The sequence below is a fragment of the Euzebyella marina genome (assembly GCF_014855515.1).
In the GTDB taxonomy this organism is placed as follows: Bacteria; Bacteroidota; Bacteroidia; order Flavobacteriales; family Flavobacteriaceae; genus Euzebyella; species Euzebyella marina.
In genome coordinates this window covers 1,384,119-1,845,491 of sequence record NZ_JACYFK010000001.1, presented here as the reverse complement: position 1 = coordinate 1,845,491, position 461,373 = coordinate 1,384,119, and the positions used below count along the sequence as shown (strand labels likewise).

Genomic DNA, 461,373 nt, shown 5'->3' with positions numbered 1-461,373 from the left:
AGCTGATCTTAAAGAAGGTGAAACCCTTTTGGTTTCGGGAGCTTCTGGCGCCGTGGGAAGTACCGTGGGTCAAATAGGAAAAATCAAGGGATGCAGGGTTGTCGGTATTGCCGGCAGCGATGAAAAATTAGACCTGATGAAAGACAAGTTTGGTTTTGACGAGGGCATCAATTACAAAAAGACAGATGATATGATCGCGGCCGTGGCCGAAGCTTGCCCAAACGGTGTTGATGTTTATTATGACAATGTGGGCGGAGAGATTTTAGATGCGGCCCTCAACAACATCAATAAGAACGGAAGGGTCATTAACTGTGGGGCCATTTCTTTATATAATGCGAAACAAACCCCGACAGGCCCTCGTCATGAAGGTATTTTAGTCAAAAAAACGGTATTGATGCAGGGCTTCTTGGTCAGAGACCATGCGAAAGAATTTGGAAATGCCATTCAACAATTGGCTCAATGGTTACAGGAGGGGAAAATAACTCATGAAGAGACGATTGTCGAAGGTTTCGAGAACATTCCGCAAGCATTTCTCGATATTTTTGAAGGAAAGAATAAAGGTAAAATGGTTGTAAAGATATAAGCACTTGCTTGTGAATGAATGCTTCATCAACTAAAAATAGCACTTCAAAAAGTAACTGGCCAACGATTGTTTCGTTGGCCATTTTGGGTCTATTGGTGGTAGGTTATTTTACCGTTCCCTCGATTCAGCAATTTTTCGATGAGGCATGGGCCGTCTTGAAAAGTGGGGATAATGAAAAAACCAAAAGCTGGGTCGAAAAATTTGGTGCTTGGGGTCCGTTGGTTCTAATCTTAGCGATGATTGCACAGATGTTTTTAATTGTCATCCCCTCCATTATGCTCATGGTTGTTTCCATTATTGCCTACGGGCCTATTTGGGGCAGTTTAATAGTTTTCGCCTCCGTTTTCTGCGCTTCGAGTGTGGGCTACTTTATCGGCAGTTTATTGGGGCAAGGTCGAGTGGAGAAAATCATCGGCCATAAATCGGAGAAAAAGGTTGAAAAGTTTTTGGATGATTACGGATTTTGGGCAGTAATCATCACTAGGCTCAATCCCTTTTTATCAAATGATGCAATCAGTTTTGTCGGGGGAATTTTAAAAATGGGCTATTGGAAGTTTATAGGAGCCACTTTGATAGGTATAGCCCCTCTCATATTTTTTATCGCCCTTCTAGGAAAAAATAGCGATAACTTGAAAACAGGCCTACTTTGGGGTTCTTTGGCCAGTTTAGCACTTTTCTTAGCCTACATTTGGTGGGACAAAAAGAGAAAAGAATCTTAAGTACACTAAATGGGTCATTATAGGCCAAGGCTTTCATCTTCCTTTACTTTAAGATTTTCCTAATTCCATCCTCGCTTCGACCAACTATTGTCATTTTAGCATTCTATTTTTTTCTCATTCTTAAATCCTTCTATAAACTCATCAATTTCAGATAATTAAATCTTACCTTATGTAGAGATAACCTCCCTCCCATGAACAAAAGAACTTTTATAAAAAGATTTGGCCAATTGGCTATTTCGGTACCCCTTCTACCAAATACCACTCTTGGTAATCACCCGAAATCCTTTCACACCAGAACAGTTTCCGATGATTTTTGGATGAACATCCGTTCAGACTATGACCTGAAACCCGATTATATCAATCTTGAGAGCGGCTACTACAATATCATTCCGCGACCTACCCTAGAAAAACTTCAAGGGCACATGCGAATGGTTAATTACGAAGGCTCTTATTACATGCGTACCGTTCAATGGGACAATAAAAAAAATGCTGCCAAGCGATTGGCCAATCTGGTCAATTGCGCACCTGATGAACTTATCATTACTCGGAATGCCACAGAATCTCTTGACCTAATTATCGCAGGATATCCTTGGAAAAAGGGAGATGAGGCTATAATGGCGGAACAAGATTATGGAGCCATGCTTGAGCAGTTCAAATTAGCTTCAAAACGCTACGGAATCAACAATAAGCTGGTTTCTGTTCCCAATCATCCTAAATCCGATGAGGAAATTATAAGACTTTATGAAGAAGCTATCACACCAAAGACCAAGTTAATTTTTGTAAGTCACATGATTAACATAACGGGGCACATTCTTCCTATTAAAAAAATATGTGCCATGGCACATCAAAAAGGAGTAGAGGTCTTGGTTGACGGAGCACATTGCATCGGGCATTTTGAAGTTGATATTGATGACCTCGGCTGTGATTATTATGGCACGAGTCTTCACAAATGGTTGGCCGCGCCACTCGGTGCTGGCTTCTTGTATGTTTCAAAAAGCAAAATTGCAAAAATATGGCCCCTCTTGGCAGAGCATGACCGCGAACCCGACGACATCGGCAGACTGAACCATACAGGCACGCACCCCGTCCATACCGATTTAACTATTAACGATGCCATAGATTACCACGAGCAAATTGGCATGAAACGTAAAGAAGACCGCTTAAGATATTTGCAACGTTATTGGAGTGATACCATTCGACCATTAAAAAATGTGATAGTAAATACACCTGTGGATCTTGAGCGCAGCTGCGGAATTGCCAATGTGGGCCTCGCCAATATGACGCCCAAAGAATTAGCCGACCGACTCATGGAAGATTTCAAAATATTCACTGTAGCGGTAGATGGCGCCAATGTTCATGGCTGCAGAATCAGCCCCAATGTTTTTACCACTACAGATGAACTCGACCAATTCATCGATGGCATTAAAACTTTGGCAAAGACTGGTTAAAGCCGGATTTAAGGAATCATTTTAATTGCCCGAAGACTTTTGGTCCGTCTCTTTCTTTTTACCACCTAACAGACCTCCCAAAATATTCTTGGCTTTTTCTTTAACCACATCTTCATCCGTTTTCTTGACGGTATCTGTGGCAGCCTCGTTGACCGTATCTTTTTTGGCGCCTCCAAGAATACCCCCAATCACATTCTTCACATCTTCTTTCGTATTCGCGGCCTTAGCAGAATCAGTTTTGCTTTTATTTTTATTAAGCACCTTACCTATTAAATCTTTGGCCTTGTCTTTACCTTTATTGATCAATTTTTGCTTCTGAATTTCAACCAATTGATTGGTCAACGATTTGATACCGGCCGTCAAATCGGTACTCACGTTCGGACTTGAATAATTACCACCAATATTCGCTACCACCGGAACAGTCAAATTTTGTAGACTACTATCATCGATTTCAGCAATCAATTTGTTTACCTCTTTGCCCAAATACTTTGCTGGAACTTCCATCACAGCCTTATAGTTCAACTTTCTATCGAACGAATGGTTACCATCTACATTAATGGCAATATCTTTATACTTAAGTGTGAAAGGTTTTACGTTCACTAACCCATTTTCAAATGACAATTTGGTCTTTAATTCGTCAAGATTGAGCTTTTGTAAATCGATAAAATCCAGTTTACCATCCAAGGCCGATAATAATGGAGCCTTTTCCGAATTGATTTCACGAGTCATTACATTGGCCAAAATGTTACCACTTAACGTTAGAAGGTCAGGTAGCAAATCATCAGTAAGCTTACCCGAGAGTTGTATATCAGAATCGAGTTTACCCTGTAATATCTGGGCTATTGGGGCCAAAGATTTAAAAAGCTCCAATGATTGAAAGGTTTCGGCTATCTCCAGTTTTTGCATATCGAGCTTCATGGCGAAAGAAGGCGTTTCTTCTTTAGTAGAAACTTCACCATTGAAAGCCATTTTACCATCAAAAATCGATGATGTCATATTTGAAAGAGTCGCCTTCTCATCTTTAATTCGTAGCGTGCCTTTTACATCTTTGAGCGTCAAATTATCGTACAATACGGTGTTTGCCGATGCATTGATGGTCGCATCTAAAAATGAAGGAATCTTAATTTTCTCTTCGGTCGTCGAGCCTTTCGAAGTACCTTTTTCATCTTCGGAGCCGGAATTATCTTCAGCACTTTCCTCTTCGACCATAAAATCGTTTAAAGCAAACGTGTTGGAAGTCAAATTAAAATTACCTTCTACCATTTCATCATTGAACATGAAGCCCAATAAATTATTGATGGTACCCGTTGCGCTGAAATCAGTTTTTCCTGTACTACCGCTCAATTCGTTCAATGTAACCGTTTTCGGATTGAAGGTCATTTGAGTGGTTTTGAGCTTTACGGGGTTAGGAATTTCTTCAGACTTATACTCAAAATCGCTTAGTTTAAGATTTCCGTTGGTCTTAGTATTGGCGTACTGCTTTTTTTCTATGGAATTCATATCGAAGGCCGTATTGACATCGGCCACCAATAATCCCTTTAAATTCAACCCAGGAGGGACAGGATATGCCTTTTCAATGTTTGCCAAGTTCATTCTACCATCTATATGGGCATCTACTTTTGTATTGCCCATCAATTCGCTAATCTTGGCGTTCATATTAAACTTGTCCTCATCAATCATAAAAGACAACCTTTCAATATCGACTCGGGTATCTTCTACAATTCCGGAGGTATTAATAATCTCGGTATCAATAAAAACATTTCGAACCGATTTGGGCAAATCAGGGTATTTGAAGGAAGCATTTTCAGAATTAATCTTAATGTTGAACTTGGGTATATGCTCTTCATCTACTACACCATTAAACTCTCCTTCAACAATAAAATTCCCTGTAGTTTTTACGTTCTCAATATTTTTACTGTAGGTCTCAGGAATAACCGCCAGAAAGTTTTTAAAATCTGAGGATGGTGTCTTGAAGCTGATATCTATTTCTTGGTTGTTCTCGTTGACCTTCACAAAGCCATCGAATACCAAAGGCAATTGGTTAACGTATGCCTCATTTTTCAGAAAAGAATATTTATTCTCATTCAAATCTATACCCACTAGCGCATCGAGTTGCACTTTATTCCTATTGAGATAATTGGTACTATCCATTTCAAATGAGACCAGCGCATTGGTGTTGGTCTGCAGTTCAGAAGTGGTTAAAGACAAATCACCATTGCCCTTATGCTGCATCTCTTCTATTACCAACTTCATACCGGCCGCTCGGTCATTATAAACGATTTTGGCATTCGAAATTTCGTAAGATTGCATATCGAAACTAAAACCTTCGGTACTGCTAGTTTGTGAGGTTTCAGGGGTACTGGTATCCTCTTTGGCAATGTCAAAACTGGCATTCTCTTGCTCATCAATGGTCATATTCAACAAAGCCCCATCAATGGTAAGGCTCCTAATGCCAATAGGCTCACCGGCTCCTTTAAAAAGTTCACCTAGACCCATTTTTAAAGCCACTTGGTCTGAAGCAAAAAGAGTGTCGCCCTCAAAAGGAGCCTTATTAATGAGGGTTACCTTTTTCAACCCAACTTCGGCATTAGGAAAGCTTTTTATAAGACTTAAGTCAGCCTCCTCAAAGTCTAAGGTGGCATTGAGGTTGTTATTGACATTGTTCTTAATAATATCGCCAATTTTGGCCTCTAAAAAAAATGGGATTGCAATCAGCAGCGCAATAATCAACACCACTACTATACCTACTATCTTGAAAATTTTCTTTTTCATATATTTTTTTCTTGAACCGGTATTTGAACCAACTTTTTAAAGGTGGTAACCTACCTAAAATTCATTTGTTGTATTGGCTCATTACTACAGTTTATTGGCCGTATCGATACAACTCTCAAATTGAACGGTTATTATACCTCTAGTTCAATTTCTTCACCAATCTGCAGTTTGAACCTCTTTCTTAGTATATATACGAAAAGATACAGGAAAGGAGTGTCTATGAATGCTATAAAAATCTTAAAAATGAAGCCGCTCACTACGAGTCCGAAGAAAAGCTCCCAGGGCAAAATCTTAAAAATACAAAGCAGGCCAACTACGGTGAAGGTATCTATAAACTGAGAGAGAAAAGTTGAGAAATTGTTACGCACCCATAGGTATTTACCTTTCGTGACCCTTTTCCAAAAATGATAAATGGCTATATCAATATACTGCGCCAGCAGATAGGCAATCATAGAGGCAAAAACGGCAATAGGTGATAGAGCAAACACTTTGGTAAAAATCTCATCATTAATGGGAGATGAATCAATAGCAGGAGCTATTTCGGCGATTAAAATAATTCCCATAGAAAAGAACGAGGCAAAAATACCGGCCGTAACTATTTGATTGGCCTTCTGCCTACCATAAATTTCAGAGATTAAATCGGTAATCAAGAAAGTTATCGGATAGGGCAGAATACCCACGGATATTTCAAAAAGCGACACCCCAAAAACTTCAACATCACCAAAGGGATTCCAATAGAAAAATTTTTGAAAAATTAGATTCGACACCACTAGTGAGGTAATGAACAAAGCTCCTAAATAAAGGTAAATTTTATAGGCGAGGCGCTTATCTTTTGCAGTCATAAGGTTTGAAGTCATCGTAGCTGTCTAAACAAGATACTCTCTTGCGCTTGTTTATCTTTACAAAACAACAAAAATTAGCTAATAAGCCATAACCGAAACCCTTATAAAAGGCTTCAACACATAGCATTTTGGAAACCTTTTAAAAAATATAGGTTGAACCTAAAGTTATTTAAATAATTACCTTGGCTTTTTAGCGACACCTTACTTAATGGTAAGAACAAAGGGCATTCTTGCCTGAACCCCCTTTTGGTCCATTGCCGTGCGCACCTCTTTTAAAATGGAATAAGCCTCGGTTCCTATTTCGTCTTTGATGAACTTTTCCTTCAGACTGGCAGAAGCTCCCCCTAGATCTTCCATAAATCTTTCGAGGCCCGTCTTGTATTTAGGGAATTTCTTAATGCCATAACTATCAATACCCGCTAACTCCGCTGCACTATTAATGGCGTCTTCTAGGTTACCCAGTTCATCTACCAGACCCAGTCTTTTGGCATCGACCCCGCTCCACACCCTGCCTTGGGCCAGGCTATCAGCTTCTGCCATTGAAATATTTCTGCCTTGGGAAACTCTTTCTAAAAATGTTTGATAGGTACTTTCGATTCCTTCTTGAACCACTTTTCTAAAACCTTCATCCATCGGTTCGAACAAAGAATATTCTACGGCGTTTTTATTGGTACCCACCTGTTCGGCGTTTATGCCGATATCTTCTGCAAGTTGCGCCATATTTGGTACAGTTCCAAAAACCCCGATAGAACCCGTTACAGTGGTCGGTTCAGCAAAAATTTTATCCGCACCGACCGAAATGTAGTACCCTCCCGACGCGGCTACATTGCCCATTGAAACCACAACAGGCTTCACTTCTTTGGCCAATTCAACCTCACGCCAGATGATATCGGAGGTTAGGGCGCTGCCCCCAGGTGAATTGACCCTTAAAACAATCGCCTTTACTTCTTTATCTTCCCTTGCTTTGATGATAGCTTCATTAATGATGCCTTGACCTATAACATCAGTCCCACCCTCACCATAAAGAATCTCACCTTGGGCAAAAACAATGGCTATCTTATCCTTACCTTTTTTCAAAACTTTTTTATTGGACCTTAACACGTAATCGCTTAATTGAACGATGTTTAAATCCTCATCAGCTCCTAAGTCCAAGGCATTTCGCAACTTACCTTCGTATTGATCATAGAATGCTATTTCGTCAATTAGACCAGAGTTAAGCGCATATTCTGGGGAGCGACCTCCTAAGGTATCGGCAATTATATTCAGATTTTCAGCACTGATATTTCTTCCTTCTGAAATATCATCGACCATCGAATTCCACAACGAACCTATCAGTTCTTTGATTTGTTTTCTGTTCGCATCGCTCATTTCATTAGCAATAAATGGCTCGACCGCACTTTTGTATTTTCCGTGACGAATCACCTCTAGCTTCACTCCTGTCTTTTCTTGTAAATCTTTAAAAAACAGCACCTCTGAAGAAAGTCCCCTAAAATCAAGAACCCCCACCGGATTTAGAAAAACACTATCGGCAACACTGGCGAGGTAGTAATCTTTTTGCATGTAGAAATCGCCATAGGTATAAATAAACTTACCACTTTCTTTAAACTCGTGAAGTGCTTTTCTAATGGCCTGAGTCTGTGCCAAACCAGCCATAATAAAGTTGTTGTTGATACTAATACCTTTAATATCATTGTCATCTTTCGCCACCATAATGGCCTGAAGAATTTCATCTAGCCCTTGGTTCTGTTCAAATAGCCCTCCAGCAAAGGGATCTAGAGCGTTATCACCGACATAATCGCTAATAGGTTGCTGAAATTGAAGTTCTAGAACAGAGTTGGGCTTAACGGCAACCGTCTCATCGCTGCTACTTACAATACCTACAAACAGAAAAAACATGACGAAGATGATACCACAAGCTATCATGCAGCCCAATATGGCCGCCAAAAGGTTTCTTAAAAATTTCATACTCTAAAATCGATTCTAGAATCTATCGGTCGTTCGAAAGTTGAAATTGTTACTTCCAATAAGAAATAACTTCAAATCAAGAATTAACCGATAATCGCATTTATAAAATGCTCAAAGATAATACACCCCAGCTAGATACCATTGGCAGTAAGCAAAAGCGTTATTTATAATTTCGACCAAGCCCTCAATTAGCTTTTATGGCGACAGTATCGAATTTCAATATTTAAAAAATGGTGAATAACTATTGATAAACGGTCGCTGAACTTACCCACTTCTTTTTGTTATTTTGTCTTACAAATATGGCCGAACATAAACTTGCATATCTGTCGTTGGGCAGCAACCTGGGCGACACCCTGAACAACCTACAATCTGCGGTATTTTCGATTCAGAAAATGGCGGGGGATGTGCAACGCATTTCGCCCATCTATAAAAGCAGTGCTTGGGGATTTGATTCCGATGATTTCTTGAACGTATGCTTGTCAATCAGTACTGCACTATCACCCCAAAAACTTTTAGACACCCTTTTAAAGATTGAAAGCCAGCTGGGAAGGGTACGATTCAAAGAAGAGGGCTACCAAGCTCGAACCATTGACATTGACATTCTTTATTACGATCGTGAAACGTTATTTACGGAAACATTGGTCATACCCCACCCCGAAATGTGCTATCGCAAATTCGTTCTCAAACCGTTAGCGGATATTGCCCCACAATTCTATCATCCGGTGGTTAACAAAGATACACGCAACCTTATTCAGGAATGTCGCGACAAGGGCCGCCTCGAAAAAACGGTTTTCAGATTATATAAAAACCGTGAAGAGCTATTTGCCAACACTAACTTTATTGCCATTGAAGGCAATATTGGGGCTGGTAAGACTACTTTGGCGCATAAAATTTCTGAGGACTTTAATGGTAAATTGGTCTTGGAACGCTTTGCCGACAACCCTTTTCTTCCGAAGTTTTACGAGGAAAAAGCTAGATACGCCTTCCCATTAGAAATGTCTTTTTTGGCCGACCGATACCAACAATTTACCGACGACACCTCACAATACGATCTTTTCAGAAGCTTTATGGTCAGTGATTATGATATATATAAATCATTGATTTTTGCAAGAATTACGCTGCAGCAAGATGAATACGCCCTTTATCGCAAGCTGTTCCATTTGATGTACAAAGAGGTCAAAAAGCCCAAAATATATGTTTACCTCTACCAATCGACCGATAGGTTATTGGAAAACATTAAAAAAAGAGGCCGGGATTACGAGCAAAGTATCGACCCTACGTACTTAGAACAAATCAATAAGGGGTATTTTGATTTCATCAAAAGTTATCCAGAGCAGAACAATCTGGTCATTGATTTAGAGGATCTTGATTTTGTGGAAAGTCAAGATGACTATGAGACTATTCTTGATAAGATTTTAAAGTTTGCCGTTCACTTACCCTCGGTACGCTCCTAATTAGCTTTCAGGGCATTTAACTTCGACCAAAAATCCCAAACAACGACCCCGGCACTGACCGAAATATTCAAGGAATGTTTGGTACCGTATTGAGGTATCTCGATAACCCCTTGGCAAGAGTTCACTACAAGTTGGGCCACACCCTTTACTTCATTACCGAAAACCAGGGCATACTTATGGTCGGCCCGCACATTAAACTCATTTAAGAATTGGGCACCTTCAGCCTGTTCTATTGCCAAAGTCACATAACCTTCTTTGTTCAAAGTATCTATTAATTCGACGGTATCTTTCACGTAATGCCATTCGACACTTTCGGTAGCACCCAACGCCGTCTTTCTAATGTCTTTATGAGGAGGGGTTGCCGTTATGCCGCACAGGTAAATTTTTTCAATCAAAAAAGCATCAGCAGTTCTAAAAACCGAACCTATGTTATTAAGGCTTCTAATATTATCCAATATCAATACTATAGGTACTTTCTGAGCCCTTTTAAACGATTCGACATCAAGCCTTTCCAGTTCTTCGTTTCTTAGTTTTCTCATATTTCTTGATATCTGCCCTTTTGAAGAAACCAATGTTGATAAAGTTATTCCTAAATATCAACAACTGTGGGGTTTCCGTGGCAAAATTGATACATTCGTTCTTTGAACTTGCGGGCAAAAATAGCCTTTATAAATTGGATTGAGCCATATGGGAAAAGCAAAAAAAGTCACTCCTTTAATGAAGCAGTACAATAGCATCAAGACAAAGTATCCTGATGCCCTTCTGCTGTTTCGCGTGGGCGATTTTTATGAAACCTTTGGAGAAGATGCCGTAAAGGCTTCCAAAATTTTAGGCATCATTCTTACCCATAGAAATAACGGAGGTGACCGCACCGAGTTAGCCGGTTTTCCCCATCATTCGCTCAACACCTACTTACCCAAATTGGTCAAAGCAGGGCAACGGGTTGCTATTTGTGATCAGCTCGAAGACCCAAAAATGACCAAGACCATCGTCAAAAGAGGGGTTACAGAACTTGTAACACCCGGTGTGGCGATGAACGACGATATTTTAAATGCCAAGTCGAACAATTTTTTATGCGCCGTTCATTTTGGCAGAAAGTTACTCGGTGTTTCATTCGTCGATATTTCTACCGGTGAGTTTTTGACCGCTGAAGGTTCTGAAGAACAAATTGACAAACTGCTTCAAAACTTTGCACCGAACGAGGTACTGGTACCGAAAACCCACAAAAAAGAATTTTTGGAACTTTTCGGGAATCAATTTCACACTTTCTTTATGGAAGATTGGGTCTTTCAAGAAGATTATGCATTAGAAACGCTCACCAATCATTTCAAGACCAAAACGCTAAAGGGGTTCGGGGTCGACCACTTGAACCTAGGGGTTATAGCTTCCGGGGTGGTCTTACATTACCTTTCGGAGACCCAGCATAGGCAATTACAGCACATCAGTAACCTTAAACGCATTCCGGAAGAAGAATATATCTGGATGGATCGGTTTACCATCAGAAACCTCGAGCTATACCATTCACCGCATCAGAATGCCGTAACCCTACTGGATATCATCGATAAAACGATATCACCCATGGGAGGTAGAATGTTAAAGCGATGGTTAGCACTCCCCCTAAAAAATATTGAAAAAATCAAGCGTCGTCATCAAGTAGTCGCCCACTTAGTTACCGAAGAGGGGCTGCATCAAAAACTGCAGCAATCGATTAAGCAAATGGGCGATTTAGAACGCTTAATTTCGAAGGTGGCTACGGGCAAAATCAACCCAAAAGAGGTTGTTCAACTTAAAAATTCGCTGGAAGCCGTAGTGCCTGTCAAACAAATTACCGCAGATTGCCAGTCGGAGGCTCTCAACCTCATCTCAGACCAATTGAACACTTGCGATCTGCTTCGCCAAAGAATCAAGGAAATGCTTGACGAAGAAGCACCGGTAAACATGTCGAAAGGCAAGACCATCGCAGATGGCTTTTCCTCCGAATTGGATGAATTAAGATCATTGGCCTTTTCAAGCAAAGATTATTTAGACCAAATGCTCGCCCGCGAAACAGAGCGAACCGGCATCACATCTCTTAAGATTGCATCAAACAATGTTTTCGGCTATTACATCGAGGTTCGCAATACGCACCGTGATAAAGTACCTGGCGAATGGACCCGCAAACAAACCCTCGTGAATGCCGAGCGCTATATTACCGAAGAATTGAAAGAATATGAGGCGAAAATTCTTGGGGCGGAAGAGCGCATTCAGAGTCTCGAGTCACAATTGTTCTCGCAACTGGTGGTTTGGATGCAAGAATACATCAACGCAGTTCAGAACAATGCACATCATATTGCCCAATTGGATTGTCTTTGCGGTTTTGCCCAGCTCGCTAAAGAGAATAATTATGTGGAGCCAGAGGTAGACGAGACTACTGATATTGAAATCACCAATGGCAGACACCCCGTAATTGAAAAACAGCTGCCTTTGGGCGAGGCTTACATCGCCAATGATGTACTTTTAAATCGTGACGACCAGCAGATAATAATGATTACCGGGCCCAATATGAGCGGTAAGTCTGCTATATTAAGGCAAACCGCCCTAATCGTTCTCTTGGCCCAAATGGGTTGTTTTGTGCCGGCCGAAGCTGCAAAAATTGGTTACGTAGACAAAATATTTACTCGCGTAGGTGCTAGCGACAACATTTCTATGGGAGAATCGACCTTCATGGTAGAAATGAACGAAACGGCCTCTATTTTGAATAATCTTAGTGAGCGCAGCCTGGTCTTACTCGATGAAATAGGCCGTGGTACCAGCACCTATGACGGCATTTCAATTGCGTGGGCCATCAGTGAATATCTACATGAGCATCCGGCTCGTGCCAAAACTCTTTTTGCTACCCATTATCATGAAATCAATGAAATGGCCAACACCTTCGAGCGAATCAAGAATTACAACGTTTCGGTGAAAGAACTGAAAGACAATGTACTCTTCTTACGTAAGTTGACCCCGGGTGGCAGTGAGCACAGCTTTGGTATTCATGTGGCCAAAATGGCGGGTATGCCGCAACAAGTGATCCATAAAGCGAACAAGATTCTAAAAAAGCTAGAGAAATCACACTCGAGCGAAGAGCTTACCGATAAAATTCAGTTGGCCCAAGACGAGATGCAGCTTAGCTTTTTTAACCTAGACGACCCGTTATTGGAGCAAATAAAAGAAGAAATCGTTCATTTAGATATCAATACGCTCACGCCTGTTGAAGCGTTGATGAAATTGAACGAGATTAAGCGCATGCTGAGCAAAAGCAAAAAAGCGACTTCTTAAATTCGTCATATTCAAAGGAAAGGAAAATTGATGCAAGTTTTAATTAGTTTTTCTTTGCAATTTATATAATTGTATTAAATTTGCATCCGCTAACAAACCGAGTTAGTTTGTTCTTTTAAATGCGAAAATAGCTCAGTTGGTAGAGCGCCACCTTGCCAAGGTGGAGGTCGCGGGTTCGAATCCCGTTTTTCGCTCAAAACTAACGCCGCTTGCCGGCGTTTTTTTATTTATGAGTTAGCGATAGCTCTTAGCTTTTGATTTCTGTTTTAAACAGAAATAAAGCAAGCCAATAGAGGCTCGAGTGGTGGAATTGGTAGACACGTTGGACTTAAAATCCAATGGCCATTATGGCCGTGCGGGTTCAAGTCCCGCCTCGAGTACACCAAAACCCTGTTAATCAATTGATTTTCAGGGTTTTTTATTTTAAACAGTAACAGAATAGTAACAATTACTATTCAATATTCGAAGTTTGAGATAATAAATTGGGGGTTTAGAATTATTTTCTTTTAATAAGTGCGAGAAGCTATTGCACTAAATCAAATAGTAGGTTATTCTCAAATTCAGTTGCTGGACTGCATACCGTTTCAATCTCTGAACCATACAACAAAAAACCAAAAATATCAATTGGCTGAACGCATTCAACGCAATTATCATTATGAATATATTCTTCCCTGAGTTGCATTAAAAGTCTGCCTAATGCATTCTTACCGACTAATAGGTTTTTTTCAACTTCAACAGCAGCCCAATCTTTATCTTTATCAGATAATTCTACTATTGCCTTACTGTTCGTATTGATTAAAATTTTAGAAAATTCATCAAAGTTCTGAGACAGTTTAACCTTAAGAACCCAATACATTATTGAATATTTAACTTCCTCCCAATCCTGTCTTGTGTATTGTAAATATTTTCTGCTTTTCATTTTGGCAGTCATAGGACTATTCTGCTCAATAATCTCTTGCTGTATTGCTGGAAACAAAGGAAAACGGCAAGCTTGGTACAAGGCTTCTGCCGAAGGAATGATAATATCATTTACGCGAAGTGAATAACCCGGGGCCATATTGGACAACCCTCCAAAATTAGCTTTAGTGCTTTTAAAAAAGACTACTTCGTTTTTATTATAAGTACGTTCTGTAATTTTCATTTTGTACAATATAGAAATTTTTATCTATTGCCCTCTGTTCTTAACGCAAAAAAGTGGCGTCCAATTGTGTCCTGACACATCCCACCAAAAAACTAATGGACAAGTATTAGAGATATTGCGCCAAGTAAAAAACAATGTGCCTGTACCAAAAGTTTTATGAGAACGAACCGTATCACCTAATGGGCGTTTTCGTCTATCTGGATCATCTTTTTGAACCTTCCTAAGAAGTTCAATTCCTTTTTCCAAAAAAATTTTTTCAAGTTTGATTCTGTTCTCAGGACTACTAAAAAATGTTTCGGTTTTCGGTAAGTTGGAGGGCCTAAAAGCAGGTACGCTATCATTTTCAGCTTCCAATCCCGCCAAATATTCTAACGTTTTTTGTGATTGCTCTTCTATTGGATATACACAATTCAATTTTTGATTTTCTGCAATCCATTTTGTTTTAATATGATTCTCAACCACATAGTCTTTACCAACTATAAGAGTCTTTTTAATTTTATCGTCAAATTGCTTCATTAAACGCCATTCCATATTGCTATAACCAAATGAATGATAACAAAACAAACTAATGGCTAATGTCTTTGTTTTATTGATAATAGCCTTATAATTTTCGCTTACGCCATCATCCTTAGATTCAAGCCAGTTTGATAAATCACGAAACACCGTACCGCCAGTTGCTAAAATATCGTCAAAATAAATGTAGTTTGCCTTAGGGTTATCAATGCTGTCCTTGTAATTAATCATATACTCTCTCTGAAGAATATCATCAATTAGCACAAGTAGTTCGGATTGACTCTTATAGTTTTGTTGGGTATCGAAAAAATGTGTGTTAACCACCATTTCATTCATTGTTTTATAACCATAAAACTTCTGAATTTCTAATAGTCTTGTGCGTAATAAATCTTTAGCCTTTTCCTTCGATATATAAACTTCTGGTAAAAAATATAATAACTCACTCAATACAAATTCTGCATCATCACCAAATTGATTTGCCCAATTTATTATATGCTCAACCGTTATCTCAAACTTTCTGTCGGGATAGTCACACTGGTAGTCCTTTATAATTTCATATATTTTTTCTACTATTTCTTTCATCAATTTCTCATATACTAGTTATCCATTCCATTAATGAAAGTATCTACAAAGTTAATCACCTTTTGCAGGATTCTATCGCCTATAGTTTTACGTTTTAATACTGATGGCTTATCACCTTCAATTAGGTTCAAGAGTTCGTCTCTTAACGGTTCTCTTTCTGCATAGAGATAATCTTCAATTAGTTTTTGAGTTCTTTCTGATGATAGGTTTTCTTCTTTTACAAAGGTTTCAAATGCTTTTTGTTGTTCTTCTGTCCAGTACTTCTCAAACTCTTGTGGAATGTTATCTGAATCTTCTATATGCGGTAAACTGTCTTGAATGAACTTTTCTATTAATTCTCGTTTGCTTCGTAAATTGGCTTCACCAGAGAGTATATCTACAATTTCCTTTTTCTTAGCTTCCTGTTCTGACTTCTTCGCGTCTTTTAAAGCTGTCAGTAGTTTAAGAATATAAGTTACATTGATTTCGTCTCTGTGAATTAACTCTAATTCAAAATCTACATCATCTAATATTGATACTTTTTCTTTTGCTGTATCGTGTTTTGTTTTTTGCCAAAGGTCTAAGTATTTACTTCTAAAATCATTAAACAACTGTTCATCCATTGCTAAATCTTCCCAATCGAAATTAGCAAAAGTGGTCATCGTGTTCTTTAGACGCATCAACTCTCTAAATGCCTTGATAAATTCTAATTCATCCTCTTCACTTACTAAGTCATTTACACTATTTACGGTTGGTGTTACTTGCAATAAATCGATAAAGGTAGCATTGAATTTTTCTACATATTCTTCATAAGGTTCCATTATAATAACCTCAATAGCTTCTTTATTGCTGAAGAGTGTAATAGCTTCGTCTGTTGCTTTTTTGAGATTACGGAACACCACAATATTACCTTGTGATTTCTGCTCGTTTACAATTCTATTGGTACGTGAATAGGCTTGAATTAATCCGTGATATTTTAAGTTTTTATCTACATATAAGGTGTTTAAAGCAGGACTGTCAAAACCTGTTAAAAACATATTTACCACCAACAGTACGTCAATTTTACGTTCTTTAACTTTCTTTGAAATATCATTATAGTAATTGTAAAAAGACTGGCTGTCCTTTGTTGAAAAATTAGAACCGAACATCTGGTTATAATGTCCTATATAACTTTCTAATTTATCTCTTTTATGGCTGTTCATCCCGTATAAGGCTGCTGCTTCCTCGACTACCGACACTTCTTCTGGAATATAACCGTTGGCATCTGCATCGTCCTCATTGGCTACAAAGCTAAATATGGTTGCAATTTTAAGATTGTGCTTACCTTCTTCCTTTTTTCGATGCAGAATATCATAGTACTGCACCAACATATCTGTACTACCTACACAAAACATTGCAGTAAACTCTTTACTATGTGTTTTTCTGTTATGGTTGGCAATAATGTAATCTGCAATTTTTTCCAATCGCTTTGGAGATTCCATTAACTCTTTACGGTCAATATCTTCTACCTCAATATCAATTTCAGTTGCAGATTCTTTTTGTTTGTAGCGCCCTACATATTCTACCGAAAATTTAAGTACGTTTTCATCTTTAATCGCATCTGTAATGACGTATTTATGTAAGCACTCACCAAATAACTCTTTAGTAGTACGCTTTCCTAATTCGTTTTTTACTGCATTATCTGCAAATATCGGTGTGCCCGTAAAACCAAACATTTGATGGTTATTGAAGAATGATTTTATACGATTGTGTGTTTCCCCAAATTGGCTACGATGACATTCATCAAAAATAAAGACGATACGCTCGTCTTTCAGTTGTTCCATTTTGGTTAAATAGTTCTTTTTACTGATGGCAGTATTAAGCTTTTGAATGGTGGTTACGATAATCTTTGTATCATCGCTAAACTGTTTTACTAAGGCTTTTGTATTGTCTGTACCATCTATACTGCCCTTTGAGAAGCTATTAAACTCCTTAGTAGTTTGGTAATCTAAATCTTTTCTATCTACTACAAATACCACCTTTTTAACTTGTGGCATTTTCATAATGATTTGACTTGCCTTAAATGAGGTGAGCGTTTTACCAGAACCTGTAGTATGCCATATATAGCCATTTTTGGTTGAGTTTTTCACTCTATCAATCAATGCTTCGACTGCATAAAACTGATACGGTCTAAGCACCATTAAAATTTTATGGGTTTCGTTTAATACAACGTATTTACAAATCATTTTAGAGATATGACAAGGCTCAAAAAACTCACTTGTAAACCCATTAAGAATGTTAGTTAAACGCTTATTTTGTTTGTTCGTCCAATAAAACGTTTGTTTAAAAGATTGATGCCTGTTATTTGCATAGTATTTGGTATTGACACCGTTACTAATTACAAATATTTGCACGTATTGAAATAGAGCTGATTTAGCACCGAACGAATGCCTCTGATAGCGATTTATTTGATTAAAGGCTTCTTTCATTTCTAAGCCTCTACGCTTTAATTCTATTTGCACTAATGGCAATCCATTAACCAATAATGTAACGTCATAGCGGTTTTTATAAGAACCCTCCATAGTCACTTGGTTGGTAACTTGGTATTGGTTTTGACACCAATGTTCTGTATTTAGAAACTCGAAATATAGGTTGTCGCCATTATCACGTACAATATGTTGTTTTTCACGCAGTGTTTTGGCTTTTTCAAATACTGAACCTTTACTAAGAATATTGAGCACACGTTCAAACTCTTTAGCCGTAAACGTGATATTGTTATGCTTTTCTAATTGAGCTTTTAGATTACCCAATAAAGCAGCTTCATCTGGAATATTGACTTTGGCATATCCGATAGTTGAAAGTTGCTGAATTAACTGATTTTCTAATACCTGCTCTGGTTGTGTACTCATTAATTTATTTTATTTCTTTTGCCTAATGAGTTTAATAATCCATTTGTGTGGTGACGATGGATAAGATGCGATTCTACTTCCAATCTTCCGAAATTTATCTCTTTATAAGTAAAATAAATGCGCTCTAAATAATAATCATTAAGTTTCAATTCGAGTGTCTCTTCAAATTTACCATTAGTGATTTTGGCACCCTCTATAATAAACCTGCCTAGTTTTCTTCTAAAGCTATGATTATAAGTTCTTTTGACCTCCTTCATACGTTCTTTGAGGTTGGCGGTTTCACCAATGTAGACTAATTTATTTTCATCAAAAATGGCATATATCCCAGGTTTGTTTGGAAAGTTTGAGGACCATGTTCTTTTTAGTGAAAATTTGATTTTTTCAGCTTGAATCAACTCATTTTCAAATTTATTCACAAAAATTTCTATTTCCCTTTCTGTATATACCATTACACAAAAATTTGTTGTAACAACCCTTTTTTATACGTTTTTGATTGCTCTATTTGAGTGCTTATAATTTCTATTTCTTTATCGATAGCCATTAAAAATGAAGCTATTTTTTGTTGTTCTTCTAAACAAGGAAAATTCAATTTGAAAGATTCTAAATCTTCAAAATTCAGGCTATCTCTAACGCTACCAGAACAACCAACTTTAACTAAATGATTAAATAAATATGTAGTTGTTAAATTCTCAAAATAGGCTAAGTCCAAACTATTTTTTAAACCGAAAATCACATACATAGGACTAACAATACCTTTATCATAATCCTTTAAAGTAGCAATAGAGCCAACATTAATTCTTGATGGATTATAAGCAATATCATTTTTCTCTACGATTTTATAATTTGCAACATCTTTACTTGCTACTCTATGATTATCAAACTGTTCTGATTGCAGGATAAACCCTTTGGAATTACTAACACTTAATACTTGGTTGATTTCTAATTTTTTATTTCTTTTTGATTTGTGAATTAAAAAATCACCCAATCTTTTCTCTTCCCACTCTGGAAACTCTTTCCCATCATCATCCTTAAACCTTAGCTCTTGTTTAAATATTTTTTGCATTACTCCTTTTTTGTAGTGTTCTAAAAGGGTTTTCTTTTTTTCTAAGGCTTGTATGCGATCATCTAATGCTGACAGGAAATTGGCTATTTTTTGTTGTTCAGGGAGAATAGGTAAGTTAATTTTTAATTTCTTTAAATCAGAATTATAAACATTACTAATACTTACCCCTTTTGCTAGGGTTGCTATTTTCTTCTTTAGCTTTTGATTAATAAAATATGATACAAATGTCTGAGAGTAAACATCTTTTATCTTGGGTCTTAAAATATTAATTGTCCTTCCAATGGCAATATCTCTAAAAGGTAATGCAGAAGCTGAACCAATATCTAGTGGGTCTTCACCTGCTGATGGCAACAATATTTCATCACCTTTACTAAAAAGCAATTCAGACCTTTCAAGATTTGTCTTGTTTATAACTGAAGTTATCACTTCAGAATACAAATGATACAACTCACCATAACGAACACAGGGTATTTCAAAATCAGGTGATGCTTCACTCTGCTTAATATTTTTACCTGTCGAGAAAGTAAACAAGTCCTCAAATATTATTTTTTTCCACTCATTATAAAACTTAGGAAACCGCAATTTCGGCACTAACTGTTTTTCATGCTGCATATTAAAACGGTGTTTTAATATTTAGTTCTTTACAAAATGAAGCTATTAGGGTTTCGTTTTCTTTCAACTTTGCATTTAAACTTTCTACTTCAGTTGCCACCGCCTCAATATCGACAGGTTCTTCCTCTTCAAACGTATCTACATAACGTGGTATATTTAAGTTGTATTCGTTCTCAGCTACTTCAATTATTGGTGCGACATAACTGTATTTCTCTTCAGTTTTACGTTCTCTATAAATAGTTACAATTTTATCTATATGCGCTTGAGTTAAGATGTTTTGTGTTTTTACCTTCTCGTAATGTTCGCTGGCATCTATAAATAAAATATCGTTAGGATGCTCTTTACATTTTTTAAACACCAAAATACAAGTGGGTATACTCGTACCGTAAAAAATATTGGCTGGTAAGCCTATAACAGCATCCAGATAGTTTTTTTCTTTAATCAAATATTCCCTTATATTCCCTTCTGCAGAACCTCTAAATAATGCACCGTGTGGTAAAACCACTGCCATTTGTCCGTTCTCCGCTAAATGGTGTACCATATGCTGAACAAAAGCAAAATCGGCTTTACTGCTTGGTGCTAACTTACCATATTGGCTAAATCTATCATCGCTCATAAAGAGTTGATTGGCACTCCATTTTGCAGAAAACGGTGGGTTGGCTACAATAGCTTCAAAACGATGTTCTAAGTGTTGTGGATGCTCTAAGGTGTCTTCTTGCTTAATATCAAACTTACGATAATGCACACCGTGCAGAATCATATTCATGCGTGCTAAGTTGTAAGTAGTACGGTTTAATTCTTGACCGTAAAAGTTATTCACTTCCTCAACTTCTTTTGCAACTCGTAATAACAAAGAACCACTACCACAGGTTGGGTCGTACACCGATTTTAGTTTATGTTTTCCTGTGGTTACTAACTTCGCCAAAACCATACTTACTTCTTGTGGTGTATAAAATTCACCTGCCTTTTTACCAGCGCCACTTGCAAACTTTCCAATCAAATATTCGTAGGCATCACCCAACACATCTAATTCGGTTTGGTCTAACTGAAAGTCTATTTTATCTAAGTGCGCTAATACTTTAGCAATAACTTCGTTTCGCGCCTCTGGTGTTTTACCTAATTTGGTAGAGTTTAAATCCAAATCCTCAAAGAGGTTATCGAAATCTTCTTCACTCTCTGTACCCATTGTACTGTTTTGCACGTTGTTTAGGATTTTTTGTAAATCCTCCAGAATAAAATTATGCTTGGTATTGTAGGTTTCTGTAGTGTCTGCCGCTTGTTCTAAAGACGTTTCTTCTGCATTGTGATTCCCTCTTTTTGCAATTGCAGAAAACAACTCTGATGGCTTTAAGAAGTAACCTAGCTTTTCTAATGCTTCCTCTCGAATAGCTTCTATGTATTCTTGTCCTTCTAGGGTGTTTTCGTCTATATCTGTAAACTGTAGGCCATCGGGTTGTAAAATAGAATTTGCATAATTTTCCATTTTCTCTGCTAAATACTTGTAGAAAATAAAGCCTAAGATGTAGTCTCTAAATTCATCTGCATTCATTTTGCCTCTAAGTGTGTTGGCTATATTCCAGAGCTGTTGCTCCAATTGCTTTTTATGGTCTTCTGACATGAATATTTTCGGTTAGTTCCAATTCAAATATAAGGCTTTATGAAAGTGTTTTGTTTATGTTGTTATCTAGTAAGGCGACAAGGTGCGATGGGGGTGTATAGTCAGCTAGTTTTTCCCAAGAGTTGACATTAACCCAATCGGCCACTTCTGGAATATATTCCCATTGTTTGAAATTGGTCAATATTTTTTGTGATTGTATAGATTCTGCAATTTCTGGGGGAAGATTAAAACCGAATCTGTCAAAAATTCGCTGCCCCTTCATCGCTTTAAAAATGGTGTCCAATCCTTTAGCATAAATAATATGCGAATCTGTTTCTTTGGCTTTTGCCTTTATATGGGGTTCTGTAAAAATTTTACTGCCATATTTAATTATTTCAATAAGATTCTTTTCTAAGTCCCATACTTTTTTGATTTTTTGGCCTTTAAGGTTCACTTTGTTTGGTTTGGCTCTCATACTCCATTCCTTTACAATTATTTCAGCCATATTTTTGTTCGCGACCAAAATATGAAAATGTGGATTATAGGTTTTCTTATTTGGATTAAAATTGGCTTCCATAGATTTTATTCCAATTAATTTCTCCCCTGTGCCTCGCTGTTCTCGTTTCTTGTACTTATTGACTATTTTAGTGAATGTCGACTTTATATTTTTAAAGTATGCTCTTAGTTGATGCTCCTTACAGGACTTAACTGTAATTGTTACAAAATGAGGATCATCCCAATTTGCGATTACTGGATAATACTTGTTTATTATTTCTGCTTTTCTGATACTTAGGCAGATTGTGCAATACCTATTTTTACAATAGTTCCCGTAGACTTTTCCATTTGAAGATACCAAGTTACTTTGGCAATGGTACGTATTCCAATAAGCCTTTTCTCTTTCTTTATCTTCATCGGCCTTGGCAATATCAATCATTCTAAGAATCGTTTGATGAGTGATTAGCTTACGTTTAGCTCTAGAATGAACAACTTTCAAATCCGTCAGGTCAGTTCCTTTGCCATGAACCACATAAGTTTGTCCCAGTTTATTTGTCCCGTTTTCCGCTAATGTATTGAATATCATTCCTCAAAGCCTTTATCGAGTATGTAATTTGCAGCCTTTTCTTCCATATCCAAAACAGGCTTTGCTTCCCTTTTTCCTCTAAGCATGTAGGCCTCCAAATCTGACTTCTTGAAGAAGATATTTTTGCCATTAGGCTTATAATGAATAATCTTTCTATAATGAGTTAATTTATATAAATGGCTTTTACTGAAACCTGTATAATGACAAGCTTCTTTAAGATTTAAGATGTTCTTTTCCATCCTTCATTTTTTAAATTAATAAATGATGGATTAGCTAATCCGAATTTGTAATTACGTTGTAAAGAAAGTAAGGAAAGGAAAGAAAGTTGGTTTACAGTAGGTTGACTGTCAACTCTAAATATCCAATTTTCGCTCTATTGTTTTCTTGAGGTTATTTAACATTTCGTAATAAGATTGCGAATAGGGAGTACCTTTATTCTCCTTATTTGCTTTAATTGTTTTAGCACTTTTAGGGTTGATTGATTTACCTTTTGCAGTAAAGTATTTAGCCAGTTTACCGTAGAACCCACCTTTCGTCTTGTGAACTTCATTCTCAGGCTCTTTAATCAAATCTGCATCGACTAACAAATCAAAGAAATGAACTAAATCTGTTTGATTTAGATTAAACTCCAATCGATCTAAACTATCGGTAATATCATCTGAAGCCACTTCTCCATTTAGTATCTGTTCCTTTCTAGTATGCAACCACTTGCAAAATTTAGCTAAAGACTTTACAGAATTAATCCATTCTCTTCTTTCAAACCAAATCTTACCTTCTTCTGTATAGAAATATGAGTTGAGAACAAAATCAATCTCTTCAGTTTGGAAATTCTTAGTTTGCTCATCGAAATTTTGGACAGTATCCAAAATATCATCCCGTGAAACCTTGCAGTTATTAAGGTAAATCAGCTTTAACTGAAGGCCGTGCATACGAGCTGCGTTTTCCCCAACTTCAAAATACTGGGTTTGTTGACTCTTTACCATATCAACAAAATCTTTATTCAAAGTAGACACTTGAAGGGCATAAATATAACCTCCTAATTGGGGAATAAGAAAGTCTATCTCTTCATCTCCTGATTCATCACCACTACTTAAAAACTCATTTAAGTCTTTAAAATAATTATCAATCCGTTGTTTATATGTAACGTTTTCTATTTTAATCATAAGAGATTTGAAGTTGCATTGTCCTTTATACTGTTCACATAATTTAAATACTTTACTGTATGGGCGGTACTACTATGCCCTAAAGCATCAGCTACAGTTTTTAAATTGGCTCCATTTGTAAGCAATCTTACCGCAAATGTGTGCCTTCCGCAATAAAAAGTAATATTCTTATTTATGTTAGCACGCTTCATCATTGCAGTAAGGTTCTTTTTTATAGCCACTTCAGATAGGAATTTGCCCTTATGTTTCAGATTAAAAATTAATTCGTTCTGCCCGTTTTCCTCCCCCAATAATTCCATAGCAGAAGCACTAAGTTGAATATTAATTTCAGAACTATCAACTTTACTTCTATTTATAATTAGCCTATGGTTAGTAATGTGATGCCACTTCAACCTCTTAAACTCCGAATATCCTAAACCTGAATAACAGGCAAACAAAAATGCCCTTTTTACTGCATCATTCCCGCAATAGGTATTTTTTAAAATTTGGATCTCCTCTTCAGTGAGAATCTGCTTTACAAGAGTTTTTTCAGCTTTTTTATTTTTAGATTCCCATTTTACTCCTTTATAAACCGATTCTTTTAAATAACCTTGCTTTTCGGCATGGATTAAAACCTTCTTAAACCGTTTCCAATAACTATAAGGTGTTTCGCCGTTCAATCCAGCCCTATAAAGCAAATATTCTCTAAAACCTTCTATATAGAGCTTGTTTAATCCACTCATTGTGAGATTTGGCTTCCCTTTTTCCTCTTTCAAGTACTGTTGGAATTTATTTAATGCATTCTTGATACTTCTTATATCTCTTAACTTATAGTTAGCCAAGTAGCTTTCAATGTACTTAGAAATTGTGACCTTTTTTTTGTGTCTTGGTATAAAGTTTGTCCCTTCACTCTCTAATTCCAAAGCTCTTGCAGCTCTAATATTCTGAGCTAACTCTCTCTTTTGAATTTTGTCATCTCCTTTTTCAACCAGATGTAACCACTCATAACTCCTTATCCCATTGTGATAGATATCTAAATAATACCGCTTACGGCCTTTAGCCAAATTCCTTTCTCTTAGTTTAACACTCATAATAAATACGATTTCTGAATTTGCGAAATTTTCTTACCAGTAACAAAATAGTAACAAATAATACCACTAAAATAAGAAAACTAAAGATTAAAAAGGAAAAAGGAAAAGATGTAAATTACTGATTATCTATGCTTTTAAGTAGTATATTTTTTCTTTTACTTTCTAGGTTATGTACTCGCCTCGAGTACAAAAACCCTTCTTAATCATTTGATTTTGAAGGGTTTTTTAATTTACCCTCAGATAATCCTCGTTAAGAGGTGAATTCGAATACTTGATCACCTTGAAGATTATTATTTACTTTTTGAGGCACTAAAGTACTAAAGCTATCAAGAAGTGAAGATTTCTTTCCTTTTCCATTCATAGAAGAAAAAGGTCCAACCGTATTAGTAGAATGCACAATATAACCTTTGTCAATAAAATATTTAACCACATTTTCATCCGGATGTTTGTGTCCATTTTCACCGACAGAAAAAACGATTTTTGATTGATCATTTTTTGCTCTTTTATTCCAAAATATTTTACTGTGGTTTTTTGGAGACCCATGATGAGCGCTTTGCCCCACAAATAGAGATCCAGAAATTTTACCTTTAAATTTGTCATCAACCCTTGTTAAGTTATATTTTGGGGCATCAGATGTTAATAATATATGGCCTTCTGCTAATTGAATATTTATAATCGTTGAAAGTTTGTTGGCTTCATTATTATTGCCACTCTTTTCAAAAGCGACATCGTATTTTCTACTTGCTGCGAAATTAACGTAATCGACATGGAAAGGGGAAAAGAACTCTAAATAACTATTTGAGTTTAATTTAATAACATTTTCGAATATACCTGCTTCGATTGTTCCAGTTTGAACACCTAAAGAACCGGAATATTTAAGTAGAAATTCAAATATCTTAACAAGTTTCTTTCTACTAGTCACCGATTTTGAACAAGAATCAAGAAATTCTCTTGTTAACTTACAGGTGTGGAGAAAAGTTTTAATACTAATATTATTATCGCGACATTTCTCTAATAATTCCAGAATCCCAGAGAAATGATCATCATGTGGATGGGATAATATTACAAATTCTAACTCATTATAACCTTCGTTGATTATATGCTCAAGTACAGGGTTACCATAATACTTATTACAATCTACAACACCTACTTTCCAATGTGATCCCTCTAACCATTCAATGATGATAGAATCACCTTGACCCACATTTTTGAAGGTGATTTTGTACATTTTTAGATTTAACGTTTAAGGTTTAAAAAAGGGTTTGTCCAATCCCTTCCCTTCAATATTAGAATAAACATCTCCTAGATCAAATAGACTATCATCTACAATTTTTTCTCCATCCAAAACATCTATTCTACTTGAACCAGGTTTCGAATAAATTTTAAGTAGAATAGGAGACCCAACACTCAATGTTTCAATATGATCAAACAACGATTTATCAAATATTCTTAATTCAAAAACCCTTTCAGTTTGGTCAACGAGACAATCACATTTAATTTGGGAGTTATCAATTTCAACAACCCTGGATTGTATTGAGATTTTGGTTGTCCATTCTTCATTTTCAACAAATCCCCTAAGTTTTAATTTACTCTCAGTAAGATATAAATCCTTAAATTGGGATTCCTCCTTGAATTTATCAAAATCTATAGTTAGAGGCTCACTAAAACTGGAAAGAGCATTATCGAATACATTTTTAATACTTTTGAAATCATCTTTAAAATTGAAATTCTCGAAGGTGATACCACTCATATCAATAAATTGATTAATGTCGAGACTTTCTTCGGATTTAGTTTCTCTAATTATTTCCATTGACTATCAACAATTTTTACTGCAGCTTGATAGATTGATTTAAACTTGGCAAAATTTAAACTATCTGTTAGTTGCAAATATTTATATTTCATTATTTGAGAAGGTTTTGAAATTTTCTCTGCTAATACCATATCCTTAGTTTCAAATCCAAGTTTTTTTAAATCTTCCAAACCTTTATATGGACCGAATTGGACATTTACTTCAGATGTACTTTCTTTCTTGTCAAATACTATTCCAACATCAGAGAAGCCTTTTAAAACACCATTGGCACATGTTTCAGTTAAGTATTTCTCAGCAAAATTCTTATTGATTCTTTCAATATTTAAATCCTTTCCACTTGCGTCCTCAACAAAAACTCCCAGAAATAAAATATTGCTAATCTTTCCAAAGTTCTTGGAGGCTTTTAAACGTTTAAATAAATTTAAAAAAGGTTCCTCTACAAAGTTATTGTTCTTTAACCAATCATCTTTATGAGTTGTGCATTTGAAAAACACCCTATCCCACTTGATATGTATTTCAGTAAAATCGTCAGCAAATAATAAGGAAATCATGCAATCCTTACTAGATAACTCGTTTGCAATTTCTATTGTGGTGGACAAACCGGCAAATGGAGATATTTCATCATATACGCTTTTGGGAAAATCTATGATTCGCGTAAACCTAATTTCAAATTGCATGACAGGATTGAAGTACATACGTCCTACTTAATTAATATTAGTAAATAAAAAATTATATTCGAACATTACTCAATTCAATGGTTTAATTAGAAAGATTGAATGACCAAACCTAATAATTAATATTACAATGAGGAATTCATAACCAATGTAACAATAACCTAATAAATGAAATTAAGTATTGGACAAATTACTAAAGCAACTACGAAATTTAAGGAAAATATTAAATATACTGATGAGGGCCACCTAAATCTTAGACATATTACATCGAACGGGGTCGAAGGAGAGGCAATCAATCTTTTCAGGCCAATGTTTTGGTTTAAAAATAAAAACGAAATCTGTCCAGCAATAATTTTGTCATCTAATCCCTTATTAAAAAATAAGGAAAGAAAACCATGGGAAGATGAAATCAACATAGAAAAGTCTAGAGTTCATTATTTTGGCGATAATAAAACACCTGGAAAACATCCTTTAGAAAGTTTACCAAAAGAACCTCAAACTGGAAATCAAAAGATGGTTTCGATGGCCGAAAATTATTTATCAAATGATAGGGCCAAAAGAATCGAGGCCCCTCCCATAATTATTTTCCAGCATTGCAAAGTGGGCAGGCAAAGTAAGGGATACAGAAAATTTATTGGAGTGGGATATTTATACAATTACCAATTGATTCAACAAAAAACAACGGAGGGAAAATTTTTTGCTAATTATTGCTATGACATTAAACTTATAGATTTAGAAAATAACCAGTTCGACTGGTCATGGATTTATGATAGAAAATCCTGGAATCCAACCAAAAATAATAATCTCAAAGCCCCTGAATCCTGGAAACGTTGGATGGAGCATGGTCACCCAGAAAACAATAATGTTGAAGACCTTGGAAAGGTTCATAGGAAATTTGAAAATCAGGTTGTTGAAATTTTAAAGAGTGGACCAATTAATGCTCCCATTGGTAACCTGAATCCCGATAGAACATTAACTACGTTAAATTATTTTCAACGAAATCCTTTCGTAAAAGCGTGGGTTTTGCAAAATTCCAATGGTATATGTGAAGTATGCAATAAAGACGCTCCATTTAATACTGATCAGGGAGAATTCTTTCTGGAAGTTCATCATATTAAAGCACTTTCAAAAGGTGGTTCAGATACAATTGAGAATACTATTGCACTATGCCCTAATTGTCACAGAGAAATTCATCATGGAACCAATCGTCTAAAAATAGAAGAAGGTCTTTTTAAAAAAATACCAAGAATCAAAAAAGAAAATTGAAATAACACTTATCCTTTATAGTTCAATATTTATTCATATAATTTAATCAAAATTAACAGAGTAATCTTTCTATTTCCATTATTGGTTTCTTTGATACAATTGTCCAGAGCTCAAACAGTAGAAAGAAGAATTGATTTATTGAATAAAATTGAAATAAATAATCCCGCCTCGAGTACAAAAACCCTCTTAATCATATGATTTTGAAGGTTTTTTAATTCTATCAATCTCATTCTTGGTACAGCCCGCAAATTTTGGATATACAAAACTTATAAAATGCAAAAGGTCTTGACTTGGTCAAGACCCTTCTCCACAAACCAATTAACGCTAAACTTACTGGTTAATCATCAATCTCTTTTAAAAGTGTTCCTTTTTCGTCAAAAAATAAATCCTTTTCAAAATCCCAGCCTTTTTCCACCTCAACTTTATACGACTTCGTTCCGTCATTGATGAGCAATTCGGCAGATTCTATTCTAAAATCCTTATAATTTGAAGTAATATTCTCCATTACGGCTGCAGGCAACTCGTTCTTGCCTATATCTTCTTTACTTTTCAGTTCAACCCCATTTTCGTTGTACCATATTTCATGGTCTTTTCGACCTATCTCGAACTCTACCTCGTAACCGAATGCAGTTCGCTCCCACTCTACATCATGTGCATTAGGGTACTTTGCATTGAATAGCGCCCTTACATCGACGATATTACTGTTATGGGCAATTTCTTGCGCACTGACCAACGCTGTGCATAGACATAATGACATTAGACTTAACTTTACAGTGTGCTTCATGATCTTTCTATTTTTGATTTCATGGCAAGTTTAAAAGCAAAAACTGTAAGGAATTAGTAATCGCAGAATCTGGGGCGATTCCCATTTCATTTTAGATTTCCGTTATATTTATGTAGAAAACTTAGTCGATGAAAATATTGATTGTAGAAGATGAGCCCCAAATGTTGGAGAATATGAAGAGTAGTCTTGAGAGGGAGCACTACCGTGTTGAAACTGCCGATAATTACCTTTCGGCCATTGACAAAATTGGGGGCTACGATTATGATTGCATTTTATTAGACATTACGTTGCCCGATGGTAACGGTCTTGAACTTCTTCAAGAACTAAAAAAGATGGGCAAAGAAGAAGGTGTCATCGTTGTTTCTGCCAAAGACTCTTTAGAAGACCGATTGAAAGGCCTTGATTTAGGAGCCGATGACTATTTGCCCAAACCCTTTCATATGGCAGAACTCAATGCGAGGGTGAAAGCTATTATTCGTCGGCGAAATTTTGAAGGATCGAATATTATCGAATTCGGTAATGTTAGTGTTAGACCCGAAAATAGAACGGTATACATCAACGAACAGGTACTCAACCTAAACCGAAAAGAATATGACATTCTCATGTACCTTATCTCTAACCGTCAACGTTTGGTCACCAAATCTGCCTTGGCCGAACATGTTTGGGGAGATCACATCGATCAATCGGATAGTTTTGATTTTATATATTCCCAGATGAAAAATTTACGTAAAAAACTTTCAGACGAAAAGGCAACCATAATGATTGAAGCTGTCTATGGTGTTGGTTACAAACTAAAAGATATTCAATAGCTTACCGATAACCGAAACGAAAGTCAGATCAATTTCATGAAACTACTTAACCATACCACGAAATACTTTTCTATTCTTTTGATCATTCTCATCTCGATATGGGCGGTAGTTTTTTATTTTGCCATGTTAGACGAGGTTTATGACAGTCTTGATGACGGACTCGAAAACCAAAAAGAACTCATTCTACAGGCTGTTCGAGAAGACCCTAGTCTACTTTTTGACACTGAATTCGGGGTCAACAATTACACTATAAAGAAGACTTCCCAACCTGTATCTGAGCATTTTTACAGCGATAGTTATCGAGACACGCTGATGTACATGCAGGTGGAAGATGAATATGAGCCAGTACGTATTTTAGAAAGTATTTTCGAGCACAAAGGCGATTACTACAAAATAAAGCTTATCACCTCAATGGTCGAAGAAGATGATCAGATAGAGAATTTGGTCAAATACCTTATTGTTCTCTACCTATTGTTGATTTCAAGCATCTTACTGCTCAATAATTTAATTTTCAGAAAGATTTGGAAGCCTTTCTACGACCTGATCGGGCATCTTAAAAACTTTAGAATTGAAAAAGATGAGCCTATAAAAACTAAACCGACCAGCATCGATGAATTCAGGCTATTGAATTTAAGTGTTGAAAAACTTACCGAGAAATCTAGAAAAAGTTACCTGGTTCAGAAACAATTTATAGAAAACGCTGCACACGAACTACAAACTCCGTTAGCGATATCCATTAACAAATTGGAGCTTTTAGTGGAGAAAAACGAACTTACCGACCTTCAATCACAAGAGGTAGGCCAAGTACTTGATAGTTTGGGCCGGCTTAATCGTTTGAACAAATCACTTTTGTTGCTCTCTAAAATCGACAATGACCAATACATCGAAGAAGAACGTGTTTCTTTTAATGAAGTCATCCACAGAACTGTAGAAAATTTAGAGGATTTTGCAGTGCATCGGGGTGTTGCTATTTATGTGGATGAAAAAGAGCAAATCGATTTCAAAATCAACAAAGACCTTTCTGAAATTTTAATGCTTAACCTCATCAAAAATGCGGTCATTCATTCCGACAAAAAAAGTCAAGTAAAGATAGAAGTCGCCAGAAATAGCATAACAATCAAGAACATCGGTGAGAACAAGGCTTTAAACCCTGAAATGATATTCAAACGTTTCAGTAAAAATTCATCGAACAAAAGCTCTACAGGGTTAGGTCTGGCCATCTCAAAAGCCATTACCGACCGATACCAGCTGAACCTGACCTATCATTTTTCAGGGCAACATGAATTTGCCATTATTTTTCCCTAACCAACTTCTTTTTTTCAGATGGAAAAAGTTCCAGAATCTTTTCAGGATTCTATTGGATGTTTGCACCATAATTTTAAAAAATGGTTATGAACATTAAGAATTTCTTTTGGGGCCTTTCCCTTTTGGCCCTTTCAATCGTGAGCTGTAGTGATGACGATGACATCAACGCCAATGAAGTACCTCAGGCCGTAGATGCCACTTTCAATCAAACATTTCCGAATGCTACCGATATTGAGTGGGAAGCTAAAAACAATAAGTATGAAGTCGAGTTTGATATTGAAACTATTGACCATAAGGCTTTGATAGCTTCCGATGGCTCCATTGAACAATACAAATACGATATTGTCGCTACTGAACTTCCTGCTGAAGTAACATCAAAACTATCTACCGATTACCCTAACAATCGACTAGATGACAGCGAAGTTCTCAAAATTGGCACCCAGACCTACTATCAGGTAGAACTTGAAAATGAACCACAAGACATTTATTTGGTTTTTCAGGAAGATGGCGAAATCAATTCCGAGGTGACCTATTTTCAATAAAAGTTGCTTCTTGTTTAATCCTCAGAAGTATAATTACCAATTACTTACAGATTTGACCCCTACTTTAATTGCATAAAGTAAAATTAATTGCAACCATGACTTCTGAATGTGGCACCCTTGATATGCGTAAAGTAAAAATTTATACTGTGCTGGCAATTCTAATCTGCACCGCCCTAGGCTTTTGGGCTTTTAAAGATTGGTTGCCAGCACCAAGGGAAAATAATGTGTCGTATAAAATCACCAAAAGATGGAATTTGCCCGAAGAACTACGGGAGGTTTCCGGCATAGTTTGGCTAGACAATCATCTTATGGCCGCCATACAAGATGAAGATGGTATCATTTTCATCTATAACCTTGAGACAAAATTAATTGAGAATCAAATAGAGTTTGGAGAAAATGGCGATTATGAAGGCCTGACCATCAAAAATGACGATGCTTATGTAGTTACAAGCGATGGGGTTATTACAGAAATCAAGAATTTTAAAAAGCCTAACTTTCAGGTTTCTACCTATAAAACCCCGTTCAGCGAAAAGAACAATATTGAGAGTCTAGAAATTGACCCTACGAACAACCGCTTGTTGCTTGCTCCGAAAGACCATGACCTGGGCTCTGAAGAAGGCAAAGGCATCTATTCATACTCTCTTGAAACTCATGAATTGAACCGGCAGCCTGTATTTACCATAGCCATGAATGACCCGGTATTGAAAAGATTTCGAGATAATAAAAAGCACAAAACTTTTCGGCCATCTGATATGGCCATACACCCGATTACAGGCGAATATTACGTACTTGAAGGGGTACGCCCAAAACTACTCATCATTGACCGTGATGGTCATTTAAAAAATGCCTACTTTTTGGAAAAAGCCATGTTTCCCCAACCGGAAGGTATCACTTTTAATGAAGAAGGTATCTTGTTTATTAGCAGTGAGGGAAAAGGTGATGGCCTAGGTATTATCACTCAACTACAATTGAACGACAGGGATTAAACTTTTAGGCCCATGGCTTTTGACCATCCTTGAGAGGCACACAACCTATAAATTTACCTGGTATGGGCACATAAACCCGAGCCTGCGTCATACCCACTTCTGAACTAAAATAACCTGAAAGCGTCAACCCCTTGATCAAGTTGAAAAAGTGGTCTTCCGTTTTTAACCCAGCCGATTTTTGTTGACCCGTAACCAAGGCCTCATTTTGATAGCCTTGAACTAAAAACTCTTTTTTATCTTTTTCCAAATTCACAAAATCGTTCTTAAAAAGCTCATAGCTATCGGTATCGATGCGGTTTAATCCATCCACCAAAAGCAACTTATCATCTTCCTTCATCATATCGGAATACATCATAAAAATATAATCCCCTATTTTTGCCGCTTTGGCACCGGGCACATCCTCAGTTGATGGCAAAATTGTTTCCCCAATATCGTTTAAAAGGGCTATGTCTTTTTCGGTCATTTCCGTCCGTAATTCAGGCGGACGTGGTGTACAGCTACTATTTAACAATACTGGAGCCGTAGTGACCGAACCAATGGCCAATGAACCTGATAATCTTAGAAAGTCTTTTCTTTTCATTACTTTTTAAAGGTTTTGTTTGTTAAGCTCACTTACGGCATGGTCGACAGCTCTGGCAGTCAAGGCCATATAAGTCAATGAAGGATTTTGACATCCACTAGAAGTCATACAGGCGCCATCGGTTACATATACATTCGGAGTACCCCAAACTTGATTGAAACCGTTTAAAACCGATGTTTTAGGATCTCGACCCATTCTGGCTGTGCCCATTTCATGAATATTCAAGCCGAAATTTCGTCTTTCTCCCATGTCTCTTACATTTTTAAAACCCAACGCATTCAACATCTCCATACCAGCATTTACCATATCTTTTTGCATATTCAGCTCGTTGGCCTTGTACTCCGCATCAATATTCAAAAGTGGAATGCCCCACTGGTCTTTTTTGGAAGTGCTCAAAGTCACCTTGTTCTCTTTGTACGGAAGACATTCACCCATACCCAGCATATTAAACTTCCAAGGGCCGACTTGCATTAGATTGTTCATTAGGCTATCGCCCACCAGAAAACGTTGCTCACCTGTGCCCTTGGTTCTAAATCCGCCACATGAATAAGCATAACCACGTAAAAAATCAGTTTGCTTATCACCTTTGAAATTCCTAAACCGTGGTAAGTAGGTACTTGTAGGCCTTTTACCTTCGTAATATTGATCTTCAAAACCGTCAAAGTCACCTTGAACCCTTGCGTTATAGTTATGGTCCATTAGATTTTCTCCCAGAACACCGCTATCGTTTCCAAGTCCGTTAGGGTATCTTTCAGATGTTGAATTCAACAACACCAATGTTGAGTTTAGGGTAGCCGCATTCAAGAAAATAATCTTTGCGTAATATTCGCTTACTTCTTTGGTATGGGTATCGATAACCCGCACCCCTGTTGCCTTACTCGAAACAGGGTCGATAAGAATGGAATGTACCACCGAATTCACCTTCATTTCAAGATTACCCGTTTCTTTTGCTGCCGGCAAGGTCGCTGAATTGCTACTAAAATATCCACCAAACGGACAACCACGTTTGCAGAGGTCTCTATGTTGGCAGGGGCCCCTACCCTTTTTACCTTCGGTTAAATTGGCCGTTCTCGAAATAACCAAATCACGTTCCGGAAATTTACTTTTCATCTCACCCTTGACGTGCTTTTCTAAACAATTCATTTCCATAGGCGGCAAAAACTCACCATCCGGTATCTGGTCGAGACCATCTCTATTACCACTGATTCCCGCAAATTTTTCGACGTAGCTGTACCACGGAGCCAAATCTTTGTATCGAATCGGCCAATCGACCGCTACCCCTTCTTTAGCATTAGCTTCAAAATCAAGGTCGCTCCACCTTTGCGTATGTCTCGCCCACATCAGCGATTTACCACCTACCTGATACCCTTTGATCCAATCAAAAGGCTTTTCTTGTTCATAAGGGTGTTCATCATCCTTTACAAAGTAATTCTCCGTTGCCTCCCTAAATGCATAACATCTGCTAACAATAGGGTTTTCTTCCCGCACGTTTCTGGGGATTTTATTTCGATGCGGAAACTCCCAAATAGCCTTATGTGCCGTGGTATAATCCTTTATATGCTCTACCATTCTACCGCGTTCGAGCACTAAGGTTTTCAAACCTTTTTCTGTGAGCTCTTTAGCCGCCCATCCACCACTAATACCAGACCCGATAACAATCGCATCATAGGTATTCTTCTCTTTATAAACTCCGTTGATATTCATTAGTGCTATTATTTTTTAAGCAATTCGACCAATTTTTCACCAAACCTTCGCCCCAATTCTATTTGTCCCTCCGTATTATAATGTAGGTTATCGTCTCGCTTAGCGATGCCTTCCGTAGTAATCATATAGGTGTTAGGCAACTCCGTAGCCGCTCTTTGTTGTGCTTCCATGACCGCCACCGCAGCGGGATATCGCTCTGTGGGAGGATTTATTTGGCCTATAATGACCGGTAGTTGGTCATTTTTACTTGATTTTTTGAATGAGGATATCAAATCGCTAAAACCTGAGAAATATTCCTCTCCAGCTTGAGAGAACCTAGCATCGGTTTCACCTTGTATCCATAAAAAAGCATCGGGAATCATTGTTTTGCCATCTTTACCCTTCGGAATGTACTTGACCAAACTATCATGAAGATTCCCGAATTTAGGATGACCCATTTCCGACACCCTATCAGCGTCTTGCTCGGGCCACCAATCATATAGTGATGATCCGCCCACCGCATATTTGTAGACAATAAATTCTTCATTCGGAAAACTGGAAGACAATGCTTTCATCACCCCCCAATCAGGGCCAAAAGAATTGGTGCCTGCAGGTTTTAAACTTGAACTCTTACCGTGATTGACATATGTAATTTTAGGCAGCTCACTAGGTAATTTTCCTTCTGTTCGATTGCCTACCCCGACCATATTCGATTGCCCCGCCAAGACAATCAACTTGGGTTCTTGGTTGCTTTCCGCTTCTACCTCTACATTTTTATTTTCCTTTACCCTGTTCTTGCTATCCTTACAAGCTAAAACGGAGAAAATGAGAATGGCAACGGCGAAAAAACTTATTTTTTGAATCTTACTTTTCATTTAAAATATTTTCATTTTTCAAAATTTCCCTTAAAAGGGCGGGATAAGTCTTTCCTTCCACAGTTCCCTCACCAACAACCCCTTGCCCAAAGGTTATCGAGTCACCAAAACACACTACGGTACCACTAAGAACCACTTCTTGGTATTTTAAAGAACTATCAATAGTTTGAGCTATAAGTTGATAACCTTTTGGGGTAGGATGCACCCCATCTTCATAACCGCTGTTTACCACGTTCATGATATATTCATCTTTGTTATGCTCAGGTAAACCCAAAGACTTAAAGGCTCCAAAAACATCAACAAAATAGACCGAAGATTTATCGGCTAGTTTCTCCATCAATCTTTTAACAAAAACCAGCTTATCGTTCGGCTCATCAAGCAATTTTTCTTTATCGTGCCTCTTAAAAAGATATTTGCTATCTACTGTTGGCGGACTGACTAAAACGACCTTCACCTTCTGCTTTTTAAATCGAGAAACGATATGTTTTAATTTTCTTTCATAGGATGCATAACTCTCTAACTTACGAGAATTCAACATATCGTTCGTACCTACCATCAAGATCACCCAATCTGGATCATAATCAAAAATCTTTGATTGTCGCTTAATCAAATCGGTGGTAGTGTTACCAGAAACACCGGCATTAATGAACTCAACAATTTGTGAACTGAGGTTGTTAGAAAACATGAGAAAAATTAAAATAAATGAAGTTCTGCAACCGCCCATCATGTCACTTGCAGCTTGCCCTTAAACGCATACCACGAAAACAAAGCCGTAACACATGAAGTAATCAGGGCGCCACCCCAATAGGCATAAATGTTTGGCAGGGAAAACCCTTCTGGGGCGATTAGAATATAGGTACTACAGACCATTGTCATGAAAATGGCCGGCACTAGTGAAACCATGTAAAACTTGCCCTTTGAAATGAGAAAGGCCGTAATCGTCCATAAAACTACGGAAGCCAATGTTTGATTGCTCCATGCAAAATACCTCCAAATTATACCGAAATCAACCTGTGTAAGTGCATATGCAATAACGAACAAGGGCAAGCTGATATAAAACCTTTTCACGTATTTTTTCTGGTCCATTTTAAAAATATCGGCCAATATCAATCGGCAAGATCTAAAAGCAGTGTCTCCCGAAGTTATCGGCGCAGCTATAATACCCAAAACCGCCAATACGCCACCCACACTACCCAACATACTCAGGGTAATCTCGTTCGCTGCCCACGCCGCATTGTTATTATTGGCAGCCATAGTTTCATTAAGATTAGTAACATTACCAAAACAAACCATTGCAGCCGCTGCCCATATTAAGGCGACTACCCCCTCGGTAATCATTGTACCGGAAAAAATAGACCTTCCATTGGCCTCATTTCTCATACAGCGAGCCATTAATGGTGATTGTGTCGCATGAAAGCCAGAAATGGCACCACAAGCAATAGTTACAAATAGCACAGGAAAAATGGGTGTTTCTTCTGGGTTTAAGGTCATGTTGGTAAGGTTAGCCCCTGTAAGCTCGGGTATGTGATAATCACCCACCATCAAAACGACCAATAAACCTACCGCCATGATAAGCATGGCCACTCCAAAAATCGGATAGAGCTTACCTATCAATTTGTCGATAGGCAACAACGTAGATAAGAAATAATAAACCAGAATGAGCATTACCCAAAACGAAACGCCCATACTTTCACTTGTCAGCCCATCAATAATCTTTGCAGGACCAACCAAAAAAACGGTTCCGACAAAGATGAGCAGAACAATCGTAAATGCACGCATCAACTGTTTTACTCCAGGGCCCAAATAAATACCCACCACTTCGCTAATGCTCAACCCATTATGCCTTACGGAAAGCATCCCTGAAAAATAATCGTGGGTTGCCCCGGCAAAAATACTCCCCAAGACAATCCATAAAAAAGCAGAAGGGCCGAACATAGCACCAGCAATAGCGCCAAAAATCGGACCAAGACCGGCGATGTTCAAAAACTGGATCATAAAGACCTTCCAAGTAGGTAACGGCGTAAAGTCAATATCATCACGAAGCTCGTAAGCCGGAGTCTTTCGTTGCCTATCGATACCCAAGACCTTCTCTAAGAAAACCCCATAAGTGAAGTATCCCACAACAAGAACGACTATCGAAAGCAAGAAAGATATCATATTGGCGTCTTAATTATATTTATTCCTTAGGAAGTTCCAACCTTTGGCCATCTTTTTCCAAAACTGCTCTCAAGTCTGTATACGTAACTTCTTGTACAGGTTTTTGCTGATCAATGGACAAGCTAGCCAATGAAGCAGCACTTTCACCCAATATCATAAACACCGGTTCCATACGTATGGAACCAAAAGCAATATGTGAGCTCGATACGGCTACCGGAACAATTAGGTTTTTAATTTCCTCTTTCTTAGGAAGAATGGTGCCCAGCGCTATTTTATAAGGCTCTTTGGCATGAACGCCTATATCACCCTCATTTTGAACATAACCCTCAGGGGTAATGTAACGCTGAACGTTATGTGAATCCATCGTGTAAGAGCCCATTCCAATGGAGTTGGGCACTTCTCTATTACCTAAAATATCATTCTCGGTCATTACATATTCACCAATCATTCTACGTGCTTCACGAACATAAATTTGATGTGGCCAATTGCCATTATCTGTAAACTCATCTTTGGCCAAGCCCCATTGCTTAAATTCATTTTGAACCTCTTCAGGAATTCGCGAATCGTTGGCCACAAAATACATAAGACCCTTTTGGTAGTCTTCATGCTCTTTAATGATTTCACGCCTGCGTTCGTAACTCGCTTCTGGATAGTCATAATTCTCGCCAATAAAATCAGTACTATAAGGCCCGTGATTATTGGTATCTGTCTTTAAATTCGGAATTGGGTCAAACTTATTGAACGTCTGGTCCCAGCCAGCTTCATAAACCCTTGCCAACAACTCGTAATGTGCCGGATCATAACCATCCGGTTTTTCAAAGGGCACTCGGTTCTCATCCACTTTGGTAAGACACATTCTAAAGTTGTAAGCCTGCACTCTTTTATCAGCCTCTAACCGCTCTCCCGGATCCTCGGTCGACACCCCATAAACGACACCACTGGTGCTATCACCAGGAACTTTATAGGGGCTAATATTCATTTTTCCGAAATGGTGTTGATGGTGAAGGGTACCGACTTGAATACCGTTCCACTCTTCATCGTAAGTAGAACCAGCCTCTCTACCGATGGTAAAGGTTACACCTGCAGCCGCCATCAAATCGCCCTCATATGTGGCGTCTATAAAAACAGGAGCGCTGAACTCTTTGCCCGAAAGAGTAGTTATCATAGTAATGCTTCCATCTGTTACCTCGACACCGTTAGACCTATCAAGATATTCTTCTCGAAACACCTGTATCTCATTTTCTGAAACAAAATCTTCGAAAACCTGTTCGGCTACATGTGGTTCGAATATCCACATGGTTCTATTGTTACCATCAATTGCCGGCGTGCCCTGCCCAACGTTGCCATACTCGTCTTTTTTCTGCCAACGCCAAGTTTTGTCTTGTTGGTACTTTTGGTAAATTCTTTGGTAGAATTCTCTGGAAAGTCCTCCTATTACTTCTTTATTACCGGTATCGGTATACCCCAACCCAGAGGAAGATAGCCCTCCTAAATGTTTGTCAGGAGATACCATAATGACCGATTTTCCCATTTTTTTGACCTGTACAGCTGCAGTTACAGCCGCGGAAGTACCGCCGTATACAATAACATCTGCCGTATAACTCTCAGAATTGCTCTCTTCTTTCGACTTCTCTTCTTTACAGCCAAAGGCCATCAAAAAAAGAACAAGTGCCAAGAATTTGACAGACCATTTTAAATTACTCATTTTAATAAAATTAGTGTTCTTCCTTCGGTAGAAGAACTGATTTGGTTATAGGTATTGTTTTAATTCTTCATGCAGTTCTTGAACCAAATCGGGATGTTTATCAGCCAAATTGGTTCGTTCTTGCGGGTCTTCTTCAAGATTATACAACTCGTAAAAATGGCCCGTTCTATTGTCTTTAGGCCCCATAGGCATCACTATCAACTTCCATTCATTTTTACGATACCCGAACACATTGTTACCCGATTGTATGGCCAAGGCTTCTCTTGGTCCCTTTTTGTTTTCCCAAACTGAAAATTGGTCAACCCCATCTATTTTGAAATCCTCAGGAAATTTAAAATCCAATAATGAGCCTAGACTTGGCAATACGTCGTTAAGGGCAAAAATTGTATTGTTGGTGGTTCCCTCAGGAAAATGACCGGGCCAACTTGCGATAAATGGGGTTCGAACACCACCTTCCCAAGCAGTTCTTTTCCAACCTCTTAATTCTCCGTTTGGTATATGTTTATCGGTAAGGTCTTTTTCTTGTAAAAAACTTGTACCGACCGTATCTATATAATGCCCTGGAACCCTGTTGTTGTCATCCGAAGCTTCCATACCTTTATAGGTCATTCGAAAAACCGAACCATTATCACTCGCAAATAGTACGATGGTATTCTCTTTGAGTCCCATCTCATCTAGGCCTTTCAACAACTTGCCAATATAATGGTCAAGTTCGTGAACATAATCACCATATGGACCGGCCTCCGTTTTTCCTAAAAAAGAATCACTAACGGCCAAAGGCACATGAGGTACATATGGCGCATAATAGAGGAAAAAAGGCTCTTCACCTTTATCCTGATTTTCCCCAACAAACTTCAGTGCCCTATCTGTAATCACGTTGAGAAAACTATTCATGGGCAATGAGGTCAAATTTTCAGCGCCTGGCGCTTGGTCCACAGTATAATAGTCATGTTCGAGGTAGGCATCAACCATATCATTTTCAAATACCCAACACTCACTGGCGCAGCTAAACCCATACCAGTTTTCAAAACCATGGTCAGTAGGTCCGTCACTGATAGGTTTAGAAAAATCTAGATTTGAGCCATTGTTCTTGGCATAAAATTTACCATAACCGGTCGGTCTCTCACCATCAAGCGTGGGAAAAGTGGCCCCTAGGTGCCATTTACCAAAACCGCCGGTCGAATAACCTGATTGCTGGAACATCTCTGCCAATGTGATCATATCTGCATCCATCATCGAAGGCTCATAATTTCTCATCACCCCGTGTTTGTTCCAACTTCGCCATGGATAGGTGCCCGTCATTAGAGCATATCTAGTCGGCGAGCAAACTGAAATTGGGCAATAAGCATTTTCGAGCATTATACCTTCAGATGCAAGTTTATCAAGGTTAGGGGTCGGTATCTTTGAGTCGGCATTGTATGCCCCAATATCACCGTACCCTAAATCATCAGCCAAAATAAAAACTACATTTGGCCGAACCTCTTTCTTCGTATCTCTCTGACTACAAGATACAAAGCAAATCAGTACCATAACCGCCAAAAGCTGCTGAAGGCGTATTGGGTTTAAAAAATTCTTTTTTCTTCTGCTTAAATTCATTTGACCGTTTCGAATTTCATGAAAACAAAAACCAGACCGCCGGTACAACGGCCTGGTTCATAGAAACTAACATCAACTAACAGTAATCAACTTTAATAGCCAGGATTCTGGTCTTCAGGACCCATGGCCGGATTATTGTTTATTTCATCAACTGGCAACGGTAATAGCAGGGACACATCGCTCCACGTTTTACCGGTAGCCTCTACCAGTTCTTGCGCCCTACCCGTTCTTAACAAATCGTTCCAGCGTTTCATTTCAAGGTTCATTTCATATACCCTTTCATTTAGCACAGCATCTTTAAAACCGCTTGGAGACATACCGGCAGGATAATCTTCCGCAGAAGCTGTATTCAGTGGCAATCCGTAACCTCTTCTTCTAACCATATTCAATCTTTCGGTAGCCAAAGAGGTTGGACCTCCGTTCGCCTCACTAGTGGCCTCGGCATAGATCAAGTACATTTCAGGCAGCCTATAGAAAGGAATGTTATTTCTACTCTGAGGTGCACTTGGCGCGTTGGCATCTCTATACTTATGAAATAAAATCGGAGAATCTTCAGGCAACTGCTGTACTTCTCCATTTTCATCAATGTATTCGGTATACAAACTGAATTGTCTTCTCAAATCATTGATATCCCAAGAACCCAAAATAGAATTCTCTACAGGCAGCCAAGCGTGAAAACCGCCCACCGAGAAACCAGTGTTCGCCCTATGTATAAAGCGAGGTACATCATTACCGTTGGTCTCGGAATAATGGGCCGCAAAAATATCTTCGGAATGGGTTATGACCTCAGGACCATAGATATTCAGAAAATCATCGGCCACCGATACCTCTACAAACGAGTAAGGACTATTTACAATCACATTATCGGCCGTTTCTGCCGCCAAAGCCCAGTCTTCGGTATTCAGATAAGCATCGGCCAAAGCGGCTCTAGCAGCCCACGAAGTGGCACGGCCCGCATCGGCATCAGAAAATGTATCGGCCAAATCAGGAATCACTGCATTGAGCTCGGTAATAATGAAATCCCAAACTTCTTGAACGGAAGCCCTAGGCGCCGGAATTTGGTCAAGGCTTACAAACTCTTCGGTTCTCAAGGGTACACCGCCCCAGTATTTCACCAGGTTCATATAGAAAAATGCCCTTAGAAACCTAGCTTCAGCCACGTATTGCGACCGAAGGTCATCGTTCATATCTTCTATCTTGGCCACATTACTGATAACAGAATTGGCACGATTGATACCCAAGTAAATATCATTGTAGGCCGCGAACACGCGTTCTTGACTGGTATTGTCCAAAGGGCCATCGTATTTGCTAAACCCGGCCTGACTACCTCTACCATTTGAATATTCGGCCCTGTTTTCAAGGGTTGCCATAAAATAGGTTACCGGAAAATAACGTTCGCCGCCCGAGCGAAAAGTTCCGTAAACCGCTGCCAATGCCGAAAAGGCATCAGTCTCATTCTTATAAAAATTTTCTTTGACCAAAAGGCTTTCGGGTTGCTCCGTTAAAGCATCCTCACAAGAAGATGAGAGCAGACCTAAAATCAAGCCACTTATTACTAATATATTGTTTTTCATCTCTTTAAATTGTTAGGTGATTAATCAAAGCTTCAAGTTCATACCAAGAGTAATCGTTCTTGAGCTAGGGTACGAAGTCTGGGCAATACCGATTCGCAAATCGCCTGTACCTCCCCTTGTATTAACATCTGGATCAAGACCCGGAAAATCGGTCACCGTAAATACGTTCTGTGCACTAATGTAAACCTGTAACGCCGCCAATGCCGGCTTGATGCTCTGAACAGGAATGTTATAGGCCAGCTTTACGTTTTTCAACCTCAGATAAGAAGCGTCTTTTACAAATCTATCCGATGTTCTCAACTGCGCCCGGTTCTCACTTGGTGCCGGATAAGCAGCATCGGTATTTTGAGGTGTCCAGTAGTCGTTATATACATCAACGATTTGATTACCACCCGTACTGAAAGAGTTGGCAATATACCCTCCGGTCGCCCAGAAAAGCTCATTACCCTCACTTCCCTCAAAAAACAAATTGAGACTTAGCGACTTGTAATTTAAAGTGGAATTAAGTGCATAGATAAAGTCAGGATAAGGCCCGCCAAGTATGGTCTGGTCTTCGTTCGTTACCTCACCATCATTGTTCAGGTCTTGGTATTGAATAACCCCTTGGTCATCATAGCCATCTTCAATAAAACCATAGAACATACCGAGAGGTTCTCCTTCACGGGCAATGTTCACGGGTGAGTTGAAAGGAATATCCAAAGCACCTCCAAAAATATCCTCACCAATGGTTATAACTTCATTTTTATTAAAGGATAACTGTCCGTTGACATCCCAAGTAAAATCTTCCTTTCCAAAAGTAGCCCCTAGACTAAATTCCATCCCCATATTCTGAATCTCTCCTAAATTGGTTACCAACGAGGTGAAACCTGTCGATCCAGGAAGAGGAATGATAGCCAAAAGGTCTTTGGTGTTTTTCTTGTAATAGTCAATATTGATGCGATACTTACCATTTAAAAATGAAGCATCGATACCGGCACCCAGTTGACCGGTGGTTTCCCATTTAAGGTCAGGATTCGGGGCCGAAACATTGGCAAAGCCGACAACATCTGATCCTCCGAAAGTGGTTCTGGCCTCACCCAATGTATTCAAAGATTGGTATGGGTTGATAGCGGTACTACCCGTTTCACCGTAACCGACCCGTAGTTTAAGGTCTGATAACGCTTCCCAGTTCGAAAGAAATTCTTCATTGCTCAATCGCCAAGCGAAAGATCCGGAAGAGAAGACACCCCATTTATTGTTATCACCAAAACGTGATGAACCGTCGGCCCTCACGCTGGCGGTAAACAAATATTTATTGTTCAGGCTATAGTTGACCCTACCTAACCAAGAGTAAAGTTTCCAGTCGCTTACATCACTTGAATTTGGTAAGGTACTCTCAGCTATACCCAGGGCATTGTCCTGCAAAATATCGGTAGAAAACCCCGTGGCACTTGACCCATTGGTCTTTCCTCTAAATGTCTGTACCGTAAAACCGGCTACAGCTGATAATCGATCATCTTCACCAATGGTAGCGTCATATGATAAGGTATTCTCATTCAGATATGAAATTCCCCTGAACATATTGAAGCTTGCAGAACCCTGCGGAGTTCGTTTGACCAAAAGCGATGGCGAGTAATAGTTATTCTCTCTAAATTCTTGCTCAGTACCACCCAACACCTTTAACTTGAGTCTATCGTAAAGCTCAAACTCGACAGCAATATTTCCTAAAATCTTTGAGGTAAGCGCCTGATCTTTAATCTCTGTATAAAGCAACGGATTGCTGATAGATACAGGGCTAAAATCATAGAAATCGATTTCGTTGTAATTACCCTCAGCATCAAAAGGGGACACTGTAGGAGGGGCCTGTAGGGTTGCAGACCAGATATTATTACCTGCATTACCATTGTTAACATTGGCCCGGTTTACCCTAGACCTTGTTAACACTGTATTGGCGCTAAGACGAATCCAGTCATTCACCTGATTATCTAAAGACAGACGAATTGAACCCCTTCGCTGACCCGTATTCAATATGGTGCCTTCTTGCTCAAAATAGTTTGCAGATGCTGAATAAGAAGAATTTTCGCTACCTCCCGAAAATGTCAAGGTATGACTTTGAATCGGGGCCGCCCTAAAAATCTCATCTTGCCAATCGGTTTCTACATTGGGCAAATTATTTAAATCAAAAGGTTCTGAAAGACCTTCATTAACCGCTGCCACATTTGCCATTTCGGCAAACTGACGTGAGTTCAGTAAATCATAGGTTTTCATTACGTTCTGAACGCCATAGTAGCTCTGAACGTCAACAACACCACGCTGCCCTTTTTTTCCTTTTTTGGTGGTAATCATTACCACACCATTGGCACCACGAGAACCGTAAATGGCCGTAGCAGAAGCATCTTTTAGTATATCAATCGTTTCAATGTCAGACGGGTTCAGAAAATCTATTCCTCCCGTAATCGGAAAGCCGTCTACCACATATAATGGGTTATTGTCCCCCAGGTAAGAGTTACCCCCCCTAATTTGAATTTGAACAGAAGATCCGGGCTGACCTGAATTTTGGGTTACCCTAACACCGGCCGACCTACCTTTTAAGGCTTGTTGAACATCAGTGGTAGGCAAAGCGGTCAGTTCTTCAGAATCAACAGTCGATACCGAACCGGTCAAATCGCTTCTGTTGACCGAACCATAACCGACCACAACGACTTCTTCTAAGCCTTGGGCACTTTCTTTTAACACAACATCCAATTGTGTGGCATCACCGACCAAAACTTCTTTTGTTTCAAAGCCTAAATAACTGAATACCAACACAGACTCTCGGTCTGCTACGCTGATAGTAAAGTTGCCATCGAAATCGGAAATCTGTCCGTTACCGGTGCCCTTTTCAACAATGTTGACACCCGCCAACGGCGTGCCTTGATCGTCAAGAATAGTTCCGTTGACCTCAACTTCTTCTTGCGGTGGAGCATTAGTCGTTACACCACTTGGGCTTGTCGACTTACTTGGTAATAATAAAATTTTGTCGCGATAGATTTCGTAAGCGACATTCGGATTCTGCCTGAACACCATGTTCAGTACTTTCTTAATTTCTCCGTTGCGTACGCTCAAGCTTAGAACCCGTTCTGTATTTACCAATTCAGAGTTGAAAATAAACTTGAATTCGGTATTGGCTTCAATCTCATCTATTACCCTTGAAAGGGTAACATTCTCCAAATCAAGTGTGATTCTGTTTTGGGAATAAGTTGTTTTGGCTTGCATCGCAATCGTCATCGTAATGAGTAGTAGCGATAATTTCATCTGTAATTTGAATAGGCAGGACTTTTGTCCTACGGAATTCAACCGTTTTTTCATAATTTTGAATGTCTAGAGTGGTTATTTTTAATAATCGCTTATAATCGGGGGGTGGTGCGAACATCCTCCGATTTTTCTTTTTGTTCGATCATGGCTACCCCTTTTTACGAGCAACCTTGTTAGAGTGTTATTTCATACTTTCTTCATTTTTTTAAAATTGTTATTTGGTCATCATTGACCTGAAACTTGATATTGTGAATTTTGCTGAAATAATCGAGCACCTCACTGATCGTTTCATGTTGCACATCTATGGTAGCATTGAATTTTTCATCTACCAAGTGCCCCTCGGGGTTATTGATGGTAACATTGTAATGCCTTTCAAGCTTTTGTAGAATGTTCTTGAAAGGGGCGTTTCTAAAGACCACATACCCATTTACCCAAGAAGTATATAAATCGGTAGGTACTTCTGCCGTTTCGATTCTTGAACTGTTTTTATAAAAAGTGCCTTTAAAGCCAGGCTTTAACAACACCTTCGCAACCCTTTCTGTAGTGGGCACCAGTTCGACCGATCCATTTACCAAAACAACCTCTGTAGTAGCATCTTCAGTATAGTTAGCTACATTAAAAGCAGTTCCTAAAACCTGAACGTCTAAGCTATCTAAACCAACAATAAACGGATGTTTTTCATCATGAGCCACCTTAAAAAAGGCTTCGCCGGAAAGTTTCACCTTCCGCTTGTACCCTGTTCTGAATCGGTTGGGAAAAGTCATACGGCTTCCTGCATTCATGATGACTTCGGTACTATCAGAGAGCGCCAAGGTTATATTTTTGCCATACGGAACCGTGATGGTACTGTATTCTACTTTTTCATTGGAGGCAGCTTGGGAGTTGAAACTTATTTTGTTGCCCGACTGCTGTGCGATTACCTCGCCGCTTTTACTCTTAATTGAAAGGTTGCCAGATTCGGATATCTCCTCGACCTGACCGTTCGAATGTTCGAGCGTGATTACATTTTCCGTTGCGGGAATTTGAGGGCTCAGTTCATTCTCTTGTCTGGTGAACATATAAATTCCTACAGCGATAAAACAAACGAGTATCGCAGCATACTTTAAACCTTGATAGAGGTTTCTTTTAAGAGTGAGCCTTTTGTCCCGCCTTATCTCTTTTAATAGTTCTTTTTTGGTCTGTTCTAAATCGGGTTGGTTCATTTTATATAAAACGACAAAATGTGCTCTTAAATAATTTTTGATAAAACCTTTGTAATCATCTTGCCCAAGGTATTCGTTTAGTTCATCTAAATCATTACCGTTGGCAGAATTGCCCATAAACTTCACTAGAAGTGTTTCGAGGGAACTTAATTTCATACAAATTCAGGTTGCTCTATTAATTATTACGTTCAAAATTTTCAATACACTTACTTTTTATGGATATTTTTTTAAATTCATCCAAATTTTAGTTTTAAAATTAACATATCGTCAATATGGCAACATACAATAACAATGAGGCTTTGATACAGGATTTAAGCAAAGGAAAGGAAGAAGCCTACATTTTTCTTTTAGAAAAATACCATAGAAAATTGTTTGCCTATACCCTTACTTTAATTGATGATAGGGCGTTGGCCCAAGACATTGTTCAGAACGTTTTTATCAAAACTTGGAAGTTCAGAAAAAAACTAAAAGCCAATTACCCCATTCAAAGTTTTCTTTACAAAATGGCCTATCATGAATTTGTTGATGAATATAGGCAAGGCAAAAAGTTGTTGCCTCTTGAAGACAAGTATTACAAACACATGTTCGAAGTCGTAGAAGAGACCAACGAATATAAGCTGGAAAGATTTCTCGGACTTTTATCGAAAGAGATAGAAAAATTACCCCCGAAGTGCCGCGAGATTTTTCGACTTAGCAAACAGGAGGGGCTTACCAATAAAGAAATTTCGGAGCACCTCTCTATTTCCGTTCGTACGGTTGAAGTACAAATAAGAAAAGCCTACAATAGACTTAGAGATAGTTTAGGAGACCAATACGAAACCGTATTCTTCCTGCTTTACGGAAGACCTGTTTTACGTTAGTTACCGTTTAGGCGAATAAATCCTCCATCAATAGGAAAATCGGTTCCGGTAACAAAAGAAGCCTCATCGGAGCATAAATACAGCGCCAAATCGGCCACCTCTTGGGGTTTACCCATTCGCCCTATAGGTTGAGTAGCCGACAATTGATTGAATTTCTCCTCTGCCGTATCAGGAAAGTTATTTTTTAAATACCCATCTACAAATGGGGTATGAATTCTTGCCGGTGAAATACTATTGCAACGTATATTATACTCTAAATAGTCTTTGGCCACGGAGTACATCATAGTCAAAGCCGCCCCTTTTGACATTGAGTAGGCAAACCTATCTTTGATTCCTACAGTGGCGGCAATAGAGGCCATATTAAGAATAACCCCGCCTTTTTCTTTCATAAACGGTATGACCGCATGAATGCAATTGTACACACCTTTGATATTGACATTATAGATTCTATCGAAATCTTGCTCCGTCGTTTTTTCAACATTTCCGATGTGTGCGATACCTGCATTGTTGATCAATATATCAATACTGCCTTCTTCAGCAATAGCAGCCACATTTGATTTCACCTCATCTTGATTGGATACATTACAGCTATAAGCGTGAACAGTTCCGCCCTGATTATTGATTTCTTCAACGACATCATTGGCAGACTCTTTGGTCAGTTCAAAGATATGAACATGTGCACCATGCGAAGCCAATGTTCTTGAAATCGCCCTACCAATACCACTTCCGCCACCAGTTACAATGGCATTTTTTCCTTTTAAATCAAACTTCATTCCTATTCTTTCTTTTCTAGGTTCGGCACCGTATCCTTTGCCTCCAAAAAGTTTTGAATCTTATCGTCGATACCTTTTTCGATAACAATATCGGGTCGTTGTCGGGCTAATTGTTCAAGTGCCTCATTACTTACTTCCGTACTCCAAATGTAAAGCCTTTTTAGATTTTCAAGACCTTGAATTACCGAAATAGACCGGTCAGAAATTTTGGTGCCGTATATCTTTAAGAGCCTGAGCTGCTTAAGACCCGTAATTTTTTGAAAATCTTGGTCGGTAACCGGAGTTCTATCAAGCTCTAACCATTCTAAATTGGCACACTTCTCCACCATATTCATCTCGTTATCACCTATCGGCAAACCGCTCAAGTCAAGTTCAACAATGTTTGCGGCCACCGCTTCCAAATCCTGAATGGGTTTGGAGTCGTATTCCGGTGGCGGAAAAGCATCGATACCCAAGGCGTTAGACCCACCGGCCATTCTTGTAATAGTCAAATAATCATTGGAAAGTTGATCAATAGTCTCATCTGCCACCATAGGTAATCGAGACCAATCGCTACTAGATGCCGCGCCCATCATTTTCTTGATTATACCCGCCAATGGTTCTGATGGTGCAAGTAAGGATAATTGGAGGGTATCCGAGGCTCCTAAGGCAATCCACCTTTCCAGAATAGTTATTTCCTCGACTTCTAATTGAGACTTTCCTTCAGGCGGCATATGTTCTTCATCCTCTAAAGGAAGGTGCAATCTTGTTATCAAAGTGCTCTCTTCATAATTTCCAGGTAAGACCGTATTTCCGCTCTCCCCTCCTTTCATTAAAGATGAGAACCCTTTGACCGATAGTTCTCCTTTTCGCTTGTCGGGATTATGGCACGACATGCACTTATCCTCCAAAATAGGAACCACCAAATCAGAGTACACCTGAGGGTCTTCCGGCAGTTCTCTGGGGCCGTCTGCGCCTGGTAAAGCCAGAAAATCTTCCCCATGGGTAATCATACCGCCATAATGACCAGTGAACCCGACCAATAACAAAATTAAACCCATACATACTTTCCTGAGAATCAAACTCTTTTGAAGCTCTGCCCGGAATCTATATAAAAGAACTGCCACCAAAGCCAAAGAAGCCCCCAGCCATTGGTGCCAGAGCAACAAAGCTCCCTTTTCACCTGTACTTTTCCCCAGAAAAAAACCCGATATCGCAGTCAATAAAACGGTAATTACCGCAATCTGAAAAAGAAGTTTGGGAATCTCCCGACCTGTAAAGCCTAGAAAGACAATAATAACCAGCAGTACAATAGGAAAATGCAGTATCAATGGGTGCCACCTACCCATCCACCCGACTATCGACGGCAATTCAATAAAGGATTCAAAAATGAGACAAAAAACAAGAAATACCGAAAGCGCCAAGACCATAAGCTCTACCCAACGGCCCTTAAAACCTTGTGCAACCATTAAGCCAATAAGTCTTTAACCACATTACCGGCCACATCGGTGAGCCTAAATCTTCTACCCTGATATTTATAAGTAAGTTGTTCATGGTCGAGACCCAAGGCATACATGAGCGTAGCATGAAAATCGTTGATGTGCACCGGATTTTCTACTACATTGTACCCAAATTCGTCGGTTTGTCCATAATTAAGGCCTGGCTTGATTCCTCCTCCGGCCATCCAAATGCTAAATGCCCTTGGGTGATGATCCCTACCATAATTGGCAGGATCGAATTTCCCCTGGCAATAATTACTGCGGCCAAACTCACCTCCCCAAATGACCAAGGTATCTTCAAGCATACCTCGTTGCTTCAAGTCCATAACAAGAGCAGCCGAAGCTTGGTCAACATCTTTGGCCTGGCCCGCCATCTCATCAGGTAGATTCCCATGCTGATCCCAGCCTTGGTGGTATAACTGAATAAAACGCACCCCATTTTCAGCCAACCTTCGAGCTTGAAGGGCATTGGCAGCATAAGTGCCGGGCACCTGACAATCTTCACCGTATAATTTGACAACTGATTCTGGCTCCTTCGAAATGTCCATCACATCCGGCACAGACATTTGCATTCGGTATGCCATTTCGTATTGGGCAATTCGTGATTCTATTTCATCGTCTCCAGTCTCTACATGATGCAATCTATTCAGTTCTGATACCTCATTCAGCAAATCTCTTTTAGTAGAGCGAGATATACCGTCTGGATCATTTAGGTAAAGTACCGGGTCTTTGCCTGAACGCAAAAGCACGCCTTGGTGCTTTGAATCAAGAAAACCACTTGACCAAAGTTTTGAATACAACCCCTGACTGTTACCCTTGCCTCTAGAGGTAAGTACTACAAACGAGGGTAGGTTCTTATTTTCGCTACCCAAACCGTAACTTAGCCAAGAGCCCATACTGGGCCTACCTGATATTTGACTTCCGGTTTGAAAAAAAGTGATAGCGGGATCATGATTGATAGCCTCTGTATGCATGCTTCTCACAACCGTTATATCATCTGCGATTTTAGCGATATGAGGGAAATAATCACTGATCCATGTGCCACTCTGACCATATTGCTTAAAGTTCACTGCTGGGGGCATCAAGGGGAATTTTTCTTGATTAGCGGTCATTCCCGTTAATCGTTGTCCATTACGCACCGATTCCGGCAAATCCTCCCCCATTCGTTTTCTCAAAATAGGCTTATGGTCAAAAGTCTCCAATTGAGAAGGGGCACCGGCCTGAAATAGATAAATGACCCTTTTGGCTTTTGGTGCAAAGTGGGGCAACCCCAACGGCTGGCTGGCTTGCTGACCGCCAGTATTCTTGAAAAGGTCGGGAATCAACAATGAACCAAGAGCCAGTGAACCTATGCCCACGCTCAATTGGGAGAAAAAGTGACGCCTGTTCACCTTCAACGGGTTTTCCTTTTTGTTGTCCTTTTCTTCCATAGCTTCTTTCGTTTATTCCTTGGTAATAGTTTCGTCTAGATTGTAGATTACTTGTGCAGTTAGCATAAGTGCCGCCGTACTCACGGGGTCTGTTTTCAGGTGAGGATAATCTCCCACCGCCACCAATTTTTCAGCATCCTTGGGTTTTGACCCATAGGTGTTTAATGCATCGTGATAGTAGGCCGTGAGGGTTAACAGTTCCTCCTTCCGAGGGCTACGCACCAATATTCTTTCGAACAACTGGGGAACAAGATTGTCCTTTCCCCCATCATTAAGCATCTTTTCGGCCAACACCCGAGCTGCCTCAAGTATTTGAACATCGTTTTGAAGTACCAAAGCTTGCAGGGGTGTATTGGTCTTTTGCCGCCGCACCTCAGAAAAATCTCGATTAGGAGCATCGAAAATGGTCATCGAAGGAGGTGGAAGGGTACGTTTCCAAAAAGTATAAAGTGAACGGCGGTAAAGATCATCGCCACTATCGGGTACATAACTTGTGAGAACCCCTCTTTCACTACCGGCGTTGGTTTCTTCCCAAAGCCCTTCAGGTTGATAAGGTCGTACACTAGGGCCACCGATTTCGCGGTTCAGAAGACCACTTGTAGCCAATATATAGTCTCTTATCATTTCCCCACTCATTCGGAAACGCCCAGCCCGGGCCAACCACTTGTTCTCAGGGTCAGCCTTTTCTAGTTCAGGGGTAAGTTCAGAGCGCTGTTGATAAGTTGCAGAAAGCATTATTTTTTTAATTAGATACTTGATATCCCATCCGTTTTCCATGAAATCAACCGCTAACCAGTCCAATAATTCTGGATGGGTCGGCAAACTACCCTGCACCCCAAAATCTTCGGAAGTTTCTACCAATCCCCTTCCGAAAAGCGTACCCCAAATTCTATTGACCAATACGCGCGCGGTCAAAGGATTTTTTCTATCGGTCAACCATTGAGCCAGACCCAAACGATTCTTGGCCAAATCGTTCGCAAACGGAAGTATAATTGATGGCGTACCGGGAAGCACCGAATCCGTCGGGCGGTCATATTCTCCCCTGTCAAGTACAAACGTTGTTTTTGGTGCTGAATCGTTCATCACCATGACATTTACGGGATTTGAACCGTTCATATTCACAAAAGACAGTACCCCAACCGTATCTTTGGCACTAATACCGATATAAGGAGGGTCTGCAAAGAATTTTTGATTTTTGGCCTGAACGGCATCCATTTGAATACCCTTCTCATTTACCTGATTGAAAAAGGCATAAAACCCGAAATAATCTTTTTGCGAAATGGCATCATACTTATGGTCATGGCATCGGGCACATTCAAGGGTCAACCCCAAAATACCTTTGCCCAAGGTATTGGTCCGATCAAGAACATAATTCGTGCGATATTCCTCTTGAATGACGCCCCCTTCTTGGGTGATGGGGTGATTTCTATTGAAACCCGTGGCCAGAATTTGTTCCTTGGTTGCATTGGGCATTAGGTCGCCTGCAATCTGCCAGGTTAGAAATTCGTCATACGAGAGGTTTTCATTAAAAGCATGAATGACCCAGTCTCGCCACGGCCACATAGTGCGGTAACTATCATCTTGATACCCATGTGAATCAGCGTAACGGGCCACATCTAGCCATGATTGTGTCATACGCTCTCCATAAGCGGGAGATGCTAGCAGAGTGTCAATGGCTCTTTGTAGCATCTCATCGGGAGCTTCGCTCATTAATTTATCAACCAATTCCGGGGCAGGTGGCAGTCCGGTGACATCTAAAGCCATTCTTCTCAATAGTATGTCATTAGAAGCCTTTGGGGAGAATGTTAATCCTTTTTCCTTTAATTTGGAACCTACAAAGGCATCTATCTCATTTTTTAGATAACTAGAGGTATCTGTAGGTACTTTTTTCTTTTCGGGAGGGATGAATGCCCAATGTTTTTCAAAAGCTGCCCCCTGTTCTATCCATTTTCTCAGAAGTCTTTTTTCATAATTCGTGAGAGAAAGGTTCGACTCGGGCGGTGGCATTTGTTCAGCCGGGTCGTCTGATATAATCGCTCGATAGGCCTCGCTTTTGCCAGGGCTACCGGCTACTATTGCAAAATGACCAGGACTTTCAGGAAGTTCGGAAAGAGCATTCTTTTCTATATCAAGTCGTAGACCTGCCTTACGCTTATTCGCATCCGGGCCGTGACAGGTATAACAGTTATCGGAAAGAATAGGCTTGATGTGAAAATTATAATCTACTGTCTCCGGGAGGGCCACCGAGGCATAATCATCTTCCACCTTGTCGAAATAGCCATCCTGATACAGGTAAAGCAATACTATCGACAGGCCCAAAATCAAGCCGAGGGCAACCGCATTTTTCATTTTGGGATGATTTAGCTGCGCTTTTCGCAGTATTTAAAATTAGTGAATTTAAGAGAGCCAAGCCTCTAATATTTTTGCAATGAACAAGCATATTTTTGCCTACTTGCGCATTAAAAACGAAATAAAAGTTCAGATTGACAAAAAATAGAATGAAACTTTCCTAATCCCTCAATTTAGAAATAGCTAAAAATGCCATTAAGCCTCCGCCGATTTCCAAAGCAGATTCATCGATATTAAAAGTAGAAGTATGTAGACCGGAATCGATATTTTTATCACTGTTACCCACACCTAGCATATAAAAGCAAGATGGGTGCTCGTGCGAGTAATAAGAGAAGTCTTCCGAGGCCATCCATTGGTCTAGACCGATAACATTTTCCTTTCCGACAAAACTGATGGCATTTACCCTTAGTTCACTGGTCAGCGATTGATCATTGATCAAATGCGGATACCCGTGCTTAATCTTTAATTCTGCCGTAGCCCCCATTGATTCGGCCATGGCAACCACCATTTTATTCAATTTTTTCAAAGCCGATGACCTCCAGGCTTCATCCATTGTTCTGAAAGTACCTTCAATATAGACTTCATCTGGCAAGACATTGATCGCCCCATCGGCAATCACCTTTCCAAAAGAAAGCACTGAAGGTGTCTTTGGAGAAGCCATTCTGCTCACTAATTGCTGTGCCGCAACAATTATATGCGATGCTATTAAAACCGAATCAACGGCATTCTCGGGCATTGCCGCATGGCCCCCTTTTCCCTTAATCGTTAGAAAAAGCTCATCCATACTAGCCATAAACTTACCAGGACGAAAACCGATGGTTCCAACGGGTAAATCTGGCCGTACGTGTTGACCGATATGAGGCAATTGGCCCAATTTTTGATAAACGGGTTCTTTCATCACCAAACTGGCCCCGCCGGGCATTAGCTCTTCTGCGGGCTGAAACAGCAAATGCACGGTTCCTCTCAGTTCTTCTTTTAAATCTATCAAAATCTCTGCACAGAGCAATAAAGAAGACATGTGGGCATCATGACCACAGGCATGCATTACGCCTTCATTTCGAGAAGCAAACTCGACATCGTTGGTTTCGAGAATAGGCAATGCGTCCATATCGGAGCGTAAGACCAGTTGCCTGCCCTCTTTTCCGCCTTTGATGGTGGCCAACAAACCTGTATTGGCCACGGAATGAATATCGTTAACACCCAACTTCAAAAGTTGGTCTTTCAGATACCTACATGTATCAAATTCTTGAAAAGAAAGCTCTGGGTGCGCATGTAGATACCTTCTAACATCAATGTACTTTGGGGCAAGTTCACGAGCCTTTTGTTTGATTTTTTCCCCTAAAGTCATCACTGATGAAATCATCTATTTAAAGGTTACATTAGCTGGCTGCAATGAACTTACTGGGCAAATTTTAGGTCAAACTTGACAGTTACATCATCGCCCACCACTATTTGCCCGAACATGGCAGTTGGTGGTTCAATACCATAATCTTTAAGTGCAAGTTTGTACTCCCCAGTAATTTTGTAACCGCCATCATCAGAAATAGAAACAGGAATCTCAACTTCATTCTGAGAACCTGCAATCGAAAGTTGCCCAACAAGAACACCCTCACCCTTTACTTCGGTTAAACTAAAAGTAACGTTCGGATGCTCATCCTTTTTAAGGGCATTGTACATTTTATTGTCCATCGTGGCACCACGCTCACTTTTAATACCCTCTACTGCAACGGCAAAATCAATTTTCTTTGGCTTTCCACCATCAACAATCAATTCTCCTTGCAATTGTTCGGCATTGACCGTCCAATCATGAATGGTCGATGTTCCGTCAATGGTCAAGGTACTTTCTTCATTCAAGCTAAATTCTTGCTGTGCATTTGTACAAATCGTGCCGAGCATCAAGAATGCCGCAATAATATATTTCATTGTAATTCTATTCAGGCCATCTATAACAACGGCATTTTTAAAACATTTTAAACTATGGGATCAACTTCAAAGATTCTTAATTCTTTTATTCGTCCAAGACTTGTTGCCAAAATTTCTTTTGATCTTCGGCAGAAGGTTGTTGAACGGGGCTTACCAATCTCATACCCACATAATTTGAATCAGTGAACCACCAAAAGCTTTTAGGTATCTGAGGATCTCTCTTCTGCTGTTTTAAGCTGGAAGCTGTTCTGGAGGCCGAACGTAATTTATCGGCATCATCATCCCAAGAGCCACCCCTGTACGAACGAGGGTGTATTACCGTTGGTGTTACCCAAGGGTTCGAATCTTTTGTAGTCGAATAGGCATCCTCTTTGTATTCATCAAGTGTCCATTCGGCCACATTACCATGCATATCATAAAGGCCCCAAGGGTTTGGTTTTTTACTTCCCGCCTTGGCATATTTGCTTTCAGAGTTTTTGTAATAAACAGCGTACTCGTCTATTTGAGAAATATCGTCACCAAAACTATATGCAGTGGTTGTTCCGGCCCTAGCGGCATACTCCCATTCGGCCTCGGTTGGCAAACGATAGAATTTACCGGTAATGGTACTTAACCATTTACAGAAAACCAAAGCGGAATACGCTGACATACTTACCGCCGGGAAGCCATCTTTACCCATGCCGTATGAAGGGTCTTCATAAGGTGGGCTAGGTCTTGTAATGGCATCTACCTTCATTACCCTATCATCATCAAGCTTAACAAAAAGCTCTTTATTTTGCTTGAAAAATAGTTCAAAAAGATCCCACGTCACTTCATATTTCCCCATATAAAACGGGTCAAGCTCTACATTCTTTTGAGGTCCTTCATCCGTTTTTCTGTTGGCTTCAGCCTCGGGGCTACCCATCATAAAGGTTCCACCGGGAATCGAAACCATATCAAAACTCACTTCGGTGGCAGGCACATTTTCAGTATATCCTTCGGTGCTAGAACTTACTGTACTTTTTACTGGTTGTTCGGTAGTTACTTGAGCTTCTGAGGCCCCACTTACTGCCTTTTTAGTTGAACAGGAATACAAGGCACCCGCCAACAACGTCAGGCAGAAAATATTTTTTTTCATTCGGAAAGTTTAAATTGTTCGGTTTTCGCTAAAATTAAAGGTTTTTTCCGAGCAGAAAAGTAAAAACAGGCCTTATTCTTTATGACTTGCCCGATGAGGGTTTCCTCAAACCAATTTATAGAAACTTGAAGTACTTTTATTACAGACCACTATGCTGAAAATGCCCTATATTTGAGCTTCATCATCAAAATGAGAAAATGAGAACCTTCGTACTATTAATTGTAGCAACCCTTTGCTCAGCCACTCTTTTCAGCCAAAAATCGAACACTAAAACTCTTGAGAAGTTCACCCAGCTAAAGGCTTATGACCGCATAGTGGTAACCTTGGTCAAAGGTTCGGAGAACAAATTGGTCATAACTGGGGATGATAAGGACGAAGTGGAAATCTCAAACAAGAATGGACTTCTTAAAATAAAAATGGAGTTTGATAACTTTATGGATGGTGATGAAGCCAAGGCTACCTTATACCATACCGAAGACCTAACCCTCATCGATGCCAACGAAAATGCCAAAATAAATTCAGAAGATGTCGTTACCGCTTCGGAAAGGGTAGAAATAAAAGTTCAAGAAGGAGGCAAAATCGATTTGAAAATCGAACTTCAAGATCTTTATACCAAATCTATTTCAGGAGGGGAAATAACTTTGACCGGTAGTTCAAAATTACAGGAAGTAATGGTCAATACCGGCGGTAAGATTTACAACAAGCAATTAAACACTCAACAGACCACCGTGGTGGTGAATGCCGGCGGAAGAGCAGACGTCAATGCCAGTGAGAAAGTTGACGCCAAGGTAAGGGCAGGTGGTTCCATCTATATTTATGGCAACCCGAAAGAAATAGACAAAGACAAGGTTTTCGGCGGTAAAATAGAGGTCGTCGACTAAGGCTTTATTGCTCTAAACTATTGGCTTCGAAAGCAACCAGTTCATTTGATTCGAATACTGAAAATATTTCTATGGGGTTGCAGCATACCTCACAATCTTCAACATATTGTTGCTCGGTCACCGAACTATCCAATAGCATTGAAATTTCTTCCCAACAATAAGGGCATTGAAAAAAATGCTCAAACATACATGAAGTTAAAGTGAAACGGGTTTTCCCGATTTTGAAGATTCATAAATAGCATTAATAACTGCCACTGCTTTTCTCGCCTCACGACCATCGACCATGGGCTGACCGTCATTTACTATTGCCGTCAACATATTTTCAAGAACAATCTTATGATTTTTATGACCTATAGCTGTTGGGTCGGCCGCACCGCTACCATCTCCTTTGCTTTGTATATTTGGCGCTGCTGTATCAGGTACATTCCATTGTACTATTTTACCCGCTTCCATCAGAACACTACCCTTTTCTCCATAAATTTCCAATCGTTCTGGGTAACCTGGAGTCAATGCCGTGCCTGCCGTGATATTACCAATAGAACCGTTATCGAAGTCAAGAATGGCACTACCAACATCTTCGCCTTCAATAGTATGAACACTGGTCTTTACCTTACCAAATACCGAAGAAGGCTCTCCCATCAAATTGATCAAGAGGTCAATGGTATGTATACCCTGGTTCATAAAGGCTGCACCACCATCATATTTTAAAGTTCCCCTCCAATCACTGCCGGAATAATAATCTTTTGAGCGATACCAATTGATGTGGGCATTACCCATAATGATTTTGCCCAACTTACCAGATTTGACAGCATCTTCTAGCAAGCTATAATCATCACTACATCGGTTTTGAAGAACACACCCCAACTTTACATTGTTACTCTCGCAAACCGCCATGACATCATCTATCTTAGAGGTGGTCACCTCTAATGGCTTTTCACTCAAGATATGTTTTTTGGCATTCGCTGCTGCGACTATAGCCTCACCATGTCTTCCGCTTTCATTGCAGATACAGACCAACTGAAAATCTTGTTCCAAAAATTGATTCATATCACTAAAAACGGGGACGCCGAACTGCGAGGTAGCGGTCTTCACCCTATCTTCTGATTTGGTGTAGATAGCGACTAATTTAGCATTATCCAGTTCATCGATGCATTTGATATAATTGTTGACGATGGAACCTGTTCCGACGATTCCGATACCTATTGTTGCAGTCATAGTAATCTCTTTAGAGTGAACTATGTTACAAAGAAATAATGGCTTAAACAACAGCTATTGCGCTAGCCAAAAGAAGAAATACAATATTTATATCTGAATGTTCAATAATTGCCCGGTCAATTGAAGCAATTGAAGCTCTGCCAACTTCGCATCATATTTAGCCAAATTTTTATTCGTCTGGGCATTCAGCAAGTTAATTTGGGCTTGACGAAACTCAATAGAGGTGATTCTACCCAATTGAAACTGCTCTTTAGAACGTTCAAAATTATTTTGATTGGTAATCACGTTCTGTTCTTGAATCTGATAAATATTCAATCTGTTTTCAAAAATAGCAAGGGCATTCTGAACGTCTCGTTCTACCTGTAATTTGATTTGCTCTTGCACCAATTCTTGGTTCTCGTAGGCAATTTTGGCGTTTTTCACCCTTACCGAAGTTCCTCCCCCATCAAAAATATTCCATGTGAGACTGGCTCCGAGACCGAAATTCCAAGTTTCATTGTTAGTACCCGGAAAGAAAGCCGATGGCGCGCTCTGGTTCAAGTTCCAACCATATGTACCGGTCAAGCCTACATTGGGCAAGTAACCCGATTTATTTACTTTGATATCATATTCATTAATGGTCAATGACCTTTCTGACTGAAGTATTGCCACATTGTTCAGTTCAGCCTGCGAAATGAGTTCTTCTAACTGAAGTTTCGGAATAAACTGCACCAAGGTATCGACCTCAAAAGCCGAGTTCAAATCCCTACTCAACACTACGTTCAAATCTCGTTTGGTATTCTCTAATTGTTGCAGCGTATTCAGGAGATTTATACTATCGTTGGTTACATCAACTTGAGCGTTCAATATATCAAGCTTCGTATTTTGACCATACTCAAATGAATACTCTGCACGGGTTATACGCTGTAAAGAGATTTCCAAGGCCTGCTCCAGTACATTTTTATTTTCGGTAAGTCTGGCCACCTCAAAATAAACACTAAAAAGTTGAAGTAGGGTATTCTCAATGGTTTCCCTTGCTTGCAGCTCTGTCAACTGGTATTGTTCTTTTAACTGCTTATAGGTATAATACCTACCCATTCCATCAAAAAGGGTATAATTTAAATTAAGTGCGGAGTTATAACGCTGGGCTTCTGCCTTTACCAACTCTTGGTCCGGTCTTGGAGACCCATCTTCTAGAAGTTGACCAGGGAATTCAATATTAGAATCATCCCTATTATAGTTAGCGCCGGCACTTGCCGATAAACTGGGCAAATACCCAGAATTCATGATTCCCTTATTGTTCTTAGCAATGTCGACCTGATTTCGGGCCACTTTGATATCAAAGTTGTTCAATAATGCCATTTTTATGGCCTCATCTTTTGACAGTACCTGTTCTTGAGCCGAAAGTCCTGTGCCGTATACAACACAGAGCAAAAGAACAAACATTTTAGTTAATCTCATTCGTAATTATTCTTGGCTTTCAAATTCCTCTAAATGAACCTCCTTACCGTTGGATCTTCCATTTAAGGAATGTACAGATACCCGGTTCATTTCCCTTTCCTCTTTTTGCTCTATGATTGCCCTTTCAACTTCTTCCTTACTTATATCCTTACCGGTAACAAGCCATTTTTTGCTCACTTTAAGACGATTGCTAAAAGAAAGAAACAATGGCAACATTAGAAGTGTAAGAATAGTGGCGAAGCCGATACCATAAGAAATAGATATCGCCATAGGCTTTAAGAATTGTGCCTGCCTACTTTTTTCCAACAATAGCGGAGCCAGACCGGCAATGGTCGTTACCGAGGTCAAAAATATGGCCCTGAATCGAGAACGTCCGGCATCGTAGATAGCATCTTCGAACTTCATGCCCTGCCGTAGGTTACCGTTGAACTTACTGATCAGCACCAGGCCATCATTGACCATAATACCTATCAAAGCGATTATACCCAACATAGAGAGCATATTGACAGGAAAACCATGTATCCAATGGCCCCAAGCTACCGCAGTCAAACTAAAAGGAACCATCAAAATAAGAAGCAAAGGCTGACTGAAACTCCTAAAGGTAAAAGCAATGGTTATGTATATCAGTAATAGAGCCGAAAGACCGACCACTCTCAACGAATTGGTCATTTTGGCCGCCTCTCTATTCTGCCCTTCATAAGACGCCCTTACCGTAGGATATTTTGATTGTATTTCAGGCATTACATTGATTCTAATATCTGACATGATATCTGCCGCCGTAGTGGTTTTTTCATCTTTTAAATCGGCGGAAACCTGTATTTCACGTTGGCCTTCTAAGTGGTTGATAGCCACATCGCCCCGCTCTATGGTATAATTAGCTATCTCATTCAAGGGAACCTTACTACCACTAGGCGTCGCGATTCTCATTTCATCTAAATCTGTAATGGACGAGCGGTTATTTCGGTCATACCTGACCCATACCCTAATCTCATCTTGCCCCCTTTGAAAGCGCTGCGCTTGTGTTCCAAAAAAACCAGCTCTTACCTGGTTCATGACAGCTTGCAAATCAAGCCCCAAGAGATAGGCATTCTCTTTGAGTTCTAAGCGTATTTCTTTAATACCAGCTGGATCATTATCGGCCACATCTTTTAATAAAGAGTTGTTTAATAGAACTGATTTCAACTCATTCTTGGCGGCCTTGAGCTCTTCTATATTGTTACCAAGCAACGAAACGGAAACCGGATTACCTCCAAAATTACCTCCGGAGCCATAGATAAGACTCTCTACCCCGATTACGGGCCCTACCAATTCTTGCAATCGGTTGGTGACCATGTCAGAACGTATCTCATCAGGCCTTTCTTCCCCTGGCAGCAGGTTGATCATCAAAGTTGCAGAAGACGAGCCAGGGCCTAGATTTCTGATGGTATTTTCAAAAAGTTGCTTGCCCGTACCTTTTAGGTATTTTTCGGTCAACTCTTCATTAACGATTGACGATTTTTCTTCAATCAGACTAATGATGGAGTCGGTAACTTTTTCGTGTGTACCATTGGGCATCAATAGCTCGACCGAAACCCTATCACTGGCTACCCTTGGAAAGAATGATGTACGAACAATTCCACCACCCATCGACCCGATGGTCAATATAAGTGCCACTGCAAAAAAAGCAAATGTCAAGACTTTGTTTTTCAGCCCAAAACGGAGTGCCGGACTGTAGGCTTTGTCACGCATCCAAATCATTAAACGGTCGCCCATTTCATTGATTCGCCTTAATTTGGCAAAAGCTTGCCCTATTTTAGTTTTGGGTTTTTTCTCCAACGGTGCCAAAGCTTTTGAGTGCGCTAAGTGAGCCGGCAAAATGATGAGCGCCTCTACCAACGAAACCACCAATGTCAGTATGACTATAACCGACACTTCACTAAAAAACTCTCCAATTCGACCGTCTAAAAAAAGAAATATTGAAAAAGCCAAAATGGTTGTAATGATGGCCGATACGATTGGCGGTATCACCTCCATTGTACCATCAATAGCGGCCTGAATCGGCGACTTTCCTTTTTCGTAATGCTGATATATATTTTCGGCAATCACAATACCGTCATCTACAAGAATACCAATTACGATTATCATTCCAAAGAGAGAAAGCACGTTAATGGTAACATCGAAATAACCAGCAAAAATGAACATTCCCAAGAAAGAAATGGGTAAACCAAATGCTACCCAAAATGCTAGCCTTGTATTTAGAAAAAGGGATAAGAAAATCAGCACTAAAATCATACCCACAATCGCGTTCTCGGTCAAAAGTTGGGTTCTTTGATTCAAGGTTTTTGACTGATCGCTCACCACATTCAATTGAATGTTATTGTGCCTTTGATTGAATTCTTCAATATATTCTTTCACCTTATCGGCTGAAGAAATCAAATCTTCGGTGTTGGTACTGGTAATGGAAGTATTTACCGAAAGCTGACCATTGAAATAAGATGCATTCGGTGATTCGGCAAATCGGTCGCGAACTATGGCTACATCTTTAAGGCGCACTGTTTGACCGGAAACATCGGCCTTTATAATCAGATTGGAAAGCTCTTTACCGTAATAAGAGCGGTTATTGGCCCTAATGAGGTACTCTTCAGCATCCGTTTTTATATTACCGCCCGTTACCAAAATATTCGCTCTTGAAACGGCCTGCGCGACATCGGTAAAAGTAAGGTTATAGGCCAGTAGACTATTTTCATTAACGGCTATCTCAATTTCTTCTTCGGGATAACCGGTCATTTCAATTTGTGAAATACCGTCAATGGTGCGAAGTTCATTCTCAACCTGCCGCCCAATTTGTTTTAAGGTTGCCAGAGGAACATGTTCCCCACTTATAGCAAAGCTTATTGTCTGCCTAATAGCCTCTAACTTAGATACCACTAGAGGCTCCATGCCCGAGGGAAAAGATGGTACCCGGTCAACTGCATTTTTAACCTCAAGCAACATAAAATCGATATCCCTACCTTTTTCGATTTCAACATTGATAAGGCCACTATTTTCACGAGAAGTAGAAGTTACCCTATCTACACCTTCCAGACCTTTAAGGTTATCTTCAATCTTAAGAACGATACCCTCTTCTACCTCTTGAGGGGATGCTCCAGGGTAGGTGATATTAATAGTAATGTTCTTTGAATCGGAAAGTGGAAAAAATGATGATTTAAGGCTCAACATGCCAAAAATACCAAAGATGAAAAACGCGATAATAAAAACGTCTACCGCAACATGGTATTTGATAAAGTAAGATATAATACTTTTCATTGGAGTGCGGTTTACTGGTTACCTTGCTCTTCGAAAACCTTTACAAGCATGCCTACATAGGCACCGACTACGGGCTTTGAAACTATGGTCGTTCCATCGGGGATCTCTTTGAGAACCACTTTCTTGTCAGAAAAATAGACCGGTTTGACGTCTATTTGATCTAAGATAGAATCTCTTACTACAAAAATTCGGTCGTTTTCAAGCAGCAGCCCCCTGTCAACTTCAATGGCATCGGTCTCTGACTTCGCATTCAAATTCGCTTCAAGGTACATACCTTCGCGAAGCGATTGGTCTTTTACATCTATATAAGCCTTAATTGTCTGTGAGGCTTGGTCTACACTTCCATTAATTCTCACTACCGTACCTTCGAAAGTCTTCGTATGGTCTAAATTGACCAATTCAACCTTTTCACCAACCTTTAAGAGGTCGCTATACGTTTTGCTTACAGAAACCTCTAGCTCATAAACCCCTGTATCTATAAACTCACCCAGTTTTTGGCCAGAGCGAATCAATGTTCCTTCGGTAACTAGAGCTTCTGTTAAAACCCCATTAAAAGGCGCGGCGATTCTATACTTTGCCAAACGTTGCTCTAAGTTTTTAATATTGTAATAATCGGTCAATATACCTCGGCCTGAAATAAAGAAGCGTTCTTTTTCCGTTGTCATTTCAGGTAGTGGTGGCGTACTCTTGTCAACATCGAAACCGCTCAAATACTCTTGCCATTTAGGGTATATCTCAGGATAATCAAGCCTGAGGTCGGGCATTATCGAGGTTATAAGATTATAAAGATTACTCTTTGAAGATTGAACACTGGCTGAAAACTCGGCCGCATCAATTCTTATAATGGTTTCTCCGGCATTATATCGCTGACCCGTCTTAAAAAGTTTGCTACCTCTACGAAACACGCCCTGAACCTCGGCATATAGTTCAACTCTTTGCCGCGCAATCAGATTACCGTTGGCGGGAACCTTAATAGGAACCGTACCATTTTTAACGGTGTCTACAAAAACAGTCTTTACAATTTTTTGAAGTTGGGGCTTGGGGGTAAACTTGCTTGCGATTATTGCTTTGGCAACAAACACAGAGGCAATTATCAACAGTAATCCTAAGATCGAAAGGACGACTTTACGAGTATCCATAAGTTTAAGCTAGTTGGTGGTATGACTGCAAAACTATCTAAATGTTTAAGCGGCATAAGTTAAATGTATCTTAAATGTAGTGCTTTTTGACACATACTAAAAAAAGGGGCACTTTCATTGTGTCCCTTTTAACCAAACTAACTAATAAATTATGGTAATCTACTCATCGTCAACGTCATCCTCGAATTTTGTATCCGCCATTCTTGTCTTGCTGAAGTTGGCGTCTTTAAAATCAAGTTTTAGTTCTTCCTTATCATAATCAAACACCAAATAGTCTTTAGAAGATTGCATGTATTCTAAGTTTTTAACAGATTCAAACTTGTTGTTCTGTATCTGAAAAACTTCAAGACTCGCTAATTGTCCGAACTCAGCAGGCACTTCACCCCCCAAGCTATTGTTCGCCAAAACCAGTTCTTTTAATTTAGAAAGATTACCCATTTCGGCCGGTATTGAACCTTCTAATGTATTTTCAAAAAGCCCTAAGCTTTCTAAAGAAGTTAAATCACCAAGTGCCTTTGGAATATTCCCCTTAAGACTGTTGCTGGAAAGGTTCAAAACCTTCAAATTTTTAATATTGCCGATACTTTCAGGAATGCTTCCGGTCAAAAAGTTATTAAAGGCGGTAAATTCCTCCAAACTTTTCATATCACCCAAAGCCAAAGGCAATTCCCCTTTTAGCCTGTTCATTTCCAATTTCAAAGTTCTCAACTTAGCCAAGTTCACCAATTCTTTTGGCAACTCACCTGTTAATGAGTTAAAGGCAAGATTAAGTGATGTAAGACTTTTAAGATTTCCGATACTAGCCGGAATGGTACCGCTCAAATTATTTCTAAACAGGTTGATTTCGGCCACATGGTTATTTATAACCTTTACACCATGCCATTTAGAGACATCGGATTCTAAATTCCATTTATTAGTCCACTCAGAACCATTGGTTGAGTTGTAAAAGGCGATTAAAGCCTGTTTTTCTGCTTCGGGAACTGCGGCTTTTAACGTGGCCGTCACGGAAACAAAAAGGGAAACTAAGAATAGTAGGTTCTTCATAATAAGCTTGTTTCTATGGTATCTATTTGGTTGATATTACTGAGAAATACCCTACAAACTAAGTTCAAAAGAGGACAAAAACCAAAATTTATCGGCCAACGGCACTATATTGTTGTGAAAGCTTAGATTTCTGTTGTGTAACAATTTACACCCCTAAAATTAGGCTTTATCAATCACCTATTTCTTCGAGTTCCAAGGTTATGTTTTCCCACTGCTGCATAAGTTTCTCTAGGTCTTTTTTCTTCTTTTGGTAGTTGTCGAAAAAGTTAGGCTTTGCTATAGTGGCATCATAATCCATTAACAGTTCATGATCAATCTCGGCAATTTTCTTTTCTAAAGAAGCAATTTGACTCTCGACATTACTGAGCTTATTTTTTAGAGATTTGAATTTCTTCTGGTCTTTGAAATCATTGTTTTGAACTTTTACAGAGGTCTTTTTATCGCTTTCCGTTCTTTTTTCAATCTTTCTGAAATCTTCTGCCTTTCGTTGTTCAAGATAGAAGTCAACGTCGCCTAAATACTCCTTTATATTTCTGTCTTTAAATTCATAGACCTTATTGGTAAGACCTTGCAAAAAATCACGGTCGTGAGATACGACCACTAAAGTGCCCCCGAAGTTTTGAAGTGCCTTTTTAAGTACATTTTTCGATTTTATATCAAGGTGATTGGTAGGCTCATCCATAACAAGCACATTGAATGGCTGAAGAAGCATTTTTGCGAGTGCAAGTCGATTACGTTCGCCACCAGAGAGCACTTTTACATATTTGTCAACATCGTCGCCCTGAAAAAGAAACGAACCCAGTACATCTCTCACCGTGCTTCGGTTCTTTTCATTTGCAGCATCGATCATCGTATCTAAAATGGTCTTGCTGCCATCTAAATACTCAGCTTGGTTTTGAGCGAAATATCCGATTTGAACATTATGGCCCAATTTCATTTTACCTTGATGTTCAATTTCACCCACCATAATCTTGGCCAAGGTAGATTTACCCTGTCCGTTCTGACCAACAAATGCTGTTTTGCTATCCCGCTCCAATAGAAGGTTGATATTTCTCAACACTTCTTTTTCACCATAACTTTTCGATAAATTCTCGATTTCGGCAATTACCTTACCAGGAGTTACAGATACCGGAAATCTTAGGTTCATTACGGCATTATCATCTTGATCGACCTCAATACGCTCCATTTTATCCAACTTCTTGATTAGCGATTGCGCCATAGAGGCCTTACTGCTCTTGGCACGAAATTTTTCTATCAATCGTTCGGCCTGCTGTATTTCACGCTCTTGGTTCTTCTGGGCATTAAGCTGTTGCTCTTTGATTTCTGACCTAAGCTCTAGAAACTTTGAGTACGGTTTATTATAATCATAAATGCGGCCCAATGATATTTCAATGGTTCTATTGGTAACATTATCCAAAAACATTTTATCGTGCGAAACGATAACTACAGCCCCTGAATAGTTGTTCAAAAATTGCTCTAACCAAATTATCGATTCAATATCTAAATGGTTGGTCGGCTCATCGAGCAGCAATACGTCGTTCGTTTGAAGCAATAGTTTGGCCAGCTCAATACGCATACGCCACCCTCCTGAAAAGGTTTCAGTGTATCGGTTAAAATCTTCACGCTTGAAACCCAAACCTAGAAGAATCTTTTCAGTATCGCCTTGGTAATTATAACCACCCAGAATCTCGTATCTATGGGTAAGGTCGCTCAAGTCGATAATCAGCTGATTATAACTCTCACTTTCATAATCGGTACGTTCGGCCAGTTGGTGGTTGACATGGTCTAACTGAAGCTCCATGGTCTTTATTTCCTCAAAAGCCTGATAGGCCTCATCTAAGACCGTTCTTCCTTCTTCAAAATCAATATCCTGCCTAAGAAAACCTATTTTGACATTTTTTTCGGTGGCGATGGTACCCGAATCAGGACTATAATCTTTCGCCAACAATTTCAACAAGGTAGACTTTCCGGCCCCGTTCTTTCCTATGAGCCCCACTCGGTCACCTCCATTAAGCCTGAATGAAATTTCTTCAAACAGGTATTCCCCACCAAACGAAACAGATAGATTATGAATATTTAGCATGCAATTGTCTTTCGAAATATTTATTTATCGGCCAAGCCATTTACCTCAGCAAAAACTTAAAAAAGGTTAAGATTGTAATATTTGTTACCAACCAAATAAGCAGTATTGCGTATTTTTACTGAAAGTTTTGCAAATGTTAAAAAAAGGAAACAAACTATACAGCATTTTAACAGGAAGTTGCCCTAGATGCAATGAGGAGAGCATGTATGTAGACCCTAACCCGTATAGCTTTGGACGCCTTTTCAAAATGCACGAACGCTGCTCTCATTGTGGGCTTAAATATAAAATGGAACCCTCTTTTTTCTATGGAGCCATGTATGTTAGTTATGCCGTAGGTGTAGCTTTTGCTGTAGGCGCATTTGTTATTTCGTTTTTGATAGTGGGTGCTTCTCTAATCAATTCCTTTATTGCTATTGTCGCAACACTAGTAGTCTTTCTACCCGTTATCATACGCATCTCAAGAAACATTTGGATCAATCTGTTTGTGAAGTACGATTCAAAATCGACCCAACAGGCAACCTCTTAAGAAAATTTCTTCTCATAACGGTCGACGTTCATTTCATCGTCAATTGGCTCATCGTTCTCAATAAATTTTAAGAGGTGAGAAGATGCAAATGGGGCAATTAGCACTCCTCTTGAACCAAACCCGTTCAAGATAAATAGTCTTTTGTGCTTAGGATGTCTGCCAACGAGAGGACGACGGTCGGCCACCGTTGGACGAACCCCTGCTATTTGACCGACTATCTCATAATCACAGGTGACCAAATCTTCAAATCGTTCCAAAATCCAACGTTTGGCCACTTCAGTAGGCAAATTGGTTTTATCTTTCCATTCATAATTGGCTCCCACTTGATAGACATCTTCCCCTAGAGGAATAATAAAAAGAGATGATTTTATTGCCCGCGTTTCTTTCAACTCAGGCGCCTTGACCAATAAATACTCTCCTTTACTTCCATTAATAGGCAGATAATTAAAATAGGGGTTACTCTTAACTCCAAAACCTTCGCAAAAAACCACCCTTTTGGCCTTAATTGATTGATAAGAGATGTAATCCTGTTCCATTGCAAGTTGATTATGCTCAAAACGGTTTTGAATCAATAAGTTTTGCTTAATTAGGCTCTTTCTATAATATTCAATCAGTGTCGAGGTATCAATACGACCGGTATGCAGCACTTCACCAAAGCCTAATGATGCATTTAGATATTGGTTGGAATTTTTTTGTAATTGCGGAGAAAGGAAATGGTTTAAACTATCTCGGTCGGAAGCCCCAAACCATTGATTTTGCTCTTCAATCGAATGAAATCTACGGAAAACCTGCAGAGGGTAATTCAATTGAACATTTAATCTCGATTCTAAATCGGAGTAAAACGATTTGGTCAAGTGAAGCTGTTCATCTGCCTTCCAAGCCAAGGTAAAACGTTTTAAGATCACCGGATTGTACAACCCTCCAGCAACCTGCGAAGATGTTTGCGAATCGTCACTCACAACCTTAAAGGAAAGACCGTTTTGTTTCAACCTCTCACAAAAAGAAATTCCGGCCAAACCCAGCCCAACTACCAAATAATCTACCATTTGCCAAAGGTAGTCATTGGGCTTTTTAAAATAGTAGTCGTTCACAAAATGGTATAAAAAAAGCCGCGACTTAAAGTCGCGGCTTTCAAATTCTTGAATTGGAAAATTTTAAGGACTTAGTAAGCCCACATATCTTGCTCACGGTCTCTGATAACCTCTTGAATTCTGTTGGCTTCCAACAATTGAAATAGAGCGTTATCAGGTATGTATGCATTAACCTCTCGGTCGCCTTGAACATTATCCTCTCTATAAATGACACCATTGAACCTTCTTGCATTCAACAGCATATCGAAAGATATCGGCTGAGCAGAGTTTCTTTGGTTAAATACTTTGGCATCATGAAGAATCTGTCTGGCATCAGGGTACCACACCCAGAACAACTCAACTTTAGCATCTCCTGGATCCATTGAATCGTCATCGATGAAGTTTACGTCGGGAGCCACAGGAGCAATGCCTAGAAGTCGGTATTTCAGTTCGCCTTGACGCTTATCGAAGTACCACATACCCTTGATACGGTATTCTTCAATGTCTGCAGCAGTAATATCTCTTCTCATGATAAACTCAGGAGAAACCTGCTCACCAGCATTTAATTGCTCGTAACCGTAATCTGTTGTATCGACTTTCTGTAAGGTGGCGGTAAGGTCACTAAACTTACGCTTATCGGTAAAATAAGAATCAGCGTAAACATCTTTTAGCTTACCGTTCTTAATATTTTTTAATAACACATCGTATAGAGACCTACGGTCGTTACCTATATCGATGGTATCGGTTGGATAGTATAAAGCAAAGTTTACCCTTTCATCAAGGTCGATTACTTCCCATACGGTTTTAGACCATAAAATATCCCTATCGTCTACGTAGCCGTATTCTAGTGGAGCGTCATTATCCAAAGCTTTTTGCGCTTCGGTCTTACGGCCGATATCCTCAGGCTTTTTGGCATTCAATATGTTCGCCTGGGCCATGAGTGAAACAGGCAACAAGGTTACCGCTCCGATTAGTAAAACATTCTTCCAATTCATGTTTGTAAATTTTAAAGTTACCGGGCAGTCAAAAGACTACCCGGTTTTTAACTTAACTATTAGTTTGTAATCTCCACAACTACAGGAGATACTTTTTTCAACTTATAACTCTTATTGTTGGTAATGTAAGCTTGGATATCGAATATCTGAACAACATCACCTCTTTTAGCTCTCTTAAGGGCTGTTTTGGCCATACCGTTCAATTTGTTACCGTTAACGCTTACAGTAGGCTGACCAGGAACCTTGAACTTGAAGCCGCTAACAGCTAGGTTCAAATCAAAGTCAAAGTCTTCTAACATTGCGCCAATAGTAGCGATTTCCATATTGTTTCTTGGCATTTTAACCGAACCATCTTGCTTACTAACAGTACCTGCAGGTCTTGGAATATCTTTAATTCTGAACTCAGACTTAGAAGAAACCGTTTGACCATCAGGCAACTTACCGCTAGCAGTAATAGTTACCGTTCTACCAGTTCCAGGATTCATTACATATTTGCTACCTCCAGCTGATTTAAGACCAGGAGCAGAAGCTGTAACCTTGTTGTTAGGAATACCAGGAATAGAGATTGACATTGGGTTGGCAACACCTCTATAAACAACGTTCATTTTATCAGCAGCTATCAAAGCAGCGTTAGGCTTGCTAATAGTAGCGAAAGAGTTGCTCACAGGAACCTCGATTTCCTCACCATCTTGAGAAAAGAAAAGCTTTCCTTTAACTTCATGGTCACCAGGAGCACCGGCACCCACCAACATTTTAACTCCACCTTCTTCTAAACGGTAATCAGTACCTTCAGAAAGCTTACGACCATCTAAGGTCAACTCGGCCCTAACAGGCTTAGAACTGTTGTCAGTTTTGCTGATGATAATCTTACCATCATACTTTTCTCCGCTGTAATAAGCAGATTTAGATCCAAAAAGAGAGGTTTCAAAGTTTTTCAAAGATACTTGATCGCTCAATTCACCTTCTAGCATCGCCTTCAAAGCAGACTCTTCGGTAGCCTTTATATCGGCTTGTAGCGCAGTCAATTTGGCCAAAGAAGCCACTTGAGGGAAACCTTCGTAGTGATATTTGATCCAATCTTGTTTAGAACCATCGCGAGTAGTTACTTCGTTTGTTTCAAATCTTGCTTCAACAGAAGACTTGATACCTTGTGGTACGATAGCAGCAACCTGCGTACGGTAATCTTGAATTCTCTTCATGAATTCTTCTCCACCTTCTGAAAGGCCATCTCCTTGGAAGAATTTCTGATCCAAATAATCTGATTTATCCATTACGGTATAGTCTTTTGGATCTTCAACTTCGGCCATCATCTCAGTCTTAAGACCTTCCAAATAATCATAATAGTCTTTGGACATGGTTTTAATTTGCTGAGCTTTTGCGTACAAATCTTTGTACTTAGCGGCATTCTCTTCCGCTTTTACTCCTAAATTCGCCAAGTAGGCTTCGTTACTTTCGATTGTTTTGGCGTTGGAAGCTTCTAGCTTTTCGTTCATAATACCGAAAGCCGAAAGTACCTCCTTACTCATGTTTAACGCCAACATTGCGATGAAAACCAAGTACATTAGGTTAATCATCTTCTGACGTGGTGATTGTTTTCCTCCTGCCATGTTTTCTAATTAGATTTTGATTAATTTAAATGATTTGGGGTAATTACTAATATCTAATTAGTTTCTGTTCATTGCAGTCAACATACCACCATAAACTCCGTTCAATGAAGAAAGGTTGGTTGCTAATGACTCCATTTGATCTTTAAGGGCAGAAGCATTCTGAACAACTTCTTCGTTTACTGAAGCTTGCTTGCTTGCACTTTCTAATTGTACTTTATAAAGGCTGTTCAAAGATTCCATCTGAGCGGCAGCTTGTACCATTTCTTCAGAATACTTTCTTGTAGACTCCATTGCATCAACTGTAGGAGCGATACCTTTAGCAGCGCCTTCGAAATTACGAATGCTAGAACCAAGGCTTTCCATCAAGTTGGCATCTACACCAGCTTCTTTTAATAAGTTATCCAATTTAGCTGACAATGAAGCCTCAGCTTCTTTGATTTCAGCAGCCTCATTGCTTTTTCTAGCTTTAGTTTCACCACCTGCCAATTCAGGGTAAACTAAAGACCAATCGTACTCGTCATCTACCGGCTCGAATGCACTAATGGCAAAAATAAGTGCTTCAGTAATAAGACCGATGGCAAGTAGGACACCACCATTTAAGGGACCTAGCTCCCAGTGTAGAATTTTAAATAACGCACCAATAATTACTACCGATGCACCAAGGCCGTAGGCCATGTTAAACAGCTTCTTTGTTGATTTTGACTGTGCCATAATTTAAGATTTAATTTGAAATTTAATGTTAAAAATAAAGATTTGGTTTATTGTTTGGACTTTGTTAATAGTTCAATTATCTAATTGAATTTCAGAACGGTGTATTTGAAAATTTATTTACGTCTAATATTACTTTTCGGGTTTTGACCCCGTAATAATTTATTGGGTTGAATCTTCTTCGCCCATATAATCTTGAACAGTTCTAAAGCCGATGTAACTTCTTGCCGAATCTGCGTATTCATAATCTCGAGTACTCACTTGAAGGAAATAAGCAACATCTTTCCAAGAACCACCACGTATAACCTTTCTTTCGTTGGCGCCATCACCTCCGTTAGGGTTCATGGTAGAAACAAACTCGTATGAGTTAGGATCGTAGCTAGAGTTCGTCCATTCAGAAACGTTACCAGCCATGTTGTACAGGTTAAAGTCATTAGGCTCGTAAGACTTCGCCTCAACAGTATATAAAGCGGCATCTGCAGCATAGTCACCCCTTTGAGGTTTAAAGTTGGCCATAAAGCAACCAGTATCACTGATTACGTAAGGGCCACCCCAAGGATAAGTTCCTCCTTCAATACCTCCGCGAGCTGCATATTCCCATTCAGCTTCGGTAGGAAGTCTAAACTGGTTAACGAACTGCTTGCCCCTACTCTTTTGATCATCATTCTTAAACTTGGTTCTCCAGTTACAGAAAGCCCTAGCCTGAGCCCAAGAAACACCTACTACCGGATAATCGCTATAAGCATCATGCCAGAAGTAATCATTGTGCATTGGTTCGTTGTAAGAATATTCAAAATCGCGGATCCAAACGGTCGTATCAGGATAAATTTCTAACTCTTCTTGACGGATGAAGTCTTTTCTACTACCAGTTCTTGATCGAGCGGCAGCTTCGATATCCATCCAGCTATATTTGTACTTCAATTTAGTGACATCAATAGTTCGCTGACCATTATAAGACTCTTCCTCAGGAATATACAAAGAATCCATCACCTCGGTATAGTACTCATCAGGATAATCGGAAATATCCCAAACTAACTGCTCGTCCTTGTTCAGGCCTCTACCTTCAAAACCTGTTTCGCCCATACCGGCATAGTTATCCAACATATATTTATCATACGCCGAAAGCTTGGTCGTATCCGCATCTTTAAACGCGTAATCACCAATACCGCCATCTTCAGGGCCTAGACCAAGTTCATCGGCCAAAATAGCCAATCTTGTTCTTGTAATGGAATCTTTCACCCATTCAACAAATTGGCGATATTCACTATTCGTAATTTCGGTATCATCCATATAGAACGATCGAACCGTTACGGTCTTTGTAGGAGCGTTTAAGAGCTTGGCCTGGTCTTCTTCGGTTTTACCCATGATAAATGAACCCCTAGGGATAAGCTCCATGCCGTATGGCTTTTCAGGATACCACTTTTTACCTTGGGCCCCTACTAGCTCTCCTTTTGTTCTTGAGCCGCAACTGCTAAGCAAAAAAACAAACGCTATAGATGATAACAATAGCTTTTTCATACTTTAGGTTAAATTTCGATTCTGGTTATTAACTGCAAATACTGTGCTTTAATTCTACACTCTAAAACTGTGATTTATTTAAATTATTGTATTGGCAGTACATATACTTAAATTTTTTTTGGGTTCTGCAATAAATAAGAAGATTGTCGGCAAAGCCCTTATACAGAAGCCTTTTAAACTATCACCTTTTTAATTGAACCCTTTTTTGTAAGCCTTCAACCATCTTTCTGGAATGATTTGGTCGCAGGCTTGCAAATAGTCAGTTTTTGTGCATGGTAATAACGCTACGGCATCTGATTTAGTGTGCGGTGCCAAAATAGATGGCACTTCTACCCACCACCTTTCAGTTAATTGACTTTGATGAAAAACCAATTGCTCACTATCGCAGGGTACATTGTACTTGGTAAAATTTTCAGCTTCCTCAAGAGGCGATTCGGTAATTCGGTAATTGAAACCTTCTATAAAGTACCAGATAATCTGGGCCATTAATTGATGAGACTGTACGGTGTTCTCCATTTCGTACATTCCGAAAATGGAAACCTTGTCACCAAAACCAGCGTAACGGGCGATAGCGCAAATCTCTCGGCCCGTAAAACCATTGGGAGAAAAATTATCCGATAGCCCGATTTCACTTGCCCTTACTGCCCGTGCATCAATACTGATCATATGGGCATTTCTAAGAACGGGTTCTGCCAAGGTAATATCGGCACCGAGCTCACCGAGCCTGTAGGCATCAAAAAAAAGTCGATCCATAAGATCCATTTCTTCTTGAGCATTAAAATAGCTTTGATATCCTATGTTCGAAAAGTTGTATAGATTGTTGGGTTTATCGGTTATAATCTTGCTCATGTAAGAATGGGAAGATATAAGCTCATCATCCATTCCAAAATCAAAACGACTATCGACCGCCACCAAGTTTACCAAGTTTTTGATTCCATCGAAAGATCGGTACGCCGGATAGGTCAAATCTTGTGTTGCCCCAATGACTATAGGCAAGATATCAGCCTCTAATAGCTTAGTTAACGTGTTTCTCACCACAAAATAAGTATCTTCGACCGTTGCCCCTTCTTCAATGTCTCCTATATCGGCGAGGGTACTGTTCCAATTACCTAACAGAAGTTTATACAGCTGAATGCGCAAACCTGACACATCAAGTTTCTCCGTTTTCTTTTCAAAGGCATTTCTGGATTCTTTTACCCCTAGAATAACCATACTTACCTTATCTAGGGAAGGAAGCCCGTCACGATGTGAGTGAATCTTAATATGCTTACCGATTGCCTGCCTAGGAAGCAATTCGCAATGGGCCAGCACCTTGTCATCAACAGGCACCAAAAAGTCTAATTCCATTACAATAAATAATTAGTGGAAGATTGAGGTTTATTTCATCAAACTTCAAAGATACTTATCGACTTTAAAGTAACCTCGTCTTGACTTCATAAATTAGAGCTCTTTCAAAACCATTATAGCCTATCTAACAACGAAAGGGCCATGAAAAATATCATGACCCTGTCGTTAAAACAATAGCAAGCCCTACGACCAGCTTATTTCTTCTTTGCCCTGGTTTTCTTTTTAGGTACCTTCGCCTCAATTAGAGCTTTTGCTTCATCTAAAGACATTTTGGCCGCATCAACGGTTTTGGCCAGTTCTACTTTCGTTCTTCCTTTAATAATATTATGCCTGCCCCATCGCGCCTTTTCAATTCGTATACCTTCTTCCTCCCAATTTTGAACGACCTTTTCTTTTTCTTTCTGCTTTTTGTTTTCGATCAGTTCAATAATATCAGCTTCAGAAAGGTTATCGAAATCATATTTTTTGTTCACATTGATGAACATGCCATCCCACTTAATGAAAGGGCCGAATCTACCGGTACCCTTCGTAACCTCTTTATCTTCGTATTCATAAATAGGAGCATCGGCCTTTTGTTTTGCCTTGATGAGCTCTACCGCCCTTTCAAAATCGACATCAAAGGCGCTTTCTCCCTTATCCAAGGAAACAAACTTTTTTCCGAATCGAACGTACGGTCCGAATCTACCAACATTCGCCTCAACCTCTTCCCCTTCATATACTCCTAGTTTTCTAGGAAGTTTAAATAACTCCATCGCCTCTTCATAAGTGATGGTATTTAACGACTGATCAGGCAACAGACTGGCAAACTGTGGTTTCTCTTCATCATCGACCGTACCTATCTGCACCATAGGGCCAAAACGACCCAACCTCACCGAAACCTGACGACCCGATTTGGGGTCTTCACCCAAAACGCGTTCACCACTGGCCCGGTCGGCATTTTCTTGAACGTCAAGCACCGTTGGGTGAAAATCTTTGTAAAAAGCTTGCATTACTTTCTGCCAGTCTTCTTCTCCTTCGGCGATTTCATCAAAATCTTCTTCGACTTTGGCCGTAAAATTATAATCAAGAATATTAGCGAAATGACTTACCAAAAAGTCATTGACTATCATACCTATATCGGTCGGAACCAATTTTCCTTTATCGGAACCTACCATTTCAGAAAGTTGTTTCTCCTTTACCGCGCCCGACTCCAAGAGAAGTTGAGCATATTTTCGTTCCGTACCATCTATAGTTCCTTTTTCTACGTAACCTCTGTTTTGAATGGTAGAAATGGTCGGGGCGTAGGTAGATGGTCTACCAATACCCAACTCTTCTAGTTTCTTTACCAAGGAGGCCTCTGTGAAACGATATGGCGGACGTGTAAAACGCTCTGTTGCCGTTATATAATTATTGGTCAATGCCTCGCCCTCTTTCATGGCCGGCAGCATTCCTTCTTGCTCCTCTACATCTTCTTCATCGACACTTTCCAAATAAACCTTTAAAAAACCATCGAACTTAATGACCTCACCATTAGCACTGAACTGTTCGGAATGCGTGTTGGCAACAACCTTAACATTGGTACGTTCCAACTCGGCATCGCTCATTTGAGAGGCAATGGTACGTTTCCAAATCAACTCGTACAATTTCATTTGATCACGCTCCAAAGAAGGAGATTGATTGGTTATATCAGTAGGTCGAATAGCTTCGTGCGCTTCTTGCGCTCCCTTGGTCTTACCCTTAAAATTTCTGACCTCACTGTACTTTTCACCATAGTTCTGAACAATGGCTTCTTTAGCAGCGTTGATGGCCTCACTTGAAAGGTTAACACTATCGGTTCTCATATAAGTAATAAGCCCTGCCTCGTATAAACGCTGCGCTACCTGCATAGTTCTAGAAACAGAAAAGTATAGCTTTCTAGATGCCTCTTGCTGCAATGTAGAAGTGGTAAAGGGTGCGGACGGTGATTTTTTGGCCGGTTTCTTATCTAAACTACCCACCGAAAAGTCAGCACCGATATTTTGTTTCAGAAAAGCTTCGGCTTCTTCTTTTGAAGCAAAGGTTTTATTGAGCTTGGCAGCGAAAACATTTGCTTCTGAAGTCTTGAATTCTGCTGCAATTCTAAAAGAGGCTTCCGGGGTAAATGCTTCAATATCCCTTTCCCTTTCGACAATCAATCGAACGGCTACCGATTGTACACGCCCAGCCGAAAGGCCAGGTTTTATTTTCTTCCATAGTACAGGAGAAAGCTCATAACCTACCAGACGATCCAATACGCGTCTGGCCTGTTGTGCATTTACGAGATTATAATTGATAGACCTTGGGTTTTCGATAGCCTTTTGAATGGCACTCTTGGTAATCGAGTTGAATACTATTCTCTTGGTCTTATTCTTATCGAGTTTTAAAGTTTCGGCCAAGTGCCATGATATGGCTTCTCCTTCGCGGTCTTCATCACTTGCAAGCCATATGGTCTCTGCTTTCTTTGCTAAATCACGTAATTTTTTGACAAGTGCCTTTTTATCGCTGTCAACGATATATTTGGGTTCGAAATCATTATCGACATCTACGCCGAGTTCTTTTGAAGGTAAATCTGCAATGTGCCCAAAACTTGACTCGACCTTATAATCACTTCCGAGAAATTTCTCGATGGTCTTTGCCTTCGCGGGCGACTCTACTATAACTAAATTCTTGGCCATTAATGGTTTTTTGATGCAACAAAAGTAATTGAAAATTTTAATTCGCCCCCACAGAACGGATTTCATAAAAGAAAAACGCCCCGATAAAACGGGGCGTTAGACAGAATTATTGCCAAGAGTCAGTTCAAACTGTAACTACTTAATAGCTCAATATCGTTCTCTAGATACTCATATTGATAGAGTACTTGGTTACCAATCATCAATAATGAATTCTGAAGGGGAATAACGTCATAGGTAACAATATCTTTAAAGTGATTTAACAAAGTGAGGTTCTGAATATTGCTTTTATCATACACCTTTAGACCGTCAGCTCCATCGCAAACAAAAAGCTTATCATCTTTAAAACCGATACCATAAGGCCCCGTCAATGAGTAAAATTTTTCAAGTTTAGGCTCGGCCAAATTTGTCAAATCAACAATATACAGTCCGCTTTCAGTATTTCCACATGAATTCTCGCCCCTAAGGGTCACATATGCATAATCACCGTCTACGACGACAGGGTCACATGCCGTACCGTGTATAAATTCGGAAACAAAAACAGGCTTATCAGGCGAAGTGATATCATATATATACATGCCTTGGGTACCCCCCAAGAAAAGAATATCACCTTGGTTGTAAATTGTTTCAACAGCACCGTTGGTATAGACATCGTCTAAAGTTTTCGGGTTATCTAGATCTGAAATATCAAAAATACTGATACTACCCCACTCAACGGCATAAAGGTAATCACCAACAATTTTGAATCGTGCCAAAGACCCTCCTTGACCAGTTGAAGAATCAGAGGAGGCCGATTCAGCACCCGAGTTAAAAGCAAGGTCTTCACTAACTCGTCCATAACCCGATTTTTCCATAAATTCTTCTTCAGAAAGAATCTCGCGTTTAACTTCCCAACCTACAATAGCCTCATTGTTCACATCAAATTCAGAATAATCATAAAGGTCGGCCTCGGGCCAATCTACATCAAACCCTACCGTACACCAAAATTGCTGATAAATAGCATTCTCAATACGTTTGGCAGCCGGAATATTCTCGATATCCGATATATCGAAAATCACCAAATCACCATAGCTATCGGCATAAAGCCTATCGTCTTTAACCGAGATATCATTATTACCCTCTAGCTTAATGAACCCAACATTTTCCGGTGCTGAGGGGTCACTGTTATCGATAATATGAAAACCCCGGTACACATCGTTTACAAAAACGAAATTCTTGTAAGCATAAATCTTTCCCGATTGTTGAATGGGTTCCGGTTCGCTAATATCGATCGCTTCTTCTTTAAATTGGCGTAAATCGGAAGTTAAGGGCACGGCAACGAGATATTCGCGTTTACCAGAAATGGAATCGTCGTCGATACACGAAACCATAATTGATGATAACGCTATAACGAATAGCAAGATGTTCTTTTTCATAGGTATCTATTGGTTTGTTTAACAGATAGATGCCTTTTTCACAGAAAAGTTGCGTGCATTTCAACGATTTGATAAAGAAATAACTGTTAACCCACCAAAAGCATAATCCTTTTATTAGATTCAAAATGAAGTTACGGGCAAATCTTATCAAGAAGGCATAGACCGAGATGGCTAATCAACCTTTTTACATTCATCTAAAATAGTATTAAAATTCACTGTCAATTTGTCACTTGCCAGTTTTAAGCCCTATATTTGCTGCCCGTATTTTATGTGGTTATGGAAAAGACAATTGACGAATCAATTCAGGGCTCAACCCTTTCTTTAGTCGACAAATCCAATAATGGTCGAAAGCTTTATATAGAAAGCTATGGCTGTCAAATGAATTTTTCTGACAGTGAAATCGTAGCCTCTATTCTATCAAAAGAAGGTTTTAACACTACTCAAGAGCTGAGTGAGGCTGACCTTGTTTTGGTCAACACCTGTTCTATTAGGGAAAAGGCAGAGTTAACCGTTCGAAAGCGACTCGAAAAGTTCAATGCCGTAAAAAAAGAAAGACCTCACATGAAAGTTGGCGTTCTCGGCTGTATGGCCGAACGCCTGAAACATAAATTTTTAGAGGAGGAAAAAATTGTTGACATGGTCGTTGGCCCCGATGCCTATAAAGACCTACCCAACCTCATACAGGAAATCGATGAAGGGCGAAATGCCGTTAACGTTATACTCTCTAAAGATGAGACTTATGGCGATGTTGCCCCGGTACGCCTTAATTCAAACGGCGTAACTGCTTTCGTTTCGATTACCAGGGGCTGTGATAATATGTGTACCTTCTGCGTGGTACCATTCACTAGAGGACGAGAACGAAGTAGAGATCCACAATCTATTATCAACGAAGTCAATGAACTTTGGGAAAAAGGCTTCAAAGAGATAACCCTTTTGGGTCAAAACGTCGATAGTTATCTTTGGTATGGCGGTGGGCTTAAAAAAGATTTTGAAGGAGCTTCCGATATGCAAAAGGCTACAGCGGTAGATTTTTCACAATTACTTGAGAAAGTAGCCTTGGCCCAACCAAAAATACGCATTAGGTTCTCCACCTCAAATCCGCAAGATATGACGCTTGACGTGATTCGAGCTATGGCCAAATACGAAAACATCTGCAACTATATACATTTACCAGTTCAAAGTGGCAGTGATCGAATTTTAAAGGCTATGAACCGCCTTCATACACGTCAAGAATATTTTGAACTGATTGACAACATCAAAGCGATCATACCCGATTGTGCCATCTCTCAAGATATGATTACCGGGTTCCCGACCGAGACCGAAGACGATCATAAAGACACCTTGACGTTAATGGAATATGTAAAATACGACTATGGGTTTATGTTTGCTTATTCAGAAAGACCGGGAACACTTGCCGCCAGAAAACTGGAAGATGATGTGGCCGACGAGGTCAAAAAACGAAGACTCACCGAAATTATAGACCTACAACAAAGGCATTCTTTAGAGCGTATTCAACGAAACGTTGGAGAAACTCAAGAAGTACTTATTGAGGGAACTTCCAAAAAATCCGATATGCATTGGATGGGCCGCACATCACAGAATACGGTAGCCGTATTTCCAAAAGAGAATTATAAAGTGGGTGATTTCGTTATGGTCAGAATGGATGATTGCACCTCGGCCACACTAATCGGTGAAGCGGTAGGCCTTTCACACAACAACTAATTAAATGGGACAATTTATTACAATAGCCCCATTCAACTAAAGACTTCCGTTTAGAGAAACGGATTTTAAGATACTATGGAAAGTGTACAAGCTATCAAACAGCGTTTCGAGATTATAGGAAACGACCCCAAGCTGAACAGAGCGATAGAAAAAGCGGTACAGGTGGCACCTACCGATATTTCGGTTTTGGTAACAGGCGAAAGTGGTGTAGGTAAGGAAGCTATTCCTAAAATAATACATTCTCTTTCGCACCGAAAGCATGCCAAATACATCGCTGTTAACTGTGGGGCTATACCCGAAGGCACTATCGACAGTGAACTTTTTGGTCACGAAAAAGGGGCATTTACCGGTGCAACGCAAACCAGAAGTGGTTATTTCGAGGTCGCTGATGGCGGCACTATATTTTTAGACGAGGTGGGTGAGCTACCGCTGACTACGCAAGTGCGGCTTTTGAGGGTTCTTGAAAATGGAGAGTTTTTAAAAGTTGGTTCCTCACAAGTTCAAAAAACGAACGTTCGTATTGTTGCTGCCACCAATGTGAACATGTTCGAGGCCATCAAAAAAGAAAAATTTCGCGAAGACCTTTATTATAGGTTAAGTACGGTAGAAATTAACATTCCACCTTTGCGAGACAGGCAAGATGACATTCATCTTCTTTTTAGAAAATTCGCTTCTGATTTTGGACAGAAATATAAAATGCCTACCATTAGACTTGAAGATGATGCCGTTCAACTTTTATTAAAATATCGCTGGCCGGGAAACATCAGGCAGCTAAGAAACATTGCAGAACAGATTTCAGTGCTCGAAGAAAGCAGAATGGTCTCATGGTCAACCTTAAATACTTATCTACCCAATGCCGGTAGCACCAATCTGCCAGCAGTGGTCGGCCAGAAAAAGGCGGAAAGTGACTTTAGCAATGAGCGCGAAATTTTGTACAAGGTTCTTTTTGACATGAAAAGCGACCTTAACGACCTAAAAAAACTCACCCTTGAGTTGATGAAGAGCAATGATGGCGAAAAGGTTCAAGAAGAAAACGAAGGGCTTATTAGAAAAATTTACGGCGAAAATGGCGAGGATATTGAAGATGTTGATAGAAATGCCCTTGAAGTGCTACACCTACCGGAGCCCAAGGTAGACCAGCCCATTAGTCGACCAACAGTTGAGGATAAGTACCATTTTGCTGAGGAAATCGAGGAAGAAGAAACCTTATCTTTACAGGAAAAGGAGGTTGAACTGATTAAAAAATCACTCGAAAGAAACAGGGGCAAGCGCAAAGCGGCAGCTGCAGAACTGGGTATTTCTGAACGCACCTTATATAGAAAAATCAAGCAATACGACCTTTAAAAAAACCCAAAGAGAACAAAGTCTTGAAGAAACCTTTTTATTTTATCGGCCTAATCCTACTACTATGTTTGAACGGATGTGGCGTTTATAATTTCACTGGGGGCAATGTCGGCACGGCTACGACTTTTACCGTACCTACCTTTCAAAATTATGCTACCCAAAGCCCCGGGTCTACATTCGAGCCCGGTCTTGAACGCGATTTCACGTTAGCCTTACAAGATCGTATATTAAACCAGACGAGCCTCGACCTTACCTCATCGAACGGTGACCTTTTATACGAAGGAGAAATTGTAGAATACCGTATTTCGCCCATGAGTGCCACCGCTCAGCAAACCGCCGCACAGAACAGGCTTTCAATGGCCGTTAAGGTGAGGTTTTACAACAAAACTAAAGAAGATGCCGACTTCGATCAGCGGTTCTCGTTTTTTTATGATTACCCTGATAACGTACAATTATCGGCCGTTAAAGATGAGGCCCTCGAAGTCATTTTTGAAAGGATAACACAAGATATTTTTAATGCATCGCTGGCCGATTGGTAAAATGGGCTTCGCAGCAACACTAAAATGAACGTAAAAGATTTTACATATCTCTTACAGCACCCGAAAAAGGTGGTCAACCCGGTACAGACCAAACAATTGGAAGATGTATTGGAAGAATACCCCTATTTTCAGGCCGCACGGGCCATTCATTTGAAAGGGTTGAAAAATTTGAATAGTTTCAAATATAACAATGCCCTCAAAATGACCGCTGCCTATACCGCAGATAGAGATGTTCTCTTCGACTTTATCACATCCGAAGAATTTTTACAGAATGCCATAGCCGATACCATTTCCGGAAAAAGCACGGCATTGGAAGATACCGAAATTGTTTCGGAAGAAGTTAAAGTAGAAAAAGCACCTTCCGTTTCGAAAGAAGAAAACAAGAATACTTCCCTCCCACTATCAAAAGAAGAGGCGGAAACCATTCTCGACCCAAAACTATTCGCATCAAAAGATCCAAAGATCGATCGAGAGATAGAAGAATCGAAAGCCAAAGCGGCCAAAGAGTTAGAAATGGGCCAACCACTACCTTTTACCAAAAGGGAAAAATATTCTTTTGGCGAATGGTTACAATTGACCGCTTTTAAATCGGTAGACCGTAAAAAAGAGCCCAAAAACCCTCCTACTGAAGAGGCGAAGGCTATCGACTTTCCTTTAGAAGAAGACGTTCTTAAGAAGAAAAAATTCGATTTGATAGATAAGTTCATTGCCGATAACCCTAAGATTACCCCAAAAGAAGATGTGCCCAAAGTAGCTATATCAGAGTCGGTAAAATTGGATAAAAAAGAGCTGATGACCGAGACTTTGGCGAAGGTTTATCTCGAACAAAAAAAGTATAAAAAGGCCATTCAGGCATACAAAATTTTAAGTTTGAAATATCCGGAAAAAAGTGGTTTCTTTGCAGACCGAATTAAAGCGGTGGAAAGAATTCAATCGGATAACAAGTAAGGAAGTTATGAGCACGTTTACCATTTTTTTGATCCTTATTATCATCGTATGCTTTTTGTTGGTATTGGTCATTATGGTCCAAAACCCTAAAGGAGGCGGATTATCTTCATCTTTTGGTGGCGGAGGCAGTCAAGTTGTTGGTGGAGTTAAGAAGACAGGAGATTTCTTGGATAAAAGTACATGGACGTTGGCCATTCTTTTGGTCGTTCTCATTTTGGCATCCAATATTGCACTGAAAGGCAACTTTGGAACCAGTGATTCTAAATTATTGAATGGTGACGATATAGAAACCACGGTACCAGAAACAGTGCCCGAATCATTGCCAGAAGAGGCACCTGCTCCGGCTACTACCCCATCTGACAGTTTATAATATTTACCCAAAAAACTATATAAATGCCAGCTTGAATGACAAGCTGGCATTTTTGCTTTAACAAAGTGTCAGTTTTTAGTACATGGCATAATTTCTGCCAAAGAGGATACGAGATTAATATTATTTCAAACTAAAAACTAAAAATATGGCAAAAGTCAACATTAAACCATTGGCCGACAGAGTTCTAATAGAGCCAATGGCAGCCGAGACCAAAACTGCGTCCGGTATTTACATTCCAGACACCGCAAAAGAGAAGCCTCAGCAAGGTAAAGTTGTTGCTGTTGGCCCTGGCACCAAAGACGAAAAGGTGACACTAAAAGTTGGTGATACCGTTCTTTACGGCAAGTATGCCGGTACGGAGCTAAAACTGGAAGGCGCCGATTACTTAATGATGCGCGAAAGTGACGTTTTGGCAATTATCTAAATTTCAATTCACACACTAAATCAAAATATAGATTCCGTAGTAACGAATTATTGTCCGAAAGGATTTTTTTTCATCTGATACTAAGGAGTTCATTTTAAAACTATAAACAATTATGGCAAAAGACATAAAATTTGATATCGATGCTCGCGATGGCCTCAGAAGAGGCGTCGATGCATTGGCAAATGCAGTAAAAGTAACCTTGGGCCCCAAGGGTAGAAACGTAATCATCAGCAAATCTTTCGGTGCTCCTCAAGTAACCAAAGATGGTGTTACCGTAGCCAAAGAAATCGAGCTTGCCGATGCATTGGAAAACATGGGGGCGCAAATGGTGAAAGAAGTTGCTTCTAAAACCAATGACCTTGCCGGTGACGGTACAACTACGGCCACTGTTCTTGCCCAAGCTATCGTAAAAGAAGGTTTGAAGAACGTTGCTGCTGGTGCTAACCCTATGGATCTGAAAAGAGGTATCGACAAAGCCGTTGAAGCTATTGTAGAGAATCTTGCAAAGCAATCTAAAAAAGTAGGTGATTCTTCTGAAAAGATTAAGCAGGTCGCTTCTATCTCAGCTAACAATGATGAGACTATCGGTGAGTTGATCGCCGAAGCTTTCAGCAAAGTTGGTAAAGAAGGTGTTATTACCGTTGAAGAAGCCAAAGGTACCGATACCTATGTTGATGTTGTTGAAGGTATGCAGTTCGATAGAGGTTATCTTTCTCCTTACTTTGTAACCGATTCAGAGAAAATGACTGCCGACTTAGAGAATCCTTATATTCTTTTGTTCGACAAGAAAATCTCTTCAATGAAAGACTTGTTACCTGTATTGGAGCCTGTTGCCCAATCTGGTAAGCCTTTATTGATTATCGCCGAAGATGTAGATGGCGAAGCTCTTGCTACTTTGGTAGTTAACAAATTGAGAGGTTCATTGAAAATCGCAGCTGTTAAAGCTCCTGGTTTCGGTGATAGAAGAAAGGCCATGTTAGAAGATATCGCCATTTTGACCGGTGGTACCGTCATCTCTGAAGAAAGAGGTTTCTCTCTAGACAACGCTACTATCGATATGTTGGGTACTTGCGAAAAGGTGACTATTGATAAAGACAATACAACTGTGGTAAATGGTGGTGGTGTGCAAAAAGACATCAAAAGCCGTGTGAACCAAATTAAATCTCAAATCGAGACTACCACGTCTGATTACGACAGGGAAAAACTTCAAGAGCGTTTGGCCAAATTGGCCGGTGGTGTTGCCGTACTTTATGTAGGTGCCGCTTCTGAAGTTGAAATGAAAGAGAAGAAAGACCGTGTTGATGATGCCCTTCACGCCACTAGAGCGGCTGTTGAAGAAGGTATTGTTGCCGGTGGTGGTGTTGCCTTGGTTCGTGCCAAAACTGTATTGAGCAAAGTTAGTGTTGAGAATTCTGACGAAGAAACAGGTTTACAGATTGTGGCCCGCGCTATTGAAGCTCCTATTCGTACCATCGTTGAAAATGCTGGTGGTGAAGGCTCTGTAGTGGTTGCCAAAATTCTTGACGGAAAAGCTGATTACGGTTACGATGCCAAGTCTGAAAAATATGTAGAAATGTTGAAGGCCGGTATTATCGATCCTAAGAAAGTAACTCGTGTAGCCCTTGAAAACGCTGCATCTGTTTCCGGAATGATCTTGACTACCGAATGTGCTTTGACTGACATTAAAGAAGACGCTCCTGCTGCACCTCCAATGGGTGGTGGCGGAATGCCAGGAATGATGTAATTCAATCATCTTTCTATAAAACAAAAAGCCGTTCCAAGATTTTTGGAACGGCTTTTTTCTTTTACAATATTGACTGGAGTTTTCAAACTGTTTGCGACGTATTTATCTTTTGAAAGTCTTTGCATACTCGCCTACTTGCATTCCTTTCTCGAGACAGCCTCGGATTGGGGGATCTAATTCTCCAACCACACTAAAAATAAAAAAACCACCTCTTTCGAGATGGTTTCATTTCCTATTTCTGGGCTCAATAGCAAGAGCCATCATAATTACTTCTTTTTAGAAGGTGCCTTCTTAGCAGCCTTTGGAGCTACTTTTTTGGCAGCGGCTGCAGGAGCCGGTTTCTTTGATGTTGCCATAATTTGACAGTATTAAATTTTGATTAAATGTAGGCTGTTTTTGAATCTCCCATATTTAATTATGAAGAATTTAACACTGAATTCAAACTATTAAATATCAATAAATTACATTAGTGGTGACCACTATCGTCATTACTATCTTCTCTGTATTGACAGCAAGGGTGCACGCTATTATAAGCTTCGTCGGTGGCCTTTAGTTCTTTCGTATCATGGCCTACTTCTACCAGTGCCATTTTCACTTGCATCGGGTTAGTTTTGCGTTCATCAAGAACTAATGACAATTGATGCGAAGGAACATCCCATAGAGCATATTTGACGCCCTTTACACCAAGAGCGGCCTTTTCAATCCTGGCCTTGCACATTTCACATTTACCGGCCACTTGCATTTCAACCTTTTTGTTCTTTTCTTGTGCCACGGCCATTTGAGAGACCAAGGCCAAGATTACTACTACAAGAATCTTTCTCATTGTTTAATTATAATTTAGTTATCAAATTCTATATCTAAAGCCCGCATAGAACATTCTTCCCATAATGGGTGCATATACTATACTGGTATCAAAATACGGTCCAAAAGGATCGTTGGCCCCCAGCACGGGAACCTGCTGCGTGGTGTTGCCTAAATTTTCACCCCCCACATAAACCTCAAAACTCTTACTGAACACTTTGGTAATTTGGGCATTCATGTTTGAATAGGGCGAAGCAAACTCTTCAAAGCGATAGCTTTCAGGGTTACTGCTCGTATCGGGCAAACGTTGTTTCCCGAATGTATGCAGCGTAAAATCAAAACGCCATTGCGCCCCATTATTCTTTAGGTTCGTTTCATAGGCAAGGTTACCAAAAAAACGATTTTGGGCCTGAAGCGGTTTCTGTAACTCTCCGCGGCGATAATCGACCTTTACATCGTAGTACTTATATGCGGTACGTATTTCAAAATTGGTCGCCAACTCATAATCTATCTCAAACTGAAAACTATTACTAAAGCTATCTCCTTCAAGGTTATAAAACGATACCTCTTGCGGGTCTTCCCAATCGACCACTACCTGATTCTTAAAGTCGGTTCTATAAAAATCTATAGAAATGTTGCCCGACCTACCTAAAAAGGTAAAGCCTTGAAGAAAGCTTGCACCATAATTCCAGGCATCTTCTGGGTCTAACCCATAAACACTTCCACCAGTATCGGTAATCGCAATTCTTCGAGCACTTGAAAAGAGCTGTTGGTTTTCTGTAAATATGTTGGCGGCCCTTTTTCCTCTACCAAAAGACCCTCTCAGGCTTGCTCGTTCCCAAGGCGTATATCTCAAATGAAACCTTGGGGTTATATAAGTACCTAATCTGTTGTGCGTATCTATTCTTAGACCCGCGGTAAAACTAAGTTTTTCCAAGTTTTCATAACCGTATTCAAAAAACGCCCCTGCAGATCGATCACTTCTGGAATAATCATCAATGCTCACCTGTTCGTCATAACCATCGTAAGCAAAGGTCAATCCTGTTTTGAACTTGTTTCTGGTATCTCCGACAATAGAATTGAAAATAAGATTGGTATATATACTTTCATGACCTATGTTATAGCTTCTCTTTCCGAAATAAGAATCTTGTAAATGATTGCTATAAGAAGCCTGAAAACCGATGCTTTGAAAAGGAAGGTTCGGAAAAACATATCCTACTTTTACAGAAGAATCGAATCTTCGCGTATCGATTTCACCACCCCAAACATCTGACCCGTTGTTATGAAGTTCAGGCTCGTAATCTAATTGGCCGATTTGCTTTTCGTCATTTAAAAAACGAACGTTGAAAAAACTTACCCAACCCTTTTCCGGGTCTTGAAATTGCCAACGGTTCATAATATTGATTTGATCGGCAAGAGGAGCATCCAAAAAACCATCGCCATTATTGTCTTCTCTTTGGCTACGCTTATTACCATGAATATATAGACCGGTGCTCCACTTATCGGTCAACTTTTTATTTAAATGGGTATTCAGCTCATAACGCCCATTTTGGTTGCCGTACCCATTTACGAAGAGCTCATTATCGGTCAAAGGCTTTACCAATTCGGTGTTTATTTGGCCGGATATACTTTCATAGCCATTCACCACACTACCGGCCCCCTTTGATATTTGAATACTCTCGATCCATGTGCCCGGGGTAAAAGTGAGTCCGTAGGCCTGCGAAGCACCTCTTACCATCGGTATATTTTCTTGGGTAATCAAAAGATAGGGGCTTGTAAGCCCTAACATCTGAATCTGTTTTGTACCGGTAAGACCGTCTGATAAGTTCACGTCAATAGATGGGTTTGTTTCGAAACTTTCGGCCAAATTGCAACAAGCTGCCTTCAAAAGCTCGGCACTATTGATGGTCACCACATTCTGTGGGGTCAGAAAGGCTTTTTCGGTGGCATCCCTTTTTTGTTCGACGACCACCTCGTTCAACTCATTGGACGCTTTCAACCTGATGGATACTGTTTTGGGTTCATTTATGGTCAGGGTATCCGATTCGAAACCCATATAACTAACAATCAACCTTTTGTACTCACCTGTATACTCTATCTCAAAAGAACCGTTATCGTCGGTAACAGTTCCTGTTTGGGAATTCATCCAATAAACACTTGCACCGGAGAGGGACAATTCGCTTTCGGCATTACTTTTTTCAAGCACCTTTCCCTTCACTTTCTCCTGTGAAAATCCCAAAGAGGAAAAAAAGATTGCACTTGAAACGACCGCACATCTAAACATATAACTCATCTATCTAATCAAGTTTTACCGTTCTTAATCTTAATGCATTGGCAATGACCGAAACCGAACTAAAGCTCATTGCCAAAGCTGCCAGCATTGGCGATAACAAAATGCCAAATACCGGGTAAAGCACGCCGGCGGCAACTGGAACCCCTATCGTATTATATATCAATGCGAAAAATAGGTTCTGTCTAATATTTTTTATGGTTGAGTTACTCAACCTACGAGCCTTGACGATACCGTTCAAGTCACCCTTCACCAAAGTTATCCGAGAACTTTGTATGGCAACATCGGTACCGGTACCCATCGCGATACCTACATCACTTTTGGCCAAGGCGGGGGCATCATTTATACCATCGCCTGCCATCGCCACTTTTTTACCTTCATTTTGAAGTCTTTTGACTTCGTTCAACTTGTCTTCGGGCATCATTTCAGCTTTAAACGAAGATATGCCCACTTCCTCGGCCACCTTTTGAGCCGTATAGGGATTGTCACCCGTAAGCATTACTACTTCTATGCCTTCCTCTTGCAGCAACCGAATTGATTCTGTACTCGTATCTTTTATTCGGTCACCTATGGAAACATACCCTATAAGTTTACCATCTACCGCCAAAAAAGAGACGGTTTTTCCCTTTTCCTGTTCTTTTCTAGCTAGAGAAATCTGCTCACTGTCGTTTTCAATTTCTAGACTTTTCATTAAGGCATGGTTACCCACAGCTATATTTTTTCCATCGACTAAACCCTTAACCCCTTGACCGCTCACTGAGTCAAAATCATCAATATCTAACAATTGAATATTCTCGTCCTTTGCAGCCTTAACAGTAGCTTCGGCAAGGGGGTGTTCACTCATTTGGTTCAAACTGGCAATTAACTTCAATGTATCTTCGCTACTATATTCATCATTGAAAGAACCCACTTTTTCTACTGACGGTTTTCCCTCGGTTATGGTTCCTGTTTTATCTACAATGAGATATTCTATTTCATGCATTTTTTCTAAGGCTTCGGCATTTTTGACAAGAACCCCATTCTGGGCCCCTTTACCGACACCTACCATAACCGACATGGGGGTCGCCAACCCCAAAGCGCAGGGGCAGGCAATAATCAACACGGCTATAGCATTTACCAAAGCGTACACATAGCTGGGTTCAGGGCCAAAAACCGACCAAATCACAAAAGTGATTATCGACACCCCAACTACCGCAGGAACAAAGTAAGCCGATATTCTATCGGCCAGTTTTTGAATGGGTGCTTTGCTTCTACTCGCCTCATTGACCATTTCTACAATCTGTGAAAGAAGCGTATCAGCCCCCACTTTATCAGCTTTCATCTCAAAAGACTGATTACCGTTGATGGTACCGGCACTGACTTGATCACCCACAGATTTATCAACGGGAACAGGTTCTCCCGTAATCATCGATTCATCTATCGAACTGGAACCTTTGGTCAAAGTTCCATCTACGGGAATCTTATCCCCCGGCTTAACACGTAGAAGGTCTCCAATATTTATTTTTTCTATGGAAACGGTTTCCTCTTCCCCATCGACCAGACGAACTGCCTGATTAGGAGATAATTTTAGCAGCTCTTTCACAGCCGAATTGGTCTTGCTATGGGCCCTTGCCTCCAAAACCTGGCCCATTAGTACCAAGGTCAAAATAACGGTAGCTGCCTCAAAATAGACATGTACCGTACCTGAATCCGTTTTAAACTGCTCCGGAAAAAAATCAGGAAAAAGCATACCGAAAAAACTGAAGACCCAAGCAACAGAAGCACCCAACCCGATGAGCGTAAACATATTCAAATGCCGAGTGACCAATGAGCGATAGGCGCGCTCGAAAAACATCCATGTGGCATAAAATACTACCGGTAACGAAAACGCGAATTGAACCCAGTTCCAATACTTCAATGCCATGATATCGTACAACGGATTATCATGGATCATTTCGGACATAGCGATGATAAAAATGGGAAGAGTAAAGGCCAATGCGATCCAGAACTTTTTAAGTAGTTTTCGGTAATTTGCCTCTTCTGCGGAAACATCGGCTTCCTTTGGCACCAGATCCATTCCGCAAATGGGGCAATCTCCAGGATTATCTTCTTCTATTTCGGGATGCATCGGGCATGTGTAGACTTGGTTATTGGTAGGTAGGGTAGCCTGTTCCACCAAATCCATTCCACATACCGAGCAATCGCCAGCAGCCTCATATGTTTTATCACCCTCGCAATGCATCGGGCAATAGAAAACTCCGTTTCCGTTTTTTGGTTTTGACTTTTGAGACTTATGTTGCTTCTTTTCTTTATAAATCTCATACCCGCCCCCATCTTCTTGAAAGGCCTTTTCAAGTCTTTTAAAACGGATTGGCTTTTTAGTATTAACTGTGGCTTCCGACTTACTTAAATCGACCACCACGTCTTCAACGCCCTCAACTTTTGACAATATCTGCTCAACATGCTTTTTACAGCCATTGCAAGACATTCCGTGAATATGATAAGTCTGTTTCATAATATTTAAATAAATACTTATCCAAAACTATAATTACCAGCATTAGCAGCTTTGTACAGTTCTGGATAAGATTTATAAAATTTGGTCAAGCGGCTTTCGATGCCATTCACCCATTGAACGGTATTGGGTCATAGACATACCTACATTTATCTTGAACTGTTTGGCCAAATGACTGCTACTCTTGTAGCCGAGCGAGTAGGCTATTTCAGAGAAATTCAATTCATTCATTTGAATCAGTTCTTTTGCTTTTTCCAATTTTAGCCCTATTACATACTTCTCTATCGATGTTGCCTCTTTTTTGCTGAACAATTTGCTCAGATATGAATAGTCTCGAGCCATTCTTTGAGCTAAATAATCTGATATATTCAATTCTTCCGCCTCTCTATCTGAGTTGACATAATCAATTAAAGCAGCCTTTATTAATTCTATCTGCACCTCATCTTTTTGTGCAATCAAGTGAAAACCCGTTGCTCTCAACTTTTTATCGACCAAAGCAAGATTTAATGCCCCTGAATGTATAATAATAACCATACCCAAATCGATAGAATCAACTTCAAGCCCTATCGAGTTTAGGGTCTGCGACACGCTTAATTTACATCTATCACAGACCATGTTTTTAATATGTAGAACCGTTTTCATTTTTGTTTTTCGAGTCTTTCTATCATCTGTTTCATTTCATCAATTTCCCTTTTTTGGGCCTTGATAATATCATTTGCCAAGGCTTTAACCTCTGAATCTTGAATATTGGCCCTTTCACTGGTAAGAATAGCAATCGAGTGATGTGGAATCATAGCCTTCATCCAAAGTAAATCACCAATGGGCTTTTGCTTTCTCACCAGGAACAGCGATACAGCGAACAACCCAAGGCTACTTGTGATGATAATTCTATTCAACAATTTATTTTTATACATACCTTTCATAAAAAAGAACATTACCAAAGCCATAGTAGAAATGCCCATACAGGTCATGTAAAAACGGGTCATACTAAAATAAACATGGTCTATTTTATAAGTATTAAGGTACATGGTCACGTACATCGTGATAAACGATGCAGCTAACATCATCAAGAATTTTAAGTATGTTTTCTCTGATTTTTCCATAGTAAATAGATTTAAAGTTAGAATCTCGCCGAAAGACCTCCGCCGACCCCAAATCGATTATCATAGCTAACCTCCAATGATAAAGTTCTAGATAAGAGATATTCCAGTCCGGCATTCCATACTATCTCATTTTGAAAACTATCATCGAAGGGCAAGTCATTTACCCAACCAAAATCGGCCTGATACTCGAACTCACCAAAAAGTAGAGTTCTTGGGAAAATCATCAATTCACGCTGCAAGCCTATTTGCGGCCTGAGTTTATTATCTATGCGAACATCTAGATTAAAAAGATACGGCGTTAAATACCTTACGCCAGCTATCGCAGTCGTTGTAATATCCTCTAAATTATCGTGCGACTCGTTTTCGATATTCACACCCCCAAACACACGTAGATAATCGAATAGATACCTTTCATATGACACCTCAGCCTCCAAATTTTCGTTCCACCCGTATTCAACATTTAAATTGAACTGATTTCGAATGTTCGAGGACAAGTAATTTAATTCTGCCCTGTGCGAAGCAAGACCGACCGTTCCCCACGAATAATATCGATTGGTTTCATCAATCAATTTAGATGCCGGGTAATTTTTCATTCGAACATCCCTTGGCGTATCGTAACTGAAAATTCTTGTCATACCACTCATCATATGGTAAAGCACATGGCAATGAAGTAGCCAGTCACCATAAGCATCTCCAAAAAACTCAATGGTTACCTCTTCCATCGGTGGAACGTTCACCGTATGTTTCAGAGGTGAATAAGCACCATTTTTATTAAGGACCCGGAAAAAATGCCCGTGTAAATGCATAGGGTGGTGCATCATGGTCATATTGTTGAAAGTAATTCTCGTAACCTGACCTTCTTTTATCTTTATATTATCGGTTTCAGCCAATGGCACACCGTTCATACTCCAAACATAGCGGTTCATATTACCGGTAAGGTTTAGAAGAATTTCTCGTACCTCTGCCCCTTCAGGAAAATTAGTAGGCTCAGGAGACTTCAAATAATCATAGGTATACTCTGTATTCATTTTCATAGACATACCTTTCTTCGGTGCGTTCATGCCCATAGCATGCCCCATTTGACTATGATCCATTTTCATATCCTGAGAAGAATCGTCCATCGATTGATGCATTTCATGATGCCCTTTCATTTTAGTTGAATCTTGGGGCTTATCTTCACTTTTCAACGACATAGCGGCATGGTCCATTTTCATACCGTATTCTTTCTTCATCTCGAAACGCTCATCTTTATTAGGCCTAAACTTGAGTGCGGGAGCCCCCATTTTCATATCCATCTGGGCCATGTGCTTCATCATTGCAATCTTATCGGGCCGAGGTACTACGGGAGCTTTTAGAATTTCTCCCTGACCTAAAAAAGCAGATGCCGTACCCGACCCGTCTTGTGCCATTACACGAAACTCAACACGTTCTTTTTGAGGAATTGTAACAATGAAATCATAGGTTTCGGCAATACCGATAAAGGTTTTGTTTTTTTCAACCGGTTGTACATCAAGACCATCGGCCGAAATCAACTGAGGGTTCTCTCCCCCGAACGTCATCCAAAACATTGTGGAGGCGCTACCATTTATAATTCGTAGTCGAATTTTTTCGCCGGGTGAAAACGAAGGATATTCCTGCTGTTGTTTTCCATTTATCAAGAAGGTTGGATAATATACATCGGCAATATCGGCCCCTTCCATTCGCTGTTTCCAAAAATTAAATTGCGCTCCAAGACCTCCTTGACCAATCACCCGGTTCAAGGGTGTTGATGTTCCTTTTTTGACTTGGTACCATTCAGTACCCCTCTTGAGGTTACGCAAAACACTTTTAGGTTTTTCATCCGTCCAGTCTGACAACAACAGAACCAATTCACTGTCATATTGCTTCTCTTCTTTTTTGGGATGTATAACAAAGGCACCATAAACGCCACTTTGCTCTTGAAGCATGGTGTGCGAGTGATACCAGTAGGTTCCGGCCTGCTTGATCGGAAACTTATAAGTAAAGGTAGTACCGGGTGCAATCGGTGGGGTTGTCAAATAGGGCACTCCATCTTGGTAATTTGGCAGAAGAATACCGTGCCAATGTATAGAGGTTTCAACTTTCATGTTGTTCTTTACATGAATAACAGCGGTATCACCTTCGGTAAATTCGAGTACGGGGCCAGGTATACTACCATTGACGGTCATACCCATCGCACTTTTACCTGTTTTTTGAACCTCTTCATGGTCAATAACGAGATTGTACTCTTGAATAGGGCCTTTAGTATCTTGCGCTTGAATGGAAACCAAGGGGATTACAAGAAAAACCAAAGGACTTAAATTTTTAAATCTTTGCAGTAGATCGTATAATATGAAAAGCATATATCGATTTTATTTTCATGAACATTTAACTTAATCCCAGAAAATCTGAAATACACAAAAACACCGTCACGAATAAACCGGACGATTGTTTTCTAAATGCCGTAAAAATCAAATCAAAAAGACCTCATTGACCAAATGAATGTCTTTGGTCAGCAAGGGAGGTGGATACAAATCGAAAGGCCTATTTTGAGTTTCGGCCTCCGTTAGAAGTGAAATGTAAGAGTAAATAAAAGCGGTCAGAAATACTTTTTGGGGAGTACCAATTTGATCAAACCCCTTTAACAAATCATCTTGACCCTGCATAGAAATGGTTTCATCACTACAGCAAGAATCTTCAGATTGTTCGACGGAATCTTGATTATCACCAAAATCCATATCCATTCCGCAGTCATCTACTTGACTGAATAAAGAAAAATCCATCAACCTTCCCATGCAATAATGCTTTTCTACCTTCCACGATGTGGTGGAAAGCAACAAAAGCAATGCCATGCAGCATGAAAAAATGCGATGTAAAAATTCTTTCATACTGCAAAATTAAGAAAATAAAACAAGCCTATTGTTTTTCTTGCATTTTATCGAATTTTCAAAACCCTACAAACAACAAACAAATAATTGAAAATAAACAACTTAATTCAACAAGTCTAGCTAGTCTCAAGCCATGTTATTAAGAAAATTTTAAGAAATTTCAGATACTTAAAAACAGGTTTGAAAGTTATGTAAGAACGCCCGAACCAGAGAAGGTTTTGGCAAACCCAAATGAAAATAAAACTTAATCGTATACTATGAAAAAAACATTACTCTCAAGAGTTGCCCTAAGTACTATGGTTTTCGCTATGGTTCTTGGCACTCAAAGTTGTAGCAAAGATGACGGAAATGTATTTGACACCCCTGATACGGGGCAAGAAAATGAAGACGACCCCGAAGAAGAAGTCGATGATGTAGCTACCTTGGTCTTTAACGAAGGGGATCCTTCAAATGATATTTTTGTGGCCGATGCCAGTGGTGAAGCCGGTGGCGTTGTACCTGGCCGTGTTATTTTCACTTCTACGGCGACCACTCAACGAAGAATGTATATCACCCAAAATATAGGAGGGGGCGGTGATATGCCCTTTAACAATTTTAATTTGGATAGCGACGATTTAAAAAAGGCGCTTAAAGCTGATGGTTCTATTGATTTGGATGGGGCTACTAAAAAAGAAATCGACTTTACTTTTAACCTTCCGGTTCCTGATATTGATAATGGCGAAATTGTGTATAGTTTTTGGACTACCACTGGAAAAGGAGATTTTAGGGATCCTACCAAAAGACAAGCCTTAGGTGTTGGAACCATTACGGTAACCGTTGGTAACGGAAATAACCCGGATGCAGAGGTACGCCATTTCACCGATATAAAATTATTTGCTCCTGCCGAAGATGGGAGAACGGAATCCTTCTTCTCTTTTCTTGATGGTTCTGTTTACAAAATTGTAGATGGAAATGTTGACGACGAGGAAAAAGGCGCTGCATTTCGTGCCTTCTGGGATTTCGGATATTTTTACACTAACGACGACAAAGCTTCTTTTGCCTCTACTGCCTATTATAAAACAGCTTTCCCTTTTGATGTAGAAGGGTTTGAAGCAGAAGAGGGCGTAGAAGATGAAGAATTGAACGAAATGTATTTTAATCTTTCCGCAAAAACAAGTACTGAATTTGATGCAATCGTACTAGCTGAAGACCTTGAAACTATTGAGAAGTCGACTTTTCCAGAATTCAATAGTATGAATGCAGGAGACGTTATAGAGTTTGTTGACAATTACGGCAAAAAAGGCCTTATTAAGATAACAGCTGTTGAACCAGGGTATGATAACAACGATTATATTATGTTCGATGTAAAGATTCAACCATAAAATCTACTAAAGAAAGTTTCAAATACTTTTAAAAGGATGCCCTCGGGTATCCTTTTTTATATCTATTGATTAAGGTTTTAGTTAATATGCGACCAATGGTATAATTATATTTGCAAAAAAATTTTGACCATGTTAGAACAAGCACAGGCTAAAACCTCGGCAATACTCAAATCACAGAAACCTATAGTTGTAATACAGCAAGAAATTTGCGATTATTTACAGGCAAATGTTGCGCATTACGACTGGGTCGGGTTCTACTTTAAAAATGGTGATAAAGAAGAATTGAAACTTGGCCCTTATGCCGGAGAGCCTACCGACCATACCATCATTCCTTTTGGGAAGGGTATTTGTGGTCAAGTGGCCGTGTCTAACCAAAACTTTGTAGTTCCGGATGTAACCGCTCAAGATAATTATATCGCTTGTAGTATTACAGTAAAAGCCGAGATTGTAGTGCCCCTATTTGTAAATGGAGAAAACATTGGTCAGATAGATATTGATTCAAACACACCGGACCCATTTACCGAAGAAGATGAACGGTTTTTAGAATTTGTCAATTCTGAAATTGCAAAGCTCATAGAAAGAGAACGGCAGTGAAACTCACACCGGTACATCTAACCGACAAGCATTTAGCCGTTTACAACTTGTAACTATTTGTTAATAACCTGATCGTTTTTTTGGGCATAAAAAATTACTTTTGCGTGTCATTATATTACGATAACTACACGCAAATAACATGAGCACCAAAAAAGCAACCTCCGCATTAATTTCTGTATTTCATAAAGATGGTCTTGAACCGATTGTAAAAAAGTTCGATGAGCTTGGCATTACCATCTATTCTACCGGAGGAACTGAAAAATTCATTAAAGATTTAGGTATCGATGTAGTACCTGTTGAAGATGTCACCAGTTACCCTTCTATTTTGGGTGGCAGGGTAAAGACCTTGCACCCGAAGGTTTTCGGTGGTATTTTGAATAGACAGGACAATGAAACGGATGTGGCTCAATTGCAAGAGTTCGATATACCTCAGCTAGATATTGTCATCGTTGACCTTTACCCTTTTGAAAAAACAGTAGCAAGCGGTGCCTCAGAGCAAGATATCATTGAGAAAATTGATATAGGTGGTATTTCTTTGATCAGGGCTGCTGCCAAAAATTACAAAGACGTACTTTGTGTATCTTCCATGGAGGACTATTCAGAGGTTCTGAAAATAATTACCAACGGCAACGGTAGTACTACCTTAGAAGAACGTAAACGTTTTGCTACGAAATCTTTTAATATCTCTTCGCATTACGACACTGCCATTTTCAATTATTTTAACCAAGGTGAGATTCCTGCGCTAAAAGTTAGTGAGACCAATGGTAAAGTTCTTAGGTATGGTGAAAACCCTCACCAAAAAGGGTACTTCTACGGTGATTTTGACGCCATGTTCGAAAAGCTACACGGTAAAGAACTGTCTTACAACAACCTATTAGATGTTGATGCTGCCGTAAATCTCATGCAAGAGTTTAAAGATGATGCGCCCACCTTTGCTATTCTAAAGCACAACAATGCCTGTGGTTTGGCCCAACGCGAGACTATTCACCAAGCCTATGTAGATGCTTTGGCAGGAGATCCGGTTTCCGCCTTTGGTGGTATTTTAATAAGCAATGTAGAAATCGATAAGGCAACAGCCGAAGAAATACACCAACTTTTCTGCGAAGTGGTTATTGCACCAAGCTACTCAGAAGAGGCCCTCGAAATCTTAAAAGGAAAAAAGAACCGTATAATTCTGGTTCAGAACGATATTGCTTTGCCAAGCACACAGGTTCGTACTTGCTTGAACGGTGTTTTGGTGCAGGATAAAGATAACAGAACCGACGCTGTTGATGACTTGCAGTACGTAACCGACAAAAAGCCGACACAAGAAGAAATTGACGATCTGATATTTGCCAGTAAGTTGTGTAAGCACACCAAGTCGAATACCATCGTTCTTGCCAAGAACAAACAGCTTTGTGCCAGTGGTACCGGACAAACATCTCGTGTAGACGCCCTAAATCAGGCAATTCACAAGGCAAATCACTTTAATTTTGACCTGAATGGCGCCGTTATGGCCAGCGATGCTTTCTTCCCTTTTCCAGATTGTGTAGAAATTTCGCATAAAAATGGTATTTCGAGCGTTATACAGCCGGGCGGGTCTATTAAAGACCAATTAAGCATCGATTATTGTAATGAGAATAATGTGTCTATGGTGATGACGGGTACTCGTCATTTCAAGCACTAATTTTACTACATTTGTCGATGAATAGCACACCCCAATCGAGCTAGTAACGTAACCAAAGAAAATTACAAATGGGATTTTTTGATTTCTTGACCGAGGAAATCGCAATCGACTTAGGTACTGCGAACACCCTCATCATTCACATGGACAAAGTCGTGGTTGACAGTCCGTCTATTGTTGCACGCGACCGTATCTCCGGTAAAATTATTGCCGTAGGTAAAGAAGCTAATATGATGCAGGGAAAAACGCATGAGAATATTAAGACCATCAGACCTCTAAAAGATGGGGTTATTGCAGATTTTGATGCTTCCGAAAAGATGATCAACATGTTCATTAAGAACATTCCCGCTTTAAAGAAAAAATGGTTTCCACCTGCATTGCGCATGGTTATCTGTATTCCTTCCGGTATTACCGAAGTAGAGATGAGAGCGGTAAAAGAATCTGCAGAAAGAGTTAACGGCAAAGAGGTTTACCTTATTCATGAGCCGATGGCGGCCGCAATTGGTATCGGTCTAGACATCATGCAGCCGAAAGGTAACATGATTGTCGATATAGGTGGTGGTACTACCGAAATCGCGGTTATCGCACTGGGTGGTATTGTGTGTGACAAGTCGGTCAAGATTGCAGGTGACGTTTTCACCAACGATATCATTTATTACATGCGTACGCAACACAACCTATATGTGGGCGAAGCGACCGCTGAAAATATTAAAATTGAAATCGGTTCGGCAACCGAAGATCTACAGACGCCACCAGACGAAAAATCGGTACAGGGTAGAGATTTGTTGACCGGTAAACCAAAACAGGTACAGATTTCATATCGAGAAATTGCCAAAGCTCTTGACAAATCGATTCTTAGGGTTGAAGATGCCGTGATGGAAACATTATCACAGACTCCGCCAGAACTTGCTGCCGATATTTACAATACCGGTATTTATTTGGCCGGTGGTGGCTCGATGCTTCGTGGTCTTGATCGTCGATTATCTCAAAAAACAGATTTACCTGTTTATATTGCTGAAGATCCTTTAAGGGCCGTTGTAAGAGGTACCGGTATTGCGTTGAAAAACTTAGAGCGCTATAAAAGCATCCTTATCAAATAAACCTTAAACGAATTCGGGGCGATTTCGAGGTTTCTTATGTAATTAATTTTCCAGTCGGAATGGCTTCGCAAGATTCACCTAACTGAATAGCGAATGCAGCAGATCATCAACTTTATCATACGATATAAGAACTTTCTTCTTTATATCTTATTGATGATCATATCTTTGGGGTTCACCATACAGTCTCATTCGTACCATCAATCCCGGTTTTTCAACTCATCTAACTGGGTAACCGGAAACATTCTGAGAACCTCCAATAATGTGAGCACTTACTTTGGCCTTGATCAAGAAAATCAGAAGTTGATGGAGGAAAACCAAAGGTTAAGGCACCTTCTTTTTAATAAAGGGGAAATAGATACCTTGGTTTTAGACTCGGTGCAACAAACATATACTGTTACAACGGGTAAGGTAATCAAAAACAGTTTTTCATACCCCAGAAATTATATCACCATCGATAAAGGACGAAATGATAGTGTTCGTCCCGACATGGGAGTAATCACGAGTAAGGGTATTTTAGGAATTGTGGAGAACACCTCTAAAAATTTCGCCACCGTTCAAAGTATACTCAACGAAAAATCTAATATCAATGCCAAGATCAAGAACACCGATCATTTCGGTTCTTTGGTTTGGGACATGAAACGTTTCGATGTTGTGCAATTGGTCGACATTCCACGTTTGGTGCCTTTGACCATAGGCGACACCATCGTTACGGGTGGTATGAGCAGCATTTTCCCAGAGGGTATTCCCATTGGGACGATTCGCAAGTTCGACCTTAACACTTCAAAAAGCTTTTATAGTATAGACGTAGCCCTATTTAACGATATGACGAACATTAAAAATGTCTATATCGTGAATAACAACTATCGCGAAGAAATATTGGAACTTCAAAACCAGACCTCAACTGATGATAAGTAATTACTACTTCTTAAATGTAATCAGGTTTATACTACTGGTTCTGGTTCAGGTATTGGTTTTTAACCGTTTGAACTTTTTTGGTTTTATAAATCCGATGGTCTATATTTTATTTCTTTATTGGTACCCCATTAAAGAAAATAGGGCCACATTTATAGGTTTGAGTTTTCTATTGGGCCTAGCCATTGATTTTTTCTCTGATACCATGGCCATACATGCAGCTTCAACAATTACCATTGCCTATATAAGGCCGGCCATTATGCGTTTTGTTTTCGGTGTTAACTTTGAATTTCAAAGTTTTAAACTTAGTAACACCACTCAAGTACAACAAATTACGTTTTTAACGTTATTGATATTAGTACACCATCTGGTTTTCTTTATGTTAGAAATTTTCAGTTTGGCCAATTTCCTTTTAGTTTTGAAAAAAGTTTTAGCGACCGGGGCGGCCACTCTAATTCTTTGCTTACTGTTCGGATCACTATTTAGTGTTCGAAAAGATTAAAATCAGGGTCTAAATCACATCAATGTCTTAACATCAAAATTTCATCGTAGATGAAAAAGCTACTGTTATCCTCAATTATCGTAATTATTGCATTCACTTTCTTGGGAAGGCTTTCTTATTTGCAGATTTTCAGCTTTTCACCGGACCAAGTTCTTGAAGACCCCGCGATCAAACGGGTGTATGATTACCCCGAAAGAGGATATATCTATGACAGAAATGGCAAGTTGCTCGTAGGTAATGACCCAGCTTATGATGTGATGGTAATTCCTAGAGAGGTAAGAGCCCTAGATACATTAGAGTTTTGTAACCTTCTAGGTATTGATAAGGAAAAATTCAGCAAAGAGCTAAGAAAAGCCCGTATCTATTCCCCAAGGCTGCCCTCTGTTTTTGTTCCTCAATTATCGAAAGAAGACTATGCCAAGCTTCAAGAAAAAATGAGGCACTACAAAGGCTTTTATATTCAAAAGCGGTCCCTTAGATATTACGACACCAATAGTGCGGCAAACGTTTTGGGCTATATCAGTGAGGTAAACGAGCGTGACTTGGCAAAGAACCCTTACTACGTACAAGGCGAACTTACTGGTAGAACAGGAGTCGAGAAGCAATACGAAGATATTTTAAGGGGCCGAAAAGGAGTTCAGTACATTCAAAAAGACCGTTTCAATAGGGATATTGGGAAGTACAAGGATGGAATTCTTGACACCTTACCAGAGCAGGGTATGGAAATCAATATTACCCTTGATAAGGATTTGCAAGAATACGGTGAAAAACTAATGGTCGGAAAACGTGGTGGTATTGTTGCCCTAGAACCATCAACGGGCGAGATATTGGCCATGATCTCGGGCCCTACCTATGACCCTTCATTACTTGTTGGTAGAGAGCGATCTAAAAACTACAGTGCTCTGCACTATGATTCGATCGCCAAGCCTTTGTTCGATCGATCGATTTTGGCCGAAGGATCACCCGGTTCTCCATTTAAAACATTGAACGCCCTAGTAGCCTTACAAGAAGGGGTTATTAGCCCCAGTACTACCGTACAGTGCTACAATGGTTTTTATGTGGGCCGAAAAAAGCGAGGGTGCCACTGTGGGGGAGGACTTCGAAAGCTGAACGATGGCATTTACAAATCATGCAACGCCTATTTTGCGGCCACTTTCAGAAAGATTTACGAAAAATACGAGACTACCGATCAAGGTATGGATGTTTGGGAAGAACACATGAAAAGCTTTGGCCTTGGCCAATACCTAGGTTATGACCTTCCTACAGGCCGCAAGGGTCGTATACCTTCAAAGGAATATTATGATAAGTGGTATGGTGACAATAGATGGGCGCCTTCATACATCATCTCGAACTCTATAGGGCAGGGCGAAGTCGCAGTTACCCCGATTCAGTTGGCCAATATGACCGCAGCTATCGCCAACAGAGGTTTTTATTACACCCCTCACATTCTCAAAAAAGTAGAAGGAAAAGATATTAGCATACCTGATTTTGTTGAAGCGAAACATACAACCATCGATAAGCAACACTTCGAGCCCATTATTCAAGGGATGGCCGATGTGTATGAAAAGGGTACAGCGAAATGGGTACAGATTCCTGATGTCAGAATCGCCGGCAAAACAGGAACAGTTGAGAATTTCACCAAAATCGACAGTGTTCGGGTACAACTTACCGACCATTCCGTTTTCGTTGCCTTTGCTCCTGTTGAAAAACCGGAAATTGCCTTGGCCGTTTACATCGAAAATGGTTATTACGGTTCAAGATACGCAGGCCATATCGCTTCTTTATTGATTGAGAAGTACATCAAAAAAGAGGTTACCCGTACCGATCTGGAAAAGCGTATGCTAGAAAGAACCTTGGAATACGAATACGCCAAACCTTATTTAGGCCGTGAATTCAAAATAAACGAATACGACTGGAGTCAGCATTCAAAACCTCTTGAAGAACTCATTTCTAGAGAATAAAACCATCTATGTCCGGAAAAAGCGTACTTAAAAGGGTCGATTGGCTTACTGTTCTTTTTTACCTGCTCTTGGTCACTATTGGCTGGGTCAATATTTATTCAAGCACCTTCTCTGAATCGGATTCCTCTATTTTTGATTTTGGAACCCTGCATGGAAAACAACTCTTTTTCATTGGGGCGAGTTTGGCATCGATAGTAATACTCTTGGCGCTTGAAGCCAATTTTTACGAACGGTTTTCAAGCTTGATGTATCTCATAAGCATGGTATTGCTTTTAGGGCTCTTTGTTTTTGGTAAAACGATTGCCGGTGCTACCTCATGGTATAATCTAGGTTTCTTCAATTTGCAGCCCTCTGAGCTAGCGAAAGTAGCAACAGCAATGGCTTTGGCCAAGTACCTAAGTGACATTCAAACCGATATTAAACGAAGAAAAGATCAACTCTATGCTTTTGGCATTATACTCTTGCCTGCATTGTTGATCATACCCCAACCCGACCCTGGTAGCGCCTTGGTATTTTTCTCTCTCTCTTTCGTGATTTTTCGAGAGGGGTTACCTCTCTATTACTTGGGTATTGCCCTTTTGGCTATCTTAACTTTCGTTACCACCTTGATGTTCGGTACCATTTGGGTAGTTATTTTCATCGCATTGCTATTGGTACTTTTCTTCTTGCTGAAGAACAAAAAATTTAAGGTTCCCGTATTTTCGTTGTCATTGGCTGTGGTGGTAACCATTCTATTTTCTTTGTCGGTCAATTTTGTTTTCAATAATGTATTTGAGCAAAGGCATAGAGATCGCTTCAGTCTATGGTTGAGGCTTGAAAAAGACCCTGGCAAACTGGAACAAATCAGAAAAACAATCGGCTATAACACCTATCAATCGGAGAAAGCGATAGAATCGGGCGGTTTTTTTGGGAAAGGATTTTTAGAAGGCACCCGCACCAAAGGAGACTTTGTACCTGAACAGCATACTGACTATATATTTTCAACGGTTGGCGAAGAATGGGGCTTTCTTGGCACTTCAACGGTTGTTGTTCTATTTACCTTATTGCTTCTAAGATTGGTCTATCTAGCCGAGAGGCAAAAAACCGATTTTAGCCGAATGTACGGCTATGGGGTAGTATCGATACTTCTAATACATTATTTCATTAACATAGGCATGGTGATTGGCGTTCTACCGACCATTGGTATACCATTACCGTTTTTTAGCTATGGTGGATCTGGGCTTCTTTTCTTTACTATTCTTCTATTTATCTTTCTAAAGTTAGATGCAAATAGACTAAAGGAGGGTATTTAACCCTTTTTCAGAAAGACCAGTCGCTTTCTCCGTTAGATGCTTCCAAAGTATTCTCAAGGTCATCGGAAAGATTTTTGAAGAAATCGATTCTCGTTTGTTTTTCAATCTCATCGATAGTGACCGTAAACTCTTTCAGAGGTTTGTTACTCTCCTTTCCTAACATTAAAAAAGCCATTGCCTTTGGCCCATCAGAATCGTTTCTAGCAATTATTTTGTAATAATAGTTGGGCACATCAACTTCTTCCTCTCCTATTTCCTTAAGCCCCTCTTCCAGAACACCACCGGTAACAATAAAGATTTCACCATATTGCCTGGCCCAATCGCGCACTTTAATCTCCAATCTGTTCCAAATACCGGAGTTAAAAGCCCTGTCTTGAGGGCTAATATTACTAGTGTAAAAGGTTTCGTTATACGCTTGTTCAGAGAACCTCCTATCCCCTGCCGGGCAGAGATGACCCCTATCATATCCCGACCCTCTATAATTTCTCCAATCGGCAGATTTTGTTTTCACCAACGGGTCTTCAATAAAATAAGGACGCTTTCTCTGGTCATTGGTCAAATGTTCTCTTTTTAAGGTATATGCTACCCATTCAGCCTGTTCAAAAGGCTCATTATACGACAGAATATAATGACCATGTTCCACTATCGCCCCAGTTGTAGAACTAGGCATAAAATCATTGGATATATCGGTTTGCAGCCCCATTATCTTAGCATCAGAATAGGTAGCGGGCGTGTAAAAATTATTGAATACCCAAAAGCCAACAATACAACAGATGATTAAAACAGAGTAGACAGTTTTTCGTTTCATATGCACAAAATTAGCCCATTAAAACTAGAGAATATGCTCGGTGGCAACTTCTTTGGTCACCTGTAAGCAATAAAACCTTTTACCGACAAAATACCTAGTGCAGAAAAGTTCCTTTTTTTCGTATTTGCAGTCGATAATTGAAAGGAAGATTTTTAATTTGCCGTAGATTAATTTGAAAGAACAGGTTATGCTTACATGGAAAGACATTATCAATTTCAGCGTTAAAGGAAACCCTACCCCTGACAAGCGCATTGAGAAAACAGATGCCGAATGGAAAGAGGCGCTTTCACCTGAACAGTTTTATATCACCAGAAAGAAAGGTACCGAACCGGCACATTCAGGAGCCTTATGTACCGCTCACGAAGCCGGAAAATATAACTGTGTCTGTTGCGACACCCCTTTGTTCGATTCTACCATCAAATTTGAGTCAGGAACAGGATGGCCGAGCTTTACGCAACCCATTAAAGAGAACGCCATCAAATATGAGAAAGATAGTTCTTTCGGTATGATTCGTGTAGAAGTAATGTGCAACACTTGTGATGCGCATTTGGGGCATGTATTTCCCGATGGGCCAGAGCCAAGTGGTCTTAGGTACTGCATCAACTCAGAATCATTGCAATTACAACAAGAAAACACAGTGCATGAATAATTCATCTATGGAAGTGGCTACCATTGGCGGAGGGTGCTTTTGGTGCGTGGAAGCCCTTTTACAACAATTAAAAGGAGTAGAAAAAATAGTTTCAGGTTATAGCGGAGGTACCGTGCCTGGTAAACCGACTTACCGCGAGGTTTGTTCAGGCCTAACAGGTCATGCCGAAGTAGTACAGGTTACTTTTGACCCTAAGATCATATCGTACAAAGATTTGTTGCTAGTCTTCTTAACAAGTCACGACCCGACTACTTTAAATAAACAGGGCGGTGATGTAGGAACGCAGTATAGGTCGGTAATCTTTTACCATAATGACCATCAAAAGAAGGATGCAGAAGAGGCTATCAAAGAACTAAAGCCCTATTATTCGGATCCTATAGTTACCGAGGTAAGCGCGGCCCAAACTTTTCACGAAGCTGAAGAGTATCATCAAGATTACTACCGCAATAACACGACTCAGGGGTACTGTAGTGCCGTAATAACACCGAAATTGGCCAAATTTCGAAAAATACACGCAGAAAAATTAGCATAAAAAGCTTATGATACCATTTATAGACGAATGAATACCATCCGTCTACGGAAATCGGTAATTGGACTTTTCTGAACAGGATTTTGGGTTTTATCAAGGTAATTTTATCGAACAATTTAAAACCCAATTCTTATGAAGACCACAAAACTTTACTACAGAATCGCCCTTTCGATATTTAGTGTTGCCATGGTATATGCGGTAGCAAATTCATTTATCAATTATGATACCGTTGCTATTAAGTTTCAACAGTTAGGTTACCCTACCTACCTCATTTCGGTGCTGGGTGCCGCTCAAATGATTGGCCTTGCCGTTTTAATCATCAACAAGAATAACTGGTTGCGAGAATGGGCCTATGCAGGCTTTTTCTTAAATTTTATTTTTGGGATTATAGCACACTTAATGGCTAAAGAAGGTAATGGAGCTGCTGCCGTAGTATGTATCATTGTTCTTTGGGTAGCCTATGTACAGAATAAAAAATTATCGGAACAAACCACTGAAGAAGACAACATTGAGAAGATAAAAATTCGAACGCTTAGAAAAGTAATTTAACTGCAAGTAATTCTTAACAATGGCCTGCCTAGTGCAGGCTTTTTTATTTTATGTGATAGCTAGTACTTAAACTAACGACCAAATAAGGGAAGAAAATTGGAAATGACTGAAATGCAAAAGATTGGTTTTGGAGGCGGATGCCATTGGTGTACCGAAGCGGTCTTTCAAGCTATAAAAGGAGTTTGTTTGGTTGAACAAGGTTTTATAGCCTCAAATGGTAAAAATCATTCCTTTTCAGAAGGAGTCATTGTTCATTATGACCCGAAAACTATCAGCTTATACCTCTTAGTTGAAATTCATTTAAATACCCATAAAAGCACTTCTGCCCATTCAATGCGAGAAAAGTATCGATCCGCGGTTTATTACTATTCCAGTTCACAGAAAAAATTAGTAGTCGATATCTTGAACGAACTGAATAAAAAATTCGATACTAATTTGGTTACTGAACCCTTAGTCATGAAGTGTTTCAAAAAATCTCCAGAGCATTTTCAAAATTATTATAACTCTGACCCTGAAAGACCTTTCTGTAGAACTTACATCAAGCCAAAGCTTGACACTGTTGCCACTAATTTTTCCAGTTCGGCTGAAATAAATAGTAAAAATACATTCTAAAAGCAAAAAGTCCCCAGAAATCAATCTAGGGACTTTTTATTATCTTTTTAATACTCTATCAACCTTTGACGGCCAATTTGCCATGTTTGATGTTGTTTACCCTTAAATCTTGAAGCACATTTACGGCCTCTTCTACGTAAACATCTTTAGCCAAACTTTTATGCCATCTGTCCCTCTTCTCGCGAAGCACCGAATCTTTGGTAAACAAAGCCTCTTCATACTTGAGAGATTCAAAGGTCAACTTGCTGTCATAATCGTTAATGACCTTGAAGTAGTCCGATTTTACCTTGTCTTTTTCCTCTTCTTTTCGATAAGTATTGTAATTAAGAGAAATGACCATTTCATCTTGCTCTGACTTTAACCATTTGGCATTTTCTTCTATCAATTTTATCTGAGGATTGTTAGCCATTCTTTTGGCACTATTGGCCACAGTTTGCTCGTAGTCGATATAACCATCCCAAGGCTTATAATCAGCAGGTGAAATTTTATCCCATTTCAACGGATTTGACTGATCTTTTTCTCCTAAATCAATGTAGCTATACTTATCAGGAACCACCACATCGCTCTTAACACCTTCTAGTTGGGTAGAACCACCGTTGATTCGATAGAACTTTTGCGTAGTTAACTTAATCGCGCCCAAATCGCCGTGTTCGTTACTACGTACTATGTTGTCAAGCGGAATCACGTTCTGCACCGTACCCTTACCGAAGGTCTGCTTGCTACCGATTACAATTGCTCTTTTATAGTCTTGCATCGCAGCCGCTAAAATTTCAGATGCGGAAGCCGAAAGTTCGTTCACCAATATTACCAATGGGCCATCCCACTGAATGCGCTCATCTTTATCGTCATATACATCTTTACCTTTACCTGATGATCGAACTTGAACTATTGGGCCGTCTTTAATAAAAAGACCCGCCATTTCGACTACGGTCTTCAAAGAGCCGCCACCATTATCTCTCAAATCAATTATAAGACCCTCAGCGCCCTCTTCTTTCAATCTATCTACCTCTTTGGCTACATCGGTAGCAGCGTTGCGCTCGGTATAATCATCAAAGTCAACGTAGAATTTAGGTAAATCGATAAGACCGAACTTTTGGTCACCTTTGATGATGTTGGCCGATTTGGCAAATGACTCTTCCAATTCAACCACATCACGGGTTAATGATACTTCCTCTAAAGAACCATCAATCTTTCGAACCGTTAAATTAACGATAGTACCTTTTGGCCCCTTGATCAATTTAATGGCATCATCTAAACGCATGCCAACGATATTGATAGGTTCTTCACCTTTTTGGCCCACTTTAAGAATTTGGTCGCCCACTTCTAGCTGACCATCTCTCCAAACCGGTCCTCCAGAAATAATATCAACAATCTTGGCCCCTTCAGGTTTCTTCTGCAACCTTGCTCCAATACCCTCGAACTTGCCCGACATGCTCATATCGAACTTCTCTTTATCATCGGGTGCAAAGTAAAAAGTATGTGGGTCAAATTCATCGACAATGGTATTGATGTACTGTACAAACCAATCTTTTCGCTCGAGGTCATCAACAAAGTCAAAAAACTCATCTAAGGTCTTTTTGGTAGAAGCCCTTGAAGATTTTTCGGCTTCTTCCGGAGTTAAAGGAGCAGCTGTAGCCTCATCCTCATCCTCCGATTCATCAGACTTCTCCATTTGTCTCATTTTAGAATCGTAAGTACCTAGAGTGGCATATTTTAATTGCAATCTCCAACGCTCTCTCAATTCTTCTTTGTTCTTTGCAAATTGCATCTTTTCGTAATCGATATCGATATTCTCGTTCTCGTTATAATCGAAAGGATGGTCTAAAACTTCTTGATACAAAATCTTAGCAGCTTCCATACGCATCATCAATCGGTCATATACCAAATTGAAGAAGGAAATATCGGTGCTCTTAATCTGATCGTCCAATTGAAATTTGTATTGCTCAAACTCCTTGATATCATCCTCTAAAAAATATCTTTTGGTAGGATCGATTACATCTAAAAAATCGTTGAAGACACTAACTGAAAAATCATCGTTAATGTCTTTCGGCTCGTAATGGCCCTTTTGTAAAACATAGGTAATTAAATCGAGTAGTAATTTATCTTTATCGTCATTCTCAAAAGACTTATTCGTAAAGCCGCAAGAGGCTACCGATATAAGCATTACGCCGAGCACATAGGCTAGATTTCTTTTCATACAACTAAATTTCGATTTTAAAATGCCGTTCACCAAAATGAACGGGAAAATTCACAGTTAAAACTAATGAATTCCCTAAGATACTGAAAAAACCATGCCACCTATGGCAGAGCGCCATTAATATTTTGTTAAACGAAGGTGGGTCGATGTCTTTTGTAAAACGTATTTTTATGCCAGAAATTATCCTGCATGAAAAAACCTTTGATACTGGTAACCAATGATGACGGAATCACCGCACCAGGACTTCGGTCTTTGATAGGCTATATGAAAGAAATTGGTGATGTAGTGGTGGTAGCACCCGACAGTCCGCAATCTGGCAAAGGCCACGCCATAACTATTGACAACACCCTTTTTTCGGCCAAACTGGTGGTAGACAAAGAAAAGGGAGCCCCCCTAGAATATAGCTGCAGTGGCACCCCTGCCGATTGTGTAAAATTGGCGTTGCAAGAACTTCTTGATCGCAAACCCGACATTTGTGTGAGTGGTATCAACCATGGTTCAAATTCTTCCATCAATGTTATTTATTCTGGCACAATGAGCGCTGCCATTGAAGCAGGTATCGAAGGTATACCGGCCATTGGCTTTTCTTTATGTGATTACAATTGGGATGCCGATTTTTCAGCGGCCGAAAAATTCATCAAATCCATTGTCAAGAAAGCTTTAAAAAACGGTATCCCGAAAGGTGTAGTGCTTAACGTCAACATACCCCAGGCCAAAAAAGATGACATCAAGGGAATAAAAATATGCCGACAGGCCAAAGCAAATTGGAAAGAAAAATTCGACAAAAGAACTAGCCCTGCGGGCAGAGACTACTATTGGCTTACCGGAGAGTTTCTATTGCTCGACAAAGGGGAAGATACAGATGAGTGGGCCTTGGCCAACAATTACATTTCAGTTGTACCCACCCAATTCGACCTAACCGCCCACCATGCCATTCAAGGTTTAAACGAATGGGGACTAAACTAATACTCAACCAAACCATATGAATACAAGAAAGGAGTTATTAATAGGATTTTTAGTAGGGGTCATTGCCAATATTATAGGCACATTGCTATACATTTTGTTGTTTTCAGATTTAGGTATCGTAGAAACCTACGAGGCAGCTGTAGAACAAGAGCACGTGGGCAGTCTTTTGGCACTTGGCGCGATTCTCAACCTTTTTGCTTTTTTTGGTTTTCTTAAAATCAGAAGGGATCAAAGGGCCAAAGGCGTTCTTATCGCTACCATCTTGACCGCAATGGTCATACTTTACTACAAGGTATTTTAATCGATAGTAGTTAGCGTTCCCCTTCTAAAATTCAAGATATCGACCCATGAAATATTACATTATTGCAGGAGAGGCCTCTGGCGACCTACACGGCTCAAACCTCATCAAGGCCCTGAAGACAAAAGATCATGATGCAAAGGTAAGATGTTGGGGAGGCGACCTTATGCAGCAGGCCGGCGGCGTTCTTGCCAAACACTATAAAGAGATGGCCTTCATGGGCTTTCTTGAAGTAGTCATGAATTTGGGCACGATTTCAAAGGCCATCAAATACTGCAAGAATGATATTGGTGCTTTTCAGCCAGATGTAATCATTTTTATCGACTATTCAGGGTTCAACCTTCGAATTGCCAAATGGGCCAAAGAGAAAGGTTACAAAACCACCTACTATATTTCACCCCAAATTTGGGCTTCTCGAGAAGGTCGTATCAATGACATTAAAAGGGATATTGATGACATGTATGTTATACTACCCTTTGAAAAAGACTTTTACGAAAAGAAACATAATTATCCGGTAACATTTGTTGGTCACCCGCTTATAGATGCCATTGGAGAAAGAAAGCCTATTGACGACCAAAGATTCAGAAGCGAAAACGGTCTAGACGCCCATAAACCGATTATAGCTTTATTACCAGGAAGCCGAAAGCAAGAGGTTGAAAAAATGCTCACAGTAATGTTAAGCATTGTAGATAAGTTTCAACAATATGAGTTTGTAATAGCCGGGGCACCAAGTCTTGACAAGGAGTTTTATGCTCCCTTCTTAAAAAAGCCCCAGGTAGGCTTTGTCGTCAATAAAACGTATGATTTACTAAGTCTATCCCATGCCGCATTGGTAACCAGCGGCACCGCTACGTTGGAAACCGCACTTTTTAAAGTTCCGCAAGTAGTATGTTATAAGGCCAATTGGCTATCTTATCAAATAGCTAAGCGAATTATCACTCTAAAATATATCTCATTGGTCAATTTGATCATGAATAAAGAGGTCGTTAAAGAATTGATTCAAACCGAACTGACTTCGAAAAAACTGGAAAAAGAACTATCTAAAATTCTAAGTGGAAGCTATCGTGAAGAACAGCTACAGGCTTACTCACTATTACAGAAGAAGTTGGGTGGACAAGGTGCTAGTGAGAATGCGGCCGCACGTATTGTGGAAAATGCTTAAATTTGATATCCAAGTGATATAAGCAACACTTGGGCATGCGCAAACTTCTCTACTTATTAAGCATATTATTGATTGTCAGCTGTGGCTCTTCCAAAAAGAGGAAAGCCCGAGCAAACGAGCCCCGCAGGGTCTCTGTATCGGCCAATTCCGATAAGAATGACGATAATAATCTTCCCTCGCCAAAAAAACCGTTCAGCAAGAAGAATTCCGTTGCCGATGATATAATAAAATCAGCGCTACGCTACAGTGGGGTAAGATATAAATTCGGAGGAACCACTAAAAAGGGTATGGACTGCTCAGGGTTACTTTACGTGGCTTTTGGTGAAAATGACATCAAATTACCGAGAACCTCTTATCATATGGCCGAAGAAGGCCAAAACATCAAGATCAGGGAAGTAGAAAAAGGTGATCTGCTCTTTTTTAGAACAAGTAGACGGGCCAAGCGCATCAATCATGTTGGCATGGTGGTAGCTGTAGAAAATGATGAAATTAAATTCGTACACGCCTCTTCTTCGCGCGGTGTTATTGTAAGCTCATTGAGAGAAGGCTATTGGAATAGCGCTTTCGTAAAGGCCACTAGGATACTTTAAGATGCGTCTTTTACGCTCCGTGCCCATAAAACTTACTCTCTTTTTAATCATTGGAATTTTACTTGGGGAGTATTTCAACCTTCCCACAGAAGGTGCAACAACAGTTACGTTCGTATTCTTGGTTCTAACCGCCCTGCTATTCAAACCAGAAAAGAATTCTATCTTCTTCGGTATTGGCATGGCTTTTACTACCATTGGTATCGGAGCTTTAGCAATAGCGCTCAACCATCGGGAAAACAGACCGAATCACTATTCAAAGTATGTCTCCAAAAGCGACAATAACTATCAACTTAAGATAGTCGAAGAAATGAAGCCTACGGCCTTTTCGTATCGATACTTGGCAAAAGTTATAGCGGTTAATCAGACCCCTTCTTCCGGAAAAATTTTACTTAGCGGCCCGAAAGATTCGGTTCACCTTTTAAATGTAGATGACGAGCTGGTTGCGTTTGGTAAGGAAAGAAAAATTCCAAGTCCCTTGAACCCTCATCAATTCGACTACAGCAAATACATGTACAGTCATGGTATTAGCGACCAATTAACGTTATCCGATGGCAATTACATCTTAAAAACAAATAGTTCAAAAACTATATATGGGCTTGCCTCACATATTCGAAATACGATTATCACCAATTTAAAAGCCGCTCATTTCGGTTCAGATGAATTAAGCATTATTCAAGCCCTTTTACTGGGGCAGAGAGCTGATATTTCTGAGGACACTTATTCTAATTACAAAGATGCAGGCGCTGTTCATATTTTAGCAGTCTCAGGCCTACACATAGGCATTCTGCTTCTAATATTGCAATTTATTCTTCGACCCTTAGAGAGATTCCGAAAAGGCAAAACTGTCAAAACGATTTTAATAATTTTGCTACTCTGGGGTTTTGCCCTGCTCGCAGGGTTTTCGGCCTCCGTTGTGCGGGCCGTAACCATGTTTTCTTTTTTAGCTTATGCCCAGCATCTCAACCGGCCTAGTAACAATTTTAATATTCTTGCGCTTTCGATGTTTGCCATACTTTTGGTCATCAACCCCAGATTACTTTTTCAAGTAGGCTTTCAAATGAGCTATGCCGCGGTCTTTTCTATTATTTGGATTTATCCCCTTCTCCAAAAGTTATATCATCCGAAAAATAAAATTCTACGTTATTTCTGGCAATTGCTTTCGGTCAGCATAGCTGCTCAACTAGGGGTGTTACCCGTAAGTCTTTACTACTTTCATCAATTTCCCTCGCTATTCTTTATATCGAATTTGGTAATTGTACCCCTTCTAGGAGTTATACTTGCTCTTGGAATTGTGGTCATCATATTGGCCAATATTCAATTGTTGCCTAATTGGCTCATAACTATCTATGATCATATCATCAAGTATATGAACCTGATTGTGGAATGGGTGGCACAACAAGAAGAATTTATATTTAGGGATATTCCCTTTGGTTTGGCCCAATTAATCCTTGCTTATTTATGTATAATCACTTTTATACTATTTCTTACCCGACCCACTTTTAAAAAAGTCTTGCCTTTTGCCTTTGTTCTTATCTGCTTTCAGAGTTGGATGATTTATAACAAAATTCAGCTAAAGCAAAAGGAGGTACTATTTCTGGCCCACCAAACAAAGAATACACTCTTAGTACACCACCTTGGCAATCAATTGACAATTTTATCAAAAGATAGTTTGTATGAAAAGAGGTTGGTCAACACTTACAAAGTGGCGGAGCATATTGACGAGGTCAAACCAAAGCTCTTGAAAAACACTTATCAATGGAAAGACCAACATTTATTTTTTATTGATAGTACAGGTGTAAAACCTCCTCACAAAAAATCAAGTGACTATCTCATACTAACTCAATCACCAAAAATAAATTTAAATAGGCTTATTGACTCAATCAAGCCTCATATAATCATTGCAGATGGCAGTAATTATAGAAGCTATGTAAATCAGTGGAAAGCTACGTGTAGAAAAAGAAAAATCCCTTTTTACTACACAGGCGAAAAGGGAGCCTATTTTTTCGGACACAGTAACTAATTCTTAGTGTACCTTACCCATTAACCGCTTGATCAAAGGGGAAGCCAACAAAACAATGACTCCGGCCCCAAGGGCATATTTAGCAATTAATTCGAAGCCATCGGTGTATATCGTTAAAGTTTCGAAACCGCCTACGTTCTTATCGGTGCTTTCTATGGCCAATTGTTTACCTATAAAACCAACTACTTGAAAAGCAAATGCCGATGATAAAAACCATACGCCCATCATAAAGGCAACAATGCGTTTTGGTGAAAGGTCGGTTATTTTTGAAAGGCCGACTGGCGACATAAATAACTCACCTACCGAAAGTAAGAAATACATAAGTAATAAATAGCTAAAAGGCACAAAACCACTTTCGTTGGCACTGCCCGAGCTAATGGCCAAAGCATAAAAACTGATACCGGCAAAAACTAGCCCCAAACCAAACTTATAAGGTGTTCTTGGATTAAGGTTACGCTTGCTAAGATAGGTCCACATCAGCGATATGGGTATGGCCAATATGATGATGAACATAGAGTTTAAAGAGTTGGTCTGAGCGGCGGTCATTATACCATCTAAATCGACGTTGCGGGAAGCAAATAAGGTAATGACACTTCCTGAAAGCTCGTGAAAGCCCCAAAAAATGGTCATAAAAAAGGTAATCAACACCGCTACGAACAGCTTTTTTCGCTCATCGGCATTTGCCTGATACATGATATAGCCCAAGTATATTAAAATGGCAATACCTATAAGCTTAAAAATGACATTTACGATATTCTGATCCTCAAAGAAAGAACCTTCGGTACCTAACGGTTGATAAGCCGACAAAAGATAAGCAATGATGGGTGCTGCAATAACGGCAAGCAGTGGCACTAAAATGCCTTGTTTAATCCCTCCTACCTTTTTATCAAGAACGTGTTCATTTGGCGGAAGGCCCCTATCACCAAAAACATTCTTTTTTATACCTCTCCAGAAGAAGATAAGTCCTGTAAGCATACCTATACCCGCGAGGCCAAAACCGTAATGCCATCCATATTCAACAGCCAACCAACCACATAGTAAGGGTGCGATCCACCCACCGATATTAATACCCATATAGAATATCGTAAACCCGGAATCTTTTTTCGGGTCGCCTTCAGGGTAAAGAGTACCTACAAACGTTGATATATTGGGTTTAAAAAAGCCATTGCCAACAATAATCAATGACAAGGCCAAAAAGAAAGTAATATTATGTTCAATAGCCAAAACGAAATGCCCTATCGACATAAGAATACCACCTAGAAAAATGGAATTACGCATTCCTAATATGGTATCGGAAATTCTACCTCCGATGACCGTAGAAGCATATACCAAAGAACCATAGGACGAATAAACGGCCGCGGTAGCAAAGTCTCTTTCGGCCAAAGCGGCAAATATGACGTCTACCATGTAGAGTGTCAATAGCGCCCGCATTCCATAAAAGCTGAACCGTTCCCAGAGTTCTGCAAAGAACAGATAGAAAAGGCCCTTTGGGTGGCCGAACATTTGCTGCTGCTCCATAAATTCGTGTTTGGTTTCCATATATATATTTTAAGTTATTGGTCCGGTTTTCATTACTCGCTATTCCCTGGAAGATATCAAAAAGTACTAACCCTTTATTTGAGCGTCTATACTTTGTTGTTCTTTGGTATCGAGATTACCTTCTGCCTTTCTGTCTCTCAGGTTTTCGTTCAAGAAATTGGTCATTTTATTGAAGAGGTGAACTCTCGTATTTCCGCCATATATACCATGGTTTTTATCGGGATAGATAGCCCAGTCGAATTGTTTATTGGCCTGAATCAGGGCTTCCGCCATTCTCATGGAATGTTGCGCATGCACATTGTCATCGCCAGAACCGTGAATCAATAGAAAATCGCCCTGCAAAAGTTCAGGATAGTTAAGCGGTGAATTATCGTCGTACCCATCAGGATTTTCTTGAGGAGTGCGCATAAACCTTTCCGTATAGATGGTATCATAAAACCTCCATGAAGTAACAGGGGCAACGGCTATAGCCGTTTCGAAGACCTCGCTACCTTTCAAAAGACTGTTGGTAGCCATATGACCTCCAAAACTCCATCCCCAAATACCTGTTCTGTTCTCATCGATAAAAGAAAGTTCGCTTAACTTCTTTGCCGCGGCAATTTGATCTTCCGTTTCATATTTCACTAAGTTGAGATAGGTAGATTTTTTAAAGTCAGCTCCCTTAAAACCGGTCCCCCTACCATCGACACAAGCAATAACATAGCCTTCAGAGGCTAACTGCTGATGCCAGTAATCTCTATAGCCCATCCAGCTATTGGACACCTGTTGTGATCCGGGACCACTATATTGGTACATGAGTAATGGGTACTTCTTGGAGGGGTCAAAATCTTTCGGTTTGATCATATACATGTTCAACTCATTACCATTGATTTGAATAGTCGAAAACTCTTTGGCACTCAGCTCATACCCCTTCAATTTATCAATAAGGGCATCGTTATTTTTTATCTCTTTGATTTCCTTACCGTTCAAGGCTTTATGCAAGGTATAAATAGGTGGTGTTGTAGCATTTGAATAGGTCAATATAAAATAGGTGAAGTCTGCACTAAAAGCTGCGGAATTGGTTCCTTCTCCTGTGGCCAGTGCCTTTTTGTTTTTCCCATTACTTGCCACACTATAGACTCCCCTATTAATCGACCCGTTTTCGGTTGACTGATAGTAAACCCTATCTTCGTTTTGGTCATAACCGTAGTAATTGGTAACCTCCCAAGGTCCTTTGGTTACCTGGTTCATTAAATTACCGTCTTGGTCATAGAGATAAATATGGTTGTAACCGTCTGTTTCACTCGTCCAGATAAAACTATCGTCTGCCAGAAATGTCAAATTATCAATAATATCGATATAGGCATCATCTTTCTCTTCAAGCAAGACATTTACCGAGTTATCTTTAGCGTTTACCGAAAGTAATTTTAGATGGTTCTGATGTCGATTAATGGTCTGTACGCTCAGGTAATTGGCATTGTTCATCCATTTAATTCGTGGTATATAATAAGGGTTTCCTAAATCAACCTTTGATATGTCTCCTGAAGCGACATCAAGCATGTGCAGCGTTACTTCGGCGTTATTTTCTCCTGCCTTTGGATATTTAAAAACTTCTTGAGTCGGATAAAGTCCCGTACCAAAAACATCCATAGAGAATTGAGGCACCTCTTCTTCATCGAATCGAAGAAAGGCTATTTTACTTCCGTCAGCATTCCATGCGAATGCACGAACAAAAGCAAATTCTTCTTCATACACCCAATCGGTAATTCCATTTATAATTTTGTTCTTAACCCCATCGGTCGTAACCTGTTCTGTGGTTTCTGAATTTAAGTCAAAAATAAATAGGTTATTGTCGTGAACATAAGCCACTTTTGTACCATTGGGCGACAAGGAGGGCTCTTGAATCTTTCCCTCAGAGACTTTTATCACACTTTTTGTCTTTACATCGTAGACGTAGTAATTCGCCAAAAAAGAATGCCTGTAAATAGGATCGATCTCTGTAGCCAAAAGTATCTTCGATTCGTCTTCGTTGAACTCATATGCCGAAAATTCTTTTAAAGCATCTAAGTTTTGAGAATCAACAATGGTTTCTACTTTTTTCTGTGTGGTATAATCATATTTATCAATAGTCGTTCTACCAGTTTTATAATCGCGATTAAGAACCGTGTATTGTTTGCCGTTCTTCATCGACCTTAGAGCATCTAGGCCCTCGGTTCTAAATTCATTAGCGAAAACTCCTTCAACGGTAATTTGTTTTTTCTGTCCGATAGCCATAAATACCATAAGAAAAAACAGAACTGAAATGTACTTTTGCATAGCTTGTTATAAATGATAATAAATCGCCCAAGTTTAGTGATAATTTTACAAAAAATTAAACTTTAATCGCTAAAAAGAGCTTCTGAAAGCCCATATAATCGGGCAACGAGCAAATTCACCTTAATCGTTATCTTTGCCCCAAGACACCATACTTTATGAATAAGCCAGTAGAGGGTTTCTCGAAACTGACCAAAGAACAAAAGATTGATTGGCTAACTACCAATTACACAGAAGATTCTGAATCTGCAAAGAAACTTCTTCAACTTTATTGGAACCCCGATACCAAAGTGCAACAACTACATGACGAGTTTATCGAGAACACCGTTACCAATTACTATCTCCCTTTTGGTATTGCACCCAATTTTTTAATCAACGACAAACTTTATGCCATACCCATGGCGATTGAAGAAAGTTCGGTTGTCGCGGCGGCTAGCAAAGCGGCAAAATTTTGGTTAAAACGCGGAGGGTTCAAAACTAAAATTATTGGCACTGAGAAGGTCGGTCAGGTTCATTTTATTTTTAAAGGGAAATTTGAAAAACTTTCCCGATTTATTGAAGACCTGCGGCCCAAGCTTATTGAAAATGCCTCTTCGATTACACGAAATATGGAAAAACGTGGAGGGGGAATCACAAGTATAGAATTACGCGACAAGACAGATGAACTAAAAGATTACTACCAGCTACACTGTACGTTTGAGACATTGGATGCCATGGGTGCTAATTTTATTAACTCATGCCTAGAAAGCTTCGCCCAAACCCTCGAAAATGAAGCTGCTCAATACGGATCATTTGCAGCTGACGAAAGGCACATTGAAGTGGTCATGAGTATTCTCTCTAATTATGTTCCTGATTGCCTAGTGCGGGCCGAAGTGAGTTGCCCAGTATCTCAAATGAATATTGATCATCGATTATCTCCTCACGAATTTGCCAAGAAAATGGTAAGAGCGGTTGAAATTGCCAAAATCGAACCTTTTAGGGCGGTAACCCACAATAAGGGTATAATGAACGGAATAGATGCCGTGGTCTTGGCGACAGGTAACGATTTCAGGGCCATTGAAGCGGCCGCACACGCATACGCCTCTAAAAACGGTAATTATAGTAGCTTAACCGATGCCAAAATCGAAGACGATATTTTCAGCTTTTCGATAGAGCTGCCCCTTGCCCTAGGAACTGTTGGTGGGCTCACCAGTCTTCACCCTTTAGTTAAGTTGGGTCTAGAAATATTGGGTAAACCATCCGCATCGGAACTAATGCAGATAGTTGCCGTTGCCGGTCTTGCCCAAAACTTTGCAGCTGTACGTTCATTGGTTACCACAGGAATTCAAGAAGGCCATATGAAGATGCACCTTTTGAACATTCTTAATCAATTGGGTGCCACCGATAGTGAAAAAAACACTTTAGTAGACTATTTTAAAACCCATGCAGCTACGCACAATGCCGTGGTGGAGGCTTTTGAAAAAATCAGAAATTAGAATGGTCGAGTACTACAGTCATGGCAAGCTATTACTGACCGCTGAATACGCCGTTTTGGATGGTGCCAAATGTTTAGCCGTACCAACAAAATTGGGTCAATCTTTGAGAGTCTCCCCGTTAAAAAAATCTTTGATTGAATGGAAGAGTTTTGACCATCAGGGAAATTTGTGGTTCGAAAAGGAAATAACCATTGAAAAGCTTCGAGAATCAGAAATATCTAAAGAAGAAAATCCTGTCTTACATACGTTGCTAAAATTGCTACGGGAAGCCATTAAACTGAACCCCGAATTTCTATCGGAAGAAAAAGGTTACCGTGTTGAAACCTACCTGGAATTTCAAAAAGATTGGGGATTAGGTTCTTCATCAACGTTAATTAACAACATTGCTTCTTGGGCCGGGGTAGATGCCTTTCAATTGCTATGGAACGGCTTTTCCGGGAGTGGTTATGACATTGCCTGCGCGCAGAATGATGGAGCCATAACTTATAGCATCGACCGTAATAAACCTTTAATTGAGAAAGTCGATTTCAATCCACCTTTTTCCGAGAACATATATCTCGTATACTTAGAGAGGAAGCAGAATAGTAGGGATGGTATTGCCAGATATAAGAACTTAAAATCTGGAAAGGCATCGATGCTTAAAAGAATAACGGAGTTAACCGAGGAAATAATTGATTGTCGAGAACTTCAACATTTCGAAAACCTTATTACGGAACATGAAGATATCATTGCCAAGGCCATCGATATGCCGAAGGTAAAAAATAGATTATTCAATGATTACACCGGAGGATGTATTAAAAGTTTAGGAGCCTGGGGCGGTGATTTTATTTTGGCTACAGGGGATGCCGGCACACCAGATTATTTCAAGAACAAGGGATTTAATACGGTTTTACCTTACCAACAAATGGTAATATAAAAAAAGGCCCTCTAGCGGGCCTTTTTAATTCTTTATATCAATAATAGTCTAATAGAAAATAGAACGGTTGTCCTCAACTTCTGAGTCCTCCTTTAGAGCATCATAAACGTCACTATTAACTCTACCCTCTCTTATTGTCTTTAATGAGTTGGCATAAGTACTATAGTTATCCAATTGAGGTCCTTCGGTCTTCTTGGTAACCGTCAACATGAAAACGCCCGTATTGCCTTCAATCAAACCTGAAGTTTCTCCTTCAGACATCGTATAAGCCGTACCGACCACCGCGGGTTCGGCCCCGGCCCCAGGAATTGTTGGAGATTTCACGTTCAAGGCCGTAGCCGTAGAAACACTTACATTATTATCCTTGGCCAAATCATCTAGCGACTTGCCTTTATTTGCTGAAATAATCTGAGCTGTTTTACGCTCTTTTCTCAAAATTGGCAAAACAGTAGGTGAGGCATCTTCTACCGACATCAAGCCCTTTTCGTATTTCTTGGTCAATTGAACAACCGCGTAACCTTCCGGCAAATCAAATCTTCTGATATCACCAACGTTCGTTTCTTGGTTAAAGGCCCATTGAACGATACTGCGCTGAGACGATAGCCCTGGCAAGTTTTCGTCAACCGCATTGATTTTATTAACCGGACGAACCGCGTATTGTGATTCTTTAGCCAAATCTGTAAAAGCCTTTTCTCCGGAAATGGTCGACATCTCAAATTTGGTTGCATCGGTGAATAAGGTATTAACCGTTTCTTCAGATGGTTCTATTTCACGGGCCAAAGTGGCTACTTGAAATAAATCACGCTTATCATCGATTTTAATAACGTGGAAGCCAAAATCAGTCTCAACCATTCCAATGCTGCCTACGTTATTTTGAAATGCGAAGTCATTGAAAGATGGAACCATAGTTCCTTCAACAAAATAACCCAAGTCGCCACCGTTAGGCGCCGAGGGGCCATCAGAATTGTCACGAGCCAATTCAACGAATTTTACATCCGATTTTTTAACCTCACGAAGTAATCGCTTTGCTTCCTGCTCAGCTTCCTCTTTAGTGCGGGTCACATCAGGGTTAGCTCTTTCGGCACCTTCATAAGCAATTAAAATATGGCTGGCCTTAACCGAACCGTTAGCCTTTCTTCCCATCATTTTAGAAATCTTAAAGAAATCTCCATCACGATAAGGACCATAAACCTCACCTACTTGAAGTGTAGACAGCGTATCGGAAACTCTAGCAGACAATTGATTTTTTGCCTTATAGATGGTATCGAACTTAATATCTGAGTTACGGTCCAAGTAAGCGGCCATATCATCAGTTGACCGAAAACCTTTTAAAGTATCGTTACGGTCTGTCTGTGCATTATATTCAATAGTGTCATCTAACAATTTGGTGACAGCATCTTCAACCTCTTTCTCATCTTCAGCAGATGGCTTCTCTTCAAAGTAAACGAATTGAATGTCACGTGCAGGTTCTTGCTTGAACTCTTCTTTGTGCTCGTTAATATATGATTGTATCTCGCTTTTTGAAACCGCTACCGTACTATCGGCTATTGAGGTAAAAGGTATACGAACATACTTGATATCCATCTTATTGTTCGCCAATTTGTAGTCAAGCTCACCTTCTTTCAAAGTTGCACCTACACCAGCCTTAATCAGATTAAAATAAGCTTGTTGCTTAGCGCTCTCGATAATTGATTTCTCATCTTGCAACCAAAGCTCATACTGGGCAGGATTGTTAATCTTAAGATCTGCAATGAACTCACGGAATTTATTCTGATCAAAAACTCCATTCTCATTTAAAAACTGAGGACTTTGGGAGTAGCCCGGCATTGAGCCTATGTAATTAAGGATTTGATCCTGCTCGATATCAATACCTAAATCTTCAAGCTGCTGACCTAAAATGGCATTTCGTACCTCTTGATCATAAACCTGATTTACCGTTTGCATTGTTGAAACGTTAGGCCCCGATCTTCGGGAAGCGATATCTACTTTTTGACGAAACTCGTCAATCGAAATATCTTCACCGTTTACTTCCGCAATGCTTGAACCTACCTTTCCGCCACCTAGGCCGTTATTGGTAAATACACCGGAAATCACAAAAGCGAACAACGCCAAACCTATGATAAGAATTAAAACGGTCGTACGTTTTCTTATATTCTCTAAAATTGCCATTTAAGGAGTTTTTAAATCAGTGTGCGAAATTAGTATTTTCTTTTGAAATATTAAAGACTTTAAAGCCCACGGCATCAGGTTCATGATTTCGTGTTAGCCACTGTTAGAAATTGAGAAGAATAATATGGCAACTACAATCAATCTTTTTCAATCAACTTTACTGTCAATAGGTCAATTTTAGTGTTTGACACTTCAATGATTTTAAACAAAAAATTCTCTATTTGAATTTCAGAATCTTTCTCGGGTATTTCACCTTTTTCATTGACTATCAACCCCCCGACTGTTTCGTACTCATCGCTTTTAGGCAACTCTAATTTGTAAGTTTCGTTGATGTAATCAACCTCAAGCCTAGCAGAGAATTTAAAACTACCATCTTCCAATTGTTCTTCAATCAGGTCAGTGGTATCATGCTCATCTTCTATCTCGCCAAAGAGCTCTTCAACAATATCTTCAACGGTCATCAAACCTGAAGTACCCCCATATTCATCTAACACCACCGCTATACTCTTTCTCTTTTTAGTTAGTACGTTAAGTATGTCTTGAATTAGCATAGTCTCTGGCACATATTCTACAGGTAGCAGAATACTCTTGATAGTCTTTGGCTTTTTAAAAAGCTCATAAGAATGCACATACCCAATGATATTATCAATCGTGTCTTTATAGACCAAAATTTTAGAATAACCCGTTTCGGTGAAAAGCTTGGTCAAATTTTTTGGGGTCTCATGAAGTTCAACAGCCGTTATTTCGGTACGAGGAACCATTACCTCCCTTGCTTTTACCTCGGCAAACTCCAAGGCATTTTGAAAAATCTGTATTTCAGAATCTACCTCGTCTTCTTCATTGACCGTTTCCATTTGCTCATTGATGTAGTCGCCCAATTCTAGCTTGGTAAATGAAAGTTGCACTTCATCACCATCCGTTTTGAAAAACGTCTTAAGAATCAAATCGGAAACCCAAATGACAAAATCTGATATAAAGGAAAAGACTACGTAAAACAAATAGGCCGGAACTGCCAACACCTTTAGAAGCGTATTGGAATAAATTTGAAACAGCACTTTTGGCAGAAACTCAGCCGTAAACAAGATTATCAAGGTTGATATTATTGTTTGGGTCAAAAGACTAAAATCGACCAATACCACCTTTAAGAATTCATTATCGACCGGTAACATGCCCTCAAACCAGCGCATGAGCAGGTCACCCATAAAAAACCCATAAATAACCAACGCAATATTGTTACCAATAAGCATCGTTGCTATGAATTTCGAAGGCTTTTTGGTAAGGCGTGTCAACACTTTGGCCAAAACACCTTCTTGCTTCTTCTCTATTTCAATATGGATTTTATTAGCCGAAATGAAGGCTATCTCCATTCCGGAAAAGAATGCAGAGAATAGAAGTGAAATGATGATAATTGTAATCGCAGTTTCCAAAATTACCGCTGGTTATCACTATTTCGCTGTTCAAATTTCTTTCGGTAGTTTCTTCTGAACAAAAACATACCGATAGAAACAACAGCAAAGAAGATGAACAAATAAGCACTTTGTCGGTCGGTATTCCAATCGGTAAAAATACGATAGAGCGAAAAAAAGCAGACCGCTAAATATAAATACTCTGTATACCGTAAAATTTTAATCATTTGCCTGTTACTTAATTGTCATAAGACCAAATGTTCTATGGGCGTTAAGAACACTAATATCTTTATTAAAATCCATTCCTTCCCCGTCCATCACGGTGCCGTCTTCAGGATTTGTAAACTTAAATTTTTCTTGCGTAAAAATCCAATCGTGGTCTTGATCCCAATAGAGTTGGCTTGTCTCAAGCTTTTTACCATCATGACTTTCAATAACCACATTGCCCTGCAAATCTATAACATTTGTAGCGGCATAAATAATTCCGAAATCGGCCTTTATAATACTCTTGTCTCCGTTCTCGTTAAAAAAATCAATAACAAGCCCTTCTGGAAACTTCTGGTACGGAAACGTTAAATTTTCGAAATTATGGTTTAAAGGGCTATTTAAAACTGCAATGACCCTAGAAGAGGCACTATCTTCAGAATTCAATTGTTCACGGGTCATGGTATAGGTCATATCAAAATTCTCAGCTATGAACATTGGATAGACCAAAGGTAGCTTTTCAGCACCAGACCTTTTATAATTGTCTTTACAAGACAAAAAAAGTATTGCCATGGTCAAAACCATGGCAATACCATAAAAATTATATCGTGAACTTTGTGTCATCTTATAGACTAGGCACCTTTACACTACCACCAACCCAACAGCTGAAAGTAACTGTCTTGCCGGCCATACCTGAGTTAAAGATGTCAGTTTTAGAAGGTGCTTTTGCCGAATAGCTCGCAGCAGCCTGGTTGGCCTGAGAACCTAAGGCAGGGTCTACACGACCTGCTTGACGGGCCATATCAGCAGCTTTCCAGTAAATAGCACGTTTTTCAAAAGGAGTGCTACCACAATCATTAGCACTTGTAGCATAAAGGTTAGCAATCAACAAATAAGCCTTACCATTCGCTTTATTAGAATTGATAGCTTGTTGAGCATACTTTCTTGCAGTTGATTTGCTTCCTTTTCTCTTGTTAATAACAGCAACCTTATAAGCAATATCCGATTTTTTGATAGCATCGGTCTCCATACTCATAGCCTTATCAAAATCGGCCAATGCCCCATTTGAGTCACCATTTTTCATTTTTAAAGTACCACCATATACGTAAGCACTTGCTGAAGGCTCAAGCGCTAACTGCGCCTCGAACAACTTTTGGAAAAGAGGGTCATCGGTACATTCTTTGTTGAACATTCTACCTACTGCTCTTTTTACCCAAGTTACATCCCCCTTCTTCTCTTCAAAACTCTTTTCATATAAAGGAATCAAGTTTTCACAATCAGCCAAAGCACCCAATTTAGAATCTACACTACCGGCAATTTTACCGTAAGATTCAGAGTTGATGGTAGCCACCTTCAATTGTCTCTTTTCTTTAGAAGTGATAGTACCTGTAGAATCTTTTGGCAACAGTTGAGTAACCACGCCGGTCAACTTCTGGTTTTCTTCTTCAATTTTATCGGTTACGTTGTCGTAAACATCAAATACTTCTTGAAGGTCTTTACTACCACCTTTATGAAGGTCTACCAAGCTAGAAAAATAAAGGTAAAGTGCTCTTGGATTTTTAAAGTTCTTTGGATCTTGTTTGAAAGCAGCATCCAACATGGAATAAATCTCCTCATCGGAGCCCATTTTGTTTTCATACATCAAAAGTGCTTTGTCTATAGCCACAACAGATGGCGTATATCTTTTTGGAAAATACTTTGCACTGTTATCATAAAGACCCATTAAGTCTTTTATAAAACCATCTTTCTCTGCGCCTGAAGACTTCTCGATTTTGTCTTGCAAAATCTTTTCACCCAAAGAGAAATTGGCCTTATTGATATCAGGACAATTATCATAAACCATTTTCCAAGGTGTATATGCAGCCTCATAGTTTTTAACTTTAGCATGTTCCGCATAAATGGAAAGATTGGTCATACATTCTGGGTTTTGGGCTTGGGCATTGCTTGAAACAATGAAGCCGAAAAGCATGATTGCAGAGAGGTAAATTTTAGTTTTCATTTGTTCAATTTTATTTGTTTTTCAAAAAGTCAAACACCTTTCGTCATAAATCTCGGTTCGTTTTGTATTGACGTCTTGCGTTTTTGGTTTCCGATTTTGAGGGGGTTAATGTACTAATTTTTTACCAAGCGAACCCTTTGAAACTTAGAATTTAACCCTAATCGTGTCGATTTGACACCTGATTTTAAACATTCTAAAATTTTTGGGCAATTTTTTATCAAAAAATCAAAGGTTACGCCTTTAATTAATTTTACGCTTACGGAACCAGATATCATTTAGCGATAAACCAACATTAACCTTAAAATAGCTTTCTTCTATTAAATCGGCCGATGTGGTACCTCTACGACCTACCTCAAAGCCAAGATTAAGGTTGGAATAGCCCTTAAGCGGAAGTCCTAATCCAAAAGTTATGCCAAAGTCATTAACCTCTTTATCATTGATGAGCATTCCAGTCTTATCAAGCCGCACCCCGGCACGATAAGTTACCCTACTCAAGTAGCTTTCAAAAGAACTACTATTAGGAATATAGAAACCTCCCAAAGCCAAAGTACTTGCGTCACCATAGACCAAGTTGTCTATTTCGAGAAAAACATTTGAATAATCGCTTAGCTGCTGATAGCTGTATTCAAGGCCTAAGAACCATTTCATGTTCTGACCATAACCAAGACCCACCGTAGCAGTGGTGGGTATTTTAACCCCCGTCTCCTTTAAACCTTGCGCATCAAGATTTACGTCAACTGCCTCTACATCTGCCTGGGTCAATAATGAAAAAGAACCAATTCTTTTTGTGTTTCTAGCGGAAAGATTAGCCTGTGTATTTATGCGTAAAGATGTAAAAAGAGTGTGTTTATCATCAATTGAAGGCGTGTAATTAATAGCGTAATTTAAATCTATACCATCAATTTTAGAAGTTCGCTCATCCTTCACGCCGTATTGAACGTTTTCAACACTTTGAATTCGCAAACTCTCGACCGTACCAAAATTATAATTGGCCGACACTCCCACACTAAAATCTTTAAATACCTCATAACCGACGGACAGATACAGACGGTTCAAGCCTCCTTCTCCCGAATATTCATTAATGATTCGAGAACCCTCGGCACCAGTTTGAGCTACAAAATTGTAGCCGACCGAAGAATAGGGCATGACGCCGAATCCAATTCCTAAGCCTTCCTTTAAACTAAAACCTAATGACAGATATTCAAGATTGGTAACCGCACTGCTTTGCTCTTCAGCAAAACTTTTCAATCGCACTTGCTTGTGTGAAATTCCGGCCGTATAAGTGGTAATACCAAAATCTTCGCCAAATCTAACCCCTAGCTTGCTGTAAGCGGCAGGGTTCTGAAGGTTTACATGAATACTATCGGCATACATGGCTATACCTCCCATCATTTGATTTTCGGCGGTTGCCGCTGAACTTAGTTCACCCAACCCGAAATAAGAATACGGCGAAACCGTTCCGTCTTGTCCGTATGCGCCTACTGCAACAAGGCACATTAAAACAACATATATTTTTTTGATCATTTAATGCTTGTTGTATTCCAACAGATAGTTCAACCCTTTTAGGAGAAATTTGGAATCCGCAAATATGGTATTTTTTAACCGTTTTGACAAAAATGGCGCATCGCCTCCTGTTAAAATAACTGTTAAATCTACGAACCTTGATTTATACTGATTGATTACCCCATCTATTTCATGACACAATCCGTTAACCACACCGCTATGAATACTATTCTCGGTTGAGTTACCAATAAAATCAAAAGGCATTTTAGGTTTCAGCAAGGGTAATTTTGCCGTTTGGGTGTTTAAAGATTTGTAGCGCATGTTAAGACCGGGAGAAATAGCGCCTCCCAAATATTCGCCGTAATCATTGACCATTTCATAGGTCACGCATGTACCTGCATCGACCACTAACGTATTGGCCTTTGGGTTATGGTAAAAAGCAGCGGTTGCCAAAGCCATTCTATCAACGCCCAAGGTCTGGGCGGTAGCATAAGAGTTTTTATACGGAGTTTTAGAAGATGGTGTCAATTCATGAACAGTGCAAAAAACGGCCATTACGGCAATCACCTTTTTATCTAAATGACCAACGGAAGAAACAATGCTATGTGAAATTTTAGGGTAGTGATCACAAATCTCCTTGACCAATCTTGGCATGCTTTCAGCATCTGTATTCTGATAAAAAATAAGGTTATTTCTATCAAACACAGCGAGTTTCACTGAGGTGTTGCCGGCATCGATAATTAGGTTCATAGTACAAAGGTCAAAAAAACAGATCAAACAGATTACCTTTTTTTGCACATTTTGTTTGCATATCGCAAAATTGAAATTATATTTGCACCCGCCTTTGCAAAGGCAACCACTGGTACCTTAGCTCAGTTGGTAGAGCAACGGACTGAAAATCCGTGTGTCCCTGGTTCGATTCCTGGAGGTACCACAAAAAATCCTTACTTTTCGTAAGGATTTTTTTGTTTTTGGGAGTATATTGCGTAAAACTCTTGTTTTGAAAGCAATAGATATTTCAACCCCTATACCAGAGCTTGAGAAATTTCTATCTTCCAATTCTTGGCTCAATTCCGGAGAAAAAATCGAGTCTATCGAAGAGCCTGGCGAAGGAAACATGAACGTGGTATTGCGCGTCATTACCAACGAAAAGTCATTTATTCTCAAGCAATCAAGACCTTTCGTTCAAAAATACCAACAGATTTCAGCACCCATTGACCGCATAGTTGTTGAAAAGAACTTCTATCAAGCCGTTCGCGAAAACGCTGTGAGCGCCCACATACCAAAAATTTTGGGTTTCGACCGAGAAGAGCATCTGCTCATTCTTGAAGATCTTGGGCAATGCGAAGACATGACGTCTATCTACCAGAAACAAGATATTGCGGCTTCCCATTTAGACAGGTTGGTTTTTATTTTAGGGCTCATGCACCGGACCGAAGCCGAAGGCAGCTTTCCTGAAAACCTTCAAATGCGTTTTCTAAATCACAAACACATTTTTGTCGTTCCCTTTTCAGAGAAAAACGAACTAGACCTGGATAGCATTCAAGAAGGCCTGAACGACTTATCGATTCCTTTCAAGACCAGCAAGACCATTAGGGCTGTTGTGGAGGAGGTAGGAGAAAAATATCTTTCTAGTGGAGATACATTAATACATGGTGATTATTACCCTGGTAGTTGGATGACCGAAGGAGAGAACCTCTATATTATCGATCCTGAGTTCGGTTTTGTGGGCTTTCCTGAGTTTGACCTGGGCGTTATGGCGGCCCACATTATAATGGCTACCGGCAAGAAAAGTTATTTGAACAGAATCCATGCCAGTTACCAAGGTAAGGCGGACGTAAAACTGATGTCGCAAGTAGCAGGGATCGAAATAGCCCGTCGTATAATCGGTCTAGCCCAATTACCCATGGAAAGGACTCTTAAGGAAAAGACGAAGCTCTTAAAGAAGGCCCGCAAACTAATCTTGGCCACATGATTCGAAAATTATTCTTGCTTTTATTAGTAATCAGTGCGCTATCATGTAAAGAAAAAAAAGTTTCAACATTCTCCATTCCCTCCCCGAAAAAACAATCATACGAGGTTTCCTCTACCACACTAAATGATGATCAATACTACGACAAAGTTCTTGGCGCATTGGTCGGGTCGGCCATTGGCGATGCCATGGGGGCCTCTACCGAAATGTGGCACAGAGATGACATTCGATTGAAGTACGGGTATATCACCGCACTTACACCTGCGGTAAGACCTCAATCTCCCGAGGGAACTTGGGAAAACAATCTTAACTCAGGAGCTACAACTGACGACACTAGGTGGAAGCTGGCCATGGTCAAGTATATTTCCAAAGGAAAAGAAAATTTGACACCCGAAAATTTCATTGACTTTATTATTGAATATTATAGCTCTTTGACCAAATCTCTCTCCAACAATAACGAGGGCCTTAATACAGATTTTTTAGATGAACAAATCGAAAAAATAGATTGGATCAAAGAATGGGCAAGGGTGGCCACGGCATACAAAAAAGGAAGTAAGGAATACCAAAAAGCACTCCATCGATTTTATGGTGGTGAAATGTCATGTGCCGGCCAATTGTACACACCCATGTTCGGGTTGACCACCCATACACCCGAAGAAGCATACGAGCTGGCTTACGACCACTCCTTGTTCGATATTGGGTATGCTAAAGATATTTCTGCATTGGTATCTGCAATGACCAATGTCGCAATGAGAACCCAGAGTATCGATTCGATTATCAATACGGCTACTTTTGTAGACCCTGAGGGATACCAAGACAGCAGACTGGTAGGGCGAATAGCCTACTCAGTGGCAGATGCCTCGGTGAAAAGTGTTCTCAGCATTAGAGAAACATTTGCAAATGATTCGCTCACCACTATGGATGCAAAATCTTTAAATCCTCCCATCGGATTTCAGGAAGGAAAAAAGGAGTGGCTCATTCAAGAAGCACTTTACCAATACCTTGAAAAAAACCAAAAAGCTATTCCATTTCATTCAGGCGAAATTTGGCAAATACTCGTTACTGGACTTCAGTTTGGAGGTGGCGATTTTGCAAAAACCATGCAGTTCATTGTCAACTACGGAAGGGACAATGATACAGTAGCCGCTGTGGCAGGAATGATATTAGGTGCCAAAACCGGTTTTTCTAACTTACCGAAAGAATTAGCAGCCGAAATTCTCAAAGTCAATAAAGAAAACATGGGTATCGACCTGAAAGCACTTGCTCAAGAGATGACCGAAAACCGAAACCAAACTAATTAGTAGGCCAGGTTCGCTTTACTTCACTCACCTCCAAATTTTGAACACTCATTATTTGATTGGATTTATTTTCGAATGACAACTGACCATAATTTTCATTGGGAAAGATTTGTGAGGTCATTACATATTTACCTTTATCGATAAAAATCTCTATCGAAGACCAATCTAAAATCATTCTTACCTCAAAGATAGAATCGAGATGAGGCATAGGCATCTTTTGTACGATTTCACCAAAAGCTTTTTCAAAATCTGTTTTTCCAGAATTGGATCGGTTCAATCGAAGCGTATCTTTTTTAAATTCCAAAATCAAACTTTCTCCCAAACTGTTTCCCAACTCCATCGTAAATTCATTTGAATTGGTTTCAAAACGAACTTCCGATTGATTGAGGTTATCATAATCATCAACCTCTTTGGCACCGGGCTCAATCTCGATACTTTTCGAGCTTTTTTTTGAAACTATGTCATCAAATTGATTGATAGGATAACCATATAATTCAAACCCTTCATTATCCTTATCCTTGTGAAGTGAAAGTTCTCTAGGTACTGTCATTGCACTACGCCATCTATCGGTAGGTGTTGATTGGGCGTAGGCCCAGTTGCTCATCCAACCTAAAAATATTCGCTTTTCTTCCGGGGCATTGCTATAGGTGACACCTGCGTAATTATCCGTGCCCCAATCGACCCACTTATGCTCTATTTGATCGGTAACGAACGTTTTACCATCAAAATCACCCACAAAATATTGAGTGCCGCTTCCGCCATTAGGGGCTCCCGGGTTGATACTAATCAGCAGAACCCATTTTTCTTCATCCGAACCCTGCACCTTTATTTTGAAAAGATCAGGACACTCCCAAACTCCGCCATGGGCGCCAACATGCTTGCCAAACTCTCCTGACAACTCCCAATTTTTCAGGTCTAATGACCTATAAAACTGGGCATGGTCACCGGCCACCAAAGTCATTACCCAACTACTGCTCTCTTCGTGCCACATAACTTTTGGATCTCGAAAATCTCGTATGTCTTCAGTATTGGCTATGATAGGATTGTCTTGGTACTTAGTCCAACTTTCGCCATTATCCAAACTAAAAGCCAGGCCTTGGGTCTGAAAGTTGTTTTTGCCAGATTTCTCCCCTTCCGGGTCGTGATAGGTATAAATAGCCACAAGTGGAGGATTTGATTCGGTACCGAAACCAGAACTGTTCTTTTCATCAAGAACAGCGCTTCCCGAAAAAATATAACCTAACTCATCAGGGTATAAAGCAATGGGTTTATGTTTCCAATGAAGCAAATCTTCACTCACGGCATGCCCCCAATGCATCGGCCCCCAAACGGTACTATCGGGGTAAAATTGATAAAAAAGGTGATACTTACCTTGGTGATAGACCATACCATTAGGGTCGTTCATCCACATACTATCCGGGGAAAAATGAAATTGAGGCCGATAAGGCTCCATGTAATTGACGTTCTTTATTGAAGTGTTTTCAGAAGTCCTTTGTCTTTCTTCCTTACAAGAAGATACACCGAGAACAATGATGAATAAAAGTAAGTTTAGCGTTTTGGCCCACATGTTAGACGAATAATATTATGCCTTTCTAAAGTACTATCTTTACATAGATTAAAAAAACCCATGAAACAGCGTCTACTCATTTTTAGCTTTTTGATGTTCGGTTCGTTCATTTTTGCCCAGACCCGTATTGATAAAGCCTTAAAGAAATGGAACAAAGAAAGTGTACCCTATATCACAGTTTCGGAGGTAAAAACTGAAAAGGAGGCCATTTTCTTAGATGCAAGGGAATGGCATGAATTCAATGTGAGCCATTTGCCCAATGCCCTATGGATAGGATATAAAAATTTCAACCTTCAATCAATAACCAACAAACTACCTGATAAACAGAAAGAGCTCATCGTATACTGCTCGATTGGTGTGCGTTCTGAAGATATTGCAGAAGAGTTGATAGCTGCAGGTTACCCCAACGTTAAAAATCTTTACGGGGGCATCTTTGAATGGGTCAATCAAGGCAATACAGTTTATAATTCAGATGGCCAGCCTACCGATCAAACACACGCTTTCAACAAACATTGGGGCAAACTATTGCTAAAGGGCCAAAAGGTGTATTCGGTAGAAGACCTTGTAAGGAACTAGCCTTTTCGCCCACCAAGCAAAATGCCAACTACAATTTAAAAAATAGCCATTGATTTGAATTCAAAGAACCTATTGCTCATATTTACTCGCAACCCAGAATTAGGAAAATGCAAGACCAGATTGGCGGCTACCATAGGAGATGAAGCCGCACTTGACATTTACAAGTTTTTATTGCGCCACACAGCGAGTATCACGCATAACCTAGAGATAGTAAAAGAGGTTTGGTACTCAGAAACCATTTGGGAAAACGATGTTTGGAACAATTCGAACTATGAAAAAAAATTGCAGTCAGGTCATGACTTGGGCGAACGAATGGCCCAAGCTTTTACCGAGGGTTTTAAAAACGGTTTTGAGCGTATCGTCATAATCGGCAGCGACATGTACGACCTCACCCAAAAAGACTTGAAGAACGCCTTCAACCTGCTAGAAAAACATGAGTTTGTAGTCGGCCCCGCTGAAGATGGCGGTTACTATCTATTGGGAATGACTAGTTTTGAAGCGAACTTGTTCAAAGAAAAGCAATGGGGAACCTCCTCAGTACTGAAAAACACCTTATCCGATTTAGAAAAAACCAATTATGTTCTTTTGCAAGAACGTAATGATATTGACCTTTACGAAGACATAAAAGACCTAGCCGTCTTTCAACCTTATCTAAAAAATAGCAGGAAATGACACCAAAACAGTTAGAAGAATCTACCGCCTACCTAGAAGCCAAAGGGTTTGAAAATCCTGAAATAGGCATTGTACTAGGTACTGGTTTGGGCAAACTGGCCAATCAAATTGAAGAAGCTATTGAAGCTCATTATAACCATATTCCGTTTTTCCCTCTTGCGACTGTTGAATTTCATTCCGGAAAATTAATATATGGCACCCTTGAAGGAAAAAAAGTAGTGGTCATGCAAGGCAGGTTTCACCTATATGAAGGATACGATTTTGTAGATATTACCTACCCTATCAGGGTCATGCATAAACTAGGAATAAAAAAGTTATTCATTTCAAATGCCGCCGGAGCTATCAATCTTGATTTTAAAAAAGGAGACCTAATGCTTATCGAAGACCACATCAATCTTCAAGGTGGCTCACCTTTGGCATTTAAGGGTGTAAGTCAATACGGCGAAAGGTTTACCGATATGGCCGAACCTTATGATCTCGATATGCGAAAAGAACTTTCGGCCATTGCCGAGAAGGAAAATATTGTTTTAAGAAAAGGTGTATATGCCTCGGTGGTCGGCCCACAATTAGAGACCAAGGCAGAATATAGAATGCTAAAGATAATCGGTGCAGATGCTGTCGGCATGAGCACCGTACCTGAAGTTATCGTCGCCAACCACCTAAAACTACCAATAGTAGCCGTTTCGGTATTGACCGATGAATGCGACCCTGAAAATCTTGAACCTGTAAACGTTCAAGAGATTATCGAGGTAGCCGGTAAAGCTGAGCCTAAAATGGTTAAATTGTTCAAAGAATTAATAAAAAAGCTATGAGTTATTTAGAAGCGACCAATGACCTCTACAAAGAAGCGGCCCTTACGCCAGATGTGGGCCTTTGCTGCACAACAAATCCTGTTTGGCAGTTTCCAGGTCTTTCCATCCCTAAAATTATGCAAGAGATGAACTACGGCTGCGGAAGTACCGTTTCTGCCCAAGACCTTATCAATGATCCTAAGGTTTTGTACGTAGGCGTCGGCGGTGGTATGGAACTGCTTCAGTTCTCATACTTCTCAAGACAAGAAGGTGGTGTAACCGGTATTGACGTAGTCGACGAGATGTTGGAAGCCTCTCGAAAAAATTTCAAGATTGCCGAAGAAGAAAACGATTGGTTCAGCAGCAAGTTTGTCAATCTCATAAAAGGTGATGCCTTGAACCTGCCCGTCGCAGATGCAAGTATTGATGTTGCCGCCCAAAATTGTCTCTTCAACATTTTCAAGACCGAAGACTTAAAAAAGGCGGTTGCAGAAATGTATCGCGTATTAAAACCGAATGGCCGATTAGTGATGAGTGATCCCATCTGCGAACAACCAATGAACGATGAACTACGAAATGACGATAGGCTTCGAGCCCTGTGTCTTAGCGGTAGCATACCCCTTCAAGAATACATCAAAACGCTTACCGATTCAGGTTTCGGCACAATTGAGGTTCGCGCAAGAAAATCATACCGCGTTCTTTCGCCCAACCACTACCCTACTGATGAGCTGATCTATATCGAATCAATTGAAATTGCAGCAATTAAAGACCCCATGCCAGAAGACGGGCCGTGTATTTTTACAGGAAAAACTGCTATCTATTATGGTAACGAGCCCTATTTCGATGATCAAAAGGGCCATGTCTTGATGCAAAATCAACCTCTTGCGATCTGCGATAAGACAGCAGCGGCACTTGCTCGTTCCAATGACGAAATTCATATTAGCGAGAGTACATGGCACTATAATGGTGGTGGTTGCTGCTAGTATTTTGATTTTATGGAGGAAGCCAAAATAAGTATTGTCATTCCTGTTTATAATGAACAGGAACATATTGCTGAACTCCTTGGCTATCTGACCAACTTCAACATTTCATCACATCTTCATGAGATTCTTGTAGTTGATGGGGGAAGTACCGATTTAACCGTTGCCGTTGCTTCCGCTTTCGATGTCACTCTATGTCAATCCGCGAAGGGAAGAGCTGCACAAATGAATTTCGGAGCTCGAAAAGCAAGCGGGAACGTACTGTATTTTCTTCATGCAGACACCCTTCCACCAGAGAATTTTATCGAATGCCTTGTCAGCTTGTACGAAAAGGGAAATAAAGCAGGATGTTTTCGACTTAGGTTTAACAATCGCAGCCTTTTTTTGGCCTTTTTCTCTTGGTGTACAAGGTTCAATTTCTTGATTTGCCGTGGTGGAGACCAATCTCTGTACATCACCAAAGAACTGTTCGAAAAGTTAGATGGCTTCAATGAGAACTACGTCATTTATGAAGACAGTGAGTTGATCGGCAGAATTTATAAAACAAATAATTTCTCGATAATACCTGACTACGTAACCACTTCAGCAAGGCGTTATGATGCTATTGGAATGTTTCGCTTACAGTACCATTTCGGAGTCATCCACCTAAAAAATGCCTTGGGTGCCGACCCGGAACAGCTTTACGATTATTACAGAAGGAAAGTGCTGGCGTAAAAATTACTTTTCATAATCGAGTAGAACACCTTCCGATATCCATTTGGCCAAAGCTTGGCGATTATCAGGATCTAAAATGCGGCGTTGGTCTTTTTTGTTCCTGATGTTTCCTATCTCGATAAAGGTCATCGCCGGATGCGTCTTTTTAACCAAATACAGTGATGAACGGTCTTCAAAAGTGCCGGAATAAACTCGATTAGGCTGAAATTTTTGATACTTCTTTTGAAAGGTAGTATGTATGCTCTCCGCCAACTTTCTACCATTTTTGCTCTTTTCATGGTGATAGAAAAAAACATCAATATTCTGACCACGACTTCTACTATCAACATGTGTAACTATCAATCGCTGGTATTTTCCACGATGTTTACTGTATAAATCGTTTACAATCTCGACCCGCTGTTTAAGACGAGCTACCTGATTCAAGGGAATAGTTTTGTTAGGGTAAGCCACCTCGTCATGATCAATTTCTAGTACCCTTTCATCACGAATACCGTCATTCTCATCGCGTATAATGATATAGACCAGTGCACCATGCGAAATCAACTCTTTGGCCAACCGTAAAGTAATATCGTATGCATACTCGTCTTCCGCAATCATTTTACCCCCGTAATTGGCCATTGCCCCCGGGTCAGGACCACCATGACCCGAAACCAAATAATAGACGTTGCCTTTCAGCCTATCGCTGTTTTTCAGAACTGTTGCATGTTTCTTTCCGAAAATGGCGAAATCTTCACCTTCTATTTTTACTACCTCTTTTGACTTCTTCTCAATAGACTCAACAACCTCTACCGAATCGAGCTCGACCGATGGTATCAAATACCTTCTACCCTCATACAAATGAATGCTATCTCGAAGGTTATCAAGATTCATTGCAATAAAATCATCATAATGGTCATAGGGGTTGATCCCTTCTTTTCTCAACAAAGAAAGTATACCATCGCCTCTTTTGGCTACAACGGTTTTTACCGAATCTTGGGCAAAGGCCACCTCAGCTACGAAAAAAGTAACCAAAACAGAAAAAACCACTCTAAAATATGGGAGAAAAAATCGATTCATTTTCAGCACTTCACACCCCAAAAAATCAAAAATAATGCCTAACGTGTTCACTCTGCACAAAATTAAAGAACGAATGAATATATCATCAACTCGTGCTAAAATTTAGTTAACCATTTCATCAACAATAAAATTTTAGAATCTTTGACGTAAAAATACAAGGTCAAACTGTATGAAAAAGACCATAAAATCGACCTATAGATGGCCCCTATTGAGTTGGGCCCGTTCTAAAACAACCATATGAACTTAAAAAACACCTTTTCGGCCATTGTTCTGGCACTATTGATTTTTTCTTGCAATTCGGAGAAAAAAATAAAGGCACCTGATAATACTACCGCTGAAACATCGAAGGCCCAAAAAATTATTGAACGTGCCATTTCTACCCACGGCGGAAAGCTTTATGATACCGCCTATTATAGCTTTGTTTTCAGAAAGAAGAAATTCACTTTTAAGAACAACGAGGGCGGTTTTATCTATACGGCAGAAGAAGTTAAAGATGGGCAAAAGTTTTTAGATTCATTAAAGAACGGTCGCCTCACTAGAATAATTGACGGACAAGTAACCAGTCTCTCTTCAAAGGATGTTAATAAGTATACCGAGGCCTTGAATTCGGTGGTTTACTTCGCCACCCTTCCGCATAAACTAAAAGATGCTGCGGTAAACAAAGAATATGTTGGTGCTACTCACATTAAAAATGAGCCCTACGACCTTATTAAAGTTAGTTTTGAGCAAGAAGGCGGAGGCGTTGACTACGAAGACGTTTTTCTTTATTGGATACATGCCAATAAAAACACTATGGATTATCTTGCCTACAAGTACAACACCAATGATGGCGGGGTCAGGTTTAGAAGTGCCTATAACGTAAGAACAGTTGATGGCATCAGATTTCAAGACTATGTCAATTATAAGGCCCCCATAGGCACTCCACTTGAAAACTTGCCTAAAATGTATGAAGCAGGTAATCTCGAAAAACTATCAAAAATTGAAACCGAAGAAATTAAAAGTCTAAAATAAATAGCCATGGCAAGCTTAGAAGTTATTCGAATGGGCAACCCAAACCTTCGAAATGTTTGCGAAACGGTCGAAATAGAAGAAATTCAACGACCGGAATTTCAGACTTTCTTGAAAAACCTGGTATCGACCATGCGAGATAAAAACGGAGTGGGTATTGCGGCACCACAAGTAGATGTATTGAAAAGGGTTTTTGTAATCGAAATTGAAGACAACCCTCGCTACCCCAATAGAGTGAACTTTCCTATTGTAATTGCAATCAATCCAGAAATAGAAGTTGTATCCGATCAGAAAATAGATAGTTGGGAAGGTTGCCTTAGCATACCGGGCATTCGAGGGCAATTAAAAAGACACCAAAAAATTCGGTTGAAGGCATTGAATGAGGATGGTGAAAATTTTGAATTAGAATTGGAGAATTTTCCAGCTATAGTAGCCCAACACGAACTCGACCATTTGAATGGCGTTCTTTTCATCGATCGAATGGAGGACCTAAAAACCTTAGCCTTCGAAGAAGAATACAACAGTTATTGGCTCGGCAAGTCTATTTAGAAAGGGCTTATGATTTCCGATAAAACTCCTTTATTACGTTTTGAGCAGGTTTATTTTGAGGAGTAAACCTATTGTCGTTCTCCCCTCCGGATTCTTTATGGTTGATGAACCATTTCCAAACATATCCGCCTGCGAACCAATCTTCTGACCAGAATTCTTCAAAAATAGCCTTGGTCGCGTTCACTTGACCCTGCATATTGGCGGGATTATCATGCATATCTACAAGCCAAGGTTTCCATGCTGTCTGGTGGGCGCTCCTATAACCGAACTCTGTAAAAAGTACAGGTCTATCAACGGTTTCCGCTAGTTGCTCAATAGACGGTTTATGTTTCTGCCAACCGACCCTACATTGCTCAACCGTGGGGGTTTCATGTTCGCACAACGGAAAGTAGGCATCGATACCTATAAAATCTAACTGAGACCAAAAAGGAGTTCTTTTATACTCGTCCCAATTAGCGGCATAGGTAAGTTTTCCTTTGTAAATCTTTCTTACTTTAGGAATAAGGGCATTCCAAAAATCAGGTCTATTGGTTACAAACTTTTCAAGTTCGGTGCCAATACAAAATATGTCGGTATTGGTTTCAGCAGCCATTTCGGCATAGTTGAGAATGAATCTTTCGTACGAATTCTCAAAAATCGCCCAGTCTTCTTCGGTTTTTAATTCAAAAGACCCGGTAAAAACACCCCTCCAAATCCATATTTGGGGCTTTACCATCACTTTTACTCCGTTTTTATGCAACATTTCAATATACTGCTTGGCCCCTTTTCTAGTTTCGCCATGCCATTGTCTATCACTATCGAATACTATTTCGGGCTCATCGACAGTCCGAATAAAACCAAAAGGCATAATGGCCGCATGGTTGGCATGAATATTTAAAAGCTCTTGAACATGCTCTTGAGCTACCGCCTCCCTTGAGGCCACAAAACTGACCCCGTTAATTTTTTCGGTTTGCTGGCTTGAACATGAAAATTGAAAAAAACACAACAAAAAAAGGCCTAACCACCTCATAGTCAAAAAATTTACACTCCTGAAATATAATAATTCCGCCGAGTATTTAAAAAATCATTCGGTTTGGTTCAACGACCAATCGTAGGGGTAGTACGAAATTTTTACGTTTTCGGGAAGTTGGCTCTTTCGATAATTGTTTAGAAAAGACAAGATGCTTTTACCATCACGGGTAAAATCCTCTTCATACCACTCAAATATTTGCGAGATACGAACTTGGTCACCTTCTACCTTTATAAACTTCTTATCATTGATAGCTTTTCGAGTCTGGGCTTCCAGCTGCTCTTCTAATAAAGAAGGGCGATAAGCAGTACTAATTATGGGAGGGCAACCTAGACCTGCACAGACAAGAACAAAATGAAACCTGGCCTCATCAGGAAATGGGGCGCGAAGCATATCGTTTTCAATTTCGTTCAAGGTCAATTCTTTTCTTCCGACACTATATTTGACCTTATCAAAAAAACCTGAAACATTCAATGGTGAATCTATTGGGTATTGTAATGTAATACCCTTTATAACCGCGAGATTATAAACGTTTATCCAGAAAGACTTGTAAATTTCAGGTTGGCTTATATCTACATCCATTTCCTCTGCCATATTCAAAAGCTCATCCAATTGAGATTGATTCCTTTTTATTGCTTCGTAATTGACCCTCCCTTTGTCTACGTAAGCTTTTAAGAACACATCGCTTTTATTAAAAAACCTTTCGATTTTCTGCTCCATCACACTCAGTGGAGCCAGTAGCAATAGTATTATGAATGCGCTTCTCATAGGTTGTTTTTCGTTTTTCTCGTAGATTGATAAGCCATGTTTATACTTTACCGCAAATCACGGACCAACCTTAAAAGTAGCCGGACAATCTATTTTTGGCAAGGATAAAAGCGTAACTTATGACCATTCGTAAATGTATTTGAACTATTGACCCACTTATTTAAATTGCGTAAAAATTAAACTTTTCAGGTAAGACCGTATAAAGTTTACGACTGAATCAGCGATTGCCCTCATTATTTCTATGGAAAAAGTTGTCATTATAGGAAACGGAATAGCAGGTGTGACCGCTGCACGTCATATCAGAAAACTTTCCGACAAAAAAATTACGATTATTTCTGCCGAGACTAAATACTTTTTTTCTCGCACCGCCCTAATGTACGTATACATGGGGCATATGAAATTTGAGCACACCCAACCTTATGAAGACTGGTTTTGGAAAAAAAACAAAATTGAACTCGTTCAGGCGTATGTCGAGAAAATTGACTTCAAGTCAAAAACTTTACATACCTCCGACAACCGAGATTTAGAATATGACCAACTTATTCTCGCCACAGGTTCTCAACCCAATAAATTCGGTTGGCCGGGCCAAAATCTTAAAGGTGTTCAAGGTCTCGTTTCAAAACAAGATTTAGATTTACTGGAAACCAATGCCCCAAACAACAAGGTATGCAAAAGAGCTGTTATTGTAGGTGGCGGCCTGATAGGAATAGAGCTATGCGAAATGCTTCGAAGTAGAGAAATTCCTGTCACCTTTTTGGTTCGTGAAGCTAGTTTCTGGGATGGGGTTTTACCTTCAGGAGAATCGCAAATGCTCAATGAGCATATCAAAAAGCACCACATAGATTTACGTTTAGGCTCTAGCTTAAGGGAAATTAAAGGAGAAGAACATGTACAGTCTGTAATTATCGAGGAAACTGGAGAGGAAATTGAATGCGATTTTGTGGGTCTTACTGCCGGGGTTAGCCCCAGCATCGACTTTTTAAAAAGTAGTGACTTACAATTAGGCAAAGGCATCTTGGTCAATCGATATCTAGAAACTAATATAAAAGATGTTTACGCTATTGGTGATTGTGCAGAACAGCGAGAAGCCATTGGTCATAGAAGGCCGGTAGAGGCCGTTTGGTACACCGGAAGAATGATGGGTGAAACGGTTGCCCAAACCATTTGCGGTAATCGCCGCGAATACAACCCCGGACACTGGTTCAACTCCGCTAAGTTTCTTGATATTGAATATCATACCTATGGTTGGGTATTTAGCGATAAGAATAAAAGTGAAGATGAACTACATTTTCATTGGAGGCATTCTAGCGAGAATATTTGTTTAACGATAGCCTATCAAAAGCAGACCAACCTATTCTTGGGCATCAATACATTTGGCATTCGTATGCGACACGAGGTGTTCGACCATTGGTTAAGCGAGTATACAAGCATTGACTATGTAATGGAGCATTTGAAAGATGCCAATTTTGACCCTGAATTCTATAGTCGATATGAGCATCAAATCGTTGATTCGTATAATTCTGAAAAAGGCAAAAATATTCAAGTTAGAAAGAGAAGCTGGAAAAGAATATTAAGCATTACAACCAATTGATTACCGGTAAATTTTAAATTTTTATGAGAACAGTTGATAGAAGTATGGCTCTTACCGGCGAACCACCAAAGGCCCTTGACCTTTCACAGAAGTTAGCGACCCTTGTAGGGCTATCGGGCCTGGGCATTTTGGTTTTGGCACTACTGAATATAGGTTTCAGCCACAGAACTTTTTGGCTCATGGCTTCTCTTTCAGCAATCACTTTAGGCACCATTTGGTTTACTTGGGCTTCGTATGCCCATAAACCCGCGGGAATCAAAAACGACGGAGTGATGTTCAAATCGATTTCAAGTCGTGGTTTTTGGGGATGGGTCTCCGGCTTACTATTAACTGGCTTTTATATTGTTCTTTACTTTTACCCACAATATCTCGGACTTGTAAAAGACGGTGACAACACCGGTCTTATTGCTCTATTTGACCCATTGAGCAAGGTATTAAGTGGAAATCCTGCGAGCCAATGGTTTGTTTACGGTACGCTCTACACCGTTGCCATTCTAGCTTTTGGAATCAAGTTTTTGTATAAGTACAGGCATAATGCCTATGAACGCTTAAGAACCTTTAGCGTCATGTTTTTTCAGACCGCGTTTGCCTTTCTTATTCCGGAATTCATGGCAAGGCTCAATAATGAAACCTTTTCTCTACCCTATTACGATTTAAAAAATATTTGGCCGCTCAACTATTACAATTTTGAGAGATATCGGGTCAACAGTTTTATCGATGCCGGAGATATTGGCTTGGCGCTACTCATATTCGGGGTTCTTTCCATTTTCGTCATCACACCTATCTTAACCTATAAATACGGCAAACGTTGGTACTGTTCATGGGTTTGTGGCTGCGGAGGTTTGGCAGAAACGGTAGGCGACCCCTTTAGGCACTTAAGTGATAAGAGTCAATTTGCTTGGAAGGTTGAACGGTGGGTCGTTCATAGCGTTGTTGTCTTCGTTACTTTAATGACCACCGCTGTAATCTATTCTTACCTGGGCAATGCCACCAGTGAATATTGGCTTACTAAAACCACCTTTTTAACGGGCGTGGCCCTCATTCTTACCATCGTATTTGCCTGGGCAATGATTTATAAGAGGGAGCAATTGAAAAAGGATGCAAAGTATGGTGCCATTGGGTATTTCATCATTATAATCGCCCTAATCGGTTTTCACTTTTTCAGTGGCGACGGAAATGTATTTCTCTTTAAATCGGAGACGTTAAGAAGAACCTATGCATTTCTTATCGGCAGTATATTTTCGGGGGTAATCGGCACAGGGTTCTACCCTATTTTCGGCAGTAGGGTCTGGTGCCGTTTCGGTTGCCCCATGGCTGCCATTCTTGGCTTTCAGCAACGCTTGTTTTCTAAATTCAGAATTACCACTAATGGCGGACAATGCATATCGTGTGGTAATTGCTCCACTTACTGTGAAATGGGTATTGATGTGCGCGCTTATGCCCAAAAGGGTGAAAATATTGTTCGGTCGAGCTGCGTAGGTTGCGGAATTTGCTCGGCAGTCTGCCCAAGAGGTGTATTGAAACTTGAAAATGGCCCGCTCGAGGGGCGTATAAATAGTAAAGACGTCTTGTTGGGCAATGACGTTGATTTGATGGACCTGGTCAATTCAAAAAAATAATGATCAGACCCTAGAATTGGTACTTTTTGGGCTTCATTTAGGTGCTTGATAAGAATAGCTTAGTTTTGTCAGCAGTAACGTCACATTTAACCATGTTCAATTGATTGATGGCTATTCGTTTTCCAAATTCGCCTGACATAAAAGTGATTATTCCAGCTTTCAATGAAGCCGATTCAATAGCCTCGGTCATCAATGAAATACCCGATGTTGTTTCAGAAATAATTGTTGTCAACAATAATTCTTCAGATAAGACCGAAAGCAACGCCAAGGCCGCAGGAGCGACCGTTCTTACCGAAAACAGAAAGGGTTACGGCTACGCCTGTTTAAAGGGAATGGATTATGTTTCAAAACAATCCAAACTACCGGATATTATCGTATTTGTTGACGGAGACTATTCCGACTATCCCGAAGAACTGGTTAAGGTGGTGGAACCCATTATTTTGCACGATTACGACTTCGTAATCGGTGCAAGGGCAAAAAGGCTTAGGGAAGATGGAAGCATGACTCCACAGCAAATATTCGGCAATTGGCTGGCCACTTTTTTAATGAAATTGCTTTTCGGGGCAACATTTACCGATTTGGGTCCGTTTAGAGCTATAAGCTATGATAAGTTGTTGTCTCTCAACATGGAAGACAAAACTTACGGCTGGACGGTGGAAATGCAGTTGAAAGCGCTCAAAAAAAAATTGGCATATACCGAAGTACCAGTGCGTTACAAAAAAAGAATTGGTGTTTCAAAAGTGTCGGGTACCGCAAAAGGTAGTATATTTGCTGGCATAAAAATATTAGGTTGGATTTTCAAATACAGCATAAAATAATACTATGGGATTATTGATCTCTTATATCATTCTAGCCATCTACAGTGTAGCGCTTTTATTGATATTTTTTTACAGTTTGGCCCAATTGAACTTATTGGTCAATTACCTAGGCTACAAAAGGCGAAACCAAACTGCCCCCAAATTCAACCTTCTTGACCCTAAGGAAATTCCTCATGTAACCATACAGCTGCCCGTTTACAACGAAGAGTATGTCATGAACCGTTTGCTTGAGAATATCGCTAAAATTGAATATCCGAAAAGCAAACTGGAAATTCAGGTACTTGATGATTCTACTGACGAATCTGTAGTAGAAACTGCTGCGAAAGTTGAAGCTTTGCAAAAGTCAGGCCTTGACATCAAGCATATAAGAAGAACCAACAGGCAAGGTTTTAAGGCCGGCGCCCTAAAAGAAGGTCTTGAAATTGCCAAAGGTGAGTTTATAGCCATTTTTGATGCCGACTTTATGCCCTCGGGCGATTGGCTGAAAAAAACAGTTATCTATTTTAAAGACCCCGAAATTGGCGTAGTTCAGACACGTTGGGGGCATATCAACCGAGAGTATTCGACTCTTACCCGTATTCAGGCTTTTGCCCTAGATGCACACTTTACCCTTGAACAAGTAGGTAGAAATGCAAAAGGTCATTTTATCAACTTTAACGGTACGGCAGGTATTTGGAGAAAAGAATGCATTCTAGATGCCGGTAACTGGGAAGGCGACACCTTGACCGAAGATTTAGATTTAAGCTATCGCGCCCAATTAAAAAATTGGAAGTTCAAATATCTCGAAGATGTTGAAACCCCAGCTGAACTTCCTGTGGTGATCAGTGCGGCCCGATCCCAACAGTTTCGTTGGAACAAGGGCGGGGCCGAGAACTTTAGAAAATCGGTGATGAGCGTTATTTCCGCAAAGAATATTTCGCTTAAAACCAAATTTCATGGCGTTATGCACTTGCTGAACAGTTCTATGTTCTTGTGCGTTTTCTTGGTATCTATTTTGAGCATACCGGCTATGTACATCAAAGCGCTTTACCCACAGTTCGATATTGTTTTCAGCTTATTGAGCTTCTTTGTACTGAGCACCATTATTCTCTTCATATGTTATTGGTTTACCTATAAAAGTATTCAAGGCAGTAGTTTTGACAATTTTGTCGACTACATCAAGCTTTTCTTTACCTTTTTCTCGGTAGCCTTAGGCTTTTCACTGCACAACTCGATAGCGGTTCTTGAAGGGCATATTGGCAAACGCAGCGAGTTCGTTCGTACTCCTAAATTTAACTTGAACAATCTTACCGATTCTTGGAAAGGCAATAAATATTTGACCAAAAAGCTCTCTCCGAACATGATTTTTGAGGCTTTACTTATGTGCTATTTCTTATTCGGTATGTACAGCGCGATACCTTTGAATGACTTCGGTTTGTTCCCGTTTCATTTTATGTTGTTCTTAGGTTTCGGTTTTGTTTTCACCAAATCATTGACGGCAAGGGCCTAGCGAACAAGACCAGATTACGGCAAAAAATTTTGGGTAGTTGTTCCGTCAAATTTTCTTATTTTTTCGGCTGCAACCCAATTGAACTTTAATGTCGAATCGCTTTACCAGGTATTGGAATCTTCATAAAATACCCATTCTACTTGCTTTGCTAAGTGCGGTATTCTATTATGTTTTCGCGTATCACTTAGACCGTAGCGACTTCATAAAACTCATTACCCTTTTTGCGGCGTTGTTCTTTATCTGTCTCCGCCTAGTTCGCTTTGAAAAGTTCAATTTAAAATTTCTTGCCATTGTTGGTGTAATCTTCAGATTACTATTCATCATGGCAGAGCCCAATCTATCGCAAGATTTTTATCGCTTCGTATGGGATGGTCATTTGGTATCGCAGTTCGTAAGCCCCTATTTACTTTCGCCCGACAGTTTGATGCAGCAAGGTGTGCAGACCATTCCGAATTCGGAGGTATTGCACAACGGCATGGGGGAACTAAGTGCGCAGCATTTCAGTAATTACCCGCCCCTCAACCAACTTTTCTTTGCTATTGCCGCCCTTATTGGTGGTCAAAGCCTTTTTGCTTCGGTTTTAGTAATGCGCCTAAGTATCATTTTATTTGATTTAGGTATTCTTTATTTCGGCAGAAAACTGCTCAAAAACCTGAATCGTTCACCACATTTGATTTTTTGGTATTTCCTTAATCCTTTGGTCATTATCGAACTGACCGGTAATCTACATTTTGAGGGCGTTATGTTATTTTTCTTTGTTTTGGCCCTCTATCTTATTTCTACTAAAAAATGGTTGTTCAGTACCGTTCCGTATGCTTTTTCCATAGGCATCAAATTAGTTCCGCTAATGTTCCTTCCCTTATTCTGGAAACAATTCGGAATCAAAAAGAGCGTCATTTTTTATCTACTGACCGGGCTAATAACTGTATCATTATTTCTACCTTTTTTTTCTCCCGAACTGGTACCCAACTACTCCAAAACGGTCGGCCTGTGGTTCTCAAATTTTGAGTTCAATGCAGGAATTTACAATGCAATAAAATATATAGCCGTTCAAATGGATGCCAAACCCTGGGAACTCATCAAGACTTATGGCAAGATCACCCAGGTGGCCACTATCGTAGTGATTCTACTATTTTCGTTTTTTAGAAGCAATGAAAAATTACCTGTTCTTGTCAGCTCTATGATGTGGGTTTTAACGTTTTATTACTTTATAACCCCAACGGTGCACCCTTGGTATATTATCTTTCTAGTCGTTCTCAGTCTTTTCACCGAATACCGTTTCCCGATTATTTGGTCGGCTGCCGCTACCTTGAGCTACTTTGCCTATTCGAACGCTGATTTTCAGGAGAATCTGTGGCTTTTGGCAGTTGAATATATTTCTGTATTGGGATTTATGGTTTACGAGTTTGTTAAATTAGGTAAGCTCAAACTAATTTTTCGTAATAATTAATACAGTATTGTTGTCGTTTCAATGTATTCTTGTACATTTGAATTTCAATGGAAGGACAACTACATATTTTAGAATTAATGAGCAGTCTTGCTCCGGTACGTCCGCTTCACATCCGTCGTCGCCCGTAAGGGTGTTTCATTTGATATGGAAATAGGTGAGTCCATTTCCGCACAACTTCCACAAGTCTTTTTAAGTTTAATTTTAGCATACAAGCATAGCAATGAAAATATTAATTGCTAACGAATCTCATTTTAAATACGCCAGCATCATATGCGATACGATTGCTGAATCTGCAAAGGTTCGCGGTACAGGTATCGCAAAGCGCACCCCTGAATATATTCAAAAGAGGTTACAGAACGGCAACGCCGTAATCGCTTTGGATGGGGATAAATTCGCGGGCTTCTGCTACATAGAAGTCTGGGGCCATGAGAAATTCGTTGCAAACTCAGGTCTTATCGTACACCCAGATTATAGAAATCAGGGATTAGCCAAGCAAATCAAAAAACGCATTTTTGAACTGTCTAGGGAGAAGTTTCCCAATGCCAAAATTTTCGGTATCACTACGGGCTTGGCAGTTATGAAAATGAACTATGAATTGGGTTATAGGCCGGTAACTTTTTCTGAACTAACCGATGACCCTGAATTCTGGAAAGGTTGCCAGACCTGCAAGAACTTTGACGTGCTAACTCGTACCGAAAGAAAAATGTGCCTTTGCACCGGTATGCTTTACGACCCGGAAGAAAAGACTAAAAAGAAGTCCAAAGAGAAGCCGAGCACCAAAACATTTGAAAGATTAAAAAGTATTAAAGAAAGTTTGTTCCTAAAGAAAAAATAAAAATGAAGAAATTAGTTTTAGCCTACAGCGGCGGATTAGACACCTCTTATTGTGCCAAGTACCTATCAAAAGAAAAAGGTTTCGAAGTGCATGCCGTAAGCGTAAACACCGGAGGTTTCTCAAAACAAGAAATTGCCGAAATCGAGAAGAAAGCACTGCAATTAGGGGCAAGCTCATACCTATCTATAGACGCGGTAGAAACCTTTTATGATAAAGTGGTCAAATACCTCATTTTTGGTAACGTACTAAAGAACAATACGTATCCACTTTCTGTTAGTGCCGAAAGAATCGTTCAGGCCATCGAAATCGTTAAATACGCAAAAAAAATAGGGGCCAATTACATCGCACATGGCAGTACCGGTGCCGGTAATGACCAAGTAAGGTTCGACATGATTTTTCAAATTATAGCTCCCGAAATAGAGATAATTACCCCTATTAGGGACAAAAAATTAGCGAGGGAAGAAGAAATCAAATACCTTCAAGAGAATGGGGTAGACTACTCTTGGGAAAAAGCAAAATACTCTATCAACAGAGGCCTTTGGGGCACTTCGGTGGGGGGTGAAGAAACCTTGACATCAGAAAAACCGTTGCCCGATTCTGCATACCCTAGTCAACTACAGGAAAAGGAACCTCAAGAGGTAAAATTGACTTTTGAAAAGGGCGAGTTGATAGCTATTGACGGAAAAAAAGATTCGCCCGTTAACAACATCGTTAAATTAGATGCCTTGGCCAGCAAGTACGCTATCGGGCGTGATATACACGTTGGCGATACCATTATAGGAATTAAAGGAAGAGTAGGTTTTGAAGCGCCCGCATCTCTAATCATTATCAAGGCGCACCACTTGTTGGAGAAACATACTTTGACAAAATGGCAACAATTTCAAAAAGAACAGCAAGGTAATTTTTATGGCATGCTTCTACATGAGGGCAACTACCTAGATGCTGTTATGAGAAATATTGAGGCTTTCTTGACCGACACCCAAAAAACAGTTTCAGGTGATGTGTTCGTAGGCCTCTACCCCTTCCAGTTCAGGTTGAACGGTATTTCTTCTCAACACGACCTTATGAATGCTTCATTTGGCAGTTATGGCGAAATGAATAAGGGTTGGACGGCAGATGACGCCAAAGGCTTTATCAAAATTCTATCCAACTCGGGCAAAATTTATAACCACGTAAACCCAAGTGATGATTAAGGCAGGTATAATTGGGGGGTCGGGGTATACCGGTGGCGAATTAATCAGAATACTTTTGAACCATCCGCAAGCGGATATCGATTTTGTTTTCAGTACAACAAGGGCAGGTAAAAAACTGACCACTGCACACCCAGACCTATTGGGTACAACGGAAATGGAATTCACCGGAAAGGTAAATTCTGATGTAGATGTGGTTTTTCTTTGTTTGGGGCACGGTAATTCGGGACGATTTTTGGAGGAACACCAATTTTCGAGTGATACTAAAATTGTTGATTTGAGTAATGAGTTTCGACTAGAAGGCGATTCGGTTTTTCAGGGCAATCAATACATATATGGCCTACCTGAACTAAAGAAATCTGAAATCGAAAAAGCGAATTTCATTGCCAACCCGGGTTGCTTTGCAACGGCCATTCAATTAGCCTTGCTACCTCTTGCAAAGGCTGGCAAACTTTCAAACGATGTTCATGTGAATGCGGTTACCGGAAGCACTGGTGCCGGAGTGAGCCCATCGGCTACCTCACATTTCAGCTGGCGGAACAATAACATCAGTTGGTATAAGCCATTTACCCATCAGCATTTGGGTGAAATCAACGAAAGTCTTCACTCCTTACAAAAAAACAGTGGAGAGTTGTTTTTCCTCCCTAATCGGGGAAATTTCACTAGGGGTATTTTGGCAACGGCATATACGAAGTTCGACGGAAGCATAGAGGAGGCCATCGCCCTATATGAAGATTTTTATGCCGATGCACTTTTTACTCAGATTGCAGAAGAACCCATCAACCTAAAGCAGGTCGTGAACACCAACCAGTGCCACATCCATTTACATAAACACAACGATACGCTGTTGGTAACCTCGGCCATTGATAATTTGTTAAAAGGAGCTTCAGGACAGGCCGTTCAGAATATGAACTTAATGTTTGGGCAAGAAGAAGGTGCCGGACTTAATTTAAAAGCGGGAGTTTTTTAAGAGTTGTGAAGAATTAAATTTTCGTTTCGCAATATATCAAAGCGAACGAATATATAAAGGTCAATTCACACGCCATAGATTAGAAAAACGGGGAACGAACATACAACTAGAACAAAAATGAAAATAGCAATAATCGGTGCTGGAAACCTAGGAATATCAATTGCAAAAGGAATTCTAAATTCTAACGGTGCCACCACCATGTATTTGACCAAGCGCAATACAGAAAATATTAAGAAGTTCGAGAATTACGGCAATGTTACCGTTACGAACGACAATCGTTTGGCAGTACAAAATTCTGATATTCTCATATTGGCCGTTCAACCAAGCCAGTTAGAGTCGATTTTAAACGATTTCAAAGATTTACTGACCGAGAAGCATGTCATTATATCTACCATAACTGGTTATAGTATCGAAAAGATGGAAGATATCTTGGGTGCCGAACAAAATATTATTCGCAGTATGCCCAACACCGCTATTTCAGTAGGGCAGTCAATGACTTGTATTTGCAGTAACGAAAAAGGCAAAAAGAAGGTAGAACTTGCCAAGGCTATTTTTAACAGAATGGGGCACTCAATGGAAATTCCCGAGAGTCAAATGCAAGCGGCTACCGTAATATGTGCCAGCGGAATCGCTTTTTGGATGCGTTTGATTCGTGCCACCACACAGGGTGCCATTCAATTAGGCTTCGATGCCAAAGAAGCGCAAGAACTTGCCATGCATACTTGTAACGGCGCCGCCACCTTATTAATAGAATCGGGCAGCCATCCAGAATCTGAAATTGATAAGGTAACGACCCCAAAAGGCTGTACCATTCAAGGTTTGAACGAGATGGAGCATCAAGGTCTGAGCTCTTCGTTGATTCAAGGTATAGTCGCTTCGTACAATAAAATCAGTAGAATTAAAGAAAATCAGATTTAGCCTTAATTAGACAGAGATGAAATTATTTGATGTATACCCCTTATATGATGTTACTCCGGTTTCGGCCGAGGGCATAGTAGTTACCGATGAAAAAGGCATATCGTATCTCGATTTTTACGGAGGCCATGCGGTTATCTCTATTGGTCATTCGCACCCACATTATGTAAAACGAATCAAAGACCAGTTAGATAAAATAGGTTTTTATAGCAACTCGGTTCAAAATCCGTTACAGGAAGAACTGGCCGGTAAATTAGGTAGGCTTTCCAATTGTAAAGATTACAATTTGTTTATGTGCAACTCTGGGGCCGAGGCTAATGAGAACGCTCTAAAGCTAGCTTCTTTTCACACAGGTAAATCGCGAGTGGTTTCCTTTAAAAACAGTTTCCACGGAAGAACATCTGCGGCTGTAGCAGCTACCGATAACCCAAAAATCAATGCACCTATTAACCAACAACAGAAAGTCACCTTTTTAGATTTTGGTGATTTAGATGCTTTGGATACGGAGCTAGCCAAAGGCGATGTATGCGCGGTAATTTTAGAAGCCATTCAAGGGGTTGGGGGATTGGATGAACCTACCACTGATTTCTATCAAAAAATAGCGGAAGCCTGTAAGAACAACAAGGTAGTATTGATTGCCGATGAAGTTCAATGCGGCTTTGGGAGAAGTGGAAAATTTTTCGCCTTTCAACATCACGGTATTCAACCTGATATTATTTCCATTGCGAAGGGAATGGCCAATGGTTTTCCTGTAGGTGGTATTCTTATTCACGAAAAAATAGAAGCCTCTTACGGTCTATTGGGTACCACTTTTGGTGGCAACCATTTGGCCTGTGCCGCTACTCTGGCGGTTTTGGAAGTTTTGGAAAATGAAAGCCTCATATCCAACGCAGCCAGACTGGAGGACTATTTCAGGACGAAGGCTGCTGAAATTCCACAGGTAAAAAAAGTGAAGGGAAGAGGTTTAATGCTGGGGTTGGAATTTGATTTTGAAGTGGCCAATTTAAGAAAAAAGCTGATTCACAACCAACACCTGTTCACGGGTGGCGCAAAAGACAAACATGTATTAAGGATACTTCCGGCCCTAAATATTTCGGAAGGTCATATAGACACCCTTTTTGAGGCCCTTAAAAAAGAACTGGCATGAACCTATTGTTAAGTTTAAAACAGCGAAATGCGGTACTCTTGAGTATGGCAAAATATCTTGATGAAGAGAGGGAGGCCATCCTTTTGGCCAACAAACAAGATATGGAAGGTTACCAAGGTGGCGATTTGGCAATGCACGACCGATTAAAGGTAGACGATGCTAAAATTGACGGAATGATACTTTCGTTGAATCAATTGGCAAATGCCGAGGACCCCTTGGGTATTGAGCGTTTTAACTTCACCCATGAAAATGGCATGCGCGTAAGTAACAAAACAGCCCCCTTTGGCACCATATTGATTATTTATGAATCAAGACCGGATGTGACTATTGAAGCAGCTGGAATCGCTTTTAAATCGGGGAATAAAATTTTATTAAAAGGGGGCAAAGAATCGCTCAACAGCAATCTATTATTGGTTCAACTATGGCACAAAGCCTTGGAAGCCAATGACACCACTAGAGAATGGGTCGGGTATTTAGAATTTAACCGTACCCAAACCCAAGAATTTTTGGAGAATCCAACGGAAAAGGTCGATTTGATTGTGCCTCGCGGTGGCGAAAAACTAATTGCTTTCGTTAAGCAACACGCCACATGCCCCGTAATCGTAAGCGGAAGGGGAAACAACTTTGTATATGTAGATTCTGATGCGGATGTAGATGTGGCAATTGATATTATCATCAATGCGAAAACGGCCAAGATTTCAGCCTGCAATGCCTTAGATAAGGTTTTAATCGCTTCCGGATTACCGGATAAACAAGAGTTTATTTCTTTATTGATTGAAAAATTAAAAGAACACAAAGTCGAAATTATTGCCGATCAAGCTATTTCCGAATTTGAAGGAACTACTCCCATAATAGACCCAAAAGTTTGGTATGAAGAGTTCTTGGATTATAAAATTGTTCTTGGTCTGGCCGTAGACTTAGATGATGCCATTGAACGAATTAATAAATACAGCGGAGGGCATTCTGCTTCCATCATTACCACCAATGAGGAAAAAGCCGATTATTTTATGTCCCGAATTGACTGTGCAGCGGTTTATCACAATGCTTCCACCAGATTTACGGATGGAGGTCAGCTCGGTTTGGGTGGAGAATTGGCCATTAGTACGGACAAACTCCATCAACGTGGTCCGATAGGACTACAACATCTAGTGACGAATAAATGGTATGTAAAAGGCAGTGGACAAGTGAGGTAAGCTATTTTTCAGTTTACAGTTCTTAGTAAAAGTTGGGAGAAGTTTAGCACAATGAGATAAGACTTAAGATATAAGATATATTATTAGTCTTTTGACCCATTACCATAAACTAGCAACAGATAACCATTAACGAACAGCCAGAAACCAAAAAGAAAACAAGTACCCAAAAATGGGAAAAAAACGCATTTTACTAAAAATAGGTTCCAATACGCTTACCAAAGAGACCAATCAAATCTCCCGAGGTAAACTAGAAGATATCGGCAGGCAAATATCCCAATTGAAAAACGACTACGAATTTGTGGTTGTAAGTTCTGGGGCGATTGCTGCGGCCAAACAGTTTGTAAAACTGGAGCACAACGGTAAGGATATTTTAGTAAAGCAGGCCTTAGCGGCCATTGGTCAACCCCATCTAATGCGCATGTTCCAAGAGAGTTTTAGAGAATTGGGGCTATCAGCGGCCCAGTGTCTTTTATCGTATTCCGATTTTGAAAATCCGAAATCCAAAGCCAACATCAAGAACACCATTGATATTTTGGTAGAGAACAATATCATTCCGATTATCAATGAGAACGATACGGTCGCTGCGGATGAGATTCAATTTGGCGACAATGATAAATTGGCAGCGTTGACCGCAGCCCTTTTAAAGGCTGATTTATTAATTATTGCGACGAATACGAACGGAATATATACCAAGCAATCAATGGAAAGCGGTGAACCGGCAACTATTAAGGAAGTCTCGGGAATCGAAGGTATCAAAAAAGAAATAGGCAGTTCAAAATCGACCCACGGTACTGGCGGTATGGCTTCTAAAGTACAAGCGGCCACTATTGCCCAAAAAGCAGGTATTGAAACTTGGATCGTGAACGGCCTCAATGACAATTTTATTACAGACGCCTTTTCAGGTGGCACAAATCATACGAAAATAAAGATATGAAACACTACCTTTCAGTAAATGACATCGACTCGCTAAACGATTGGGTCAACGAAGCAAGGGAACTTAAAAAAGAACCTAAAAAGTTAAAATCTCTGGGAGAAGGCAAGACCATCGGCCTCCTATTTTTCAACAACAGTCTTCGTACCCGCTTAAGCACTCAAAAAGCCGCAATGAATTTGGGCTTGGATGTGATTGTCATGAACTTTGGCAGTGAGGGTTGGGCCTTGGAATATGCCGATGGTACGGTGATGGATCAAGGCACATCGGAACATATAAAGGAAGCTGCCCAAGTAATTTCACAATATTGCGATATTGTTGCCATTAGGGCTTTTGCCGGACTTACCGATAAAAAGGAAGACGAAGCCGAAATTGTTCTCAATGGGTTTAAAAAATATGCTTCCGTTCCGGTGGTGAATATGGAAAGTTCTGTAGGTCACCCATTGCAAGCTCTGGCGGACGCCATAACCTTAGCGGAACAAAACACTAAAAAAAGGCCTAAGGTAGTCCTTTCGTGGGCCCCGCACCCGAAAGCATTACCACATGCGGTGGCAAATTCATTTGTACAGATGATGCAATTGCAGGATGCTGATTTTGTCATTACCCACCCTGAGGGTTATGAATTGAATCCTGAAGTCACCAAAGATTCGGTTATTGAACATGATCAAAAGAAAGCTTGCGAAGATGCCGATTTTATCTATGTAAAAAACTGGAGCAGCTATAATACCTATGGTCAAGTTCTGAATCAAGATAAAAATTGGACCATGACCAAAGAAAAACTCGGAAATGCAAAGTTTATGCATTGCCTACCAGTGCGAAGAAATATGGTAGTGGCCGATGAAGTTTTAGATAGTGACCAAAGCTTGGTAATAGAACAGGCCAACAACCGAACCTACAGTGCTCAAGTAGTTTTAAAAAAAATATTGGAGAACAACTAAGACTTTTGAAATCGGCAAATTAGAAAACAAAGTATGTATTGTAACCGGTGCCACAAGTGGCATGGGTAAAGCTATTGCGCAAAAATTTGCTTCTGAAGGAGCCTATCTGGTTTTATCGGGAAGAGATGAGACCAAAGGCAACGCCTTGGCACAAAGCCTGCCCCGCTCAATCTTTTTGGCTGGCGATGTAGGCAATGCTGAATATAATAGAGAATTGGTAGAGGTAGCCATTCAAAATTTCGGTGGGTTGGATATTGTATCACTCAATGCCGGAATTTTGGGTCTGGGAAATGTAATCGAACTTTCAGAGGATTTATGGAACAGAACGCTTTCAACCAATTTGAGCAGTATTTATCTGCTTGCTAAATTTGCCATTCCCCATTTGAAAACAAAAAAAGGCACCATTTTGATCAATGCCTCTATAGCGGCTTTCAAGAGTTTTCCCAACCACCCCGCGTATTGCGCATCCAAAGCAGGGGCCGTAGCATTGATGAAACAACTGGCAGTAGAATATGCCCCGGATATAAGAATCAACGCCATGTGCCCCGGACCAGTAGACACCCCACTTTTGTGGAATTCAGCTGAAGCTTTCGAAAATCCGAAGGAGGCCGTAGCCGATGCAGAAAAGACGACTTTGCTCAGAAGGTTGGGGCAACCGACAGATATCGCCAACCTAGCCTTATTTTTGGTTTCCAAAGAAGCTTCTTGGATTACAGGTACGGCCATGACCATTGATGGTGGAATATTAAACGCATAAAATGAAAAAACTATCCATAGTAAAAATTGGCGGCAATGTTATTGAAAATAAAGCCGAGCTCACCAAGTTTCTGAATAACTTCTCTCTCATAAAAGGACCTAAAATTCTGGTTCATGGAGGCGGAAAGTTGGCCACCCAATTGGGCAAAAAATTGGGTATCGAATCAAAAATGATTGGAGGTCGCCGTATTACCGACGATAAAAGCCTTGAACTGATTACCATGGTCTATGGCGGACTTGTCAACAAAAATATTGTGGCCGAGCTACAATCGCTCAATTGCAATGCTATTGGGCTTAGCGGTGCCGATGGCGATACCATACAAGCCCATAAACGCCCCGTTAAAGACATTGATTATGGTTTTGCCGGCGACGTAGACGGCGTTAGTTCAACCACCATCAAAAAACTTCTGGAAGCTGGTCTCACACCTGTTTTCTGTGCAATGACACATGATGGAATGGGGCAACTGCTCAACACCAATGCAGATACCATCGCCTCGGAATTAGCGATTGGCATGAGCGCAGCCTACGAAACCACTTTATACTATTGCTTTGAAAAGAAAGGTGTTTTGATGGATGTCAACGATGACCAATCGGTTATAAAACATATCGACAGTGTTTCATACCAAACCCTTTTAGAGAAAAAAGTAATTGCAGATGGCATGTTACCAAAAATGCACAACTGCTTTCACGCCCTGGAAAAAAATGTTCATCAGGTACGCATAGGCGATATAGAAATGCTACACCCCAACGCAAATTTATTCACCACCCTTACTCTTTGATAATGCAACAAAAAGAACTGACCGAAAAAGCTATCGAGCTCTTAAAAGAACTTATTTCTATACAATCTTTTTCTTCGGAAGAAGATAAGACCGCTGATGCCATTGAAAATTGGTTCAAGTCGTTCAACATTCCGTTTGAACGCCATTTGAATAATGTGTGGGCAGTGAACCAACATTTTGACGAAAGTAAGCCTACCCTGCTTTTAAACTCGCATCACGATACCGTAAAACCTAATTCAGCTTATACCAAAGACCCTTTTCATCCACATATTGAAGATGGAAAATTATATGGTTTGGGAAGTAATGATGCCGGGGGAGCGCTAGTTTCATTAATTGCAACGTTCACGCATTACTATGCAGAGGAAAACTTGAACCATAATATTTTGATGGTAGCTTCTATGGAAGAGGAAAGTTCAGGACCCAATAGTCTACGAGGACTTTTACCCAAACTTCCCCATATCGATGTAGCCATTGTGGGCGAACCTACCTTATTGGATTTGGCCATAGCCGAAAAAGGATTGGTAGTTTTTGACGCCAAGGTAAAGGGCACTCCTTCGCATGCGGCACATCCTAACGATAATAATTCCATTTACAATACCATTGAAGTGTTGGAGTGGTTCAAGAATTACTCTTTCCCAAAAGTATCGGAAGCTTTGGGGCCGGTAAAATTGACGGTTACCCAAATCAATGGAGGCTCACAACACAATGTGGTGCCAGCAGAGGTAGAGTTGGTGATAGATGTTCGCGTCAACGATAAGTACACCAACGCGGAAATTGCGGAAATTCTGAAGAAAGAAGCTCCTTGCGAACTTCAAGAACGTTCGCTAAAACTTAATTCTTCGGCCATTGACAAAGACCACCCCTTGGTGAAATCAGGTATCGCCTTGGGCAGAAAGACCTATGGCTCCCCCACCCTATCCGACCAGGCGGCATTGACTTGCCAGTCTTTAAAATTAGGCCCTGGGGACAGCACACGTTCACATTCGGCAGACGAATACATCTACGTTAAGGAAATTGAAGATGGGGTAGATTTGTATATTAAACTGTTGAAGGGATTTCTTCTTTAGTTTAAAGAAGAAAGTAAAAAGTTAATAGAAAATGTACAATTACAAAGACCTTATCGTTTGGCAAAAATCTATGGATTTAGTGGAGAAGGTCTATCATTTAACTGCAACTTTTCCCCAAGAAGAAAGATTCGGCCTCACAAGTCAAATAAGACGGTGCGCCGTCTCCATACCTAGCAATATTGCCGAAGGAGCAGGTCGAAAATCAAAGAAAGTCTTTCGTAACTTTTTGGAGATTTCCAATGGGTCTATCAATGAGCTTAAAACTCAGCTAGAAATTTCAAAAAGAATCGGATTTATATCCGAAAATGAATTGGAAAACATCTTTGACCTTTGCAACGAAGTCCAAAAAATAACCATCACCCTCATTAAGAAGTATAGCGACTTCTAACTATAACCTAAAAACTTTAAACTCCTTATGAAACTCTGGGATAAAGGATTCAGTACTGATAAAAAAATAGACCACTTTACCGTGGGCAATGACCGTGAACTCGACTTATTGCTTGCCAAATACGATGTGATTGCCTCCAAGGCACACGCTAAAATGTTAGGCAAAATAGGACTATTGACGCAAGAAGAAACACAATCCCTTGTCACGGAATTGGATGCCATTGCGGAAACCATTGAAAAGGGCGAATTCACCATTGAAGATTCTTTTGAGGACATGCATTCTAAAATTGAATATGTACTCACGGAAAAACTGGGTGATACCGGAAAAAAGATTCACACGGCAAGGTCAAGAAACGATCAAGTTCTGGTAGCTATGCACCTGTATTTAAAGCATGAACTATCGGAAATAAAAAGTCAGACAAAAGAGCTCTTTGACCTGTTACTGCAATTGGCCGAGAAGTTTAAAAACGTGCTTCTTCCGGGCTATACCCACTTGCAGATTGCCATGCCCTCCTCATTTGGGTTATGGTTTTCTGCTTATGCCGAAAGTTTGATTGATGACCTCTATTTTATTGATGCCGCTTACAAGGTTGCCGACCAAAATCCGTTAGGGAGCGCCGCCGGCTATGGAAGTTCCTTTCCTATAGACCGAAGCTTCACCACCCAAGAAATGGGTTTTGAAACCCTAGAATACAATGTGGTGGCCGCCCAAATGGGACGCGGAAAAGTTGAAAAGGCTACCGCTTTCGGCATGGCCAATATAGCTGCCACCTTATCCAAACTTTCTATGGATGTTTGCCTCTACATGAGCCAAAACTTTAATTTCATTTCCTTCCCGGATGAATTAACAACAGGCAGCAGCATAATGCCGCACAAGAAAAACCCCGATGTTTTTGAATTGGTACGTGGTAAATGTAATAAGCTACAAAGCATACCGAATCAGTTGACCTTGGTCATCAACAATCTGCCCAGCGGATATCACCGAGATTTACAATTAGTGAAAGAAATTATTGTTCCCGCGATTCAAGATATGAAGGCCTGTCTGGAAATTTTGACTTTTAGTTTGAAAGAAGCGAAAGTGAACGACGAAATTCTAAGCGACCCTAAATACGATTATCTCTTTAGTGTAGACACCTTGAACGAGCTGGTACAAAACGGAATGCCGTTTAGGGATGCCTATAAAAAAATGGGAATGGAAATTCAAGAGGGTACTTTTAGCCCTAAAAGGGATATTCACCATACCCATGAGGGCAGTTTGGGCAATTTGTGCTTGCATGAAATCAAGAAAAAAATGGAGAAATTATTCTAATAAATTCAGTATCCCTTGAAACAGGGATGCAAGAATAGATTGAGGTAAGTATGTTTGTCTCATGATAATAAATCAACCATATGAAATCTATTTTTGCATCCTTAAGTATTCTCTTTTTATTGGTGTCTTGTAACCAGCCATCTGCCGAAAACTATTTTGACCGAACCACCTTAAACAGCAATAAACTTGTCGGTTTTGGCAGTGCTGACTTCGATAGATACGCACAGCTTCAAGAAACAGGTCAACTTTTTAAACTTACCAATGGTGAAATGGAGAAGACCGATAAAATATCGGAACATATCACCACCTACATCATTCCAGATATCGAAAAAAACATTGAACAGATCGAAGAATTAAAGCCTACGGAAGAAACCGAAGAAATGATTGTCAAAAGCCTACGTCTTTTCAATTATGTCAAGAACATTTATGAAACAGAATATTTAACAATTGCAAATATGATGGACAATGGTGAAGAGGTGGACGAAATCAATGAAGCTCTTTCACTAATGAATAGTGTAACGTTTACGAAATTTTCAGTTCTTCTAGAAGAATTATGGGAAGTCGCGCTACCTTATGCAGAGGCTAACGGGATTGAAGTGAAAACTTACTAAACTAGATGTTGGCACTACCTTATTCACGACCGAAGGGAAATTAAAAGACAAGCTTTCTTAAATTAGCTGCGGATTAAAAACCTCCGTAAATGAACATTATTACTAAATCCTATTTTTTCACTTTCCTTTCGCTTTTCTCATTAAGCCTGCTGTTCTCCCAAGACACCTATCAGCGAAATAGCTCAGCCGATGTTAAAAGCTATGTTTTCGGGTTAACCCTTTCAGATGAATCGAACCTTATTAAGGGAGAAACCGAAATCAATATCAACTTTACCCAAGAAGTTGGTCCGTTTTCATTGGACTTGATTGAAAAAAATGGTGAATATGGTATGACCATTAGCCAAGTTCTGGAAGGGGAAACCCCTGCCAAATACACCTACAATAATCATAAAATTGAAATAACCCCGGGCGCTTCCGAAGAAAAAAACAGAACCTACAAAGTTATTTATGAGGGTATTCCTGAAAGAGGACTTGTAATAGACACTACCAAATTTGGTCAGCGTTCTTTTTTTGGAGACAACTGGCCTAATTTGGCCCGTCATTGGCTACCCTCTGTAGATCACCCTTATGACAAAGCCGGTATCGAATTCAGAATTACGGCCCCCGATTATTATGATGTAGTGGCCACCGGAGAAAAAATAGAAGAGAGCAATTTAGGTAACGGTCTAAAATTGACAACTTATAAAGAACCAGCACCAGTTGCCATGAAAGTGGTGACTATTGGTGTAACTAAATTCGCCAGTACACTTTTGGGTGAGGTGTACGACATTCCCGTGTCCGCCTGGGTGTATCCAGAAAATAGGTTGGATGGTTTTTCAGATTACCATGTGGCCAGCAAGGTCTTGAAATACTTCATCGACCAAATTGGTCCGTATTCCTACGCAAAACTGGCCAACATGCAGGCAAAAACGCAGTGGGGCGGACTCGAAAATGCAGGTACTATTGCCTATTTTGAAAATTCCGTCACCGGAAAAAATGAGGTGGAAGGCTTGATTGCCCATGAAATTGCCCACCAGTGGTTCGGAAATTCCGCCTCAGAAAATGATTGGAACCATGTATGGCTTAGTGAAGGCTTCGCTACCTATTTCGCTATTCTATACCAGGAAAGCGTTTACGGAAACGAAAAGAGAAAAGAAGAATTGCAACTTGACCGTCAACAAATTATCGATTACTATCAAAAAAACCCTTCGCCCATAGTTGACCCTAGCATCAAAGACCCTTTAAACGTTTTAAGCGTAAACACGTACCAGAAAGCGGGCTGGGTACTCAATATGTTACGCCACAAATTGGGTGATGAAGTTTTTTGGAAAGGGATTAGAACCTACTACGAAAAATTTAGAAACAGCAATGCCATGACCGACGATTTCAGGGAAGTTATGGAATCGGTTTCCGGCAAAGACTTAAATGCTTTTTTCGAACAATGGATTTTCACCAAAGGATATCCCGAACTCAAATGGAAGTGGAGCTACAAAGGAAAAAAATTAAATATATCAATTGATCAGCTTCAAAAACATCATACCTATTCTTTTCCTCTGGAAATTGGTGTAACAATAAATGGCAAGACGACCATCAAAACTTTCGAAGTAACGGATTCGAAGGCGAACTTTTCCATCAAAACCGATGCGAAACCCGATTCCGTTGTTCTAGATCCTGATTCTTGGTTACTATTCGAAGACAACAACCCATAATTTATTGTGGTATCTTATTTTTCCGATTTTACAATGGGTTAAACTTCCTGTAAGAATTATTCCCTATTTTTAGTTTCGAACATGAAAGGCGTATTTCGACAAGAAATATTGTCTACAATCTAAATCGATATGAAACTAAAGGTGGCAGAGTATAATATGGAGTGGATGAAAAATCTGTTCGTTAACGGAATTCCTGTCAACGTTCCTCCTCCTGTAGGAAAACCTGAAAGCGATTGGAACGAGCAAGAACGATTGACCATGAAAAGTCAGCGATTGATTTCCGTTCTCGCCCATTTAGATGCAGATATTGTAGCTGTGGTAGAAGGGCCAGACACCCTTGCCAATGGAACCAAAACAGCTAAGGCGCAACTTGAACTTTGGATGACCACCTTTGGCCTTACCCAAAGAAATTACAAGGTAGTTCAAGGCTATACCTCTCGTGGGCAGCAAGAACTATGCGCTATTTACGATGCTGACAAACTTATTCTAGAGCATACCCCGGAAGGTAAAAATAGTTTCGACGAACCTTTTTTGGCCGATACTTTGGAACAAAGTATTAAAGAACAGTATGAGCATTTTAGGCCTCCCGTAGAACTCACCGTGAAGGATAAGGCTAGCCCGGGTAAACTCTTTAAAATGATTATTGCCCACGCCAAATCGAAAGGTATTTTCAACCATGTCGATTACGCCAGATACGAATATCTATCCAACCTCAACCGAAGAAAATTGTATGCAGAGTGCATGCACATGCGCGAACGAGTTGATCAATGGATAAACGAGGGTGATAAGGTTCTGGTAACCGGAGATATAAATGACGGTATGGGAAGCGACTTCTACGAAAACCGATTTGGTAAAAGTGCCATTGAAATATTATTGGGTAGTGTCTATGAGCCCGAACTAATTTTAAAAAGCGCCTTGGGAAAGCCCAAATTGGGAAAATACGGATGGTCACCAAGTTCAAGTTCTTTTACGGATACCATTACTAAAAATTGGTTCACCGTACTCATTGATCATATTTTGGTCAGCCAAGATATCAAAATCGACTCAGGCGCGGTTCTCAACCCATATTCCGAACCCCATAAGTCCGATTTAAGCCAAGAACTCAAAGATGCTTTAAAGAAGGCTTCAGACCATTTCCCGGTAATCGTTGAGATTGAAGTGTGAGAAGTATTCACTTCAACAGGTTTTCTGCACCGTTAAACGTTAATTAATTTAACATTCAACTTCATTTTTCTCTCGTCACACTATGATTACCAAGTAGTTCACAACAAAAATTTTAACAAAGTAGGGCTCCCCTATATTTTTGATGGTATAGTGTTTAAATAAATACCAATACGCATACCAAGCTTCCCTACGCATGAAAAATCTTATTGCTCCCCTTCTTATTCTTCTTATCGTAAGTTGTAGTACCGATTCATTAGAACCGTTAGATCAAGAAATTTCAGAAAAATCGCTTTCTGATTCCAATGTTCAAGAAAACAGCGATAATGAAGATCAGGAGGTTGATTCTGAAAATCAGAACACGGCACCTGCTCTCGCTTTACAGTCTTATCTTATCAATGAACATTCGGCTGTAGAGACTTCAATAGGCTTTATACAGGCAAACGATGAAGATGGTGATGACATCATATTCTCAATAGAATCAGAGGCCGATATTATCATTGATGAGCATACGGGAGAAATTAAAGTAGGCCCTAATCTCAAACTTGATTTTGAAACTATCAATAGTCTTGAGTTTACTGTTTCAGCATTTGATGGAAGCACTACTTCCCATGGTAATTTCAGTTTAAACGTTATAGATGTTGATGAGATCACTTTACTAAACGAAGCGGAAAAAGATTTGATAACCTATTTTCAACATTTGGTTTTTTGGAAAGGCCATGCCAACACTCCAGTGGAAAGAAATCAAAAGTGGGCGGTTCCGTTACGACTAAATTTGGCCGGTACGATTTCAAACAATTTTTCTCAGGTAGTCAATGAAGTTATCAGTGAATACAATACCATATTCAATGGCAATTTTACTATTTCTCTAGCTGAGACCGAAGAACTGGCCAATGCAGAGGTTTTTTACGGTACCAAAGAAGAACTTGAAAGCCATTGGCCCGATATGCATCAAATCGTCAAAGATGGTGACTACCACGGCTATGCGATTACACCTTCCAGTAGTTATATTTTATCCGATTCTAGAATCTGGATTTCTAATGAGGCTTCCGTTCTCTTTAAACATGAATTGGGCCATGCTTTAGGCTTTGGTCATTCCGATAAGTGCGAAGAAGAAAATAGTTTTCTCTGCTCACAGATAAGTGTCGAGAACAAGATTCTATCCGAAGAAGAAAAAATTCTAAGATACGCATATCATTCTAAAATTGAAGAAGGGCTCACTGAAAGTGATATCGAAAAGATTTTAGCCGATATACTTATCAACGAGCAGTAGACCAATCCTGCATCCATTCCCATCCATATTTTATTGACTACCCAATCTAACCATACCATGGCAAAACGACTTTTTTCTATAGTATTGAATAGCCCAATTAGTAGTTTTAACCGCAACATTTCTCTACAAAGAGCCCTAGCTCAGCACACTAAAAAAACAATCAAAAGTCTTTTGGCTTTTATGCTGCTTTTTTGCGGATTGAGTATTCAGGCACAATCTTTTCGCTCTATATGGAACACCAATAACATAGAATCAGGCTCTTCTGCCAATAATCAGATAACCATACCTACCAACCCAGCTTATACCATATATAATTACAATGTTGATTGGGGAGATGGTAACACCGATACTGGTGTAACAGGAAATATTACTCATGATTACACGACCCCCGGAACTTATACTATTGAAATCAGCGGCTCTTTTCCATCTATATATTTTAATGATGAAAATGCTAGCGATAAACTAAAAATTATAGAAATATTGGCTTGGGGTTCCATTCAATGGCAAACCATGGAGAATGCCTTTTTTGGTTGTGAGAACCTCAATTTTGACGCTATTGATTCACCGGACCTCTCTCAGGTTACTACGCTACAAAACATGTTCAATGGCTGTGAAGCCTTTAATGGTATTGTTAATAATTGGGATGTTAGCACTATAACAAACATATCAGGACTCTTTCAAGAATGTACCATTTTTAATAGGCCATTAGACTTATGGAATACGGCCAATATTATGGATATGTCTTACACCTTCCACAGAGCAAGAACCTTTAATGAACCCTTGGACAATTGGAATGTTGCATCTGTTACAGATATGGAGTATTTCTTATCCGAAGCTTCTTCTTTTAACCAAAACATTAATAATTGGAACATTTCAAATCTGACCAATTTAATTGGAACCTTTAGATACACAGGCAGTTTTAACCAGCCCTTAGACAATTGGAACGTTAGCAATATAACAGATCTTACCGGAACTTTTCAAGGCTCTGCATTCAATAGACCCATAAACAATTGGAACGTAAGTAATGTAGTTTCTATGGTAGCAACCTTTAGGGAATCCCAATTCAACCAGCCTTTAAACCTATGGGATGTGAGTAATGTAACTAATATGTCTCAGATGTTCCATAGAAATCGAACATTTGACCAATCCATAAATAATTGGAATGTTAGTAATGTTACGGATATGTCAGAGATGTTTGATGGATGGATTTGGGGAGCGGTCTTTAATCAACCTTTGGATAATTGGGACGTAAGTAATGTTGTGGACATGGAATACATGTTTAGAGAAAATTCTGCATTTAACCAAGACATCAGCATGTGGATTGTTAGTGGGGTAACCAACATGCGAGGTATGTTTGAAGAAAACCCAGCTTTTAATCAAAACATCGATAACTGGAACGTTAGCAATGTTACGAATATGAGTTCTATGTTTAATGAAGCAACAGCTTTCAATCAACCATTAAACTCTTGGGTCATTGGTAATGTTACAGAAATTGAGAGTATGTTCTTAGGTGCTATCTCATTTGACCAGCCTCTTAATAATTGGGATATGTCTGGCAAGACTAATCTTTCAAACATGTTTCAAAATGCCACATCTTTCAATCAAGATATTTCTGGTTGGAATGTGTCTGCTGTCACCAATATGTCAGGTATGTTCAATACCGCATCTGCATTTAATCAGAATTTGGCAGGTTGGGATATTTCAGCTGTATCTCAAATGAGCAATATGCTTTCAAACAGTGGTCTTTCTCAAGAAAATTACGACAACACTTTAATTGGGTGGGAAGGTCAAACTGTACAAAACAATGTAACGTTGGGCGCGAATGGCCTGCAATACTGCGATGCGCTCAACCAAAGACAAAGTTTAATCGATAATGACGGTTGGACCATCATAGGTGACAGTGTCAACTGTTCATATGTTCTCTGTACCGATATCACCATGCCGCATGCCAGCGATACGGCAACCCCAGCCAATAGCGATATAAGATGGGATCCCGCACCCAACGCCACTGGTTATAGGGTTACATTAGAGATTGAACGTGGTGGCATACGTAACTACGCCAGTATCGATGGCAATACGGCCAATAATTACGACGTAGGCAATACCGTTGGTCTAGATTTCACCAATGAATTTCAAGCGGGAGACACGGTTTACGTGACTGTGGTTCCCTACAATGATGAAGGGCCAGCTACAGGGTGTCAAGAAATCTCTTTCACTGTTGTTGAGAGTTGGGTCAATAGTCCTGATGCTTTTAAGATTACCATTGATACAAGAAACTTAGATAGCAATTCAACAAATGCAAACCAATACAGACTTGAGCTTAACGACGGTTATCCTGATTATTTAAGTTACGATTTCAATATAGATTGGGGCGATGGTCAATACAATAACAATGTTAACAGCGATATTACCCATACTTATCTAAACCCGGGTGTTTACACCATAGCGATTATCGGTGATTTTCCTGCCTTCTATCATTCATCTTCGAATAGAGACAATTTAAAACTCATATCAATGGATCAGTGGGGAACGCAGGTCTGGGAAAGCATGCAACAGACATTCTATTTCTGTGAGAATATGGAATACAATACTACTGACGATCCTATTCTAAGCAATGTTACGAGTATGCAAAGTATGTTCAGAAGGGCTTCATTGTTCAACACCGATATCAATCATTGGAATGTTAGCAACGTCACCAATATGAACTCTATGTTCTACCAAGCTTACACCTACAATCAACCTATGGATTCTTGGAATGTAAGCAACGTTACATCCATGAGCAATATGTTTGACTCGGCTTTAGATTTTAACCAGAATATTAATAATTGGGATGTTTCTTCTGTCACCAACATGAGCGGTATGTTTGGTAATACAGACAATTTTGATCAACCCTTGAACAATTGGGATGTTGGCAATGTCACCTCAATGCGCCAAATGTTTGTGCGTTCTGAAGTTTTTGATCAGCCCATTGGCAGTTGGAATGTGTCTTCAGTGCTTGACATGCATGAAATGTTCTATAGCGCAGAAGCGTTCAATCAAGATATTGATAGTTGGGATGTCTCTTCTGTGACTCAAATGAGCGGTATGTTTCATAATGCGGCCGCATTCAACCAACCTCTGAACAGTTGGGATGTTGCATCGGTGACTACCATGCAGTCAATGTTCAACAATGCTAATGCATTCAACCAACCCATAGATAACTGGAATGTGGCCCAGGTGAACAATATGAACAGTATGTTCAATAGTGCCGATGCTTTTGACCGGAATATCAATTCATGGAATGTTACCAATGTAACCGATATGGCGTCAATGTTCAACTACGCCCAAGCTTTTAACCAACCTTTAAATAGTTGGGACGTGAATTCAGTCGTTAATTTGAGCCGCATGTTCCGTGGGGCAGTGTCGTTTGACCAACCCTTGAATAATTGGGATGTGAGTGCCGTGGCCAACATGAGTAATATGTTCGAAGAGGCAATAATTTTCAACCAATCTTTGAACACATGGGATACCAGTTCGGTAACCTTGATGCCTTCGATGTTTGAAGATGCCGCACTGTACGATCAAGAAATGAATGATTGGGATGTTGCCGTGGTCACTAATTTTGATTCTATGTTTCAAAATGCCGAGGCTTTTAACCGTCCGTTAAATAATTGGAATACGGGAGAGGCTCAAAATATGGCAGAAATGTTCTATGGCGCTACATTATTTGACCAAGATATTGATAATTGGAATACCTCTTTTGTAACCACAATGTTTCAAATGTTCAGAGAAGCCGCAGCTTTTAATCGGTCATTAGATTCATGGAACGTCGCATCGGTTACCACAATGCAAGGCATGTTCCAAAACGCAACAAGTTTTAATAGCTCTATCAACAACTGGAATGTTCGGGCGGTATCCACCATGCAAGACATGTTCAGGAGCGCCACTAGTTATAACCAATCGTTGAACAATTGGCGTGTTACCAATGTCGGCAATATGGATCGAATGTTCAACGGGGCCACTGCGCTTGACCAATCTTTTGATCAATGGCTGATAGGTACGGTTTCAATGCGAGATATGTTTCATGACGCTACCGCCTTCAATCAGTACTTAGGGGATTGGAATGTTAGTAATGTTACCAACATGCAAGGTATGTTAGATGATAGTGCCTTAAGCAGAGAGAATTATGACAACACCTTGATAGCTTGGTCAGAACAAACTTTAACGCCAGGCATTACTCTTGGTGCCAACGCTTTACCTTATTGTGATGCGGTGGAGGAAAGGCAAGCTATGATAGACAGTTTTGGTTGGACTTTTTCCGGTGATGTTCTAGACTGCCCCATCCCTGAATGCACACAGCTGGCCGCACCCCTGAATGGCGATGTAGACGTACCGGTAAACACTAATATAACGTGGGATCCTTCGCTTTACGCTCGCGAATATAGATTAACAGTTGGCACAACGCCTGGGGGCAACGATATCGTGAATAATGAAACTATTGTCAATGAAACTTTTTATGAATTCTCATCTGACTTCACAGGTGGTGAAACGGTCTATGTTACCCTAATTCCATCCAACGAAAATGGTGATGCCGTTGGTCCGTGTACAGAAGAGAGTTTCACCGTAACTACAACACCGGCCACCGTACCTGATTGTACGACCATGAACCTACCAGTGAATGGGGCTACAGATGTAGCAGTAGATACCGATATTAGTTGGAATATTATTAGTAATGCCGATGGGTATCGATTAAATGTAGGTACTACGACCGGGGGAACAGATATAGTAAACAATGAAGATCTCGGTAACGTTACAGAATATGAGTTCATTACCGATCTACCAGAAAACGTTGAGATTTTTGTCACTATTGTTCCTTACAACGATCAGGGTGACGCCTCAGGCTGCGGAGAAGAATCGTTTATTACCGAATTCATTCCGGTACCACCCCTGTGCACTAGTCTTTCAAGCCCCGCGAACGGAGCTGTAAACGTTGCCATTGATACCGATTTAAGCTGGAATACCGTTGCAGATGCCACCGGTTATTTGGTAAGTGTAGGTACTACTGCCGGGGGTATAGAAGTAGTAAATAATATTGATGTTGGTAATGTAACTACTTACTCGTTCGATTATGATTTACAGGATAATCGAACCTACTACGTTCGTATTATTCCATATAATGCCATTGGAGATGCTAGTGGATGTTCGGAAGAAGAATTTACTACAGGCACTGGAACTTTAAGTGACCCGCCTAACTGTACCACATTAAGCGACCCGATCAATGGTGCTAACGATGTTCCCGTTGGTGCGGATATCAGTTGGAATGCCGTTGCCAATACCGATGGCTATTACCTCACAATTGGCACCAGTTCTGGCGGTACTGATATCTTGAATGCCGAGGACGTTGGCAATGTCACTATGTATGACTTGGCAACAGATTTACCTGAGGCAACTCAACTATTTATAACTGTTGTACCATATAACGCCATCGGCAATGCCACTGGGTGTACGGAAGAAAGTTTCACAACAGAAACTCTGCCAGCTGCTCCAAACTGTACCATCTTAAACAGCCCGTCAAACAATGCTGTTGATGTTTCCGTTTCTACCCAACTATCATGGGATGCCGTAAGCGATGCAGATGGTTATTACTTAACAGTAGGCACCATTAGTGGTGGAAATGACATATTGAATGCAGAAGATACAGGTAATGTCAATTCATACGATTTGGCTGACGACCTCCCGGAAAGTACTGAAATATTTGTAACTATTGTACCCTATAATACCGTGGGTAACGCCACCGGGTGTATTGAGGAATCATTTACCACAGAAGCCTTACCTACCGCACCTGTATGCACTCAATTGAGCAATCCACTTAACGGCGCAACGGAAGTTTCCATTTCAACCCATCTAAACTGGAATTCAGTGTCAAACGCTGATGGTTATTATGTTACTGTCGGCACGATTTCTGGTGGCAGTGATATTTTAGATGGAGAAGATGTAGCTAGCACTTCTTTTGACCTAGCTACAGATTTGCCGGAAAACACACAGATATTTGTAACCATCGTACCCTACAACGGTGTAGGCGTTGCAGTTGGTTGTACCGAAGAATCGTTCACTACCGAGGTCATGGGGGCTGCTCCTAATTGTACAGCTTTAACGAGCCCCACAAACGGAGAAGCTAATGTTTCAATCTCAACCAATTTAATATGGGCTTCAGTGAATAATGCTGATAGCTATTATATTAATGTTGGCACTTCTACCGGTGGTACAGATATTTTGAACAATGAATTAGCAAGCACAAATACAATAGCACTCTCTAATAATTTACCTGAAGGCACCGAGATATTCGTTACCATCGTTCCTTTTAATGGCAGAGGCAATGCTTTAGGGTGTATTGAAGAGTCCTTTACTACTGAGACTTTTGAAACTGTTCCTGATTGTACTTCTATTATTGTACCTGAAAATGACCAATTTAATGTGCATGTTGATACTGAGTTTGTTTGGAATTCCATATCAAACGCTGATGGCTACTACCTTAGTTTGGGCTCTAGTGCTGGAAGTCATGATATTTTAGATAGTGAAGATGTTGGTATCTTAACCTCTTATACACCGGCTCAGCCCTTGCCTTATGACCGAGATATTTTCGTTTCTATTGTAGCATATAACGCTCAAGGCAGTGCCATTGGGTGTACCGAAAGTAGCTTTACCACCCAAGAGGAACCGGAAGAGGAAAAGTTGGAGACACTTTATGGCTTTTCTCCCAATGGAGATTTCATAAATGACGTATGGTCTATAAACGGTATAGAAGCCTACCCTGAAAATACGGTAAGTATTTTCAACCGATGGGGAGATTTGGTATTCTTTATTTCCGGATATGACAATAATGCGAATGTGTTTAAAGGAGAGGCCAATCAAAAAACCAAGATCGGGGCCGGTGAACTACCGGCAGGCACCTATTTCTTTAAGATTACTTTACCGGAAAACCACAATTTGAAGGCTACTCAAGGATTTGTAGTTATTAAAAGATAAATAACCATGACCAAAAAACTGACCTACTCTTTATTCATTCTTGTTCTCTGTGTAGTGACGAATCTCAGTGCCCAACAGACGGCTGTTTTCTCCGAATACAATTACAACCCTTTTTTGATTAATTCCGCATATGCGGGGATGCTTTCAGGCACCGAACTAAGTGCCACACATTCCGGGTTTATCAGTGAGGTTACCGGTAGCCCCAGAACTCTATCGTTGACCATTAATTCGCCTTTAAGGGATGGCAAGGTTGGTCTGGGAGCGGGCTTTCTGCAAGATGAGGTCGGCGTCAGCAAAAACAGCACCTTTTTTGCTGCCTATTCATACAAAATCTTTTTTGATTTTGAATCCAACAGGCCCTACTGGCAGTTGTACCAGCCGGGAGTTCTTTCTTTCGGGATCACTGCAGGGCTGCAACAACATAAAGAAGACTTATTATCCCTCGGAATTATGGATGACCCGAACTTCTCCGAGAATATAAACGCCTCTGTTCCTACCATAGGGGTTAGCTTTCTTTTTAACCACGCTCAGTTTTTCGCTGGTGTTTCGGCACCCAATGTGGTAGGGGATAAATTGGCATCAAGAGATGACCTAAACCTTTCAAATCCTATTTATGGTTATTTTGGTTACCGGTTCTTCACCAGCATTTTTGAAGAGGTAATGATCAAACCCAACGTACTTTTAAAACATGAGGGAGGAGCTCCTTTACAAGCAGATTTCAATATCGCGGCAAGCTTTAAGAACAAAGTTGAAGTTGGTGTAGGTTACCGAACCAGCTCATCTATAAACCTTTTGGCAGGAGTATACTTGCTTAAAAATTTACGCTTTATATATAATTACAATATAGCCTTTAAAGAAACCCCGTTTGGCAATACCCATGGGCTGGCGCTAAGTTATCTTTTTGGCGATGGTTATCAAATTGATTGAAAAACCAATCAATTAATCATCTTTAGGTTCGCCAATTCCTGTTCGGTCAGATATCGCCAATGCCCTCTAGGCAGGTCTTTTTTGGTAAGACCGGCATAAACCACCCTGTCTATTTTTACAATTTCGTAGCCAAGGGTATCGAATATACGCTGTACGATATTGGTCCTGCTACTATAGATTTCCATGCCAATCTGTGTCTTTGGGGCATTATCTACAAAACTGACATCTTGAACCTTTACAACCTTTTCATCTACTGTAAGCCCCTCTTGCACTTTCTTTAGATCAGCGCTACGAAATGGCTTATCTAGCTCTATGTGAAATATCTTTCGCAATCCGTTCTTAGGGCGGCTCAGACGTTTGATCATTTCACCATCATTAGTGTATAGAATGAGGCCGGAAGCATCTTTACCAAGTTTACCGACAGGTTTCAGCTCAGCCCTAGAGGCCTTGGAAACTAAACCCAATGCCGTTCGTTTACCTTGTTGGGTACGGCCTGAGGTCGACAAACCTTTCGGTTTGTTCAATAAGACATATTCCCTTTTGATAGGATTCAATAACCTGCCTTCAAAACGTACTTCATCTTCTAGCTTGACCTTGTAGCCCATTTCGGTTACAGGTGTACCGTTCACTGTAATATTTCCTGCCGAAATATAAATGTCGGCTTCACGACGGGAGCAAATTCCAGAATTTGCAACATACTTGTTCAATCGTATCAAATTAGGATTACCTGGTTGAACCGAACCTTGATTCTTTACCGGTGCATTACCTCTTGAATAACTCTTCTTTCTAAACTTACCACCTTGTCTGCCCGATGCCCTTTTGTCATCGTTTGAACCCGACCTGTTCATATCTCTTTCTTTTCTGCAAAGGTAATCTTAATCTTCAAACTCCAATAAAACATGTCTTTGAACTACCTGATGCAGTAGAATAAGGCCTAAAAAATTCTATTGAGAACAAGATTAACATCAATCAAAAGTATGCTGAACACCCCCGCGACGATGATGAACTTGATGATATTATGAAGGCCGACATAATGAAGTTTGGTTTGCGCCTTCCATAGCATGGCAATCAATAGTATCAGCAATACGATACATCCTAAAAAATAAAAATGCATGTACCCTACATTGAAATATTCGGTCAACAAAAAAGCGGGAATCAATGCCAAAAGAATAAGAGAACTTATACCTATTTTAGAAAACCTTTGCCCGTACAAAATGGGCACGGTTTTGTAGTTCTGGGCCATATCACCAGCGATATTCTCCAAATCCTTGATCATTTCACGAGCCAAAATCAGTACAAAGAGAAACATGGCGTGAACAAAAATGACGGCATCAAAATTTTTGTAGTAAACAAAAACTGCAAAAAAGGGCGTTATGGCCAGAGTAGACGATACGAAATTACCGATAAAGGGCAATCGTTTCAGCTTGTGCGAATAAAACCAAATGCCAAAAATATAGGCCGAAAAAAACAAAACCGCCTTAAAGGATACATAGCTTGCCGCAAAAGTGGCTAAAAAGTTAAGAACAAAATAAGTAGTTAGCTTAAACTGTTGCCCTACCAAGCGGTCGAGCATACTTTTTCTTGGCTTGTTTATAAGGTCTTTCTCGGCATCGTAAAAATTGTTAATTATATACCCGCTGGCAATGACCAATGCAGAAGAAAGTACTATCAAAAAAAGGTTCAAATCGAATACTACCTCCCTTAACGGCAAATCGGGTGCCAAAATATAGATAGAGGCCAAGTATTGGGCAAAAGCGATGACCAGTACATTATAGCCGCGCACCACCGAGAACAAACTCAACAACTTTAAAAGCAAGAGCTTATTTCTTCTGCTAAGCATGTAGAATTAAATTTTAGCGATAATTACGCTCAGAAATTTAGGGCTATTTTTCTTAGAAATTGTAAACTACCTCGAGATTGTAGTCTTGAAGCGATTTCTTGGCTTTTTCAATATCTTGGGTAAAGCCTAAGATATAACCACCTCCACCGGAACCACAAAGTTTTAGGTAATACTCGTTGGTTTCGATACCATGCTTCCAAAGTTCGTGAAACTTAGCGGGTATCATTGGCTTGAAGTTATCTAAAACTACATGGGAAAGTTGCTTGAGATTACCGAAAAGCGATTTAACGTCACCCTTCACGAAATCTTCAACACAGGCATCGGTGTGTTTGATGAACTGGTTTTTTAGCATACTTCGAAAACCTTCTTGTTTCATCTTCTCCATAAAAATCTGAACCATAGGGGCGGTCTCACCGGTAGAACCACTATCGAGTAAAAAAACAGCTCCTTTTCCATCTAGATTTTGGGCAGGAATACTTGTTGATTCAATATTATCTTGTGAATTAATAAGAATAGGAAGACTTAAATAACTGTTCAAAGGGTCTAAACCGGAAGATTTTCCGTGAAAGAAAGATTCCATTTTACCAAAAATGGCCTTTAGCTTCAACAATTTTTCCCTCGTAAGATTTTCAAGCACTGTTATTTTATCAGTGGCATACTTATCGTATATGGCCGCTACCAATGCACCACTACTTCCGACGCCATAACCTTGAGGTATAGAACTATCGAAATACATGCCTGAGGCAACATCTTCTTTCAAGGAATCAAAATCAAAAGACACAAGATCAGGACTATTCTTATGTACCATTTCTAGGTAGCCGATGAATTCGCGAAGACTTCTATTTGATTTCTGAGCGGCCTCCGATGCATTTTCATCCATCTTTAAAGCGCCTTTGAAAAAATTATAAGGAATTGACAAGCCCTTAGAATCTTTAATGATTCCGTACTCTCCGAAGAGAAGAATTTTAGAATAAAATAATGGTCCTTTCATGGTATGGTCTAAAGGAATGATGCAAAAATACTAAATAAACTGTTCATTGTTCTGTTTCAAGGCCTTAACCTCATCTTTTGAGATAGAATTAATTGTAAATGAGCGCTTTTAGAGGTGAACGAGATACTCGCAAAACCTCAACGGAACAATTTATTCATTGGTATATACGAGACTTTAATTTTTTCGGATTTTAAAACCTATCTATTCTCGCCATTCGCCATTTGCACACTAAATATATTTCGCTGCGCCTTCGCCAACATGGTCATTTATGTATTGACCGTTCTGACAATATTTCGAGAGCTCATCAGCAATAAAAGTTTTCACCTCTACACTCTCAGAATCAGGATATAAAAGGTGAACATTCGCCCCTGCGTCTAAGGTAAAACAGATATTTAATCCGGTAGCCTTTCGAAATTTCCATATACTTTCAATGATGCGCAGTGTATTCGGCTTCATTAAAATATAATAAGGTTGCCCGGTCATCATAACGGCATGCAGAGTCAAGGCTTCACTTTCAACAAGCTCAACAAACCGCTTTAAATCTCCAGTTTGCAATATTTCCTTTAAAGAATTGAGATTGGCGTGCGCTTGTTTGAAGCGATTTTCGGCAAAGGGATGACCCTCCATTAAAGAATGCCCCGCGGTACTACTAACCGTTTTCTCGCCTTTATCGACCAACAAGATGGTGTCTCTGTATTTACGAAAAATATCGTGGATTTGGTAAGGGTAGGAAATGCCCACCAAATCATCACTCCCAATAATATTCTTGTGCTCCCCCCATTCGACCAACGGTCCCTCAATACTTCTACAAGCGCTTCCTGAACCTAACCTAGCCAAGAAAGAGGCCTTTTTCTTTAAAAAATCGCTCGTCATCGTTTGATCAATAGCGCTTTCAAAATCTACAATACATAACGCCAAGGCCGACATGCCACTGGCCGAAGATGCAATACCACTGCTATGAGGAAACGAGTTGGAGCTTTCAATAACCAAATGATATTCCTTTAGAAAAGGAACATATTTCTCAATACGACCAAAAAAGGTTTCGATTTTCGGTTTGAAATCTTCTTTGGGGGCTCCCTCGAACAAGAACTCGAACGACCAGTGGGCAACCTGCTCATCCAGCTTTTTAAAAGTAACCGAGGTTGTAGTCGCACAATTACTCAGGGTAAAACTTATGGAGGGGTTTGCCGGAATCTGATTTGGTTTTTTACCCCAGTATTTTACCAATGCGATATTACTGGGTGAACGCCACCCTACCTTCGCCTCTTTTGGGTAGTCGGTATAGGATGACGGAATAAATTCTACCTCTGACATTTTTGTCGATTTTGTGCAAAGATACTTTTTAGCCGGCAGCCACAAAGCCAATAAATAAATTGTTAACTTAGATTTGAAAACCACCCGAATTGAAAAGCAAAATACTTCATATTGCCTATGCTGTGGGCATCTGCCTTGTTATCGGGCTTTTGGGAAGTTTTGTAACCCAGACCTCGGTCAATGATTGGTACCTTACCCTCAACAAGCCTTTTTTTACCCCGCCCAATTGGTTATTTGCGCCAGTATGGACCTTGCTTTATATTTTAATGGGAATTGCCGCCGGAATAGTATGGACCAAGGGATTCTATCATTTATGGGTAAAGACCGCATTGTACCATTTTGTCTTTCAACTTCTATTGAATGCCTCATGGAGCATCGTATTCTTCGGACTAAAAGAGCTATTCTGGGCCTTGGTGGTCATTGTATGCCTGCTTATACTCTTAATTTTTACCATACGTTGGTTTAAAGTTGTAAGCAAGACAGCGGCCTGGTTGCTAATACCGTATTTCATCTGGGTCTGCTATGCCACACTTCTTACTTACAAAATTTGGGAAATGAACTAATACAGGCTCAAATTATAACTCTCCGGCCAACTCGTTCATCTTCAGCATCGTTTTGTGGTTTCGTGTCGTGGCCTCTACTTTCAGCTTTCTTTCAATGAGGTTATTATTGAGTTTAGCTTTACCATAACCAGCGTTACAGCTCAAATAAACACATTCGTTTGTGATGTGAAAATTTTCATTTTCAAAAACCTCTTGTTCAAATGCTTTCTTTAATTCTTCGGACGGAGCTTCCTTTAAAAGCACATAATAAAGCCTTGCCTTATCTTGACTATCTAGAAAAGGATTATTTTGAACAACATCTTCTATATCTGTCTTTAACTGAACCAGTACAGGAACCTCAAACCCGAACTCTGTTAGTATCGTTTTCCTTATGAGCTTTTCAATCTCTTCCTTTTCAACCTCCTGATAGGAAAAAAAGATATTTCCGCTCTGAATATAGGTGCCGACGTCAGAAAGGCCACTTTTGGAAAGAACTTCTCGCAGTTGAGCCATGGGTAATTTCTTTTGCCCACTGACATTTACACCCCGTAGAAATGCAATATACTTTTTCATTTAAACTCATTTGCTATGGCATTAGCGACCATATAACCGCCCGTCCAGGCGTTTTGAAAATTGAACCCTCCGGTGATAGCATCCACGTTAATAACCTCCCCAGCAAAATACAAACCTGAATGCACCTTGCTTTCGTAAGTCTTAAAGTCAAGCTCTTTTAAATTAACGCCGCCGGCGGTGACAAATTCTTCCTTAAAAGTACTTTTACCTTCTATCTTGAGCTCACACTCGGTAAGTTGGGCGGCCAAAGCTTCCAAATGTTCTTTTTTGATATCTGCCCATTTATCGGCAGCACTTATTCTAGCGGCTTTAGCCAGATTGACCCAAAGTCTCCTGGGCAGGTCGGTCGCTTTGGTACGGTGAACGGTCTTCTTGCCCTCTACTCTCTTAACTTCCATTAGCAAACCTAAGATACCCTCAAAATTGTATTCAGGTAGCCAATTGATTCTCACTTTAAAATGATAGGCCAGTTTATGAAGAATCTTTGCACCCCATGCCGACAACTTTAGAACCGCAGGCCCGCTCAAACCCCAATGGGTAATCAACACTGGGCCTTCTGACACTAATAAGGGCTTTCGCGCCTTCTGACTTTTCAATCGCACTGAAACTTTCGTATCGCTCAATCGATTTTCAAATACCTCAATAGTAGCCTCACTGCTAACCCCAGGTATACCACTTATTCTTTTGTCTTTACAATTGAAAGTGAACAGTGAGGGTACTGCTGGCTCTATCGAATGGCCCAACTGCTGTAGCAGTTTCCATATTTTAGGGTTGCTTCCCGTGGCGACCACCAATTTATCACATTGATAGGCATGCTTGATAGTAACTACTTGCCAACCGTTCGATACTTTTTTGATATCGGTTACGGCACTATGCTTCAACACTTTTACATTGAGCCGTTCAACTTCAGTAAGAAAACAATCTATAATTGACTGCGACGAATCGGAGACAGGAAACATTCGGCCATCTTCCTCAATTTTGAGCCTTACGCCCCTATTCTCAAAAAAGCCAACCGTGTCTCCACAGGCATAACTATGAAAAGGGCCCCTTAATTCTTTTTCGCCCCGTGGGTAGTTCTTTACAAGTTCATTAGGATCGAATTCGGCGTGCGTTACATTACATCTACCACCGCCCGAAACCTTCACTTTCGAAAGCACTTCTTTGCCTCGCTCTAAAATGGCTACTTTCAAATCGGGTCTGGCCTCCGCCAAATGAATCGCCGTGTAGAAACCGGCGGCCCCACCACCTACTACAATGACGTCATACATTAGTTTATTCTTTCAGGATAGTTCGTTATAATACCATCGACCCCGAATCTTTTCATTTTAATAATGTCTTGGGGTTCATTGACCGTCCAAGGATAAATTTTTAATCCGGCCTCTTTTAACTTCACATTATTTTCTGCGGTCAATTGTTTATAGCTGGGATTGACAGCCACTGCATTCAACTTTTTGGCTACCGGAATGGCATCAACAGGATCTTCCCCGGTCAGTACGGCAATCGCAATTTCTTTATTTACTTCCCTCATTTTCTCCAACTCATCCCATCTGAAGCTTGAAATGATAAAGTTTTGAAGCTTCCAACCATGCTGTTTAATATAGGATTCAACAATTTCATTGACCCGTTCTGATGTGTTGGCTCCTTTTAGTTCGATATTCAGGTCTACTTCAGCATCCATAACATCAAGAACCTCTTCAAGGGTAGGTATGGCGTGCCCTCCTTTCACAACCAATTTTCTTAGCTCTTCAAATGAAAAATCTTCTATGTGGCCTTTAGCATCAGTAAGCCTATCGACCGTATCATCGTGAAATACGACCACCTCGCCATTCTTTAGCTTAAAAACATCTATTTCGATCATATCGACCTTCAACGCGATGGCACTTTTAATCGACGCTAGCGTATTTTCGGTTTCGTGCCCCATTGCCCCTCTATGACCTATAATAATCGGCTTCTTTTGCCCCATACAACTTGACAGAATAAATATTGAAAGAATAGATACCAAAAATAACTTACTGCTCATTAGCTATTTAATTTAAGAATAAATGATTCTAGCGGATTTATATCAACACGAACTTTAGCGGCGCCCTGCTTTATTTTTAACTGCTTCTTTGCACCATATAGCATATCGAGCAATTCGTACTCACCATCTTGCAGCCCCCATGTTTCTATCAAGTCGGGAGGTAACGCCAATTCGAAACCGAACCAATCACTTTCGTGAAAGTTGCTAACTATAATCAAACGCTCGTCGTTCTGCCATCGGACATAAGAAAGCACATGATGGTTATAGAATTCTGTGTTGTCACGATTATAAAAGTGAATATCTTGGTAATCACCCATCAAAGCTTTACTGCGAATCGTAAAATTTAGCAGTTTACTATAAAAATCGCGTAAGTCAGCCTCCTGTTTTGACAACTGCCCGCCATCGAATTTTTTATCGTTTACCCAGCGCTGAAAATGGGGCACCCCGATATAGTCAAAAATAGAAGTTCGCGATGGGCTACCAAAACCTGCATTCTCGGCTGCGGGCTCACCCACCTCTTGTCCGAAATATATCATTAACGGAGCTGTTGTCATAGTGGCCGAAACGACCATGGCGGGTTTACCTTTTTCTGCATTTCCTGCGAACTCGGGGCTCGCTATACGCTGCTCATCGTGGTTCTCTAAAAAATGCAACAGGTGATGTTCGATATCTTGGGTGTTTCTTTTAACTACCGGAATATGATCCGACCACCCATGACCTTGCATGATATGCTTTAATGAATCGTACATTTCTACCTTGTCGTAGAGATAATCCATCTTACCCTTGTGAATATAATTTCTGTATTCATTCGGATTGTAGACTTCGGCCATTAAAAATGCATCCGACTTTTGCATTTTAATGTTCGAATTTAAATAGCTCCAGAATTCAACAGGAACCATTTCGGCCATGTCGTACCTAAAGCCATCAACACCCATGCTCAGCCAATACAGCGCAATATTCTTGAATTTAACCCAAGATGAGGGTACCGATTTATCCTTCCAAAAATCGAAATGGCCCTTATAGTCAATATGGGCGTAAGTATCGGGAAGTATATCAAAATCAACTTGTCCGTCAGGTCGAACCCCATAATTTATTTTTACCGTTTCATACCAATCATTAAAATCCGGTTGAGCTCTTCTAGATCCATTGCCCGTCCATTTGGCTGGGTTCTCTATATATTCACATTCGAAATCGGGCGATTGACCACCCAATGGCAAATACCCGTGTTGCCATTCAGGAACTTGAAATTCTTCTCCGGGTATGTAATAAAAATCATTATTGCGCTCATAGTCAACCCCAGTGTTATCGGAAGCTCCGAAAGGAGTATCTCCCTGTGGAGTCGATTGACCCTCATAATTTCTTGCCACATGATTGGGTACAATATCGATTATCACCTTTAAGTTGGCATTATGCGTTCTTTTGACCAATTGTTTGAACTCTTCTAAGCGCTGTGTAGGGTCATCGGCCAAATCAGGATTTACATTATAATAATCTTTAACCGCATAAGGTGATCCAGCACGCCCCTTAACTATTTCAGGGCAATCATTCGATATACCATACCCTGAATAATCATTGATAAGAGCATGGTGAGGGACCCCTGTATACCAGATATAGGTCGCCCCTAAATCGGATATTTGTTTTAAGGCCTGATCGGTGAAATCAGAAAATTTACCGACTCCATTCTCATCTATAGTACCCCAAGGTTTGTTATTGGTATTGGTATTGCCGAATAGACGTGTAAAAACTTGATAAACTACCTGCTTACCTTTTAAATTATTCATTTTCAATATGCTCAAATTTATAGCCCATCGGTAAGCTTAGGATGCTTTCGTTGGTACACCGGGTCGTAAATCAATTTCGGCATCATTATAAAGAATGGTCAAGGTATCATTACCCCTTAATTCAAATTCGGCGCCTTGTTTTCTTACCGAAACCTTAATGATATTGTTTCTAAAGTTAACCTTAAAAGAATAAGAAGACCACTGTTCCGGAATTTTTGGTTCAAAAGACAGTTGGTCGTTCTTGACACGCATACCCCCGAAACCTTCAACAATACTCATCCAAGTGCCGGCCATTGAGGTAATATGTAGCCCCTCTTCAACCTCTTTATTGTAATCGTCTAAATCGAGTCGGGAAGTTCTCAAATAAAATTTATAGGCCTGTTCCATTCTATCTAGCTTAGCCGCTTGAATACTATGTACACAGGGCGACAGAGAAGATTCATGAACGGTAAATGGCTCATAAAAATCAAAATGCTTTTGCAGCTCTTCGACACTAAAATGATCTTCAAAAAAATAAAATCCTTGAAGAACATCGGCCTGTTTGATATAGGGCGACCTAAGAATTCGATCCCAGCTCCACTTTTGGTTGATAGGTCTTTGGGCCGAAGGCAATTCGCTTACCGTTATCAATTGTTTATCTAGAAAGCCATCTTGCTGTAAGAACACTCCATTTTCTTCGGAATAAGGAAAGTACATATTCTTCGCTACCTTCTTCCATTGACTAACCTCACCATCAGTCAATTGGGTCTTTCCAACCACTCTCTTATAATCGTCTTTAAAACTATCTTGAACCTTTTCTAATTGAGCCACAGCAAAATCGATGCACCATTGTGCCAAATAATTGGTGTACCAATTATTGTTGACATTGTTCTCGTATTCGTTAGGACCTGTAACTCCTAAAATGACGTACTTGTTCTTCTGTTTGGAGAAATTGGCCCTTTGATACCAAAAACGGGCTATTCCTATAAGAACTTCCAGACCCATTTCCGGGATATAGGAGTAATCACCTGTAAACCTATAATAGTTGTAAATGGCAAATGCTATAGCCCCATTACGATGTATCTCCTCAAAAGTTATTTCCCACTCATTGTGACACTCTTCGCCATTCATGGTCACCATCGGGTATAAAGCGGCACCATTGCTAAAACCTAATTTTTGAGCGTTCTCAATAGCCTTTTCTAAATGATTATAGCGGTATTTTAAAAGATTTCGAGCCACCTTTTGGTTTTTGGTAGCCATGTAAAAGGGTATACAATAGGCTTCGGTATCCCAATAAGTACTTCCGCCATATTTCTCTCCGGTAAAGCCTTTCGGACCTATATTTAATCGCGAATCACGACCCAAGTAAGTTTGGTTAAGCTGAAATATATTAAATCTGATACCCTGTTGTGCCTTAACATCTCCTTCTATTGCAATGTCGCTCATCTCCCAGATATCTGCCCAAGATTGTTTTTGCTTTTTAAGGAGTTCATCAAAGCCCAGTTCAGAAGCTTTTGACAAAGTTTCTTGGGCTACTTTTACCAAATCTTTCCCGGGATGATTTCTATCTACAATGTAACCGCCAAATTTGTGAAGAGCAATGGTTTGCCCCTCTTTCAACACCTGAGAATACGAATGACCAACCCTCAATTCTCCTTTATCAATAGAAGGTTCTAGCTCCACCGTCTCCCCGTCAACAAAGAATGAAGCCTGCATAAAAGTGCAGGTTTTGAAATTGGTCTTCATGGTATGGGCCTCTATAAAAGCCTGATGATTCTCTGACTTGACCGACGTAGTTTCCCAAAACTTATCGTCCCAATTAGAATCTTCATTGGTAATACCGCTATCAATATAGGGCTCCATTTCAATTTCTAAATCAGTACCGAGAGCTGTTACGGTATATTCGATAGCCCCTACCTCATCAATATTCAAACTCAAAAACCGAAGAACATCGACCTTAATATGTGCGTCATTAGGCAAAACCGCTTTAAAGGACCTTTTATAAAGGCCTTCTTTCATATTGAGCTCCCTTTTAAAATCACTTACGTTTTTGCAGGTATTCAAGTCAAATACCTCACCATTAACCTTTATACCGACACCTATCCAATTAGGTGCGTTCAAAACCTTCGCAAAATATTCGGGATATCCATTCTTCCACCAACCTACACGGGTTTTATCAGGATAGTAGACTCCTGCAATGTAGCTACCTTGAAAGGTTTCACCAGTATAGGTCTCTTCAAAATTGGCTCTCTGCCCCATGGCACCATTGCCAAGACTAAAGATACTTTCAGAAGATTTAACCAAATCTTTATCGAACCCCTCTTCAATAATCGACCAAGAGTCCGGCTTTATATAATTTTGATTCATAAGATTTCAATTTTGATTGACGGGGCAGTCAAATTATTTGAGCACCAGATATTCTGAACCCAAACTACCTCGTAGGAAAAGCCAACTTCGTAAATTTCAGCATTATTACGAAATTAATCGATCTAAAAAATTGATATCTATTTCGGTGAAGTCATTAAAATTATAGTCTGCCTCAGAGAGAATTTTTTTATCGCCTATGCCAATACTGACCATTTCAGCATTATTGGCTGCCTCTATACCAGCGAGCGCATCTTCGAAAACGGCACAATCTTCGGGTGATACTCCCAAATTGCTGGCTCCTATCAAAAAAACCTCGGGATTTGGCTTTGCTTTGGTTACGCTGTTACCGTCAACCAAAGAATCAAAATAAGGCAGCAAAGAGACTTTCTCCAAAATTGCCTTTGCATTTTTACTGGCAGATCCTAATGCCAGAGGTATACCCTTAGATTTCAGATAAGAAAGAACTTTTGGAACATCTGGAAGTATTTCTGAGCTATCCATCTTTTCTATATAAGCCAGATAATCTTCGTTTTTTTCGATTAACCATCTCTCAAATTGCTCCGTGCTTGCGGTGAAATTTCCAATATCCAATAAGATTTCTAAACACCTTCTTCGACTTACGCCTTTAAAAAGTTCATTTTGCTCAAGGGTAAACTCAAAACCTAACTGATTAGCCAAATTTTTCCATGCCAAATAATGGTATTTGGCCGTGTCGACGATTACCCCGTCAAGATCAAAAATAAAAGCTTTGACACCCATAAGATTAGTCAGGTTAATAGTAAATCAAACTTAATTGATAGTAGATTCCCTATCAAGAATAGTAGCCTGTACAATTTCGGTACGATAGGTGTCTTCTATACTTCCTTCAGCTTCACTCTCTACCCTATCAATTAACATTTTGGCGGCAATCTCTCCCATTTTCACCCCGTGTTGGGCAACAACTGTCAGGGTAGGATTCGAGTATCTCGAAAGAAGTCCGTCTGTAAAACCGATAAATGATATATCCTCCGGAATCTTCATTCCTCTCTTTTTCGCAACAGAAATGCATTGTATAGCAAAAATTTCGTTGACGCTCAATATGGCATCTACTTTTGCTCGATCATAAAAATCTTCAATCATGCTTTCCTGAATATCATTATAAGGAAGAACCAATACCAAATCATTATCTACTTCCATACCATATTCATTTAGGGCCTGTCTATAGCCATCGGCTCGTTTTTCGCTTACATTGAAATAGCTTTCAGTAGTAGCTAAGGCAATACGCTTACGGCCTTCCTTCAATAATTTCTTGGTGGCCTCATAAGCAATTTCTTGGTCATTAAGTATAACCTTGTCGCACTCAAGCTCATCGGTAACCCTATCGAACAACACCAATGGTGTACCTTGGTCTACAACTTGTTTCAAATGGGTGATATCGTTCTTTTGCTGAGTCTCAGCCGAAAGTGACATAATAAAACCATCGATACTACCATTATTGAGCATCTCCATATTGATGACCTCTTTATCAAATGACTCATCGGAAACACAAATAATTACATTATAACCCTGCTCATTGGCATATTTTTCTATACCTCGGAAAACGGTCGTAAAAAAATGATGCACGATATCGGGAATAACTACTCCAATATTTTTTGTGCGCTTGTTTTTTAAGCTTACCGCTATATTATTTGGTTTGTAGTTGTAAAGCTTTGCAAAAGCTTGAACCTTCTCTTTCGTATCGTCACTTATCTCATCGCTATTCTTCAGAGCTTTAGAAACTGTAGAAATGGAAACCTCCAATTCACGCGCTATATGTTTTAAAGTAATCTTTTGTTTCATTCCCAAGGATTATTTCAAGCAAATTAATGTTAAAACTTTTAAATGTGCGAAAACGTTTTCTTTTTAACAAAATTTCGATTTCCATCAAATTCTAGTGAAAGTGTGAAATCGCTTCTAAAAACTGTTATCTTTGTTAAAGAATGCCAATTCTTCAATGAACACTCATTTTAAATAAGACTTAACCAGAATGTCTGCGATTTATTGGTCTTAAGGTAAATTTGAAAAAGTTATTAACACGAAACCGTTTTCGATACCTCATTTTATTCAAAGACCTTTCATTAACTAACTTTTTACATATTTTTAACCTTTGAATATAAACAAAACTCAACTTAAAACATTTCTTTATGAGAATCACTTTTTTAAGAAACTTGCTAATGCTTGGGGCTTTTTTATGCTTAGGCTTTATGCAAGCGCAAGAAGTTTCTGGTACCGTTTCCGATGCCAGTGGCCCCTTACCTGGAGCCAGTGTTATCGTGAAAGGAACCACTAACGGTTCGCAAACCGACTTTGATGGAAATTACAGTCTATCAGATGTACCAAGTGACGGAACACTCGTTATCAGCTATATTGGTTACGCCACCCAAGAAGTAGCAGTCAATGGCCAAACTACAATAGACATTACGCTTCAAGAAGATGCTCAAGCTTTGGAAGAGGTTGTTATTATTGGTTATGGCTCAACTACGGTTAAAGATGCTACTGGTTCAGTTGCCTCGGTAACCTCAGAAGATTTCAACAAAGGTGTCATCTCTTCGCCAGAACAATTGATTCAAGGTAAGACAGCCGGTGTACAGATTTCTCAATCGAGTGGAGAGCCAGGTGCCGGTATATCTTTGAGAATTAGAGGTACTGGTTCTGTTCGAGGTAACAACAGTCCTTTATTTGTGATAGATGGAGTGCCTGTATCGAATGAGAATGTTTCTGCTTCAGGTGCTGATGTAGGGGTTGGAACCAGCGGATCTAAAAACCCGTTGAATTTCTTAAACCCAAATGATATTGAGAGCATGAGTATCTTAAAAGATGCATCGGCGACTGCCATTTATGGTTCTAGGGGGGCCAACGGTGTTGTTGTTATCACTACTAAATCAGGAAAAGGCGGGTCTCAGGGCCAATGGAATTTCTCCACCAACCTGAATGTTGCGGAGACAGCCAATAGATATGATCTATTAACTACAGAAGAGTTCATCGATGCAGGTGGTGCCAATTTAGGTGGATCTACCGACTGGCAAGATTATATCTTTAGAACTTCTGCCTCTATTGATAATAATTTGGCTTATTCAAAAAATTATGGCACTGGAAATGTTCGAGCGACTTTCGGCTATTCCAAACAATTTGGTGTCATAGAAGACACTGACTTAGAGCGTATAACTGGAAGAATCAACGTAAATCAAAGATTTTTTAAAGATAAGCTTAGAGTAGGCTTTCAAGGAACGATATCCAGAATCAATGACAATGTACCTTTTGTTAGTAGAACTTCTGGTAGCACAGGTGATTTATTAGCCGCAGCTTATTACTCAAACCCGACCTTGGCCGCGAATCCTAACGCTAGCGCTAGTCCTGATAGAAACCCCGCCAACTTGCTGGCTTATTACGAAGATTTGACCAATACTAACAGGTATCTTGGAAACATTTCTTTTGACTACTCTTTTACCGACGAACTTTCAGCAAAACTGAATCTAGGTATTGACAAATCTGATTCTTACAGAGGTCAGGTTGCCGGACCTCAAATTTTGGCATTGGAAAATGGCGCCATGAACAATGGTAGAGCCGCAGTCAGTAACTTAGATACCCAGAATAAATTACTAGAACTTACTGTTAACTACAAGAAGCAGTTTGAAAATTCTAACCTAGATGCCCTTGTAGGTTATTCATTCCAAGATTTTAACAGAAATGGTCAGAACATTGTTGGTCAAGGTTATGGCAGTAGCGATTTAAATAGAATTCTAAGAACAACTTCTCAGGCATACGACGATACTAAATACTTCGCAACAGATTACCAAGGGTATGGAATCGGAACTTTTGCAGATGTGCCCGAAGATGGAGCGTTATTTAGAATCTTGAACTTGTTCCCAACTCCGAATGTCACTACCCGAGGCGTACCGGGCATACCGGTTGATGCTTTAGCCGTAGACACTTTTGACTATACTGATGAATTACAGTCATTCTTTGGAAGAATTAATTATTCCATTTTTGATAAATATTTGATTACTGCCACTTTCAGAGCTGATGGTTCTTCTAAGTTCGGTGAAAACAATAAATACGGTCTATTTCCATCAGCAGCTTTTGCATGGAAATTGAATCAAGAAGATTTTATAAACGAAGAGACTTTTTCTACACTAAAACTTAGGGTAAGTTGGGGTATTACAGGTAACCAAGATGGTTTAGGTCACGGTAGCTATCTTAACAGAACCAGATGGAGCCAACTTGGCATTAACGCTGGGTCTCAAGTTAATGCACCGGCCACCTCCGAGATTGCATTTGCTAACCCTGATTTGAAATGGGAAGAAACAACCCAATATGCTTTTGGTATCGATTTTGGTTTCGGGGCTGACCGATTTACCGGTAATATCGATTTGTATAGAAAGGAAACTCGAGACATTCTCTTGAATTTACCAGCAGTACAACCCGCGACTTCGCCTTTCGTGTTCCAAAATGTTGACGGAATCATACTTAACCAAGGAATTGAACTTGGGTTAGATTATGATATTGTTCAAGGTGAAGATTTCAACTGGAATGCAAGTTTCAATGTGGCATATAACCAAAATAAACTTACTGATTATGCCGGGCCAGATATTCAAGCTGGAAATCTTTACGGACAAGGTCTAACAGGAACAGTTTCTCAAATATTGACAAACGACAAACCTCTTTTCACTTATTATTTGAGAGAAGTTGACGAAAATTATAATGTCGCAACAGACCCGACCATACAAGATGAATCCGGTCTGCCAAAGGTTACATCTGGTCTATCTACCGGTGCTTCATATAAAAACTGGGACGCTTCTTTATTTTTCAGTGGTCAATTTGGCTTCTATGTATACAACAATACGGCCAACGCTCTTTTCGCATCACCTCAAATCGGTAGTAGAAACAACTTGAAAAGTGTTATTGACGAAGGCATTACATTGTCTGCAACGAACCCAAGCACTTACTTCCTAGAGAAAGGTGATTTCGTAAGGTTGCAAAGCGCCTCTGTTTCTTATAACGTTCCCTTGGAAGAAGATGGTCTATTTAAAACAATGCGTTTAAGCTTAAACGGACAAAACTTGTTTTTAATTACCGATTACAGTGGTCTTGATCCTGAGGTAAGCACAACCAATATTCCTTCCAACGGACTACCATCTGCCTCTATAGATTATTTGGCGTACCCTCGACCAAGAACTTATAGCCTAGGCATTAATGTTACTTTTTAAAAAAATTGATCATGAAAAAAATATCTAAATATTTAAGTTTATCAGTCTTGGTCTCCGTAGCATTCTCATGTAGCGATCTGGAGATTGAGCCGACAGATTCATTGATTACCGATGGTTTTGCAGGTGTAGCAAACATTGAAGGCGAAGTAAACAATCTCGCCAACATTGTTGCCGGAGGGCAGTTAGGAAATCAAGAAGGCCTTTTCGCGCTAAACGAAGTATCAACTGACGAATATATTGTACCGACCAGAGGTACCGACTGGGGAGATAATGGACGATGGCTATCTATACACAGACAGACTTGGAACCAAGAGCTTTCAGATATTGTAGTTCCATGGCAACAGCTCAATAGCGTCACCATTAATGCAACTAGAATCATCAATGACAAAAGTACTGTTACAGCTAATGGAGACATCGCAGTACAAAAAGCGCAAGCAAGATTTTACAGGGCATGGGCAATGCATTGGATACTTGACATGTGGAGACAGGTACCATATAGAGACGTAGATCTTCCGAATAGCTCAATCCCGAGCGTACTTACAGGACAGGTCGCTCTTGATAGCATAACAGCCGATTTGACAGCAGCTTTACAAGATTTACCTGAAGTTAATGCAGGCGACCCTATCGGAATGAAATCGTTACCAACTAAAGCCTCCGCTAATCTTTTATTGGCTAAAGTATATTTAAACAAACATGTATATCTTGACGGTTCGCCCCAAGATGCAGATATGCAGATGGTAATAGATGCCGTTGACAATATTTCAGATGAGGGTTACACTTTAGCTGCTTCAGGCGATTTCTTTGATATCTTCAGACCTAGCAACGATGTTGAAACCATATGGTGGACTCAGGCCGATGCAGGATCTAGAATTTGGCACACCTTACATTACAATCAGAATTTTCCCGGTTCAAATGATGGTGGAGGATGGAACGGGTTCACCACTTTGGCAGAATTTTATGACCTATTCGAAGGCCCAGCGGACACCAACTACCCTGGTGACGGTCAGGAAGAACGACGAGGGGTTGTTCACGACCCAAGCACTGCCAACGCAGACAACCTAGGTATAGGTCTCGGCTTCTTGATAGGTCAACAATACGAACAAGATGGTACTCCTCTGAATGCCCGTGACAATGTAGGCGGAATTCCTTTGGTATTTACCAGAGAGACCGAAAAGCCAGAATATACAGCTCCTGGCGATAATGATGCTTTAGAAACCTCAGGTATTAGAATGTTAAAATACCACCCGAATGAAGAAGGAGGGGACAGAAGAACGCACGTTGTTAAATACAGGTATGCCGATGCTTACTTAATGAAGGCTGAAGCTATGTTTAGAATGGGCGAAGACGTTACGGCAATGATTAACGAATTAAGAACTATAAGAGGTGCCAGTCAACTTTCGTCAGTTGGAGAAGCTGATTTGTTAGCCGAAAGAGGTAGAGAACTTTATCAAGAATCTGTTAGAAGACAAGATTTGATCAGGTTCGGACAGTACCTGCGTGCTTGGAACCTTAAAGAGGCCGGCGATGCTCATTTAGAGATATTTCCAATACCCAACTCTGATATTTTAGCTAATCCTAATCTTGTTCAGAATCCAGGTTATTAATATCTCATTTTAAAGCTTTAATAAGGTCGCACATGTGCGACCTTATTTTTTTAGTCAACACTCTACACAAAGCTATTTTTAACAGACCGTAAGGCTTTAAGCCAAGGATTATTTACCATAGTTTGGCTATCTTGCGCGGTATTCATTTATGAATAACAACTCATTTAAAAGTCTCTCAATTTGAACGCAAAAAACATGTATTTCACAAAATACTTTTTACAGTTTTTGCTCATTTCATTTCTCATAATATCTTGCAAAACTGATTCTAAAGATTCCATCGAAAAAAAGGAGTCATCAAGCCTAAAATTATTTTCATTATTAAGTTCAGAGGAAACAGGAATAGAATTTTCTAATGATATTGAGAATCAACGCAATTTCAACATTTTCAAATACAGAAATTTCTATAACGGTGGAGGAGTCGCCATTGGAGACATCAACAATGATGGCCTACCTGACATTTATATGACCGCCAATATGGGCCCAAATAAACTTTTTCTCAACAAAGGTGATTTTCAATTTGAAGACATCTCGGAAAAAGCCGGAATTACGGGAAATAAACCTTGGTCAACGGGGGTGGTAATGGCCGATATTAATGCCGATGGCCTTTTAGATATTTATGTGAGTAATGCCGGTAATATGGAAGGGAATAACCATGACAATGACCTTTATATAAATAATGGTGACCTTACCTTTTCAGAGAAGGCAGAAGAATATAACTTGGCCAAGACAGGCTTTTCTACGCACGCGTCATTCTTCGACTACGATAAAGATGGTGACCTTGACGCGTACATTCTCAACAACAGTAACATTCCGGTAACTAGCCTCGGTTATGCCGAACAAAGAGATGTTCGCGCCCAAGACTGGGAAGGAGTTCCTGAGATATTCAGGGGTGTAGGAGATATGTTGCTTAGAAACGATAATGGTAAATTCGTCGATGTGAGCGAAGAAGCTGGTATTTATGGTAGCTTAATCGGTTTCGGTCTTGGGGTGATGGTCAGTGATATAAACGGCGACCTCTACCCCGATATTTATATTTCCAATGATTTTTATGAACGTGATTACCTATATATAAATCAGAAAGACGGCACTTTTAAAGAAGAAATAAAAGACTGGACCTCTCATCTTTCCCTATCAGCAATGGGTATTGATATGGCCGATATTAATAATGATGGTAACGCAGATATATACATTACCGACATGTTGCCGGAACACGACCAAAGAACAAAATCTGTTATGGAGTTTGAGGGTTATAACGTATTTAACCTAAAACAGAGTAAAGATTTTTACCAACAATATATTCAAAACACCCTTCAGCTTAACAATGGCAATGGCACTTTCTCAGAAATTGCCTACCATAGTGGTGTGGCAAAAACAGACTGGAGTTGGGCAGGCTTGATTTTTGATATGGACAATGATGGTTTAAGGGACATTTTTGTGACCAACGGAATCAATCACGACCTCACTGATTTAGATTTTGTTGACTTTTTTGCCAATGAAATAATTCAAAAAATGGCGTTGACGGGTAAAAAAGAGTCTATCGATACCATCATCAACAAAATGCCTGTTTCTCCCCTACCCAATTACGCATTCAAAAATAAAGGCAATATAACCTTTGAAAACGCCACTGTAGATTGGGGTTTTGATATTCCCAGTAAATCTAATGGTGTAGCCTATGGCGATTTAGACAACGATGGTGACTTAGATATGGTCGTTAACAATGTGAACATGCCAGCTTTTGTATATAGAAACAATTCAGAAAAATTAACGAACAATAATTATATCAAATTGAAGTTTGATGGAGAAAAGCCAAACTCTTTCGCTATTGGGGCCAGTGTAAAAATGTACTATGATAACAATATTGTTTTCCAAGAATTGATTCCCTCCAGGGGTTTTCAATCTTCAATGGATTATGTGATGACCATAGGCTTGGGTAAAACATCGGCAATAGATTCGCTACGTGTAATATGGCCCGATAATAGCACACAAAAATTATCGAACATTAAAGTAAATCAGCTGATTGAGCTTAAACAATCTAACGCCAAAGACATTTACAACCCAAAAAAGAAAACGAATACCAATACCCTGTTTACCGAGGTTCAGCAATCAAAACTTCAATCACATCAAGAAAACACCTATCAAGATTTTGATTATGAAGGCCTAATCTCAAAACTCATCTCACAAGAAGGGCCAACAATATCTGTTGCCGATATTAATGCAGATGGAAATGAAGATATATTTGTTGGTGGTGCAAAAAATCAGGCGGCATCACTATATATTCACCAAGGGAACGGTAAATTGAAGAGAACGAATCAGAATGACATCGATAAAGATTCAAATTTTGAAGATACGGCCTCGGCTTTCTTTGATGTTGACTCTGACGGAGACCTTGATTTAATGGTCGGCTCAGGTGGCAATCAAATCAATGAAGAGAACACTTACAGCCTTCGCTTATATAAAAATAATGGTGACGGAAAATTCAGTAAATCAAATGCCAACCTCCCTTCAAACTTCACGAATATTTCCGTAATAGAGCCCTACGATTTTGATCAAGATGGTGATATCGATGTATTTGTCGGGTCAAGAAGCGTGGTAGGCACTTACGGGGTCAACCCTAAGCATCTATTTTTAGAAAACCAAGGTGACGGAAACTTTGTAGATGCGACTGAAAAACTCGCATTCGACCTAAAAGATGCGGGTATGGTTACTGATGCTCGTTGGGAAGACATAGACGGTGATGGCAAAAAAGACCTGATTACAGTTGCAGATTGGGGCAGTCCTCAAATATTCAAGAATTCTGGAAGAAGGCTTGCCAAACTACCCTCTTCTCTTGATAGCTTGAAAGGATGGTGGAACACAGTTGAGACAGCAGATTTGGATAATGATGGTGATTTTGACTTAATTCTCGGAAACCAAGGCACTAATGTACCTTATTCCGCCACTCCATCAAACCCCATGAAATTATGGATAAATGACTACGACAATAACGGAACCCTAGAACAAATTGTGAGTCGTAATTATGATGGCAATGACTATCCACTACATCAACAGAAAGAGCTAACCCGCCAAATAAGCTCTCTAAAAAAGCAGAACCTTAAGGCTTCTGAATATGCAAAGAAAACGGTTTCAGAGCTTTTTCCTGAATCAGTTTTTGAAAACACCATCGTAAAAGAGGCCAATACAATGTATTCAATCATTGCCCTTAACGATGGAAAAGGTTCTTTTGAAATAAAAAATCTACCAAGTAGGGTGCAATTATCATGTGTGTGTGGCATAAGCTGTATGGATGTTAATAATGACGGAAATGTAGATTTGGTCATGGGGGGTAATAACTACGAATTTAAGCCTCAGTATTCTAGGCTTGATGCGAGTTACGGTAATGTCTTGATAAACGATGGCAACCTTAACTTCGACTGGGTAGATTTCGCCAAAAGCGGATTTTTTGTAAAGGGTGAGATTAAACATCTACTTCCTTTTAAGGACAAAAGTGGCAAAAGGTATTTAATTGCCGGAATCAACAATAGTGAACCAAAGATTTTTACATTGCAATGAAGAAATCTATTTTACTACTTTCCGTCATAATTACATCGCTATTCGGTTGTAACAGTAAAGAGGGCGAACTGTTTGTCAATCCAAATCCCGAAGAAACAGGGTTACAGTTTACCAATACCCTGACAGAGTCGAATGACCTAAATATTCTTGAATACCTTTACTTCTATAATGGGGGCGGCGTAGCGGTAGGCGATATTAATAATGATAACCTACCCGATGTTTACTTCTCCGGCAATCAAGTCAAAAACAAGCTATTTCTAAATAAAGGGAATTTAAATTTCGAAGATATTACTGAAAGTTCTGGAGCGCAAGGAAGCAGTGATTGGAACACCGGTTCAGTAATGGGCGATATTAATGGCGATGGCCTTCTTGATATTTATGTTTGCGCCGTAGTAGGTCTTCAAGGTTTGAACGGCCATAACGAACTTTACATCAATAATGGACCCTCATCTAATGGAGATATTACCTTTACCGAAAGTTCAGCCAAATATGGTCTAGACTTTGACTCTTTTAGTTCTTCCGCCGCCTTTTTAGATTTTGACCTTGACGGTGATCTAGATATCTATTTACTAAATCATGCTGTTCATACCCAAGAATCTTATGGTCATGCCGATTTGAGAGAAAAAAGAAATTTTCAAACCGGTGATAAACTACTTAGAAACGATGGCGATGTTTTTACAGATGTTAGCGAAGAGGCAGGTATTTATGGTGGTGCGAACGGCTATGGCCTTGGGGTTTCGATTTCCGATTTCAACCAAGATGGTTGGCCAGATATTTATGTAGGAAACGATTTTCATGAAGACGATTATTATTACATCAATAATGGCGATGGCACTTTTACCGAAAGTCTAAAAAAATTCTTCGGACACACCTCTAGATTCTCGATGGGCAACGATGTCACCGATATCAATAACGACGGTAGGCCCGATATACTTTCCTTGGATATGTTACCGGAGGATGAGAAGGTACTTAAATCTTCACAGGGAGATGTGCAGCCTCAAATAATGAAATTACAGACCAAAGATTTCGGTTATCATTACCAATATAGCAGAAATATGATGCACCTTAACAGAGGGGGTCATTTTTCAGAAATTGGCTTGCAATCTGGTCTGGCAGCTACCGATTGGAGCTGGAGCGCACTTTTTGCCGATTATGATCAAGATGGCCAACAAGATGTATTTATATCTACCGGTATACCAAAACGACCCAACGACCTAGACTACATCAATTTTGTCTCATCAGAACAAATTAAGTCTAAAATAAACAACACTAATTTAATGGATCGCCAAGCATTGGATTCAATGCCATCGGGGCTAACTCATAATTATGTTTTCAAAGGTGGTTCCAATCTTGATTTCACTGATAAATCGGGTATTTGGAGTAAGAAGGACACCCTAATCAGCGGGGCCACCGCAATTGGCGATTTTGATAACGACGGTGATATTGACCTAGTGGTCAATAATATAAACCAGCCTGCCACACTTTATATCAATAAGACTGACGAAAGTTCGAATCATATAAAGCTTAGGCTTACGTTTAATGATAAAAACCCTTATGGTATTGGAACAAAAGTCTACTCGTATCATAAAGGAAATCTTCAGTTCAAGGAACTTTATACGGTTCGAGGTTTTCAATCATCTTCCGAACCCTTAATTCATTTCGGGTACGGACAAGAAAAGAAAATTGATTCGTTAAAGATTGTTTGGCCTGACATGACTTTTCAAGTTTTGAAAGATATCAATGTCAATCAAACACTAGAGATTATACCTACTGAAACAAGACCCTTCCAGTATAAAAGTCTAAATAGTGAACAACCTCCTCTCTTCACCAAGCTCAGCAACAATTTAGGAATAGACTTTAATCATATCGAAGATAATTATTCCGATTTCAATCGACAGAAACTGATTCCCTATCAATTCTCAGACAGAGGGCCGGCTACAGCTATTGGCGATTTAAACTCCGACGGCAAGGAAGACATCTTCTTTGGCGGCTCTAAACACATTGCTTCTAAAATCTATATTGCTAAAGACTCCACTTATGTTGAAAGGAAGTTCAAATCAGTTGCGCAAGACTCGATAAAAGAAGATGTAAGTGCCGTAATTGCCGATTTTAACAATGATGGTTTTAATGATTTATTTATTGGTTCGGGGGGTGCCGACTTTTTTAACAAACTCAAACCTTTACTAGATTCTTATTACACAGGTAAAGACTCCGTCTTAGCTAAAAACGATTTACCTGAATATTATGAAAATGCTTCGGTTACTATTGCTCATGACGTAGACAACGACGGAGACCTTGATCTTTTTGTAGGAAATCAAATAGTCACTAACGACTTTGGTAAAAATCCTGCCTCCTATCTCTTAATAAATGAAAACGGTCAATTTACAATTAAAGCAAATTCAGATTTAAGCAACTTAGGTATGGTTACCGATGCGGTTTGGGATGATTTTACTGGTGATGGCCAAAAAGACCTTATAGTTGTCGGAGAATGGATGCAGCCTACTTTTTTTGAAAACAATAATGGAAATCTCAAAAAAGTGTCGTTGCCTTTAGAAAATAAGATAAATGGGTTATGGCAAACAATCATACCTTTTGATATTGATGATGATGGCGATACAGATTACCTTTTAGGCAACTGGGGAACTAACAGTAAATTCAAAGCCGAAGCAGGGTCGCCCATGCGTATATATTATGGTGACTTTGACAAAAACGGACAGACTGAAACGGTCACGGCAATTCAGAAAGATGGCAAATATTTTCCTCTTGAGGGACTCGACGGTCTTTCATCACAAATTGTTAGCCTTAGAAAAAAGTTCTTAAACTATTCAAGTTTTGCCGGTAAATCTATAGATGAGATTTTCGAAAAAAATGTTCTGGAACAAACTACCCTTCTAGAGGTTCAGGAATTAAGGTCTGGATATTTAGAAAATAAAGATGGCAAATTCTCTTTTGTACCATTCGCGAACGAACTTCAAACTTCTCCAATTACATCTTTCTTGAGTTATGATTTTGATGGAGATGGAAGAAAAGATGTACTTGCAGCAGGAAACTATTTTGGTGTTAAACCATATCATGGCCGATTTGATTCTTTTCCTGGTGCTTTGATAAAAAATAGTGAAACTTATGTTCTAGGAAACGAACTAGGGCTTGACTTTACTCAAAAAGCTGTAAGACATCTCAATATCATTCGCTTTAATAACGAAGATTACCTCTTGGCCACTATCAATAATGATTCGGCTCAAGTGTACAAATTAAATCGATAACAAAATTTCAAGTTCCCGTATGTTAAGAAAAATACTTTTTGGCATATCTATCGCATTATTATCATTTCTCGTGTGGCAGGTTTTCTTAAAACCTCAAGATTACTTGGCATCATTTCAAATCAATACTTCTGTTGGAACGGTCAACCAAGTCATCAAATCGTGGCATCAATCTTTAGAAAATTCAAAAACCATAAAAGATGACAACTTAAATCGTTTTGAGCATCAAATCACATTTAATGACAGCGTTTTTACGTACAAGTGGGAAATTGAAAAATTGAATGACTCGATTTCAAAGATATATGCGCGTATATCCGATGAGGAAAATGGTTTTAAGCAAAGGTTACTCTCCCCTTTCTTCGATACAGATTTTGAAAAGCGATCCAAAAAAACCGTTTACGATTTATACGACCGCCTCTCAGATCATCTTGAAAAATTCAAGGTAACCTACAAGGGTCTGGACTCTATTCCCGAAACCTATTGTGCCTATATACCCATCAAAAGTACCCAATCTCAAAAGGCCTCTAAAATGATGAAGTACTACCCTGTTCTTGACAATTTCGCTTTGGATAAGCGTATAAAAAGTAATGGGTTACCTTTCATTGAAGTTCTCGATTGGAATAAAAAAACAGACTCGATAACTTTTAACTTTTGTTATCCTATCAAAAAAATCGATTCCCTACCGGATCACGACCTTATTAAATACAAATTCAGAAAAGCTACAAAAGCTCTCCATGCTACTTATAATGGCAATTATATTACCTCTGATAGAGCTTGGTATGTTTTGTTGGAAAAAGCGAACTCACAAAAAATTAGTGTTCGAGAAAACCCCTTAGAAATCTTTTTCACCAATCCTAATATGGGCGGTACCGAACTTAATTGGGTGGCCGAAATCTATATGCCCATAAAGTGATTTTACCTTTGACTTACTCTTATTTGATTTTTCTTCCTGCCTTTTGGCTTCTCAGAATAGTACGCTTCCAAATTATCCAGAAATGCAACATAGTTAACACTAAATAACACATTTCTTACTTGTAACAAACAGCCTAAAACGATATCTTACTGCCTGCAAAATTTGAACGATGTATTCGATAGGATATGATATTGGCAGTTCTTCCATTAAGGCTGCTTTGATAGATACCAACTCCGGTAAAAGTGTAGCCGTTATTAGCGAACCCTCGGTTGAAATGGGCATGATAGCCCATAAGAATGGATGGGCAGAACAACACCCCAATGATTGGTGGCAACATGTTTGTACCGCTACCAAACGTTTAATCAATGAAAACGGTATTGACCCAAGCCAAATAACCGGTGTGGGTATTTCTTATCAAATGCACGGCCTGGTAGTAGTTGATCAAAACGGCGAACCTTTAAGAGAATCTATAATATGGTGTGACAGCAGAGCGGTACCCATTGGTCAGAAAGCCTTTGATGAATTAGGCAATGAAAAATGTTCTGAGCATTTACTTAATTCCCCGGCCAACTTTACCGCATCAAAATTGAAATGGGTAAAAGAGAACGAACCGGAAAACTATAAAAGAATTCATAAGTTCATGCTTCCCGGTGATTATGTGGCCTACAAGTTAAGTGATAAAATGGCAACCACTATCTCCGGACTTTCCGAAGGGATTTTCTGGGATTTTAAAAGCAACAGTGTTGCCGATTGGTTACTCGAACATTATGGTTTTGCAGAAGAACTTATCCCTGAAGTCGTAGGTACATTTTCCGACCAAGGAAGGGTATCAACCGCTGGAGCCGAAGAATCCGGTTTGGCCGAAGGCACACCCATACTATACAGGGCTGGTGACCAACCTAACAACGCCCTATCATTAAATGTATTCAAGCCGGGCGAAGTGGCCGCTACAGGAGGTACTTCCGGTGTCATGTATGCAATCACCGACAGCCTTTCGGTAAAAGAAAGTGCACGGGTGAACAATTTCGCACATGTAAATTATACGGTCGACAAGGCAAGAATAGGCAAAATGGCCTGTATCAACGGCGCAGGTATTATGTACCGTTGGTTAATGAACAATTTAAAAGTAACCTCATACGATGAGATGAACGAACTAGCCGAATCGGTGCCCATTGGATCTAATGGTGTAACCATTCATCCCTTCGGCAACGGAGCTGAACGTGTTCTTAATAATAAGACATTGGGCACAAAAATGGCCAATATCAATCTGAACAATCATACCAAGGCCCATTTGTGCCGTGCTGCTTTAGAAGGTATTGCTTTCTCATTCGTTTACGGTATGGAAATCATGAAATCGGATGGTATCGAGCCACAGGTCGTAAGGGCAGGAAATGATAATCTTTTTAGGTCAGAGATATTTTCGAATACAATATCAACATTAATCGGTCAAGACATAGAAATTTACAATACCACGGGCGCCATAGGGGCAGCCAGGGCCTGTGAACTAAATAAGGGTGATTTTGAAACCTTTGGCAAAAGAATAATCGATAATGATTTTGTCATGAGTTTTAAACCCTCTACTCAAAAAGAGGCCTATAAAAAAGCTTACGATAAATGGAAGGCAGAACTTGAAAACATGTTGGCTATCACCAATTGATAATAGCCGATATTTTCAATATCCCTTCCGAAAATCAAAATATAAACTCTAATAAAAACAACTTCAACTATTAATTTTTAAACAATGGCATTACTAGGAGATAAGGAATATTTTAAAGGAATAGGAGAAATTAAGTTTGAGGGAAAAGACTCTGACAATCCCTTGGCTTATAAATGGTACAACCCCAATCAGGTGGTGGCAGGTAAAACAATGCGCGAGCATTTCAAATTTGCTATTGCTTATTGGCACACCTTCTGCGGACAGGGTGCAGACCCGTTCGGCCCAGGTACGCAAAACTTTCCGTGGGATGCCCCTTCAGACGCCGTAGAAGCTGCTAAAGCCAAGGCAGATGCCGCTTTTGAGTTCATTACAAAAATGGGTGTGGATTATTTTTGCTTCCATGATTTCGATTTAATACAGGAAGCAGACACTTTTGCAGAATCTGAAAAGAGGTTGGCCACTATAGTCGATTACATTAAAGGAAAGCAAAAAGAATCGGGCGTTAAACTATTGTGGGGTACAGCTAATTGCTTTTCAAACCCACGATACATGAACGGAGCTTCCACTAACCCTGACTTCAATGTTTTGGCAAGAGCCGGCGGACAGATAAAGTTAGCCTTGGATGCTACCATTGAGCTTGGTGGCGAAAATTACGTTTTCTGGGGAGGTCGTGAAGGTTACATGTCTCTTTTGAACACCGATGTTAAGAGAGAACTTGACCACATGGGCAAATTTTTAGGAATGGCACGTGATTATGCCAGAAGCCAAGGTTTTAAGGGTAATTTCTTCATTGAGCCTAAGCCTATGGAGCCTATGAAGCACCAATACGACTTCGACTCGGCTACAGTAGTGGGCTTTTTGAACGAACACGGTCTTCAAGACGATTTTAAACTGAACTTGGAGTTCAATCATGCTACCTTGGCCAATCACACCATGCAACATGAAATGGAAATAGCGGCCGCTCACGGCATGTTAGGAAGTTTAGATGCCAACAGAGGTGATTATCAAAATGGATGGGATACCGACCAATTCCCTAATAACATCACAGAAGTTACCGAAGCTATGATCACTTTCTTAAAGGCAGGTGGCTTACAAGGTGGTGGTATCAACTTTGATGCTAAGATCAGAAGAAATTCTACAGATATGGATGACGTTTTCCATGCTCATATAGGCGGTATGGATACGTTTGCCAGAGCTTTGGTGACTGCAGACAAAATCATTACCTCATCTCAATATGATGCCCTTCGCACCAAAAGATATAGCTCTTTTGATACCGGAAAAGGGAAAGACTTTGAAGAGGATAAGCTAACTTTCAAAGACTTATATGATATTGCCCATGAAAATGGAGAGCTTGAACTTCAGAGCGGCAAACAAGAATTATTCGAGAATATTATTAGTCAATACATTTAGTATTCTCGCTTCCAATAAAAAGAGCCCGCTTCACAGCGGGCTTTATTTTTTTACAATAAACTGTCGTCCAAGCTACTTTGCGAAATAGATGTAAATAGTTATCACGATAGCGCAGATTACCAACCCTACCTGCTTGACATATTTGTAAGGCTCTATTGAAACCTGTTTGGTATATTCCTGAACATAAGGTGTCTCTCTAGGCTTGATTTTCCCGATAATCAACATTATCGCTACGTTCATCAAAAACAAAATGGCCATGATATGCAAGTAATGAGGATAAGCTTCGGCCTCAACAATTCTAAGGGCCGTTTCATCGGTAATTCCCGAGGCTTTCGCGGCCTCAAGTGCCTTCTCAACTCTTGAAGGACCAATAAAGAACTGGCTCAGAATATAAAGACCACTACCCAAGAAGATGGCAATTTTTGCTGCAATGGCGGGCACTCTTTTTGTCAAATATCCTACCACAATAATTGTTAGAATGGGTATATTATAAATACCATTTACTTCCTGTAAATAATCGAAAATACTACCGGCACTTTCAATAATCGGAGCGATAAACATAGCTGCCAAAGCCAAACACACTCCAAAAATCTTTCCGTACTTTACAACGGTATGCTCTGCAGCATACTTATTTATATGCTGTTTATAGATATCAAGGCCGAATAAGGTGACCGAGCTGTTCAAAACACTATTGAACGAGCTTAGTATGGCCCCAAACAAAACAGCCGCAAAAAAGCCGACCAAAGGTTTTGGTAATACCTCTCGCACCAATTCGCCGTACGCCGAGTTAGAATCTATACTACCTTCAAAATAGTAGTAGGCAATCATACCAGGCAATACCAAAATTAGCGGCCCCAATATTTTAACAAAAGAGGCCAACAACAAACCTTTTTGACCCTCTGCCAAGTTTTTGGCACCCAAGGCTCTTTGAATAATTTGCTGATTAGTTCCCCAATAAAATAACTGCACGAGCATCATTCCTGTGAAAATAGTAGCGAAAGGCACCTCTTGCCAATATTCACCCGTTGAGTCGAATCTATCGGCATTCGCGCTCATCAAGGTATCCAAACCGCTGGTAACACTTCCGTCACCTATGGCCATTAAACCAAAAACAGGAATCATTACCCCTCCGATCAATAATCCTATCGCGTTTATCGAATCGGAAACCGCAACGGCCTTTAGACCACCAAAAACGGCGTAAATAGAACCCACGATACCAATACCCCATACACATATCACAAGGGCCGAACTCTCAGAAACATTTAATAAACCGGGAACATCGAACATACCGCTAATGGCCTTTGCCCCGGAGAAAAGTATAACCGGCAAAAGTACCACAACATAGCCTGTTAAGAACAGGCCCGAAGTAATTGTCTTGGTAGCTACATCAAACCTGCCAGCCAAAAACTGGGGTACGGTAGTAAGCCCGCCCTTTAAATATCGCGGAAGCAAAAAGATAGCCGTTACCACCATGGTAATGGCTGCCAATGTTTCCCATGCCATAACCGAAAGCCCATCTTTGTAGGCACTACCGTTCAGACCAACAATTTGTTCTGTCGATAGGTTGGTTAAAAGAAGTGACCCTGCGATGACTCCGGCCGTTAAACTTCTTCCCCCTAAAAAATATCCGTCAGATGACTTCTCGTCTGTAGATCTAGTGGCCAAATAGGCAATAACGGCAACTAGAATTGTAAATCCTAAAAAAGAGAGTATTCCAATCATTAAAGTAGTAAGAGTTGATTATGAGGGTAAATATATCGGATTATTTAATAACAATTCAATTATGGCCCCATAATCTAATAAATCCGAAATTTGATAATGCACGAATTATCTTATTTGTATTTTAACTGGTTTCTTGAAGGATTTTTAGTCATCACCCGTCCATAAGGTCAAAAAAGAAGTTAAATATTTAGACTGCTGCACTTTGTCTTGGCGAAAATTTAAAATAATGTAATTTTGCGTACCCATTTGCCCAGATAGTTCATCACAGGCCGAAACAATTTTAAGGTGGCCTTACGCCATTTAGACTATCGGGCACGAAACAAACATTACTTACAATGAAGAAATTTTTGGCAATACTTACAGTTTTGATTTTGATATCGGCCTGTAAGACCGAACCACAGATTGAAGAACCGATCGAGATATCAGCGGAAGATCTCCACGCTTCTGTTGACAAGGTTACCGAAATCATGATCCACGATATCTTTTCACCTCCGGTGGCAAGTAGAATCTTTACTTACCCAAATATCGCAGCCTATGAAATTGTAGCCCTTCATAACGATGAGTACACTTCATTGGTAGGTCAGGTCACCGATTTAAAACCCATTCCAGAACCGGATTCTGTAAGTAACATCAATTATGACCTCTCCGCGCTAGTCGCACATATGGAGCTTAGTAAGCGTCTCATCTTTTCCGAAGACCGAATGGAGACCCTTCGTGATAGCTTATACGGTGTATGGGAAGGTAAAAACCCTACTGTTTTTAAAAGTTCGAAAAACTACGGTCTTCAGGTGGCCGCCCATATCGGCGAGTGGATGAACAAAGACAACTATCCGCAGACCCGAACTATGCCGAAATTTACAGTTGATGCCGACAATGCTTCACGCTGGCAACCAACACCACCGGCCTATATGGACGGCATTGAACCTCATTGGAGTAAAATAAGGCCCTTTGTTATCGATTCTGCGGCCCAATTCAAGCCAATTCCGCCCCCAGCTTTTTCAATGGACGAGTCTTCCGACTTTTATAAAGAACTTAAGGAAGTGTATGATGTGGGCAAGAAAATTGAAGAAGAGGGCGACCAATCCGCCGAAATTGCCATTGCCAAGTTTTGGGATTGCAACCCTTATGTCTCGGTAACCCGCGGTCACTTAATGTTTGCGACCAAAAAAATCACACCAGGTGCACACTGGATTGGCATTACAAAAATTGCAGCAAGAAAGACCGATAGCGACTTTGACCAGACGCTATATGCTTACACCAAAACATCGATGGCCATAGCAGATGGTTTCATCAGTTGTTGGGATGAAAAGTACAGAAGCAATTTGATAAGACCTGAAACACTTATCAACCAACATATTGATGATGAGTGGAAGCCCGTCTTGCAGACGCCGCCGTTTCCCGAATACACAAGTGGGCATTCTGTAGTTTCCGGTGCAGCCTCTACTACCCTTACCAGTATTTTTGGCGACAATTTCAGTTTTGAAGACGACACCGAACTACCCTACGGTCTACCTATGAGAAAGTTCGAATCGTTCAACAAAGCCGCTGAAGAAGCAGCCATAAGTCGCATGTACGGCGGTATTCACTACAGGGCTGCTGTGGAGGTGGGCTTAAAGCAAGGAAGAAACCTAGGGCAATTTTTGGTCGATAAGCTAAAAATGAAAACTGATCAGCGCATGGCCAGCAATTCTCAATAGATTGCTGATCGTTAAAACGCATCTTTTCTTTAGCTTGCAAGTTTCTGGCATAACCTATTTTAACAAACCCCAAATCAATAGTAAGATTTGAAAAACATTTCTGCGGTTCTTCTATATTGCTCATTATTTTATAGTTGTGCCAATCATGGGCAGCTTAAATTCTTGAGCAAACTACCCAGTGATTTAAAAGAAAATTCCGGAATCGCCTACTATCAGGGAGATTCGGCTTGGCTTGTGGCCGACAGTGGAAACCATGATATTATATATAATATTAGCTTCGATGGCGAGCAACTAAATAAGTTGGAAGTCAAAAATGCAAAAAATAGAGACTGGGAAGAACTAACAGAGGATAAAGAAGGAAATCTTTATATCGGCGATTTTGGCAACAACCGTAATGATCGAAAAGACCTAACCATTTATAAATTACCCAACCCGGACGTTGAAAAAGGAGATAAAATAGATGCGGAAAAGATAACCTTTAGCTATCCTGAACAAAAAGACTTTCCTGCCAAGAAAAAAGATAGGCTCTTCGATGCCGAGGCACTTTTTCATTATCAAGGAAACCTGTACATATTCACTAAGAACAGGGCCAATCCTTTTACTGGAGAAACTCGGTTATACAAAGTTCCTGACTCCAAAGGTGACTATGAAGCTCAATTCATTGCCAAACTCGATATTTGCGACGATTGGGAGACCTGCAGGATAACTTCTGCCGATATTTCAGACGATGGTAAAACGGTCGTTTTGTTGGGATATGGAAAAATATGGCTGTTTACCGGTTTCACTAATGACAATTTTTTCGATTCGACATCGAAAGAGATTGACCTTGGAGTTCGCACCCAATTGGAATCAGTAACCTTTGCCAGTGACAACACCCTTCTTATATCGGATGAAAAATCAAAGGCCGGCGGAGGAAATCTATATTCCTTTCAGCTTCCTTCCAACTAAAACCCGAAACCTACACCAAAAGAGAATCTAAGTCCATCTACGCTATGGAACAGAGCCGCGCGTGCAGTCAAGATATCGGCGCCGTTCAAAAAGAAACCGCCACCGTAAGAAGTGTGCCAAATATCGGAGCTTTCATCCGTCCATACCCTACCGTAATCAAAACCACCATAAAGACCCATGGTTACGGGCAAAAGTTCAGTTTTTATACGTCTCAGGCTATAGCGCAAATCGGTATTTTGATAATACGACTTTCTTCCGGTAAAACGCTGGTTTCTAAAACCTCGAAGGCCATCAAGCCCGCCAATGCTGGCAGCTTGATAGAATTCATATCCATCACCTATATTAAAGTGCGCCTTCCATTTAGATGCCAGAACAAGACGGCCGTTGGGTATGATTTTATGATCAAAGGAGATTTCAGGTATAATATACCCAAAATCGCCGCCTTCGCTAATATTGTTCTTATACCCTATTTCTAGCGCAGTACCCATACCCAAGGTCGGAAACGCAGTATTATCACTATTTGAATACGAATATTTTGCATTTAGACCTACAAATGACAGTCTACTTTCTTCGCCATTTTCTATGTAGAATGTATTGATAAAGCGATTGTCGGTCTCTTCAACATGCACCGACTCAAATGAAAACCCAGCATTTATTTTGGCGCCCAGTTGACCCCGCCATACCAATGACGGACTAACCTCAAAATTTTCCATCCGCACCCTATTATAATCCATATCAAGTTCATCATCATTATTCACAGTTTCGTTTCCGAAGCCAAAAAAGTTGATACTGTAGTTAGGGCTTGTAAAACGGGTTGATATATCAAAATTCCAATTTTCGAAAATTTCGGCAAACTCACCGGAGTAAGCTAGCTCAACACCACTAGTGGCAAAGTAAAAAGATGCATTCAATCTATGTCGTTGCGTGAAGGGGTTTTGCCTAAAACCGTTATAGGTAAAGGTATCGCTAAAACCAATCTTAACACCGTCATCTGGGTTGAAGCCGATGGTTGGCAATATTTGGTTGTTCGAGCTTCGGATTTGAAGTGGCAGGTAGGTGTTAACGTTATAATCGTTCGTCAACTTCACTTTGGCATTCTTCGTTTCTTTAAGGGTGTTCTCTTTATCTTTATAATCATATATAGCAATATTACCGCCCTGCTTTAACTCATAGACATCGTTATTTCGACCTCCTATCAATCGTACTCGAATACTACTCGGCCCGTCACCATTCACCTCAAATCGATCGTCATCGTCAAGCCCGTGCACCCAAATCTCTTTTGCTACACCTGCATTGAAGGTTTTTTCGAAAAACAATTTATCCTTCTTTCCCTTGATATTGCGATAGACCTTTACCTGTGTTTCATTATCGCTAAGAACATTTATCTCGAACCAATCATCTTTATCGGTACCGACCACTACCGCGTACTTGTTCAATATACCATAATAAGTCCGCGCGGTTTTATCGATTTGAGCCAATCTCGTCTTAAGAATACGTTTGATTTCATCTATCGATTCATCCCTTACTTCTTCCGGAAATGATAAAAAAGCCTCATCAATAGCATCGTCGGTCAAATTTTTCTGTAAATAGTGGGCTTGGTCTATCCATTGTTTCAACGTTGTTTCAGTTAACAACGCCATATCAAGAACATAGGTTTTAGGTGAAGAATTGAAGCCTTTTACACTTCTAATTTCTTCATTGAACCCTTCCATCAGTCGCAAAGCCGGAACGATGCGAGTGGCCAGGTTCATAAAAAATCCGTCACCATGTTTTGAGTACACCATATCACGATCGCGGGGAACAGGCCTGTAAATTATCTTGTCTTTCTCTTTATCCTCAAATTCGGCCCAACGCCATTGATCTACATGTCGGTCCCAATCACCTAATACCATATCGAAAAGCCTGGCCCTCAGATATAGCTCAGAATCGACTTCATATTTCTCATCGTCACGCAAATCTTCAAGCATACTATCGGTGCTTTTTAAGTCGTTAGAATACCCATAGCTTGCCAAATCACCATGTCCGTCGCCCGCATGTTCCTCAATCATGTAGAGCTCATTACCAAAGCTCTCGTTAAAATCTTTTAAAGCTGGTTGTTTGGGAATGTAATACAGAACAGGATTCGTATGATAAATGCCTACGGCATCTGAAAGTGCCGCGGTGGTAAATGGGGCATACGGATGCGAGCCCGTATAGAAATCCAACAGAAAATTTTCAGTAAAGGTATCTTCAAACTCGCCCATCACATATTGGTCTTGAAATGCCATGGCCTGAAGATATAACTCCGCATCTTTTTTCAAGGCTCTCATAACATATTCCTTACCGCTCTTATGCCTTAAGCGCAACGATTTCGATTGATGGCCGCCACCTTTATGAACAGGTTCTAAGCCACCCATAAGCGTATCAAGATTTACCGTGGGCGCGGTAACTTTGGTGGCGTAGTATTTTCGATAACGGTCACCCCACAGAAACTTAAAAAACCTACCTCTATCAACCTCTTCATCTGTATAAACCGATGCCTTGACCGTTTTTGGAAATGAACTGGGATAGTTGCCTTCATAAATCTTTCGATTCGGCGGCAATACTTGAGAAGTAAACAAAAAATCTTCATTATCATCTTCACCCACACCAAAAAAGTCAACTTTAGAAGAACCGTCTTTATAAATATCAAGTACGGCATACCCTCGTTGGCCAGTTGAAAAAAGACTACCGTTCAATAAACGTGTAGCACCCTTTTTAGCTCCCGATCCACTTACAATTTGAGGTGTATTGTCTTGAACAATATATTGAAGGGTGTGTTCATGCCCAGAAGTTAAAATTACCTTTTCGGAATATTGAGCCAAAGTAATCAAGCGTTTTCTAAGCTCGGTATACCTTTTGTTCTGCATATCTTCTATAGAGGCGCCTGTAGTGCGGCGCAAAAGATTGATAAAACTGCCCAATATCGGTAAAGGACCTATCTTACCCTTCGGATACAAATTGGTTCTAAAAGTATACTCCCCGCCGTGCGACCCATAAGTGAATACCGGGTGATGCATAGCTATGATAGTGGTGCGTTGGCGATTATCTTTGATCTCATCTTCCAGTTCAAGCCAGAACCGTTCACGACTCTTAATGTCACATTTATCATTAATATCCGGTCGCTTGTCCCAATTGGTGAGATACCATTCTGTATCTATGGCTATAATGACAACATCATCGTTGACCTCGATAGTCTTGATAGGGCAGCCATCTTCGGGAAAATAGACTTCTTTACTATCCAATGCTTTTTGAATATATTTTTGCTCCCTTTTTAAGCCAATCAAGCCTTCGGTGTACCAATCATGGTTTCCCGGTATGAACAATGGTTGACCTTTAAAATTTTCAAGTGTTTTGATTTGGGCATCCAAATCGTTCTTGGCCTTCAGATAAGCTTGGGTTGAATCTTTAGGGTCTGGTAGACCCGCTGGGTATATATTATCCCCAAGAAAAATGGCCGTACTATTCTTATCGGCCACATCTAATTTTTTCTTGAAAATCTTCAGGGCTTTATTCATATCGTTCATGGGCGATAGTCCCGCATCGCCTATCAAATAAAACGTATGAACTACCTCTTTGTCGGTAGAGGTCTCAACCCCTTTTCCATTCTTGTATTTGGGTCTATAAGTCGCACAGGCGGTAAATAAAACGACAAATGCAATGAGCGCAAAATGTTTGGGCATAGGAATACTCTTGGTTCTTATTATTTCGTATTTTGGGCGTAAAACCCGCTTTATGTCCGATTTAATTTCGAAGACCGAAAATTTTGCGACCGACTTGTTGGTCAATAAATTGGATAATAATTACTTATACCATAACCTCAGACACACCCAAAGGGTCGTCAAAAGTAGCAAAGAATTACTGCAACACTATAACCTCAATGAGAAGGAAAGTAACGCAATTATACTTGCTGCCTGGCTTCACGATACAGGTTATACCAAAGGTACACAAAACCACGAACGCGCAAGTTGCGAAATAGCCAAGGAATTTTTAAGTCAACAAGACTGTTCTGAAAAGCTAATCAACAACGTTTGTGCATTGATTATGGCAACCGAAAGGGGACATGAGCCTACTACCTTGTCTGAAGAAATAATGAGGGATGCCGATTCATCGCATTTAGGTCAGTCTAGCTATGCCGATACTTCTGAAATGCTACGGGAAGAACTTTCTCTGTTGGGCATTGCGGAAATGTCGCCAAAAGCTTGGAGGAAGGCCAACATTAAAATGTTTCAGACCGAACACCGATTCTATACCGACTACGCCAAGACCAACTGGCAAGAGGGCAAAGATGACAACTTGAACAAACTGGTCAAGAAGCTCAAAAAGGCCAACAAGACCAGAAAGAAAGAAGAGCTCAAAGTAAAGCTGAAGAACCAAAGCCCTGAACGCGGAATTCAGACGATGTACCGGGTTTCAATGCGCAACCACTTAAAATTGAGTGATATTGCGGATACCAAAGCCAATATACTACTTTCGGTCAATGCCATTATTATATCTCTTTTACTGACCAATTTAATCCCGAAACTTGATAACCCAAGCAATGACTATTTAATATACCCAACGGGAATCTTTGTGTTGTTCAGTATCGCCTCAATGGTCATGTCGGTTCTGGCGACCAGACCCAATGTAACCAGTGGTGAATTTGATAAAAAAGACGTTGAGAACAAAGATGTGAACCTACTCTTCTTCGGTAATTTTCATAAGATGAAATTGCAAGACTATGAGTGGGCCATACAAGAACTTATTAAAGATCAAACGTATGTTTACAATACCCTAACCAAAGACTTGTATTTTTTGGGTGTGGTACTCGACAAAAAATATAAATTATTACGGTGGACGTATACTATCTTCATGGTAGGCATCATTCTTTCAACCATTGCATTTTTTGTAGCACTAAAGTTTTATGGCCCTGAACGCATAATTGAATTACCTACCTAAAAAAACTAAGACCCTATAAATAAAGAACCCCGCTAGTGCGGGGTTCTTTATTTATTCTCTGAACGATTGACTACTATAAAAGCGCGTCGATTGCATCGGTATATACCTTTTTAGGAGAAACGCCAACTTGTCTGTTCACAATCTCACCGTTTTTGAATACCAATACAGTTGGTATATTACGAACACCATATTTAGCAGCAAATTCTTGGTTTGCATCTACATCTACCTTACCTACAACAGCTTTGCCTTCGTATTCACTACTTACCTCTTCGATGATGGGGCCTACCATTCTACAAGGGCCACACCAAGCTGCCCAAAAATCAACTACTACGGGTTTATCACTTTTTAAGACTACTTCATCAAAAGTTGCGTCTGTTATTTCTAATGCCATTTTTGTTTATTTTATTGGATTATGCAAATTTAGTCAATAATTGTAAGCCTTACTTACGCAAATAGAATTCATTTTAGCTATAACGCTATCAAGGTAATTTATTTCAAACATAGCTTATATAACTTTTATAATTGATGTTAATTCAGCTTATAATGAACTTGTTGTTTCTCCAATGTAGCCAACAGCTCGCTTGAAATTTGAACCTTTTGTTTTCTACTGGTAAGATTGACTTTTATTTCTTGCTCCATCTCATAGACCACAAAATTTAAAGGATGACTACCTTGGTAGGTAACCAGTGTCTCTTTCAATTGAGTGATATCTTCTTCCTTCAAATCATCAATATTCAACTTAATGGTCAGTTTTCTGGCGTACGCTTCCATCACGTCTTGTAGCAACATAAAACTATTGAACTGAATACGAGGGTCTCCCTTTTTGCCCGTTTCCCTATTGGTCCACCCTTCACGAACATAAGCTTTTACGTAAGCGAACGAATTGATCATCAAGAAATGTCTGAACTTCAGATATTCTTCACCAAAAATTCGAAACTCAAAAGAATCGGAATAATCCTCCAAAGTAAAAGCGGCCCATCCCTTTCCATTTTTTGAAGTTCTATGTTGCACATCGGTGATAACACCTGCAAAAGACAACTCTCGGTTCACATAATTTTCTAAATCATTGGCACAGGAAACGGTCGCATTACAAAAGGCTTGTATCTCTGTCTTAAAATCATCTAAAGGGTGACCAGATATATAGATACCGACCACTTCTTTTTCACGCCTTAATTTTTCCATGGTACCCCAATCTTCACACGGGGGCACTACAGGCTCGGGAATTTGCACCTCACTGGCATCACCAAAAAGACTTACTTGTGACGAGTTCTCATTCTCTTGATATTTTGCCCCATATTTAATGACCTTTTCCAAGAAAGTTACCCCATCGCCCTCATCATGAAAATATTGAGCTCTATGGGTACCTCCAAAAGAATCAAAACCTCCGGCAACGGCCAAATTTTCAAAAGCCTTTTTGTTAGCGGCCCTTAAGTCAATTCGTTTGGCCATATCGAAAACAGACCTGAAATGGCCCTCTTTTTTACGATTTTCAACGATAGTTTCGACCGCACCACGACCTACACCTTTGATGGCTCCCATTCCGAAACGAACAGCCCCATCTTGGTTAACGGCAAATTTGTAATACGATTCATTTACGTCAGGCCCCAACACCTCAAGCCCCATACGTTTACATTCTTCCATAAAGAAAGTAACCTGCTTGATATCGTTCATGTTATTACTAAGAACGGCAGCCATATATTCCGCCGGGTAATGCGCTTTTAAATAAGCAGTTTGATAAGCGATATAAGCGTAACAGGTAGAGTGGCTCTTATTGAATGCATAGGATGCAAAAGCCTCCCAGTCTTTCCAAATCTTCTCCAATATCTCGCGAGGGTGCCCTTTTTGCTCACCACCATCCAAAAATTTAGGCTTGAGCTTCTGCAAGAGGGCAAAGATTTTCTTACCCATTGCCTTTCGAAGCATATCTGCCTCACCTTTTGAAAAACCGGCCAGTTTTTGTGAAAGCAACATCACCTGCTCTTGATAGACCGTAATACCATAGGTCTCTTGCAGGTATTCCTCCATATCCGCCAAGTCGTAACTGATGTCTTCCCTGCCATGCTTTCGGGCGATGAAACTAGGAATATAATCCATCGGGCCCGGTCGGTACAATGCGTTCATGGCGATAAGATCATCAAAAACCGTAGGCTTCAGGTCTTTCATATGCTTCTGCATACCAGGGGATTCATACTGGAATATTCCAACAGTATCTCCCTTCTGAAAGAGCTCGTAGGTCTTTTCGTCATCTAAAGGAAAATCGTCGGGCACCAGTTCGACACCATGCTTGGCCTTGACAATCTTCACCGTATCTTTAATCAGGGTCAAGGTTTTCAACCCCAAGAAATCCATCTTTAACAAACCTGCACTTTCAACCACCGAGTTGTCGAATTGGGTCACATAAAGATCAGAATCCTTCGCTGTCGATACAGGCACAAAATTGGTTATATCATCAGGGGTAATAATCACCCCACAGGCATGAATTCCGGTATTTCGAACCGACCCCTCCAGTACTCTCGCCATTTTTAGGGTCTGCCCTTCTAAATCATCTCCTTCGGCAATGTTTAAAAGTTCATTGATTTTTTCAAGATCATCAGACCTGAACTTCTTTTTTAAATCTGCCTCCGAAACACCGAAAATCTTGGCGAGCTTCGACATGTTCGGAATCAGCTTTGCTATTCTATCGGCGTCGCTTAATGGCAGATCCAACACACGGGCCGTATCTCGAATCGAAGATTTGGCTGCCATGGTACCATAGGTGATTATCTGGGCCACTTGATTGGCCCCGTATTTTTTAATCACATAATCCATTACCCTACCACGCCCCTCATCATCGAAATCAATATCGATATCGGGCATGGACACCCTATCAGGATTCAAGAACCTCTCAAAAAGAAGGTCGTACTTGATGGGGTCGATATTGGTAATGGTCAAACAATAAGCCACTACCGAACCGGCAGCCGAGCCCCTACCCGGCCCCACGGAAACATCCATATTTCGAGCCTCCCTAATAAAATCCTCAACAATAAGAAAATAACCTGGGTAGCCAGAGTTTTTAATAATCTCGAGCTCGAAGTCTAACCGCTCTTCTATCTCTTTGGTTATCTCACCGTATCGTTTTTTGGCACCTTCATAGGTGATATGTTTCAGATAGGCGTTCTCGCCTCTTTTGCCCCCATCTTCATCATCTTGAGGGTCTTTAAATTCATCCGGAATACCGAATTTCGGCAAGAGTACGTCGCGGGCCAATTCAAATGGCTCAATTTTATCTACTATCTCCTGCACATTCAAAACGGCCTCGGGCACATCTTGAAATAGGCCTTTCATTTCTTCTTGCGACTTGAAATAGTATTCTTGATTGGGCAGTCCAAATCGATAACCCCTTCCACGACCTATAGGGGTCGCCTGTTTTTCACCATCTTTTACGCACAACAGAATATCATGTGCCTCTGCATCATCTTTAGCACAATAATAAGTGTTGTTAGTGGCCACAAGCTTTACATCATGCTTTTGCGCAAATTGCAGCAATACCTGATTGACACGATCTTCATCTTCTTGACCGTGCCTCATCATTTCGATGTACAGGTCTTCGCCAAACTGCTCTTTCCACCATAAAAGTGCCTCTTCGGCCTGGTTCTCACCAACGTTCAATACCTTACCCGGTACTTCACCATAGAGGTTACCGGTCAGCACTATAATGTCATCTTTAAAGCGTTGAATGACATTTTTATCGATTCGTGGCACATAGTAGAATCCGTTAGTGTAAGCAATGGAAGACATTTTGGCCAGATTGTGATAGCCTTTTTTATTCTTTGCCAGCATTACGATCTGATAACCGTAATCTTTTACATTCTTATTGGTATGGTCTTCACAAACGAAAAATTCACAGCCAATAATCGGCGTAATTTCTTTTTCAACTTCTGGCTCACCTTTTTCAGCGGCTTCCTGGTTTTTATCCCTCACCCCTTTGTTATGCGCACCTATCTCTTTCACAAAGTGAAAGGCGCCCATCATATTGGCGTGATCTGTTAAAGCTACCGCTGGCATTTTATCTTGGGCCGCAGCTTTCACCAAACTCTTGATATCTATTGTCGATTGAAGAACCGAGAACTGGGAATGGTTGTGAAGATGCGCAAATTGGGCATCTTCTAAAGTCTTGATGTTCTCTTTGATCTCTTCTTGAGAAACACCCCCGGTATCCTTCTCCCAAAGGGCATCGGCTATCTCTTTGGAAGCTTTTTTGAGATTAATGTGCCTTAGCCCGATCAGCTGAATCTCTTGCGGATTTGCTTCGGAAAAATTACGGAAATAGTCAGGCCCAACATCTAATTTTTCCGCCGAGTACTGCCTTTTTCTTACAAGCTCCAAAAAACATCTTGCGGTCGCCTCAACGTCGGCGGTTGCATTATGCGCCTCGGCAAAGGGTTCTTCAAACAGAAACTCATGCAGCTCAGTTAAAGTCGGAAGTTTAAACTTTCCGCCCCTACCTCCGGGTATTTGGCATAGCATGGCGGTTTCTTCGGTACAGGTATCCAAAACAGGTAGTTCTTGAAGAGGGTTTTCAACTCCCATTCGATAAAACTCCGAACCCATAATATTAACGTCAAACCCCACATTCTGACCCACTATAAATTTAGTACGCGACATAGCATCATTAAATTTCTCTAGCACTTCGCTAAGGGGTACACCATCTTGCTCTGCCAATTCGGTAGAAATTCCGTGGATTTGCTCTGCATCGAACGGAATATTGAATCCTTCAGGTTGTACCAGATAATCTTGATGTTCGATACAATTACCCATGGCATCATGCAACTGCCAAGCAATCTGTATACACCGCGGCCAGTTTTCGGTATCGGTTATGGGGGCATCCCATCGCTTTGGAAGACCCGTTGTTTCGGTATCAAAGACTAAGTACATACAACTAAAATTCTGATTTACAATAGAAAGCGGCAATTCAAAATACCAAGAAGCATTTCGAACAAGAGCCCATAAAATTAGGCAATTGACCTAGTTTTTTAAAGCCGAGTTACAACTAGTTATCAACGACGTATTAAAGGGTATTTGTTTTTAACGCTACACGGTTATTCATTATCTTATACTGCCAAAATATCAGATATGAAGCTAAACCTTCGCACACCCACAATTAAAGCTTTTTCAACCCTCATCTTAATAACAATTTTTGGGCCAAGTAAGCTTACCGCCCAAAATCAAACACCTCCCAATTTCATTATCATCTTCGCAGATGATTTAGGTTATGGAGACATCGGTCCTTTTGGCCACCCGACCATTAAAACCCCTCACCTCGACAGAATGGCTTATGAAGGACAAAAATGGACCAACTTCTACGTTGGGGCCAGCGTCTGTACGCCAAGCCGAGCCGCCCTACTAACCGGTAGACTACCCGTTCGAAGCGGAATGGCAAGCCACAAAAGCAGGGTGCTTTTTCCCGACTCTAAATATGGGCTTCCTGAAAATGAAATCACGTTAGCCGAACAACTTAAAGATTTAGGGTACAGTACCGCCTGTATCGGAAAATGGCATCTTGGTCATAAAGAACCTTACCTACCTACTAACCAAGGTTTTGATTATTATTTTGGCATACCCTATTCAAACGATATGGATAGAATTCAAGGGGATGAATACAAAAACTACTGGTCGAGAAGTAATGACAGTATAAAAACTGAACATTTTAATGTTCCCTTATTGCGAAATACAGAAATAATTGAAAGGCCGGCCAACCAAAATACTATTACCACTCGATACTCGAATGAAGCCGTATCTTATATCAAAAAGAACAAAGACAAACCCTTCTTCATCTATTTGGCCCACAACCTGCCCCACATACCCTTGTTTGCATCCGAAGCTTTTAAAGGAAAGAGCAAGAGAGGCCTTTATGGTGATGTGGTCGAAGAAATCGACAACGGCATCGGAAACATATTAAAAACATTAAAAGAAGAAGACCTAGCAAAAAATACGATTGTTGTCTTCACCTCGGATAACGGCCCATGGCTTTCGTTTGGATTGAATGGAGGAAGCGCCGGACTTCTAAAGGCGGGCAAAGGAACAACTTGGGAAGGCGGTATGCGCGTACCGACGGTGTTTTGGGGGCCAGGACATATCAAGCCTGGGGTCGTAACAGATATAGGTTCTACCATGGACCTCTTTACCACCTTTACCCAATGGGCGGGAGGAAAAATATCACAAGACCGAATAATCGACGGTATTGACCTCACCAAAAGCCTAACTGAAAATAGAGAAAGTGAAAGAGATCACATGTTCTACTATAGAGGAGATGAAATCTATGCCGTTCGCCTAAAAAACTATAAAGCCCATTTTGTTACCCAAGGGGCATACGGTCAATTTGGCGAACGTATTGAACACAACAAACCATTACTGTACGATCTTAACAAAGACCCATCAGAAAACTTCGATATTTCGGCGGATCACCCTGAAATCATTCTCGAAATTCAAAAATTGGTAGCTTCGCACAATTCAAATATGATCAAGGGCAAAGATCAATTGGCTGAACGAGAGTAGAATTAGCCTTTATTTATTGCAGAATAAAAGAAATGAAGTATATTTGCAGCCCTTTTTAGGGAAAAATAGAATTAATAACAGGGGTCGGGCACCCCACAAATTAATGTGATATGCCAGTAAAAATTAGACTTCAAAGACACGGTAAGAAAGGTAAACCATTCTATTGGGTAGTAGCTGCCGATTCTCGTTCAAAGAGAGATGGTAAGTTCTTAGAAAAATTAGGAATTTACAACCCAAACACCAATCCTGCTACAATCGAACTAAACGTTGACAACTCTGTAAAATGGTTGCAAAACGGTGCTCAGCCTACTGATACCGCCAGAGCTATTTTATCATACAAAGGCGTTTTATTGAAAAAACACCTTCTTGTTGGTTTGCGTAAAGGCGCTTTGACCGAAGAACAAGTAGAAGAAAAGTTCAATGCTTGGTTAGAGGAAAAAGAAGGCAAAATTACCGCTAAAAGAAGTGGTCTAGAAGAAGAAAAAGAGAAAGCCAAAGCCGAAGCCTTAAAAGCAGAGAAAGAAGTAAACGAGGCTCGTTTGAAAGCTGCGGCCGAAACAGAGGTAGCTGAGACTGCCGAAGCTGAAGCTGCTGAAGGTTCAGAAGAACCAGCTGCTGAAGCAACTGAAGAGGCTTCTGAAGAGAAAGCTGCAGAATAATTCATATATCAAGAAACGAAATGCGTAAGGAAGATTGTTTCTACCTAGGTAAAATCGTTTCAAAATATAGTTATAAGGGTGAGGTACTAGCAAAGCTAGACACCGATGAGCCCGAAGCTTACGAAAATATGGAATCAGTTTTTGTCTTGATGAAAGGCAATAATCTGGTTCCATTTTTTATTGATCGCTCCCGATTGCACAAGTCAGACCTCTTGCGAATAGATTTCGAAGAGGTGAAAGACGAAGCCTCGGCCGACCGCATTATGGGCCATGAGCTTTATCTACCTTTGGCCATGTTGCCCCCATTAAAAGATGACCAATTTTACTTTCATGAAATCATTGATTTTAGTGTCAATGATAAATCAATAGGTGATATTGGCAAGGTGGTCGGTGTTAACGATTCTACCGCCCAGGCAATTCTTATTGTTGACAAAGACGGTAAACAAATTTTGATTCCTATTACGGATGATATTGTTTTAAAAGTGGACAGAAAGACCCGCACGGTTTTTGTTAACGCCCCAGAGGGTCTTATCGACCTTTATTTAACTTAAAAAGTTTACTTTTTGCCGCCTTACCTTCTTTACACCGATACTAAATCGGTGTTGTTTTACTTTTGTAAAAAATTGAAATGTTCATATTGGTTTGAAGCAACACCTATTCGACTATAGCCAAAGTTTTATCAAATACCTGAAAAGCACTGACTTCTCGAAAGCTATTCTTTTAGGCATCTCGGTAAGTATACCCATTGTACTAGGTATTCAACTAGGCCATTTAGAAGTAGGCTTATCGGTAGCTTTTGGCGCCATGTGGTGTTCGCCCAGTAATACCAACGGCAGCCATAGACACAATGTCATTTCTATTCTTTGGGCTACTCTTTTAGTGATGGTCATAAGTTTGATTGGCGGCTACCTCAACTTACGGGAGTGGTACATGTTACCCGTTTTAGGCATTGTAACCTTTTCGGTAGCCTATCTGGCCATATTCGGTTTTAGGGCTTCTCTGATCGGTTTTTCAGGCCTTTTGGCCTTGGTTCTTAGTTTTGCCTATGAGGCCAAGGAAATTGAAGTATATGAACATTGCCTATGGATAGGAGTTGGAGGACTTTGGTACCTCGGCCTGATAATTATTTGGCATCATTTAAATCCGAGAGCACAAACCGAAGAAACCCTGTCGGAAATCTACCAACTTACCGCCAGTTTTTTAAAAACAAGGGGCAAACTCATAGACCCCAAAAGTAATCAGCTGGCATTAAGGTCGAACTTGGCCAAACAACAAGATAAATTAATCGAGCTTCATGGCACTCTAAGAGACATACTGATCAAATCAAGAAAAGATGCCGGACCTTCCATCTACCAAAACAAACGTCTGCTTGTATTTGCCCAGTTAGTAGAGATTTTAGAAGTGGCATTGGCCAACCCGGTCGAATATGATAAAATGAACGTTTTGTTCAGCCAAAAGCCCTCTTTGGCCTCAGACTTTCAAGGTCTTATTTTTGAAATAGCGAATCAACTTCAATATGTTGGCAATAGAACACCAAAAAAGGCTTTAGATTCAAAAAATAAACTATTAGAAGAGCAATTCAAAAAAGTTCGGAGCGCCCTTGAAATCTTGGAGAGTGAAATTTCTGTAGAGCATTACCTGATGCTGCACAATTTAATCGAATATCAAGAAAAGCAATTTGAAAAGCTAAAAAAAATCAAGTGGTTATTGGAGGACCCACACATAGATGAAAATGACTATATCAATACAGAAACAGCTTTAAAATTCATACCTCATCAAGATTACAGCCCTCGTCTTCTAATTGACAATCTTAATATGCGTTCGCATATTTTTAGACATTCGCTACGTCTGGCCGTCATCATGATTTTGGGTTTTTCTATCGGGTCATTTTTAGATTTTCAAAACCCATATTGGATACTTCTGACTATCATCGTTATTATGCGGCCAACTTATGGGCTTACAAAAGAGCGAACAAAAGAGCGAATTATTGGCACCTTGATCGGGTCATTGATTGCCGTTTCAGTGGTCTTCTTCATTAAAAGTCCTTATGTATTCGGAATACTTGGCGTCGTCAGCTTGGTACTGGCCTTCTCCATAGTTCAAAAAAACTATCGTATCGCAGCCACTTTCATCACTTTAAGCGTCGTTTTCATTTACGGAATAATTCGACCGGATATTCTATCGGTCATCCAATTTAGAATTCTAGACACTGTTTTTGGTGCCGTGCTTTCCTTTTTGGCGATTTACTACTTATGGCCCTCATGGAGCTTCCTTAAAATAGAGGATGCCGTAATCAAAAGCGTTAGTGCCAATAAAGATTTTCTAGAACAAATCATTCTCTTTTATGACCGAAAAGGAGAAGTTCCTATTGAATATAAAATTGCCAGAAAGAGAGCATTTGATGAGAACTCAAACCTCAGCACCGCTTTTCAGGATATGACACAAGAACCTTCTTCTAAACAAATCGATTATGAAAGAACTTATGAACTTGTCGTTCACAATCACAGAATACTAACTTCATTAGCTTCTCTTAGTGGCTATATTCAAAACCAAACGACTACCAGTGCCTCAAACGAACTGAAAGAGGTGGCAAATTTAATTGACAACAATCTTGACCATACGATTCAAATTCTAAAGAAAAATAAGAATGGTAGCGAGACAATGGACAATGAAATAAAGTTCAAGCAACTACACCGTAGTCTTAACAACTCAATAGAAGCTACCCCACCCAATGACCGTACCAGAAGACGACTTCAAGAAGCGCACTTGATACTCGAACAACTACATTGGCTCTTTTCACTTAGCAATAAATTGGTGAAACTAGCATCCCGAGCCTGAATCAATGAGCTCTTTTATCCAAAGCTTTCTTACAATACGCCAAACATTTTTGAACTTCTTGAACCGCATTTGATCCCACGGGTATCTCATATTCCAGTTCAATCGTACCCGGAAACTTATACTTTTGATCTCTCATCAATTGTAAAGCTTCTTCTAGCGGTGTGTCGCCCGTGCCCCAAACCAAGTTACCTTTATCGTGCGCAGGGGTCTGGCGGTCTTTCATATGCATACTTTTTATATGCTGATGTTTACTTTTGATAATCTCAAGGGGTTGGCTATTACCTGCGGCCACAAAATGGCCCAAATCCAAATTCAAGGCGTTATATTCCGACTGTTTCAAGGCGGTGTCCCAAAAGGTAGGTGTTTGTTGCTCATGGCCATGGTAGGCCATATAAACCTTATTTTCTTTGGCAATTTTACCCAATCTTTGGGTGTGTGTGTCATCACTGGGGTGCTCGACGGTAACGTGACTTGCTCCCAATATTTTGGCGGCTTTCATTCCCCAATCTATTTCGGCATCACTATTATCTTTGCCGAAGGCACTTGGTTTAAAAGCATAGATTGACACACCTGCATCATTGTACATCTTCCGAAGCTTTTCAAAAGAATTCATTGACATGTTCTTTCTCCACTCCGCTACTTGAGCTCCGTAAGCTTTGGCCTGAGCTTGTAGATCCGCCAATTCAATTTCTTGGTCTTCTGTGATATTTCCGTCTCTCTTGGCTCTCATCAATCCGTAAAAAGCCCTTCTGTCAATTGGGCTTTCAGGTTTTCCTGCAAAAGACTCGGCAGGATCGCCCATAAGTTCAATGGCACTTATACCTGAATCAGTAACATATTTTAAGGTTGCCTCTGCACTTTGGTCGGGCATACTTCGAAACGAGTAGGTAATGACCCCGATCTGAACTCCGTTAATTAAAGAATTCGGCTTTTTAAGATTACGCACTATACTAGGTGCACAAAATAATGGAGAGGGTTTTAAGGCGAGACCTGCACTGGCCAGAATTCCGGTTGCTAAAAATTTTCTTCTATTTAACTGATTATTTTTCATGGGATAGTTGAGTTTAAGGTCTTTCAAGATAGGTATTTTTCAACCTAATCAATGGCACATGTTCAAATTGTTTAATGAAGCATTCCTGTCAAAATAAATGCAGCACGAGAAATACTGAGAGGTTTGCTTATTTTTGAAATCCTTTTACCAAACTATAACAACCTATCATGACCAAAAACCTCCTCTTAGCAGCTCTAGTTATTTGTATCAGCAGTTGCAAACCTAAAAAAGAATCCGAGCCAAAAAGTGAGCGGCCTCAAAAGCCCAATATAGTCCTCATTTTTACAGATGACCAAGGTTATCGTGATGTGGGTGTTTTTGGTGCCAATGATATTGCTACGCCCCACCTTGATCAGATGGCTGCTGACGGCGTTAAATTGACAAGTTTCTATGCCGCGCAAGCGGTGTGCTCTGCCTCTAGGGCGGGTATTTTGACCGGTTGCTACCCGAACAGGATCGGAATTCATAACGCCATGATGCCCAATAGCAAAAAAGGGCTTCACCCTTCTGAAACGACCATGGCTGAAATGCTTAAGGAAAATGGATATGCTACCGGAATTTTCGGAAAGTGGCACTTAGGAGACCATGCTAACTTTCTACCCACCAAAAATGGATTTGATGAATGGTTTGGTATTCCTTATTCCAATGATATGTGGCCTTTGCACCCACAACAAGGCCCTGTCTTCAATTTTGGCCCGCTTCCTCTTTATCACAACGAAACCGTAATCGATACGCTAACCGATCAATCGCAACTGACCGTACAAATTACCGAGCACAGTGTTGATTTTATCAAGAAAAACAAAGACAAACCGTTTTTTCTATATGTTCCTCATCCGCAACCGCACGTTCCGCTTTTCGTATCGGACAATTTCAAGGGCAAGTCAGATCGCGGACTTTATGGCGATGTAATCATGGAAATAGATTGGTCGGTCGGTCAAATTGTAAAAGCATTGGAAAAAAACGGGTTGTCTGAAAATACGCTGGTCATTTTCACTTCGGATAACGGCCCGTGGCTTTCATACGGTAATCATGCTGGTAGCGCCCTACCCTATCGCGAAGGCAAAGGAACTGCTTGGGAGGGAGGTCAAAGAGAACCTTTTATAGCAAAATATCCGGCCAAACTTCCGGCCGGTAAAAGCATCGATGTTCCGGTTATGGCCATTGATATTCTCCCGACGGTCGCGAATCTTACCGATTCAAAACTACCGGAACTTACCATCGATGGCAAAGATGTTTGGAAGGTTATGACCGGAGAATCTGCTGAAAGTCCTCAAGAGGCCTATTTTTTCTATTACCGTGTCAATGAACTATTCGGGGTACGGTATGGCAAATGGAAACTGTACTTCCCTCACACCTATCGCACCATGCAAGGTCAAGAACCAGGAGCCGATGGTTTGCCCGGAGCCTATAAAATGGTCGATTTGAAAGAAATCGAGCTTTACAATCTTGAAACTGATGAAAGTGAAACGCAGAATGTGGCGGATGAACATCCCGAAATAGTGGAAAAAATAAAAACCCTAGCCGACCAAATGCGCGCTCGATTGGGCGACTCACTCAAAAATCAAAAAGGCTCGGAAACCCGTGAACCGGGACAAATTGAGCAAAGCTAAATCTTACCTATGTCTGAATTATTTAAGTTCAAACAATTCTCCATCAATCAAGATAGGTGCGCCATGAAAATCGGTACCGACGGGGTCTTGTTAGGTGCTTGGACAAGTTTGAGACATCAACCGGAAACCATATTGGATATTGGTTCTGGTACGGGTATCATCGCCCTTATGCTCGCCCAAAGGAGTACTGCCGAAAGTATAGATGCTATCGAAACGGATGAAAACGCCTATGAGCAGTGTGTCAATAACTTTGAAGACTCACCTTGGGCAGACCGCCTGTTCTGTTATCATGCAGATTTTGATGAGTTTGTTGGTGAGATGGAAGAGGAATATGACTTAATTGTTTCAAATCCGCCATTCTATGCCGAGGCCGTTTCCAGTGGCGATTCAGCGCGTGACAGAGCGAGACAGAACAATTCATTACCCTTTGAAGAATTACTGGAAGGGGTATCGGCCTTGCTCTCATCAAACGGTTTTTTTTCAACAATTATCCCCTTTAAAGAAGAGACCCGTTTTCTAGAGCTTGCCAGTGACAATGGTCTATTTGCTTCAAGTATAACAAGGGTCAAAGGCAACCCCGATTCCGACGTTAAAAGAAGTTTATTGGAATTCTCATTCCAAGAAGTCGTGACTAAAACAAGCGAATTAACCATTGAAATAGAGCGCCATCAGTATACCGCAGAATATAAAGATTTGACCAAAGATTTTTACCTCAAAATGTAACAACGACCGTATGAAATGTTATATTTCATTAGTACATTTGGTAAAAAGCCATGCGTTATGAAGCCTGATTCTTTTGAAGCTCCCGACTATTATAATCTTGACGATCTGTTAAGCGATGAGCATAAGCTTGTCAGAGATGCCGCAAGACAATGGGTAAAACGAGAAGTATCTCCGATTATCGAAGATTATGCCCAAAAGGCCGAGTTTCCTCATCAAATATTGAACGGACTCGCCGAAATAGGTGCCTTCGGACCTTACATTCCTGAGGAATATGGTGGAGCGGGACTCGACCAAATCAGCTATGGCCTTATCATGCAAGAAATCGAAAGAGGCGATAGCGGTGTTCGCTCTACGGCTTCCGTACAATCTTCATTGGTAATGTACCCTATTTACACCTATGGCTCTGAGGAACAAAAGAAAAAATTCCTTCCAAAGTTGGCGTCCGGCGAGCTTATGGGATGCTTCGGTCTTACAGAGCCCAACCACGGCTCGAACCCGGGCGGTATGGAAACAAAGTTTAAAGATGGGGGCGACCATTATCTACTGAACGGAGCCAAACTATGGATATCTAATTCACCCTTCGCGGATATTGCCGTGGTTTGGGCAAAAAATGAAGAGGGGCGCATTCATGGTCTCATTATAGAAAGAGACATGGAAGGTTTTTCAACCCCTGAAACACATAACAAATGGTCACTACGTGCTTCGGCAACCGGTGAGCTAATTTTTGATAATGTAAAAGTACCTAAAGAGAACCTATTGCCGAACAAATCCGGCTTGGGTGCGCCGCTTGGCTGTCTTGACTCTGCCCGTTACGGAATTTCATGGGGTGCCATTGGTGCCGCTATGGACTGCTATGATACAGCACTTCGATATGCCAAAGAACGGGTGCAATTCGGCAAACCCATAGCAGCCTTTCAACTTCAACAGAAAAAGTTGGCAGAAATGATTACCGAAATAACAAAGGCCCAACTACTATCTTTTCGTCTTGGGCAACTAAAGAATGAAGGCAAGGCCACTTCGGCACAGATTTCTATGGCCAAAAGAAACAATGTTGACATGGCCTTAAAAATCGCAAGAGAAGCACGTCAAATGTTAGGCGGAATGGGAATCACCGGAGAGTATAGCATCATGCGCCACATGATGAACCTTGAAAGTGTCGTCACATACGAAGGCACACATGATATTCACCTATTGATTACAGGGGCAGATATTACCGGCATACCGGCCTTCAATTAACCATATATTTCCCTACATAAGTAGTTTTAAAAGCTTTTGAGCTTTATCTTTGCACGGTGAAATCATACGTAATTCTTTTGGTTGCTACCGTTATGCTTTTTAAGCCACTTTGGCCAGTGGCAGAGTATATCATGAATTACGACTACATCAAAGATGTGCTTTGTGAGAACAAAGACCGACCTATGATGAACTGTGACGGCAAATGTTATCTGGCCAAAATGTTAGCCAAAGAAGCCGAAAAGCATGAAAAAAATCCTTTCGGTGAAAAGCAGTCCAAAACCGAAATTCAACCGTTGGTTTACCTTGAATTTTTACCTCAACTAGGTGTCAATTTCGACTTCGAAAAAAGCTCTCTTCAGCAAACTTTATTTATTGAGTCACTTACTTCTACATTGTTGGCTCATGATATCGTACAACCCCCAGAATTGGTATAGCACTTTTTTCTATCTGTAAGCAATTGGTTAAAGCCAGTAGCGAACATCATTATTCCCTATTATTTAATATTAGACCGGACATAAACATCTCATGAACCGGTCTGTTCAAACTTTTTATTCATGAAATTGAATCTCATAAGCACTGCTATACTATTTTCCTTAATCATGGTTGGCTGTTCAAGCAACGATACTACCACCGACCAATTGACCGGCTCCGGCAGCATTTCTATTAAATATGACAATGGCTATAATGGCAATGACCTTATTATCGGAGCTGCCAATAGCGCCAACAGTAACGGTGAAAACTTGACCATCACACGGCTCAGTTACATTGTGAGCAATTTTAGATTGGTAAACTCAACGGGAGAAGAGTATGTTTTTCCGAAAGATGAAAGCTATTTTGTAATAAGCCAAGAGGCCGATTTAGATAATGTGGTACTTCCTGAGATACCTGCAGGCGAATACACTACCTTAAAATTTGGGGTAGGTGTTGACCAAGAAAAATACCTGCAAGGGGCCGAGGGCCAAGGTGATTTTCTCGCATTAGCGGAAAGCCATCACATGATGTGGTCATGGCAAGCTGGTTACAAATTCTTGAATTTTGAGGGAAGTTTTACTTCTGAAATTGTAACCGACGATACAGAATTTAAAATTCACATGGGCAGCCATGGCTCCAGCCTCGATAATTACAAAGAAGTAACCCTGGCATTACAAACGAATGTGAGGGTCAGTGATGAAATGGATTCTAGCATCCACCTTAAAATCGACGCTGCTAAAATTCTCGTTTCGAGCAATAATATTCAACTTACCGAAAAGTCGGTCATTATGGTAGATGAGGTAAAATCACCTCAAATTGCAGTGAATGTGACCGAAATGTTCGAGGTAGACCATATTCATAACGGAGACGGACACAACTGAAAATGAGGGTAAATATATATCAGGCGACCGGCCTTAAAAAGCTGGTCGCCTTAGTCTGTATCGTCTTCCGTTCAATCTGGACGTTGATGCCGATGGTGTTCTTGTTGTATGCCTGTTCTAATAATGAGGAGGAATATATTCTCATTAATGAGTCCTTGGCATTTGAAGTTCCCAGTAATTTTCCGGAACCCCATTATGATTTTGATGCGAACCCACCCACCAAATACGGCTTTGAATTGGGCAAGCGCCTGTTCTATGATGGCAAACTATCTTCAAACGGATTTATTTCTTGCGGATTTTGCCATGAACAGGCTTTCGCCTTCACCCATCACGGACATCAATTTAGTCATGGTATAGATGATTTGGAAGGTACCCGAAATACTCCTCCCATTCAAAACATGGCTTTTCTAAAAGAGTTTGCCTGGGATGGTGCTACTTCGCATTTAGACCTTTTCCCCATCATACCTATCACCAACGAAGTTGAAATGGGCGAAACCATGGGCAATGTAATCAATAAGCTAAAGGCCGATTCTTCTTATCAAGAAGCTTTTGAAATGGCTTTTGATGACCCGGAGGTGAACACAGAGAATTTCTTAAAGGCATTGGGCCAATTTATGGCAATGATGGTGTCATCGAACAGTCGCTACGATAAATATGTTCGCAATGAAGAAGGTGGCCAGCTGACAGACTTGGAAAAGCAGGGATTAGACTTATTCGGCCAAAAATGCAGCAGTTGCCATGGCACCGACCTATTTACTGATAGCTCTTTTAGAAATAATGGTTTGCCCCCTAACCCTCAATTAGATGATGTGGGCCGTGAAGAGGTAAGTGGCGCGCTATCGGATAAGTACAAATTTAAAGTTCCCAGTTTGCGAAACATTGATAAAACGGCACCGTACATGCATGATGGTAGATTCGGAAACTTAATGTCCGTGCTTGATTTTTATGAAAGTGGAGTCGTCGACTCGTCCACATTAGACCCATTATTGAAATTGGAAGGCCGACTGGGCATCCCGTTAACTTCAAACGAGAAAGAAGCAATTATTGCCTTTTTGCTCACGCTAACAGATGAAACTTATTTAAATGATCAACGCTTTGCAGAATACTAAACTCTTATCAACCACAATTTGTGTCTTCTTGGTCTTTCAGATGCTATGGGCCAAACCTGACGCTTTCAAAGATTCAAACCCGTGTATACATTCTTACCACCTTGAAGATTTCTTCGATTTCTGCGATACCTGTGGTTGTGGCAGCAGCGGTGGAAGTATGGGCTATGGCACCGGATTGAACAATTATTTCATAGGCGTCAGGTATATTGGCCAACAATACCGCTCTAGAGACGGTATTTTTAACGATTCCCCTTGGATTACCGAAAATTTTAATACCATGCAGGTATGGGGCAATGTGCCGATTACCAAAAGGGCCATTCTCAATGTAATTGTGCCCTATCAGCAACATAACAGGGTACTGCCCGATCAAACCGAACAAAAAATAAATGGCCTAGGTGACATTAGCGTGTTGGCATTTTATGATTTGCTCAAGCGAACACCCGATAGCATTATCTCTATAACTCCAGAGCATTATTTTCAAATCGGAGCGGGCGTTAAAGCCCCTACAGGTAAATACGATAGAGCCAACAACACAGGAAGTGTTAACCCCAGCTTTCAAGTCGGGAATGGCAGCTGGGATTATATCGCAGCCATGAATTATGGCTTTACCTATAGAAATTGGGGTATCAGTACACTTTTGAACTACACCTTCAAAACCGAGAACCCGAAACAATATCAATTCGGTAATCAGTTAAATTATGGCATCAATGCATTCAAAACATACTATATATCAGATTTGGCATTGACCCCAATTCTTGGTATTGCCGGCGAACATTTTGAAGCCAATAAAGAATATGGCGCAGCTGTACCCAATACCAAAGGGAGTGTTTTTCTGGGAAAAGTAAGCTTAGAAGCGAGTTATAACAGAATAGCTTTGGGCCTTGCAGGCATGGTACCCATCTCGCAACAACTCAACAATAATAAGGTTGAGCTAAAACATCGACTTTCGGTTTATGTAAATATCAACTTATAGAGAATCAAATATTCTTTAAAAAAACATCTAACAAGGCGCTCACAACAAAAATCAAGCGGTTCACATCAATTTATTGCTGCCTTTCGGTATCGGTAGTATGTTTGAAGTGTAATAATCAATCAGAAGTAAATTTTTTCATTTTCATATAGTGTTCTCGTAAAAGAGCTTTGTCGAAAGACAGGGCTCTTTTTGATTTTAGGAACATCTGATTGATTCTAACTACGCTTTTAAAAGCTCTTTGTCTACAGGAAGACTTACGATGCGCACCCCGGTAGCCTTATAAATAGCATTTACAATAGCCGCTGTAGTCGGTGCCATTGATGCTTCACCCGCACCTACGGGTCTTTGCTCCACCCTATCCAATATCTCGACTTCGACTTCGGGAATTTCAGGATATCTAAGAATAGGATAAGAGGCCCAATTTAAGCTGGTTATTCCTTTAGAACTAAATTTCACCTCTTCTTTTAGGGCCCAGCTGGCCGACTGTATCATACCCCCTTCTGTCTGGTTTTTTAATCCGTCGGGGTTTATGGTCTCTCCGGCATCTACCATGGCCCATAATTTTTGAACTTTTACCTGACCGGTCTTTCGCTCGACGGAAACCTTAGCCGCCATGGCACAATACGAAGTTTCGTTCTTGTACCGCGAAAACGATACACCAAGCCCCTCATTTTCAATTACCGATATTGATTTAATTTTATCCTGTAGTTTGCGTAAGCATTCTACCGCTCTTGGATCATCTAAATGTTCCATTCTAAATTCAATTGGGTCTTTGCCTGCTTTTTCGGATAAATCGTCGATAACAGATTCAATGGCAAATATATTCGTAAAGGTACCTAGACTACGTAATGAAGAAACTCTCAAAGGCCCTAAAAACATATGTGAGGTGACCCTGAGATTTGGTACGGAATAATACGGGGCTGCATTACGCCAAGCTCCACCTCTATAACCAATGCCATGATGCCCATAGTCTTTGTTCATAAAACGTGAGGGCAATAATGTATTGGGGTTACTATTGGGCCGATTACTGTGCCCATCTGACCATATATGACTATCCCATGTGGCAATTCTTCCATTTGTATCCAGAGACGCCTCAATATCGACTATCATGGCCGTACCATACGGTTCCCAAGCATGCTCATCTTCTCTAGACCATTGAAGACGAATATGTTTGTTCGGTAATTCGAGGGCTATCAGAGCCGCTTCAGTTGCCACATCATTTGCCCCGTTGTGGCCGAAACAACCCGAACCTGGCACCGCTTTTACGTGTACCTTTTCTTCAGGCATTTCCAAAAAATTGGCCAGCGTTCTTCTTAGCGGGTAAGTGCCTTGACAATGCGACCAGACATGTAAAACAGTTCCATCAAAAAAAGCCACCGCACACGAAGGTCCGTTTGCAGCGTGCATTAAATAGGGCTTGAAAAATGAACGGGAGACCATCGTCTTCGAAGACTGCCCAACATCTCCCTTATTCTCCTGCACCTCTTCTTCAACGGGCAAATTTTTCAAATGGTTCTTGAGTTCTTTTTGCTCGGGCATGTTTTGACCTGAATCCCATTTGATTTGCCCACCAATCTTTTCTGCCAATTGAATGGCCTCAAACTCCTTTTCCGCAACTACTCCTACAAAATGGTCTTTCCTAATCAGTTGAATTAGGTTGGGCCAATTTTTAGAGTTTTCTTCATCGAATTGGATAATTTTTGCCGCATATTTAGGAGGATGTACCACACGCGCATGCAACATACCGGGAAACCTTAAATCTTGTACAAAAACGGATTGCCCACGAACCATTGCCTCAATATCACTTCTTGGAACCGGCTGCCCCACATACTTTCGAACGGTCTTGGCCTTGATCTCGACATTCTCGTCAACCTTTCCTTCAATATGTTGTCCTTTAAGCAACTCGAATAGAGACGTCTTTTTATCGGCACCGAAGATGTTTCCATCTTCCATTTTCAAAGACTCTTTTGACAGGTTTAAACTTTCCGAAGCCATTTTCAATAAAATCTCACGAGCGGTTGCCGACGCCAGTCTAATGGACATTCCGCTCGATTCAATTGACATGCTCGCCGCCGTAAAACCTTCATCTGGCGTTACCTCGGTCTCGGCCATTTGTACATCGATTAAATCGAGTCGCATGTTTAATTCTTCAGCGGCAATTTGTGCCACCGCGGTTTTGATTCCCTGACCTAACTCTAATTTTCCGGTATAGATAAGCACCCGACCGTTTTCTCGTATTTCAAGCCAAGCGTTCACACTTTCCTTTGAAAGGTTTCTTTCAATTTCCTTCGCAACGGTAAAACTCTCTGCGAGTACTGTCGTGGTAGGCAACATAGAAAAACCAATACTCAAACAGCCAAGCTGTTGAACAAACATTCTTCGGTCTTTTCTCATGGCCTTGCTTTTTTAACGGCACTCGTAACCGCTTTTATAACCCTGGAGTGAACGCCGCACCGGCAGATATTGATAGCAAGGGCTTCTCGAATTTCTTCTTCGGTCGGGTTTTGTTTTTTCTCCAACAAAGAAACCGCCGACATTACCATACCATTTAGGCAATAACCGCATTGCGCGGCTTGTTCTTCAACAAATGCCTGTTGTACAGGATGTAATTCACCATCTTCTTTGATAAGACCTGCCAGTGTTCTAATTTCAGAATCAACCGCCGTCTTGACAGGAAACCTGCAAGAAGGTCTTGCTTCGCCATCTACAAGTACCATACAGGCCCCACATTGCTGCAAACCACAACCAAACTTAGGTCCGTTTAACTGAAGTTCATTACGCAACACATACAACAATGGGGTTTCGGGATTTATATCGACCGTATGCTCTTTGCCATTGACCTGCAAAGTCAGGGTTTCTACCATAATTGACTTTTTTTGGAAGGGTTTATGAAACTACGAAAAAAGAGAGTCTTAAAAAACAAGGAAATAATCCGTTGGAAATTGTATTTATTTTCCTTCATAACAAATCTGCCTTGACTCACAACAGAAATTAAGGGCCTTACATCATTTAATTGGCTTAAAGGCAGGCTGTACGTATGTTTGTCACGTAGTTAATCAGAAGTAATTTTTTCATTTTCATATAGTGTTCTCGTAAAAGAGCTTTGTTTTAGAACCAAAGCTCTTTTTAGTTTATGACTATTGATGTTCACTAAATTCTACTCCGCACTAAACTTTTTTCCCTTCGGACCTAAACCTTTTTAATCGGCTTACCGAATAAGTCAAGAATGGGTTTGCCGTGACCATCTGGGGTCGTGTAAAACGGTCTACCTTCGATTGTGTACTCCGTTTCAGGGTGTATACCCAAGGCGTGATAAATGGATTGATGTACTTGATCGATGACCACCGGATTTTCTATTGAAGAACAAGGTCTTTCATCAGCGGTCTTTCCATACACCAAGCCTTTTTCAATACCACCGCCCCATAAAAGAATCGAACTACCATCTGTAAAATGGCGGTGCATTCCGTAGAATTTTTCATCTTCGATGATATCAGGCTGATCCACCTGGTCTTTTACAGTTTCACCTGGGCGCCCTTCCATAATGGCATCACGGCTAAACTCACTGGCCAAAATAATCAACGTGTGATCCAAATGTCCGCTTTCATCCAAATCCTTCACCAACTGGGCAATAGGCCGGTCAACCAACTCCTTCATTTTCTTGGCTCGGGTATGTCCGTTTTCGTGTGTATCCCATCCTAAGAAAGGCTCGTATTCAGTAGAAACACTAATAAACCTACCCCCATTTTGGGCCAACCGCTTTGCCAGAAGACAGCCCAGGCCAAATCTTCCTGTATTGTAAGTATCGTACACCTCTTTGGGTTCTTCTGACAAATCAAAAACCTTTGCCTCCGGGGAGTTCAATAGACGGTACGATTGCTCCATTGAGCGCATAAGGGATTCTTTTTGATAATCGCTGCCCTCTTGCATGAACGAACTTTTATTGGCCAACTCTTTATAAAGCTTATAACGGGCTTCGAAACGTTTCAATGACATTCCTTTTGGTGGGCGCACACTATCAAGACCACCGGCCGGGTCGGGTATTAAAAACGGACCAAATTCGGTACCCAAAAACCCTGCGGAATGAAACGCTTTCAATTCTTCCGCCTCGCCCACCGTAAAACGCTGCCCCATCGCTATAAAAGGAGGAATCACAGGATTGACCGGCCCTAATTCTTTAGCTATCCATGCTCCTATATGAGGTGCCTGTACCGATTGTGGTGGTTCATAGCACGTATGCCAATGGTACTGATGCCGGGTATGCAAAATATGACCTAAATCAGCCGATTTATAAGACCGAATTATAGCACCTTTATCCATTACCCCGGCAATAGATTCCAGCCCCTTCGAAAAATGCAGTCCATCGACCACCGTGGGTATTTTTGGAAAAGTACTTAAAACTCTTTTACTCTCTACACCTTTTTCATAAGGCACGTAGGCCTTCGGGTCAAATGTTTCGGTGTGGGCCATACCGCCTGCCATCCAAAGAAGAATGACCGTATCTGCCGTTGATGGTAGGGAAGAGGGGCCTTTTGAACAAGAGCTCAAAAAACTGGCCAATGGAATACTCGTAGCGGATGCCGCCAAACTGGCTGCCGACATTTTCTTAATGAACTCTCGTCTTGTATTATTCTCTTTCATCTTTCTCAAACTTTATATGCGAAAAACTCATTACTATCTTTAATTGATAAACTGAAACTCTGGTAAGACCAACGTAGACCAAAATACATCTTGCAAACCTTCTTTACTCGCATTCCGCCCTAGAATGCCCATCAACAATTCACTTTCTTCTTCAGAGGGATTTCTACCGAAAGATTGTTGGTATAGATTGTCAACTATTTTCTGACTATCCTTATCATACGCTTGCAGCCACCGTTCGGCACCCTCCTCTAGCACTCCATTGAAAAACTCCCCATTCGTAAGCTCCAAGGCTTGTAATAAGGTGGCATTATCATCCCTCGTTGTAGCGACATTTTCGCGACTTGGCCTACCCAATGCTTTCATAAACGGGTGTTGCTTTACCAAGCTCGCTCGTGCGAACTCCCCATTTTCATCATTGAAATTGAAGTTGACCAATTTGCCCCAATTGGCACTGCCATAGTTTCTGGCCTCACCCCATGAAGTATCGTCAAAATTGATAGCGGTCCATTCATCATTAGGGGTGGTTCCAAAACTTCTCCACGATGTATCTGAATCAATTTGAACTTCTGAACCCTTATCGAATTTTACTCTCATAGAGAATAACACACCAGCCGGGTTGGCGATGGTTCCTTCATTTTCCCCCTCGATAGCAATCACATTTTTTCCTGATTTTAAAAATTGGGTCACATCATATTTACCAACCCTTTTCCAATCATTTCCGGAAGCAATTTTTTCACCATTTACATAAAGCACATAGGAATGATCGACAGACAGTAAAGCGGTCGCTTCGGAAATTGTACCGCCGGACAAACTAAATGTTTTACGAAAATACCTTTTGCCGGGCTCGGGAAGCACATCACGGTCAAACTTGACCTCTCTATGCCATACTCGCTGCGCTTTCAATTCAGCATGTGTAGGGTCGTACTCCACCGTATGGTATACCGGAAATACGATTTGACTCACCGCATCGGAAAACTGCTCAGCACTTAATCGTCTAACAATCGGCCCATTAAAGACATAATCAGATTTTACATCCTCTATCTTATCATACTTCGCCGCACGCAATTGGTACGTTTTGGAAGTCATGATTCGCTTGATCAAATGCTTCAAATCATAACCTGATTCAATAAAATCGGCGGCAAGCCAATCGAGTAAGTCCCCATTCCATGGTTCATTATCCATTTCATCTAGAGGTTCAATAATACCACGGCCCATTAGTCTTTGCCAAATTCTGTTGGTTATGGTTCGGTACAAGCGGCCATTATCGGGCTGCACCATTACTTTCGCCAAGTTCAACAACCGTTCTTCTAGGCTTTCGCCCTCTACTTCGCCCAATTCAGGGTACAGAAAGTTAACCTCGGCCATTCTACCCAATGGTTTGTCGCAACGGTTCAATTCTAAAACCGAATCGGCAAATATCGAGGCAAAACCATAAGATTGCTCCAACGTAAGATTACTCACAAAACTGTTATGGCAAGAGGCGCATTTTACATTTACACCCATTAAAGATTGACCTATATTTTGAGCGGCCTGCATTTCGGTACGTTGGCTGGCGTTGACCACACCTCGCCATTCAATGCCTTTGATAAAGCCTTCGGAAGCCTCAGACGGGTTTACCAATTCACTTACCATTTGGTCATAACCCTTATTTGTAAGTAGCGAATTATAAAGCCAGTCGGTAATCTGCTTTCTTCCCCCTGTAATAAACCCTGTTCCACTATAGTCATTACGCAATAAATCATTCCAAAAACTGATCCAATGCTGCGTGTAATTGTGTTTATCATTCAAAAGGGAATCGATAAGAGCTTCCCTTTTATTAGAATCGGAATCGTTTACAAACTTCTCAATCTGCTGGGTTGATGGCAATAACCCAACAATATCTAGGTACGCCCTGCGAACAAATAAGTGGTCATTTACTTCTTGGGGCCATTCTGCGCCCCTTTCCTCAAAATACGAGTCAACCAATTTGTCTATTGGATGGGATTGCACGGAAGTTGGCAATGAAGGCATGTTCAATGCCAATTCGGCCTCAGGAAAAACTTTTAATGTTTGGTCTGACCAATGGGCTCCGTTCTTGATCCACATTTCAACCAATTTGATTTCACTGGATTTTAAGACTTTTCCTTTTTTGGGCATTACCTCATCATGATTGGGAGACAATGTAATTCTCCGGAAAAGTTCACTTTCTTCCGGTTTGCCAGCCACTACCGATAAGCCGGATTCTCCACCTGCAAAAACTCCCTCTTTACTATCCAAAACCAAACCGCCCTTCTGTTTGTTCTGGCTGTGGCATTGATAGCAGTTATGGGCAAAAATGGCCCTTACCTCTAAATTTAAACGGTCTTGCTGCGCGGTATCCAACGAATTGACCTGCTTGAGCTCAGCCAATAAAGCGACCCCTTTACTATCGTCATAACCTTCATCACTACCGGGCAAAATACCTGTTAAAAAGTCTTCACCATGGGTGAGGTTGGCACCTAGATGCCCTGTTATGGTCAGTAAAATGACCGTAGTCATCAAAACGCCTCTGTATAGGCGAAAATCTTTGATTTTTCCTTGAAGGGTTCGTTGCAGTAAAATTGATGCGGCGATGGAAAAAACAGCTGTCGCTATGCCAATATATTGGTGTTTATCGACCAAATCTCCGCTATAGTCATCTTGAGATTTCAAGAACCACCCAAAGAGGGTAGATAAAATAGCCGAAACGGCACCGATTATGACCATCCAACGAATACCTTCACGAAGACCCGGTCTTTTACCGTTTAAAGTGAGTATTTCTAAAAACAGGGCCACTACCAATAAGCCAATAGGAAAATGCACCAATAATGGATGAAGCCTACCTAAAAACTGAAGTACCCAATCAAAACTTTCCATAAATCAATCAAATTTTATGTTGATGGAATTATATCAACTTACCAACTCTTCAATCTAAAGAGATCAATATCCGTCGTTTTGCTTTAAATTTTTATTCACCAGTAATTCTCTTTCCGGCAGCGGGAAAAGCACTTCAAAAGCATCAAACTGATAATCGGACGGAGAAAAACCTATTTGGCCTCGAGGCGTAGTAGGATTGTTTCTTTCTCTTTCACCATGGGCATTTAAAAAGCTAACTAGCTCAGCTGTACTAAAGGTACGTTTTAAATCGAACCAACGGTGGTTTTCAAATGCCAGCTCTATTCTTCTCTCGTGCCTTAGAACATCGCGAAACTCACCTTGTGACAAGCCTCCTAAAGACTCCAATCCTGCACGCTCCCTAACTTGGTTCAAGTAGCCGTAGGCTTGTGCATTCGGGCCAGATTCTTCGTTGATGGCTTCCGCCAACATCAAAAGCACATCTGCATACCTTAGCACAGGCCAGTTGTCATCAGGTCTTGACTGAATAGAATGTGGGTGATGAAACTTTTCTATGAAAGGTACCGCCACATACTCATCATTGTTGTTGATGTAGCCTTCACTTATTGAAACCGCTTTGCGCAAATCGCCTTCTTCATAAGAACTAATGAGGTCATTGGTAGGGATGTTCCATCCACCCCCATTAATACCAGCAAAACCAGTGACCGCACCTTCCGAAAAAAGGGGATAAAAATTATAGATAAAACCACTGGATTCACCCAAATCGTTGCCTCCTTGAAATTGTACTTCAAAAATTGATTCAACATGGTTCTTGTTGTTAGGGTCGAAAACAGCCCCATAATCACGTAACAAGTCATATATACCCAAATCGATTACTGCTTCAAGAGTTGTTTTAGCCTCGCTATAGTCTGCTAAAGTCAAGTAAACCTTGCCCAATAAAGTTAAAGCCGCACCCTTCGTAATTCGGCCCGCTTCTGAAGAATCATAAACAGCCGGTAAAGCGGAGGCAGCAAAATCGAGATCGCTTTTAATCAGTTCATATACCTCTGATTCGGGTGAACGGGAATATTCAAAAGATTCTGAGGGATCCCCAATCGGTTCTGTAATCAAAATGGCATCACCGAAGTATTGAGACAATAAAAAATAATAATACGCCCTGAAAAATTTGGCTTCGCCCTCTAATCTTGCTTTCGAAGTAGCATCAATTTCAGCTTCAGAAAGTTTAAAAAGCACCGTATTGATATTACCCAATGTATTATAAATATTTCGGTATGCAGTATAGATCAAACTAGTGTTCGAATTCATTTGCCAATATTCTACCGACTCTATGTTCGGCCCCTGCCCCCTATTGCCTTCGTTAAAATGCACAGTGGTATTATCGGAGACGAACTCTTGCAACAACCATTGGTCTGCGGTAATGGTCTGCAATTGCCCATAAATACCAAAAACCGCTTGTTCTAACTGATTTTCGGTATTGTAGAATGTTTCTTCACCTAATTGTGTGGGGTCGGTCTTATCAAGAAAGTCTTTACTGCAAGAGAATACTAAAGCCGCCAGAATAAAAACTCCTATTTTATATATCGTTTTCATTGATTTACTTTTTTAGATAGTTGATTTGAGTTTAAAATGACAGGGTTGCCCCTAAGGTTACCGTTCTAGGCACCGGATAAGCTGAATCATCTCGACCGGGATTAATACCGCCTGCCGTACTTACCTGTGGATTTCCTCCCGGAAAATCTGAAAACAAGTAGAGATTGTCTGTGTTGATATAGATACGAGCATTTCTGATAGCTCCCTCGGGGTTGAGAGGAATGGTATACCCCAAAGAGACATTCTTGATCCAAATATGACTGGCATCGTGAACATAGAAAGAGTTCGACTCTCTTTCCCATTTCCAATAAGTAGTGGTGGGTACCCTGCCATTGCCCGGGTTTTCGGCAGAACGCCATCTTTCTTTGGCCCTCGCGTCTACATTGAAAACACCATCAAGGTTGAGCGTTGTAGATTCTATATTTCTATAAACATCATAATTCTCGGCACCGGTCAGAATCGCATTGAAATCAAACGCCTTATAATCTAGGCCCAAGTTAAACGACCATACGTACTCCGGATGCGGATTTCCAATCTCTACCCAATCTGTGGTATCATATGAAATCTCTCCGTCACCATTGGCATCATAATAGATGAATGAGCCGGGTATGGCGCCATCTTGTGTCGGACTCGAATTGATCTGATCAACCGTGTTGAACACTCCCAAATTTCTATACCCATGAAGCATACCGATAGGCCGACCGACTTGAGAAACATTGTTTGTACCATAAAAATCACCATTTCTAATTTGGTCATTATCATCATTTATCGCCAAGACCTCGTTATCATTGAATGAAATATTAAAATTACTTCTAACACGAAGGTCTTCTCCGATACTGTTACGGTAACCAAGAGCAAATTCAATACCCGTATTCTGAACCTTACCTATATTCGTAAAGGTGGACTCAAAACCTGAGATGACCGGAATATTTACCGGCAACAGCATATTCTCAGTAGTTTTCTTATAGTACTCCCCCGTAAAAACCAATGTGTTATCTAGAATTGTTATATCGACCCCATAGTTGAACTGATCCGATTCTTCCCATCCTAGATTGCGATTGGCCAAAGAGTTCAGCACTTTACCAGGTGCGAAGCTGTTTCCTAATATATAATTGGAGGATGTCAATGTTGAAAGGCTCGGGTAGTTACCGATATTATTGTTGCCAGTTACCCCAAAACTTGCCCTGAGTTTTAGATCGTTCAACCAATCGGCGTTTTGCAGAAAAGATTCGTCTGAAACCCTCCAACCTAAAGAAACGGCCGGAAAACTTCCCCATCTATTATTTGATCCAAATCTTGAGCTACCTTCTCTTCTATAAGTGGCCGATAGTAGGTATTTGTCTTTAAAATCGTAGTTCAACCTGGCAAAATAAGCCAACAAACTCCAACTTGTTTCTCCGGAATTGACACTGAAAATTTCCGCATTTTGTAAAAATCGAATTTGATCATCAGGAAATTTAGTGCCTTGCGAACCAATATTTCTAAGCGTTGCCTCTTGCGCGGTATAGCCAAGCAATACATCTAGACCATGAGACTCGCCTATAGACTTCGAGTAAGAAAGTAATTGATCGGCAGACCAATTGATTTCTTCGCCATATTCTTCAGATAAACTTGCATCTCTCGGAGGCGGACCATTGAATCCGTTAGAGGCCAAAGTAGAGGGCCTAAACGAATTAAGCCTTTGACTAATCAGCGATACATTGGCCGACGATTTGAACTTGAAATCCTTTAGAAAATCGACCTCAACGAACATATTCGACAACAGCCTGTTTATATGTCTTTTATTTTTCTCTTCATGCAGAAGTTGAACAGGGTTCAAACTACCGAAAATCAAATCTCCGTCGGCATTATATCCTCCTAAATAATTATTGAACGAACCGTCTTCATTATAAATGGGCTCTCTAGGGTCTGCCCAAAGGGCAATTCCGGTAACCAAATCTCTACTACCCTCAGGTATATATCGCTCGTTTGACCTTGAACCGGTTACATTTAGACCAATATTTATGTTATCGGTAATCCTTGTATTAATGTTGGCCCTCACATTAAAGCGCTCGAAATTGGTTTTAACAATGGCGCCTTCTTGATTCAAATAACCCATAGAGATGATAGAATTGCTTCTCTCACCCCCTGAAGTCACGGTGAGATTATACTTTTTGAATAATGCCGCGCTGTTCATTATTTCATCTTGCCAATCAGTATAAGTAGTATTGTTCTCGGGATTTCTTATACGCAGGGGAATTTCAGATTCAGCTGGCTCCCTGCCCTCATTGAATATAAATTTATCGACCCAACTTTCTTTTTGAAATTGCCCAAATTCAACCGCATTCAGCATTTTGGTTCTTCGTTCACTCGGTATGTTCTGTATGCCTGAAACCACATCTAGGGTAACCGATGTAAGACCTGCCTTGGCACTTTTCGTATTTATTAAAACAACCCCGTTCGATCCTCGAGCCCCATAAATGGCCGTTGAAGCGGCATCTTTCAGAATCGTTATCGACTCAATATCACCTGGGTCGATGCTAAGGCCAGTGGAAGTTCCGATTGCAAACCCATCAACAACATACAAAGGTTTACTATCAGCACCCAAAGAACTAAGACCACGTATAACTATATCCATTTCTTGACCTGGCCTTCCGGAATTTTGACTCACCACTACCCCAGGGGCCTGGCCTAATATCATTCTTGATATATCAGTGGCCGGTACATCTTTAACCTCTTTTAAATCTACTACCGAAACTGCGGAAACAATATCTCTCTTCCGTTTGGTGCCATAGCCGACAACCACCACTTCATCTAAGCCCGCAGCACTTTCCTCAAGCATAACCTGAAGGCTTGATTGGCCATTTACCGATACTTCTTTGCTGGCATAGCCAATATAAGAAACCACTAAAATGGCATTTGAATCAGCAATAGCTATCTGAAACTTACCATCGAAATCAGCAGTGACCCCTTTGGTGGTGCCCTTCTCGACTATATTCGCACCTGGTAATGGAATTCCGTCGGCATCGGTAACCGTACCCGTAACCGATGTTTGGGCTTCCTTTTTCTTTTTCGCCACCTGTTTCTTTCTTAGATAGATTGAGTTTTCATTGGCAAACTCAAATTCCAGTCCGGCCGATAACACGCACTTTTCAAGAAGTTTTTCTATTCGAATATGGCCCTTGGCTATCTTAATTTTTGGGCTTCCCTCAAATAGATTCGAACGATAAATAAAATTATAGTCGGTTTGTTTTTTGACAACTTCAAGAATTTCTTCAACCGAAAGAATTTCGCTTGAGTTAAATTTCACTCTTTCGTTTTGAGAAAATCCATTTTCAGGGCTAAATCCAAACGAAAGAATCGTAAAGAACAAAATGAAGATTCTCATGGTAAATAATAGGGAGGTCTTAAGGTAGCATAGACCGCCCCCAAGTAGTTTAGTTTTCATAAATTTGTTTGTTGGTTAATTTTAAGTTGATCAATGTACATGGGGGATGGAGGTTTAAATTTGTCAGATCTAGACTCCGTTCCCTTTTTTTATTTCATAGTGATTCGTTTTTGGTTGATTTCATAATCTACTTCGTTGGTATTTTTAATGATAGCTAATATATCGGTGATGTCTTCGGCCCTTCTAAAAACACCGTTGAACTTAATTTCTTCAATATCTTTTTGCTGAAACTCTACCTCAAAGTCGTACCATCTAGAAAGCACTACCATAATGTCTTTTAATGGTTTGTTCTTAAAACTAAAGAGTCCGTTTTTCCATGATATTTCATTATAGACATCTACCTCTTCGATATTGATGACGTTGGTAACCCTGTCCAACTGTGACTGACGACCGGGGGTCAACCTTTTAGTTTCATCACCCTTATCTATGTTTACTTTGCCTTCTACCAACGTAGTTGAAATGAGGGCCTCCTCTTTGTAGGCCTTAATATTGAACTCTGTGCCGATAACATTTACCGCTTGATTTCCGGTCTTTACACTAAAGGCAGAACCGTTGTGTTTCGAGCTAGGGGATACTTCGAAATAAGCCTCACCATAAACCAATTCAACCTGTCTTTCTTCATTGGGCTGAAAACTTACCGGATATTTCAATTTTGTTTCTGCGTTGACCCAAACCTTGGTACTATCGGCCAGTACTATATAGAATTGCCCCCCTCTGGGGATTTCGAGAATATTACTTTTAGTTATGTTACTTGGCTTTTTGTCCGATGGTGTGTACACCAATTGTTCGCCATTGCTCGATGCATAACTCGTTGCATACTTCTGACCTTTGTGCAACGAAACCTTTGATCCGTCTTCAAGAGTTAAAATGGCCTTGTTTGTTCCTGTCTCAATTTTTTCTTCAACGGCGGTCAAAACTTGCGTTGGCTTTATCGTACTGTTCGTCGCGGTATGTTTATTTACCCACCACAGCGAAGCAACACTTAAAAAGATGGTCAGCAAGGCAGCATATTTAAAGAAGATGGTTCTATTCTTTCTTCTCTCTATTTTGGCGAGAACTTTTGGCCAATCTTCTATTGTTTTTAGTTCAGGACTACTTTTAGAATTATACTCTTTTGCAACCCTTTTAAAATAGGCGCGATGTCGTGGCGATTCAGTAAACCATTCATCAAAGATTTTGGCTTCAGACTCGGTTAAAGTATTATTGAGTTTTTTTATGATCAGCTTAAATTCCATAACAGACACTTCGTGCTTACACAGAATAGACAGCGACATTTTCAAAATGGGTGACAAAATTTTATCAAAATGATAAAATTTAACATAAAAAGAAAAGTTTATGAAAAACGAGCGATGGTCTTAAACATCAAGAAACAAAAACAGTAGAAATAGAATAAGCTCTGAAAATTTGGCCTTTGCTCTTTGTAATTGGGTTTTAACCGTATTGACCGACAAATTCAATTCATCGGCAATTTCCTGATAACGGTAGCTTGCTTTGAAACGGAGCTCGACAATAGTTCTCATTTTATGTGGTAGACTATCCATCACTTCAAGAACCTTATGATGCAGTAATTGTAATTCATCAAATTCAATATCTTCATCAAGATCCTGAAATTCTAGAACTGCCTGCTCCTCTAAAAACTTGGCGTTATCACTGATTTTGTATTTTTTCAGGTGGTTCAAACATTTATTTCTTACCATAGCATACATGTATGCCCTAAGATTGGTCTGAATCTGAAGTCTATCGGCTTTCTCCCATATTTTCACAAAAGCTTCTTGCACCAAATCTTTACTTAAATCTTCATCATAAAGATAGGTCTGAGCATAAATAACTAATTCACCATACAATGAATCAAACAACCTCTTAAAGGCTAGATGATTCCTTTTTTGAATTTCTACTATGTTCGATTCTACTTGAGCAGACATATGTGAACTAGTTACTTGGCAAAAATTAAGTTGCAACCACTCCTCTCAAAACCCTATTTTAAAAAGTTTAGCAGATAAAAATTTGAGAATGGACGAATGCTTTGCTTAGCAAATTCTTTTACCACCAAAGTCAAGTATAGTAAGTTTAATAACAAAAGGTATCCTGTACTGTGCTGTTGGATATTGCTGGTATGACAAATAAAGATAAAAATTGGAATCATTAAGCTTCTATTTTTCTCCGATAGTATTAAAGTGAACCTATGGCAAAAAAATATATGAGTACATTTATATGGGAGACCATTACCCTATTCGATATGAACAAAAAATACTTTTTACTCGGCATTATTTCATTATACGTATTAATGCTTTTTAACTCTTGTGGAGAAAAGAAAGAAAACAAACAGAGCGATTCTGTAGTTTCTAAAAAAGAAGCTAATTGGCAGCCTCTTTTTAATGGAGAAAATTTAGATGGTTGGACCATGAAGATCAATGGGTACCCACAAGATGAAAACTTTGGAAACACCTTTCGAGTCGAAGATGGTATTCTGAAAATAAGGTACAATCAATACGGACCTGAGTTCAAAGACCGTTTTGGCGCACTTTTTTTCAATGAAGAGTTACAAAACTACCGCTTAAAAGTCGAATACAGGTTTGTTGGCGAAACAGCGCCCGGCGCACCCGAATGGGGCTATCGTGATAGCGGAGTTCAGGTTCATACCCAACCACCCAATACTGTTAAACTAAACCAAAGTTTTCCTATTTGTCTAGAATATAATCTACACGGAGGAAACGGAAAGGACGAAAGACCTCTTGGAGCCATTTGCGGTATTGGTATGCAAGTCGAAATTGACGGAAAAAGAAGTACAGAATTCTGCAATCCTGCCAAAAAGAGTAAAACCTTTCATGGCGACCAGTGGGTAACCATTGAAATAGATGTAAACGACGGTCATTACAAACACTATGTAAACGGCGAAGAGATACTTAGCTATTCGAATCCAATCTATGATTCGGAAAATGAGTTTGCAAACGCATTCATAAAAAATGGCGACTCCAGCGTTACAAAGGGGTATATTTCGTTGCAATCAAATAGCCACCCAATAGATTTTAGAAAAATTGAATTGCTCCGTTACTAACGACAAGACTTTTTATTTAAGACCCTCTGTTTTTGTAGGCTAGAATTGGAAATTACCGAACCTAAAATCAGCAAAAGAAAAAAGAACTTATAGTTTGTATAGTCTTTAAAGAAATATGCGGTAGTTAACATTAGGGTCGCCCAAACGATGGAATTGATAAGTAGTGCTTTTCTCATATACTAGTTGGTAGGTGAGTTTCGCTTATTGTTACACGTATTGGGAAAATTTGATTTTTAGAATTGTAAAAATATTCAACTTCTAAGTATTTTCTCCATAGCCTTGCCCTTGGCCAATTCATCTACCAATTTGTCTAAATAACGTATTTTCTGCATGAGCGGGTCTTCGATTTCCTCGACCCTATAGCCACAGATGACCCCTTTGATTTTATCGACGTTGGGGTTCAATCGAGGAGCTTCCGCAAAAAAAGTTTCAAAATCGGTTCTATTTGACAATATCTCCTCCAGAGACTTTTGGTCATATCCCGTCAGCCAAAAAATTATTTCGTCTAGCTCTTCTTTGGTGCGTCCTTTTTTTTCGGCTTTTGTAATGTAATGGGGGTAAACACTTGCAAATTCCATTGTAAAAATCTTATGGTTTCTCATCAGCGTTAGGTTAGATAAGTTGACTACCAAAATACTATTTATTATTTATTGGTGAAGGTGGGTTTGGTTATTGATACTCAACACCCTGAACTTCCCAAATGTATTTTAGCCTTTTCAAGGCTTGTTGGAATTGCTCAAAGTTTTTATCGCTTAAGTTTGTCCAGCCAACTTCTGAATAGGCCGCCAAACGAGGAAAAATTTGTTTCTCCATGCTGGCAACGGTGGGTACCCACTCCGTCCACATCTGGGTACCGAAACCCACTATTTTTGAATGGTATTTCTCTTCCAAACCATCTGGAATGGGGTCGAATGCATACGACTTGGCCAAAGGCAACCTTTTGTACGTATAATCTAAATAGGTATCCCAATGATTTGAATTAACTACATCATACCCATCTTCTACTGCTTTCCCGATTAAATCCAATTCTCCCTTCCAAAAATGCACAATAGCCGAAGATGCTAATCTTTCGGAGGTTTCGGTGGCGGTATAACCGCGGTCTTCATGAATATCATGCCCCATTATTTCATTCCAACCCATCATTCTCTTACCAGCTTTATCAATATAATTCGACATTTCGTTAGTAAAACTTATTTGAAGGTCCATCGGAGAATTTAAATTGTTACTCTTCATATAATCAACGATTACATGGTTTTTCAACCAAGGTTCAAAATTTACCTCATCACCACCAATATGAATCACCTTACCGGGAAACAAAAGCATGACCTCATCTAAAACATCCTTCAGAAAACGGATCACTTTGGGGTCGGCAACATTAAATGATTCATCAAGTTTACCGAAGGTTTCGGAAACTTCTTTAGTGGTACCGAGAGTACCCAACCAATTATACGAAGCAACCGCCGCCGTAGCATGCCCCGGCATTTCAATTTCGGGAACGATGGTGATATGCCTCTCTTTTGCATATTCAATAACCTCTCTAATCTCATCTTGAGTGTAAAACCCTCCATGTGGTTCACCTGTTCTTTCATCACTTTTTCTGGCGGTCTGTGTATCTTTTCTTTGGGAACCTATTTTGGTTAACTGAGGGTATTTCTTAATCTCGATTCTCCATCCTTGATCATCTGTCAAATGCCAGTGAAAAGTGTTCATCTTTAAAAGTGCTAATTGATCTATCAACTTTTTTACAGTTGACATACCTTTAAAATGTCTTGATTCATCTAACATAAAGGCCCTCCAAGAAAATCGAGGCTTGTCAACAATCGTCAAAAAAGGAAGCTCTATCAAGGCTTTTTTATTCTCATACTCAAATTCTTTTGGCAACAGTTGACGAAAGGTTTGTATACCATAAAAAATGCCTCGCGGTTGAGCAGCAGTAAATTTTATTCCATCGTCTGAAATGCTTAATTCATAACCTTCCTCTCCCAACTTTTGAGATTTAGTTGAATCAAGCTCTAGAATGATTCCTTTACCCTTTCTTTTGAGTTTCGGACTTTCATTAAAACCTGATTTTAATATTTCCTTGAGATATACCACTTCATTTTCTAAATCTTCAGAAGCTACAATTGATGTTTTACCGCTCAATTTATAACTGCCCTTTTCGACTTTAATAAAATTAGGTTTGGGAATAATTGATACCTCCTGCCCCAGACTCCTGCCCCAAAAAGTTGAGCAAATTACGAGCATTGCGAAAAGTAGCCTTTTGCATTTCATAAATTTCTATTTTATTGGATGATTTTATTGCGTGAATACGAGCTGGCCAGATTTAATAGTGCTTTTGACCTTTAGCCCTCCGCCTGAAATTTTTTCAAATATGACCAAGTCCGTATTTTCTCCTAATTCTGATGAGATTGGTTGGTCATAGAGTAATTGTTTGGGGCTACAACTGGCCATTTCAATGGCATTGACGAGCGTAGTTATACCCGATTTAAACATATGGTTTACACACCACAAAAGCGATTGTGCGGAACCTGCCAATAGCTCCGGCGTATTTTTCATGAATAACCTACCTGATTCATTTAGTTCAACATCACCGCCTATATGGGAATTATATATTCCTGGGGATAAACCAGCGAATTTTGTACAGTCACTGACCAAAATACTTTTCAAGGGTTTAACCCTTGAAAAGACCTTTAAAACCGAGTCGGGCAAATGAAAACCATCAGCAATAATAGATATCCACAAATCGTCTGAGGCCAACTGCTCCCAAATATAATTCGGGTGTCGCGGAAGGTTCAAATGGGCCGCATTGCCCAAGTGGGTAGACATGCGTGCTCCGGCCGTAGTAGCTTCAGCTATATGTTCAGCTTGCGCAGCCGTATGACCCATCGACACCACTACCCCAGATTGACTGCATTTTTTAATGAATGCTGCAGAACCCGGCAGCTCAGGTGCCAGAGTGATTATTTTAATGAGACCTGAAGCCCGTTCTTGCCACTTTTTAAAGAGTTGCCAGTCAGGGTTCTTCAAATGTTCTTTCGGGTGCGCACCCCTTGGACCATCTTCTTTTGAAAGAAACGGCCCTTCAAGATGAATACCTGCTATTGATTGTTGAACCAATGGATTACTTTCACAGGTTTTTCGAATACAATCTATGGCATTTTCTATGTTGATATCAGCATTAGTAATCAAGGTTGGCATAAAAGAAGTAACACCTTCTTTCCATAACTCATGAATCACCTTGACCACTTGGGCCTCCGTTAAATCGTCACTATTAAAATCAACTCCCTTAAAACCGTTCACTTGCAGGTCTATCAGACCAGGACTGATGATTAAATCACTCTGTGTCGGTTTTCCCATGGACACTTGCGTGACCGACCCATCTTTTAAATGAATTTTATAAGAATCTCCAGTTTTATAGTGCGAAGCCTCGATGACCATGTTAGTTCTTCTCTTTTGATAAATTCATATGTAGCTCCCTTACCTCATCAGGCACCTTCTTATCATTAAAAAGACCGTAGATGACAAAAAGGAAAAAGGAAACCAATGTGGGGCCACCTATCTCCAAGGCAAACGAGTCGATCGGAAAAATTTTGAGCCCTATAAAAGTCAATAGCCCGCCTACAATAGAAATAAGGGCCGCCCGCCCATTACTTTTCGCAAAGGCAGGCACCAACCCTAAAATCATCGGAATGGATATGGGACCTAATAAAGCAGCGAACCAGCTCACAATTAAGCCAAAGACCCCACCAAAATGACTTGCATTCAAGGCCGTTATAATCGTGCAAACCGTAAAGCAAAATGTGGTTACTCGTGCCAAACGCAGTCTTTTGGCATCGTCATATTCTTTTATTTTTGGATTAAGCACTGGTAAAATATCCCTGCTAATCACTGCGGAAACAGTATTCGAATCCGAAGCTGTCATTGAAAGGGTATTGGCAAAAAGGGAGGCCAATACCAGCCCTACCAGACCCGTTGGCAAAAACTCTTTTACCAGCATACCATATGACAATGTCGGGTCGGCCAGATTTTCAAAAAACAAGGGAGAAGCGAACATTGGGTAAAACAAAACCAACGGCCATATAAAATATAAGGTTGAAGATAAAATAGCGGCCTTTTTAGCCACTTCGCCCGATCCTGATGATATAAATCGAGTTGCCAAATTCCATGTGCCACCACTATAACTAAAAAAATTGATTATCAATATCACGATTACAAAACCAATGGTATAAGGCTCGTTGAAAAGCTGAGAATGGTCGGAAGGCAGTCTATCCCAAAGGGTGAATATGCCCGACAGGCCATCGTCTAACTTCATTAGAATCATTACAAACATGGTCATTCCAGCCAATAGCTGTACCAAAAATTGACCAAAATCATTCCACACATCGGCCCACAGACCACCAATGGTTATGTATATCAAAGAAATGACCCCCACTAAAATGATTCCGAACGTAATAGATGCCCCGCTAAAAACATTCAATAAAACAGCGATGGCAGCCAATTTACCACCTGTATCAAAAACCTTTATCAATGCGCCCGTCCATGCAATCAACTGTTGGGTCTTTAAATTATATCGCTTCAATAAATATTCGGTCGGGGATTGTATACCGGTATAAATTCTCAATCGTGACCACCTTGGCGCAATAAAGAAGGCGGCCAATAAGGTGGCCAAAGCAACGGTAAACGCCCACCATACATAAAGACTGAAGCCGTGGGTGTAGGCAATACCGGCATAGGCGACAAACACGGCGCCACTATAACCCGAAACATGATGAGAAATACCCGAAAGCCACCATGGTAGCTTACCTCCCGCGGTATAAAAGTCAGCCGAACTCTTTACACGAAAATACGCCCATAGACCTATACCGAGAAGCATAACAAAATAACATGAAAGAACAATCCAATCGAGTAATTGCATGGGCTATAGTAGAGGTTTGTTTAAGTTACTTTTGATTCAAATTCTATTTTACCTTGGCCAAACGGTCGTGCAGCACCTTTACTTGCTGCACCCTAAGTTCGTTTTGTTCTCTCAACTCTTCATCGTAGAGAAATCCGGTATTCAAGTCGATAAATCGTTTATTCAATTTTTCTGCTTCCTTCAATATTTCATCCAATTCACTGATCAACGAAGGAGTTTCATCCAAAGAAAAATCTTCGGAATTATATGCTGCTTCGACCTTTTTAAACCTTAGGTAGTGCATTCTTAAATCAACCATCAGTTTATAGTGCTCGAATTCAGAAATATTCTTTTTAGGATTGATTTTGACAATGGCATTTCTAATTTTATCAAAATCGGTGTAGATATCAGCGATACTAGTATCTGAAACCGGTCGACCATTTTTTATAAGTTCGGGTTTGGCCGAGAAAAATTGCCAAAGGTTTTCAGAATCGTTTTTTGATAGCCCAAAGCGGTCTTTTGCATACTGCAGCACAAAAGATTTGGCATTCATAGGCTCTTCTTGTTCCAAAGCTTGGGCATAACTCGCAATTAATATTCTAAAACCGGACATAGGGTAGGTATTTCTGATCTGAACCATATCCATCACATCATAATCAACATCCCAAGTAAAGCCATAAACCCCTGAGGTAGACCATGAAGTCATTACCATACCTTTGTAACCGGCCTGTCTGGCATAGGGTATAAACTCCTTTTGATTTTTAAAATGTGTCGGCCAATTGGTTATATACCAATTATCGGGGTGCGATCTAATGGCAGGTGAACCCCAGAAAGTAAAGCCTTTTTCTTGAAGACCGGGAACATCACCGAAATGGTTGATCTTCCAACCGTAGTTCCAGTCAACAAAAATGGTTTCTTGAGGTAATTCAGAGGCCGCCTCCGGATGTTTAAGAATGATATCTGCCCACATTACAGGTTTTTTACCCAAACCGATGACAATTTCAGATATCATTTTCATATGATCAACGAACAGTTTAGACTTGCCCGACTCTTCTACCTTTTTTTGACATTTAGGACAATGGCCCAAAAGGTAGGTTTCATCACCACCTATATGTATATAATCTGAATTGTGGGTTTTGGCCAAATCGGCAAACAGGTCGGTAAACAGGGCCTTACTGGCTTCCGATTCCATTGGGCAGAGCTGGCTGATATCTTTTCTATCTTCTTTAAGCTCACTATACCTCGAGTTTCTTAAAATGTATTCGACATGCCCCAAACTTTGCTGTAGCGGAACGACCTTGATACCCAAGCCCTCACAATAGGCTATAAAATCTTCAACCTCTTCACGGGAATAAGAGTATTTGTTCGATATGGTCGGATGTTTTTCGAAGGGATAGGTTCCTTCCCACTCCATGACCAACGTATTCATTCCGAAATCTGAAAGTTGTTTAGCAAAGTCTTTAAGTGCTTCAGGGGTCATTACCTGAATGCGTAAATCGATATGAAAACCTTTCACCGGGAAATCGTTATCAGCTTTCGAGGTATCTTGAGCCCGCAATAAAGCGGGCATTTCAAGAAACAAAACAAGGATTAGGATTGTACCTAGAAGTTTTTTTGTAATCATGGCTGTGGTTGGATTTTCTATTCGTTTAAACAGATACTTTCTTTACCTTTTTATAGGCCTCTTTATCAAAGTAAAAAGCACAATCTGGGTGTTGGGTCAAAATGGAAGCAGGGCAAGCCTCTGATACAGGTCCTGTTAAGGTATTTTTGACCGCTTCACTTTTGGTGGGCCCCAAAACAACACAAAAGAGTTTCTCGCTCTTTACAAGTGTAGGAATGGTTAAAGTCAAAGCCTTTTTAGGAACCCGCCCCAATGTTTCAAAACATTTGTCATTTACCTGCTGAATTCTACATTCTTCATCAAGAGTAACGACCTTTAGAGTTTCCGGGTCATTGAAATCTGCCACTGGAGGGTCGTTAAATGCAATATGCCCATTCTCCCCTATGCCCAAGCAAACTATATCAATAGCCGCTGTATTGATCAATTTTGAATATTTGGCTTTTTCCTTTTCAATATTTCCTTGAGTATTAATAAGGTGATACGCCTTTAGGGGTACCTTCAGAAACAAATTGCGTTTCAGGTATTCAGCAAAATGTTGTTCGGCGCCTTCCGGCAGACCGAGGTACTCATCCATATGAAATGCCTCTATCTTATGCCACGCTATTAATTTTGAACTTGACAGATAATCGAGCATTGCCGTTTGCGATGGGGCCGCCGCAAAAATGATTCTTATGGTCTGCCTTTCATCTTGAATACTGACTAAATAATCTTCAACTGCCTTACCTGCGGCCTTACCTGCCAACTCACCAGTGGCAAATACATTAATGTCGTTTTGGTTGTTTATCATTTACTTGATATTTCGGTTGGCCTTTACTTGCCAAAGTCATGACTTGGCCTATTGTCAAGTCAATTCTCTGTATTTCTTAAATTTATAAAATTTCGACTCGATCGATTATTATCTCTACATCTTTGTTCTCTACTGGAGGTTTTCCTTTAAAAAGCCATAGATTGATCTTTAACCTTTCTTCTGTATCAACAGGAATATCATCTCCTTCATAGACCCAGGTATAACCCTTCGAAGACAAATCAGAAACATGGCCTTCAAAGCTTCCGAAGGTTATTTGCTGCGGTTTCCAATCAAAGAAGTGAGTCGCTTTTTCATTTTCCATTTTCAAATCAAAACGATGTTTATTGGTCGGAATCGATGATGGCTGAATGGCAAATTGGGCATTCTCATTGTCCGCCACAGACCACTTTGAAAATTCAATATCTATTTCTTCAACGTCACTATTGTATACAAAGAAGCCTGCAACCGCATTGGCATCCAACAAATCAAATCTACTTGAAGAATACAGCACATATTTATTGTACCCGAACGATTTGTGCATGGCAACCCCTGCACAATAGCCGATACCATCTTTATAAACAATCTTCAAATGCAACCTGCCTTGCCCGTCGACCCATACATTCTCTTCCGAGTCGGAGAAAACATTCGGCCCGGGACCTTCTTTATCGACACCTGAGCTACGAACGAGCCAATCATACCCTGAGAAAGAAATTACCCTGTTTTTTGGAACGACATCTTCAACATTTTCGTCAGAGTGCTGACTACAGCCCGTGAAGGCTATAGACAGAACAAGAACTAGAACAACGATACGTCTTGTTTGCAACACCATTACAGCTTTATGAATAATTTCAGGAGAAAAGAATTGCTGATTTTTCATTATTCAATAGTGGCTATCACCTCAAACGGATCGATCTCAGACCCCACTCTATCTTTAGCGGATAGAAGTAACCTGTCTTCAGTACCATTACCATTGTTTATGTATAGCACATTCATTAAATCAATATCTTGTTGGGTAAACTTGTCGCCTACCTGCAAGGTCTGGGCTCCGGTTATCAACCACCCATTGGCAGGAACCTCTTCAATAGTGTAAATAATATCGCTAGGGGAAGCACCTTCTATTTTCAATACTTGTTCATTCCAAACATATGTTTCACCTTTCTGTACGCTAAACCCATTGTTTACGGCCAAAGTCAAAAAACTGTTGCCTGAGCCGAGCGTAGCAATCAACATGGGAGGATTAAAATCTGTATTTTCTTTTGACCCAAATTCATCGGTTTCATTACTTCCGGCTTCGCCATCGAGCATTAAAGATATTTTTTGTTGCGCGCCTATTTCGTTGACGTACTCCATAATATTAAAATCGAACACATCAACTTTGGTAGTGGTCAAGGTTGAAATCGGCGGAGTGTTAGGTGCCGTAGCATTATCCCAAGTCAAGCCCATTTCCGTCCATAGTGTATCTTGAACGGCATACAAATCCATGGCAACACCCTTGGCGTGGGTAAACTTTACCGCCAGTTCCAATCGAATATCGGTAATGACACCTTCCTTATCAAAATCATTCAAATCGAACATCAAATAGGCTTTTCTATCATAATCTCCCCCATCAACATTTTTGACCTTTAGAAGAACATCCGTTCCAAAATTGGCTCCCGATTGGGTTCCGCCATTTATATAGGTATCGAACAAAGGAAATATGGTGTCTGTTTGTACTGTAGGATCCGGTACATTCAAATCATTTTGAGGAGCCGAAAAATAAACTATCGAACCGACCACGTGTAGCGCATCGTCAAGGGTCTCTAGATTAGAACTGGTTATCGACCATTGCTTACCTGTACCTTGATTGATCAAACCTATAAAATTGGTATCGTGCGATAGATACATTACTTGACCATTTTCGGTGGTATATGGCAAAGGTTTATTGTTCTCGAAAAGCTCGGGATCCGTAAAAACAACCTTTTCATTCACCACATGATATTTCAACACGTTTCTTAGTATGGGAAGTGGAACATCATCTATTGAACCATACCCGTTAGCAGTTAGATAATCTTGAAAGGCCATGTTAGTGGGCGCAATATAAGTTCGAACTGAATTATCGTTAAAAAGGCTTTGTAGTTCGGCCCTTACTATAGCGCTTTCAAACATTGAAAGCGAATCGCTGGTTTTAATATAATCCCAAGCGGAAATACCCAATTGAGCTTCTATACCTGCTTCTTGGTATTCGAAATTCTCTTGCACTTCACAACCATAATTGAATCCTACAAGTGCAGCTATGGCCAGTAGGAGAATTTTTCCGTGCGTTATAACTAGTTTTTTCATATTTCTTTTTTCTAAAGTGAGAAGCTTTAAATTTTAATAGAACCCATTCTGTTCAAGGTTCGGATTTCGATTGAGGGCGTCTTCGTGCAATGGCCATACCAAGTTCGCTTCATCTGACAGACCGTTTATAGGGCCCATAACCTCGATAGCCTTTTGAGTTCTAACCAAATCGAACCACCTATGTCCCTCAAAAGACAATTCTATAGATCGTTCGTGCAGAATCGCCGATTCTACATCGCTATAGGTAGAAATGGCTTCAGCTTCATCTATTTCAACCAATCCCGCCCTTGACCTAATGGTATTGAGAAGATCTAATGCCTGAGCCGTTTGACCCAATTTATTATGCGCCTCAGCCTTTAACAGCATAATATCTGCCAGACGTAACATTACAATATTCTGTGAAGAAGGATCCGCACTTTCATCATCAAAGCCTTGGCCAAAAAACTTCCATATTTTTCTCGGCTCTTCTTCTGTCACATCATAAATAAGGTCTTGCCTCAAATCGCCCTCTTCAAAGGAGGCCCTAAACCCTTCACTAGGAAAATAATGACTATCTGAACCGATAGCATAAAGTATTCTCAAATTATTGGTCTGGGTATCATCATAACCAATTTCAAAAATACTCTCGTTAGAAAAACCGGTCGTAAATATCTTTGACCAATCGTTAATGCTTACTAGAGAATATAGACTGTTACCCAATACCGATTGAGCCGAGGCTATCGCTGCCTCATAGTTTTTCTGCCACATGTAAACCTGAGTCAGCAGACCGTTGGCGCCACCCCGTGTTATTAATAGGCGATCTCTCTCACCGCCGAAACTCTCTCTGCAATTCTGTGCTGCAAACTTCAGGTCGGCCACAATTTGTTCCAACACTTCTTCTTTTGCGGTCTTACCAATAAACAACTCTTGGTCTATACTTTCATATGGCTCAAGAACCAAAGGCACGTCACCCCATATACGTACGGCATAAAAATAGGACAAGGCCCTGAGAGCACGAGCCTGGCCCACCAACTGGAGTCCAAATTCATTACCTTCTTCAAATACTTCAGGTACATACTTGATTGCATAATTTGCCCTGCTAATGGTCTCATAAAGACTATTCCATCTTGCAGAATTCATTGTTTTATTGAGCGTGTTCTGTTGTAAAAGAAGAGGATCGCCTGAATGATTGGTGTTTACCGCATCGGCCCTGCCTTCGCCCCAAAAAGAAAAGTTTAAACTAAAAGTCGACTGAACGGCATCATAAATACCATACACACCAGCCTGCGCATCACTAGAGGTTTTATAAAAACCTTGAGCCGAAAAACCACTCTGCGGTTCTTTATCCAAAATATCTTTTGAACAAGAAAACACCAAGGCAATCGAAAGAACCGTAATTATATTTTTTATTTTCTTCATTGTTCAGATTTTAGAATTGAAAATTAAGACCGGTCATAATAGTTCTACTTTGAGGGTATGACCCCTCGTCAACGCCAGACCTAAGACCGCTATAAGAATTCACGTCGGGGTCAAACCCGGTATACTTCGTCCAAGTAATCAAATTGGAGGCCGTAACGAACACATCTAGATTGCTTAGGCCAAAAGGTTCTATCAACCTATTGGGAAAACGGTACCTTAAGTTTACATTTTTAAGCTTCAAGTATGAACCGTCTTCGACCCACCTACTTTGTATTCGACTGTCGGATTGCATAGGATCGTCTCTGACCGGTTTGGGAAAATCGGTTACATCGCCTTGCTGCCTCCATCTATTCAGAGCATCGGTAGAAAGGTTGTTATATCTTACCACCGAGTTTCTTTGATGGTTGATTTCGCTATATATATCATTACCATAAGAAAATTGAAAAAAGACATTCAGACTAAAGTTCTTATAGCTAAAGTTGTTGGCAATTCCGCCAAAAAAATCAGGCTGGGCGTCTCCGATAACCTGTCGGTCATCTTCATCGATAATATTATCGCCGTTCAAATCGTTCCAAATAGGGTCTCCCCCTTTGAAAACACTACCCAAAGCCCCATTGGTTATACCATTCACATTATCTTCATCGCTAGCATATACCCCTTCGAATTTCCATCCGTAGAAAGTACCGATGGGCAGACCTTCTTGCAAAATATGGTATTGACCGTTTTGAATATATCCGTTTGTCAATAGTTCATCGGGCAAATCGGTAACCTTGTTTCTGTTCAAACTAATGTTCAAGTTCGTATCCCACTTAAAATCACCCACTAAGTTTTTAGTGACCAGCAAAAACTCCAATCCTTTATTCTCGATGCTTCCAATATTTTGGGTTATATAAGAAAAACCAGTAGTTCTTGGAATAGGCACATTATACAAAAGGTCATCGGTCTCCTTTAGATATGCATCGGCATTAAAGACAATTCGATTGTTCAAAAAAGCCAAATCTATACCTGCGTTAAATTGGGTAGTCGTCTCCCAAGTTAAGCCGGAGTTGGGCATTACAGAAGGGGAAGCACCGGAGTAACCTAAATAATTGGTGCCTACCAAAAATTCACCTTGAGAGGTATAGTTACCAATGGCTTCGTTGCCTGTTTGCCCAGCACTGAACCTTAATTTACCATCGGCCAAAACGTTTTGGCCCTGCAAGAACTTTTCATCTGAGAAACGCCAACCAATCGATGCCGAAGGAAAATATCCGAAGCGTTTATCTTCTCCAAAACGAGATGAACCATCAGCTCTCAAATTAAGTTCTAGAAGATACTTGCCCATGTAGTCATACGACAACCGACCAAAATAAGACAGCAGCGAATGCTCAGTGGTGATATTTACATCTTGGTTTGAAATGGTTCCGGCCGCATTCAGGGTTCTAATATTATCGCTTGGGAAGAACATACCATCAAGGCCCGTTCTTTCATATTTCCACTCTTGAAAACTCATACCCAATAAAGCACCTAAGTTGTGCTTCTCATTAAGGGTTTTATCAAAGCTCAGGTAGGTCTCATTTCCCCAGGTCAAATTATTGATGGCACGTACGGCCCCAGAGTTATACCCCTCTCGATAGTCTAATGTAGAAGGTAAAAACTCATCTTCCTTCATCGATAGATAATCAAGATTGAGATTACTTCTCAATTTTAGACCTTCAAGAAATTGATATTCGGCGTATTGGTTACCGATAATTCGATTGCTTTTGTTCAAGTGGGTGGCCTGTTCGGCCAGGCCTACAGGATTTCTTTTTCCGAATTGATAGCCATTGAGCGAACCATCAGGCAGATACATCGCATAAGATGGTGGTCTGATCAGTAATTCTCGCACAACGCTCAAGTTACCGCTACCGCCCGCATTTATTCTACTATTGGTACCGTTTGTATAGGATAGACTTTGACCTACGGTCAATTTATCGGACACATTAAAATCGATATTGACCCTCGAGGTGACCCTTTTATAATTAGAGTTGAGAATTATTCCGTCTTGGTTTAAGAAAGAAGAGCTCCAAGAATATTTGGCATTTTCAGACCCGCCTTGAACGGCTAGATCGACCTTGTATTGAGGTGCGACCCTAAGAAGTTCTTCTTGCCAATCTACATCACCATTGTTTTTCGGATTAAGCGAATCGATGACCGTCCAGTTAGGTTCAACGGGATTGTCCATATTCCTATAAGAATCGATGATTACCTGCCTGTATTGTGAAGCGTTAAGAACACTTAACTTTCTGGTAATCTGACTCACACCGGAGGTGAAATTGACATTGAGCACACCTTTACCCTCTTTACCTCTTTTGGTGGTAATCATTACGACCCCATTTGCTGCTCGCGATCCGTAAATGGCAGTTGATGCGGCATCTTTGAGTATTTCAATCGATTCAATATCGTTCGGATTGATATCGGCCAAGGGATTCAATCCGAAATTTTCCGTTCCATTGAGAGATGACAACGAGCTAGATTCAATCGGAACACCATCGACCACGTACAATGGCGAGTTACCTGAATTCAATGAAGAGTTACCCCGCACACGAATGGTCATGCCGCCGCCAGGGGCACCCGAATTCGAAATCACCTGAACGCCCGCTGCCCTACCTTGTAAAATAGAAACCGGATCTTGTAGATTGGTCTGTTCGATATCTTCACCACCGACAGACACTACAGAGCCCGTAAGATTTCGCTTTTTCTTCTTACCGTAGGCCACTACGACAAATTCATCTAATTGGTTGGCCGCCAAACCCAGCAACAGGTCTATTTTTGTTTGGGAACCCACTACCACCTCAGTGGTTTCATATCCCAAAAAGGAAAATACCAGCACAGCATCACTTGACCCCACCTCTATCGAATAATTACCGTCAAAATCAGAGGCCACGCCGTTGGCCGTACCTTTTTCGAGAATGTTTACACCTAATAGCGGCTCTCCAGTTTCAGCATCGGTAATTTGACCCGTGACGGTTTCAACCTGAGCCTGTAGAATTATACAGAAGAAAACTGCCACTAATAAAAAGCCTTTGGAAACTAACGTTCTTAGAATTCGAATAGCTGGTTTTTCAGTTTTTTTAAATCTATTCATATACTATTATTTACGGGGATAAATTTGGTTTGTTAACTGAATGTGATCCAAATATAGAATTAGAATTAACTTTATGCAAACGTTTGCATAAATAATTAATATTGAATCGACGATTTTTAACACTATACTATATTTTATTGGTTGAAATTTTTAATTTTGACAATCATAGTTCATTATTATTATCAAATATCACATTACAGTAAGTTATCCGTAATATATATTTAAGCAAACGTTTGTCTGATTAATGTCAAATTCTAGAATAACTCTTAAAGATTTGGCTCGTGAGCTAGGGCTTTCACCATCTACTATCTCAAGAGCGATAGCAGGCCACCCCGCCATTAGTGAAGCCACTAAGAACAAGGTTCAACAGAAAGCGGAGGAATTAGGGTTTGCGCCCAATACCATTGCAGCAAGCTTTAGAAAGAAAAGAACCTACTCCATCGGCGTCATTGTTCCGAAAATTGAGGTCCACTTTCATTCCCTAGTTATCAGTGGTATTGAAGACCTTGCCTACAGCAAAGGCTATAATGTTACTATTTTTCAATCAAAAGATTCTATTGATCGTGAGAAAGAGATTGCCAAGATTTTACAAAATAGACTAGTAGAGGGCATTATTGTTTGTATTTCAAACGAGACAAAAAACTATTCCCATTTTAAAAAGTTCGTAAAACTAGGAGTACCCATTATTTTCTACGATCGGGTTCCATCAGATTTCAAGGCCAATAAAATTATCATTGATGATTTTGGTTCTGCACTTCGGGCAACGGAACACCTCATCGAACAAGGTTGTCAACGAATAGCACATATTGCAGGTAATCAAAACACGACCATTTTTAAAGATAGGTTCGAAGGCTACAAAGCGGCCCTACAGTCACATAAGCTCTCTTTTGACCCTAATTTGGTTTTTGAAACCAAAAACCTAACCTATGAAGAAGGGGCCGAGCATGCCAAGGCAATGATTGAACTACAAGAACCTCCGGACGGATTATTCTGCTCGAATGACTATACCGCTATAAGTGCCATACAGGTATTTCAAAAAGCCAATTATAAGATACCGGAACAAATATCAGTTGTAGGCTTCAGTAACTACCCTATTTCAAGAGTAATAGAGCCCAACTTAACGACTATCAACGACCGTGCTTTTCAAATGGGAGAGGCTGCCACCAAACTTTTGATTCGACAAATCGAAGACGAAGACAACCCAATCGATTTCGAGACGATTACCCTAAAAACCAATTTAATTGTTAGGGAATCTTCGAAGAGAAGGTAACTTATAAAAAACACACAATTAATTTTAAGCGTAATTCACTCTTAGAAAAATTCTAATAATCCCAAAGACTTGAGACTACCCTCAAGTTGTGTTAATTTTTATTTCTTAAGAAGGAAATAATCCAAATTATTGGAATTATTCCATAATTTAGCTATCGATTATTTTTCGATTTGCTATGCAAAAAACTATTCTGCACTTAGACCTTGATACATTTTTTGTATCTGTTGAACGCAAACATGACAGCCGCTTAAAAGGTAAGCCTATACTTGTAGGCGGAATAAGCGACCGCGGTGTTGTAGCCGCCTGTAGTTATGAGACACGTGGTTATGGGGTACATTCAGGCATGCCGATGAAAATGGCAAAAGAACTATGCCCTGAAGCCATTACTATTAAAGGCAATGCAGGCACCTACAGTAAATGTTCTGATGATGTGACCGAAATCATTAAAGAACACGTACCACTATTCGAAAAATCCAGTATAGATGAATTCTATGCCGACTTGACAGGAATGGATCGGTTCTTTGGTTGTTATAAATATGCATCTGAACTAAGGCATCGAATCATAAAAGAAGTAGGGCTTCCCATTTCTTTTGGACTTTCAGTCAATAAAGTTGTTTCAAAAGTAGCAACGAACGAAGCAAAACCGAACAATCAATTAAAAATTGATTTTGGACTGGAGAAACCCTTTCTAGCTCCTTTATCCATCAAAAAAATACCTATGGTGGGTGACAAAACCTATCAAACCCTTCGCAATCTCGGATTACGCCAAGTTCGAACGATACAAGAAATGCCCGTAGACATAATGCAGCGTGTTCTTGGAAAAAATGGCAAGATTATTTGGAAAAGAGCCAATGGAATCGACCATACCCCAGTGGTTCCTTTCTGTGATCGCAAATCAATATCGACCGAACGCACTTTTGATAAAGACACAATAGACGTGGTAAAGCTAAAAGGAATATTGATAGCCATGACCGAAAACCTAGCATATCAACTGAGGCGTGGTGAAAAATTAACCGCTTGTGTCGCCGTAAAAATAAGGTACTCCGATTTCAACACTTACTCTAAACAGTTAAGAATTCCATACACCAGTGCAGACCATATTCTAATACCACAAATATTGGAAATGTTCAAATCACTTTATAATCGAAGATTGTTAGTACGGTTAGTCGGTATAAGATTCAGTCATTTGGTATCTGGCAATTACCAAATCAACCTTTTTGACGATACTGAGGAAATTTTGAACCTCTATAACGCCATGGATCATATTAGAAAGCGGTATGGCGACAAAAGTGTAATTCGTGCTTCTGGCATGGGAGCACGAACGATTGGCCGAATGCAAAACCCTTTCGATGGCCGCCCACCAATTGTACTGGCCCACCGCAAACAATAGAATTCAGAAAATGGTGTAAGGTCATTTCAATTTTTGACCATAACTATTGACCGCTACTATTTTTATGTATCTAAACTGCCATACATATTACAGCCTACGGTTCGGAACATTTTCCGAAAAAGAGCTCTTGCGCCTAGCTCAACATAATGAGGTAACACGATTGGTATTAACAGACATTAACAATACTTCGGCCTGCCTTAACTTTGTTCGATTGGCTCCCGATTTCGGAATCACCCCTATTTTAGGTATTGACTTTCGAAATGGTGTAGATCCGTGTTTTTTAGGCATTGCACAAAACAACCAAGGGTATTTAGAACTCAACGATTTTCTTTCGTATCATCTTCACGAACAAAAAAAAATACCGCCTGTTGCACCTAAGTTTTCGAATGCCTACGTAATCTACCCCTTTGAAAAAATTCTGCTTAATGAGATAATGACCTTAAATGAAAATGAATATGTAGGCGTCTCTATTACAGACTTAAGAAAACTGCCGTTTTCCAGATTAATTTCATGGAAGGATAAGTTAGTAGTACAGCAACCTGTGACATTTAGAAACAAAAACGATTTTAATGCACATCGGTTATTACGGGCTATAGACAACAATGTACTTTTAAGCATGTTAGACAAGTCTGAAGAAGCTTCTGAAGATGAAAAAATGTTTCCGATAACAAACCTGGCCGCAGCTTTTTCCGAACACACTTATATTTTAGAGAACACAGAACGTTTATTAAACTCTTGCAGTATATTTTTCGATTTTTCCGAAAAAAAACCACCCCAGAATCTTAATACATATCAGGGAACAAAAGAGAAAGATGAAGCTTTGCTCGAAAAACTTTGTCGTGAAGGTCTCGCCTATCGATATCCAAACGGGGGCAAGGGTATTACAGAGCGTTTAGAGAAAGAAATGAAGCTTATTAAAGAGATGGGCTTTGTATCTTATTTTCTTATCAATTATGACATCGTTACCGAAGCCCGAAAGCGAGGTTTCTTTTATGTAGGGCGAGGGAGTGGGGCTAACAGTGTAGTGGCCTACCTATTGCGTATTACAGACGTCGACCCAATAGATTTGGATCTATATTTCGAAAGGTTTATTAATTTATACCGTACCAACCCCCCAGACTTTGATATCGACTTCTCCCATCGAGATCGGCCTATAATGACCGAATATATCTTTAAAAGATTTAAAAATGTGGCTCTTTTGGGCACTTACGTTACTTTTAAAGAGAGAGGCGTTCTACGAGAACTTGGCAAAGTCTTCGGGCTGCCAAAAAATGAAATAGATATTCTCTGCGAAGGCAGGCAAAATCAATCGAACCTCGACGATATTTCACGATTGGTCATTAAATATGCCCAATTAATTATGGGCATGCCCAATTATCTCAGCATACACGCCGGAGGAATATTGATAAGCGAGAAACCACTACATTGGTTTTCAGCGACCCACCTACCGCCCAAAGGCTTTGCAACCACTCAATTCGATATGGTCATCGCTGAAGATGTGGGCTTATTTAAATTTGACATTTTAGGGCAACGTGGGTTAGCTAAAATCAAAGAGTCTTTAGATATCATTCGCTATAATAGACCAGAAGCTTCACATGATTTAGACATACATAACATACGTCAGTTTAAAAAAGACCCGAAAATAAATGAGCTCATAAAAACGGCCCAATGTATGGGGTGTTTTTATGTAGAGTCGCCCGCTATGCGTATGCTATTAAAAAAACTCGAGGTCGACAATTATCTGGGGTTAGTAGCCGCAAGTTCGATCATCCGCCCTGGGGTGGCTAAAAGCGGTATGATGAGAGAATATATCTTAAGACATCGCGATAAAAGCAGGGCTCTTGAAAAAGGGCATCCGGTCATGTTAGATATTATGCCAGAAACTTATGGGGTAATGGTATATCAAGAAGATGTAATCAAGGTCGCCCATCATTTTGCAGACCTTGATTTGGGTGAGGCCGATGTATTACGCCGTGGGATGAGCGGAAAATTCAGATCCCGTGAAGAATTTGAAAAAGTACGCCTAAAGTTCATCGAAAACTGTCGCAAAAAAGGCGAACCCGACCAGATTATCTTTGAGGTTTGGGAACAAATTGCCAGTTTTGCCGGTTATGCCTTTGCCAAAGGGCATTCTGCCTCGTATGCCGTAGAAAGCTACCAAACACTGTTTCTACGCACCTACTACCCTCTAGAATATATGGTGGCAGTGCTAAATAATGGTGGGGGATTTTATCGTGCCGAGTTTTATGTTCATGAAGCCCGTATGCTAGGAGGCATCATACACCCCCCGTGCATCAATAGAAGTTTTGATGCTAATGTGATTTATGGGAAGGAGGTTTTTTTAGGACTAGGCTATCTAAAAGAGCTTGAGATTAGGGTAATCGAACGCATTGTCAAAGAAAGAAAGCTCAATGGAAATTTTTATTCATTGGAAGATTTTTTAGACAGAATAAATATCTCTATTGAGCAAGTCGGAATTCTAATTCGTATTGATGCGTTTAGGTTTACCGGTGTCAATAAGCATCAACTTTTATGGAAAGCCCATCTACTTCTCAGCGGAAAAGGCAAAATAGACCATCCAAAACTATTTCCTCCAAAACATCAAAATTTTCAAATACCAGAACTGCATACTACCGAGCTAGAAACTGCTTTCACACAATTTGAGCTTCTAGGTTTTTGTCTGTGCAGCCCGTTCAAATTAATGGAAGAACCACCAAAAAATAGTCGATGCGCTAGAGATTTAAAAATGTTTTTAAACAGACATATCGATATTTATGGCTATTTGGTCACTGTCAAGAATACAAGCACCCACCATGGCAAAAGTATGCACTTCGCTACTTTGGTCGATCAGCAGGGCGAAGTATTTGATGTAGTACTATTTCCTCCCATTGCCGCTAAATACTTTTTTAGGGGAAAAGGGGTGTATCGTTTTTATGGCAAGGTGGTGAGCGAGTTCGGATTCTTAAGCATCGAAGTAATCAAAATGCAAAAGCAAGACTATATTCCTGACCCGCGATATGCTGACATGAAAATGAGCACTAAAGTTTTTTCCAACAAGGAAAAACAGGTTTAAATATAAATGCCTTTTTACTCTTTGAGAAAACAAACTGACACCTTTGCGATAGACTACAAGCTAATCGCCACCTTCTCACCTGTTTCTGCCGCTTCGTAAATGGCATCGATTATTTTCATATCCTTCAGCCCTTCTTCCCCATCCAACGGAACAATCGGTTGTACCCCTTCAAAGATAAGTTGAGACATACCGTCCATCTGCAAGGTTTGATGGGTCGTATGGGATTGATTTAGTTCTCCTTTATGGGTTCGCCCTTTAATAGGGCCATAACCGGTAGAGGGCTGCATTTCTACCCAACCTTCCGAACCTGTCATAAAAAAGCGATCTAAATGACTCATATTGTAAGTAGATAGACAATTGGCCACCGCACCACTTGGGAAACCCAATTGAAACTGAATGGTCTCGTCAACCCCTTCCTTAAATTTGATCGGGTCGGTTTTGGTTTCCTGTGCCGTGACCCAAATAGGCTCTTCGCCCAACATATAACGAGCCCCGTTAATAGAATAGATACCAATATCCATCATAGCGCCACCACCGGCCAATTCTTTGTTCAAACGCCATTGACTGGGATCACCAATAGTAAAACCCGATTGCCCTTGAAAGAATTTTACTTTCCCGAATTCCCCGTTCTGCCGCATCTTAATGACCTCAACTGTCTTGGGCTCGTAATGCATACGATAACCAATGAGCAAATGTACCTTGGCAGCCTTACAGGCATCGACCATTTCTTGGGCCTCATCTGCATTAACGGCCATAGGCTTTTCACAGATAACGTGCTTTCCCGCCTTGGCAACCCGTATTGATTGGTCTTTATGCAATCCGTTAGGGGTAATTACATAAACGGCATCGATATCTTTATTGTCTTTGATGGCATCAAAATTCTCATAGTTGTAGCAGTTTTTTTTTGGAATATCGTACTTGGCCTGCCAGTCTTTTATTTTTGACGGAGTGCCACTGATAACACCCACCAATTTTGCCCGTTTGCAATCTTTCATAGCTTCCGCAACTCGGGTGCCATAACTACCAAGACCCATAATGGCCACTTTTAAGACCGGACCTTGGTACGGTGCTTCTGAAGCTGCAAAAAGAGGGTTGCTGTGATATAATAGAGGTAGGCCAACTGCCGATACGGTCAGTTTTTCCAAAAAATTTCTTCGTGATCCCATAGTAGTGTTCTGTTTGTTGATTTCTAAAAGTAAAACATTCAATCGTAACATAAAATGTTTTATATCATCAAAGTAGACAGTAATTCCACTCCCCACATCACAAAAAGGTTTCGCGTTAATTCTTTCATTAAATTGATTATCTTGTTGAACAATACCACTCTCAACCAACAACTATTTACCATGCAAAGGTTTTTTAACCGACTATCTTACCTAAGGTACTTGATAGCACTTTATATTTTGGTATGTTTCTCGGCCTGCAATCATCCTTCAGGCGGATTTCAACCTATTTTCGACGGTCAAACCTTCAATGGCTGGAACGGTGACACCACCCATATTTGGCGAATTGAAGACAAAATGATTATCGGGGGCTCATTGAAAAAAACGGTGCCCCAAAATGAATTTTTATGTACTGATGCATCTTATAAAAACTTCATCCTCACCTTTAAGATTAAACTAACGGGAGAGGAAGGTTTCATCAACTCCGGAGTACAAATTTGGAGCAAGCGCCTTACGGAGCCCGCTCATGAAATGCAGGGTTTTCAAGCGGATTGGGGTGAAGGATACTGGGCCAGTCTGTATGATGAATCGAGAAGAAACGAGACCTTGGCCGCTCCAGATTCCACATTGGTCGAAGATTGGATTCATAAGAATGATTGGAACGATTATAAGATACACGCCGAAAACGGGCATATTCAATTGTATATCAATGGTCACCAAACGGTAGATTATACTGAAAAAGACCCCTCGGTGGCCACCGAAGGAATTATTGGCCTGCAAATTCATGGCGGCGGTAAGGCCTTGGTAGCTTTTAAAGACCTTCAACTCAAAAATTTGGATTAAACCAAAACCAACTTAACCCACCACATTCATGCTCAACTACAAGAACCTCTTTCCCTACTGTGTTTTGTTATGCCCCCTGTTGTTTATAACATCCTGCAAAACGGACCATAAAAAGAACAATGAAACGGTAGAACTCAGAGATTCCACCATTATTGATAGGGAATATTGGTTAGAGGCCAGCATGCTTGGGTATTTTGGGGATGACGGTACTCGCAACCCTACCCTTAAAGCCAATAAAGGCGACAGGGTAAGAATTACCATTACCAACGGTGAGACGATGACCCATGACATTGCCATGGAAAAATTAGGAATAAAAAGTAGCACCCTGCTCGAAGAGGGCTCATCTACACAGATTACTTTTTGGGCCGAAGCCGATGACACCTATTTCTGCACGGTTCCCGGTCACAGGGCCGCTGGTATGGTGGGGAAATTTCAGATTGTAGAAGGAAAAATTGACACTCCCGTCATTGCCGGAATCGTTCCTACCAAAAATGGAGACACCCTAAACCTCAATTTTGAAAAAGGAGACCTTACCGGTTGGAAAGCTGAAGGCGATGCGTTCAAAAACCCCATTTTTAGTGACCCGACCCCGATTCATGAAGAGAATGCTCAAGTAGGTTTCGCCGGTAATTATTTTCTAAGCAGTGGCGGCACCAAAGACTATAAAAAGAAAGGTAAGCTTACCTCTTCTCCTTTTGAAGTTCAACACCCTTTTGCTTCCTTTAAAGTTTCAGGTGGGGCTTTGGCCGATACCAGGGTAGAAATTGTATTGGCAGAAAATGACAAGGTCATTTTTAAATCAACAGGGCAAGGCAGAGCTACCCTTCAACCTGTGGTAGTTGATTTGAGCGATTACCTTAATCAAAAGATTTATATTAGAATTATTGATAACGAAACGGGTACTTCGCCCATTCCCTACATTCGAGATGATGTATGGGCACATATTAATTTTGATGATTTTCTATTCTACCCCAGTCGCCCTAGTTTTCCCAACCAATTACGACAAGAAGATATTATCATACTCCCCCCTTTAGACCCTATTGTCAATTCGGGGCTTTCCGGAAAAGAAGCTGCGAAGGCCATGACCCTACCTGACGATTTTAAAATCACTTTGGCAGCTGCGGAACCTGATATCATTCGCCCCATTAGCTTTACCATTGATGCGAGAGGTCGCCTATGGGTCGTAGAAGGTCATACCTATCCCGTTCCCGCCGAAGAAGGAAAAGGAAAAGACCGTATCTTGATTTTTGAAGACACCAATGGGGATGGTAATTTGGATAAGAAAAAAGTGTTCATTGAAGGCTTGAACATGGCCAGTGGTATCGAAGTAGGTATGGGCGGCGTTTGGGTAGGAGCCGCTCCCTATTTATTATTTATTCCTTTGGATGCGGAGAAAGACCTTCCTGCGGGACCGCCCGAAGTTCTTTTGGACGGATGGGGGCTTGATGACACCCATGAGGTGTTGAACAATTTACGTTGGGGCCCAGACGGATGGCTCTATGGGGTACATGGGGTGTTTACGCATTCCAATGTAGGAAAACCAGGTACTCCCGATTCTGAACGCCAAAAATTGAACGCCGCGGTCTGGCGGTACCATCCTACGAGACATGAGTTTGAAATTTTCTCTGAAGGAACCAGTAACCCTTGGGGAATTGATTTTAACGACTATGGACATCCGTTCATAACGGTTTGTGTTATTCCGCACATGTTTCATGTGGTTCAAGGGGCCCGATATATTCGCCAAGGCGGTGAACATTTTAATCCGTACACCTATGGTGAAATCAAAGAAATAAGTGACCACGTGCATTATCTGGGAGACCGAGGGCCACATGCCGGCAACTTCCGGTCGGCAGCGGCAGGTGGTGGTCATGCCCATGCCGGGGCCATGATTTATTTGGGTGGCGATACGTGGCCCGAGAAATATAAGAACACCATTTTCATGAACAACATAAATGGTGCGCGTTTGAATAATGACCAATTAACGCGTTCCAGGTCGGGTTATATAGCTTCCCATAATGATGATTTTTTGGTCATGAACGATTCTTGGTCCCAATGGCTCAATTTCAAGTATGACCCCAGTGGATCGGTATTTGCTATTGATTGGTATGACAAGAATCAGTGCCATAGCGCCAACCCTGATGTTCACGATAAAGAATTGGGTCGCATATTCAAGATTACCCATAAGAACGATAAGTGGAAAAAGGTGAATCTATATGAAGCCACCGACCTCGAATTAGTCGATTATCATTTAAGCGAGAACGAATGGTACGTTCGGCAAGCTCGCACCTTACTTCAAGAAAGAGGCCCCAACCCAAAGGTTCATTCAGCATTGAAAAAAATATTAAAAGAAAATCCTGAGTCCACCAAAAGACTGAGGGCCTTATGGACATTGCATGCCACTGAAGGTCTTACCGAGGCCGAACTCGGTGAATTACTGGAACAAAAAGACGAATACATTAGAAGTTGGGCCATACAACTACTAGCTGAAAAGAAGGAGGTAAGTACTTCTATTCTTAAGAAATTTGAGTCCTTGGCCAAAAATGACAGTTCTCCTTTGGTAAGACTGTATTTGACATCTGCCATGATGCGTCTTGATCTAGAAAAAAGATGGGGCGTTTTAGAAGCTCTATCCGTAAGGGAAGAGGACGCCGAAGACCATAACATTCCACTTATGCTTTGGTATGCCACTGAACCTTTGGCAGAAATAAATCCAAAGCGGGCCTTGGCCCTATCCATGAGGTCGAAAATGCCTAACTTGCTTCCGTATATGATTCGAAGAACTGCTGAAATCAATTCCTCAGAAGTTAAAAAAGCCTTAAACAATTTAAGGGGCGAGTTATCAGAACCCCATCAGAAAATGATAGATTCGCTACTAAACAAATAAACCATTTCATGGCCCAACTATCTTTCAAACCTTTTACTAAAACGGCATTATACGGTTTGATTTTCTTCGCCACATGCCATTTTCATGCGCAGAAAGTCGAAAGCGGATTTGTAAAAACAACCATTACGAAAGATTTTATTTCAGAAGGGGTGGCTACCGCCGATTTGAACAATGATGGTAGACTTGACATTGTGGCCGGTTACTACTGGTTCGAAGCACCCAATTGGGAACGTCATGAGATGGCACCTTCCAGAAGTTATGACCCGTACAAAGAGTATAGCGAGTCGTTCCTGAACTTGGGAATGGATGTAAATTTAGATGGTTGGGACGATGTGGTCATCGTTGATTACCCCGGAAAAGCGGGCTTTTGGTTCGAAAACCCTAAAAATAAAGAAGGCCAGTGGCCGAAACATATCATTGCCGATTCTACAGGCATTTCGAATGAATCTCCTGGTTTTGTCGATATTGATGGCGACGGCCGCTTAGATATTCTATGTGGCGATGTGGATAAAAAACAAATTGTTTGGCTTCAAGCTCCAAAAACCAAGGGCGAGACCGAATGGAAGCGTTACCCGCTCACTAAAGAAAATGTTTCGGGCACCGAACAATATTCACACGGTATTGGTTATGGGGATGTAGATGGTGATGGCTTCAAAGATGTATTGGTTACTGATGGATGGTTCAAGGGAACCGCAGATTTAAAATCAGGAAATTGGGAGTTTCATAAAGCCAATTTGGGGGAACCCTGTTCCCACATGTATGTGTTTGATGTGAATGAGGATGGCCTGAACGATGTGCTAAGCGCTTCCGCCCATAAATTAGGGGTTTGGTGGCACCAACAAGACAAATCTGGCAGTTTTACGACCAATCTGATTACCAATACAACGGCCCAAACGCATTCTTCCATAATGGTTGACCTAGATGGCAACGGCATCGAGGATTGGGTTACGGGCAAAAGGTTTTTGGCTCATAATGGCAATGATGCCGGAGATGCCGATACGCCTTTTCTCTTTTGGATTGAATTCACTCCGGAAAAAGCTCCCCATTTCAAAGAGCACATCATCGATTCTAATTCGGGTGCCGGACTCAATATTGCCATTGCCGATATGGATAAAAATGGAAAGCCGGATATTGTTATCGCCAACAAAAATGGTGTTTTTCTTTTCGAGAATAAGTTAGGCGATAAGAAGAGCAAGTAATTTTTGACCCGTACACCCAACATTTAAAGCTAATCTGCGTTATATCAAGTACTACAGTCATGTTTCCCAATTAAAAATGGGTAAACGTGGGGCAAAAATTTTTGGAGTGTCGTTTTTTAAAGCGAAATACATTTTTCTGTTCATAGGGCTTCTATGCCTTTGGACAAGTTCTTATGCCAAAGGCATGGCAGAGGTTAATTCTATGCCTTTTTCGCAACTGCAGGAAATACCCAATGATTCTACTAATAAAAAGACCAAAATAGATATTAGCTACCCCAACTCGTCTACAGTTTGGGATATAACCCAACCGGCAAAGTTGGAATGGTCTACCATAAACATCGGCTCCGAGAAATCTATTAGGTTCTTTTTAGCATTAAACGATATGGTGGTTCAAGAACTGGGTACTTTTAAAAATTCCTTCAGTGTTTCCGATATTATTCTGGCCAAGAATATTAGTACCGGTGATGCTTATCAAGTGGTAGGTATTGAGCTTTTTCCTGATAACAAATATCAAATAGCCAAGTTTGCCACTCCTTATTTTTCTATTAAAAACCCTATTTCAGATGCGAGAAAGAAGGCCTACGAGGAGAAAAATCGACAAAAACCTACACCATCATCCACTAAGGTTGTGGAACCGGTCAACCAGTTTGATGGCCGTAATATCACCTACGTAAAAGAAGTTGCCTTTGACAAAGAAGATATCACTATTGATATTTGGGACCATGGTAGACAAGACGACGATATTGTCTCTATCTACCTCAACGGAAAAACAGTTATAGCCAAACATCTTCTTACATACCAAAGAAAAAGGGTGACCTGTAAATTAGAAAAAGGCAAACCCAACGACCTATTTCTTTACGCCCATAACTTAGGAAAATCGCCCCCCAACACAGTATCCATTGAGATTACGGATGGCAGTACTTCGGAAAAAATTATTCTTAATTCCGATTTAAAAAGCTGTGAAGCCGTTCAAATTAGTGTGAAGCCTTAAGCTATTATAAGCTCTTATTCAAAACATAGGCGGCATCGTTCCAGCGTAATTCTTGCTTAAAGCGATATAAGTCTGTCTTTTCGTCAATCAACAAAAATTCAATATCCATGATTTCAGCAAAATCTTCTAGGGATTCAGCTGAAATATTTTGGCTGTAACAGGTATGGTGTGCACCACCTCCATAAATCCACGCCGCTGCGGCGGTCTGCAAATCTGGTTTCGGGTCCCATAGCACTCTGGCGACGGGAAGTTTTGGCATATCGTGTTCAATTTCCAAAGCCTCTACTTTGTTCACCAACATTCTAAAACGGTTGCCCATATCAACAATGGAAGCGTTCAATGCCTTTCCTGCACCGGAATTGAAAACCAAACGTACTGGGTCTTCCTTTCCGCCAATGCCTAAGGGGTGTACTTCGCAACGTACATTGCCATCAGCAATCGTCGGACAAATTTCGAGCATATGGGAGCCCAGACAACTTGATTTTGACGGATGGAAGTGATAGGTATAGTCTTCCATAAAACTGTTTCCGCCTTCTAGCCCGGTGCCCATGACCTTCATGGTTCTCACAAGGGCAGCTGTTTTCCAATCTCCTTCCCCACCGAAACCGTAACCACTGGCCATCAATCTTTGGGTGGCAATGCCGGGAAGCTGTTTCATGCCGTGCAAATCTTCAAAGGTATCGGTAAAGGCTGTGTAACCTCCATCTTCTAAAAAAGCGCGCATTCCCAGTTCAATTTTGGCGGCATCCAACAAAGATGTACGCATGTTTCCATCGGATTTTAATGCTTTCACCAATTGGTAAGTTTCTTCATACTCCTGAACCAAGGTTTCCATTTGTTTCTCGGAGATGGCATTAATGAACTTCACCAAATCCCCTACACCATAACCATTTACCTCGTACCCAAATTTTATTTGGGCGGACACTTTGTTGCCATCAGTAACGGCCACTTGCCGCATATTGTCTCCAAAACGGGCTACCTTCATTTTTTTGGAATCGGCTACGGCACAGGTGACCCTGCACCAGTTGGCAACTTTCTCAATCACGGATTCATCTTGCCAATGGCCTACGACCACTTTCCTATTCATTCGCATACGCGAGGCCATAAAACCGAACTCACGCCCGCCATGTGCGGACTGATTCAAGTTCATGAAATCCATATCAATCGTATCCCAAGGAATATCCCTATTGAACTGGGTGTGCAAATGAAGAAATGGTTTTTGTAAGGCTTTTAAACCGGCAATCCACATTTTTGCAGGGGAAAAGGTATGCATCCAAGTGACCAAACCAACACAATTCTCGGTGTTGTTGGCTTCCATACAAAGCCTGTATATTTCATCCGGCGTTTTTACGGTAGGTTTATGAAGTACCTTTACCGGAATGGTCTTTTCTGCATTTAAAAATTGGGCAATCTCTTGAGAGTGTTTTGTAACCTGTTCTAGAGTTTCAGGGCCGTAAAGATGCTGGCTTCCGGTTATCAACCAAACCTCGTAATGGGAAATATTGATCATTATCTACTTTTTCTTCTTTATAAACTTAGGGTACTGAAAGAAATCATTATATACACTACAATAAGGAGTACGGCAACGGAGGTTATTATATCCCAGATATTGTAACTGCCTTTACCTTCTTCTTTTTGTTCTGCGGATACGTTACCAAATGTCAAGCCGGCCAGTTGGGTTTGAGACGGGGCAGGGTAGAACATACTTACTACAACCGCTATGGCAATACACATGGCGAAAAAGTAAGCCCCAAACACCAACCAATTAATATCGGCCAGTTGAAACATAAAACTGCCTTCGGCAAAACTTGACTTTAAAATTTCCAGGGTCAATTTGGTGAAACCAATGAGAAAACCACCTACCAAGGTAGCGATGGCGCCATTGGCATTGATTCGCTTATAGAAAATTCCTAAAAGGAACACCGCCGCAATCGGGGGCGAAATGTAGGCTTGCACATTTTGCAGGTATTCGTATAATCCGTCGGATAGCGTGGTGATGATAGGAATCCAAAGAAGACCCAAACCAACCACAAAGAATGTGGCGATTCGGCCTGTTTTCACCAATTCTTCTTCGGGCTTTTCAGGTTTTAGCTTTTTATAGATATCCAAGGTAAAAAGAGTGGAACACGAATTAAAGACCGAAGCCAAAGAGCTCATCAAGGCCGCTAAAAGTCCCGCAGCGACCAAACCTCGCAATCCGGAAGGCATCAAGTTACTCATCAACACCGGAAAGGCCTCATCCGGACTGTCCCAATCCAATTTTCCTTGCATTTTTAATCCCAAAGCAACAACACCGGGAATTAAGAATAGAAATACCGGCATTAATTTAAGTAACGCTCCAAAGATACTTCCCCTTCTACCTTCCTTGATGTTTTTAGCGGTGAGCACGCGCTGCACAATAACCTGATCGGTACACCAATACCAAATACCCACTACGGTACTGGTAATGAACAATGGCATCCACGGATAATCTGGGTCAGAATTAGGTCGCCACATATTGAAATAATCGGCACCTACGGTTTCTTTGAGTTCGCCCCATCCGCCTACGGCATCCAATCCTAAATAGGTAAGAATCCCGGCTCCAATGACCAAAACAATGGCCTGAATAGTTTCCGTATATACTACGGCACGCATTCCGCCCAAAACCGTGTAAAGTCCCGTGAGAACCACCGTTGCTACGGCCCCAATCCAAAAAGGGATTCCTAACAGCGCCGAAACGACCACCCCACCGGCATAGATGGTTACCGACACCTTTGTCAATATATAGGCAATCAATGAAACGATGGACAATACCCACCGAGAGCGGGCATCAAACCTTCTTTCCAAAAATTCTGGCATTGTAAACACCCCACTACGCGCGTAAAACGGTAAAAAGACCCAACCCAGCATAAGAACGAGCCAAGCATGCAGTTCATAAATAAGTAACGGCATTTTGTCTCCTGCCCCGTTTCCGGCGAGACCTACTACATGCTCAGAGCCAATGTTGGAAGCAAATATGGAAGCACCCACCACGAACCAGCCAATGTTTCTGCCGGCGAGAAAGTAATCCTCCGTATTTTTTTGTTTTTGCATGATGACCCACCATGCCACTCCTAAAAGTACCAGAAAATAGAGGGCGATTACCACCCAGTCAAGCGTATCCAATCCTTTCATAATATTGTTTTAGTTGATTGAGAAAAGGTTCTTATTCTTGACCGTAATAGGAGTTGCCCCCATGTTTACGTTCAAAATGCTTCTTTTTAAGAGCCTCTTTAAGTTGTTTTGCATTTGGGTTGATCTGCAAAGTTAGGTGGGCCATTTTGGCCACCTCTTCACAAACCGCACTGTTGTAAACTGCCTTGTGAGCGGTCTTTCCCCAAGTAAATGGGGCATGATTACCTACCAAGATCATTTCAACCTCATTATGGTCAAAACCGCGTTCTTTTAGGCAATCTATTATTTGATACCCTGTCATATGCTCATAATCTCCTTGAATATAATCGTCTTTCATAGGAGGCGCACAAGGTATGTCTGATGTCAAATGATCAGCATGAGTGGTACCAAAAATGGGAATATCTTTAAGTGCTTGGGCCCAAGCCGTTGCGTAAGTGGAGTGCGTATGCACCACACCGCCAATCTCGTTCCATTCTTTATAAAGTACCGCATGTGTCTTGGTGTCGGATGATGGTCTCATACTACCTTCCACTACATTGGCATCAAAATCGCAGATTACAATATCTTCAACTTTTAAGTCGGCATATGGCACTCCGCTCGGTTTGATGGCAAAAACGCCCTTATTTCTATCCACCGCGCTGGCATTGCCAAAAGTGAACAACACCAAACCAAGCTCTGGCAATCTCATATTGGCTTCGTAAGTTTCCTCTTTTAAAGTTTTATATGCGCTCATTTTACAGCTTGTTTCATGATGTGAGGCTCCATTACTTCGGCCAAGGCATTGTACTTTTGATATACTTCTTCGTAGGCTGTAACTTTCGCAGCTTCTGGATGATACACCGTTTCAAAATCGCTTCCCATTTTCTGCATAGCCTGTGGAACCGTTTTATAAACCTTTCCTGCTACGGCACCGAAAATGGCAGCCCCAAGTGCACATGCTTGCTCCGATTGAACCACTTTAATAGGCATGTTAAGTACATTGGCCATCATCTGCATGATAAAGGGCGACTTTTTTGCTACACCGCCTAAAGCGACCACCCCTTTGATAGGAATACCTTCGGATAAAAATCGGTCTACAATTTTTTTGGCTCCAAAACAGGAAGCTTCTACCAATGCCCTAAAAATCTTAGGAGAGGTGCTCCCCAAGTTGATCCCCGCAATGACGCCTTTTAAATTTTGGTTGGCATCAGGGGTTCTTCTGCCGTTCATCCAATCCAGTGCCAGTTCGCCCGAAGCCCCAATGGGTTCTTTTTCGGCGGCTTTACTGAGTTCTGGAAGAATTTTTTCCACAGCCTCTGAAACTAGCTTGCTCTTGGTTTTTTCATCTATCAAGCTTGAACCTCCGATCAATTCTTTAATGGGCCAAGCCAATAATTTTTCAAACCAGGCATAGATATCGCCAAAAGCGGATTGGCCAGCCTCTAACCCTAACATTCCCGGAATGACCGAACCATCTACCTGCCCGCAAATACCCTTGACCAATTTCTCTTCACCTTCCATAGGAGCTACCAAAATATCACAGGTAGAAGTACCCATGATCTTGGCCAAGTAGAAAGGTTCTGCTTGGGCCCCTACCGCGCCCATGTGGGCATCGAACGCGCCAACAGCTACTTCAACATTTGGTGATAAACCCAGACGTTCGGCCCAATTGGCACTTAAAGTACCTGCCGATACATCGGAAGTATAGGTCTTAGTGAACATTTGGTCGCGCAACCCATCTAAAATGGGGTCCAAAGACGCAAAAAACTCATTGGACGGGAGTCCGCCAAACTCTTCATGCCATAGAGCTTTGTGTCCCGCAGCACATCTGCTGCGTTTCATTCCTTTGACGTCAGTACCACCCGTTAACAAGAAAGGCACCCAATCGCAATGCTCTACCCATGAATAGGCTGCATCCAATACGGACTCATCTATACGGGAAACATGTAAAATTTTAGACCAAAACCATTCTGAAGAGTAAATTCCACCTTCATATTTAGAATAATCTATCTCCCATTTTTTGCAAAGTTCATTAATTTCTGCAGCCTCTTGAATGGCTGTATGGTCTTTCCATAGTACAAACATGGCATTCGGGTTTTCCTCAAATCCTTCCGTTAAAGCCAAGGGGATTCCTTGCTCGTTCACCGCCACAGGAGTAGATCCAGTTGTGTCAATCCCTATTCCAACAATACTTTTGGAAACTTCTTCCCCCACCTCAGCTACAATTTGTCGAACAGTGGACTCAATGCCCTCGATATAATCTAAAGGATGTTGGCGAAATTGGTTGGTAGAGGCATTGCAGTACTTGCCTTCTTTCCATCTTTTATAGTAATGTACCGAGGTTGCTACCTCTTCTCCCGTTTCTGTGTTCACAAGAAGGGCGCGGACCGAATCAGATCCAAAATCTAGCCCAAGGCTAAACATGATAGAAACGGTTAGCGGCTAAGTTAGATAGCGTACGGCACTTGACAATACCATTTGATTGGCACATAGAGTTGAGTTTTAAATATTAAAGTTTTTGATGTGGTTGTATTTCTCTTCATCTAACTCATAGAGGTAGGCCCCTTTTTTAGATTCAGATTTGTCTTTCTCGTCGAGTTTTACGAGAAAATCCATTGAGTTGAGTTTTTTTCTAAAATTTCTTTTGTCGATTTCTTCTCCCAAAATAGCTTCGTAGAGTTTTTGAAGCTGTGGCAACGTAAATTTCTTCGGTAAAAGGTTAAACCCAACCGGGCCACTTTTAATCCGTCGACGGAGCCGCTGCATCGCCGAGTCGACCATATCTTTGTGGTCAAAAATAAGCTCGGGCAAACCATCTATGGGAAACCATTCGGCCTGGTAACTTTTAACAAGCTCATCATTGTAATCTTTCTTGAGCACTAGAGCACTGTACGTAACCGAAAGTACTCTTTCATAGGGGTCTCGGTGTGCCTTGCCAAATGTGCGCACTTGCTCCATATACACATCATCAAGCCCTGTTAAATCGCTCAATACACGATGGGCCGCCTCATCTAAATCTTCTTCATTTAACACAAAGCCACCAATCAGCGACCAACGATCTCTTTCGGGTTCAAACCCTCTATGGACCAACAACAATTCTAGTTTACCATCATTGAACCCAAAAATCAAGCAGTCTACCGCTACGGTAATTTGCTGCACTTCTTTGTAGGCACGATTGATTTGAAATGGTTTCTGCAAAACGCTTTAAATTTTAGGGAAATAAATATAGAAAAAAATAGTGTTTATTGTACACTTTTTGAAGTTGGCTATCAATCTTTAGTAATATAATACCCAAACTTGGCAGAAAGCATTTGGATAAGCACTTAAATTTAAGGCTTTTCAACTTTAATGTTCACTCAAAAGTTGGATAAGAAAGAACGCTCGATAGTCAATGAATAGAAAAGTCTTCCATATAAATAGATGAATGGTTAGTTACAAAAATTGGAGTACCGGTTATTGGTTAGCATCAAGAATTTACCAATTAAAAGAGTAAACCGTAAACAGATTAGTATAGTCATATATCAACCTATGGATTAGAGCTAAGGGGGAACTTTTTAACAAGACCATAGACGGGCAGGATACTCTGTCATATTAGAAATATGGCTGCCGAAGAACTAAAAGCATTTTTGCCAACGCTCGGTACATCTTATCAAATATCGATCTAAAGCACTGCGGCATTTGAACTAAAAATTTTATGATTGACAAAAAACTATTGATATCTTTTTTAGAAGATTCTCATTTATACTAGAAATATAACTGCACAGAAGAAAACAAATTTAGGATATGGACAACCCTCTAATAATGGAATTCTTTTATAATGCCCCAAAAAAAGATGTTTGGGAGGCAATGACGAATTCAGAAAAAATGAAAATATGGTACTTTCCGCAACTAAAGGAATTTATACCAAAAGTTGGTTGTGAGTTCAAATTCGAGGATATTGGCGATACCTATCGAAAAAAATGGGTCGTAACCAAAATTAACAAACCTGACACATTAGCGCACATTTGGGCTTATAAGGGTTACCAAGGGGTATCTGAGGTTACATTCGACCTATTTTCTACTGATAGCGGAACAAAAATTAGAATCACACATACGGGTCTTGAAAGTTTCCCTGATGACCCTCATTTTAAAAGGGAAAGATTTGAATGGGGATGGAACAATCTACTTGGCAAAAATTTGAAAATACTTTTAGAGAAAAAGTAAATACTTTATCATACCCTAATAAGATTCGGAGCAAATATCAAATTTGAGATTCTTTAAAACTTAAAAAAGGACATAAGTCGTATTCGTGCTATTAGAATTCCTTCTATAATGTGGTCCCTCGCCTAATTGACCCTGCTATGTAAAATCGCAGAAAACTGTTTGAAGTATAGCCTACTTATAATTTATTGGCGCACAGAATTGAAAGAGAACTATTAAATTGACAGAATTAAATTGCAAGGCTATAAAACATAAAACCCCGTCAATCAATTAATTAACAGGGTTTTTCAGTACCTTGGGTGGGAATCGAACCCACACTCCCGAAAGAACTGGATTTTGAATCCAGCGCGTCTACCAATTCCGCCACCAAGGCATTTTCATCCGCTTTTTGTTTTTCACTCCATTACCTTATAAGTGTCCAAGAAGCGCGTCTACCTTCCGATATCTATCGGAAACGCCACCAAGGCGAAAACGGACTGCAAAACTATAAAATATTTTTATATCCATCCCAAAAAAATAACAAGATTTATCCTTTAGCAACACAAATAAATTTCTAAATTTGCACCTCCCTAGAAAAAAGGGACGACAATAAACTAGTTCACAACATTTTATCAATGCCCTATCAAGTTCCCGAACCTAAGATTTTTGCTTGTACGCAAAGTACTGAACTAGCAGAAAAAATTGCCAAATCCTACGGTACGGATTTAGGTAAAGTTCTGTTTTCAAGGTATAGCGACGGTGAGTTTCAGCCTTCTTTTGAAGAGTCGGTGCGCGGGGCACGAATTTTTATCATCGGTTCTACGAACCCTAGTTCGGAAAACTTAATGGAAATGTTGTTGATGCTCGATGCAGCGAAAAGAGCTTCGGCAAGACACATTACTGCCGTGATGCCTTATTTCGGTTGGGCACGCCAAGACCGAAAAGACAAGCCAAGAGTACCTATAGCAGCCAAATTGGTAGCTAAAATGCTAGAAGCGGCCGGCGCCACCCGTATCATTACTATGGATCTGCACGCCGATCAAATTCAAGGTTTCTTTGAAAAGCCTGTCGACCACTTGTTCGCCTCTACTTTGTTTTTACCTTATCTAAAAAAACTAAATCTCGACAACTTAACCATTGCTTCGCCCGATATGGGAGGTTCGAAAAGGGCATATGCCTATTCGAAAGCTTTGGAAAGCGATGTTGTGATTTGTTACAAGCAACGGGCCAAGGCCAACGTAATATCACATATGGAGTTGATTGGTGACGTACAAGGCAAAAACGTTGTTCTGGTAGACGACATGGTAGACACTGCTGGTACGCTTACCAAAGCCGCCGACCTGATGATGGAAAGAGGAGCAAAAAGTGTGAGGGCCATAACAACACATGGTCTGTTGTCCGGCAAGGCATATGAGAGAATAGAAAATTCACAGTTATCGGAACTGATCATCACAGATTCAATTCCGACCAAAAAAGACAGTTCCAAAGTAAAGGTACTGAGCTGTGCAGATCTATTTGCCGATGTGATGCACCGCGTGCACCACAACACATCTATCGCCTCTAAGTTTTTAATGTAAGGGCGACCAAAGAAGTATTTTATTAACTATTTATACATAAAATGAAGTCAATTTTAATTAAAGGATCAGAAAGAGAAAGCGTGGGCAAAAAGGCAACGAAGGCCCTACGTAATGCTGGAAAGGTTCCTTGCGTAGTTTACGGAGGGGAAACACCTTTACACTTTTCAGCAGAAGAACTAGCGTTCAGAGATTTAGTGTATACCCCGGCCGCACACACTGTGCAGATTGACTTGGGTGGCACCAAAGTAAACGCCATTATGCAAGACATTCAGTTTCACCCAGTGACTGACAACATTTTGCATATCGACTTTTATCAGTTATTTGATGACAAAGAAGTAACCATGAACATACCTGTTCGTCTTCAAGGTAATTCTCCTGGGGTTAGAAACGGGGGGCGTTTATTGTTCAGAAAGAGAAAGCTTGCCATCAAAGCTTTACCTGACAAATTACCTGATTTCTTCGATATTGATATCTCTAAATTGAGAATCGGGCAGAACATTACCGTAGAAACATTGTTAAGCGATGATTTCACCATTCTTCACCCTGATACAACTGTTGTTGTTCAAGTTAAAACTCAGCGTTCGGCGGTAGTTACCGATGACGAAGAGGAAGAAGGTGATGAAGATGCCGAAGGAGCTGAAGCTGCAGCACCAGAAGCAGCAAGCGAAGGAGGAGAAAGTCAAGAATAAACTTTTTCACTTTTAAAATATAAAGCACTCCATTTAACCTTGGGGTGCTTTTGTATTTTTACGGAAATTTGAAAAACATGCTTTCTTTTCTAAAATCACTATTCAATAAAGACAAGACCATTTTAGAAGAACCAGACCTAATGAAAAAATTTTTAATCGTAGGCCTAGGAAACATAGGAGAAAAGTATTCGGAAACCCGGCACAATATCGGTTTTAAGGTTCTTGACGCATTGGCCGAAAAAGAATCGTTTACTTTCGAGACCCAGAAACTTGGCGATGTAGGCACCTTTAAATACAAAGGTAAAAGCGCACTCTGCCTAAAACCTTCTACCTATATGAACCTTAGTGGTAAGGCACTCAAATATTGGATGGACAAAGAGAATATTAGCTTAGAAAATGTCTTGGTCATTACCGATGATATCAATCTGTCTTTTGGTACCATTCGGTTAAAAACAAAAGGAAGCGCCGGAGGCCATAACGGACTTAAAGACATTCAGAATACTTTGCAAAATACCAATTACAACAGGTTCCGTTTTGGGGTGGGTGCCGATTTTGGTAAGGGCAGACAAGTAGAATATGTTCTTGGCGAATGGTCTGAAGAAGAAAAGAAATCACTTTCGGAAAGATTGGAAAAATCAGTTGAAGTAATAAAGTCGTTCATGTTTGCGGGTGTCAAAAACACCATGAACAATTTTAATGGCACCTAAAATCGACAATGCCAGAATCTGAGGTGTTGCCTTCAGAATCTGTTGTAACAACCCTCCAATAATAAACCGTATCGTGTTCAACGCTTACGCTACGGGCCTCTATATTACCATTTACACTAGCCAAAAGTTCCTCTGGCGGGTTTTCTGTGGAAAAATAAACATCGTATTGAACGACATCGTCATCTAAATCGGCACCCGACCAATTCAAGGTCACCTCATTGTTAATGTCACGAAACACAGTTGCACCCGGTTCCGGATTAAGTATTTCAGCTGGGAATGGCACATATGAAGTTTCAGTACCTGGGTTATAAAAGAACCAAGAACCACTACTAGCGGTCTTGTTGGTTTTTGAATTACTTGAGATTACCACCCAAGAAAATGCAGCACCCTTGCTTAAAGAAAGGGTCTCTACCGTATTGCTGGTAATTTTATTGTGAACCGTACCCGTTTCAAGATTGGTCACTTGCAGTTCGTAGGTTTCGGTATGGTCAGATGCCAGCCAATTGAAGCGCACTACACTACTAGTACCATTGTCGCTCTGAAGTGGGGTGCATTCCGAATTTTTGGCAGGTGCCACAAGGGTAGCCGCTTCTGGTGCCTTTGGCGAATCTTTTTTGCATCCGACAAAGAACAACGCACATACTATGTATACAATTATCAATCTCATTGCTTGATCACCTTGACAGATTCTGATACGCCTTCGCCATCCAATCTTATGACATACATTCCCCTTGGGAGACCTGTAAAGTTTAAATCAACTTCCCTATTGCCATTAACAACATGTTGTTTTTGTAAAACAAGCTGCCCATTAGATGCAAAAATACTGATAGAAACCTCCCTCTCAACGGAACCTAACCAAACTTTTGTCGATTCTTTAAAAGGATTGGGAAATACCATCGTTCGATCATTTAGAACAAATGTATCTTGAAAAACACCCTGACATGTATTGTCAGTAGAAACCGTTAGCAAGTTTTTACCGCTAGACAAATCTAAGAGCATAGTACTCTTGTCCGTTTTGATAATATTACCGTTCAATTCAATGGTATAAAGTTGTGAACCCGACATATTGAGCGATAGCTGGCTTCCGTTTTCAACAATAACAGCAGTAACCCCCAGAGCTTCTGGTTGAGAAACAAATACCTCAAAACAATATTCTTCATAAACCATATCGGTAGCCGAGCCCACTATACAAACTTGATAACTGCCAGAACTGAGGTTCTCAGCCAAATAAGAAGTTGTAAATTCATCACTGATATCGATCCCGTTACCAGAAAGCGAAATAGTATAATCTAATTTCAATTTCGGCTCGATGGTTATCTTTCCGTCATCATTGTTTCGACATGATTCACTTTCTACAGAAACAGTGAAGTTATCAGTTGGAAAACGAAATATTTGACACCCTGAAGTATTTACCTCGACACCCTCGGGAGTGCCCAAACACAAATCGTCACCATCATCAAAAACGCCATCATTATCGGCATCTGGCCTAAATTGACCCTCAACACAGATATCCAAAGAAAAATCAATAAGACCGCCGCCGTCAGATGAAGCGTTGTCCGCCACTTCCAAAATCCACTCACCATAGACAGATTCCCCATTAAATGAACTTAGCGTTCCCAATGGCTGTACCGTACCGCTAATCGCGTTGGCACCGTCAAGACCGCAAATAATCGGATCTCCGTCATCATCAAATGTTGCTTCGATGTTCTGCAAATCGCCACATGAATTTGAAAGCAACGTAACCGTAGTACCCTGAGGAGAGATTAGACGAACCACCAAATCGGCCGTAAAGCTATGTTCGATATTAAGGTTTACGTTTAAATCGGATACCGGCAAATCTTCAAAAAATGAAATGGAAGACCTGATTTGCGGAGTACCCACCGCAGATATCTCTAAAGGTAAATTCACCGCTTCTTTACTTTCGCAACTTACTTGTACGGTGGTAAAACTATTGGCAGCGTTAAAACTACCTGCACCACATGTATTTAATGGGCGAACCCTCCAATAATAAGTGGTTTGATTTTGCAAATCGGTAGGCGTAAAAAAGTTAGATGTTACCGTTGCAACTTCTACGATATTGGAAAAACTTGAATTGGTGGCTATCTGTACCTCATATGAGGTATAGGAGGCGTCACCTTCCCATTGCAACTGTGTTTTTACCGAAGCGTGGTCGGTACCGTTTTCAGGTGCGGTCGCCTGTATAGGCGTGAAGTTATTATCATAAATATTTATAACCAAAGGCACCTCTTTGACCACACTGTTCGATGTAGCCAAAACACGTATTGGATAACTACCTTCAAGAACATTTTCAGTATTTTCAAATAAGAGTTCTACATCGACCCCACCTGTTATAACGGTATCGGGCTCAATTGTCACTGTTAGATTTTCAGGGAGGTCTTCCACGGAAAACACTACCTCTTCACTAAAGCCCAAATAAGTTTCGTAAGCAAATGGTACCGTTAAATCGTTGAACTGACATACTTCATACTCTAAAGACTCAAAATTCATTACGATTTCCGATACCTCAATTGAAAAATCGACCGCATTCACTGCATAGTAAATATTATCGACCGGTCTCACCATAATTCTTGCTTCGGAAGTAGGGATGGCGGGTACAATAATGTTATGCGAACCGTCATTGGCGACCCCTGACGCGAGAACAGTACTGAATGTCTGCCCCCCATCATTTGATAAAAGAATATCTACAAATTCAGTACTTATTGGAGCTATATCGGTGTTGGAAACATCCCATTCTACCGTTTCGACTTCACCGGCCACTAAATTTGAAGAGGTCGTTTGTGATGTTACCGCAAAAGGTCCGCTATTATTGGTTACCAAAATATTCACCAACTCGGAAACAACCTGCCCCCCACCCTCGGCATTATCGCGAACGGTCAAGGCAAAGTTCAGTTCCCGTTCCACATCGGAAACCGTCTCCCACGCGGCTCCTTGAGTAGGGTTTTCTTGAATAAGGTTACCATTTAAAACCCGAGACAATTGAGGAAAATATCTTGTACCTGAAAGATTCGGCGGTCTTGACCTGAAATTGGCACCACTGGGGTTGGTCGGGCCAAAGGTAGCACTTGTTACCACCCCGTTATCTATTTGCTCCCATGTATAGGTCAGCACATCTTCGGCGTCGGAATCGGTAGCATTACCCGTTAAAACAAACGCTGTTGATTTAGGAATGATATAATCTTCTACCGGTTGCACCACAGGCGGTTCATTGACCAAAGAAAAAGCCTCACCACAGCTTTTGGTTCTTAGTGTTTCTGTAATTTGTTCGATACTTACATAGTGAAGATAATCGTCACCATTGGGCGCCACATTATCATTTTCAGTGATACCGGCGTATCCCATAATAGTTGAACCGCTTCCAGGCTCTACCTGCACCAAAGTACCTTCAAGCTCATAAGACCAAGTGTGATTAGCACCTAGTTGATGGCCAATTTCATGTGCGACAAAATCGAGGTCAAAAACATCGCCTTCGGGTTGCTGCCCTGATGAATAGGCGCTTCCTTTTTGTCCGTTAGTACATATTCCCCCTATAAATCCTGCATTACCGCCATTTTCGCCTTTGTGAAGTACGTGCCCCAGGTCGTAGTTAGAAACACCGATTTCATCATCAAAAGTTCTTTGCGCTTGATTACCCAACGCCGAAAGGCTACCACTGTAAGGGTCGGTAGAGGGATTGGTAAAAACCACCCTATCATTAGTCGGCACTAATTCCAATGTAACAGCGAGGTCGGTCTCAAAAACCTGATTGACCCTAGTTAAGGTTGCATTGATGGCTGCCAAGGCATCGGCCTTTGTACCACCGTGATGCTGCGTATATTCCGCCGTTGTAGAAATAGCGATTCTATATTTTCTTAAAAGCTGATCGTCAACAGGTTTTGCCGTTAAGTTGGCCCCTGATTGAAGAATCTTATCTTGGGTGCGACAGATGAAATCAAAATCTTCGGCATTCTTCGATGTGCGCTTATATATTACATATTTATTGTTACTTGACTTCTGTATGTAACTGTTATGCCCTTCACTTGAATTGACAATCATGGCCTGTACGTCTTTGTGCGATGTACTAAACCTGATTTTCTGACTTGGGTTTTGCAAGGCGTGACCCCTATATGATTTTATTTCGGGATACTTTTCCGACAATGCCTTTGAAAAAACAGAGGTTTCTTCAACCACATAAGAGACAATCTCCCCCTTACTATTAGGAAAATATACAACCTGTTTTCTACCTTTCGAAGTGGTCGAATTGCGTAGTTCTTCTCTAAAGAGTTTCTCTTGAAAATTAAAAACTTGACCGTTCTGTACCTTAAAATCTTTCAGTGCCGATCGGCCAGCATTGTTTTGCGAAGAAAGTTTTTCCCAATATTTGCTCTGCCCTGAAGCGTAAAAGGAGAAAAATACTATTGTAATTGAAAAAACAAGACGTAATTTTGTAACCATTCAGGGGTATTAACGCAATCTCAAATATAAGCCTTTTTATTATTTTTAGTACGTGGTAACAGTCCAAAGCCTATCCAAATACGATGAACAGCATCCCACGGCCATTACCATAGGCACATTCGACGGTGTGCACATTGGCCATAGAAAAATTCTAGATAGGCTCATCAAAAATGCTGCCACACTTAATTTAAAATCAACTGTACTTACATTTTTTCCCCACCCAAGAATGGTATTGCAAAAAGATGCAGACATTAAATTGTTGAATACCATAGATGAGAAATGTAAAATTCTAGAAAATTTAGGTCTTGACCAACTCATCATACACCCATTCACAAGAGAATTTTCTAGATTGACCGCTACCGAATTCGTGCGTGACATTTTAGTAAACGACCTCAAGACCAAAAAAATAATCATTGGTTACGACCATCGATTTGGCCGAAATAGAAACGCTAACATTACAGATTTAAAAGCTTTCGGAAGCACTTTGGATTTTGAGGTGGAAGAAATACCGGCCCAAGAAATCGATGAGGTTTCGGTGAGTTCAACTAAGATCAGAAAGGCACTTGAAGAAGGCGACGTACAAACCGCCAATTCTTACCTAGGGTATAACTACATGCTTACAGGAACCATTAAAAAAGGTAAGGGCCTCGGTAGGCAACTTGGCTTCCCGACAGCAAACCTGCACATAGCAGAAGACTATAAATTAGTACCCAAAAAAGGGGTCTATGTCGTTCAAAGCCAAATAAATGGCAAACAGATATTTGGGATGATGAACATTGGATACAACCCCACTGTCGCCGGAAAGGAAAAAAGCACTGAAATCAATTTCTTTGATTTTAGTAAAGATTTATACGGTCAAAAAATTCAAATCGAAATTCTAAAGAGAATACGCGACGAACATAAGTTTAATTCGGTAGAAGAATTAAAAAATCAACTTGAAAAAGACCGCCAAACTTCAATTTCATTTCTCTCAAAATAAATCAAGATTTTCATCGCACGGAAGGGTTTTGTTGAAGTTTTGCAATCGTTAAGATTGATTTCAAAACCGGAATTCACCAATAACTTAATACCTTTGAGACTTCCATTTCATTGCCGAACATGAAGCGATTGCTATTTACGAAAATCGATAATTCGCCCTTAATTATATTCCGTGTATTTTTTGGAACTTTGGTAATGCTTGAGTGCTATGGGGCGATAATTACCGGGTGGGTAAGAAGAACCTTGGTAGAGCCTCAGTTCACCTTTAACTTTATAGGTTTCGATTGGCTTCAGCCCTTGCCAGGCTATGGCATGTATATTTACTTTTTTATCATGGGCACCCTCGGCATATTCATTGCTTTGGGCTATCGATATCGCTTCAGCACCATTGCCTTTACTCTTCTATGGACAGGCGTTTACCTAATGCAAAAAACATCGTATAATAACCATTATTACCTATTGATATTGATTTCAGGGATGATGTGCCTTTTCCCTGCCAACAGGGGCTACTCCCTAGATGTTCGTAGAAATCCCGAACTCAAAGCTGACAGTATGCATTCCTATATTAAATGGGCAGTGGCACTTCAACTTCTAATCGTATACACCTATGCCTCGATTGCGAAATTGTATGCCGACTGGTTAGATTTTGGAATTATCAAAGTTTTGATGTTGAACAAAGCCGAATACCCAATTATTGGCGCTATTCTTCAAGAACCTTGGATTCATAAGATAGTCGGTGTTTTCGGAATAATCTTTGACCTACTTATCATACCGGCCCTTCTTTGGAAACCCACTAGAAAGGCCGCCTTTGTTGCTTCTATTTTCTTCCACCTATTTAATTCTGTAGTATTTCAAATAGGCATATTTCCTTATTTATCCTTAGCCTTTACGGTCTTCTTTTTTGAACCTGAAACCATTCGAAAGATATTCTTCAAGCATAAAGTTCCTTACGTATTAAAACAGTTGCAAATACCCACAAATACCAAACTTATTTATGTCTTAGGGTCTACTTATTTTCTTGTTCAACTTTTGCTGCCACTTCGCCATCATTTAATTAAAGACGATGTTTTATGGACGGAGGAAGGGCACCGATTAAGTTGGCGCATGATGCTGAGAAGTAGAGGCGGCACCGTAACCTTTCAGGTCGTAGACAAAGACACAGGCAATGCAGAAAAGATTGACTTAAAAGAATACCTAACCAACAAACAATTACGCAGAATCGCCACCTACCCCGATTTTATTTGGCAGTTCGCCCAACGGTTAAAAAAAGAGTACGCCGAAAAAGGCAAAACCATTTCTGTATATGCCCTAAACTCAAGGGTAAGTATTAACGGCAAGCCTTACAGGGCATTTATTGACCCAAAAGTGGACTTGGCCGCTGCCAAATGGAATTATTTCTGGCACAACCCGTGGATTTTGCCCGGGCCGAATTCCGAAGACTAAAACTTGACTTTTCTTTGACACAGTTGCAATGGCATGCCCCAAGGATCTCTCAACATCACTAAATGACTTCCGTCGGGTTTGAATACCTCCTCGACAAATGTGGCTCCTTCCGCGACCAAACGGTTTTTATCGTCTTCTGCATTGTCGGAAACCATGGCCATGTGAAAAGTCAAGAAATGCTGCTCGTCAAACTCGGTTATAGCCTCATCGGGCCTATAGTAAAGCTCTATGAATACACGACCTCCAGAATCCGCCAAAAAAGTCATAAACGGAGGCTCTGTTTGGGCGCTGGCAACTTTCAACCCTAAATGCTTTACATACCAATTCACTTTATCAGTGATATTGTTCACATTGATGGCAAAATGTTCAAAAATCATTTGTAACGTATTTTAATATACCCCTAAAAGTATCCATTTTACGGCGAAGAAAACTTAAATTTGCAGCCAAAACTAGACAGCAATGCTTCAAATACAAACCATTCGAGATAAAAAAGAGGAAATTATTCAGGCACTTACCAAAAGAAATTTAGATGCCTCCCCTTTGGTGAATGGTGTTCTAGACCTTGACGAAAAAAGAAGGGCCACCCAAACGCAATTAGATAATACCCTGGCCGAAAGCAACAAACTTTCCAAAGAAATAGGTCATCTTTATAAAAGCGGTAAGGCTCAAGAAGCGAACGAACTTAAAGCGAAGACAAGTGCCTTAAAAGAAGACTCAAAGGTATTGTCAGAGCAATTGGCTAATGCAACGGAAGAGTTGCAAACCTTGCTATATCAAATACCTAATACCCCTCATGATTTAGTACCGGCCGGAAGTTCAGAAGAAGATAATGAAGAAGTGTTTCAAGAGGGTACGATACCGGTTTTGGCCGAAGGCGCCCTACCGCATTGGGAGCTGGCTAAAAAATATGACCTCATTGATTTTGAGCTTGGGGTAAAAATAACAGGAGCAGGTTTCCCTGTGTATAAGGGAAAAGGTGCCCGTTTGCAACGTGCCCTTATCTCATACTTTTTGGATAAAAATACGGATGCAGGTTATACCGAGATGCAAGTGCCGCACTTGGTCAATGAGGCTTCAGGTTACGGCACTGGCCAGTTGCCTGATAAAGAGGGTCAAATGTACCATGTAACCGAAGATAATCTTTATTTAATACCTACTGCGGAGGTACCGGTTACGAATTTGTTCAGGGATGAAATTTTAGCCGAATCAGATTTTCCAAAACGCTATACAGCATATACCCCATGTTTTAGAAGGGAAGCAGGAAGTTATGGTGCCCACGTTCGAGGCCTCAATAGACTGCACCAATTTGACAAGGTAGAAATTGTTAGGGTAGAACACCCCTCAAAATCATACGAAGCACTTGACGGCATGGTCGAGCATGTGAAAAATATTTTGAGAGACCTTCAATTGCCCTACAGAATTTTAAGACTGTGTGGCGGTGATTTGGGTTTTACTTCCGCCCTCACCTACGATTTCGAGGTGTTTTCAACTGCCCAAGATCGCTGGCTTGAAATTAGCTCGGTTTCCAATTTTGAAACGTACCAGGCCAATAGGCTTAAGCTACGTTTTAAAGATGAAAATGGTAAAAGCCAGTTCGCGCATACGCTTAATGGTAGCGCATTGGCATTGCCAAGGGTACTTGCGGGCATATTGGAAAACTACCAAACCCCTGACGGAATAAAAATTCCTGATGTGCTTGTACCCTACTGTGGTTTTGAGGTAATCGACTAGTATTTTTTTGGTATTCGCTTAACATATTTATCCCCTTTTCTCCGTTATATTTGGGTATGAAGCGCTTTACCCTGATTTTTTGTTTACTGTTATTTGGTGGCGCTTGGGCGCAAGAAGACTTTTTGGCCAAACAGTATTTCAATGATGGTGACTTTAAAAAAGCGGTTGTCTACTACGAGAATTTGGTCAAAAAGAATCCTAGAAGAACAGATTACGCAGAAGGCTTAATTGCCACCTATCAACAACTTGAACGCTTCGAAGACGCCGAAAAGTTCATTACAGAGAAGATTGAAGAAGGTAATATCTACCCCACTTTACTAATTGAACTAGGTTATAACTATACCCTGCAGGGGCTACCCCAGAAAGCGGAAGACTATTATTCTCAGGCTATCGCCAAAATTGACGAAAACCCAAATTTTGGGTATGGCATAGGCTATAGGTTTCAAAAATACGCCTTGTTGAATAGGGCCCTTGAGGCATATTCGAAGTCAATGGAACGCAACCCAAAGCTCGATTATAATTATCAAATGGCCCGGGTGTACGGTGAACAGGGCAATGTTGAAAAAATGTACGAATCGTATCTCAACTTGATAATTGAAGGAAGAACCTCGAAATCGAACGTTTTAAGAAACATTGACGATTTTATATCGTCAGACCCTGAAAATGAAAACAATCTTCTTCTCAGAAAATTATTGGTCCAAAATGCGCAACAAAATCCACATGTGCTTTGGAACGAACTATTAAGCTGGCTTTTCCTACAACAAAAACAATATGCCAGCGCGTTTCGCCAAGAAAAGGCCATTTATAAACGTATGGATGGTGCTTCTGTTCAAAGGCTTGAGAATTTGGGGGATTTGACCCTAGATGAAAATGAAACGGAAACTGCCAAAGAAATATATGAGTTCATTTCCGAAAATACAGGTGATGAAATTGTTCGCCTCAATGCCACCCTCAATCTTATCGATATACAATTGCTAGATGGTGACGACAAAAAGCTTCAAAGTATTGAAAAAGAGTTCAAAACACTAGTAGAACAACACGGGTACAGGCCTCAAACATTACAGTTACAGGTAGCATATGCCAATTTTTTGACTTTTAGAACGAACAAGCCCACACCTGCAATCGAGATTCTAAAAAATTGCCTTGAGCTACCCCTAAACGAAAGAGGCAAAGCCTTCATTAAACTGGCTCTGGGTGATATTCTTGTTTTCGACAAAAGATTTAATGAGGCGTTGATTTACTTTTCACAAATTCAAAAAAACCTAAAAAACGACGTTCTTGGGCAAAATGCCAGATTCAAGGTTGCCCAAACAAGTTTTTATAAAGGTGACTTCGATTGGGCCTTAACACAGTTGAAAGTGTTACGAAGTTCAACCTCTCAGCTCATTGCCAATGATGCCATGCAATTAAGCTTATTGATATCTGATAATTCCCTTGAAGACAGCACGCAAACGGCACTTAAAAAATATGCCAGGGCAGATTTGCTGGCCTACCAAAAGAAAACAAAAGATGCCATATCAGAATTGAACGGTATACTTGAAGACCACAAAGGAGAAAAAATTGAAGACGAAGCTTTGCTCAAGCAAGGCCAACTACTGGAAGAATTGAAAGATTACACAGCCGCAGAATTCAATTATTTAAAAATTACCGAGTTCTATGCCTCCGATATTTTGGCCGATGATGCCCATTTCGCCCTTGGCGAACTTTACAGAACAGTTTTGAACCAACCCGAAAAGGCAATGATTCATTACGAAAAAATTGTTTTTGACTATGAAGACAGTTACTTTTCTCCGCAAGCCAGAAAATATTATAGAACCTTAAGGGGCGATGCCATCAATTGACCAAAAAACAACTGAACAATTTTATGTACATATATAATGTAACGACCAATATTGAAGAAGCTATTCATCAAGAATGGCTGAGATGGATGAACGAAATCCACATTCCCAAAATATTGGCGACAGGTAAATTCTTGAACGCTAAAATGACCAAGGTAATGGTCGAAGAAGAAATGGGCGGGGTTACCTACTCGGTTCAGTACACTACGGTCGACAAAGAAACACTAGACCGGTATTACGATGAAGACCAACCACGGCTCCATGATGATGAGCAGAAGAAGTTCCCTAATAAATTTGTATCCTTCAGTACCGAACTTAAGATAATTAGCGAACATTGATAGAATACCTATTCAGCTACGGCACCCTTAAAGATCTTGGTATTCAAAAACAGGTTTTTGGCAAAACCTTGAAAATGGATAATGACCAGCTTCCAGGCTACGAATTATCTTCAACAAGGGCTTATGGCCAATATTTGGTGATACAAAAAGCATTTAACAAAGATAAATGTATTGAGGGGGTCGCGTTAGAAGTCAGTACACAAGACCTAAAGCAAGCAGACACTTACGAGGGTCCGGAATATAAACGCATATTGGTCAATCTAAAATCAGGTAAAGAAGCTTGGGTCTATGTGGCCAAACAGCCTTAAATTAGCTGTATGTCAAAGAAGAAAAGAAGAGGAAAGAGTAAATTCGAAGGTGCAAATGGTGACATTTATGAAAAAGGTCCGATCAAGGCCAAGAAGCATTTAGGCCAACATTTCTTAAAAGATGAAGAGATAGCCCAAAAAATAGCGGACACCCTATCGCTTGAGAATTACGTAAATGTGATAGAAATAGGCCCAGGAACCGGGGTTTTGACCAAATATTTGCTCAATCGGAATATTAGATTGATTGCAATGGATCTCGATTCCGATTCCATTATTTATCTCAATCACAGTTTTCCGTTAGAGCATGCCAAGTTGATTAAAGGCAATGGCACTTTTGAGGTTATAGAAGCAGATTTTTTAAACTACGATTTAAAAGCTTTGTTCGGAGACGAGCAATTTGCCATTACTGGCAATTTTCCTTACAACATTTCTTCGCAGATTGTCTTCAAAATGCTGGATTTAAAAGAACAGGTTATCGAATTCTCCGGTATGTTCCAAAAAGAGGTGGCCCAGCGAATCTGTGAGAAACCGGGAAGCAAAACCTATGGTATTCTTTCGGTACTTGTACAAGCTTTTTATGATGCCGAGTACCTTTTTACCGTGCCTCCTCAAGTTTTTGATCCACCGCCAAAGGTTCAATCGGGTGTTTTACGTTTGGTTCGCAAAAAAAGCATCACCCTCGGTTGCGACGAGAAACTTTTTTTCAGGGTAGTAAAAACAGCTTTTAACCAACGCCGAAAAACTATTCGCAACAGCCTAAAGTCTTTCGATTTAAGCGAAGAGACCCGCCACCACACTATTTTCGACAAGCGACCGGAACAATTGGGGGTTTCAGACTTTATCGAATTGACAAATTTAGTGGCCAACGATCCAAAATAAACCACTAGTTGTTCATTAGGGGCACTAAGAAGCCGTAAAGTGTACAAGCCTTTGCCGCTTTTTCTTTAGATTTGCCGCGGTCACTCTAATACGCCTCGAAAAGAATGACACCTTTTAAGCTCACAGACGAACTTGTTGCCCAAATAGAGCAGCTCATCGAAAGCCAAAGCAATACCGAATTGGTTAGCTTAATGGAAGATGTGCACTATGCCGATATCGCAGAGATCATCAATGAGCTTAATGAAGATGAAGCCACCTACCTTATCAAGCTACTTGACACCGATAAAACATCGGATGTACTTACCGAACTTGATGAAGATATAAGGGAGGCCATTCTTAAAAATCTTTCAGCAAAAGAAATTGCCGAAGAGCTTGCCGAACTTGACACTGATGATGCCGCCGATATTATTGGCGAACTCCCCACCAGTATGGTGCAAGAGGTCATCTCGGAAATTGAAGACCGAGAGCACGCCAAAGACATCGTTGACCTTTTAAGATATGATGAAAACTCCGCCGGAGGGCTAATGGCGAAAGAGCTGGTCAAAGTACGTGAAAGTTGGGACGTTCTCAAATGCGTTAAAGAAATGAGGGCGCAAGCCGAAAACGTTACACGTGTTCACTCCATCTACGTGGTCGATGAAGAAGATAAACTCAAGGGAAGGCTTTCTTTGAAAGACTTGCTGACGACATCGACTCGCACCCATATAGCCGATGTTTACATTCCGAAAGTAGATTCTGTCAATGTGAACGAAAAACCGGAAGAAGTGGCCAAAATCATGTCAAAATATGATTTGGAGGCTATTCCCGTTGTTGATGAAATCGGCCGTCTCGTCGGGCGTATTACCATTGACGATATCGTGGATGTTATTCGTGAGGAAGCCGATAAAGATTACCAGATGGCTGCGGGTATTTCTCAAGATGTAGAAGCCGATGACAGCATATGGCAGCTAACCAGGGCGCGCTTGCCTTGGCTATTTTTAGGTCTGGTGGGTGGCGTAGGTGCTGCGGCCATAATGGGCGGTTTCGAAGAAATGATTAGTAAGCATGCCATCTTGTTCTTTTTTACACCGCTGATTGCGGCCATGGCAGGTAACGTAGGGGTACAGTCAAGTGCAATTATCGTACAAGGTCTGGCAAACGACGATCTTAAGGGTAGTGTGGGCAACCGTTTGGTGAAAGAAATGCTTTTGGCCCTTTTGAACGGTGTAGTTCTGGCCGTTATTCTATTGATATTTACTTGGCTTTGGAAAGGCGCCTTTCTTTCCGCATTGGCTATATCTATATCATTGGTGGCAGTTATTCTTGTAGCTGGTTTCATCGGTACTTTTATTCCGCTTTTTCTACACAAACGGGGCATCGACCCTGCCATTGCCACTGGCCCCTTTATTACTACCAGCAACGACATCTTTGGCATTCTTATCTATTTTTGGATTGCAAAAACCGTTTTAGGCATATAACCCGGTAATATGAAGCACATCCATAACAAAACATCTTATACCTAAACCAACCATATACTTTATATCAAATTTCAGTACATGAGAATATTACACGTAGATAAAAACCATCCATTAATTATTGATAAGTTCAATGAATTGGGCTTTCAAAACGATGAAGACTACAGTTCTTCAAAGGAAGCCATCGAAGCTAAAATTCATGAATACAACGGGCTTATTATTCGCAGTAGGTTTACGATTGACCAACACTTTTTAGAAAAAGCCGTTAATCTCAAATTCATAGGCCGTTTGGGCGCAGGCCTTGAAAACATCGATACGAAATACGCTATTGCCAATGATATTTTTTTGGCTGCCGCACCGGAAGGAAATAGAAATGCTGTCGGCGAGCATACCTTGGGCATGCTACTTTCCCTTTTCAACAAATTGAACAAGGCCGACCGTGAGGTGCGCTCGGGAGTTTGGGATCGAGAGGGTAATCGCGGTGTAGAACTAGAGGGCAAGACCGTCGGCATTATAGGGTACGGAAATATGGGCAAAGCCTTTGCTAAAAAATTAAAAGGCTTCGATGTTAAAGAAGTTATCTGTTATGATATCGAAGGCGGCGTAGGCGATGAAAATGCCAGACAGGTGGGTATCTTAGAGCTTCACCAACGAAGCCAGGTCATTAGCCTTCATGTACCGCAAACGGAAATGACCATTGGCATGATCAACTCCACTTTTATAGAAAAATTCCATAACCCCTTTTGGTTGTTGAACACAGCTAGAGGTAAATGTGTTGTTACTGAAGATTTGGTAAATGCACTAAAATCGGGCAAAGTTTTAGGTGCAGGTCTCGACGTACTTGAATATGAAAAATCTTCCTTCGAAAACATGTTCAAAAGCGATTCACCTTCGACACACAAACTACCCGATGCATTTGAGTATTTAGTACAAGCTGAAAATGTCATTCTATCACCGCACGTAGCTGGATGGACAGTTGAAAGTCTAGAAAAATTGGCATTGACGGTAGTCAACAAAGTGAAAGACAAATTTTGCTAACTTTAGAAAGGTTAGACGATAGTTCTTTTATGAAGGAAGTATTATCTTAATAAGGTTTCACTCAACAAATACTACTACGATGCAGTTAGGAAATTTCTCGGTGAGTCTTAATGTCAAGGATATTCAGGCTTCTAAGTCTTTTTATGAAAATTTGGGTTTCTCCATTTTTGGGGGCAACATCGATCAAAACTGGCTGATTATGAAAAATGGTAATGCCACCATTGGACTTTTTCAGGGCATGTTCGATAAAAATATACTGACGTTCAATCCGGGTTGGGATGAAAATGCCCAAACATTGGAGAATTTCGCCGATATCAGAGAACTACAAAAACAATTAAAGGCAAGCCATGTTGATATCGAGACGGAGGTGGATGAAAATGGTAGCGGACCCGGAAGTATCATTCTCAATGATCCCGATGGAAACCCCATACTAATCGACCAACATATATAGCATGCAGTACAAAGCTGACTCACCAGAAGATTATATAGCCCAGCTTCCTGAAGAAAGAAGACCGGTCATTTCTAAAATCAGGAAGACCATACTAGATAATATTCCTGATGGCTTTGAAGAACAAATCAGCTATGGAATGCTAGGTTTCGTAGTGCCCCATTCAAAATATCCGTCAGGTTACCATTGCGACCCTAAGCTTCCACTTCCGTTCATCAATTTGGCTTCACAAAAGAATTTCATAGCACTTTACCATTCGGGTATTTATGCAGACCCAAAGATTCATGATTGGTTCGTTACAGAATATCCCAAGCATTGCAAAAGAAAATTGGACATGGGCAAAAGCTGCATTCGATTCAAATCGATGAACGACATACCCTATGAGTTGATCGGAGAACTTTGTTCGAAAATGACCGTTGACGAATGGATTGAACTGTACGAGAAGAATATTAAAAGAAAATAACAGCACCCAATAAGCATTCGTCATGAAAAAAAGAGTTACAGGCTTGGGCGGATTCTTTTTCAAATCAAAAGATCCCGACAAAATTAAAGAATGGTATAAAAATCATCTAGATCTTCAAACCGACCAATATGGCTGCACTTTCTGGTGGAAGGATAAGGAAGGTAACGACTGCTCAACGCAGTGGAGCCCGATGAGTGAAGACACCGATTATTATGAACCGAGCAAGTCGTCTTTCATGATGAACTTTAGGGTCGAAAACCTCAAAGAGTTACTTCAAGTTCTAAGGGAGGAAGGTGTTACCGTTGTAGGTGAAATCGAAGAATATGACTACGGCAAGTTCGGTTGGATCCTTGACCCGGACGGTAATAAAATTGAGCTTTGGGAACCCATAGATAAGGCTTTTTTATAATCGGTAAATTCGGTACATTTAAGTTCGTTTAACCACCAAATATCAAACCAATGTCAGAAGACAAAAAATTCGGGAAAGGTGATGGCGAAGATGCCATCAACCCTATCAACCAAGGCGAAGGCGACTTGAGAAGTGAAGCCTCAGAAGCCTTTGAGAAAAATAGTAAAGAGGGCGAAAACCTAGGTGATAAAGCCCATGATAAATTTGAGGAAGCAAAAGAGGCCGCTGAAGATTTTGCCGAAAAAGCCAAGGAAAAAAGTAAAGACTTTGCTGAAGACACCAAAAAAGCGGCGAGCGATTTTGCCAACGATGCCAAGAAAACGGCCAATGAATTTACCGAGGGTGCCAAACAGGCATTTGCAGGGGCCGATGGCGAGAATAAAAAATTATTGGCTGGCTTACTGGCATTGTTTCTCGGCTGGGCAGGTGTTCACAAGTTCATACTTGGTTATCAAAAAGAAGGAATCATTATGCTCGCTGGCAGTGTCATCGGGTGGGTGACCGCTTGTTTTATAATCGGATATTTCTTGGCTCTCGCCGTATGGGTCGTAGGTGTAGTAGAAGGAATTATTTATCTGACCAAATCAGATGAAGATTTCTACAATACATATCAAGTAGGTAAAAAGCCTTGGTTTTAAAGACTTTTATTCAATCTCCTTTTTTTTAAACTGAGTAAACCTTAAAGCTTATTCCTTATGACCATCAGAAATATGCTTGAAAATGATTGGCCGTCAGTGGCGAAAATCTATGAAGAAGGGTTGGCCACCGGTATAGCTACTTTTGAAACACAGGTGCCCGACTATAGCTCTTGGGATAATGCCCACACGAAATTCTGCAGGCTTGTAGCCGAAGAAGATGAGACCATTCTAGGTTGGGCGGCCTTATCGCACGTATCGAGTAGATGCGTCTACGGAGGCGTAGGCGAAGTGAGCGTGTACATATCTAAGAATGCCAGGGGAAAAGGTGTGGGGTCTGCATTGATGTCCGAATTGATCAAAGAAAGTGAGGCCAATGGTCTTTGGACCATTCAATCCGGTATTTTTCCGGAGAATGAAGGCAGTGTGCGATTGCACGAGAAAATGGGATTTCGCTTTATCGGTAAAAGGGAACGTATCGGTAAAAGAGAAGGTGTGTGGAAAGACAATCTACTCTACGAACGCCGAAGCAGAATGGTCGGTAATGACTAAAAACTAAGCCCCGGCCTCCTGTTGCTGGGCTTCTGTCATTTTTCTTTCTAATTCGGCCTGAAATTCTTCCATTACGGGCTTTACAGTACTCTCAGGCAAATCTTCGATTTTGATATACATTAAGCCATCAACGGCATTATTGAATAATGGATCAACATTAAAGGCAACCACTTTTGCATTTTGTTTGATATATTTCTTGATTAATACCGGTAATCTTAGATTACCTGGCTCTACCTCATCAATCAACCGATCAAACTTGATAAGGTCGGCTTGGGTCTCATCAAAAACAAACTCTTTATCGGCATCCTTTAATTTTACCTTGAACTCCTTTTTAGGTCTCACATACTGCGCTACGTATGGGTCCCAATAGTTACTTTTCATGAATTCGATCATTAAAGACTTAGAAAAGTTAGAGAACTGATTACTGATACTTACGCCCCCGATAAGGTATTTGTGCTCTGGGTGGCGGAGTGTGGTATGAACGATTCCTTTCCATAAAAGAAAAAGTGGCATTGGCTTTTGCTGATATTCTTTCATAATATAAGCCCTACCCATTTCTATGGAATGGCTCATCATACCGAATAGCTCCGGTTCAAACCGAAACAAATCTTGAAGATAAAATCCGTCGATTCCGTATTTTGAAAAAATTTGGGAGCCTAACCCCATTCGATACGCTCCCGCTATCACCTTGGCCTCATTATCCCATAAGAACATATGGTGGTAATAAGCATCGAATTGATCAATATCGATGGAGTTATTCGTGCCCTCGCCTATTTCTCTAAAGGTAACCTCACGCTGACGCCCTATTTCTTGTAGTGAAAAAGGCATTTCTTTAGCCGGTGCCAAGAATACCTCGTAATTCTTGCTCTGCAATAACCGTCGATCATTGTCGACCAATTTTTCTATCTCGGCCTGTATCAATTCTGAACGTATGGGTTGAGCTATTTTTCGGGGTTGTTTGGGTAATTTAAGCGATGGTAATTGATCGATCAACCGCTCTTTTTCATAGGCATTTGCCAGAATGTAGGTTTTTCTTCTAAGCAGAGCAGTATATTCTTCCAGTGTTTCCTGCTCCTTTTGCGTGGCCACCGAAATTGGTTGGCCAATTCTGACCTTTATTGGCCTTTTCCATTGCGAGTACACCTCAGAAGGCAGTTTGGCCGTTCGAAAAAGGCCACTGATCTTGGCCAAGCGATAAAACATTTTGCTATTTCTGGCATGAAAGTAAACAGGAACGACAGGCACCTCGGCTCTTTTGATTAATTTGATGGCAGCTTCCTCCCAATCTCTATCAACCACGATACCCGCTTCTTTTTTAGTAGAGACTTCTCCGGCAGGAAAAATTCCTAATGGGTAACCCGCCTTCACATGCAAAAGCGCATTTTTAAAACCTGACATACTGCTTTTCACCTCTTTTCGGTCTTCAAAGGGGTTAACGGGAAAAATGTAATGTGCGAGGGGCTTGAACCGTTGTAAAAGAAAATTGGCCATCACCTTGTAATCTGGCCTATATTTCAGCATTATCTTCAACAATACGATGCCGTCGATTCCGCCAAGCGGGTGATTGCTAATCGTAATAAACGGACCTGCTTTGGGTAAACGTTTGAGATCATCTTCTGGAACCTCGTAATCTATTTCATAGTTTTCAAGAACCGCGTCTAAAAAATCTTTGCCATTTAAATGGCTCATTTTATCGTACCGCTTATTCATATTCGAAATTTTTGAAACCTTCAAAAAAATCCATGCTACGAAAGTTCCAAAAAAACCGAACCTATCAAGATTAGTGGCTGATGCCACCTCTTTTGCGGTTACTAATCCCATAAATTAATTTATTTGCAGAGCCCTAATATAGAAAAAACAGCAGAGGTGCTTCCCAGTTTTAACAAATATGAAACAATCGGCGTAAGATTATTTGACTACCAACTGCACAGTTTCTTTGCTACGCTGCTCCAACAAAATTTCGTGTCCGTTCTGAAGTGACTCGATAGCCTTTTCATTGAAATGTCGAATGGTATAAAGCGATACACCTTCATGATGAACAACCTTAAACCTGCTTTTCAACAAATTAAGCAACTCGTCTAAACGGCCGAATCGGTTGTCGACACAGACCGAAAAACTAATGGCGGAATTCTGTATAAGATCTACCTTCATTTTATGGTCATGTAGCAGTTTGAAAAGTTCACTGATGCTATCTTCAACAATGAAAGAAAAGTCTAATGAAGATAGTTTCATTAACACCTGATTCTTTTTAACGATAAAGCAGGGCACTTCCGGTTCAATACCGATGCCTTTGCCCACAGTAGTTCCGGGGTCTTTGGGGTTCACGAACGATTTTACGTGAAGCGGAATCTCTTTTTGTTGCAAAGGCTGCAATGTTTTCGGGTGAATAACCGAAGCTCCGTAAAAAGCAAGCTCAATAGCTTCTCTGTATGAGATTTTATTCAACAGTTGCGCCTCGTTAAAGTACCTTGGGTCGGCATTTAAAACACCAGGTACATCTTTCCAAATAGTTACCGAATCGGCATTAAGGCAGTAGGCCAAAATGGCCGCGGTGTAATCAGACCCTTCTCTACCCAAGGTGGTGGTAAAGTTATTGTCATCACTACCCAAGAACCCTTGTGTAATGTGCAACTTAGATCGATCTATACTCTTAACCCTTTCCTGTGTTTTTTCCCAATTAACCGATACGTCACGATAACTGTCATCGGTCTTAATATAATCCCTTACATCAAGCCAATTACATGTAAGGCCGATTTCATTGAAATAATGACTAAGAATCGTGGTAGAAATCAATTCACCGTAACCGACTACTTGGTCATATACAAAGTTATATTTAGGTGATTTATTCCATGCCAAAAAACCTTTCACTTCATCGAAAAGCTCTTTTACCCTTACGAAAATGACGTGTTTCGGGTTGGAAAATAAATCTTGAAGAATGGTCTCATGGTAATCAATACTCTCTTGAACATTACCGGCCAAAGCTTCCTTATCATTAAAATAGGCATTGACAATGGCTTCCATCGCATTGGTGGTCTTACCCATGGCCGATACGACCAATAAGGTGTTCTCATGCCCTGTCTCTTGAAGCACCTTTACTACATTTTTAACTCCAGCCGCGTCTTTCACCGACGCCCCGCCGAACTTGAATACTCGCATAAAAAGCTATATTTTCAATGGTCTCTGAAAGACCTTTTAATTTTTAACTTGCTCTAAAAAGGTTTTGATACCTTTCTCATCCATCTGAACTACATCCCAATCACGTAACACTTTCGCGCCCTTACTTTCATAAAATTTTATGGCCGGTTCGTTCCAATCTAGAACTTCCCAACTGATTCTTTTAACTCCTAAATCATTGGAGTATTGAACCACTTGCGACAAAAGCGCACTACCAAGTCCACTACCTCTCATTTTTTTGGTAACAATCAAATCTTCAAGATGCACTACAGGGCCTTTCCAAGTCGAATAACGGTTGTACACAAGGGCCATGCCGACAATTTCGCCGTGACTTTCACCCACAAAACATTGAAATAGAGGCCGCTCACCAAACCCATCGGCTACCAAGTCTTCAACAGTTACCTCAACGGCATCTTCCTCTTTTTCGAAAATGGCTAATTCTTGTATCAATCTTCTAACTTCAGTCATATCGGCTACCGTAGCCTCCCTAATAGTAAAATCCATATTGTTACAAATAAAACACAAAGTTATATATTTAAAAAAGTAATGTAAAATGAAAATAGGGTTCTTTCACAAAATACCCGATATTTGTGGGTGAACCAACAGTCTTTACTACATGTCTACTAAAAACCGCACCCTCGGAGAATACATCATCGAAAACCAAAACTCATTCAAATATTCTTCTGGCGAACTCTCTAAACTTATAAATGCCATTAGATTGGCGGCAAAAGTAGTAAACCATGAGGTAAACAAAGCCGGTCTTGTAGATATTTTAGGTGCGGCCGGTGAAACCAATATTCAAGGGGAAGACCAACAGAAATTAGATGTACTGGCCAATGAAAAGTTTATTCAAACTTTGACCAATCGCGAAATTGTTTGTGGCATTGCTTCTGAAGAGGAAGACGATTTCATCTCCATCAATAGTAACGACAATCAGCATCAGAATAAATATGTAGTTCTCATCGATCCATTAGACGGATCATCTAACATTGATGTGAACGTATCGGTAGGTACCATCTTCTCCATTTATCGTAGGATTACCCCAGTTGGCACCCCTGTAACTTTAGAAGATTTCTTGCAACCTGGCAAAAATCAAGTGGCCGCCGGCTATGTGGTTTACGGTACTTCTACCATGCTGGTATACACCACTGGGGACGGAGTTAACGGTTTTACCCTCAACCCTGCTATCGGAACGTTTTATCTATCGCATCCGAACATGAAATTTCCTGAAGATGGCCGTATTTATTCGGTGAACGAGGGTAACTACATTCATTTTCATCAAGGAGTAAAAGACTATATTAAATATTGCCAAGAAGAGGAAGGCGACCGCCCATACACTTCGCGGTACATAGGATCGCTAGTTTCCGATTTTCATAGGAACATGATTAAGGGAGGCATCTACATGTACCCAAAAAGCAGTGTTACCGAAGAAGGAAAACTTCGCCTTTTATATGAGTGCAACCCAATGGCATTTTTAGCCGAACAGGCCAACGGACTAGCAATTGGCGGGAAAACCCGCATTTTAGATGTACAACCTAAAGAATTGCACCAACGCATTCCGTTTTTCTGCGGTAGCCGTAATATGGTATTGAAGCTGCAGGAGTTTTTGACCAAATATCATTGAGATACCTCGTGGTAAAACCAACTGGCCAACAAATCTTTTAGAAAACGGAAGTTTAGTGCTTTAAAAGGTACAGATAGTCGTCGAAGTCAATTTTACCACTGAAAATAGCAGTTGAGCGCTCGATAATTTTATCTGCCTGACTCCCTGAAAAACCGAGTCCGATTGCATATTTCTTCAACAAAACCATTTCTTCTTGATCAATAAGATGGTCAGAAAAAACAAGTCTGAACAAATCGTAAAGTCTTTCTAAACGACCTTGACTATCGTGTGGAGGAACAATCGGATACTTGTTCTCTTTCTTCATTACTTCTTTATACTCAGCCTCGGTAATATCCAATCTATTGGCAAACTTATCGAGCATTGTTTTCTCTTCTGAACTGATCTCACCATCGACCGCTGCCAAAGTGGCAAGCGCCGCAAAATGGGCCAAATTACGTCTGTGTTCTCCGCTGATATAAAGGTCTGCAATTGCCATAAAATTCTAATTTGTGGCAGCAAATATAATTTTTTTAGAGGTCATTATTCCTACCAATCCCGATTATTTTAGCCCTAACCTAACAGTTTAATTAGGGTTTTAATAGCTGATAAAGCACCAAATCTATAGAGGCTTTGATATTTATCATCAAATAAAACACTTTAATGAATTTTTACATCTGTTAAGCATACCGCTAATATGCTTAACTTTCTAATGCCCATGAAAAAGCCATTACTAGAATTCACCGAAAAAGGTATCTATTGCCATGCGGCCAAGGTATATCTTGACCCTTGGAAACCGGTTGACAAAGCTATCATTACCCATGGCCATGCAGACCACAGTAGATGGGGGCATAAACAATACATAACCCATCCGACCAATGTGCCGATTATCAAACATCGTTTGGGCGATATAGAGGTAGCAGGCAAAGAATGGGGCGAGACATTTACAGTAAACGGTGTAAAGTTCACATTGTACCCCGCCGGTCATATTATCGGTTCTTCCCAAGTTAGGGTTGAACATAAAGGTGAGATTTGGGTGTTCACCGGAGATTACAAATTGGAAAACGACGGGGTGGCAACCCCCTATGAGAGTATTAAGTGCCATACGTTCATTACCGAATGTACATTTGGTCTACCGGCTTTTCTATGGCGCCCTCAAAAAGAAGTATTTAAAGACATCAACGAATGGTGGGCTCAAAACAAGTCTAACGGACAAACTTCAGTACTCTTCGGGTATTCTTTAGGAAAAGCGCAACGCCTATTAAAGCATTTAGACCCCAATATCGGAAAAATTTATACCCATGGTGCTATTGAAAACATGACCGATGTTTTGAGGCCTATGATTGATTTTCCGGCTACCGAGCGAATTACACGAGACACCAAAAAAGAAGATATTAAGGGACATATGGTCATTGCACCGCCATCCGCACATGGTAGTACTTGGATCCGCCGAATGGTGCCCTTCGTCACCGCGTCTGCTAGTGGTTGGATGGCCTTTCGAGGTGCCCGTAGACGACGCGCCATTGACAAGGGCTTCGTGCTCAGCGATCATTGTGATTGGCCGAGTCTTTTAGAAGCCATAAAGGAAATCGGAGCCGAAAAAGTTATATGCACCCATGGCTATACCGATATTTTTTCGCGCTACCTACGAGATTTAGGCTATGATGCCCGTACGGAAGCGACCCAATTCGAAGGTGAAAATGCAGAGCTGAATGTAGAAACTGAAATTTCTGAATCTGTATGAAAAAGTTCTCTCAACTCATAAAAACCTTAGATGGCACTAATAAGACCAATGTAAAAGTAGCGGCTTTGGCAGAATACTTTACCAATGCCCCAGACCAAGATAAGGTTTGGACCATTGCCATTCTCTCGCATAGAAGACCCCCAAGACCTGTCAATACGACCCTGCTTAGAGAATGGGCTTCTGAGCTGGCGCATATTCCATTATGGCTGTTCGAAGAAAGCTACCATATTGTTGGCGACTTGGCCGAAACCATTGCCTTAGTAGTACCTTCCGATGAGAGTTCAACGGATAAATCGCTTTCGGCATTCTTGCAAGAAATGATTTGGCTAAAAGCCCAAAGTGATGAAGACAAAAAAGCCTATTTGTACCGAAATTGGAAACAACTTGATTACTATGGTCGATTCGTTTTCACAAAATTAATTACCGGTGGTTTTCGAATAGGGGTCAGCCAAAAATTAATGACTCGGGCCTTGGCAAAAGCAACGGGTATCGATGAAGACATTCTAGCCTACAAACTGATGGGCAACTGGGACCCCAATACCATTGATTTTCAAGATTTGATTTTGGAAGAAAAAAAGAGCGATTACCTTTCAAAACCATACCCTTTCTACTTGGCATACGCCCTTGAGAACGAGCCCGAATCTTTGGGCGATGTTACCGAATGGTCTTTCGAACATAAATGGGATGGCATTCGAGCGCAAATAATAGTTCGCAACAACGAACTTTTCACATGGAGCCGTGGAGAAGAATTGGTTACGGACAAGTATCCGGAATTCGAAGTTTTTATAGGTAGATTGCCCAATGGAACTGTAATAGATGGTGAAATTCTCCCCTACCCAAATAAAGAAATTGGCACTTTTAACGATTTACAGACTAGGATTGGAAGAAAGAATGTTTCAAAAGCACTGCTCAAAAAGACCCCTGTAATTTTAAAAGCATACGACCTTTTGGAATGGCAAGGGGAAGATATTCGTACTAGACCATATAGTAAGAGAAGAAATCTTTTAGAAAAGATGGTTGCCGGGCAAGATGGCATACCTCTTTTTCTCTCTGAGAAAATGGAGTTCACCTCTTGGCAAGAGGTAGCGGAAGAGAGAGAACTGTCGCGCGAAAAGCGCAGTGAGGGGTTAATGTTCAAACGAAAAGATTCTCCTTATCTGGTCGGAAGAAAAAAGGGAGACTGGTGGAAATGGAAGGTTGACCCCTTAACAATCGATGCCGTTCTTACCTACGCCATGCGCGGTCACGGAAGGCGAAGTAATCTATTTACCGATTATACCTTTGCCCTTTGGAACGAAAACGAGGAAGGAGAAAAAGAATTGGTAACCTTTGCCAAGGCCTATTCAGGTTTGACCGACGCCGAGTTCAGAAAGGTTGATGCATGGATCAAAAAGAACACACTTGAGCGCTTCGGCCCCGTACGCAGTGTTACACCGCATCATGTTTTTGAAATTGCCTTTGAAGGTATCGCCGAATCTAAAAGGCATAAAAGTGGAGTTGCGACCCGTTTTCCCAGAATATTGAGATGGCGAAAAGACAAGAAGATACATGAAGCAAATTCATTGGAAGATTTAAAAGCATTGATTCCGCATACTGTAGAGACGGAATAAGAAAATGAACCAAAAAGAACTTTTCAGCATAGCGACCGATTGGTTCCATGAGCAAAATTGGCAACCTTTTGCCTTTCAGAAAGAATCGTGGAAGGCTTTTTTGGCGGGAAAACATGGTCTGCTCAACGCACCTACTGGAAGTGGTAAAACCTATGCCCTATGGTTTCCGATTGTATTGAATTACATCAAAAAGAATCCTGAATACCGCACAAAACACAAAAAAGGCCTCAAAGCTATATGGATAACCCCACTTCGGGCCCTATCGCAAGAAATCAGACAATCTGCCGAACGTATCACCGTAGACCTGGGTACCCAAATGACGGTCGGCATACGAACGGGCGATACGTCGACCAAAGAACGGGCCAGTCAAAAGAAGGCTATGCCAGACCTTTTAATCACCACCCCGGAAAGCCTACAACTTCTATTGTCTTCAAAAGGTTATGCCTCAATTTTTAAAGACTGTTCAGCTATTGTCGTCGATGAATGGCATGAACTTTTGGGCACTAAAAGGGGCATTCAGATGGAACTGGGCCTCAGTCGCCTTAAAACTATTTGTAAAGATTTACGGATCTGGGGCATTTCGGCGACCATTGGAAATTTAGAACAGGCCCGCCGAGTGCTATTAGGCCCGAACAGCGAGCAATTACAAAATTCGGTCATGGTCAGGGCCAACCTCAAAAAGAAGATTACGGTCAAGAGTATCATCCCCAAAACCATGGAAACCTTTCCATGGCGAGGGCATTTAGGTCTGCACCTCTTAGAGGAGGTAGTACCGATAATCAACAATAGCAAAACGACCCTTCTATTTACCAATACCCGCAGCCAATGTGAGATATGGTTTCAAAAAATTCTTGAGAAACATCCGGAATATGCCGGTGAAATGGCCATGCACCACGGCAGCATCAATAAAGAGACCCGATTATGGGTCGAGCAAGCCATACGCAATGAGAGCTTAAAAGCTGTGGTGTGTACCTCAAGTTTAGATCTTGGGGTAGATTTTGCACCGGTGGAAACCGTGATACAAATTGGTGGGCCAAAAGGGGTGGCCCGTTTTCTTCAGCGTGCCGGCCGAAGTGGTCACCGCCCAGGCAAGGAGAGTGTCATTCATTTTTTACCGACCCACGCTATGGAGCTCATCGAGGCATCGGCATTGCAGGTCGTCGTAAAGGAAAATGCAGTCGAGGATCGGCTGCCCTACCTCAATAGCTATGACGTTTTATTGCAATATCTTACTACTCTGGCGGTTTCAGACGGATTTTACCCGGGTGAAATCTTTCCTGAAATTCAACAGACCTTTTGTTACCAAGGTATTACCGAAGAACAATGGCAATGGCTGCTTAATTTTTTGGTATTGGGCAGTCAAAGCCTGAGCAGTTATGACGAATATAAAAAGGTAGAAATAGAAGCTGACGGAAAATTCAAAGTGAACAATCGGGGCGTTGCCATGCGGCATCGGTTTCAGATAGGCACTATTGTTGGTGATGCCACCATAAGCGTTCGTTATCAAAAAGGAGGGTATATAGGTTCGATTGAAGAATATTTTATTTCAAAATTGACCCAAGGGGATGTCTTTACTTTTGCCGGCCGAAATCTTGAGTTCATTCGAATCAAAGGCATGCAAGCGCATGTTCGTAATTCTACCAAAAGAACGAACAAAGTTCCTAGTTGGATGGGCGGCCGACTAAGCTTCTCTGCACAAATGTCAGAACTATTGCGCCAAGAACTTTACAAAGCAGCAGCCCATCAGTTAAGCGGACCTGAACTAAAGTCGTTAAAGCATATATTTGACAAGCAACGTGAAGAAAGTATCGTACCATCCCCTTCCGAATTTCTGATAGAGACATTCAAGACCCGTGATGGCTATCATCACATTTTTTATCCATTTGAGGGGCGGGCGGTGCACGAGGCCATGAGCAGTCTATTGTCGTACAGGGTAAGTCTTTTAAGCCCCATTACCTGCTCTTTGGCCTTTAATGACTATGGTTTTGAAATGCTTAGTGACAAACCCATTGACATACAAGCGGTAATCGACAATAACCTCTTCACGCCGGAATATATGCTGGCCGACTTACAAAGAAGTTTGAACAGCAATGAAATGGCCCGGCGAAAATTTAGGGACATAGCCGTTATTAGCGGAATGGTCTTTACCGGTTACCCTGAAAAAGGTGTCAAAATGAAGCACCTTCAAAGCAGTTCCCAGTTACTTTTCGATGTTTTTCGCGATTACGAACCAAACAACCTACTTTTTCAGCAAGCTTTCACCGAAACTTTTGAACATCAATTAGAAGAAGGTCGTTTACGAATGGCCTTGGAGCGAATCGGCAAACAACAAATCGTGTGGAAAGATTGCGAAAAGGCTACTCCTTTCTCTTTTCCTATAATCACCGATCGTCTCAGGGAAAAACTCAGTAACGAAAAGCTAGCCGACCGTATCAAACGCATGACCAAAATTTTAATGAAATAGACGTATTTTTGAACGGTTTTTCAGGAGCATTGGTTCGTATGTCTTATCCCCTAAAATTAAAAGATCAAAATTTTCAATTACACGCCTCTGGGGCTGTCTTTTGGAAAGAGAAGTCTTGTTTATTGATCAGTGACGTTCATTTAGGAAAAGTGACCCATTTTCGAAAATTTGGTGCTGCCTTACCCAGACACGCCGTTCATAAAAACTATTTGCTATTAGACCGACTGGTCAGTTATTACCAACCTTTTGAAATCTGTTTTTTGGGTGATCTTTTTCATTCATCTTTAAACAAAGAATGGGTATTGTTCGAAAACTGGATGGCTCGCACACCTTCAAAAATCACATTGATTACAGGCAATCACGACATAATTGCCCCAGAAAAATTTGAAAGTTTGGGGGTTGAGCAGTTTGAAGAACTGACGACAGAGAATTTTCTTCTGACCCACCACCCAGAGACTCGTAATGGTTATTACAACCTATGTGGCCACATTCATCCGGCGGTTCGGTTGCAAGGTGCAGGCAGGCAACGATTAAAACTGCCCTGCTTTTTTAAAACCGAAGACCAAATGATCCTACCTGCCTTTGGCGAATTCACAGGCAGCTACACCCTGAAACCTAGCGATAAAGATGAAGTGTATGTTATTGCCGGAGAAGAAGTTATAAAAGTATAAATTTAGGTGTCCTAAATTGTATTTAGGTTAGATTTTACGTTGATGCCGCTCTTTATCTTCAACAATACCATCTACTTTTGGCCCATTCACCCCAAATATGGCCAAAAGACTTTCAATCATTAATTTATTCTCTGTGCTCTTGGTAATTGTCATCAACTACCTGTCACAAATTAAGCTGTTCAACCATACCACCATTGGTGAAATCAGTAAGAAATATGATAATCTCTTTACTCCCGCCGATTATGCTTTTTCCATTTGGGGCATCATCTTTTTGAGTCTTTTGGGCTATTGCTTTTTTCAGATTAAAAGAGCTTTCAACGATAAGAAAAGCAAAGATTTCATAGTAAGTACAGGGTACTGGTTCACTACAGCCAACATTCTAAATGCTCTATGGGTTCTGGCTTTTGTTTTTGACCTGACCGGCCTATCGGTACTTATCATGTTTGTACTTCTTTACTCTTTGATAAAAATTGTTTTGAACACCAATATGGAGAATTGGGATGCTCCTATTGAAATAATAGCGTTTGTCTGGTGGCCTATATGCCTGTATAGTGGGTGGATTGCAGTGGCCAGTATTGCAAATGTGTCTGCATATCTAACCAAGCTAGACTGGCAAGGCTTTATGGTAACAGAAGAAAATTGGACCATCATTATGATAGCTGTGGCCTTATGCGTGAACCTGCTAATGATTTGGAGAAGAAATATGAGGGAGTTTGCCGCTGTGGGTATCTGGGCATTCTTTGCCATCTATATGCGTCACCGAATGGAATACCCTACTATTGCCAATGTTGCTTTAACCTCCGCTATAATTTTAGTCGTTACAACTTTAATACACGGTTATCAAAACAGAGATACCAACCCCTTTAAAAAGTGGCAACAAAGACAAAAAGGTAAAAGCACATCGTAAACCAAGGATTACCGAACTCTTAGACCATGCTTTTAAGGTCGTTCGTCCAAGATGGGTAGGTAAACAATGTAGCTTGTAATTCATCTGCCTTCATTTTTTGGTTAATGGCCATCGTCATAATATTGATAGTTTCCGCAGCCTGTGGACCTAGAAGATGAGCCCCGACAATTTCCTCTGTTCTTTCGTTCAAAATAACTTTATAGGCATATATCGATGCATTTACTCTTTTGGCGTTGAACCACTTAGTAGCATCATTGGTCTTGACCACAACATTTTTATAACGGCTCTTTGCCTCTTCTTCAGAGTAGCCCACCGAAGCTAGATGGGGCAAGGTGAAAACAACCGATGGAATAACAGGAATGCCTACCTTTTTCTGGTTATTTTTCAAAATGTTTTCGGCCACAATATACCCTTCCCTACCTGATAAGGGGGTCAAGGGGAGTCCGTTGTCGGAAACGTCACCGCAAGCATAAACAAACTCATTCGATTTGCTTTGCAAATAGCTATTGGTTTCGATACCGTTTTCATTAAAGGAGACATTACCTTTTGCCAAATCAAGAGCGGAAATAGCAGGGACTCTACCTGCAGTATTGAAAACGGCATCGGCTTTTAACTCCTTTGAGTGGCCTCCTTTCTTATAAATCAGCTTGAACTTCTTCCTGCCTTTTTTTATAGATTCTATTTTGCCACCGAAAACGAATTCGATTCCCATTTTCTTTGAAAACGATGTCAGTTCAGAAACTAGGTCAGGGTCGAAAGACTTTAAAGGCCTTTTACCAGAGTCGATAACAGTAACATCTGATCCCGCTCTACAGGCCATATGAGCAAACTCCATCCCGATATACCCAGCTCCTACAAAAACTATTTTTTTAGGAAGCTTTTTCAGATTTAAAAAATCATCACTAGTCTTCAAAAACTTACTTCCCTTTACACTCAATTTTCTTGGCTCGTACCCCGTAGCAACCACTATCTTCTCGGCCTTTATCTTTTTTCCCTCCACTAAAAGCGATTGATTACCTTCAAAACTGGGCGATTGATGATAGAGTTTGATGCCCGCTTCCCTAAGTTTTTCCTCGGTTCTTGCGGGAATAGAATCGGTAAAACTACCCTTGAATTTTTGAAGTTTTTTCCAACTTATCTTCAAGTTGCCTTCAATACCTTTGCCCTTCAATCGTTGGGCCATATCAAGGGCTTCGGTAGCAGCCAACAAAACCTTCTTTGGGTCACAACCACGATTGGCACAAGTACCGCCAAACTCTCTATTATCGGCAATGGCTACGCGCATGCCTGCCTTGGCGCACTTAAGGGCAACCGTTTGCCCTGCTACACCGCTACCGATTACAAATACATCAAACTTTTTGCCTTCCATTGGTTACCAGATTAAAAAGCTGTTTTAACCACGCCGCCATCAACTTTTATCGCGGCCCCGTTCGTAGCCGAAGAAAGAGGGCTGGCTATATAGGCTACCATATTGGCCACCTCTTGCGGACTAGCAAATCTTTGGATAAGGGAAGAAGGCCTTTCGGTCTTGAAGAACTCTTTTTCGACCTCTTCTTTTGATTGCTCTTCACCGATTCCGGCAAATTCCTTTACACCTTCCGATAAAGTAGGGCCTGGTAAAACCGCATTCACTGTAACCCCAGTGCCTTTGGTGGTTTCGGCCATACCTCTAGAAATAGCCAATTGAGCGGTCTTTGTCATTCCGTAATGCACCATCTCAACAGGAATATTGATTCCGCTTTCACTAGAAATAAATATAATTCGCCCCCAGTCATTCTTTAGCATCTGCGGCATAAATGCACGTGACATTCGCACTCCGCTCATAACATTTACTTCATAGAATCTATGCCAGTCATCATCTGTAATATCCAAAAACTCTTTTGGCTCAAAAATGCCGACATTATTGATGAGAATATCAACCTCACCAACCTCTTTAATTAAATGTTCAATTTCCTCCGATTTTGAAAAATCACAAGCAACACCGGTTATTTGGGCATCGGTCACTTTATTTTCAAGCTCTTTTACAGCATTCTCTACAGAAGCCTTGCTTCTACCATTTATGATGACCTCAGCTCCTTCTTTCAACAAGGTCTCGGCAATGGCTTTACCTATTCCTTTTGTTGATCCGGTGATGAGTGCTTTTTTATTTTTTAATTGAAAATCCATATTTACTATTAGGTTAAATTGTACTTAGCAAGTTGCAGCTTTTTTAAGGTTTTTTGTAATGCAAATTCGTTAAAAATGAATGGCATCGGTTCAGGAGGTATGCTTATCTTTGTGCCTCAAAATTTCACGATTGACCCAAATTGCATTCCAACAGTTCTACGCGCAGTCTCCCAATACCCGGAAACTAGGAAATGCTATATCCAATGGTCAAAAAAGCACCGTTCTTAACGGACTTACCGGGTCATCACTTTCACTGGTCGTATCAGAAGCCTTCGCGATAGCAAAAAGACCTTTTCTTTTAATATTCAATGATAAGGAAGAGGCAGCTTATTATTTGAATGACTTAGAACATTTGATGGGTGAACAAGATGTTCTCTTTTACCCTGGCAGTTACCGCAGACCCTATCAAATTGAAGAAACCGACAATGCGAACGTCTTACTGCGTGCCGAGGTACTTAACCGTATCAACTCCAGAAAAAAGCCGGCAATTGTGGTTACCTACCCTGATGCGCTTTTTGAAAAAGTAGTTACCCGAAAAGAACTTCAAAAGAACACCCTAAAAATCAAAATAGACGATAGCCTTTCCCTTGATTTTTTAAACGAGGTTCTTTTTGAATATCGATTCAAGCGGGTAGATTTTGTTACCGAACCCGGCGAATTTTCGGTTCGTGGCGGTATTGTTGATGTATTTTCTTTTTCTCACGACCAACCGTACCGTATCGAGTTTTTCGGTGATGATGTTGATAGCATACGCACCTTTGATGTAGAAAGTCAGCTTTCGACCGAAAAGGTGGAAAAAATTACCATAATACCCAATGTTGCGAACAAGCTTTTAGAGGAAAGGCGCGAAAGCTTTCTACAGTACATTGCTAATGAAACTACCGTTTTCATTAAGAATGCCGATTTCTTGTTCGACCGTTTAGATGATTTTTACAAGAAAGCAGGTGAAGCTTTTGACAAACTCTCTAAAGAGGTAAAACATGTGGAACCTGAAGAGCTTTTTTTGAATTCCGAATCGTTCAAAGTGCAACTTCAAGATTTGGCATTGGTTTCTATGGGCACTTCCTCATCTCTATTTCTAAATGCAGAGGAAATCAGTTTTAACACCAAGCCTCAGCCTTCTTTCAACAAAAAGTTCAACTTGTTGATCGATGACCTCAATGCGCACAAGGCCAAAGGTTACACCAATTATATTTTTTGTGCCAGTGAACAGCAGGCCAAACGTTTTCATGCCATTTTTGAAGACGTAAGCCGAAAGGTGTATTACGAAACCCCTGTACTACCACTTTATCAAGGTTTTATTGACGACGACCTTAAGATTGTCTGTTATACAGACCATCAGATTTTTGAGCGTTACCATAAGTTTCAACTGAAAAACGGATACGCGAAAAAACAGGCCATCACTCTAAAAGAATTGAACAAACTTGAGATTGGCGATTATGTTACCCATATCGATCACGGTATAGGTAAATTCGGTGGATTACAAAAAATCGATGTTGAGGGAAAAAAACAGGAGGCCATCAAGTTAATGTATGGTGAGCGTGATATTCTGTATGTGAGTATTCATTCCCTTCATAAAATTTCGAAGTTCAACGGCAAAGACGGTGCGCCGCCCAAGATTTTTAAACTGGGTTCGGCAGCTTGGAAGAAACTGAAGCAAAAAACCAAGACGCGCGTCAAGAAAATCGCTTTTGACCTCATTAAGATTTACGCCAAGCGTAGGCTGGAAAAAGGTTTTCAGTATGACCCTGACAGTTATTTGCAAAATGAGCTGGAAGCCTCGTTCATATACGAAGACACCCCAGACCAAAGCAAAGCGACCGAAGATTTTAAACGTGACATGGAGAGCGAGCGCCCGATGGACCGTCTCATCTGTGGGGATGTAGGCTTCGGTAAAACAGAAGTGGCCATAAGGGCCGCTTTTAAAGCTGTTGATAATGGCAAGCAAGTAGCTGTTTTAGTGCCAACCACAATTTTGGCGTTTCAACACTTTAGAACATTCTCCGAGAGGCTAAGTGATATGCCGGTTACTGTCGACTACCTTAATCGGTTTAGAACGGCTAAAGAACGTCGGGAAACTTTAGAGAATTTAGCCGCTGGCAAGGTCGATATTATAATCGGAACCCATCAACTGGTGAACAAAAATGTGAAGTTCGCTGATTTAGGACTGTTAATCGTTGACGAGGAACAAAAATTTGGGGTAGCCGTAAAAGACAAATTAAAGTCAATAAAGGAAAACGTCGACGTACTCACCCTCACGGCAACACCGATACCCAGAACCTTACAGTTCAGCCTTATGGCCGCAAGAGACCTGTCGGTAATTAGTACGCCGCCGCCCAACAGATACCCCATTGAAAGCAGGGTAGTAAGATTGAACGAAGAAGTAATCAGGGATGCTGTTTCGTATGAAATTCAGCGAGGAGGGCAGGTTTTCTTTATACACAACCGCATCGAAAACATCAAAGAGGTAGCTGGTATGATCCAGCGTTTGGTGCCCGATGCCAAAGTAGGTATTGGCCATGGGCAAATGGAGGGCAAGAAACTAGAGGCACTCATGTTAAGTTTCATGAACGGTGAATTTGATGTCTTGGTTTCGACCACTATTGTCGAAAGCGGCCTTGATGTTACCAATGCGAATACCATTTTCATCAACAACGCTAATAACTTCGGACTAAGCGATTTGCACCAGATGCGAGGCCGTGTCGGCAGAAGTAACAAAAAGGCCTTTTGCTTTTTTATCACCCCACCGTATGAAGTAATGACGGCCGATGCCCGAAAACGCATAGAAGCACTTGAACAGTTTACCGAATTAGGTAGTGGTTTTAATATTGCCATGAAAGATTTGGAGATTCGCGGTGCTGGTGACCTTTTAGGAGGAGAACAGAGCGGGTTTATAAACGAAATCGGCTTTGATACCTACCAAAAGATATTGGCGGAGGCCATTGACGAACTGAAAGAGAATGAGTTTAAAGAACTTTATGAAGAGGTTGAGGGGCATAAGGAAAAAGTCTTTGTGAAAGAAACCCAGATTGACACCGATTTTGAACTTCTTTTTCCTGATGATTACATCAATAACATCACCGAACGCTTGAATCTATATACCGAACTTAATTCGGTTAACGATGAGAACGAGCTTCAAAAATTTGAATCTCAACTCGTTGACCGTTTCGGAGAACTTCCTTCAGAGGCTGAAGACCTTTTGAATTCCGTTCGTATCAAATGGATCGCTAATCAAATAGGTATTGAGAAGGTAGTAATGAAAAAGAGTAAGCTAATCGGCTATTTTGTTGCCGATCAACAGTCGGCTTTTTATCAAAGTGCGACCTTTACTAGGGTGTTACAATTTGTGCAAAGCCATCCACAACATTGTACTTTAAAAGAAAAACAAACAAGAAATGGCTTAAGGTTATTGTTAACCTTTGGCGCTATTACCAGTATTGCAAAGGCTCTTCAAGCATTGGCACCCTTTGACAAAATGGCCGCACCTGCCTTGGCCGACAAATAATACTTTCAGTATCTTTCATATATCTAAAATTTAAAATCTTCCGGTTTTAGGTTCAACCTTAAAATAGTTGGTATGAAAGTCATTTTATCCTTTATCGCACTCATTGTTCTTAGCTTTAACTGCTTAGCACAATCTACCCCCTCCTCCAATGAAAAACCGCTTTTCGAACTGATTGACCAATACGCACTTGCTCGAGATCAAAAAGATACGGTTCTTCTGAGCAAGATATTGAACAAAGATATCGATCAGTTGGTTTCTACCGGCGAGTGGCGAAAGGGATATGAGCTAGCCAAAGAAGGTATGCTGCGCAGTTCTTCCGCCAACCCGGGCGACAGAAAGTTGATAGTGGAGCAAACAAGGTTTCTAAATACCTCCGTTGCCATAATCGATGCCCGTTATGAAATAAAAAATTCAGATGGTACTGTACGTAAAATGTGGAGCACCTTTGTAGCCGTTCTGGAGGATGACGTTTGGAAAATAAGTGCTATCAGAAATATGTTGCCAAGAACAAACGACTAACCTCTTTTTACTCGAAGGCTATTCGTATCTTAGTAGCACTTTTCAACTATAACCGACCTAAACCATGAACCTAAGAACACTTACCAGCCTATTTTTCATTTTTGGCTGCTGCATAGGCTTATTTGCACAACCTAGCAAGCAGCTGGTCGAGGTAATCATTACACCGAGCGAAGCGGATTGGACGTACAACACTGGTGAACAAGCAGAATTTTCGATTAATGTTCTGAAGAACAAAGTTCCCTTAGAAGGTGTAGAAATAAAATATACTATCGGGCCTGATGCCGGTTATAGAGAGTTGCCATTATGGAAAGAGGGTTCGATTACCCTTAAAAACAATACTACCGTAAAAGCGAAAAAGTTTGACCATCCGGGTTTTTTACGATGTAGCGCTACTGTTACCGTAGACGGAAAGGAATACAGCTCTTACACCACTATAGGTTTTGAACCCGAACGTATCAAGCCTACTACGACCCTTCCGAAAGATTTTGAAGAGTTTTGGAAGAAAGGAAAGGATGAACTGGCGCAAATACCTATGGAGCCCGTACTCACCTTAATGCCGGAACGTTGTACCGATAAGGTTGATGTGTATCACGTTAGCCTCAATAATGTAAAGGGCAAAATATATGGTATTCTGACCATGCCAAAAAAAGAAGGGAAGTATCCTGCCATTCTACACGTACCCGGCGCGGGTATAAGACCCTATTACGGCGAAATCAACGAAGCAGCCGAAGGGTTTGTATCATTCACTATTGGCATTCATGGTATTCCTGTCAATATGGACAAGTCTGTTTACGACAACTTAGGAGCTGGCGCCTTAAACGGTTACCAAACTTTTAATCTAGACGACAAAGACAACATGTATTATCGAAGGGTCTATCTGGGCTGTGTAAGGTCGGTTGATTTTCTTGAAAGCCTTGATAAATTCAATGGTGAAGATATTGGGGTAACCGGCGGAAGCCAAGGTGGGGCCTTATCAATAGTTACCGCCGGTCTAGATGACCGTATTGATTATTTGGCCGCTTTCTATCCCGCCCTATCCGATATGACAGGCTTTCTGCATGGCCGTGCCGGTGGCTGGCCTCAAATTTTTGTTGATGAGTTTACCAATAAGCCCGAAAAAATCGAAGTATCGAAATACTTTGATGTGGCCAACTTCGCGCGCTTCGTAAAAGCTGAAGGCTGGTATAGTTGGGGGTATAACGATAATGTTTGTCCGCCTGCATCTATGTATTCGGCCTATAATCTGATTACGGCAAAAAAAGAGCTGAAGGTTTTCTTGGAAACGCAACACTGGACCTTCCCCGAACAAAGAGAAATGCGTAACGATTGGTTGTATGCCAAATTAAGGCAGTAGATTGAAAAAAGCACTTTACGCAATTATTTTATGTGCTGTTATCGCTGGCAGTAATGGGGTACTCATTAAACAAATGAACACCCTTTCTGCGGGGGCTATCGCATTTTTTCGCACCATGGTGCCTATTTTAATTTTACTGCCCGTTCTTTTCAGTAAATCAAAACCGCTTTTCACCGGTAATTATAAAAAAATGCTTTTGGCTTCTACCATCAATGTGGTACGCCTTTATTTTTACTTGCTTGCCTTCATATATACCTCTATCGGTAATGCCATTGTTCTGGTCTACTCTTGGCCCATATTTGTTTTTCTGATTGAAGTCAAATATTATAAAAGACCTCTCTTAAAAGAACAGGTCGGCCTACTTTTTTTGGCCTTTGTAGGTATGGCCGTCACCTACTCCGATAAATCATTTTCGTTTGAGAACAATGATATGATCGGTATGGTAGCAGCGGTTCTTTGCGCTTTTGGTTATGCCATTACCGTTGTGATGTTCAAATCTGAATCGCATTATTACACCCAAAATCAGACGATTGTATATCAAAACCTTATAAGTAGCGTCTTCTTTATTCCTTTTTTATTTTTTCTTCCAGCGGTGGAGTGGGAACAGATAGGCTTGGGAGTTTTTTACGGATTTTGGATTGGCATCGTTGTGTTCCAGCTTTTCTTTTACGGCCTTAAGCATCTGCCCGCATCAACAGCTTCCGGACTCATGTACATCGAAATCATAAGTGCCATTGCCCTGGGCTATTTCGTAAGAAATGAAACCCTCAGCATTAATACTGTATTAGGCGGTATCTTGATTTTGATTAGTAGCTTTTTGATTACGAGATTGAATACAAAAAAAGGTTAACTTACCTCATCCTTTTACTTTCAAAAAAGTTCACGGTCAACATTTTTGAAAAAACCTTAATCAAAAACATTCCTTTCTATAATGTCATCCAACCAAAAGAGAATTCCATTTGAAGAAATGCAGCAAGTTCTTTTGAACCTTTTTCTCAAATATGATTTCACCCCATCGAAGGCACAACAATTGGCAAACACTTACAGTGAGAGCACTTTAGACGGCATCAACTCTCATGGCATTAATCGAGTGCCCCTTTTTATCGATTATGTGGAAAAGGGACTTGTAGATATAAATGCGGAGGCGGAAAAGGTCGAAGGAATGGGCAGTATAGAAAGATGGGACGGTAAATTAGGCCCCGGCATCATTAATGGCATAAAGTGCACCGATAGGGCAATTGAACTGGCACAAAAGCATGGCATGGGTTTAGTCGCCCTTCGTAACACCAATCATTGGATGCGCGGCGGCACCTACGGTTGGCAAGCTGCCAATAATGACTGTATCGGAATTATGTTTACCAATACCCAACCCAATATGCCGCCTTGGGGCGGAAAAGACAGTAGATTGGGCAACAATCCGTTTATTGTTTCGATTCCAAGAAAAGAGGGACATATTGTACTTGACATGGCCATATCGCAATTCGCCTTTGGAAAAATCAACGATTACCGCTTAAAAGGCGAGAAATTACCATTTCCTGGCGGGTGGGACGATAACGACCAACTCTCTAACGACCCGAAAAAAATCTTGGTAAAGGAAAGAGGTTTACCCATAGGCTATTGGAAAGGCTCTGCCCTTTCGATGGTATTGGATATGTTGGCAACCGTTCTATCACTGGGTAATTCAACTTCAAAAATTGCCGGAAAGGATCTAGAGGTAGCGCTTTCTCAGGTTTTCATCTGTATTTCGAGAAATAACTTTAACGATACCGATATTCAAGAGAGATTATTAAAAGAGATTATCGATTTTACCCACAATGTTGAACCATTGAAAGAAGGCGATAGAACCTACTACCCCGGTGAACGAACGGTTCTTACTCGGGAAAGGAACAAAAAAGAGGGAATTCCTGTCAGTACGGAAATCTGGAAAAAGGTATGCGCTCTAGCCAATTAAAATACGACTCAACAACTATAAACTACACCTTATGAAAACAACTTCAATTAGCATTGCAATTGCCATGCTAGCCCTAGTTTTATCTTGTAAAGAAACAGGCAACGAAAAAGTACAAACGACCGAAAACCCGATCGTCTCCGACTCGGTAAAGCAAAGAATAGACTCAGTTCTGAAAAGTTTTGTCGACGCGGGCGATATTGCAGGGGTTTCGGCCTTGATTTACGAAAAAGACAAAGAAGTCTATTTCAATGCATTTGGTTTCGCCGATGTAGAAGCGCAAAAACCTATGGATAGGTCTACGATCGTACAAATTTACTCAATGACCAAACCTGTCACCGGAACGGCACTTATGACATTATTTGAAGAAGGCAAGTTTCAGTTAGATGACCCTCTTGAAAAATACGCCCCTGAATTTGCCGATATGAAAGTCTATGTTGGTGAAGATTCCAGTGGAAAACCAATTCTAGAAGATGCCCGAAGACCCATAACCATTCGTGATATTACTAGACATACTGCCGGTTTTGCCGGAATTGGTGATACACCCTTAGGAAAAATGGTTGCCGAGGCCGATGCATTGAACAGAAATAACAACTTGGTTGAAATGGCCGAGAAAATGGGAAAGTTACCGCTACAGTTTCATCCTGGTGAAGAATGGCTCTATGGCCCTTGCGTTGATGTGCAGGCTTTTCTAGTGGAAAGAATTTCCGGCATGCCCTACCAGCAATATGTTCGCGAACACGTACTTGATAAATTAGGAATGGAGGAGACCCGCTATTTCATTCCCGAGAAAGATCGTAAGCGTTTTGCGGCACTTTACCGTAGAACAGGTAAAGGAACCATAGAAAGAGATACCCTCACCTACAGCAACTATCTTGAAAAATGGCCCCTGACCAGAGGAGGTTCAGGACTGACTTCTACATTAGACGATTATATGAAATTCGCGCGAATGCTCGTGCACGAGGGCAGTATTGATTCGGTAGAGATATTAAAACCTGAAACGGTACAGTTAATGGCTACCAACCAATTGGCCGATAGCATTACCGAACGACATTTTTTACCTAGCAAAGGTCAAGTTGGTTTTGGTATCGACTTTGCCGTTAGAACCGCGCCACCTGCCAACGCAGATGAAAATAATGGTGTGGTAGGAGAATTCTTTTGGGATGGTGCCGCCAGCACCTTATTTTGGGTAGACCCTGTAAATGACCTCACAGCAGTTATGTTTGTTCAATTATTTCCCTATGATCAAATTGGTCTTCACAAAAGTTTTAGAGATGCTGTGTATGGACCTATAGAAGTAGAGTAGAAGAACTAAAAATCGACATTCAAAAAAGTTCCCAACGGCGGAACCTGAAAAATCAGGTTCCGCCGTTGTTTTTTCCCATATAACCCAAAAATCGGTTTACAACGAAATCTGACATTTAATTATTTCTACAAAAAGAAGGAATTATATACATCATTTTCAAAAAAAATGACACCACCATTCGAATATTATGCAAAAATGAAGAAAAAGTAAAAAAATAATTAGGAACATTTTTTCCTTTGGTTGTTAAAACGATGTGAAGACCAATGAAAAAGGTTTTTCAAAAACAGGTCTTCCGTCTATTTACCTTGATCAAGTAAGTAGAAAACAAAACCGGGTTAACGATTTGATAACCCGAAAATATTCCAACCAAAAACTAAATGAAATGAAAAAAAGAATCTCTTCACCGCACTGCCTTTTGGCAAGTTCTAAACAACCAAATTTTCTACTTCCCGATTCTTTATAAGAAAGCTATTCGGGCCAAAGATTATCACCCTATTTCTATTTAAGCAATAGTTCTAAAAAGAAACATTCATTATGAAGCAAATATTATTACTACTACTTTTTTACCTGCCCTCGATGGGTAATCCGCAAGAAGTATCGCTTTCGCTTAGCGGGCCAACCCTTGGGCGGGTAATTAGTATTATCGAATCGCAGACCAATTACAAATTTGCCTACGCAGATGATATCAACACCAAAGACAAATTACCGGGCGAATATGCTTTCGAGAACAAAACGGTAGAGCTGGTACTGCAAGAATTTACACAAAGAACGGTTTACACCTTTCGTATCGTGGGCAATAACATAGCCATATCTCAAGATGCTCTTCCCACAAAGACCAAAACCGAAGCTCCCGACCAGAGTAGTGTCATTACCGGTCAGGTATTAGACGCCGATGGTGTACCCCTACCTGGGGTTACGGTGCAAGAAAAGGGCAGCACCAATGGCGCATTGAGCGACTTTGATGGCAATTACTCCATTGAAGTAGAATCTAGCACGGCTACACTTGTATTCTCATACTTGGGCATGAAAACGGTAGAACAGACATTGGACGGCAGTACTGACGTTGTTAACGTGACCCTTGCCGAAGATGCCCAAGCACTTGATGAAGTCGTAGTGACGGCCCTAGGTATAAAAAGGGATGAAAAGGCTTTGGCCTACTCCGTATCTGAGGTGGCCGGCGATGAGTTTACCGATGCACGGGAAACAAATATTGCCAATGCCCTTACCGGAAAAATAGCAGGGGTAAACGCTACAGGGCTTGCCACAGGGCCAGGTGGATCAAGTAGGGTCATTATCAGGGGAAACGGATCGCTATCGGGCAATAACCAACCACTATATGTAGTTAACGGCATGCCCATTGACAACTCTATACCCGGTGGCGGTTCTACCACTGATGGTCAAGGAATCAACGTTGACCGTGGTGATGGTATTGCAGGTATCAACCCTGATGACATTGAAACCATCAGTGTTCTTAAAGGAGGTGCTGCTGCTGCACTTTACGGTTCACGAGCTTCTAACGGTGTTATTTTGATTACTACCAAAAAAGGGGTTGCTCAAAGAGGTATTGGCGTGCAGTTTAACAGCAACGTTACTTTTGACACCCCATCTATATTTCCAGATTTTCAATATGTATACGGGGCGGGAGCAAATGGTAGAAAACCCGCTACACAAGATGAAGCTATCGAATGGGGTAGACTTTCTTATGGCGCTTTAATGGATGGCTCGCCCGTTGTTCAATTCGACGGTGTTGAAAGACCGTACTCCCCCGTTAATGTGAAAGACAATATCAAAAACTTTTACCGTACCGGAACCAATTTCGTTAACACCATTGCTTTTTCGGGAGGTAACGAAGACATCAATTATAGAATATCGCTTTCCAATACCGACAATCAAAGTGTAGTTCCTAATTCATCGTTCAACAGAAAAACCACCAACTTGAGCTTGAATGCCAAATTAAGCGAGCGATTAAGCCTAGAAACAGTGGTTCAGTACAACTTGGAAAAGGCCAGCAACAGGCCAGGTACCGGTTATGCCGATTACAATTCCGCATGGGCAACTAACTTGGTATCCAATACGGTCGATGTTACCAATATGGCCCCCGGTTATTATGAAGACGGAACTGAATTGTTATGGAACCCAGTTAACGTGGCGAACAACCCATATTGGGTCGTGAACCGATACAAAAACAACGATAAGAAAAACCGTTTTATCGGCCAGTTCAATCTTCGCTATGATATTTTGGACAATCTATATCTAAGGGGAAGCGTCAGTAGAGATTTCTACAACTTCGAATATGAAGGCATCACTCCTTCCTATACAGCCTTTAGACCTCAGGGAAGCTATGAGTCTTTAAAGTCTGATGTGTCGGAAACTAACATGCTTTTAACCGCCAATTACTCGGTTGACCTTTTCGAAGATTTTAATTTGACGGCTTTAGTAGGTGGTAACAAACAGAAGAACATTAATAATTCTACCCAAATCAGCGGTAGTGAGTTTACCATCCCGGAATTCTATAGCTATACCAACTTGGCTACCCTGACCACTACCCCTATTAACAGAACTACAGGAGTCAATTCTTTGTTCGGTTCGGTAGATTTTGGTTATAAAGGGTTCGCCTATTTGACATTGACAGGTCGCCAAGATTGGTTCTCTACGCTAAGCCCTGAAAACAATAGTATTTTTTACCCTTCGGTTGGTGGTAGCTTCTTGGTATCTCAAGCTTTTGAGCTACCACAAGCAATCAATCTATTCAAATTAAGAGGCTCATGGGCCGAAGTAGGGGGCGGTGCTCCAGATCCTTACTTAATCAACCAGACTTACGGTACCGTACAAGGAGGTCATAACGGTAGACCTCTTCAGGCGATTTCATCCAGTTTGGTAACCAATCCGAATTTACGACCTCTTACCTCTACTACTTATGAGGCCGGTCTTGATTTGAGAATGCTGAACAACCGATTGGGTCTTGACCTTACTTTCTACAACAGAAAAACTACCGATGACATCGTTCAATCAGATATTTCAACGGCTTCCGGTTATACACAGGCACTTTTAAATGTTGGTGAAATTAGCAACAAGGGTATTGAAATGCTTATTTCAGGTACACCGATCAGAAATGATAATTTTTCTTGGGACGTGAGCTATAACATGGCTTATAATAAAAGTGAGATTGTGTCGCTCGCCGAAGGATTGAATACCATTCAGGTTGGTAGTGGAATCGGTGGCGGTTCGATTCAAAACGTGGTCGGAAGACCTTACGGTACCATTTGGGGATACCGTATGGCCAGAAACGATGCCGGTGAAATCATTTATGACCAAAACAGTGGTTATGAGCTAAGAAGCGAGATTATGGAACTTGGTGAAGGTGTACCTCCTTTGACCATGGGTCTTACCAACACTTTTAAATACAAAAACTTCTCATTGAACGTACTTCTAGATGGTAAGTTCGGAAACTCCATTTACTCTAACCTCGCGCAATATGCCCATAGGTTCGGTTTAACAAAAGCCACTTTACCTGGTAGAGAAAACGGACTTCAATTATCTGGGGTCGATTTAAATGGAAACCCCTACTCAAGGGTAGTTCCTGTTGAGGAATTAGATACCTATTACGACAACCAAAAGAATTACACCGACATTTTCGTCTACGATGGTAGTTTTGTAAAACTTCGTCAAGTTATCTTGACTTATAGCCTTCCGTTGAATAAGATTAAAGAATTACAATCTTTATCTGTTTCGTTGGTCGGTAGAAACTTGGCCATCCTTTATAAAAACACAGACCTTTTTGATCCAGAATCAAGTTATACCAATGGCAATGCCCAAGGTTTAGAAGCTTTTGGTGTGCCTAGAACTATGAGTTACGGAATCAATTTGAGCGTAAAATTCTAAATGCAATAAAACCATTCTTATGAAAGTAAATTTCATTATATCAAAATATCTGGCCATTAGCGCAATAGGGCTTTCGCTGCTATCATGCGATAAAGGTCTTGAGTCACTCAACGAGAACCCCGATGCCTACGGCGAGATCATTCCTGAATACCTTTTTAGCAAGGCGCAGTTAGATGCGGTCAACGTTAGTTACTTCGGAACCTCAGCCTTGACCATTGGGGGATCTATGCAACAATTTGCCACCTATAAAGAAGTACCTGCTGCGGGAGATAAATATTTCAACGATGGTTACTCTAAAGGCTACTTTACCGCTGTTTACCCCAATGCGGTGAATGAGATACAAGAGGTTATCAAAGCCTTAAGCGAAAACCCGGAAGATGTTACCAAGCTTTCGATAGCCCGTATTTGGAGAGCGTATATTTTTCATCATATAACAGATTTGTATGGCGACGTGCCTTACAGCGAGGCCGGTCAAGGTATTAGCGGTCAGGTGTACACACCTAAATATGACGAACAATCGGCTATCTATGCCGATATGCTCAATGAATTGGAGGAAGCGGCTTCCGCCTTAAATCCTTCACTCACAAGCTTTGGTTCTTCAGACCTTATCTATGACGGTAATGTTGATAAATGGAGAAAATTCGCTTACTCGTTAATGCTGCGCTTGGGTATGAGATTGACCAATGTAGATGAACAATTGGCTCAAACATGGGTCGAAAAAGCCATTGCCGGCGGTGTTATGACCAGTAACGATGATTTGGCAAAGATTGATTATGTTGATGGTTCTCAAGTTTCCAGTAGAAACCCGATAGCCACGGCGCTTCTTGATGGCGATTATATCGATCCGCAAAGTGAGGATAATGTAGAAGGAGGCAAACTGGCCAAAACCTTTATTGACCACCTTAAAACTACAGGAGACCCAAGATTAAATGCCATTTCGGTCGTTTGGGTTCTTAACGGTGACAGATATGTGGCCGATACTACCTCTACCTTGCAAGAAGGCATGCAAAATGCGGCTTTTAACAGCAAGCCCGCAGAATTTGCCATTTACTCAGAACCTCATCCGAATACCATTTTAAGATACGATGCCCCCCTACTGGTTTTTACCAATGCCGAGGTTGACCTTCTTTTGTCAGAAGCGGCCTTAAGAGGTTGGTACGATGGCGATGCACAAAGTGCATACGAATCGGCCGTAAGGGCAGGTATGGCCCAATGGTCGCTCTTTGGCGAAGATGGCGTTATCAGCAGCACCAGGGTAGATAGTTATCTAGAACAAAACCCTTATTTGACAGGTGGTTCTATGGATGAACAAATGGAACAGATCCATACTCAAAAATGGGTGTCTTTATTCTTGGATGGATATGAAATTTTTGCCAATTGGAGAAGAACGGGCTATCCGGAACTGACCCCCGTCAACTACCCAGGAAATCTTACTGGTGGCGTCATACCGACCCGCTTTGTATTACCTGACGCAGAAAGCACCATCAACGCAGCCAATTTTCAGGAAGCTGTTGATAGACAAGGTGTAGGAAACTCTTTTACCAGTACCGTCTGGTGGGATAAGCCATAACCATATACCAAACCAGATTAACCAACAACCAACATAACTATACAATTCATTTCTAAAAAAGAGAACTATGAAAGTAAAAAATGGAAGAAGAGCCTCGTTCAAAAAATTAGGTTTAGGCCTGGCCACCTTATTCGGTGTTAGCTCGGTTAGGGCATACGAAACTGAAGAACCCTCCTTTAAAACTGCCAATAATATAAAGGATTTTCAAGGTGTACCCCTTTTCTCCGGTTCTACCCGAGTAGGCAATTTGATTTTTATTGCTGGTAAAGGTGCCCATACCGAACCTTTTGAAATAAAGGCGCATACCGAAATAGTTCTCAAAGAGCTTGAAAAAGAGCTAATCAAAGCAGGCTCATCGATGGATAAGGTGGTAAAGGTCAGTGTTTTTCTTAACGACATTGCCGATTACCAAGCCATGAACGAAGTATACAAAGGTCGTTTTGGCGACAAACCACCCGTAAGAACCACTGTGGCCGTTGCCCAAGGTGGTGTACCGGGAGATTCATTGGTAGAAATGGATTGTATAGCATATGTGTAAAACCAAATGAGCATAAAACACTAAATTTTATGAAAAGAAGGGACGCTGTCAAAAACCTGTCTTTGGTACCCATCGCAGGAAGTTTAATGTGCCGGCCAGAATCACTGGCCTTAAAGGCAAATGACGAAAAACCGACATCAAAGATTGATTATTTCGAAGAACTAGGCATCACTAGAGTAATCAACGCCAATGTTACCATGACCTTTTTATCGGGTTCGCTAATGCTACCTGAAGTATTGGATGCCATAAATTCAACGGCACACGACTTTGCCAACATGCACGAACTGCAAGACAAGGTAGGGGCAAAAATTGCAGAAATGCTAAAATGTGAAGCGGCCATGGTTACCTCCGGTGCCGCATGTGCCATGGTTCTAGCAACCGCAGCATGTATTACTGGCGATGACCTTGAAAAGACCAAGCTATTACCCAATTTACCGGGACCCCGACCAGAGGTTATCATGCAAAAATCGCACAGGTATGTTTTCGACCAAGCGATTACCACAACAGGAGCAAAAATCATTGAGGTAGACGATGCCGATGAGATGGAAAAGGCTATCAACGAGAATACGGTAATGGCCCTTTTCTTTAATGCGGCCGAAAAATCGACCATCACCCATGAAGAGTTCGTGGCACGGGCAAAGAAGAAGAACGTACCTTCTTTTATCGATGCTGCCGCCGATGTACCTCCGGTTGAAAATCTTTTTAAATTTCAGAAAATGGGCTTTGACCTCGTTACTTTTTCGGGAGGTAAAATGATCCGTGGCCCACAGAGCGCCGGTCTTTTATTCGGAAGAAAAGATTTGATAGAAGCTGCCAAATTGAACCATAGCCCTCATGAAGCGCCGATAGGCAGGCCCATGAAGGTAAACAAAGAAGAGATTTTTGGTATGTATGCCGCCCTCAAAGCCTATTTAGGCCGTGACCACAAAAAAGAATGGCAAGAATGGTTGTCTCGAGTAGAGAGCATTAAATCAGTGGTAGAATCAGTTGCTGGTGTAACCGGGGAAACCTACATCAATCCTGGCCCTGCTAATGCCTTCCCCAGCCTACATGTTTCTTGGAACGAAAGCAAGCTTAAGGCCAATCCAAAAGAGATTTATGAAGCACTAAAGAACGGTACCCCGAGCATCGTGACCAACGTCGCCAAAAAAGACGGCAAGCAGTTACTGAACGTTGGAGTGGTTCTTTTAAGGGAAGAGCAAGTGAGCATAGTAGCCGAAAGGTTGAAACAAATTTTACAAGACCATCTTTCCTAAGAGATAAGACAGGTTGAAAATTATAAGAACACAAGTAACACAAATGAAAAAACAACAGAGTCTACTGATTATAGGGTTGCTTCTCTGCCTTAACATCTCATGGTCGCAAGAATACTCCATCGTTATTAAGGGCGGACATGTCATTGACCCCAAAAACAGTATTGATGAAGTAATGGATGTGGCAATCAAGGATAACAAGATTGTCAAGGTGGCCAAGAATATTAATACTAAAGATGCCGAAAAAGTTGTTGAGGCCAAGGGGCTTTATGTTACCCCGGGTTTGATCGATATTCATCAGCATGTATTTGCAGGTACTGAAGCGGGTCGGGCATATAGTAATGGACCAGGTTCGGTGGCCCCAGACGGCTTTAGTTTTCGCACAGGTATCACTACCGTGGTCGACTGTGGTGGATCGGGTTGGAAATCATTTCCTACATTCAAAGAGAATATCATTGACCGCTCAAAGACAAGAGTTCTTTCATTTTTAAACATTGTGGGCGAAGGTATGCGCGGAGGAAATTACGAGCAAGATACCAATGACATGAATGCCAAGTTGAGTGCCCAAATGGCCCAAAAATATTCTGATGATATAGTTGGTTTTAAGGTAGCCCATTACGAGGGGCCAGACTGGACACCGGTTGACCGTGCCGTTGAGGCCGGAAACCTCTCTAAAAAACCTGTGATTATAGATTTTGGGGGAAGCCGACCTCCGCTTTCGATAGAAGAACTATTCATGCAACATCTACGCCCCGGAGATATTTACACCCATGCATTTGCCGAATTGGAAACGAGGGAGACTGTTGTAGACGTTAATTCGAAAGAACTGAAACCTTTTGTTTCAAAAGCACAGGAAAAAGGTATCGTATTCGATGTCGGCTACGGTGGGATCAGCTTTGCATACTCCCAAGCCATACCGGCAGTTAAATCTGGCTTTTACCCAAATACTATAAGTACCGATCTACATATCGGCAGTATGAACAATGCGATGAAAGACCTTTTAAGTGTCATGTCAAAATTCTTAGTGATGGGCATGGAGCTTGAAGAAGTGATAGAAGCCACAACATGGAATCCGGCGAAGGCCATACTTCGTGAAGAACTGGGCAATCTATCTGCCGATATGCCGGCAGATGTGGCCATTCTCAAATTGAACAAAGGTGATTTTGGGTATTTCGATTACACAGGCCACCTTGAAAAAGGCAAAGTACGATTAGAATGTGAGTTGACCATTCGAGACGGAAAGGTAGTTTATGACCTTAACGGACGGTCCCTATCCAAATAAAAATTAGATAAGAAGATTACAAAAACAGTTGAGTTAGTTAAGTTAGTTTTGATTTACCGGGCTTTTATTAAGTCCGGTATTTCTTTTTAAAAAATTCCACCAATCTTTAGCAAAATATTGTTTGTAGTTTTTTAAGTAAAGCTTAAGTTTATAAGCCCTATTTGGATCTCCTCAAAAACACTTGTCCATTATTTGAAAGATCAGAATACATATTTCTTGGTTAAGAGTATAAAAAAAGGAAACCTAAGCTCTTTAGAAAAATTATACTCGCTCTTTTACTCCAAGTTATACTGGTTCGCAAAGAAATTCAACTCCCCCACCCTAGAACCGGACGACTTCGTACAACAAACGTTTTTAAGACTTTGGGAAAACAGGGATAAATTAAAGGAAGACGTCTTAATAGACAAACAGATATACACTATCTGCCGCAATATTATTCTCAACCATTTAAAACGGGAGTCAAAATTAGTGCCGACCGAAGAAAAGAACTTTTTCGGGGCCACTGAAATCAAAGAAAATACGGGTCAAGATGAAATTAACTTAGAATGGCTGTACAGTGTTTTAAAAAGTTTGCCCAACAAAAGGCGCGAAGTTTTTGTGTTGCATAAAATAGAAAACCTATCGTATGAAGAGATAGCTGCATCACTGAACATTTCAAAAAAAACAATCGCAAATCATATTTATTTGGCCCAGAATCATATTAAGCAAGAATTGGAGAAAGAAAAAAACAAAAAGAATTAGGAAATATTCAATCCTGAATTGTTCTAAGAGTATAAACGGCAATATATAAGTGGAAAATTACGAGTCCGACATAGAAAAAAGAATGGAAACTGCTTGGGGCCAAGACTTTCCGCCCGTTCCCAAGACCCAGATCAAGAATTCATGGTCCGAGCTTGAGTCTACCATAAGGTCGCGTTCTCCAAAACGTTCCTTTAAATGGGCCATTGCCGCTGCAATAATGCTACTATTGCTTCCAGCTCTTTATTTATTAAGTGTCGACCGCTCTACTATTGAAATAAACAATTACACTCAACTTGATAAAGAATTTATTCTGCCCGATAGTAGTATTGTCATTTTAAAACCGAATTCAACGGTCAGTTACAACAAAAAATTTTCAAAGAGAGAAGTCGCCTTGTCAGGCCAAGCTTTTTTTGATGTCGTAAAAGATAGCCTAAAAGAGTTCACGGTTGAAACCAGTCGCACATCTACCCGCGTTTTGGGCACTTCATTTTTAGTTACAGAAAATGAAGACCTTGAAAAAACCGAGGTGTCGCTTTACTCGGGAAGAATACTAATGTCTTTAAAGGATACTGAAAATAGGCGTTCTTGGGCCATTATCCCCGGTGAGAGTTTCTTATTGGACAAAGGTAAGGTGCAGGTCAAAAAGTTTGAGACAGACCTCAGCTTTAGTGCAGGAAACAAATACAGTGACCTCAACAATATTGAACTGGAAAAACTCTTTCACTTCATCGAAGAACGTTTCGGCTACCAATTTGAAACTAACGAAATGACAAAAAACAAGTTGGTTACTTTAAGAATCAACAAATCCGACTCTTTAGGTCAAATATTGAAGGTACTTTCATTGATAAATGATGTAAATTTCGAAATCAATGAGAGTGAAAAGACAATCGTTACTCTTAAAAAAGAGAAAAAATAAATCGCTTACCCCTTACCCCCTATTAAATTTATGAAGATCCGAGCCATTCAACTATTTACAGCCGCATTCTTATTATTTGCCACCCACCTTTATTCACAGACAATACCAAAAGAAGAGCTTGTTTTCTTGACTTCTTCTTGGGAAGGGGAAAGATTTGAAGACGGTCGTCCCAAAATATCCGATGACCTTGTAGAGAGAGCAAAGCATATATCGGTCGATGATGCGTGGACGGTTCTAAAAAACGAAGGCTATAACAATCAATTTGCCGGGGAGTGGAAAATGGTCAACAACAATGTAGTTGTTGGCAGGGCGGTTACGGCTATGTTCATGCCTAGCAGGCCCGATGTTGAAAAGAACATTAAAGACAGAGGAGTTAATAAGCAAGGTAGAAAAGGTGATACCAATTCATGGCCTATCGATGTGTTGACCACGGGCGATGTTTATGTGGCAGACGGGTTCGGAAAAATTGAGGCCGGAACCTTAATGGGTGCTACATTGGCCAACTCTATATTCGCAAAATCAGGAAATGGTGTAGTCTTTAATGGCAGTGCCAGAGATTTAGAGTCGATATCTGAACTGGAAGGCTTCAACGCCTTCGTTCGCGATTTTCATCCTTCTTTCTTGCAAGAAATGGTGTTAATGGGGCTTAATACCGCTATACGAATAGGTGATGCCATCGTATTACCGGGCGACTTGGTAATCGGAAAAAGTGAAGGGGTTCTATTCGTACCTGCCCATTTGGCCGAACAGGTAGTGTTTACCAGTGAATTTGTAGGCCTAAAAGACCTTTTTGGCTTCGAAATGGTAAAAGCAGGAAAATATTCTACCGGAGAGATTGACGGTAAATGGTCTGACAAGGTCAAAAAAGACTTTTTAACCTGGTTAGAAAAAAATCCCGATAAGGGTAAAATGACAGCCGAAGAGCTAAATAAAGTTCTCGAAAAAAGAACTTGGTAAATCAAATTCTTGCTTGTCTACTTTTTATGGCATCAAGCCTGATTGAATGGGCTCGAGAAAAAGAAAATGCAATTGACGCAAACATCTTCTCCTTTTGGTGCAGTAATCGAAATGTATCATTTACCTGATTTTCAATAACAAGCTTTAATGGTTTGAAATCATTTAAGGTTAGCCCTATTCCCATTGGGCTAGCAAGCAAGTATATTGCTATCTTTAGGCCCGAGACATTCAAAAAACCTTCACCATGCAACTAAACAAGTTTGTTTTACTGATATTTCTAATGACCGTAACGATTTCTTGCGGACAAGAAATAGACGCCGATTATTTTAAAAGTCATTATGACCTAAAGGAATACCGTATTCCCATGCGAGACGGTGCCGAACTGTTCACGGTAGTCTATACTCCTAAAGACCAAACTAAAAAATACCCGATTCTCTTAAACAGAACTTGTTACAATGCCTCAAAACATTCAAACTATCAATACAGCGGCTACCCTTCAAAATATCTGGTAGAAGACGGGTATATATTCGTTTTTCAAGATGTACGTGGTCGTTATATGTCAGATGGAGAGTTTGACAATATGAGACCGAACATACCCGGCAACAAACCGAGAAACAAAAAAGACATTGATGAAAGTAGCGACACCTATGACTCAATAGAATGGATGATCAAAAACATTAAAGGCAATAATGGTCGCGTGGGCATGTATGGCATTTCTTATCCCGGGCACTATACCGCGGCCGGCATGATCGATGCCCACCCTGCACTAAAGGCTTCTTCGCCACAAGCGCCGATAGCCGATTTCTTTTTTGACGATTTTCATCACCAAGGTGCCTATTTAGAAAGCTATACGGCTGCCTTTGCCGTATTTGGTTATCAAAAAGACAGTCTTACCAGAGATCCTTGGTATACCGAAAAATTAATGAGGCTCTATGGCAACCCCGCTTCCGATGCGTATGATTTCTTTCTAAAATTAGGCCCCTTAAAAAATATTACCGAAAAATATCACAAAGACAATTTCTTTTGGAACCAGATAGTTGACCACCCTAATTATGATGAATTCTGGCAAAAGAGAAATATTCTTCCCCATTTAAAAGATATCGACCATGCCGTTATGACCGTTGGAGGATGGTACGATGCCGAGGATCTTTATGGCCCATTGAATATTTATAAAACGGTGGAAGCCACAAGCCCGAAAGCCAAAAACACGATTGTCATGGGACCTTGGGACCATGGCGGATGGGCGAAAGAAACCGGTAAAACCGTTCACAACCATATCTATTTTGGTGACAGCATCTCTACCTTTTTTCAAAGAGAAATAGAACGTAATTTCTTTGCCCATAACTTGAAAAGCAAAAACATTTACAAACTGCCGGAAGCCTATATGTTCGATACAGGTTCGAAAGAATGGATGAAGTTTGAACAATGGCCACCAATCGATATAGAACCTGTGAGCCTGCATTTTGGTGGAAATGGGCAACTTAGTGTTAACGGACCTATCAACGAAGATGCCGTTTTCGAATATACGAGCGACCCTCAAAAGCCGGTACCTTACACCTCACAAACCGAAGGGCTGACCTTTACTCCCAGACGTTATATGTCAGATGATCAAAGACATGCCTCACGTAGGCCCGATGTGCTTACCTTCGAAACCGAACCTTTGGACAACCCAAAAGTGCTGGCCGGAGAAATTCTGGCAAAATTAAAGGTGGCCATTACCGGTACCGATGGCGACTTTGTTGTTAAGTTGATCGACGTCTATCCTTCAGACCATGAAAACTATGAGCACAACCCGGATAATATTATTATGGGAGGTTATCAGCAACTAGTAAGGGCCGAAGTATTTCGAGGTCGTTTTAGAAATAGCTTTGAAAAACCTGAACCTTTTGTTCCCGGAGAAATAAGCGATGTCGATTTTAGACTTCAAGATATTTTGCACACCTTTAAAAAAGGGCATCGCATAATGATTCAGATTCATAGTACTTGGTTCCCTTATATTGATAGAAATCCGCAGAAGTATGTTGAGAATATCTATAAGGCCAATGAAGATGATTTCATCAAATCTACCATAAAAGTATATGGATCATCTTCCGTTGAGGTAGGCGGCACCCAAGATTGCTGTTTGCCGGAACCTTTCAGGGGGCAAGCCACAGAATTTATTAAAGATTAAAGTTTAGAGGGTCTTCAAGTCTTTTATAGTCTTGAAGGCCACATCTACTTGGGTATCGTCTACCAAAATGGTAAATTCATTGGTGGTTGAGATAACCTCGTACAGAACAATGCCCTCCCATGCCAAACGCTGAAATATAAAATAATATATACCCGGTACGCTAACGTTTTCGGCTGGAAGCTTTACAGTAATCGAAGATAAATTTTCTGCTTTTTGGGTACACTTTTCTTCTTTAAAAAGGGTTTCGACGGTTTGATCTAAGCTGTTACTTACTACAATATTCAGTTCGTTCACACCTCTAGATGAAGTATAAAAAACATCTTTATTTTTATTGACTTCTTCAAGAAGCTCGGCCTGCACCTCTAATATTGATTCAGATATAAAAAAAGTGAAGTCGGTCAAAGAAGATCGAACCGTAATCTCGCCGATATTCTTCAACACTTTTATAATCTTATGTGTAGCGCGAAATTCTAGATCATCGGACAGTCTTTTCAGTGCCATAACGATAGCCCCATTACGAATATCCTTTCCTAACTCATCTTCAATTTCAGGCTTAACAATTCTTGAAAGAGAGGTTAGATTGATAATACCTTGTGCCAATGCACTTTGTAAAAACGGCTTCTTTTTTATGTATTGCTCAACGACCGACGATATTGTTTTCATGATGCTCTTAGTTGGTTGCAGAGCAAAAATAACACATTGTTATAAATAAAACAAATTGTGTTAATACTAAAATTCAAAACATCTCAACTTTCCCCTCGTCAGAAATGATAAAAAGCATTTTCAAGATGTTCAATCTTAAAAATGCTTCTATTCTTTAATATAGTAACCACATCAAAACGTACCTCGGCATCGATTTCATTTTCGGTTACGAAATAGTCTGCCGCCGAGACCAAAAGCTTTATCTTTTTTGGGGTGATGGTTTCTGCAATCGGTATAATACGGTCATTACTTCTCGCCCTCACCTCTACTACGGCCAATACCTCCTTTTTCTTAGCGATAATGTCTATTTCAGCTTTAAGGTAACGATAGTTCTGGGCTACGATTTCATATCCTTTTCCTACTAAAAAATCAACTGCTATTTTCTCTCCTTCCTTACCAAATTCATTGTGTTTGCCCATAGTTTTCCTTAAATCTATTTCAAAGAGCGGCGGTTCATCGAAAAATAGGGTTACCTAACGCCAAATATTGTGTATGATTCGTAATTAATTATGCCATACATCGAAAATACATCAATCACCATACTATACAAAACCCCAGTACGTTAAGAATTGACCCCAAGCACATAAACGGTTCTTAAAGCCTACTGAAAACTATGGAATACTTTATCAACTGTAATACGGCTTCCCTAGCGCCGTATAACACTCCCTTGAACAGGTCGAAGGCTGCACACCTGTACCGTAGACTGGGGTTCAGCGCCTCCGCACAAACTATCGATCAAGCAGAAGGTCAAAATGCAGGTTCATTGGTAGATACACTAATTAACCAGGCATTGGCCCAACCGCCCGTTACAGCACCTACTTGGGCCGATTGGAACGGTAGTAATTACCCCGAAGACGATGAGCAGCGTAACTCAATGGTGCGTCAACAAAGGCAAGAGTTCAGCTTGGCCTACACCAATCAAATGCTGAACAACAACCTACGAGACCGCCTTAGCTTCTTTTGGAGCAATCATTTTGTTACCGAGCTGAAAGTGTACGAGTGTAATTCATTTCTCTACCACTACATCGATTGCTTACAGCAGAATGCAATAGGTAACTTTAAAACATTTGTTAGCGAAATCGGACTTACCGATGCCATGTTGTATTATTTGGATGGCGTTTATAACAACGGCCATAACCCCAACGAAAACTACGCCCGAGAACTTTATGAGCTATTTACTTTGGGCGAAGGTAATGGGTATACTGAAGAAGACATTATTGAAACGGCACGTGCCTTAACCGGTTATGTTGAGAGAGGCGAACTAGGTTGCGAATCCGTACAATTTAGAGATGACCGCCACGATACCGACAGCAAAACTATATTAGGTCAAACAGGCAACTGGGGTTATGATGACGTGATTGACATATTGTTCGAGCAACGAGCCAATGAAATTGCCGAATTTATCTGTAGAAAACTCTATGAGTTTTTCGTTCACCCCGACTCTCAAGATGCCGCGGGCAATGCCCAGACCATTATATCTGGCATGGCAAGCACTTTCTTGGCCAATAATTTTGAGATTGCACCGGTGCTTTCACAATTATTTAAAAGTCAACATTTCTTTGATGATGAGGCTATTGGCGTCATTATTAAAAGTCCGTTCGATATTTATTTCAACCTACTGAACGAATCAAGCTTTACCTACGATGATGTCACGGTATCAAGCATGATCAATTATAGTGCACTCTTAAGCCAAGAATTGTTCAACCCTTTTGATGTAGCCGGTTGGCAAAGAGACCGATCTTGGATTAACACCAATTTTATGATCGGGCGTTGGCTGACTATAGAAAGTGTATTAGAAGAATTTTTTAATGCCGACCCCGAACAGTTCAGGTCTTTTGGCCTATCGCTTACAGGAATGGATGGCATGACAAGCAATAACCCAGATGTAATTGCTCGGGCCATTATCGATTTTATATTACCGAAAGGACTATTAAACGATTCGGAATACGATAAGGCATACACCGTATTTAGAAGCGATGTGCAAGATCAATACTACGAGGGCGGCTCGACACCTACTTGGACGTTGCAGACTTCAATGGAAGGCCCTTCACAGGTATATCTGCTAATGCAATATTTGGCCCGTCAACCCGAATTTCAACTTAAATAACCTACAGCTATGTGCGATACCCACCATAATTCACCTCATAAGGGCCTGCAACACGAAGGCCATGACCAAGAACATAAAGCATGGAGCAGACGCTCATTTTTACAGGCACTCGGCATAGCTGGATCAGGTTCGATGATGCTAGGTTCCAATTTTTTAACGGCCTCGGCACCGTCACCTCTAACATCGGCTATTGCAGCCGCTGAAACAGACAACATTTTAATTCTTATTCGTCTTTCGGGTGGAAACGATGGTCTGAGCACCGTTATACCCATTGAGCAATATGATTCATACGCCAACGCGCGACCCAACATTTATATTCCGGAGAGCAAAGTATTGAAGCTTACCGATGAGTTCGGTGTGCCATCTTACATGAAGTCTTTGGAAGCAATGTGGGACCAAGGCCAGTTCAAGGCGGTTCATGGCGTAGGTTATGAAGGGCAAAGTCTTTCCCACTTTACGGGATCGGATATTTTTGCCAACACCGACCTAACAACCACCGGATTCAGTGGGTTGAACACGGGATGGATGGGAAGGCATTTTGAGAACATATATCCTGATTACCTTATTTCGCCCCCTCCCGCACCAGCGGCCATTCAAATAGGTCAGTTCGGTAGTTTGGTTTTTCAAGGCGAAGAAACCAATTATGCGTTCGTTACCTCGAATATCGACCAGTTAGAGGAAATCGCCGAATCGGGTGTGCGATATGGTTTAGAAGATACCCTGTTCAACGACTGTATGTATGGCGACCAACTTAAATTTTTAAGAGGTGTGGCCAATACCACCTACGAATACTCAGGCATTATTCACGAAGCTTGGTCAAGAGGCCAAAATCAGGTAGAATATCAAGACAACGGCTTCGCCCGACAATTGGCGCTTTTAGCCCGTTTGATCAAAGGAAACTTAGGTACAAAGGTGTATATGATATCTATGGGAGGCTTTGACACCCATGGCAACCAACCCTTGGCGCACGAGAGACTAATGAGCAATTTATCGATTGCCATCAACAATTTTTACGAAGACCTTGCTTATACCGAACAAGACGATAAGGTACTGAGCATGACGTTTTCAGAGTTTGGTAGAAGAATTTTTGAAAATGGATCCAACGGCACCGATCATGGCAAGGCCGCCCCTACCCTTTTCTTCGGAAAAGGATTGAATGGCAGTGCATTTGTTGGTGAGCATCCAACTCTCGACAACCCTGATGGCCGGGGGAATTTAGAGTACACTATGGATTTTAGAGATTTGTATGCCACGGTTTTGGCCGAGTGGCTCTGCGTTCCAATTCCATTAGTAGAGCAACACTTACTAGACCACCCCTATGCACCTGTAAATCTTGGTTTTAATTGTAGTGGAACCGATTTTCCTGAAATCGCTTACAGTGATGGTGAACCTACCATTCCCACTACTCCTGACAGTCAAACCGAAAGTCCTGTAGTGCCTAGCAGTGCCGAGATAAATGCTATTGTTCACAAACCGTACTATCCGACAGACGATGCCCCGCATATCTATATTGAAATGCCGGTAACGGCCCATGTAGATATTCAATTGTTCAACATAGTTGGGCAGCGCGTGGGTACCATACGCAATACCATCATGACTGCCGGAGCCAATGAAATCAACATAAAAGAAAGTATGCCGGGTCATTTGGCAGCTGGTAAATATATCTATCGCATACAAGTACAAGACCATAAAATGAGCAAATCGGTTATGGTCGCATAGCACATCAATTTCAATCAATCCTAACAAGCCCTCGTTAACCCTAATTTACGAGGGTTTTGCTTTTTGAATATTACTTGTATCCCTCGTAGCAAAAACCTTATTTTTGTGGCCTAATTTCAAATTTGATGGCCGAAAAAAATCTTACTCCCGCTCGTTATACCATTACTGCTGCATTACCCTATACTAACGGACCAATTCATATTGGTCACTTGGCGGGTGTATATGTTCCTGCAGATATTTACGCCAGATACTTAAGACTGACCGGAAAAGAGGTTGCCTTTGTCTGTGGAAGCGATGAGCATGGGGTCGCAATTTCAATGAAGGCCAAAAAAGAAGGGGTAACACCCAAAGAGATTATCGATAAGTACCATGCCATCATTAAAAAGTCGTTTCAAGACTTCGGCATTACTTTCGACAATTATTCTAGAACTTCTGCCGAGGTTCATCACGAAACGGCATCCGATTTCTTTAAAAAATTATACGAGCAAGGTGATTTTATTGAAGAGACTACCGCCCAATTATATGATGAAGAAGCCAAGCAATTTTTGGCCGATCGTTTTGTAATCGGCACTTGCCCTAAATGCGGGCATGAAGAGGCCTATGGTGACCAATGTGAAAATTGTGGGTCTTCGTTAAATGCAACTGATTTGATCAACCCAAAATCAACCATTACAGGAAGCACACCTACCACAAAAGAAACCAAACACTGGTTCTTGCCTTTGGACAGGTACGAAGGCTTTTTAAGGGATTGGATCCTTGAAGGACATAAAAACGATTGGAAACCCAATGTGTACGGGCAATGCAAAAGCTGGATAGATGGTGGACTTGAACCTAGAGCCGTTACTAGAGATTTAGATTGGGGTATACCGGTACCGGTAGAAGGCGGAGAAGGTAAAGTACTGTACGTTTGGTTCGATGCCCCTATCGGCTATATTTCTTCTACTAAAGAGTGGGCAAAAAGAGAAGGAAAAGATTGGGAGCCTTATTGGAAAGACAAAGACACCAAATTGGTTCATTTTATTGGGAAAGACAACATTGTTTTCCACTGCATCATATTTCCCGCTATTCTAAAATCGCATGGTGGTTATATTCTTCCGGAAAACGTTCCGGCCAATGAGTTCTTGAATTTGGAAGGCAACAAGCTCTCCACCTCTAAAAATTGGGCCGTTTGGTTGCACGAATACTTAGAAGAGTTTCCTGATATGCAAGATGTGTTGCGCTATACGCTAACGGCCAACACACCTGAAACGAAGGACAATGATTTTACTTGGAAGGATTTTCAGGCCCGCAACAACAATGAGTTGGTGGCCATCTTGGGTAATTTCATCAACCGGGTGGTTGTATTGACCAACAAATATTATGATGGGGTAATTCCTGCACCGTCCGACTTTACCGAGGTGGACCAAGAAACTTTGGATGCCCTTAAAAAATATCCAGAAGTTATTTCCAATTCCTTGGAAAGATACCGCTTTAGGGAAGCGGCCCAAGAATTAATGAACCTAGCACGTTTGGGTAATAAGTATTTGGCCGACGAAGAACCTTGGAAGGTTATTAAACAAGACGAAGAAAGGGTGCAAACGATAATGTATGTCGCCCTGCAAATAGCTACTGGTCTAGCTGTTTTAAGTGAGCCTTTCGTGCCTTTTACTTCCAATAAATTAAAATCAATACTGGCCCTATCTACCGACTTGGGCTGGAACGATGTTTCGCAAAAAGAATCGTTGTTACCGGCGGTACATAAAATCAATCAATCACAGTTGTTGTTCAGAAAAATAGAGGACAGCGAAATTCAAAAACAATTAGATAAATTGGAAGCTACCAAAAAAGCGAACGAGAACGAAAAGAAAGCGGTCACACCTCAAAAAGAGACCATCACCTTTGATGATTTTACGAAATTGGATATGCGTGTAGGTACAATTTTGGAAGCCGAAAAAATGCCTAAGACCAAAAAATTACTGGTTTTAAAGGTAGATACCGGCATTGACACCAGAACTATTGTTTCGGGTATCGCTGAAAGCTTCAAGCCAGAAGAGATTATCGGTAAAAAAGTTACTGTTCTGGTCAATTTGGCACCGCGACCTTTACGTGGTGTTGAAAGTCAGGGCATGATTCTGATGACCGAAAGCAAAGAGGGTAAATTGGTTTTCGTCAACCCCGATGAAGAAGGTGTTGGTAACGGCGAAGGGATTAGTTAACTTTCCCATTAATTGTCAGGTCGAGCGTAGTCGAGAACCTAGGAGTGGGAATTAACCATCTCTCTATTCCATTTTGAACAAATAGGTCTCTAAATTTAAAGTTTAGCCACTTTCACTTGGCTTACTAAAAAAACAGTTTAGTCTCAACCATAAGAATTTACATGAATCTCTTAGCCTATATCTTAAAACATACCCAGCTTCCCGAAAAAGGTATCAAAAACACGGTTGAACTGCTTAATGAAGACTGTACCATTCCCTTTATCGCCCGCTACCGCAAAGAAAAGACAGGCAACCTTGATGAAGTACAGATTGGTCAAATTGTGGAGTTCAAAACGCAGTTTGAAAATCTTGAAAAGAGAAAGGAAACGATTCTAAAAGCCATTGAAGAACAAGATTCTTTAACAGAAGACCTTAAAAACAAGATTGCCCAGACCGAAGATTTGACGAGTTTGGAAGACCTCTACCTTCCTTTTAAGAAAAAGAGAAAAACCAAAGCCGAAACAGCTCGTAAAAACGGTTTGGAGCCTTTGGCTAAAATCATCATGGCCCAAAACCATCGAGATATTGAGTCGGCAGCCCACCAATATTCCAATTCCGAAGTCCCTGATACAGATGCCGCCCTGGAGGGAGCTCGACACATCATTGCCGAATGGCTTAATGAGCGAATCTCCATTAGAAACCTCATCCGTTCACAATTGGAAAGGTCTGCTATGCTGACAACAAAGGTGGTTTCTACCAAAAAAGATGAAGAGGCGGCCCAAAAGTTCAGAGATTATTTTGATTGGAGCGAATCGCTCAACCGTTGCCCTTCGCATCGTTTATTGGCCATTCTTAGAGCTGAAAACGAAGGTTTTATAAGAGTGAAATTAGAATTGGATACTGATTTTATCCTTTCTAAAATCGAGCAACGTACCATTAAATCGAACAATTCGTGTACGCCGCAAATTCAAATGGCTATAGAAGATGCTTACAAAAGGTTGTTGTTTCCCTCTTTATCCAACGAACTTTTAAAAAAGGCTAAAGAGGAGGCCGATGATGATGCCATTAAAGTATTCGCCAAGAACTTACAGCAATTGCTATTAGGCTCCCCAGTAGGTGAAAAACGAATTTTGGCCATTGACCCAGGTTTTAGAACGGGTTGTAAGGTGGTCTGTTTGAGTGCCACCGGAGATTTGGAGCACAATGAAACCATTTTTCCGCATGCACCGCAAAATGATACCAAGGGTGCCCTGAAAAAACTGAGCACATTGGCAGACGCCTATAAAATTGAGGCTATTGCCATTGGTAATGGTACGGCTTCCCGCGAAACGGAGCGTTTGGTAAAGAGGGTACATTTTAAAAATCCGGTTGAAGTTTATGTGGTGAGCGAGGCCGGTGCCTCTATTTATTCCGCCTCGAAAATTGCAAGAGAAGAATTCCCGAACTACGATGTTACCGTACGCGGTGCGGTCTCAATAGGCAGAAGATTGGCAGACCCGTTGGCCGAGTTGGTGAAAATAGACCCTAAATCTATCGGTGTGGGGCAATACCAGCATGATGTAGACCAAAACAAGCTACAGACCTCTCTCGATAGAACAGTGGAGAGCTGTGTAAACTCCGTTGGCGTAAACATCAATACGGCCAGTGTTCCGCTTTTAAGTTACGTTTCAGGAATTGGCCCTAAATTGGCCGAGAACATCGTGGCTCACCGTAACGAAAACGGCCCATTCAGCAAACGTTCCGACATTAAAAAAGTAGCTCGATTAGGTGAAAAGGCCTTTGAACAGGGCGCCGCTTTCCTTCGAATAAAAAATGCAAAAAACCCCTTGGATGATTCTGCCGTTCACCCCGAAAGTTACGGTATAGTAGAACAGATGGCCAAGGATAAAAAGATGCCATTATCCGAAATAATCGGAAACAAAGAAATCTTAAAAAGTATTCAACTCAAACATTACTGTACCGATGAAATCGACCTACCTACCCTTCAAGATATTATAAAGGAACTGGAAAAACCCGGATTGGACCTTAGGGAGAAAGCGAAGGTGTTTACTTTTGACCAGAACATTAAAACTATTGATGACCTGCGAGAAGGTCAATTGCTGCCCGGTATCGTCAACAACATTACCAATTTTGGGTGTTTTGTTGATATTGGCATCAAAGAAAGTGGGCTTATTCATGTCTCTAACCTTGCCGATGCCTTTGTCAAAGATGTGAACGAACATGTTCATTTACATCAACAAATTATAGTGAAGGTCTTGCAAGTTGACATCCCTCGAAAACGAATTCAGTTAAAACTACATAAAGGCGATTTATAGCCATGCTAAAAATAGCCTATCACCCTATTTATAATCACCCATTACCCGAAGGGCACCGTTTCCCCATGGTCAAATACGAGCTTTTGCCCAAACAGCTCTTACACGAAGGTACTTGCTCGCCCGAAAATTTTTTCGAACCCGTAACACCCAATGACAAGCACATTGTAGCCGTTCACGACCCTGAGTATTTTTATGACTTATTGAATATTAAAATACCGCCCCGTGAGGCTAGAAAAATTGGCTTTCCCTTAAGCGAAAACTTGGTGGAAAGGGAGCGCATTATTGCCGATGGCACGATGAAAGCCTGTGAATACGCAATAAAATATGGCATTTCAATGAATATAGCCGGCGGTACGCACCACGCTTACAGCGACCGCGGAGAAGCCTTTTGTATGCTGAACGACCAAGCTATTGGTGCCAGATACCTGCAAGCAAACGGTTGGGCCAAAAAAATACTGATTATTGATTTGGATGTGCACCAAGGAAACGGAACGGCAGAAATTTTTCAAAATGACGATTCTGTTTTCACCTTCTCTATGCACGGAGAAGGCAATTACCCCTTTAAGAAAGAGGTGTCGGACCTGGACATTTCGTTAAAAAAGGGGACCGAAGACCAGGAATATCTCGGCTTGTTAAAAGAAACCTTACCCCATTTACTAGAAACGGTAAAACCCGATTTTATTTTCTACCTATCAGGGGTAGATGTTCTAGAGTCCGACAAACTGGGTACTTTGTCGCTTACCTTGCAAGGCTGTAAAGAAAGGGACGAATTTGTGCTTAATACCTGTCACGAACACCATATTCCTGTACAATGTAGTATGGGCGGTGGTTATTCTCCCGATATCAAAGTGATTGTTGAGGCACATGCCAACACCTATCGACTCGCCCAGAAAATCTACTTTTGAAAACCCATCTTCGCCATATTTACCACAATAACTTTAAATTGACGAGGTTATAATCTGTAGCGCTCGCAAATGAGTTAGTTTTATTTTAAACCGATTCTTCTTAAAACAAGCGTAGCTATTATTTTTGCCCCCTATGAAAAAGATTTTGTTCGTTCTGGCCTTTTTATCCTTCAGTTCTTCCTTTTCCCAAGATAGCATTGTGGTACCCAGTGAAAAACGTTGGGATATGTTCAAGTATGATTTTGTTAATATGTTCAAAGGTGTGGGTTACTCCTATGCCAGACCTTTTCATTGGCAGGGTAAACAATGGGCTCAGTTCGGAGGTGTGGTAGCGGGCACCGGGGCGGTCTATCTGATTGATGATGATACCTCTCGCTTTATTCGCCTTCAAAAGGAAGGAGTACCGGAGGTCATTCGTTCGTACGGAACTTTTTATGGCAGCCCTGAAAACAACTATTTGGTCACTTCTGGGGTATATCTAACGGGATTGATCGCCAAAAACGAAAAATTGCGAAGAACAGGTGTATTATTGATATCATCAGCAACTTCAGCGGGTTTTCTACAACAGGTTCTAAAATCAGCAGTAGGCAGGGCAAGACCCATAGCTAATTTAGGAAAGGATACTTTTGACCCCTTCAACTCAAGTCGTAATTTTCACTCGTTTCCTTCAGGCCATGCATTGTTGGCCTTTACCAACGCATATGCTATCGGAAAGCAATTCAAGAGCCCTTGGGCAAAGGCAGGCATCTATACTTTAGGGGCTATACCCGGCCTTTCAAGAATTTGGGACGGACAGCATTGGTTGAGTGACTTCGTTTTTGCCATTGCTATAAGCGTAGCAACAGTAGAGTCGATTGACAAATATCTCGACCGGAAATACAACGAGAAATATAACGCTCAAGACAAAAGAACTAGCTGGAACCTTAACTTTGGTCCGGGCACCTTAGGAGTGACCGTGAATTTTTAACTTTTATGGGATTTTTTTAGCTGTGTTCAGAAGCTAAATCTTTTAGTTGTAACATAGTGATGATTTGCACCTCTCCAGTTTAAAATGGTATTTTATTCAGTTGATGTCTTTAGAATTAAACCTCCCCTTTTACAATATTTTTTACGAACCTTCCCTTAATAGTTTTTTCTGCGTGTGTTATAAATATAAGTGGTTAGAATAGCCAATAATAAGGATACGGGAATTAAGGTTAATGGAGAAATACCTCTTGCGGTATCACTCCCTAATTTTAGTAGTCCTTCAGTCAATTCCGGATGAGATTCTTCAAGGGAAAATACCCCATCTTGATTTGAATCATATTTGGCAATCAACTCTCTTTTGATTTTTCGGCTACGGTATTCCCATCGAAAATGAACAGCAACATTCAAACCAATATAAAAGGCTACTGCGACTATGATGAATTTCAAAATCTTTAACTTCATCTAGTCTTTTTTAAACTTTTCCCTAAGTTATGATTTAAGAACTATCCATATCCAACCAATCTCCAATCTTCTGTAATTAAGACTTATGTTACCGAACAGGATCAGCCCAATGGGTTTATTATAGTTCTTATCAAAAATTAAGTGAGGGTACAATTCTTTTTGCTTTTTAGTTTCGGGGCAAAAATCAAAAAATTCCTCAAAATCACTTCTGTTATTTACTCGCGATTCAAATTCGCCGAGTTAATTATCATAACTTAAAAGCTCAATAGTATCAATATCGTCTTGTTATGAAGGGTCAATTCTGACGAGAAAAGCATATCTAGATTCATTACCCGTATTCTTTGTTTTTATGGTATAGAACTATTGTTGTCTTAATTGTATCAACATTTTCTTTCCGTTTTCATTTTCCGGATTCAATTCAATTGATTTCTCATACATTTCGATTGCTTCTGCTTTTCGATTTGATTTTAATAAAGCTTCGCCATAACTGTCATACGCATTAGAACTATCTGGAAATAAAATTGTATTTAATTTGAAAACTTCTAAAGCCTTATCTAATTCTTCATTTCCCAAAAATGAATATCCCAATGCATTCAAATCTTGTTCTGAACGATTATTCATCTTAGTTTCAATAGACAATTCCATGGCATTGTCTAAAGCCTTTGGTAACAGCTCAATTTGTTGCTCTTTATCCAATGTTTTTGAGTACGCTTTAACGACTGCATTGATAATTAGCGAAGGATTATCCAGAAATACGGCATGACCACTTCCTTTGGCGATAATGTTTGTAACATTATCTTTATTGTCGTCAAGTTCTTCGTGAAGTTTTCTCCACCTAGTCGAAAGTTCCTCTGGTAAACCTGGTAAAGAGTTTTCAGGAAAAATATTTAGTAACGGTATACTATCTGGGAAATGTATACTTCTCGCATATCGCATGGTTTCATTGTAATTGACATTCAAAAAATAATCTCCTGAAGGTTTAGGTATTGTACTAATATCGACATTGTTATCTCTCATTGTCAGTAATTCATCATTCCAAAAATTGTTAAGCGTTACATCAATTAAAACCACGGATTTTACTTTTTTAGGATGTTTATTTGCATAGAGTAAATTATACAACCCACCATACGAGTGGGAAACCAAAATAATATCATTATCGTACCCCAACCTTGAAAGACCCGTCTCCAGTTCTTTCATACCGTTTAAAATTCCAAAATCGGTATCGCTTTTTAGATTAGGGTTCAATTCACTTTTTCCAAACCCAGATCGGTCATAAGTAATCAATGTTGTACCCGTAACTTTATGGATTTTTTCCAAAATGTTGTCCCAGACAGAACCATCGTTACCTGCACCCGCTTCGAAAAGAATTGGAGTTCCTTTTCCTTTCATTATGTTGAAATGCATTTTATACCCTCCTATGTCTACTAGGGTATCTGAGCTTTGGGAATGCATTAAGAGAGGAAAAAAGAAAATCACTAAAAAATTAAAATATCTCATTTAGCCTATTATAAATTAGTAAACACTATCTCCTTAAATATTCTTGATTATTTACTTTATGCTTAAAGGAATACGATAATTGTAAATTAAGCGTCGAACAAATAGGTCAAATAAATTCCTTGAAAAAATCTAGCTCAAAACACCTATTACATAGGTTCAAATTTATAAGAACTCAATTTATGAATTAAGAAACTGGTTCTTTTGTGGCGAAATGACTAGATATTGGTACGAGTAGATAGATAATTTTTAAGTGAAGAGTAATTCGACTTGGAAACCGGAATGGTAGAATCCATACCTTTAAAAGTAATGGAGGCTTTGTTAGAGTTACCTATAAGTTCGTCTATATTATGCGGATTCACAACGAACGATCTATGTACTTTAAAAAGAAAGGTAAAATCCTTTAAAATTTTCTTCAGCGTTCCACGCATTAGATATTTAGTATAATTACCATCTTTAAAATAATGTATTTCAACGTAATTATCCTGAGATTGAATATACAAAAGATGTTCTTCTTTTATAGAGAGTACCTCCAATGAACCATTCTCCTTAATATGTAATACATTTTCATGTTCTGATATATTATTTTTAGTGATGGGTGGATATATCTGAATAGGAAATATGGCTACTTTGAAAAAATGAAAAATAAAAAGGATAATTGGATAAAATGGCAGTGCCAATACTAAAATGTACTCTAACAGGAAACCAAAAGTAACATGTCCATCCTTTACAACGATTAAACGGTCATAAAGAAAAATTAGAATCACACTGATTAGAGCTAGAAAAACATCAAAAAGAATCAGTTTTAGGTAATTGAACTTAATGGTCTTATAACAATTCAATAAAATTTCATAACCTAAAATATAGACCCCCGTGCAAATTAATCCGACACCAATTCGAACAAGCGTGATATGTGGGTGGTCTATTATATTTTTTTCAAACGGCTTTAGCCCGATTAAAATTAAAGCGACAAAGAAGCCCAAAAAAAATGCCGAATACCAATATTTCTTTCTGTCCCCACTTAAATAAAAACTTTGTTTATTTTTTAGTAAAAGACCAGTCCAAGAAATTTTCACCCTTAAGAATCTATTGTTAGTTTTTGATAATTCATTTTACTATTGAGAGTTGCTCTGTTTTTAATTACTTCCCTGTACTTAGACAAACTTAAAAATCCTTTTCTAAACTTTCCGCTTAGTTATGACATATAATCTATCTGTTATAGAAAACAGGTAAGGCTCCACTACCCAACACCCATTTAAAACCACACCCTTATTTAATGTGAGAAAAACACCTATTTTTAGGTAAATTTCCATCATGAAAAAATTAACCACCTTACTACTTTCACTTTCTTGTTTTATTTCTTTCGGTCAAACGCCGTCATTACAAAAATCGACGCCCCTTCAAACGGCCACTGCCAATGAAGCTGGTATTTCACAAGCCCGGCTCGATAAAATAGACCAAATGCTCAAAGATGCTGTACAGCAAGACCAGGTACCTGGTGCGGTCGCCCTGATTGCAAAAGATGGCAAAATAGTTTTTCACGAAGCATATGGCATGGCCGACAACAAGGCCAAAAAATCTATGGAAAAAAACACCATTTTTCGAATTGCCTCACAAACAAAGGCCATTACCTCTACAGCGGTGATGATGCTCTGGGAAGAAGGCAAATTTCGATTAGATGACCCCATCTCAAAATACATTCCCGAATTCAAAGACCCGCAAATCTTAGATTCTTACAGCATTCTAAACGACACCTATACGACCCTACCGGCCAAAAACGAAATTACCATTCGGCATTTATTGACACACACTTCCGGTTTGGGTTACGGGGTTATTGATGGTGATGAACGGTTCAAGAAAATTTATAAGAAAGCCGGTATTACCGACCTTTTCACCACAGAAGATATTTCAATAGAGAGCAGCGTGAAAAAATTGGCTCAACTACCGCTTCATCATAACCCTGGCGATGCCTACGTGTATAGCGAAGGGCTTGATGTTTTAGGATATTTTATCGAGGTCATATCAGGGGTTGCTTTCGATGAGTTTTTGAGAACCCGAATTTTCGACCCTCTTGGAATGGATGATACATGGTTCTATTTACCTAAGGATAAACACGACAGACTCGTTACCGTACAGCAAATCAACGATGGAAAATGGGAGAAATACCCAAACACTTTTTATGATACCGACTACCCCAAGAAAGGAGCTCAAAAGTTCTTTTCCGGTGGAGCTGGATTATCAAGTACGGCCAAAGACTATGCTACTTTTCTACAGATGTACCTTAACGGTGGCGAATTGAACGGTACCAGAATTCTCAGCAGAACAACTATTGAAAGTATGATGCAGAACCAATCGAAAGATTTTTTTGGTGATGGCACAAGGCATTACGGCCTTGCTTTCGGCGTAGTAACACCCAAAGGTGTAGCTGCTGGCGGCTGGGGAAGTAACGGAACTTTTGACTGGGGAGGATACTTCAACACCCAGTACTTTGCAGACCCCGAAGAAAAAGTGATCGGCATACTAATGAAACAGACCCAAGGTAAGGTCAATGATGAGACGGGATGGAAATTTCGACAAATGGTCTTCGCATCAATCGATGATTGATTTATAAAATAACATTGAAATGTTAACGTTTTTGATTATCAAACATAAAAGGTAAAGATTTCAATTATAACCATTATGAAAAAATTCGTACTACTAATGGCCTTGACCATCACCGGCCTGGCTACTGCCCAAAAGTTAAAGATTGAAGAGGGAGATTTCGACTTTCTACCTGGACAACAAGAAGTTAATGTCGAGTTCGTTTACGACAACATGAAACTGCTCAAAAAGAATCTTCCCGAAGAACAGTATGTAGCAGAACATGCTGCAGAAATGGAAGAAAAATCACCGGGTAAAGGCGATACTTGGAAGAAAAAGTGGGAAGCGGCCCCTGAATTGATTTGGCAGCCTAAGTTCTTAGAACTCATGAACCGCTATTTTTATGACGACCACCAATTAGCTTTTAAAGAAGGCTTGGCCGATGCCAAGTACACCCTGATAGTTGAAACCGTTTGGCTCTACCCAGGTTGGGATGCAGGAGTTATGAAACAACCCGCCAAGGTAACTACCAACCTCAAATTTGTTGAAACGGCCGACCCAAGCAACGTTTTGGCAGAAGTTTCTAGTGAAAACGCTCCGGGAGACCAATGGGGCAGTAGTTTCAGCAACGAAGACCGTTTAGGCGAAGGCTATGCCAAAACAGGCAAGTCTTTTGCCAGACTGGTTCTCAAGAAGACGAAAGCTTTTTAATCCGATAAACTATTGGAGGTCGTTAAAGAAATAGGTTTCAACCTATCGACTTATCGGCCTCTTTTTCCATTTCAGCTATTCGGGCCACTGTTTTCACCAGTCGGTGATGGTTTTTCACAAACGGATTTTCTTTATCCCACACATATCCAGCCAGTACAGCGCATATTTGAGCCTTGATTGTTGGGTTATCGTTGCTATCGAAAAATATGGTCTGTAGGTTGCCCGTGTACCACTCCTTTACATAAGTAGCAAAAACGTTCACCCCTTCTTTCATGTACTCGGCATACTCTTTTTCCCAATCGACCGTTTCACCTGCCAGCTGCTTCGCTATCAATTTCGAAGCAACCAACGAAGATTCAGTCGCAAAGGTGACCCCCGATGAAAATACAGGATCTAAAAACTCGGCACTATTGCCTGTTAGCACAAAGCCTTCCCCATAAAGCTTTTTTACAGATTTGGCGATGTTCTTGATGATCACAGGCTCAAATTCATATTCCAGACCATCAAACCGATCAAAGTAATATTCGGAAAGTTTCATCATTTCCCGCAGTTTTTCCGTGTGAGATCCCTGAAAAGATTCGATATAATCGGATGGGCCTACGAATCCGATACTGGTGTACCCATTTGAAAAAGGAATAACCCAGAGCCAGGTTTCTAGGCTAACGATATCAAAAGTGATGATGGTACCCTCTCGACCTTGCGGCCTTTTACTGTCTTTTACATGAGTGAATATAGAGGAGTGTCGCCCTATATCTGAAGGTTTATCCAAATCTAAAAGTCGTGGCAAAACCCTACCATGACCGCTTGAATCGACAATGAACTTGGCCGATATGGCGGAGAGACTTCCATCGATATCTTTAATGGTTGTAATCGAATCACTGCCATTAAAATCGACCCCCACCACTTCCTTTTCAAAGTCAATGTCTACGCCCCAACCTTCTAGGGTATCGGTTAAGGTTTTATCGAAATCGGCCCTGGGCACTTGCCATGTCCAGTCCCATCCTTCCGTAAATTTCTTACTAAAATCGAAATTACAGATTTTATCGCCTCTCATAAATCGGGCGCCTGCCTTGACTTCGTAATTTCTTTTTTTCAATTCCTCTAATAAGCCGACCTCTTCAAAATGATCCATGCAGCGGGGCAATAGGCTTTCACCTATTACGAATCTCGGAAACTTGCTTTTCTCAACGACCTTTACCTTAAGGCCTTGCTTAAAGAGATACGCGGCCGATACGGCCCCTGATGGCCCAGCCCCGATAATTAGTACGTCTACAGATTCGTTTTGCATGGTTTTGGTCATAAATCTTCCTTCTAAACTTAAAGTTCTACGAGCTGAAAAGGAAATGAGATTGCTAAAAATACAAAGTAAAAATACGATAATCCTTACCTATTTATTAGTAATTTGCATTCTGAATTATTTATTTTAGCCCTCCCGAAAAACTAGAAATATATCGAAGACCAACCGAAAAATGCCAGAAATTAAAGGAAAGTTAGGAATTGAGGAGTTTTATAGTGTAATTTTTGACAACGAACCCCTTTCCGTCGACCATAAGGTAATCGAAACCGTTCAAAAAAGCTTTGATTTTCTAAAAGAATTCTCCAAGAACAAGGTCATATATGGCGTCAACACCGGCTTCGGCCCTATGGCGCAATACAAGATAAAAGACTCCGAAACCTTACAGTTACAGTATAATCTTATCAGAAGTCACGCATCTGGCACGGGCAAACCAATACCGGAAAAGTACGTAAGAGCTGCCATGCTGGCCCGATTGAACACCCTTAGCTTGGGCAATTCGGGTGTACACGTTTCGGTGGTAAGCACTATGACCGAACTGATCAACAAAAACATTACGCCCCATATTTATGAACATGGTGGTGTAGGTGCGAGTGGCGATTTGGTGCAGTTGGCACATTTAGCGTTGGTGCTGATTGGTGAAGGTGAAGTATTCTATAAAGGCCAGCGAAGACCTACCACAGAAGTGTTCGAAATTGAAGGTATTGAGCCCATCAAAGTAAAACTAAGGGAAGGCCTAGGGCTCATCAACGGAACTTCGGTAATGACCGGCATCGGTGTTGTCAATACCATTTATACCCGACGCCTTTTGGAGTGGATGATTGCCTGCTCTTCTGCCATTAACGAAATAATGCAGGCTTATGACGACCACCTTTCGGAAGCCTTGAACTCCACCAAAAAACACAAAGGGCAGCGCGAAATCGCACGTTCGATGCGCAGCCATTTAAAAGACAGTACGCTCACGCGAAAAAGAGAGCATCACTTATACACCGATACTAACGGAAATGTATCAGTATTTGAAGAGAAAGTGCAAGAATACTACTCGATTCGCTGTGTGCCACAAATTCTTGGGCCGGTGCTGGACACGCTTAACGATGTACAGCGAATTTTGATAGAAGAGGTCAATTCGGCCAATGACAACCCCATTGTTGATGTGGCCCAGAAAAATGTATACCATGGCGGCAATTTTCACGGAGATTACGTCTCATTGGAAATGGATAAACTCAAGATCGTGGTAACAAAAATGAGTATGTTGGCCGAACGCCAGCTCAATTATTTAATGAATTCAAAGCTGAACGACATTCTTCCCCCGTTCGTCAACCTGGGCACCTTAGGCCTTAACTTTGGTATGCAGGGCGTTCAGTTTACGGCAACCTCTACAACGGCCGAAAACCAAATGTTATCCAACCCAATGTATGTTCATAGCATACCCAACAACAACGACAATCAAGATATCGTAAGTATGGGTACCAATGCGGCCCTGATCACCAAAAAAGTCATCGAAAATGCTTTTGAAATAATTGCTATAGAAATGATAACAGTCGTTCAGGCAATTGAGTATCTTAGTGTACAGGATAAGGTCTCGTCGAAAACGAAAAAAATGTACGATGCCGTGCGCAATATAGTTCCCCCGTTCAAAGAAGATACGATTATGTATCCGTATGTTAACCAAGTGAAAGATTTTATCACTAACCATAAGAACAAGTAACCATAGAGCGGAAAGTCAGCAGGCACATTGCCCCGATTTAAAAAAGCTATTCGTTCTTTTCGCCGCTATCGTTCGGTTCGAACAAAAGAAACACGTAGTTATTTTAAATTTTTAACACAATGAAAACAAAAAGCTTTTTACTGTTATTAGTAGCACTGAATTCAGTGATTGTTTACGCCCAAGAACTTTCCTTGGTTAGGGAAGATGGCAAATTTGGTTATATCGACAAAACGGGCAAGTATGCGATCCAACCCAGTTTTGAGGAGGCCAAAACTTTCTCAAATGGCCTAGCGGCGGCAGTTCAAGACAAAAAATGGGGATATATAAAACCTTCGGGCGAATGGGCCATTGAACCCAAATATGAAAAAGTAAAGTATTTTGATTCAGGTTACGCCATGGTAGCCGAAAATGGGGAATGGAAATATATCGACAAAACAGGTAAAGTACTTGAAGTTCCCTCGGCCGAAAAATATTACGATTTTGAAGATGGCGTTGCCCTTTATAGACAAGGGGACAAAATTGGGCTTATTGGCACGAATGGCAAGGTAATTCTAGAACCAACCTACGATGCCATCAAAAAATTCAGAAATGGCCACGCCAAAGTTCAGAAAGGTGATTTGTGGGGCATGATTGACAACAAAGGTAAAGTGGTCATTCCCGTAGAATATGAAGAAATAGGTAATGAATACCACCCGAATGGTGTAGAAGGTATGAAAGGTGGCTCTTACGGAATCATCACGAATGGCACTTTTAATACTATCGAAGGGGCCGACAAAGTATGGGGCTTTTATGAAAACTCAAATCTGACCTATGCCAGAAAAGACAAGAAAATAGGCTTTGTCAATAGTAGCGGAAAATGGGTCATAGAGCCTAAATATGATAAGGCCCGTGCTTTCGTAAAAGGCTTGGCCCCAGTAGCTGAAGGCAAAAACTGGGGATATATCAACGAAAAAGGCGAAATGGTCATTGAGCCGAAATACCGTGATGCAGAGGTTTTTACAGAAGATGGCCTGGCACCTGTGAAAGAGAAAATGTGGGGTTTCATCAACACTACCGGTAAAGAGGTCATTCCCTTGGAATATGATATAACTGCCGGCTTCGCTTTCTTGGCAGGAAACGACTCTAAAGGATTTATAGACGGTCTCGCTCGGGTAAAAACTAAGAAAGGCTGGGGCTTTCTCGATAAAAACGGAAAACTATTGGCCGATAAATGGTTTCAGAATGCAGAGCCCTTTGCTTCCGTTAAATAGAATAAATACTCATATAATTGAATGAAAGAGGAAAAGAAAAAATATGCTTTGGTCACTGGAGGTTCTCGCGGCATAGGCCGTGCAATTTGTGTTCAATTGGCCAAAGACCTAGATTATCACATCCTCATCAACTATAACAGCAATGCCAGTGCGGCCGAAGAAACCTTGCAAATGGTTGAGGAAGTAGGCGGCAACGGAGAACTGATCCAATTTAATGTTATTGATGGCGAGCAGGTAAAGAATGTATTGGAAAACTGGCACGAAGACCACCCTAACGATGTCATCGAAGTTGTGGTCAACAATGCGGGTATTACCAAAGACGGGCTTTTTATGTGGATGCCAAAAGAAGATTGGTCAAAGGTTATAGAGACCAGTCTTAATGGTTTTTACCATGTTACCAATGCCTTGATTCAAAAATTGCTGGTCAATAAATATGGCCGTATAATCAATATGGTTTCGGTATCGGGCCAAAAAGGCACACCTGGGCAAACCAACTATTCGGCAGCCAAAGGCGCCGTGATAGGCGCTACAAAGGCCTTGGCCCAAGAGGTGGCCAAAAGAAAGGTGACGGTAAACGCAGTGGCGCCCGGCTTTATAAAAACCGACATGACCGAAGAGCTGAATGAACAAGAGCTGAAAAAGATGATACCGGCCAACCGATTCGGTACCGCTGAAGAGGTAGCACACGCCGTATCATTCTTGGCATCGAGCAAATCGAGTTACATTACGGGGGAGGTCATTAATATCAACGGTGGTATTTACTCATAAAACAGGTATTGGTTTTGGCACTTTGTATTTTGAACCCTCTGAAAGATTCAAAATACGGGTGCCATTTCAATTTCAGAGGTCAGCAATTTTCAGTTTAAAAACCCGTTAGAAGCAAGAACTTTATTATATTAGGTTGGCATACCAAACATCTACAGTGACAGAATGAGGAGAGTAGTTATTACGGGCATGGGCATTTATTCGTGCATCGGCAAAAACCTTGAAGAAGTAAAAAATTCGCTATATGAAGGAAAATCGGGAATCATTTATGATCCAGACCGTGCTTCTTTCGGTTATCGCTCTCCTATTACCGGTTTTGTTGAAGAACCCGACCTAAAATCATTACTTTCGAGAAGACAGCGCATAAGTATGGGGCAAGAAGCCCAATACGCTTATATGGCCACCATTGAGGCCCTAAAAAATGCCAAAATCGATGATAGTTTTTTAGAGCAAAATGAAGTCGGTATTCTTTATGGCAATGACAGTACTGCTAAAGCAACCGTAGAATCCGTTGACATCATTCGAGAAAAAGGAGATACCACCCTAGTGGGTTCAGGCGCTATTTTCAAGGCCATGAACTCTACGGTTACCATGAACCTTTCGACCATTTTTAAACTGAGGGGCATCAATTTAACCATTAGTGCTGCCTGTGCCAGTGGATCCCATTCGGTTGGTTTGGCCTATCACCTTATTAAGAGTGGTCTACAAGATTGCATAATTGCCGGTGGGGCCCAAGAAATCAATCAAGAGGCTATGGGCAGTTTTGATGGCTTAGGAGTTTTCGCTACGAATATTGACAATCCTGAAAAGGCATCAAAACCTTTTGACAAAGACCGAAATGGCCTAGTACCCAGTGGCGGTGGTGCCACTTTAATCATTGAAAGCTATGAGTCTGCCGTAAAAAGGGGCGCTCCAATTATTGCTGAAATTGTGGGCTATGGCTTTTCGTCAAATGGCGATCATATCTCCACCCCCAATGTTGACGGCCCGGCGCGGGCAATGCAACGTGCACTTGTAGATGCCGAAATGCAAGCTTCAGAGGTAGATTACGTAAACGCCCATGCAACCTCGACCCCTGTCGGCGATGCCAATGAAGCAAAGGCTATTTTTGAGGTGTTTGGAAAGAGCAACCCCTACGTTAGTTCTACCAAATCGATGACAGGACATGAGTGTTGGATGGCAGGAGCAAGCGAAATTATCTACTCGTTGATTATGATGGAAAATTCGTTCATAGCACCTAATATCAATCTTGAAAACCCTGATGAAGATTCGGGGAAATTAAATATTGTTAAGAAAACCTTAAACAAAAAAATTGATGTATTTTTGTCCAACTCATTCGGATTTGGCGGAACAAATTCGGCACTGATACTTAAAAAAGCAAGTGAGAGATGACATTGACCAAAGAAGAGATTGTTGAGAAGATTAACCTTTTTCTCATCGATGAATTTGAAGTAGATGAGGATGAGATCAGACCTGAGGCCAACCTTAAAGATGCCTTAGACTTAGATAGCCTAGACTTCGTTGATTTAGTCGTGGCCGTTGAAAGTAACTTTGGAGTTAAATTAGTGGGCGAAGACTTTGTGAACGTACACACACTTCAAAATTTCTATGACCTAATAGAAAAGAAATTGGCTTAAATTTACTTCTAAAATTCTTCAATACCCTATACCAAAACCCAAACAAAGATGACCAGGGCCAGAGGTAGCCAGCTTATAGCAAATACAGTTTTTAGTATCTACATACCTTACAAAGGCACAGTTAGGCCAAATACCGATACATAAATGGCTGAATGGGAGGGACAATCAAGGGGCAACCTACTGGGCTATAAGATTTTTATTTTTCTTCTAAGAAAACTAGGCATAGGTGTCGCTTATTTTGTACTCCGATTTGTCGCTTTCTACTATTTTCTTTTTTCGTTCAAAAGCTCTAAATGCATCTACCAATATTTTCATAAGAGATTAGGATATTCTCCAGTGAAAAGCATTCTTAACATTTATAGTAGCTATTATACCCTGGGGAGAATTTTAATTGATAGAGTTGCCATATCTACCGGCCTAAGAGAGAAATTCACCTACACACACGACGGTATTAAGTATATTGACGACCTTTTAAAAGAAGGTCAAGGCGGTATTCTCATCAGTGGTCATGTTGGCAACTTTGAAATTGCCCATTACTTTCTTGAAAACAGGTATAATATCAACAAGATCAGTATGGTCACCACCCGTGACGAGCAGCAGAGCATACTTGATTATATGGATAGTATCGTGGTGAAATCGCAACTTGATTTCATTTTGGTCAAAGATGACATGTCGCACATCTTTGAAATTCACTCGGCACTAGACAAAGGCGGTTTGGTAGTATTTACCGGAGACCGATACCTGCCAGGCACCAAAACTTTAAAGGCGAGTTTGCTTGGCAAAGAAGCCGAATTTCCGTTGGGGCCTTATTTGTTGGCCTCTCGTCTTAATATGCCCGTATTATTTGTATATGTAATGAAAGAGACCCGAAAGCATTATAGCTTGTATGCCCGAAAAGCTAACTTCAAGGCTCGTGATGCACAAGGTCTTTTGAACGAGTACACACAAAGTATGGAGTGGATTATTAAAAAATACCCCCTACAATGGTTTAATTTTTTCGACTTTTGGAAAGACCTTAAAAAAGAATGAAAGAAGTTCTCATTATTTACTTTACCCAAACGGGCCAATTACACGATATTTTAAAAAATGTTGAATCGACCCTTGGGGGAGAAAATATCAATATCGATTACCACAGAATAGTTCCGGAACCAGCCTATGATTTCCCTTGGAAAAATGAAGAGTTCTACGATGTTTTTCCGGAATCGTATTTGCAGATTCCTCAAGAAACCAACCAGCCAAGCGAAAAAATTCTTAGTAAGAAATACGACTTGATCATTTTGGGCTACCAAGTTTGGTTCTTGACCCCCTCAAGACCTATCAGCTCGTTTCTTAAATCAGATACCGCTAAAAAATTGTTCAAAGACACCCCGGTGGTAACTTTGGTGGCCTGCAGAAATATGTGGATCCAGGCCCAAGAAAAAATCAAGATACACTTAAAATCACTTAACGCCCATCTAGTTGGGCACATCGCACTTGTAGATAGGCACATCAACCACATAAGTGTTATTACCATACAGCATTGGATGATCAACGGCAAAAAAGATCGCTTGTTCGGCATCTTTCCAAAACCGGGGGTTTCCGACACTGAAATTGCCAAGGCCAATCGATTTGGTGCACCAATTAGAGAAGCGCTTCTAAGCGATAGCTTTAACGACTTACAAGATAAATTACTTCAACTAGACGCCGTTCGGGTCAACCCCTATCTAGTGCGAACCGATGAACGCGGCAACGTTCTATTTTCAAAATGGGCCAACTTCCTGATCAAAAAAGGAGGACAGGGAAATCCCAATCGTTTGAAATGGATTGGTTTGTTCAAATATTATTTGTTATTTGCTATTTGGGTCATAGCTCCTATAGTTTTTATCGTATTTTTGCTGACTTATTTGCCCATGACCCCCAAAAGGAAGAGAGAACGAATCTATTATTCTTCCGTTGCATTAAATGAAAATTGATGAAGGACGTTTACATCACGAGAATTTCCAAATTTTTACCCAATGAGCCGGTAGACAATGATCAAATGGAAGAAAAGCTTGGAATCATTGACGGTCGGGCCTCTAAAGCTAGAAGAATTGTACTCCGAAACAATCAAATAAAAACAAGATATTACGCCATAGACGAAAAGGGCGAAACCACACATAATAATGCTCAATTAGCGGCAGCGGCGGTAGAGGGTCTCTGCGACGAAAATTTTACTGTTCAAGACATTGAACTGCTTTCTTGCGGCACCTCTAGCCCCGATCAAATATTACCCTCGCACACCAGTATGGTTCATGGTTTTTTAAAAAACCGTAATATGGAAATCAATTCTGCATCCGGTGCCTGCTGTTCGGGAATGAACGCTCTTAAATACGGGTATTTGTCAGTGAAGGCCGGTGAAACTAAAAATGCAGCGTGTGCAGGTTCTGAACGCACCTCTTCATGGATGAAGGAAAGGGTTTTTCAGAACGAAGTCGAGCACCTTAAAAATCTGGAAGAGAGCCCTATTTTGGCTTTCAACAAAGAATTTTTAAGATGGATGCTATCAGACGGTTCAGGTGCAGTTCTCTTAGAAAGCGAACCCAAAGGCAATACTCCTTTGAAAATCGAGTGGATGGATGGCTACAGCTACGCCTTTGAAATGGAAACCTGTATGTACGCCGGTGCCGACAAAGAAGAAAACGGAACCTTGACTCCATGGAGTGAATTTCCCGCCGAAGAATGGGGTCAAAGATCCCTTTTTGCCATGAAGCAAGATACCCGCCTTTTGGGTGACAACATTCTAAAAAAAGGTGTTCATAGTCTTAAAATGACTTATGAAAAACACGGTATCGGTCCAGAAGATGTCGATTACTATCTACCTCATATTTCTTCATATTACTTCAAGCAGGGCTTATACGACGAAATGAAAGAACAAGGTATAGAAATGCCTTGGGACAAATGGTTTTTAAACCTACAGAATGTAGGTAATATAGGGGCTGCATCTATTTATGTAATGCTTGAAGAATTAGTTGCTTCCGGCAAACTGAAGAAAGGTGATAAAATACTTTTTCACGTACCTGAAAGTGCCCGATTCTCCTATATGTACGCGTATTTGACCGTTTGTTAATGACTTCATCTGAAAACCATATCGCAGAAGGTGAGTTTCTTTTGTCACTGATACCTCAAAAGACACCTTTCGTAATGGTCGATTCACTGGTAGAATACGATGAAAAAAGATTGGTTTCGCATTATACCATCAGGCAAAACAACATTTTGGTACGTGAAGATTTTTTCACAGCTCCAGGTCTTATCGAGAATATGGCCCAAACCATCGCACTTCATACAGGTTACAAGTACTTTTTATTGAACAAACCTGCGCCAACCGGTTATATAGGTGCCATTAAGTCAACCGAAGTCTTAAAACTGCCAAAGGTTGACCAAACCTTGGTTACCACAGTTGATATTCTTCATGACATTATGGATGTTACTTTGGTAAAGGCCAAGATTGAGTGCGAAGGAACTCTCTTGGCTACCAGTGAAATGAAAACGGCCTTGGCCAAACAGTAGATGAAAAAGGCCCGTTACGACATCAATATCAAAAACTTTTTACCGCATCGACCCCCGATGCTTATGGCTACGGTAACCCCGTACCTAGATGAAGATTCGGTCATAACCCATTTTGAAATCAGTGACAATTGCATTTTTTTAAATGCGAAGGGTTATTTGTCCGAAGCTGGTCTTATCGAGAATGCTGCACAGGCAAGCACGGCTATCGTTGGGCAAAGTTATTTCGACGATGAAGACTTAGAAGGTTCGGGAAATAAGCTGGTCGGCTACATTAGTGCCATTAAAAAAGTCGAGATCAAAGCACTACCAAAAGTAAACGACCTGTTGGTCACCAAGGCCAAATTACTCTCCCGCTTCGACACCGGGAGTATGAGCGTTTGTACCATTACTTCTTCCACTTTTAGAAATGATGATTTAATCGTAGATTGTACCTTTAATTTTTTAATACATGAAGTATAACCGATAATGGTTATCGGAGCTTAAGATTATACTTGAAACAGTACCAGAATTGACTACCCCACGGCAGAAAATGAAGCTGATACTTGATTGAAAATGAAAAAAAAAGAGGTACCACAAGACAAAAGTCAATTACAAAAGGCCAATATTAAAGATATGGTCTATGCGGTGGATGAAAATGGCAACTATGTCACCGAATTGAGTACAGGCTGGGAACCCAAGACCATTGCTCTCGACAATGCCATGAAAGAAATTGAAGAGCGGGTCGAAGATGCCAGACAAAGAGTTCTCAATAACGAAACAAGCCCTATTGAGTACTATATGGAACTGCATAAAATGGATCTTCCTATTTTGGCCAGCTATGTGGGGCTATGGCAATGGAAAGTCAAAAGACACTTCAAACCATCCGTCTTCAAGAAATTATCTACCAAAATTTTACAGAAATATGCCGACGTTTTTGAAATTGGCATAGATGAATTACAGCATATAAAAAACTCATAATGCAAATCGACTTTACCCATAAGCAATCTGCACATTGCGAAAACGGAGTGGTATCAAACTTAATGAGACACAATGGCTTTGAGGTAAGCGAACCTATGGTTTTCGGTATCGGGTCAGGCCTTTTATTCAGCTATCTGCCCTTTATCAAGGTCAACTATGCCCCTGTTTTTACGTACCGGGCCATGCCAGGTTTTGTGTTCAACAGGTTTGCCAAAAGGGTCGGCGTGAAGGTTAAAAGGGAAAAGTTTAGCGACCCCAAGAAGGCCAAGGCCAGACTTGATGAGAATTTGGCCAAAGACAATCCGGTAGGTCTTCAAGTGGGTGTTTACAACCTGATCTACTTTCCTGATGAGTATCGTTTTCATTTCAACGCCCATAATATGGTGGTCTATGGAAAAGAAGGAGATGACTATTTGATCAGCGATCCAGTTATGGCCGATGTCACTACTTTAACTGACAAGCAATTGGAAAAAGTTCGCTTTGCAAAAGGCGCGTTTGCCCCAAAAGGCCATATGTATTATCCAATTTCCTTTCCTGAAAAACTTGAACTGAAGAGTGCCATTGTTAAGGGTATCAAACATACCTGCCGCGACATGGTCGCCCCCGCTCCGATAGTTGGCGTACGGGCCATGCGATGGGTCGCCAAGAATATAAAATCGTGGCCCAAAAAATTGGGCGCAAAAAAAGCCAATCACTATTTAGGCCAGATTGTTAGAATGCAGGAGGAAATAGGTACCGGCGGTGGCGGTTTTCGCTATATTTATGCTGCTTTCTTGCAAGAGGCCAGCGAAGTTCTCGAAAATGAGAGCTTAAAGGATTTTTCCAAGGAAATGACCCAAATCGGGGATTCTTGGAGAGATTTCGCTTTAGAAGCCTCACGCATCTACAAAAATAGAAACGGAGAAGCCGTTGGTTATGAGTCGATTTCGAACCAATTGAACGAAATTGCCAATCGGGAAGAAGCCTTTTTCAAGGCCTTACGAAAAGCCGTATGATTGAAATTCGCCAACTTTCAAAAAAATATAAGGATGCCGATCGGTATTCGGTTCGCAATTTAGATCTTACGATTTACGAAAAGGAGATTTTTGGCATATTAGGTCCGAATGGTGCAGGAAAGACTACGCTAATTTCAATGCTCAGTTCTTTGTTGAAGCCTACTTCCGGTTCATTTACCATCGATGGTTTGAGTTATCAGAACGAAATGAAACAGCTCAAACAGATAATCGGAATCGTACCCCAGGAATATGCATTATATCCCTCTTTGACCGCATTCGAAAATTTAAAGTACTTCGGAAGTATGTATGGTCTTAAAGGGTCGGCACTTCATTCAAAAATCGAAGAACATCTAGAAATATTGGGCCTTGGCACTTTTGCTAATAAAAAAGTGCACACATTTTCTGGAGGAATGAAAAGGAGGGTGAATTTAATTGCTGGCATACTACATCGACCGAAAGTGTTGTTTTTAGATGAACCTACCGTTGGTGTTGATGTGCAATCAAAAAATGCTATTATCAATTACCTCAAAGAACTTAACCAGAAAGGTACCACCATACTCTATACCTCTCATCACCTCAACGAAGCAGAAAATTTCTGCTCGCATATCGCCATTATAGATTTGGGAGAAATTATCTGCAAAGGAGAGCCTAAAACCTTGATAAAAGAGCACAAAGAAGCCGAAAATCTTGAAGAGGTATTTTTGGCAAGAACTGGAAAAGCACTGAGGGATTATGCATAAACTTTGGGCCTCAGCAAATAAAGAATTTTTACTGCTTACCAGAGATTTCGGGGGTCTGGCCATTCTTTTTCTTATGCCCCTACTTTTGGTAATAACTATTACCGTAATACAAGACGGCACTTTTAAAACCCTTAAAGAATCTAAAATCCCTATTTTATTGGTTGATTTAGACCAAGGCACTGTTTCCAAAAACATTCAAGAGAACTTAAAAACAAGCGATCAATTTGAAGTAATTGCCCAACCAACAGAAGAGAAGGCGGAAGCATTGGTGCAAAATGGCGATTATCAGCTAGCGATTGTCATACCTCAAAATCTATCTAAAAACCTAAAACAGAAAGTTGAGGAAAATGTATCGGGCATTTTGGACCGATTTGGCATGGAAGAAGAGAACATTCCCTTAGCCAAATCAATTATAGAGCCTAAAGAGGTAAAACTTTACTTTGATCCCGCGACACAGATCTCATTTAGAAATGCTATAAAAAGTGGTATTGACCAAATGGTTTCCAAAATCGAAACGGAATCTATTTATAAGGCATTTCAAGAAGAATTGACCGATGACCCACAAGAAAAAATATTCGATACCCAACCTTTTATCACCTTTAAAGAAATTGCGCCGGGCAGTGTTTCCGAAAACAATGTCATCCCAAATTCAACACAGCACAACATTCCGGCATGGACGCTTTTTGCCATATTCTTTATCATTCTGCCCCTTTCCATCAACATGGTAAAAGAAAAGAATTTGGGCACGTTCGTTCGCTTACGTACGAACCCTGTGTCGTATGCTACGGTACTTGGTGGTAAAACCATTGTGTTTTTAAGTGTCGCACTTATTCAGTTCGCTTTGATGTTAATTGTCGGGGTGTACCTTTTTCCATTATTAGGTCTTCCGCAATTATCGGTCGCGGGCAAGCTTTCATTTCTATTTTTGGTCGCATTTTTTGCCGGTCTGGCAGCTGTTGGCCTGGGGCTTCTCTTGGGCACCATTGCCAAATCTCAAGAACAATCAGCCCCATTCGGTGCTACTTTTGTCGTTATACTGGCCGCTTTGGGCGGGGTTTGGGTACCTGTATTTGCCATGCCCAAATTCATGCAGGTTCTATCGGGCATATCACCAATGAATTGGGGCTTGAACGCATTCTACGATGTATTTTTAAGAAATGTGGGTATTATTGAACTGCTTCCCGAAATTGCTTTGCTATTTTTGTTTTTCTTAATCACCACAGGAATTTCCATCTTCTATAATGAGAGAAAAAATGCCGTCTGAAACATCAAAAGAATTAAGTTACACGAGTGAAGTAAGAGTGCGGTTCTCAGAGTGCGACCCATTGGGCATTGTATGGCACGGCAATTACATACAGTTTTTTGAAGATGCTCGTGAAGCTTTCGGCAGACATCATGGTATTTCGTACTTAGACCAAAAAGCCCATAATTTTTCTACACCCATAGTAGCCTCTAAATGTGAGCATAAGCTACCACTGGCTTACGGCGATGTAGTTAAAGTAAAGGCTACCTACATTGATTCGGCCGCCGCCAAAATGGTTTTCAGGTATCAAATATTAAACCCTGAAGGTCAAGTGGTCTGTACTGGGGAAACCGTTCAGGTTTTTGTGGAACTGGGAGGCGAATTATCATTGACCCTACCCGATTTTTTTAGGGACTGGAAAATTAAAGTGGGCCTACTTGATGAATAACCCTATCATTTCATATAACAATATTATCTCATCTCTTGGTTTTGACAGCGCTACTGTTGTTGATAAAATTTCCAAGAAAGAATCAGGACTAGAGAAAATAATAGATCAAGATATACTTGATCGTCCTTTTTACTCATCTATGATTGATGTGGGCCTTCTTGAAAGTTCCTATTCAAAATTGGGCACCCGTCAAAAGTATACAAAGCTTGAAAAAATGATGATCGCGTCGCTCAGCGATACCTTAAAGTCATTTGAACACCCTTTGAATGAGCGCGTAGGGCTGATTGTTTCGACCACGAAAGGCAATATCGATGCTTTAGACCCCAATTCTTCATTTAACGAAAATCGAGCTTATTTAGGTGAGCTGGCAGCACAGCTTAAAAATTTCTTTCACTTTGAGACTGAACCTATAGTTTTATCGAATGCCTGTGTTTCAGGTGTCTTGGCGATTTCCGTGGCCAAAAGACTGATAAAACAAGACAAATTTGACCACGTTTTTGTGGTAGCGGGTGATTTGGTAACGCAATTCATCATCTCAGGCTTTAATGCTTTTCAGGCTTTGAGCGATTTGCCCTGTAGGCCTTATTGCCAAACACGGTCGGGAATCAACATCGGTGAAGTAGCAGCAAGCGTATTGGTCACTAATGACCATTCATTGGCTGTTGAAGAATCAGTAATAGTTATGGGTGATGCCTCTTGCAACGATGCCAATCATATTTCAGGGCCTTCAAGAACGGGTGAAGGTCTTCATCGAAGCATCGAATCGGCAATGAAAGAAGCTGCTATTTCAGCCAATCAGGTAGATTACATTTCGGCCCATGGTACGGCTACCCCCTATAATGATGAAATGGAATCGATTGCTTTTGACCGATCAGGTCTTAGCGAAGTTCCTTTAAACAGTTTAAAAGGTTACTTTGGGCATACCTTGGGTGCTTCAGGCCTTCTCGAAACAATTGTAGGCATGCATTCGTTAAAGAATAACACTTTATACGCTTCTTTGGGCTTTCAAGAAATGGGGGTGTCACGCCCTTTGAACATTATTAAAGACACAACGGAAAAAACCTTGAATATCTTTTTGAAAACTGCCTCTGGCTTCGGTGGGTCGAACACCGCTGTTCTCTTTAAAAAATTGAATAGCTAACCCTTTCCATCTAATATTTTAACATTGGTTTTCTAATTGGTCTTCAATCCCTAAATTTGCCCACCAATAGATTTACATAAAAATGGCCAAAAAACCTATGAAGGCTATTCAGGCGCTTGAAGAAGCCCAGAAGATTGCATTTGCCCCCTTTGTGTTTCAAACGACGGTATCTTTACGGAAGCTAGGTGTTTTGGACTATATTTTTGAGCACAGCAGAGAAAGCAACACCAAATTAAATCAACTTTCTGAAGCTCTTGATATAACTGAATACGGACTAAGTGTTCTGCTGGAGGTAGCCGAAAGTATGGATATTGTTGATCAAGATAGTGAAGGCAACTACGATTTGACCAAAATCGGATACTTTCTAAACTATCATAAGATGACGGAAGCCAATCTCAATTTTACGCAAGACGTTTGCTATCAAGGCCTTTATCATTTACCAGAAGCCATAGCGACTGGCAAGCCCGCTGGTCTTAAAGAATTAGGTGATTGGCCGACCATTTATGAAGGTCTTTCTAAATTACCAGAGCAAATTCAACAATCATGGTTCGCTTTTGACCATTTTTATAGCGACGAAATTTTCGGGGAGGCCCTACCTAAGGTTTTTAGGCACCAGCCAAAAACCCTTTTTGACATAGGTGGCAATACAGGAAAATTTGCCATACTTTGCGCTGAATATAACCCCGACGTATCTATCAAAATTTTTGATTTGCCCGGTCAATTATCAAAGGCTTTGGGAAATGCCAAACAAAAAGGACTTGAAAATCGTATTTCGGGACAGAAAATCGATTGGCTCTCAGAAGATCCAACTATTCCCGAAGGAGCCGATACCATTTGGATGAGCCAGTTCTTAGATTGTTTCTCAAAAAAGGAGATCCTCAAGATTCTAACCATCTGTAAGAATGCCATGGATGCTGAAACTGAGCTCATTATTATCGAAACCTTTACTGATAGACAAAAATTTGACAATGCTCGCTTTACTTTAGAAGCCACGTCTTTATACTTTACGGCTTTGGCTAACGGAAATAGTAAAATGTACAAAGCGGTTGAGTTTATAGAATTGATTGGTGCAGCTGGCCTTACTTTAAAAGAAGAAATTGCCGTTGGGGAATTTCATACCATGTTGGTCTGTAAAAAAAAGTGATTATTGAAAATTGGAGAACACGTACTTCATATCAAATTATTGCCATGTAAAAAACAATGCCATTTCGCTCAATGGCAGTTTGGTATATGAAAATGAAGCCGTTGACCTCAACACCTTTCTTAAATCGGCCTACCAAAACTTTCAAACTGATTATCCAAAGTTTTTTAAGATGGATGGTCTGAGCAAGTTGGCCTTCATGGCTTCCGAAGTTTTGCTAAAGTCAATAGAAATGCCTGAAGAGGGCAGCAACATAGCTATAGTTCTTTCAAACAGGGCATCCAGTCTCGATACCGACCGAAAGTACCAAGAATCGATTAGCGACAGTTCTAATTTTTATCCGAGTCCGGCAGTATTTGTATACACCCTGCCCAATATTTGCATCGGAGAAATTAGCATAAGACATAAACTATATTCTGAAAATAGTTTTTTTATCTTTGATCAATTCAATGCAGATTATTTGTATGAATACGGCGCAAGCCTTATTGATTCGAAAAAGGCAGACTCTGTATTATGTGGTTGGGTCGATGTAGATAAAGATAAATATGAAGCATTTATGTATTTAGTGACCAAGAATGGTTCTACAGTACATACAAAAGAAGAAATAACAAGATTATATCAATACCAATGAGTGAGTTAAAACAACAGCTGAAAGAGAAAATCATAGAGCAACTTAACCTTGAAGACGTTGCAGTAGATGAGATTCAGGATAATGACCCGCTCTTTGGCGAAGGTTTGGGGTTAGATTCTATCGATGCCCTTGAGCTGATCGTAATGCTTGATAAAGATTACGGTATTAAATTGGCCGACCCAAAAGAGGGAAGAAAGATTTTCGAATCAGTTCAGACCATGGCCACTTATATAGAAGCCAATAGAAGCCGATAAATTCTCACACGGCTAAGTTCCGTAAACTAAAACGATGGGTAAAGGGGTAGCAATAACCGGAATGGGTATCATTTCTGCCATTGGTAACAATGTAGCAGAAAATTACCAGTCGCTCTCTACCAATAAAATCGGTATTGACCGAATTACCCAAATCACTACCATTCATGAAAATGAAATAATGGTCGGTGAAATTTCCGGAACCAATTCAGATTTAGAAAATCAGTTAAAAATAGAAGCGGACCAATGGTCGCGAACGGTTCTGATTGGTGCCATAGCAGCAAGAGAAGCATTGGAAAATGCCGGAATAACCGACGTTAATGAGTTTAAGACCGGACTGATTTCAGGCACGACCGTTGGCGGAATGGATAAGTCGGAGCAATATTTCTACGACTACACCGATAACCCAAAAGTGCGTCAACATATTACTGGCTTGCATGCGGGTGATTCAACCAACAAAATTGCCAAATACCTAGGTCTAGAAAAAAGTTTTGTGACCACTATAAGCACCGCATGTTCATCTGCTGCCAACGCCATTATGTTGGGTGCCAGAATGATCAAATCAGGGCAGTTAGACCGAGTGGTTGTTGGTGGCACCGATAGTCTTTCAAAATTCACCATCAATGGATTTAAAACATTGATGATTTTATCCGATACATTTAGCACTCCTTTTGATGACGACCGAAAGGGACTTAATTTAGGGGAGGCCGCTGCCTATCTTGTATTGGAATCCGATGAGTTGGTTGCCAAGAAAAATAAAAAGCCATTGGCATTTGTAAAGGGATACGGCAATGCCAACGATGCCTTTCACCAAACCGCCTCTTCCGAAAATGGCGATGGTGCGGTACTCGCCATGCAAAAAGCATTGGAAGTAGCCGACTTAAAGCCTGAGGAAGTTGATTATGTTAACGCGCACGGTACGGCAACACCTAACAACGATCTTTCGGAAGGCAGAGCGTTAATTCGAATTTTTGGCGAAAATGTCCCCGAATTTAGTTCGACCAAATCGTTTACGGGCCATACATTGGCCGCGGCTGGAGGGGTTGAAGCGGTTTATTCCGTATTGGCATTACAGCATAATGTCATATTTCCCAACTTGAATTTCAAAACTCCAATGAAAGAGTTTGATCTTACTCCGGTTACGGAAAAAAAAGAAAAAAGCTTGCATACCGTATTGTCTAATTCGTTCGGTTTCGGAGGTAATTGTTCCACTCTTATTTTCTCAAAGAATCAATGAAAAATAAGGTGTACATACGTAGTGTAGGTTCGGTTTCAGCCCAAAAAACCTATGACAATACCAGTTTTTTAAACAAGGTGGTTACTTATAATGAGACCGTAACAAGGGTTATCGACCCGAACTATAAAGATTTTATTCCGCCTGCGGCCGCCCGAAGAATGGCCAAAGGAATAAAAATGAGTACCGTTAGCGCCAAAAATGCCCTTACGGAAGCGAATACTGAAGAATCGGAGGTCGATGCCATTATCGTTGGTACTGGTTTGGGCTGTATCGGTGATTCCGAAAAGTTTGTTAGCGATATAATCGATAACAACGAACAGTTTCTTACCCCTACCCGATTTATACAATCTTCGCACAACACCGTTGCAGGACAAATCGCCTTGGGAATGGGCTGTAAAGGGCATAATTTCACCTATGTACATTCATCTATTTCATTTGAGTCCGCACTGTTAGATGCCCATATGCAACTAATGAATGATGAAGCAAGTACCATTTTGACCGGTGGGGTCGATGAGTTGGTAGAACACCATGTCAGTACCCATCGCCTTATAGGCCATATAAAAAAAGACCCGGTAGAAACCATGTCTATTTTAGACAGTGGTTCAAAAGGAGCCATCTTTTCCGAGGGATCGCATTTTTTTGTGGTATCCAATAAAAAAGGGGAAAACGCTTATTCCGAATTGTTGGGTATAAGGACATTTAATTCTCTTGAACGTGATGAAATTGAGAAGGAAGCCTTGTCTTTTTTGAAAGAACAAGAAATGACCTCCGATGACATCGATTTGCTGATTTTGGGTTATAACGGTGATGTGGAATTTGATACTTATTACGAAGCCTTATCACAAGAGTCTTTTAAGAATACCCCGAAGGCTTATTTCAAACATTTATCAGGTGAATTTGATACGGCTTCCGGATTTGGCTTTTGGCTGGCCAACAAAATTCTGAAACATGGTTTTGTTCCTCAAGTGGTGCAGTTGGGTGATTCTTCAAAAGAAGCTCCACAAACCATTTTGATCTACAATCAATACAGAGGGGAAAACCACAGTCTCACCTTACTGAAAAAATGTTAAGCCGTTTGATTAGAAGAAGGGTAATCTATCCTACCACGGTTGTTCTACTGGTAGCATTGATTGTTCTTGATTCATTTTATGCGATAGGTTGGTATTGGTATGCCCTTATAGTTATCGCTTGGTTTCTGGTAACGCTCAGCGGGTCTTTTTTCATACAGTGGAATTTTCACCTGACTTCTTATCATTCCAACAAAAAAACCCCACATGATTGGGTAGCCATTACTTTTGACGATGGCCCTGATCCTGAATTTACACCACAGGTGCTCGATCTCTTAAAGAAATATTCGGCAAAGGCAACTTTCTTTTGTATCGGCGAAAAAATAGAGGCTCATCCATCAATACTTGAGCGTATTATTGATGAAGGACATACCATCGGAAACCATACTTTTACGCATTCACGTTCATTTGGTTTTTTTGGGGTGGAAGAAGTCAAAAATGAGCTTCAAAAAGCAAAAGAGACCGTACAGCGATTAAGCGGCCGAAAGATGGATTTGTATCGGCCGGCGTTCGGGGTTACCAACCCCTCAATAGAAAAGGTGGTCGAAGAGCTTCAGTTGAAATCAATTGGCTGGAATGTACGTTCGCTAGACACTACGCCCCGTTCTGAAAATATGGTCTACAATCGAATTGTTTCAAAAGTGGCTAAGGGCGACATTATACTTTTACATGATACCAGTAGCAAAAGCATAGCCGTTTTGGAACGGTTATTGGTATTTTTGAAGGATAAAAAACTACAGTCGGTCACCGTTGACCAATTGCTGGAAATTAGAGCCTATGTTTAGTACCATGATCAAAAAAATCAAATGGATTATTCCTAATACTTCTAAAAAAGGGCTCGTTTTATTATGCGCATCACTTGCTCTGTGGAGCAATTTGGCTGAAGCACAAACTGAAATGAATTCCACCCAATCAGAAGCGCTAAAAGCAAAAGTCAAAAAATTGGCTGATGCCACGCAAACCATTTCTAGCGATTTTACACAGTTCAAGCATATCGATTTTTTATCGAATGATATCGAATCAAGTGGCGTGTTGAAATTTAAAGCTCCCGATATGGTCAAATGGCAATATACCAAGCCTTACAACTATTCAATAGTTTTTAAAGACCGTACCATATTCATCAACGACGATGGTAATAAAAGTAATTTAGATGTGGGTGGCAGCAAGCTCTTCGAAAGGCTTAATCGCTTGATTGCATCCAGTATTAGGGGAGATATGTTCGATGAAGAGGAATTTTCAATGAAATTTTTCACCGATACCGAGTCCGACTTGGTGCATTTTTCACCCAAAGACCCCCAATTTTCAGAATTCATCAATGCCTTTCACATTCGTTTCGACAAGAAGGGAGAAGTGGTGCAGGTAAAGATGATCGAGCCATCCGGAGATTTTACAAGAATCGAGTTTCACAATAGAAAAACGAACGAAGCCCTTTCCAATGCGGATTTTTCTCAGTAGTATCTGCTTTCTTTTGATTTTTGGTTGTGCTTCCTATCCGAAAAAAAACAATTTCAAGGTGGTTACAAAAGAAACTCCACCTCAAAACGTACTTAACCCTTATTTCTCCAACCCAGATAAAGATTACGTCTACAAGGCTAACATCGATGCCTTGGGCAATAAAATAGGAGGCCTTTTTATTATCAAGAAATTAGGGGAGAAAACGCATCGAATATTATTCACTACTGAAATGGGCAATACATTGTTCGATTTTAGTTTTCAACAAAACGGCTTTACTGTCAATCGAATACTTAAAGAGCTCGACAAGAAAATACTGATCAATATTCTTAAACGAGACTTAAAAGCCTTGGTACTCGAAAAGCCCGCAGTAGAACAGGTATTCAGCAAGACAAATAATCGTTTGATCGAGACCAACATACTTTCTAAAAAGCACTATTTTTATTTTGATAGCGAAGACTTAAAGGATATTGTTAGGACTAGAAACGGTAAGGTGATTGTAAAACATCATTTTGCAAACATAGAGAACGATTTTGCCGGCCAAATCAATATTACCCACGAGAATATTCAACTAAAAATCACATTAACGGCGCTCCCATGAACTTGGTAAAGGCTTTGATAATATTATTTGTATTTACTGCCACCTGCCACTCTCAAGTGAGACCGGGTATCAAAGGCGGGTGGAATAACTCTACCATCAGCAAGACCACCCTTGATTCTAAAACCGGAATTTATGTGGGGGGCTTTGTTAAAATTCCCATTACCGATTACTATACTTTGCTACCGGAAATTCTTTATTCCGAACAGGGAGGCGAATCGAATTCAGAAGAATATGGCGATGTGAACATTCACTATCTTTCCATCGGGGTGCCCAACAAGTTCTATGTTACCCCATTAAACGGATTCCATTTTATAATTGGCCTTAGTATTGACATTAATCTGAAGAACAATTTTGTCAATTTCACCAACTTCAACATCGACGACGAAATATCGCCATTAGATGTGGTGGTGTTGGGAGGCTTGGGTTATGAATTCCCCTTTGGCTTAGCTCTGGAAGCCCGTTATAAACAAGGCACCATAAGTGTTGATTTTTTAGGAGCCGACGACCTTTACGAAGAACCGGGCAGTAATCTTAACGGCGTTTTTCAAATTGGCGCTGCATATAAATTTAAACTATAGAACATGTTGATAGAAGGATTGTATTCGGTAATCGAAACGAACACAGAAGAAAATACGCTGAATGCCAAAGTAAAATTAAATAAAGACCACGAAGTTTTTGAAGGTCATTTTCCCGGCAATCCTGTAATGCCAGGTGTATGTATGATTCAAATGATAAAAGAATTGACCGAAGAGCAAATGGGTCAAGATCTTTTTCTTACCACCGCATCCAATGTAAAATTTATGGCTATCATTAATCCTGAAAAAAATGAGGCCATTGACCTTCAACTGAATATCTCTGAAAACGAAGGGTTGGTCAAGGTCAAGACCACTGTTAGTTTTGAGGAAACAATGGCATTAAAATTGAGTGCAACATTCAAAATAGTAGCCTAATGAATTTTAAAGCGGTACTTTTCTTATTAATGTTATGGCTGCCGAGCACAGCCCCTGATATTGTTCAGGTAAGGCAGGCCTACATAGAGGCAGCTGAAAGTGAGCAGGTATTAAAAAAACTCTATGATGACTTGAGTTCGGTCGCCAATAACGACCAAAGTACATTGGTGGCTTACAAAGGGGCCGTGACTGCGATGATGGCCCGATACGCCGACGGTTTTAAGGATAAAAAAAATTATTTCAAGGAAGGGAGAGACCTCTTGGAGCAAGCAGTTCTAAAGGACCCTGAGAATGTAGAAATTCGTTGTGTTCGCCTCAGTGTTCAAGAAAACGTGCCAAAAATTACTGGGTATCATAAAGAAATAGAAGAAGACCGCAAATACATTCTTGATCACTACGAAGGTATGGACGATGACAGCGCCAAAAAATTTGTAAAAGGGTTTGTGCAGCAGTCGGAAAGTTTTTCAGAAGACCAAAAGCAGTTGTTTTAGGTTTCTGAATCACTATCTTTGAAATAGTAACGAACATGGCTGTCGATTTAACGCTACAATTGGGTCACATTGTTAAATAAAAGCAGTATTTCATAGCATTGAACAACCCCTAAAAGCTCAAGCTTATTTCGAGCCATTGTTTTAAACTGTGACCAATTTGTCGACCACCGTACCCAATGTACAAGCGCGCATGCAAGAACTTAAATGCTGCGTACTTGTTCCTACCTATAACAATGCCAAGACACTTAAACGGGTGTTGGATGGTATTCTATTGCAGACTTCGAACATCATCGTTGTCAATGATGGTGCTACCGACCGAACTGCAGAAGTGCTGGCAGGTTATAATCAAATTCACCAAATACAACTTCCTGAAAATAAGGGCAAGGGCAATGCCCTGAAAGTCGGCTTTGCAGAGGCCGTGGCCCATGGGTATGATTTTGTCATTACCATTGATTCCGATGGTCAACACTACCCAGAAGATATACCGATTTTCATTACCGCTTTAGAAAACGAGGCTACCCAAAATGTTCTATACATTGGTTCTCGCAACATGCGACAGTCAGATGTTCCCGGTAAAAGTAGTTTCGGCAACAAATTCTCTAATTTTTGGTTCTGGTTCGAAACCGGTATTTGGTTGACCGACACCCAATGCGGGTTCAGGCTCTATCCGCTTCGCGAATTACAAAAAATGAAATTTAGAACGCCCAAGTTCGAATTCGAAATAGAAGTGATAGTTCGTGCCGCCTGGAACGGAACTTTGGTCAAAAATGTTCCTGTCAAGATTTCCTATGATGAAAAAGAAAGGGTTTCGCATTTTCGAACGGTACCCGACTTCACCCGTATAAGTATCTTGAACACATTTTTAGTGCTCGTTGCGCTTTTCTATATCAAGCCAAGAGACTTCTTTAGAAAAATAAAGAGCAAGGGAATCAAAAAATTTCTCTCGGAAGACGTGCTGGGAAGCGATGACCCACCAAAGAAAAAAGCCCTCTCGATTGCCTTGGGCCTATTCGTGGGCCTGAGTCCGTTTTGGGGTTTTCATACGCTACTCGTATTGGGTGGGGCCTTTTTGCTGAAGTTGAACAAACCCATCGCATTTGCCTTATCAAACGTAAGCTTACCACCGTTCATTCCCTTCATTCTGTTTGCTGGCCTGCAAATTGGTGCTTGGGTGTTGGGCGAAGAACATTTTTTTCAATTTGATACCATTGCCGAGAACTTATTGGCATTAAAAGGCCTAAAGGCCTATTTGATAGGTAGTTTTATTTTAGCCTTTACCGTTTCTCTATTGGGCGGCCTCATCGGTTATTTTACTTTATCGCAAATGGCCAAAAGAAAAAAATTAACCCTCAAAAATGGGTGATTTTTTTTATCGCATATACCGGTGGATAGCTAAAAAGCGATGGTGGGCATTAATGGTCTTCATCGCTATATTAATGGGGCTTACCAGCATTGTTATCCACATCAGGTTCGATGATGATATCAGTTCGCTTATTCCCGTGAACGAAGAAACCCAAAGAGTTCAAAAACTTCTCAAATCAATCACCTTTACCGACAAAATTGTCGTCAATATTCGAAAAGGGTCCGCTGGCTCAACAGATGACCTCACTAATTATGCTGCAGAGTTTTTAGATAGTGTAGAGACCAAACAAGGTACGTATATCAAGAATGTTCAAGGTAAGATAGCGGAAGACGTTATTCAGCATACTTTCGAATTAGTCTATGAAAATCTCCCTCTTTTTATGGAGGATGAAGACTATGTGAAAATCGCTTCACAGTTAAACAATGATAGTATTGAACGTATAACTCGGGCTAATTACCGCACCTTAATATCTCCTGCTGGTATTGTTGCCAAAAAGAATATCGTAAAGGATCCTCTGGGCCTTTCTTTTATTGGCCTCAAAAAATTGCAAAAGCTTGGTTTCGGTGAAGGTTTTAAGGTAAAGAACGGTTTTCTTTTAGATGAACAGGAGCAGAATGTACTGCTATTTATTACCCCACGTTTTGGTTCGAACGAGACCAATAAAAACCTTCCCTTTGCGGAAGCTCTCTATAGTATTCAAAATGAACTGAACCAGAAATACGACAATAAGGTACAGAGCGAATATTTTGGGGCGGCCCTCAGCGCTGTTTCAAATGCTCGACAGATAAAGCACGACATACAATTTACGGTAAGCATAGCCATGACCCTGCTCATTCTATTACTTATTGTTTTTTACCGAAAGATTGCCCTTCCTTTAATTCTGTTTGCCCCGGCCATTTTCGGTGGTCTTTTGGCCATTGCCATGCTCTGCTTGGTGCGAGAGAAAATATCGGCCATATCATTGGGCATTGGCTCGGTACTTCTAGGGGTAACTATTGACTACGGTTTGCATATTCTTACACATCTAAGAGAGGGAAACACTATTTCCAGTATCTATAAAGAGGTAGCACCGGCTGTTCTAATGAGCAGTCTTACCACCGCTTCTGCTTTTCTATGCCTGCTGTTCTTAGATTCGCAGGCACTGCAAGATTTAGGTGTTTTCGCCGCTGTAAGTGTGTTGGGTGCCTCGGTCTTCGCCCTATTGTTTATTCCTTTAGTGTACAAGCCCAAAAAAGCCATTAGCGATAAGAATACATTACTCGAACGCTTGGCATCATATAACCTGCATAAGAACAAATGGGCACTTTCCGGGTTGGTCTTAGTTGTAATTGCCAGTGCCTTTACCTACCAGAAAGTACAGTTCAATAAAGATATTGCCAAACTGAACTACGAAACCAAAGATTTAATTGCCGCTCGGGAACGTTTGGAAAAGCTGACCGATATGGGTTCTAAATCCATTTACTTGGCCACGTTTGGCGAAAAATTGCAAGATGTTTTACTTCAAAACGACAGCATATATCAAAAACTGGAAACGCTAAAAGATGATGGCCAAGTACTCAACTTTGGCTCAATCAGTTCTTTGGTAAAGTCCGATGCCGTACAGCAGCAAAAAATGAACGAGTGGCGCAGGTTTTGGTCGCAGAGACGTATTGATAGCCTAAAAAACAACCTTTTAAACAGCGGCCAGAAATTAGGTTTTAAACCCACCACTTTTGAACCATTCTATGGTTTATTGGAGAAAGATTTTGACTATCTGACCTTTAAAGAATTGAGCGCGGTCAAGTCCTTTTCTGCTGATGACTATCTTGTTTCCGATAGCAGTGGGTTTACGGCTACTTCTTTGGCGAAGGTAGACGCAGAAGCCATGCCCCAAGTACGTGAAGAGTTTGCCGATATGCCAAACACCTTGATTATCGATAGGCAACAAGTAAACGAAACTTTTTTAGGTAATCTTAAAAATGACTTTAATGAGCTTATTGGTTATTCATTAATTGCGGTAGTATTGATTTTGCTCTTGTTCTATCGCAGTTTTGTTCTGACACTGATTACGGCGATCCCCATATTTCTGACTTGGTTTCTGACCGTAGGCATAATGGGGTTATTGAACATAGAGTTCAATATTTTCAACATTATCATATGCAGCTTTATTTTTGGCCTTGGGGTTGATTATAGCATATTTATCACCAATGGTCTTTTGACCGAATACCGTACCGGTGAAAAAGCCCTTTCGACCCACAAGACATCGATAATCTTGTCCGTAATTACGACCATAGCTGGTGTTGGTGTTCTTATTTTTGCCAAACACCCCGTATTGTACACCATCAGTACTGTTTCTTTGATAGGTATATTCTGTGCGGCCCTCACCGCTTTTATCGTACAACCTTTACTTTTTAAACTGTTCATTGGAGGACCCCAGAAAAGACCTATTCGACCTAGAATCCTTATACACTCATTAGTATCGTTCGCTTATTTCGACTTAGGCGGACTTCTGCTAAGCCTGTATTCGTGGGTACACCTTAAAATTGATTCGAAGGCTGCGCAAAAACCGCAATTAAGGCTTCATAAAATCACCTCGAGCTTTATGAAATCAGTCTTGTACACGAATCCTATGGTAAAAAAGAAGATTGCGCTTCCGAACAAAGAAAGTCTTCAAAAGCCGGCTCTTCTTATTGCCAACCACAGTTCTTTTCTCGATATTTTGGTTATGGGTATGTTGCACCCCAAATCGGTCTATCTTGTAAAAGACCATGTGTACCATTCAAAAATAATCGGCAGTTCTGTCAAACTCTCAGGAGCTTATCCCGTTTCAGGAGGAATCGAGGACGGACAATTACATTTACAGAAAAAAATAGAGCAGGGCTTTTCGATTATAGCCTTTCCTGAAGGATCACGTTCGGATACCAATAAAATAGCCCGTTTTCACAAAGGTGCCTTTTATTTAGCCGAGCAACTTCAAATTGATGTACTGCCCATTATGATTCATGGTGGCTCAGAAGTGTCGCCTAAAGGAAGTTTCATCATTCGCGACGGAGCTATTACCACCCAATTTTTAGAGCGAATCTCACCATTTGATCAACGCTACGGAGAAAATTATACCCAAAAAGGCAAACAGGTCGGAAGCCATTTTAGAACAGAATTCAGAAAGTTGCGCTTACAACTAGAGCATCCTACCTATTGGCATCAAACTATCTTAGAAAATTTCAGGTACAAGGGCGATGCACTTTACCAACAGGTCAAAACCGACATTAAAAGGCATTCCGAAGGATATCAGGCATTAATGCACACGCTTCCCGAGAAGGCAAAGATGGCCTATATAGCGCAAGCGAACGTTCATTTACCCTTATTATTATCTTTAGATTCCATCGACCGAAAAATCAACGCGTACATTCGAGATGGTCACCAAAGTGCCATTTTAAGCCATCATTACCTGAAAAATCGATATAGTAAAATCTCGGTTTTCAATACACTAGAATCAGCTATTGAAGATTCTGTGGAAATTCTGATCATTAACTCGGCCTTTGACATGCACAAATTGGAGCTACAAAGCTTATCTAACCTAAACACCATAGTGCTTGTTGGCGGTAACAAAAAACCTTCCCCGATTGAAGGTTTCGAAGTTATGCTTCAAAATGATACCTTTATAATGCTCAAAAGAAGTGCCTAGATGAAGGAATTTTATGATGTTGTTATCGTTGGTAGTGGTATGGGAGGCCTTGTAGCCGCCAATATCATGGCTCGCGAAGGCAAATCGGTCTGCGTACTTGAAAAGAACAACCAGTTCGGGGGCAATCTTCAGACTTTTGTACGTGAACGCACTATTTTCGACACCGGGGTACATTACATTGGCGGTTTAGATGAAGGGCAAAACCTATATCGTTATTTTGAATATCTCGATATTTTAGAGGGATTGGAGCTACGCAAACTCGATACTGACGGTTTTGACCGCATTACCTTTGACGATGACCATACCGAATACCCACATGCACAGGGTTATGAAAATTTTATAGAAAAATTGGCTACCCTTTTTCCTGAGGAAGAAGCTGGTATTAAGGCCTACTGCGATAAATTAAGGGAAATATGTAACCGTTTCCCGCTGTATAAACTAGAGCTTGGCAAACCTTACCATAAAGACTCCGATTTATTCAAGATACCGGCCAAGGGCTTTATCGATTCCTTGACCAAAAATGAGAAACTACAGGCTGTTCTTGCAGGTTCTAACCTTTTATACGCTGGCGACCCCGACAAGACTCCATTTTATGTGCATGCCCTTTCGGTCAATTCTTTTATTCAAAGTGCTTACCGCTGCGCTGACGGCGGAAGCCAGATTACCAAATTACTGATTCGAAAACTCAAAGAACACGGCGGTGAAGCTTACAAACACCAAGAAGTTGTCAAATTTCAAAGCGACGGAGAAAAGATAGTCTCGGCCAAAACCGAGCAAGGCGATATTGTGAAAGGGTCTATTTTCATTTCAAATATAGAACCCAAGACTACCCTAAAATTGGCGGGCGAAGAGCATTTCAGAAAATCGTTCAATCGAAGGGTACAAAGTATTGAGGGCACTATTTCGGCCTTTAGCCTTCATATTGTGCTAAAACCGGAATCTTTCAAGTATTTAAATTACAACTATTACCATTTTAAAGACCCCTCGAAAGTGTGGACAGGCCCCGAGTATACACAAGAAAGCTGGCCGGACACTTATATGGTTTCGATGGGCGTTCGCAAGAACCAAGACGAATGGGCCGATCAGCTTACGGCTATTACCTATATGAGGTTTGACGAAGTAGAACCCTGGGCGGGCACCTTCAATACAGTGACGAATAAAAATAGCCGCGGACAGACCTACGAAGAATTCAAAAATGACAAAGCTGAAATTTTTCTAAAAGAACTAGAGAAGAAATTTCCTAAAATCAGGCAGTGTATACAATCGATTCACACTTCTACCCCATTGTCGTACCGAGATTATATCGGTTGCCATCGCGGGTCGATGTACGGTTATGTAAAAGATGTCGAAAGCCCCTTAAAATCCTTTATATCCCCCCGCACCAAAATAGAAAACCTCTTTTTGACTGGCCAAAATCTAAATATGCACGGCATTTTGGGGGTTACCATAAGTGGTGTCGTTACCTGCTCAGAAATATTGGGCAGTGAATACTTGATTAATAAAATAACCCAAAGCAGTTCTGAAGTAGACACTAAAATAGGCGTATAATGGAAACGTTCAAGGTCAGCCCCGTTACCCGTGTAGAGCATATCTCTAAAGAAGATTTCGTTAAGAATTATTACAAGCTACAAAAACCTGTTCTCATCACCGGGCTTACCAAAGATTGGCCGGCCTATGAAAAATGGAAACTTGAGTACGTACAATCGAAGGCGGGTGACCAAATAGTACCGCTTTATAACAACGAACCGGCCAAAGACAAGCAAAGTGTCTACGAACCGGTCGAGAAAATGAAATTGTACGACTATATCGAACTCTTAAAAACAGAGCCTACCGATCTACGTATTTTTTTCTATAATATTTTAAAGGAAATGCCAGAGCTTCTCAATGACTTTGAATATCCTGATTTGGGGCTGAAGTTTTTCAAAAAGCTTCCCGCTCTCTTTTTCGGAGGGGGCAAATCAAAAGTATTCATGCATTACGACATTGATTTGCCCGATGCCATGCATTTTCATTTTGATGGGGATAAAGAAGTTACCCTATTTTCGCCCGAGCAGACACAGTACCTTTATAAAGTGCCATTTTCTATACATAATCTGGAGGATATCGATATGCAGCAGCCAAACTTTGAAAAGTATCCTGCCCTTAAATATGCAGAAGGTATCAGGGCGGAAATGAGCCATGGTGATGCGCTTTACATGCCCAGCGGCTATTGGCATTCGATACGCTACCTGAACGGGGGCTTTTCGATGACCCTGCGCGCCCTTCCCAGAAAACCAGGCCGCTTTGCGAACATGCTGTACAATGTCATGATAATGCGCCATATCGATAATATTACCCGTAAGTATGCGGGCCAAAAGTGGCTGGACTATAAAGACCAATGGGCCATAAAAAGAACAGAGCGTAACCTGAAAGCAAAAAATTTGATCTAAGACCCAATTTGAAAAAGCTTTTTTACATTCCCCTATTATTCCTTTTTATTTCATGCGGAGTCAAAAAATCGTTAAAAGACCTACCGGATGTAAGCACCTACGAAGTTCAGGTTTCTGAAAGAGTAACTGTAAACGATTCTGTCTATACCATTGGTGACAACTTTTTGGCAAAGAACCGTCAGGGCCTTTGGGAACTTTATGTAAGTGGCAATGCCTACGAACTCGGTCTTAAAACCGGAAAACTCACCCAAGAACTCTTTAACCATCAAGAAGAGGTATTCGTAAAAAAGATTGATGAGCTGGTACCCTCAAAGAGCAAACAAAACCTTCTGAGAAAGTTCTTGGCGTGGTTCAATCGAAAAATGTACCTTCATGTAGATGAGCAGTACAAGGCGGAGTTATACGGCGTATCGCAGTATGCCTCTCATGATTTTGACCACATTGCCACCCCCTATCACCGGGTGATGTACTTTCATGGTGCCCACGATATAGGTCACGCATTACAAGATTTAGCTTTGGTGGGCTGCACCTCATTCGCCACATGGGGCGAGCATTCTGCCGATGGCAACCTCATCATTGGCCGAAATTTTGATTTTTATGCAGGGGATGAATTTGCCAAAAACAAGATTATTGCTTTTATCGCTCCGGATGACGGGTACAAGTTCATGTCTGTTACTTGGGGAGGTATGATCGGGGTCGTATCGGGCATGAACGACCAAGGGCTTACCGTGACTATTAATGCAGGTAAATCGCAATTTCCTTTGGTAGCAAAAACTCCCATTTCGTTGGTGACACGAGAAATATTGCAGCATGCTTCGAACATTGAGGAAGCCGTTGCCATTGCCAAAAAAAGGGAAGTATTCGTTTCTGAATCGATATTCGTTGGCAGTGCCAAAGACGAAAAGGCCGTTTTGATAGAAGTGTCGCCAAAGAATTTTGGAGTGTACGAAGTAGATAATAGTAACCAACTCATTTGCTCGAACCACTTTCAATCTGTGGCCTATGCCAAAGACAAACAGAACCAAAAGCATATTTTTGAAAGCCACTCGAAGTATCGCTATGAACGGATGGAAGAACTGTTAGGCGAGACCCAGAAAATGAATCCTGAACGGGCGGTCGAGGTGCTTCGAAACAGAGAAGGCCTTGATGATAAAAAAATAGGTTATGGCAACGAAAAGGCACTCAACCAGCTTCTCGCCCACCACGGAATCGTTTTTCAACCGCACGATTTGAAAGTTTGGGTTTCTAGTAACCCTTTTCAGCTAGGTGAGTTCGTAGCTTATGACCTTAACGAGGTCTTTCAAAAAACGGGTACGGGCGAAACACCCGCAACCGTAAGCCATCCATCGGCAAACATCGACGAAGATCCATTTGTAAATTCATTGGCCTTCGAGCACTACAATCGATATCGGAGGTTAAGAGCGAATATTTTAGAAGCAATCAAAAATGAAGAAAAGATTGAGAGAAAAAAACTGACCCAACTAATCGATTTGAATCCTGATTTTTGGGAAGCCCATTATGTGGTCGGCAGCTACTATTATGAAAAAGGATATGACCTGTTGGCCCTACGAGCGTTTGAAGAGGCAATGACCAAAGAGGTTACCACAGTACCCGATAAGGAAATGCTTCAAAAATACATTCGTAAATTAAAAAAGTAATCTGCAATAAAAAGGCCCCCGCTTGTGCGGTGGCCTTTTTAGCAAGTTTTTAATTATCTTATTTACCCAACATCAAAAGTTCGTTGCATCTCACTTCTGTGATATATCTTTTTTCGCCGTCTTTGGTCTCATATGACCGATGGGTTAATTTGCCTTCAACGGCTACTTGTTTCCCTTTTGAAAGATAGTTTTCTACAATATCAGCGGTCTTTCCCCAGGCTACAATCTGATGCCATTGGGTATCTTCTACTTTTTCTCCCATGGCATTTTTGTAGGTGTCGCTCGTTGCAATAGAAAATTTAGCAAGTTTATTGCCATTTTCGAGCGTTACGATTTCAGGGTCTTGACCTAAATTTCCAATCAACTGTACTTTGTTTTTTAAGGCGTTCATACGATTTAATTTAATGTTTAACAGTTCATACTATCGAGCTTTCCCAACCCGACACTGCAAACTTAGACCACCGAGTTAATCGTACTCGGATTAAAAATAATTACTTTCGTTTGTAAACGTTTGAAAATGATTATTTACCTATAATCGAATAACTTGTAAAATTTTCATTTTATCTAAGTGATGCTTTATAAAAAACCGTTTATACCTCGATTTCAATTGCTTCGAGTGCAATTTATTCATGCCATACTATCAAATTCTTCCGTAACTTGTAATTGCCATAATCAATGAAATGTCGATTTACCCAAAGGCCTTTTCAACCTTTGCTAGATCTCTAGAAGACTAAACGGAAAGCCATGTTCAAATACTTATTTATCTGCGTCTTTGTATTCACGGCAGGAGTTGTTGAAGGCCAGCGATTACAGGTGAGCGAAAATGGGCGCTTTTTAGTGACGGAAAATGGCGAGCCTTTCTTTTGGATGGCCGATACCGCTTGGGAACTCTTACATCGCTGTAACCGCGAGGAAGCAGAACTTTATCTTAAAAAGCGCGCAGAACAGGGATTCAATGTAATTCAGGCAGTGGCATTGGCCGAACTTGACGGACTCAATACTCCTAACTCTTACGGAGAAAAGCCATTGATAGAGAACGACCCTGACCAACCCAATGAGGCCTATTTCGAACATGTTGATTACGTTATTCGGCGAGCCAAAGAACTGGGTCTTTACATCGCCCTTTTGCCTACCTGGGGCGATAAGGTGAACCTAAAAAGTTGGGGTACAGGTCCCGTTATTTTTAATCCTCAGAAGGCTTATGCATTCGGTCAATGGATTGGCAAACGCTACAAAGATGAAGACCACATTATTTGGGTTATCGGAGGGGACCGAAACCCAAGGGAAGACACAACCGATATCGCCATTTGGAACCAGCTTGCCGAGGGCATTGCCCAAGCAGCCGGAGGCTATGAACGAACTCTAATGAGCTTTCACCCGCAACCCAAAGAAGGTGGTGGTTCTTCCACATGGTTCCATAATCAAAAGTGGCTCGATTTCAATATGCATCAAACGGGGCATTGTGCCAACCAAGGCACCTATAACCATATTGCCCACGATTATGCCCTTACACCGACCAAGCCAGTTATCGATGCGGAACCTCTTTACGAAGACCACCCCAATTGTTTTAATGCCAAAGAACTGGGGCATAGCCTACCTGAAGACATCAGGAGAATTATGTACTGGAACGTTTTTGCAGGAGCCTTTGGGCAAACGTACGGCTGCCATGATGTGTGGCAAATGTACCTTCCTGACCGCGAACCCGTCAACCAACCCTTGCGGCCTTGGCCAGCAGCTTTAAACCTGCCCATGGCGAATCAGGTAAAGCATCTCAAACATTTAATGTTGTCACGCCCTTTTTTGAGCCGAATACCGGACCAAACTATCATTGTCGGCCATCAAGAAGACAACGAGCATTACAAAATCGCTACTCGAGATATTGGTGGCCGTTATGCCATGGTCTACCTACCCACAGGAGGATCCTGCGAGCTCAATCTCGATTCGCTTATATCTAACCAATGGGTTACATGGTGGTACGACCCTAGAACAGGGCTCAGTTTTAAAGGTGAAAAGCTAACAAAACAGCAACCCATATCTATAAGTGCCCCTACTCAAGGGCAAGGTCACGATTGGGTTTTGATTGTTGACGACCCAAAGGCAAGTTTCAAAATTCCGGGCACATCAGATTAACCATCACGTTATCAGAAGATTATTTAAAATGAATTTTGTAATTTCAAACTAAATTCAAGTCCTTTCTCTTCTTCCCCCTTTTTATATTGATAATTGAACCGTTCTAAAGGCTACCATATGAATCGCAAAGAGTTTCGTATCGTTTTAATCTTGGGGCTTGTGATATGCGCCCTCTTGTACCATAAGTATTTTGACCGCTCACCTCAGAGCGAAAAACAATTGGCTTCTACCAATTATATAGGCTGTACAGTTGCCAAGTTCTTGTTGACCGATATCGATACCACCCAACAGATTGCTCCTCTGTTTTCTGGATTGGGGGACTTTAAATACCCAGTTTCAACAAGAGTGGATAGTGCCCAGCTTTTCTTTGACCAAGGTTTGAGACTGGCCTATGCCTTTAATCACGCCGAAGCCCATCGTTCATTTTTGGAAGCATCGCGATTAGACCCTGAATCTGCAATGTCATACTGGGGGCAGGCCTATGCTTTAGGGCCCAACATTAATGACCCATTACCCGATCAAGAACGGATGAAAAATGCCTTTGAGGCCACTCAAAAGGCGATTGAAAGACTACCGAAGGCCTCAAAAAAAGAAAAATTATTGATTCAGGCCCTTTCCTCTCGATACAGTGCCGACACCACCCTATCCATCGATGACCTTAATCAGGCCTACATGACGGCAATGGAGGGGGTAGCCCTCAAGTACCCAGATGACCCTACGGTTCTTACGCTTTATGCCGAATCGGTTATGAACACGGTACCTTGGAATTATTGGGATAAAGATGGAAATCCTTCCCCTAATATATCGAAAGCAAAAACGCATCTTGAAAAAGCAATTGAAATCGACCCAAAACATCCTGGGGCACATCATTATTATATTCATATGGTAGAATTGCCCCGACCTGAATTAGGGGTTACCAGTGCCGATATTTTGGGCAGTCTCATGCCCTCAGCTGGCCACATTGTGCATATGCCTTCGCACATCTATATCAGGGTGGGCCGCTACTCCGATGCCGTCGAGGTCAATAAAAAGGCCATTCTTGCCGATGAGGATTATATTTCGCAATGTTATGCGCAAGGTATGTATCCGTTGGCCTACTACCCTCATAACATTCATTTTCTGTGGTCATCGGCCAGTCTTTTGGGCAATAGTGAATTGGCGTTGGAAGCCGCTAAAAAGACCGCTGAAAAAGTACCCGTAGGTGAAATGAATGAGCTTCACTTTCTTCAGCACTTTGCCTCTACCCCGTTATTGGCATACGTACGCTTCGGAAAATGGAACGATATTCTAACTATGCCAGCCCCTAATGGCGAGATACACCATTTAAAGCTCATTTGGCACTATGCCCGTGGTATTGCCTTTATCCGAAAAAACAATATAAAAGAGGCAAGGGAAGAATTGGGTTTCATCGGTTCTCTGCGCGACAACGAAACTTTAAAAACCAATTATGCCGTCGGTTTCGACCATAGCCAAACCATTGCAGCTTTGGCCTATGAAATTATAGCTGGCGAATTGGCCAGTGCCGAAAAAGATAATGACAAAGCCATTGAACATTTGACCAAGGCCGTAGAAATAGAAGACCAGTTAGTTTATAACGAGCCTTCGGCATGGCACATACCCCCCCGGCAAAATTTAGGTGCCGTACTTCTAAAGGCGGGAAAATTTGAACAGGCGGAAGCCGTTTTTAAAAAGGACTTAGAAAAATTGAACCAGAATGGGTGGTCTTTAATGGGGCTGTACCAAAGCCAGTTGGCGCAACAAAAAACCAAAGAGGCACAAGACACCAAAAAAATATTCGATGAGGCTTGGCAACATGCCGATATTGCCATTGAAACTTCTGTATTATAAGGATGTGACGCTTCCGTAATACGTTACCCTATTTAATTTTACTGCACTAATTGAGCCTCTAGAAAATCAAACTCCTTTTTGAGGTATTCAGGCTTCATTTCGGTTGTGTTATCTATTTTTAAAATGGCCCCCGATGTCTTATCATAGGTATTCCATTGCGGAAGTCCCTCACTATTGGGATTCCCCGTTTTAGCGAAGTTCACCCAGTAGTTAGACATCAGCTGTTCTACCTTTTGGTCAACCGCCCGCCAAGGTCGGTCCCACATATGTAGGGTATGCAGTGCGAAAGGTACTTCAGAAGTATGAAAGGCCCCATAGTTCGGAAAATTCGGCTTGTCGACCGGAACATGGGCAAACTCGTACACATAGGTCGGGTCAGGGTTATACCCGGCCAGTAGATGTGGTGTCATTCCCGCAAAATTCAATAGGGTCAGTTTCGATTTCATTCGCTGTACCTCTGCTTGCGTTTTGGCCGGAAAAATCTCTAGAAACCGTTCGGCGTCGGCCCCATATTCTTCTTCCGCCTCAGTCTTGTATTGCTCAACCGTTTGGTTCGATTGCCCCAAAAATGAACCATCGCCCGTAACCCAACCGGCCATTATAGGAGTTTGTTGATAGTTGCCGTTAGCAAACTCGGTACGAAGGTCTGCCGGCAGCACATGTCCATCCAATGTAACTCCGAAACGACCTACGGTCGAATCATTACTGACTGACTGTATCTTTTCGGCGGATAGTTGACGTAGTTCTTCAATGGAGTTCGCTCCCGCGGTCTGCATAAACTGAAGACCCGCCTGTTCGGCCTGCTCCAGGTTCTGCTGTAGTCGATTGGAAAGAAGTCCGCCACTCTGTAAAATCGCTTTATGAAATAACCCTTCGGTAAGCGGGGAAGCCATGAGGGTATTAACGCTAAAGGCCCCTGCCGACTGCCCGGCAATAGTCACATTATCTGGGTCGCCCCCAAAAGCCTCTATATTGTCGCGCACCCATTCAAGAGCCGCTATCTGATCTAGAAAACCGTAATTGCCCGAAACATTACTTTTAGCTTCCGCGCTCAACTCGGGGTGTGCCATGAAGCCCAGAACACCTACCCGATAGTTCAGGCTTACGAATACCACTCCCTGCCTGGCCATCTGTTCGCCGTCGTAAATATCACAATTGGCCGAACCGCTTGAAAGTCCTCCGCCATAGATCCAAACAAACACGGGCTGCTTTTCTTTCGGTGAGGCACTTGACCATACATTCAAGTAAAGGCAATCTTCGCTCAAAGGCTCTGGCTGGGCTATAAACTCTTCGCTCCAGCAATAAAAAGGTTCGGGTTTGTTCTGTATGGGGCTCGCAGAAAAGTTATTAGTGGGCAGCACGCCCTCCCAAGGTTCAGCCGGTTGCGGAGCTTTCCAACGCAGTTCTCCGACCGGAGGTGCGGCAAAAGGAATTCCCTTAAAAATTCGTACGGTAGAGTCAATATTGAATGCCCCTTCGACTTCACCTTTTTCAGTAGAAACGATAGTGGGTGAGGCAGGTGGTTGTGTACAAGAAATAATTGCAAGACAAAGGCACCATAGAAAATACTTCATAATCGGTCGAGTTGAGCGGTTAAAAGGGAAAGTTTTATTAAATTGAATGCATTAATTCTTCCCCTTGATTAAAAATACGCGTTCTAGCCTTAGATAACTATCGGCAGATGATGTATTTACGTTTGTTTCCCTCAAGATTAGTGACGCGAATTTGACATAGCAAATGTGGTCTAAAGCCATGTATGTTGATACGCTTAATGAAAAGAATAGCCTCTTTTTTCAAATTAATCAAAAGGCTATTGAACTTTTCTAAGAAGTAGTTCCCCTTTTACTCTGTAAAGAAATGCCCACTATGATGAGTAGTCTAGCTTGAAGCAAATACAAAATAAAGTTCTCGGACAGGAATACCACCTCTGCCATTCGAGAATTTATGGAAACTAAAAAACACCCGATGTGATGAAAAAACTCCTGATTTTACTGACGTTAGCACTGATTCACAATTGCTCGAAGCCAATTGTTTATGACTTGGTGATTTCAGATGTTCATCTGTTCAACGGTAACGAAGACTTGGGAGTAATGAATGTAGGAATCAACGATGACAGCATCGCCGCCATTTCAATTGAAAGTATCGAGGGTGATTCGGTTATAAAGGGCACCGGTAAATTTATGATACCGGGGTTGGTCAATGCGCATGTTCACGCCAATCAAATAGAAGATTTACAAAAGGGTTACCTGTATGGTATCTTAACCTTATTAAATATGCATACCGGCCTGGAAGAAAGAGAAACACATTGGAAAGCCGTTTCTCAAGATTCGGTTGGTTTTTCATCGCTTTATGGTGCCGGACATGCTGCAACCGTACCTGATGGCCACCCCACCCAATTCAGTCCGGATATGGAAACCATCAATGATTCAATTTCTATTACCAGTTGGGTAGATCACCGAATCGCCAGCGGGGTTGACTATATCAAGGTAATTCATCAAAATCGTGGTTTTATGGATGACCAAGGCCCCTCATTAACGTACCAACAAATCAAAGAGATTATTGATTACGCCCATAAAAAGGAACTTAAAGTAGTTGTTCATGCAACTACGGTTGAAGAAATGTCTAAAATAGCCCCTTTTCGGCCGGATGGTTTTGTTCACATGATCGATTTTAAAGATGAATTGCCCGTTTCCGACGCCTACTTTAGCCTCTTAAAAGACAATGGCGTATTCATTGTGACGACGGGAGGAATTTCCTTAAAGTCTATGGATAACCTACCACCCTTTATGCTCGATTGGGTTGACAAAAATTTTCTCGATTCAGACGAAAGGGCTGAAATCATCAAAAGATATTATGAAGAAGGCATACTAATCGTTACCGGCACCGATGCCCAGGAGGGACAAATGAATTTTGCAGAAGATTACTTTCTAGAATTGCAGCTATACGAAAAAGCAGGCCTCCCAAACATTGAAATCCTTAAAGCAGCCACCGGAAATGCAAGAAAAGCTTTCGATTTACCCATTGGTATACTAGCGGTTGGCAGCAAGGCAGATTTTGTGTTGTTAGATGAAAATCCCCTAGAAGATATTTCAAACCTAAGCAAAATCAGTCAAGTTTGGAAAAACGGAAAAACAAAGTAAAAACCTGTGACTATAATTGATGGAAACGGTTTAAATAACCCTTGATACCAGTAGTAGTTCTAAATTAAATAGCCATGAAAAAAACTAAGAAGCCCAAAAGAAGTAACCTTTACACCAAAAACTATTTTTTCGTTCTGAGTGTTATTATTCTGATACTAGGTCTCGTAGCCTTTTCAGATAATTATCTATTCGATGTTCGTCAAGAAAGCAACAGCAACCCTCTCTATGTAATTCACGGTTTGATGATGTTCTCGTGGTACACCATCGTGGTAATTCAGACGAACCATATTCGAAAATTGAACGTAAAAGCCCACAGAAGGTTGGGTATTATTGGCTTTTTCATAGCCGTATTGGTTATTATAAGTATCGGTTATTTAAACTTTATTGATGTACCCTACTCAGAACTTCCTTTTTTTGGTAAGGCCAATCGAATATTTTTTCCTGTGTTCATTTTGTTGATTGGTTTGGCATATGTCAAGAGAGACCGACCTGAACTACATAAACATGCGATTTTTGTAGCTATTCTTTTAATGATGGAGCCCTTGCTAAGTAGGGTAGGAATGAACACGGGAACAGATGCTGCAGTCGTCGCTCCGAACATATGGCTCATCTTGTGGATCTCATTGTTCGTCTATGATATTATTCGCCTCAGGGGATTACATTTTTTAACTTACTCAGGCCTTATTTTTTGGTTTGTTGTTTATGCGATAGTATCCTAAAAAACAACTGCCCTTTAGATTTGGGCGGCCCTTTTGAAAGTAAGTGAGGAAAACAGGGTTGGACAATTTTGGAATTACCCAAAATAACAGAATCTGTACTTAGAGATGCATTACAGATATCTTATCTCCTAGTAGCCCCGAAAAAGTTGGCCCATCAAGTAAAGAACCAAAAATCGTAAAACAAAAGTAAGACCTAAGGTCCTATTTTGAAGATAATCAAGCTATTGTCATACGAATGACGGGCTTTTGGCATATGGTTTTGGATTTTTAACTTTTACTTTTGCTCAAGCTGTTTTTATAAATGTATAATGAACGATATGAGCATCGCCCACCAAATAAAACGACTAAGAACTAAAAAAGGTTTTTCACAAGAACAGCTTTCAGAAGAATCAAGTATCAGCATTAGAACCATACAAAGAGTCGAAAGCGGTGAATCGGTTCCTCGTGGCCATACTTTACAAAAACTGACACAAGTCTTGGGAATTTTACCGGCAGACCTCATCGAGACAGACCAAAACGAAAATAAAGGCTACCTTACTCTTTTGAACATAAGCGCCCTCACCACACTTTTCCATCCGCTTTTGGGCATTGCTTTGCCACTCGCTATGTGGGTTTTAAAGAAAGATAGCTATAAAAGAGTTGATGCTAACGGCAAAAAGATTCTCAATTTTCAAATCACATGGGCTTTAGTAATATATACTTTTCTTTTTGTTGCTTCTCATGGCACCTTACTACCCTTACACTTCAACTTCATATCATCACTCCCAATCATGTTCAATGACTTTACCTTGTACACAATCGTATTATTGCTTATCTATTTTTATCATCTCTCCGTAACCGTGTGGAACATCAACCGAAGTACAAAGAGTCTGAAAAACCGATACATACCCGCTATCCCATTTTTCAAATTGAAAAAGTAGTCAGACTAACTTCTAAATTCCAACTAATTAAAGTTATATCAGTTCAACTTTTTGTCCTCAACTTTTCTGAAAAGCACCCTCTTCACATTAGTTTTTAATCAAATATTTGGTCTATTATAAAGGTCCTAATTACTGTAAACTGCGCGATAGGTAGTATATTTAGTAAAACGTATTCGTATATTGACCAAAGTGTCCTTAACCACACCCCAAAATTATGAGCGATACCAAAAAGAGCATTTTTAAGCGATTGCTAAGTGGTGAATCCGTATCCTTCAATGATCCTGATTATCATAACATCGGACCGGCAGTAGAAAACACCAAAAAACTCTCGGTACTTCTGAACAATGAAACTGACAGTCATAAAATACGAAACCTTTTAGCGCAAATCATTGATCAAGAAATTGATGAAAGCACCACTGTCTTCACCCCTTTCTATACCAATTATGGCAAGAACATTCAACTCGGCAAAAATGTCTTCATCAATCATGCTTGCTCTTTTCTTGACCTTGGGGGTATTACTATTGAAGATGACGTCATGATCGCTCCTCGAGTAAACCTTACTTCCGAGGGGCATCCTATCTCTGCTGGGGACAGAAAGACGCTGACTACAGGTCATATCTATATCAGGCAAAATGTTTGGATAGGGGCCAATGCCACTATTTTTCCTGGAGTTACGGTAGGAAAAAACTCGGTAGTGGCCGCAGGTGCCGTGGTTACCAAAGATGTGCCCGATAATGTAGTGGTTGCGGGCGTACCGGCTAAAGTGGTGAAGTCTATTGACTAAGGGATAATTTAGAAAAATGTAAACCCGATTACATGGTATAACCGGGTTTTTTGTATAGTTTTTCTTTGTTTTTCATGATGTGGTTTGGGTACACATCGTTTTTCCATTCGTCTTGCGAGAAATCTTCTATGGCAACCGAATAGGAATCATCACCAAAACCAATAACACTTTGCATTGCTTTTACTAATGCTTCAGTCAATTGTTGTTTCTGGGCTTCGGTTTTACCCGTAATCATTTTTAAATGTATGTGTGGCATAGCTACTTCTTGTATTGTTCATCGGTTACTTTTTCCATCCAAGTAACTACTTCTCCATTCACTTCTTCTTGAATGGCCAAATGACTCATTGCTTTATTGGGCGAAGCCCCATGCCAATGTTTTTCATGGGGTTCAAAATATATGACATCGCCAGGAGCGACTTCAACTATAGGGCCACCCTCTTTTTGTATCCAACCAAGGCCTGAAGTTATAATCAACGTTTGGCCTGCTGGGTGTGTATGCCAAGCCGTGCGTGCTCCAGCTTCAAATGTAACCAAAGCACCGGCAGCTTTGGTGGCTTTTTGTTTTGAGAATTGCGGGTCTATTCTAACCTGGCCGGTAAACCAGTCTTCTGGTCCTTTTGCTGAGGGTTGTTCCCCGTTTTTTAATATTTTCATGTAATTGTATTTTAAATTATGGGCCAAGGTTGCTTCCTTGGCCCATTCAAGTTATTTCGCAAAAACCGGAAATTTACTGGCTTCACCGTAATCTTTTATGGGCTCTATGTTCTTTAGAACTTCCATATCGGCTTCGGTGATGGTAAAATTCAAATCGGCATTGGTTTTCATATGTCCAATGTTCTGCGTTTTAGGTAGCGGTAATAACCCTAATTGCAAATCGTATTTGATACCCAATTGTGGTACGGAAACATTGTATTTTTTCGCCATTTCCACAACTTCCTCATTTTTAAAGAGCTCACCATGCCCGATAGGGGAGTAAGCTTCGGTCAAAATACCGTTTTGCGCTGCGTATGCTATCAACTCAAAAGGGGTGTTGCTTATATGCGCCAATACTTGATTGACCGCTGGCGTGACTTTACCGTTTTCTAAAAGGTTTTTTAAGTCTTCAGCTTCAAAATTTGAGACCCCTATGGCCTTTAATTTCCCCGATTCGTAGGCTTCTTCCAAAGCTTTCCAAGCCTCAAGGTTTCCTTTAAAGAATCTATCACTGCTTTTAAACTCTTGCCACGGTTTCGGACTGTGGATAATCATCATATCGATATACTCCAAATCCATTTTATCCAACGATTCGTCAATGGCCTTTACCGCCTCTGTATACGACTTGATTTCTGCCGCGAGCTTGGTGGTTACGAATATTTTTTCTCGATTTAAACCGCTATTTTTTATGCCTTTACCAACTCCTTTTTCATTTCCGTAAGCTTGAGCGGTATCAATATGTCGGTAACCTAATTTAATCGCGTTTTCTACGGCATCGGCCGCTTCATCATCGGCTATCATCCAGGTGCCGTAACCTAGTTTTGGTATGTTTACCCCATTGTTTAGGGTGTACGTTTCATTACTTTTCATAGTCTATTTTTCTTTTTCAATTTATTTTAAAAGGATGCCGCGTCAATTACATAGCGGTAACGCGCCTCTTTGTTTTCAACTTTTTTCCAAGCATCATTAATTTGTTCAGCGTTAATGATTTCTATGGAAGGCCTAATATTATTATCTGCACAGTAGTTAACCACCTCTTGGGTCTCTGGAATACCACCAATGAGTGAAGCATTGAAATTTACCCTAGCAAAGGCCAACATTAAATTGTTCAGGGTGATTTCAGATTTTTCGGGCATGCCCACAAAGGTGAAAGACCCTCTTGGTTTTACGCAAGAAACGTAAGGGGTTACGTTAAATTGATAAGGAATGGTAGAAATCATATAATCTAAAGTCTTGGCATAGGCTTGCATGTTCTTAAACTCATCATCTACCACAATTACCTCTGCAACGCCCCAAGATTTGATATCAGCTACCTTATCGACCGAAGTGGTAAAGGCGTAAACCTTAGCGCCTTTTGCCACTGCTATTTTAACGGCCAAATGGCCCAGGCCACCAATACCGGCCACACCAACTTTATCGCCTACTTGAAATTGAGCGCGCATTAAAGGCGAATAGGTGGTGATGCCAGCACAGAGCAAGGGTGCCGCTTCTTCAAAAGTGATGTTGTTGGGTATATGTACCGCGAAATGGTCTCTTACCACCAACTTATTGGAATATCCACCTTGGGTAATGCCCGTGGGTTCTTTTTCTGTTGGAAAACCATATGTGAATTTAGTTTCGCCCCGGTCACAAAAATGTTCTTCACCTGCCTGGCAACTGTCACAATCCATACAGCTATCTACCATACAACCCACACCGGCACGGTCGCCAACTTTAAATTTGGTTACGTTCTTGCCTACTGCCGAAACTATGCCAACAATTTCATGCCCTGGTACTTGCGGATATATTTGTTTGCCCCAATGCCCTTTTTCTTGATGGATGTCCGAATGGCAAATGCTGGCAAACTTCACATCTATTAAGATATCGTTGTCTTCTACGGGTCTGCGTTCAAATTCAAACGGACTTAAAATTCCACTTTCATCGGTAGCTGCGTACCCTTTTGTTTTTATGTTCTTCATGTTGTTTTCCACGTTGTTATTTGTTGTGTTCGCAAAAAGTGTTGGTCCGGCTAGCGTAAGCCCAGCACTTACCATGGCACTTTGTTGCATAAATTTTCTTCTATCGTTGTTCATATGGCGTTCGTGTTTTAGTTGTTGGCCGCTTGGTATTCTTCGTCTGTTACGGGTCTGCCCCAGTTTACAATGCCTTTTTCGGTATTGGGTAGAAGGTAAATGTGGGCCATGCCTTGATCTTTGCTTGCTCCGTGCCAATGGTTGGTATTTGGTGGACATTTAATGGTTACACCTTTCTGAATAATTTGAATGGATTGCCCTTCAATTTGATGGTAGCCCACACCTGCGGTAACCACTAAAATTTGCCCTGCCGGATGCGTATGCCAATTGCTTCTGGCACCAGGTTCAAAATACACCTCACCACCAAGGGTGGTCATAACCGAATCATTTTCGATTAATGGGTGGTTATAAGCGTTGCCTGTAAAGTTTTTTACTGAACCTTTTTGACCTTTTGAAAAGACAGGTTGCAGTTTCTGTTTACCAAGAGTATTCAAGGACTGTTCTTGAGCACTAATAGCATTAACAAGTAGTAATGTAAGTGATAATAAAAATCCCTTCTTCATAATATTTCAATTAAAAGTTATACGAAACAGACCTTTAATTGCCGTGTTTTGGCAACCATAGTCGTTTTATTGCAAAAGTAGAAGGGAGTAATAGTTATCGGTTAATAATCTTCAAACCGATAGTTAAGAATATCAAACATTTTCAATGCGATACCCTGAAGGATTGGTTCCTGTTACTTTTCTAAAGAAATTATTGAAATAAGTAGGGTATTCAAAACCCAAAGCGTAGGCGATGTCAGAGATATTCCAATCAGTGTGTTGCAGCATTGCTTTCGCCTCACTAACTACACGTTCATTGATTAAGGTCGTTGTCGTCTTTCCAGTTACTTGTTTTAAAGAGCGGTTCAAATGGTTCGGGTGCAGTGCCAGAGTATCGGCATATTCTTGGGCAGACCTTAATTTCAAAGGCAAATCAGGACTTTCTATAGGGAACTGCCTTTCCAACAGTTCCAAAAAAACATTGGCAATTCGAGAAGCGGCATTCTTATGCTTATTGAAGTTCTCGGAAGGTTGCATCTTAAGTGATTCATGTATAATTAGATTAATGTAATTTCTAATCAATTCATCTTTATACATATAATCCGATTGCTGCTCTTCTATCATTTTGCGAAAAATGCCATTTAAAAATTCTCGCTGGTCTAAGGATATATCAAGTACAGGCGTACCTCCAAATTTAAAAAAGGGAGAATTTTGGAGACTCTCAGAGCGCTCAGATTCATTTAAGAAATCTTCGGAGAAAAGACAGGTATAACCCACGTAAGTACTAGAGACAGTCTCCCACGAATAGGGAATATGCGGATTACCAAAAAACAAAATGGTGCCATTCATATCAAAACTGCGGTCAGCATAGTGAATAACGCTTTTACCCGTCGTTAGGCAAATCTTATAGAAATCTTTGCGACTATAAGTACGTGTAGAATTACTATCACTTTCAATTTGAAATGCATTAAACCCTTTCATCTTAAGGGTCTCATTATATTCTGAAACGGGTCGTTTTTTCTTGGAATCCACATTGCAAAGTTAAGAATTTCAAATATTCATTTTCATCTGATTTCTTAAAGGAGGCCTTTAATAATAGTTTCTATCTTTTTAACGGTTATTTTTATAGGCGACCATTTTTATACAAACACCGTTTTTTTTACGTGATTACTCTAAAAAAAAGAAAGTAAGCCTCTTAATGCCCTAAAACAGGGCAAATGACACTAAGGTGACACCTAAATGTCGTAAAGATTGCATAGTCGTATAGGTAGATTTGCTTCAACAAAATCGAACAAAAATGAAAAACATGAGCACTGGAAAAAATCTAATCTACCAAAGAAAACTAAAAGGTTATTCGCAACAAGAACTATCGGAAAAAACCGAGGTTACCGTACGCACCATTCAACGCATAGAAAAAGGTGATGTTCAGCCTCACCTTCAAACGCTCAAATTATTGGCCGCAGCTTTAGATATTGATGTAAACGAATTACTGCCCATTGAAAACCCCAAAGAAGAGGCTATACAAAAGAAATGGCTTTTACTACTGCATGCAACGCCCCTATTGGGTTTTATGCTTCCTTTATTTAATGTTTTGATTCCGTTATTTCTGTGGATACACAAAAGAGAAGACAACCCTTTGTACAACCAACATGGGGTAAAAGTCATCAATTTTCAAATCACGATATTGATATTCTATTTTCTGTCTTTTATTGCGTTGCTCACTATTGAAGGGTATGGCTTTTTTATGTTCATCGCCATCATACCAATTTGTGTGTTTATCGTACTTCTGAATATCTTTTATGCCGTAAAAAAGCATAAGTGCTATTACCCCCTTTCCATTCCTTTTTTGAGCTATAAGAAAAATGCCTTTAAATCGGCTGCAACCTTGTTCACTCTAGCATTTTTGACAAGTTGCCTTGTTCACAGTCAGAGCAACATTGTACGGTTAGATGGCTCACAGATCAGCAAAGATTCTCTGACACGACACATAGAAAAAATTATGGCCGAAGGCAATGTACAGGGTATGGCCCTCAGCATATTCAATAAAAATGAAGCGGTTTACCATGAAACCTTCGGATATAAGGATTACGAGGAAAAATTACCCCTTTCGGACTCTACCAATATTTACGGTGCATCTTTCAGCAAGGCGGTCTTTAGTGTTTTAGTAATGCATTTAGTAGAAGAAGGCATTATCGACCTAGATACCCCCTTGGAATCTTACCTCCCTCAAAAAATATATGAGTATGAACCCCAGACGCGTTGGCATGACGATTTCTCCGATTTAAAGCAAGATAGCCTTTACCATAAAATTACCGCTAGAATGTGTCTGGCACATACTTCAGGCCTACCCAATTGGCGATGGGACGAAAAAGACCATAAACTTAAGCTAATCAAAACGCCGGGTAGCACACACTACTATTCAGGTGAGGGTTTTGTGTACCTACAAGTCATTTTGGAAAAAATAATGGGGCAGGGCTTGGAAGAAATGGCTCAAGAACGAATTTTTAAACCTCTACAAATGAACAGGTCTTCCTATGAATGGAAACAAGCCTTTAACGATGACATTGCTTATGGGCATGGCCCAAAAGGCGAAAAACATACCAAAGACACAGACAACGAACCTAGAGGCGGTAGCACCCTTGAAACGACGGCAGAAGATTACACCAAATTCATGGAGGCCGTTTTGAACAAACGTCTGATCAGCAAAAAATCATATGATGAAATTTTTAAAAATCAGATTTCAATCGACCCAAAAGAGCTTTCGGTATCTTCTGAAGAACGAGCGATACTTTCAAAAGGCAATTTAGGTTATGGTTTGGGATGGGGGTATTTAGAGACGCCCTACGGAAAAGGAGTATTCAAAGCTGGCAACGGAAGTGGGTTTCAGCACTACTCCATATTATTTCCTGAAACCGGAATGGGCATTATGATCATGACCAATAGTAGAAACGGAAGATCTATTATCAAAAAATTACTGGAAATCTGCCTGAAGGATTCCTTTTCTACTCTAGAAGTAGCCGTGAACATCCGTTCTCGAAAGCCGCCGCATAACGAATGTTAAGATGCACTGAAATTTATTCACGAACCATCACAGCTTAAATTCTGTGGTGGTATCGTTTGTACCAAATATATGTGGATAGTGCTCTTTTATATTCCTTTTCATGAATTCGACAGGCACATCTTCAAAATGACCGTAATCGTCAACATATTCCATAAAAAGACTTCCCTCGTTGTTGTACTGTTGTAGAAACGAGTTGTTTTCTCCATCAAAATCTAAAGGATCAACCCCGAATCGCGCACATAGGGTTTTGTTAAAAGCGGGTGACATTTTAAGCCATTTTCCGTTTAGAAACACATTCACCATTCCGTGTGGTGTCAATTCATTCGACCCAAATTTTTCTGTCAGACGTTCTACGGCCAAATGGTTTTTTACTTTGCCCAAATGTAATCTTGCAGGTATGTTAAGTGCTCTCAAACACGCTATCAGCAGAACCGATTTTTCAACGCAGTTGCCCGAATCTTTGGCTGCAATGGTGCTGGCCTTATAGCTATTCTTTGCCAAACTGATACTGTAAGGGTCATACCGCCATTCATCGCGCACCCTTAAATAGATACCGATGGCTTTCTCTTTCACCGATTTTTCGGTAAAAGAAGCTACTATATGTTGTATGGCTTTATGCCCATAATCAAAAAAATACGTGGCTTTGAGATAATCAATTTTCATTTAGAACGAATTACAATTACCGTAAATAGCGGATTCGCAGCGACTAAACAAAGATAATTAGTTTGGATTTATTAGGAAGGTTATCAGAAAACAGGCTTCGGATAACCGAAACCATTCAAATTGATAAAAGTCTAGAAAAGAGATCATAAAAAAAGCGGAAGCTTTAGCCTCCGCTTTTACAAATTCTCTAAAAACCCAACCATCAATAACCTTCGGTCTGTAACATTCCGGAAGCTTCAATTTCACTTGCGGGAATGGGGTAAATAGTTTTGGGTGCAAAAGTCGGAGCGTATAATTCTGGACTATCGAGTCAATATACTTTCAGTAATATAGTTCACTCAATACGAAAGTTCCAAATCGGACCTAGCGTTGTTCCTCCTTGGTCATCCTTCACTACGATTTTCCAATAATACTCGGTTGCGGCCATGGTCGAAACGCCAAAGCTGGTTTTATCGTGATTTTCAGCGATTTTTTTGATAGGCGGATTTTCCGTTCCAAAATACACATCAAAAACAAGGGCATCATTATCCATATCACTCGCTTTCCATTGCAAAAGAATGTCTTCTGAACTTTCCAATACCTCTTGTGACGGGCTGACCAGTTCCGGTGCAAAAGGTAGGTGATTTGAAATTGCCTCACCTTGGGTATAGAATTTAAATGTCGGGGAGTAGGTACTTGAAGCGTTTCTATTGTCAATGGACTTAACACGCCAATAATAGGCCGTACCTTTCTTAAGTGTAAAGGTCTGGGTGGTTGTACTGGGTCTTGCCGTATGGGCAATGGATGTAAATTGATTGTCCTCTGCGACGTCCACTTGATAGGTAACGGCGTCCGTATTACCATCGGTAGAAGGATTCCATTTAAACTCAAGAACATTCTCGATACACAGTAAATTGTCGCTAGGATAAACCAGCTGTGGCGCTGAAGGAATCAGATTTTCATCTGCTAATGTATCTTCACCGTCTACACACGAAACGAGCAGACCACCAAATAGTATCAGAAATATAATTTTCTTTAATATCATTGTTTCACTATTTTCAATACAACGGGTTTCTTTAAAGCAACCTTTACAAAGTACATCCCTTGAGGGAGATTACTAATGTCAACCTTGATGACATTGCCCTCTACTAAATACATTTCGGTCCTGATCAATTTTGATTCCATGGACGCTATTTCTACCTTGACTTCACCTTTTTGCATGGGTACCCGAATTTCAAAATACCCAGGGGTAGGGTTTGGATAGGTATGGATAGGTGTCTCTATCCCTATTTCTTCTGAATAGACGCCCTCACAGTCCTTATCCGTAGTCACCTCTACCACATCGCCTTGGGAAACATCTAACAAGATATCAGTAGAATTGGTCTGTAGCGTAATTTGCCCATTTACCAATACGCTATAGGGCGCAGTACCACTATCGATTTTAAGGGAATATTTTCCATCGGTAGAATGCGACTTTCCTGAAATAGTCAAGGCTTCTGGAAGTTCGACCACATAACACTGTTCAAAACGTAAAGGTGGGACTTTGATACAGAAATCATAACTGCCTGGCACCAAATTTTCGATGGTCAAGTCTTGGTCAAAGCGGTGCTCGGCGCCGTTGATGAAGGCGGTATACTCGTTTGTTTCAATTGCGTTGATTACCAACTGGGCGTTATTCGCACCAGGACAGGTCTCTCCCAGTATCTGGATCTTGAAATTTTCATTTGATAGGGAATGGCAACCGAACTCGTTGACAACCTCTTGTTCCGGAGTATTCAAGCACCTATCCAAATCGTCCAGAACACCATCAGCGTCATTATCTTCATTACACAAATTAGATCCGCCAGCATCTGAAATAATCCAGTTGAAGTTGTCAATCAGGTACTGTCTTGCCATTTCGCTATTGCAATAAAAAGTGCTTATGGCCCCTAATTTAACACTGCTCAATATTGCTGGTAAATTGCTCCAAGCGTTCAGTATTTTATCATAATTTCGAATGGAAAGGCCGGAATTATCGAACATGCGATCCATGTTTTCTACCTTACCTATATTCCAACCCTCGAGATTTTGGTCGAACGCGGAAGCATCTTCAAACATACCATCGAGGTATCTCAACTTACTCACATCCCATTGATCTATAGGTTGGTTGAATTGCGATGCCCCTTTGAACATGTCGGAAGCCGTAAAGGAGGTTTTACTCAAATCCCATTGCGCCATTGATTCGTTTCCTATTAGCGAGGGGCAATCTAAAAACATGGCACTTAAAAATACATCCTTAGAAAGATCAGGTATATCGGTCGCCTTGACGTCTAAATTAGAACATCCCGCAAATGCAAACGACATTGATATCCATCGGTTGGTACCCCATTGATCTACAGATATTATTTTATCAGCATCGGCCTCTTTGGAAGGATACTGATGACTTTCTTTACCACTATTAAAATAGATTGAAGGAAATCTACCGCTAATCGAGACTTGATAAATACCTGGTTCATTATAGGTATGTGTTATATCTTCGGTAATTCCACTGTCGGAAGTGCCGTCGCCCCAGTCGACATTGTAATTATAAACTTTCCTTGGATTGGTAGGAATAGTGATTTGATCGTACCGGGAAAATCCAGGGTTATCGGTTTTCCAAGTGGTTATAAAAGGTCGGTCAGGCTCGCAATTCTGGCCCTGATCGTTGATGGACCAACCATATGTTGCGATGAGCAGTGCCCGGGCATCATCGGCCGAACAATAGTACACGTCTTTAGCTCCCAAGGATACGCCGGACCGAAGTGATGGCAGTTGGCTCCACCCGGTCAAAATCTTATCGTAGTTTTCGGTGGACAAGTCGTTGTCATCGAATATATTGGACAAGTCGCCTACTTGGCTCACGTTCCAATCGCCGACATCTTGATTAAAACTACACTGACTGAGCATGTGCCGCATGCTGGTTACGTTGCTTACATCCCAGCCGCTGATATCCTGATCAAAAAAGGTACTATTGAACATGAAGGCCATGTTAGTGACGCTACTCACATCCCAACCTGTCACATCCTGTCTGAAAGAACTGCTACCGAACAGACCTTCCATATTGGTAACGTTACCAACGTCCCAGCCGCTGATATCCTGATTAAAGGGACTACTAAAAAACAGGTACGACATATCCCTTACGTTAGCGACGTTCCAACCGGAGATATCCTGTGTAAAGGAAGTTTTATCGAACATGCCCGACAGGTTCGTGATGTGGCTAATGTCCCATTCCTCTATTTTGGGAATATGAAGCTGCCAAGTACCAGCCCAGAAAAACATACGGCGTAAACTTGTAACTTGCGATAGATCCGGTATATCCTGGGCCTCTACCGTCAAATTTTGGCAACCTGCAAATGCAGAGTCCATCGATTTCCATACATTGTTGCCCCATTGGGCAATGTTGATTATTTTGTCTTCGTCCCCTTTCACCTCATTGAAAGTGGTATCGTTGAAATAAATTCCCGGAAACATACCGGATATGGAAACAGTATAGATGCCAGGCGACACATATGTATGAACAATATCGCCAGTTATCCCGGTGTCGAAAGTACCATCACCCCAGTCAACGGTATAGTCATAGGTTTCCCAAGGATACGTCGGAATCGTAATCTGGTTATCTTCTGATATCCCGGTATTGTCTGTCTTCCACGTTGAGATGAATTCAGATTGGGCCGAAAGGGCAAAAAAACTTAGGCCCAAGACAAGGTTAAAAATGTTTTTGATCATGTGGTTTGGGATAGGTACAATACAAACTTAATTGCTTGAAAGAGGATTCTTGGAATAGAATCGTTGGGATGTAATATAATTCTTTCAACTGCTCATTCGATATATAGAATCCGTTTTTAACCTATGGATAGAGATAACAAAAATTATAAGAGAGTGACGTATCTACTCTTTTTCACATATCGAGTTGGGATTTGACCATTTTTTCATGGAAATTATCTTGAGCTACGATTTGCTCCCGAAGTTTCTTCATAATTGAAGGGTTCTTGGGGAATGGTGAAAAATTGGTTGGGGACAAAGAGCCCTCTCCATGTGTAGTTTTCCGGGATGTTTTTGAGAAGAAATAGACCGAATTCCTTAGGGAACTTAAATATAAAAATAGGGCAGTAAATTCAATTTATCACCAAATCTTTCTATCATTATAGATTTACAAAATAATTTATCATAGCGAACAAATCTTTACATATCGGTGAACTGAAAAACGCTTTCCAGGGCAATCAAAAAATTACCATCCAGAATATCATTGAATTCTATGAGCAGTTTGAAAACTGTAAAAAGGCCTACAGAAGACTGGAGGATATATAGACTTGTTCAGAACGGAATACTTTACCGAATTTCAAGCTAATAAAGAAAATGATTTTTGGTTTACAGTTCAAAAATGGAATTCTGCGTGCACATAAAAATAAAAAAGCCTCTCGATTTCTCGAAAGGCTTATCGTTGTTGGCGGTCTGGACGGGACTCGAACCCGCGACCCCCTGCGTGACAGGCAGGTATTCTAACCAACTGAACTACCAGACCAATGATTTTACCCTTATTGAATTAGGACTTTCGCTACAGCGAAATTCAAATCTTGTTACTACTTCAGTAAAGCGAGTGCAAATATACACCGCTTATTCAATTGTACAAACAATTTTAAACAAAAAATTTTCAATTATAAAAAATTTCGGCGCTCAACCAAATAGGTGTTCAATACCCTTGAAAAATCAGCTTTCACGTCGACCTCAACATACTTTATTTTGTACTGGGCACACTTCAGTTGAAGCGAACTTAGATAAGCCTTCAATTGTCTTTGGTAATCTTCTTTCACAGAATCGCTGTAGAGATCAATCTGTTCACCGGTTTCTACATCTATAAAACGTTTCGGAACATTTTCGAACTCAAAACTAAACTCGGTTTCCCTATCCAACAGATGAAAAAGAACTACCTCATGCTTATTATATTTTAGGTGGCGTAAGGCTTCGAACAATTTTTCATCATCCGTTTCTGTTTGAAACATATCTGTAAACAGAAAAATCAGACTCCTACGTTTCATTTTTTCTGCTATTAAATGCAAATAAGTGTACGTATGGGTCTTCGAAGTAGGTTGGTTCGTCTGGCAGTATTCGGCCAATTTGGCCAAAAGCATTTGGTGATGTCGCTCGCTACCTTTTTCGGGAGCATAATAATCGTAATTATCTGAAAAAATACTTAGCCCTACCGCATCGCGCTGCCTCTTGAGCACATTCATTAAAGCAGCAATTGATAATGCCCCGAACCCAATTTTATTGAGGTTTGATATATTCAGTTCATCTACGCTTGGATAATGCATAGAGGCCGAATTATCTAAAATCATGTGACACCTTAAATTGGTTTCCTCTTCATACTTTTTGGTGTAGAGCTTGTCAGTCTTGGCGAAAAGTTTCCAATCGATATGTTTGGTACTCTCCCCTGTATTGTAAATCTTATGTTCTGCAAACTCCGCAGAAAAACCATGAAACGGACTTTTGTGCATTCCGCTGATGAACCCTTCCACTACTTGATTCGCAAGCAGTTCCAGATTCTGGAAAAGAGAAGCTCTATGAAGTTCTGACTGAAGGTTCATAAGGCTAAGATAAGAATTGTATTCTAGGTGTATTTTAAAGACATTGCCTTTTGGCAATAGTCGAAATAACAAAGATTAAGCGACTAACGATTACAGAAAAACAAGCCTATGCTTTCAGCTCTTCAATAAGGTCTTCGTAGGTATAGGTCTTTTTTGACTCTTTATCTGCCGATTTATAGAGAATATCGGCGCGTATCGCTTTAAGGCCTGAAACGCCCTGCAAACCCTCGAGCTCAACTATTTCGACCTTTCCGCTGAAATAACCCTTCGATTTTAAGAACTTAATATACCTCAAATACTCCAATTCGTCTTTCTTCTGGGAATAGACAATGACCATTTTGCCCGGTTGGGTCAAACGCTCATCAGAACCCTTTATATATGACTTGTCAATTCGTTTTTTGATAACTTCATAACGGGCATTATAGGTGCCATCTACATCAAACCGCTTCTCATCCATTCTAAAGCGAATTGACAGTGAAGTATTGTATACCAACACCAATGAGGCCACATCTAAAGGAACAGGTAACTCTGGCTTAAGCTTGTAATGCGCATTTTCCATCTCGCACATTACTTGAAGCTGCCAAAGTCTTAAATTATTCAGATAAATAGGGTTAAAATCTAACTCACCTGATATAGAATCGCCAATATACATGTTGTGCTCTACCCCATCGGTCTTATACCTCTCGAAATAATGAGGAAACATATCTTGGGCAGAACGTTGTTTTCTATCGATAACGGCAGCCAACCTCTTATTGATCATCATGACGCTTTCATCGTAATTACGGCGATGATCATAATAAGAATCGGTACCCATATCTATAGATGATTCGTACGAAGATACTTGTTGAGCTAGCTCTTTATCAGACTTTTTCAAATGCGCAAAAACCGGATGGATTTCATCTGCTACAAAATTGAAGATCGATTGCTCACTATTGGTATTCAAACTTTCTTTGATACTGTTCATGTGATCGTTCACCCTGAACATCAATTCTTCATAAATAGGCAATTGGTTCTTTTGCCAAGCGGCCTCAAGAACTTGGTTCACTGTGGCCAGTTGAATCATCAAATCTCTCTGAATCGCCATGTTACGGGCATCGGAAGAATTTTTGATATCGATTTGACCGTAAAGCGGATGCACATCTTTGAAAACTATCTCCCTAAACGTAGGCTGAAGGCCTTCAAGATCATCTTTGATGAACCGTTTGGCCTCTTCTTGAAAACGCCAATAAACTGCTTCGTGTACCGAGGTACATTCGTGCTGTATAACGGCATCGATTAAATTCTCTTCTTCACTCTTTGAGCGCAATACCGCCGAGACAATAAATGGCATTACATCTTCGAGCTTATTCGCGTTTACGCTGTTCAGGGCATTCTTTTCCGTTGATACCAGCTCAAGAACACCTAGCAATCTATTGTTGTCGGCTATTGGGGCTAATATGGCGCTTTTAATGCCTTGCTCTTGCAGGCTTTTATAGATAGGCGCCTCCATTCGTTCTTCATAACGGTCGACATCAGAAATGGCAAAATACCTGTTCTCACGCAATAGCTTATCGTAAGAATAGGAACACAAAATTTCCTTGCAGTTCTGAATTTCTTTATTATCCAGCACAAAACTGTCCATCCCCTTCCCATAAAGTGGCTCAAAACAATCTGTTTTCGCATTGAAAGTCATGAAGCCGGCCCGAAGGCTAGCTATATTGAAGAAAGACTGAAATGTTTCCTGAAGGTTATCCATAAAACCATCGCTATCTCTCTTATCACTCGCAATAAGACTTGATTTCAACTCAGAAATGGAATGTTCGACCGTAACATCGAACATGTTCGAGATAACAAAGCCTTTAGAAACAAAACTATTGGGCGGAATTTTTTCCTTCCAAAGATCTATATTTTCAAAATTATCAAGCAGTTCATCAACATCGGCCTGCGACAATTCTTTGGCCTTTTCAGTTGGCTGCAAATCTATAAAGTCGGCATTGTACAATATTCGATAGTGCCTCATCACCCCATGTTCATCGGGTATATCATAGAAGAAGGGGCGCTTGAAATCTAACGGAAAATTATAGTAATAGCTCAGTATAACCGTACACGCCATTACGTACATCTGGTCGTCTGGCATGTTACGCATCTTCGGCACGAAACATTCGCCCTGGGCGCCGGCAGCTTCCAGAATTTTTTGAAACCGCTTTGAGGAATTAAAGATGGTGTTATCGTAGGGCAAAGAAGCCGTTTTGATTTCATTCTCGGTCAATACTTCCGAGAAGAGGTCTTGCAGAATATAATGAATAACCTCTTTATGTTCTTCAAGAAGCGCATCATCGGTAAAACCTTCTCTTAAAATAGGGTACGGCTCTTGTGCGGCAAGAATACGCTTGGCCTTTTCTGCCAAGTATTCATTGTCGCTTTTGGCCATGACATCATACTGCTCCAACAATTTGTTGAAACTTATGACCTGCACCAAAGGCATTTCTTTTTCCGTGAAACATCTCATACCCAAAATAAGTCGCAATTTTCTATGCAAAATTACAAAATAATTAAGTAGCACTCACTTTTAACACATGCCCTCTAACCGATAACTGGCACAGTTAAACCTACAAAACCTTTCTCTAGGTCAAGTAATTAAATTTACACCGGGTACGAACCGACACCTGTAACGAATAATAATTTTCAACGACTGATTATTAGTTTAATTTAGAAGCCCATCAAATCTCTTTACAACCAATGTCATCTACCAAGCGTTTAACCAGGGCCTACGAAAATGCCAAAACGGTTGTTTTTGACGATAGTTCCAAGTTTATACTTTTCAGCGATTGTCACCGAGGCGATAACAGTTTTGCCGATGATTTTGCGAATAATAGAAACATCTATTTTCATGCTCTTAACTTTTATTTCAAAGAGGGGTTTCATTATTGCGAGCTAGGTGATGGCGATGAGCTATGGGAAAATCTAAATTTCGAATCTATTTTCGAAGCTCATAAAAATGTGTACCAGTTGCTCAAAAAATTTCATTTGCTCAAAAGACTTCATATGATTTGGGGTAATCATGATATGGTATACAAAGACCCTGAATATGTCAAAAAACATCTGAGCAGCTATTTTGAGCCCATCGATGGCGAATCGAAAGAACTATTTGAAGGCATTGCCTATCACGAAGCCATTGTTCTAAAACATAAAATTACGGGACAAGAACTTTTTTTAACGCATGGCCATCAGGCCGATTGGTGGAACTACACGTTCTGGCGATGGAGTCGCTTTTTGGTAAGGGCACTTTGGAAACCTCTTCAGGTATGGGGTATTGCAGACCCGACCAGTCCAGCGAAAAATTATACCGAACTCATTAAAATTGAAAGAAGGCTAAAAAAATGGATTCTTCGAAACAACCTTCTCATCACCATCGTGGGCCACACCCATAGACCCCGTTTTCCCGAACCTGGCGATATTCCTCTTTTTAATGATGGTAGTTGCGTTCACCCTCGAAGCATTACGGGAATAGAAATTGAAAATGGCGAAATATCGTTGATCAAATGGCAAATCGCCACAACTGAAGACGGCATCTTGCGAGTGGTCAGAGTTTTATTGGAAGGGCCACAAAAGATAAGGGACTACCAACGAAAGTAGCTGTGATTACCCGACCCGAACTTTCTTTCGGTACTTTATCCATCCAAACTAAACCTATTTTCATAAATTTAGAGAATTAACAATAAACACTCTAGACAAAAACATGCTTGACAGATACCGATCGGGCAGACTGATACTGTTGTTATTCGCACTAACACTTATCAGCTGCCAAGAAAAAGCGCATGAGCAAAAAACAGCTCAAAAACGCCCCAACATTCTATTCGCCATTAGTGACGACCAATCGTTTGGCCATACCAGTTTCGGTGGCAGTACCTTCATCAACACCCCTGCATTTGACCAAATGGCCAAAGAGGGTATTTATTTCACCAATTGCTACGCGGGTTCGCCGGGCTGTGCCCCATCACGAAGCTCTATAGTTACCGGTCGCTACCATTGGCAAAATGAACAGTCTGGGCAACATGCTTCTTCGTGGATGAAAAAGCACGTGTCCTTTATTGACCTGCTTGAGAAAAACGGTTATAAAACTGGAAGAACAGGCAAAGGTGTAGGGCCGTTCAGGTATGCAGAAAGCCCCGAAGATTCTTTATTTAGAGAAAATAATGCCGGCGGCATTGAACATAGCGATTTTCGATACGGCCCTGAAAATGATGAGCGAACGGCCACGGGTATCGGAGCTTCCAATTACTATGCGAATTTTGAACATTTCATGGAAAATGTTCGTGATAATGAGCCATTCTTCTTTTGGTACGGGGGAACAGAACCTCACAGAAGATATGAACGCGATTCATGGAAAAGATTGGGCAAAAAGCTAGAAGATGCTCAAGTACCCGGTTATTTACCTGATAATGATGTTATTCGTGGCGACCTTTTAGACTATGCCGTAGAGATAGAATGGTTCGACCTTCATCTGCAGCGAATGCTCGAATACTTGAAGGAAAAAGGAGAACTTGAAAACACCATTGTAATCGTGACCGCAGATAATGGTATGCCATTTCCGAGAGCCAAGGCCAACGGGTATGAAGATGGTGTACACGTGCCCATGGCCATTAGATTTCCTTCCCAATTTCCTGGAGGCAGAATAGTTGAAGACCCTATAAGTTTTATCGATTTGGCCCCTACCTTGCTCGAACTTACCGAAACCTCCGAAAAAGGTATGCTTCCCATTGTAGGTAAAAGTTTTACCAACTTGTTAAAGTCAAAAGATGAAGGAAAAATTGATGAAACAAGAAAATATGCCCTGGCAGGCAGAGAAAGGCATTCTTCAAGTCGTTATTTAAATAAAGGATATCCACAAAGAATTATTAAAGGCGGCGATTATCTATACGTTTGGAATATGGAGCCCAATCTTTGGCCCGCTGGTGCTCCACAAAAATTCCATCCGAAAGATTCTACCAAACTCATGCCCATTAACGGGCTGGATGAAAATGGAAAATTCATTCCAGATGCAGCATTTATGGATATTGATGATTGCCCTACTAAAACCTATCTCATAGAGAATCATGATGCGCCCGGGGTTGCAGAATATTTTGATCTATCTGTAGCCAAAAGGCCGGAATTTGAACTTTTCAATGTAAAAAACGACCCAGCTTGTTTAGAGAATCTTTCGGGCAAAGAAGAGGTTAAAGCAATTGAAGAAGAATTGAAGGAAGCCTTAGTCGATGTTTTGGAAAAAACAGAAGACCCTAGGTATGTTGGTCCTGATAAAGAAATCTTCAACACCTATAAAAGGTATTCACCTATTAGAAAATATCCGAAACCGGAAAGTTCTAAATAATCTCGGTAGATTATTGAAGGCCCCATGCAGCTTTAAAATTTGGTAACTTTCATACCACTAAAAATGAAAAGTTATGAAAACCATGACCTGCAAACAATTGGGAGGCGCCTGCCATCAAGAATTTCATGCCGAAACCTTTGAAGAAATAGCCGAACTAAGTAAAAAACATGGTATGGAAATGTTTCAAAAAGGAGACATACCCCATTTAGAGGCCATGCAAAAAATGCAGGCCCTGATGAAGTCTCCCACGGAGATGCAAACCTGGTTCGAGACCAAAAGAAAAGAATTTATATCACTACCCGATAATGAATAAATTACAATTATTGATCGTTTGCGCCTTTTTCTCTTTGCCCATGTTTGGCCAGAGAGAAATACTTTACAAACAAATTGATACGGTTAAGCTTTATTTAGAGATTCACTCGCCAGTGAGAATGGATAAAGAACCCCAAAAACCTGCCATCGTATTCTTTTTTGGAGGAGGCTGGCGAAACGGAGACCGTAGCCATTTCGCCGAACAGGCCGATTATTTCTCCAAAAGAGGTCTCGTATGTATTCTTGCCGACTACCGAACGGAAAGCAAACACCAAACAACCCCCTATGTAGCTTTGCAAGATGCGAAATCGGCTATGAGATATGTACGTCAAAATGCAACAAAACTGGGTGTTGACCCCAACAAGATAGTAGCATCAGGAGGTTCTGCCGGGGGCCATTTGGCAGCGGCCACTTCACTCATCGCCGATTATAACGACAAAAATGATGACCTGTCGATTGACTGCAAACCAAATGCATTACTACTTTTTAATCCGGTAATAGATAACGGCCCTGGTGGTTATGGTTACGAAAGAATAGGTGACAACTACAAAAACTTTTCACCCTTGCACAATATCAAGCGTGGGGCACCTCCGACCCTATTTTTGCTAGGAACAGAGGACCGTTACATACCAGTTGAAACTTCTGAGTACTACCAAACGGTAATGGAAAAAGTGGGAAGTCGTTGCGAATTAAGAATATACGAGGGAGAGAAACATGGTTTTTTCAATTATCGGTTTATCGATATGTTCAAAGAAACCATTCACGAAGCTGATATTTTTTTACAATCGTTAGGATATCTAAATGAAGAACCTAAGGTAGAAATCAACTAGTCATATAGGCTTGCCAGCCCCATTCAAAATTTCAAAATTGTATATTTAACAAAAAGTTTTAAAACCAACCTATGCCACTCGCCATTGTAATAGCCGGAATCATCCTGCTCTTTATTTTAATAGCCAAATTCAGATTAAACGCTTTCATTTCCTTCATCATTGTTTCCCTTCTGGTCGGGGTAGCCGAGGGCATGGACTTTCTAACCGTTTCGGAATCGATTCAAAAAGGTATCGGCAGTACTTTAGGCTATCTTATCTTGATATTGGGTCTAGGGGCAATGCTTGGTAAATTAGTGGCCGATTCAGGTGCCGCACAAAGAATAACGACTCAGTTGGTTGAAAAATTTGGGAAGAAAAACATACAGTGGGCGGTTGTACTTACGGGGTTCATAGTGGGCATTCCGATGTTTTACACGGTCGGTTTCGTCATTTTGATTCCCTTGGTTTTTACGGTAGCTGCGGCAACAGGCCTCCCATTGATTTACGTAGGCTTACCTATGTTGGCGTCACTATCGGTAACGCATGGCTATCTTCCTCCGCATCCCGCTCCGACGGGTATTGCGGTAATGTTCAATGCCGATATTGGTAAAACCTTGCTCTATGGTATTATTGTGGCCATACCGGCCATTGTCGTTGCCGGTCCGATGTTTTCAAGAACCATAAAAAACGTAAAGGCTACTCCCTTAAAAGAGTTCTTGAACCCAACGGTACTAAAAGACCATGAAATGCCGAATACGGCAACAAGCATTTTGACTGCGTTGTTACCGGTCATCTTAATCGGTTTGGCTTCCGTCGTTACTTTGATTTTACCGGAGGGCAATACCATTAGAAAAATCACGGACATCATTGGTGACCCTGTTATTGCCATGCTTATCTCCGTATTGGTAGCCATCTATACCCTTGGTTTGGCAAGAGGCAAGAACATGAAAGAAATCATGGATTCTGTTTCTAGTGCCGTATCCGGAATTACCATGGTACTTTTGATTATAGCAGGGGCTGGAGGGCTAAAACAAGTTTTGGTCGATAGTGGCGTGAGTGAGTATATTGGCGACATGTTAAAGGGTTCAAGTATCTCCCCTTTGATTTTGGCCTGGCTAATTGCTACGGTTATCAGGGTTTGTGTAGGTTCAGCAACCGTTGCGGGCCTTACCGCTGCCGGCATCGCCATGCCACTTATAGGTGATTCTGGTGTAAGTGCCGAATTAATGGTACTGGCCATAGGATCCGGTAGTTTAATGCTATCTCATGTGAATGACGGAGGCTTTTGGCTTTACAAAGAATATTTCAACCTTTCAATAAAGGATACCTTAAGAACATGGACGGTCATGGAAACTACCGTTGGTGTCATGGGGTTGATCGGAGTTTTAATTTTAAATACATTTTTATAATTCAATTTTATGAGCGAATCACCATCACAAAGAATAAAATCATTGGGTCTAATTTTACCTCCTGCCCCACCACCAGCAGGCCTTTACAAACCCGTACTGGTAGTTGACAACTTTCTGTACGTTTCAGGTCAAGGCCCTATGCTACCTGATGGCACATTAATGAAGGGGCGTGCAGGTCATAACATAAATCTTGAAGAAGCCAAACAAGGCGCAAGACAAGTGGGCTTAACAATGCTTTCTACCATTCAAACCCATTTTGGCGACTTAGACAGAATCAAAAGAATAGTAAAGACCTTGGGCATGGTCAATTCAGACCCTGATTTTGGAGACCAACCCTTGGTGATCAATGGGTTCAGCGAGCTTATGTCAGATGTTTTTGGCCCAGATAACGGGGTGGGTGTAAGAAGTGCCGTGGGCATGATTTTACCCGGTGGAATTCCCGTTGAAGTTGAGGCTATGTTCGAACTACATTAAATTTCATGAGCAACTTACCGTGGTACGCCCTACAAAATCCTGAAAAAGTAATCAGTCCGGCACTTTTAGTCTATCCAGACCGCATTCAGCAAAACATAGATACGATGTTGAACATGTCTGATGACAGTGAGTTTTTACGCCCGCATGTTAAAACTCACAAAACAGCGGAAATTATTCAAATGCAACTAAAGTCTGGCATCAGCAAATTCAAGTGCGCGACTATTGCCGAGGCTGAGCTATTGGCTCAAAACGGTACCAAAGATGTACTGTTGGCCATGCAACCTGTCGGAAACAATATCGATAGATTCGTAGCATTAATGCAAGCGTTTCCTTCAACGGTTTTTTCCGCTTTGTTCGACGACCAAAATAACCTAAATACCATCGCCTCCAAAGCCAAAAAATCGGATATCACCGTCCGCTTATGGCTTGACATCAATAATGGTATGAACCGAACCGGTATTGCACCCCATGAAAAAGCATTACAGCTATATCAAGCCGCCTTTGAAAGCCCTAATGTTGAGATAATGGGCCTACATGTTTACGACGGTCACCTTCGTAATACCGACCCCTCTCAGAGAAAAGTCGATTGCGATAAAGCATTTCAGTCCGTGGTTGATTTTTCAAATCAGATTCAATCGCAAGGAATGCCTGTTCCACATATAGTGGCAGGTGGATCACCATCGTACCCCTTTCACTGTAAAAGAAAAGGAGTGGAAGCCAGCCCTGGCACTACACTACTTTGGGATGCCGGCTATGGTGGGCTTTTTCCAGAAATGGATTTTAAATCTTCAGCAGTTCTGCTGACAAGAATCATCAGCAAACCCAATGAAAATACCATTTGCCTAGATTTGGGCCATAAGTGGTTGGCCTCTGAAATGAATTTTCCTAGGGTGAAGTTTTTAAATGTCAAGAATTGGAAGCAGTTAGGGCAAAGCGAGGAACATTTTGTCATAGAGACGGAGAATGCCAAAGACTTTGAGATAGGAGATGTAATCTATTGCATTCCTATGCACATATGCCCTACCGTAGCAAAGCAACACCATTTACAGGTGGTAAAAAATAATGAAGTAACCAATACATGGCTAGTTGCCGCACGTAACCAATCAATAAATTTATGAGTGCATTTATTTTCGATGCCCACCTCGACCTATCCATGAACGCTATGGAATGGAATCGAGATTTGACCTGGCCCGTTGAAGAAATCAGAAAAAGTGAAATGGGCATGACCGATAAACCGGATCGTGGTAAAAATACGGTATCGTTCGATGCCATGAGAAAAGGTAATATCGGCCTATGTATGGCAACGCAAATTGCGCGGTACGTAAAAAAAGGTAATAATCTGCCAGGTTGGAAATCTCCACATCAGGCTTGGGCCCAAACCCAAGGCCAGCTCACTTGGTACCGTTCTATGGAGGAAATCGGCGAATTGGTACAAATCACCAACACGGTAGAACTAGAAAACCACCTCGATTTTTGGAATACCCAGGAAGGGAAAAAGCCTATCGGCTACATTCTGAGTTTAGAAGGTGCCGATTCGATAGTCACCCTAGAGCATTTAGAAAAATCTTATGAACAGGGGCTGAGAGCTATTGGACCGGCGCACTATGGGCCGGGTACTTACGCGTTCGGAACAGATTCAGTCGGTGGGATTGGAGTAAAAGGCAAGGAGCTATTGAAAGAAATCGAAAGATTGAATTTGATTTTGGATGCCACACACCTGTGTGACCAAAGTTTTTGGGAAGCTATGGATTGTTATCAAGGTCCGGTTTGGGCGAGCCACAATAACTGTAGAGCCTTGGTCGACCATAACAGACAATTTTCTGATGAACAAATTAAAGAACTCATCAGTAGAGGGGCAGTTATAGGCATGGTTCTCGATGCATGGATGATGGTGCCCAACTGGGTAAGAGGCAAATCGGACCCAGTAACCGCTAATTGCTCGTTACAGCAGATGGTCGATAACCTAGACCACATTTGCCAAATCGCAGGGAATACCGATCACGTCGGAATAGGAACCGACCTAGATGGCGGTTTCGGCACCGAACAAGGGCCTATGGATATTGATACCATAGCAGATTTACAGAAAATACCCGCGCTTTTGTCAAAAAGAGGCTATAACGCTGAAGATGTAGAAAAAATTCTTCATTCAAATTTCATCAACTTCCTAAAAAGAACGTGGAAATGATGTAATTTACGGAGTCTTAAGCTCTTTCATAAGGCCCCATGAATAGAAGACATTTTTTACAAACCTCAATCGCCGCAATTATTGCCTCCAGTTTTGCGGCCTGCTCGGACTCGAACAAATTTAAGCTCGAGAGAAACTTGACTGTAGGTTGCTTTGGCGATAGCATTACCAATGCCGGTGGTTTTGGCTATGTCGAAATGCTCCAGGCAAAACTTGACAAAGAGCATCCAGAACTAAATGTAAGGCTCATCAATTTTGGCAAAAGTAGCGAAACTGTTTCAGGGCTTACCGAAGAAGACCATCCTGGGCCAAGGCCCTACCTATTTGAGCGACTAGATGATATATTGACCAAAACGCCTATCGATTTGGCCCTTTTCTGCTATGGCATCAATTGTGGTATTTACGGAAAACCTTCCGAAGAGTTGTTCAATAGTTTTAAGATAGGTGTATACTCTTTTCTCGAAAAACTCCGCCAGAAAGAAATCGGTGCTATTCTACTTACCCCACCCCCTTTGGCTTTAGAAGCGGCCCCTTTATCAGAGCTTTCCAATGAGATTCCATATGGGTATAAAAATCCATATCCAGCATATGAAAAAGAGGTATTACAAGAATTTAAGTCCATCGTTCTGAACATGCAGCACCCGATGTCAAAAATGGAAATTGATATACATACCCCTTTGTTGCAGCAGCAAGAAAACTGTTATGACTCAGACCCCATTCATCCCAATAAGAACGGACACCAATTAATCGCCGATACGATTTTTCGTAATTTTTCGTTTTAACATAGCGTTAAGCCCCTGTGGCAGGGTATTTGCTATCTTTACTATCGATCATTATGGATAGGAATAATTGGTTCATAACGTGTGCTCTCGGTTTGCTATGCTCTTTAGGCATGGCCCAGACCGATATTCCGGTTCAGAAAGAATTGAAAATTGAGGCGGCCAATAAAATAGACGACACCAAAAAGCCACAGCAAGGTACGGCACTGAAAATTCCTTCTGTAGTAGATAACCCCGAGACCAATATTGATATGACGAATCGCAATCCTGTCAAAATGATTGATGATAGGGAATTGGTACAAGCGGGTTATGGAATGAAAATCGACCCAAAGGCAGGTCCGCGTGAACCTAAAGAAGGCTCTAAGCAGCATTTTGCCGATATGTACCTGGGCGACGTTAAAAGTAATGGGAAATTTGTCGGTATTGTGTGTCGAGACCATGAATTCGTTGATGGTGACCGCGTTAAAATCTACATGAACGACCGCGTCATCGACCCTAATATTTTACTTACCGGAAGCTTTAAAGGGGTCAATATCGATTTGGAAGAAGGTTTCAACCGAATTGATTTCGAAGCATTAAACGTCGGCTCTTCGCCACCGAATACCGCTCAAGTAGATGTCTACGATGACCAAGGGCAGTTGATCTACTCCAACAAGTGGCTCTTATCGACAGGCTCGAAGGCCACTTTGATCATTACCAAAGAGTAAACAGCTTTTCTTATTGCCATTTTATGGGCTTTTCCGTTAAATTATCCTAGTATAATTTATATATCTTCGCATAGCATAATACCTGCAAAAAGATATCTGAATGGGTTATAAAAACTACAAAATTGGGGTTGTTCAGCTTAATTTGGACAATACTCCGGAAGAGAATAGAAAAAAATGTTTGCATTGGGTAAAAAAGGCGGCCGAAGCAGGAGCTGAAGTCATCTGTCTACCTGAATTGTACAGTAGTCACTATTTCTGCCAAAGTGAAGATGTTTCAAATTTTTCTTTAGCGGAGCCATTAGGTGATATTTCCTTTACGGCCTTCAGCGAATTGGCTAAACAATTGAATGTGGCCATAGTGGTGCCATTTTTTGAAAAGCGTATGGCCGGTATCTATCACAACAGTGCCTATATCATCGATACGGATGGTTCACGTGCCGGGCTTTACCGTAAGATGCACATTCCTGATGACCCACACTTTTATGAAAAATTCTATTTCACGCCGGGTGATCTCGGTTTCCAATCCATAAGTACTAAAAAAGGGAATATCGGCACCCTTATCTGCTGGGATCAATGGTATCCAGAGGCGGCGAGATTAACCGCCATGCAAGGTGCAGAGGTACTTTTTTATCCCACTGCTATAGGTTGGCATCCTTTTGAGAAAGAGCAATATGGTGAAAACCAATACGGCGCTTGGATGAACGTCATGAAAGGGCATGCAGTGGCCAACGGAATCTATGTAGCCGCGGCCAACCGCATAGGACTTGAAAAATACCTACCCGATACCGACGGAATCGAATTCTGGGGCCAATCTTTTATTTGTGGCCCGCAAGGCGAGATTTTAGCAAAGGCATCGACCGATAAAGAAGAGCTTTTGATTGCAGAAATTGATTTGGCACATCAAGAAAATGTTCGTCAAAACTGGCCTTTTTTCCGTGATCGTAGAATTGATGCTTTTCAAGACCTGACCAAACGCTTCATCGAGTAGAAATGGCAAACAGAAGATTTCCTGCCGAATGGGAAAAACAAGAGGGTGTATTACTTTGCTTTCCGCACAACGGTAATGATTGGCCGGGCAAATATGCGGCCGTTCAGTGGGCCTTTGTGGAATTCTTTAAAAAGGTGGCCGAAGTAGAAAAGGTTTTTTTAATAGTAAAAAACGACGCTTTAAAAACTAAGGTCAACGATATGTTGGCATTGGCATCGGTCAATTTAAAGAACATAACCTATATTGAACAAAAGACCAACCGAAGTTGGATGCGTGACTCCGGACCTATCATTGTCAAAAATGGAAGTAAACGGGAAGCGCTCAATTTTAATTTTAACGGCTGGGCCAAATACAAAAACTGGAAACTAGACCAGCATGTACCTTCAAAGGTGGCCGAAATACTTAACGTTCCGCTCACCCAGGTTACTTATAAAGGAAAAAAGGTAGTTCTGGAAGGTGGTGCGCTTGAGGTGAATGGAAAGGGCACCCTCATTACTTCAGAAGAGTGTTTGTTGCATCCGGAAATTCAAGTAAGAAATGTAGGTTTTACCAAATCGGACTATGAAGCGATCTTTAAAGAGTATTTGGGTATCACCAATACCATTTGGGTGAAAGACGGTATTGCCGGTGACGATACTCACGGCCATATTGATGACCTTTGCAGGTTTGTAAATGAAGATACCGTTGTTACAGTCGTTGAAAACGACCTTAACGAAAAAAACTATCATCCTTTACAGGAAAACCTGAAAATTCTACGGAAAGCTAAATTGGAAAACGGAAAGCCTTTAAATGTCATCGAACTGCCGATGCCGCGTAATATTATCTTTGATGATTTACAACTTCCGGCCAGCTATGCCAACTTTTTGATATTGAACGAAACGGTGCTCGTTCCCGTCTTTAATGATGAAAACGACCGTTTGGCCCTGAATATTCTAGCGGATTGTTTTCCTGACAGAAAAGTCATTGGTATAAGCTGCATCGATATTATTTGGGGTTTTGGCACCCTACATTGCCTTAGCCAACAAATACCAGCTTGATAGGGTAGGTTTACCAAAGTATTATCGATTTCCGAGAACATAAGTCTTTACTGCTCTTTTAAGAACGTCTTCACGATAATAGGGTACTTCTTTCCAATCCATTTGGGCGTACCTTTCTATTTGATCATCGAAATGTGGAGAATTAGGGTCACCGCTCTGTCCGCCTGCCAAAATACTTTTGGCCCGTACCTTTTCACCAAACTCAACGACCGCAGCAAAGCTATTGCCCCTTGTACCGAATATTTTCTTTGTGTTGTTGGTATAACTAACCCCATAGGCGGCTAGGGCTCCCCATCGCCCAGAGGCAAAACCAATGGGAATACTTGGCTTATCTTCGTCAAAAGATTGGCGAATGGCACCATCTAAACGCTGGTATCGGTTCACTTCTCCCCAAGGCATCTGCCACGTGCCGAAATCTTTTTCCAGTCTCTCTACCGTTTCCAATAAAATTTGAAGCTGACCTACATCATCACCGGTTTGTGCCCAGTGGTCCATCAATTCCATATAAGACATTCCTTCTGGCCTATGCATTCTTTCATAAACCAAGATTCCGTAAAAATGTGCTAAGGTCATCGCAACCGACTCTTTAGAGGTGGTATAATCCCACTTTCTCAACTCATCTATAGGTCCTTCTAACTGTCCGCCCGATTTAACATTATCGTCATAGGCCTTCACCAAGCTCGGTATCAGAACTTGAAAAGCAGGAAGATAAGGGTCGTGTGCCAAATGAATAAGACTATCCAAGGTAAAGTCTTTTGCCTTTTTCAATAGGGCAATAGCATGAATACCTCTATAATTTTCTTGGTCACGAGACATATAATACGGGTAGTCTTCCGCTTTCGGACTGTAATTGGAAGCTGAAGTAAAAGGGGTTGAGTTGCAATTTTGAATCCATCCGTTTGCAGGATTACGAACCAAAATGTTCTCATCAACCGTATGAAGCCCTTGCCAGTCCGTTTTAGGGTTGCTTCCATCAACGGGGTTCGAATAATCAAAAGAGGTATCGCGTTTTGGAATAAAATTACCGTGAAAATAAGCGATGTTACCCTCGGCATCGGCGTATACGGTATTGTTACTCGAGTTGGTTCTTATGTCCATCATCTCCCTAAATCCTTTATACCCTTCTTTCTTGGTTCGAACAAAAGATTGTTCTAATGCCATTGCGGGTTCCCACATCATGGCAGAGGCCGTCCACTGTCCATCAACCGAATGCGTAATCGGCCCATGATGGGTGCGATATATGGGAAAGGTCTTCTCCTTCATACCATTATCCGATTTATATTTAAGCGTTATTTCCGATTTTTTTACCGGTCGCAATTCTTCACCGTATTGGTAGAACAGTTTACCCTCGGTTTCTAAAATTGTCTCTTTGAACTCATCCATCACATCGGTATAGGTAGAGGTATGCATCCAACCTGTTTTCTCATTGAACCCTTGGTAAACAAAAAACTGCCCCCAAGTAACGGCGCCATAGGCATTAAGCCCTTCTTCAGAGACTACATGAACCTCGCCACGAAAATAAAATGAGGTATGCGGATTGATAAGCAACATGGCATTGCCCGACTTAGTAAGCGAGCCGGAAAGGGCAATTCCGTTGGAGCCTTGAGGCTCTGTCAAGGGCTGTTCTTGAGAGACCGAAGCAACACTATCTAGTCGGGAATGAGTTTGTTCTACATCACCATTCTTATAAAAGTATTTTATTTTTTCTATCGAAATTCTTTCTATATCGCCCCCAATAGAGCCTTCACTAAAATACATGGGCATCCAAGGTTCGAACCTGGTCAAGAGCCTTGGTTTCACTTCCGGATGTGTATGAAGGTAATAATTGATTCCATCAGCAAAGGCATCGCAAAGTTTCTTTAACCAATCGGGACTCCCTTCATATTTGATTTTCGCCTCTTCTTCTGTCATAAATAAATTCGCCCGCAGGTCACTATATAAATACTCTTGACCATCAACTTCGGCCAAGCGTCCTATAGCCCACAAGTAGTTCTGCTCTACGCGGTTGAAATCATCTTCGCACTGGGCATAGAGTAGCCCAAAAACGGCATCGGCATCAGTTTTGCCGTAAATGTGAGGCACCCCAAAGTCGTCGCGAATGATTTCTATCTGTTCCGCTTGGCTTTTCCATCGTTCCGCCTCCGATTGTTTTGTTCCAGTCGCACAGCCAAACACTAAAAACAGCAACATGCATTGAAAATATCTCATTTTCTGAAATTTAGAATTACAAGATACAGACAAACCTTAAAAAGAAGCCTATTGCTCTTACATCAATCGATATGTTAGTTGATTTGAGTAACTTGCATTCTTCATTCAACAACTCATATGGCGGAAAAAAAAGTAAGCATTCTTACTGCCTTTAAAACAATTATCTGGCCCCGAAGAAAATTGGTATTGCTAGGTCTTTTGTTGATTATCATCAGTAAAGCTGCCAGTTTTGTGGCCCCAGTTTCCTTACGCTATTTCTTGGACGAAATTGTGCCGAACAAGAACTACGACCTTCTCAAAGTTCTTGTAGCCGTAGTAATTCTATCTTTTTTGATTCAGGCGGTTATGTCGTTTTTATTGACCAAAGTACTCAGCATTCAGGCACAGTATATGATTTCTGAATTGAGGGCACAGGTTCAAAAACAAGTGCTTTCGTTGCCCATTCGATTTTTTGACAACACCAAATCAGGGGCCTTGGTCTCTCGAATTATGAGTGATGTGGAAGGAGTTCGCAATCTAATAGGAACAGGATTGGTTCAATTGGTAGGAGGCACGCTTACAGCCATCGGCTCATTAGTTTTATTACTGGGGATAAGCCCTACCATGACCTTACTTACGTTTATTCCTTTAGTGATTTTCGCCTTTATCTCATTGAAAGCCTTTAAAATTATAAGACCCGTTTTTAGGGAACGGGGTAAAATAAATGCAGAGGTAAAAGGAAGACTTACCGAAACATTGGGCGGTATACGTGTAATCAAAGGCTTTAATGCTGAAGAACAAGAAGGTAAGGTATTTGAAGAAGGTGTTGAGCGATTGTACAATAACGTTAAAAAAAGCTTGACTGCCACCGCCTTTATGACCAGTTCTTCTACCTTTTTATTAGGGCTTGCAACTACAGGGATTATGATGGGGTATGGTGGATACCAAATGATGCAAGACAACTTAAGTACGGGCGAATATTTTCAGTTTACTTTTTTACTGGCCCTTATGGTCGCACCAATAGTTCAGATGAGCAATATTGGAAGTCAATTGACCGAAGCCCTCGCAGGGTTGGACCGTACCGAAGAATTAATGAACCAAATTAGCGAAGCCGATGAAAAAGATCGCACCATCGTGCTTTCAAACATCAAAGGTGATATGAGCTTTAACGATGTTTCTTTTGCTTATGAGGAGGATAAAGAGGTGTTGCACCATATTAATTTTGAAGTCAACGCCGGTCAGGTAATCGCCCTAGTCGGCAGTTCGGGGTCAGGTAAGTCTACCATTGCCAGTTTGGCCGCCAGTTTTTTGAGCCCTGACGAAGGTCAAATTACTATAGATGGTAATGACCTTTCGAAAGTAGACCTGACCAGTTTTCGACAGTTTCTTGGCGTAGTGCTACAAGACGATTTTCTGTTCGAAGGTACTATTAGAGCCAATATCATGTTTCCAAAACCGGAAGCGACCGAACAAGAATTGTTAGATGCCGTTAATTCGGCCTACGTCAACGAATTTACCGACCGCTTTGAAGAAGGCCTTGATACATTGATCGGTGAACGAGGCGTAAAACTCTCTGGTGGCCAGCGCCAGCGAATCGCCATTGCCAGGGCCATACTGGCCAATCCGAAAATATTGATACTGGACGAGGCTACCTCTAATCTGGATACAGAAAGTGAGGCTTTGATACAAAAGAGTTTAACCGCCTTAACAGAAGGCCGTACCACTTTCGTAATTGCGCATCGATTAAGTACGATAAGAAAGGCCGATCAAATACTAGTGATAGAAAACGGACGAATAGCCGAAAGAGGTACTCATGATGAACTGATTGCCAAAGAAGGGCGTTACTACAATTTATTTACCTATCAGGCGAGAATCTAGCTTTCAGGCGCTAGTTCTACTTCAAGACCATCGAGGTCTTCGGTCATATGTATCTGGCAGCCAAGCCGACTGTTATCCTCCACGTTAAAAGCTTCCGCCAACATAGCGTCTTCATCATCTGACATTTCAGGAAGAACATGGTCTGATTTAACATAACACTGACAGCTGGCACACATGGCCATACCCCCACAGACACCAATGGTACCCTCAGGCGCCAATTCATACGAACGAACTACCTCCATTAGGTTCATGTTCATATCAGTAGGTGCATCTACCTCATGGGTAACACCTTCACGGTCGGTTATTTTTATTTTGATATCAGACATTGTACATGCTTTTGGTTCGGCACTTTAGTAAGTTATGTACCGCACTGTAAATTTTCGGCAAATATACGGTAGATTGTTAATCAGGCCTACGAGAATGGTAAAACACCACAAAAAATGACAAAATAGGAGATAAACGAACAACCTTGATCAAGAGTAAAGTATGAAACCTAGAAAAGTGAATCTCTAATCAATCGCTTTTACTACCGCTTTAGGAGCTTCTTTTTTAGAACCATCAAAACCGGTGACACCGCCAACGGTAGTATACTTCATTACGTACTTCTTATCAGGAAATATTCGTTGGTAGGCACTTTGGCACATGAGCGTTGCTTCATGAAAGCCACATAAAATCAATTTCAACTTTCCGTTATAGGTATTGATATCACCAATGGCGTAAATACCTGGTACATTGGTCTGGTAATCAAAGGTATCGACTTTTATGGCATTCTTCTCGATTTCAAGCCCCCAGTCACCGATGGGCCCAAGTTTAGGCGATAGTCCAAAGAGGGCAATAAAATGGTCAACTTCAAGTGTGATGTCCTCTATTGCCGTAGTTTTCTTTCGTATCAAAACCGACTCTAATTTATCCTCACCATTCAATCCTTCAATTTCGGCAGGGGTAATCAAGTTGATTTTACCCTTATTTTTTAATTGCTGAACTTTCTCTACAGAATCCAATGCCCCACGAAACTCATTTCTACGGTGAACCAAGGTTACTTCTGATGCCACATCTGCCAAGAAAATACTCCAGTCTAAAGCAGAGTCGCCTCCACCGGCAATCACCACCTTTTTATCGCGATATACTTCAGGATCTTTGACCATGTAAGACACCCCATTATCCTCATACTTTTTGAGGTTCTCAAGGAGGGGTTTCCGTGGCTCGAAACTACCTAGACCTCCGGCAATTGCCACTATGGGCGCTTTGTGTTGGGTTCCTTTGTTGGTCGTAACGATAAAACTTCCGTCCTCAAGCTTCTCAATGGTATCCGCCCTTTCACCCAAGGTAAAACCCGGTTGAAAAGGTTCTATCTGCTTCATTAGATTATCTACCAAGTCACCCGCCAAAACCTCAGGAAAACCAGGAATATCATAAATAGGTTTTTTAGGATAAATTTCAGCACATTGTCCGCCGGGTTGCGGTAAAGCATCTATCAAATGGCATTTCAATTGCAACAAGCCCGCTTCAAAAACGGCAAAAAGCCCGGTTGGGCCCGCTCCAATAATCAGTATATCTGTTTGAATCATTAAGGGTCGGATTAAATGGTGGTCGTATGTTCGGTCTCACGTCGAAACCGATAACTTACTCTCCCACGTTAACTACTTCTTCTATTTGCGGAGCATACTTCTTTATGGTCATTTCAACCCCACTCTTAAGGGTCATTTGATTGACCGAGCACCCCACGCAGGCACCTTCTAACTTTACCTTCACAGAATTTTCGTTGTCGATGGATATTAAAGAAATATCACCTCCATCGCTCTGCAAAAAAGGACGGATTTCTTCCAAAGCCTTTTCTACGTTCACTCGCAGTTCTTCAGCAGTCATTGTTGTCATACCTACTTTTTCTTGACGGCGGAACAGCCCGCCATTGTTGTTATTTTAATTGCCTCTGTCGGCGGTAAACTCTTGTTGCGCCCTACGACTTCTTGCACTACATTTTTGGTCAACTCTTCAAAGGCTTCTTCAACAGGTGTAGCAGTCTGCAATGCTGCGGGACGGCCTACATCACCAGCCTCTCGAATACTTTGAACTATTGGAACCTCACCTAAGAAGGGAACGCCTAAATCTTCGGAAAGATGTTTTGCACCTTCTTTACCAAAGATATAATATTTGTTATCGGGAAGTTCTTCAGGAGTAAAATACGCCATATTTTCAACAATACCCAGTACAGGAACGTTAATAGATTCTTGTTGGAACATAGCCACCCCTTTTTTGGCATCGGCCAAAGCCACCTCTTGAGGGGTACTAACCACCACAGCTCCAGTAATCGGCATTGCCTGCATGATACTCAAATGAATATCGCCAGTTCCCGGTGGTAAATCGACCAATAGAAAATCTAGTTCACCCCAAGCAGCATCAAAAATCATCTGGTTCAAGGCTTTTGAGGCCATTGGCCCTCGCCAAATTACTGCCTGGTTAGGCTGGGTAAAAAAGCCAATACTCAATAGTTTTACGCCATAGTTTTCGACCGGCTTCATCTTCGATTTTCCTGCGACATTCACAGCTAAAGGCTTTTCATTGGCCACATCGAACATGATGGGCATCGAAGGGCCATAAATATCAGCATCTAAAAGACCTACTTTAAAACCCATTTTTGCTAAGGTTACCGCCAAATTAGCAGTAACGGTAGATTTGCCAACGCCTCCTTTACCTGAAGCTACGGCCACAATATTTTGAATACCGGGGATGGGTTTGCCCTTTATTTCGTTTACCTTAGGTTTGGCAGGCGCATCGACCTTTATATTGACCTTGATTTTTGCCTTTTCGTAAACTTCACGATGAATGACCTGTAAAATTTCAACCTCTGTTTTCTTTCGGGCCTGTAAACTCGGGTTGCCAATAGTTATATCTATTTCAACCTCATCACCAAAAATCTGAACATTTTTAACCGCCCCACTTTCAACCATGTTCTGGCCTTCACCAGGTACCGTAATATGCTCAAGCGCCTTTAAAACTTCCTTCTTATCTATCTTCATTATGTAAAATCATTCTAAACAACAAAGATAACACTTAAGGTCAAGAAACTAAAGCCTTTGAATTGAAATGTAGTATGGAGTAATAGTTGTTCGTTATCGCTAGGTCACTTTAACATAAATACGGAGATGCGAAAAATTCCTTTAATCACTGAATTCAATTGACGATAGAGAATGTGGTTCAGACCATCCTTCCATCTAAAAGATTTATAACTCGTCCGCCATAGGCGGCATTTTTCTCTGAATGGGTCACCTGTACTATAGTCACCCCTTCTTTGTTCAATTGCTTGAAAAGATCCATGATTTCCTCTCCTTGGGCCGAATTGAGATTTCCAGTTGGCTCATCTGCCAATATCAACTTAGGTTTGCCAATAAGTGCTCTTGCCACCCCTACCAGTTGTTGTTGACCTCCGCTGAGCTGCGTAGGAAATAGGTCTTTTTTACCAACGATATTGAAGCGGTCTAACATATCGGCGACCATCGCTTTACGCTCTGAAGACGAATGTTTTTTATAAAGCAAGGGCATTTCTAGGTTTTCATAAACCGTGAGCTCATCTATCAAATGGTAGGCCTGAAATACAAAACCGATGTACTGCTTGTAAAGATTGGCCCTATGCTTTTCTTTTAATTGGTGTACAGACTCGCTTAGAAATTCATATTGCCCCTCATCAAAATCATCTAACATTCCTATGACATTGAGCAATGTGGATTTACCCGATCCAGAAGGACCCATTATGGAAATAAATTCTCCTTCTTCAACAGTAAGGTTGATGTCTTTTAAAAGAAACACCCTTTGCCCCCCTTGCTGTACCCATTTAAAAATGTTGTTTAATTGTAATAGCATGATTGTTTATTATTCATTTATTTCGACCGAGGCTCGATGTGAAAGTTAGTAGTTTCGTTTCCTAGGAAAAAACCAAACTTTCACATTTTACACCCTTGTTGAGAAATTTTATCTTAAAACTCATTCCGTTCGTAAACTCTTGATCGGATTTGCGTTAGCGGCCCTAATTGCCTGAAAGCTGACCGTTAAAATAGTAATGGCCATGGCACCGATGACGGCTAAAAGAAAAATCCACCATTCTAACAAAACCCTATAGGGGTAATCTTGCAACCAACCATTCATTACGTAATAAGCTATGGGAATGGCAATAAAACAAGATATCACCACCAGTTTCAAGAAATCTTTTGAAAGCATGTTCCAAACATTGAAAACCGAGGCTCCCAGCACTTTTCTTACCCCTATTTCCTTTTTGCGCTGTTCAGCTACGTAAGAGGTAAGCCCAAAAAGGCCCAAACAGCTAATAAGAATGGCCAATGCCGTGAAAACTGCCGAAAGAGTTCCGATACGTTCTTCCGCGGCAAACTTTTCACCGTACTCAGTATCTACAAAGTCGTATTGAAAAGGAATATCAGGAAAATGGGATGTGAACACATTTTCAATGGCAGCAATATTATCACTGGCACTTTGATTGGGGTTCAAGCGAAGATTATAGAAACTGTTATTACCGTACTTATCGAACCCATAAACCCCTTGTTTGACCGGCTCATATGGCGATTGGGCTATCATATCTTGAACAACACCTATAATCTTTTTAGGAGGAAAAGGGTCTTCTTCATCTTCATCTCTAATAAAGGTGCCTACGGGATCGGTCAACCCCATATATTTCATGGCGGTTTCATTAATCAATACCGCATTGGAGTCAGAGGCTAATTCCCTAGAGAAATCTCTTCCTTTAATGATTTTAAGGTTCAATGATTTGGCATACTCGGGCGTTACTTCCGTCCACGCCAAATCTTCTTGAAAACTATCAGGTTTTCCGTCCCAAGTGAAACCTCCCCTATTCGACCAAATAGAGGTGGTGGGAGCGCTGGATGCCGACATTTCGACCACAGCACCCGAGTTTATAAATTCGGTACGCATCAAATCGTACTTTCCTTCAAAATCCCTACTCATAACCGGTATTTGCACAAGACCTTTCGTATCATACCCGACAGGCCTGTTCTTGGCAAAATTGATTTGCTGCATTACGATTACGGTACCAATAATGAAGGCTACCGAAACCGTAAATTGTAAAACCACAAGAATCTTTCTGGGCAAGCCAGCGTACTTGCCGGCAGTAAAAGTGCCTTTAAGTACATTTACCGGCCTAAAGGATGAAAGGTACAAAGCCGGATAACTACCCGCTAAAAGGGAGGTGAAAATGATGAAAACCAGCGAAATCAACCAGAAGGTGATGTTTTGCCAAGGAAAAGAAATTTCTTTTCTAGATAGGTCATTAAAGGCATTTAAAAACAGTAACACCATAACTACCGCTAAAACGTAGGCAAATAAAGTAACCAAAAAAGACTCGCTTAAAAATTGATTAATGATTTGCTTGCGTTGCGAACCTATCGATTTACGAATACCCACTTCTTTGGCCCTTTTTTCAGATCGGGCCGTGCTTAGGTTCATAAAATTGATACAGGCCAAAAGCAATACGAAAGTACCGATGATACCAAAAAGCCATACATATTTAATACGGCCGCCTACCTGAACACCGTTCTGAAAACTATTGCGGAGGTACCAATCTTTCATCGGCAAAAGAAACAACTGCGGGTTAAATTCTGCTTCATCACCACTAGACTCTTTCTTAACGTCTTTAATAGTGCTAGTCACCTGTTCGATGGAGCTGTTTTCGGGAATTTCAACAAACAATTGAAACGAGTTATTGCCCCACTGATCTTCGGCATTTTTGATCCACTCGTAGAGTGTCAAGTATTTTTCCCACGGAATAATAAATTGCAAATCATTAAAGGAATTATTTACAGGTATATCTTCATAAACAGCGGTAACTTCAGCATCGAACTGACTGTTGACCTTGACCACCTTACCAATAGGTTCTTCATCTTCGAAAAGGGCTTCGGAAACAGACTTGGAGAGCATTATAGAATTGATTTTGCGCAACCCATCTTTTTCGCCTTTCAAAATGGTTAGCCCCAACATATCGGGTGCCCCTTGCTGCATATAATTACCGTCTTTTGAGAGGCTCTTTTCTTTATAGTTTAAATAAAGCGGCGTAGTCCACGATGACATGACGATATGTTTGAAATTATCATCATACCCTTCTCGAAGAGCCATCTCTAATGGCCTAGGTATTGCAGGGCCTGTACCGATATTGCCATTAAATGTCTGCGATTGAAAAATCTGGGCTATTCGATCCTTTTTCTCAAAATAATTATTGTGCGACAACTCATCGTACACCCAAAGACCTATCATGAGCGTAACGGCCATACCCAAGGCCAATCCTCCAATATTAATGGTCGAATAGGCCTTGTTTTTCATAAGGTTTCGCCAGGCAATCTTTAAATAGTTCTTTATCATGACGTTTGTTTTTGATTGATGATGCTTCTTTGGCTGTTCGTTGTTCGTAAGGAAAAAAGCAACCCTTAACTTCTCACTACTAACTAATAACTCTTTTCTAATAACTTACTCCGTTCGTAAACTTTTCACCGGGTCGGATATAGCTGCTTTAATACTTTGAAAACCAACCGTTACCACTGAAATAAATATGGCTGAAACGGCTGCCACCACCAATACCCACCATGGTATATCGATTCTGTATGAAAAGTCTTCAAGCCAACGGTTCATTGCATACCACCCTAACGGCAATGCAAACACTACCGCAAGCCCCACAAGCTTTAAAAAATCCAATGTCAATTTATAAGTAATTTGGGCCACACTGGCACCCAAAACCTTACGCACTCCAATTTCTTTGGTACGTTTTTGCGCATTGAAGGCAGCCAATCCGAAAAGACCCAAACAAGCGATGATGATTGATAAGGTAGTGAATACTATAAAAATATGTCCTAAACGTTGTTCGGTCTGATAGGTATCATTGAAAGACTCATCCATGAAATAATAATTGAATGACTGGCCCGGTGCCATTTCTTCCCAGACACTTTCAATCTGCGCGATGCTCGAACTGAATTCTCCCGGCTTCAATTTGATGGCCATTGAGTTCGAAAAATCGCCAATAATCATATTCCATGCCCCTATTTCATCTCGTAACGTCTCAAAATGAAAATTCCTCACAACCCCAACGACGGTATAGAATACGGCATTTTCATCTCCTATATTACTGGAAAACCTTTTGCCCAAAACCTCATCTGCCGACTGGCCCATTTTGGCCAAGGCACTTTCATTAATAATCATTGCCAAAGAGTCCGTTGGAAAATCTCTATTAAAATCCCTGCCGGCAACCACTGTAAGGTCTAAGGTGGAAGCGTAATCATAGTCTACAAACCAACGTTGCATTTGAACGGCATATTCTTGATCGGTTATTCCTTCCTCAAAATAAGAATTATCACTTCTGTTAGAGGGGGTCGGCAAATAACTGCTCAACGTTGCATTCTCGACGGAACTTAGACTTTTGATACGTTCTTTAAAAGCGAGCTTCTGTCCGCCCAATGTAAAGACATCGTTCAGCACCAATACCTGTTCCTTTGAATACCCTAGGTCTTTACCTTGAATAAATTGCAATTGACGGTAAATGACCAAAGTTCCCACAATTAAAAAAACTGAAATCGCAAATTGGGTAACCACCAAAGCGCTTCTTACCCTACCGCCACCGATATGCTGCTCACCACTACCTTTGAGTACTTTGACAGGTTTAAACCGAGACATAAAAAAGGCTGGGTACCATCCGGAAAGTAAACCAAGAACCACACTGCCCAATAACAACAACAACCAAAAAACAGGATTGCCAAAAGGCATGGCTATCTCTTTGCCCGCTATCTCATTAAAGTAAGGCAAAGCGATTACGGCCACTAACAGTGCTACCAATAAAGAGGCGAAACTTACTAGACCTGCTTCAGTCAAAAACTGGCCGACCAAACCCTTCTTTTTCGAACCAAGGGTTTTTCGAATACCAACCTCTTTGGCCCTTTTTAGCGAGTGTGCCGTTGAAAGGTTCATAAAATTTACACTGGCCAATATCAATAAAAACAGTCCGATGGAAGCAAGAATATAGATGTTCTCAATTCTACCGTTTTGACTCAATTCAACATGCCGGTTCGAATGTAGATGAATGTCTTGCAATGGGGTGGTATTATATCGAACATAATTACCGGAAGCCAAAAAGGCTTCTTCGGTTATGCCCGGAAAATAGCGTTGTACCGACGGTAAGGTATAGGACCTGAACAACGATTGAAGAGGCTCTTTAAAATTATCGATAGGATAATCAGGAACCATTTTTATGAATGTAAAGTAGTTGTGGCTTCCCCAATCTTGCGAGCGGGAATCTTCAAAACCAAGCATTGACATAAAAACGGTATGCTCACGTAGCAAAGAATTCTTGGGCATATCTTCTACTACTCCAGCAACGGTATAAATATCTTCGTTATTCAACCGAAGTGTTTTTCCCAATGCTTCGGAACCTTTAAAATATTTATAGGCCGAACTTTCGGTAAGCACCAAGGCATTATTGTTATCAAGTGCTTTTTGAGCGTTACCTTCGATAAACTTAAGACCGAAAAAATCAAAGAAATTAGGATCTACGTATGCCGACCTCTCTTCTTTGCCATTACTTTTCGAGTCTTTTCTTGAAATCAGCAAACCGCCCCAGTTTCTAATTCTCGTCACCTTTTCAACCTGCTCAAAGTCCGTTTCAAGAACTGAGGCCATAGGAGGCGGGGTTTCTGCCATGTTCATTACAGCTCCACCAAATTTGACATCGGCATTGACCCTATAGATTCTTTCGGAATCTGCAAATATGGTGTCGAAATTCAGCTCGTCGTAAACGTAAAGGGTGATTAAAATGGCCCCTGCCATACCAATGGCCAAACCGAACACGTTCAACGAAGTGATAAAAGGCTGCTTTTTAAGGCTTCTCCAAGCTATTTTAAAATGGTTCTTTATCATGTTGGTTGTATTGATATGGTTACTAGTTATTTTTTCTATTTACTCGACTTCGTCAGGACCTATTCTGACCGCAGACTGTTAGCCGGGTTGACCAAAGCACTTTTAATAGCTTGATAACTTACCGTTGCCAAAGCGACCAATAGTGCCAATATACCTGCCCAAAAGAAGACCTGCCATGATATTTCTATGCGATACGCAAAATCTTCAAGCCATCTGTTCATCATATACCATGCAATGGGTGTTGCGATTACAATTGATACCATTATCAATTTCATATAATCCATCGTGAGCAATCGATAAATACTCTTGAAAGGGGCCCCTAAGACAAGCCTAATACTTATTTCTTTTTTACGCTGTTCAACCAAAAACGCCGAAAGGGCAAAAAGACCTAAACATGCCACCAATATTGCGAAGAGGGCAAAACTGTTGAAGATTTGACCCATTCGCTGAACATCATCGTGCATTTCAGCAAATTCTTGGTCTAAAAAGGTATACTCGAAAGTCTGCTGTGGTACATATTCTTGCCAAATCTGCTCTATATTGTCAATAGCACTTCTTGAAGACGCAGCACTTAGCTTTACCGAGATTATACTGGGACTGTTACCAATTACCAGAGACAATGGCGCAATATCTTCTTTAAGGTTTCTAAAATGGAAATCGTCAAGCACTCCGATAATCGTCCATGCTTGACCATTGTTGATTTGTTTTCCGATGGGATTCTCATAGGCCAATTGTTTGGCCATTGCCTGATTGATCACAATTGCGGAAGAATCACTGGCAAACTCTTCGGAAAAAGCGCGCCCATTGGCGACCTGAAGCCCTAAAGTATTGATATAATCATAATCAACACGCCAAATCTGGGCAGGCACCGTACCATCTTGCGTACCTTCGCCTACCTTTTTAAAGCTATTTCCATTACGTTTGGTACCCTCTACCGGTAGATAATCGCTTATTGCCACATTTTTGACCTCCGCCAAAGCCAATAATCTTTCTTTAAATGATTGAGCGTTCTGGCTCAGTACATTGGCACCCTGCACCACCAAAACCTGCTCTCTATCGTACCCTAATTTTTTATCAAGAATGAAATTCATCTGCTTATAGATGATCAGGGTACCAATTATCAAAATGACCGAGGTGGTGAACTGAAAAACGACCAATCCGCTACGCAGGCTTCCGCTTTTACTTCCGATACTCAGGTTACCTTTCAAAACATTCGCGGGCTTGAATGCCGATAGGTACATGGCGGGATAGAGACCTGCAAAAATACCGACAATCAATGCGGCCAGTAATAAGGTCGGTAAAAACCACCATTCTGCCCAAGGCATTGTTATACTCTTGGCGGCCATTGACCCAAAAGTCGGCAATAACAACCAAGCCAATAACACCCCAATAACAAATGATATAAAACTGAATACCACCGATTCGGTCAAAAACTGATTGACCAAACTACTTTTATAGGCCCCTACTGTTTTACGCAGACCTACTTCTTTTGCCCTGTTTGCCGATTTGGCTGTAGATAGATTGATGAAATTGATTACAGCCAATAACAGCACAAAACCTGCAATAGCGGCAAACAGCCATACAAAACGTATATCGCCATGCTTGAGACCGTCGTGCATCTTTATGTCGGATTTGAGGTGGATGTCACTGATCGGTTGCAATTTGTATTCTAAAGTTTTTAGCACCTCCATAAAGCCTTCGCCCATGCCCCGCTCTACCTGCGCAGGAATATAGTAGTCTTTTAGAATACCCTTCATCTTGGCTTCTAAACCGGCTATATCGGTATTCTCATCAACCAAAATGTAGGTAAAGTAATTGGTAGTAAGCCAATCGCTATTTTTATCTTCAATGACCATGAGATAGTCAAAATCGAGATGTGACTTCTTTAAAGGGTCTACTTTTACCACCCCTGTCACCGTATACGGCCTATTGGTGTCATCATCTAGGTAAACAGTCTTTCCTATAGCGTTGCCATTAGGAAAATGCTTGGCAGCCCGTGCCTCTGTCATTACCAAACTACCGGGATTTTTTAAAACTTCGTTGGGGTTGCCTTCTTTCAAATCAAGTTCTAAAATCTCAAAAACCTCTTGGTCGGCAAATACGAAACCTTCTTCAAGATTGCTCTCAACTTCACCCTTAACGCGCAAGGCCCTTCTGCCAGCACCAAAAAGTTCACTTGTGTTTATCTTTCCCGCTTTCTGAATTTCAGGATAGGTAGACTCTAATGTCTCAGCAAATAGCTGTTGGAAATGAACCGACTTCAGAACCTCACCATCCATAGAACCCTGCAATACCACTCTAAAAATTCTGTCTTTGTTCGTATAATGACGGTCATAACTCAATTCATTCATGATGTAAAGAGCTATCAAGAGACAGGCGGCGATCCCCACCGCGAAGCCACCTATTTTGATGGCAGTAAACAGTTTATCTTTTTTGATATTTCGCCAAGCGATGCGTAAATAATTCTTTATCATGATTCATTCTTTGATGACGACGTTTTAAACTGCACTTTCTTTCAGATTGCTTTTTTTGACCTCCTTTCTACTGAATGGCAAACTAACTTCACTTAACCAACCACACATTATGATAAAAAGGAGGCATAAAAAAGATACTTATAACAGTTTGGTTTTCAACGCAATATTACACCTGCTATGTTTATGCCAATTTTCAATTACCTGATTTACAGCTAATTAAAAATAAGCGTCGATTACAATTGTAAAATTATTGGACAGTTCATGTACATTATTTTTACAGGCTTATCTTTTGAGCCTATGCTTCGATTATTCTGTTCGTAAACTCTTGACCGGATTCGCATGTGCAGCCTTTAAAGCCTGAAAACTAATGGTAATGAGCGCCACAGCTACCGTTAATATGCTTGACAAGAAGAATGACGACCAACTGATGTCTACCCTGTACTCGAATTTGAGCAACCAATCGCTCATAACGTAATAGGCTATAGGCAACCCAAGCAATATGGACAGACCAATTAATCTCATAAAATCAGAAGACAAAAGACTTAAAATCTGGTAGGTAGAAGAGCCTAACACCTTTCTGATACCTATCTCTTTAATTCTTGTCTCCGTATTAAAGGCGGCCAGGCCGAAAAGACCCAAACAGGAGATAAAGATGGCCAATATCGCAAAGTAGCGTGAAAGGCTCAGTATTCTTTGTTCAGTAAGATACTGTAAGTTGTAGGCTTGGTCTTGAAACGTATAACTGAAGTCGTAACCAGGATTGAATTTCTCGAAAACCTCATTCATCGAAGCCAAAGTATTGGCCTCTTCGCCCGATTTTACTCGAACCATTGCTAATGAGTGGCCCATGGGTGAACAACGAAAAACAACGGGAGATATGCTATGCAACACCGAAGCGGTGTGAAAGTTTTTCATTACTCCTAAAATCACTTTCTCTTCCCCCCAAAGTCTTACTTTTTTACCAACGGGATTCTGCAGCCCCATTAACCGGATAGCCTCTTCGTTGAACAATAGATAAGATTCCAAATCACCCATTTCTTTTGAGAATGTATCACCATCGGCCATTTGAATGTTCATCGTCTGTACCAGATTGTGATTAACATTCCTGAACACAAAATCTATTTCAAGATTATCGGGTTTACCTGCCCAATCGATTCCGTAGGTTGATGAGCCTCCGTCTTCACTAATGATAGACTCACTGATGGCACCAACACTTTCTACACCATCAACTTTCTCTATTTCATCAAAAAAAGAGGAAGATTGCTCAAAGGCCTTACCCTCTAAATCGATTTGAACCATATGCCCTTTTTGATAACCAATGGGTTTGTTTATGGCATAGTTGATTTGATCACTAATAATCAACACCGCAATAATCAGTATGAGCGAGGCGGTGAACTGAAAGACTACCAGGCCCTTTCTCGCCAAAAGCTCGCCCCCTTTGCTTTTAAATTTGCCTTTTAGAGTGGCCAGAGGACTAAATCTTGACAGATAAAATGCGGGATAGCTACCTGCTATTAGTCCCGTGATTATGGTGGCTAAGGTCAATACTCCGAGATGTTCGAAAATGAGGGTCAACCCTAAGTTCTTTCCCGTTATGAAGTTGAATACGGGCATAAGAAAGACTATTAACAACATTGCCACAATCAACGATAGCAGCGCCAAAAAAAGCGATTCGGTCAAAAACTGAACTACCAGATGGTTTTTGGTACCACCGACCGTCTTTTTAATACCAATCTCTTTGAATCGCTTGGTAACCCTTGCGGTAGATAAATTCATAAAGTTGATACAGGCAATAAGTAATACCAATAGCCCGATAAAAGAGAAAAGCTTGATATAAGTTATTCTACCCCCCGTTTGAATTCCATCTTTATAATTGCCATATAAATAGGTATCAGCGTACTTTCGAAGAAATAGGCTAAACATATTGCCTTCATTATATTTATCTACAAACCGATCTATTTTACTTTCGAAAGCCTTAACATCACTGTTGTCTTTCAAAGTAATGTATGTGTTCGGCCCCGTATTGCCCCATTCTTTGCCGTTAGTCCACATATCTTCCAACAATTTCTGTTTGGTAGCCACAAAACTGAATTTCATGGTCGAATTATCGGGCGTATCTTTAAAAACACCTGAAATCTGTGCGGTTTGATTTTGGCCGAACATAAAATACTCTATAGGGCTATTGATGGCCTTTTCAACCGAACCAAAGAGCTTAACGGCAAAACTCTCGGAGACGACAACTGCTTCTTTCTTGTTCAACACCTGAGAGGCATCTCCGTAAACAAGCGGAAATGAAAAAACATCAAAAAAATTGCTGCTCGCGAAAAGGCCCTGCGTTTTGAAGTTATTTTCACCGGCACTGAAAGTAATCGACATGCCCACTTCTTGAAGGTTCATGACCGTAACGGCATTTTCAACCTCAGGAAGGTCTTTTTCCAAAGCTTCTGCCAAAGGCCCTTGGGTACCATCGTGAATTTTAACGATACCGTTTTCTTCACTGCGCATCATTACCTGATACAACCTATCGTTATTCTCATGAAATTTGTCGACCGACATTTCATCGGTGACCCAAAAGAAAATGAGAAAAGTACTGGCCAACCCAATGGAAAGCCCCAGAACATTGATCAAGGAGAACAACGAATTTCTTCGCAGATTTCTCCAAGCAATTTTTAAGTGATTTTTTAGCATGATTGATGTTTTTTGATTGATGATTAACTCTTGTCCTTATTCCATTCTAAGCGATTCTATAGGATTTAAATTAGCGGCTTGCCAGCTTTTCCAACTGACGGTCAGAAGAGCAATGAAAGCTGTAAATAGCCCAACAGCTAAAAAGAGCCACCAATCCATTGAAGTTTTATAAGCAAAATTTTCTAGCCAACGGCTCATAACGAACCATGAAATGGGAACACCTATGACAAACCCCAAGAATACCCATTTTAAAAAATCAATATTTAAGAGAGCAAGCATTTGAACAGTCGAAGCTCCGTTGACTTTTCTAACACCTATCTCTTTCTTGCGCTGCTGCATATAAAAAGTGGCCATTGCCAAAATACCTATGGATGAAATCGCTACCGCTAACAGGGTGAAATAGCTAATGATTTTTCCTGTTCTTTCCTCCTTCTCATACCAGTGATTTATGGCACTATCAACAAATTGTATTTCATATTCAACATCTCCAATTAGTTGGGAATAAACAGACTTAAGCTGTTCTGTAATCTCAAGAAGATTGGTACCATTGATTTTTACAAATAGGTTTGTTGGGTAGCGGTTCTCATCTTGCTGTCGAATCATCAACGGGCCAATTTGATCCTTCAGCTGTCTAAAGTTAAAATCTTGTACCACCCCTAAAACCGGGAGTTCTTCATCATGAAATTTAAAAGAAGAGGTTTGCTCGTTGAGCTGCAAAGTATTGTACCCTGTTTCATTAAGATAGACCCCGTTGCCCGCATAGGCGGTCTTGGTATCTTTGATTTTTATATCGAAGACGTTAAAGAACGAAGAGTCTACGGCGATTTCCTGAAAGCTTACCGATTCTTCATTGAAATCAAATGTTTGGTTGTTACCTCCGTCAAGAGGGCTATGCCATGTTAATGACACTTCTTGAACCCCGGTAATTTTTTCCAACTCATTTTTAATCGTCTTTTTCTGCGAGTTGCTTCCTAAATACTCCATAAAGACAATGTTGTCTTTTGAAAACCCCAAATCTTTATTCCTTAAAAAATCAGTTTGCTTTAGAATTATCCAACTACAAGAAAGAAGAGCAATCGCAACACTATACTGAAAAGTGATAAATACCTTCGAGTAGACGCTTCTAGATTTGGCCCTCAATTCACCTTTTACCACTTCTATCGGTTTAAAACTTGAGATTTTAATAGCCGGCACCAATCCGGAAATAAGTCCGATGACGCTCACGGCACCTAAAAGAGCTAAAATCGACCGAAGATTCAGAATCTGTTCAAACTGTAACTCAGTTTCTAAAAGATTATTCACCAAGGGTTCGAAAAGTATTGCCAGAACAACAGCCAACAAAATGGCCATGAAACAAAGAATGAAAGATTCAAAAACCAATTGCTTCATCAACTGGTGTTTTGAGCCTCCCAATAATTTTTTTACCGCCACCTCCTTGCCCCTAAATGTTGACTGTGCTATGGTAAGATTGATATAATTGCCTATTGCCAAAACCAATATCAAAAAAACTATGGCCGATAAAACCGAGATGAGAGCCATGCTCGAGCTTTTCGTTCCGTTACCTTCTTTAGAACTAAAATAGACCTCTTTCAAAGGGGTAAACACTACAGTATTTGCCCAACCTTCTTTATACAACCAAAAATCCTTTTTAAAATTCTTTAGAATTTCAGAAGCCTTTGATGACAGTATAGCGTTTGGCCTTTCTAACAAGTAAATACTGAGTGAGCACCAACCATATTCTTCAAGTATATTCTCAAACTGCCAGATTTTTTTAAAAGCCGCCAAGTTGATGAGAGCATCTTGCTTGTTGAAATGGGTATTATCCGGAAAATCGTCCATAATTCCGGTGATTGTAAATTTCTTTTCGGTGTCTATAAAAATCGTTTCCCCAACTATATCTATAGAACCGAACAACCGTAGGGCCGTTGCTTTTGAAAGAACAATACCGTCTATCGTTTGTAAGACCTCATTTTTATCTCCCTTTAGAAGTGGAAAAGAGAATAGATTGAAAAAAGATCCGTCAACCCCCAGATAGTCGAATTTTATTTTTTTCCCGTCCGATTTAGATATTCGACCTGAATGATTAAAGACCCGGGTAAAATCTTCTATTTCAGGATATAGATTTTTTAAATCGGTGGCTATGGGCGCCGAAAATTCGGTCGATTCGTGCTCTAACCGATAGACTCTATCTTTTTTGGTCTGAAAATCATCAATGGATAGCTGGTTTTTGATGTAAACGCCTAGTAATAAAGCAAACGCCAATGACAACGCGAACCCAAAAACAGTGACCAGAGTGTACATTCTGTTTCTTAGCAAATACCTGAAATACGATTTTATTACCAGCATAAATTGGCTATTCTCGATTAATCATTCCGTTCTCAAACTTTTTACAGGGTTGGCCCTTGCCGCTTTTATGGCCTGAAAACTTACGGTGGCCAAGGCTATGGCCAATGCAATTCCTCCTGAGAGCGCAAAAATCCACCATTGTATGTCAATCTGATATGCATAGTCGTTTAACCATTTGTTCATGGCATACCAAGAAAAGGGCGTCGCAATCAAAATGGCCAGCAATACCAACTTCAAAAAATCTTTTGACAATAGTAAGGCAATACTAGATACTTCGGCCCCCAAAACCTTGCGCACGCCAATCTCCTTGGTTCGTTGTACCGCGCTGTAGGTCGCCAACCCCAACAATCCTAAGCAGGCAATTAAAATGGCCAGAAAGGAAAAAATGGTAAATAGATTCTTGAACTTAAAATCAGCTTCATACTGTTGGTTAAAGGATTGGTCCAAAAAGCTATATAAAAAAGGACGGTGGGGAGCCAGTTCTTCCCATTTTGTTTCAATATTTGATATTGCACTTTGAATATTGTCAGATTTCACCTTTAAAGAAAGGTATTTACCATACTGTGAATAACGCAAAGTCAATGGTGCTACCTTTTGGTGAAGAGACAAGTAATTGAAGTCTTTTACCACTCCGATAATCGTACCCTCACGACCCCACTGTTCAAAACGTTTGCCGATTATTTCCTCTGGGTTCGAATATCCAAAACTTTTGACCGCAGCTTCATTTACTACCAAGGCCTGAGTAGAATCTGTCACAAACTCTCGTGAATACGGTCGCCCTGCAACAACCTCTATCTCATAATGCGGGATAAAGTCAAAATCAATTTCATAGAGAAAAGGGCCAAAATTTTCCATTTGTCCTTCCTTTGTTTGAATATTGGTTCCCGCGGCAGGAAAATAACTTCCCGGTACGGTTCGCGAACCAGCGACCGAAACCACTTCAGGTAGTTCCATGAACTGGCTCTTTATAGTTTCCATATTGTCCAGTACTTCCCCGTCCCAATTAAAATCGATGACCAGTTGCTGTTCCCTGTCAAATCCGAGATTTTTGTCCAACATGAACCCCAGCTGAAAATACACGATTATGGTACTCGCTATTAAAGCTATGGATAGGCTAAACTGAAATACAACCAATCCTTTTCTTAGCCTATTTCCATTTTGTGATGTTCTAAAAACACCTTTTAACACGCTTGATGGCTTAAAGCTTGAAAGTACAAAAGCAGGATAGCTACCGGATAATAGACCGATGAACAAGGCCATTGCCGCATATAAAAACAGTGTAGAACCATCTAAAATTTCCTGTGGTAAAAATGGTTTTCCAGTGATTTCCCGCATCGCAGGAAGGCATAGAAATGCCAATGTAAGACCTAATACCGATGCTAAAAACACCATGGTCAACGACTCTCCCAGAAACTGGTACACCAAGCCCTTTTTATTCGCTCCTATCACCTTTCTGATACCGACTTCCTTCGCTCTTTCCAGAGAACGAGCAGTTGCCAAATTCATAAAATTGATGCAGGCAATGATTAGTATGAAAAGTCCAATAATGGCAAAGATGTAGAGGTTGGAAAGGCTGCCAGTAATACCCGGTTGCCTTGCGGCTTCTGACTGTAGATAGGCCTCTCTTAATGGTTCAAACGAAAGGTCATAATAGTATTTCGCATCTTCTTTTGGGCGATTTCTTTCTAGGAACGCCGGCATTTTGGCCTGAAATGCCTGTTGGTCAAAATTCTCATCGACCAAAAAATAGGTGTAGAAATCAACGTAGCCCCAATAATCGAAAATTTCAGGCCTGGTTTGATAAAATGAGGTCATCGACATGAGAACATCAAAATTAAAATGTGAATTTGAGGGAACATCCTTAATTATGCCCGTTACGGTATAAACACCATCGTTGGCCCTTCCGCCTACGCCTTCAATAGCCTTGCCCATTGGGTCCTCATCCCCAAAATATTTCTTTGCGGTACTTTCCGTCAAAACGATAGAGTATGGAGCTTCCAAAGCTGTATCAGGATTTCCGGAAATTAATGGCCATGTAAAAACATCAAATACCGTTGGATCCATATAAAAGCAATTGCTCTCTTGGAAGGAACGTTCGTTATACTCTAAAAGAACATCTGATCTGCCAGAAAATTGAACTATCTCCAGTACTTCTGGAAAGTCGGATTTTAAAGCGGGACCTACCGGAGCATTCCCCCAGATCCATTGGTCTTCCAAATTATTCTCACTTCCATGATGTACTATTCTAAAGATTCTATCTCCCTTTTCGTGATAGCTATCGTACGAAAGTTCGTTTTTAATGAACATGGCAATCAATAAAAAGCAGGTCATGCCAATGGCCAAACCACCGATATTGATGGCCGAATACCCTTTTTTCTTCGATAAGTTTCGCCAGGCGATCTTTAAATAACTTTTAAACATGACTCGTTGCTTTATGATTGATTTACTCTGTTCGTAAACTTTTTACAGGGTTGGCCACCGCTGACCTTAGCGATTGCATACCTACCGTCAATAAAGTAATCACCAGGGCAAAACCACCACTGAGTACAAAAACCCACCATTCAATTTCAATTCGATAGGTAAACCCCTGTAACCATTTAGACATCAGAAGATAGGCTATGGGAGAAGCAATTAGAAAAGCGACCAAGACAAGCTTTACAAAATCTTTGGTCAACATTTGAACTACCGAATGAACGCTTGCACCTAAGACCTTTCTAATTCCGATTTCCTTTTTCTTCTGTTCGGTCACATAAGATATGAGACCGAACAAACCCAAGCAGCTTATGAAGATGGCCAAAAAGGTAAAAGCCACAGAAATAAGGCCCAATCGCTTTTCTTCATCATAAAGCCGTTCTACTTCCTTATCAACAAACCGGTAATCAAACGGCACATTGCTTACCGTAGATTTCCACTGGTCTTCCATTCCCGCAATTAGGCTTGCGTAATTATCAGTATTTGTTTTCAGAAAAAGCCAGTTGGGCTCCGTTTCCTTATGCAGAAACAAGGGCTGAATTTCTTCTCGAAGTGATGCAAAATGATAATCGGCCACCACACCAATAATTCGCATCTCAAAAGTTTCTTCATCGGTGCCCTGAATCAGGGTGCTGCTAAGCGCATTTTCAAGTTTTATGTCGAAAGCCTTTAATGTAGCCTCATTAACGATGATTTGATCTACTGTATCCGCAGCTGTAAAATCACGCCCTTTAACCAAGGGTATTCCCATGGTCTTAAAGTAACCATCACTCACCCCGTTTCTCTTAACCACCGTTCTGTTTTCACTATTTCCTCCGGGAAGATAAAAACCGTTATCCGCAAGAATCATTTCCGAAGGCGCGTAATTACCACTTGCTACACTGGTAACCCCTGGTATATTCAAAAATGACGATTTCAACGATTCAAACTTGCTAGAAGCATCTTCCGTACCGATTCTTAGAGCGATAAGATTGTCTTTTTTATAACCTAAATCTTTGGTCTGCGCGAATTTGAATTGTTGTGAAATTATAATCACCGTGGCCACAAGACCGATAGATACCACAAACTGAAAGACCACCAAGGCCTTACGGAAATTACCACTACCGGACGGTAGAATAGCAGCGCTTTTCAAGGCCCTGACCGGTTTAATAGAAGAAAGAATAATTGCGGGATAAATACCGGCTGCCAAGCCCGTAACGACACCTATCGTCAACAAAAGCACTATTATCTGCCATTGGTATAGATGCAAATAGGTCAAAGACTCTTGGGTTAAGTCATTAATCAAGGGAAGAAGTAGAATTACTATAGGAATACTAATGAACATCGCAAAAAGGGAAAGCAAAACGGACTCACCCAAAAACTGGCCCATCAATGAATTTTTACCTGCACCCACTACTTTTCGAACCCCGATTTCCCTAGCCCTTTTACTGGCTCTTGCCGTACTCAGGTTGATAAAGTTAACGCAAGCCACCAATTGAATAAAAAAGGCCAAGCTCAACAGAAAATAAAGAAAGGTAATATCGGACACCTTATCTAGCTGGTTGTTCCTGCCTTCACTGTACAAATGAATATCCTTTACTTTTTGAAGCTCTAGAATTTTATTGCCCATTCCGGCACTTTTCAAATCTTCGGAAGCTCTTACTTGAATAAACCCTGGTAATTTATCTTCCAATTGGGAGGCATTTACATTGGGAGCCAACTTTACATAACTATATACAAAATTGTTCGTAGCGAAATTGTCGAAGTTCTGCACAAAAGTTCCCATTCCAGGAGTGCCCATACTTACTAGGTAATTGGGGTTCAGGTGCGATTTTTGGGCCTTCTCATCAAACACCCCTTTTACGGTCAATGTAAGGGCGCCATCACCGCTTCCCCAAATAATGGCTTTGTTAAGAACATCTTTCTCTCCAAAAAGTTTGTCTGCCAAGCTAGAGGATAGCACTACCGAATTGGGCTGGTCGAGTGCTGTTTTCTTGTCGCCTTCTAAAAATTTAAAATCGAAAACCTTAAAAAAGGTGGAGTCTGCCATATAAACCCGTGATTCATAATAGGAGTCTTCACTGTCGGCGGCCCTCATCAACATGCTATAGAAAACATCGGTCAAAACTACTCTGGTGGCTTCCTGCACTTCAGGAAAATCTTCTTTTAAAGCAAAAGCGATAGGCGGCGATGAAGTCGAAGATTCATAAGGTTGTTGACCATCGCGTTCAATAATAGTCTCTACCCTAAAAAGACCGTCTGCATTATCATGGTGTTCATCATAGCCCAATTGAGCAAAAACGTACAGAAGAATGGCCAGGCAACTTAACGTACCCATGGTGAGACCCAGTAAATTGATAATGGTCTGTTGTTTGTTCTTTGTCAGGTTTCTCCATGCTATTTTTAAATAATTCTTGAACATGATTCTTCTTTTTGATTGATTTTTACTCTGTGCGCAAGCTCTTAACAGGGTTTGTCGTGGCCGCTTTTAAGGCCTGATAACTAATGGTCACAAACGTGATTGCCATGACAATGCCCACGGCCAAAACAAAGATCCACCAGTTGATGGCTGTCTTGTACTCAAAATTTTCGAGCCAACGGTTCATAAAATACCACGCTATGGGTGTCGCGATGATTCCTGCAATGGCAATCAATTTGAAGAAATCTTGCATTACAAGACCAACGATATGTTTTATACTTCCGCCTAAGACTTTTCTAATCCCTATTTCCTTGGTTTTTTGAACTACGAAGAAGAGTATGAGTCCGTAAATTCCCAGACAGCCTATGAAAATGGCAATACCTGAAAAGATGCCCACTAGCGATAAAAACCGTTGTTCGGTTTCATACAGTTCGGCTACCCTGTCATCTAAAAAATCATATTCAAAAATGTAGTCTGGGAAAACTGCAGTCCATTCTTTTTCAATATGGGAAATCGCACTATTGGCATTTTTCAAGTTGATTTTAATAGCCAATTCAGTATATAAATTTGGAATAGGAGCTATAAAAATTGGACTTATATTTTCGCTAAAATCTGAATCGTGAAAGTCAGCAACCACACCCACTATTGAACCTTTTGCAAGGCCACCATTGATATTGACCTGCTTTCCTAGAACTTCATTAGGGTCATTTAAACCAACCTTTGTGACAAAATCTTGATTGACCAAAATTTCATCAACAGAATCTTTTTCATAAAAAGTTCTTCCTGCAATAATAGCAAGGCCGAAAGCATCTAAATAATCTTTATCACCTGCTTTGACCTGAAGGTTAAAATCTTCCGATTCTGGTTTATTATTAAATTTCACACTAGTGCCCCAATTGTTGTATCCTGCCCCTGGGGATGCGAAACAGGCCGTGATTTTCTGGACACTTGAGTTTTGGGAAATTCTTTCTTTGAGTCCGTTAAGTTGAATTGGCTCAATATCATCTGGTATCTCAACCATGACAATACCATCTTTTTCAAAACCCAAATCAGAGCTAATGGCATATCTTAATTGTTTCCCGACCACGATGGTACCAATAATGAGTACAATACTGATTACAAACTGGGTGACCACAAGTGTTTTTCGCGTTAAATAACCCCCCGAGTCTTTTTGCGATAACTTTCGCTTTAACGCCAACACAGGAGCAATCCTGGCCAAAAGCACCCCTGGATAACTTCCTGCCAAAAGGGTGACCAAAGCCAATAAAGTCATGATAAATGCCAAAAACTTAATGTTCAAAATACCTGAAAAAGAAAGGTCTAAGTCAAAAATGGAGTTGAACGATGGCAATAGCAATAAGCAAAGTCCCACTCCTAAAACCAAGGCAAAAAGACCAATGATAAAAGTCTCGGCCATAAATTGCCAAAATAAGTGCCTCTTATCACTACCCAACACTTTGCGCACACCTACTTCCTTTGAGCGGTAAATTGACTGGGCAGTTGCGATATTGATAAAGTTGATACTGGCGATAATCAAAATAAAAAAACCGATTAAAGAGAATATCCATAAGGTCTGTGAATTGATTCCCCCGTTAAATCGATTGTCGAAATGAATATCGGATAATGGCTGGATTTTGTATTGGTGTACATTTTTGTGGTTTGCCCTAAATTTTTGCACATAGTCTTGTAGCTGCTCTTCAATTTGAACAATGCTTTGATTGGGTCGCATTAATGCATAAACATGCAATGAAGAGTTTATGCCTCCCCAACTCTCTGAAGAAAGAAACTCACTGTAGCTTTTTAAAGTCTTGTAAGAAATAAAAGCATCAGCCTGATTAAGGCTAGTCTTTGGCAAATCTTTAAGAACCCCTGTAACACGAATGGTCTCTTTATTTTCCAATACAAACGTTCGGTTAATTGGGTCAGTGTCGCCGAACATGTGTTTTGCCAATTGCTCGGTAATCAAAGCGGTATTAGGTTCGGTTAAAGGAGCATCGTTGGTTCCATTAATGAGAGGGTAGTTAAATATTTTAAAGAAATCGGCTTCGGTAAAATCTACATCGGCCTTTAACTGCTTTTTGTCACCCGATGTTTCGATGGTGAACAGAAAATCATCCCTATCAACACTTTTGGCTACAATTTCGGCATAATCATAATCTTGTTTAAAAGCATTTGCAAAACCCGGCGGAACAGAAGGTTCATAGTCAACTATGTCTCGATGTTCTTCGGTATTAAATCGATAGATACGGTCTGCATTGTGGTGAAAATTATCAAACTGTAAATGGTACTGCACAAAAAGAAAGACCAAAATGCTACAACCGAAACCTAGAGAGAGCCCCAATATATTAATCAGTGAAAAGCCTTTTCGTTTTCTAAGGCTTCTCCAGGCTATTTTTAAATAATTCTTGAACATGATGACAATCTTTTAATGATTCTTATTACTGATCCATCTGTTGTATTCTAGCTTCACCAATCACCATACCCTTGCTTACTTCGGGTGAGCCGGCATATGCCACAGTTGCTTCCCCAAATGCGGTAATTCTTAAATCATTCATTGCATGTAATCGGTAGCTGCCTTCGCCGTAGGCCGTAATTTTTGTCTCACCACATTTGACACCTAATGTATTAATGACGGTTTCGCCATAAGCCGTAATTTTCTGGCGGTCGATTTCGCCTGTTTTAATTTCCAGAAAACTTTCGCCGTAAACCGTCGTCTTCATCTCACTAAAATCAACATCGTTCAAATAAACTTTCGATTCGCCATAAATACTTAGGCGAAACCTTTCTGAATCAAGCCTGCTTTCACAGGTAAAAGTCTCTTCACCTCTTAAAGAGAGTTCTTTCAATTTTCTATATGCGACAATGGCGGTGACCATGGTTCCGTTATAGATAGATTTTTTTCCATGCCATTCATCACTTTCGACCCTTTCTGATTTTGTTGTCAATTTTGCCCCCTCTAGATAAAGATGTAGTTGGTTATGTTTCTCCTCAATATGAATTTTTTCCAGTGGAAGCTTCGAGCTTTTTATAGTCACCGATTCTTCGGCACCCTCCTTGAAAATAACTTCAATGTGAGGGCTTACGATAACTTTTTCAAAAGGCTCAACATCTATTTTCTTTTGTGCCTGAGCGCTAGTACAGAGAAACATGGCAAGTATTGCACAAACAACTAGGTTTACATTCAGTTTTTCATTTTTCTCTTTCTTTAATTGATTATTAGACATGATTTTGTTTTTTGATTGTGATTGACGAATAAACTCTTTACATCATGGCGCCAATGGCCCTGTTTTGGCTCTCGGTTACAATCTGGCCATCAAAAAGATTAACTACTCGATGGGCATAATGAGAGTCGCGGTCGGAGTGGGTCACCATTACAATTGTGGTACCCTCTTGATTTAGTTCGGTAAGCAGATTCATTACCTCGATTCCGTTTTTGGAATCTAGGTTACCAGTAGGCTCATCTGCCAGAATCAATTTCGGATTGGTCACCACGGCCCTAGAAATAGCGACACGCTGTTGTTGACCACCAGATAACTGTTGCGGGAAATGTTTTTCTCTATGGGCAATTTTCATACGCTCCAAGACTTCTCGTACTTTCTGCTTTCTTTCGGCCTTTCCCATTTTTAGGTATATCAATGGCAGCTCTACGTTTTCATAGACGGTAAGTTCATCTATAAGATTGAAGCTCTGGAAAACAAACCCCAAGTTTCCTTTGCGAAGTTCGGTTCGTTGGCGTTCTTTTAGTTTGCTTACCTCATGGCCTGCAAACTTATAGCTACCCTCGTTTGGGCTATCGAGCATACCTATAATGTTCAATAAGGTAGATTTTCCGCAACCGGAAGGCCCCATAATGGCAACAAACTCTCCATTTTCGACTTTTAAGTTTACTTTGTTCAGGGCCAAGGTCTCAACTTCCTCGGTCCGGAAACTCTTTTTAAGATTCTGTATCTGTATCATTTCTAGTTTGATTTTCGTTATCGCTATTTTAAAGACTATGAAATAGCTTCATAGTGACAGTCCGTTATTATTTTAACACTATTTTCTCCGCCTCGCCGAACGAATCGTAGTTGCTGGTAATTACTTTCTCACCGGCCTCGAGACCTTCCAATACCTCATAGAACCTTGAGTTCTGTTTGCCGATTCTTATTTCCCTTTTAATGGCCTCTTCCCCATCGGTACCAACTACAAAAATCCATTGGCCACCGGTGCTTTGAAAAAAGCTTCCTTTCGGCAAAAGCAATGCGTCACTTGACTCACCCAATTGCAGGCGTATATTGTAGCTTTGACCAGCACGAATGGTTTCCGGTTTTTCTTCGGTAAATACCAGGTCTACTTTAAATCGGCCATTTCGTACTTCAGGATACACTTTTCGCACCCGAAGAGAATATAAATTACCGTTTCTCTCTAAAACAGCCGTTAAATCTCTTTTGACCCGATCGATGTAATGTTCATCGATATTGGCCTCGATCTTGAAGTCGGTGAGAACGTTGATCTGACCTATTCGCTCACCCTGTGATATGCTTTGGCCGATTTCAGCATCCAGAAAGCCCAACTGGCCATCTGCCGGAGCGCGTACGTTGAGATGATCCAACCTTTGGTAAACCATGCCCAAAGTCTTTTGCATTCGATTTAAATCGGCGTCGAGACCTGCCAAAGAAGTTTGTCTTAACTCTTCATCATTCTCGGTCTGTACCTTTACAATTTTGTACTGTTCTTGAGAAAGCTCGTAATCTTCTTTTGATTTGAGGTATTCTTCCCTAGAAATCAACTCTTCATCGAAGAGCGCTTGGTTTTGTTCAAAATTTCGTTTTAACCGCTGTAAATCGGTACTGGCCGTTGCCAACGATTTACGCCCCTCTACCAATCGGGAATCAAAATTCAATTTAGTCGACCGTAAATCGTTCTGCTTAAGTGCCAAGTTGCTTTCGCTCTGTAAAATCTGTTCGTACAGATTCATGTTTTCGAGCTTAAGAATAATGTCACCTTTCTTTACGGTAGCACCCTCTTCTATCAATTTTTCGCTTACCCGGCCACCTTCATAGGCATCCATATAAATAGTAGCTATTGGCGCTACATTACCACTGATTGTTATGTAGTCATCAAACTTACCTTGTGTTACAGTAGACACCGACAACTTCTCTTTATCGGTACGAAAGGTGGAAACTGAATTTGCAAACAGCAACTGGTAACCCACGAAAAGCAGCAATAAACCCAAAGCAATATACCCGAAGTGTTTAGGCTTAAGTCCTTTTTTCTTTTCCAATTGTATATCCATTCTATTCTTTATTAATGTTGTTTACTAATTATTCAATGTCAAACACAGGCAGCCCACGATAAAAATCAAGGGTACTTTTATTGATTTCTGACTGTAATTCTACCTGCAAGTTTTCATTTTGTGCACTTGCAAAAAGGTTCTTTGCGGTAAAAAGCTCCAGTGCATTGATTAACCCCTTTTCGTACCGCTTTTGTGCAATGGTGAATGCCAATTCTTGCGCCTGAACTTTTTGTGTGCTCTGTTCGAGCTGTACCTCTAAAGATTCATACTCTTGTACCAATTGCTGAATCGTCTGATAGACTACTTGCTTTTGTACCATTAAATTATTCTCGGCGCGCATGCGTTCTATCTTTTGTTGTTTGATTCTTGATCGGGTCGACCAACCGTTGCTGATAGGCACATTCAAACTTACGCCGATGTATTGGCTCGTGTTATCCCGAAACTGATCTCTGAACGGAACCGTAACCCCCAGACTATCTCGGGTGGTTTCGAAATATCCGGTTGCCTTACCTGCAAAAAGGGATAATGATGGCAATAAACCCCCACGCTGAACGGCCAATTGCTTTTTCGCAGCCCTTACCCTTAGTTCTTGGGCCTTTAGTATAGGCATGAATTCGGTCGCCTGCTTATAGATTGTATCTGAAACCATAGGCGAATGGCTTTCCTTTTCCGCATCCCATAGAAAATCATTCTGAATTTCAATACTATCGGCACCTTCTAAATTCATTTCTTGAATCAATTGTAGTTCAGCGGCGGCCAATTGGTTCTCACTTTGGGTAAGATTAAGTTTATCGGTCAGCAAAAGAGATTCGGCCTCGTACAAATCTGCTCCGGCCTTAAGGCCCAATTCAATTTGCTTGGCCACAAGGTCATAATTGGCTTGGGAAACTTCCATCTGTTCTTTTGAAATGGCTACAAGCCCCTTAAAAAACTTAATATCGTAAAAGGCCTGCATCACCCTAAATGCCAAAAGATAGCGTTGCTGTAGCGTCTCTTCTTGGGTAGCTTTGTACAGAAACTTGGTAGCCTTGATGGAATTCAATTTTTGAAAACCCCTGAAAATATCAACAGAAGTTTCTAAGGAATAATTGTTGGAAAAGAAATCGGTGGTAACAATATCATTGGTAAAGGGGTCTGTGCTACGACCATAATTGACCACGTAATTTGCACTGCCCGTAACTGTAGGAAGTAGGCTTCGTATAGATTGCCTATAAGTTTCACGGTCGGAAGCGGTGTTAAAACTATAATCCTTTAACTGAAGATTGTGCTCTAAGGCATATGAAACGCATGCGTCGAGCGTCCATGTTTCTTGGGCCGCCAGTTTGGCCGAAATCCAAAGTAAAATAAAAACCAAAAATTTAACTAGTTGACTCATACTGTTATTAGTGTGCCAAACATTATACTATTGTTATGCCAATATTTTAGATTGTTGATTTTCAGTTAATTAAAATAGTTTAAGCTATTTTCACAAAGATTCACTGTAAAATTTATATACAACATTTGTCAAATATTTTGACACTGTCAAAAATATATAAATACAGTATTGTAGCTTTATTTGAGTTTTTTGTTGGATACCCTTTTGGATGTTATGATCGACGCAAGAATATTAATTATAGATGACAACAAAAGCGTTTTGAGCGCTTTGGAAATTTTACTTCAGTTTGAGTACAAGACGATTGAGACCATTTCCAATCCCAATCAAATTTCTTCTTTTCCTAATCTGAAGAATGTTGATATCGTAATGTTGGACATGAATTTTTCGGCAGGGGTCAACTCGGGCAATGAAGGCCTCTACTGGCTGCGCGAACTTCAGAAAAGAGCACCCGACACCTCAGTGGTAATGATGACGGCCTATGGTGCGGTCGACCTTGCCGTAAAGGCACTAAAGGAAGGAGCCTCTGACTTTATTCTAAAACCTTGGAACAACGATAAGCTTTTAGCTACGGTTAAATCAGCTTTTGAACTAAGAAAGTCAAAAATTCAGGTAAGTAAATTAAAAGAAAAAGAGAGTAATCTTAAGCAGGTAATCAACCAAAATAAAAATTATATCATCGGTAATTCAAGGGCCTTGAACGGTGTCTTGAAAATGGTTTCAAAAGTAGCCAAGACCGATGTAAACGTATTGGTTACCGGTGAAAATGGAACAGGAAAAGAACTGATTGCCAGAGAACTGCATAAGCTTAGCGAGCGTAGTCATGAAGTTTTTATTTCTGTGGATATGGGCTCGATTTCTGAAAACCTATTTGAAAGTGAGCTATTCGGGCATGTAAAAGGGTCGTTTACCGATGCAAAAGAAGACCGGGCCGGTAAATTTGAAGCGGCGAATGGCGGTACTTTATTTTTAGATGAAATTGGCAACCTATCATTACAGGCCCAAGCCAAACTACTTTCGGCCATTCAAAATAGAACCATTGTTCGAGTAGGTTCGAATAAATCGATTCCCGTAGACATCAGATTGGTATGTGCCACCAATGAAGATTTAGATAAAATGGTAGCGGAAGGTCTATTTCGTGAAGACCTTTTGTACCGAATTAACACCATTCGTATCGAAGTACCTGCTCTTCGTGAAAGGGAGAATGACATTCTGGTTTTAACCGATTTTTTTCTTAAAAAATTCACTTCTAAATACGGAAAACCATCGCTTCGTATCAATCAATCGGCACAGGAAAAACTCATGGCCTATGCTTGGCCAGGAAATATTCGAGAGCTTTTGCACACGATTGAAAGAGCGGTAATTCTCTCTGAAGGAAACGTGTTAAAACCCGATGACTTCTTATTGAGCAATAAACCAAATATGTCAAATGCAGTGAACGGGCCTGCCACCTTGGAAGAAATGGAATTGCTGATGATCAACAATGCCTTGGAGCAAAACGCTGGAAACTACAGCGCGGCCGCAGAACAATTAGGCATTTCTAGACAGACCCTTTACAATAAGCTAAAGAAAATAGGTAAATAGATTCTTATGGTTAGTAAGCACATACACCTGCAGTTAATTCTGAGAATTCTGCTTATCACCTTGACTTCGTTGGCAAGCGGTCTGTTTTTGGTCAATGAGAATTATATTCTTTTACTATTGACGGTGTTATTACTGGCCTTACAGACCTATTTTCTCATATTTTATGTCAACCAGACAAATCGAAAGATAGCCTACTTCTTTGAGGCCATCAAAAATGAAGATTTCACCCTACGATTTCCTGAAAAGCTAAGTGTCAAATCATTAAAAGAACTCAACCACAGTTTGAATGTCCTGAATGCCATGATTCAAGACATTCACCTTAAAAAGCAGGCACAAGAGCAATTTTACCAAGAGATACTGAAACAGGCCGATATTGGCATTATGACCGTTAACACCAAGGGGCATATTCTATATGCCAACCCCACAATTGAGCGTCTGTTGAATCATCACCCCCTTAATCACATTAAGCAACTTCAGCAAATCGATGAAAAGCTTTACCAACAATTCTCAGGTTTAGAACCTTTTGAAAGCAGTATTCATCAATTGACCAATGAACGTGATAAGACCGAATTGGCATTAAAAGCCACGGCCGTAACCGTTGACGGACAATCTTTACTTCTGGTGGTCGCTCAGGATATCAGAAAAGAATTAGATGAAAAAGAGACCGATTCATGGGTCAAACTTATAAGGGTCTTGACCCATGAAATAATGAATACGATTACACCGATTACCTCAATCTCAGAGTCAATTCTAAAATATTATAAACAAGGGGAGACCGTTATCAGCGGTCAAGAGTTTCCTGAACAGCATTTAATCAATACGGTCAAAGGGTTAGAGGTAATCAAGTACCAAGGTACCGACTTAATGAATTTCGTTCAATCGTACCGTAAATTTTTAAGTGTACCCGAACCGGATAGAGAATTGATTCCTGCCAAAGAACTGTTAGAAAGAATAGCCCTGCTGTTGGGCAACCAACAAAATAAAGAGAACCTAACCATCAAGTACAAGGTTGAACCCGAAGACTTGGAACTCTATATCGATGTCAAGCAAATGACTCAAGTGCTTTTAAATCTGGGCAAAAACGCCCAGCAATCATTGGAAGGGCAAACCGATGGTCGTATTTTTCTAAAGGCTGGCATTAACGAAAAGAACAAAAAATTCGTTCAGGTTTGGGATAATGGCCCAGGCATCGCTTCCGACTTAATTGATGAGATTTTTGTGCCCTTCTTCACCACCAAAAATTCAGGTACTGGTATCGGTCTAAGCCTCTCAAAGCAGATTATGAGATTACATAAGGGCACTATACAAGTAGCATCTCAAGATGAGACAGTTTTCACCTTAACTTTCGACTAATCTTCCCCTACACCCAGCTCTTTAAAGGGGTCCCAAAAGTGCTTTTCAAAATGCACAATCTGGTTATCGACCACCTTAATACCCTCGTTTTCCAATAATTGCTGCATAAGGTTAGTTCCATCAAAATGGTGCTTCCCAGTTAACAGTCCTACTTTATTAACAACCCGATGGGCAGGAATGTCATCGAATTTGCCCGCACCGTTCATGGCCCAACCGACCATTCGGGCACTGCGGGCAGCACCCAAATACTTGGCAATGGCACCATAGGAGGTAACGCGCCCTTCCGGTATGAGCCGAGCCACTTCATACACTCGATCAAAGAAATTCTCGTTTTCCGCTTTCATCGATAAAAGATACGTGATAAGGTAATGACCAACAACACGAGCATGAGCAAGCTCATGATATAGTTGCTGTTCTTTGAAAAACGGTTGCTCTTTCTTTCAAGCTTATTGAAATAAACGGTATACATGTAAAGAACGGCAAAGGTTCCGAACCCGGCCGCCAATGTAAAAGTCAGAATATCCCAAACTTCAAATTTGATCCATCCCGAGGCATTCCACATTATATTAAGTCCGCTATAATAGGGTATGGTCAATAGATTTACGGCACCTAAGAGCATTCCCTTAAAATAACTGTTCTTTTTACTGACCTTATCTAAATTGTTCTTTTTCTCTTTATTCTTTTTCGCGGCAACATAGAAATAGACAGCAAAAAAGGCGAAAACCCCAACTGCAATCTTCAATAGAACATCAATGACATGCGGATTCTTAAAAAGAAATTTAGAAATATAAACGGCAATCGTAGCCTGTAACACCACCATTGTTGAAACGCCCAAGCTAAATATGACCCCATCTATTTTACCCCGTTCAACACTAGTTTTGGCGGCGTTCATGTTTAAAAGGCCTGGAGGTACGGTTGCCATAAAAGCAGCGGAAAAAGTCGCAAAGAACAAAATCAATAGGTGTAACATGGATCAATGCACCTTAAATTTGATATAGGTAATAGGCTTGCCGTTTTCAAGATATTGCTTCTCATAAAAAGTTTGAATACCTAAAACTTCATCGGGGCTGCCTTCATTCTTATAAACATCATGATTGGCGTAAGAGACTTCTAGACCCAGACCATGCAATAGGCCAAGGGTGTAACCATGCATAAATTCGCTATCGGTCTTTAGATTGACCGTACCATCTGGGCTAAGAATGTATTTGTAGCGATTCAGAAAAGCCTCGTTGGTCATACGGTGTTTGGTACGCTTGTACTTTATCTGTGGGTCGGGAAAAGTAATCCATATTTCGGAAACCTCGCCTTCGGCAAAAACCTCATCAATCAGTTCAATTTGAGTACGCAGAAAGGCCACATTCTTAAGACCCTCTTCTAAAGCAGTTTTGGCACCACGCCATAATCTCGCTCCTTTTATATCGATTCCGATAAAATTTTTGGAAGCATCTCTTCTGGCCAAACCTACAGTATATTCGCCTTTGCCACAGCCCAATTCGAGCACGATAGGGTTGTCATTACCAAAATGTGATTTCCAATTTCCTTTAAGGGAAAAGCCGTTCTTTATATCTTCTCTTGAGGGTTGCAACACATTTTGAAACCCTTCGTTCTCTTTAAACCTTTTCAGTTTGTTCTTACTGCCCACTTGCTCTTATTTGACAATTTTACTCATCGGAAAGTATTGGTTCTTCTTCATCGACCTCAACAACCGCCTTTTCTAGTGTAAACGAAAATTCACTACCGACCCCAATCTCACTCTCGACATATATTTTCTCTTTATGTGCCTCGATAATGTGTTTAACGATTGAAAGGCCGAGCCCTGAACCTCCTTCACTACGGCTTCCGCTTTTATCGACACGATAGAAACGCTCAAAAAGTCGGGGAATATGCTGTTTTGGTATTCCCTCGCCATTATCGGTAACTCTCACGATCACCTTATTTTTGATCAGGTTTTCAACACTCACCTCGGTAGTACCATCAGAATGCCCATATTTTATAGAATTGACCAAAAGGTTGGTCACTACCTGCTGAATCTTTTCTTTGTCGGCGAATACATAAATCGGTTCGCCATACTCCATATCAAAAGTGAGAACGATGTTCTTTTTCTCGGTCTTCATTTCCAAAAGGTCGAACACACTCTGAATAAGTTCAATAATATCAAACTTTTCTTTGCGCAGATTGAGCTCACCGACTTCAAGTTTGGTGATAAGGTCGAGGTCTTTAACAATATAGATTAGCCTTTCTACCCCCTTACCGGCTCTTTGCAAATACTTTTTTCGAACACTTTTATCGTTCATCGCCCCATCTAATAGGGTTTCAATATAACCTTGAACCGTGAATAAGGGTGTTTTTAGTTCATGAGAAACATTACCTAAAAAATCTTTGCGGTATTCTTCCCTTATCTTAAGCGTATCTATCTCTACCTTCTTGTCTTTTGCAAATTTCTCAATCTCTTCGGTAAGGGTTTTCATGTCAGTAGTAATTGGACCGGAAACAAGGGAAGACGACTCCAACAAAGCTACATCATCATAGATTTGCTTGATTCGCCGATAGATAAAGTGCTCAATTCTTACCTGTAAAACCGTAAAAGCTATAATAAACAATACCGCTGCAGCAAGAACTACCGATAATGCGTCGAATTGGCCCGAAGCAAAGAGAATTACTGCCAAGACCGAAGTAAAAACCAATGTGATATAGAAAGACGACCTTAAAGCGAAGCGATAAGATCTTTTCAATTTAGTGGCCATGGTCTTGAATTTATAGTACGGCCCTCAACTGGTTTATGGGCCAGAGCCCAAAATTAAAGTAAATAAGTGGAAACAATGGTCAAGAAACGTCTAGAGTACAAATTTGTAACCTACTCCCTTCACCGTTTTAAAATGGTCTTCACCAATCTTTTCGCGCAACTTTCTAATATGCACATCAATGGTTCTACCACCTACGACCACTTCATTGCCCCATACGCGGTCAAGTATAACCTCACGTTTAAAGACTTTGCTTGGTTTAGAAGTCAACAGTGCCAATAGTTCGAACTCTTTTCTAGGCAGAACTATCTCTTCACCATCGTTGATAATTTTGTACTCCTCTCTATTGATAACAATATTACCGACCTTAACAATTTCTTCTTGAGCACCCCCATCTTCCTTCAGCCTGCGTAAAAGTGCCTTAACCTTGCTCACCAAAACTTTCGGGCGAATAGGCTTTGTAATATAATCATCGGCACCCGCCTCAAAGCCTGCAACCTGGGAGTAATCTTCACCTCTGGCGGTTAAAAAAGCTATGATGATATTCTCTAGACCGGAAGTACCACGAATAACCTCACAAGCTTCGATACCATCCATCTCTGGCATCATAACATCTAGAATGATCAGATGCGGTTGCTTCTTCTTTGCCAGGGCAACACCCTCCGCACCGTTCTTGGCAGTAAAAACTTGATAACCTTCAGACGTAAGGTTGTAACCTATAATCTCCAGAATATCAGGTTCATCGTCTACCAATAAAATCTTGATGTCTTTCTTTTTCATGTGATACTTTTCTTTAATGACCGGGCCAAGATAAAGATAATACATGTATCCCTAAACCGCTTAACGTTGATTTAATATTATAACATTAAACTAACATTATTGCAAAATAGATTTAACATGTGCGT

At 40.6% G+C, this 461,373-nt stretch carries 366 protein-coding genes and 5 tRNA genes (1 of these 371 cut by a window edge); 206 read left to right on the top strand and 165 right to left on the bottom strand.

Annotation, left to right across the window (positions count from 1 at the left end):
• The 3 genes from IL356_RS07485 to IL356_RS07475 form a co-directional block, all read left to right on the top strand.
• Positions 1-583 carry the 3' portion of an NADP-dependent oxidoreductase gene (locus tag IL356_RS07485; RefSeq protein WP_121850790.1) on the top strand. It extends 413 nt beyond the left edge of the window, so 583 of the gene's 996 nt are visible here — the last part of the coding sequence; its start codon lies off the left edge, out of view; the stop codon is at positions 581-583.
• A gap of 14 nt (positions 584-597) precedes the next feature.
• The gene (locus tag IL356_RS07480; protein WP_121850063.1) at positions 598-1,302 is read left to right on the top strand and encodes a TVP38/TMEM64 family protein; all 705 of its coding nucleotides are present in this window, start codon (positions 598-600) and stop codon (positions 1,300-1,302) included.
• Between the two features lie 191 nt (positions 1,303-1,493).
• A complete protein-coding gene (locus IL356_RS07475) occupies positions 1,494-2,750 on the top strand; it encodes an aminotransferase class V-fold PLP-dependent enzyme (protein ID WP_121850064.1) in 1,257 nt (418 codons plus the stop codon).
• Positions 2,751-2,771: 21 nt separating this feature from the next.
• Here IL356_RS07475 and IL356_RS07470 read toward each other — a convergent pair whose 3' ends face one another.
• The 3 genes from IL356_RS07470 to sppA form a co-directional block, all read right to left on the bottom strand.
• Positions 2,772-5,522: an AsmA family protein gene (locus tag IL356_RS07470; protein WP_121850065.1), complete on the bottom strand. Its 2,751-nt coding sequence runs from the start codon at positions 5,520-5,522 to the stop codon at positions 2,772-2,774.
• A 131-nt stretch (positions 5,523-5,653) separates the two neighbouring features.
• The gene (locus IL356_RS07465; RefSeq protein WP_121850791.1) at positions 5,654-6,364 is read right to left on the bottom strand and encodes a queuosine precursor transporter; all 711 of its coding nucleotides are present in this window, start codon (positions 6,362-6,364) and stop codon (positions 5,654-5,656) included.
• A 201-nt stretch (positions 6,365-6,565) separates the two neighbouring features.
• Complete coding sequence (sppA, locus tag IL356_RS07460) at positions 6,566-8,329, bottom strand: signal peptide peptidase SppA (RefSeq protein ID WP_121850066.1); 1,764 nt, start codon at positions 8,327-8,329, stop codon at positions 6,566-6,568.
• Between the two features lie 299 nt (positions 8,330-8,628).
• Here sppA and folK point away from each other — a divergent pair, with 299 nt between their 5' ends.
• Positions 8,629-9,783 (top strand): 2-amino-4-hydroxy-6-hydroxymethyldihydropteridine diphosphokinase, encoded by a 1,155-nt coding sequence (gene folK / locus IL356_RS07455; RefSeq protein ID WP_121850067.1) that lies wholly within the window; start codon positions 8,629-8,631, stop codon positions 9,781-9,783.
• On the opposite strand, the gene IL356_RS07450 is transcribed toward folK, so the two are convergent.
• Positions 9,780-10,322: an RNA methyltransferase gene (locus tag IL356_RS07450; protein ID WP_121850068.1), complete on the bottom strand. Its 543-nt coding sequence runs from the start codon at positions 10,320-10,322 to the stop codon at positions 9,780-9,782. The genes folK and IL356_RS07450 overlap by 4 nt on opposite strands.
• Positions 10,323-10,470: 148 nt before the next feature.
• Here IL356_RS07450 and mutS point away from each other — a divergent pair, with 148 nt between their 5' ends.
• The 3 genes from mutS (at position 10,471) to IL356_RS07435 (ending at position 13,463) form a co-directional block, all read left to right on the top strand.
• Complete coding sequence (gene mutS, locus IL356_RS07445; RefSeq protein WP_121850069.1) at positions 10,471-13,083, top strand: DNA mismatch repair protein MutS; 2,613 nt, start codon at positions 10,471-10,473, stop codon at positions 13,081-13,083.
• Between the two features lie 121 nt (positions 13,084-13,204).
• Positions 13,205-13,277, top strand: a tRNA-Gly gene (locus tag IL356_RS07440).
• Between the two features lie 101 nt (positions 13,278-13,378).
• Positions 13,379-13,463: transfer RNA gene (locus tag IL356_RS07435), tRNA-Leu, on the top strand.
• A gap of 143 nt (positions 13,464-13,606) precedes the next feature.
• Here IL356_RS07435 and IL356_RS07430 read toward each other — a convergent pair.
• From IL356_RS07430 to IL356_RS07370, 13 genes are all read right to left on the bottom strand, one after another.
• Positions 13,607-14,224 carry an NADAR family protein gene (locus tag IL356_RS07430; protein WP_121850070.1) on the bottom strand — a complete coding sequence of 206 codons (618 nt, stop codon included), beginning with the start codon at positions 14,222-14,224 and terminating at the stop codon, positions 13,607-13,609.
• 24 nt (positions 14,225-14,248) lie between these two features.
• A complete protein-coding gene (locus IL356_RS07425; RefSeq protein WP_121850071.1) occupies positions 14,249-15,319 on the bottom strand; it encodes a phosphoribosyltransferase-like protein in 1,071 nt (356 codons plus the stop codon).
• 14 nt (positions 15,320-15,333) lie between these two features.
• Entirely contained in the window at positions 15,334-18,186 is a 2,853-nt protein-coding gene (locus tag IL356_RS07420) for a type I restriction endonuclease subunit R (protein ID WP_121850072.1), read from the bottom strand.
• Positions 18,186-18,635: a GIY-YIG nuclease family protein gene (locus IL356_RS07415; RefSeq protein ID WP_121850073.1), complete on the bottom strand. Its 450-nt coding sequence runs from the start codon at positions 18,633-18,635 to the stop codon at positions 18,186-18,188. Before IL356_RS07415 ends, IL356_RS07420 begins: the two co-directional genes overlap by 1 nt.
• Positions 18,635-19,861: a restriction endonuclease subunit S gene (locus IL356_RS07410; RefSeq protein ID WP_121850074.1), complete on the bottom strand. Its 1,227-nt coding sequence runs from the start codon at positions 19,859-19,861 to the stop codon at positions 18,635-18,637. The genes IL356_RS07415 and IL356_RS07410 overlap by 1 nt, the downstream gene beginning before the upstream one ends.
• 1 nt (position 19,862) lies before the next feature.
• Positions 19,863-21,479, bottom strand: coding sequence for a type I restriction-modification system subunit M (locus tag IL356_RS07405; RefSeq protein WP_121850075.1), 1,617 nt, complete (start codon positions 21,477-21,479; stop codon positions 19,863-19,865).
• A gap of 37 nt (positions 21,480-21,516) precedes the next feature.
• A complete protein-coding gene (locus IL356_RS07400) occupies positions 21,517-22,539 on the bottom strand; it encodes a protein rep (RefSeq protein WP_121850076.1) in 1,023 nt (340 codons plus the stop codon).
• Positions 22,536-22,778 carry a helix-turn-helix transcriptional regulator gene (locus tag IL356_RS07395; RefSeq protein ID WP_121850077.1) on the bottom strand — a complete coding sequence of 81 codons (243 nt, stop codon included), beginning with the start codon at positions 22,776-22,778 and terminating at the stop codon, positions 22,536-22,538. Before IL356_RS07395 ends, IL356_RS07400 begins: the two co-directional genes overlap by 4 nt.
• A 114-nt stretch (positions 22,779-22,892) precedes the next feature.
• Entirely contained in the window at positions 22,893-23,702 is an 810-nt protein-coding gene (locus tag IL356_RS07390) for a hypothetical protein (RefSeq protein ID WP_121850078.1), read from the bottom strand.
• Entirely contained in the window at positions 23,699-24,772 is a 1,074-nt protein-coding gene (locus IL356_RS07385) for a tyrosine-type recombinase/integrase (RefSeq protein ID WP_121850079.1), read from the bottom strand. Before IL356_RS07385 ends, IL356_RS07390 begins: the two co-directional genes overlap by 4 nt.
• Positions 24,773-25,022: 250 nt before the next feature.
• On the bottom strand, positions 25,023-26,000 hold the full coding sequence (locus IL356_RS07380) for a ComEC/Rec2 family competence protein (protein ID WP_121850080.1): 978 nt from the start codon (positions 25,998-26,000) through the stop codon (positions 25,023-25,025).
• Positions 26,001-26,015: 15 nt separating this feature from the next.
• On the bottom strand, positions 26,016-26,582 hold the full coding sequence (locus tag IL356_RS07375) for a hypothetical protein (RefSeq protein WP_121850081.1): 567 nt from the start codon (positions 26,580-26,582) through the stop codon (positions 26,016-26,018).
• Positions 26,573-27,259: a hypothetical protein gene (locus IL356_RS07370; protein ID WP_192466535.1), complete on the bottom strand. Its 687-nt coding sequence runs from the start codon at positions 27,257-27,259 to the stop codon at positions 26,573-26,575. The genes IL356_RS07375 and IL356_RS07370 overlap by 10 nt, the downstream gene beginning before the upstream one ends.
• A 165-nt stretch (positions 27,260-27,424) precedes the next feature.
• Between IL356_RS07370 and IL356_RS07365 the strand changes: the two genes are divergently transcribed.
• Positions 27,425-28,522, top strand: coding sequence for an HNH endonuclease (locus tag IL356_RS07365; protein WP_121850083.1), 1,098 nt, complete (start codon positions 27,425-27,427; stop codon positions 28,520-28,522).
• Between the two features lie 337 nt (positions 28,523-28,859).
• Here the strand turns inward: IL356_RS07365 and IL356_RS07360 are convergent, their stop codons facing one another.
• Positions 28,860-29,306, bottom strand: coding sequence for a PepSY-like domain-containing protein (locus IL356_RS07360; RefSeq protein WP_121850084.1), 447 nt, complete (start codon positions 29,304-29,306; stop codon positions 28,860-28,862).
• Between the two features lie 128 nt (positions 29,307-29,434).
• On the opposite strand from IL356_RS07360, the gene IL356_RS07355 reads away from it, so the two are divergent.
• The 4 genes from IL356_RS07355 (at position 29,435) to IL356_RS07340 (ending at position 32,948) form a co-directional block, all read left to right on the top strand.
• Positions 29,435-30,115, top strand: a complete 681-nt coding sequence (locus tag IL356_RS07355) for a response regulator transcription factor (protein ID WP_121850085.1) — start codon at positions 29,435-29,437, stop codon at positions 30,113-30,115.
• A 36-nt stretch (positions 30,116-30,151) separates the two neighbouring features.
• On the top strand, positions 30,152-31,420 hold the full coding sequence (locus tag IL356_RS07350) for a sensor histidine kinase (RefSeq protein ID WP_121850086.1): 1,269 nt from the start codon (positions 30,152-30,154) through the stop codon (positions 31,418-31,420).
• 86 nt (positions 31,421-31,506) lie between these two features.
• Complete coding sequence (locus tag IL356_RS07345) at positions 31,507-31,962, top strand: PepSY-like domain-containing protein (RefSeq protein ID WP_162987942.1); 456 nt, start codon at positions 31,507-31,509, stop codon at positions 31,960-31,962.
• A gap of 95 nt (positions 31,963-32,057) precedes the next feature.
• Positions 32,058-32,948 carry an SdiA-regulated domain-containing protein gene (locus IL356_RS07340; protein ID WP_121850088.1) on the top strand — a complete coding sequence of 297 codons (891 nt, stop codon included), beginning with the start codon at positions 32,058-32,060 and terminating at the stop codon, positions 32,946-32,948.
• A 4-nt stretch (positions 32,949-32,952) separates the two neighbouring features.
• Here the strand turns inward: IL356_RS07340 and IL356_RS07335 are convergent, their stop codons facing one another.
• The 10 genes from IL356_RS07335 to IL356_RS07290 all read right to left on the bottom strand — a co-directional run bounded on the left by IL356_RS07335 (position 32,953) and on the right by IL356_RS07290 (position 47,749).
• A complete protein-coding gene (locus tag IL356_RS07335; RefSeq protein ID WP_121850089.1) occupies positions 32,953-33,528 on the bottom strand; it encodes a gluconate 2-dehydrogenase subunit 3 family protein in 576 nt (191 codons plus the stop codon).
• Positions 33,529-33,534: 6 nt separating this feature from the next.
• The gene (locus IL356_RS07330) at positions 33,535-35,232 is read right to left on the bottom strand and encodes a GMC oxidoreductase (protein ID WP_121850090.1); all 1,698 of its coding nucleotides are present in this window, start codon (positions 35,230-35,232) and stop codon (positions 33,535-33,537) included.
• Between the two features lie 8 nt (positions 35,233-35,240).
• Positions 35,241-36,086 (bottom strand): sialate O-acetylesterase, encoded by an 846-nt coding sequence (locus IL356_RS07325; protein WP_121850091.1) that lies wholly within the window; start codon positions 36,084-36,086, stop codon positions 35,241-35,243.
• Entirely contained in the window at positions 36,076-36,771 is a 696-nt protein-coding gene (locus IL356_RS07320) for an SGNH/GDSL hydrolase family protein (protein ID WP_162987943.1), read from the bottom strand. The genes IL356_RS07325 and IL356_RS07320 overlap by 11 nt, the downstream gene beginning before the upstream one ends.
• 38 nt (positions 36,772-36,809) lie before the next feature.
• Complete coding sequence (locus IL356_RS07315; protein WP_121850093.1) at positions 36,810-38,243, bottom strand: carbon starvation CstA family protein; 1,434 nt, start codon at positions 38,241-38,243, stop codon at positions 36,810-36,812.
• Between the two features lie 19 nt (positions 38,244-38,262).
• On the bottom strand, positions 38,263-39,948 hold the full coding sequence (locus IL356_RS07310; protein WP_205601257.1) for an FAD-dependent oxidoreductase: 1,686 nt from the start codon (positions 39,946-39,948) through the stop codon (positions 38,263-38,265).
• A gap of 45 nt (positions 39,949-39,993) precedes the next feature.
• Positions 39,994-41,544 (bottom strand): sulfatase family protein, encoded by a 1,551-nt coding sequence (locus IL356_RS07305; protein WP_121850094.1) that lies wholly within the window; start codon positions 41,542-41,544, stop codon positions 39,994-39,996.
• Positions 41,545-41,636: 92 nt separating this feature from the next.
• Entirely contained in the window at positions 41,637-43,118 is a 1,482-nt protein-coding gene (locus tag IL356_RS07300; RefSeq protein ID WP_121850095.1) for a RagB/SusD family nutrient uptake outer membrane protein, read from the bottom strand.
• Between the two features lie 24 nt (positions 43,119-43,142).
• Positions 43,143-46,391 carry a TonB-dependent receptor gene (locus tag IL356_RS07295; protein WP_162987944.1) on the bottom strand — a complete coding sequence of 1,083 codons (3,249 nt, stop codon included), beginning with the start codon at positions 46,389-46,391 and terminating at the stop codon, positions 43,143-43,145.
• Between the two features lie 197 nt (positions 46,392-46,588).
• Positions 46,589-47,749 (bottom strand): FecR family protein, encoded by a 1,161-nt coding sequence (locus tag IL356_RS07290; RefSeq protein ID WP_121850097.1) that lies wholly within the window; start codon positions 47,747-47,749, stop codon positions 46,589-46,591.
• Between the two features lie 116 nt (positions 47,750-47,865).
• Here IL356_RS07290 and IL356_RS07285 point away from each other — a divergent pair, with 116 nt between their 5' ends.
• Positions 47,866-48,453: an RNA polymerase sigma factor gene (locus tag IL356_RS07285; protein WP_121850098.1), complete on the top strand. Its 588-nt coding sequence runs from the start codon at positions 47,866-47,868 to the stop codon at positions 48,451-48,453.
• Here the strand turns inward: IL356_RS07285 and IL356_RS07280 are convergent.
• The 7 genes from IL356_RS07280 to IL356_RS07250 form a co-directional block, all read right to left on the bottom strand.
• The gene (locus tag IL356_RS07280) at positions 48,450-49,226 is read right to left on the bottom strand and encodes an SDR family NAD(P)-dependent oxidoreductase (RefSeq protein WP_121850099.1); all 777 of its coding nucleotides are present in this window, start codon (positions 49,224-49,226) and stop codon (positions 48,450-48,452) included. The genes IL356_RS07285 and IL356_RS07280 overlap by 4 nt on opposite strands.
• Positions 49,227-49,228: 2 nt before the next feature.
• Positions 49,229-50,674: a c-type cytochrome domain-containing protein gene (locus tag IL356_RS07275; RefSeq protein WP_121850100.1), complete on the bottom strand. Its 1,446-nt coding sequence runs from the start codon at positions 50,672-50,674 to the stop codon at positions 49,229-49,231.
• The gene (locus IL356_RS07270) at positions 50,674-52,134 is read right to left on the bottom strand and encodes a DUF1501 domain-containing protein (RefSeq protein ID WP_121850101.1); all 1,461 of its coding nucleotides are present in this window, start codon (positions 52,132-52,134) and stop codon (positions 50,674-50,676) included. The genes IL356_RS07275 and IL356_RS07270 overlap by 1 nt, the downstream gene beginning before the upstream one ends.
• Before the next feature lie 12 nt (positions 52,135-52,146).
• On the bottom strand, positions 52,147-54,483 hold the full coding sequence (locus IL356_RS07265; protein WP_121850102.1) for a PSD1 and planctomycete cytochrome C domain-containing protein: 2,337 nt from the start codon (positions 54,481-54,483) through the stop codon (positions 52,147-52,149).
• A 160-nt stretch (positions 54,484-54,643) separates the two neighbouring features.
• Entirely contained in the window at positions 54,644-55,846 is a 1,203-nt protein-coding gene (locus IL356_RS07260) for a M20 metallopeptidase family protein (protein WP_205601258.1), read from the bottom strand.
• Positions 55,847-55,881: 35 nt separating this feature from the next.
• Entirely contained in the window at positions 55,882-56,406 is a 525-nt protein-coding gene (locus tag IL356_RS07255) for a YceI family protein (RefSeq protein WP_121850104.1), read from the bottom strand.
• Positions 56,407-56,491: 85 nt separating this feature from the next.
• Positions 56,492-57,523, bottom strand: a complete 1,032-nt coding sequence (locus tag IL356_RS07250; protein ID WP_121850105.1) for a formylglycine-generating enzyme family protein — start codon at positions 57,521-57,523, stop codon at positions 56,492-56,494.
• A 197-nt stretch (positions 57,524-57,720) separates the two neighbouring features.
• Between IL356_RS07250 and IL356_RS07245 the strand changes: the two genes are divergently transcribed.
• A complete protein-coding gene (locus IL356_RS07245) occupies positions 57,721-58,404 on the top strand; it encodes a head GIN domain-containing protein (RefSeq protein ID WP_121850106.1) in 684 nt (227 codons plus the stop codon).
• A 4-nt stretch (positions 58,405-58,408) separates the two neighbouring features.
• On the opposite strand, the gene IL356_RS07240 is transcribed toward IL356_RS07245, so the two are convergent.
• The 7 genes from IL356_RS07240 to IL356_RS07210 form a co-directional block, all read right to left on the bottom strand.
• Positions 58,409-58,591, bottom strand: a complete 183-nt coding sequence (locus IL356_RS07240) for a CPXCG motif-containing cysteine-rich protein (protein ID WP_121850107.1) — start codon at positions 58,589-58,591, stop codon at positions 58,409-58,411.
• Between the two features lie 8 nt (positions 58,592-58,599).
• Complete coding sequence (locus IL356_RS07235; protein WP_121850108.1) at positions 58,600-59,619, bottom strand: Gfo/Idh/MocA family protein; 1,020 nt, start codon at positions 59,617-59,619, stop codon at positions 58,600-58,602.
• A gap of 87 nt (positions 59,620-59,706) precedes the next feature.
• Positions 59,707-61,059 (bottom strand): TolC family protein, encoded by a 1,353-nt coding sequence (locus IL356_RS07230; protein WP_121850109.1) that lies wholly within the window; start codon positions 61,057-61,059, stop codon positions 59,707-59,709.
• Between the two features lie 6 nt (positions 61,060-61,065).
• A complete protein-coding gene (locus IL356_RS07225; RefSeq protein WP_121850110.1) occupies positions 61,066-64,344 on the bottom strand; it encodes an efflux RND transporter permease subunit in 3,279 nt (1,092 codons plus the stop codon).
• Between the two features lie 11 nt (positions 64,345-64,355).
• On the bottom strand, positions 64,356-65,483 hold the full coding sequence (locus IL356_RS07220; protein WP_121850111.1) for an efflux RND transporter periplasmic adaptor subunit: 1,128 nt from the start codon (positions 65,481-65,483) through the stop codon (positions 64,356-64,358).
• 159 nt (positions 65,484-65,642) lie between these two features.
• The gene (locus tag IL356_RS07215) at positions 65,643-66,527 is read right to left on the bottom strand and encodes a hypothetical protein (RefSeq protein ID WP_121850112.1); all 885 of its coding nucleotides are present in this window, start codon (positions 66,525-66,527) and stop codon (positions 65,643-65,645) included.
• Between the two features lie 169 nt (positions 66,528-66,696).
• Positions 66,697-68,610, bottom strand: a complete 1,914-nt coding sequence (locus IL356_RS07210; RefSeq protein ID WP_121850113.1) for an ABC-F family ATP-binding cassette domain-containing protein — start codon at positions 68,608-68,610, stop codon at positions 66,697-66,699.
• Between the two features lie 133 nt (positions 68,611-68,743).
• Here IL356_RS07210 and IL356_RS07205 point away from each other — a divergent pair, with 133 nt between their 5' ends.
• The gene (locus IL356_RS07205; RefSeq protein WP_121850114.1) at positions 68,744-69,136 is read left to right on the top strand and encodes a DUF983 domain-containing protein; all 393 of its coding nucleotides are present in this window, start codon (positions 68,744-68,746) and stop codon (positions 69,134-69,136) included.
• On the opposite strand, the gene IL356_RS07200 is transcribed toward IL356_RS07205, so the two are convergent.
• The 8 genes from IL356_RS07200 to IL356_RS07165 form a co-directional block, all read right to left on the bottom strand.
• Positions 69,133-70,227, bottom strand: a complete 1,095-nt coding sequence (locus IL356_RS07200; protein ID WP_317125482.1) for an NAD(P)/FAD-dependent oxidoreductase — start codon at positions 70,225-70,227, stop codon at positions 69,133-69,135. The genes IL356_RS07205 and IL356_RS07200 overlap by 4 nt on opposite strands.
• Before the next feature lie 71 nt (positions 70,228-70,298).
• Complete coding sequence (gene porN / locus IL356_RS07195; RefSeq protein ID WP_121850115.1) at positions 70,299-71,201, bottom strand: type IX secretion system ring subunit PorN/GldN; 903 nt, start codon at positions 71,199-71,201, stop codon at positions 70,299-70,301.
• Between the two features lie 59 nt (positions 71,202-71,260).
• Positions 71,261-72,808 (bottom strand): type IX secretion system motor protein PorM/GldM, encoded by a 1,548-nt coding sequence (porM, locus tag IL356_RS07190; protein WP_121850116.1) that lies wholly within the window; start codon positions 72,806-72,808, stop codon positions 71,261-71,263.
• Between the two features lie 57 nt (positions 72,809-72,865).
• Positions 72,866-73,519, bottom strand: a complete 654-nt coding sequence (gene porL, locus IL356_RS07185) for a type IX secretion system motor protein PorL/GldL (protein WP_121850117.1) — start codon at positions 73,517-73,519, stop codon at positions 72,866-72,868.
• Positions 73,520-73,678: 159 nt separating this feature from the next.
• Positions 73,679-75,034 (bottom strand): T9SS ring complex lipoprotein PorK/GldK, encoded by a 1,356-nt coding sequence (gene porK / locus IL356_RS07180; RefSeq protein ID WP_121850118.1) that lies wholly within the window; start codon positions 75,032-75,034, stop codon positions 73,679-73,681.
• Between the two features lie 189 nt (positions 75,035-75,223).
• Entirely contained in the window at positions 75,224-76,381 is a 1,158-nt protein-coding gene (locus tag IL356_RS07175) for a formimidoylglutamase (RefSeq protein WP_121850119.1), read from the bottom strand.
• 194 nt (positions 76,382-76,575) lie between these two features.
• Positions 76,576-79,053: a type I DNA topoisomerase gene (topA, locus tag IL356_RS07170; RefSeq protein WP_121850120.1), complete on the bottom strand. Its 2,478-nt coding sequence runs from the start codon at positions 79,051-79,053 to the stop codon at positions 76,576-76,578.
• 119 nt (positions 79,054-79,172) lie between these two features.
• Positions 79,173-80,465 (bottom strand): LVIVD repeat-containing protein, encoded by a 1,293-nt coding sequence (locus IL356_RS07165; protein ID WP_121850121.1) that lies wholly within the window; start codon positions 80,463-80,465, stop codon positions 79,173-79,175.
• Positions 80,466-80,741: 276 nt separating this feature from the next.
• Here IL356_RS07165 and miaB point away from each other — a divergent pair, with 276 nt between their 5' ends.
• From miaB to groL, 7 genes are all read left to right on the top strand, one after another.
• The gene (miaB, locus tag IL356_RS07160) at positions 80,742-82,187 is read left to right on the top strand and encodes a tRNA (N6-isopentenyl adenosine(37)-C2)-methylthiotransferase MiaB (RefSeq protein WP_121850122.1); all 1,446 of its coding nucleotides are present in this window, start codon (positions 80,742-80,744) and stop codon (positions 82,185-82,187) included.
• A 75-nt stretch (positions 82,188-82,262) separates the two neighbouring features.
• Complete coding sequence (locus IL356_RS07155; protein WP_121850123.1) at positions 82,263-83,531, top strand: sigma-54 interaction domain-containing protein; 1,269 nt, start codon at positions 82,263-82,265, stop codon at positions 83,529-83,531.
• A 23-nt stretch (positions 83,532-83,554) separates the two neighbouring features.
• Positions 83,555-84,070, top strand: a complete 516-nt coding sequence (locus tag IL356_RS07150; protein WP_121850124.1) for an LptE family protein — start codon at positions 83,555-83,557, stop codon at positions 84,068-84,070.
• A 24-nt stretch (positions 84,071-84,094) separates the two neighbouring features.
• Complete coding sequence (locus tag IL356_RS07145) at positions 84,095-85,018, top strand: hypothetical protein (protein ID WP_121850125.1); 924 nt, start codon at positions 84,095-84,097, stop codon at positions 85,016-85,018.
• Positions 85,019-85,025: 7 nt separating this feature from the next.
• On the top strand, positions 85,026-85,388 hold the full coding sequence (gene secG, locus IL356_RS07140; protein ID WP_121850126.1) for a preprotein translocase subunit SecG: 363 nt from the start codon (positions 85,026-85,028) through the stop codon (positions 85,386-85,388).
• Between the two features lie 145 nt (positions 85,389-85,533).
• The gene (locus IL356_RS07135) at positions 85,534-85,812 is read left to right on the top strand and encodes a co-chaperone GroES (protein WP_121850127.1); all 279 of its coding nucleotides are present in this window, start codon (positions 85,534-85,536) and stop codon (positions 85,810-85,812) included.
• A gap of 112 nt (positions 85,813-85,924) precedes the next feature.
• Positions 85,925-87,556, top strand: coding sequence for a chaperonin GroEL (groL, locus tag IL356_RS07130; protein ID WP_121850128.1), 1,632 nt, complete (start codon positions 85,925-85,927; stop codon positions 87,554-87,556).
• Positions 87,557-88,022: 466 nt separating this feature from the next.
• On the opposite strand, the gene IL356_RS07125 is transcribed toward groL, so the two are convergent.
• From IL356_RS07125 to IL356_RS07095, 7 genes are all read right to left on the bottom strand, one after another.
• A complete protein-coding gene (locus tag IL356_RS07125) occupies positions 88,023-88,379 on the bottom strand; it encodes a heavy-metal-associated domain-containing protein (protein ID WP_121850129.1) in 357 nt (118 codons plus the stop codon).
• A 21-nt stretch (positions 88,380-88,400) separates the two neighbouring features.
• Positions 88,401-90,641 carry a TonB-dependent receptor gene (locus IL356_RS07120; RefSeq protein ID WP_121850130.1) on the bottom strand — a complete coding sequence of 747 codons (2,241 nt, stop codon included), beginning with the start codon at positions 90,639-90,641 and terminating at the stop codon, positions 88,401-88,403.
• 13 nt (positions 90,642-90,654) lie between these two features.
• A complete protein-coding gene (locus tag IL356_RS07115; protein ID WP_121850131.1) occupies positions 90,655-93,141 on the bottom strand; it encodes a heavy metal translocating P-type ATPase in 2,487 nt (828 codons plus the stop codon).
• 72 nt (positions 93,142-93,213) lie between these two features.
• Positions 93,214-93,780, bottom strand: coding sequence for a helix-turn-helix domain-containing protein (locus tag IL356_RS07110; protein ID WP_121850132.1), 567 nt, complete (start codon positions 93,778-93,780; stop codon positions 93,214-93,216).
• Positions 93,777-94,241, bottom strand: coding sequence for a DUF305 domain-containing protein (locus IL356_RS07105; RefSeq protein WP_121850133.1), 465 nt, complete (start codon positions 94,239-94,241; stop codon positions 93,777-93,779). The genes IL356_RS07110 and IL356_RS07105 overlap by 4 nt, the downstream gene beginning before the upstream one ends.
• A gap of 17 nt (positions 94,242-94,258) precedes the next feature.
• Positions 94,259-96,601, bottom strand: coding sequence for a multicopper oxidase domain-containing protein (locus IL356_RS07100; protein WP_121850134.1), 2,343 nt, complete (start codon positions 96,599-96,601; stop codon positions 94,259-94,261).
• A gap of 108 nt (positions 96,602-96,709) precedes the next feature.
• A complete protein-coding gene (locus tag IL356_RS07095; protein WP_162987945.1) occupies positions 96,710-97,126 on the bottom strand; it encodes an HYC_CC_PP family protein in 417 nt (138 codons plus the stop codon).
• A gap of 257 nt (positions 97,127-97,383) precedes the next feature.
• Between IL356_RS07095 and IL356_RS07090 the strand changes: the two genes are divergently transcribed.
• The 8 genes from IL356_RS07090 (at position 97,384) to rodA (ending at position 106,511) form a co-directional block, all read left to right on the top strand.
• Positions 97,384-98,487 (top strand): hypothetical protein, encoded by a 1,104-nt coding sequence (locus tag IL356_RS07090; protein WP_121850136.1) that lies wholly within the window; start codon positions 97,384-97,386, stop codon positions 98,485-98,487.
• A 129-nt stretch (positions 98,488-98,616) separates the two neighbouring features.
• The gene (locus IL356_RS07085) at positions 98,617-99,081 is read left to right on the top strand and encodes a GAF domain-containing protein (protein ID WP_121850137.1); all 465 of its coding nucleotides are present in this window, start codon (positions 98,617-98,619) and stop codon (positions 99,079-99,081) included.
• Positions 99,082-99,220: 139 nt separating this feature from the next.
• Positions 99,221-100,747: a bifunctional phosphoribosylaminoimidazolecarboxamide formyltransferase/IMP cyclohydrolase gene (purH, locus tag IL356_RS07080; protein WP_121850138.1), complete on the top strand. Its 1,527-nt coding sequence runs from the start codon at positions 99,221-99,223 to the stop codon at positions 100,745-100,747.
• A 68-nt stretch (positions 100,748-100,815) separates the two neighbouring features.
• Positions 100,816-101,844: a rod shape-determining protein gene (locus IL356_RS07075; protein WP_013992538.1), complete on the top strand. Its 1,029-nt coding sequence runs from the start codon at positions 100,816-100,818 to the stop codon at positions 101,842-101,844.
• A gap of 93 nt (positions 101,845-101,937) precedes the next feature.
• On the top strand, positions 101,938-102,759 hold the full coding sequence (gene mreC, locus IL356_RS07070) for a rod shape-determining protein MreC (protein WP_121850139.1): 822 nt from the start codon (positions 101,938-101,940) through the stop codon (positions 102,757-102,759).
• A complete protein-coding gene (locus IL356_RS07065; RefSeq protein WP_121850140.1) occupies positions 102,749-103,258 on the top strand; it encodes a rod shape-determining protein MreD in 510 nt (169 codons plus the stop codon). The genes mreC and IL356_RS07065 overlap by 11 nt, the downstream gene beginning before the upstream one ends.
• A gap of 50 nt (positions 103,259-103,308) precedes the next feature.
• Positions 103,309-105,219 carry a penicillin-binding protein 2 gene (mrdA, locus tag IL356_RS07060; RefSeq protein ID WP_121850141.1) on the top strand — a complete coding sequence of 637 codons (1,911 nt, stop codon included), beginning with the start codon at positions 103,309-103,311 and terminating at the stop codon, positions 105,217-105,219.
• Between the two features lie 8 nt (positions 105,220-105,227).
• Complete coding sequence (gene rodA / locus IL356_RS07055) at positions 105,228-106,511, top strand: rod shape-determining protein RodA (RefSeq protein ID WP_121850142.1); 1,284 nt, start codon at positions 105,228-105,230, stop codon at positions 106,509-106,511.
• A 7-nt stretch (positions 106,512-106,518) separates the two neighbouring features.
• On the opposite strand, the gene IL356_RS07050 is transcribed toward rodA, so the two are convergent.
• Entirely contained in the window at positions 106,519-107,319 is an 801-nt protein-coding gene (locus tag IL356_RS07050) for a DNA/RNA non-specific endonuclease (RefSeq protein ID WP_121850143.1), read from the bottom strand.
• 187 nt (positions 107,320-107,506) lie between these two features.
• On the opposite strand from IL356_RS07050, the gene msrB reads away from it, so the two are divergent.
• The 4 genes from msrB to IL356_RS07030 all read left to right on the top strand — a co-directional run bounded on the left by msrB (position 107,507) and on the right by IL356_RS07030 (position 109,658).
• The gene (gene msrB, locus IL356_RS07045; protein ID WP_121850144.1) at positions 107,507-107,968 is read left to right on the top strand and encodes a peptide-methionine (R)-S-oxide reductase MsrB; all 462 of its coding nucleotides are present in this window, start codon (positions 107,507-107,509) and stop codon (positions 107,966-107,968) included.
• Complete coding sequence (gene msrA / locus IL356_RS07040; protein WP_121850145.1) at positions 107,961-108,500, top strand: peptide-methionine (S)-S-oxide reductase MsrA; 540 nt, start codon at positions 107,961-107,963, stop codon at positions 108,498-108,500. Before msrB ends, msrA begins: the two co-directional genes overlap by 8 nt.
• Before the next feature lie 129 nt (positions 108,501-108,629).
• Complete coding sequence (locus IL356_RS07035; RefSeq protein WP_121850146.1) at positions 108,630-109,046, top strand: DoxX family protein; 417 nt, start codon at positions 108,630-108,632, stop codon at positions 109,044-109,046.
• Positions 109,047-109,148: 102 nt separating this feature from the next.
• On the top strand, positions 109,149-109,658 hold the full coding sequence (locus tag IL356_RS07030) for a peptide-methionine (S)-S-oxide reductase (RefSeq protein ID WP_121850147.1): 510 nt from the start codon (positions 109,149-109,151) through the stop codon (positions 109,656-109,658).
• Positions 109,659-109,716: 58 nt separating this feature from the next.
• Here the strand turns inward: IL356_RS07030 and IL356_RS07025 are convergent, their stop codons facing one another.
• Positions 109,717-111,855 (bottom strand): carboxy terminal-processing peptidase, encoded by a 2,139-nt coding sequence (locus IL356_RS07025; RefSeq protein WP_121850148.1) that lies wholly within the window; start codon positions 111,853-111,855, stop codon positions 109,717-109,719.
• 189 nt (positions 111,856-112,044) lie between these two features.
• On the opposite strand from IL356_RS07025, the gene surE reads away from it, so the two are divergent.
• Genes surE through IL356_RS07000 form a run of 5 tightly spaced genes read left to right on the top strand, consistent with a single transcriptional unit; the run spans position 112,045 to position 116,891 of the window.
• A complete protein-coding gene (gene surE / locus IL356_RS07020) occupies positions 112,045-112,821 on the top strand; it encodes a 5'/3'-nucleotidase SurE (protein ID WP_121850149.1) in 777 nt (258 codons plus the stop codon).
• Between the two features lie 16 nt (positions 112,822-112,837).
• Positions 112,838-113,122, top strand: a complete 285-nt coding sequence (locus IL356_RS07015; protein ID WP_121850150.1) for a hypothetical protein — start codon at positions 112,838-112,840, stop codon at positions 113,120-113,122.
• Positions 113,123-113,168: 46 nt separating this feature from the next.
• Complete coding sequence (lpxB, locus tag IL356_RS07010; protein WP_121850151.1) at positions 113,169-114,281, top strand: lipid-A-disaccharide synthase; 1,113 nt, start codon at positions 113,169-113,171, stop codon at positions 114,279-114,281.
• Positions 114,282-114,316: 35 nt separating this feature from the next.
• Complete coding sequence (locus tag IL356_RS07005; protein WP_121850152.1) at positions 114,317-114,871, top strand: C40 family peptidase; 555 nt, start codon at positions 114,317-114,319, stop codon at positions 114,869-114,871.
• Between the two features lies 1 nt (position 114,872).
• Entirely contained in the window at positions 114,873-116,891 is a 2,019-nt protein-coding gene (locus tag IL356_RS07000; RefSeq protein ID WP_121850153.1) for a ComEC/Rec2 family competence protein, read from the top strand.
• A gap of 3 nt (positions 116,892-116,894) precedes the next feature.
• Here IL356_RS07000 and IL356_RS06995 read toward each other — a convergent pair whose 3' ends face one another.
• Positions 116,895-118,430 (bottom strand): peptide MFS transporter, encoded by a 1,536-nt coding sequence (locus IL356_RS06995; protein ID WP_121850154.1) that lies wholly within the window; start codon positions 118,428-118,430, stop codon positions 116,895-116,897.
• Positions 118,431-118,496: 66 nt separating this feature from the next.
• Entirely contained in the window at positions 118,497-120,725 is a 2,229-nt protein-coding gene (locus IL356_RS06990; protein ID WP_121850155.1) for a S9 family peptidase, read from the bottom strand.
• Between the two features lie 155 nt (positions 120,726-120,880).
• On the opposite strand from IL356_RS06990, the gene IL356_RS06985 reads away from it, so the two are divergent.
• Both IL356_RS06985 and IL356_RS06980 read left to right on the top strand, forming a co-directional pair.
• On the top strand, positions 120,881-122,197 hold the full coding sequence (locus tag IL356_RS06985; protein ID WP_121850156.1) for a hydroxymethylglutaryl-CoA reductase, degradative: 1,317 nt from the start codon (positions 120,881-120,883) through the stop codon (positions 122,195-122,197).
• On the top strand, positions 122,145-123,113 hold the full coding sequence (locus tag IL356_RS06980) for a GYDIA family GHMP kinase (protein WP_225621410.1): 969 nt from the start codon (positions 122,145-122,147) through the stop codon (positions 123,111-123,113). Before IL356_RS06985 ends, IL356_RS06980 begins: the two co-directional genes overlap by 53 nt.
• A gap of 48 nt (positions 123,114-123,161) precedes the next feature.
• Here IL356_RS06980 and IL356_RS06975 read toward each other — a convergent pair whose 3' ends face one another.
• The 7 genes from IL356_RS06975 to IL356_RS06945 all read right to left on the bottom strand — a co-directional run bounded on the left by IL356_RS06975 (position 123,162) and on the right by IL356_RS06945 (position 131,144).
• Positions 123,162-125,282 carry a peptidylprolyl isomerase gene (locus IL356_RS06975; RefSeq protein WP_121850158.1) on the bottom strand — a complete coding sequence of 707 codons (2,121 nt, stop codon included), beginning with the start codon at positions 125,280-125,282 and terminating at the stop codon, positions 123,162-123,164.
• Between the two features lie 137 nt (positions 125,283-125,419).
• Entirely contained in the window at positions 125,420-126,709 is a 1,290-nt protein-coding gene (locus IL356_RS06970) for a hemolysin family protein (protein WP_121850159.1), read from the bottom strand.
• A gap of 2 nt (positions 126,710-126,711) precedes the next feature.
• The gene (locus tag IL356_RS06965; RefSeq protein WP_121850160.1) at positions 126,712-126,915 is read right to left on the bottom strand and encodes a hypothetical protein; all 204 of its coding nucleotides are present in this window, start codon (positions 126,913-126,915) and stop codon (positions 126,712-126,714) included.
• Between the two features lie 7 nt (positions 126,916-126,922).
• Entirely contained in the window at positions 126,923-127,516 is a 594-nt protein-coding gene (gene lptC / locus IL356_RS06960; protein ID WP_121850161.1) for an LPS export ABC transporter periplasmic protein LptC, read from the bottom strand.
• Between the two features lies 1 nt (position 127,517).
• Entirely contained in the window at positions 127,518-128,891 is a 1,374-nt protein-coding gene (locus IL356_RS06955) for a tetratricopeptide repeat protein (RefSeq protein ID WP_121850162.1), read from the bottom strand.
• Positions 128,892-129,131: 240 nt separating this feature from the next.
• Complete coding sequence (locus IL356_RS06950; RefSeq protein WP_121850163.1) at positions 129,132-130,415, bottom strand: hypothetical protein; 1,284 nt, start codon at positions 130,413-130,415, stop codon at positions 129,132-129,134.
• A complete protein-coding gene (locus IL356_RS06945) occupies positions 130,416-131,144 on the bottom strand; it encodes a type III pantothenate kinase (RefSeq protein ID WP_121850164.1) in 729 nt (242 codons plus the stop codon). It lies immediately after the preceding gene.
• 111 nt (positions 131,145-131,255) lie between these two features.
• Between IL356_RS06945 and IL356_RS06940 the strand changes: the two genes are divergently transcribed.
• The 3 genes from IL356_RS06940 to IL356_RS06930 all read left to right on the top strand — a co-directional run bounded on the left by IL356_RS06940 (position 131,256) and on the right by IL356_RS06930 (position 133,667).
• Positions 131,256-131,328: transfer RNA gene (locus tag IL356_RS06940), tRNA-Phe, on the top strand.
• A 66-nt stretch (positions 131,329-131,394) separates the two neighbouring features.
• A complete protein-coding gene (locus IL356_RS06935; protein WP_121850794.1) occupies positions 131,395-132,369 on the top strand; it encodes a phosphotransferase in 975 nt (324 codons plus the stop codon).
• Positions 132,366-133,667, top strand: coding sequence for an ADP-ribosylglycohydrolase family protein (locus IL356_RS06930; RefSeq protein WP_121850165.1), 1,302 nt, complete (start codon positions 132,366-132,368; stop codon positions 133,665-133,667). Before IL356_RS06935 ends, IL356_RS06930 begins: the two co-directional genes overlap by 4 nt.
• Here the strand turns inward: IL356_RS06930 and IL356_RS06925 are convergent.
• Positions 133,660-135,231: a glycoside hydrolase family 32 protein gene (locus tag IL356_RS06925; protein ID WP_121850166.1), complete on the bottom strand. Its 1,572-nt coding sequence runs from the start codon at positions 135,229-135,231 to the stop codon at positions 133,660-133,662. The genes IL356_RS06930 and IL356_RS06925 overlap by 8 nt on opposite strands.
• 60 nt (positions 135,232-135,291) lie before the next feature.
• Here IL356_RS06925 and IL356_RS06920 point away from each other — a divergent pair, with 60 nt between their 5' ends.
• Genes IL356_RS06920 through IL356_RS06900 form a run of 5 tightly spaced genes read left to right on the top strand, consistent with a single transcriptional unit; the run spans position 135,292 to position 138,964 of the window.
• Positions 135,292-135,807: a rhodanese-like domain-containing protein gene (locus tag IL356_RS06920; protein WP_121850167.1), complete on the top strand. Its 516-nt coding sequence runs from the start codon at positions 135,292-135,294 to the stop codon at positions 135,805-135,807.
• Positions 135,808-135,861: 54 nt separating this feature from the next.
• On the top strand, positions 135,862-136,479 hold the full coding sequence (locus IL356_RS06915) for a TIGR04282 family arsenosugar biosynthesis glycosyltransferase (protein WP_225621409.1): 618 nt from the start codon (positions 135,862-135,864) through the stop codon (positions 136,477-136,479).
• Positions 136,476-137,291, top strand: a complete 816-nt coding sequence (locus IL356_RS06910; RefSeq protein WP_121850169.1) for a purine-nucleoside phosphorylase — start codon at positions 136,476-136,478, stop codon at positions 137,289-137,291. Before IL356_RS06915 ends, IL356_RS06910 begins: the two co-directional genes overlap by 4 nt.
• Entirely contained in the window at positions 137,288-138,253 is a 966-nt protein-coding gene (gene arsM, locus IL356_RS06905) for an arsenosugar biosynthesis arsenite methyltransferase ArsM (protein WP_121850170.1), read from the top strand. Before IL356_RS06910 ends, arsM begins: the two co-directional genes overlap by 4 nt.
• Before the next feature lie 12 nt (positions 138,254-138,265).
• Positions 138,266-138,964 carry a TIGR04283 family arsenosugar biosynthesis glycosyltransferase gene (locus tag IL356_RS06900; RefSeq protein ID WP_121850171.1) on the top strand — a complete coding sequence of 233 codons (699 nt, stop codon included), beginning with the start codon at positions 138,266-138,268 and terminating at the stop codon, positions 138,962-138,964.
• Between the two features lie 3 nt (positions 138,965-138,967).
• Here the strand turns inward: IL356_RS06900 and IL356_RS06895 are convergent, their stop codons facing one another.
• The gene (locus tag IL356_RS06895; RefSeq protein ID WP_121850172.1) at positions 138,968-140,020 is read right to left on the bottom strand and encodes an N-acetylmuramoyl-L-alanine amidase family protein; all 1,053 of its coding nucleotides are present in this window, start codon (positions 140,018-140,020) and stop codon (positions 138,968-138,970) included.
• 237 nt (positions 140,021-140,257) lie between these two features.
• Between IL356_RS06895 and IL356_RS06890 the strand changes: the two genes are divergently transcribed.
• Entirely contained in the window at positions 140,258-141,031 is a 774-nt protein-coding gene (locus tag IL356_RS06890) for a DUF6503 family protein (RefSeq protein WP_121850173.1), read from the top strand.
• Between the two features lie 6 nt (positions 141,032-141,037).
• Positions 141,038-141,577, top strand: a complete 540-nt coding sequence (def, locus tag IL356_RS06885; RefSeq protein ID WP_121850174.1) for a peptide deformylase — start codon at positions 141,038-141,040, stop codon at positions 141,575-141,577.
• Positions 141,578-141,584: 7 nt separating this feature from the next.
• On the opposite strand, the gene IL356_RS06880 is transcribed toward def, so the two are convergent.
• Both IL356_RS06880 and IL356_RS06875 read right to left on the bottom strand, forming a co-directional pair.
• On the bottom strand, positions 141,585-142,586 hold the full coding sequence (locus tag IL356_RS06880) for a glycoside hydrolase family 113 (protein WP_121850175.1): 1,002 nt from the start codon (positions 142,584-142,586) through the stop codon (positions 141,585-141,587).
• Between the two features lie 54 nt (positions 142,587-142,640).
• Positions 142,641-143,354, bottom strand: coding sequence for a DUF547 domain-containing protein (locus tag IL356_RS06875; RefSeq protein ID WP_121850176.1), 714 nt, complete (start codon positions 143,352-143,354; stop codon positions 142,641-142,643).
• 241 nt (positions 143,355-143,595) lie between these two features.
• On the opposite strand from IL356_RS06875, the gene IL356_RS06870 reads away from it, so the two are divergent.
• From IL356_RS06870 to IL356_RS06755, 24 genes are all read left to right on the top strand, one after another.
• The gene (locus tag IL356_RS06870) at positions 143,596-144,945 is read left to right on the top strand and encodes an NAD(P)/FAD-dependent oxidoreductase (RefSeq protein ID WP_121850177.1); all 1,350 of its coding nucleotides are present in this window, start codon (positions 143,596-143,598) and stop codon (positions 144,943-144,945) included.
• A gap of 23 nt (positions 144,946-144,968) precedes the next feature.
• On the top strand, positions 144,969-146,564 hold the full coding sequence (locus IL356_RS06865; protein ID WP_121850178.1) for a 4Fe-4S binding protein: 1,596 nt from the start codon (positions 144,969-144,971) through the stop codon (positions 146,562-146,564).
• A 107-nt stretch (positions 146,565-146,671) separates the two neighbouring features.
• On the top strand, positions 146,672-147,382 hold the full coding sequence (locus IL356_RS06860; protein ID WP_121850179.1) for a glycosyltransferase family 2 protein: 711 nt from the start codon (positions 146,672-146,674) through the stop codon (positions 147,380-147,382).
• A gap of 4 nt (positions 147,383-147,386) precedes the next feature.
• Entirely contained in the window at positions 147,387-148,871 is a 1,485-nt protein-coding gene (locus tag IL356_RS06855) for a cellulose synthase family protein (protein ID WP_121850180.1), read from the top strand.
• Between the two features lie 88 nt (positions 148,872-148,959).
• Positions 148,960-150,321, top strand: a complete 1,362-nt coding sequence (locus tag IL356_RS06850) for a glycosyltransferase family 58 protein (RefSeq protein WP_121850181.1) — start codon at positions 148,960-148,962, stop codon at positions 150,319-150,321.
• Positions 150,322-150,541: 220 nt separating this feature from the next.
• The gene (locus IL356_RS06845; protein ID WP_121850182.1) at positions 150,542-151,156 is read left to right on the top strand and encodes a GNAT family N-acetyltransferase; all 615 of its coding nucleotides are present in this window, start codon (positions 150,542-150,544) and stop codon (positions 151,154-151,156) included.
• Positions 151,157-151,158: 2 nt separating this feature from the next.
• Positions 151,159-152,349, top strand: a complete 1,191-nt coding sequence (argG, locus tag IL356_RS06840) for an argininosuccinate synthase (RefSeq protein WP_121850183.1) — start codon at positions 151,159-151,161, stop codon at positions 152,347-152,349.
• The gene (gene argC / locus IL356_RS06835) at positions 152,342-153,316 is read left to right on the top strand and encodes an N-acetyl-gamma-glutamyl-phosphate reductase (protein ID WP_121850184.1); all 975 of its coding nucleotides are present in this window, start codon (positions 152,342-152,344) and stop codon (positions 153,314-153,316) included. Before argG ends, argC begins: the two co-directional genes overlap by 8 nt.
• Before the next feature lie 117 nt (positions 153,317-153,433).
• Positions 153,434-154,234: a pyrroline-5-carboxylate reductase gene (gene proC, locus IL356_RS06830; protein WP_121850185.1), complete on the top strand. Its 801-nt coding sequence runs from the start codon at positions 153,434-153,436 to the stop codon at positions 154,232-154,234.
• Between the two features lie 16 nt (positions 154,235-154,250).
• Complete coding sequence (locus tag IL356_RS06825) at positions 154,251-155,378, top strand: aspartate aminotransferase family protein (RefSeq protein WP_121850186.1); 1,128 nt, start codon at positions 154,251-154,253, stop codon at positions 155,376-155,378.
• Positions 155,375-156,571, top strand: a complete 1,197-nt coding sequence (locus IL356_RS06820; protein ID WP_121850187.1) for a glutamate-5-semialdehyde dehydrogenase — start codon at positions 155,375-155,377, stop codon at positions 156,569-156,571. The genes IL356_RS06825 and IL356_RS06820 overlap by 4 nt, the downstream gene beginning before the upstream one ends.
• A 169-nt stretch (positions 156,572-156,740) precedes the next feature.
• On the top strand, positions 156,741-157,505 hold the full coding sequence (proB, locus tag IL356_RS06815; protein ID WP_121850188.1) for a glutamate 5-kinase: 765 nt from the start codon (positions 156,741-156,743) through the stop codon (positions 157,503-157,505).
• Positions 157,502-158,440, top strand: a complete 939-nt coding sequence (locus IL356_RS06810; RefSeq protein WP_121850189.1) for an N-acetylornithine carbamoyltransferase — start codon at positions 157,502-157,504, stop codon at positions 158,438-158,440. Before proB ends, IL356_RS06810 begins: the two co-directional genes overlap by 4 nt.
• Before the next feature lie 10 nt (positions 158,441-158,450).
• Positions 158,451-159,197, top strand: a complete 747-nt coding sequence (locus IL356_RS06805; RefSeq protein ID WP_317173277.1) for an SDR family NAD(P)-dependent oxidoreductase — start codon at positions 158,451-158,453, stop codon at positions 159,195-159,197.
• Position 159,198: 1 nt separating this feature from the next.
• A complete protein-coding gene (gene argB / locus IL356_RS06800) occupies positions 159,199-159,975 on the top strand; it encodes an acetylglutamate kinase (RefSeq protein ID WP_121850191.1) in 777 nt (258 codons plus the stop codon).
• A gap of 2 nt (positions 159,976-159,977) precedes the next feature.
• Positions 159,978-161,042: a M20 family metallo-hydrolase gene (locus IL356_RS06795; RefSeq protein ID WP_121850192.1), complete on the top strand. Its 1,065-nt coding sequence runs from the start codon at positions 159,978-159,980 to the stop codon at positions 161,040-161,042.
• Positions 161,043-161,073: 31 nt separating this feature from the next.
• A complete protein-coding gene (locus IL356_RS06790) occupies positions 161,074-161,430 on the top strand; it encodes a four helix bundle protein (RefSeq protein WP_121850193.1) in 357 nt (118 codons plus the stop codon).
• A 27-nt stretch (positions 161,431-161,457) separates the two neighbouring features.
• Entirely contained in the window at positions 161,458-162,738 is a 1,281-nt protein-coding gene (argH, locus tag IL356_RS06785) for an argininosuccinate lyase (protein WP_121850194.1), read from the top strand.
• 80 nt (positions 162,739-162,818) lie between these two features.
• Complete coding sequence (locus tag IL356_RS06780) at positions 162,819-163,349, top strand: hypothetical protein (RefSeq protein WP_121850195.1); 531 nt, start codon at positions 162,819-162,821, stop codon at positions 163,347-163,349.
• An 89-nt stretch (positions 163,350-163,438) separates the two neighbouring features.
• Positions 163,439-165,037 (top strand): M1 family metallopeptidase, encoded by a 1,599-nt coding sequence (locus IL356_RS06775; RefSeq protein WP_121850196.1) that lies wholly within the window; start codon positions 163,439-163,441, stop codon positions 165,035-165,037.
• 129 nt (positions 165,038-165,166) lie between these two features.
• Positions 165,167-166,201, top strand: a complete 1,035-nt coding sequence (locus tag IL356_RS06770; RefSeq protein WP_121850197.1) for an endonuclease/exonuclease/phosphatase family protein — start codon at positions 165,167-165,169, stop codon at positions 166,199-166,201.
• A gap of 193 nt (positions 166,202-166,394) precedes the next feature.
• Positions 166,395-167,471 (top strand): hypothetical protein, encoded by a 1,077-nt coding sequence (locus IL356_RS06765; protein WP_121850198.1) that lies wholly within the window; start codon positions 166,395-166,397, stop codon positions 167,469-167,471.
• 57 nt (positions 167,472-167,528) lie between these two features.
• Entirely contained in the window at positions 167,529-174,476 is a 6,948-nt protein-coding gene (locus IL356_RS06760) for a BspA family leucine-rich repeat surface protein (protein ID WP_121850199.1), read from the top strand.
• A gap of 6 nt (positions 174,477-174,482) precedes the next feature.
• On the top strand, positions 174,483-175,403 hold the full coding sequence (locus tag IL356_RS06755) for a PorP/SprF family type IX secretion system membrane protein (protein WP_225621408.1): 921 nt from the start codon (positions 174,483-174,485) through the stop codon (positions 175,401-175,403).
• 8 nt (positions 175,404-175,411) lie between these two features.
• On the opposite strand, the gene IL356_RS06750 is transcribed toward IL356_RS06755, so the two are convergent.
• The 4 genes from IL356_RS06750 to mvaD form a co-directional block, all read right to left on the bottom strand.
• On the bottom strand, positions 175,412-176,251 hold the full coding sequence (locus IL356_RS06750; RefSeq protein WP_121850201.1) for a pseudouridine synthase: 840 nt from the start codon (positions 176,249-176,251) through the stop codon (positions 175,412-175,414).
• An 86-nt stretch (positions 176,252-176,337) separates the two neighbouring features.
• Positions 176,338-177,243, bottom strand: coding sequence for a geranylgeranylglycerol-phosphate geranylgeranyltransferase (locus tag IL356_RS06745; protein ID WP_121850202.1), 906 nt, complete (start codon positions 177,241-177,243; stop codon positions 176,338-176,340).
• A gap of 52 nt (positions 177,244-177,295) precedes the next feature.
• Complete coding sequence (locus IL356_RS06740) at positions 177,296-178,234, bottom strand: mevalonate kinase family protein (protein ID WP_121850203.1); 939 nt, start codon at positions 178,232-178,234, stop codon at positions 177,296-177,298.
• 228 nt (positions 178,235-178,462) lie between these two features.
• The gene (gene mvaD / locus IL356_RS06735) at positions 178,463-179,548 is read right to left on the bottom strand and encodes a diphosphomevalonate decarboxylase (RefSeq protein ID WP_121850204.1); all 1,086 of its coding nucleotides are present in this window, start codon (positions 179,546-179,548) and stop codon (positions 178,463-178,465) included.
• A gap of 89 nt (positions 179,549-179,637) precedes the next feature.
• On the opposite strand from mvaD, the gene IL356_RS06730 reads away from it, so the two are divergent.
• A complete protein-coding gene (locus tag IL356_RS06730) occupies positions 179,638-180,111 on the top strand; it encodes a TspO/MBR family protein (RefSeq protein ID WP_121850205.1) in 474 nt (157 codons plus the stop codon).
• Positions 180,112-180,123: 12 nt separating this feature from the next.
• Here the strand turns inward: IL356_RS06730 and IL356_RS06725 are convergent, their stop codons facing one another.
• The 7 genes from IL356_RS06725 to IL356_RS06695 form a co-directional block, all read right to left on the bottom strand.
• Positions 180,124-180,663 (bottom strand): DUF1697 domain-containing protein, encoded by a 540-nt coding sequence (locus tag IL356_RS06725; protein ID WP_121850206.1) that lies wholly within the window; start codon positions 180,661-180,663, stop codon positions 180,124-180,126.
• Positions 180,660-181,931, bottom strand: a complete 1,272-nt coding sequence (locus IL356_RS06720; RefSeq protein ID WP_121850207.1) for a BaiN/RdsA family NAD(P)/FAD-dependent oxidoreductase — start codon at positions 181,929-181,931, stop codon at positions 180,660-180,662. The genes IL356_RS06725 and IL356_RS06720 overlap by 4 nt, the downstream gene beginning before the upstream one ends.
• A complete protein-coding gene (locus tag IL356_RS06715; RefSeq protein ID WP_225621407.1) occupies positions 181,931-182,683 on the bottom strand; it encodes a glycerophosphodiester phosphodiesterase in 753 nt (250 codons plus the stop codon). The genes IL356_RS06720 and IL356_RS06715 overlap by 1 nt, the downstream gene beginning before the upstream one ends.
• Positions 182,683-184,464: an alpha-amylase family glycosyl hydrolase gene (locus IL356_RS06710; protein ID WP_121850208.1), complete on the bottom strand. Its 1,782-nt coding sequence runs from the start codon at positions 184,462-184,464 to the stop codon at positions 182,683-182,685. Before IL356_RS06710 ends, IL356_RS06715 begins: the two co-directional genes overlap by 1 nt.
• Before the next feature lie 36 nt (positions 184,465-184,500).
• Complete coding sequence (locus tag IL356_RS06705; RefSeq protein WP_121850209.1) at positions 184,501-186,810, bottom strand: glycoside hydrolase family 65 protein; 2,310 nt, start codon at positions 186,808-186,810, stop codon at positions 184,501-184,503.
• A gap of 105 nt (positions 186,811-186,915) precedes the next feature.
• The gene (pgmB, locus tag IL356_RS06700; RefSeq protein WP_121850210.1) at positions 186,916-187,569 is read right to left on the bottom strand and encodes a beta-phosphoglucomutase; all 654 of its coding nucleotides are present in this window, start codon (positions 187,567-187,569) and stop codon (positions 186,916-186,918) included.
• A 30-nt stretch (positions 187,570-187,599) separates the two neighbouring features.
• Positions 187,600-188,628 (bottom strand): LacI family DNA-binding transcriptional regulator, encoded by a 1,029-nt coding sequence (locus IL356_RS06695; protein ID WP_121850211.1) that lies wholly within the window; start codon positions 188,626-188,628, stop codon positions 187,600-187,602.
• Between the two features lie 344 nt (positions 188,629-188,972).
• Here IL356_RS06695 and IL356_RS06690 point away from each other — a divergent pair, with 344 nt between their 5' ends.
• The 7 genes from IL356_RS06690 to xylA all read left to right on the top strand — a co-directional run bounded on the left by IL356_RS06690 (position 188,973) and on the right by xylA (position 204,428).
• On the top strand, positions 188,973-192,035 hold the full coding sequence (locus IL356_RS06690; protein WP_121850212.1) for a SusC/RagA family TonB-linked outer membrane protein: 3,063 nt from the start codon (positions 188,973-188,975) through the stop codon (positions 192,033-192,035).
• An 11-nt stretch (positions 192,036-192,046) separates the two neighbouring features.
• Entirely contained in the window at positions 192,047-193,639 is a 1,593-nt protein-coding gene (locus tag IL356_RS06685; protein WP_121850213.1) for a RagB/SusD family nutrient uptake outer membrane protein, read from the top strand.
• A 195-nt stretch (positions 193,640-193,834) separates the two neighbouring features.
• Positions 193,835-197,188 carry a VCBS repeat-containing protein gene (locus tag IL356_RS06680; RefSeq protein ID WP_121850214.1) on the top strand — a complete coding sequence of 1,118 codons (3,354 nt, stop codon included), beginning with the start codon at positions 193,835-193,837 and terminating at the stop codon, positions 197,186-197,188.
• Positions 197,185-200,451 (top strand): VCBS repeat-containing protein, encoded by a 3,267-nt coding sequence (locus tag IL356_RS06675; protein WP_121850215.1) that lies wholly within the window; start codon positions 197,185-197,187, stop codon positions 200,449-200,451. Before IL356_RS06680 ends, IL356_RS06675 begins: the two co-directional genes overlap by 4 nt.
• Positions 200,452-200,470: 19 nt before the next feature.
• Positions 200,471-201,361 (top strand): AraC family transcriptional regulator, encoded by an 891-nt coding sequence (locus IL356_RS06670; protein WP_162987946.1) that lies wholly within the window; start codon positions 200,471-200,473, stop codon positions 201,359-201,361.
• A 169-nt stretch (positions 201,362-201,530) separates the two neighbouring features.
• The gene (locus IL356_RS06665) at positions 201,531-203,018 is read left to right on the top strand and encodes a xylulokinase (protein WP_121850217.1); all 1,488 of its coding nucleotides are present in this window, start codon (positions 201,531-201,533) and stop codon (positions 203,016-203,018) included.
• Positions 203,019-203,102: 84 nt separating this feature from the next.
• Positions 203,103-204,428: a xylose isomerase gene (gene xylA / locus IL356_RS06660; protein WP_121850218.1), complete on the top strand. Its 1,326-nt coding sequence runs from the start codon at positions 203,103-203,105 to the stop codon at positions 204,426-204,428.
• A gap of 72 nt (positions 204,429-204,500) precedes the next feature.
• Here the strand turns inward: xylA and IL356_RS06655 are convergent, their stop codons facing one another.
• A complete protein-coding gene (locus tag IL356_RS06655) occupies positions 204,501-206,150 on the bottom strand; it encodes a solute:sodium symporter family transporter (RefSeq protein ID WP_121850219.1) in 1,650 nt (549 codons plus the stop codon).
• A gap of 335 nt (positions 206,151-206,485) precedes the next feature.
• Here IL356_RS06655 and IL356_RS06650 point away from each other — a divergent pair, with 335 nt between their 5' ends.
• On the top strand, positions 206,486-207,847 hold the full coding sequence (locus IL356_RS06650; RefSeq protein ID WP_121850220.1) for a vanadium-dependent haloperoxidase: 1,362 nt from the start codon (positions 206,486-206,488) through the stop codon (positions 207,845-207,847).
• A gap of 162 nt (positions 207,848-208,009) precedes the next feature.
• Positions 208,010-208,795: a hypothetical protein gene (locus tag IL356_RS06645; protein WP_225621406.1), complete on the top strand. Its 786-nt coding sequence runs from the start codon at positions 208,010-208,012 to the stop codon at positions 208,793-208,795.
• On the opposite strand, the gene IL356_RS06640 is transcribed toward IL356_RS06645, so the two are convergent.
• Entirely contained in the window at positions 208,792-212,496 is a 3,705-nt protein-coding gene (locus IL356_RS06640) for a metallophosphoesterase (protein WP_121850796.1), read from the bottom strand. The two genes, IL356_RS06645 and IL356_RS06640, sit on opposite strands and share 4 nt — an antisense overlap.
• A 52-nt stretch (positions 212,497-212,548) precedes the next feature.
• Between IL356_RS06640 and IL356_RS06635 the strand changes: the two genes are divergently transcribed.
• Complete coding sequence (locus IL356_RS06635) at positions 212,549-213,751, top strand: Pycsar system effector family protein (protein WP_121850222.1); 1,203 nt, start codon at positions 212,549-212,551, stop codon at positions 213,749-213,751.
• A 73-nt stretch (positions 213,752-213,824) separates the two neighbouring features.
• Here the strand turns inward: IL356_RS06635 and trxA are convergent, their stop codons facing one another.
• Both trxA and dnaE read right to left on the bottom strand, forming a co-directional pair.
• Entirely contained in the window at positions 213,825-214,142 is a 318-nt protein-coding gene (trxA, locus tag IL356_RS06630; protein ID WP_121850223.1) for a thioredoxin, read from the bottom strand.
• 137 nt (positions 214,143-214,279) lie between these two features.
• Positions 214,280-218,665 (bottom strand): DNA polymerase III subunit alpha, encoded by a 4,386-nt coding sequence (gene dnaE, locus IL356_RS06625; RefSeq protein WP_121850224.1) that lies wholly within the window; start codon positions 218,663-218,665, stop codon positions 214,280-214,282.
• 198 nt (positions 218,666-218,863) lie between these two features.
• Between dnaE and IL356_RS06620 the strand changes: the two genes are divergently transcribed.
• The 4 genes from IL356_RS06620 (at position 218,864) to IL356_RS06605 (ending at position 223,782) form a co-directional block, all read left to right on the top strand.
• Complete coding sequence (locus IL356_RS06620; RefSeq protein WP_121850225.1) at positions 218,864-220,285, top strand: sulfatase family protein; 1,422 nt, start codon at positions 218,864-218,866, stop codon at positions 220,283-220,285.
• Positions 220,286-220,395: 110 nt separating this feature from the next.
• Complete coding sequence (locus tag IL356_RS06615) at positions 220,396-220,944, top strand: 30S ribosomal protein S16 (RefSeq protein ID WP_121850226.1); 549 nt, start codon at positions 220,396-220,398, stop codon at positions 220,942-220,944.
• Between the two features lie 20 nt (positions 220,945-220,964).
• Positions 220,965-221,495: a ribosome maturation factor RimM gene (gene rimM, locus IL356_RS06610; protein ID WP_121850227.1), complete on the top strand. Its 531-nt coding sequence runs from the start codon at positions 220,965-220,967 to the stop codon at positions 221,493-221,495.
• Between the two features lie 91 nt (positions 221,496-221,586).
• On the top strand, positions 221,587-223,782 hold the full coding sequence (locus IL356_RS06605; RefSeq protein ID WP_225621405.1) for an FUSC family protein: 2,196 nt from the start codon (positions 221,587-221,589) through the stop codon (positions 223,780-223,782).
• A gap of 1 nt (position 223,783) precedes the next feature.
• On the opposite strand, the gene IL356_RS06600 is transcribed toward IL356_RS06605, so the two are convergent.
• A complete protein-coding gene (locus IL356_RS06600) occupies positions 223,784-224,833 on the bottom strand; it encodes a sugar phosphate isomerase/epimerase family protein (protein ID WP_121850229.1) in 1,050 nt (349 codons plus the stop codon).
• 167 nt (positions 224,834-225,000) lie between these two features.
• On the opposite strand from IL356_RS06600, the gene IL356_RS06595 reads away from it, so the two are divergent.
• The 7 genes from IL356_RS06595 to IL356_RS06565 all read left to right on the top strand — a co-directional run bounded on the left by IL356_RS06595 (position 225,001) and on the right by IL356_RS06565 (position 231,836).
• Positions 225,001-226,443, top strand: a complete 1,443-nt coding sequence (locus IL356_RS06595; RefSeq protein WP_121850230.1) for a sulfatase family protein — start codon at positions 225,001-225,003, stop codon at positions 226,441-226,443.
• A 9-nt stretch (positions 226,444-226,452) separates the two neighbouring features.
• Complete coding sequence (locus tag IL356_RS06590; protein ID WP_121850231.1) at positions 226,453-227,166, top strand: tRNA1(Val) (adenine(37)-N6)-methyltransferase; 714 nt, start codon at positions 226,453-226,455, stop codon at positions 227,164-227,166.
• 57 nt (positions 227,167-227,223) lie between these two features.
• Positions 227,224-228,402, top strand: a complete 1,179-nt coding sequence (locus IL356_RS06585) for an acyl-CoA dehydrogenase family protein (protein WP_121850232.1) — start codon at positions 227,224-227,226, stop codon at positions 228,400-228,402.
• 56 nt (positions 228,403-228,458) lie between these two features.
• Positions 228,459-228,836 carry a hypothetical protein gene (locus IL356_RS06580; RefSeq protein ID WP_121850233.1) on the top strand — a complete coding sequence of 126 codons (378 nt, stop codon included), beginning with the start codon at positions 228,459-228,461 and terminating at the stop codon, positions 228,834-228,836.
• Positions 228,837-228,956: 120 nt separating this feature from the next.
• Positions 228,957-229,754, top strand: a complete 798-nt coding sequence (locus tag IL356_RS06575) for an MbnP family protein (RefSeq protein ID WP_121850234.1) — start codon at positions 228,957-228,959, stop codon at positions 229,752-229,754.
• Between the two features lie 92 nt (positions 229,755-229,846).
• Positions 229,847-230,863 carry a cytochrome-c peroxidase gene (locus IL356_RS06570; RefSeq protein WP_121850797.1) on the top strand — a complete coding sequence of 339 codons (1,017 nt, stop codon included), beginning with the start codon at positions 229,847-229,849 and terminating at the stop codon, positions 230,861-230,863.
• Positions 230,850-231,836, top strand: coding sequence for a transporter family protein (locus IL356_RS06565; RefSeq protein ID WP_192466534.1), 987 nt, complete (start codon positions 230,850-230,852; stop codon positions 231,834-231,836). The genes IL356_RS06570 and IL356_RS06565 overlap by 14 nt, the downstream gene beginning before the upstream one ends.
• 219 nt (positions 231,837-232,055) lie before the next feature.
• Here IL356_RS06565 and IL356_RS06560 read toward each other — a convergent pair whose 3' ends face one another.
• The 8 genes from IL356_RS06560 to IL356_RS06525 form a co-directional block, all read right to left on the bottom strand.
• Positions 232,056-234,230, bottom strand: coding sequence for a xanthine dehydrogenase family protein molybdopterin-binding subunit (locus IL356_RS06560; protein ID WP_225621404.1), 2,175 nt, complete (start codon positions 234,228-234,230; stop codon positions 232,056-232,058).
• Positions 234,227-234,700: a (2Fe-2S)-binding protein gene (locus IL356_RS06555; protein ID WP_121850235.1), complete on the bottom strand. Its 474-nt coding sequence runs from the start codon at positions 234,698-234,700 to the stop codon at positions 234,227-234,229. Before IL356_RS06555 ends, IL356_RS06560 begins: the two co-directional genes overlap by 4 nt.
• A gap of 325 nt (positions 234,701-235,025) precedes the next feature.
• Entirely contained in the window at positions 235,026-236,474 is a 1,449-nt protein-coding gene (locus tag IL356_RS06550) for a DUF1501 domain-containing protein (RefSeq protein WP_121850236.1), read from the bottom strand.
• Positions 236,475-236,513: 39 nt separating this feature from the next.
• Positions 236,514-239,348, bottom strand: a complete 2,835-nt coding sequence (locus IL356_RS06545) for a DUF1553 domain-containing protein (RefSeq protein ID WP_121850237.1) — start codon at positions 239,346-239,348, stop codon at positions 236,514-236,516.
• A 63-nt stretch (positions 239,349-239,411) separates the two neighbouring features.
• The gene (locus IL356_RS06540) at positions 239,412-240,917 is read right to left on the bottom strand and encodes a RagB/SusD family nutrient uptake outer membrane protein (RefSeq protein ID WP_121850238.1); all 1,506 of its coding nucleotides are present in this window, start codon (positions 240,915-240,917) and stop codon (positions 239,412-239,414) included.
• A gap of 31 nt (positions 240,918-240,948) precedes the next feature.
• The gene (locus tag IL356_RS06535; RefSeq protein ID WP_205601260.1) at positions 240,949-244,344 is read right to left on the bottom strand and encodes a SusC/RagA family TonB-linked outer membrane protein; all 3,396 of its coding nucleotides are present in this window, start codon (positions 244,342-244,344) and stop codon (positions 240,949-240,951) included.
• A gap of 89 nt (positions 244,345-244,433) precedes the next feature.
• Positions 244,434-245,579: a FecR family protein gene (locus IL356_RS06530; protein WP_162987947.1), complete on the bottom strand. Its 1,146-nt coding sequence runs from the start codon at positions 245,577-245,579 to the stop codon at positions 244,434-244,436.
• A gap of 120 nt (positions 245,580-245,699) precedes the next feature.
• A complete protein-coding gene (locus IL356_RS06525) occupies positions 245,700-246,266 on the bottom strand; it encodes an RNA polymerase sigma-70 factor (protein WP_121850241.1) in 567 nt (188 codons plus the stop codon).
• Positions 246,267-246,541: 275 nt separating this feature from the next.
• Here IL356_RS06525 and IL356_RS06520 point away from each other — a divergent pair, with 275 nt between their 5' ends.
• The gene (locus tag IL356_RS06520) at positions 246,542-247,399 is read left to right on the top strand and encodes a 3-keto-disaccharide hydrolase (RefSeq protein ID WP_225621403.1); all 858 of its coding nucleotides are present in this window, start codon (positions 246,542-246,544) and stop codon (positions 247,397-247,399) included.
• A 251-nt stretch (positions 247,400-247,650) separates the two neighbouring features.
• On the opposite strand, the gene IL356_RS06515 is transcribed toward IL356_RS06520, so the two are convergent.
• The 10 genes from IL356_RS06515 to IL356_RS06470 all read right to left on the bottom strand — a co-directional run bounded on the left by IL356_RS06515 (position 247,651) and on the right by IL356_RS06470 (position 261,527).
• Positions 247,651-248,001, bottom strand: coding sequence for a DUF2200 domain-containing protein (locus tag IL356_RS06515; protein WP_121850242.1), 351 nt, complete (start codon positions 247,999-248,001; stop codon positions 247,651-247,653).
• Positions 248,002-248,068: 67 nt separating this feature from the next.
• Positions 248,069-249,670 (bottom strand): beta-N-acetylhexosaminidase, encoded by a 1,602-nt coding sequence (locus tag IL356_RS06510; RefSeq protein ID WP_121850243.1) that lies wholly within the window; start codon positions 249,668-249,670, stop codon positions 248,069-248,071.
• A gap of 24 nt (positions 249,671-249,694) precedes the next feature.
• Entirely contained in the window at positions 249,695-250,837 is a 1,143-nt protein-coding gene (locus IL356_RS06505) for an N-acetylglucosamine-6-phosphate deacetylase (RefSeq protein WP_121850244.1), read from the bottom strand.
• 1 nt (position 250,838) lies between these two features.
• Complete coding sequence (locus IL356_RS06500) at positions 250,839-252,314, bottom strand: sodium:solute symporter family protein (protein ID WP_121850245.1); 1,476 nt, start codon at positions 252,312-252,314, stop codon at positions 250,839-250,841.
• Between the two features lie 43 nt (positions 252,315-252,357).
• Positions 252,358-253,917, bottom strand: coding sequence for a family 20 glycosylhydrolase (locus IL356_RS06495; RefSeq protein ID WP_205601261.1), 1,560 nt, complete (start codon positions 253,915-253,917; stop codon positions 252,358-252,360).
• 25 nt (positions 253,918-253,942) lie between these two features.
• The gene (locus IL356_RS06490) at positions 253,943-254,704 is read right to left on the bottom strand and encodes a 6-phosphogluconolactonase (protein ID WP_121850247.1); all 762 of its coding nucleotides are present in this window, start codon (positions 254,702-254,704) and stop codon (positions 253,943-253,945) included.
• Positions 254,705-254,786: 82 nt separating this feature from the next.
• Entirely contained in the window at positions 254,787-255,581 is a 795-nt protein-coding gene (locus IL356_RS06485; RefSeq protein WP_121850248.1) for a LamG domain-containing protein, read from the bottom strand.
• Complete coding sequence (locus IL356_RS06480; protein WP_121850249.1) at positions 255,581-257,023, bottom strand: CBM96 family carbohydrate-binding protein; 1,443 nt, start codon at positions 257,021-257,023, stop codon at positions 255,581-255,583. Before IL356_RS06480 ends, IL356_RS06485 begins: the two co-directional genes overlap by 1 nt.
• Before the next feature lie 33 nt (positions 257,024-257,056).
• Entirely contained in the window at positions 257,057-258,421 is a 1,365-nt protein-coding gene (locus tag IL356_RS06475; RefSeq protein ID WP_121850250.1) for a RagB/SusD family nutrient uptake outer membrane protein, read from the bottom strand.
• A gap of 10 nt (positions 258,422-258,431) precedes the next feature.
• Complete coding sequence (locus IL356_RS06470; protein WP_121850251.1) at positions 258,432-261,527, bottom strand: SusC/RagA family TonB-linked outer membrane protein; 3,096 nt, start codon at positions 261,525-261,527, stop codon at positions 258,432-258,434.
• 244 nt (positions 261,528-261,771) lie between these two features.
• Here IL356_RS06470 and IL356_RS06465 point away from each other — a divergent pair, with 244 nt between their 5' ends.
• From IL356_RS06465 to IL356_RS06455, 3 genes are all read left to right on the top strand, one after another.
• Positions 261,772-262,797, top strand: coding sequence for a LacI family DNA-binding transcriptional regulator (locus IL356_RS06465; protein ID WP_121850252.1), 1,026 nt, complete (start codon positions 261,772-261,774; stop codon positions 262,795-262,797).
• Between the two features lie 175 nt (positions 262,798-262,972).
• The gene (gene dinB / locus IL356_RS06460; protein ID WP_121850253.1) at positions 262,973-264,187 is read left to right on the top strand and encodes a DNA polymerase IV; all 1,215 of its coding nucleotides are present in this window, start codon (positions 262,973-262,975) and stop codon (positions 264,185-264,187) included.
• A 64-nt stretch (positions 264,188-264,251) separates the two neighbouring features.
• Positions 264,252-267,260, top strand: coding sequence for a DNA polymerase III subunit alpha (locus IL356_RS06455; RefSeq protein WP_121850254.1), 3,009 nt, complete (start codon positions 264,252-264,254; stop codon positions 267,258-267,260).
• Positions 267,261-267,313: 53 nt separating this feature from the next.
• On the opposite strand, the gene IL356_RS06450 is transcribed toward IL356_RS06455, so the two are convergent.
• Positions 267,314-268,477: a Gfo/Idh/MocA family protein gene (locus tag IL356_RS06450; RefSeq protein ID WP_225621402.1), complete on the bottom strand. Its 1,164-nt coding sequence runs from the start codon at positions 268,475-268,477 to the stop codon at positions 267,314-267,316.
• Between the two features lie 3 nt (positions 268,478-268,480).
• Here IL356_RS06450 and IL356_RS06445 point away from each other — a divergent pair, with 3 nt between their 5' ends.
• The 4 genes from IL356_RS06445 (at position 268,481) to IL356_RS06430 (ending at position 274,340) form a co-directional block, all read left to right on the top strand.
• Complete coding sequence (locus IL356_RS06445) at positions 268,481-269,266, top strand: 3-keto-disaccharide hydrolase (protein WP_205601262.1); 786 nt, start codon at positions 268,481-268,483, stop codon at positions 269,264-269,266.
• A 28-nt stretch (positions 269,267-269,294) separates the two neighbouring features.
• The gene (locus IL356_RS06440; protein ID WP_121850256.1) at positions 269,295-272,150 is read left to right on the top strand and encodes a PVC-type heme-binding CxxCH protein; all 2,856 of its coding nucleotides are present in this window, start codon (positions 269,295-269,297) and stop codon (positions 272,148-272,150) included.
• A gap of 8 nt (positions 272,151-272,158) precedes the next feature.
• A complete protein-coding gene (locus tag IL356_RS06435) occupies positions 272,159-273,349 on the top strand; it encodes an FG-GAP repeat domain-containing protein (protein ID WP_121850257.1) in 1,191 nt (396 codons plus the stop codon).
• Positions 273,350-273,455: 106 nt separating this feature from the next.
• The gene (locus IL356_RS06430) at positions 273,456-274,340 is read left to right on the top strand and encodes a hypothetical protein (RefSeq protein WP_162987948.1); all 885 of its coding nucleotides are present in this window, start codon (positions 273,456-273,458) and stop codon (positions 274,338-274,340) included.
• Between the two features lie 4 nt (positions 274,341-274,344).
• Here the strand turns inward: IL356_RS06430 and araA are convergent, their stop codons facing one another.
• From araA to IL356_RS06405, 5 genes are all read right to left on the bottom strand, one after another.
• Positions 274,345-275,850, bottom strand: a complete 1,506-nt coding sequence (gene araA, locus IL356_RS06425; protein WP_121850259.1) for an L-arabinose isomerase — start codon at positions 275,848-275,850, stop codon at positions 274,345-274,347.
• A 17-nt stretch (positions 275,851-275,867) separates the two neighbouring features.
• Positions 275,868-277,493, bottom strand: coding sequence for a sodium:solute symporter (locus tag IL356_RS06420; RefSeq protein WP_121850260.1), 1,626 nt, complete (start codon positions 277,491-277,493; stop codon positions 275,868-275,870).
• A gap of 31 nt (positions 277,494-277,524) precedes the next feature.
• Positions 277,525-278,226, bottom strand: coding sequence for an L-ribulose-5-phosphate 4-epimerase (locus IL356_RS06415; RefSeq protein WP_121850261.1), 702 nt, complete (start codon positions 278,224-278,226; stop codon positions 277,525-277,527).
• The gene (locus IL356_RS06410; protein WP_121850262.1) at positions 278,223-279,896 is read right to left on the bottom strand and encodes a ribulokinase; all 1,674 of its coding nucleotides are present in this window, start codon (positions 279,894-279,896) and stop codon (positions 278,223-278,225) included. The genes IL356_RS06415 and IL356_RS06410 overlap by 4 nt, the downstream gene beginning before the upstream one ends.
• 78 nt (positions 279,897-279,974) lie before the next feature.
• A complete protein-coding gene (locus IL356_RS06405) occupies positions 279,975-280,670 on the bottom strand; it encodes an NUDIX hydrolase (RefSeq protein ID WP_225621401.1) in 696 nt (231 codons plus the stop codon).
• Positions 280,671-281,273: 603 nt separating this feature from the next.
• On the opposite strand from IL356_RS06405, the gene IL356_RS06400 reads away from it, so the two are divergent.
• The gene (locus IL356_RS06400; RefSeq protein ID WP_192466533.1) at positions 281,274-281,675 is read left to right on the top strand and encodes an SRPBCC family protein; all 402 of its coding nucleotides are present in this window, start codon (positions 281,274-281,276) and stop codon (positions 281,673-281,675) included.
• Between the two features lie 288 nt (positions 281,676-281,963).
• Here the strand turns inward: IL356_RS06400 and IL356_RS06395 are convergent.
• A tRNA-Leu gene (locus IL356_RS06395) sits at positions 281,964-282,045 on the bottom strand.
• 241 nt (positions 282,046-282,286) lie between these two features.
• Between IL356_RS06395 and IL356_RS06390 the strand changes: the two genes are divergently transcribed.
• The 3 genes from IL356_RS06390 to pth all read left to right on the top strand — a co-directional run bounded on the left by IL356_RS06390 (position 282,287) and on the right by pth (position 284,624).
• Positions 282,287-283,228: a ribose-phosphate pyrophosphokinase gene (locus IL356_RS06390; RefSeq protein ID WP_121850264.1), complete on the top strand. Its 942-nt coding sequence runs from the start codon at positions 282,287-282,289 to the stop codon at positions 283,226-283,228.
• Positions 283,229-283,269: 41 nt separating this feature from the next.
• The gene (locus IL356_RS06385; RefSeq protein WP_121850265.1) at positions 283,270-283,917 is read left to right on the top strand and encodes a 50S ribosomal protein L25/general stress protein Ctc; all 648 of its coding nucleotides are present in this window, start codon (positions 283,270-283,272) and stop codon (positions 283,915-283,917) included.
• Between the two features lie 77 nt (positions 283,918-283,994).
• Entirely contained in the window at positions 283,995-284,624 is a 630-nt protein-coding gene (gene pth, locus IL356_RS06380) for an aminoacyl-tRNA hydrolase (protein ID WP_121850266.1), read from the top strand.
• On the opposite strand, the gene IL356_RS06375 is transcribed toward pth, so the two are convergent.
• Both IL356_RS06375 and IL356_RS06370 read right to left on the bottom strand, forming a co-directional pair.
• Positions 284,611-285,291, bottom strand: a complete 681-nt coding sequence (locus IL356_RS06375) for a hypothetical protein (RefSeq protein WP_162987949.1) — start codon at positions 285,289-285,291, stop codon at positions 284,611-284,613. The genes pth and IL356_RS06375 overlap by 14 nt on opposite strands.
• Complete coding sequence (locus tag IL356_RS06370; RefSeq protein ID WP_121850268.1) at positions 285,288-289,076, bottom strand: reprolysin-like metallopeptidase; 3,789 nt, start codon at positions 289,074-289,076, stop codon at positions 285,288-285,290. Before IL356_RS06370 ends, IL356_RS06375 begins: the two co-directional genes overlap by 4 nt.
• A gap of 52 nt (positions 289,077-289,128) precedes the next feature.
• Here IL356_RS06370 and IL356_RS06365 point away from each other — a divergent pair, with 52 nt between their 5' ends.
• Together IL356_RS06365 and IL356_RS06360 are read left to right on the top strand one after the other, a co-directional pair.
• On the top strand, positions 289,129-290,055 hold the full coding sequence (locus IL356_RS06365; protein ID WP_121850269.1) for a bifunctional riboflavin kinase/FAD synthetase: 927 nt from the start codon (positions 289,129-289,131) through the stop codon (positions 290,053-290,055).
• Positions 290,056-290,174: 119 nt separating this feature from the next.
• On the top strand, positions 290,175-291,497 hold the full coding sequence (locus IL356_RS06360) for an HTTM domain-containing protein (RefSeq protein WP_121850270.1): 1,323 nt from the start codon (positions 290,175-290,177) through the stop codon (positions 291,495-291,497).
• On the opposite strand, the gene IL356_RS06355 is transcribed toward IL356_RS06360, so the two are convergent.
• Positions 291,494-291,874, bottom strand: a complete 381-nt coding sequence (locus IL356_RS06355; protein WP_121850271.1) for a VOC family protein — start codon at positions 291,872-291,874, stop codon at positions 291,494-291,496. The two genes, IL356_RS06360 and IL356_RS06355, sit on opposite strands and share 4 nt — an antisense overlap.
• 82 nt (positions 291,875-291,956) lie before the next feature.
• Here IL356_RS06355 and serS point away from each other — a divergent pair, with 82 nt between their 5' ends.
• The 12 genes from serS (at position 291,957) to IL356_RS06295 (ending at position 301,590) form a co-directional block, all read left to right on the top strand.
• Positions 291,957-293,228, top strand: coding sequence for a serine--tRNA ligase (gene serS / locus IL356_RS06350; protein WP_121850272.1), 1,272 nt, complete (start codon positions 291,957-291,959; stop codon positions 293,226-293,228).
• Between the two features lie 56 nt (positions 293,229-293,284).
• Entirely contained in the window at positions 293,285-295,069 is a 1,785-nt protein-coding gene (locus IL356_RS06345; protein ID WP_121850273.1) for a tetratricopeptide repeat protein, read from the top strand.
• A 23-nt stretch (positions 295,070-295,092) separates the two neighbouring features.
• The gene (locus IL356_RS06340; RefSeq protein ID WP_121850802.1) at positions 295,093-295,404 is read left to right on the top strand and encodes a DUF4286 family protein; all 312 of its coding nucleotides are present in this window, start codon (positions 295,093-295,095) and stop codon (positions 295,402-295,404) included.
• Positions 295,401-295,712 (top strand): gamma-glutamylcyclotransferase family protein, encoded by a 312-nt coding sequence (locus tag IL356_RS06335; RefSeq protein ID WP_121850274.1) that lies wholly within the window; start codon positions 295,401-295,403, stop codon positions 295,710-295,712. Before IL356_RS06340 ends, IL356_RS06335 begins: the two co-directional genes overlap by 4 nt.
• Before the next feature lie 9 nt (positions 295,713-295,721).
• Positions 295,722-296,591, top strand: a complete 870-nt coding sequence (gene rsmA / locus IL356_RS06330; protein WP_121850275.1) for a 16S rRNA (adenine(1518)-N(6)/adenine(1519)-N(6))-dimethyltransferase RsmA — start codon at positions 295,722-295,724, stop codon at positions 296,589-296,591.
• Between the two features lie 104 nt (positions 296,592-296,695).
• Positions 296,696-298,048, top strand: a complete 1,353-nt coding sequence (gene mgtE, locus IL356_RS06325) for a magnesium transporter (RefSeq protein ID WP_121850276.1) — start codon at positions 296,696-296,698, stop codon at positions 298,046-298,048.
• Between the two features lie 78 nt (positions 298,049-298,126).
• The gene (locus IL356_RS06320; protein WP_121850277.1) at positions 298,127-299,083 is read left to right on the top strand and encodes a 2-hydroxyacid dehydrogenase; all 957 of its coding nucleotides are present in this window, start codon (positions 298,127-298,129) and stop codon (positions 299,081-299,083) included.
• A gap of 79 nt (positions 299,084-299,162) precedes the next feature.
• Entirely contained in the window at positions 299,163-299,534 is a 372-nt protein-coding gene (locus IL356_RS06315; protein ID WP_121850278.1) for a VOC family protein, read from the top strand.
• A 1-nt stretch (position 299,535) separates the two neighbouring features.
• Positions 299,536-299,994, top strand: a complete 459-nt coding sequence (locus tag IL356_RS06310; protein WP_121850279.1) for a DUF1801 domain-containing protein — start codon at positions 299,536-299,538, stop codon at positions 299,992-299,994.
• Positions 299,995-300,016: 22 nt separating this feature from the next.
• A complete protein-coding gene (locus tag IL356_RS06305) occupies positions 300,017-300,403 on the top strand; it encodes a VOC family protein (protein WP_121850280.1) in 387 nt (128 codons plus the stop codon).
• 125 nt (positions 300,404-300,528) lie between these two features.
• Positions 300,529-301,041 carry an NINE protein gene (locus IL356_RS06300; RefSeq protein WP_225621454.1) on the top strand — a complete coding sequence of 171 codons (513 nt, stop codon included), beginning with the start codon at positions 300,529-300,531 and terminating at the stop codon, positions 301,039-301,041.
• 57 nt (positions 301,042-301,098) lie between these two features.
• Entirely contained in the window at positions 301,099-301,590 is a 492-nt protein-coding gene (locus IL356_RS06295) for a GNAT family N-acetyltransferase (RefSeq protein WP_121850282.1), read from the top strand.
• Positions 301,591-301,593: 3 nt separating this feature from the next.
• On the opposite strand, the gene IL356_RS06290 is transcribed toward IL356_RS06295, so the two are convergent.
• From IL356_RS06290 to IL356_RS06280, 3 genes are all read right to left on the bottom strand, one after another.
• Positions 301,594-303,411: a GNAT family N-acyltransferase gene (locus tag IL356_RS06290; RefSeq protein WP_121850283.1), complete on the bottom strand. Its 1,818-nt coding sequence runs from the start codon at positions 303,409-303,411 to the stop codon at positions 301,594-301,596.
• Between the two features lie 87 nt (positions 303,412-303,498).
• Positions 303,499-304,746 (bottom strand): aspartate kinase, encoded by a 1,248-nt coding sequence (locus IL356_RS06285; protein ID WP_121850284.1) that lies wholly within the window; start codon positions 304,744-304,746, stop codon positions 303,499-303,501.
• Between the two features lie 36 nt (positions 304,747-304,782).
• Positions 304,783-305,268: a GNAT family N-acetyltransferase gene (locus tag IL356_RS06280; RefSeq protein ID WP_121850285.1), complete on the bottom strand. Its 486-nt coding sequence runs from the start codon at positions 305,266-305,268 to the stop codon at positions 304,783-304,785.
• Positions 305,269-305,380: 112 nt separating this feature from the next.
• On the opposite strand from IL356_RS06280, the gene fbp reads away from it, so the two are divergent.
• A complete protein-coding gene (fbp, locus tag IL356_RS06275) occupies positions 305,381-306,388 on the top strand; it encodes a class 1 fructose-bisphosphatase (protein ID WP_121850286.1) in 1,008 nt (335 codons plus the stop codon).
• A gap of 52 nt (positions 306,389-306,440) precedes the next feature.
• Here the strand turns inward: fbp and IL356_RS06270 are convergent, their stop codons facing one another.
• Positions 306,441-306,863 carry a tellurite resistance TerB family protein gene (locus IL356_RS06270; RefSeq protein ID WP_121850287.1) on the bottom strand — a complete coding sequence of 141 codons (423 nt, stop codon included), beginning with the start codon at positions 306,861-306,863 and terminating at the stop codon, positions 306,441-306,443.
• Positions 306,864-307,082: 219 nt separating this feature from the next.
• Here IL356_RS06270 and IL356_RS06265 point away from each other — a divergent pair, with 219 nt between their 5' ends.
• From IL356_RS06265 to IL356_RS06245, 5 genes are all read left to right on the top strand, one after another.
• Entirely contained in the window at positions 307,083-308,108 is a 1,026-nt protein-coding gene (locus tag IL356_RS06265) for a ligase-associated DNA damage response exonuclease (RefSeq protein ID WP_121850803.1), read from the top strand.
• Positions 308,105-309,718: an ATP-dependent DNA ligase gene (locus IL356_RS06260; RefSeq protein ID WP_121850288.1), complete on the top strand. Its 1,614-nt coding sequence runs from the start codon at positions 308,105-308,107 to the stop codon at positions 309,716-309,718. Before IL356_RS06265 ends, IL356_RS06260 begins: the two co-directional genes overlap by 4 nt.
• Before the next feature lie 4 nt (positions 309,719-309,722).
• Positions 309,723-312,182, top strand: coding sequence for a ligase-associated DNA damage response DEXH box helicase (locus IL356_RS06255; RefSeq protein WP_121850289.1), 2,460 nt, complete (start codon positions 309,723-309,725; stop codon positions 312,180-312,182).
• Between the two features lie 8 nt (positions 312,183-312,190).
• Positions 312,191-312,853, top strand: coding sequence for a ligase-associated DNA damage response endonuclease PdeM (gene pdeM / locus IL356_RS06250; RefSeq protein WP_317125483.1), 663 nt, complete (start codon positions 312,191-312,193; stop codon positions 312,851-312,853).
• Positions 312,854-312,950: 97 nt separating this feature from the next.
• Positions 312,951-313,760, top strand: coding sequence for a tryptophan-rich sensory protein (locus tag IL356_RS06245; protein WP_121850291.1), 810 nt, complete (start codon positions 312,951-312,953; stop codon positions 313,758-313,760).
• Positions 313,761-313,779: 19 nt separating this feature from the next.
• On the opposite strand, the gene IL356_RS06240 is transcribed toward IL356_RS06245, so the two are convergent.
• Both IL356_RS06240 and IL356_RS06235 read right to left on the bottom strand, forming a co-directional pair.
• Positions 313,780-315,129: a dihydrolipoyl dehydrogenase family protein gene (locus IL356_RS06240; RefSeq protein WP_121850292.1), complete on the bottom strand. Its 1,350-nt coding sequence runs from the start codon at positions 315,127-315,129 to the stop codon at positions 313,780-313,782.
• A gap of 11 nt (positions 315,130-315,140) precedes the next feature.
• The gene (locus IL356_RS06235) at positions 315,141-315,926 is read right to left on the bottom strand and encodes an SDR family NAD(P)-dependent oxidoreductase (protein WP_121850293.1); all 786 of its coding nucleotides are present in this window, start codon (positions 315,924-315,926) and stop codon (positions 315,141-315,143) included.
• 130 nt (positions 315,927-316,056) lie between these two features.
• Here IL356_RS06235 and mfd point away from each other — a divergent pair, with 130 nt between their 5' ends.
• From mfd to IL356_RS06160, 15 genes are all read left to right on the top strand, one after another.
• Positions 316,057-319,431: a transcription-repair coupling factor gene (gene mfd, locus IL356_RS06230; protein WP_225621400.1), complete on the top strand. Its 3,375-nt coding sequence runs from the start codon at positions 316,057-316,059 to the stop codon at positions 319,429-319,431.
• Positions 319,432-319,503: 72 nt separating this feature from the next.
• On the top strand, positions 319,504-319,950 hold the full coding sequence (locus tag IL356_RS06225) for a DUF4440 domain-containing protein (protein ID WP_121850295.1): 447 nt from the start codon (positions 319,504-319,506) through the stop codon (positions 319,948-319,950).
• Between the two features lie 64 nt (positions 319,951-320,014).
• Positions 320,015-321,304 (top strand): acetylxylan esterase, encoded by a 1,290-nt coding sequence (locus tag IL356_RS06220; RefSeq protein WP_121850296.1) that lies wholly within the window; start codon positions 320,015-320,017, stop codon positions 321,302-321,304.
• Between the two features lies 1 nt (position 321,305).
• Positions 321,306-322,154 (top strand): DMT family transporter, encoded by an 849-nt coding sequence (locus tag IL356_RS06215; RefSeq protein WP_225621399.1) that lies wholly within the window; start codon positions 321,306-321,308, stop codon positions 322,152-322,154.
• 81 nt (positions 322,155-322,235) lie between these two features.
• Entirely contained in the window at positions 322,236-323,255 is a 1,020-nt protein-coding gene (yiaK, locus tag IL356_RS06210) for a 3-dehydro-L-gulonate 2-dehydrogenase (protein ID WP_121850297.1), read from the top strand.
• Positions 323,256-323,286: 31 nt separating this feature from the next.
• A complete protein-coding gene (locus tag IL356_RS06205; protein WP_121850298.1) occupies positions 323,287-324,558 on the top strand; it encodes a serine hydrolase domain-containing protein in 1,272 nt (423 codons plus the stop codon).
• Between the two features lie 534 nt (positions 324,559-325,092).
• Positions 325,093-328,440 (top strand): SusC/RagA family TonB-linked outer membrane protein, encoded by a 3,348-nt coding sequence (locus tag IL356_RS06200; RefSeq protein WP_121850300.1) that lies wholly within the window; start codon positions 325,093-325,095, stop codon positions 328,438-328,440.
• Between the two features lie 19 nt (positions 328,441-328,459).
• A complete protein-coding gene (locus IL356_RS06195) occupies positions 328,460-330,010 on the top strand; it encodes a SusD/RagB family nutrient-binding outer membrane lipoprotein (RefSeq protein ID WP_121850301.1) in 1,551 nt (516 codons plus the stop codon).
• Positions 330,011-330,077: 67 nt separating this feature from the next.
• Positions 330,078-330,548 carry a RidA family protein gene (locus IL356_RS06190; protein ID WP_121850302.1) on the top strand — a complete coding sequence of 157 codons (471 nt, stop codon included), beginning with the start codon at positions 330,078-330,080 and terminating at the stop codon, positions 330,546-330,548.
• A gap of 29 nt (positions 330,549-330,577) precedes the next feature.
• On the top strand, positions 330,578-331,804 hold the full coding sequence (locus IL356_RS06185; protein WP_121850303.1) for an aminotransferase class V-fold PLP-dependent enzyme: 1,227 nt from the start codon (positions 330,578-330,580) through the stop codon (positions 331,802-331,804).
• 43 nt (positions 331,805-331,847) lie between these two features.
• Complete coding sequence (locus tag IL356_RS06180) at positions 331,848-333,083, top strand: amidohydrolase/deacetylase family metallohydrolase (protein ID WP_121850304.1); 1,236 nt, start codon at positions 331,848-331,850, stop codon at positions 333,081-333,083.
• A gap of 192 nt (positions 333,084-333,275) precedes the next feature.
• Positions 333,276-333,824 carry an RNA polymerase sigma factor gene (locus IL356_RS06175; RefSeq protein WP_162987950.1) on the top strand — a complete coding sequence of 183 codons (549 nt, stop codon included), beginning with the start codon at positions 333,276-333,278 and terminating at the stop codon, positions 333,822-333,824.
• Positions 333,825-333,873: 49 nt separating this feature from the next.
• Positions 333,874-334,740 (top strand): FecR family protein, encoded by an 867-nt coding sequence (locus IL356_RS06170; protein ID WP_121850306.1) that lies wholly within the window; start codon positions 333,874-333,876, stop codon positions 334,738-334,740.
• Between the two features lie 30 nt (positions 334,741-334,770).
• Positions 334,771-335,697 (top strand): RraA family protein, encoded by a 927-nt coding sequence (locus IL356_RS06165; protein WP_121850307.1) that lies wholly within the window; start codon positions 334,771-334,773, stop codon positions 335,695-335,697.
• A gap of 244 nt (positions 335,698-335,941) precedes the next feature.
• Entirely contained in the window at positions 335,942-337,867 is a 1,926-nt protein-coding gene (locus tag IL356_RS06160; protein ID WP_121850309.1) for a CocE/NonD family hydrolase, read from the top strand.
• Between the two features lie 3 nt (positions 337,868-337,870).
• Here the strand turns inward: IL356_RS06160 and IL356_RS06155 are convergent, their stop codons facing one another.
• Both IL356_RS06155 and IL356_RS06150 read right to left on the bottom strand, forming a co-directional pair.
• On the bottom strand, positions 337,871-338,530 hold the full coding sequence (locus tag IL356_RS06155; protein WP_121850310.1) for an aspartate kinase: 660 nt from the start codon (positions 338,528-338,530) through the stop codon (positions 337,871-337,873).
• Positions 338,531-338,628: 98 nt separating this feature from the next.
• Positions 338,629-338,988, bottom strand: coding sequence for a YraN family protein (locus IL356_RS06150; RefSeq protein ID WP_121850311.1), 360 nt, complete (start codon positions 338,986-338,988; stop codon positions 338,629-338,631).
• 194 nt (positions 338,989-339,182) lie between these two features.
• Between IL356_RS06150 and IL356_RS06145 the strand changes: the two genes are divergently transcribed.
• The 6 genes from IL356_RS06145 to IL356_RS06120 all read left to right on the top strand — a co-directional run bounded on the left by IL356_RS06145 (position 339,183) and on the right by IL356_RS06120 (position 348,756).
• Positions 339,183-340,676, top strand: coding sequence for a DUF1800 domain-containing protein (locus IL356_RS06145; RefSeq protein ID WP_121850312.1), 1,494 nt, complete (start codon positions 339,183-339,185; stop codon positions 340,674-340,676).
• Positions 340,677-340,685: 9 nt separating this feature from the next.
• Positions 340,686-342,395 carry a DUF1501 domain-containing protein gene (locus tag IL356_RS06140; protein ID WP_121850313.1) on the top strand — a complete coding sequence of 570 codons (1,710 nt, stop codon included), beginning with the start codon at positions 340,686-340,688 and terminating at the stop codon, positions 342,393-342,395.
• Between the two features lie 125 nt (positions 342,396-342,520).
• Entirely contained in the window at positions 342,521-344,590 is a 2,070-nt protein-coding gene (gene metG, locus IL356_RS06135) for a methionine--tRNA ligase (protein WP_121850314.1), read from the top strand.
• Between the two features lie 161 nt (positions 344,591-344,751).
• Positions 344,752-346,884 (top strand): Tex family protein, encoded by a 2,133-nt coding sequence (locus IL356_RS06130; RefSeq protein WP_121850315.1) that lies wholly within the window; start codon positions 344,752-344,754, stop codon positions 346,882-346,884.
• 2 nt (positions 346,885-346,886) lie between these two features.
• Positions 346,887-347,789 (top strand): histone deacetylase family protein, encoded by a 903-nt coding sequence (locus IL356_RS06125; RefSeq protein WP_121850316.1) that lies wholly within the window; start codon positions 346,887-346,889, stop codon positions 347,787-347,789.
• Positions 347,790-347,922: 133 nt separating this feature from the next.
• Entirely contained in the window at positions 347,923-348,756 is an 834-nt protein-coding gene (locus tag IL356_RS06120) for a phosphatase PAP2 family protein (protein ID WP_121850317.1), read from the top strand.
• 155 nt (positions 348,757-348,911) lie between these two features.
• Here the strand turns inward: IL356_RS06120 and IL356_RS06115 are convergent, their stop codons facing one another.
• The 3 genes from IL356_RS06115 to IL356_RS20290 all read right to left on the bottom strand — a co-directional run bounded on the left by IL356_RS06115 (position 348,912) and on the right by IL356_RS20290 (position 351,478).
• The gene (locus IL356_RS06115; protein WP_121850318.1) at positions 348,912-349,217 is read right to left on the bottom strand and encodes a hypothetical protein; all 306 of its coding nucleotides are present in this window, start codon (positions 349,215-349,217) and stop codon (positions 348,912-348,914) included.
• A 360-nt stretch (positions 349,218-349,577) separates the two neighbouring features.
• A complete protein-coding gene (locus tag IL356_RS06110) occupies positions 349,578-350,606 on the bottom strand; it encodes an alpha/beta fold hydrolase (RefSeq protein WP_162987951.1) in 1,029 nt (342 codons plus the stop codon).
• A gap of 323 nt (positions 350,607-350,929) precedes the next feature.
• On the bottom strand, positions 350,930-351,478 hold the full coding sequence (locus IL356_RS20290; protein ID WP_162987952.1) for a LytR/AlgR family response regulator transcription factor: 549 nt from the start codon (positions 351,476-351,478) through the stop codon (positions 350,930-350,932).
• 547 nt (positions 351,479-352,025) lie between these two features.
• On the opposite strand from IL356_RS20290, the gene IL356_RS06100 reads away from it, so the two are divergent.
• Both IL356_RS06100 and IL356_RS06095 read left to right on the top strand, forming a co-directional pair.
• Complete coding sequence (locus tag IL356_RS06100) at positions 352,026-353,315, top strand: serine hydrolase domain-containing protein (RefSeq protein ID WP_121850321.1); 1,290 nt, start codon at positions 352,026-352,028, stop codon at positions 353,313-353,315.
• Between the two features lie 75 nt (positions 353,316-353,390).
• Positions 353,391-354,002 (top strand): hypothetical protein, encoded by a 612-nt coding sequence (locus IL356_RS06095; RefSeq protein WP_121850322.1) that lies wholly within the window; start codon positions 353,391-353,393, stop codon positions 354,000-354,002.
• 37 nt (positions 354,003-354,039) lie between these two features.
• On the opposite strand, the gene IL356_RS06090 is transcribed toward IL356_RS06095, so the two are convergent.
• Positions 354,040-355,290, bottom strand: coding sequence for an NAD(P)/FAD-dependent oxidoreductase (locus IL356_RS06090; RefSeq protein ID WP_121850804.1), 1,251 nt, complete (start codon positions 355,288-355,290; stop codon positions 354,040-354,042).
• Positions 355,291-355,471: 181 nt separating this feature from the next.
• Between IL356_RS06090 and IL356_RS06085 the strand changes: the two genes are divergently transcribed.
• The 32 genes from IL356_RS06085 to IL356_RS05930 all read left to right on the top strand — a co-directional run bounded on the left by IL356_RS06085 (position 355,472) and on the right by IL356_RS05930 (position 386,640).
• Positions 355,472-357,004, top strand: a complete 1,533-nt coding sequence (locus IL356_RS06085) for an HAL/PAL/TAL family ammonia-lyase (protein WP_121850323.1) — start codon at positions 355,472-355,474, stop codon at positions 357,002-357,004.
• Positions 357,005-357,123: 119 nt separating this feature from the next.
• Positions 357,124-358,254 (top strand): WG repeat-containing protein, encoded by a 1,131-nt coding sequence (locus tag IL356_RS06080; RefSeq protein ID WP_121850324.1) that lies wholly within the window; start codon positions 357,124-357,126, stop codon positions 358,252-358,254.
• 21 nt (positions 358,255-358,275) lie between these two features.
• Entirely contained in the window at positions 358,276-359,022 is a 747-nt protein-coding gene (gene fabG, locus IL356_RS06075) for a 3-oxoacyl-ACP reductase FabG (RefSeq protein WP_121850325.1), read from the top strand.
• 162 nt (positions 359,023-359,184) lie between these two features.
• A complete protein-coding gene (locus tag IL356_RS06070) occupies positions 359,185-360,411 on the top strand; it encodes a beta-ketoacyl-[acyl-carrier-protein] synthase family protein (RefSeq protein WP_121850326.1) in 1,227 nt (408 codons plus the stop codon).
• A 2-nt stretch (positions 360,412-360,413) separates the two neighbouring features.
• Complete coding sequence (locus IL356_RS06065; RefSeq protein ID WP_121850805.1) at positions 360,414-360,656, top strand: acyl carrier protein; 243 nt, start codon at positions 360,414-360,416, stop codon at positions 360,654-360,656.
• Between the two features lie 144 nt (positions 360,657-360,800).
• Positions 360,801-361,685: an LpxL/LpxP family acyltransferase gene (locus tag IL356_RS06060; RefSeq protein WP_121850327.1), complete on the top strand. Its 885-nt coding sequence runs from the start codon at positions 360,801-360,803 to the stop codon at positions 361,683-361,685.
• Positions 361,682-362,608, top strand: coding sequence for an NADPH-dependent FMN reductase family protein (locus IL356_RS06055; RefSeq protein WP_121850328.1), 927 nt, complete (start codon positions 361,682-361,684; stop codon positions 362,606-362,608). Before IL356_RS06060 ends, IL356_RS06055 begins: the two co-directional genes overlap by 4 nt.
• Entirely contained in the window at positions 362,608-363,741 is a 1,134-nt protein-coding gene (locus IL356_RS06050; RefSeq protein WP_121850329.1) for a beta-ketoacyl-ACP synthase III, read from the top strand. The genes IL356_RS06055 and IL356_RS06050 overlap by 1 nt, the downstream gene beginning before the upstream one ends.
• Positions 363,741-364,181, top strand: coding sequence for a hypothetical protein (locus tag IL356_RS06045; RefSeq protein ID WP_121850330.1), 441 nt, complete (start codon positions 363,741-363,743; stop codon positions 364,179-364,181). Before IL356_RS06050 ends, IL356_RS06045 begins: the two co-directional genes overlap by 1 nt.
• A complete protein-coding gene (locus IL356_RS06040; protein WP_121850331.1) occupies positions 364,182-364,640 on the top strand; it encodes an ABC transporter permease in 459 nt (152 codons plus the stop codon).
• Positions 364,641-364,733: 93 nt separating this feature from the next.
• Complete coding sequence (locus tag IL356_RS06035) at positions 364,734-365,138, top strand: hypothetical protein (protein WP_121850332.1); 405 nt, start codon at positions 364,734-364,736, stop codon at positions 365,136-365,138.
• Positions 365,138-366,133: a BtrH N-terminal domain-containing protein gene (locus IL356_RS06030; protein WP_121850333.1), complete on the top strand. Its 996-nt coding sequence runs from the start codon at positions 365,138-365,140 to the stop codon at positions 366,131-366,133. The genes IL356_RS06035 and IL356_RS06030 overlap by 1 nt, the downstream gene beginning before the upstream one ends.
• A complete protein-coding gene (locus tag IL356_RS06025) occupies positions 366,130-366,873 on the top strand; it encodes an ABC transporter ATP-binding protein (protein WP_121850334.1) in 744 nt (247 codons plus the stop codon). Before IL356_RS06030 ends, IL356_RS06025 begins: the two co-directional genes overlap by 4 nt.
• A complete protein-coding gene (locus tag IL356_RS06020; protein ID WP_121850335.1) occupies positions 366,866-368,137 on the top strand; it encodes an ABC transporter permease in 1,272 nt (423 codons plus the stop codon). The genes IL356_RS06025 and IL356_RS06020 overlap by 8 nt, the downstream gene beginning before the upstream one ends.
• Complete coding sequence (locus tag IL356_RS06015; RefSeq protein WP_225621398.1) at positions 368,127-368,564, top strand: acyl-CoA thioesterase; 438 nt, start codon at positions 368,127-368,129, stop codon at positions 368,562-368,564. The genes IL356_RS06020 and IL356_RS06015 overlap by 11 nt, the downstream gene beginning before the upstream one ends.
• On the top strand, positions 368,557-369,705 hold the full coding sequence (locus tag IL356_RS06010; protein ID WP_121850337.1) for a beta-ketoacyl synthase N-terminal-like domain-containing protein: 1,149 nt from the start codon (positions 368,557-368,559) through the stop codon (positions 369,703-369,705). Before IL356_RS06015 ends, IL356_RS06010 begins: the two co-directional genes overlap by 8 nt.
• Positions 369,706-369,787: 82 nt before the next feature.
• Positions 369,788-370,849, top strand: a complete 1,062-nt coding sequence (locus IL356_RS06005; protein ID WP_121850338.1) for a methyltransferase — start codon at positions 369,788-369,790, stop codon at positions 370,847-370,849.
• A 10-nt stretch (positions 370,850-370,859) separates the two neighbouring features.
• Positions 370,860-371,477, top strand: a complete 618-nt coding sequence (locus IL356_RS06000; protein WP_121850339.1) for a 3-oxoacyl-ACP synthase — start codon at positions 370,860-370,862, stop codon at positions 371,475-371,477.
• Positions 371,474-371,731: a phosphopantetheine-binding protein gene (locus IL356_RS05995; protein WP_121850340.1), complete on the top strand. Its 258-nt coding sequence runs from the start codon at positions 371,474-371,476 to the stop codon at positions 371,729-371,731. Before IL356_RS06000 ends, IL356_RS05995 begins: the two co-directional genes overlap by 4 nt.
• Before the next feature lie 34 nt (positions 371,732-371,765).
• A complete protein-coding gene (locus IL356_RS05990; RefSeq protein ID WP_121850341.1) occupies positions 371,766-372,965 on the top strand; it encodes a beta-ketoacyl-[acyl-carrier-protein] synthase family protein in 1,200 nt (399 codons plus the stop codon).
• Complete coding sequence (locus IL356_RS05985) at positions 372,962-374,035, top strand: beta-ketoacyl synthase N-terminal-like domain-containing protein (RefSeq protein ID WP_121850342.1); 1,074 nt, start codon at positions 372,962-372,964, stop codon at positions 374,033-374,035. Before IL356_RS05990 ends, IL356_RS05985 begins: the two co-directional genes overlap by 4 nt.
• Positions 374,029-374,817, top strand: a complete 789-nt coding sequence (locus tag IL356_RS05980; protein WP_121850343.1) for a polysaccharide deacetylase family protein — start codon at positions 374,029-374,031, stop codon at positions 374,815-374,817. Before IL356_RS05985 ends, IL356_RS05980 begins: the two co-directional genes overlap by 7 nt.
• Before the next feature lie 4 nt (positions 374,818-374,821).
• A complete protein-coding gene (locus tag IL356_RS05975; protein WP_225621397.1) occupies positions 374,822-375,487 on the top strand; it encodes a LolA family protein in 666 nt (221 codons plus the stop codon).
• Between the two features lie 58 nt (positions 375,488-375,545).
• The gene (locus IL356_RS05970) at positions 375,546-376,085 is read left to right on the top strand and encodes a hypothetical protein (RefSeq protein WP_240467923.1); all 540 of its coding nucleotides are present in this window, start codon (positions 375,546-375,548) and stop codon (positions 376,083-376,085) included.
• On the top strand, positions 376,082-376,663 hold the full coding sequence (locus IL356_RS05965; protein WP_121850345.1) for a porin family protein: 582 nt from the start codon (positions 376,082-376,084) through the stop codon (positions 376,661-376,663). The genes IL356_RS05970 and IL356_RS05965 overlap by 4 nt, the downstream gene beginning before the upstream one ends.
• Positions 376,664-376,666: 3 nt before the next feature.
• Positions 376,667-377,035: a 3-hydroxyacyl-ACP dehydratase gene (locus IL356_RS05960; protein WP_121850346.1), complete on the top strand. Its 369-nt coding sequence runs from the start codon at positions 376,667-376,669 to the stop codon at positions 377,033-377,035.
• Positions 377,035-377,526 carry a hypothetical protein gene (locus IL356_RS05955; protein ID WP_121850347.1) on the top strand — a complete coding sequence of 164 codons (492 nt, stop codon included), beginning with the start codon at positions 377,035-377,037 and terminating at the stop codon, positions 377,524-377,526. Before IL356_RS05960 ends, IL356_RS05955 begins: the two co-directional genes overlap by 1 nt.
• A gap of 190 nt (positions 377,527-377,716) precedes the next feature.
• Positions 377,717-378,889 carry a DUF2062 domain-containing protein gene (locus IL356_RS05950; RefSeq protein WP_121850348.1) on the top strand — a complete coding sequence of 391 codons (1,173 nt, stop codon included), beginning with the start codon at positions 377,717-377,719 and terminating at the stop codon, positions 378,887-378,889.
• Positions 378,882-382,553, top strand: coding sequence for an MMPL family transporter (locus IL356_RS05945; RefSeq protein ID WP_121850349.1), 3,672 nt, complete (start codon positions 378,882-378,884; stop codon positions 382,551-382,553). The genes IL356_RS05950 and IL356_RS05945 overlap by 8 nt, the downstream gene beginning before the upstream one ends.
• Positions 382,554-384,101: a phytoene desaturase family protein gene (locus IL356_RS05940; protein WP_121850350.1), complete on the top strand. Its 1,548-nt coding sequence runs from the start codon at positions 382,554-382,556 to the stop codon at positions 384,099-384,101. It begins immediately after the preceding gene.
• On the top strand, positions 384,101-384,982 hold the full coding sequence (locus IL356_RS05935) for a cupin-like domain-containing protein (protein WP_121850351.1): 882 nt from the start codon (positions 384,101-384,103) through the stop codon (positions 384,980-384,982). Before IL356_RS05940 ends, IL356_RS05935 begins: the two co-directional genes overlap by 1 nt.
• Positions 384,983-384,990: 8 nt before the next feature.
• A complete protein-coding gene (locus IL356_RS05930; protein ID WP_121850352.1) occupies positions 384,991-386,640 on the top strand; it encodes a C45 family peptidase in 1,650 nt (549 codons plus the stop codon).
• 58 nt (positions 386,641-386,698) lie between these two features.
• Here the strand turns inward: IL356_RS05930 and IL356_RS05925 are convergent, their stop codons facing one another.
• On the bottom strand, positions 386,699-387,031 hold the full coding sequence (locus tag IL356_RS05925) for a single-stranded DNA-binding protein (RefSeq protein ID WP_121850353.1): 333 nt from the start codon (positions 387,029-387,031) through the stop codon (positions 386,699-386,701).
• A 353-nt stretch (positions 387,032-387,384) separates the two neighbouring features.
• On the opposite strand from IL356_RS05925, the gene IL356_RS05920 reads away from it, so the two are divergent.
• Positions 387,385-388,770, top strand: coding sequence for a glycoside hydrolase family 140 protein (locus tag IL356_RS05920; protein ID WP_121850354.1), 1,386 nt, complete (start codon positions 387,385-387,387; stop codon positions 388,768-388,770).
• A gap of 117 nt (positions 388,771-388,887) precedes the next feature.
• Positions 388,888-390,618 carry a tetratricopeptide repeat protein gene (locus IL356_RS05915; protein WP_121850355.1) on the top strand — a complete coding sequence of 577 codons (1,731 nt, stop codon included), beginning with the start codon at positions 388,888-388,890 and terminating at the stop codon, positions 390,616-390,618.
• Positions 390,619-390,656: 38 nt separating this feature from the next.
• Here IL356_RS05915 and IL356_RS05910 read toward each other — a convergent pair whose 3' ends face one another.
• Complete coding sequence (locus tag IL356_RS05910) at positions 390,657-392,192, bottom strand: carboxylesterase/lipase family protein (protein ID WP_121850356.1); 1,536 nt, start codon at positions 392,190-392,192, stop codon at positions 390,657-390,659.
• Positions 392,193-392,588: 396 nt separating this feature from the next.
• Here IL356_RS05910 and IL356_RS05905 point away from each other — a divergent pair, with 396 nt between their 5' ends.
• From IL356_RS05905 to IL356_RS05890, 4 genes are all read left to right on the top strand, one after another.
• Entirely contained in the window at positions 392,589-393,758 is a 1,170-nt protein-coding gene (locus tag IL356_RS05905; RefSeq protein WP_121850357.1) for an amidohydrolase family protein, read from the top strand.
• Between the two features lie 74 nt (positions 393,759-393,832).
• A complete protein-coding gene (locus IL356_RS05900; protein ID WP_121850358.1) occupies positions 393,833-394,477 on the top strand; it encodes a hypothetical protein in 645 nt (214 codons plus the stop codon).
• A 317-nt stretch (positions 394,478-394,794) separates the two neighbouring features.
• On the top strand, positions 394,795-395,397 hold the full coding sequence (locus IL356_RS05895; protein ID WP_162987953.1) for a helix-turn-helix domain-containing protein: 603 nt from the start codon (positions 394,795-394,797) through the stop codon (positions 395,395-395,397).
• 214 nt (positions 395,398-395,611) lie between these two features.
• Positions 395,612-396,181: a sugar O-acetyltransferase gene (locus IL356_RS05890; RefSeq protein WP_121850360.1), complete on the top strand. Its 570-nt coding sequence runs from the start codon at positions 395,612-395,614 to the stop codon at positions 396,179-396,181.
• Positions 396,182-396,209: 28 nt separating this feature from the next.
• Here the strand turns inward: IL356_RS05890 and IL356_RS05885 are convergent, their stop codons facing one another.
• From IL356_RS05885 to IL356_RS05860, 6 genes are all read right to left on the bottom strand, one after another.
• Complete coding sequence (locus IL356_RS05885) at positions 396,210-396,437, bottom strand: tautomerase family protein (RefSeq protein WP_121850361.1); 228 nt, start codon at positions 396,435-396,437, stop codon at positions 396,210-396,212.
• A gap of 2 nt (positions 396,438-396,439) precedes the next feature.
• Positions 396,440-396,835, bottom strand: a complete 396-nt coding sequence (locus tag IL356_RS05880) for a (R)-mandelonitrile lyase (RefSeq protein ID WP_121850362.1) — start codon at positions 396,833-396,835, stop codon at positions 396,440-396,442.
• 51 nt (positions 396,836-396,886) lie between these two features.
• A complete protein-coding gene (locus tag IL356_RS05875; RefSeq protein ID WP_121850363.1) occupies positions 396,887-397,744 on the bottom strand; it encodes an aldo/keto reductase in 858 nt (285 codons plus the stop codon).
• A gap of 26 nt (positions 397,745-397,770) precedes the next feature.
• Positions 397,771-398,946 carry an NAD(P)-dependent alcohol dehydrogenase gene (locus IL356_RS05870; protein ID WP_121850364.1) on the bottom strand — a complete coding sequence of 392 codons (1,176 nt, stop codon included), beginning with the start codon at positions 398,944-398,946 and terminating at the stop codon, positions 397,771-397,773.
• Positions 398,947-398,960: 14 nt separating this feature from the next.
• On the bottom strand, positions 398,961-399,449 hold the full coding sequence (locus IL356_RS05865; protein WP_121850365.1) for a cupin domain-containing protein: 489 nt from the start codon (positions 399,447-399,449) through the stop codon (positions 398,961-398,963).
• Positions 399,450-399,581: 132 nt separating this feature from the next.
• Positions 399,582-400,460 (bottom strand): helix-turn-helix domain-containing protein, encoded by an 879-nt coding sequence (locus IL356_RS05860; protein WP_121850366.1) that lies wholly within the window; start codon positions 400,458-400,460, stop codon positions 399,582-399,584.
• Positions 400,461-400,734: 274 nt separating this feature from the next.
• Here IL356_RS05860 and IL356_RS05855 point away from each other — a divergent pair, with 274 nt between their 5' ends.
• Positions 400,735-402,489: a serine hydrolase gene (locus tag IL356_RS05855; RefSeq protein ID WP_121850807.1), complete on the top strand. Its 1,755-nt coding sequence runs from the start codon at positions 400,735-400,737 to the stop codon at positions 402,487-402,489.
• 27 nt (positions 402,490-402,516) lie between these two features.
• Here the strand turns inward: IL356_RS05855 and IL356_RS05850 are convergent, their stop codons facing one another.
• The 6 genes from IL356_RS05850 to IL356_RS05825 all read right to left on the bottom strand — a co-directional run bounded on the left by IL356_RS05850 (position 402,517) and on the right by IL356_RS05825 (position 411,222).
• Positions 402,517-403,152: a transglutaminase-like domain-containing protein gene (locus tag IL356_RS05850; protein ID WP_225621396.1), complete on the bottom strand. Its 636-nt coding sequence runs from the start codon at positions 403,150-403,152 to the stop codon at positions 402,517-402,519.
• Positions 403,153-403,486: 334 nt separating this feature from the next.
• Entirely contained in the window at positions 403,487-404,176 is a 690-nt protein-coding gene (locus tag IL356_RS05845; protein ID WP_121850368.1) for a fibronectin type III domain-containing protein, read from the bottom strand.
• Positions 404,173-406,875, bottom strand: coding sequence for a BspA family leucine-rich repeat surface protein (locus IL356_RS05840; protein WP_121850369.1), 2,703 nt, complete (start codon positions 406,873-406,875; stop codon positions 404,173-404,175). The genes IL356_RS05845 and IL356_RS05840 overlap by 4 nt, the downstream gene beginning before the upstream one ends.
• 719 nt (positions 406,876-407,594) lie before the next feature.
• Positions 407,595-407,671 (bottom strand) — tRNA-Asp (locus IL356_RS05835).
• Between the two features lie 133 nt (positions 407,672-407,804).
• Positions 407,805-408,734, bottom strand: coding sequence for a DUF58 domain-containing protein (locus IL356_RS05830; protein WP_121850809.1), 930 nt, complete (start codon positions 408,732-408,734; stop codon positions 407,805-407,807).
• Between the two features lie 106 nt (positions 408,735-408,840).
• Positions 408,841-411,222, bottom strand: coding sequence for a GAF domain-containing protein (locus tag IL356_RS05825; protein WP_121850370.1), 2,382 nt, complete (start codon positions 411,220-411,222; stop codon positions 408,841-408,843).
• A gap of 230 nt (positions 411,223-411,452) precedes the next feature.
• On the opposite strand from IL356_RS05825, the gene IL356_RS05820 reads away from it, so the two are divergent.
• The 12 genes from IL356_RS05820 (at position 411,453) to IL356_RS05765 (ending at position 422,784) form a co-directional block, all read left to right on the top strand.
• Positions 411,453-412,349 (top strand): metallophosphoesterase, encoded by an 897-nt coding sequence (locus IL356_RS05820; protein WP_121850371.1) that lies wholly within the window; start codon positions 411,453-411,455, stop codon positions 412,347-412,349.
• A 103-nt stretch (positions 412,350-412,452) separates the two neighbouring features.
• Positions 412,453-414,084 (top strand): sulfatase family protein, encoded by a 1,632-nt coding sequence (locus IL356_RS05815; protein ID WP_121850372.1) that lies wholly within the window; start codon positions 412,453-412,455, stop codon positions 414,082-414,084.
• A 73-nt stretch (positions 414,085-414,157) separates the two neighbouring features.
• On the top strand, positions 414,158-414,397 hold the full coding sequence (locus IL356_RS05810; RefSeq protein WP_121850373.1) for a DUF1059 domain-containing protein: 240 nt from the start codon (positions 414,158-414,160) through the stop codon (positions 414,395-414,397).
• Entirely contained in the window at positions 414,390-415,226 is an 837-nt protein-coding gene (locus IL356_RS05805) for an alpha/beta hydrolase (RefSeq protein ID WP_121850374.1), read from the top strand. Before IL356_RS05810 ends, IL356_RS05805 begins: the two co-directional genes overlap by 8 nt.
• A 71-nt stretch (positions 415,227-415,297) precedes the next feature.
• Entirely contained in the window at positions 415,298-416,614 is a 1,317-nt protein-coding gene (locus IL356_RS05800) for a gluconate:H+ symporter (protein WP_121850375.1), read from the top strand.
• Positions 416,615-416,623: 9 nt separating this feature from the next.
• Complete coding sequence (locus IL356_RS05795; RefSeq protein WP_121850376.1) at positions 416,624-417,088, top strand: RidA family protein; 465 nt, start codon at positions 416,624-416,626, stop codon at positions 417,086-417,088.
• Between the two features lie 5 nt (positions 417,089-417,093).
• The gene (locus IL356_RS05790; RefSeq protein WP_121850377.1) at positions 417,094-418,206 is read left to right on the top strand and encodes a D-TA family PLP-dependent enzyme; all 1,113 of its coding nucleotides are present in this window, start codon (positions 417,094-417,096) and stop codon (positions 418,204-418,206) included.
• Positions 418,203-419,273: a dipeptidase gene (locus IL356_RS05785; RefSeq protein WP_121850378.1), complete on the top strand. Its 1,071-nt coding sequence runs from the start codon at positions 418,203-418,205 to the stop codon at positions 419,271-419,273. The genes IL356_RS05790 and IL356_RS05785 overlap by 4 nt, the downstream gene beginning before the upstream one ends.
• Before the next feature lie 38 nt (positions 419,274-419,311).
• Positions 419,312-420,055, top strand: coding sequence for a GDSL-type esterase/lipase family protein (locus IL356_RS05780; RefSeq protein ID WP_121850379.1), 744 nt, complete (start codon positions 419,312-419,314; stop codon positions 420,053-420,055).
• Between the two features lie 53 nt (positions 420,056-420,108).
• Positions 420,109-420,759 carry a hypothetical protein gene (locus IL356_RS05775; protein WP_162987954.1) on the top strand — a complete coding sequence of 217 codons (651 nt, stop codon included), beginning with the start codon at positions 420,109-420,111 and terminating at the stop codon, positions 420,757-420,759.
• Between the two features lie 100 nt (positions 420,760-420,859).
• Positions 420,860-421,747: a carbon-nitrogen hydrolase gene (locus tag IL356_RS05770; protein ID WP_121850381.1), complete on the top strand. Its 888-nt coding sequence runs from the start codon at positions 420,860-420,862 to the stop codon at positions 421,745-421,747.
• A 2-nt stretch (positions 421,748-421,749) separates the two neighbouring features.
• Positions 421,750-422,784, top strand: a complete 1,035-nt coding sequence (locus tag IL356_RS05765) for an agmatine deiminase family protein (RefSeq protein ID WP_121850382.1) — start codon at positions 421,750-421,752, stop codon at positions 422,782-422,784.
• A 21-nt stretch (positions 422,785-422,805) separates the two neighbouring features.
• Here the strand turns inward: IL356_RS05765 and IL356_RS05760 are convergent, their stop codons facing one another.
• Positions 422,806-424,992, bottom strand: a complete 2,187-nt coding sequence (locus IL356_RS05760) for an acylase (protein WP_225621395.1) — start codon at positions 424,990-424,992, stop codon at positions 422,806-422,808.
• A gap of 117 nt (positions 424,993-425,109) precedes the next feature.
• Here IL356_RS05760 and IL356_RS05755 point away from each other — a divergent pair, with 117 nt between their 5' ends.
• On the top strand, positions 425,110-426,849 hold the full coding sequence (locus tag IL356_RS05755; protein ID WP_121850384.1) for an ABC transporter ATP-binding protein: 1,740 nt from the start codon (positions 425,110-425,112) through the stop codon (positions 426,847-426,849).
• Here the strand turns inward: IL356_RS05755 and IL356_RS05750 are convergent.
• The 17 genes from IL356_RS05750 to IL356_RS05670 all read right to left on the bottom strand — a co-directional run bounded on the left by IL356_RS05750 (position 426,846) and on the right by IL356_RS05670 (position 454,793).
• Positions 426,846-427,175 carry a 2Fe-2S iron-sulfur cluster-binding protein gene (locus IL356_RS05750; RefSeq protein ID WP_121850385.1) on the bottom strand — a complete coding sequence of 110 codons (330 nt, stop codon included), beginning with the start codon at positions 427,173-427,175 and terminating at the stop codon, positions 426,846-426,848. The genes IL356_RS05755 and IL356_RS05750 overlap by 4 nt on opposite strands.
• Before the next feature lie 183 nt (positions 427,176-427,358).
• Entirely contained in the window at positions 427,359-428,417 is a 1,059-nt protein-coding gene (locus IL356_RS05745; protein ID WP_121850386.1) for an NAD(P)/FAD-dependent oxidoreductase, read from the bottom strand.
• Positions 428,418-428,472: 55 nt separating this feature from the next.
• Positions 428,473-428,715: a NifU family protein gene (locus tag IL356_RS05740; RefSeq protein ID WP_121850810.1), complete on the bottom strand. Its 243-nt coding sequence runs from the start codon at positions 428,713-428,715 to the stop codon at positions 428,473-428,475.
• Positions 428,716-428,726: 11 nt separating this feature from the next.
• Positions 428,727-429,866, bottom strand: coding sequence for an Mrp/NBP35 family ATP-binding protein (locus IL356_RS05735; RefSeq protein ID WP_121850387.1), 1,140 nt, complete (start codon positions 429,864-429,866; stop codon positions 428,727-428,729).
• A 178-nt stretch (positions 429,867-430,044) separates the two neighbouring features.
• Entirely contained in the window at positions 430,045-430,707 is a 663-nt protein-coding gene (locus IL356_RS05730; RefSeq protein ID WP_121850388.1) for an ABC transporter ATP-binding protein, read from the bottom strand.
• A gap of 120 nt (positions 430,708-430,827) precedes the next feature.
• The gene (locus IL356_RS05725) at positions 430,828-433,227 is read right to left on the bottom strand and encodes an ABC transporter permease (protein WP_121850389.1); all 2,400 of its coding nucleotides are present in this window, start codon (positions 433,225-433,227) and stop codon (positions 430,828-430,830) included.
• Positions 433,228-433,332: 105 nt separating this feature from the next.
• Positions 433,333-435,765, bottom strand: a complete 2,433-nt coding sequence (locus tag IL356_RS05720; RefSeq protein ID WP_121850390.1) for an ABC transporter permease — start codon at positions 435,763-435,765, stop codon at positions 433,333-433,335.
• Between the two features lie 59 nt (positions 435,766-435,824).
• On the bottom strand, positions 435,825-438,239 hold the full coding sequence (locus IL356_RS05715; RefSeq protein ID WP_121850391.1) for an ABC transporter permease: 2,415 nt from the start codon (positions 438,237-438,239) through the stop codon (positions 435,825-435,827).
• A gap of 306 nt (positions 438,240-438,545) precedes the next feature.
• On the bottom strand, positions 438,546-440,927 hold the full coding sequence (locus IL356_RS05710; protein ID WP_121850392.1) for an ABC transporter permease: 2,382 nt from the start codon (positions 440,925-440,927) through the stop codon (positions 438,546-438,548).
• 36 nt (positions 440,928-440,963) lie between these two features.
• Positions 440,964-443,273, bottom strand: a complete 2,310-nt coding sequence (locus IL356_RS05705) for an ABC transporter permease (protein WP_121850393.1) — start codon at positions 443,271-443,273, stop codon at positions 440,964-440,966.
• 21 nt (positions 443,274-443,294) lie between these two features.
• Positions 443,295-445,694 carry an ABC transporter permease gene (locus IL356_RS05700; protein WP_121850394.1) on the bottom strand — a complete coding sequence of 800 codons (2,400 nt, stop codon included), beginning with the start codon at positions 445,692-445,694 and terminating at the stop codon, positions 443,295-443,297.
• Positions 445,695-445,716: 22 nt separating this feature from the next.
• A complete protein-coding gene (locus tag IL356_RS05695; protein WP_121850395.1) occupies positions 445,717-448,146 on the bottom strand; it encodes an ABC transporter permease in 2,430 nt (809 codons plus the stop codon).
• Positions 448,147-448,168: 22 nt separating this feature from the next.
• On the bottom strand, positions 448,169-450,556 hold the full coding sequence (locus IL356_RS05690) for an ABC transporter permease (RefSeq protein WP_121850396.1): 2,388 nt from the start codon (positions 450,554-450,556) through the stop codon (positions 448,169-448,171).
• Positions 450,557-450,581: 25 nt separating this feature from the next.
• Positions 450,582-451,367 carry a head GIN domain-containing protein gene (locus tag IL356_RS05685; RefSeq protein WP_121850397.1) on the bottom strand — a complete coding sequence of 262 codons (786 nt, stop codon included), beginning with the start codon at positions 451,365-451,367 and terminating at the stop codon, positions 450,582-450,584.
• A 37-nt stretch (positions 451,368-451,404) separates the two neighbouring features.
• A complete protein-coding gene (locus IL356_RS05680; RefSeq protein ID WP_121850398.1) occupies positions 451,405-452,100 on the bottom strand; it encodes an ABC transporter ATP-binding protein in 696 nt (231 codons plus the stop codon).
• A 67-nt stretch (positions 452,101-452,167) separates the two neighbouring features.
• Entirely contained in the window at positions 452,168-453,418 is a 1,251-nt protein-coding gene (locus IL356_RS05675) for an efflux RND transporter periplasmic adaptor subunit (protein ID WP_121850399.1), read from the bottom strand.
• Positions 453,419-453,446: 28 nt separating this feature from the next.
• Positions 453,447-454,793 carry a TolC family protein gene (locus tag IL356_RS05670; RefSeq protein ID WP_121850400.1) on the bottom strand — a complete coding sequence of 449 codons (1,347 nt, stop codon included), beginning with the start codon at positions 454,791-454,793 and terminating at the stop codon, positions 453,447-453,449.
• 213 nt (positions 454,794-455,006) lie between these two features.
• On the opposite strand from IL356_RS05670, the gene IL356_RS05665 reads away from it, so the two are divergent.
• Together IL356_RS05665 and IL356_RS05660 are read left to right on the top strand one after the other, a co-directional pair.
• Positions 455,007-456,374 carry a sigma-54-dependent transcriptional regulator gene (locus IL356_RS05665; protein ID WP_121850811.1) on the top strand — a complete coding sequence of 456 codons (1,368 nt, stop codon included), beginning with the start codon at positions 455,007-455,009 and terminating at the stop codon, positions 456,372-456,374.
• Positions 456,375-456,380: 6 nt separating this feature from the next.
• Positions 456,381-457,727 carry a sensor histidine kinase gene (locus IL356_RS05660; protein WP_121850401.1) on the top strand — a complete coding sequence of 449 codons (1,347 nt, stop codon included), beginning with the start codon at positions 456,381-456,383 and terminating at the stop codon, positions 457,725-457,727.
• Here IL356_RS05660 and IL356_RS05655 read toward each other — a convergent pair.
• The 5 genes from IL356_RS05655 to IL356_RS05635 all read right to left on the bottom strand — a co-directional run bounded on the left by IL356_RS05655 (position 457,724) and on the right by IL356_RS05635 (position 461,248).
• On the bottom strand, positions 457,724-458,071 hold the full coding sequence (locus tag IL356_RS05655; RefSeq protein ID WP_121850402.1) for an MGMT family protein: 348 nt from the start codon (positions 458,069-458,071) through the stop codon (positions 457,724-457,726). The two genes, IL356_RS05660 and IL356_RS05655, sit on opposite strands and share 4 nt — an antisense overlap.
• Positions 458,068-458,697 carry a LysE family transporter gene (locus tag IL356_RS05650; RefSeq protein WP_121850403.1) on the bottom strand — a complete coding sequence of 210 codons (630 nt, stop codon included), beginning with the start codon at positions 458,695-458,697 and terminating at the stop codon, positions 458,068-458,070. Before IL356_RS05650 ends, IL356_RS05655 begins: the two co-directional genes overlap by 4 nt.
• A gap of 3 nt (positions 458,698-458,700) precedes the next feature.
• Positions 458,701-459,369: a tRNA (guanosine(46)-N7)-methyltransferase TrmB gene (gene trmB / locus IL356_RS05645; protein ID WP_121850404.1), complete on the bottom strand. Its 669-nt coding sequence runs from the start codon at positions 459,367-459,369 to the stop codon at positions 458,701-458,703.
• A 19-nt stretch (positions 459,370-459,388) separates the two neighbouring features.
• On the bottom strand, positions 459,389-460,471 hold the full coding sequence (locus IL356_RS05640; protein ID WP_121850405.1) for a sensor histidine kinase: 1,083 nt from the start codon (positions 460,469-460,471) through the stop codon (positions 459,389-459,391).
• Between the two features lie 90 nt (positions 460,472-460,561).
• On the bottom strand, positions 460,562-461,248 hold the full coding sequence (locus IL356_RS05635) for a response regulator transcription factor (RefSeq protein WP_121850812.1): 687 nt from the start codon (positions 461,246-461,248) through the stop codon (positions 460,562-460,564).
• Between the last annotated feature and the right edge of the window lie 125 nt (positions 461,249-461,373).

Excerpts from the sequence above, each read along its gene's own strand:
- IL356_RS07480 (WP_121850063.1), top strand. The coding sequence starts at position 598 with ATGAATGCTTCATCAACTAAAAATAGCACTTCAAAAAGTAACTGGCCA.
- IL356_RS07475 (WP_121850064.1), top strand. The coding sequence starts at position 1,494 with ATGAACAAAAGAACTTTTATAAAAAGATTTGGCCAATTGGCTATTTCG.
- IL356_RS07470 (WP_121850065.1), bottom strand. The coding sequence starts at position 5,522 with ATGAAAAAGAAAATTTTCAAGATAGTAGGTATAGTAGTGGTGTTGATT.
- IL356_RS07465 (WP_121850791.1), bottom strand. The coding sequence starts at position 6,364 with ATGACTGCAAAAGATAAGCGCCTCGCCTATAAAATTTACCTTTATTTA.
- sppA (WP_121850066.1), bottom strand. The coding sequence starts at position 8,329 with ATGAAATTTTTAAGAAACCTTTTGGCGGCCATATTGGGCTGCATGATA.
- folK (WP_121850067.1), top strand. The coding sequence starts at position 8,629 with ATGGCCGAACATAAACTTGCATATCTGTCGTTGGGCAGCAACCTGGGC.
- IL356_RS07450 (WP_121850068.1), bottom strand. The coding sequence starts at position 10,322 with ATGAGAAAACTAAGAAACGAAGAACTGGAAAGGCTTGATGTCGAATCG.
- mutS (WP_121850069.1), top strand. The coding sequence starts at position 10,471 with ATGGGAAAAGCAAAAAAAGTCACTCCTTTAATGAAGCAGTACAATAGC.
- IL356_RS07430 (WP_121850070.1), bottom strand. The coding sequence starts at position 14,224 with ATGAAAATTACAGAACGTACTTATAATAAAAACGAAGTAGTCTTTTTT.
- IL356_RS07425 (WP_121850071.1), bottom strand. The coding sequence starts at position 15,319 with ATGAAAGAAATAGTAGAAAAAATATATGAAATTATAAAGGACTACCAG.
- IL356_RS07420 (WP_121850072.1), bottom strand. The coding sequence starts at position 18,186 with ATGAGTACACAACCAGAGCAGGTATTAGAAAATCAGTTAATTCAGCAA.
- IL356_RS07415 (WP_121850073.1), bottom strand. The coding sequence starts at position 18,635 with ATGGTATATACAGAAAGGGAAATAGAAATTTTTGTGAATAAATTTGAA.
- IL356_RS07410 (WP_121850074.1), bottom strand. The coding sequence starts at position 19,861 with ATGCAGCATGAAAAACAGTTAGTGCCGAAATTGCGGTTTCCTAAGTTT.
- IL356_RS07405 (WP_121850075.1), bottom strand. The coding sequence starts at position 21,479 with ATGTCAGAAGACCATAAAAAGCAATTGGAGCAACAGCTCTGGAATATA.
- IL356_RS07400 (WP_121850076.1), bottom strand. The coding sequence starts at position 22,539 with ATGATATTCAATACATTAGCGGAAAACGGGACAAATAAACTGGGACAA.
- IL356_RS07395 (WP_121850077.1), bottom strand. The coding sequence starts at position 22,778 with ATGGAAAAGAACATCTTAAATCTTAAAGAAGCTTGTCATTATACAGGT.
- IL356_RS07390 (WP_121850078.1), bottom strand. The coding sequence starts at position 23,702 with ATGATTAAAATAGAAAACGTTACATATAAACAACGGATTGATAATTAT.
- IL356_RS07385 (WP_121850079.1), bottom strand. The coding sequence starts at position 24,772 with ATGAGTGTTAAACTAAGAGAAAGGAATTTGGCTAAAGGCCGTAAGCGG.
- IL356_RS07380 (WP_121850080.1), bottom strand. The coding sequence starts at position 26,000 with ATGTACAAAATCACCTTCAAAAATGTGGGTCAAGGTGATTCTATCATC.
- IL356_RS07375 (WP_121850081.1), bottom strand. The coding sequence starts at position 26,582 with ATGGAAATAATTAGAGAAACTAAATCCGAAGAAAGTCTCGACATTAAT.
- IL356_RS07370 (WP_192466535.1), bottom strand. The coding sequence starts at position 27,259 with ATGCAATTTGAAATTAGGTTTACGCGAATCATAGATTTTCCCAAAAGC.
- IL356_RS07365 (WP_121850083.1), top strand. The coding sequence starts at position 27,425 with ATGAAATTAAGTATTGGACAAATTACTAAAGCAACTACGAAATTTAAG.
- IL356_RS07360 (WP_121850084.1), bottom strand. The coding sequence starts at position 29,306 with ATGAAGCACACTGTAAAGTTAAGTCTAATGTCATTATGTCTATGCACA.
- IL356_RS07355 (WP_121850085.1), top strand. The coding sequence starts at position 29,435 with ATGAAAATATTGATTGTAGAAGATGAGCCCCAAATGTTGGAGAATATG.
- IL356_RS07350 (WP_121850086.1), top strand. The coding sequence starts at position 30,152 with ATGAAACTACTTAACCATACCACGAAATACTTTTCTATTCTTTTGATC.
- IL356_RS07345 (WP_162987942.1), top strand. The coding sequence starts at position 31,507 with ATGAACATTAAGAATTTCTTTTGGGGCCTTTCCCTTTTGGCCCTTTCA.
- IL356_RS07340 (WP_121850088.1), top strand. The coding sequence starts at position 32,058 with ATGACTTCTGAATGTGGCACCCTTGATATGCGTAAAGTAAAAATTTAT.
- IL356_RS07335 (WP_121850089.1), bottom strand. The coding sequence starts at position 33,528 with ATGAAAAGAAAAGACTTTCTAAGATTATCAGGTTCATTGGCCATTGGT.
- IL356_RS07330 (WP_121850090.1), bottom strand. The coding sequence starts at position 35,232 with ATGAATATCAACGGAGTTTATAAAGAGAAGAATACCTATGATGCGATT.
- IL356_RS07325 (WP_121850091.1), bottom strand. The coding sequence starts at position 36,086 with ATGAAAAGTAAGATTCAAAAAATAAGTTTTTTCGCCGTTGCCATTCTC.
- IL356_RS07320 (WP_162987943.1), bottom strand. The coding sequence starts at position 36,771 with ATGTTTTCTAACAACCTCAGTTCACAAATTGTTGAGTTCATTAATGCC.
- IL356_RS07315 (WP_121850093.1), bottom strand. The coding sequence starts at position 38,243 with ATGATATCTTTCTTGCTTTCGATAGTCGTTCTTGTTGTGGGATACTTC.
- IL356_RS07310 (WP_205601257.1), bottom strand. The coding sequence starts at position 39,948 with ATGAGTAATTTAAAATGGTCTGTCAAATTCTTGGCACTTGTTCTTTTT.
- IL356_RS07305 (WP_121850094.1), bottom strand. The coding sequence starts at position 41,544 with ATGAATTTAAGCAGAAGAAAAAAGAATTTTTTAAACCCAATACGCCTT.
- IL356_RS07300 (WP_121850095.1), bottom strand. The coding sequence starts at position 43,118 with ATGAAAAACAATATATTAGTAATAAGTGGCTTGATTTTAGGTCTGCTC.
- IL356_RS07295 (WP_162987944.1), bottom strand. The coding sequence starts at position 46,391 with ATGAAATTATCGCTACTACTCATTACGATGACGATTGCGATGCAAGCC.
- IL356_RS07290 (WP_121850097.1), bottom strand. The coding sequence starts at position 47,749 with ATGAAATTAAGTTCCCTCGAAACACTTCTAGTGAAGTTTATGGGCAAT.
- IL356_RS07285 (WP_121850098.1), top strand. The coding sequence starts at position 47,866 with ATGGCAACATACAATAACAATGAGGCTTTGATACAGGATTTAAGCAAA.
- IL356_RS07280 (WP_121850099.1), bottom strand. The coding sequence starts at position 49,226 with ATGAAGTTTGATTTAAAAGGAAAAAATGCCATTGTAACTGGTGGCGGA.
- IL356_RS07275 (WP_121850100.1), bottom strand. The coding sequence starts at position 50,674 with ATGGTTGCACAAGGTTTTAAGGGCCGTTGGGTAGAGCTTATGGTCTTG.
- IL356_RS07270 (WP_121850101.1), bottom strand. The coding sequence starts at position 52,134 with ATGGAAGAAAAGGACAACAAAAAGGAAAACCCGTTGAAGGTGAACAGG.
- IL356_RS07265 (WP_121850102.1), bottom strand. The coding sequence starts at position 54,483 with ATGAAAAATGCGGTTGCCCTCGGCTTGATTTTGGGCCTGTCGATAGTA.
- IL356_RS07260 (WP_205601258.1), bottom strand. The coding sequence starts at position 55,846 with ATGATTTCATCAGTGATGACTTTAGGGGAAAAAATCAAACAAAAGGCT.
- IL356_RS07255 (WP_121850104.1), bottom strand. The coding sequence starts at position 56,406 with ATGAAATATATTATTGCGGCATTCTTGATGCTCGGCACGATTTGTACA.
- IL356_RS07250 (WP_121850105.1), bottom strand. The coding sequence starts at position 57,523 with ATGAAAAAAAATATTTTCTGCCTGACGTTGTTGGCGGGTGCCTTGTAT.
- IL356_RS07245 (WP_121850106.1), top strand. The coding sequence starts at position 57,721 with ATGAGAACCTTCGTACTATTAATTGTAGCAACCCTTTGCTCAGCCACT.
- IL356_RS07240 (WP_121850107.1), bottom strand. The coding sequence starts at position 58,591 with ATGTTTGAGCATTTTTTTCAATGCCCTTATTGTTGGGAAGAAATTTCA.
- IL356_RS07235 (WP_121850108.1), bottom strand. The coding sequence starts at position 59,619 with ATGACTGCAACAATAGGTATCGGAATCGTCGGAACAGGTTCCATCGTC.
- IL356_RS07230 (WP_121850109.1), bottom strand. The coding sequence starts at position 61,059 with ATGAGATTAACTAAAATGTTTGTTCTTTTGCTCTGTGTTGTATACGGC.
- IL356_RS07225 (WP_121850110.1), bottom strand. The coding sequence starts at position 64,344 with ATGAAAAGTATTATATCTTACTTTATCAAATACCATGTTGCGGTAGAC.
- IL356_RS07220 (WP_121850111.1), bottom strand. The coding sequence starts at position 65,483 with ATGGATACTCGTAAAGTCGTCCTTTCGATCTTAGGATTACTGTTGATA.
- IL356_RS07215 (WP_121850112.1), bottom strand. The coding sequence starts at position 66,527 with ATGAAGAACCTACTATTCTTAGTTTCCCTTTTTGTTTCCGTGACGGCC.
- IL356_RS07210 (WP_121850113.1), bottom strand. The coding sequence starts at position 68,610 with ATGCTAAATATTCATAATCTATCTGTTTCGTTTGGTGGGGAATACCTG.
- IL356_RS07205 (WP_121850114.1), top strand. The coding sequence starts at position 68,744 with ATGTTAAAAAAAGGAAACAAACTATACAGCATTTTAACAGGAAGTTGC.
- porN (WP_121850115.1), bottom strand. The coding sequence starts at position 71,201 with ATGAATTGGAAGAATGTTTTACTAATCGGAGCGGTAACCTTGTTGCCT.
- porM (WP_121850116.1), bottom strand. The coding sequence starts at position 72,808 with ATGGCAGGAGGAAAACAATCACCACGTCAGAAGATGATTAACCTAATG.
- porL (WP_121850117.1), bottom strand. The coding sequence starts at position 73,519 with ATGGCACAGTCAAAATCAACAAAGAAGCTGTTTAACATGGCCTACGGC.
- porK (WP_121850118.1), bottom strand. The coding sequence starts at position 75,034 with ATGAAAAAGCTATTGTTATCATCTATAGCGTTTGTTTTTTTGCTTAGC.
- IL356_RS07175 (WP_121850119.1), bottom strand. The coding sequence starts at position 76,381 with ATGGAATTAGACTTTTTGGTGCCTGTTGATGACAAGGTGCTGGCCCAT.
- topA (WP_121850120.1), bottom strand. The coding sequence starts at position 79,053 with ATGGCCAAGAATTTAGTTATAGTAGAGTCGCCCGCGAAGGCAAAGACC.
- IL356_RS07165 (WP_121850121.1), bottom strand. The coding sequence starts at position 80,465 with ATGAAAAAGAACATCTTGCTATTCGTTATAGCGTTATCATCAATTATG.
- miaB (WP_121850122.1), top strand. The coding sequence starts at position 80,742 with ATGGAAAAGACAATTGACGAATCAATTCAGGGCTCAACCCTTTCTTTA.
- IL356_RS07155 (WP_121850123.1), top strand. The coding sequence starts at position 82,263 with ATGGAAAGTGTACAAGCTATCAAACAGCGTTTCGAGATTATAGGAAAC.
- IL356_RS07145 (WP_121850125.1), top strand. The coding sequence starts at position 84,095 with ATGAACGTAAAAGATTTTACATATCTCTTACAGCACCCGAAAAAGGTG.
- secG (WP_121850126.1), top strand. The coding sequence starts at position 85,026 with ATGAGCACGTTTACCATTTTTTTGATCCTTATTATCATCGTATGCTTT.
- IL356_RS07135 (WP_121850127.1), top strand. The coding sequence starts at position 85,534 with ATGGCAAAAGTCAACATTAAACCATTGGCCGACAGAGTTCTAATAGAG.
- groL (WP_121850128.1), top strand. The coding sequence starts at position 85,925 with ATGGCAAAAGACATAAAATTTGATATCGATGCTCGCGATGGCCTCAGA.
- IL356_RS07125 (WP_121850129.1), bottom strand. The coding sequence starts at position 88,379 with ATGAGAAAGATTCTTGTAGTAGTAATCTTGGCCTTGGTCTCTCAAATG.
- IL356_RS07120 (WP_121850130.1), bottom strand. The coding sequence starts at position 90,641 with ATGTTTAGATGTGCGGTCGTTTCAAGTGCAATCTTTTTTTCCTCTTTG.
- IL356_RS07115 (WP_121850131.1), bottom strand. The coding sequence starts at position 93,141 with ATGAAACAGACTTATCATATTCACGGAATGTCTTGCAATGGCTGTAAA.
- IL356_RS07110 (WP_121850132.1), bottom strand. The coding sequence starts at position 93,780 with ATGAAAACGGTTCTACATATTAAAAACATGGTCTGTGATAGATGTAAA.
- IL356_RS07105 (WP_121850133.1), bottom strand. The coding sequence starts at position 94,241 with ATGGAAAAATCAGAGAAAACATACTTAAAATTCTTGATGATGTTAGCT.
- IL356_RS07100 (WP_121850134.1), bottom strand. The coding sequence starts at position 96,601 with ATGCTTTTCATATTATACGATCTACTGCAAAGATTTAAAAATTTAAGT.
- IL356_RS07095 (WP_162987945.1), bottom strand. The coding sequence starts at position 97,126 with ATGAAAGAATTTTTACATCGCATTTTTTCATGCTGCATGGCATTGCTT.
- IL356_RS07090 (WP_121850136.1), top strand. The coding sequence starts at position 97,384 with ATGAAAAAAACATTACTCTCAAGAGTTGCCCTAAGTACTATGGTTTTC.
- IL356_RS07085 (WP_121850137.1), top strand. The coding sequence starts at position 98,617 with ATGTTAGAACAAGCACAGGCTAAAACCTCGGCAATACTCAAATCACAG.
- purH (WP_121850138.1), top strand. The coding sequence starts at position 99,221 with ATGAGCACCAAAAAAGCAACCTCCGCATTAATTTCTGTATTTCATAAA.
- IL356_RS07075 (WP_013992538.1), top strand. The coding sequence starts at position 100,816 with ATGGGATTTTTTGATTTCTTGACCGAGGAAATCGCAATCGACTTAGGT.
- mreC (WP_121850139.1), top strand. The coding sequence starts at position 101,938 with ATGCAGCAGATCATCAACTTTATCATACGATATAAGAACTTTCTTCTT.
- IL356_RS07065 (WP_121850140.1), top strand. The coding sequence starts at position 102,749 with ATGATAAGTAATTACTACTTCTTAAATGTAATCAGGTTTATACTACTG.
- mrdA (WP_121850141.1), top strand. The coding sequence starts at position 103,309 with ATGAAAAAGCTACTGTTATCCTCAATTATCGTAATTATTGCATTCACT.
- rodA (WP_121850142.1), top strand. The coding sequence starts at position 105,228 with ATGTCCGGAAAAAGCGTACTTAAAAGGGTCGATTGGCTTACTGTTCTT.
- IL356_RS07050 (WP_121850143.1), bottom strand. The coding sequence starts at position 107,319 with ATGAAACGAAAAACTGTCTACTCTGTTTTAATCATCTGTTGTATTGTT.
- msrB (WP_121850144.1), top strand. The coding sequence starts at position 107,507 with ATGCTTACATGGAAAGACATTATCAATTTCAGCGTTAAAGGAAACCCT.
- msrA (WP_121850145.1), top strand. The coding sequence starts at position 107,961 with ATGAATAATTCATCTATGGAAGTGGCTACCATTGGCGGAGGGTGCTTT.
- IL356_RS07035 (WP_121850146.1), top strand. The coding sequence starts at position 108,630 with ATGAAGACCACAAAACTTTACTACAGAATCGCCCTTTCGATATTTAGT.
- IL356_RS07030 (WP_121850147.1), top strand. The coding sequence starts at position 109,149 with ATGACTGAAATGCAAAAGATTGGTTTTGGAGGCGGATGCCATTGGTGT.
- IL356_RS07025 (WP_121850148.1), bottom strand. The coding sequence starts at position 111,855 with ATGAAAAGAAATCTAGCCTATGTGCTCGGCGTAATGCTTATATCGGTA.
- surE (WP_121850149.1), top strand. The coding sequence starts at position 112,045 with ATGAAAAAACCTTTGATACTGGTAACCAATGATGACGGAATCACCGCA.
- IL356_RS07015 (WP_121850150.1), top strand. The coding sequence starts at position 112,838 with ATGAATACAAGAAAGGAGTTATTAATAGGATTTTTAGTAGGGGTCATT.
- lpxB (WP_121850151.1), top strand. The coding sequence starts at position 113,169 with ATGAAATATTACATTATTGCAGGAGAGGCCTCTGGCGACCTACACGGC.
- IL356_RS07005 (WP_121850152.1), top strand. The coding sequence starts at position 114,317 with ATGCGCAAACTTCTCTACTTATTAAGCATATTATTGATTGTCAGCTGT.
- IL356_RS07000 (WP_121850153.1), top strand. The coding sequence starts at position 114,873 with ATGCGTCTTTTACGCTCCGTGCCCATAAAACTTACTCTCTTTTTAATC.
- IL356_RS06995 (WP_121850154.1), bottom strand. The coding sequence starts at position 118,430 with ATGGAAACCAAACACGAATTTATGGAGCAGCAGCAAATGTTCGGCCAC.
- IL356_RS06990 (WP_121850155.1), bottom strand. The coding sequence starts at position 120,725 with ATGCAAAAGTACATTTCAGTTCTGTTTTTTCTTATGGTATTTATGGCT.
- IL356_RS06985 (WP_121850156.1), top strand. The coding sequence starts at position 120,881 with ATGAATAAGCCAGTAGAGGGTTTCTCGAAACTGACCAAAGAACAAAAG.
- IL356_RS06980 (WP_225621410.1), top strand. The coding sequence starts at position 122,145 with ATGCAGCTACGCACAATGCCGTGGTGGAGGCTTTTGAAAAAATCAGAA.
- IL356_RS06975 (WP_121850158.1), bottom strand. The coding sequence starts at position 125,282 with ATGGCAATTTTAGAGAATATAAGAAAACGTACGACCGTTTTAATTCTT.
- IL356_RS06965 (WP_121850160.1), bottom strand. The coding sequence starts at position 126,915 with ATGATTAAAATTTTACGGTATACAGAGTATTTATATTTAGCGGTCTGC.
- lptC (WP_121850161.1), bottom strand. The coding sequence starts at position 127,516 with ATGACACAAAGTTCACGATATAATTTTTATGGTATTGCCATGGTTTTG.
- IL356_RS06955 (WP_121850162.1), bottom strand. The coding sequence starts at position 128,891 with ATGAAAACTAAAATTTACCTCTCTGCAATCATGCTTTTCGGCTTCATT.
- IL356_RS06950 (WP_121850163.1), bottom strand. The coding sequence starts at position 130,415 with ATGATCAAAAAAATATATGTTGTTTTAATGTGCCTTGTTGCAGTAGGC.
- IL356_RS06945 (WP_121850164.1), bottom strand. The coding sequence starts at position 131,144 with ATGAACCTAATTATCGATGCCGGCAACACCTCAGTGAAACTCGCTGTG.
- IL356_RS06930 (WP_121850165.1), top strand. The coding sequence starts at position 132,366 with ATGATTCGAAAATTATTCTTGCTTTTATTAGTAATCAGTGCGCTATCA.
- IL356_RS06925 (WP_121850166.1), bottom strand. The coding sequence starts at position 135,231 with ATGTGGGCCAAAACGCTAAACTTACTTTTATTCATCATTGTTCTCGGT.
- IL356_RS06920 (WP_121850167.1), top strand. The coding sequence starts at position 135,292 with ATGAAACAGCGTCTACTCATTTTTAGCTTTTTGATGTTCGGTTCGTTC.
- IL356_RS06910 (WP_121850169.1), top strand. The coding sequence starts at position 136,476 with ATGACACCAAAACAGTTAGAAGAATCTACCGCCTACCTAGAAGCCAAA.
- arsM (WP_121850170.1), top strand. The coding sequence starts at position 137,288 with ATGAGTTATTTAGAAGCGACCAATGACCTCTACAAAGAAGCGGCCCTT.
- IL356_RS06900 (WP_121850171.1), top strand. The coding sequence starts at position 138,266 with ATGGAGGAAGCCAAAATAAGTATTGTCATTCCTGTTTATAATGAACAG.
- IL356_RS06895 (WP_121850172.1), bottom strand. The coding sequence starts at position 140,020 with ATGAATCGATTTTTTCTCCCATATTTTAGAGTGGTTTTTTCTGTTTTG.
- IL356_RS06890 (WP_121850173.1), top strand. The coding sequence starts at position 140,258 with ATGAACTTAAAAAACACCTTTTCGGCCATTGTTCTGGCACTATTGATT.
- def (WP_121850174.1), top strand. The coding sequence starts at position 141,038 with ATGGCAAGCTTAGAAGTTATTCGAATGGGCAACCCAAACCTTCGAAAT.
- IL356_RS06880 (WP_121850175.1), bottom strand. The coding sequence starts at position 142,586 with ATGAGGTGGTTAGGCCTTTTTTTGTTGTGTTTTTTTCAATTTTCATGT.
- IL356_RS06875 (WP_121850176.1), bottom strand. The coding sequence starts at position 143,354 with ATGAGAAGCGCATTCATAATACTATTGCTACTGGCTCCACTGAGTGTG.
- IL356_RS06870 (WP_121850177.1), top strand. The coding sequence starts at position 143,596 with ATGGAAAAAGTTGTCATTATAGGAAACGGAATAGCAGGTGTGACCGCT.
- IL356_RS06865 (WP_121850178.1), top strand. The coding sequence starts at position 144,969 with ATGAGAACAGTTGATAGAAGTATGGCTCTTACCGGCGAACCACCAAAG.
- IL356_RS06860 (WP_121850179.1), top strand. The coding sequence starts at position 146,672 with ATGGCTATTCGTTTTCCAAATTCGCCTGACATAAAAGTGATTATTCCA.
- IL356_RS06855 (WP_121850180.1), top strand. The coding sequence starts at position 147,387 with ATGGGATTATTGATCTCTTATATCATTCTAGCCATCTACAGTGTAGCG.
- IL356_RS06850 (WP_121850181.1), top strand. The coding sequence starts at position 148,960 with ATGTCGAATCGCTTTACCAGGTATTGGAATCTTCATAAAATACCCATT.
- IL356_RS06845 (WP_121850182.1), top strand. The coding sequence starts at position 150,542 with ATGAAAATATTAATTGCTAACGAATCTCATTTTAAATACGCCAGCATC.
- argG (WP_121850183.1), top strand. The coding sequence starts at position 151,159 with ATGAAGAAATTAGTTTTAGCCTACAGCGGCGGATTAGACACCTCTTAT.
- argC (WP_121850184.1), top strand. The coding sequence starts at position 152,342 with ATGATTAAGGCAGGTATAATTGGGGGGTCGGGGTATACCGGTGGCGAA.
- proC (WP_121850185.1), top strand. The coding sequence starts at position 153,434 with ATGAAAATAGCAATAATCGGTGCTGGAAACCTAGGAATATCAATTGCA.
- IL356_RS06825 (WP_121850186.1), top strand. The coding sequence starts at position 154,251 with ATGAAATTATTTGATGTATACCCCTTATATGATGTTACTCCGGTTTCG.
- IL356_RS06820 (WP_121850187.1), top strand. The coding sequence starts at position 155,375 with ATGAACCTATTGTTAAGTTTAAAACAGCGAAATGCGGTACTCTTGAGT.
- proB (WP_121850188.1), top strand. The coding sequence starts at position 156,741 with ATGGGAAAAAAACGCATTTTACTAAAAATAGGTTCCAATACGCTTACC.
- IL356_RS06810 (WP_121850189.1), top strand. The coding sequence starts at position 157,502 with ATGAAACACTACCTTTCAGTAAATGACATCGACTCGCTAAACGATTGG.
- argB (WP_121850191.1), top strand. The coding sequence starts at position 159,199 with ATGAAAAAACTATCCATAGTAAAAATTGGCGGCAATGTTATTGAAAAT.
- IL356_RS06795 (WP_121850192.1), top strand. The coding sequence starts at position 159,978 with ATGCAACAAAAAGAACTGACCGAAAAAGCTATCGAGCTCTTAAAAGAA.
- IL356_RS06790 (WP_121850193.1), top strand. The coding sequence starts at position 161,074 with ATGTACAATTACAAAGACCTTATCGTTTGGCAAAAATCTATGGATTTA.
- argH (WP_121850194.1), top strand. The coding sequence starts at position 161,458 with ATGAAACTCTGGGATAAAGGATTCAGTACTGATAAAAAAATAGACCAC.
- IL356_RS06780 (WP_121850195.1), top strand. The coding sequence starts at position 162,819 with ATGAAATCTATTTTTGCATCCTTAAGTATTCTCTTTTTATTGGTGTCT.
- IL356_RS06775 (WP_121850196.1), top strand. The coding sequence starts at position 163,439 with ATGAACATTATTACTAAATCCTATTTTTTCACTTTCCTTTCGCTTTTC.
- IL356_RS06770 (WP_121850197.1), top strand. The coding sequence starts at position 165,167 with ATGAAACTAAAGGTGGCAGAGTATAATATGGAGTGGATGAAAAATCTG.
- IL356_RS06765 (WP_121850198.1), top strand. The coding sequence starts at position 166,395 with ATGAAAAATCTTATTGCTCCCCTTCTTATTCTTCTTATCGTAAGTTGT.
- IL356_RS06760 (WP_121850199.1), top strand. The coding sequence starts at position 167,529 with ATGGCAAAACGACTTTTTTCTATAGTATTGAATAGCCCAATTAGTAGT.
- IL356_RS06755 (WP_225621408.1), top strand. The coding sequence starts at position 174,483 with ATGACCAAAAAACTGACCTACTCTTTATTCATTCTTGTTCTCTGTGTA.
- IL356_RS06750 (WP_121850201.1), bottom strand. The coding sequence starts at position 176,251 with ATGAACAGGTCGGGTTCAAACGATGACAAAAGGGCATCGGGCAGACAA.
- IL356_RS06745 (WP_121850202.1), bottom strand. The coding sequence starts at position 177,243 with ATGCTTAGCAGAAGAAATAAGCTCTTGCTTTTAAAGTTGTTGAGTTTG.
- IL356_RS06740 (WP_121850203.1), bottom strand. The coding sequence starts at position 178,234 with ATGAAAGGACCATTATTTTATTCTAAAATTCTTCTCTTCGGAGAGTAC.
- mvaD (WP_121850204.1), bottom strand. The coding sequence starts at position 179,548 with ATGTCAGAGGTAGAATTTATTCCGTCATCCTATACCGACTACCCAAAA.
- IL356_RS06725 (WP_121850206.1), bottom strand. The coding sequence starts at position 180,663 with ATGAAAAAGTATATTGCATTTCTACGGGGTGTAAATGTCAGTGGGCAA.
- IL356_RS06720 (WP_121850207.1), bottom strand. The coding sequence starts at position 181,931 with ATGTATGACGTCATTGTAGTAGGTGGTGGGGCCGCCGGTTTCTACACG.
- IL356_RS06715 (WP_225621407.1), bottom strand. The coding sequence starts at position 182,683 with ATGAGCAGTAAGTTATTTTTGGTATCTATTCTTTCAATATTTATTCTG.
- IL356_RS06710 (WP_121850208.1), bottom strand. The coding sequence starts at position 184,464 with ATGAATAATTTAAAAGGTAAGCAGGTAGTTTATCAAGTTTTTACACGT.
- IL356_RS06705 (WP_121850209.1), bottom strand. The coding sequence starts at position 186,810 with ATGAATCAAAATTATATAAAGCCGGACTCTTGGTCGATTATTGAAGAG.
- pgmB (WP_121850210.1), bottom strand. The coding sequence starts at position 187,569 with ATGGGTGTCAAAGCTTTTATTTTTGATCTTGACGGGGTAATCGTCGAC.
- IL356_RS06695 (WP_121850211.1), bottom strand. The coding sequence starts at position 188,628 with ATGAAACAAAAGATTACTTTAAAACATATAGCGCGTGAATTGGAGGTT.
- IL356_RS06690 (WP_121850212.1), top strand. The coding sequence starts at position 188,973 with ATGAGAATCACTTTTTTAAGAAACTTGCTAATGCTTGGGGCTTTTTTA.
- IL356_RS06685 (WP_121850213.1), top strand. The coding sequence starts at position 192,047 with ATGAAAAAAATATCTAAATATTTAAGTTTATCAGTCTTGGTCTCCGTA.
- IL356_RS06680 (WP_121850214.1), top strand. The coding sequence starts at position 193,835 with ATGTATTTCACAAAATACTTTTTACAGTTTTTGCTCATTTCATTTCTC.
- IL356_RS06675 (WP_121850215.1), top strand. The coding sequence starts at position 197,185 with ATGAAGAAATCTATTTTACTACTTTCCGTCATAATTACATCGCTATTC.
- IL356_RS06670 (WP_162987946.1), top strand. The coding sequence starts at position 200,471 with ATGTTAAGAAAAATACTTTTTGGCATATCTATCGCATTATTATCATTT.
- IL356_RS06665 (WP_121850217.1), top strand. The coding sequence starts at position 201,531 with ATGTATTCGATAGGATATGATATTGGCAGTTCTTCCATTAAGGCTGCT.
- xylA (WP_121850218.1), top strand. The coding sequence starts at position 203,103 with ATGGCATTACTAGGAGATAAGGAATATTTTAAAGGAATAGGAGAAATT.
- IL356_RS06655 (WP_121850219.1), bottom strand. The coding sequence starts at position 206,150 with ATGATTGGAATACTCTCTTTTTTAGGATTTACAATTCTAGTTGCCGTT.
- IL356_RS06650 (WP_121850220.1), top strand. The coding sequence starts at position 206,486 with ATGAAGAAATTTTTGGCAATACTTACAGTTTTGATTTTGATATCGGCC.
- IL356_RS06640 (WP_121850796.1), bottom strand. The coding sequence starts at position 212,496 with ATGCCCAAACATTTTGCGCTCATTGCATTTGTCGTTTTATTTACCGCC.
- IL356_RS06635 (WP_121850222.1), top strand. The coding sequence starts at position 212,549 with ATGTCCGATTTAATTTCGAAGACCGAAAATTTTGCGACCGACTTGTTG.
- trxA (WP_121850223.1), bottom strand. The coding sequence starts at position 214,142 with ATGGCATTAGAAATAACAGACGCAACTTTTGATGAAGTAGTCTTAAAA.
- dnaE (WP_121850224.1), bottom strand. The coding sequence starts at position 218,665 with ATGTACTTAGTCTTTGATACCGAAACAACGGGTCTTCCAAAGCGATGG.
- IL356_RS06620 (WP_121850225.1), top strand. The coding sequence starts at position 218,864 with ATGAAGCTAAACCTTCGCACACCCACAATTAAAGCTTTTTCAACCCTC.
- IL356_RS06615 (WP_121850226.1), top strand. The coding sequence starts at position 220,396 with ATGCCAGTAAAAATTAGACTTCAAAGACACGGTAAGAAAGGTAAACCA.
- rimM (WP_121850227.1), top strand. The coding sequence starts at position 220,965 with ATGCGTAAGGAAGATTGTTTCTACCTAGGTAAAATCGTTTCAAAATAT.
- IL356_RS06600 (WP_121850229.1), bottom strand. The coding sequence starts at position 224,833 with ATGAAAAATAATCAGTTAAATAGAAGAAAATTTTTAGCAACCGGAATT.
- IL356_RS06595 (WP_121850230.1), top strand. The coding sequence starts at position 225,001 with ATGACCAAAAACCTCCTCTTAGCAGCTCTAGTTATTTGTATCAGCAGT.
- IL356_RS06590 (WP_121850231.1), top strand. The coding sequence starts at position 226,453 with ATGTCTGAATTATTTAAGTTCAAACAATTCTCCATCAATCAAGATAGG.
- IL356_RS06585 (WP_121850232.1), top strand. The coding sequence starts at position 227,224 with ATGAAGCCTGATTCTTTTGAAGCTCCCGACTATTATAATCTTGACGAT.
- IL356_RS06575 (WP_121850234.1), top strand. The coding sequence starts at position 228,957 with ATGAAATTGAATCTCATAAGCACTGCTATACTATTTTCCTTAATCATG.
- IL356_RS06570 (WP_121850797.1), top strand. The coding sequence starts at position 229,847 with ATGGTGTTCTTGTTGTATGCCTGTTCTAATAATGAGGAGGAATATATT.
- IL356_RS06560 (WP_225621404.1), bottom strand. The coding sequence starts at position 234,230 with ATGAGAAAAGACCGAAGAATGTTTGTTCAACAGCTTGGCTGTTTGAGT.
- IL356_RS06555 (WP_121850235.1), bottom strand. The coding sequence starts at position 234,700 with ATGGTAGAAACCCTGACTTTGCAGGTCAATGGCAAAGAGCATACGGTC.
- IL356_RS06550 (WP_121850236.1), bottom strand. The coding sequence starts at position 236,474 with ATGAAAGAGAATAATACAAGACGAGAGTTCATTAAGAAAATGTCGGCA.
- IL356_RS06545 (WP_121850237.1), bottom strand. The coding sequence starts at position 239,348 with ATGGAAAGTTTTGATTGGGTACTTCAGTTTTTAGGTAGGCTTCATCCA.
- IL356_RS06540 (WP_121850238.1), bottom strand. The coding sequence starts at position 240,917 with ATGAAAACGATATATAAAATAGGAGTTTTTATTCTGGCGGCTTTAGTA.
- IL356_RS06535 (WP_205601260.1), bottom strand. The coding sequence starts at position 244,344 with ATGAAAACTAAACTACTTGGGGGCGGTCTATGCTACCTTAAGACCTCC.
- IL356_RS06530 (WP_162987947.1), bottom strand. The coding sequence starts at position 245,579 with ATGGAATTTAAGCTGATCATAAAAAAACTCAATAATACTTTAACCGAG.
- IL356_RS06525 (WP_121850241.1), bottom strand. The coding sequence starts at position 246,266 with ATGTCTGCTCAAGTAGAATCGAACATAGTAGAAATTCAAAAAAGGAAT.
- IL356_RS06520 (WP_225621403.1), top strand. The coding sequence starts at position 246,542 with ATGAGTACATTTATATGGGAGACCATTACCCTATTCGATATGAACAAA.
- IL356_RS06515 (WP_121850242.1), bottom strand. The coding sequence starts at position 248,001 with ATGAGAAACCATAAGATTTTTACAATGGAATTTGCAAGTGTTTACCCC.
- IL356_RS06510 (WP_121850243.1), bottom strand. The coding sequence starts at position 249,670 with ATGAAATGCAAAAGGCTACTTTTCGCAATGCTCGTAATTTGCTCAACT.
- IL356_RS06505 (WP_121850244.1), bottom strand. The coding sequence starts at position 250,837 with ATGGTCATCGAGGCTTCGCACTATAAAACTGGAGATTCTTATAAAATT.
- IL356_RS06500 (WP_121850245.1), bottom strand. The coding sequence starts at position 252,314 with ATGCAATTACTCGATTGGATTGTTCTTTCATGTTATTTTGTTATGCTT.
- IL356_RS06495 (WP_205601261.1), bottom strand. The coding sequence starts at position 253,917 with ATGATTACAAAAAAACTTCTAGGTACAATCCTAATCCTTGTTTTGTTT.
- IL356_RS06490 (WP_121850247.1), bottom strand. The coding sequence starts at position 254,704 with ATGATAAACAACCAAAACGACATTAATGTATTTGCCACTGGTGAGTTG.
- IL356_RS06485 (WP_121850248.1), bottom strand. The coding sequence starts at position 255,581 with ATGAAAAATCAGCAATTCTTTTCTCCTGAAATTATTCATAAAGCTGTA.
- IL356_RS06480 (WP_121850249.1), bottom strand. The coding sequence starts at position 257,023 with ATGAAAAAACTAGTTATAACGCACGGAAAAATTCTCCTACTGGCCATA.
- IL356_RS06475 (WP_121850250.1), bottom strand. The coding sequence starts at position 258,421 with ATGAAGAAAATAAAAAATATAATTACGGTTCTTTCGATTGCCTTGGTG.
- IL356_RS06470 (WP_121850251.1), bottom strand. The coding sequence starts at position 261,527 with ATGAATAGATTTAAAAAAACTGAAAAACCAGCTATTCGAATTCTAAGA.
- IL356_RS06465 (WP_121850252.1), top strand. The coding sequence starts at position 261,772 with ATGTCAAATTCTAGAATAACTCTTAAAGATTTGGCTCGTGAGCTAGGG.
- dinB (WP_121850253.1), top strand. The coding sequence starts at position 262,973 with ATGCAAAAAACTATTCTGCACTTAGACCTTGATACATTTTTTGTATCT.
- IL356_RS06455 (WP_121850254.1), top strand. The coding sequence starts at position 264,252 with ATGTATCTAAACTGCCATACATATTACAGCCTACGGTTCGGAACATTT.
- IL356_RS06450 (WP_225621402.1), bottom strand. The coding sequence starts at position 268,477 with ATGTTACGATTGAATGTTTTACTTTTAGAAATCAACAAACAGAACACT.
- IL356_RS06445 (WP_205601262.1), top strand. The coding sequence starts at position 268,481 with ATGTTTTATATCATCAAAGTAGACAGTAATTCCACTCCCCACATCACA.
- IL356_RS06440 (WP_121850256.1), top strand. The coding sequence starts at position 269,295 with ATGCTCAACTACAAGAACCTCTTTCCCTACTGTGTTTTGTTATGCCCC.
- IL356_RS06435 (WP_121850257.1), top strand. The coding sequence starts at position 272,159 with ATGGCCCAACTATCTTTCAAACCTTTTACTAAAACGGCATTATACGGT.
- araA (WP_121850259.1), bottom strand. The coding sequence starts at position 275,850 with ATGATCAATATTTCCCATTACGAGGTTTGGTTGATAACCGGAAGCCAG.
- IL356_RS06420 (WP_121850260.1), bottom strand. The coding sequence starts at position 277,493 with ATGAAAGGATTGGATACGCTTGACTGGGTGGTAATCGCCCTCTATTTT.
- IL356_RS06415 (WP_121850261.1), bottom strand. The coding sequence starts at position 278,226 with ATGAGCGCATATAAAACTTTAAAAGAGGAAACTTACGAAGCCAATATG.
- IL356_RS06410 (WP_121850262.1), bottom strand. The coding sequence starts at position 279,896 with ATGTTTAGCCTTGGGCTAGATTTTGGATCTGATTCGGTCCGCGCCCTT.
- IL356_RS06400 (WP_192466533.1), top strand. The coding sequence starts at position 281,274 with ATGGAATTCTTTTATAATGCCCCAAAAAAAGATGTTTGGGAGGCAATG.
- IL356_RS06390 (WP_121850264.1), top strand. The coding sequence starts at position 282,287 with ATGCCCTATCAAGTTCCCGAACCTAAGATTTTTGCTTGTACGCAAAGT.
- IL356_RS06385 (WP_121850265.1), top strand. The coding sequence starts at position 283,270 with ATGAAGTCAATTTTAATTAAAGGATCAGAAAGAGAAAGCGTGGGCAAA.
- pth (WP_121850266.1), top strand. The coding sequence starts at position 283,995 with ATGCTTTCTTTTCTAAAATCACTATTCAATAAAGACAAGACCATTTTA.
- IL356_RS06375 (WP_162987949.1), bottom strand. The coding sequence starts at position 285,291 with ATGAGATTGATAATTGTATACATAGTATGTGCGTTGTTCTTTGTCGGA.
- IL356_RS06370 (WP_121850268.1), bottom strand. The coding sequence starts at position 289,076 with ATGGTTACAAAATTACGTCTTGTTTTTTCAATTACAATAGTATTTTTC.
- IL356_RS06360 (WP_121850270.1), top strand. The coding sequence starts at position 290,175 with ATGAAGCGATTGCTATTTACGAAAATCGATAATTCGCCCTTAATTATA.
- IL356_RS06355 (WP_121850271.1), bottom strand. The coding sequence starts at position 291,874 with ATGATTTTTGAACATTTTGCCATCAATGTGAACAATATCACTGATAAA.
- serS (WP_121850272.1), top strand. The coding sequence starts at position 291,957 with ATGCTTCAAATACAAACCATTCGAGATAAAAAAGAGGAAATTATTCAG.
- IL356_RS06345 (WP_121850273.1), top strand. The coding sequence starts at position 293,285 with ATGAAGCGCTTTACCCTGATTTTTTGTTTACTGTTATTTGGTGGCGCT.
- IL356_RS06340 (WP_121850802.1), top strand. The coding sequence starts at position 295,093 with ATGTACATATATAATGTAACGACCAATATTGAAGAAGCTATTCATCAA.
- rsmA (WP_121850275.1), top strand. The coding sequence starts at position 295,722 with ATGTCAAAGAAGAAAAGAAGAGGAAAGAGTAAATTCGAAGGTGCAAAT.
- mgtE (WP_121850276.1), top strand. The coding sequence starts at position 296,696 with ATGACACCTTTTAAGCTCACAGACGAACTTGTTGCCCAAATAGAGCAG.
- IL356_RS06320 (WP_121850277.1), top strand. The coding sequence starts at position 298,127 with ATGAGAATATTACACGTAGATAAAAACCATCCATTAATTATTGATAAG.
- IL356_RS06315 (WP_121850278.1), top strand. The coding sequence starts at position 299,163 with ATGCAGTTAGGAAATTTCTCGGTGAGTCTTAATGTCAAGGATATTCAG.
- IL356_RS06310 (WP_121850279.1), top strand. The coding sequence starts at position 299,536 with ATGCAGTACAAAGCTGACTCACCAGAAGATTATATAGCCCAGCTTCCT.
- IL356_RS06305 (WP_121850280.1), top strand. The coding sequence starts at position 300,017 with ATGAAAAAAAGAGTTACAGGCTTGGGCGGATTCTTTTTCAAATCAAAA.
- IL356_RS06295 (WP_121850282.1), top strand. The coding sequence starts at position 301,099 with ATGACCATCAGAAATATGCTTGAAAATGATTGGCCGTCAGTGGCGAAA.
- IL356_RS06290 (WP_121850283.1), bottom strand. The coding sequence starts at position 303,411 with ATGGGATTAGTAACCGCAAAAGAGGTGGCATCAGCCACTAATCTTGAT.
- IL356_RS06285 (WP_121850284.1), bottom strand. The coding sequence starts at position 304,746 with ATGCGAGTATTCAAGTTCGGCGGGGCGTCGGTGAAAGACGCGGCTGGA.
- IL356_RS06280 (WP_121850285.1), bottom strand. The coding sequence starts at position 305,268 with ATGGATTTTACTATTAGGGAGGCTACGGTAGCCGATATGACTGAAGTT.
- fbp (WP_121850286.1), top strand. The coding sequence starts at position 305,381 with ATGTCTACTAAAAACCGCACCCTCGGAGAATACATCATCGAAAACCAA.
- IL356_RS06270 (WP_121850287.1), bottom strand. The coding sequence starts at position 306,863 with ATGGCAATTGCAGACCTTTATATCAGCGGAGAACACAGACGTAATTTG.
- IL356_RS06265 (WP_121850803.1), top strand. The coding sequence starts at position 307,083 with ATGAAAAAGCCATTACTAGAATTCACCGAAAAAGGTATCTATTGCCAT.
- IL356_RS06260 (WP_121850288.1), top strand. The coding sequence starts at position 308,105 with ATGAAAAAGTTCTCTCAACTCATAAAAACCTTAGATGGCACTAATAAG.
- IL356_RS06255 (WP_121850289.1), top strand. The coding sequence starts at position 309,723 with ATGAACCAAAAAGAACTTTTCAGCATAGCGACCGATTGGTTCCATGAG.
- IL356_RS06245 (WP_121850291.1), top strand. The coding sequence starts at position 312,951 with ATGGCCAAAAGACTTTCAATCATTAATTTATTCTCTGTGCTCTTGGTA.
- IL356_RS06240 (WP_121850292.1), bottom strand. The coding sequence starts at position 315,129 with ATGGAAGGCAAAAAGTTTGATGTATTTGTAATCGGTAGCGGTGTAGCA.
- IL356_RS06235 (WP_121850293.1), bottom strand. The coding sequence starts at position 315,926 with ATGGATTTTCAATTAAAAAATAAAAAAGCACTCATCACCGGATCAACA.
- IL356_RS06225 (WP_121850295.1), top strand. The coding sequence starts at position 319,504 with ATGAAAGTCATTTTATCCTTTATCGCACTCATTGTTCTTAGCTTTAAC.
- IL356_RS06220 (WP_121850296.1), top strand. The coding sequence starts at position 320,015 with ATGAACCTAAGAACACTTACCAGCCTATTTTTCATTTTTGGCTGCTGC.
- yiaK (WP_121850297.1), top strand. The coding sequence starts at position 322,236 with ATGTCATCCAACCAAAAGAGAATTCCATTTGAAGAAATGCAGCAAGTT.
- IL356_RS06205 (WP_121850298.1), top strand. The coding sequence starts at position 323,287 with ATGAAAACAACTTCAATTAGCATTGCAATTGCCATGCTAGCCCTAGTT.
- IL356_RS06200 (WP_121850300.1), top strand. The coding sequence starts at position 325,093 with ATGAAGCAAATATTATTACTACTACTTTTTTACCTGCCCTCGATGGGT.
- IL356_RS06195 (WP_121850301.1), top strand. The coding sequence starts at position 328,460 with ATGAAAGTAAATTTCATTATATCAAAATATCTGGCCATTAGCGCAATA.
- IL356_RS06190 (WP_121850302.1), top strand. The coding sequence starts at position 330,078 with ATGAAAGTAAAAAATGGAAGAAGAGCCTCGTTCAAAAAATTAGGTTTA.
- IL356_RS06185 (WP_121850303.1), top strand. The coding sequence starts at position 330,578 with ATGAAAAGAAGGGACGCTGTCAAAAACCTGTCTTTGGTACCCATCGCA.
- IL356_RS06180 (WP_121850304.1), top strand. The coding sequence starts at position 331,848 with ATGAAAAAACAACAGAGTCTACTGATTATAGGGTTGCTTCTCTGCCTT.
- IL356_RS06165 (WP_121850307.1), top strand. The coding sequence starts at position 334,771 with ATGAAGATCCGAGCCATTCAACTATTTACAGCCGCATTCTTATTATTT.
- IL356_RS06160 (WP_121850309.1), top strand. The coding sequence starts at position 335,942 with ATGCAACTAAACAAGTTTGTTTTACTGATATTTCTAATGACCGTAACG.
- IL356_RS06155 (WP_121850310.1), bottom strand. The coding sequence starts at position 338,530 with ATGAAAACAATATCGTCGGTCGTTGAGCAATACATAAAAAAGAAGCCG.
- IL356_RS06150 (WP_121850311.1), bottom strand. The coding sequence starts at position 338,988 with ATGGGCAAACACAATGAATTTGGTAAGGAAGGAGAGAAAATAGCAGTT.
- IL356_RS06145 (WP_121850312.1), top strand. The coding sequence starts at position 339,183 with ATGGAATACTTTATCAACTGTAATACGGCTTCCCTAGCGCCGTATAAC.
- IL356_RS06140 (WP_121850313.1), top strand. The coding sequence starts at position 340,686 with ATGTGCGATACCCACCATAATTCACCTCATAAGGGCCTGCAACACGAA.
- metG (WP_121850314.1), top strand. The coding sequence starts at position 342,521 with ATGGCCGAAAAAAATCTTACTCCCGCTCGTTATACCATTACTGCTGCA.
- IL356_RS06130 (WP_121850315.1), top strand. The coding sequence starts at position 344,752 with ATGAATCTCTTAGCCTATATCTTAAAACATACCCAGCTTCCCGAAAAA.
- IL356_RS06125 (WP_121850316.1), top strand. The coding sequence starts at position 346,887 with ATGCTAAAAATAGCCTATCACCCTATTTATAATCACCCATTACCCGAA.
- IL356_RS06120 (WP_121850317.1), top strand. The coding sequence starts at position 347,923 with ATGAAAAAGATTTTGTTCGTTCTGGCCTTTTTATCCTTCAGTTCTTCC.
- IL356_RS06115 (WP_121850318.1), bottom strand. The coding sequence starts at position 349,217 with ATGAAGTTAAAGATTTTGAAATTCATCATAGTCGCAGTAGCCTTTTAT.
- IL356_RS06110 (WP_162987951.1), bottom strand. The coding sequence starts at position 350,606 with ATGAAAGGAAAAGGAACTCCAATTCTTTTCGAAGCGGGTGCAGGTAAC.
- IL356_RS06100 (WP_121850321.1), top strand. The coding sequence starts at position 352,026 with ATGAAAAAATTAACCACCTTACTACTTTCACTTTCTTGTTTTATTTCT.
- IL356_RS06095 (WP_121850322.1), top strand. The coding sequence starts at position 353,391 with ATGAAAAAATTCGTACTACTAATGGCCTTGACCATCACCGGCCTGGCT.
- IL356_RS06090 (WP_121850804.1), bottom strand. The coding sequence starts at position 355,290 with ATGCAAAACGAATCTGTAGACGTACTAATTATCGGGGCTGGGCCATCA.
- IL356_RS06085 (WP_121850323.1), top strand. The coding sequence starts at position 355,472 with ATGCCAGAAATTAAAGGAAAGTTAGGAATTGAGGAGTTTTATAGTGTA.
- IL356_RS06080 (WP_121850324.1), top strand. The coding sequence starts at position 357,124 with ATGAAAACAAAAAGCTTTTTACTGTTATTAGTAGCACTGAATTCAGTG.
- fabG (WP_121850325.1), top strand. The coding sequence starts at position 358,276 with ATGAAAGAGGAAAAGAAAAAATATGCTTTGGTCACTGGAGGTTCTCGC.
- IL356_RS06070 (WP_121850326.1), top strand. The coding sequence starts at position 359,185 with ATGAGGAGAGTAGTTATTACGGGCATGGGCATTTATTCGTGCATCGGC.
- IL356_RS06060 (WP_121850327.1), top strand. The coding sequence starts at position 360,801 with ATGGCTGAATGGGAGGGACAATCAAGGGGCAACCTACTGGGCTATAAG.
- IL356_RS06055 (WP_121850328.1), top strand. The coding sequence starts at position 361,682 with ATGAAAGAAGTTCTCATTATTTACTTTACCCAAACGGGCCAATTACAC.
- IL356_RS06050 (WP_121850329.1), top strand. The coding sequence starts at position 362,608 with ATGAAGGACGTTTACATCACGAGAATTTCCAAATTTTTACCCAATGAG.
- IL356_RS06045 (WP_121850330.1), top strand. The coding sequence starts at position 363,741 with ATGACTTCATCTGAAAACCATATCGCAGAAGGTGAGTTTCTTTTGTCA.
- IL356_RS06040 (WP_121850331.1), top strand. The coding sequence starts at position 364,182 with ATGAAAAAGGCCCGTTACGACATCAATATCAAAAACTTTTTACCGCAT.
- IL356_RS06035 (WP_121850332.1), top strand. The coding sequence starts at position 364,734 with ATGAAAAAAAAAGAGGTACCACAAGACAAAAGTCAATTACAAAAGGCC.
- IL356_RS06030 (WP_121850333.1), top strand. The coding sequence starts at position 365,138 with ATGCAAATCGACTTTACCCATAAGCAATCTGCACATTGCGAAAACGGA.
- IL356_RS06025 (WP_121850334.1), top strand. The coding sequence starts at position 366,130 with ATGATTGAAATTCGCCAACTTTCAAAAAAATATAAGGATGCCGATCGG.
- IL356_RS06020 (WP_121850335.1), top strand. The coding sequence starts at position 366,866 with ATGCATAAACTTTGGGCCTCAGCAAATAAAGAATTTTTACTGCTTACC.
- IL356_RS06015 (WP_225621398.1), top strand. The coding sequence starts at position 368,127 with ATGCCGTCTGAAACATCAAAAGAATTAAGTTACACGAGTGAAGTAAGA.
- IL356_RS06010 (WP_121850337.1), top strand. The coding sequence starts at position 368,557 with ATGAATAACCCTATCATTTCATATAACAATATTATCTCATCTCTTGGT.
- IL356_RS06005 (WP_121850338.1), top strand. The coding sequence starts at position 369,788 with ATGGCCAAAAAACCTATGAAGGCTATTCAGGCGCTTGAAGAAGCCCAG.
- IL356_RS05995 (WP_121850340.1), top strand. The coding sequence starts at position 371,474 with ATGAGTGAGTTAAAACAACAGCTGAAAGAGAAAATCATAGAGCAACTT.
- IL356_RS05990 (WP_121850341.1), top strand. The coding sequence starts at position 371,766 with ATGGGTAAAGGGGTAGCAATAACCGGAATGGGTATCATTTCTGCCATT.
- IL356_RS05985 (WP_121850342.1), top strand. The coding sequence starts at position 372,962 with ATGAAAAATAAGGTGTACATACGTAGTGTAGGTTCGGTTTCAGCCCAA.
- IL356_RS05980 (WP_121850343.1), top strand. The coding sequence starts at position 374,029 with ATGTTAAGCCGTTTGATTAGAAGAAGGGTAATCTATCCTACCACGGTT.
- IL356_RS05975 (WP_225621397.1), top strand. The coding sequence starts at position 374,822 with ATGATCAAAAAAATCAAATGGATTATTCCTAATACTTCTAAAAAAGGG.
- IL356_RS05965 (WP_121850345.1), top strand. The coding sequence starts at position 376,082 with ATGAACTTGGTAAAGGCTTTGATAATATTATTTGTATTTACTGCCACC.
- IL356_RS05960 (WP_121850346.1), top strand. The coding sequence starts at position 376,667 with ATGTTGATAGAAGGATTGTATTCGGTAATCGAAACGAACACAGAAGAA.
- IL356_RS05955 (WP_121850347.1), top strand. The coding sequence starts at position 377,035 with ATGAATTTTAAAGCGGTACTTTTCTTATTAATGTTATGGCTGCCGAGC.
- IL356_RS05950 (WP_121850348.1), top strand. The coding sequence starts at position 377,717 with ATGCAAGAACTTAAATGCTGCGTACTTGTTCCTACCTATAACAATGCC.
- IL356_RS05945 (WP_121850349.1), top strand. The coding sequence starts at position 378,882 with ATGGGTGATTTTTTTTATCGCATATACCGGTGGATAGCTAAAAAGCGA.
- IL356_RS05940 (WP_121850350.1), top strand. The coding sequence starts at position 382,554 with ATGAAGGAATTTTATGATGTTGTTATCGTTGGTAGTGGTATGGGAGGC.
- IL356_RS05935 (WP_121850351.1), top strand. The coding sequence starts at position 384,101 with ATGGAAACGTTCAAGGTCAGCCCCGTTACCCGTGTAGAGCATATCTCT.
- IL356_RS05925 (WP_121850353.1), bottom strand. The coding sequence starts at position 387,031 with ATGAACGCCTTAAAAAACAAAGTACAGTTGATTGGAAATTTAGGTCAA.
- IL356_RS05920 (WP_121850354.1), top strand. The coding sequence starts at position 387,385 with ATGTTCAAATACTTATTTATCTGCGTCTTTGTATTCACGGCAGGAGTT.
- IL356_RS05915 (WP_121850355.1), top strand. The coding sequence starts at position 388,888 with ATGAATCGCAAAGAGTTTCGTATCGTTTTAATCTTGGGGCTTGTGATA.
- IL356_RS05910 (WP_121850356.1), bottom strand. The coding sequence starts at position 392,192 with ATGAAGTATTTTCTATGGTGCCTTTGTCTTGCAATTATTTCTTGTACA.
- IL356_RS05905 (WP_121850357.1), top strand. The coding sequence starts at position 392,589 with ATGAAAAAACTCCTGATTTTACTGACGTTAGCACTGATTCACAATTGC.
- IL356_RS05900 (WP_121850358.1), top strand. The coding sequence starts at position 393,833 with ATGAAAAAAACTAAGAAGCCCAAAAGAAGTAACCTTTACACCAAAAAC.
- IL356_RS05895 (WP_162987953.1), top strand. The coding sequence starts at position 394,795 with ATGAGCATCGCCCACCAAATAAAACGACTAAGAACTAAAAAAGGTTTT.
- IL356_RS05890 (WP_121850360.1), top strand. The coding sequence starts at position 395,612 with ATGAGCGATACCAAAAAGAGCATTTTTAAGCGATTGCTAAGTGGTGAA.
- IL356_RS05885 (WP_121850361.1), bottom strand. The coding sequence starts at position 396,437 with ATGCCACACATACATTTAAAAATGATTACGGGTAAAACCGAAGCCCAG.
- IL356_RS05880 (WP_121850362.1), bottom strand. The coding sequence starts at position 396,835 with ATGAAAATATTAAAAAACGGGGAACAACCCTCAGCAAAAGGACCAGAA.
- IL356_RS05875 (WP_121850363.1), bottom strand. The coding sequence starts at position 397,744 with ATGAAAAGTAATGAAACGTACACCCTAAACAATGGGGTAAACATACCA.
- IL356_RS05870 (WP_121850364.1), bottom strand. The coding sequence starts at position 398,946 with ATGAACAACGATAGAAGAAAATTTATGCAACAAAGTGCCATGGTAAGT.
- IL356_RS05865 (WP_121850365.1), bottom strand. The coding sequence starts at position 399,449 with ATGAAGAAGGGATTTTTATTATCACTTACATTACTACTTGTTAATGCT.
- IL356_RS05855 (WP_121850807.1), top strand. The coding sequence starts at position 400,735 with ATGAGCACTGGAAAAAATCTAATCTACCAAAGAAAACTAAAAGGTTAT.
- IL356_RS05850 (WP_225621396.1), bottom strand. The coding sequence starts at position 403,152 with ATGAAAATTGATTATCTCAAAGCCACGTATTTTTTTGATTATGGGCAT.
- IL356_RS05845 (WP_121850368.1), bottom strand. The coding sequence starts at position 404,176 with ATGATATTAAAGAAAATTATATTTCTGATACTATTTGGTGGTCTGCTC.
- IL356_RS05840 (WP_121850369.1), bottom strand. The coding sequence starts at position 406,875 with ATGATCAAAAACATTTTTAACCTTGTCTTGGGCCTAAGTTTTTTTGCC.
- IL356_RS05830 (WP_121850809.1), bottom strand. The coding sequence starts at position 408,734 with ATGAACCTTCAGTCAGAACTTCATAGAGCTTCTCTTTTCCAGAATCTG.
- IL356_RS05825 (WP_121850370.1), bottom strand. The coding sequence starts at position 411,222 with ATGAGATGTTTCACGGAAAAAGAAATGCCTTTGGTGCAGGTCATAAGT.
- IL356_RS05820 (WP_121850371.1), top strand. The coding sequence starts at position 411,453 with ATGTCATCTACCAAGCGTTTAACCAGGGCCTACGAAAATGCCAAAACG.
- IL356_RS05815 (WP_121850372.1), top strand. The coding sequence starts at position 412,453 with ATGCTTGACAGATACCGATCGGGCAGACTGATACTGTTGTTATTCGCA.
- IL356_RS05810 (WP_121850373.1), top strand. The coding sequence starts at position 414,158 with ATGAAAACCATGACCTGCAAACAATTGGGAGGCGCCTGCCATCAAGAA.
- IL356_RS05805 (WP_121850374.1), top strand. The coding sequence starts at position 414,390 with ATGAATAAATTACAATTATTGATCGTTTGCGCCTTTTTCTCTTTGCCC.
- IL356_RS05800 (WP_121850375.1), top strand. The coding sequence starts at position 415,298 with ATGCCACTCGCCATTGTAATAGCCGGAATCATCCTGCTCTTTATTTTA.
- IL356_RS05795 (WP_121850376.1), top strand. The coding sequence starts at position 416,624 with ATGAGCGAATCACCATCACAAAGAATAAAATCATTGGGTCTAATTTTA.
- IL356_RS05790 (WP_121850377.1), top strand. The coding sequence starts at position 417,094 with ATGAGCAACTTACCGTGGTACGCCCTACAAAATCCTGAAAAAGTAATC.
- IL356_RS05785 (WP_121850378.1), top strand. The coding sequence starts at position 418,203 with ATGAGTGCATTTATTTTCGATGCCCACCTCGACCTATCCATGAACGCT.
- IL356_RS05780 (WP_121850379.1), top strand. The coding sequence starts at position 419,312 with ATGAATAGAAGACATTTTTTACAAACCTCAATCGCCGCAATTATTGCC.
- IL356_RS05775 (WP_162987954.1), top strand. The coding sequence starts at position 420,109 with ATGGATAGGAATAATTGGTTCATAACGTGTGCTCTCGGTTTGCTATGC.
- IL356_RS05770 (WP_121850381.1), top strand. The coding sequence starts at position 420,860 with ATGGGTTATAAAAACTACAAAATTGGGGTTGTTCAGCTTAATTTGGAC.
- IL356_RS05765 (WP_121850382.1), top strand. The coding sequence starts at position 421,750 with ATGGCAAACAGAAGATTTCCTGCCGAATGGGAAAAACAAGAGGGTGTA.
- IL356_RS05760 (WP_225621395.1), bottom strand. The coding sequence starts at position 424,992 with ATGAGATATTTTCAATGCATGTTGCTGTTTTTAGTGTTTGGCTGTGCG.
- IL356_RS05755 (WP_121850384.1), top strand. The coding sequence starts at position 425,110 with ATGGCGGAAAAAAAAGTAAGCATTCTTACTGCCTTTAAAACAATTATC.
- IL356_RS05750 (WP_121850385.1), bottom strand. The coding sequence starts at position 427,175 with ATGTCTGATATCAAAATAAAAATAACCGACCGTGAAGGTGTTACCCAT.
- IL356_RS05745 (WP_121850386.1), bottom strand. The coding sequence starts at position 428,417 with ATGATTCAAACAGATATACTGATTATTGGAGCGGGCCCAACCGGGCTT.
- IL356_RS05740 (WP_121850810.1), bottom strand. The coding sequence starts at position 428,715 with ATGACTGCTGAAGAACTGCGAGTGAACGTAGAAAAGGCTTTGGAAGAA.
- IL356_RS05735 (WP_121850387.1), bottom strand. The coding sequence starts at position 429,866 with ATGAAGATAGATAAGAAGGAAGTTTTAAAGGCGCTTGAGCATATTACG.
- IL356_RS05730 (WP_121850388.1), bottom strand. The coding sequence starts at position 430,707 with ATGCTATTACAATTAAACAACATTTTTAAATGGGTACAGCAAGGGGGG.
- IL356_RS05725 (WP_121850389.1), bottom strand. The coding sequence starts at position 433,227 with ATGATAAAGAACTATTTAAAGATTGCCTGGCGAAACCTTATGAAAAAC.
- IL356_RS05720 (WP_121850390.1), bottom strand. The coding sequence starts at position 435,765 with ATGATAAAGAACCATTTTAAAATAGCTTGGAGAAGCCTTAAAAAGCAG.
- IL356_RS05715 (WP_121850391.1), bottom strand. The coding sequence starts at position 438,239 with ATGATAAAGAATTATTTACGCATCGCTTGGCGAAATATCAAAAAAGAT.
- IL356_RS05710 (WP_121850392.1), bottom strand. The coding sequence starts at position 440,927 with ATGCTAAAAAATCACTTAAAAATTGCTTGGAGAAATCTGCGAAGAAAT.
- IL356_RS05705 (WP_121850393.1), bottom strand. The coding sequence starts at position 443,273 with ATGCTGGTAATAAAATCGTATTTCAGGTATTTGCTAAGAAACAGAATG.
- IL356_RS05700 (WP_121850394.1), bottom strand. The coding sequence starts at position 445,694 with ATGTTTAAAAGTTATTTAAAGATCGCCTGGCGAAACTTATCGAAGAAA.
- IL356_RS05695 (WP_121850395.1), bottom strand. The coding sequence starts at position 448,146 with ATGTTCAAGAATTATTTAAAAATAGCATGGAGAAACCTGACAAAGAAC.
- IL356_RS05690 (WP_121850396.1), bottom strand. The coding sequence starts at position 450,556 with ATGTTCAAGAATTATTTAAAAATAGCCTGGAGAAGCCTTAGAAAACGA.
- IL356_RS05685 (WP_121850397.1), bottom strand. The coding sequence starts at position 451,367 with ATGTCTAATAATCAATTAAAGAAAGAGAAAAATGAAAAACTGAATGTA.
- IL356_RS05680 (WP_121850398.1), bottom strand. The coding sequence starts at position 452,100 with ATGATACAGATACAGAATCTTAAAAAGAGTTTCCGGACCGAGGAAGTT.
- IL356_RS05675 (WP_121850399.1), bottom strand. The coding sequence starts at position 453,418 with ATGGATATACAATTGGAAAAGAAAAAAGGACTTAAGCCTAAACACTTC.
- IL356_RS05670 (WP_121850400.1), bottom strand. The coding sequence starts at position 454,793 with ATGAGTCAACTAGTTAAATTTTTGGTTTTTATTTTACTTTGGATTTCG.
- IL356_RS05665 (WP_121850811.1), top strand. The coding sequence starts at position 455,007 with ATGATCGACGCAAGAATATTAATTATAGATGACAACAAAAGCGTTTTG.
- IL356_RS05660 (WP_121850401.1), top strand. The coding sequence starts at position 456,381 with ATGGTTAGTAAGCACATACACCTGCAGTTAATTCTGAGAATTCTGCTT.
- IL356_RS05655 (WP_121850402.1), bottom strand. The coding sequence starts at position 458,071 with ATGAAAGCGGAAAACGAGAATTTCTTTGATCGAGTGTATGAAGTGGCT.
- IL356_RS05650 (WP_121850403.1), bottom strand. The coding sequence starts at position 458,697 with ATGTTACACCTATTGATTTTGTTCTTTGCGACTTTTTCCGCTGCTTTT.
- IL356_RS05640 (WP_121850405.1), bottom strand. The coding sequence starts at position 460,471 with ATGGCCACTAAATTGAAAAGATCTTATCGCTTCGCTTTAAGGTCGTCT.
- IL356_RS05635 (WP_121850812.1), bottom strand. The coding sequence starts at position 461,248 with ATGAAAAAGAAAGACATCAAGATTTTATTGGTAGACGATGAACCTGAT.